Source organism: Ferrimonas sp. SCSIO 43195 (genome assembly GCF_023716685.1).
GTDB classification, from domain to species: domain Bacteria; phylum Pseudomonadota; class Gammaproteobacteria; order Enterobacterales; family Shewanellaceae; genus Ferrimonas; species Ferrimonas kyonanensis.
Genome location: NZ_CP072679.1, coordinates 4,185,648 through 4,647,020 on the forward strand (window position 1 = coordinate 4,185,648; position 461,373 = coordinate 4,647,020).

The following is a 461,373-nucleotide window of genomic DNA, read 5'->3' on the forward strand; positions in this document are numbered from 1 at the left end:
GGAGCTGTCGCGGGCCATCGATGACAACAGCGACTGGTGGTCGGTCTGGCTGGTGGCCATGGTGCTGACCCTGGTGCTGCAAGATCTGCTGCGTGGTCCCTATGCCCAGTTGCGCCAGCACCAGGCTCGCTACGTCGGCAACGTGACCCACGATCGCTTCAGCGCCTCTTTCAAGTCGTTGATGGCCGCCATGGCCTACAGCCTGATCATTCCGGCGCCGCTGATTGCCGCCGCCTGGAAGCTGCAGCAACAGGTGCAGCTGCCCTTTACCCACGCCATCGGGTCCGGCTTGTTGGCGGGGGTGCTGCTGCTGTACCTGTTCTGGCTGTTCCACCAACTGAGCCGACCTGATGGTCTGTTCATCGCCCATTTTCGGCGTCATCCGCCGCTGGTGCAGCGCAACATCGCCTTTTTCAAACAGCTGCTGTTTACCTCGGCCCCCTTATTGATGCTGGTGCGCTTCTGCCAGGAGAGCGAAGTGCCACTGTTGAGCAACAGCCTGGGCCGGGCGGCGTTCCTGCTGTTCTGCGCCGTGCTGGCGTACGCCTATTGGAAGCTGATTAAAATTGTCGATGAGTACCACATCTACCACACCAAGACCCGTCCCAATCAACACCTGTTGGAGCGGCTGGTGTGGCTGGCCCTGATTCTGGTGCCACTGGTGGCATTGGTTCTGACCGTGCAGGGCTATTACTTCACCGCCTTTTCGGTGCTGACCCAGGTGCAACTGACGGTGCTGTTGGCCATCGGCTTTATGCTGGCCCACCTGATGATCAAACGCTGGATGTTGATTCAGCGTCGTCGCCTGGCCTTTGAGCGGGCCAAAGCCAAGCGGGCTGAAGTGTTGGCCCAGCGGGAGAAGGAACGCAACGAGCCGGGCAATGACCCCCTGGAGCCGCTGGAAGATCCCCAGATCGATCTGGATACCATCTCCACCCAATCCCTGGGGCTAGTACGGTCACTGATGATTCTGGCGTTTATCCTGACGCTGCTGGGGGTCTGGAGCCAGACGCACCCGGCGGTGTTTAGCTCATTGGACGGTATTGTGCTGTGGACCAGCAACGAGGTGATCGGCGGCATCGAACAAGCGGTGCCCATAACCCTGCAATCAATACTGGCCGGCGGCCTGATTCTGGGCTTTACCCTGATGACCGCCCGCAACCTGCCCGGCATGCTGGAACTGGTGATCCTGCAGCGGCTGGAACTGTCTCCCGGCACCGGCTTTGCCATCACCACCATCAGCCGCTACATGGTGTTGCTGATCGGCACCATCTCCGCCTTCTCCACTCTGGGGCTGGCCTGGAGCAAACTGCAATGGCTGGTGGCGGCGCTGTCGGTAGGTCTGGGCTTTGGCCTGCAGGAGATTTTCGCTAACTTCATCTCCGGCCTGATCATCCTGTTTGAAAAACCGATTCGCATCGGCGATACCGTCACCATTCGCGATCTGACCGGCAACGTCTCCAAGATTCAGACCCGGGCCACCACCATCGTCGACTGGGACTGCAAAGAGATCATCGTGCCCAACAAGGCGTTCATTACCGAACAGCTGATCAACTGGTCGCTGTCCGACGCCATTACCCGGGTCACCATCAAGGTCGGCGTCTCCCGCGACAGTGACCCAGCCCTGGTCGAGGCCTTGCTGCATCAGGCGGTCAAAGAGACCCCCCATGCGCTGGCGCAACCGGAACCCGAGATCTACTTCGCAGGCTTTGGTTCCCACACTCAGGACTACGAGATTCGCGTCTACACCGATGAGATGGGCAAACGCTGGCCACTGCGTCATCGACTGCACCAGTTGATCATCAAGAAGTTCCGTGAATCCAAGGTGGATATGGCTTACCCTCAGATGGAAATTCAACTGAAAAGTAAGGCTGAAATGGTCGACAACAGTGGCAATCTGATTCGATAACTTCGTCTGCAAGGACCGATTATGCTCATCATTGCACACCGTGGCGCCAGTGGGCTGGCACCGGAAAACACCCTGGCGGCGATGGAAAAGGCCATCGAGCTGGGTGCCTGCGCCATCGAACTCGACGTCCACCGGGTGGAAAACCAGTTGGTGGTGATTCACGACCGCTGGCTGCAGCGCCATACTGATGGCCATGGGCTGGTGCACCAGTCCACCCTGGCCGCTCTGGCCAATCTGGATGCCGGTCAGGGACAGCGGGTGCCGACCTTGTGGCAGGTGCTGGAATGCATCAATGGTCGTTGCGATCTCAACATTGAACTCAAGGGGCGCAACACCAATCAGCCCCTGATTGAGTTGTTGTCCCAGGCGCAACGGCATCTGGGCTACCAACCTCAGCAGTTTCTGATCTCCTCCTTTAACCACCCCAAGCTGATGCGGCTGAAACAACAGCAGCCGGAGTTGAAAATCGGTGCTCTGACCGCCAGTTGCCCCCTGGGCTATGCACGATTTGCCGAGGAGATGGGCGCCTATTCGGTCCACATCGACGTTAATTTTGCCGAACCCGAGTTCATTGCCGATGCCAAGCGTCGGGGCCTGAAGGTGTTTGTCTATACCGTCGATGAAGCGGAAGATATGCTGGAACTGCAGCGACAAGGGGTGGATGGCGTCTTCTCCAACCTGCCGGATCAAGCCAGGGCCACTCTGGGTTCACACACCGTCGCACCGGGATACGTCTGGTCCTGAGCTATTCGAGGAGTCCATCACTATGCCGTCGTTGGCACTGCTGACCAATCAAAATGAACGTTACCGCGAGCTGTTAGCGAACGCTCACCTACCTGGAATGACCTTTGCGACCGAGGTGGCACAGGCCGACATCTGGTTGGCGGATCCGGCGCTGGCCGCTGAACAACTGGCTAGCTTGCCCCCACCGGCCTGGCTGGCCAGCACCTATGCCGGTGTCAATGCCCTGCTGGCGCCGGGGCTACCGAAGGACTATTGCCTTACCCACGTTCGCCGTCTGTTCGGCCCGCTGATGAGCGAATACGTATTTGGCCACCTGCTCAGCCACCTAAGGCATCTGCCGCAGTTGGCCCGGCAACAACGACAACGGCAGTGGCAGACCCAGCCCTACGCCAGCCTGGCCGGCACCACTCTGGTCACCCTGGGCACCGGCGACATCGCTCGACACATCGCCACCGTCGCCCGCGCCTTCGGCATGACGGTACTGGGCGTCAGCCGCAGCGGCGAAGCCAGAGAAGAGTTTGATGCCGTCTGCCGCTTCGACGACGCCAATGCCACCCTAAACCGGGCCCAGGTGCTGGTGAGTGTGTTGCCGGACACCGCCGAAACTCGAGGGCTGCTCGACGCCACCGTACTGCAGCAACTGCCGGCAGGTTGCCTGTTGTTTAATGTCGGTCGGGGCAGTGCCATCGATGAAGCGGCCCTGTTGCAGGCGCTCGATGCCGATCACATCGCCCATGCATTCCTGGACGTGTTCAAACAAGAACCTCTGCCCGCCGACCACCCTTTCTGGCATCACCCAGGCATCAGTGTGACCCCCCATGTGGCCGCCGTCAGCCTGCCGGAGCAGGTCTGTGACCAGGTCATCGACAACTATTATCGCTTTGTCGACGGCCGGCCTCTGCTGCACCAGTTTCAGTGGCAACGGGGTTACTGATCCCGCACCGGCAACTGACCTCGGATGGTGGTGGTGTAATCCAGAGACGGCAACGACAGCGTCATCGACACCTCGATGGTCGCTGCCGTATGCCCCGCTTCCACCGCAGCCAGGATCTGCTGTTCCAGCTGTTGATGGGATTTGATCCCTACTTCCTTCAAAAAGCGTCTAATAGATTGATTTAAAGCTTCTTTATCAACACTCATCATTCAGTTCCTTTCACTCTTATAGATCGACCTCACATATTTTTATAACTACAAAACCTAACTAGCGCCAAATTTACACCCAAAACGAATTGGACATGAGAATTATTAGCATTTACAATTTCCGCAAAGTCGTTAATGAGGTTCTCTGCACCATGTACGTTTGCATCTGCCACGCCGTTACAGAAAAACAAGTTCGCCAAGCGGTATCGGATGGTGCTGTGGACGTTAAGACTCTGAAGCAAAAGCTCGGTGTGGGCAGTGAATGCGGTCGTTGCATTCAAACCACCCTGGAGGTAATTCAGTCGCAGATGAACACGGAACCCTGCTACTACGAAGTGGCCTGATTCCCAAAGACTCAATAACGCCCTTGCCCCCCTCGCTTGCCTGCTTTGACAGGTCAGGCCGCTCTTCTATGCTTAATTTCTACCCTCAGCAGAAGAGCCCATCATGAAAGCGGACCCCAAAGCCTTAGCCCATCTGAACAAGATTCTGTTCAACGAACTGATCGCCATCAACCAGTATTTTCTCCATGCCCGAATGTATAAGGACTGGGGCCTGGATCGCATCGCCGAAAAGGAGTACCACGAGTCCATCGACGAGATGAAACACGCCGATAAATTGATAGAACGAATTCTGTTCCTTGAAGGCCTGCCAAACCTGCAAAGCCTGGGAAAACTGCGCATCGGTGAACACACCAAAGAGATGCTCGAGTGCGATCTGGCCCTGGAGATGGACGCCATTCCCGATCTTCGGGAAGGCATCGCCTACTGCGAGTCCATTCGTGACTTTGTCAGCCGGGATCTGATGCAGGACATTCTGGAGGAGGAGGAGGAGCACGTCGACTGGCTGGAAACCCAGCTGGACCTGATTGAAAAGGTCGGCATCCAAAACTACAACCAGGCACAGATGATCGAAGAGGAGTAGCCTGGTAACCGACGGCCGTCATCCCTGACCGCCGTCATTGGGGTTACACGTTAACGCCGTGTCCGGAGGCATTCAACCGGGTGCGGCGGTTCAGCAACAGCCGCACCGCCAGAGACACACCGGCCAGGGTGCAGACAATGGTCGCGCCCGACGGCAGATCCCAGGACGCAGACAGCCACAGCCCCAGCAGATAGCCACTGATGCCACAACCATAGCCCCACATCACAGCTCGGCCTCCGCTTAAGCGGTTCACCGCCAGTGCCGGTAGAATCAAACTGGAGAACACCAGGTAGACCCCAACCAGCTGTACCGAGAAAGTAATCATCACCGCGAACAGCGGGTAGAAGGCGCGACCACTCATCAGTGACGGTCGCCACCACAGCAGCCCCAGCACCCCCACCGTCGCCAGTGCCGGCAGTTTCAATGCCGCCCAGTCAGTCCATAGGATCTGACCGGACAGCAACTGCTTCAGCAACTCACCGCCATGGGGATCCTTGGCCAGTACCAACATGGCGGCCACGGCCGACAGCACATACAGGCAGCCAATCATCGCCTCCAGTTCGCCCTTGGCGTGTTTCTCCAACAGCGCAATCACGCCAGCCCCTAACAGGGCAAACACCGCCGGCATCCACAGGTTCACCGCCGGCAGATGCGCCAGCTCATGATTCGTGGAGGCGATGACCGCTCCCAGGGCGGCGATCTGAGCAATGGCCAGGTCGATAAAGATGATGCCCCGGGCCAGCACCTGCCGCCCCATGACCACATGACTGGCCAGCACCAGCAATCCTGCCGCCAGGGCCGGCAGCAGAATGCTGAACATGGTGAGATCAAACATCGTCAGCGCCCAGTGCAGCCAGCAGCAGGTTCAGGTTGGTGTCGTACAGCTGAAACAGATCCTCTGCACCATCGACACCCGGCCCGAAGGGCAATTGCACCACCGGAATCCCGGCCCGTTCACCCAGCCACTGCGCACCGCGACCATCCTGATAACCGGTGTAGATCACCGCCATCAGAGGCGTGGTCTGCGCCTGTTGCAACAGCTGCGCCAGGTGGCCCGTCGTCGGCGGTAAGCCCGGCTTTGGCTCCAGATCACCGACCTGCTCCATCCCTAACCAATCAAACAGATACTGGAAACTGGAGTGATAGGCGATCACCTTTTTGCCTTTCAGCGGTGCCGCGCGGCGCTCCCACTCAGCGGTGGCTGTTTGCCAGCGCTGACTGAAATCCGCCAGCCGCTGTTGGTACTGGGTCTGATTGTCGGGATCCAGTCCCACCAGCTTGGCGGTGACCGCCTCGGCGATGGTCTGCATTCTCGACGGCGAAAAATGGAAATGCGGGTTACCACCAGCATGGACGTCGCCCATGCTGCGATCCACCTTATCCAGCTTGCCCAGAGTATCGACCACCGAGGCGGTATAGAACATGCCAGGCTGACCATCGCGAACGTCCGGGTTATTGGCCTTCATCTGCAGCATCGGCAGCCAGCCGATCTCCAACTCGGCCCCGGCGCAGATCACCAGATCCGCCCGGCGCATCTTGGCAATCAGGCTGGGTCTGGCCTGCACATGATGGGGGTCCTGCATCGCCGACGTGGCGCTGAACACCGACGCCTCAGGCGCCAGTTCCTGAGCCAGAGCCGCGTACTCCGGCTCACAGGTAAAGATATTCATGGCCCATACCTGGGGCGCTGCAAGCAGCGCCGCCATGGCAGGCATCCACAGTTTAGAACTGATGCGCACCGTGAGCTCCTAATGCCATGACAAATTGCAGAGTCACGATGTGGTCATCGGCAGACTCGTAAAGATCATCGCTTTGATGAGTGTACTGGAGACGAATCGTGGAGAAGTGGCTGTTGTGCCAGGCCACCATGGCCTCAGTTTCCTTAAGCTTGCCATCTTCGAAGTGGATATGGTGATGGCCATCGTGCTCCTCTTCATGGGCCATGGCAGAGCTGACTTCGCCATAACGCAGACCCGCAGACCACTTAGGGTTGAACTGATACACACCAGACAGGTACCAACCATCGTAGTTACCCGGGATGTTCTCTTCGCCACCAGCCTGTTCGAACGGCTTGTCCATGTACAGGTATTCGCCGGACAGGGTCAGGAAGTTGTTCTTGTAGTTGCCGTTAGGCGCCCACTTATACACCGCATCCACCACATACAGGTCACGGCCGGTAAGGCTGGCACTGTGAGAGTGGCCATGGTCGGCATGAGCCTCCTCCTCGGCATGCTCCTCCTCCTCGTGCTCCTCCAGGTGGCCCTGGCCGTTTTCGTTACGCAACCAGGACAGACCCAGCTGCCAGCTGTGATCGGTTCCCCAGTCACCGCCGAATTTGGAGTACAGGTGGTAGACGCCGACGGATTTCGGGTCTTCCAGACCTTCCGCCTGCAGGTTGTCGCCACTGAAACCTTCCAGACCCAGGGTCCAGTACACGTCGGTCGGAGCCACCCAGTTCAGACGCAGGCCATCATCAAAGTAGTGGCCCCCCAGGAAGGCGCGGTACACTGCCGGACGCTCTACGAAGGAATCGGTGTGCAGGTGCTGATTGTTGAGGTAGCCCAGATCGGCGGTAAAGCGGCCGGCTCGCATGGAGAAGCCAGCGGGCAGCGCCAGAGTCTGAATAAACGCCTCTTCCAACTCCACCTCGGTGTCGCTGCCTTCGGTGGCCAGCACCACGGTGGCCTTGCCATAGAACTGGTCGTCGATGGCACCACTGAGCGCCAGTTCGGTTTCACCCAGGCCAAAGCCATCTTCACGGGCGCCCAGGGCGCGATCGCCGTCCTGATAGTAGCCATCCAGAATCACACTGATCGCTGGAGATTCGGCCGCTACGGCCACGGAGTGTGCACAGGCTACAACCAAGCCTGCCATTACAGCATTCAATTTCATTTTTTATCCTAAGTTGCACTAAGCCTCGCCCACAGGGGGGCGATAAAAATTATTTGGAATTTATGGCGAGGTGGAACTTAGGCCTGCGGGGGGGCGCGAATCTGGCTGCAGCGACGCGGTGCCAGAACCGGAGCGTCAACATCGGTGTCTTGGACCCAATCGATACCGGAAACTACAGGCAAAGTTGGCAGCGATGGCGTCAGGGACTTTCCGTGTTGATCACCGTGGAAACACCAGGCGCAGTTGACCAGATCCTTGTGGTGATCGAAATGCTGGACAGCATGAGCCGGGCCAACCAGTGACAGCACCAGTACCCAAAGCATCATCAGTTTTGTCAGAGTCGTCCTGTAACTCATGCTATCCACTAAAATCGAATTCACCGCTAATGGTAAAAGGAATCCCGCCCGGCAGCAAGATACATTCCTTTAACCCAGGCGGGCAAAAAACGTAAACAAGTGTTACTCATTATCCGTCAACAGGTTACGCCTTGATGACAGGGAAGGCGATCACCTGATCAATGTGATCGGCCTGCAACGCCAACATCACCAGCCGATCGATCCCCAATGCCACGCCGGCGCAATCGGGGAAGCCAGCCCGCAACGCCTCGATAAGGTGCATATCGATAGGACGGATCGGCAATCCATGCTGGCTGCGATAGGCATTATCCCGCTCAAACCGGGCCAGTTGCTCATCACCGTCGCTGAGTTCATGAAAACCGTTGGCCAGCTCAACGCCCTTGAAGTACACCTCGAACCGCTCCGCCACCCTGGGATCTTGCTGGCTGATGCGGGCCAGCGCCGCTTGCGAGGCAGGGAAATCGTATACGAAACACGGCTGCTGCTGACCGATGGCCGGCTCAACCACCACCGAAAACAGCAGTTGCAGCAAGGTGTCCACCTCCTGCTCCTGCTCAGCCAGATCCCCCAGGCCATGCTGATGACAACAGTGACGCAGAGTCGCCAAATCCCGCCGCAGCGGATCGACCCCGACGTGATCCAGGAACGCTTGTTGGTAGGTAAGGCGATCGGCACTGGCCGTGCCCAGCACCAACTCTAGCAACGCCGCCATCTCATCCATCAAACGGTGATGATCAAAACCGGGCCGGTACCACTCCAACATGGTGAACTCGGGGTTATGAAATCGGCCGGCCTCTTCATTACGGAAACTTTTACCCAGCTGAAAGATAGGGCCGCTGCCCGCTGCCAGCAGGCGCTTCATATGAAACTCCGGCGACGTCACCAGATACAGATCCACACCGTCAGCCATTCCCGGGCCGACGAAGTGGGTATTGAAGCTGTGCAGGTGCACGTCGGTTACCGCTGCCTGAGACAGAGCCGGGGTCTCCACCTCCAGCACGCCCCTGGACTCAAAAAAGCCACGAATGGTGGCCATTAGGCTGCTGCGCCGTTTCAGCATCCGAATCTCGGCACTGGGTTGCCAGCTCATCGCACCATCCCCTCTTTGCCGTCACAACGACAGCCGGATCCCACCGGCAACTCTCCCCAGATCACACAACGACTGCCATCGGTCGCCTCGCACTCTGCCCCCAAGGCCTCGCGTTGCCCCAGGCCGGTTGAGATTTTAGGCGCTTGCTGTTCGATGGCGCTCTGTCTGGCCATGCGGGCCTGGTGGAGCTCCGCCTGCTCCGGCGTCATCGGTGCCTGGCACCCAGCCACTAGCAACAACAGTAAATATGGAAATCTCATCTCACTCTCCACAACAAAAAAAGCGGGCCTGAGCCCGCTTCTGATCTGGTTGGCACCACGGCGTTACTTGGTGCGAACGCGCTCGACGTATTCGCCGGTACGGGTGTCCACTTTCACCACTTCGCCAATCTGAATGAACAGCGGCACGCGCACGACGGCGCCGGTGGCCAGGGTAGCAGGCTTGCCGCCGGTTCCCTGAGTGTCACCCTTAAGACCCGGGTCGGTCTCGGTGACTTCCAGGCTAACGAAGTTAGGCGGAGTCACCACAATCGGGTTATCGTCCCACACGGTAATGGTGCACACATCCTGCTCAACCAGCCACTTTTCCGCATCGGCTACCGCTTTCGCGTCCGCCGCAACCTGCTCAAAAGTGTCGTTGTTCATGAAGTGCCAGAACTCGCCATCGTTGTACAGGTAGGCCAGTTCATGATCCATTACGTCGGCTGCGGTCACGGATTCACCAGACTTGAAGGTTTTCTCCAGGACTTTGCCAGACAGTAATTTGCGAATTTTCACCCGGTTAAAGGCTTGGCCCTTACCCGGTTTTACAAACTCGTTCTCAATGATGTTGCACGGCTCGCCATCCAGCATTATCTTAAGGCCGGAGCGAAATTCGTTCGTTGAGTAAGAAGCCATTATTTTCTCTTCCAACAGGTCGTTTTGACGTCTAACGGTAAATGATAACCCGAAATCCCCTAAATTTGCACGATTGCTGGCAACAGGAGTTGGCACAAGCGTACACAGATCCCAAACTTCTGCTTCAGGCACTGGATCTCGACCCCGCTGATTTTGAGCAACACATCGCCGCCCGGCGCCTGTTTCCTATGCGGGTACCGCGCCCTTTTGTGGCCGCCATGGAACCGGGAAATCCCCGGGATCCACTGTTGCTGCAGGTGCTGCCTCAGTCCGAAGAGTTCGACACCGTCCCCGGATTCAGCCCCGACCCGCTGCAGGAGCAACAGGCGGCGGTGCCCGGCATCCTGCACAAGTACCGCAGTCGAGCGCTGTTGATGCTCAAAGGCGGCTGTGCGGTAAACTGCCGTTACTGTTTTCGGCGTCATTTTCCTTATCAGGACAATCAGCTTGGCGGCCAGGCCCTGGATCAGGCCCTGGCGTATCTGCAGCAGGACACCAATCTCAATGAGGTGATCCTGTCCGGTGGCGACCCGTTGATGGCCAAAGACGATCATCTGGCCCGGCTGGTTCGGCGGTTGCAAGCCAACCCCAACTTGACCCGGCTGCGAATCCACAGCCGGTTGCCGGTGGTGATTCCCGCCCGCCTGACTCCCCAACTGACTGAATTGCTGGCAGGCACCCGCCTGAAGGCGGTGCTGGTACTGCACATCAATCATGCCAATGAGATCGGCGAGGCGCTGACCAACCGGCTTAAGCCCCTGCAGCAGGCCGGGGTGACCCTGCTGAATCAATCGGTGCTGCTGAAAGGGATCAACGATACGGTCGCCGCCCAGGTTGCGCTGAGCGAATCCCTGTTTGCCGCCGGCATCCTGCCTTACTATTTGCACCTGCTGGACAAGGTGGACGGCGCCGCCCACTACGACCTGGCCCAAAGCCGGGCACGGCAACTGATGGCCGAGATGCTCGATGCCCTGCCCGGGTTTCTGGTGCCCAGGCTGGTGCGGGAAGTCGGCGGACGAACCAGCAAGACCCCCATCGACCTGCAACTGAACTGAGTGCCGCAGCGGCGAACGCCGAATCCCCGCTGTGGCCATTTTCTTGTACAATCGCGGCAACACACCTTGGAGGACACCGCATGTCTCTGCTTTGGGTCACCGATATCTGGGGCCAACACTCTACTTTGACAGCCAGCCTTGAGCGGCTCAACGACGTGGCCGGCGACTGTCAGCTTCTGGACCCCTATGCCGGCCAGCCGTTTGCCTTTGCCGACGAACAGCAGGCCCACGACTATTTCCTGTGCCGCTGCAGCAAGCCGGGCTACGTCGACAAACTGGAAGCCTGGCTGGAAGACCATTCCGAGCCGGTAACCCTGCTGGGGTTCAGCGCCGGCGCCAATGCCATTGCACAACTGCTGCAACGCCGCACCTTCCCTCAGGTACAACGGGTACTGCTGATCTATGGCCGCGAACTTCCACAGCAACCGCTGCCGGTAACCAGCCATCTGCTGCTGTGTCAGAACGACCTCGGTGACAAAGACACCGCGCTGGCCTGGCCCGCCTCGGTACACATCAGCACCGCCGGTCACGGCTTTATGAACCCGCGCAGCCCCAACTACGACTCACAGGCCGCCGAAGCAGGCTGGCGCTGGATTCAGGAGACAATCACCGCTTAATCGGTGGCCACGCAGGCCTGCTGCCAGCAGTTGGTGACCGTCAGTCCCTGCTGTTTCAATAGAGCCGGAATACTCTGCTCCCCGACCAGATGACCGGCTCCGACCACCACAAACAAACGATCGTCCTGAGTCAGCCAATCGCTCAGAGTACGGGCCATGCCCTGATTTCGGTTCACCATCAACGCCTGCCAGGCTTCCGGCTCCTGGGCCATATCGTCGTAGGTCAATCGCGCCAGGGTTTTCTGATCGCCACTGCGCCAGGCCTGAATCAGCTCATCGACGTCCATGGGCTCCATCGCCCCCTCCAGCATGGCATGCTGAGTGTCTGTGGACAGACCATCGAACACCCGCAACTGCAACGCCATCCCTTCCAATTCCCACAGGCTCTTGCTGCCCAGACGATTGGAGAAATAGTGCTCGACGCCCTGATCCGAATGGAAACCGGAGTTGGCCATCTCCGCCATCAGTAACTGTGAACTGAGGATCCACGGCGCCAGAGCGGGATCGCATTGCATCGCCCGGCTCTGACAAAACTGGCTCAGTTTACTGGCCAATGGCGCCGGTAACGGCTGCTTGGCAAACAGGTAAGGCTGCAACTTTTGCGGCAGCTGAGGATCATTGGTATCGGCTTCCAGCGCCAGCACCGCAGACTCGGCAAACGCTTGCTCGATCACCTCGGCAAAGGGATAGAAATCCGGCTGCCCCACGTGTACCGACCCCAGTAACCACGCCTGCCCCTGTTCACCACTGACCAGAAAAAAAGGCGGCTTGTCCGTTGGCGCCGCCACCGCCGCCGCTGCCACACAGACTGCCCATATCGCTCCCAGCAACCGCTTCATCACGTCTCCCATTCTCTATACGTTGTCGACAGCCAAAGGGACCGCCGCTGCCACTATCGCACTATCCGTACGCCCGAGACCAGCCCGAAGCCGCCTCAAAACGGTTTCATTTACTGCGATTTCACTGGATAATCAACCTCAGACACCCTTTATGTACTTCCACCAATTACAGAGGCCCCCGATGCCGTACACCAATGTCATTGCCCAGTTTAAAGCCAGCTTCCAGCAAGCCTACCGTCAGGTAGTGGATGCCGACGCTCATCTGGACAAGCTGCAACAGGATGGCCACGGAAAGTTTAAACGCATTTTTACTGCCGAGCAGGGCTTTAAAGCCGATGCCACTCGGTTTATGCCCTACCTGGAGGAGATTGTCGGCGAATTCGACGTCTTTGAAGCGGCCCCGTCGGCGCAACAACTGCCGCCACTGGTGAAAAAGCTGGAACTGCTGCTCAGCACCCTGGCTCAGTTCAAGCAGAGCCTGAAAGCCTAAACCCAACAGCCGCAGCAACAAAAAAGCCGGAGTCTGACTCCGGCTGAGGGTGTGCGACGGTTCCAGCTATCAACGACTGGCCAGGGTCTCAGGCAGGTCGTTGTCGACCCAGCGCTCTATCATCCGCAATTCATAGTGCAGGGCCTCGCTCTGGTACCGCATCCTGGATGCGGTGTTCTCAAAATTCAGCTCCCGAATCTCCACCGTATCCGAGGCGATCGCTTTGCCGTCGCGATCGTTCAGCGTCCACTGAAAGCTAATGCCCGGCGGGTAGATGCTTTTGACCACGCGAATGTCGTTGGCAGTGGCACCGAATGAGGGACGCACATCGCCAGCCAGGTCCAGGTCCGTAACCACAATGGTCAGGGTTTCCCCTTCCGCCAGAGTCGGCTGCAGACGCTTCTGAAACTCCTTGCCCAAAGTGGCGAAGACATGGTTCTCATACCGATCCTGACGGCCGGAACTGGCTCGAACGTCTCGGTAATCATCAGGGCTCTGCCACACCACGGTCACCGGGCCATCTTGAGTTGGCCACTGCTGATCATCGCCGTCGGCGGCGCTTACCATAGGGCTCATGACCAACACCATCAGCCAAGCAAACACTCTCATATCGATCCCCTTTTCGGACTTAAACTGCGCTATTCACAATGATTAGAGCCAATTGAACAAAAAAAATTCAATTCACATCGGCAAATAATTGCGAAACCGATCGCCCAGTTAAGGAGCAGTTCAGAAATACGAGCTCGACAGCCAAGGCCATGAAAGCCAGGTGAATCGGCGCGCGGCCGGGTAACTTCCAATCTCCTTAAGAATGACCTGCTGATCGGTGCGATCGGCACTGACCAACGGCAGCGGATATCAGTGGTTCTAGGCCGCCCTCATCCTGCCGCACTGACCTCAGTTAAAAAGCGGACATCCTATTAATGAGCAAGAACTCTAAATTGAGTTGTAATTGCTTGACCGACAAACTACAACACCCTATTGTCAGCCACTAAATTACAATATTTACAACAATATTAAAGTCTAACCGATTAACTATTTAGAGCTTCTAAAATCAATTAAAACATTAAACCGTGACGCTAAGATTGATTTTTAATCACACAACATAAGATCAACATTATTTTGTTTTCAATTCCAGGTACTACTTAATGAAAGTCTGTTCAAAACTGTTTCTATTAAGCGCAATTGCGGCCACTTTAACTGGCTGCGGCGGCGGTGGTGGCAGCGCTTCACCGGCGCTGAATATCAGCGGCAAAGCCATTGATGGTTACATCAGCGGCGCCACGGTTTATCTCGACCTGAACTTCAACAAACGGCTCGACAGCAACGAACCCAGCGCCGTCACCGAGACGCAGGGCGAGTTCGATCTGTCCGTTCCCGAAATCTACAAACAATGCGCCCAGTACGTGCCCGTGGTGGTCGACGTGCCCGTCGGCGCCATCGACTCCGACTTTCCCGATACCCCCATCGAAGAAGCCTACTCCATGGTGTTCCCGCCGCAGTTTGCACTGAGCACCGATCAGGATCTGCTCAACCTGACGCCACTGACTTCCGTGGTCTGGAGCCAGGTTGAACAGGAGTTGGCCGACAACCGAAGTGGCGAACTCAGCTGTGACTCCCTGTTAAAAGAACAGGCTCTGCGGGAAGAGATTGCCCAGCGGCTGCAGGAACAGGAGTGGCGGGTAGCCAACCGCTACAACGTCACCGTGGATGAGTTGTACAGTGATTACATCGCCAGCAACAACGACGCCCTGCATCAATTGGCCCAGGACTTGGTTCCCGGACTGCAGAAATCCTATGAACAGACGGTGGCACTATTAAAGCAATACCCCAACGCTGAACTGGCTTGGGTAGAATTTTTCCTTGGCATTTGGGACAGCCACAATAATAACTACGACGATCAATGGTACCGATATGAAATGGTACAAACATCCAGTGGTAACTTTAATTCCATCACTCATGTAATGTCTGAGGATCTGGAAACCAAATTGCAGCTTCATAATAAAGAAAGCATGGTGACCACCCAACGAGATGGCGTCAACATTGAGCAAACTCTCACCCTGGAAAAAGGCACCAGTAACTATCACTGTGCCATCAGCGAGTGGCTCGAAACCCTGACGGCAGACTCTTCCGGCGTGCGCAATACCCTCTACGCCGAAGTGGCGGACTGGCCATCTTGTAATGCCGCTCAGGTTGTCGGCGAGGTGACTCAGGCCCTGGTCACCAAAAACTACCAGGACGGTGCCCTGCTCAGCTACACCGAACACACCTATAACCCCGGCAACGACAGCGGCTTTACCGATCTGATTGGCGTAACCGATACAGTAACCGCGGCAGACCTGAGTCCAGTTCGCGATGCCATCGACACGGATTTCTACAGCGAACAAGGCCACGGCGCGGATCACTGGTCTCGAGTGAGAAACGAGTTCAGCGACCAACCGTCGCAGCCGTCCCAGATCATGACCAGCCATAACAACGACGGCCAATGGCAGCGACAAACCAACTACCGCAACGGCACCCATAAAACCGAGTGTGGCGACTCAGAGCAAACCCTCAGCGAGAGTCAGTGCCAGGGCAACTAACTGGACTGGTCACCACAATGCCCCGCTGGCGGGCATTGTGGTGACTCCACACTGTTTGCTGCCCCCTGAGGCCTGATTGCACTCCTCAGTTTGAGTAATTCTTTCTACGTTTCCCTTCCAAAAGTTTATTAACACTGGATATGCACAAACAGCAAATCCATTATGCAATTCCCGTCTAAATAAACCTAAATCCCGATTTGCGCAAATTGTGAGATTGCGGGATTTCAATAAATAATGGCGTTCGATAGAATAATGACATTCATCGCCGCCGTTTATTTGGAGTTTATTAATGAAAAGAATCAATCATCTTGATTTCTTTAGCTTAAGTGTCTTTGTTGAATTATACGAACAGAAAAGTGGCACGGCGGCGGCGATCACCCTGGCCACCACTCAACCCAAAGTCAGCCGTACCCTGACCATGCTCAGAAAGACCTTTAATGACGAACTATTCAGCCGTCACCAGCATGGCATGAAACCCAACCGGATCGCCGACCGCCTCTACCCTCAGGCAAAGCAGCTGGTGGCAGACTACCAAGCACTGGCTCGAACCATGGAGCTGTCTAACAACGAGCAAGGTAGCATTAACATCTGCGCTCAGGAGCATTTTCACCGGCCGCTGCTGAGTTGTCTGAATGAGCTAACCTGCGAAGGCAATAATCACTTTGCATTTGAAATTCACTCCTGGACAGCGGAATCTCAAAAGCGGTTGATAAACCGAAATATTGATTATTGTATTTCCATTAATCCCTCGCCAACAGATGGCATCGCCCATTATGAAATTGCCGCAGTAGGCAAGTACTTTCTCGTTGCCAACCAAGAACATCCCATATTTAACGCTGATATTACCCTGGGTCAAATTCTTCGTTATAAGCTGGCGATCTCTAATTACGCCATGGACGAAATGAGAATACAAAGATTGCAGGCCATCGCCGACCAAAAGAACCTGTCCATCTCGATCGCCCTCAAGATTTCCGATATCGATTTGCTGCTCGATCACGTCGAGGAGAGCAACAGCATCGGCCTGGTTGCTGGCACCGCCTTTCAATCAACGCTACAGAGTCGCACCGGACTCACCTGCATGAACATCTCCGACATCTGGCTCAATGAAACCCAATCCCAAAAACCACTGAAGTATTACCTACAAGCTCATCACGGCGCCGATCAGGCCTTTGCCGCCCGACTGGCGACCACCCTGGGACAGCGCCTGAGCGCTGCCTGAGCGACCAGCAAGACCCCACTCTTTGGCCCCCTCATCGAGCCGATCCCAAAGGATCGGCTCAGTGAACCCTACTGATCATCAAAATCGAACAGCTGTGGTGGATTGCTGGCCAGGGCGCCATTCACCCGAATGATGAACTTCAGGTATGGCAACCACTGATCCGGCTCCGGCTCGATACTGGGGGTAAATTTGTAGGAGCCGGGTTGCAGTTCCTTTAATTCGCCGGCGCAACCGCTGCCATTGTCGCCACACAGATACTGCTGAGCCCGGTGCCAGGGAATCGAAAACGACGAGTCGTAGTCGCCAGGAAACTCCAGGTAAACAATCTCCAGGTTGTGACCGGCATCGATAATGGCCACCCCCTCCTCATCGGCCAGGCGGAACTTCAAAGTGAGACTGTCGCGCTCGGCGGCGTCCACCGTTAACACTATACTGGTAGCCTGATCCAAGGTGACACTGGGATCCACCTCGACACCACCATCACCGCTGTTGCTGTCGGAGCCACAACCACTGAGCAACAGTGCCAACGCCCCGATAATCATTTGATTACGCATTCTAGCCCGCCTCAGTTATGACACACTTGGCATTCACCGGCATCGGCATGCTTGGGCAGTGCCGACAGTTGCTCATGGGAGGAGTGACAGGTCTGACACTCCATCTTCGACTTCACATCCGGACCGATGTAGGTCTCCGGCTCCCGACCCGTCGGCTGATGGCAGGCGCCGCACTCATCATTACTTTCAGCATGGCCTTCTGCTACCAACCTGCCGCTCAGTGATTGATTCAGAAACTCCGAGGTGATGAAGGCGATCTCGGCCGTTACCTGGGCACAGCGTTCCAGCTTGGCATCATGACCAGAACCAAATTTACTGGTACTGGACCAGTGAGACACCGAGGTATGACACAGTACCGAATTGGCCACCGACTGGCCAATCAGCTCCGGTCCCAGCGGCGTGCCATCATTGGTTCGCCAGAACGGCGCGCCAATGGCGGTCAAAAACTCCTGATCGCCGCGGGGCATCGGCGTTTTCTCGTAATAGCGATACACGGCATTGATCACCGCTTGTTGATCGATGCCGGAAAGCACGTTGATCACCATGGCAGCGGCATTCACGCATCCGCACAGGGTTCCCCACCCTTTTACGCCCGTTCCGCCATACACCGCCAGATTGGTCGGGATGGCAGCAAAATGGCAGGCGTCCCCGTGACCACGATCCGCCAACTCTGAAATCAGGGCATTGAACACCCCATACATGCAGCCGCCACGCCGGTAGCCCTCGTAGGCCCGGCGAGCCACACTCATAGGATCCAGCACCACATACTCCAGCAGATGTGCCCCCAGATCCGCCATGCCGTTACTGCCCAGGCCAGAGCCGGTTTCCACCGGGCAGCCTTCGGCGGCAAAAATCGACGAGGACACTGCCGAACTGCCAACGGCCATGCTCGCCAGCCCCACAATCTTGCCCATTGCCTGTCGTCTGTCTACTTTCATCAACTGCTCTCCTAACTCTTGAATTCACATATCCAGTAATTGAATTAGCGCATTTATAGATATTAAATATCTTAAAAATCAGCAACTTAACTCAACCATCAATTGCAGGCTAGAGATCATAAAAGTGAAAGTAAAGCCAGAAAAATGCCGCCTTTGCGGCGGGTCACGGCGGTGGTATAAGTTAGATCTGGGGTTAGATAACGGATATCGACAATCAACAAAACACTGGGCGCCACTTCTGTATTGAGCGTAGGTTCAGCGGCAATTCAGCCCAAATTCAGCAGCAATCAAGCCTGCCCACCGACAATGGGATCGCAGGTTCGATCGACAATTGCTTCGAGGAGACTGACTATGATTCCACTGCCCGGTGCCGTACTGTTGACCCTTGCCACCTTTGGCGCCCTGTGGCCCATTTTCGGCACCGCCGACTCCGGCCAGCCTCAGACGCCCCCCCAGTCCCAGGGGGGCGCCAATGACTGAGGAACTGTGCCAGCACGAGCAAGCCAGGATGTTGTGCTTGCTCACCCACTATCGCTCGATACAACGTGCCTGCTACCAGGGCCGGGCGCTGAGCCTCAGCTCGGCGCATTGCCACGATCTGCTGCGACTGAAGCTGGCCTATGGCCACGGCGGGTTGCAGGCCCGAGCCAGGGGCATCGATGCCACCACCACTCTGAGCCTGACTCACCACGGCCGGCAGCTGTTTCTGCGACTGGACCGCTGGACCGAGAGCCAACGCCGCAGCATGCAGCACCTGTTGCAGCAGAAATTGGCTGCCTGAGCACGTCATTCGGCTCTGAGATTCAGGCATAAAAAAACGCACGCCGAAGCGTGCGTTTTTTGTTGCTGCTAGAGCGGGGGATTACATCATGCCACCCATGCCGCCCATGCCACCCATGCCGCCCATGTCTGGGGCTGCTGGTGCGGCGTCTTGCGGCAGTTCGGTTACCATGGCTTCGGTGGTGATCATCAGACCGGCCACAGAGGCAGCAAACTGCAGGGCGCTGCGGGTTACCTTAGTTGGGTCCAGGATGCCCATCTCAACCATGTCGCCGTAGGTATCGTTACCGGCGTTGTAACCGTAGTTACCGTCACCGCCTTTAACGTTGTTGGCTACAACGGAGGACTCTTCACCGGCGTTGTAGGCAATCTGGCGCAGTGGGGATTCCATGGCGCGCAGAGCCAGCTTGATGCCGACGTTCTGCTCTTCGGTGTCGCCTTTCAGCTCGGTCAGCTTGGAGGCCACGCGAACCAGGGCGGTACCACCACCGGCAACCACACCCTCTTCAACGGCCGCACGGGTTGCGTGCAGGGCGTCTTCAACGCGGGCTTTCTTCTCTTTCATTTCAACTTCGGTGGCGGCGCCAACCTTGATCACCGCAACACCGCCGGCCAGCTTGGCCATGCGCTCCTGCAGCTTCTCTTTGTCGTAGTCAGAGGTGGACTCTTCGATCTGAGCCTTGATCTGACCGACGCGGCCCTGAATCTGCTCCTCTTCACCCACACCGTCGATGATGGTGGTGTTGTCCTTGGTGATCACCACGCGCTTGGCGCTGCCCAGATCTTCCAGGGTGGCTTTTTCCAGCTCCAGGCCGATCTCTTCGGAGATCACGGTACCACCGGTGAGGATGGCCACGTCCTGCAGCATCGCCTTGCGACGGTCACCGAAACCAGGCGCCTTAACAGCAGCCACTTTAACGATGCCACGCATGTTGTTTACAACCAGAGTCGCCAGGGCTTCGCCTTCCACGTCTTCGGCGATGATCAGCAGCGGCTTACCCGCTTTGGTCAGGCCTTCCAGAATCGGCAGCAACTCACGGATATTGGAGATTTTCTTGTCCACCAGCAGGATGAACGGAGAATCCAGCTCAACGGTGCCGGCTTCGGCGTTGTTGATGAAGTAAGGGGACAGGTAGCCGCGGTCAAACTGCATGCCTTCAACCACGTCCAGCTCGTTCTCCAGAGCCTGACCCTCTTCCACGGTGATAACGCCTTCCTGACCCACTTTCTCCATGGCGGTGGCGATGATCTCACCAATCTCAACGTCGGAGTTGGCGGAGATGGTGCCCACCTGAGCGATGGACTTGGAATCTTTACACTCAACGGCCAGCTCTTTCAGCTCGGCAACGGCAGCCACAACCGCCTTGTCGATGCCACGCTTCAGATCCATTGGGTTCATGCCGGCGGCAACGGCCTTCAGGCCTTCGTTGACGATGGACTGAGCCAGAACGGTGGCGGTGGTGGTACCGTCACCGGCGGCATCGTTGGCTTTAGAGGCAACCTCTTTCACCATCTGGGCGCCCATGTTTTCGAACTTGTCTTCCAGTTCGATCTCCTTGGCCACAGACACACCGTCTTTGGTGATGGTCGGAGCGCCGAAGGACTTGTCCAGTACCACGTTACGGCCCTTTGGACCCAGGGTGACTTTCACTGCGTCGGCCAGTACGTTTACACCCGCCAGCATTTTTACGCGAGCGTCATTGCCAAATTTTACGTCTTTAGCTGCCATTTCCGTTTTCCCTTCTAAATCTTGATTCTACAGAGTGAATTTATTCAACGATGGCGAGGATGTCGCCTTCAGACATGATCAGGACCTCTTCACCGTCCACTTTCTCAGTCTTTACGCCGTAGCCTTCGTTAAAGATGACAACGTCGCCAATCTTCACGTCCAGGGCCTTAACTTCGCCGTTTTCCAGAATGCGACCATTACCAACAGCCACGACTTCACCGCGGGTGGATTTCTCGGCTGCGCTGCCGGTCAGCACAATGCCACCTGCAGACTTGGACTCAAGCTCGGTACGCTTAACGATTACCCGGTCATGCAATGGACGAATCTTCATCTGTGATCTCTCCTAAAAGGTTCCGTCTAAAATCAAATCTGTGATTTCTCTGCAGCTTAGCTGCGTTCTGATTCTGTATATGGGGCGGCGGCGGAAAAAACACAAGGGGCGGGTGGAGATTTTTTTCCCGTCATCGACAAACCAGGCTGCCGTCGGCGCGAAAAAAGTTTCAACCGATGTCTGAATTTTGCTCGCCCCGCTTTGCGCCGTTCGGCCGGGGACGGTACCATAGGCCCCCGACCAACCCGCGCCACCGCAACGAATGTGACCTACCGGATGTATAACACGCACGGCCTATTAACCGCTCCCATCGGCAGAACTCTGCTGCGCATGAGTGTGCCTAATTTGCTGGGGGTGCTCAGCCTGCTGTTCTACCATCTGACCGACACCTACTTCATCAGTCAACTGGGTACCGAGCCTCTGGCCGCCATCAGCATGACCTTTCCGGTGACCATGGTGATCTCCTCCATTGCCCTGGGCATGGGCGCGGGCATGAGCGCCAACATGGGACGGCTCCTCGGTCAGGGCGACCTGCCTCAGGCGCGCAGCTTTCTGACCCACGGCCTGATGCTGGCCGGATTGATCGTGATGGTCATCGCCGCAGCCGGCGCCATGACCATCCGGCCGCTGTTCACTTTGCTGGGCGCCGGCGACACCATGTTGCCGCTGATCAATGACTATATGCTGGTGTGGTATTTCGGCATCGGTCTGCTGGTACTGCCGATGGTGGGCAATCAGGCTCTGCGGGCGACCGGTAACACTCGAACCCCGGCCATCGTCACCGCCGTGGCCGCCATCGTCAATGCCATTCTGGATCCGCTGCTGATCTTCGGCATCGGACCGTTTCCACGACTGGAGATGCAAGGGGCGGCCATCGCCACGGTGCTGTCGTGGATCATCACCTTTGTGGTGGCCGCCTGGATGCTCGGCTGGCGTTACAAGCTGCTGGCCCGCCCTTGCCAGCGCCTGCTGGAGCACTGGCGCAGACTGCTGCACATTGCCCGCCCCGCCGCCATCTCCAATCTGCTCAACCCGCTGGCCAATGCACTGATTCTGGCCATACTGGCCCGCATCGATACCAAGGCGGTGGCCGCCTTTGGCGCCGGAACCCGCATCGAGGCCCTGATGCTGGTGGTGGTCACGGCCCTGTGCGGTGCCCTGATGCCCTTTATTGCCCAGAATCTCGGTGCCGGCCACTACCGCCGGGCCAAAGAGGCACTGATGGGCAGCATTCGCTTCGTGCTGGTGTCACAGCTGCTGTTGTACCTGCTGGTGTTGCCGTTTTTGGGCCAGATTGCCGCCCTGTTCAGTGACGACTTAACCGTGCAGGGCTATCTGATCTGGTACCTGCAGATTGTGCCGCTGGCCTACGGCACTCTGGGCGTGGTTATCCTGTTTGTGCTGGCACTCAATGCCTATCACCGCCCGATGACGGCCCTGAGCCTGAACATGGTGCGGTTGTTCCTGATGCTGATCCCCATGACCATGATCGGCAGCTGGATGTTCGGCGTCAAAGGCGCCTTTGCCGGCATAGGTCTGGCCAACCTGGTGATGGGCGTCGCCTGTTACCACCTGGCCACCAAGGTGTGTGAGCCCGCTTCGGTCACCGCCCCACAGCCGCAATAAACGCCATCGCCATAAAGAAAAAGCCGATACCCTGGGGTATCGGCTTTTTGGTCACGTCCGGTTCAAATGCTAACTCGACCCAAGGTGACGTACTCGAAAAAGAGGTGCAGTCTCACTCCGGCCTATGGCTGTCCTGTCCATGACCACCACCGAAGAGACCGGCACAGTGGACCACAAACCACTGACAAGCCACAAGATGGCCGTTGGCTATGACCTGATAAACTGAGCCGCAGGCTGTTCATCAGTCTTTACGCTCATACTCACCTTCAATGGTGGACTTGCCATCCAGATCCTTGGGCTGCTGAGGCCGCTGGAACGGATCAGACTGCTGGAACGGGCCTTGCTGCTGATGAAACTCGGCGCCGAACCCCTGACTATGGACGGTGCGCACCTGCACCCGGCTCAACAGCCAGGTCGCCAAACGCTTGCGAGTCAGCGGAGTCAGTACCAACAGACCCAAGAAGTCGGTCACAAAGCCAGGGGTCACCAGCAATACGCCCGCCACCGCCAACAGCATCGCTTCCATGATCTGAGTACCGGGCAGCTCCCCGCGGTTCATGCGATTGCGCACCTCCATCAGGGTGCTCAGCCCCTGGCTGCGAACCAGAGACGCCCCCACCGCGGCGGTGATCAGCACCAATGCGATGGTGGTCGGCGCCCCCAGGGCGGTGCCAACCTGAATCAGTACCGAAATCTCGATGATCGGCATGATGGCAAACAGCAGAAACAGATAAAAAACCACACAGGCCTCACAAATACGGTTGTTGTTAGAAACTCAAATGGGGTTTCCCCGGTCTATTTTCAAGTCGGCGTTCATGCACTGTTACATTTATCAATGCAGCCACCGGGTGGATCCTTTACAGTAAGCCCACCCAAACGGGCCATAATGGCGCTGACAATGCAGATGCGCTGGCTGCTGCCCGAAGTACGGGTAACCGCCCCTACACCGATTATTGGACATTACACTGACAATGACAAAGCGACTCTTTGCCCTGGCGACACTGCTCCTCGTGAGCCTAACCGCTTCCGCCAACTTTTCCTTCCTGAACCAGGAGCCCCAGGTTCTGCCGGTGGATCAGGCTTACCTGTTTAACTTTTCCCAGCAAGACAATGTTCTGGAACTCAGCTGGGAGATGCCGGAACAGGGGTATTACCTGTATCAGGAGCGGTTTACGGTAAAGGTTGAAGGCGATGTCGAGGTCGGTGAACCGCTCTACCCTGAGGCCACTTCCCATTTCGATGATTTCTTTGGCGAGCAGCCGGTCTATTTTGATCAAGTCACCCTGCAGGTGCCAATTAAGAAGGCGGCCAACAACACCGAACTGACCATCACCTATCAGGGCTGTCTGGACAAGGTACTGTGCTACCCGCCAACCCGCCAGACCATTCTGTTGTCAGAGGTGGCCGCCAACAACGGCATCATCATTCCGGCCGCAGCCGCCCAAACGGCACCGGCGGCGCCCGCCACCGAGCAAGACAGCCTGGCGGCGCTGCTGTCCGACGGCCACCTGGGCCTGGTGCTGCTGACCTTCTTCGGCCTCGGCATCCTGTTGGCGTTTACCCCGTGCGTCTTCCCCATGTACCCCATTCTCACCGGCATCATCGCCGGCCAGGGTGACAAGCTGTCCACCGGGCGCGCGTTTGCCCTGTCCATGACCTATGTGCAGGGGATGGCCATTACCTACTCGGCCCTGGGACTGGTGGTGGCTTCGGCCGGACTCAAGTACCAGGCGGCACTGCAACACCCGGCCATTCTCATCGGCCTGGCGGTGTTGTTTGTGGTGTTGTCGCTGTCGATGTTCGGCGTTTACAACCTGCAGCTGCCGTCGTCGCTACAAAATCGCCTCAATCAGGCCTCCAATTCACAGAAAGGGGGCTCCTTTACCGGGGTGCTGATCATGGGCCTGATCTCGGGTCTGGTGGCTTCTCCCTGCACCACCGCGCCCCTGTCCGGGGCCCTAATCTACGTGGCCCAGAGCGGCGACCTGATGCTGGGCGGTCTGGCGTTGTACGCCCTGTCGATGGGCATGGGAGCACCGCTGCTGTTGCTGGGCACCTCCGGCGGCAAGTTGCTGCCCAAGGCCGGTGCCTGGATGGACATCATCAAGCACACCTTTGGCTTCCTGCTGATCGCCGTATCCATCATGATGCTGACCCGAATCTGGACCGGCCTGGTGGCCGACCTGCTGTGGGCCGTCTGGGGCGTGGCCTTTGTGGCCTACCTGTTGCACGAGAACCGCAAAACCCGCTTCAGTCTGATGCAGACCGGACGCTATGCGGTGTTGGCGGTGGCCCTGCTGGGTGCCATCGGCTATGGCGGCTATGGTGTGGTTACCCAGCTGCAAGCCACCCCAGGCAGCAGCGCCCATCACAGCACCGAGTTTATTCGAGTTAAGAGTCTGGAAGACATCGATCGGGAGGTGGCCAAGGCCAATGCCGCGGGTAAAACCGTGATGTTGGATCTGTACGCCGACTGGTGCATCGCCTGCAAAGAGTTTGAAAAATACACCTTCCCGGAGCCGGAGGTGGTGGCCCGCACCGACCAGATGGTGCTGCTGCAGGCGGACATGACCGCCAATGACGCCATCGACATCGCGGTTCAGGAACACTACCAGGTACTGGGTCTGCCAACGATTCTGTTCTTTGACGCCCAGGGGCAGGAGCTGACCCAGCAGCGGGTCACCGGCTTTATGAAAGCCGCTCGCTTCGCCTCACACCTGGATGGGGTGCTCTAACCCAACCACATCAGCGCCTGGCTTAACAGCCGGGCGCTGGCTGCCAGGGCCAGCACAATGACAAACACCATGGTCCATCGTAATCGAATCATAATCGACACTCTCCCAGTATCGCGACGCCCTGAGACAAGCGCCGCTGTTCGACAATCTCATAACCCTGATCGCACAAGCCATTGAGCTTCAGGTGGTGATCCACCCGTTCGGCCAACCGACCGGTTAATGCCAGCTGATCATCTTGACGATCGGATTGAGAATCCGGCGGTGGCTGATCGCCGCCATTTCGACGGCCGCCCCCTTTGCCACCTCGCTTAGCACCACTTCGGGCAGCCTGACGCTCTCCCTTGCCCTCCATGCCTTCGATGAACAGCGAGAAATGCAGATACCCGTCCTGCCCCTGTTCAAAAGAGAAATACTCCTGGGGCGGCAGCCGATCCGCCGAACTGCTGCAACCGAGGAGTAACGCCAAAGCCGGCAGAGAGACAAGCCAGTGTTTCATTGTGTTCCGTTCCCATAAAAGTGGATAAGCCTGCTACTAGTAGACCCGATCCATTGGTATAGGTGCCTTTTGGAAACGTAAAGTTTGGCAAAGAGTTATAAACTTGCGCCTGAAGGGTTACAGCGACGCTATCGGGAAGGAAATGAATACAGCTCCGGCTTAATGATCAGCGACAGGATGAAATTCAGGGTTCGGTGACAATCCGGCGACTGCAGCAACTCCTGAGTATCCTGCTCCAGCAACGGCAGAATCTCCAGCCACCGCTGGCCGACCCAACAGGCATCGCTTAGACGCTTATCGGCGTACAGTTCGCCGAGTTCGGGCCGAGCATCAAACAGCCTCAACAACGCCTCGCTAAGCAGCTCGAATCGTGGCGACATCGGCAGGGAGGGCCAATTGTTCATCACAAACCCCTGCCCCATCCACACCCCATCTGGCTCGGCCCAAGCCTGGGATACGGTAAACTTGCGCCGCCCTTCCACCACCACGCTCAAACAACCGTCTTCCAGCTGGTGAAAGTCGAGAATCTCAACCACGGAGGCGATGGGGTAACAGGGCAGCGGGTGGCCCTGCTCACGCTGCACGCAAGCCACCAGAGGTAACTGGTTGCGAAAATGCTCGGCGACCACCCGGCTTTGGCCGGGCGTAACCATCCTCAGCTCGCGGCGCCCCTGGGGCAATACCGGACTGTCGATGGGTAACAGTGCCACGATGATTCGACGCATACCAAACTCCCAGCCAACCACAGGGGGCATACTCGAGCGCCGGAGGTTTGAAAACTAACAGAAACCAAAAGCCGGTGCCCGCTGGTCTCTCACTAGTTTAGACCCTGTTTAGGGCGGTTGGGTTTCGAATGCTGGGACGATATTCAGGCGGTCAGCAGGGTTGTCCCCTGCCGGCGCAACTCCAGCCGTTTCCAGAACTTGTCATGGAAATAAAACGCCACGGTGTTCACCAGGGGTTCGACGATGGCCACCACCCCGCCCAGCGTCCAGCTTCCGGTCAGCAAGTACACCAGGGTAAAAGCGATGGAAAAGTGCATTACGGCAAAGCTCAGGGTTTTAATCATGGTCATGGCCTCATTGAGATAATGGCGAATGACCAAATGATAACAATTATCATTTAGATTTAAAATGATAATCTTCGCTTCCGTTAATCTAATTTTTCGATTTCAACCCGCTGCCCCTCGGCCACCGCCTGCTGAAACCCATTCACCAGGGCCTGCCCCTGCAGGCAGCAGCGATTCCACAACGCGATGCGCTGCTCATTATCATAACGCTTAAAATCGCCCCGGTCCGGAATTCGCGCCCCAGGCAGACTGGCGACAAACTCGGGGCTTGGCACCAGTAGCACCACATTACTGAGATTTGCACCGGCACGGCGCCAGGATAGGGATTTATCGAACCAACCCGGCAGTACAAAGGGGTTAAAATGGGGGTACAGCACCAACTTTCCCTGACCGAGCACTGGAAAATCCAGGTGGTAATCGGTGATGCCGCCGTCCATGTAGCGCCCGGGTCGAGCACCATCGATATCCAGTTCGCCCGGCGACAGCATTGGAATGCTGCCGGTGGCCAGCAGAGCCGCTTCCAGGTTGGCGGGCGTCAGCCTGGCCGGGTGAGTGGTCAGCCCGCCCAGAGGCTCAAACGCTGCACCACCGGCCGAGAACAACCAGCGCTCCCACAGCAACTCCAGGCCGGAGCGGCTGATCAGATTCACCAGTGCCGTCAGGCCCAGATTCGCCATCTGTCGGGGACGGCTGTGATTGCGCATCCCTTTCCAGCGGCAGGCGATGAGATTCAAGGTTCGCGTCGGCTGAGCCAACAGCGCCGCTAATCCGACTTCGGCCACCAAAGCCTCGATGATGCCAAGGCAGTTGTCCCGAACCTCCTGCTCGCTCGGGTACTGCTCATAACGCTGATTGATGTACGCCTGCTGCAGACGCCGATGAGCCGCCTCCGGCTGGGGATGACACAGGGCGGCACAGCGCCAGCCTCCGGAGGAGGTACCCAACAGCTCCATCGGCTGCGCCTGTGGCACCCACCGAGTCAGCAGATGACGGTCCAGGGCGGCCAATGGCAGCCACTTAGGGCCGCCGCTGGCGGCAATAAAGCGATCAAACAAAGCCGGCTGCAAACCGTGCTGCGCAATCTGCTCCCGGGCCTGATGTCCGGCGAGGATCCGTAATGCCTTCACTCTGAGTTCCCTTAAAACGGTGGCGCTGTTGATTATCCCCCAGCGAATTAGGCGATGAAAGTAACAGAAAATGTTAAAATTTAGAACAATGTCACTTTTTTCCTGCTCAGTCACCCGCAGTGCTGCGACCCAGCACAACGGATTTTATAGATCCTACCTTTTAATCGCCACCTGGCAGCATTTTGTATAGATTTAACATTTGATTTGCCGGATATACTCGGGCAAGAGTTCACTTTTATGCAACCTAATGGTAAAACATAAGCAAAGTCGTAAAGGGGGATTCGTTACATAATACCCCCTCCCGGCGACGGCCAATGACCGGATTGTCACTGGCCCCGGGGCGACGCTCCGGTTCCTGCGGGGTTTCCCGGCAGGGCCACAGGCGCTGAATGAAGGAAGGAGTATCAATATGCGCAAACTGCCTCTGGCCACTCTGGCCGCAGCTCTGGTGTTGTCTGCCACTGCATCCGCAACCTCTCTGCAACTGCCAAAGGGTTTCTACGCCACCGACGTCAATGGCCAGCCGGTTTCCGTCCATGCCAGCAATCTCAGTCTGGACGCGGGTAAGCAAGTGGTCACCCTACGTTACGCCAACCCCTATATCGGGCACCGCAACCTGCACGAAACCGTGGTCTCTAAGCCCATCTATGTGGTGTTTACCGCCGACGGCCAATCCAACTACAACCTGAACGCCGACATTCCTTATCACCTGAAGGACGCTAAGGCCTTCGCCCAAAAGCCACAATTTACCATTCAACAAGACGATCAACAGGTCGCGTATCAAGCCTATATCGGCAATGGGGCGGTGACGGCCCTGTTGGCAGACTGATCTGCCCGCTAACCACTCCGCCATTCAAACAGGCAGCATCTCCTTGCTGCCTTTTTTGCGGCTGAAACCCTGTGGCCAGCGCAAACTGGTATACTGATACTTCGCCCTCAACCGTGTCGTGCCCCATGCTAGTGATCTCCAACCGCCTCACCATCCCAGCGTACGAGCTTGAATTTCAAGCCATCAGGGCATCCGGGCCAGGGGGACAGCATGTCAATAAAGTGTCCACGGCGATTCAACTGGTGTTCGATTATCGTCACTCCAAGGTATTGCCAGACAGCTATAAACAGGCTCTGGACAACCGCTCCCACGCCAACATCACTGCCGGTGGCAAGATCTTGATTAAGGCACAGCAACATCGCAGCCAGGAGATGAATCGTCAGGACGCCCTGGAGCGTCTGCGAACCCTGTTGGTTGCCGCCGCATTTCGCCCCAAAACCCGCCACGCAACCCGCCCGACCCGTTCCAGTGTCCGCAAACGCCTCGACAACAAAAAGCAGCACAGCCAGCGCAAGCAGATGCGTCGCGCACCGGGCAACGACTGAGCCAGAATAATCGCCTTGAACCAGAGAAACACTGTGGCAATCTCACGTGATTAGACCAGTAAAATGCTGCCATTTTCATTGATGTCGTTATAATGGGAAAAAACCACTTTCTAGGGCGGAACTAAGTAAGCTACTTTGGCTCTTATTAACATTGTCCGAAGTTAGATACTTTTTCGCAGAGGATAGGCGCAAAATGGCGAAGCAAAAGCGGATATTGCTGGTAAATGGCCCAAATTTGAACATGTTGGGTCGCCGGGAGCCGGGTCATTACGGGCAGCAAACCCTGAATGACATCGTAACTGGTCTGACCAAATCCGCCGAAAATCATCAGCTTAGCCTGAGTCATATCCAGAGCAACTCCGAGGCGGAACTGATCGATGCCATTCACCAGACCGAGGTGGATTTTATCATCATCAATCCTGCTGCCTTTACCCACACCAGTGTTGCCCTGCGGGACGCGTTGTTGTCGGTATCCACGCCCTTTATCGAAGTACACCTATCTAACGTCCATGCCCGGGAGGCATTTCGTCATCACTCCTACTTTTCCGACGTCGCCGTTGGAGTGATTTGCGGACTGGGTGCGGACGGTTATCAATTTGCACTGCAAAGTGCGGTTAACTATTTGAATCGTGCTGGCTAGTACGTACAGAGCTTAAAAAGAGAACCCTTATGGATATTCGTAAAATCAAAAAATTGATCGAACTGGTGCAGGAATCCGGTATTGCCGAGCTGGAAATCTCCGAAGGTGAAGAATCCGTACGCATCTGTCGTACTGGCAACGCCCCTGTGGCCCCAGCCACCTACGCGGTGGCTGAGCCAGCGCCGGCACCGGTTGCCGCCGCTCCGGTCGCAGCCGCTGCCGCCCCGGCAGCCGCCGCCCCGGCCGCTATCGATGGCCACGCGGTAAAATCGCCCATGGTCGGTACCTTCTACCGCGCCGCCAGCCCGGCCGCCAAGCCGTTCGTCGAAGTGGGCGATACCGTTGCTGCCGGCGACACCCTGTGCATCATTGAAGCGATGAAGATGATGAACCAGATTGAGTCCGATAAAGCCGGTGTGGTGAAGCAGGTCCTGATCGAAAACGGCGACTCCGTCGAGTTCGACGAACCTCTGTTCATCATCGAGTAAGGAATTCGCCATGTTGGACAAAGTGGTTATTGCGAACCGCGGTGAAATCGCTCTGCGAATTCTGCGCGCCTGTCGCGAACTCGGGATCAAAACCGTGGCGGTGCACTCCACCGCCGATCGGGATCTGAAACACGTGCTGCTGGCCGATGAAACCATCTGCATCGGTCGTGCCCCGGCAACCGAAAGCTATCTGGACATTCCGGCCATCATCTCTGCCGCCGAAGTGACCGATGCCATCGCCATTCACCCCGGCTATGGTTTTCTGGCCGAAAACGCCGATTTTGCCGAGCAGGTAGAAAAGAGTGGCTACATCTTTATTGGCCCGTCACCGGAAGTGATTCGCCTGATGGGCGACAAGGTGTCGGCCATTACCGCCATGAAAAAGGCCGGCGTTCCCTGCGTTCCCGGTTCCGATGGCCCTCTGGGCGACGATGCCAAAACCAACATTCAGATCGCCAAGCGCATCGGCTACCCGGTGATCATCAAAGCCGCCGGTGGTGGTGGTGGTCGCGGCATGCGAGTGGTCCGTCAGGAAAGTGAACTGCTGGAAGCCATTGCCATTACCCAATCAGAAGCGGGCAGCTTCTTCGGTAATAGCATGGTTTACATGGAAAAATTCCTGGAAAACCCCCGCCATATCGAGGTTCAGGTTCTGGCCGACGGTCAGGGCAACGCCATCCACCTGGCCGAGCGCGACTGCTCCATGCAGCGCCGTCACCAGAAAGTGGTTGAAGAAGCGCCGGCTCCGGGCATCACCGAAGAGATGCGTAAATTCATCGGTGAGCGCTGCGCCAAAGCCTGCATCGACATCAACTACCGTGGTGCCGGCACCTTTGAGTTCCTGTATGAAAACGGCGAATTCTACTTCATCGAGATGAACACCCGAATTCAGGTGGAGCACCCGGTTACCGAGATGGTCACCGGCGTGGATCTGATCAAAGAGCAGCTGCGCATCGCCGCCGGCCAACCTTTGTCGATCACTCAGGAGCAGGTGATTGTTCGTGGCCATGCGGTCGAATGCCGCATCAATGCCGAGGATCCGGACAGCTTTATTCCGTCTCCGGGCAACATCGAACGCTTCCACCCACCGGGTGGCATGGGGATTCGCTGGGACTCCCACATCTACGCCGGCTACAAGGTGCCGCCGCACTACGACTCCATGATCGGCAAGCTGATCACCTATGGAGAAAACCGCGACATCGCCATCGCCCGCATGAAAAACGCCCTGCGTGAGCTGGTGGTGGACGGCATCAAGACCAACGTTCCGCTGCAGCAGCGAATCATGGCTGACGAAAACTTCCAGCACGGTGGCACCAACATCCACTACCTGGAGAAGAAGCTGGGTCTGTAACCTCGCTTGCCCGCAAAAAAAACCTGGCCACGGCCAGGTTTTTTTATGGCTGGCGTTCAGGCTCACACCTTGAACTGCCCCACCAGCTGACTCAGCTTACGGCCCGAGGCCCCAAGCTGCTCGGAGATCTGCGCCGACTCGTCACTGGCGTACACCAGCTCGGTGACGATGTCCCGAATCGACACCATGTTGCGGTTGATCTCCTCGGTCACCGAACTCTGCTCGGTGGCGGCGGTGGCGATCTGGCTGGTCATGTCGTTGATCTCGTTTACCGCCCCCGACACCGCCGTCAGGCTGGTGGTGATCTCTCCCGAGGCACTGACGGTGGTTTCGCAGTTACTCTGGCTGTTGTCCATGGTGGATACCGCCTTGGCTACCGACTGATGCAACTCATCCAGCATCTCTTTGATCTCCAGCGTGCTGGTCTGGGTGCGGCTGGCCAGGCCGCGCACTTCGTCGGCCACCACCGCAAATCCGCGGCCCTGATCGCCGGCCCGGGCCGCCTCAATGGCGGCGTTCAACGCCAGCAGGTTGGTTTGCTCGGCGATGTCGCCAATCACCCCAAGCACGCTGTGAATTCGGGTGGACTGGGCGTTGAGGCGGTCGATGTGCTGAGCCGCCAGGTCCACCTCTCCCACCAGGGTGTTGATGGCACTGACCGAGTGCCCCAGCTTGTCTTGTGCGGTATCGGCATCGTCGGCGGCCGCCTGAGTCGCTTCCGCCACCTGGTTGGCGTTACCGGCAATCTCGGCGGCGGCCGTGCTCATCTCGGTGACCGCCGTCACTACCTGTTCGGTCTCATCGTTATGCACCGACAACTGACGGGTTATGGTGCCGGTTTGCTGGTTGATGTTGTCCACCGCCTGCCCCACCTGCACCGTGGCCTCCGCCACCTCACGAATGGTGTCTTGCAGTTTGGAGGTAAACTGATTGAAGGCCAGTCCTAACTGGGCAATCTCATCGTCGCCCTTTACCTGTAAGCGCTTGGTCAGATCTCCCTCGCCCTGGGCAATCTCCCTCAAATTGGCCAGCATCTGATTGACTGGCTCGACGGTCTTTCTGGAGACCGCCACGATGGCCACCACCGCCAGCACCATGATCCCCAGCGACACCAGGGTGTTGATCAGGGTCTCCTCCTCCGCCATGGCCTGTGCTTCGCTGCGAAACAGCGCCACGGCCGCCTCGATCTCGTCCACGTACACACCGGTACCCAGAAACCAACCGTACTCAGTCAAGGGCTTAACGTAACTGATCTTCTCGACCAGGCCGGTGGCACCGGGTTTCTGATAGAAGTAAGACGCCGTATCCCCGCCCCGCTTCGCTGCCGCCACCAGGTTGGCAATGAAGGGGGTGCCATTGGGATCGGTCAGGTGCAACTGGTTTTGCCCCACGGTCTGTGGCTTTAGACCATGAAACTGCACCGTCCCCTCCATGTTGTAGACAAAGAAATACCCCCCGTCACCGAATTCGATGCCCGCCAGGGCATCCTTAACCACCGCCAGCGGCGCCTCACCGGGGTGTGCGGCAATCTGATTACGCACGGTACTGATGGCGATGGTCACCGCATCCTGAACCTGCTTGATCTTTTCCTGACGCAGATCCTTGGTAAAGGTCGCAACCTGCTGCTCCAGTGTCTGCGATTTAAAATAGACGGAGCTGGCAGTCACTACCACCATGGTCATCACCAAAGGCACCGAAGCCAGCAGCAGCATCTTGCCCATCAATCCGAGTCGTCCCATACAGCTTCTCCATCTACATCATTGTTATTGGTATAACCGGGTTCCGCCGCGGTGAAAGGCGTTACTCCACACCCATCAAAACCGTGACAAAACCATCACTTTGCCTAGTTATCATGATTCAAATCCAAACTGCAATTTACAAAACCGGCTGCGACAGCGCCCTCGCCCAGACCGTCAAAATACCCCCAATTTAAACAGGGCATTGTGGGCCGAAAATGACCCATGCAAGCCGCAAACACGATGAACTTAATCACTATTATTCAAAAGTTTGCATCTCAGCTTTCGTTAGAAAAAAAGACATTAGAGATTGTTTACATAACGAGTGATTACAGGTCGATTTCACCTGGGGTTAACAAATAAATAACTGAACTAAATACTCTATTTTCCAGCATTCAAGACGAGACTCTTCATTGACCCGTCTATTGGTATAGGGTTAATACTGGTCGTTACACTGACATTTGGAGGCAGCCATGCTCACGGTTTCTCAACTGGCAACGCGATTCGGCTTGTCCCGTACCGCGGTGTTGTATTACGAACGGCAGGGATTGTTGTCCCCCGCCAGTCGCAGTGGTAACGGTTACCGCTGGTACGGTGACAAGGAGATTGCGCGCCTGGAACAAATTCTGGCCTACCGCTCCTTTGGCCTGCCGGTGGCCAAACTGGCACCGTTATTGGCACAACCGGACGCCGCCAACCGACAGCAAACTCTGCAGGATCAATTTACGGCGCTGGAGCGGGAGATTCAGGTGTTGCGACAACAGCAGCGGGCCATCATGACCCTGCTGGAAACGCCACAGTTGTTACAGCCACAGGGACTGACCAAATCGCGCTGGACCCACATCATGCAAGCCGCCGGCATGGGCGAGCGGGAGATGCGTAACTGGCACCGACAATTTGAACGCATGGAGCCACAAGGCCACCAACAGTTTCTGGAGTCGCTGAACATCGATGAAGATGAAATCCGCGCCATTCGCCAACGCAGCCAAGATTGAACACCGCCGCCAACCCCGCCCTTGACCTGTCTACAACGTGCGGGTTCAAACTGCCGGCCTCATTCATCACTGAGGTCTGTCATGGCTCCCTTCCTCTCTGCCTCTGCGGCGCTGCTTCAACTTACTCATCAACGGCTTTCCCCCCAGTCTGATGCCCACAAGGGCATCGGCCTGGCATTGCTCTCCACGGCACTGTTTGTGGTCGTCGGGGTACTGGTTCGCGTACTGAGCGAGCAAACCATGGGGGTATTGCAGATCCTGTTCGTCCGGCAACTGGTGTTGATGACTTTGCTGGCGCCCGCCATGTTGAACGCCCTGGACAGCCTGCTGACACCACGCCACCTGGGATTGCATGTCGCCCGTATCGGCGGCGCCTTTACCGCCCTGTCTCTGGGTTTTCTGACCCTGGGTCACCTGCCGCTGGCCAATGCCACGGCTCTTGGCTTCACCCAGGTGCTGTTTGTGGCCCTGATTGCCCGTCTGTGGCTGAAAGAGGCCGTGTCTCGCCACCGATGGCTGACCCTGCTAATCGGGTTTGCCGGAGTCATGCTGGTGGTTCAGCCCGATTTCGAGGGAACGGCACTGGTTTATACCGCCACCGGACTGGCGGGGGCAATCGGCGCTGCGGTCGCCGTTGTCTGTGTCCGCCGTATCGCGCAAACCGAACCCAGGCTGACACTGCTGGCCTACCAAGCAGTCTTTGTCGGCCTGTTGGCCCTGATTCCGGCGCTGCTTCAGTGGCAGTGGCCGACGCCTGCGCAGTGGATGATGTTACTGGGCGTCGGCCTCCTGTCCTCGTTGGCACAGTGGCTCGGCGTCAGCGCCTACAAGCTGGCACCCGCCAATGTCATTGCCAATGTCGAGTACGCCAAAATCCTCTACGCCATGGCGTTCGGCTACTGGTGGTTTTCGGAGCAGCCCGACACACCCGCCTTGCTCGGAGCCGGCCTGATCCTATCGAGCGCCCTGATCCCATCATTGGCACGGCAACCATAGAACGGCCCTAAAACCAAACAACCCAGCCAATTGGCTGGGTTGTTGTGACTGCGACGCCGCTTAAACGCGAGCGGCTTCGGCGTCGGCCTCAACCTCGGTCGCTTCGCCAATCTCCCCTTCGGAGTGAGCCACGACGGTGGTCGCCACCAGGTCACCGGACACATTGACCACGGTGCGGGCCATATCAAGCACCCGGTCAATGCCCGCCACCAGTGCCACCCCTTCCAGAGGCAAGCCAACGGTGGTCAACACCAGAGTCAGCATCACCAGGCCGGCACCCGGCACCCCGGCAGTACCGATGGAGGCCAGGGTCGCCGTAACGATGATGGTCAGGTACTGGACCCAAGTCAGGTCGATGCCAAACAACTGCGCCACGAACAGGGCACAGACACCCTGGTACAGAGCCGTACCATCCATGTTAATGGTGGTGCCCAGCGGCAGCACAAAACTGGAGATACTTTTGTTGACGCCAAGTTTCTTAGCACACTTCATCGAGGCCGGCAGGGTTCCGGCCGAGCTGGACATGGTGTAAGCCACCGCCATCGCTTCTGAGATGGTGCGGAAGAAATGAATCGGGCTGATGCGGGACAAGCCAGCCAGCACCAAGCTGTAGAAGCCGAAGATGTGCAGGGCACAGCCCAGGTACACGGCGATGATCACTTTCAACAGCGGCAGCAACACGTCCAGGCCGTACTTTCCGGCCACCCAGGCCATCAAGGCGAACACCCCATAGGGAGCCAGGTTCATCACCATGTCGGTGAGCTTGTACATCGCTTCAGCCAGAGACTCAAACAACTTGATGGCAGGTTTACCATGATCGCCAATCAACACCAGAGCAATGCCCAGCGCCACAGCAAACACGATCACCTGCAGAATTTTGCCCTGAGCCAATGCGGCAATGGGATTGGTGGGGATCATGTTCACCAGTGTCTCGGCCAGGCTGGGCGCCTCTTTGGCCAGATTGGCGCCCGCTTCCATGGAACCGGCTATCTGCACTCCGGCACCGGGCTCAAGCAGGTAACCCAGCGCCAATCCGATGGTGATGGCGATGGAGGTGGTTCCCAAATAAAACACAAAGGACTTCAAACCGATGCGACCCATCTTCTGAGTGTCCTGCATCGAGGTCACCCCGACAATCAGCGAACAAAATACCAAAGGTACGATCAGCATCTTGATGGTATTCACAAACAGGGAGCCAATGGGCTTGAGGTATTCGGCAGATTCGCCCATGGCAACGCCAGTGGCAATGCCGAGCAGCATGCCAGTGAGAATTTTCAACCACAGGGGCACAGATGACCACTTGCACCAGATACCGGCCAAGGGATTGCGGGAGGTAGACATAGAATTCCTATCGGTTCGTTCTTTATGTAGGGAGGGTAAAACCGCGAAGGATTCTAGCAAAAATCCCCTTCGAGGACTGCTCAAATGGACACAAACGTGATCAAAATTCATCCCGGTGGCGGTCACTGACCAGGATCAGGGTTTTACGGACGCCACTGCGCCAGGGAGCTACGTCGGCGCTCGGCCAAACTGAGATAATAGGCCCCGGCAAACCCCAGCAGGGGTAAGCCGCACCCCAGCCCGCAACGTTGACAACGACAGGCAGTGCAATCCAGGTAGGCCCAGACAAAACTCCATCCTCCCAGGGTCATCAACGTCATGACCAGATGCAGGCGGTGACACACCGCCCCCGGCTGATGAGACGTCGGACGCGCGCACCAACCGCAAAAATGAAGAGGCATCTCCCCCCCGTCGAAGTTAGCGAGAATGTTGTTTAAAGTTTAGTCGCTCATTCGCTTGGCAACATTAAGGAGAAAGTGGCATCATGGGCGCAAAATAATGATAGCTTTAAGATCTTCACTACAACGCCGATGCTGACTTCGCTCTCGCCGCTCCCCTCCACCGCAGACAATGCGCCGATGATCGCAGCATTGGCTCAGCTGAGTGTGCCGGAACAACCATCGGAGCCGCTGTTTGCCATCCTGCATCAATGGCTGCAGCAACAACTGCACGCGCCCCATTTTCTGCTTATCGAAGGCGAGCCCCCACAGCTGAGGTACAAGGGCAGTGATCTGGACTCCCACAGCCTGTTGGCTGACGACGGCCTGGTGAACTACCTGATGAAAGGGCGCAGCCCGTTGAATCTGTCCCAGGCCGAACTGGTGGCCCGGCAGATGAATAAGCAGGTCCAGTTGACGCCCCCCAAGCCCCAGGCCTGGCTCGGCGTGCCCTGGTGTGACGCCGACAATGGCAGCGGTGCCATCGTGGTATTTTGCACCGACAAACATCGCTACAGCGAGCAGGACCAACGGCTGCTGAAGCAGTTTTCCGGCTTGCTGAAGCAGGCCCTGCACACCCGTTCGGTCCGTCAGCAACTGCAACAGCTGCGACAACAGCAGCAACAGGTGGATCGGCAACTGGCGCAGCAAAAAACCCTGTTATCGGTTCAGCATCAGATCGCCAGCCTCAGCCGGCAGCTGCTGCCCCTGGATCAACTGTGCCAGCAATTTCATCAGCAATTTAAGCGCCTGCTTCCCTGCAATAACTTTTACGTCGCCCTGATGGACCAGGAACGCCGTCAGCTGCAGTTCCCCTACATGGTGGATGAGTTCCAGCACAAACTGCATAAGCGCCGGCCCCTGGGAAACGGCCTCACCGAGTACCTGCTGCAACGGGCCGAGCCGCTGCTGCTGGATTACCAGCAACGCCAGGCACTGATTGATGAGGGCCTGGCCCATGAAATCGGCCACTGCGCCCAGTCCTGGATGGGCGCGCCGCTGATCAACGACGACAACGTCATCGGCGCGGTGGTGATACAGGATTACCATCAGGTCGGCCGCTACAGCGATGACGATCTGCAGATGCTGTCCTATCTGGCGCAGCACATCGCCAACGTGATCATCATTCAACAGGCCCACCGCAGCCTGTCAGAAACCCAGCAGGCACTGGAAGGGGCGGTCAACGAGCGCACCCAGGCCCTGCAACACGAGATCGCCGAACGGCGACGCATCGAGAGCCAGCTTCGCCACGACAACCTTCATGATCACCTCACCGGCTTGCCCAACCGGGCACTGTTGCTGGAACGTCTGGACCAGTTGTTTGCCCAGAGAAAGCGCTGCGCCGACTTTAACTACGCCTTGATCTACCTGGATCTGGATCGCTTCAAGATGGTCAATGACAGCCTCGGCCATCTCACCGGCGACGCCTTGCTGATGCAGGTGTCGACCCGGCTCAAGCGTTGCCTGCGGGGCAGTGACACCGTGGCCCGTTTAGGCGGCGACGAATTTGCCGTGTTGCTGGACAACCTGCATGACAGTCAGGATGCGATGATCACCGCCCAGCGAATTCACAAGATGCTGTCGCAGCCGTTCCTGATCAATAACGAAGAGATCTACAGCGGTGGCAGCATCGGCATCGCCTACTGTGACGACGCCTACAACAGCCCTCAGGAGATCCTGCGGGATGCCGACGTTGCCATGTACCAATCCAAGGCCAAGGGTGGCCGCCAGCCGGTGGTCTTTACCGGCACCATGCGCCAGGCGGCACAGGTGCGACTGCGACTGGAGACCGAGCTGGCCCGGGCCATCGAACAGGATCAGTTTGAGATTCACTATCAACCGGTGTGGCGTCTGGACAATGAGCAACTGGTGGGCTTTGAGGCACTGGTGCGCTGGCGCCACCCCAGCAAGGGGCTGCAGCTGCCCGCTCAATTCATCGAGGTGATGGAAGAGACCCGCCAGATCCTGGAGCTGGATCGGCTGGTACTGCAGAAAACCTGTCAGCAGTTCGCCGACTGGCAACGCAAGTACCCACGCATGGCGCGCATCAGTGTCAGCGTCAACCTCTGTTCCGAGTGGTTCTCGCGCCAGAACAGCCTGGATGTGATCAACTCGATCCTGAAAGAGACCCGCTTACCGCCGGAGTCGCTGCGACTGGAGATCACCGAACGTTCGCTGTTGGGCCAGCATGAGCAGGCCTCGATAGTGCTGAAACAGATTCGGCGCCTGGGAGTGCGCCTGGCCATGGACGATTTCGGCACCGGCTACTCCTCTCTGAACTACCTGCATCGCCTGCCACTGGACATCGTCAAGATCGATCGCAGCTTTACCTGCCAGGTACACACCGAACAGCGGGCCCGGGATGTGGTTCAGGCCATTGTCCATCTGGCCAACGCCCTCAACATGAAGGTCAACGCCGAAGGCATCGATGACATTCGACAGATTGAGATCCTGCGCAACATGGGTTGCCACTTCGGTCAGGGTTTTCAACTGGGAAGGCCGATGGCGGCAGACAATGTCCCCGCCTTTATTGCTGGAAAAAACACCAAGTCCTAGTCCGCCCTTCCTACAATAGGGGTGACCATTCTCAAGGAGTGAGAGATGCGATCCCAGAGCCTGATAACCCTGATCTGGCTGACGCCGCTGTTGGCGGCTCTGCTGTTGTGGAAACCCGATTCTGCCCCTGCCATGGACGTTCTTACGACCTATGGCGACACCCTGATGTGGACCCAATCCTCATTGCACCACGACGGCAACCAGCCGTTCCCGGTTGAGGCCATCGACCGTCAGGCGCTGCTGGCTCAGTACCAACGCATGGGCCCCCAATTTGTCTGGCAAGGCTGGGTCTATCAGGCCGACGACCGTCAGGGCACTCCGAGCCGATTTCAGCGCTTGCACCCCGCCTTTCCCATCGAGGACAGCAACCCGGCTCACCGCCGCAGCTGGCAGCACTTTTACGCTGATCAGGAATGGGGAGACTGGGCTCAGCCTCAGTGGCTAAACCAGGCCATTCCGAGACCGATGGATCAGGCCTTCTCCCATGCCCCCATCTGCCGCGAGCGTCGCTGCCTGATCGAATTACGCCTGGGTGGGCACCGGGCCGATGCCTGGTTTCGGGAACTGCAGCGGCGGTTGCCTGGGTCGATCATTGCCAGCATGGACGCCAGCAGCGATCACCAGTTGCTGATACTGAGCCAACGATAAGCCAGCACAAAAAAGCCGGCTCGAAAGCCGGCTTGGTGAGCGTTCACTGGCGCTAGCAAACGTTCAGAACTTTGATCGCCAATCCCCCCTGGGAAGTTTCGCGGTACTTCGGATGCATGTCCTTACCGGTCTCATACATGGTGGCAATCACCTTATCCAGAGACACACAGGGATCCGAATTACGACGCATCGCCATTCGGGTGGCGTTGACCGCCTTCACCGAGGCAATGGCGTTACGCTCGATGCAGGGAACCTGCACCTGGCCCGCCACCGGATCGCAAGTCAGTCCCAGGTTGTGCTCCATGGCGATCTCTGCCGCCACACACACCTGAGACGGGCTGGCGCCCATGAGCTCAGCCAGACCGGCCGCCGCCATGGAACAGGCCACCCCCACTTCACCCTGACAGCCAACTTCGGCGCCGGAGATGGAGGCGTTCATCTGGTACAGGGCACCGATGGCACCGGCCGCCAGATAGAACTTGCTGTATTGTTGGGCATCCACACGTTCAATGAACTTGTCGTAGTACGCCAACACCGCAGGAATGATACCGGCGGCACCATTGGTGGGGGCGGTCACCACCCGGCCTCCGGCGGCATTCTCTTCCGAGGCCGCCAGGGCAAACATGTTGACCCAATCGATGATGCTCATGGGATCGTTGCTGTTGCGCTCATTGGCGATCAGCTGCCGATGCAGTGCCGCCGCCCGACGCGGTACCTTCAGTGGCCCGGCCAGCAGGCCTTCGGTACCACAGCCACGCTCGATGGACTCGCGCATGACGTTCCATACTCGGCCAAAGCCTTCCTGGATGTCGGCTTCGCTGTGGTAGGCCTTCTCGTTCTCCATCATCAGTGCCGAGATGCTCATGCCGGTCTCGCGGCACTGCCTCAACATCTCTTCGGCATCGGTAAAGGAGTACGGTACCGGCTTCAGGTTGGAAGCGGGTTTACCAAAATTCTCTTCGTCGACAATGAAGCCGCCGCCAGTGGAGTAGTAGGTCTTCGACAAGGCGGTCTCTTCACCGATGAAGGCATGGATGCTCATGCCGTTCTCGTGCAGGTCCAGCGCGTGGTTGTGGAAGGTCACCGCCTCTCGGGGGAAATCCACCACATGGCAGTGCATGCCGACTGGCAAACGTTCGGTTTGCTCAACCCGCTGAATGAAATCAGCAATACCATCGATATCGACGGTTTCCGGGCTGTTGCCCGCCAGACCCATAATGATCGCGATATCCGTATGGTGGCCTTTGCCGGTCAGAGACAAAGAGCCATAGATATCGACACTGATGCGAGTCACCTCACGCAGTTTATCCATGGCACGCAGTTCATCAATAAACTGCTTGGCGGCCTTCATGGGTCCCACAGTGTGGGAGCTTGATGGGCCTACACCAATTTTAAAGATATCGAAAACACTGAACATGAAGAAAACCTCTGTAAAAATAAGAAAGCCGGAGTCTTGCGACTCCGGCTTGCAGAGTCAGGGGACGCTGATTAAATCAGGTCTTTAACGATGGCAGAGATGGCCACCAAGCCCATGACTGTGACGAAGATGTTGGACAGTGCACCGTCGTACTTCTTCATGGATGGCACCTTCTTGATGGCGTACATCGGCATCAGGAACAGGATGGCAGCGATGAACGGCGCTCCCAGGGACTCAATCATGCCCAGTACCGATGGGTTGATGATGGCCACGCCCCATACGGAGAAGAAGAAGAACGCAACCAGAGCCTTGTCAAAGGTCTTCTCACCCATGCTCTCAACCGCCTTCGGTGCCGCTTTCTTCACGATGCCAGCCAGACCCTCTTTAGCACCCAGGTAGTGGCCAAAGAAAGAGGAGAAGATCGCCAGGAACGCCACCAGGGGACCGATGACCGAAATCAGCGGCGAGTCGTATTCGTTGGCCAGGTAGCTCAATACCGGCAGGTTCTGAGCCTTGGCTTCCATCAGTTGTTCCGGAGACAGCGCCAGTACACAGCTGAAGACGAAGAACATCACGAAGCCCAGCAGCATCATAGACGCACGCTTAAGAATCATGTCGGACTTGGCAACCGCATCGTCACCGTGCGCTTCCCGCTGCGCCAACGCCATGGAGGAAACCGCCGGGCTGTGGTTAAAGGAGAAGATCAGCATCGGAATGGTCAGGTAGACCACGGTCAGCAGGTCGCCCATGGCCGGGATGTTATCGGTGCTCATGGCGGCGGTGGACCAGTCCGGGATCAGGTAGATGGACATGGCAAACAGGATGAATACCAGAGGGTACACCAGCAATTCTGTGGCTTTCAGCATCAGGCGACGACCCAGAATCATCACGCCCATCATCATCGCCACCAGCGCACCAGACAGAATCCAGCGAGGCATGGACTCCAGGCCCAACTGGTTGACCATGAAGCTGTCGATGGTGTTGGTAATGGCATTACCGTAAATCAACACAATGGGGTAGATGGCGAAGAAGTACAGGAAAGTAATCAACAGGCCGGCACTCTTACCGAAGTGCTCCTCCACCACATCGGTGATGTCGGCGTCTTTGCGTTTGGAGGACAGGACGAAACGCGCCAGGGCACGGTGAGACAGGTAAGTCATTGGCCCCACCAGCATCGCGATGACGATCAGAGGCCAGAAGCCTTCCAGGCCGGCGCGAATCGGCAGGAACAGGACGCCGGCACCAACCGCGGTGCCGAACATGGACAGTGACCAGGTCAGGTCTTGTTTGGTATAGCCCACCGCTTTGGTATTGGTCGCAGTGGCAGTTGCAGTGTTTTGGTTCTGCATGAAAAATCACCTATGAGTGTTCGAGTTAGCGAGGGCAAATATATAGATTTATTACAAACTAAATGTGATTCACTTCTCAAACATGATTTTCTGATGTGAGCGAGCTCACAGCATTGATCTTTCGCATGCCCGCATGAATATGGCTAATTTGATTGTAATTGAAGGGTTAAAATGGCGATAAGGCCGTTAAATAACGGGTGAATCAGGTTACTCTTGTGACGAAGGTAATTCGATCAGATAAAAAAACTGGGCCACAGCGGCCCAGTCTCAAACTTTCATATGTAATAAAGTTACAACATTTACACCAACGACTAACTGGTCAGCAAAGTCTTTATCGCAATGATCACCAGCAGCAGGGCAAAGCTCTTTTGCATCAACCGAGGATCCAGCTTGTGGGCCAGGTTAGCGCCCACCCGGGAAAACACCGAACTGGTGAGCACGATGCCGATGAAGGCTGGCAGATACACGTAGCCCAGACTCATCTCCGGCAGACCCGGCGCATTCCAACCACTGATGGCGTAACTGAGGGCACCGGTCAGGGCAATGGGCAACCCCAGAGCCGATGAGATTCCCACCGCTTTGCGCATCTCCAGTCCAAACCGCGACAGCAAAGGCACGCTGATGGTGCCGCCGCCGATGCCAAAGATGGCTGACAGAAAACCGATGCCGATGCCGGAAATGCTCAGGCCGACCACACCGGGAAACGGTTGCTGGCCCTTGGGTTTGAGACCGAACCACATCTTGATGGCCACCAGGGTAATGAAGCCGGTAAAACAGTACGCCAGCACGGTGGCGTCCAGCAGGTGCGCCACAAACCCACCGAGATAGGCGGCCACCACAATGCCCGGCGCCATGGTCAGCACCACTTTCCAATCCACTCCGCCTTTACGATGATGGGCCCACATGGAGTTCATCGAGGTGACAATGATGGTGGCCAGGGAGGTGCCCAGGGCCATGTGAATGGTCAGTTGAGGATCGAAGTTCAGCAGTTTAAAAGTGGTCAGCAACACCGGTACGATCACCAGCCCACCACCAATGCCAAACAAGCCGGACAACACGCCGGCAAACGCACCAAGAAGTAAATACAGAAGGTAGATCATAATACTTGAAGTCACTGATTAGATTGTCGACTATTGTGTCACATTCCCTCTTTGACGGCATCGACGATGACCCAAATAGTACAAAAAACTCTCATTGTTGCCTCCCGCAACCCGGTGAAAGTCAACGCGGCCACCCAAGCCCTGCAAGCGGCTTACCCGGATTGCCAGTGGCAGGTTCAAGGGGTCAGTGCCCCCTCCGGCGTGGATGAGCAACCCTTGGGTGAAACCGAAACTCGGGTCGGCGCCATAAACCGCCTCGATGCCATCAAGGCGATGGCGGCGGATCTGTATGTGTCGTTCGAAGGCGGCTATGACCGCATCCACGGTCAGGGTTTTACCTTTGCCTATGTGGCCATCAGCGATGGCCAACATACTCAGATCGGTCGCACCGGGCTGTTGCCCCTGCCGGAGGTCATCAGTCAACGACTGGAACAGGGCGAAGAACTGGGGCCACTGATGGACGAACTGTTCAACGACCACAACATTCGCCAGAAAGGCGGTGCCATGGGCATACTCACCAACAACCTGGTGGACCGAACCAGCGTCTACAGCGACACCCTGTGCATGCTGCTGGCTCCGTTTCTTCACCCGGAACTGTACCAGGTCGCCGCCGCGGCTACGCCAGATTCAGCAGCCACCCCATCAGGGTAAACGCGGTCAGCAGCATCAGCATCAACAGCGCCAGCAACCGCCACTGCATCACCTGCTTCAGCATCACAAACTCCGGAAAACTGGCCGCCACCGTACTCATGCAGAACGCCAGGGTGGTGCCCAGCGGCACCCCTTGCAGCAGCAGGCTCTCCATCACCGGAATCACCCCGGTGGCATTGGCGTACAGTGGAATCCCCAGCAGCACCGCCGATGGCACCGACCACCACTGGCCATCCCCCAGGTTGGCCTGCAGCCAGCCCGCCGGAACAAAGCCATGCAGCCCGGCGCCGATGCCGACGCCAATGATCACCCATTTCCATACCCGGCCGACGATCTCTCGCGTCTCTGAGGTAGCGAACTCATGGCGCTGAGCCAGCGTCATTGAGGGCCGGGACTGAGGCTGAACCGGCTGGGATTGAGGCTGGTCCTGCCCCATGGCATAGGCTTTCGCCGCCAGAGGCTGCAACCAACGCTCCGCCTTGAGGCTGTCCAGAATCCAGCCTCCCAGCATGCCGATCACCAGGCCGATAACCACGTACAGCAGGGTTAACTTCCAGCCCAACAGGCTCAGTAACAACAATACCGCCACCTCATTGATCAACGGCGAGGTCAGCAGAAATGCCATGGTGATGCCCACCGGAATGCCGGCGGAGGTAAAGCCGAGAAACACCGGAATGCTGGAGCAGGAACAGAACGGGGTAATGGCGCCAAAACTCGAACCCAGCACGTAGCCGCTGAAGCGGCTCTTACCCGCCAGGTACTGGCGGACCCGCTCCACATCCAGCGAAGCGCGTACCAGGGCGATGGCGTAGATCATCACCAGTAACAACACCAGTATCTTGCTGGTGTCCTCTACAAAAAAGTGCAGTGCCTGGCCCAGCCGGGTCTGTTCAGACAGCCCCAGCAGTTGGTACACCAGCCAATCCGCTAACTCAGTAAACAGTGACAACATCATTCACCCTATCAGTGGGGTTAAATACACCCAGCAGTAATACAAACCGGCCCCAAGGAACAGCAGCCCGGACAGCCGCCGCAACAGCAACTCCGCCCGAGCAATACGCTGGTGAACCGCCGCCAGTTGCAACGTGCCCAGGCTCACCATCATGGCAAACCCCAGCACCGGCAGAGCGGTGCCAATGCCGTACATGCCCGGCAGCATCAGCACCGACTGATGGGCCATGGCCAACGGCAGCAATGAGGCAAAAAACAGCGCCGCTGAAGTGGGGCAAAACGACAAAGCAAACAAGGCTCCCAGTGCCATCGCTCCCGGCAAGCCACCCTGACTCAGGCGCCGCTGCAGAGACTCAGACAACCCCATGGACGGCAGCGGTAGCCGCAGCCAGTTCAGCAACACCACTCCCACCAGCACCATCACCGGGCCCAACATCATGTTCATGTTGGACTGCAGAAACTGTGACAATCCCGGTGCCGACAAGGCGCCGCCCAACAGCAGTGCCGCCAAGGCCAGGTAACTCAGGGTTCGCCCCAGGCCATAGGCCAGCCCTTGATGCACCGCCCTGCGGGGACTGGATACCTGACGGCTGAGGTAGGATACCGCGGCGACGTTGGTCGCCAGTGGACAGGGGGAGACCGAGGTCAAAACCCCCAACCACAGTGCACTCAATGCCGCCAGCATCAATGCGGTCATGATGACGCTCCGGTCACCAACAGACCGGTTTCGCCGTACAGGTACTGAAAGAAGGCCTGGCGGTTGTTGAACAGCTGCCACACCGAGTCCAGCCGGCGCCACCTTGGCTCAGTCCCCGATTGCGCCAGAGACACCACCACCGAGCGAGTCACCAATTGGAAGTCATCGATGTAGTGCCGATTCTCCGCCAGATCGACGTTGATGCTGCGCAATTCCACCTGACCTTGCTGCACCAATTCAGGCCACCCGTGCTCCACCGCCTCGCGGGTGAGCTGCTCGATGGTCACGCAGGAGGTGCAACGGGCGCTGCCATGGAAGTAGTACACCGTCAGATGCTGATTCGGCCCCAATTGGTAGTTCGGAGACGCCACCGCCGCGGCCGCAACCGACGTCGGCTGGGTCTGAGTCCAGGCCCACCATGCCGAACCGGACAACAATGCCACCACCAGCAATGCTTGGATCACTCTCATAACTGCCACCTCTTGCCGACGGCTTAGCGTGCTTGCAACAGGGCGTCGATCTCGGCCGCCGTCGGCGAACCGCCACTGACTTTCACTTCACCGTCGATGACGATGGCCGGCGTGGACATTACGCCATACTCCAGAATCACCGCCATGTCGCTGACCTTGACCAACTCAATGCCAATCGCCAGGGCTTGAGCCCGCTCAGCAATCAGCTCTGCCAGGGTATTGCACTTCTTACAACCGGATCCCAGTACTTCAACTTTCATGATGCTTCCTCTTGCTTGGTGAGTGGCGAGCGATGATCGATAACCCGTTCGATGCAGTGGAACATCGACATCAGACAGGGGGTTGTCAGCCGGTAGTAGCGCTGTTTGCCCTGTCGGCGCACGGCCACCAGCCCTACCTGCTTTAACACAGCCAGGTGCTTGGAAACCGTTGAGATGTCGGCATCCACCTCCTCCATCAGCTCACACACACAGCGCTCTTGCTGCTGCAGTTGCTCCACCAGCCACAGCCGGGTCGGGTGGGCCAGAGCCTTGAGCACCGCCGCACGCTGATGCAGGCGGTCACAGTCGGGAGTGGTCGATAACATACGCTCATCCAGATAAATAGATTCAACACTTGGCAAAATAGCCAAATGTTTTGATCAGGTCGAGCGGAATTCTGCAAACAGGGCGGCGGGAAGTCAGGTTCGTGAACCGGGTCGCACAACGCCGTGGGAAACAACGCCGTTCAGTGAGCCAAAAAAAGGGCCTCATCGAGAGGCCCTGAATGTCGATTTCACCGAGTTACTTCTGCAATTGAATGCTGATGTCCGACAGCGTCTCGGCAGCAATGGCGGACTCGGTAAACAGCAACGGCCGCAGGGCGGTGTTCTGCGAGTAGTACTGAGTCTGATCGTTCCAATGGGGAGACAGGGCGTTATTAGACTCGGAGTAAGTCAGCAATCCCCGCGCCTGTGGCCCCTGCTCCTCAAAGCCCACCACCATCATCCAACTGGACCCGTAACGCACATGGTAGCCTTCGGTCGTCAATTCAGACGCCGTCGGCGCACCAGTGACCGCGTCCACTGCAGCGGGATAGGCATGCTGTGGCAGCAGGGTGTCATCGTTGGCTTCATTGGAGTAGGCAAACACATTGAAACCGCCCTCACGGTTGTTGGCTCCGGCCCAGGGGAAACGAGCACCAGAGGCGCTGCCGTCAGGCATCGACTTTTCCACGAACTGCATGCTGCCCAGCGGCGCATCCAGGGCAAAGCCGTTGTCGGTCAGGGTGGCACTGGCTGCCGCTAACGCCACCAGTGCGGAGCCGTCGGCCGCCAGCGTATTCGGGGTATTGAGCGGATCCGTGTACACAAAAGGCACATCCAGATGGGCCTCGCTGTCGAAGCGATAGCCGAACTCCCTCAGCAGGGCACCGGCAACGCTGTCCTGATTCTGGGCCCCATTCCACTTGGCTAACGCGGCACAGGCGGGGGAGACATCGACGCTGAGGCTGTCGCTGACCACCACCAGGGTGCTGCCCTGGGCCTCACACTGCTCCAGCAACTGTGGCAACACCAATTCGGCCAGATAAGCCCGGTTGGACATCAACGCCGCTTCCACCTCCTGGCGGCTGAACTTGCCATCGTCACCGCGGGCGTCGTTCATCAAGGTCAACGCCATTCGAGTTCTCAGGCTCTGCTCTACCCTGCGGTCGCCGTACAGCGGCGATACGTTCTCAATGGGGGAAGCCGGATTGGTGATCCAGTAGGAGTTATTGGAGTTCTGAACGAAATCCTGACGCAGCAGTTTCGGCGCTTGGTCGTAAGCCACCGGAGCGTCAAAGGCAAACATCGAGTCATCGCCGGGCAGAATGGTAAAACCGGCACTCTCTCTGGCGGCACGAATGTCCGGGCTCAGCCAGATGGCATTTTCGGCGTCACTGCTAAGCCCGGGAACGGTGGAGTCGTCGATGTAGAAGGCGTTACCTTGATCATCGGCGTACATGGTGTTGTTGAAGATCACCCCGTCGAAGTCCTTGAACGCCTGCTGGAATTGCTCCAAGTTGGTGGCGAAGTTCATGGCCGACCAGTGCTCGAGTACATCGGTGTTGGCCATATTGGCATCCTGAATGAAGAACGCCTGGCTGTCGTCCCAACCAAAGGGTGCCAGCTGAGGCGGTGCTTCCACCATCGGCCCCTTGGCCGTCAGGTACACCTCTTTCTCCAGCGGAATCGTCACTCCGCCGCCGATGTTGACCTCCACCGTGTAGGTGCGAGGGGTAATGGCCATCTCTTGCTCGTCAAACAGATAAGTGAGGCGATCCCCCGGTTTCAACGCCAGGTTGTACATGATGAAGTGTTCGGCGGTGGAGAAGGTGTGGGTCCAGGCCAGGTTGTGGTTAAAGCCGATGTTCACCGCACCGGGCATTCCCACCAACGAACCGCCCATGACGTCGAGGAAACCGGGAATGGTCAGGTGTGACTGCCAGAAACGCAACTGGCCGGTATGGGGAAAATGGGGGTTGCCCAGCACCATTCCTTTGCCGTTGTCGGTCACTTCGGCCCCCAGTCCCCAGCCGTTCGACCCCATGTCCATGGGGTTGACCTGCGGCGTGGTCAAGGTCTGTGAACGAGTCAACGCCTTGGTGCGCACATCCGCCAGCATCGCCTTGGATTCTGGCGTGGTCAATGCGGTCGCCGCTGGCCGCGGCAGGTACTCATCGCCGTCGCCCGGGTTGGCGAAGAAGATCAGATCCAGAAAGTTGGCAGCACCGGGCAGCAGGGCGATGGAGAACAGGTAGGTGAGCATGTCCACGTCGGTGATTGGCTTCACCCAGGGCTGGCCGGCACAAGGCAGGTTGGGCGTGGTGATGGCGCCACTGGCCAGATCCGCCAGGTACAGGTTATAGCCGGCGGCAAAACCGGACAGCATGGCGCGAGAACGCTCACCCAGGGTCGGCATCGCCGCCACCGCCGCTTCGCGTACTCCCAGGGCTTTGTAGCCAAAATCGTTGACCAGGTTCTGATTGTCTTCCTGCACCGGTAGGCCGGTGGCAAAATCGATGCTCTTATGGGGTCCAAAGTACTTGGAGCGCTCGCTGTTGGCCTTGATCACGCCATCGGCCAACAGGCACAGGTGATCCTGGGCCTGGGCATAGCCAGAGCCAAAAGCCAGGCTCTCGATGTTATCGGCTTCGATGTGGGGCACCCCGTAGGTGGTGCGGCGAATACGGGCGTCCAGTTTGCCATCGGGGGCAAACACCGCGACCTGGGGCTCAGGCTCGGGCGTAACGTCGTCTTTGCGGTTATCGTCATTACTGCAACCGCTGACCAGCAGACCGGACGCCAGGGACATGGCTATCCATAAAGGTGTTTTTTTCATTATCGTCATCCTTGTTGTCACGCCCACCTCCCCAGTGAGCCAGTGGTCATTTAAGCAGCTCCGACCAGAGAGATCCACACCGTTTTAACCTTGATAACAATCAATTAACCCTGTGCATTGAAAAAGGTTCGATCACCGCAAACCTGATATCCTATGCTGCAAAGACTTAAAAGCGGCGCGGGAATCCGTCATCCTTCGTCGCCGACATTCGCCTTCGGAGTGACCATGACCCCTTCCTTGTCACGGCTCAGGGAGCAGTTCCCGGCCCTGGCTCAGCCCGGACTGATCTACCTCGACAACGCCGCCACCACCCAAAAGCCGGTGGCGGTTCTCGACGCCATGAACCACTTTTACCGTCGTCACAATGCCAACGTGCATCGCGGCGCGCACCGGCTGTCGGATCTGGCCACCCGCGACTTCGAAGGCGCCCGCGACACCGTGGCCGAATTCATTCATGCGCCCTCCCGGGAAGAGGTGATCTTCACCCGTGGCACCACCGAAGCGATGAACCTGCTGGCGCGCTCTCTGGGCAGCCACCTGCTGCAGCCCGGCGACGAGATTCTGATTGATACCTGGGCCCACCACGCCTGCATCGTGCCCTGGCAACAGATGGCGATTCAGACCGGTGCCAGGCTGGTGCCGATTCCGCTGACCGCCAGCGGCGATCTGGACCTGGACGCCTATCGGTCACTACTGAGTCCGCGTACCAAGGTGGTGAGCCTGACTCAGGTCAGTAATGCCCTGGGCAAACAGGCGCCACTGGCAACCCTGCTTCCCGCCGCCAAAGCCGTGGGGGCCATTACCATCGTCGACGGTGCCCAGGCGGTGGCCCATTTGCCGGTGGACGTGCAGGCGTTAGGGTGCGACTTCTACGCCTTTTCCGGTCACAAGTGTTACGGTCCCACCGGCATCGGTGTGTTGTGGGGGCGCCAACAACTGTTGCAGCAGATGCCGCCCTACCAATACGGCGGCGAGATGATCGACACCGTCAGCTTTGAGGGCAGCCGCTTCAACCGCCTGCCCTACAAATTTGAAGCCGGCACCCCGGCCATCGCCGAAGCCATCGGTCTCGGCGCCGCCCTCAGGTTCATTCAATCTCTGGATGCCGACGCCGTCGCCAACCACGAACGGTCACTGATGAATCGAGCCAAAGCCGGCCTGGCCAACCTTGACGGGGTCAACGCCATCGCCGCCGACGGTGACAATCTCGGCGCCCTCTCCTTTGAGGTGCAGGGCGAGCACCATCAGGACATCGGTATTTTGCTGGATCAAGCCGGCATTGCGGTGCGCTGCGGTCATCACTGCTGCCAGCCACTGATGCAGGCCCTGGGCCGTAAAGGCAGTTGTCGAGTGTCGTTTGCCCTCTACACCACCGAAGCGGAAGTGGACGCCTTCGTGGCGGCGCTGGCCGAAATTACGGAGTTTTTGAATGACTAAACCTGGAGTGCAGCAATTCATCGACTCGCCGCTAGGGGCCGAGATCGATCAGACTGAGCTGGATCGGGAGTTGATGGCCCAGAGTCACTGGCAGGGCCGTTATCGCATCATCATGAAGCTGGGCAACCGCATGCCGGCGCTGGAGCCACGCTGGCAGCGGCCGTCGGCCCAGGTCTCAGGCTGTGAAAGTGCCGCCTGGCTGTATCACCATCAGGACGAACAGGGAATCCACCACTTCCTGGCGGACAGCGAATCGAGAATCATCAAGGGGCTGCTGGTATTGATTCTCAGTGCCTGCAACCACAAGAGCTCGGCGCAACTGGCTCAGCTGGATCTGGAAGGTTGGTTTGACACCCTGGGGCTGTCGGCACACCTGAGCCCTTCCCGGGCCAACGGCCTGAGTGCCCTGGTCAGCGCCATACTGGCACGGCAACGGCAGTAACCCTCAGTGGCGCCGTTCACCGAACTGCGCCTCCAGCGTCAATTGCAGCTCAATGTTGGTGTCGAAATCGTACTTTCGGGGCCAGGTCAGCTGTGGCTCGATCTCATAGTACAGCCAGTCGCGGGCAAAATTACGCCGAAAGGTGAATCCCAGCCGCCGAATCTCACTCTCGTCGCCGTCATCCCGGGTCGCTCCGGAGGCGGCAATAAAGGTGGAAAAGGCGGTTTTATCGTCCAGCCACTGCACGCGACTCAATGACGTCACCCACTCCAACCCTTCGGTTTCCTCGCCAAAGCGGGCGCGATTTTGCCAACGGTAGGCATGATCGTCGTAGACCCGCTCCAGGTTGAGGCGCGAGGTTTCGCTCCAGCCATCGTCCGATTCCACCCGCACCTCCTGAGACAGTTTCAGCAGGGTGTTGTCATCGATGGACTCAAAGTAGCGCGCCCGGCTTCTAAGGAAGGGGTTCAGTCCCGAAGAGAGCGATGCCCCCAGATCCACCGACAGATCCCAGGAGTCGAGATTGATCGGAATCCAGCGCAGCGCCGCCCGAGTGGTGGCCTCGACATCGGCCCCGAGGCTGTCACTGACCTGGGACAGGTCATCCTGCTCATCAGACTCCAATAACAACTTCAAACGTTTCGAGGTTTTTGGCAGGTAGTAGGACGCCGAGACCCTCAGCCTTAGATCGTCCTCTTCGCGCTCGACAAACTCCTGCTGCAATCGCAACCGAAAATGACTGCTGGCCTGATCGGCATCGTCACTGGGGCCGAAAAAGTCATCAAACCACAGCGCCGAAGATTGCGCCGAACCGGACAACAGGGTGTGGGCCTTATCGAACCAGCGCAGCTGTTGATCCAGCTGTGGCCGATCCGCCTCGGATTCCGGTTCCGGCTGCGCTTGCGGCGGATCTTGCGGTTCAGGGGGGCTGCCAGCGGCGACGCTCCACCCAGGCGCACCGCACAGCCACAGCAGCATAAATCCGATTGTGCCTCTGCGCCCCAGCATGCCACCTCCCTGACCTCTATGTCCTTGTTTAAGTATATGTGGCGGCGGGTCTTGCCGACAAACCGCCCTGGCGTCAGGCTTCGCGATTGGCCCTTTCCGCCAGTTTTATCAACACCCGGCTGGCCGCCACAAACCCAAAGGTACCGGTCAGTGGCGTCACCGCCCCAAAGCCACTGGCGCAATCCATCGCCTTGGGGCCCTCGGCGGCACCTTTAGCCAGACAGATCTGACCGTCGGCACCGGGGTATTTCAGTTGCTCATCCGAAAACACACACTCCACCTGAAAGCGGCGTTTCGGGTTTTTGCTGAAGTTGTAGTCACGCCGCAGCAGGTTACGCACCTTGGCAGCCAGGGGGTCCTGATAGGTTTTGGCCAAGTCTGCCACCTGAACCCGAGTGGGATCCATCTGGCCGCCGGCACCGCCCACGGTCACCAGCTTGATCTTGCGCCGCTTGCAATGGGCAATCAACGCCGCCTTGGCCTTGACGCTGTCGATGCAATCCACCAGGTAATCCAGCTGATCGTCGATCAGCTCAAACAGGTTGTCGCTGTCGACAAACTCCTCTACCTCATTGACCTTGCAGTCCGGGTTGATGTCACGGAGGCGTTGGGCCATCACCGCCACCTTGGACTGACCAATGGTTTGGGTTAGTGCATGACACTGGCGATTGCTGTTGGTGATGCAGATGTCATCAAGATCGATCAGGGTCAGTTCACCGATGCCACTGCGGGCCAGGGCCTCGGCCACCCAGGTGCCGACGCCACCGATGCCCACCACACAAACATGGGCCTGGGAAAAATGTTGCAGTGCCGCGGCTCCATAGAGGCGGCCGATTCCACCGAATCGCTGAAGGTAATCGTCGTTCATTGCTGAAATTCCAGAAACAGAGGCAGGCAGTATAACAGGGCAATCGGAGCGCGCCGATGCAGGCGCAGATATTCACGGAGAGGAACCGATAACCATAACCAGATAGTTTCATTGATTCAATGAATTAAATGGTCGTTTGTTGATGCTGAGCAAGATTCACAACTTTTTCACCCAAAAACGTGCGCCAACTCAAAAAATGCCACTCAAGACGGTTGCATGTCACACGCTTCCTGCCAGAATCGTTGGCGCAAAATAATTAAAAAGCCTGATCTTTCATTACTCTGCGGGATTAAATGTTGCCGCGATGTGAATTTAGGGTCGGGTATTCATTGATCGTCAGGAGTAAAATGATCATGCAAAAACGGACGCTAGCCCTTTCAGTTGCTTCCATCTTCGCAGCAGCTTCTTTTGGTGCTATGGCAGAAATGCCAACTTTCTATGGTGACCTGAACATCTCCGTAGCCGATTCCGACACCGGTTACACCGTACAGGGTACCTCCAACGACAAAGGCACCGTGCTGGAAAACAACTCTTCCAACATCGGTATCAAAGGCGCTCACGAGATCAACAGCGCACTGAAACTGGTCTACAAGGCTGAGTTCGGTGTAAACGGTACCGACAACGATGCCGACACCTTCTCCTCTCGTAACACCTACCTGGGTCTGGCCGGTGGTTTCGGTGAAGTGGTCTTCGGTCGTAACGACACCGCCTTTAAAGGCTCCGAAGGCGGTGCCGATGCATTCGGTAACCTGAACGCCGACATCACCATGATTCTGCCTGGTCAGGATCGTGTTGCCGATGGCGTGACCTACACCCTGCCAAGCATGGGTCTGTTCTCTGGTAAAGCCACCTACATCCTGGAAGACGACAACGCTGGTGCCACTAGCGATGACGGCGACAACTTCGCCCTGATGGTTGGCTACGGCGACAAGACGCTGAAGAAAGCCAAGTACTTCGTTGGTGCCGGCTACGTTGACGGCATCAAGGGTCTGACTGCTTACCGTATCACCGGTCAGGTTAAAGTGGGCGAGCTGGCTCTGGCCGCCATCTACCAGGACAGTGAAGCGACTGCCGATTCCAGCATCGACGCCACCGGTTACACCGTGTCTGCCAAGTACCCTCTGGGTAACTTCATGCTGAAAGCCCAGTACGGCTTCGACGACGGCGGCATGGGTACTTTCGCCTCCAAATACGCCAACGAAAAAGACAGCAATGGAGACAAAGTTAACACCGGTACCGTTGAAGACGTCACCAACTACACCATCGGTGCTGACTACACCCTGAGCAAAGCGGCTTACGTTTACGGCCACTACGCCTACTACGATGCTTCCGTGAAAGGTGCTGAAGACATCGACGACAGCGTATTCACCGTAGGTCTGCGCTACCGCTTCTAATGACGCTGCGCTAGCAGTTGTCATTAAAAGGCCAGTCGCTAAGCGACTGGCTTTTTTTGTGCCCGAACGACCCTCAGTCGATGCCCCGCCAGTGGGGTTACCCATGCTGATTGCCCCTCAGTCCTGAGTGCACACCTCTAACACGGCGGCCGGTTTCCCGGCCACCTGCCTGTCCTTACAGCGCGTAGCGCATGGAGAACTGACCGTAGAAGGAGTCTTTATCTTCGTGATCGATGGAGTAGTTACCCACTTCCATGCCCACCGACAGCTCCGGCGTCAGGTTCTTGAACAGGTTAACGCCCCACTGGCTGGTCTCGTTGCCGGACACATCACCTTCGATGTGACCGTAGATCAGAGTGGAACGAAGGGACTCGGTCCAGAAGTGACGGTAAGCCACGTTATAGGCGGTGGTATCTTCTACCTTTTCACCCACCAGGTCCTTGACCGCGGCAGTACCCACGTAGCGGCCCAGTTCGCCCTGGTGGTACTGGAAGCGCAGATCGTCTTTGCCGAAGGTGTGAATGCGACCGGCAATGGAGCCGCCGATGGCGGTCTCGGTATTGCCGCCGTCAGTATTCAGTTGGCGACCTACCGCAGCAATGGAGACGTTACCCCAGTCACCCTTAAAGGTGTACTTGGCGATCACGTCAGGCAGCTTGTCATTGGCGGTATCGCCACCGAAGCTCTCTGGGTTCTCCAGTGACAACTGCAGACCACCGTTGCTGTAACGCAATTGGCCCTGACGCAAGAACGAGATCCCCATCATGGTGCTGCCGAAATCGGCGGTTTCACCGATGGCACTGGTGTTCATGAAAGTGGTCCAGGTCTGACCGGCCAATACGTTCTGGTACTGGATGAAGGCGTGACGCAGGCGAGGGTTGATGGAGTTGGAGATAATTTCGTTACCGCCGCCACCGAAGAAATCCATCTCGATGAAACCGGTCAGGTCACCGTGGATGTACTTGGTATTAAAGCGGGTTTCGTTGGCAAAAATACGGAATTGAGAAGCGCTCTCAGCAAGGCCAGTACCACCACCGGTCCACTGATCTTTATAAGCCACATCACCGTCAACATAACGGGCATCGACTTTAATGTAACCGCCGAAAATCAATTTATCATTATCATTAAGTTGAATTTCATAAGCGGCCATTGCAGGGGTAGCCAAAGCGGCAAGAGAGGCAACTAACGCAGCATTTTTAATTTTTGAAACAAACATCTCAGTTTCCCTTATAAAGGTGAAGGGGTTGCCCGGCGTCGTATCAAGGGCCACCGGGTTAGTCATTCGTGTCGGTTGTTGCAGTCGGCGCCAACAAGTAAATAGCGCACCAATCAAGCTCACAAACTCACATCGTTCGCCACGCGCAGACTGAAACAATTCACCGCGGAATTTAACAAGGGCTCACCCACCCTGGCTTCACCCGGCCACCCCTGGCGCGATCGCGATCACAAAACCCCAGCAAAACATCGATGAAGACCACCTCAACAACGGTGCCAGCAGGATCAAACTCACAATGCGACACAGGAAGGCGACCGCAATCACAAATAACCCTCAAAGTGAAGGGGGTGTTAAATTAGAGAGATTGAGTGCCATCGGAGGGTGAACTTTCAGGCCAGAACCACATCAAAACCGATGATCGAAGCTATAACTCAGACCGGCAGATGTCATAAGCCTACGATATAAAGGTGACAACAAAGGGCTTTGTAGAAATAGACTGGAATTAATTAAACAGGACTTAAATAATAAAAAGGTAAATCATATTTCAGGCATACACCTCACTGCTGGGTAGCCACTATTTTAGCGCCGATCCAGATCACACAAACATCGGTGTTGGTAACTGTCGATGAAAAAATGTAACTGGCGACAGTTTTTCATCGGCAAATAATCGAGATACATCACTCAGTGGTGATTTAGTTACCACTGTTTCCGTTATTTATATACAGGGATGACTGACTTTAACCGCCTTTTATTGAGTCAGGCTCCTCATGCCGCTCACCCCAAACTTCGCCATACACTCCGCCCAGCCCTTGCCAGCACGATTTTTCATCGATTTCAACCTCTCATTTTTGTCCCAGAGGGCAAAAACCGTCACAGTCTGTGCCCGATGTGAAAAAAGATGTTCCCAAAGGCCCCACTCCCTCGGCAATCAGACCGGCACCCAACTCGAGATAAAAAAAACCGGCGCACTGCGCCGGCCTGGTTCAGGCTGATGAAGGCACTCCATCACTGATTCTGAGTGCAGGGGAAATACATCGCTTTTTGTTTCTCGGCAAACTCCGCCGCCCGGGCGTCACAATAACCAGGCTCATTGTTGGCCCGCCACAGCACCTTGCTGTCACTGCCTTTGATGTAGTGCACTTCACAGGGCAGGGGCGCCCCTTTTGGATAGATCACCTGAATACGGCGCTCGTTGTCGCCGTTGCTGCACACGTACTCAACCCCGTTCTCTACCCCGTCCAAGCCGGGTTCAACGGCCAGGGCCGTCACCAATACCAATAACGCACTCATGCTTCTCTCCGAATTCCGACCCCACATCCGGTGCCGAAGGGTGATTCAACAGGTACGTGCAAACCACTTTCAACGCACCCACTGCCAAAAAAGACAGCAAATCCAACTGTCTATAGAAAGAAAGTCTACCACACCCTCGGCGCCACGCTTTGAGTCAGGACAAGGACAGGCTCCCGCCCCATCGCCCATCGCCGCCCCCAACCGCCCCGGCCATGGCAAAAAAAACGCCGCGAGGCGGCGTTGTCTTACTCTGAATCGGTGCAGTCTTAACCCTGAGGGGCCGGCATCAGTCGCCGCTTAACGGTCTGGGTCAGGGTTTTGAACATCAATACCGCCAGCAGCAGGGCACTGCCATACACCAGTGGCTCAGGCAACATGCGATGCTCCTCACCCACCAAGGGGGTCACGGTAAATCCGTACTGGCTGACCAGGAAATTCACCACGAAACCAAACACCATGGCGGTACCGATGACACCGCCCAGATAGCCCCACAGGGCCCGAGCACCTAACTCTTTACGCACCACCCCAAGGGTGGCGATGTTGGTGGCCGGGCCGGCCATCATGAACACCAGTACGGCCCCGGGCGACACGCCGGCCAGCAACAGCCCCGCCGCAATGGGCGTCGACGCGGTGGCACAAATGTACATGGGCACAGACACCAGCACCATCAGCGACATCGCCAGGATGCCATCGCCCCACTGGGCCAGATACTGGGGTGGCACAAAGGTATTCACCAGTGCCGCAAAGAACAGGCCGATGAGCAACCACACCGTGGTGTCTTTCACCAGATCGGTGCTGGCGTACACCACGCCCTGCCACATTCGACTCATCACCGAGTCCGTGGCCTTGGGCTCAGACTGGGCACTGCAACAACCGGCATCGGCGTTGGCCGCCGGTTTAGAGCCGCAACAACTGCTCTGAGGCTTGGGCTCTGGTTTAGTGCTGCAACAACCGCTCTGAGGCTTAGGCTCGGGCTTACTGCCACAGCAACTGCTCTGAGCCTGAGGTTCCGGCTTGCTGCCACAGCAACTGCTCTGAGCCTTGGAAGCGGGCTTGAAACCAGCGGCTGGCGCCGCCATCATCGCCGGGGCCGACTGCAGCGGCGTCATCTTCAATTGCGGCTTAGCGTCGGGCTCATCGTCTTTGCCCACCAGCAGGCCCGCCACTATGGCCGAGGTAATGGCGGCAATGGGGCGAACCACCGCCATAAAGGGCCCAAGCAGCACGTAAGACACCGACACCGAGTCCACTCCGGTTTCCGGAGTGGACACCAGAAACGACGTGGTGGCGCTCTTCGAGGCACCAGAGCGACGCAGACCGACGGCGGCGGGGATAACACCGCAGGAACACAACGGCAGCGGCGCACCAAAGACCGCCGCCTTGAGGGTGGTCTTGAATCCATGGCCGCCCAGTTGACGGTTCATCCATTCCATCGGCACGAACATCTTCAGCATCCCCGCCAGGAACAGCCCCAGCAACAGCCAGGGTGCCGAGTCCAGAAACAGATCGAGGAAATTCTCTAACAACAACATCATTTGGTCTCCAGAGTGTCGAGGATCGAGCAATGAATGGCGCTTTCCGGGCCACCACAACAGGCATCCGCTAACTCTTGCAGGGAATCACGCAGGCGAGTCATTTCATCAATCTTGGTTTGCAGCTCCAGCGCCTTGGCTTCCACCATCCCTTTGACATCGGCGCAGGCCCAATCAGAGCGGCTGGCTTCGATATTCAACAGCTCCCTGATGTCCGACAGGCTAAAGCCCATCGCCTTGGCCCGTAGGATGAAGCGCAACTGCTGAGCATCGTCATCGCTGTAGATGCGATAGCCCTTGTCAGAGCGATTCGCTGGATTTAACAGGCCATTCTTCTCATAAAACCTTAATGTATCTGGCTTTACTTTACAGGCCGCTGCCAGCTCACCAATCTTGTACATGATTCACTCCCGCTTACTCTATGGCAGCCAGTATAAACCTTGGAGTTAGGTCAAAGGTCAAATGTTTTTTATATTGGAACGCTCTTTTCTTATGTGCGAACGATACTTCGGGATAAGACCTGATTTTGTGAGCATTTTCACGTACAATGCGCGCCACAGACTGCAGGGTATAACAGGGTCCTGACGAGGGTATTTCGCCAAGGCGTTCGGTGACGGTTTAGCGAAATATCTTCCCATAATAACGTTGCCCCGAGGCAACGAGCTAACCCTACATAAAGGATCTGTACCCATGGAATCTGCACGTCCAATTCGTCGCGCTCTGCTGAGTGTGTCCGATAAAACCGGCATGGTCGACTTCGCCCGGGCCCTGACCGAGCGCGGCGTGGAACTGCTGTCTACCGGCGGCACCGCCCGGTTGATCGCCGACGCCGGCCTGCCTGTGACTGAAGTGTCCGACTACACCGGCTTCCCGGAGATGATGGATGGCCGCGTCAAAACCCTGCATCCCAAAGTTCACGGCGGCATCCTTGGCCGACGCGAACAGGACGATGCGGTGATGGACAGCCACGGTATTAACCCCATCGACATGGTGGTGGTCAACCTCTATCCCTTTGCAGACACCGTCGCCAAAGCCGGATGCACCCTGGCCGATGCGGTCGAAAACATCGACATTGGTGGCCCAACCATGGTTCGCTCCGCCGCCAAGAATCACAAAGACGTCACCATTGTGGTGAACGCCCATGACTACGATCGGGTCATCGCCGAGATGGACGCCAACCACAATGGTCTGAGTCTCGCCACCCGCTTCGATCTGGCCATCGCCGCCTTTGAACACACCGCCGCTTACGATGGCATGATCGCCAATTACTTTGGCACCATGGTGCCCAGCTATGGCGACAACACCGAGGGCGATGCCGACTCCAAGTTCCCCCGTACCTTCAATATGCAGTTCGAAAAGAAACAGGACATGCGCTATGGCGAAAACAGCCATCAGGACGCCGCCTTCTATGTCGAAAAGCAGTTGCAGGAAGCCTCGGTGGCCAGTGCCGTGCAGCTTCAGGGCAAGGCGTTGTCCTACAACAACATCGCCGACACCGATGCCGCATTGGAGTGTGTGAAAGAGTTTGACCAGCCCGCCTGCGTCATCGTCAAGCACGCCAACCCCTGTGGCGTCGCCCTGGGTGAAAGCCCGCTTCAGGCTTACGAGCGTGCCTTTAAGACCGACCCCACCTCGGCCTTTGGTGGCATCATCGCCTTTAACCGCGAACTGGATGGCGAAACCGCTCAGGCCATTGTCGACCGTCAATTTGTCGAGGTCATCATCGCCCCGTCCATCAGCGAAGACGCCAAGGCCATCGTGGCTGCCAAGCAGAACGTCCGCCTGCTGGCGTGCGGCCAGTGGCAGGCCCGCACCACCGAGTTCGACATTAAACGCGTCAACGGCGGCATCCTGGTGCAGGATCGCGACCAGGGCATGGTCAGCGAAACCGACCTGTCGGTGGTCTCCGATGCCAAGCCCAGCGCCGAGCAACTCAAAGACGCCCTGTTCTGCTGGAAGGTGGCCAAGTTTGTTAAGTCCAATGCCATTGTTTACGCCAAAGGCGGCATGACCATCGGCGTCGGCGCCGGCCAGATGAGCCGGGTCTACTCCGCCAAGATCGCCGGCATCAAGGCCGCCGACGAAGGGCTGGAAGTGCCCGGGTCAGTGATGGCCTCCGACGCCTTCTTCCCGTTCCGTGACGGCATCGATGCCGCCGCCGAAGCCGGCATCAAGTGTGTGATTCAACCCGGTGGCTCGATGCGGGACCAGGAAGTCATCGATGCGGCCAATGAGCATGGCATGGTGATGATCTTCACCGGCCAGCGCCACTTCAAACACTAAAGGATTGCACCATGAAAGTACTCGTAATTGGTGGTGGTGGCCGCGAACACGCCCTGGCCTGGAAGGCCGCCCAGTCTGCCGAAGTCGACACCGTCTATGTGGCACCGGGCAACGCCGGTACCGCCCTGGAACCGAAGCTGGAAAACGTCGCCGTCAGCGGCAATGAAGCCTTGGTGGCCTTTGCCCGTGATCACGATGTAGCCCTGACCATTGTTGGCCCGGAAGCCCCGCTGGTGGAAGGCGTCGTCGATGCCTTTAACGCTGCCGGTCTGGCCATCTTCGGCCCCACCGCGGCCGCGGCCCAACTGGAGGGGTCCAAGGCGTTTACCAAGGACTTCCTGGCCCGCCACCAGATTCCCACAGGCAGCTACCAGAACTTCACCGAAGTGGAACCGGCACTGGCCTACCTGCGCCAGCACGGAGCCCCCATCGTAGTTAAAGCCGACGGCCTGGCCGCCGGTAAAGGGGTGATCGTCGCCATGACCCTGGAGGAAGCCGAAGCCGCAGTAAAAGACATGCTGGCAGGCAACGCCTTCGGTGACGCCGGCCACCGGGTGGTGATCGAGGAGTTCCTCGAGGGCGAAGAAGCCTCATTCATCGTGATGGTAGACGGCAATCACGTCTTGCCCATGGCCACCAGCCAGGATCACAAGCGGGTCGGTGATGGTGATACCGGCCCCAACACCGGCGGCATGGGGGCGTACTCTCCGGCCCCCGTGGTTACGGCCGAGATTCATGACCGCATCATGAATGAGGTGATCCTGCCAACGGTGGAAGGAATGAAAGCCGAAGGGCACCCCTATCAGGGGTTCCTGTACGCCGGGCTGATGATCGCTGCCGACGGCACTCCCAAGGTCATTGAATACAACTGCCGCTTTGGCGACCCGGAAACTCAACCGATCATGATGCGCATGCAATCGGATCTGGTGCAGTTGTGCCTGGCCGGCAGCAAGGGCGAGTTAGAAGGCTTGCGCGCCGACTACGATCCCCGTGCTGCGGTAGGCATTGTGCTGGCCGCCGGCGGTTACCCGGGCGACTATCGTAAAGGCGACGTCATTGGCGGACTGCCACAGCAGGAAGCCGAAGGCCAGAAAGTGTTCCATGCCGGAACCGCCAGCGTCGACGGCCAGGTAGTGACCAACGGCGGCCGGGTGCTGTGTGCCACCGCCCTGGGCGCCACGGTAACCGACGCCCAGCAGCGGGCCTACGAATTGGCCCGCCAGGTTCACTGGGACGGCGCCTTTAGCCGCAGCGACATCGCCTATCGCGCCATCGCCCGGGAACAGCAATAACCCGTTCGAGCAAAGAAAAGGCCGCTAATGCGGCCTTTTTCAGGCGTGGTGCTTCTTGCGGGCGCGCTTTTTACGGCTGCGATTGGAAACCGGGGTAATGTCCCGGTGCTTTCGCTTTCGGGGAACCACGAAAAACGCCACCGCACCGGTAGCCACCACCAACAACAACACCACGGTCAACGCCGACTCCATGCCTGCCCTCCTTCACGCCATCTTATCTGCCTGAACCCAGCATGCCGCGCCACACGCGCCACTGCCATTAACTGGGTCACATTTCCATCGGCCTCGGCGCAAACTAAGATAAATCTTTTGTGAATTAATTCGTTATGCGCCCGAGCTCAATCAGCCAGCGCTCAAAATCCGGATCCATTTGCTGACCCCATTCCGCCACCAGTTGCTGATAACCCAAATAATCTCCACGGCGGGTCAGGGTCAGCATCTGTTCCACCCGAGGGCGCTGCTGTTCCATCATATATCGCACCGCCAGGTAGCCCCAGCGGTAGACCCTGTCGCTGCCGCCATTGACGTTATAACTGGTGTTAAACAACTCGCTGAGGCTGTAGCCTCCCTCACCTGCCAGCGCCAGTGCCTTGGGGTTGTTCTGCCCCTTGGCAATGTATTCGGCAACGCCTTCACTCCACCACACCAGATGCGGCAGCGGCGGCGTCGGCTGCGGGCAATACTCCGGGGCACTGTGGTCATCGTGCAGGTTCATGCAGAAATCCCCGTACAAGTTGAAACGCCCATCCAGATAGTGGACGTATTCATGGTTGAGGTTCCAGATCACTCCCTGTTTCTGGTAAGCCACAAACTCTGCCTGATTGCCTGGCTGAGACGGCGCGCCCTCAAGGTACATGCCGCCATTATCACTGGGGACATCGAAGTGCTTCGTTACATGGGCCACATAGCTGTCGCGATCGCGGTAGACGTTGGCCCGCATGGCCAGGTTGTGATCATCGGCAACCGGTGAACCTTCGGTGCCAAATAACTGATGAAAGCGCGCCTCCTGAACCAGGAGTCGCTCACAAGCCTGATGCTGCTGCTCGCGAGTCAGGGCCTGCGAACGCAGCAGCAGCGTCGCACTGCAGCGATGTTGCTGACTCAATACCTGATCGACCGTCGCTGACGTCGGCCCCGGTTCAGCCCAGACCAATGTCGATGTCAGCATCAGTCCTACCGCCCAACGCCCTGATTTTCCCCACATAGTTGACTCACCCATTTTGCATACAATATTCAACACCCTACTCCGACCGTCACCACGACGCAAGACAAAACCAACAAAATCGAACGTTTTGGCCGCATTTTTGCAATTTTCATTCTCTTTGATGCAATTAAAATGACAGCCAACACTCAAATTACGGAGACAGTGTGATGTTACGCAATACACAAGACCGCTACGGCTGGATCACCATCGCCCTGCACTGGCTGTCGGCTCTGGCGGTGTTCGGCCTGTTTGGCCTGGGGCTATACATGGTGGAACTGACCTATTACCACCCCTGGTACCGGGAAGCGCCGCTGATCCATAAGAGCCTGGGCATGCTGTTACTGCTGGCGACCCTGTTCCGACTGTGGTGGCGCTTCAGCAATCCATCGCCCAACGCCCCCGCCGGTCAGGGCCGGGCCACCCAGGTTGCCGCCAAACTGGGTCACGGCGCCATCTACCTGCTGCTGCTGACGCTGATGGTATCCGGCTATCTGATCTCCACCGCCGATGGCCGAGCCATCGACATCTTCAATTGGTTCAGCATTCCGGCGCTGATCCATGGCCTGCCACAGCAGGAAGAGCTCGCCGGCACCGTGCACGCCTACGCCGCCTGGAGCCTGATCGTCCTGGCCGCCGGACACGGACTGGCGGCCGTAAAACACCAATTCCTCGACCGGGACAACACCCTGGGTCGAATGATTTCACCGCAAACTAAAGAGAGAGCAACACTATGAAACTGATCAACGCCGCCCTACTGGGCGCCACTCTGACCCTAAGCAACCTGGCCCTGGCCGACGACTATGCCATCGACACCAAGGGCGCTCATGCCTCGGTCAACTTTAAAATCAATCACCTGGGCTACAGTTGGGTCATCGGTCGCTTCGACACCTTCAACGGCAGCTTCAGCTACGACGGCACCCAACCCAGTGCCTTTCGGGTCAGCATCGACACCAAGAGCGTGAACTCCAACCACGCCGAACGGGACAAGCACATTCGAGGAGAAGATTTCCTGGAGGTCAGCACCTATCCGAAAGCGACCTTCAACAGCACCTCTTACAAGGCTAAGGACGATATGTCCGGCACCCTGTATGGCGACTTCACTCTGCGCGGTGTCACCAAGCCCATCGCCATCGACGTCACCAAGATTGGCGAAGGCAAGGATCCCTGGGGCGGTGAACGCGTCGGTTTCGCCGGCAGCACCACCCTGACCATGAAGGAGTTTGGCATTCCCATGGATCTGGGCCCTCAATCTGCCGAGGTGCAGATCGATCTCCATGTCGAGGGCATCAAGCTGTAACCAGCCAGCCCCGCCAACTTCATCATCCTGTCCAGGCCGGTGCCATCCGGCCTGGGTGGCGACCTCAACCGCGCACATCCCCCACCAGTTTGATATAATCAGTGCCATTCTGGCGCAGATCTTCCTCCCCGCGACGCCACCACTGGCTGAACGCGGCCCGTCGCTGGCAGGTCATACCGACGCTGCGCGCCTTTGGCATTATTCGGACAGTTACATCACCATGGTTAAAATTGGTCAGTACAATCGGCTCAAAGTCGTTCGCCTCAGCGATTACGGCGTCTTTCTTGACGGCGATAGCTTTGGCAACATCCTGCTTCCCAACAAGTTCGTGCCCGAAGGCGCGGCTGTCGGCACCGAGATCGAGGTGTTCATCTATTTCGATTCCAACGATCAGCTGATCGCCACCACTCAGAAGGCCAAAGCCTGCCTGGGCGAGTTTGCCCTGTTGCAGGTGGTGGACATCAACAACGCCGGCGCCTTTATGGACTGGGGGCTGGATAAAGACCTGCTGGTGCCTTATAACCAGCAAAAAGTGCCAATGGAAAAGGGCCGCCACTACGTGGTGTACGTCTATCAGGATCGCCACACCGAACGTCTGGCCGCCTCCAGCAAACTGGATCGCTTTGTGTCTGAGCGCCCCGGCCGCTTCCGCAAGATGCAGGAGGTCGACCTGATGCTGACCAACAACACCGATCTGGGCTTTAAGGCCATCGTCAACGACAGCTACTGGGGCATCCTGTACCACAATGAGTTGTTTAAAGACGCCCGGGTGGGTCAACGGATGAAAGGCTACGTTAAGTGGGTACGCGAGGACGGCGGCATCGATCTGACTCTGAATCCACCGGTCAACGAAGCGCTGGACCAACTGAGCCAGCAGGTGCTGGATCACCTGCAGCGCAACAACGGCTTCAGCCCACTGGGGGATAAGGCGGATCCTGAGGCGATCAAGCGGCTGTATAAAGTCAGCAAGAAGATGTACAAACGCACCATCGGCGGCCTGTTTAAATCCGGTAGAATCAGCATTGATAGCGATGGTATCCGCCTGAAGGAGAAGCAGTAATGGCCCTGACCATCAACTACACCTTCAAGGGAGTGAACAAGAGCATCGGCTACGCCAATGACCAGTACCACGACGCCTTTGAAGCCGTGGCCGCCGCCGAGGGAATCGACACCAGTGATTACCTCAACATGGAGCAGGCGGTGAAGATGTCCACCCGCGACAAAAAGACCGTCCGCAACTTCCGCGACACCTACATTCGTCAGAAAGGGTTCACCGACATCAAGGTGATTCGGGACTAAGGCTTGCGCCAACCAAAAAAAAGGGCCAGAGGGCCCTTTTTTCATGCTGCGGTCGATTACAGCGTTAGCTTGGCGCGGTGGGCCCAGACCACGGTCTCACCCCACAACGGCAGGCTCCAAACGCCGCTCTGATCGTCTTCATACAGCTGGTGCAGGGTCATCTGCTTCTTCGACAGCACCGCCCGCTGAATCTCACGGTAGATCACCGCCCCCTCTTCAGATAACTGCTCGGGTCGACGGAAGTTCTGGTTGTCGACGTCGATCAGAAACCGCTTCACCGCTTTGCCGTCAACGGTGCGTTGCTGTACCCGGAACGGACCAGAGAACTCGTAACGCATGCTGATCTCTTTGTTGACCGCATCGGTAAAACAGGCCGCCACCAGCAGTTGGCCGTGATTATCAGACTGATACAACACCGAAAAGCGCAGATCCCCACGGACCACGTTATCGCTGTCGCCGTAGTAATAAACATCGGCCCGGTAGACGTCTTCCAACATGCCCTCTGTCGGGCCATCGAATCGATCCAGCAGAATCTTGTTGTAGGTCACCTGCTCCATGCGCAACTTGGTTTCCTGCAGCCACTTCAGATCCAGCGGCGGCTGCTGATCATGGCGACGCACCAGGTTTAGCGGTTGCCGATCCCGGCACTGGCCGTCGTAATCGGCGCACAGGGCGATGGAGTCAAAATCGGCGCTCTGTTTCAGGTAGCTCTGCTGTGGACGCACCTCCGGCAGCATCTCATCGGCCCGCCGCCAGTTGGCGATAAACTGCTGCGGCGACACCTGCTCCACCGCAGTTTCATCTTCAAACACCACCCGATGCACCTGGTTAGGGTGGGAACCAACCCGCATCCGATCCGGTTCGATCTCCGCCACACCGGGCTGATTCATCAGCAATACCCAGTCGGTGATCTGGGTCAATGTGCCACTCAAGTGCAAAAAGGCCACCAGAATCAGCACCGCAGGCAGGGTCAGCCATCGCCAGCGTGGACGGGCTCGCCCCGGCTGGGCCTCATTCAACTGCGGTCGCCGAGGCTCCGAAGACGGAGCCACCTCAGCAGGTGCCGCCTGTGTGCAGCACAAGCTATAGCCATAGCGGGGAATGGTTTTTAGTTCAACCTCCGGGTGCCCGGCCAACTTGCGCCTCAGAGTACTGACACACTGCGTCAGTGACGACTGGGCCACCACCCGTCCGGGCCAGCCGGCATCGGTCAGGGTCTGTTTGTCGACCACACCGCCGTGCTCCTGCAGCAACAGCGTCAGGATAGCCAACTCGGCAAAGGACAAGGGATGCGTCTGATTCAGCTTATGATCAATAAGCTCGCGACGCTCTTCGTCGATAGTCAGATGCTTGGATAACTTCAATTCAATCCTCTCTAACCCCGTGTTCACCACCGGGATACCGTACGGTAACCGCCGCACAGCCCAATCATACGGGCTCTGTTTCAGATTTAGCATGATGCAGTTCTGAATTTCGAAACTCTTTCGGCGGAGCAAAAAAGGCCCGGGTGATGAAGCCCGGGCCAGTATCGCAGTACAGGGAAAACTGGGCGACCGGCAACGGCCGCCCAAAGGCCTTAGTTCAGGCCATGGACCGTCTTCAGGTTACCCAGGTCGTGACACACGGCGCAGGACTCTTCGCCGGTGTACTCACCCTCGGTGACACCGAATTGGGCTCCGTTTTGCTTCATGTGGGCCACCACGTCTTTGCGTACCTGACGGCGATCTTCACCGGCTTCAGGGGCACGCTTACCGTGACAACTCAGGCACACGGCTGCAGTCGGAGACACGTAGGCATCGGCTTTGGCATCGACGGCGTAACGCTTGTTGCCGCTGGTGTCTTTGCCATCGGCCGGATCCAGGCCGTCGTAGGTGTCCATGTAGTCCAGATCCAGTGCCAGAGGCTTACGGCCGACCAGGTACTTGGTATCGAAGCTGTCACCCTCGTGACACTTAACGCAGTTGGCCAGATCGGCGGAGTACTCGACGTTACGAACCCAGCCTTCACCGCCCTGGTTGGCGCGGTTGTTGGCGTGCATGGCGTGAATCCAGACCTTATGATCCGGGTGGCTCATGGTCAGCTGCTCAACGTAGTCCGCATCGCCTTGCTTGGTGTGGGAATCACGGATCACCTGAGTCGGCGGGTTGTTGGCGTTGTGGCAGGCCAGACACTCTTCGCCGGCGTTAGACGCCGTGGTCCAGTCACGCTCGCCCCGAGGCATCAGGTTTTTCAGCATTACCTGTTCGTCCAGGCTGCCATCACCGTCTTTGTCCAGCGAACCGGAGGCACAAGTGGTGCCGAAGAACTCGGAATCGGTCTTGGTTACCGGGTGGCAGCTGCGGCAGTTCAGGGTCATCTGTACCATGCCGTCGCTTTCGCGAGTGGTGGTACCGTGGCAAGAACCACACTTCTCATTGGTCACCACCTGGCGGCGAGGACGCTCGTTAAGCATGCCCTGATCGTCAAAGAAGTGCAGCCAGTTGTAGCCCGCCGCACCTTGACCCCAGACACTGGCCGTTTCAGAACAAGACTGGATGGTGGTGCCGGTCTCATCCATGCAGAACCAGATCCGCGGCGTCACCATGCCGTAGCTGGCGCTCAAGTCACCATCGAAGGCATCGGTCAGCTCGAACGGACCAATCTCAAAGGTGGTTTCACCGTTTTCGTAGTTGAGTACGATAGGCTTATCCACGTAACCCGGGTACAGCTCCTTATTGGTAAACACCCGCAGAATCTTACCGCGCTCCATGGCCATATCATGGCCACCCCAGTTGATGTAAAACTCGGAGTAGTAGAAGAAATCGGCCTTATCCAGCTGCAGGTTCATGCTCTGGCCGTCTTTGTCACGAATGTCGACGGTCAGTTGCACATAGCCAGTATTGGCGGTATCCAGGCCGGCATCGATGTTTTCCTGTGCCTGTGGCGCCGCCACCATCTTGGCATCCGTCACCGTCAGGTGGACGTTCTCACGACGAGAGGTCTGGCCCTTGTAGGTGGACAGGTGATTCATCTCGATCATCGACTCGGAGTGGCACACGGCACAGGCACTGTTGTCCTCTCGCGGCCCGCCGACGTGATTGGCGCCGGTTTCAAAATCCACATCGGCGTGACAGGTCGAGCAAGATTCTGCGGTTGGGACCTGTTTCCAGTTGGCAAAGTCGGTCGCACCATCGGTGGCCATGTGGCAGTTATCACACCCGCCCACTGGCGCGGCGATCACCCCAACGTGAACCTTGTGGGCCAGGTTGGTAAACAACGCATCGTCGCCCACTTTGTTATCGGCGTGGCAGGCAACGCAGGTTTCCACCTCGGTGTACTTGCCACCGTGCATGGCGATGTCATCGTGACAACCGGCGCAGTTCTCTACCGTGGCGACATTCTTGGTGTAGGCCACGGCATTGCCATCGAGACGGAAGTCATGAACGTCATTGATGTACGGCACATCGGACACGCCCACCTGTTCACCGCCAACCCGAACCACCAGGCGCAGCGTCTTGTCATCGGCCAGAGTAAACGCCTCTTCAGTGGTCACATCTTTGTCAAACAGATAGCTGTAGCTGCCATCTTTGTTGTCTTCCAAAGTGCCGCACTTGGAGTACTTGCTGGCGGGGCATCCCTCGGAAGACAGCAGTTTCCAGGCATCGGCATCGCCGTTTTTGCCCTGCTCCAGTCCACTGAGGATAAAGCCAAATTTATCCAGACCAACCACCGGCAGATCTTCTTCATTACGAACGGTAAAGGTCAGCTTAGACTCGTCGGCCACCAGGATCTGATCCACGGTCACTGCCAGGCTCTTGGCACTGTCAGCAATGATCAGTCCGGGTTTGCCGTCTTCACCGGGAGTACCGGGGGCACCGTCACTGCCGTCGTCACCACTACAGCCCGTCAAGGCCAGGGTGAGCATGGTCGCTAGGGTTGCGACCTTAAATTTTGGAGAGTTCATCATCATATCCCTTTCAATCATCATCATTGATTGGACCCTTTATTGGGTAGGGACACGATACTGGCCGGGCTAACCACAGACCGTGACAACCTCGGTTGCAAACACGGCGAAAAAACGAACCGTGATCCATGCAGCAAAAGTGACCAAGACGGTAACCAACTGGATGCGAAAATGCACACCTCTTGAAGCCAAATTGTTACCCAAACGTTAACCGGGTGCGTTTTTGGGTGATTTGGGGCACGTTTTGGGATCCCAAAACTGCGATTACCGGCTATTACTTAGCAACTGAGCTGATTTATCCCCAAAGCGATACTGACAATGCAAAGATTGCTAAAGTCACAGCATTTCAAACCGATAACCTGTACAGTAGCTGAAGTTGCCCAAATTTGGTCAGAGTAAAGGAGTGTCGTTCGTGCAGGTTGGTTCTCAAGCATCGCTTCAGGCGTATCAGTCCCTGACGCCGAAAACGGCACGGCCACAACCCCAGGCCGCGGAATCCACAGCCACGCAGGTTAACGCCTCCCCGGCCGCCGCGACCACCCCAGCCCCGGCGGCAGCCGACAAAGGCAGCAATGTGGACGAGGTGACCAGCTTCACCTACGGTGCACTGGGCATGGATCACCCGGACGTCATCGAAGAGATTGACGATCCCACCTACACCGCCGGTCAATACGCCAAGGCGGCGTTGTCCATTGGTGGCCTGCTGCTGGCCCTGGCCTGATGCTGTGGCCGCGGAATCCGCGGCTGCTCCCCAAGCTGACAGAATCATGGCAACGAGCGCCATTGCCGCTCAGGCTCTGAAACATCCTCCCGCCAGCTCCCCGACACCATCGCCTCATCAGGGCGGAGACTCCCGCAACCGGCAAAGGTCGGGATCGGCCTTCCGAGTAATCCCGCCGCACCTCGAATAAACCCCTCCCAGACAGGCTAGGCCATTGGCGAGCTGGACGGCGGGCACCTATGCTTAGGCTACATTGCCAATGGAAACTGCCTATGCGCACACTACTGCTCGCCATCACCCTGCTGCTCAGCAGCATGGCCGCGGCCTACGACAGCACCTCGCCACAGGTGAAACTGCTGTACGGCATTCACGGCCCTGACGGCAATCTGCTGCACGCACAGCAGATTCAGGTAACCCTGGTCAAACCCTACTACCTGAAACTGGATCGCGGCAGCGCCGGTCATCTGGAGTTGGTGATCAGCGTCGATGAACTGGCGACCCGACTCAGCCTCAGTGCCCCGGAACTGGGGGAGTGTGAATTTACCCTGGAACGGGAATACGATGCCGGTACCTGCCACACCCACAACGGCAGCAGCGTCACCCTGATGATCGACCGCTACAACCGCTAACCGATCTGCCGAGACAACAACGGTCGCCCCTCGGCGACCGTTGTCCGTTTGAGTCTAGCGACCCTGACGCGAGGGTTTCGGGCGGCCGCCCCCGCGGTTGGCGGGCTTACTGCCGGTGCGGTTGCCCTGAGGACGCCCCGTTGGCTTGCTCTGGCCGGGACGCCCCTCCCCTGCGCTCTTGGCTCCCTGACCGCCGCCTTTGGCGGCCCGTCGCGGCTTATCAAATTGCTTGAGGCCGGTGTGCCTGGACAACGCCGGCTTGCCTTTTCCCTGCTGACCGCGCTGGCCGTCACGGCCCTCTGCCGGCACCAGACAATTAGGCCCATTGCCAATCAACTTCGCCAGCCCATTGGCCCGCAGCCCTTCCCGAATCAGCGGCCAGTTGGCAGGATCGTGATAGCGCAGAATCGCCTTGTGCAGGCGACGTTGGCGACCGCCTTTGGCCACCGGTACCTTGTCACCCTTGTAGCTGACCTTGCGCATGGAGTCGTGCTCGGTATGCCAGATGGCGGTGGCGTTCGCCAGCGGTGACGGGTAGAAGTTCTGCACCTGATCCAACTTGAAGTTGTTGGCCTTCAGCCACAGCGCCAGGTTGACCATATCCTTATCGGTGGTCCCAGGGTGGGCGGAGATAAAGTAGGGGATCAGGTACTGTTTCTTACCCGCCTCGGCGGAGTACTGTTCAAACAACTGCTTGAAGCGGTAGTAGCTGCCCATGCCCGGTTTAAGCATCTTCGACAACGGCCCCTCTTCGGTATGCTCCGGCGCAATCTTCAGGTAGCCACCCACATGATGGGTCACCAGCTCCTTGACGTAACGGGGATCCTCCACCGCCAGGTCATACCGCACCCCGGAGGCGATCAGGATCTTTTTAATCCCTTTTACCTTGCGGGCCTTACGATACAACTCGATGGTGGGTGTGTGGTCGGTGTCCATGTGGCCGCAAATGTCCGGGTAGATGCAGGACAAACGGCGACAGGTGGACTCCGCCTTGGGGCTTTTGCACCTCAGGCCATACATGTTGGCGGTGGGACCACCGAGATCGGAGATCACCCCGGTAAAACCGGGCACCTTCTGCTTGATCTCCTCAATCTCATTGACAATAGACTCGTGAGAGCGGCTCTGAATGATTCGGCCCTCATGCTCGGTAATGGAGCAGAACGAACAGCCGCCATAACAGCCGCGCATGATGTTGATGGAGGTCTTGATCATGTCGTACGCCGGAATCTTGCGACCGGCGTACTTAGGGTGAGGCACCCGCTGATAGGGCAAGCCAAACACCCAGTCCATCTCATCGGTCTCCAGCGGAATGGCCGGCGGATTGAGCCAGATAAAACGATCGCCATGGCGCTGCATCAATGCCCGGGCACAACCGGGGTTGGTTTCCTGATGAAACACCCGCGAACTGTGGGCGTACAGCACCTTGTCGGCCCGCACCTGGTCGAATGCCGGCAACAGGATGTACTGCTTGTCCCAGGGCTTGGGCTTGGCCGGTTGCACCACCACCGCCTGGGCCTGCTGCTGCGACGGCGCCACCGCAGCACTGCCGCTGCCGAGCTCACAGCCCATGTCATCGGCGCCATAGGGGTTGGGAATGGGGTCAATCTTTCCCGGGGTGTCCAGAGTGGTGGAGTCCAGCCCGGTCCAGCCTGGCAGCGGCTCCTTGGTCAGGAAGCCGGTACCACGAATGTTGCGCATCTGCTGAATCGACTCCCCCGCCGCCAGCCGATGGGCCACTTCGATGATGGGGCGCTCGGCGTTGCCGTAGATCAGCAGATCGGCTTTAGCATCAAACAGGATGGCGCGGCGCACCTTATCCTGCCAGTAGTCGTAATGGGCAATGCGGCGCAGGCTGGCCTCGATGCTGCCGATGGTCACCGGCACCTCTTTATAGGCCTCTTTGCAACGCTGGGTGTAGACCACCACCGCCCGATCCGGGCGCTTACCATGGACGTTGTCCGGGGTATAGGCGTCGTCATGACGCAGGCGGCGATCGGCGGTGTAGTGATTGATCATCGAGTCCATGTTGCCGGCCCCGACGGCAAAGAACAGATTCGGCTTACCCAGCTTCATGAAGTCGTCTTTGCTGTGCCAATCCGGCTGATCGATGATGCCGACCCGAAACCCCTGGGCTTCCAGCATCCGGCCGACAATTCCCATGCCGAAGGAGGGGTGATCCACATAGGCATCGCCGGTGATCACGATGATGTCGCAGCTGTCCCAACCCAGGGCCTCCATCTCCTCACGGGAGGTCGGCATAAAGGGCGCCGGCCCGTAAGACTCTGCCCAGTATTTGGGGTAGTCGAACAGTTTGGTTTTGGGTTTTGGGATCATGCTGCCACCTTAATGCGTACCGGGCGCGGATTGTAGCAGAGGATGAGGAAACTGGCGACGGTTAACTTTTAACCATGTTGAGTGTGAGGATACCGAGCTGCCGCAACACTCAATGCCGCTGTCGAATCGCCCGGTCGGCAATGCGGTCGATCAGCCCCGGGGCCAGCAGCCGTAGCCAGCGCCCCAGCTTGCCCCGCAGCGAGGTGATCAGCAGGCGATCGCGGTTGCCAATGGCGGTCAGGCACAACTGGGCGCACTGCTCGGCGGTCATGATTTTCGACTCCTGCATCGGCGACTGCCCCAGAGGCTGGCCGTCGGCGCCGATGGCCCGCTTGTGAATCTGTGACACCACAAAGTCGGGACAGATCACGGTCACGTCCACCCCTTGATCCTTCAGCTCAATGCGCAGTGAATCGAAAAAACCCACCATGGCGTGCTTGGACGCGGCGTAGCCACTGCGACAAGGAACCCCGGTCAGGCCGGCCAGGGAGGCCACCGCCACCACGCTGCCTCGGCTTTGTTTCAGGGCTGGCAAGGCGGCGTGTGTCAGATAGACCGCCCCCAGGTAATTCACCCGCATCAGCCGTTCAAACACCTCCAGGTCGTCGCTGTCATCGAAGCGACTCCACATGGTGATACCGGCGTTATTGACCAGGATGTCGAGGCGGCCAAAGTGCACCAGGGTCTGCGCCACCAGTTGCTGGCACTGCTGCGGCTGCGCCACGTCACAGGGACACACCTCGGCCTCGCCGGGCAGTTGCTCGGCCAGCGCCTGCAGCCGCTGCTGGTTACGGGCCGCCAGCATCAACCTGGCCCCGGCGGCAGACAACTGCATCGCCAGCGCCCGGCCGATCCCTTCGGAGGCACCGGTGACAATCACCACCTTGTCTTTTACCGCGTGCATCACACTCTCCTTGTGGTTAACGCCCCGGCTTCCTGCCGGACTCAGGCCTGAATCGCCTCCTCTGGGGGAGGCAGATCCGGTTGGTAAGTTTCCAGGTCTTTTGGACGACCGATGCCATAGCCCTGAGCGTAGTTAACGCCGATGGCATTGAGCTGATCCAGGGTATCCTGGTCCTCGACGAACTCGGCCACGGTCTCGATGCCGATGACCCGGCACACATCATGAATCGATTTGACGATGGCGTAGTCCTTGGCGTTGGTGGCCAGGTTACGCACGAAACAGCCGTCGATCTTAACGTAATCCACCGGCAGCTGGCGCAGGTAGCCGTAGGAGGCAAAGCCGGAACCGAAGTCATCCAAAGCAAACGCGAAGCCACGGCGACGCAGGGCATGCAGAATGTCCAGCGCCCGACTCTCGTTGGAGATGGCCGCGGTTTCGGTCACCTCAAAACAGATGCAATGGGTCGGAATATTGAGGCTTTTCACCAGCTCGTCGATGTAATCCACCAGACCATCGCTGGAGAGGCTGGTGCCGGACAGGTTCACCGACATCACCTGGGTATCCCACAGTTCGGGGTGACGGGCCAGCCACTCAAAGGCTTTGCGCACCACCGCCCGATCCACGGTCGGCATCAGGTTAAAGCGCTCGGCCGCGGCGATGAACTGCGCCGGCGCCAGAATGCTGCCGTTCTCCTCCCGAATCCGCAGCAGAATCTCCATCCGCCGCTTGTGGGTCTTATGGGAGATCGCCTCGATGGGCTGGAAGAACAGCACCAGGTTGTCGTTGAGAATCGCCTCGTTGATCTTCATTGCCCAGGCTGGGGCATTACGCTGATGTGCCAGATCCTGATCCAGGGAATCGAAGAAGTGAATCTGGCTGTCACCCTTGCTCTTCGCCGCCTGGCAGGCCAGCTCGGCGTCCTTGAACACCTCCCGGGGGCTGCTGTCTTCGCCACGGTGGAACGCCACACCGATGTGCAGGCCGACGGTGTAGCTGCCAGAATCCCAGTACAGGGTAATGCCGCGCACCTTGTCCATCAGGATCTTCAGCTGACGGGCCGCTTCCAGTGCCGTGGTATTGGTCAGGATCAGGGCGAACTCATCGCCGCCGATGCGAGCCAGGAAGTCGCTCTTGCGCAGGCAACGCTGCATGGCATCGGACACGTCCTTGAGCATGCGATCGCCGGCTTCGTGGCCACAGCTGTCGTTGATCAGTTTAAAGCGGGCCAGATCCATGTAGCAGATCGCGTGCTGACCGTCGTCACTTTCAAGCTGTGCCAGGTGCTGATCGAAGCTCTGGCGGTTAAACAGGCCGGTGACCACGTCATACTGGGCCTTGCGCTTCAGCTCCCGTTTCAGCAGCTCCGAGCGAGTGATGTCTTTGAGGGTCACCACCGCCCCGAGGCAACTGCCGCTGCGGTCATCGACGCGAGTGATGCTGAAATCCACCATCTTGGCCAACTGCGCCTTGGCCAGCTGCACCCGCCCCTCTTCGTGAACCTGGCTGCCATTGAGCAGGGCCACCAGCATGGCGTCGAGCTGAGCCCCGGAGTTCCCGGGCATGATGTCCGCCAACTGCTTGTGCCGGACCTGGTCCGTCTTCAGGCCCAGCAGCAGCTCCGCCACCGGGCTGAGTTGAGTCACCCGCCCATGACGGTCCACCATGATGGCGGCATCGGACACCGCATTGAGGGCGGTGTGATAAAACAGGTGGCTGTTGGCAATCTCCATGGTCAAGCTGTTGATCAGCCGGCTCAGCCCCTTGGTGGCACCGGAGCCTTTCATCACCACCGGCCGGTGCCAATCCTTATTGGCCTGATGCTGCTTGAGCAGGGTCGACAACTCCTGGGCCGGTGCGATCAGCTGCCGCCACAGGTGGAACACCATCACCGCCAACATCAGCACAATGGCGAGGACAAACATCGTCATCAACGACAGCAACAGCTGGTTCTTCTGCATCGCCTGCCAGTGATGGAAGGTCGCCGACAACCGTAACGGCTCTCCGGAAAACGTGGCGATGGGAATGCTGATGGTGCGTCCCAACTGCGACTCCGGCATAACACTGATGCTGCCAATCAGCTCACTGGCATTGCCGAGCGCCTTGAGCTTGGCCGGGGTCAATTCCTGTACCAGGGCCATACCGCGCCACAATTTATTTTGTACTGGAATCACACTGACGCTATAAAATTGATGGGCAACCGGCATCACCCCACTGCGTTCAAACTGGAAACTGCCGACGGTGAATATCGACTGAAAGCGTTCCAGTGTGCTCTGCTCAATGCCATTGGGTCGGCTATTCTCAGGTAACAGCAACCTGAGTTCACCGTGATGGTTCATCACCAGCAGCACTCGTCCCAGCTGACGTTGCTGTGACAGCAGTTGGTTTTGCAAGGGTTGCTGAGCCAGGGCCACGTCGTTGATGTTCTGAATCTGATCCCGCAGATCCGATTCCAACTCGTTGACGACATTGGCGAGGGTGCGACTGTGCAGATCCGTCGTCATCGACGACAATCCGCTTTCCAGTTGCCAGTAGAGCGAGCTGCCGATAAAGATGAGGATCGGCAAGGCGATGGCACCGAGTTGTAGTATGAAGCGCTTGGTAATGCTCATTGACGCAGTGGTGCATTGCCCGCTGTGAATCTCGAATGCCACCCAAGTTACCGAAATTCGGTTTCCTTTTAAATGGGAAATGCAAATTCAATATGTTTTCTGATACTCCACACACTGTTCCGATACGGTTGAGCGATGACCCTCTGGTCAATGAGATTCGAGACTGTCGCCTGTGTCAGGCGCAACTGCCACTGGGTCCACGGCCGGTGGTGCAGTTCTCCGGCAGCGCCCGGCTGCTGATCATCGGCCAGGCGCCGGGCCTGAAAGTGCATCACAGCGGCATTCCCTGGGACGATCCCAGCGGCCAACGGTTGCGGCAATGGCTGAATCTGACTCCGGAGCAGTTCTACCATCCTGGCGATGTGGCCATCGTCCCCATGGGATTTTGTTACCCCGGCCGGGGCAAAAGCGGTGACAACCCACCGGATCCGCGCTGCGCGCCGCAATGGCACCGCCAAGTGCTGCAGCGACTGCCACAAGTTCGGCTGACTCTGCTGGTGGGGCAATACGCTCAGCGCCATTACCTCGAACAGTTCCACTCGCTGACCGACAGCGTGCGCCAATGGCGTGATCATCTGGATCAAGGACGTCTGCCGCTGCCTCACCCTTCGCCGCGCAACAACCTGTGGCTGAGACGCAATCCCTGGTTTGAGCAGGAGGTGGTACCGGAGTTACAACATCGGGTCAGAGCCGCATTGGCTCAGCACGACTGACGTTTGAAGGGAAGAGAGAACGGGGCGGCGAACGCCGCCCCGACGATCGGGCTTACTTGCAGTAAGACGCCGCAATCTGCGCACCCAGGCGGGCGTTGTTCAGCACCAGCTGGATGTTGGAATCGAGGCTGTTGCCACCGGTCAGTTCGCACACTCGCGCCAACAGGAACGGGGTGGACGCCTTACCGGCGATGCCCTGCTCTTCTGCTTCTTTCAGCGCAGTTTCAATGGCTTCGGTGATCAGCTCCGGCGCCATGGCGTACTGCTCAGGAATCGGATTGGTCACCACCACGCCACCATTGAGGCCCAGAGCCCACTTGGCTTTCAGCGCCGATGCGATCTGCTCCGGCGTATCCAGGCGGTAGTCGATGCTGTGCTCGCTTTCGCGGGTGTAGAACGCCGGCAGGCTGTCGGTCTGGTAGCCCACAACCGGAACCCCCTGAGTTTCCAGGTATTCACGGGTCAGGCCCAGGTCCAGAATTGACTTGGCACCGGCACAGACCACGGCCACATCGGTGTGCGCCAACTCCTGCAGGTCGGCGGAGATGTCGAATGTCTCCTGCGCACCGCGGTGTACGCCGCCGATACCACCGGTAGCAAACACCTTGATGCCCGCCATGGCAGCCAGAATCATGGTCGCCGCCACGGTGGTGGCGCCGTCTTTTTTCGCCGCAACAACGAATGGAATGTCACGACGGCTAACCTTGGCAACGGCCTGGCCGGCTTGACCCAGATGACGGATCTGAGCTTCATCCAGACCCACCTTGAGGCGGCCTTCGATGATGGCGATGGTGGCCGGAACCGCGCCCTGATCACGGATCGCCTGCTCCACTTCCAGCGCGGTATCCACGTTGCGGGGATAAGGCATGCCGTGAGAAATAATGGTCGATTCCAGAGCGACGACAGCTTGGTTATTGGCCAGGGCCGCAGCCACTTCAGGTTGAATATCCAGATATTGCTCTAACATCATTTTGCTTCCTCTAGCAGGCGGGTGACCGACTGCTCTGACATGGTTGAGTTGATGGTTTTTTCGGCAGCCAGCGCCAGGCGGGCGGCTCCGAGGGCAAAGTCGACACTGCGGTCCCATTGCCATTGATTCAGGTGTCCGTGGGCCAGTCCCGCCATCAGGGCATCACCGGCGCCGGTGACGTTGTTGACCTGGGTGGCCGATGCCGGGATCAGGCGACTGCCGTTCTCACAGCTGGAGTAAGCGCCCTCGCTGCCGAGGCTGATCAGCAACCGGGTGACCCCTTGCTCGTGCAGCGCCCGAGCCACGTTCGGCAGATCTTCCAGCCGCTTCAGCGGTTGGCCGGACAACAGCTCCGCTTCCAGGCGGTTGGGCTTAAGGGTGTGAATTTTTGACAGGTAGGGCGCCAGCCGAGAGGCTTTCACCGTCGATACCGGATCCACCAGTATCGGCTTGTCGCCATGGCAGTGAAACAGGTAATCCAGGGCGCTGGCACCGAGGTTGGCATCCACCACCAGGGCCGAGGCGCGATTCAGTACCCCTTCCCGTTTGGCCAGTTGATCGGCATTGAGGCTCTCGATCAGCGACATGTCGTTCAGTGCCAGCTGCATCTCACCATCCGGGTCATGAATGGACAGATAGCTGCAGGTGGTAGCACCGCCAACGGTAAGGCTGTGATCCACGCCCACGCCGGCTTCCCGGCACGCCTGCTTGAGCTGTTCGCCCCAACTGTCATCGCCGAGGGCACCGATAAACTGAACCCGGCTGCCGAGGCGCCCCAGGTTATCGGCGATGTTGCGACCCACACCGCCGGCGCTGCAGGTCAGCTGACCCGGGTTGGAGTCACCGCTCACCAGCGGGTTGTCTGCCCGGCCGCAGAGATCCATATTGGCGCCGCCAATCACCACCGCGTAGCGCTCCGGGGCCAGGATGTAACCCTTCCCCTGAATTTCGCCCTTACGGGTCAGGTTCATGATGTGTCCGGCAACCGCGCTGCGGCTGATGCCAAGGCGATCCGCCAGATCCTGCTGTGGAATCATGGGGTCCTGACGAAGAATGGCCAGAATCTGTTGTTCCCGATCGGTCATAAACTTTTGTCCGCTATACAAACATCTGTTTGCATCATGGATCATCTCAACCGAGAAATAAAGTCCTTTTTGGCTTTTTGCAACAGCTTGTGAAACAGGCACAAAAAAGCCCAGCACGATGGCTGGGCTTCGACTGTCTTGGCAAACGCTTACTTGTGGTAAGGTTCGGACAGCTCGTGCACGGCGCGAATGAAGGCACCGGCGTTTTCTGGATCCACGTGCTGGTGAATACCGTGGCCCAGGTTGAAGACGTGGCCGTTGTGAGGACCAAACTCTTCCAGGATACGGCTGACTTCGCCACGAATCTTATCCGCTGGCGCATACAGCCAGGACGGATCCATGTTGCCCTGCAGGGCCACCTGGTTGCCAACCCGCTCACGGGCTGACTTCATGTCTACGGTCCAGTCACAACCCACAGCATCACAGCCGGTGGCCGCGATGTCTTCCAGCCACTGACCACCGCCCTTGGTGAACAACACAACCGGCACCTTACGACCATCGTGTTCACGGATCAGGCCGTCGACAATCTTGTGCATGTAGTGCAGGGAGAACTCACGGTAGGCCGGGCCAGACAGGGCACCGCCCCAGGTATCGAAGATCTGTACCGCCTGGGCACCGGCTTTGATCTGGGCGTTCAGGTACAGGATGACCGAGTCGGCCAGCTTGTCCAGCAACATATGCAGTGTGGCCGGCTCAGCAAAGGCCATCTTCTTGATCTTGGCGAAGTCTTTAGAGCTACCGCCTTCAACCATGTAAGTGGCCAGAGTCCACGGGCTGCCGGAGAAACCGATCAGCGGTACTTCGCCTTTCAGTTCACGACGGATGGTGCGAACCGCGTCCATCACGTACTTCAGTTCCCCTTCAGGATCCGGTACCGGCAGCTTTTCGATAACTGCTTTGCTGTCGCACAGGGTCTGGAAGCGAGGCCCTTCACCCTGTTCGAAGTACAGACCCAGACCCATGGCATCGGGAACGGTCAGGATATCGGAGAACAGGATGGCGGCATCCAGAGGGTAACGGCGCAGTGGTTGCAGAGTCACTTCACAGGCCAGTTCGGCGTTGCGGCACAGGGACATGAAGTCACCGGCTTCGGCACGGGTGGCGCGGTACTCTGGCAGATAACGGCCTGCCTGGCGCATCATCCATACTGGGGTTTTATCAACGGGCTGGCGCAGAAGCGCACGCAGATAACGATCGTTTTTCAACTCGGACATTTCGCTCATCCCTAACACGCAAGCGTTATAAAAGTGCCGGTATTGTAGCATCATGAGCACGGATTATGGGCCTGTCCGCGTGAGCGATTTCTCAAAATTAATGGCAAAAAATTTGAACTGTGACTCAAATTCAATGGGAACTTATTCATAACAAGGTATTGCGTCGGCAATCTGGCTTTGGTATAAAATTAGCGCGCTAGCAAATAACGCAGAAGCTCGTGATAAGCGAGCCCTGAAAGACCATATCTTGGACCCCATAGCTTTGCTGTGGGGTTTTTTATGTCCTCAATCCCACCAATATCCGCTTTTTGTTCTTCCTCTAAAGTGATGAATCTGTCTCATTCCGCAAAAAAACATTGATAAACATGCGTTCAATTACTTAAATTTGAATCAACGGGATTGAAGAACAAGAGGGATAGGCCATGCTCACCAGACTGCAACGCGCTGAAGACGAATGGGGCGGCAAGAACAAGCTCATCGATCAATGGCTCCATAATCGCCGTACGCTGCTGATCCACTACTTCAAACTGGCAAACCTGCCCCCTTATGACAACAAAGACAGTTCCCTGCCTGAACCAGAAGGGGTACACAGCTTCTGCAACATGTTGGTGGACTATGTGTCCGAGGGCCATTTCGAAGTCTACGATCAGGTGGTATCCGAGTGTGAAAAACACAGCGATGACCGTCGTCAGGCCGCCAGTTGCCTGGTACCTCAGATCGCCAGAAGTACCGACGTAGCCCTGGATTTCAACGATAAATTCGGTTCCAAGCTGACGTCTGAGGATGAGCGCATGCTGGAGCTGGATGAGGAGCTGTCCCGGCTCGGCCAGGCGATGGAAGAGCGCTTTGCCTATGAAGACCAGCTGCTGGATACGCTACACAAGAAGGTCACTGCCGAGCTGCAGACCAACCCCTGAGGCCGGCACCATGGCCCTTCAGCCCTGATCAAAAAAGCCCTGCTACTGCAGGGCTTTTTGTTTAAGGGGGCGCATTGCCCCCGCTCAGTCAGACCGCTGCCTGAATGATCACCTCACCGGCTGGCTTGGTGTACTGCTCCATCTTGTGGAAGTTCAGGTAACGATAGGTATCGGCCGCCTGAGCGTCGATCTCTTTGGCATACTCAAGATACTCCGCCACGGTCGGCAGCTTACCCAGAATGGACGCCACCGCCGCCAGCTCCGCCGACGCCAGGAACACATTGGCACCGGTGCCCAGACGGTTGGGGAAGTTACGGGTGGAGGTGGACACCACCGAGGCACCTTCCGCGACCCGGGCCTGGTTACCCATGCACAGGGAACAGCCGGGCAGTTCGGTGCGGGCGCCGACACGGCCATAGATGCCGTAGTAACCCTCATCCACCAGCTGCTGCTGATCCATCTTGGTCGGCGGCGCCACCCACAGGCGGGTCGGCAGGCTGCCTTTGAACTTGTCCAGCAACTTACCGGCGGCGCGGAAATGACCGATGTTGGTCATGCAGGAACCGATGAACACCTCATCGATGGTTTCACCCTGCACCTCGGACAACAGACGGGCGTCATCCGGATCGTTCGGCGCACACAGGATCGGCTCGTTGATCTCCGCCAGATCGATCTCGATCACTTCGGCGTATTCGGCGTCGGCGTCCGCCTGCATCAGCTCAGGGTTCGCCAGCCACTTCTCCATCGCCTGGATGCGGCGCTCAATGGTCCGGCGGTCACCGTAACCTTCAGCAATCATCCACTTCAGCATCACGATGTTGGAGTTCAGGTACTCGGCAATGGAGTCTTCAGACAACTTGATGGTACAACCGGCGGCAGAGCGCTCGGCGGACGCATCGGACAGCTCAAACGCCTGCTCGACGGTGAGATCATTCAGGCCCTCAATCTCCAGCACCCGGCCGGAGAAGATGTTCTTCTTGCCCTGCTTTTCTACGGTCAGCAGACCTTGCTGAATGGCGTAATAAGGGATGGCGTGCACCAGATCGCGCAGGGTAATGCCCGGCTTCATCTCGCCCTTGAAGCGCACCAACACCGACTCCGGCATGTCCAGAGGCATCACACCGGTCGCGGCTGCGAAGGCCACCAGTCCGGAACCGGCCGGGAAGGAGATCCCCAGCGGGAAGCGGGTGTGCGAGTCGCCACCAGTACCAACCGTGTCCGGCAGCAGCATTCGGTTCAGCCAGGAGTGAATCACACCGTCACCGGGACGCAGGGACACGCCGCCACGGTTCATAATGAAGTCCGGCAGGGTCGCGTGGGTGGTCACATCCACCGGCTTGGGGTAGGCGGCAGTATGACAGAACGACTGCATGGTCAGATCGGCAGAGAAGCCGAGGCAGGCCAAGTCTTTCAGCTCATCCCGGGTCATGGGACCGGTGGTATCCTGAGATCCCACGGTGGTCATCTTCGGCTCACAGTACTGGCCGGGACGCACACCGGTAACGCCACAGGCCTTACCCACCATCTTCTGCGCCAGGGTGTAACCTTTGCCACTTTCGGCCACCTCGGCGGGACGGCGGAATACGTCGCTGCTGCCCAGGCTCAAGGCCTCACGAGCACGATCGGTCAGGCCGCGACCGATGATCAGCGGAATACGGCCGCCAGCGCGGACTTCGTCCAGCAGCACGTCGGTCTTGAGTTCAAACCGGCACAACTCTGCACCGGTGTCGGCGTTCTTGGCCACTCCTTCATAGGGGTAGATCTCAACCACATCGCCCATGTTCATCTGGCTGACGTCCAGCTCCACCGGCAGCGCACCGGCGTCTTCCATGGTATTGAAGAAGATCGGCGCAATCTTACCGCCGAGGCAGAAGCCTCCGGCACGCTTGTTGGGCACGTTGGGGATGTCATCGCCCATGAACCACAACACCGAGTTGGTGGCGGACTTTCGAGAGGAGCCGGTGCCCACGACGTCACCGACGTACGCCACCGGATGGCCTTTGGCCTTCAGTGACTCGATGGTGGTGATCGGCCCCACTTCACCGGGTTTGTCCGGAGTGATGCCGTCACGGGCATTTTTCAGCATCGCCAGGGCGTGCAGTGGAATGTCCGGACGAGACCAGGCATCCGGTGCCGGCGACAGGTCATCGGTATTGGTTTCGCCGCTGACCTTAAACACGGTCAGGGTGATCTTCTCCGCCAGCGCAGGCTTGGACAGGAACCACTCGGCGTCGGCCCAGGACTGCACCACCTGACGGGCGGCGTCGTTACCGGCGTTCATCTTCTCCACCACATCGTGGAAAGAGTCAAACATCAGCAGGGTGTGGGACAACGCCTTCACCGCCAGCGGCGCCAACTCGGCGTCATCCAGGGCGGCAATCAGTGGCTCGATGTTGTAACCGCCCTGCATGGTGCCCAGCAGTTCGGTGGCGCGCTCACGGCTAATGAGCGGGCTGCTGACTTCACCAGTCAGAACGGCGGTCAGGAAGCTGGCTTTTACGTAGGCCGCTTCATCCACCCCAGGTGGAATGCGGTTCTCCAGCAGATCAATCAGGAACGCCTCCTCGCCCTGAGGGGGGTTCTTAAACAGTTCCACCAGGGCTGCGGTCTGTTCCGCATCCAGTGGCTTAGGGGCGATACCTTGGTTTGCGCGTTCGGCAACGTGTTCACGGTAGGCTTCTAGCACGGCAAAAATCCTCTTTTACTGGCAGGCTTACGACGAAGCTGCTCGTCCTGTTATAGATTCCGGGTATGACTTCGATAGCGGCGAATGCGGCTAGTCAAGGACCTCCGGTTGTGTGTGGCATATTGGTTCCATTTTGTGATGAATGCCACACCTTTTCGAGCTAGAGGCAGTATATCTGAATTAAAACGGAAGTTTAAATTGCAACCGGCCTAAACCGGCGTTTTTTTGGACTAAAGTGTAAGACGGTGAGGCTCGGCGGGATCCTTGCGAACCCCGCCGGTGTCGGATCACAGAATCGGGGCCAGATCCTGAGTGGTGGTTTGGTCCGCTTCAACGCTGACCGGGGTGTAATGCTGGTAGATGATGAAATCTTCGGCATCGGTTTCGTGGCTGTCGGCCAGATCGTTGTTGGCCACACAGGTATAGCCGATGCTGTAGTCACCCTCTCCGACAAAACCAAACTCGTAGCGATAACTCTGGCTGGTCTCGTCGAAACTGATGTCGGCGGTTGCCACCGGCTCCACCAGCACACTGCCATCGGGGTAACTGGCATCGCCGATGATGTCCCCCATGGTGGTTCGATCGCGACTGCCCTGATACAGGTAAGCCGCATGCTGGAACTCGGACACTCCCAGCAATGATGCGGTATCGGCCTCACAGGCCAGTCTCTGCGTCTCGGTCAGGGTACCGGCGATGTTGCCCACCCCCGCCAGGTTGATCAGTTGCACCGCGGTGGGCTTAATAAACATGCCCGGTTGCCCCACCGGATCCACCAGAGCCTGGCGCAGATCAAACTCGGCGACAAAGTTGTTGTTGCCGGTATTGATGGTAAACGGACGATTAAAGAAGATTCGTCCGGCCTCATCGGTGTTGCCTTTGACCCCCTGACAACTGCCTTTGCTGTTTACTTTCAATGACACGATGCCCTGGCTGTCGCTGTCCACGTAAGACAAATCGGTACTGCCATCACCGTCAAGGGCGTACAGACACATGGTGTAGTTGCCCACCGCCAGGGTTTCATTGGTCACAATAGGCGCACGGTCGCTGCCGGTGTACTGCTTAAGATCGATTCGATCCGGCCCCCCCTCACTCAGGTCGATCAGGGTCGGTTCACCACCCTCTTCCGGCACCAGCACCACTTCATTGAAGTAGAGCACCACTTCACTGGCGTCATCCACCGGTGCATCCGACACCGCCAGCGAAAACTGGCCGGTCTGAGGGGTGGAGGAACCACTGCTGCCACCGCAACCCGAAAGTAACACTGCGGCACCGAGAGAGAGTAAAAAAGGCGATTGGGTCATAGAGACATCCTCTGCTATTAGGCTAAGCTACCCCATTGAGTTTAGGCTCATTTACGAAAGGTTGGGGGTGAACCAAATTCATCGGAGTCTACCCTCATCGCAGGCAAAGGCAACCGCTTTAGCCGGGCACAACAGGAGCAGTTATGATCAAAGCGGTCATCTTCGACATGGACGGAGTGCTGGTGGACTCCGAACCCTTCTGGCAACAGGCTGAAATGGCAGTCTTTCCCAAATATGGCGTGCCCATTACCCTGGCGGACACCCTGAAAACCCAGGGGCTAAGAATCGATCACGTGGTTCAGTATTGGTACAGCCGTCACCCCTGGGACAACGCCAGCGTCAAGCAGGTAGAGGCCGAGATTCTGGACGCCATGGTGGCGGTGATTCGTGCCCAGGGCCAGCCCATGGCTGGGGTAATCCCCGCCCTGACCCAGCTGCAACAAGCCGGGCTGCCACTGGCAGTCGCCACCTCGTCGCCGGCAATTCTGATGGATGCCACCCTGGATAAACTGGGCATTCGCGATTATTTTCAGGCCACCTGCTCCGCCGAGCAGCTGCCTTTGGGCAAACCTCACCCTCAGGTGTACCTGGATGCCGCCGAGGCCATCGGCGTGGCTGCCACTGACTGCCTGGCCATCGAAGACTCCTTCAACGGCTTGCTGTCCGCCAAGGCCGCACGCATGCAGGTGCTGGCGATTCCGGATAGGGATCACCGCAACGATCCTCGCTACGTCATCGCCGATCAGCGGTTAGGCAGCCTGAATGAGTTCGACCTCAGTCACTGGCAATAACAAGGCGTCCTAGGGACGCCTAAACCGAGTTTCAACGGCGCCGATCAGAACTGCTTACCCAGGAACAGGTACAGGCTGGAATCACCGCTGTCGGCCCAGCCCCAGGCCAGAGCCGCCGGCCCCAAGGCCGTCTCAGCCCCGACAAACAGACTGCTGGCATAGATCAGGTCATCGACGCCAGCATCGTCCCGCTCCAGCCAGACATTGCCCGCCTCTGCCGACACTCCGAGGTACAGTGGCCACTTAATTCCCAGGGTGCCCTCACTGAGATCATAGGTATACACCCCGGCGGCAAAGGCTTTATGACTGCCGACCAAGGAGTCTCGATAAAAGCCGGACAGGTTCAGGAATCCCCCCAGCGAGGTAAAGTGGACGAAGCTGATGCCATCGCTGTCGATGGTCTCAAACTCGGTCCGCATAAACATGCTGTGCTGATCCCAGCGAGTAGCACCAGTCCACTCCAGGTGGTACACCAGCGAGCTCTCCTCGTTGGTGGGCTGGCCATCAAAGGTGAGATCCGAACGCTCATTCAGGTGGGACACCTCCACCAACCACTTACTGCCCTGGGTCGGAAACATCGGCTGATCCAGAGAGTCATAGCCCAAACGCGCCTTGGCGCCGTGGAAGGTGTAATCGCCAATGTCGGAAAAGTCGAGGCTGTGGTTAGTGCGAACGTCCCCGCCCTCAAACTGATAGGCCAACTCGAACTGGGCATTGATGCCGATGTTGATGCCAGCTCCCACCAGCAGATTATTGCGACTGCGCTCGATGTTGGTAAACGGAAACTCCGGAACCGGTGTCACGCTCTCCCACACCTCCTGCTCATATTCGAACTGACTGCGAAGATACCACTGCTGACTGGTCTCCAACGGCAGGTACAACTCGCTGCGCAAGCGACGATTGGTGCCCACGCTCAGCTCATTGCGCCACTGGGCACCGAAGCGAGTGAGGTTATTCATGGTGAATGCCAGATCCAGACTGCTGCTGGTGGGGTCTTCGAAGTTGTCTTCTAGCCTCAGCCCCAGCTCGAACTGATGAGGGCCCCAGCTTTTGCCATCGGTGTCCACCACCAGCACCCGACCGTCGGCGCGCTCTTCGATGTGCGCGTCCACCCGCTCAAACTCATTGAGGGCGTACACTCGGGCGATGGCATTCTCAATGTCATCCTGCTCCAGTGTCTGGCCTGGCTCCACCTTCAAGGCGTTGAGGATCTGGGTTTCACTGACCCAGGAGTCATTATCCAACTCAATGGCCACCAACTCGCCAGAGCCCTTACGCTGCCAAAAACGCTGCACCGCTTTCTTCTGTGCCGCATAGGCCAGATAATCGGCATCGGACACCGCCAGCGCCCGAATCGCCTCGATCTGATCATTGGCGGCCTTCTCGCCCCGGGGAATCATCTCCGGCATCAGATCAAAGTCACTGGTTCCCACTTCACCGATCTCCGGCACCAGCAACAGATCCCCCTCCTCCAGCAGCGCCACCTGCTGATCCCGGGTCAGGTTGGTCAGGTAGCCGGTCAGTTGATCGACAATGTCGAACACCGAGTTAAGCTCATCCTTGCCCTTCAATGGCGTGCCGATGTCCACCGCAATCACCACGTCGGCGCCCATCTCCTTGACCACGTTCACCGGCAGGTTGTTGGCCATGCCGCCGTCCACCAACATGCGGCCATCGAGCTCGATGGGCGCCAGGGCGCCGGGAACGGTCATGCTGGCCTGCATCGCCAGCACCAGATTGCCACTGTCCAGCACCGCTTCGCTGCGATCCGCCAGATCCGTTGCCACGGTTCGAAGCGGTATCGGCAGGTCATCAAAGCTGTTGAGTTCGGGAATGCTGCCCACCGAGCGACGAATCAGCGACCGCATGGTCTGTCCCTGTAACGCCCCTTTGGGGAAACGCACTTCCCCATCGCGATAACCCATCTTCAACGGCAACGGAAAATCATCCTGCTGCTGCTTGTGACGGTAGGACAGATCCTGGCGTGGAATGTCGTCGTCGAAACCGGTGTTGAAATCCAGGGTGGTCAACACCGTCTCAATCTCATCGGCACTGTAGCCCAGGGCATACAAGCCGGCGACGTAGGCGCCCATGGAGGTACCGGCGATGTAATCCACCGGCACATTGTTCTGCTCCAGAACCCGCAGTACCCCCACGTGAGCCGCCCCTTTGGCACCACCACCAGACAGGACCACCCCCACGGTTGGCCGCTCCGCCGCCCAGGTCATCATTGGTAACAACAGCAAACATACACACAATCTGATCAAGGTATCTCTCCGAGAAAGTTAGTCAGTTACCAGCGAAGCCGACGCCCGCGCCGCCAACCATTGGCAGCAAGCGGAAGCCGCCATGGGCCGGGCAAAATAGAAGCCCTGAACCAGATGACAACCCTGGCGCTTCAGAAACGCCAACTGCTCATCGGTCTCAACCCCTTCGGCCACCACGTCCAGCTCCAGGTTGCGTCCCAGATCCAGAATACTGCAGGTGATGGCTCGGTTGGCTTTGTTTTCCAGCATAGACTGAATGAAAGAGCGGTCAATTTTCAAGCTGTTAACCGCAAATTGACTCAAATAGGACAACGACGAATAACCGGTACCAAAATCATCCACGGCCACCGAGATCCCCAACTCCCGCAGCGCCACCAGATGAGCCTGGGCTAGGTTGATCTGCTGCATCAGCACCCCTTCGGTAATCTCCAGGCACAACTGCGACGCGGGCATTCCCGTGCGCTCCAGCATCGACTGAATAAACTCAACGTAGTCGTACTGGCGGAAGTGGCTGGCGGAGACGTTGATGGACAGCTTTAGGCGGCGATTGTCCGGCCAGGACATAAACTCTCTGCAGGCATTTTCCAGCATCCAGCGATCCAGACGGATGATAAGACCGCTGGATTCCGCCAGCTCGATAAACACATCCGGCGACACCGGGGTACCGTCACTGCGGTTCCAGCGCATCAGCGCCTCCACCCCGCAAACGCTGCGATCGCTCAGCTCCACCATCGGCTGGTAATGGATGGCAAGCCGATCCTGCTCCAGCGCCTGGCGCAACTCGTTTTCCATCTCCAACTGGTAGGTGGCCTTGGCGTCACGCTCCCGAGTATAGAAGCAGACTCGGCCCCGGCCCTCCTCTTTGGCGTGGTACATGGCCAGATCGGCGTTCTTCAGCAACTCCTCCGGCTGGCCGCCATCTTCCGGGTACAGGGCGATGCCGATGCTGGCAGACTGATACATCACCTGTTGTTGCACCTGTATCGGCTCAGACAACGCAGTGAGCACCCGTTCGGCCAGGGCTTCCACTTCCAGGCGGTAGTGGAAGCCCCGCATCAGAATCACAAACTCATCGCCGCCAAAGCGGCACACGGTGCCACTGTTGCCCACCACCGCCGCCAGCAACCGGCTCACCTCCACCAACAGGGCATCGCCGGTGCCATGACCAAAGGTGTCGTTGATGTGCTTAAAGCGGTCCAGGTCCAGGAACAACAGCGCCAACGGCTGATCCGGCTCCTGAGTCATCAGGGTGCCCATCATCTGATTAAACTGGCTGCGATTCGGCAAGCCGGTGACCAGGTCGAAGTTAGCCAGCTTCTGCAACTCCAGCTCCTGGTTTTTACGCTCGGTGATGTCGGAAAACAGCACCACCTGATAGTCACCGTCGTTGTCCAAAGACATGTAAGACAGGTTCAACCACACCGACACATCGGTGCCATTTTGCCGGCGCAAGCGAACCTCGCCACTCCAGCGACGGCTTTGACTCAGCTCCTCCAACACGGTGTCGTCACACAGAATATGCTGGCTGAGGCTCAGACCGTCGAGGCCGGCATGATCATAGCCCAGAATCGACAACGCCGAGGCGTTGTGGGCCGTCACCACGTAATCGGCATCCAGAATCAGCATCCCTTCGGTGGTGTTCTCTACCGCATGGGCGTACAGGGTGTGCAGGTGAGCCATCTTGCGCACCTTGGTCTTATCGCTGTAGACCCCGGCCACCAGCAGCGCCTGTCCGGTTTCCGGATCCCGCTCAATCACGGTTCCGGTGACCCACAACCAGCGCCACTCTCCGATGGGGTTAACCGCCCGGAATTCGATGTTGATCCTTTCCTGATCCCCTTTGAGCAGGGCAAACCAGGCCTCCACCACCAAAGCGCGATCCAGCTGATGAAGGCTCATTCCCACCCTGGGGATCCGCATCGGCCGGTCGGAGTGAGACAGGGCCGACTGGCGGTTTTCCACGTAAAAACTGTCGCTCTTGACGTCCCACTCCCAGATGTCTGAGCCGCCCCCTTGCAGCGCCAATTGCAGCCGATGCTGACTGTGCTGCAGCGCCTGGTTGATGCGACGCTGACTCCTTAGCTGGTTGCGCCAGTTCACCGCCGTCAGGAACAGCAACAGCATGGTGACGGTCACAAACAGCAACTGCATCCCCTGGCGCAGCCACCAGTACTGTTTGACCACGAAGGGCAGCCGCAGCGGTTGGGCTTGCCAGACGCCGTCAAACTCGGCGTAGATCAACAGTTCATGTGACCCAGCTGGCAGACGCGACAGGCTGATGGTGCTCTCCCCCTGGAGTTCGGTCAGGCTGCTGAGGTGGCCGTCAAAGGCCAGTTGATACCTCAGATTCACCGGCTTGGCCGACAGCAGGTTGGTGGTGCCCAGGGCGATGCTCACCAACTCAAAATTGGGGCGTATCTCCACCGGCTGTGACTCCGGCATCAAGTAGGTTTCCACACCGTCATCGTACTGAACCTTGATGGACTCCAGTTGAATGGCAAAGGACTCATCCCGAGCCAGAATCCGCCGCGGATCCACCCGCCAGGCCCCGGAGGTGGTAGCCACCATCACGGTGCCGTCCTCCATCACATGGACGCCGCCTTCGTTGAGTTCGGTGTCCATCAGCCCCCGTTCGCCGCCGACGCTGGTGATGGTGCCGTTGTCACTGTCGTAACGGGCAAGAATCTGAGGGCAACCAATAAGGGCGCCAGTGGCAATGGGGGCAATGAAATAGGGCGAGGTACAGTTCAGCCGCCACGCCTTGTTGAGGTAGGTGCCGGTTTGCGTCGCCTCGTCAATCTCGTACACCCCTTCCCCAAAGCTGCCCATCAGGAAGCGACCGGGACCGATCTGCGCCATGGGACCAAAATGGTATTGTTCTGCTCCGTCCGGCAGCCAGTGAATCCGCGACTGGTACTCACCGCTTTCGGGGTCATACACCCCGAGACGCCGTTTGCCCCCCAGCCACACCTGCTCGCCCAGATCCAGCACATTGCGCACCCCCATAACCGGCTGGTCCGCCGCCGTTACCAAGGTGACGCTGTCATCCAGACTGCGGTACAGATACAACCCCATGTCGGTGGCTATCCACACCCTGCCCGGGCCCTCGGTCAGGCTCAGAATCACCCGGTTACTGAGATCCTCACGGCCGTCGCTGCCCACGGCAAAGCGACGGGCGACGCCAGTGGCCTTATCCAACTTGAATAGGCCCTTGGAGGTGCCCACCATCAGTGCCGAGTCCGACATTGCTACCACGGAGAACACACTGTCGAGGCTGTCCAGCCCCTCCAATACCATGGGCTGACTGTCCCTGCTCTCCAGGTTGACTCGATCCAGTCCCTCTTCGGTGCTGACGTACAACGCCTGCGGCGTCCCCCAGAAGCCCCACACCATGTCATTGGTCAGCGGAGGGTTGCTGTCCATGCTGAGCCGGTCGACCAGAAACGACTCCGGCTGAGACAGGCCCACAAGACCATCGTTGAGAGTGGCAATCCACAGCTGATCATGATCGTCGATCACCAGCTTATGCATGCTGCTGTTGCCATCAAATACCTTGGAACCACGACCGATGGAGGTGACCGCCAGGGTATCCGGTTCCACCCGGTGCAGGCCGACGGTGCTCAGCACCCACAGGTTGCCCTGGCTGTCTTGAGCCATGTCACGCACCGACCGCCCTACCGCTTCCAGCAGTTCAAACTGGCCTTGACGATACAGATACAGGCCGCGGGTCGAGGCCGCCCACAGCCGCTGCTGGCGGTCCACAAACAGGGTGGTGAGATTGCCCTGGCCGCGATCCCAGCGACGCCGCTCCATCAAGCGGCCATCCATGGAAAACGTCAGAATCTGCTCTCTGGTGGCAGTGACCAGGGTATTGTTGTGACGCACCAACGCCTGAAACGGGTGCGCCTGCGGACCGATGTCCGCCAGTTGAGTCAAGGTGGATTGATCCAGGTCCAGCCGGTGCAGCTGACCATTGAGATTGATGAACCACAGCACATTATCCTGGGCGGAGGTCACCGCAAAGGTTCCGGCGCGGTCATAGTGCGGAAAACGGTCCCGTCCCAGAAGCTGAGCACGGTTGTGAAGCACATCGAACAGGAACAGATCGTGCTCACCGGCCACAAACAGGGTGTGGTCGCCGATGCGCCGCACCCGGGTCAGGGTGTTGTCGGTGATCAGGCGCTGCTCCTGCTGGCGATCGAGACGGCGAACCCGGTGACTGGCAATGCGGTACAGGCCATCGTGGGACGCCACCCACACCATGCCGTCGGCTCCAATGGCGAGGTCATTGACGGAGTTCACCGTCAGGCCGGAGTTATGATCAAACACCCGACTGTAATAAGCAAACACCGGGTTCCCCTGCCCAAGTAGCAGCAGGACCCACAGCAAAAATCGACCTAATCGCACATGGCACCAGTTGTTATTGTTGTTCTACTGCCGTTACTTTAAATTCACTTCGGCAAAACGTCCATCCAACTGTGCATAAAAAAAGCGGCCGAAGCCGCTTATTTTGCATTTGAAGAGGGTTACTTCTTCTTTGCCTTGGGGTTGGGCAGATCAGTAATGCTGCCTTCGTACACTTCCGCAGCCAAACCCACTGATTCATGCAGGGTTGGGTGGGCATGAATGGTCAATGCCAGATCTTCGGCATCGCACCCCATCTCAATGGCCAAGCCAATCTCTCCCAGCAGTTCACCGCCGTTGCTGCCGACAATGGCACCACCGATCACCCGGTGGGTTTCCTTGTCGAAAATCAGCTTGGTCATGCCATCGGAGGCGTCCTGAGCAATGGCACGGCCACTGGCAGCCCATGGGAAGGTAGCGGTCTCATAGCTGATGCCCTGAGTCTTGGCTTCCTTCTCGGTCAGACCCACCCAGGCCACTTCCGGATCGGTATAGGCGATGGACGGAATCACCTTGGGATCAAAGTAGTGCTTCTTACCGGAGATCACTTCGGCGGCCACGTGGCCTTCATGCACGCCTTTGTGCGCCAGCATTGGCTGACCAACGATGTCGCCAATGGCGTGAATGTGATTAACGTTAGTGCGCATCTGCTTATCGACATTGATGAAGCCGCGCTCATCAATCTTGACCCCGGCCTTGTCGGCGTCAATCAGTTTGCCGTTCGGGGTGCGGCCAATGGCCACCAGCACTGCGTCGTAACGCTGGGCTTCGGCAGGGGCCTTCTTGCCTTCCATGCTGACGTAGATGCCATCATCTTTGGCTTCCACCTGGGTGACCTTGGTCTCCAGCATGAAGTTAAACTTGTTCTTCATCCGCTTGGTGAATACCCGGACCACGTCTTTGTCGGCCGCAGGGATCACCTGGTCCAGCATCTCAACCACTTCCACCTGGCTGCCCAGGGCGTGGTAGACGGTACCCATCTCAAGACCGATGATGCCGCCGCCCATGATCAGCAGGCGCTCTGGCACTTCCTTGAGTTCCAGGGCATCGGTGGAATCCCAGATGCGCGGATCTTCATGAGGAATGAACGGCAACTCGATGGGGCGAGAGCCGGCGGCGATGATGGCGTGATCAAAATTCACCACGGTGGTGCCATCGGCGCCTTCCACGGCAATGCTGTTCGGGCCGGTAAACTTACCGAAGCCGTTCACCACCTTCACCTTGCGCATCTTGGCCATGCCGGATAAACCGCCGGTCAGCTGACCAATCACTTTCTCTTTGTGGGCGCGCACCTGGTCAAGATCGATCTTCGGCTCGCCGAAGGTCACGCCGTGAGCGGCCATGGCTTTGGCTTCATCGATAACTTTGGCCACGTGCAGCAGGGCTTTTGATGGGATGCAGCCGACGTTCAAACACACCCCACCCAGGGTGCTGAAGCGCTCGATGATGACGGTCTCAAGACCTAAATCAGCGGCACGAAACGCGGCGGAGTAACCGGCAGGTCCGGCACCGAGAACCACTACCTGGGTTTTAATCTCGTTGCTCATAATATCCTCTATTTTTTATTCATTCCGTTGGGGCAGCCACCACCTGACGGCGGGGATGCGGGCATTGTACTGCCCCGGTTCCATAAACAAAAGGCCAACCAGATTGGTCGGCCTTTATATGCCGATTTACAGAATCAATCGACGGATGTCAGCCAGTGTCTGACTCAGGGTGCTGATGAATCGGGCGCCATCGGCTCCGTCAATCACCCTGTGATCATAAGACAGGGCCAGCGGCAGCATCAGTCGCGGCTGGAAGGCCTGCCCATCCCACTTCGGCTTCATCTCGGAGCGGGACACCCCGAGGATGGCCACATCCGGGGCATTGACGATGGGGGTAAATTGCGTCCCGCCGATGCCGCCCAGGCTGGAGATGGTGAAGCAGCTGCCCTGCATGTCGGCCGCCGTCAACTTACCTTTACGAGCCTTGGCGGACAACTCCCCCAAGTCCCGGGACAGTTCGTTGATGCCCTTGGTGTTAACGTCGCGAACCACGGGCACAACCAGACCGTTTGGCGTATCCACCGCCACACCGATGTGGATGTACTTCTTCATCACCAGGTGCTCGCCATCGGCAGACAGGGAGCTGTTGAACTTGGGATGCAACTCCAACGCTCGGGCCACCGCCTTGAGGATAAACACCAACGGCGTCAGCTTAACGCCGTCTTCCAGCTTGGCCGCCAGCTGGTTCTGCTGCTTGCGGAACGCTTCCTGATCGGTGATGTCCGCTTCATCAAACTGAGTCACATGAGGAATGGTGACCCAGTTGCGATGCAGATTCGGGCCGGAGATCTTCTGAATCCGGGTCAGAGGCACCAACTCCACTTCACCAAACTTGGCAAAGTCGACTTTCGGCGGCTCAATTACCTGCAGGCCGTTACCGGCACCAGTGCTGGTCGCGGCGCTGGCCTTAGGACGGGACAGTTCGTACTTAACGTACGCCTGCACGTCCTCTTTGACGATGCGATTCTTACGCCCGGTCCCTTTCACCAGGGTCAGGTCGACACCAAATTCATTGGCCAGACGGCGAACCGCCGGCGAGGCGTACACGGCACCGGTACTCTTCGGCGCCGCCGCAGAGGGGTGATGAGGTACCGGCGGTGCGCTGGGTTTAGGCGCAGGCGCCGCCGGGGCAGCAGCCGCAGCCTCGGCAGGGGCCGGCGCAACGGGCGCCTCAGCGACCGCTTCCTCGGCAACGGTTTCCAGCACCGCCACCAGGCCACCTTCGCCAATCTTATCGCCCACGGCCACTTTCAGCTCTTTGACCACACCGCCAAAGGGGGCGGGCACTTCCATGGTGGCCTTGTCGGTTTCCAGGGTGATCAGGCCCTGTTCCGCCTCGACGGTATCGCCGACGGCAACCAGCACCTCGATGATGTCCACTTCACCGGACTCACCAATATCAGGTACCTGAACTTGCTGCAGGCTCGGCGTGCCGGCGGCAGGGGTTGCCACTTCGGCCTCAACGGCAGCGGCCTTCGGGGCTTCCGCCACAGGGGCAGCCTCGGCGGGTGCCTCGGACGGAGCTTCTGCAGGCGCCTCTGCCCCCGCCACCTCGACCAGGGCAATCAGGTCGCCTTCGGACACCTTGTCACCCACGGCCACTTTCAGCTCAACCACGGTACCGGCGTCTTCACTGGGCACATCCATGGTGGCCTTATCGGTCTCCACGGTGATCAGTGAGCCTTCGGCTTCCACGGCATCGCCGGCGGCCACGCACAGTTCGATGATCTCTACCGCATCGCCACCGACGTCGGGCAGGCGGATCTCTTTAATTTGTGACATCTTACTTAATCCCTATCAGGCCCACAGCGGGTTCTGTTTGTCGGTATCGATACCGTATTGCTCAATGGTATCGGTCAGGACCTTCACCGGCAGTTCACCGCGGTCTACCAGAGACTTCAGTGAGGCCAGCACGATCCAGCGGGAATCCACTTCGAAGTGGTGGCGCAGATTGGAGCGGCTGTCGGAGCGGCCGAAACCGTCGGTGCCAAGCACGCTGTAATCCGACGGTACCCAGGCACGAACCTGGTCGGCGTAAGATTTCATGTAGTCCGTCGCGGCAATCACCGGCGCCTCCGCAGACAGCACGGTGCTAATGTAGGCTTGCTGAGGTTCGGCCGTTGGATTCAGCAGATTCACCCGGTCAGCGGCCTGACCGTCACGGGTCAGTTCATTGAAGCTGGTGACGCTGAACACATCCACATCGATGCCATAGTCTTTGGCCAGGGCATCGGCGGCTTTGCGCACCTGTTGCAAAATGGAACCACAGCCCAGCAACTGCACCTTACCTTTACCAGAGCCCTTGAGGGTGTCCAGCTTGTAGATGCCTTTGATGATGCCCTCTTCCACCCCTTCCGGCATGGCAGGCTGCTCGTAGTTCTCGTTGAGGGTGGTCAGGTAGTAGAAGATGTCTTCCTGCGCCTCGCCGTACATCCGCTCCAGACCGTTATGAACGATCACCGCCACTTCGTAGCCGTAGGTCGGATCATAGGTAATGCAGCTAGGAATGGTGTTGGCCTGAATGTGGCTGTGACCGTCCTGATGCTGAAGGCCTTCGCCATTCAACGTGGTTCGACCGGAGGTACCGCCGACCAGGAAGCCACGAGCACGCTGGTCACCGGCCGCCCAGGCCATGTCACCGATGCGCTGGAAGCCAAACATCGAGTAGTAGATGTAGAACGGAATGGTCGGCGCATCGTTGGTGGAGTAACTGGTCGCCGCAGCCAGCCAGGAACTCATGGCACCCAGTTCGTTGATGCCTTCCTGCAGCACCTGACCTTTCTTGTCTTCGCGGTAGTACGCCACCTGGTCTTTATCCTGAGGGGTGTACTTCTGCCCTTCGTGGGCGTAGATGCCCACCTGACGGAACAAGCCTTCCATACCAAAGGTACGGGCCTCGTCCGGAATGATCGGCACCACACGCTTGCCGATCTGCTTGTCCTTCAACAACGCCGTCAGCACCCGTACAAAGGCCATGGTTGTGGAGATTTCACGACCATTGGATCCCTTGAGCACCGCATCGAAGGCCTTCAGTGGCGGCGTCACCAGTTCTTCGGAGAACTTGGAGCTGCGGGCCGGCATGTACCCTTTCAAGGCTTCCCGGCGCTCGCGCAAGTACTGCACCTCTGGGGAGTCTTCACCCGGGTGATAGTAGGGAATCTCTTCCAGCTGCTCATCGCTCAGCGGAATGTTGAAGCGATCACGGAAGTGCTTCAGCGCCTCCACGTCCATCTTCTTCACCCCGTGGGCGATGTTTTTGCCCTCACCGGCGTCACCCATGCCATAACCCTTAACGGTCTTAGCCAGGATCACCGTTGGACGGCCTTTGGTTTCATTGGCTTTCTTCAGAGCCGCGTACACCTTGACCGGATCATGGCCACCGCGATTCAGACGCCAGATGTCGCTGTCGGACATGTTGGCCACCATCTCGGCGGTCTCCGGGTACTTGCCGAAGAAGTGCTCGCGGGTGTAGGCGCCCCCCTTGGCTTTGCAGTTCTGATATTCGCCGTCAACGGTCTCTTCCATCAACTGCAACAGCTTGCCGGAGGTGTCCTGAGCCAACAGCGGATCCCAGTAGCGACCCCAGATCACCTTGATCACTTCCCAGCCGGCACCGCGGAATTCACCTTCCAGCTCCTGAATGATCTTGCCGTTACCACGAACCGGGCCGTCGAGACGCTGCAGGTTACAGTTAACGATGAAGATCAGGTTGTCCAACTCTTCGCGGGACGCCAGGCCGATGGCCCCCAGGGCTTCCGGCTCATCCACTTCGCCGTCGCCGAGGAAGCAGTACACCTTCTGTTCGGAGCAATCTTTAATGCCACGGTCGGTGAGGTATTTCAGGTAGCGTGCCTGGTAGATGGCCGCGATGGGACCCAGCCCCATGGACACGGTCGGGAATTGCCAGTAATCCGGCATCAAGCGCGGATGGGGGTAAGAGGAGATGCCTTTGCCGTCCACTTCCTGGCGGAAGTTATCCAGCTGATCTTCACTCAGGCGGCCTTCCAGGAAGGAGCGAGAGTAGATCCCCGGCGCAATGTGGCCCTGGAAATACACCAGGTCGCCGCCGTCCTTATCGTTCGGGGCGCGGAAAAAGTGGTTGAAACACACGTCATACAGGGTGGCACTGGAGGCAAAACTGGAGATGTGTCCACCCAGCTCCAGATCTTTCTTGGAAGCCCGTAACACCATCGCCAGGGCATTCCAGCGAATGATGGCTCGAATACGGTGTTCCAGTTCCTGATTTCCGGGCATGTTAGGCTCATGGCCTACCGGGATGGTGTTGACGTAAGCGGTGGTGGCTTTGTACGGCAGGTGACCGCCGCTGCGGCGGGCTTTGTCGATCATCTGCTCCAGCAGATAATGGGCACGTTCCGGGCCCTCTTGCTCCAAAACCGCGGCCAGGGCGCCCAGCCATTCCTGAGTTTCTTGCGGATCCACGTCGTGTGGCATCATTTCCGGCATCACAATGTTCCTCTTTCCATCGTTGCTTGTGATGGGGCAGTCCAGAGGATCTGAACTGCCTTTACTCGCATTCTGCTAGTAGTCGTTTCGCAAGCGTCGCAAACTCCGCTGCTGACGACTGTCCTCCTGGCGCACTTCGATAGTGACTTCTTCGATGTAGGCCAGGTGTTCGTTGGACGCTCTGCGTGCCACTTCGGGCTCGCGATTCAAGATCGCTTTTAACAGGGCTTCCCGATGCAGGTTGGCGTAGTGTGCTGAGCCCTCACGGCGATAAAGAAGCTCAAGGTTTTCAGCAACATTACGCTCAAGCAATGGCGAAAGACTCAATACAACGTGCAACATCGCCACGTTGTGAGAAGCCTCGGCCACCGCCCGGTAGAAGTCCACGATGGCCGTCGCTTCAAGCTCCAGCTGTCCTTGAACTTCGTTAAGACGATCAATTCGCTGTTTCAGTATTGCGCGGTCCGAATCCGTTCCCCGCAATGCTGCATAATAGGCCATCATACCTTCGGTTGCGTGACGGAACTCCAGTAAGTCGTACTGTGTCTCTGGATTGTCTGCCAGCAATTCAATCAGGGGATCGGCCAGGCTTTTCCACAGCTGATCCTGCACATAGGTGCCGCCTCCCTGGCGCCGGTTGAGTAGGCCTTTAACCTCCAGCTTCTGAATCGCCTCACGCAGTGATGGTCGAGACACTTCAAACTGTTGCGCCAGCTCGCGCTCCGGTGGCAGTTTTTGCCCCGGTTTCAGGCTGCCCTCTAAAATCATCTTTTCCAGTTGGTTTACGATGACGTCAGACAGCTTAGGCTGGCTAATTTTTTGGTAGGCCATGGTCGGATAACTTCCCAGTCTGTTAATGGTTTGTCAATTGGTATGACCATTAATAGTGCGAACGGAAATGTACCAGATCACACTCTTTCATGGCAACCACTTTGATTGATATCACACATTGCAATTAAAAGATCGACCCGATCGACAAAACCGAACAGGGACTTATCACAATGGTATGACCACTTTACAAAGCAACGATATCAAAAGAATCAATGAATAAGATTCTGGCAAGCAACGAGGATTGCTGCCACGTTAGATCATCCGACCTTTGAGAGACAGATCAATCGACCAGCTCGCAAAACCGACAATTAACGTTAGTTTTATTGCTATCGACCCTGAACAACCTCTAAAGGCGGCGCATTTTTAGCCAGCCCGGGCCCTGGGGCAGCGCTTTTTGTGCGCTGGCTCACCCGCCCCGAGCGACCAACAGTGAAACCCGCCCGCCGCCGAGTATTCACAACCCGCCCCACAGGCGTCATTGGTGAGAAAAACGACCACCCAGACTCAAGGCGACCCGGCCAGGGGGGAGATAAAATGACCGGAAACCGAAGAGCCGCCGATCGGTAACCGGCGGAGTTGCCTTAATGAATAAAGCCGAAGATGGTCAGCAGCGACACCACGATCAGCAGCAGGGTGACGTTGCGTTTGGCCAGCTTCAACAGCGACAGGGTCGACTGAACGCATACCGGTGCCGCGGTTTCCAGCGGAATCTCCTCGGCCACCAACGCCACTTCGGTGATCAGCTCTCGGGCTGACACCGTCGGCCGAAACGCCAGTGACATCCACACCGACAAGGCACGACTGAAATGGCCGGTCAGGGCAAAACCAAACGCCACGATGCGGGCCGGCAACCAATCCATCAGCGCCAACAATGGCTTCACCAGCGGTCGGTGAAGTTGCGCCCGCTCAAAATGATCGTGGTAGGCACGTACCGTGCAATACAAAGTGGCGACCGCCGGGCCCAGCAACACGAAGTAGAGCGCTACGGCAGCGTAGTAGCGGTAGTTCAGCCAGGCAGCCACCTGCCCCATGCGCTGACCCAACTCCTTTTCCGACACCGCTTCCATGGGCACCACATCCACGCGGTCGGCAGTATGGAAGCAAGCCTGAACATCGCCCCGACACGCCGCCTGCAGATACTCCTTGAAGCGTTCCCTCAGTTCACTGTGGCCAAACAGCACCACTCCGACCAGCAACCACAACCCCAGATGCCAGAGGCCATAGGCACTGCCCTGAACTTCATAAGCCAGCAGCGCCACCAGCGCCGCCGGCAGCACCAGCACCAGGGCCATCCGCCACCATGAGCGCAACTGCACGTCGTTAAACACCGCTCGCTGGTAGGCGCCGAACACCACATTGAATTGCAGCATCGGGGCAATCAGCTTTAAGCGTTCAAGGATCAGGACCACTAACAGGGAAAACAGTGCCATCTACATCGCCTTGTTCAGTTCATTGAGAAAACGGGGCCAGTCAAATGCGGGGCCGGGGTCGGTCTTGCGGCCGGGCGCAATGTCGCTGTGACCGACAATCCGCTCACGTGAGATTCGAGGGTAAGCATCTAATAAAGCGGCCGTTACTTCAACCAGGCTGGCGTATTGAGCCGGGCAGTAGGGACAAGAATCTGTGCCTTCCATCTCAATGCCAATGGAGAAATCGTTGCAGCGACTGCGCCCCGCCAGTTCACTGACGCCGGCATGCCAGGCGCGACGATCGAACGGCACATACTGCACCACACTGCCATCCCGACGAATGAACAGGTGCGCCGACACCTTGAGGCCGCGAACGTCCGCCAGCACCGGACTGTCCAGCTGAATGCAGCCGAGAAACAGCTGGTCGACGTAGCCACTGCCAAACTGGCCCGGGCACAGGCTGATGTTATGGATGACGATGGCGTCGACATCGCACTCCGGCGGGCGGGCATCCTGAAACGGCGAGAAGCGGTGCTCGGCCTGCATCACCCAGCGGCCGCCGGGCTCCAGTTCAGTGTAATTGCGGTTGGCCTTTTGCATACAGAAACTTAATAATGATCCCATTGCCACTGTAACAGGTTGAAGATGGACAAGACACGCCCCACCAGCCCCTTTGGAAAGCCGATGCTGATTCTGGCCTGGCTGTCGCTGTTGTTGCTGCTGTATCTCTATTTCGATGACAAACTGGAGCAGCAGTTCAACCCCAATCAGCAACCGGACGCCGTCGGCAGTGAACTGGTGCTGCAGCAAAATCAGCGCGGCCACTATGTGGTCAGCGGCCAGCTCAATCAGAGGCCGGTAACCCTGATGCTGGATACCGGCGCCACTACCACCTCCATTCCGGCGCACCTGGCCGAATCGCTGGGACTGCAGGCTGGCGCTCCGTTTCCGGTCAGCACCGCCAACGGAACCGTCACCGTCTACAGAACCCGAATAGAAACTCTCAAAATCGGTGCGCTGACCTTGTATAATCTGGACGCCAGCCTAAACCCTGGCCAACACGACGACACCATTCTGCTGGGCATGAACGCCCTAAGGCATCTGGAATTGGTACAACGTGGTCAAACGCTCACAATCAGGAAGTAACACACTATGCTGGAAAATGACATCCGTCTTGCTGTCGCCACCGCCCTGGCGGAAGATCTCGGCGGCCTCAGTGCCGAACAGGGCGACATCACCGCGCAACTGATCCCGGCGGACCGCTACAGCGAGGCCACCATCCTCTGCCGCGAGGAAGCGGTGTTCTGCGGTAAAGCCTGGGTGGAGCAAGTCTTCAATCAGCTGGGCGGCGACGTGGCGCTGCACTGGCATGTGGACGACGGCGATCTGGTGGTTGCCAACCAGGTGCTGTGTGAACTGGCCGGCCCGGCCCGCACCCTGCTGACCGGCGAACGGGTGGCACTGAACTTCGTCCAGACCTTGTCCGGCGTCGCCACCCTGGTGAATCAATACGTACTCAAACTGGATGGCACCGACACCAAGCTGCTGGATACCCGCAAGACCCTGCCGGGTCTGCGCACCGCCCAGAAGTACGCCGTAACCTGCGGCGGCGGCAAAAACCATCGCATCGGCCTGTTTGATGCCTTCCTGATCAAAGAGAACCACATCCATGCCTGCGGCGGCATTGCCGCTGCCATTGACGCCGCCCGGGCGCTGCACGCCGATAAGCCGGTTGAGGTAGAGGTGGAAAACCTCGATGAGCTGGCCCAGGCCATCGACGGCGGCGCCGACATCATCATGCTGGACAACTTCGACCTGACCATGCAGATGCAGGCGGTCAAGCTCAATGGCGGTCGTGCCAAGCTGGAAGTCAGCGGTAACGTTACCCTGGACACCATCGCCAGTTTTGCCCACACCGGCATCGACTACATCTCGGTCGGCGCCCTGACCAAACACGTGCGGGCGGTGGACCTGTCGATGCGGTTCAAATAAAACAGCAAAAAACGGCATCTGAGGATGCCGTTTTTCTTTTCAGAAATCTCCCGCCTTTTCAGTCACAACCACCAAAATCATCGGCAAAACCCGGCGTGGGTGTCGGCTTTTGCCTTGTGTCACCCCCATCCTGTACTAGCTTTGATAGTGGAAGCCGCTCTGGGAAGGAGTTCCGGAGCGACGACAAGGAAAGCCGTTTCTGGAAAGGAGTATCCTGATGAAAATCCGTCAACACGCCGGTGGTTTTACCCTGATCGAACTGATGATTGTGGTGGCCATCGTCGGCATCCTCGCCGCCATCGCCCTGCCCGCTTACCAGACCTACACCAAACGCGCCAAATTCAGTGAGGTGATCTCAGCCACCGGCTCCATCAAGACCCAAATCGAGGTGTGCGTGCAAACCAATGGCACCACAGGCAACGCCGCCGCGGTGCACACCGCCTGCAGCGGTAAGGTCAGCATCGACGGCGACGGCAACGTCACCGGCGCCGCCGGCGGTGCCAACGTCGCCTCGGTCACCTACACCGCAGCCGGCATCACCGCCACCGCCGTCGCCGGGGTCGACAGCGCCACCTACATCCTGACCCCGACGGCCAGTGGTGGCACGCTGTCCTGGGCTCAGTCCGGCACCTGCGTCGCCGCCGGTCTGTGTTGATTCGGTTGGGGAGGCGGCGCCTCCCCCTCTGCCGTTATGGACGAGTCTCTGTACCGCCGGGCGGTCAACTTCGGCACTCCGCTGTTTGACATCCAGGCCCTCAACCCCGACAACCTGCCCGGTGAGCAGATCAGCGTGCGGCTGGTGGAGCAGTATCGCTGCCTGCCCATCGGCAAACGCGGCGATCACCTGTTTGTGGCCACCAGCGATCCGGCCAATCTGACGGCGCTGGAAGATTTTGAATTCAATACCGGCCATCATGTTATCCCCATTCTGGTGGCCGAAGAGGCGCTGGACGCCTTTATCGACGGTTACCTGGAAAACGACTTCGATGCCCTGGAGCTCAGTGAACTGGATGAGCAGAACCTGGGCAGCATCGAAGTGGAGGACGGCAGCGACACCGCCGTCGACGAACCGGGCCCCTCCAAAGATGACGCCCCCATTGTCATCTACATCAACAAGCTGCTTACCGATGCCATTAAACGCGGCGCCTCGGATCTGCATTTTGAGCCCTATGAGAAAGAGTACCGCATCCGCTTTCGCATCGACGGCGTACTGCACCCCATCTCCAGCCCACCGGTAAACCTGGCCAGCCGCATCTCCGCCCGATTGAAAGTGATGTCCAAACTGGACATCGCCGAGCGGCGCCTGCCCCAGGACGGCCGCATCAAGCTGCGGCTGGGGCGAAAAAAATCCATCGATTTCCGAGTCTCAACCCTGCCAACCCTGTTCGGGGAAAAGATCGTGATGCGGATTCTGGACGGCTCGGCGGCGCTGCTGAACATCGACGCCCTCGGCTATGAGCCGGATCAAAAAGCGCGCTTTTGCGACACCCTGGCCCGGCCTCAGGGGATGATTCTGGTTACCGGGCCCACCGGCTCCGGCAAAACCGTGTCCCTCTACACCGGGCTCAACATTCTCAACACCGCCCAGCGCAACATCTCCACCGCCGAGGATCCGGTGGAGATCAACCTCAACGGCATCAACCAGGTGCAGATCAACAACAAGGCCGGCCTCAGTTTTGCCGCCGCACTGCGGGCCTTTCTCCGTCAGGATCCGGACGTGGTGATGGTGGGGGAGATACGGGATCTGGAGACCGCCGAAATTGCCATTAAAGCCGCCCAGACCGGTCACCTGGTGTTGTCGACCCTGCATACCAATTCGGCCGCCGAAACCCTGACCAGGTTGCAAAATATGGGGGTGGCTCCATATAACATCGCCGCTTCGGTGTCACTGATCATCGCCCAGCGTCTGTGTCGGCGTCTCTGTCCTCACTGCAAACAGCCAGAACCCCTGCCGGAACCGGTGCTGGCCCGCGAAGGGTTCAGCCGTGACCAAATCAACAGCGGCCTGACCCTGTATCAAGCCAAAGGCTGCGCTCACTGCACCGGCGGTTACAAAGGCCGGCTGGGCGTGTACGAATTGATGCCCATGAACCCGGCTCTGGCGGAACTGATCATGGCCGACGGCACCTCGTTGGCCCTGCAAGCCCTGGCCCGTCAGCAGGGAATGGTGCCACTGAGGGAGTCGGGGCTGGCCAAGGCCGCCCAGGGGCTCACCAGTCTGGCGGAGATCAACCGCATCACCAGCTTCTAGGAGTCGCCATGTCCGGCAGCAAAACGGCAGCGTCGGCGCAGTTGAAAGTGATCGAGTACCTGTGGCGAGGGGCCAACCGAGCCGGCCAGCGAACCAAGGGGGAAATTCGTGCCCACAGCCAGGAGGAGGCTCGGGCACAGCTGCGACGCCAGGGCATTCATGCCATCCGCCTGAAGCGCAAGCCGCAGCCCCTGTTCAACCGCAACACCAAGGTCACCGCCATGGACGTGGCGGTGATCACCCGCCAGATTGCCACCATGCTGCTAGCCGGGGTGCCACTGGTAACCACCCTGAAGATGATCAGTCAGGGTCATGAAAAAGCCAGCATGCGTCAGCTGCTGGGAGAGGTGCTGTTGCAAGTGGAAGCGGGGCTGCCGCTGTCTCAGGCATTGCGGCCGCACCGGCTGCATTTCGACGAGCTGTACTGCGACCTGATTCAAGCCGGTGAGCACTCCGGCGCCCTGGATAGGGTGTTTGACCGAATTGCCACCTACCGGGAGAAAGCCGAGGCACTGAAATCGAAGATCAAGAAGGCGATGTTCTACCCCACCGCCGTCATCCTGGTGGCGGTGATCGTCACCGTGATTCTGCTGCTGTTTGTGGTGCCACAGTTTGAAGAGATTTTTGCCAGCTTTAACGCCCAGCTGCCGGCTTTTACCCAGATGGTGATCGGTCTGTCCCGGTTTCTGCAACACGCCTGGCCCTACTTCGTTGCCACCCTGGTAGCGCTGGTATGGGGGTTTGTGCTCTGCCACCGCCGCTCCGTCACCTTTCGCGATCGCGTCGATGCGCTGCTGTTGTCACTGCCCCTGGTCGGCCCGATCCTGAATAAGGGCGCCATCGCCCGCTTTGCCCGTACCCTGGCCACCACCTTTGCCGCCGGGGTGCCGCTGATCGAAGGGCTGGAGTCCGCCGGCGGCGCCAGCGGCAATGCGGTCTATCGCCGCGCCATTGCCACCATTCGCCAAGAGGTGATTGCCGGCATGCAGATGAACATGGCAATGCGGGGCCAGCGGCGTTTTCCCGATATGCTGGTGCAGATGGTGATGATTGGTGAGGAATCCGGCGCCCTGGATGAGATGCTGAATAAGATCGCCACCATCTACGAGATGCAGGTGGACGATGCCGTCGATGGCCTTTCTAGCCTGATCGAGCCCCTGCTGATGGTGGTCATCGGCACCTTAGTCGGCGGTTTAGTTGTGGCAATGTATCTTCCGATCTTCCAATTAGGTAGCGTGGTCGGCTAGGATCTCCCTAGTTAACTCATTCAGCTGAATAGATAAATGGATTACTGGATTCCCCTACTGCAACAGCAGCCCTGGCTTTTTGTGACTGGCACCGCCCTGCTGGGTTTGATCATCGGCAGCTTTTTAAACGTGGTGATCCATCGCCTGCCGCTGATCATGGACCGCGACTGGCGCCTGGAATGCCAGGAGTATTGTCAGCAGCCGGTAACCATGCCGGATCTGCCCAGCCCGTTCAATCTGGCGGTGCCCCGCTCCCGCTGTGGCCATTGCCAGACTCCGATTCCGGCCCGGCATAACATTCCACTGTTGAGCTTCCTGCTGCTCAAAGGCCGCTGTCATCACTGCCAGAGCCCCATCGGCTGGCGCTATCCTATGGTCGAGCTGCTGACCGGCATCCTATCTGCGACCCTGGCCTGGCATTTCGGCCCCAGCCTGACCTTCCTGGCGTTGTGGCTGCTGACCCTGGGGCTGATCGCCCTGGCCTTCATCGATGCCGACACCATGCTGCTGCCGGATCAAATTACCCTGCCGCTGCTATGGGCCGGACTGCTGTTTAACCTCTATGGCGGGCTGGTGCCACTGGAAACCGCGGTGATCGGTGCCGCGTTCGGCTACCTGAGCCTGTGGAGTGTGTTCCAGGGCTTTAAACTGCTCACCGGCAAAGAGGGGATGGGCTACGGCGACTTCAAGCTGTTGGCGCTGTTTGGCGCCTGGCTGGGATGGCAGCCGCTGCTGCTGATCATTTTGCTCTCTTCCGTCCTCGGCGCCGTCTTCGGCCTTGGGCAGATGGCGCTGGGCAAACTCAATCGTGACCACCCCATGCCCTTCGGCCCCTGGATCATCGCCGCCGGCTGGGTGGCAATCCTGTGGGGCAACGACATCATCCATTGGTACCTAAGCCGGATGCTCGGCCTATGAGCGCCCTGCTGATCGGCCTCACCGGCGGCATCGGTTCCGGCAAAACCACGGTAGCCAACCTGTTTGCCGACCGCGGCATCGAACTCATCGATGCCGATCTCATCGCCCGCGAGGTGGTGGCCCCGGGCAGTGACGGCCTCGCGGCCATCGTCGACCATTTCGGCGCCGACGTTTTGAATGGTGAGGGTCAGTTGGATCGGGCCGCGCTGCGACAGCGGGTATTTAACGACGAGCAGGAGCTGGCCTGGCTCAACGCCTTGATCCATCCACTGGTGCGCGCCACCATGGTGGCACGTGGACGGCAAGCACGCTCCGCCTACGCCTTGCTGGTGATCCCGCTGCTGATCGAAAACGGCCTGCAATCTCTGGTAGAGCGGGTGGTGGTGGTGGATCTGCCGGAAGCGGAACAGATTCGTCGCACCATGGCCCGGGACGACAACAGCCGCAGCCTGGTGGAAAACATCATGGCCAATCAGGCCAGCCGCCAGCAACGACTGGACGGCGCCGATGACCGCATTGACAACAGCGGCGATCTGACCGACCTTACTCAACAGGTGGACGCCCTGCACCAACAGTATCTAACCCTAGCCAGGAACCATGACTCAGACAACGGTATTTGAACACCCGCTCAATGAGCGCACCCGACTGTACCTGCGGGTAGAGCAGCTCCATCAAGCTTTGTCTGATGCCCGCAGTGGCAATCAGGCCAGCAGCCACCGTGGTTTCTTTCGCACCCTGTTTGAGCTGTGTGAAGTACTGGAGCGAGCCGATCTGAAGGGTGATCTCGGCAAACAGCTGGATAACAGCCTGACCCTGGTCAAACAGTGGCAGAGCCAGGCCGGGGTGGATCAGCAACAGCTGCGCGCCCTGGTCAGTACCCTGGAAGGTCAAAGCCAGGCATTGCAGCAGATGGAGCGGCCCGGTCAGAGCATCAAGCAGGATAAATTTCTCAGCCAGATTCGACAGCGAATCAGCCTGGCCGGTGGCGCCTGCGGCTTCGATCTGCCGCGGCTTCAATACTGGCTGCACCTGTCAAAAGAGACTCGACTGGCGCAGATGCAACAATGGATCGCGACCCTGGCGCCGGTGCTGAATGCCGTTGAGCTGCAGCTGCAGCTGATTCGGGAATGCAGCCCATGGCAAAACAAGGTGGCGGTGCAGGGGCAATTTCTCCATAATGCGCCCCAGCCCCTGGCACTGCTGAGGTTGCGCCTGGACAATCACTACGGCTGCTACCCTATCATCAGTGGTCATAGGAACCGTTTCAGCATCAATATGATGCACTATGAGCAGGGCAACGCCGATGTGCGTAACATCCCCTTTATGATGTCACTGTCGATGGAGAGCCCATGACCTTAGAAGTACAATGCCCGACCTGCAGCGCCAAGGTCACCTGGGACAACGAACACCCGTTCAAGCCGTTCTGCAGCGAGCGCTGTAAGCTCATCGATCTCGGCGACTGGGCCGATGAGAAACACGCCATTGCGGCGGACCCGGAACTGCCGGATGATCTGGGCTACGACCAGGGCGACTTCTTTAAGCAGCCGGACTGAGGAAGCGCTACAGCCGGTCGATGACCGACTGGTTGGCGTCGGGGAAAGGCAACTGCTTTAACTCCGCGACGCTGGCCCAGCGCAGCGGCTGCCCCTCGCGGGCAACCGCCTGCCCCCGAACCTGGGTCACTCGGTAGAAGTGCAGTTCCAGGGTGCGATCCGAAAACGCAAACACCTTGCGCTCCATCAACTCGGCGTCACCGACTTCCAGTCCCACCTCCTCCTGCAACTCCCGGTTCAGCCCCTGTAGCGGCGTCTCCCCCGCTTCCAGCTTACCACCGGGAAACTCCCACTTACCCGCCAGGTGCTGCTTGCCCTGACGCAGGCTGATCAGGTACTGGTTGCGATCATTGGCCACCAGACCGATGACGATTTTCTGAATCTCCATGAGCATTCCTTTCTTCAAAAAAAATGCCAGTCCGAAGACTGGCATTCTCTGCACCAGGGGGGTTACGCCAGCTTACCGTGGCACTGCTTGTATTTCTTACCTGAGCCACAGGGGCACGGCTCGTTACGACCGACCTTAGGTTGCTGTGGTTGCTCCTGCTCACCGGCACCGGAGTAGTTACGCTGAGCCGCCAGAGCCTCTTCCTGCTCACGGCGCTTGGCTTCCATCTCGTCCACTTCCGACTGAGTCTGCACTCGTACCTTAGACAGCACCGCAATGACGTCGTGCTTCAACGATTCCAGCATGTTCTCAAACAGCTCGAACGATTCACGCTTGTACTCCTGCTTCGGGTTCTTCTGGGCGTAACCGCGCAGATGGATGCCCTGACGCAGGTGATCCATGGCCGCCAGGTGCTCCTTCCACAGGTTGTCCAGAGTCTGCAGCATGATCGCCTTTTCGAACTGGCGCAGTACCGGTTCACCGACAAACTGCTCTTTCTCTTTGTAGGCGGCACTCCAGGCGTCGATGATGCGCTCACGCAGCGTCTCTTCATGAAGATCGTCGTCCTCCTGCAGCCAGGCACTGATCGGCAGTTGCAGGGCAAACTCGGAGTTCAGGCGCTCTTCCAGGCCTGGAACGTCCCACATCTCTTCCAGAGACTGGGGTGGAATGTAACTGTTGATGACGTTGCTGAGTACGTCTTCACGGATCACTTCGATGGTTTCGGCGATGCTGTCACTTTCAATCAGCTCGTTACGCTGGGCGTACACCACTTTACGCTGGTCGTTGGCCACATCATCGAACTCCAGCAACTGCTTACGGATGTCGAAGTTGCGTGCTTCCACCTTGCGCTGGGCGCCTTCGATGGATTTAGTTACCCATGGATGCTCAATGGCTTCGCCCTTCTCCATACCCAGCTTCTTCATCAGGCCGGAGACACGGTCAGAGGCGAAGATGCGCATCAGCGAATCTTCCATGGACAGGTAGAAACGGGAGGAACCGGCATCACCCTGACGACCGGAACGGCCACGCAGCTGGTTGTCGATTCGACGGGATTCGTGACGCTCGGTACCGATGATGTGCAGACCACCGGCTTCCAGTACCGCGTCATGGCGCTGCTGCCAATCGGCCTTCTTCTCGGCAATCTTGTCTTCACTGGCCCCATCGGCGCTCAACTTGTCCAGCTCCGCCTGCCAGCTGCCTCCGAGCACGATGTCGGTACCACGACCGGCCATGTTGGTGGCGATGGTCACCGCACCGGAACGGCCGGCATCGGCCACGATCTGCGCTTCCTGTTCGTGGAACTTGGCGTTCAGAACGTTGTGCTTGATCTTGGCTTTACGCAGGGCGTTGGACAGCAGTTCGGACGCCTCAATGGAGATGGTACCCACCAGCGTCGGCTGGCCGCGCTCCTGGCAATCCTTGATGTCGGCGATGATGGCCTCAAACTTCTCCGGCTCGGTCAGGTACACCTGATCAGGGCGGTCGTCACGAACCATAGGACGGTTGGTCGGCACCACCACGGTATCCAGGTTATAGATATGCTGGAATTCGAACGCTTCGGTATCGGCGGTACCGGTCATGCCACCCAACTTGTCGTACAGGCGGAAATAGTTCTGGAAGGTGATGGAGGCCAGGGTTTGGTTTTCGTTCTGAATCTTAACTTTTTCCTTGGCTTCCACCGCCTGGTGCAAACCTTCGGACCAGCGACGACCAGGCATGGTACGGCCGGTGTGCTCATCCACGATGACGATTTCGCCGTCCTGAATGATGTAGTCGACGTCCTTTTCAAACAGGGTGTGCGCCCGCAGGGCGGCGTTGACGTGGTGCAGCAACGAGATGTTGGCGGCACTGTAGAGGGAGTCGCCCTCTGGCAGCATGCCGATCTGCATCAGCAACTGCTCCACTTTCTCCTGGCCACGCTCGGTCAGGTGAACCTGTTTACCCTTCTCATCGATGGTGTAGTCACCCTCACCGGTGTACTCCTCGGTGTCTTCCTGGTCCTGACGAGTCAGCTTCGGAATGATGGTGTCGACCTTGATGTAGGATTCGGAGCTGTCTTCGGCGGCACCGGAGATGATCAGCGGTGTCCGGGCCTCATCGATCAGGATGGAATCCACTTCATCGATGATGGCGTAAAACAGCGGACGCTGCACCCGCTCCGGGGCAGAGAAAGCCATGTTGTCGCGCAGGTAGTCAAAACCGAACTCGTTGTTGGTTCCGTAAGTGATGTCGGCCGCGTAGGCCTCTTTCTTCTGCTGCGGGCCCATGCCTGGTACGTTGATGCCAACGGTCATGCCCAGGAATTCAAACAGCGGACGGTTCCACTCCGCATCCCGGGTAGCCAGGTAATCGTTGACGGTAATGACGTGAACGCCTTTGTCGGTCAGGGCATTCAGGTAAGCCGGCAGGGTCGCGGTCAGGGTTTTACCTTCACCGGTGCGCATCTCGGCGATGCGGCCGGATTGCAGCACCATGCCGCCCATCAGCTGCACGTCGAAGTGACGCATACCAAACACACGCTTGGACGCTTCACGAACCACGGCAAAGGCTTCCGGAAGGATGTCGTCCAGGCTGGTCCCGTCGGCCACCCTTTTCTTAAACTCCTCGGTTTTCTGCTTGAGCTGTTCATCGCTCAGCGCTTCGTATTCCGCTTCCAGTTGGTTGACCTGTTCGGCAACCTTGCGCAGCTGCTTCAGAGTCCGTTCGTTCTTACTACCAAAAATTTTGGTGAGGAGTTGTGCAAACATCGTTTTAATTCACTTTTGACTTACGCTTCGGCTGGCAGGACCAGATTTCAGCGTGGTTACCATTCAAGTTCCACTAGCTGCGGGGCTTACGATACACGTATTTGTTAGGGTCTACTTGCCGATCATTGCGCAACACTTCGTAGTGTACATGGGGTCCGGTAGATCGGCCGGTGTTGCCCAGCTCGGCGACGACGTCGCCTTTGCTGACCACCTGGCCTGCCTTGACCAAAAGCGACTTATTATGACCATATCGGGTTTTCAAACCGTTACCATGATCAATCTCTACCAGATTGCCGTAGCCAAACATCTCGCCGGAGTAAGTCACCACTCCGGCGCCAGTAGCCACGACATCCCCACCCTCGGTTCCCGCAAAATCGATGCCTTTGTGCATCGCGGGTCGTCCGGTGAATGGATCATTGCGCATCCCATAATCGGAAGACTGCCAGCCCTTGACGATAGGACGTCCGGACAAATAGCTGCTTAAATCGATATGGTGATTGCGATCGACAGTTTCAAGTAGGCTCAGCTTTTCATCGGAGCGTTGCAGTCGCACCGCGAGCTGCTCCATCTCCAGCAAAAGCTGCTTCAACTCGACGTCACCGAGTTGATCGGCGTTGGCACCGCCTAGGCCTACTTCAGACGAAAAATCAAATTGTTCAGTTAGTTCGGCCTTGTCGGCCAGGGTAATACCCAGGGATTCAAGCCGGTTCATCTGAGCTTGCATGCGGCCCAGGCGCATCGCCAGGGTCGCCAATTGGGTCTGAGTCAGCTGCTTGATTTCCTGCACCTGCTCCTGGTCTTCGGTCTGGCTCTTCTGCGCCTCCGCCACCTGGCGCAGGGCGTCCTGGAGCTGATCACTGCTGACCTTCCACAGACCGATGCCAGCCGCTACCAGGACCAGAGGCAATAAAAACCACCCGGCTCCCGGTTGCCAGTGCCTGACACCGTGCTTTCCCTTAATAAAGACTGTTACACTCATGGAGTACTTATCTTTTGTTTATTGTCTTGGTATGAAATCAAAACCGACTGACCTTGCAGATCTCATGAGCCATAAGCTGGTCGACGTTCGCCAGCGAACCGACACTCTGCGAAGATTGCAGCAGGCTGTTACCCAATTAGTGGGTAACGAGCTCAATGGCCGCTATCGGGTTGCCAATGTGCGCAACGGCGTCGTCATTATTGAAACGGACTCCGCCGCCTGGGCCACCAGACTGCAATTTCAAAAGATGCAGCTGCTGCAACAACTCAGGCAACAAAACTTCCCAATGCTCACCACTATTGAGATCAAAGTCAACCCGGGGTTATCCAGGATTCAGCGCCCGGTTGCAAAAAATACCAATCAACTGAGCCAACAGGCCGCCGATCAGCTTCAGGAGCTGGCAAATTCATTAGGCGGTAGCTTAGGGGAGAAACTAAAAAAACTGGCCGCCCATGGGGGCGGCCAGAAGAAATCATAATCGCATCAAGCGGTAACCGGAGCCAGGTAGTCCATCGGGACTTCCTGTGGCTTCTCAAAGCTCACCAGCTCCCAGCACTCCTGCTGCTCCAGCACGGCCCGAATCAACTGGTTGTTGAGAGCGTGGCCTGACTTGTACGCCGTGAACTCACCCAGGATGGCGTAGCCCCCCAGGTACAGATCGCCAATGGCATCCAGAATCTTGTGCTTCACGAACTCATTGTCGACCCGCAGACCATCTGGGTTAAGGATGCGGAACTCATCCAGAACCACGGCATTTTCCATGCTACCGCCCAGTGCCAGGTTGTTGGCACGCAGGTACTCGATGTCGCGCATGAACCCAAAGGTACGGGCACGGCTCACCTGCTTAATGTACTCGGCAGAGGAGAAATCCATCACCATCTTCTGCTGGCTACGGGCGATCTCCGGGTGATCAAAGTCAATGGCAAAGTTGAGTTTAAAGCCGTTGTAGGGGCGGAACTCGGCCCACTTGTCACCCTCTTCTACCCGAATCGGCTTGCGGATACGCAGATACTGTTTGGACGCAGGCTGCTCCACAAGACCGGCGGTCTGCAGAAGAAAGACAAATGGACTGGCACTGCCATCCATAATCGGAATCTCAGGGGCATCCACCTCGATAACGGCGTTATCGACACCCAGGCCGGCCAGAGCCGACAGCAGGTGCTCAACGGTGGCGATGCGGTGACCCTGTTCATTCACCAGACCGGTACACAGAGTGGTTTCACGCACCAGACCTGCGGCAGCAGGAATCTCAACGGCGGGGGTCAGATCGGTACGACGAAACACAATCCCTGTGCCCACTGGGGCGGGATTAATGCTCATGGTTACCTTGTTACCGGAATGGAGACCCACACCAGTAGCCTGAACCGGGCGTTGCAGAGTGCGTTGTTTACTCATAGACGGTCCTGCTCTCGTATAAACTCAATTAAGGGCGCATATTCTACCAGAAAAAATCCCTCAGGCCAAAATCTGGTCAGAGGAGCTCATTTCCAGTGGCTTAATCCAACTGCTTGCGCAGGAATGCCGGAATGTCCAGGTAAGCCCCTTTCTGAGGATCCTGAGCCGGAGCGGCATTGCTTTGCGGGTTGGAGCTCGGTGCCGCCGGTTGAGGCGCAACGGGCTCACTGCTGACCGCCGGCTCGACCCGAATCGGCTGCATCGACACCGCTGGCTGCTCCAGGTTCTGAGTCGGTGCAGGGGTAGCCACCGGCTGAGGCGGTGGCGTCGCCGCTTTTGGCGGTACCACGATCTGGATGTCTGGCTTCTTATCGGCACCGATACCGGTAGCCACCACGGTCACCCGAATCTCGTCGCTCATCTCCGGTTCGATCACGGTCCCCACCACGATGGTGGCGTTCTCGGACGCGTAGGCACGAACGTGGTCACCGATGAGGGTGTACTCTTCGATGGACAGATCCATGCCACAGGTGATGTTCACCAGCACCCCTTTGGCACCGGTCAGATCGATGTCTTCCAGCAGCGGGCTGGAGACGGCCGCTTCCGCCGCCTCTTCGGCGCGGTTTTCACCACGGGCGACACCGGTGCCCATCATGGCATTGCCCATTTCGGACATCACGGTTTTCACGTCGGCGAAATCGACGTTGATCAGACCGGTACGGGTGATCAGTTCGGCAATCCCCTGTACCGCGCCCAGCAGCACGTTGTTGGCGGCGCTGAACGCTTCCAGCAAACTGGTCTTGGTGCCCAGCACTTTCAGCAGCTTGTCGTTGGGCACGGTGATCAAGGAATCCACGTGCTTGGACAGCTCTTCGATGCCCTGATCGGCATAGGCCGAACGCTTCTTGCCTTCAAACACGAACGGCTTGGTCACCACCGCCACGGTGAGGATTCCCTCCTCCTTGGCCACTTCGGCCACCACTGGCGCCGCACCGGTACCGGTGCCACCGCCCATGCCGGCGGCAATGAACACCATGTCAGACCCTTGCAAGGCTGCACGGATGGACTCTTTGTCCTCCATCGCCGCTTCGTGGCCGATGGCCGGGTTGGCACCGGCGCCCAGGCCCTTGGTGACATTCTTGCCCAGCTGAATCGTGGTGCCCGCCGAGGACTTGCGCAATGCCTGCGAGTCCGTGTTGGCCACGATAAACTGAGCTCCTTCGATGGTCTGTTCGACCATGTGTTCGATGGCATTCCCGCCACCGCCACCTACACCAATCACTTTAATGACGGCATCTTCGGTGTGCGCATCCACGACCTCAAACATACATATATCTCCGTTTAGCCTGCGTCCAAATTGTTCTATCGACCCTGCGGCCGCCGCGTCATGCAGACAGGGGCGCTATCCTACCCTGTCCCACTGCCATCGGCCGCTAAAATTCACCCTTAAACCAACCTTGGATTCGATCCAAAAAGCTGGTGACTCCGTTGCCGGTTTCCCGTTCGCGCTCGCGATCGCGGATTCTTTCGGCGCCAAAGTACAGCAAGCCAACGGGTGTTGCAAAGCTTGGCTCACTGACATATTCATTTAACCCTTTGGATTCCGTAGGGATAGCCACCCTGACCGGCATGCCAAAGCACTCTTCTGCCACTTCGACGGCACCGTCGATGGCTGAGGTTCCGCCGGTGAGGATGATCCCCGCCGCCACCTGTTCTTCAAAGCCACTGCTGCGCAACTCCTCCTGCACCAGTTCAAAGATCTCCTGGTAACGGGGCTCCACCACCTCCGCCAGGGTGTGGCGGGACATGGTTCGAGACGGCCGGCCACCGACGGAGTGAACGTCGATGCTCTCCTCCTGGCTGACCAGGGCACTACGAGCACAGGCGTACTGCACCTTTATCTGCTCGGCGTGGGCCAGCGGGGTGCGGAAAATCTTGGCGATGTCGTTGGTGACCTGATTGCCGGCCACTGGAATCACCGCACAATGACGCAAGGCGCCATTGGTGTAGATGGCGATGTCGGTGGTGCCGCCGCCGATGTCCACCAGGCAGGCACCGAGGTCTTTCTCGTCCTGGGTCAGCACCGCATCGGCGGATGCCAGGGCGGAGAACACCAGGTCTTCCACCTGGATGCCACAACGCTCGACACATTTAATGATGTTTTTGGCCCAGTCGTTGGAGCAGGTAACGATGTGCACGTCCACCTGCATCCGCATGCCGGAGATACCCACCGGGCTGCGAATCCCCTCCTGCTCGTCGATGCTGAACTCCTGAGGCAGCACGTGCAGGATGCGACGCTCGGTGGGAATCTTCACCGAGCGGGCGGTGTGGATGGCGTGGTCGACGTCATCCTGGGTCACTTCATCGTCGTCGATGGAGACCATGCCCTTTTCATTCTGGCTGTCCACATGCCGGCCGGAGATGCTCAGGAACACCGAACCCACCTGACAATCGGCCATCATCTCCGCCTGACCAATGGCGTTTTTGATGCTGCGTGACACCGAATCAAGATCGTTGACACCACCCTTGTCCATGCCCCGGGAAGGCTGGCTGCCCAGGCCGACAATGCTGATGACCCCATCGGGCATCAGTTCACCAATGATCGCCACCACCTTGGAGGTGCCGATATCCAGCCCGACGATGAGATTACGTTCCTGACTCTTAGTCATGCTCTATTGATTCTCTTGTTGTTCTAACTGCCAACCCACGGCCAATCCCGTATCGTACCGAAGATCAATGTATTGTGCTCGTCTTCCTTGCGTTTTCAGCGTCGGCCACAGGTCAATAAACCGCTGCAGGCGCTCGACGCCATCGGTCCTTCCCAGCCGCAGCTCCAACCCGTCTTTGAGCTGTACCTTCCAGGCATGGCGGGCCGTCAACTCCAGCGCCGCTGGCTCAAACCCATTTAACCGCAAAAGCTGACTGAATATCAGCCAGTGTTGCCACACTTTTTGGTTGCTGTCCGCCGGCCCGAAAAGTTCGGGCAGCGGCACCAATCCGGGGCGAGCCGGCGCGGTAAATGCATCCGCGTCCTGATTCAGCCAGTGGTCACCATTCCAATGCGCCTGTGGCTGCTGCTCCACCAGATACACCCGTAACCGATTTGGCCACTCCCGACGCACCGTGACCCGCTTAACCCAGGGCAGATCGGTCAACGCTGCTGCCACCCCCTGCATGTTGGCGGTCACCAGGCTGGCGCCATCGATACCGGCCAGCGCCTGCTGCACCTCCGCATCCGAGGTGTAGCTCCGCTCTCCCACCAGGGCGATTTCGCTGATGGGTAAGCGGTCGGCGTCCGCCAGTGTCTGCCCAAGCCGGTTACCGCCCCATGCCAGCAACACCAGCACCAGTATCAGCATCAGTATCCCCACCAGGGAATACCAGTTGACCTCGGGCCGTCGCCATTTGGGCAATGCCGGCAAGGAGACCATGGCTTACCTCAGGGTCTGGGCCAAAATGGCCACAACCAGCGCCTGAAAATCCAGGCCCGTCGCTTGCGCCGCCTTTGGCACCAGGCTGGTCTGTGTCATACCCGGTACGGTATTGACCTCCAGCAACTGCCAGTCGCCGTCGGCGGTGCGCATCACATCCACCCGGCCCCAGCCACTGGCCCCTACCGCCTTAAACGCATCCAGAGCCAGGGTGCGCAACTGCTGCTCTTCCTCCGCAGACAGGTCACACGGGCACAGGTAGCGGGTCTCGGTGGACTGGTACTTGGCCTGATAGTCGTAAAACTGATTGTCGGTCTGCATCTCGATGGCCGGCAGCGCCTGCTCACCGAGGATCGACACCGTGTACTCTGGCCCATCGATAAAGCGTTCCACCAAAATCTGTCGGTCGTACTCCAGCGCCGCTTCGATAGCCTGCTGCAGCTGTAACGCGGTGTCGGCGATGGCCATGCCGATGGAAGACCCTTCATTGGCGGGTTTCACCATCACCTTGCCACCGAGACGCGCCAGCATGGTGCCAGCCTGCTCGGCCTGATACGTCTCCTGACGGGCCACCTCAAACGCCGCTGTGGGCAGCCCCATGCCAGCCCACAGCATCTTGGTGCGGACTTTGTCCATGGCCAGGGCGCAGCCAAGCACGCCACTGCCGGTGTAGGGCAGGCCCATGTGGTCGAGGGCACCCTGCAGGGTGCCGTCCTCGCCGCCACGGCCATGAAGCACCACAAACACCCGTTCGAAGCCTTCCTGTTGCAACTGGGCCAGGGGGCGCTCCGCCGGATCAAAGGGGTGAGCGTCCACGCCGGCGGCCTGCAGTCCGGCCAGAACCGCCTGCCCGGATTTCAGAGAGATCTCCCGCTCGGCACTGCTGCCACCGAACATCACCGCCACTTTGCCAAACTTACTCATCGCCTACCTCTTTCATGGCGTCAATACTCAACTTCATCGCGCCCAACTGCTTGGCCAGGGCACCAATGTTGCCGGCCCCCTGAGTCATCACCACGTCACCGTCCTGAATCAGGTCCGCCAATACTCCGGGCAACGCCTGGGGCGACGCCACGTAGATGGGGTCCACTTTCCCCCGGCCACGAATCGATCGGGCCAGGGCGCGACTGTCGGCACCAGGAATCGGCTCCTCGCCGGCGGCATACACCTCCAGCAGCAGCAACTGATCCACTTCACCCAACACCTGGCAGAAGTCGTCATACAGATCCCGGGTACGGCTGTAACGGTGCGGTTGATACGCCATCACCAGCCGGCGCTCGGGCCAGGCGGCACGGGCGGCGCGGATGGTGGCCGCCACCTCGCTGGGGTGGTGGCCGTAATCGTCCACCAACAGTGCCCGGCCACGGCCACTATCAAACTCTCCGTACTGCTGGAAGCGGCGGCCGATGCCTTCAAACTGCGCCAGGGCGGAGACAATGGCCGCATCGTCGATGCCGGCGTCGGAGGCCACCGCGATGGCCGCCAGGGCGTTGAGGGCGTTGTGCCGTCCAGGCAGGGCCAGGGTCACCTTGAGGTCATCGCAGCCATGGCGTTGCACCACAAACTCGCTGTGAGTGCCGTGCTGAACGAAATCCCGTCCCTGCACGTCGACGTCACTGCCAAAGCCATAGGTGGTCACCTGACGGCTGATCCGGGGCAAAATCGCCTGCACACCGTCATCGTCACCGCACACCACCGCCAGGCCATAAAAGGGCAGGTTGTGGAGAAACTCGATAAAGGTGTCGTGCAGCCGGCCCACGTCGCCACCATAGGTGTCCATGTGGTCCGGCTCGACATTGGTGACCACCGATACCATCGGCTGCAGATGCAGGAAGCTGGCATCGGATTCATCGGCTTCGGCAATCAAAAACTTGCCCGACCCCAGCCGGGCGTTGGTGCCGGCGCTGTTGAGCAATCCGCCGATGACAAAGGTCGGATCCAGCTTCGCCTGAGCAAAGATGCTGGCGATCAAGCTGGTGGTGGTGGTTTTCCCATGGGTACCGGCAATGGCAATGCCGTGGCGAAACCGCATCAGTTCCGCCAGCATCTGGGCGCGCTGCACCACGGGAATCCGTCGCTCACGAGCGGCGATGATCTCCGGGTTGCTGTCGGCAATGGCGGTAGAAGCCACCACCACGTCCTTGTCGGCCACCCAGCGGGCATCGTGGCCCAGGTGAATTACTGCCCCAAGCGCCTTGAGCCGATCGGTTACCGCGTTTTCGGCGATGTCGCTGCCACTGATGCGATAGCCCTCATTGGCCAGCACCTCGGCGATGCCGCCCATGCCCGCGCCGCCGATGCCGATAAAATGAATCGCTTTCACTCGGCGCATGGCGCCCATTCCGTTCTGCATGGCTGAATTACTCATTGTGTTGCCCCCCGGCGGCCTGAATGCACTCCTGTGCCACCAACTGGGTGGCCTGAGGAACCGCCACCTCGGTTGCCGCCCGCGCCATGGACATCAACCGCTCTGAATCATGAGCCATCTGGGTGAGCCGCAGTGCCAGGCTTTTCGGCGTCAGCTTGGACTGCGGCATCAATTTGGCCGCCCCTGAGGCCACCAGGGCCTCGCTGTTTTTGGTCTGGTGATCGTCCACCGCATGGGGAAACGGCACCAGAATCGAGGGTCGGCCGGTGGCGCTAAGCTCGGCCACGGTCAGGGCACCCGCTCGACAGATCACCAGATCCGCCCAGGCATAGGCCGCCGCCATGTCATCAATAAACTCCGACACCTGCACCCCCACGGCCGGCGCCAGGGCCTGCCAGGCTTCCCGGGTGGCGGCCTCGTTGCCACGCCCGACTTGATGCCAGACGGTCAAGCTGGTGTTCGGGCCCAACCGCTGCGCCGACTGGGGCAGGGTCTCGTTGAGCACCTTGGCTCCCAGGCTGCCACCAACAACCAACACCTTAAGCTGGTCACCGGGTACCACGGGATGATCCCGCCCCACCGCCAACAACTCCTCTCGCACCGGATTGCCAACCCGGCGGGCATCCCGGCCGGGAAAGACGCCGTCAAAGGCGCAGAGGATGCGGCTGGCGAAACGAGCCAGGATGCGGTTGGTGGCACCGGCGACGGCATTCTGCTCATGCAGCACCACCGGGATCCCCCTAAGCCAGGCCGCGATGCCTCCAGGTCCGGCGGCATAGCCGCCCATGCCCAGCACCACATCCGGCTTACGCTGGCGCAAAAGGCGCCAGGACTGGGAGATCGCCTTGAGGATCTGCAGGGGCGCCTTGAGCTTACGCATCAGGCCATTGCCCCTCACTCCCTGGATGTCGATAAAGTCGATCTCAAACCCATGCTGGGGCACCAGGCGCGCCTCCATGCGATCGGCGGTGCCCAGCCAGCTGACCTCCCAGCCCTGCTGCCGCAGATACCGGGCTACGGCCAGCGCCGGGAAAACGTGACCGCCGGTACCACCGGCCATCACCATTAATCGTTTAGGAGCCGTCATCACTGCCCCCCTTTTTGCCAGGACTTGCCCCGGCCAATCGTCGCTCGTAATCGACGCGCAGCAATACAACGGCTGCGACGGTCATTACCCATAAACTGCTTCCACCATAACTGACCATGGGTAACGTCAGGCCTTTGGTTGGCAACAGGCCAACGCTGGCACCGACGTTTACCGCGGTTTGAAAACTGAACCAGATACCGATGCCGTAGGCAAAATAGCCAGCAAAAGCCTGATTGGCCTGCAATGCCAGATTGCCAATGCGCAGCGCTCGCAGCGCCAGAATCAGTTCCAGCAGCAGCACAAAGGTGACGCCGGCAAACCCCAGCTCCTCACCCAGTACCGCAAAAATAAAATCCGTATGCGCCTCGGGCAGGTACTCCAGTTTCTGGATGCTGTTGCCCAGCCCCTGCCCCAACCAATCGCCGCGGCCGTAGGCCATCAGAGACTGGGTCAGCTGGTAACCGGCGCCGAACGGGTCGGCCCAGGGATCCCAGAAACTGGTGACCCGTCGTAGCCGGTACGGAGCCGAGATGATCAATCCCACCACCAGGGACACCCCCAGCAGCATCAGGGCAAAGAAATCCCTCAGCTTAGCGCCAGCCAGGAACAGCATCCCCATCACGGTGACAAACATCACCACCACGGTACCCAGATCCGGCTGAGCCAGAATGAAACCGGCGTACACGCCCAGGGTGACAAAGGGCTTCAAGAAGCCCTTGAGCTCCTCCCGAACCTCCTGGTGACGCCGCACCAGGTAACCGGCCAGGTACAGGAACAGGGTGAACTTGGCCACCTCAGCCACCTGAATGTTTACCGGGCCCAACGGCAACCAGCGAGTCGCCCCGTTGACGCTGCGGCCGACGAACAACACCAGCACAATCAACACCAGTCCTCCCAGCATCAACTGGGTACTGCGTTGTTGCCACCAGCTCATGGGGATGCGCAGCCCCAGGGCCAGGATCACCAATGCACCGCCGAGAAACGCCAGGTGGCGCTTAACGAAATAGAGCGGATCGCCGGTCAGGCTTTGCGCCTCGGCCAATGACGCCGAGGTCACCATCACCAGGCCGATGGCTGCCAGCGTCAGCAGTAGCAACAGCAGAAAGCGATCGTACAGCGGCGGCTGATCCGAGTGTGCCCCCAGCCAGCCCATCAGGCCGCTGCGAGGCAATCTCAGTGACAACTGCTGCTCGGTAGACGCCATTCAGACCGCCTCCGCCGCACGTTGAAAACTGTCGCCGCGTTTCATGTAGTTGGCGAACATATCCAGGCTGGCACAGGCCGGGGACAGCAACACCATGTCGCCCTCGACCGCCACTGCCGTCGCTTGGCGAACCGCACTCTCCATGGAGTCGCACTGCACCGCCCCGGCAAACAGCGCCGCCAGCGACGGGCCGTCCTGCCCCAGGGTAAACAGACTCGCCAATCGCGCGGCAAACACCGGCGCCAGCGGCGAGAAATCGGCGCCTTTACCGACGCCCCCGGCAATCAGGTGCAAGCGACCGGGAAACTCCGCCAACCCTTCCAGGGCTGCCAGAGTGGCGCCGACGTTGGTGGCCTTGGAGTCATTCACAAAGTGGACACCGTGTTTTACCACCACCGTCTGGCAGCGGTGCGCCAGGCCACCAAACCGACGCAGTGCCTGACGCATGGCGTCATGGTCGATGCCCACCGCCGTGGCCAATGCTATGGCGGCCAGGGCATTGGCCTGATTGTGTTGTCCCACCAGCGCCATCTCTGCCACCGGCATCACCGCCACGGCCCCGTCGCATAACTGGCCGTCGGCCAGGTGGAAACGCCCCGCCTGCAGGCCAAAACTCCAGGCTTGGGGGTCATCGCAACGGGTATTGTCGTCGTCGAGGTTGTGCAGACACAACTGGGCGCCATCATAAATGGTGCGTTTGGTGTCGCGGTAATGCTCAAAGTCCCGGTAGCGGTCCAGGTGATCGTCACTGACATTCAGCACCGTGGCGATGCGCGGTGCCAGGCTGTGAGTGGTCTCAAGCTGGAAGCTGGACAACTCCAGCACATAGACATCGTGGCCGCGGTTCAGCAACTGCAATGCCGGCACACCGATGTTGCCGCCCACACCCGCGCTCAGACCGGCGGCCTCGATCATCTCACCCACCAAGGTGGTGACCGTCGACTTGCCATTAGAGCCGGTGATGGCGATCACCGGTTTGTCCGCTTCTCGGGCAAACAACTCGATGTCGCCGATGGCCTCGACGCCGGCCGCCATCGCCTCGGCAATGGCGGGTGTGGCCAGGGCAATACCCGGCGACACCACCAGAGTGGTTGCCTGCTTCAGGGCGGCCGCCTCGAACTCGCCGCTGAGCAGCGGCACATCGGCAAACTCAGCCGCCAGTTGCTCGGCCCCCGGAGGCGTCTGGCGAGTGTCCCACACCGCGACGGTGTCGCCACGGCCATGGAGATGGCGTACGCAGGCCAGGCCAGTGATGCCCAGCCCCAGAACCAACCAATCCACTCGCGACGTCAGACTCACGTTAACGCACCTTAAGGGTCGCCAGACCCAGTAACACCAGACACAGGGAGATGATCCAGAAACGAACGATAACCCGTGGTTCCGGCCAGCCTTTCAATTCGAAATGGTGATGAATTGGCGCCATCTTGAAGATGCGCTTACGACGCAGCTTGAAGGAGCCCACCTGCAGAATCACCGACAGGGTTTCCATGACGAAGATGCCGCCCATGATCACCAACAGGATCTCCTGTCGGGTCAGCACCGCAATCGCCCCCAGTGCCGCCCCCAGCGCCAATGAGCCCACATCGCCCATAAACACCTGGGCTGGATAGGTGTTGAACCACAAAAAGCCCAACCCGGCGCCAACCATGGCGGTGCAGACGATCACCAACTCACCCACTCCGGGCAGATAAGGGATATGCAGGTAGCGGGAGAATTCGGCGTGGCCGGACAGGTAAGCCACCAGGGCAAACGCCGCCGCCACCATCACCGTCGGCACAATCGCCAGGCCATCGAGGCCATCGGTCAGGTTAACCGCATTGGAGCTGCCGACGATGGTGAAGTACACCAGCAGAATGAACAGTGGCCCCAGTTGTGGCATCACGTCCTTGAAGAAGGGCACCACCAACATGGTTTCATCCGGACTTTGGGCGCTCCACAGCAGGTAAGCCCCCACCACCAGGGCAATGGCGGATTGCCAGAAATACTTCCAGCGCGCGATCAGCCCCTTGGGATCTTTTCGAATCACCTTGCGGTAGTCGTCGACGAAGCCGATGGTGCCAAAGGCCCCCAGCACAAACAGCATCACCAGCACATAGCGGTTGGTCAGTTCGCCCCACAACAGCACACTGACAAAGATGCCGCCCAGGATCATCAAGCCCCCCATGGTTGGGGTGCCGCGCTTACTGAAGTGGGACTCGGGGCCGTCGTCACGCACCACTTGACCGATCTGCATGTCCTGCAGATAGCGAATCAGGTACGGGCCCATAAACAGGCAAAAACACAGGGCCGTCAACAAGCCAAGAATGGAGCGGAACGTCAGATAGGAAAAGACGTTAAATCCACTGTGGAACTGGGCCAGGTACTCGGCCAGATAAACCAGCATCTACTTCTGTTCTCCATATTGTTCCTGCAAAGCGTCTATGACTCGCTCCATGGCGGCGCTGCGGGAACCTTTTATCAATAGGGTCACCGGCCCTGCCCAATCAGGCAGGCTGCGGATGACGGCGGCGATCAAATCCGATTGAGCCGCAAAATGACGTCCTGACGAGTGAGGCGCCGAAACCGAGCGGCTTAATGTACCCACTGTCAGCACATGGTCAATCTCTTTTTTCCAGGCATGTTGGCCGACCTCAAGGTGCAGTGACTCGCTGTCGGGCCCCAACTCCCCCATGTCGCCAAATATCAACACTCGAGTGCCGTCGAGTTCGGCCAGGGTGTCGATGGCGGCTTTACTGGAGGCGACGCTGGCGTTGTAGCAGTCGTCAATCACCTGAAGCCCCGGCTGCAACTGCAACGGCCGCATCCGCCCTTTCACCGGCACCAGGCTCTGCAGCCCGGTCTGAATCTTATCCAGTTCAATGCCGGCGGCGGTGGCCAGGGCTGCGGCCGCCAGGGCGTTGTCCACCTGATGGCGCCCCACCAGAGGCAGGCTGACGCTGCGGGCGCCATCGGCCCGGTTAAGGCTGAAGCGGTAACAGCCGTTGCCGAGACGTTCGATGTCGCTGCCGTGCAGATCCGCAGGCTGACGGCTGGAGAAGGTCAGGGTCGGTCGGGTACCGATGTTGTCTCGAATGGCCGCGGCCTTGTGATCGTCGAGATTCAGCACCGCCACCCCGTCGTCACTCAGATGTTCAAAAATTTCGCTTTTGGCGGCGGTGACGCCATCGAGGGAACCGAATCCCTCCAGATGAGCGGCTTGTACGTTGTTGATCATCGCCACATTGGGCCGCACCAGCGACGAGGTATAGCGAATCTCGCCGGCATGATTGGCCCCAAGTTCAAACACGCCAAAACGGTGCTGAGGCTCCAGCCGAAGCAGGGTCAGGGGTACACCGAGGTCATTGTTAAAATTCCCCAGAGTCGCCAGGGTCTCACCCTGCTGGCGAAAAATGGCCGCGGCCATCTCCTTGACCGAGGTTTTGCCCACCGAACCGGTGATCGCCACCCGATAGGGCGCCAGAGTGCGACACAGCCAAGCACCCAGTTGCCCCAGCGCCAGACGGGTATCGGCCACCACCACCTGTGGCAGGGCCACCGACTGGGGCTCGCTCACCAGCGCGGCGGCGGCCGTTTGAGCCACGGCGGCCACGTAACCATGGCCGTCAAAATGTTCGCCCTTAATCGCCACGAACAGCCCGCCGGCCACCGCCTGTCGACTGTCGGTAAACACCTGCTGTATCTCGACATCGTCGCCCAGCAACTGACCGGAGACGATGGTCGCCAGCTCAGACAAGGTCAGTTTAATCATCCTTGCCCTCCATCACCTGTTGCACCCAGTGGCGCTCGTTGTAGTCCTGCCGGGTATTGTGAATGATCTGATAGTCTTCGTGACCCTTACCGGCCACCAGTATCATGTCTTTACTCGCGGCCAGGCTCTGGGCCAGAGACACCGCCTTGGCACGGTCGGTCTCAAGCCACACCTGCGCCTTACCCTGCAGGCCAGCCTGCATCTGTTCGATGATGGCCTCCACCGACTCGTTTCTGGGGTTGTCCGCCGTCAGAATTAGGTTATCGGCCACCGACTCGGCTTCCAGCGCCATCAATGGCCGCTTGCCCTGATCCCGGTCGCCGCCACAGCCGAACACACACCAGAGCTTGCCTCGACAATGGGCCTTCAGCGCCTGCAACGCCTGCTTGAGGGCGTCTGGGGTGTGGGCGTAGTCCACCACCATGGTGGCCTTACCCGGCGCGGTAAACGCTTCCATTCGGCCCAGCGCCGGTTGCAACTGGGTCACTGCCTGCAACAACGGTGCCAGGGGGACATCACGCACCAGCATCGCCGCCAGCGCCGCCAGCAGGTTGGCCAGGTTAAAGGCGCCGATCAGCGGTGATGCCAGCTCGAACTCGCCCCAGCTGGAGCGGACCGTGGCAGACACCCCGTCACTGTGGTAATCGGCTCGAATCACCGACAGGTACTGGCCCCGGCAACTGGCCCCATCGAGGCTGTAGCCGACACAGGGACGCTGGGGATCCCACTGCCGATGCCACAGGGCACCGTATTGGTCATCCAGATTAAAGACAGCGGCTCCCACAGCGGGTAACTGGAACAATCGCAACTTGGCATCGGCGTAGCTGTCCATATCACCGTGGTAATCCAGGTGATCACGACTCAAGTTGGTGTACACCGCCACATCAAATCTCAACCCGTCCACTCGATGCTGACACAGGCCGTGGCTGGAGACCTCCAGGGCCACCGCTTCGGCGCCGTCGTGCGCTTGCTGCGCCAGGTTGCGAGCCACGGTAATGGCGTCGGAGGTGGTATTGACCGACGGCTGTAGCTGGCCCCAGAGGCCGTTGCCCACGGTGCCCATTACGCCGGCGGTCTGGCCCAGCTGGTGGTGCAGTTGCGCCAGCAACTGGGTTACCGTGGTTTTGCCATTGGTGCCGGTAACGCCGTACAAAATCGGCTGGCTCGCCGCCGGGTAGGCGGCCACCGCCATGGCCGACAGCGCCCGGTTCAAGCCGGTCAGGCCAATGCGCAGCACCGGCTTCTGTTGCAGTACACCGCTCTGGGGCGACTCCTCAAGCACCGCCACCGCGCCATTGGCCACGGCGGCATCGATGTAGTCACGTCCGTCCACCAGGTGACCCGGCAGGGCCACGAACAGATCCCCGGGCTCAACCCGGCGGCTGTCCAGGGTCAACCCCTGAACCTTAATGCCCGTTGACAGCGGCATCCACGGCGCTAACAGATCATCAAGAGCGATCATTCACGCCTCCTCGTTTGGCGGCCACCCGCACCGGCACTTTCGGGGTAAAAGGGGCCACATTGAGCATCTGCAATGCGCCTGCCATTACCTTGGCAAAGACCGGCGCCGCCACGGTGCCGCCGTAATACTGTTCCCCTTTCGGGTCGTTAATCACCACCGACATCGCCAGCCGGGGGCGCTCCGCCGGCGCTAGGCCAGCAAAATAGGTAACGTAATCATCGCCATAGCCGCCAGCCACCGCCTTACGGGAGGTACCTGTCTTGCCGGCCACGGTGTAGCCGTCGATGTGAGCCTGCTTGGCGGTGCCTTCGGGACCGGTGATCCCCGACAACATCGCCACCACCTCATCGGCGACCCACTCCGGAACCACCTGTTCTGCCGGCGGCAGTTGGTCGGCGCGCACTTTCAGCACCGACGCCGGGTGCTTGCGGCCGCCATTGCCGAGGATGGCGTACACCTTGGCCAGTTGCAGCGGCGTGGCACTGAGGCCATAACCAAACGACAGCGTCGCTCGCTCAAAATCGGACCAACGGGTGCGTCGCGACAACACCCCGGTAGACTCGCCGGGCAGGTTCACCCCGGAGTAATCCCCCAGACCAAAGCCGGCATAGCTGTTGAGCACGGTCTCCACATCCATTCTCAGAGCCAGATTGGCGGTGCCCATGTTGCTGGATTTGAGCAGCACGTGAGTCAGATCCAGTTTGCCCAGGTTGCGGTAATCGCGAACGATGCTGCCGCCAATGCGGCGCCAGCCGGGACTGGTATTGATCACCTCATCGGGCTTGACCACCCCCTCTGCCAGCGCCGTGGCCACCACCAGCGGCTTGATCGTCGATCCTGGCTCAAAGGTATCGGTGATGGCTCGATTGCGCATGGCAAAACTCTGCATGCTGCTGCGCTGGTTGGGGTTGTAGCTGGGGGTGTTCACCATCGCCAGCACCTCACCGGTAACCACGTCCATGATGACGATGGAGCCGGAAGAGGCCATGTGATACTCGGTGGCCTTCTTCAGCTCCCGGTAGGCCAGAGACTGCAGCCGCATGTCGATGCTGAGCTTGAGATCATTGGGGTTTTCCCCCTCCTCGATCACCGACAGGTTTTCCACCACTTTGCCGTCGCGGGATTTGCGCACCTTCATTTTGCTGGCCGAACCGGTGAGCCAGTTGTCGTATTGACTCTCGATCCCTTCCAGCCCCTTGTCATCGATGTTGGTGATCCCCACCAACTGCGCGGTGATCTCCCCTGCCGGGTAGTAGCGACGGGATTCCGGCTTCAGGCCAATGCCGGGAATGCGCAGCTCGCGTACGTAGCGCGCCAACGCCGGCGTCACCTGGCGCTTCAGATAGACAAAACGACGCTTGGGGTTGGCCTTCAGGCGCGCCGCCAGCGCCTCGGGCTGCTCATCGAGCACCTCCGCCAGCGCTTGCCAGCGGCGCTTATCGTCGAAGCTATGCCGTTGATTCAAAATCTTAGGGTCGGCCCAGATCGCCTCTACCGGCACACTGACCGCCAACATCTCGCCGTTGCGATCGGTGATCAGCCCGCGCTGAACTTCGTGGGTTTGAGTGCGCAATGAGCGCATGTCACCTTCGTTAATCAACCGGTCCGGAGAGATCACCTGGATGTACGCCGCCCGCGCCATAATGGCCACAAACACACTGCACAGGGCGAACACCACGAAACGGTAGCGCATCTGAAACAGCGTCGGTCTCAGCTTCTGCTTGGCACCGGATTTTGCCGCAGGCTTGGCGGCTTTGGCGGGGCGGGCATTGGGACGCCGATGGCGGCGTTGACTGGGTTTCATGGCAGCCTCACCACCACTTCCTGACCCGGTGCCGGTCGGCTCATGTCCAGTTGCTTCTCCGCCAAGCGGCTGACCCGGCTGTGTTCGGTGAGGGTCTGCTCCTCCAGAAGCAAGTGACGCCATTGAATGTCGAGTTCATCACGGCGCTGACGCTGATCGTTGAGATCATTGGTCAGTAGCCTGGCTTCATACGCGGTCCAGACCACCCCCAAGGCACTCACCAGCACCAGCACGCTCAGCAGCACCACGCTCTTGTGGTGCCACAGGTCTCGCCAGATGATGCCAGCCAGGCTGGAGTCGCCAATCATGAATTACCCCAATCGCTCAGCAACCCGCAGCACCGAACTGCGGGAACGGGTGTTATCGCTCACCTCACCATCCGACGGCTTCAACGCTTTGCCGACGGTCTTCATGGTTCGGGTCTTATTGATCTGTTCCTCGGTCAGAGGCAGGCCGGGAGGCAACGGCTCACCCTGACTCTGACGTCGCATGAAGCGTTTGACCATCCGGTCTTCCAGCGAATGGAAGCTGATGATCGACAACCGTCCCTCTGGGGCTAACGCCACCAGGGAGCCCTTCAGCGCCTGTTCGATCTCCTCCAGTTCGCTGTTGATGTAGATGCGCACCGCCTGGAAGGTGCGGGTCGCCGGGTGCTTGCCCTTCTCCATCTTGTGTTTCGGAGTAATGTCTTCAATCAATTTGGCCAGGTCCCGGGTTCGCTCCAGCGGCTTGCCCTCCTCGATGTGGGCCTTGATGGCCCGGGAGATGGGACCGGCGTACTTGTCTTCACCAAAGGTGCGAATCACCCAGGCGATGTCTTTGGCATCGGCACGGTGCAACCACTGTGATGCGGTTTCGCCCTGGGTGTTGTCCATGCGCATGTCCAGCGGCCCATCCCGCAGGAAGCTGAAGCCGCGTTCGGCATCATCCAGTTGCGGCGACGACACCCCAAGATCCAACAGTACGCCATCGACCTGACCCACCAGGTCACGCGCTTCCAGGTACTGGGCCAGCCCGGAGAAAGGACCATGAATGATGGTGAATCTGGGGTCCTGCTGCTGCAGTTGCTGACCCACTTGAACCGCCTGGGGGTCGCGATCGATGCCAAACAAACGGCCATCGGGTCCAAGACGCGACAGAATTTCCCGGCTATGACCGCCACGTCCGAAGGTACCATCGATGTATGTACCGTCGGCTTTGATGTTCAATCCGTCCACTGCTTCTTTCAGCAGCACGGTTACGTGACTAAAACTTTCCGCCATTAGAGGGCAAATTCCTGTAAACGTTGGTTATCAATAAAGGCTTCCGCTTCTAAAGCGGTTTGAGAGTCGGCAATCTGTTGCTGCCAGTTGCTTTCCGACCAGATCTCAAACTTGTTGAGCTGACCGACCAGCATCAGTTGCTTATCCAGTTGCGCGTACTGTCGTAAAGGGGGAGGCAATAACACCCGGCCCATGCGATCCATCTCCACATCGGCGGCGTAGCCCAGCAACAGCCGTTTAATGGCGCGCTCACTGGGTTGGGTATCGGACAGGGTCGCCAGTTTTTGCTCGACCTCCTGCCAGGCATCCAGCGGGTACAGCAGCAGGCAGGCCGACTTGATGTCGACGGTCACCACCAACTGATTGTCGTTTTGCGCGCACAACAACGGCCGGTATCGCTTTGGTATTGCGATCCGGCCTTTGGCATCGAGAGAGATGCTGCTGGCGCCTCTAAACAAAAGCTATCCCATCCCTGTTAAATTCAATCGGACGACTTCATCCCACAAATAACCACTTTTTCCCACAAGCTACCAAGTTTATGGACACAAAGCGAGTATTGTCAAGGTGAGGCGATCGGCGTCAAATCCCGTCAGAATGGGGTTCTTACACTTATTTTTTAACTAGTTAACCCGTAATCAGCGGCGGCTTAACCGAGGTAATCAGAGTCATTAACTGAGCAAAAAAACAAAAAGGCTGCCCGAAGACAGCCAATCCGTTTTCCAACAACCCTGAGGGTTACTGGTTGTTCCAGTACAGGGTATTGGCAGATGCCAGATACGGCCGGTACCAGTTCGGCGCACCGTAGTGACGCAGGATGTGATCACTGATGTCTCCGATGCGGGCATCGTACGCCTGCAGATCAATCCAGTCATAGCCTACGGCCACCTGATCCCAGGTTGAACTCAAGCCAGTGCCATCGACACCAAAACTGGCCATGGCCGGCGCCACGAACACATTGCTGACCATGGTGTTGGCCAGGCAGGTCAGCGGCTGGTCGCTGTCCAACATCCCTTCCTGGCGGGCCAGAACCATGAAGCCTACGTCCAGGTGGGCGTGGTTAAAGTCTTCCATCTTGCCACTGCCGTCGGCCTTGTATTGATAATCCCAGGTACAGACGTTGTTGCTGTCCGCCTTGAGGTTATCCATATAGAAGCCCAGGATCTCATTGGCCTTCTGACCGAGGTCACCGCTGTCGTTGGTCCACTTGTTAAGGTAGATCATCGCCACACCCAGGGTCATGTTGTGGTTAAACGGCAGAGGGTTGGAGTACAAACCACTGTCACCGGTATCGGCATTATCCGGGTTGACGTAAAAGTAGGAGCCCTGAATCGCCGCATTCTTGGTGGTGCTGAATGAGGTGTCGTGTGCCCGTACAATCACTTTCGCCCGTTCGATGTAACTGTCGGCCTTGGCCATATAGGCGGTCAGGTTGTCACTCTTAATGTGATCCGCCAGCCGCATAATGGCATTGAGGATCATGCCGTCGGTCAGTGCCTCATTGCGCCAGCCACCATTATAGGGGCGTCGCCATCCGGGAACCGGTAACCCGGGCGTGGTCAGATACAACTTCGGCGCCAACTCATGGTAAGGCTCATTGAAGATGTTCAGCTCACCCCGCTCTACCCGCTGTTCGTCGGTGTAATACAGCATGTGATCCGCCAGCTCAACCGCGTAGTCCAGGTACTTGCTGTCCCCATAGGTCTTAGCCATGCGCACGTAAGCCCGCAGCCAGTAATGCCCTTCCCAGGCGTACACCAGGTTGTCGTTGCCCTTGGTCTCATTCATGACCGGACGCTGGTTAGGGTACATCTGTTCGAAGCGGGCATCCCACTCCGCCTGGCTCGCCAGGTGCGGCATCGGCGCCTTGACGTTCGACTCAATGGCTCGCCAGTCCGACGCCGCCACGTTCATCAGCAGATGCGTACCGTTGGCGCCCGCTCCGGAGGCCACCACGCCTTTGTCCTGGTCAAAGCTCAGGGCGCGGGAGTGATCGTTGTTATCCAGGTCGATCAACGCCAGTGACTGCAACGCCCCTTGAGAATACTGATCCTGCTGACGATACAACCAGTTGTATGTCACCGCCGTCGGGCTTACCGCACCGTTGCTGGTGGTGGCGCTGGCACTGCCATCCGAGGCAGTCAGGTTGCCATTGGCGACGGTGATCTCTACGTAGCGGCTCTGATCAAACGCCAGTTGCCCGCCGACAGACACCGTCTGACCGTTCCAGCGACCTTCGACGCTGTTGTGGGTAAAGGCCAGATAATCGCCATTGGCGGCGGAGGACAACAGCATGGTTTTGGCACCGGCCTCAACCGCAATCTCGTCCAGCCAGGCCACGACGCGAAAATCGCCGTCGGCACGCCAATCGGCAATCTCGCCATAGGCATTCTGACCATTAAACACCACCGCATCGGAGCTCAGAATCACCCCCACTTCCGGGTCTGGATCCGGCTCTGGGTCTGGATCCGGGTCCGGGTCTGGATCCGGGTCTGGGTCCGGGTCCGGGTCTGGATCTGGGTCCGGATCTGGGTCTGGGTCTGGGTCTGGGTCCGGGTCCGGGTCCGGATCTGGGTCCGGCTCAGGATCCGGGTCCGGAATGACCGGCGGCGGATCCGGGTCCGGCGACGGATCCGATGATCCGCCCCCACACCCGCTCAGGGTGACCGCTAACAGGGTGACTGAAAACAGGGTCTTCAGTGTTACCAGGCCATTGGGGCCCAGCTGAAAATGCCGATTTGACATCTAATGCTCCTAAATCGGCAGACAATTTCACGCGACGGTTGGTCAGTACACCAGGCCATAAGCCCGGCACCGTTGTTCCCTCAATACACCACATACGACATGAGGTAATCCCGCTATCTTTGGCGTACGCCTTAAGACCGGAGATTTTGCGTCGCCAGCTCTCACTGGTTTTGCCTTTGTCTGCTGTCTAAACACACCCGATGCCGCTGCGAATGGCGCGGACACCGAATAACGAAGTGGGAAGAGAATACTCAAGGCCCATTTTTTAGACAAACAGCTCAAAACCCCCCCCTTGAAGAAATTAATTTACTGATATAGAGCAAAAAATGATCTTCATTAATTACACTTCAGATTGGAATTAAGGTTGCCGGCTGAGCCACCAATTTTCAGAAGCTTTCTACAATCAATTGTTCTGACGCCAATTTTATCGATGGTCGGAGCAGCAAGCTCGACACCGTCGCAAAATGCAAAAACTTGAGTATCAAAGGCCAAAAACGTGATCGCGATCACATGGGCGATATTGGGGAAATCGCTTTTTTGTAACCAAGACTGGGCAAAGAAGCTCAGGCGCAATGCAGGCTTCATTAAATCCGAACGATTTTCCGCGGACAAAGCAAAAAAAACCGGAGCATAGGCTCCGGCTTTTCAATCATCGAATGCTTACTTGATGACCCTGAGAGTGGGTCGCCCCGGCTCGGGACGACTGTCCTGCGAGTCGACAGCCTCAGGCGCAGTGGTGTCATCCTGCTGCTGCTCCAGTTGCAGCTCATAGCTCGGTTCAGGCGGAAACAGGGTTCCGGCGCCATTTTCCCGGGCATAGATAGCCTCACAGGCATACAGGGGGACCACAATGGCCTGTGGCTGACCGCCAAAACGGGCATTAAAGCGGACGTCGTCATTGCCCATCTGCAGATTGCCCACCGCATGGGGAGCTATGTTCAGCACAATCTGGCCATCCTGCACATACTGAGTCGGTACCCGGACGCCGGGTAACTCGGCATTGACCGCCAGGTGAGGGGTCAGATCATTATCAACCAGCCACTCATACAGCGCCCGCAACAGGTAGGGGCGTTGGGGTGACAGGCTGTGCTCTACCTCAGACACCGATGCGCAGCTCGCGCTCGGCTTCGGTCAGCGATGCCTTAAAGGACTCACGCTCGAAGATGCGGGTCATGTAGGCTTTCACTTCATTGCTGCCACGGCCGGCCACTTCGATGCCCAGCTGAGGCAGGCGCCAGAACAGGGCTGCCAGGTAGCAATCTACCAGGGTGAACTCTTCGCTCATGAAGTAAGGGGTTTCCGCAAATACCGGGCTCAGGCCCAGAATGCTTTCGGTCAGCTGCTTACGAGCCGCATCGGCTTTCTCACCACGCATAATGCGTTCGGCCAATGCATACCAGTCATTCTGGATGCGGTACATCATCAGACGGCTTTGACCACGGGATACCGGATACACAGGCATCAACGGCGGATGAGGGAAACGCTCATCCAGGTACTCCATAATGATACGGGAGTTGTACAGCACCAATTCACGATCGATCAGGGTCGGAACGCTGTTGTATGGGTTGAGCTCTGCTAAGTCTTCCGGTAGCTGGTTTGGATCAACCTGGATTACCTCGACACCGACGCCCTTCTCCGCCAAGACAATGCGTACTTGGTGGCTATAGAGATCACTAGCACCGGAATACAGCGCCATTACAGAGCGTTTATTGGCAGCAACAGCCATCGACATCCTCCAAACTCACTCAGAAACGATAAAACATTTGGGGGCAAGAATGCCCCCAAATGCGCAAGAGGTAGATTGTAACCTGTTATTGGCGATTAGTGTACATCTCGCCAATATTCCTTCTTCAAGAAAAACGCAATCACGAAGAAGAAGGCCAGGAAAGCCAGTACCCATTTACCAATACGTTCACGTTCCAGCTTGACCGGCTCACCGGTATAGGCCAGGAAATTGGTGATATCCAGAACGTACTGATCATACTCTTCGGCATTCATCTGGCCGCCGCTGGCGACGATGGTACCGTCTTCCTGCAACACCGGTGTCCCTTGCAGTCCTTCCAGGACATGGGGCATGCCCACCGCCGGGAACACCAGGTTGTTGACGCCGAAGGGACGGCTTTCATCCACATAGAACGCCTTCAGGTAGGAGTAGATCCAGTCCGGGCTCTTCAGCCGCGCTTCCAGGGTCAGATCCGGCGGCGGCGCACCAAACCAGGTGGCACCATTGTCGGTACTCATGGCCGACTTGATCTGCTCACCAATCTTGGCATCGCTCAGAATCAGGTTTCCGACCTCCTCTTCGGTCATCTCCAGATCATCGGCAATGCGCTGGTAACGCTGGTACTGCAGGCTGTGACAGCCACTGCAGTTATCCATGAATGCCTGAGCACCGCGCTTGAGCGACGCTTTGTCAGTCAGATCAATGTTGGCACTGACCACGTGTTCATTGTTGCCGCCGGCGGCAAACACCAGAGCCGGCAGGCAAGCCATCATTACTGCGATTAACTTTTTCATTAGCCTGTCACCCTTTCTGGAACCGGTTTGCACTTCTCGTTCTTGCTGTACACAAACAGCAGTACGAAGAAGCCGAAGTAACCCAGGGTACAGATGCGTGCCAACAGGGTCAGGGTCGGAGTGGCCGGTACGGCACCCAGGTAACCCAGAACGATGAAGCAGACCACAAACTGTGACAGGTTCACCTTGTGCAGCATGCTGCGGTAGCGGATGGACTTCACCTTACAGCGGTCCAGCCATGGCAGCACAAACAGCACGCCGATGGCCGCGCCCATGCCGACCACACCCAGCAGCTTGTCCGGGATGGCGCGCAAAATGGCGTAGAACGGGGTGAAGTACCACACTGGCGCGATGTGTTCCGGCGTCTTCAGCGGGTTGGCCGCTTCGAAGTTTGGCCGCTCCAGGAAGTAACCCCCGCCCTCTGGCATAAAGAACAGCACATAACAGAAGATGATCAGGAATCCGGCCACTCCCATGATGTCCTTCACGGTGTAGTAGGGGTGGAAGGGAATCGCATCCACTGGCCAGCCGTCCGGGCCCTTGTTCTTCTTCACTTCGATGCCGTCCGGGTTGTTGGACCCCACCTCGTGCAGCGCGATGATGTGCAGGAATACCAGCACCACCAGTACCAGAGGCAAGGCAATCACGTGCAGGGCAAAGAAGCGGTTCAGTGTGGCACCGGAGACCACGTAGTCGCCTCGAATCCACAGGGTCAGATCGTCACCGATGACCGGAATGGCACCAAACAGGGAGATGATCACCTGAGCCCCCCAGTAGGACATCTGTCCCCAGGGCAGCAGGTAACCCATGAAGGCTTCGGCCATCAGGATCAGGAAGATCAGCATGCCGAAGATCCACAACAGTTCCCGGGGCTTCTGATAGGAGCCGTACATCATGCCGCGGAACATGTGCATGTAGACCACCACGAAGAAGGCGGAGGCCCCGGTGGAGTGCATGTAGCGCAGCAACCAACCGTATTCCACATCCCGCATGATGTATTCCACCGAAGCGAACGCGCCTTCGGCGGTGGGAACGTAGTTCATGGTCAACCAGACACCGGTCAGCAACTGGTTCACCAACACCAGCATTGCCAGAGAACCGAAGTAGTACCAGAAGTTGAAATTCTTAGGAGCAGGGTATTGGCCTACGTGCTTGTTGTACGTGGCCGTCATCGGGATCCGCTCGTCGATCCAATCAATGATCTTTTTCATAATCAGGCCACTCCCTTCTCAACGCCGATCAAAATGGTCTTTTCATCAACATAGAAGTGCGGCGGAATCACCAGGTTCAGCGGTGCAGGCACCCCCTGGAAAACCCGGCCGGCCATATCAAACTTTGAACCGTGGCAAGGGCAGAAGAAACCGGATGGCACCCCTTCGACCTGCTGGCCAAAGGTATCGGGCTGATAGGTCGGTGAGCACCCTAGGTGGGTACACAGGCCAACGGCAACAAAATACTCGTCCTTGATGGAACGGAAGGCATTCTGAGCGTAAGGAGGTTGTTGAGGCTCGACGGAGTCCGGATCACGCAGCTGATCGTCCAGCTTGGTTAATCCATCCAGCACCGCTTCGGTGCGACGTACGATCCACACTGGCTTACCGCGCCACTCAACGCGCAGCAGCTGTCCAGGTTCCACTTTACTGATATTGACTTCTACTGGAGCGCCGGCGGCTTTTGCCTTGGCACTCGGGTTCCATGATTTAATGAATGGAACCGCAACAGCAGCGGCGCCGACACTGCCCACTACGGCTGTAGCAGCGGTCAGGAATCTGCGACGTCCATTATCGACAGGCGCATTGCTCATCCACTTTTCTCCCATTGGGGTCTGCTTTTATTTTTTAATGACCCGAGCAGTTGTTACCCAAATTGTGGATTCAGGTAGCGCTGAAGCTCGGTCGCGCGCCCATTATATAGAAAAATTAGAGATAGATCATACTTTCCGTGGGGATATTGTGCTGAATAACAATAATTTGAAAACATGAGTTGGCGATAAGTTTACAAAACAGTGGATTGCGCTTTGATTTTAGACAGACATAAAAAAACCCGCTGACATGCAGCGGGTTTTCCAGTCCTTGTGCTCGCGGCGAATTAACGCTTGGAGAACTGTGGACGACGACGTGCTTTACGCAGACCGACTTTCTTACGCTCAACCTCACGGGCGTCACGAGTAACGAAGCCAGCTTTACGCAGTGCAGGACGCAGAGTCTCATCGTACTCCATCAGAGCACGAGTGATGCCGTGACGGATTGCACCGGCTTGACCAGTGATACCACCACCCTGAACAGTTACGTAGATGTCCAGTTTCTCCAGCATTTCAACCAGCTCAAGAGGTTGACGAACAACCATACGAGCAGTTTCACGACCGAAGTAAACGTCCAGAGTACGCTTGTTTACAGTGATGTTGCCACTACCAGCTTTAATGAATACACGAGCGGTAGAGCTCTTGCGGCGGCCAGTGCCGTAGTATTGAGTTTGTGCCATTGCCAAAATCTCCGTATTAGATGTCTAGTACTTGAGGCTGTTGAGCTGCGTGAGCATGCTCGTTACCTGCGTACACTTTCAGCTTACGGAACATGGCACGACCCAGAGGGCCTTTCGGCAGCATGCCCTTAACCGCTTTTTCAATGATCATTTCAGGCTTACGAGCCTGCAGATCGCTGAAGTTGATCTCTTTGATACCGCCAGGGTAACCAGAGTGGCTGTAGTACATCTTGTTCTGAGCCTTGTTACCGGTAACGGTAACTTTCTCAGCGTTGATGATTACGATGTAGTCACCGGTATCAACGTGAGGAGTGTATTCTGGCTTATGCTTGCCGCGCAGGCGACGAGCAACTTCAGTGGCCAGACGACCCAGAGTTTTGCCATCGGCATCGATGACGAACCAGTCGCGCTTTACGCTTTCTGGTTTTGCAGTAAAGGTTTTCATCAGACTAATAACCCAAATTAGCTGTTACACATCAGCGCACTGTCGGGGCCGACAATACGCCCTATGTTGGTTTCTTCCGTGCCCCTTCGAACACATCGGAACCGAGTGCCGGTTGATAAATCAACCATTCGTAACGTGGGCAGGGCGCGAATTATAGAGTAAGGCGACGTAAAAATCACCCGTTTTTTACAGCCAATCCGCCAATGGGCGAGTTTTGCCAGAATCGACAGCGGCCGACTGCGGTCCAGGCGGCATAAAAACCGCGTTAAGGCAGGTGGGGGCGAGCCAGGTAGTCGTGGCTCTGCATCTCCTGCAGCCGACTCAGGCAGCGACGAAACTCAAACTCCAGCCCGCCGCCCTGATACAACTGCGGCAACGGCACTTCGCAGGAGATGATCAACTTGACCCCGCGTTCATAGAACTCATCCACCAGCGCCAGGAAGCGCCGGGCGATGTCGTCACCGGTCAGCTGGGCCCCCATGGCCTGAACGCCACTGAGCAGCACCGAGTGGTAACAGCGGGCCAGCTCCATGTAATCCAACTGGCTGCGGGGACCGTCGCACAGCGCCATAAAATCCACCAGCAACACCCCATCCGCCTGTCGACGCACCGGGATTAACCGCCCCTCGACCTCGATGTCGCCGCCGAAATGGCCGGCCTCCGGAGCCAACTGCTCGAAGTAGCGGTGCAGGTTATCGTCCGCCTGCTGATCCAGCGGAGAGTGAAAAATCTCCGCCTGCTCCAGTGCCCGCAGCCGGTAATCGATGCCATGATCCACATTGACTACCTGACAATGTTGTTCAATCAGGTCGATGGCTGGCAGGAAACGGGCTCGCTGCAACCCGTTCCGGTACAACTCCCGTGGCGGAATGTTGGAGGTGGCCACCAACACCACCCCGCGGGCAAACAGGGCTTTCATCAACCCCGCCAGCAACATGGCATCGGTGATGTCTGAAACAAAAAACTCATCGAAACAGATCACCTCGGCCTCGTCAGCCAGGGTCTGGGCCACTCGCTCCAACGGGTTGGGCTGGTCCTTGAGCTGATTCAGCTCCTGATGGACCCGGTGCATGAAGCGGTGAAAGTGGATGCGCATTTTGCGCTGCAGCGGCAACACCTCAAAAAACGTATCCACCAGATAGGTCTTACCCCGGCCGACGCCCCCCCAGAAATAGAGGCCCCGAACCGTGGGTGGCGGCGACGTTTTACCGAGCCAGCCACCCAACTTCCCCAGTAAGCCCGGTTCGAACTGATCTCGGGCCAGAAGGGCATCGTACAACTGTTGCAGTTGTTCGACGGCGTGGCGTTGAGCCGGGTCGGGGTGAAAATCCGGGCGGGAGAGATCCGCCTGATAACGCTGTAAGGGGGTCGCCTGTGGCACTTCCATGGCCCTCGTCACTGGTCTTAGCTTTGAGTGGTCATAGTACCATGGCAGCCCAAGCCGATGTATAGTTGGTCTATAACAAGTAGATAGTGCTAATTTTTTTGGCCTTAATTTACGGGTCGGTTTGGAGTAGATATGAATGAAGTTTGGATAGTACTGGCCCTGATTGTGGGATTTGGCCTCGGCTACGCCGTTCGCTGGCGCACCTCAGGTACCCCCGCCGATGCCCACAGCGTCAGGCAAAAGCTGGAAAAAGCCCGTTTCGAACTGGATCAGCAACGACAGGAGATGGCGGACTACTTTGAGCAGTCTCACGCAACCCTGCTGCAGTTGAGCCAGGATGTGGACAAGGCCAACCGGCTGTGGAACGAATCGGCCTCGCACCTGTTTGAGGAGCAACTCAGCACCGCCAAGTTGCCGCTGCATCAACCGGAGCCAGAGCCACTGACCACCGAAGATCAGCAGCCTAACGATTACGTTCACGGCTCCCACGGCATCATCAGCCCGAGAAAAAAAGTCAGCTGACCAGGGGAACTAAAGCGGCAGCGAGGGGGTCGATAAGCAAGTAGAAAAATTTGCTGAATTACGGAGAATTTCTATAGATGAATAAGTCTGTTACCGTTCTGACCGCCGCGATTTTCGCTGCCGGAGTCTCTCTGTTTCCCGCCACCAGCCACGCCGCTTTGCCTCTGGTGGTTGAGGGACAGCAATTGCCGAGCCTGGCACCAATGATCGAGCAGGTGGGCCCTGCCGTCGTATCGGTGTCGGTATCCGGCACCCAGGTGTCCCGCCAGGAGATTCCTGAGCCATTTCGTTACTTTTTCGGCCCCAATGCGCCCCGGGAGCGGGTCCAGGAGCGCCCATTCCGCGGCCTGGGTTCCGGGGTCATCATCGACGCCGATGAAGGCTACATCGTCACCAACCACCACGTCATCGACGGCGCCGATAAGATTCTCATCAGCCTCAGCGACGGCCGCGAATTTGAAGCCGAGCTGATCGGTTCCGATCAGAGCAGCGATGTGGCCCTGCTGAAAGTGGAGGCCGACGACCTGACCGAGGTGAAACTGGCCAAATCCGACGGCCTGCGGGTCGGCGACTTTGCCGTCGCCATCGGCAACCCCTTCGGCCTGGGACAGACCGTCACCTCCGGTATCGTCAGCGCCCTGGGCCGCAGCGGCCTGAACATCGAGAGCCTGGAAAACTTCATCCAGACCGACGCCGCCATTAACAGCGGTAACTCCGGTGGCGCCCTGGTGAACCTGCACGGTGAACTGATCGGCATCAATACCGCCATTCTGGCTCCGAGCGGCGGCAACGTCGGCATCGGCTTTGCCATTCCGTCGGACATGGTTCGCGGCCTGACTCAGCAGATCATCGAATTCGGTGAAGTGCGCCGCGGTGTGCTCGGAGTGCTGGGCCGGGAGCTGGACAACGAAACCGCCAAACTGTTTGGCCTCGAGTCTCAGCATGGCGCCTTCGTCAGCCAGGTGGTCCCAGACTCCGCCGCCGCCAAGGCGGGCCTGAAGGCCGGTGACATCATCATCAGCGTCAATGGCCGTAAGATTCGCACCTTCTCCGAACTGCGCGCCAAAGTCGCGACCATGGGCGCCGGCAGCAAAGTGAAGCTGGGCATCATTCGCGACGGCGATGAAGAGACCGTCAAGGTGACCCTGAGCGAAGCGGAAGGTGAGAACGTCAAAGCCAGCGTGGTTCACCCGGCCCTGGAAGGCGCCAAGCTGTCCACCTACAACCAGGACGGCATCGAAGGCGTCGCCATTACCGAGCTGGAAGAGCGCTCTGCCGCTGCCCGCCAGGGGCTGCGTAAAGGCGACATCATCCTCGGCGTTAACCGCGAGCGAGTGCAGAGCCTGAAAGAGCTGCGTAGCCTGCTGGAGGATTACGAAGGCGCACTGGCGCTGAACATCCGTCGTGATGACAGCAACATGTACCTGATAATCCGTTAACCCCCATGCCCGCCATGAGCCGCTGCCTTTCCGGTAGCGGCTCATTTTTTTGTGTTCCTTCGATGTGATACCCTCGTGCTTTCATTCATCAATATTATTAAGACCATGGCAAAGTTCCTGCTCTACGTTGCGAAACCGATTCTGGCCGGGCTGGTACTGGCCATCGCCATCGTGCTGTTGAGCCCCAGCCTCAGGCAGCAACTGCCGGATCTCAGCTGGCCCAGCAGCCAGGTCAATCGCACCAGTTTTGCCCAGGCGGTCAAGCGCGCCTCCCCTGCGGTAGTGAACATCTACTCCCGCACCCAGAATGCGGCCTTCCCGAATCAGTCCACCGACGCCGGCCTGGGCTCGGGCATCATCATGCGGGAAGACGGCTACGTGCTGACCAACTATCACGTGGTCAGCGGTGCCGACCTGATCTACGTGGCCCTGCAGGATGGTCGCTGGGGTTCGGCGGTGATGATTGGCGCCGATCCCTGGACCGATCTGGCGGTGCTGTACATCGATACCGAAGGACAATCTCTGCCGACCATCCCCTACGATCTCAAGCGTCAACCGGAGATCGGCGATGCGGTGCTGTCCATCGGCAACCCCTACAACCTGGGGCAAACCATTACCCAGGGGATCATCAGCGCCACCGGTCGATATGGCCTCAGTTCCGGCTATCAGGATTTCATCCAGACCGATGCCGCCATTAACCAAGGCAACTCCGGCGGCGCCCTGGTGGATGCGGACGGCTACCTGGTGGGGGTCAACACCGCCAACTACAATGTCGGCGGTGAAAGTGGCGTCGGCATCAACTTTGCCATTCCGCTGCCACTGGCCCATCACGTCATGGAAAAGCTGATTAAAGATGGTCGAGTAATTCGCGGCCACCTCGGCGTCAGTGCCGCACCGCTGGATGCCACCCGGGCACGATTAATGGGCATCGCCAATACCGACGGCGTGTTGCTGACCAACGTCGATCGCAACAGCCCGGCCGCCCGAGCCCGGCTGGCGGCCGGCGACGTCATCACCGAGCTCAACGGCCAAAAAATCGAAGGGGTCAACGCCATGATGGATGCCATCGCCGAGACGCCACCGGGTACCGAGGTCAACCTGACCCTGATTCGCAAAGGCAAGACGCTGCGGCTGCCGGTCACCATCGGCGAAATGCCGCCCTACCAGGCGCCGACCCGCTAAACCGGTACAGAATAAAAAACGGCTCCCATGGGAGCCGCTTTTTGTGCCCTGAACAAAAGCATTTACAAGTGGATTTATTTTCCCTAAGTTAATGAATGTCGGGCAAAAAGGAGTTGCCCCTTCATCAACAACAAGGACGAAATCACATGACTCACACTCTCAGAAAACCGCTGCTGGCCCTGACCACCATTGCCGCATTGGGCCTCACCGGCTACGCCGTGGCCGGCAACTACATTCTCGAATACGTGTACTACTCGGACGCCAGTCACACCACCATCGTCGGTGAGTCGGTCACCCGTTGCGACAACAGCACCTACGTTACCGGCACCATCACCCCCTATAAGCGTTTGGTTGGCCACGAGCCCTGCGCCTTCTCCCGGCGTTGATGCACATCGGGGGAGCCCTGACTCCCCCAACCCTCACTTGCCACACTCGTGGTCAAGCAACGCCAGCTTAAGTTCCACCCCACCGGCATAACCGGTCAGGCTACCGTCTTTGCCGATCACCCGGTGACAAGGCACCACCACCGCCACCGGATTGCGACCATTTGCCGCGCCCACGGCCCGCACCGATTTCGGCCGACCGATGCGCTCGGCAATGTCCGAGTAGGCGCACGTCTCGCCATACGGAATGGTCATCAATGCCTGCCACACCTGCTGCTGAAATGCCGTCCCGCGCATATCCAGAGGCAGATCAAACTGGTGTCGACGTCCTTGGGCGTACTCCTCAAACTGAGTCCGTACCGATTGCAACGCCTGAGGGCAACGCTGCCAGTGCGTTTCGATGGTCAGCGGCTGGGCGCCCTGCTGAAACCCCAACGCCACCAGGCCTCGATCCGACACTACCGCCAGTACCTCTCCCCAAGGCGACGCCCACTGATCATACTTCATGTTGATTCTCCTAAAGATTGCCACAATGCCATCACCGCGTAGGCACGCCAGGGCCGCCACGATTCCGCCAACTCCCGGGTCTGTGTCGGGCTGCCTTTCTCCAACTTCAGGGCATGATACAAACCCAGATCCGAAGCGGGAAAACCATCGCTCTCCTGCAACCCGCGCATGCACACGTACTGCGCCGTCCAGTCCCCCACCCCGGTCAGAGTCTGCAGTCGCTGCAGCCGTGACGCCAGCGAGCCGTGACCAGCCTCAAAGCCATCGGCGTAGGCGCGGGCAATGCCCTGCAACCATCGAGCCCGGGTGGCCGTCAGCCCCAGACCGCTGAGATCGGCGCTGGCCAACCGTGCCGGGGTCGGAAACGTCCGTGATAAGCCCGACGCCTGCGACAACGGCTCACCGAAGCGATCGCACAAACGACTCAGTATCGTTCTCGCGCCTTTGACACTGATCTGTTGACCGACAATGGCCCGAACCACCGCCTCAAACTCACTCCAGATCCCCGGCAACCTCAGTCCGGGATGGCGACGCCAGATCGGCCCAAGCTGCGCGTCTTCGGCGAAGGCCTGCCACAGCGCCTGCGGATCGGTATCCAGATCAAACACCTCCCTGACCCGCTGCACCACCGCCTGCAGACAATGGGGGGCGTCACAATGAATGGTCAGATTCAATCGGCACAGCTCGAGATCCGGCGACAACTCGAACCACCCTCGCTGCTGCCCCAGTTGAAAGGCGCGGCTGTAACAGTCAGCCTCAATCCGCTCCACCCCGGGCAACGCCCGGGTTTGCAAGAACGCCAGCAGGGTCGACCAATCAAACGGCGGCCGGAATCGCAGTTGCACCCGACAACCGGGGCCACCGGCATCAGTACGACGGCGAATGTCGGACGGGGTCAGGGAAAACTGGCGCTGAAACGCGTCATTGAAACGGCGACGGGACTGAAACCCGCACGCCTGAGCCACCGCCAATATTGGCAACTCGCTCTCTGACAGCAACTGTTTGGCAAACAACAGCCGATGGTTCAGGGCATAAGCCAGCGGCGACACCCCGAGGTGTTGTTCAAACAAGCGTCGCAGGTGACGATCGCTGACGCCGAGACGCTCGGCGAACGCCGCCAGCGCCGGTATCGGTTCGCCGGCATGAATCAGCGACAACGCTCGCGTGACCGTGGTTGCGGTTCCCCGCCACGCCGGACTGAACGGCGCACTCTCGGGGCGACAGCGCAGACACGGACGGTAGCCGGCTTTAGCCGCTGCGGCCGCATTGGCAAAGTACTCGACGTTGTCGGATTTCGGCGCCGGCGCCGGACACACCGGCCGGCAATAGATGCCGGTGGTTTTGACGGCAGTAAAGAAACGGCCGTCAAAGCGGTGGTCTCGGGCCAGGCGTGCCCGTTCACATTGGGAATGAGTCAGTGTCATGGGGCCACTGTATCACAGCCCCAGCCACCAATGAGCCGGATCCGGACATCAATGCCCCCGGCTTCGAATTCAACCCCGAGCGTACTGAATGGCGGTTTTGTACTGGCTCAGGTCGGCATCATTGGCAAGCTCTGTTACCCAGGTTGCAATGTCCCGACCGAACTGGTCGAGGGTGATCGCTTGCCCTTTGTGGTTAGTAAACCCGGCGTGGTCAAAGGCCACCGCGATGTCGTCGTAGATCGAAATGGTCTTGATGAACGTCAACAACGCCTGGTGCTTCACCCTGGCTTCAGCCGCCGTTTTCGCCACCAGCAAGTAGTTCACCAATGATCCTCGAGTGTTGTAGTTGTCCTGTGTCAGCAGGAATTGGCCACCACTTTGAGCGAGTTCAGCCAGCTTTTCCCAGGTCCAGGTTTGTTGCTCGGCAAACGCCACCGGGATGCCCTCTTCAAACAAGCGGGTTTCCATACGGCCATAGAACGTTACTCCAGAACCACTCATGTACTGATCGATCACAAAGTGGGTCAGCTCATGATTGAATACCTTGGCGTCAAACTCAGGAAAGCTGCTGAGGTTGTTCGGCAACACCATGCGCCCGGACAGGTAGCCTCCTTTGTTGTTGTCGCCTTTGTACGCCACCCCTTGTACTGCCAGTTTTGTCCCGTTCCCCGGGCCAAACTGCGCCACCAGCAAATCAAAGCTGAAGCTATTGATGCTGCGATCAAGCTGGCACAGCATCTGCGCCGATGGCACCGACGCACACAGCGCATCGAAGTAGTCGCCAGAGTGCTGATACTGCTGAGCAGCGGCGCGCACCACCTTGTCCAGCACCGGTTGCCAGTCTGGCTGTGATTGCAATCCATCCACATAACGCGAGGCCTGGCAATACGTGCTGCTAAGCGGGCCGGTACCGGAATCCGTGCAGCGGTCATTCGTGGCCGCCGCAGCGCTCAGCAGATCGGCATCGATAATGCCCGGCTGCGATGCCTGCAGTCGCTGCAGATCAAACGCGATCAACTCGATGGCCTCAGAGACCGCAGCGCCGTCGGAAAACGCGGCCACCGCCATCAGCGCCTCGGAATCCTGCAATCCCCACAGCCCGGCCTGAATATCGACATAGTGTTGCAGCGCCGACATGGTGGTCACCATGTCATCCAAACCGGTGCTGTCCGTCTCTTCCGGCACGCTGTAGGCCACATCCTTATAACCGTAATACTCGCACTGCCCGGGTGCCGCCGGGTAAGGGCAGAACCGGTCCTGTTGCTGATCGATGTGCTGTATCTCAGCGCCGAGATCCGCATAGCTACGTGGGATCACGTACTCGGATGTGTATGGCATCAGCTCAGACGCGCCCGGAGTACCGCCCTCATTGCCACCGCCCTCATCCGGCCCGGTTGGCGTGGAAGAACCTGAGCCTGAGCCTCCGCAGGCAGTCAGCATCAGGGCGATCAAAACAGGGCAGAGCTTGCGATCAAACAACAAAGTGTACTCCGGTGAGTCAGGGAATTTTCAAGCGGCGGATTCTACCGACAGCCCTTCCCAGGCTCATTGACCATAATCAAAATATAAATCAATAACATAGCTAAGAAGCAGAGCTTAATTTGGCAGAACGTAGCCTAAGGCGGGGAAAATAGGGCTTCGCCCCCCTTCGTAGAAACTAAAAACCCCGCCACGGAGGCGGGGTGAGAAGGCTTGGCTAACCGGCAGCGCCGGTGCCACTGTCATCGAAACTGAGCGGTTACACCCGCCGGCCCAGCATCCTCGACAGGGTGCCATCGCCATCCATTAACTGGTGTTTGAGTGCACCGGCCACGTGCAGCACGATGGCGGCAATCATCAGGTTGCCTCCCAGCTCATGCAGTTCGTGCCCCAGACCGGCCAGGGATTCACTCAATGGCAACACCGCTTGCGGGTTGGCCGGATCCGGATTGGCCGCCAGCAACTCCCAGCCAAAGATCTCCAGACCATGACCGCCGCCGCCGGACATCATCATGCCGGAAACCGGCATCAACACGGTACCGATGATCAACGTCCAATGTACCGCCGTTGCCAGCAACCGCTGCGGGCGACTCTCCTTCGACAACGGCTGCGGCCAGCCCTGGCGACTGCGCCAGCCGATGCGGGCCAGGGCCACCACCACAATCAGCATACCTATGGATTTATGGATGGGATACAGGGCGTAGGCCTCGTTCTCCTCCATGTAGATGCCCACCGCCAGCAACGCCATTAACGTCAGGCCCACGATCCAGTGCAGCGCCACGGTCAACGGCGCCAGTTGCTGTTTTGAGTCCTTCATAACACACTCCTTGTTGGTCTCTGCCCCTATGCTAATTGGCCCGGTCAAGGATGTAAAAATGAAATACCTCAGCCCTTGTAACGGAAGATGTCAGACACAAAAACGCCGGCACTAAGGCCGGCGTTGAACGAGGCGAGACGGCGCTACTTCAAGCGCACCACGTCGGCGCCGAGCCCGGCCATCTTGTCTTCGATGTGCTCGTAGCCACGGTCCAGGTGGTAGATGCGATCGACGATGGTGGTGCCCTCAGCCACCAGCCCGGCAATCACCAGACAGGCCGACGCCCGCAGATCGGTGGCCATCACCTGTGCGCCGGTCAGCTTGGCTTCCCCTTTGATCAGGCAGGTATTGCCTTCCAGATCGACATCGGCGCCCATCCGCTGCAACTCAGGGATGTGCATAAACCGGTTTTCGAAAATGGTTTCCGTCACCTTGCTGACCCCTTGTGCCACCACATTGAGGGCACAGAACTGGGCTTGCATATCGGTGGGGAACGCCGGATGGGGCGCGGTTTTAATGTCCACAGCCTGAGGCGGTTTACCGCCCATATCCAGGGCAATCCAGTCGCTGCCGCGCTCAATCTGAGCGCCCGCTTCCTGCAGCTTGAGCAGCACCGCATCCATGGTCTCCGGCGCCGCTTTTCGGCAGACAATGCGGCCACCGGTCGCCGCTGCCGCCACCAGATAAGTACCGGTTTCAATGCGGTCCGGCATCACCTCGTAGTGAATGCCAGACAAGCGTTCGACCCCTTCAATCACCAGGGTATCGGTTCCGGCGCCTTTAATGTCGGCCCCCATGGCATTCAGGCAGTTGGCCAGATCCACCACTTCCGGTTCCCGGGCGGCGTTTTCAATCACCGTGGTGCCGTCGGCCAGTGCCGCCGCCATCATCAGGTTCTCAGTGCCGGTCACCGACACCATGTCCATCAGGATGGTGGCGCCTTTGAGACGACCGTCGATGCGAGCCTTGATGTAGCCTTCGTCAACGGTGACCTCGGCCCCCATCAACTGCAAGCCATGAATGTGCAGGTTCACCGGCCGGGCGCCAATGGCACAGCCACCGGGCAGAGACACGTCGGCGCGGCCATATTTCGCCAGCAGCGGCCCCAGAATCATGATCGAGGCACGCATGGTCTTCACCAGGTCATAGGGCGCCACATACTGATCGATGCTTTGAGGGCGAATGGCCACCACGCCCTGAGACAGGTCACTGACGTCGGCACCCAATTGGCGCAGCAACTGACAACTGGTGTTGACGTCACGCAGCGCCGGTACGTTGCCGATACGCATCTCATCGTCGGCCAGCACCGAGGCCATCAAAATCGGCAGGGCCGCATTTTTTGCACCAGAGATGGTGACTTCGCCGGCTAAGGGGCCGGCTGCCCGAATTTGCAATTTATCCACGCTATATCAGCCAGCTCACAGGTTAAACATTTTTTCACGCTGCCATTCCGCTGGCGTAAATGCTTTGATGGTCAAAGCATGCAAGGTTCCATCAGTGATCTTTTCCATCAATGGTGCGTAAACAGCCTGCTGGCGTTTTACTCGGCTCATGCCATCAAAACAGGCCCCGACCACCACCACTTTGTAGTGAGTGCCTTCGGCAGTGACGATCACATCGTCCAGGTCCATGGCCTGGCGCAGCATCTCGGCGACTTCAGTGTTCTGCATTACGCTTTCCCTCGAGCTTCGCTATGCGATAGCTAAAAAATCAATATCATACAGGTCCAACAGGGCTCGTACGCCTGCCGGCACCCCAACCCAAGTCAACGACTGTCCCCGGCTTTGCGCCAGGCCGACCCACTCCAGCAACAACGCCACACCGGCGCTGTCACACCGGGTCAGCCCGGACAGATCGATCTCGGCAATGGTGTCCGTCAGGGGAGACGGTGTTGGTCCGCAAAAGTGGCTGACCGTATCCAGAGTCAGCTGGCCTTCCAGGCACAATCGGCGGTCGGCGACACGAGCGCTAACGGTCATTGGCTCTGTCCTGTGGTCGCCACAATACCTTGTCGATTGCGCTCCGCCAACTGTTGCGTGACAGAATCGATCCCCTGTTGACGGATAAGGCCACCAAGCTCCGCCTGCTGGGAAGCCAACAAGCTGATGCCTTCTGCAACCAGATCAAAGACCTTCCAGTTGCCCTTCTTGTTTTTACGGGCCTTGAACTGCAGATCCACCGGTTCCCGCTGCTTTTCGATCAGTTTCACATCGATGGCCACAATCTTGGCTTCGCCATAGGGCTTCTCCGGTGCAAACTCCAGCGTCTGGTCGGTGTATTTATCAAAGGCACTGGCAAACGTCGCCAACATGTACTCTTTAAATTCAGCGGTGAACTTGTCCCGCTGATCGCGAGTGGTCTTGCGGGCATGCACCCCCATCACCTTGTAAGCGGCATACTTGTAATCGATGTAGGGCAGCAGCTCTTCATCGATCAACTGCCGCACCTTGGCCGGATCGCTGTCCAGCTCGCTGCGCTCCTGGCTCAGGCGGGTAAACGCATGATCCGCCACCTGCTTCATCATCTCGTAGGGGTTGGTGTAGTCCTTGGCCTGAGCCGACCCCATCCCCATTACCAGCACCAGAGCCAGTTGCAAAATTCGCTGCATCATAGTCTGTCCTCCCGATTAACCTTTGTTGCCGCTGCTGTACAGGAACTGGCCAATGAGTTCCTCCAGCACCATGGCACTGCGGGTGTCTTCCAGGCGGTCGCCATCGGCCAACAGCTCAGATTCGTCGTCCATAAACCCCGGAGTCAGGCCGATGTACTGTTCGCCCAACAGGCCAGAGGTCAGAATCGAGGCGCTGCTGGTATCGGTAAACTGATCAAAGCGACTCTCAATGGCCAGGGTCACAACCGGGACCAGCAATTCGGGATCCAGATCGATTTGGGCCACCCGCCCTACCACTACACCACCGACCTTCACCGGCGAACGCTCTTTGAGGCTGCCGATGTTGTCGAACTGAGCGGTCAGCATATACACGTTGGTGTGGGCGCGGGGATCGATGTCCGCCACCTTAAAGACCAACACCAGAAACGCGATGATGCCGGCCAGCAAAAAGCCACCCACCGCCAATTCAATTTTTCTATTCGTCATGCTAGTTTCCAAACATCAATGCGGTCAGCAAAAAATCCAATCCCAGAACAGCCAGGGAGGCGTGCACTACGGTATCTGTGGTGGCCCGGCCCAAGCCTTCGGCGGTGGGCAAAGCATTGTAGCCTTTGTAGGTGGCGATCCAGGTCACGACGGTGGCAAAGGCCACCGATTTAATCAGGCAGTTGACGATGTCCTGACGCCACTCCACCTGAGCCTGCAGAATCGACCAGAAGGCACCGTCGTCGATGCCTTTCCACTCGACGCCAACCAAATGGCCGCCCCATACGCCGACAGCCACAAACATCAGCGTCAGCAATGGCAACGAAATAACACCGGCCCAGAACCTGGGCGCAATCACCCGCCGCAGTGGGTCCACCGCCATCATCTCCAGGCTGGCCAACTGCTCGGTGGCCTTCATCAGCCCAATCTCCGCCGTCAGCGCCGAACCGGCACGGCCGGCAAACAACAGCGCCGCCACCACGGGTCCTAGCTCACGCAGCAGCGACAGCGCCACCATCGGGCCCAGACTCTCTTCGGTACCGAAGTCCACCAGAATAGTGTAACCCTGCAGGCCGAGTACCATACCGATAAACAGCCCGGACACCAGGATAATCAACATCGACAGGACGCCGACGCTGTAGATTTGACGGGCCAGCAGCGGCCACATTTTGCGGGGCTCGGGCTTGTGCACCAGGGCCCCCACCAGCATCAGGGTGGCCCGGCCCATGGAGCTCAAGGTCTCCAGGCCCGTGCGCCCCAGTCGCTGAATCATCTGAACCATCATGAGTTGAGTAACTCCTGTTGATACGCCGGTGCCGGGTAATGGAATGCCACCGGTCCGTCGGCCTGGCCACGGAGAAACTGCTGCAATTGCGGCGACTCTGCCTGCCTTAAGCTGTCGCCATCGCCGGCACCAATCACCTGGCCATCGGCAATGACGTAGGCATAATCGGCGATGGACAGCACCTCCTGCACGTCGTGGCTCACCACCACCGAGGTCAGTGACAGCGCCTCACTCATCTCTTTGATCAGCTTCACCAGCACCGCCATCGAGATTGGGTCCTGGCCGGCAAACGGCTCATCGTACATCACCAGTTCCGGCTCCAGGGCGATGGCCCGCGCCAAGGCCGCCCGGCGCTGCATGCCTCCAGACAGCTCCGACGGCATCAGGGCAGCCGCGCCCCTCAGCCCCACGGCTTCCAGCTTCATCAGCACCAGTTTGCGAATCAGAGCCTCATTGAGATCGGTGTGCTCTCGCAAAGGAAAGGCCACATTGTCGAACACCGACATGTCGGTGAACAGTGCCCCGGACTGGAACAGCATGCTCATGCGGCGACGCAAGCCAAACAGATCGCTGCGGCTTTGCCGGTGCAGGTCCTGGCCATCAAACAACACGCGCCCCGAATCCGGCAGCAACTGGCCGCCAATCAACTTCAGCAGCGTGGTCTTGCCGATGCCACTGGGGCCCATAATGGCCGTCACCTTGCCCCTGGGGATCACCAGATCCAGGCCCTTAAATATCTGTCTGGTCCCGCGGCTGAATGTCAGCCCCTGGACTTCAATCAGGTTGTCTGGGTTTTCCACTAAGAAATTCATTCCCTTACACGGGTCTTTTTGACCGGAATATGGCAGATTATCAATATTCGGAAAGGAATATAACTAATCGGGCCGAAATTCCGTTGTAAAATGACGTAAATCAAACGGGTCAGGGCCACTCAGCCATCGCCGTGCTTATTACACAGACCGGCGTGCAGTCCGGCTGGTTCCCAGGTTTCATTCTATGAAGTCCCATTTTTATCCACAACAACCGGGCCCGGCCTTTTCTTTTCAAAATGTTCGGGCGACAATGCGCCTCTTCAATGCCAGGTTTTTTAAAACATGTTTCTCAATATTCTGATGCTGCTGGGCGGGCTGGCGTTACTGGTCTGGAGTGCCGACCGTTTCGTCTATGGCGCCGCCGCCATTGCCCGTAACCTGGGCCTGCCATCGCTGATCATTGGCCTGACGATTGTCTCCATGGGCTCATCGGCACCGGAGATGATGGTATCGGCCACGGCCGCCCTGGATGGCAAGGGCGACACCGCCATCGGCAACGTCCTGGGCTCCAACATCGCCAACATCACCCTGATTCTCGGCCTTACCGCCCTGCTGCGGCCTCTGGTGGTCGGCAGCAACACCCTGCGTCGAGAGATGCCTCTGATGATGGCCGGAACCCTGCTGGCCGGGTATCTGCTCAGCGATCAACACCTGAGTTACTTTGACGGCATGCTGCTGCTGTGTGCCTTTGCCCTGATTCTTGGGTACCTGTGTACCAGTGCCTGGCGCAACCGGGACAACGATCCCATGGCCAAAGCCAGCGAAGATGAGATTCCCACCAACCTGCCCACCAGCCACGCCACCTTCTGGTTGCTGCTGGGGATGGCACTGCTGCCGTTGGCGTCAAGCTGGATGGTGGACGGCGCCGTCGGGATCGCTCAATGGTTCGGCATGTCGGATCTGGTCATCGGCCTGACCATCATCGCCATCGGCACCAGCCTGCCGGAACTGGCCGCCTGCATCGCCGGGGTACTGAAGAACGAAGACGATCTGGCCATCGGTAACGTGGTCGGTTCCAACCTGTTTAACATCCTGGCGGTGCTGGCGATTCCGGCCCTGTTGGCCCCCGGCAGCGTCGATGCCAATGCCGCCGGCCGAGACCTGTACGTCATGCTGGCGACCAGCCTGGCACCGCTGCTGATCCTGTGGATGAAGAAGCGCCAGGTACTGGGCCGCATCGAAGGGCTGATTTTACTTATTATATTTATCGCCTACCAAGGCATCCTGTTTACGCAGGCAGGCTAAAAGGAGCTCTGTAATACCATGGCCACCCCCTCCCAATTGCGCCAATGGGCGCGAGAAGTGATCGACGTAGAGATTGAAGCACTGCAAGGATTGCAGCAGTACATCGATGATGCGTTTGTTGCGGCCTGCGAACTGATGCAACAGTGCAAGGGAAAAGTCATCGTCATGGGCATGGGCAAGTCCGGTCACGTCGGCAACAAAATTGCCGCCACCCTGGCCAGCACCGGCACACCGGCTTTCTTCGTTCACCCCGGTGAGGCCAGTCACGGCGATCTGGGCATGCTGACCGAAGGCGATGTGGTCCTGGCGATCTCCAACTCCGGCGAAGCCAGCGAGATCATGACCTTGATGCCGGTCATCCGCCGCCTCGGTATTCCGGTGATCGCCATGACAGGCAAGCCCGACTCCAGCATGGCCAAACTGGCTCAGGTTCACCTCAACATCAAAGTCACCAAGGAAGCCTGCCCCCTGGGGCTGGCTCCCACCTCCTCCACCACCGCCACTCTGGTGATGGGCGATGCCCTGGCCGTCGCCCTGCTGCAGGCCAAAGGCTTTACCGCCGACGACTTCGCCCTGTCTCACCCCGGCGGCGCCCTGGGTCGCAAGCTGCTGCTTCGGGTCGATGAGCTGACCCACACCGGCACTCAACTGCCGGCGGTGTCGGAAACTGTTACCATCTCCGAAGCCCTGCTGGAGGTTTCCGCCAAAGGGCTGGGGATGACCTGTGTCCTCGACGGCAATGGCCACCTCAGCGGCATCTTTACCGATGGCGACCTGCGCCGGGTCCTGGATGCCCGCATCGACATTCACGCCACCGCCATCGGCGAAGTGATGACTCGCAACCCCATCACCCTGGCCGACAACCTGCTCGCTGCCGAGGCCTTAAAGCTGATGGAAGAGAAGAAAATCAATGGCCTGGTGCGCGTCTCCCCGCAAGGGCAACCTCTGGGTGCCCTCAACATGATGGATATGCTTAAGGCAGGAGTGCTGTAATGAATCACATCGAAACCCTCTACGGTCCTGTCAGCCAACAGGCGTTTGAACTGGCGAAAGGGATCCGGCTGCTGGTCTGTGACGTTGACGGCGTATTTTCCGATGGCCGCATCTATCTGGGCAACAATGGCGAGGAGCTGAAAGCGTTCCACACCCGAGACGGCTTTGGCATCAAGGCGCTGCAAACCAGTGGCGTCGACGTGGCGATCATCACCGGCCGCAAATCCGACATCGTGCAGCGGCGCATGACCGCCCTTGGGGTAAAACACATCCACCAAGGGGTGGACAACAAGGTCGAAGCTTACGAACAGCTGAAGCGTCAGCTGAACGTCAGCGATGACCAGTGCGCCTACATTGGCGACGACCTGGTGGACACCCCGGTGATGGCCCTGACTGGGTTGTCGGTGGCGGTCAACGACGCGCACCCACTGGTGCGCAAGCAAGCTACACTGACAACGGTAACCCGGGGCGGCTTCGGCGCCGTGCGCGAGCTGTGTGATCTGATCATGGCTGCCCAAGGGACCCTGGAACATGCCCAAGGAATGAGCGTATGAAACGCGAGGCCCTGGCCATCGCCCTGTTGTTCGGTGCCGCGTCGTTTCTGACCTGGCGCTCCATGGTCCTCAAGGACCAACTGACCGACGAGGTGAAGCCAAGCTATCAACCGGACTTTATTGCCGAAAATCTGAAGAGTCGAATCTACTCGGAACAGGGACACCTGAACGCCGAGATCGCCGCCGACGAGATGGAGCATTACCAGTCGCTGGCGTTGACCCGGCTGACCAAGCCCGAATACCTGCTGTACCCACAGGACAGCCAGGGGCAATGGCGCATCCAGGCAAAACAGGGACAGTTAAGTGACGGCCGCCATGTGGTTCTGGAAAATGATGTTATCATCACAGCCATTGAGCCCAATGAACCGCTGAAGACCCTAACCACCAGCTATCTTGAGCTGGATCTGGAAACCATGATCATGACCTCCAACCGCCAGATTCTGGCCACCGGAGAGGACTTTGAGATCAATGCCAAGGGCTTATGGGCCGATTTGAATTTGAACAAGGTAGAACTGAAGAGTCAGGTATATGCCATCTATGAAACCAATTAAACTGCTGCTCACTGCCTTGCTGGTCGTAGCCAGCACCAGCTCCCTCGCCCTGGACAGCGACACCCGCGAAAAGGTGGAGATCAAGGCAGACAAGTCCAATGCCGATCTGCCCAATGGCACCATCGTCTATTCCGGACGGGTGCGCATCTCCCAGGGCACTCTGCTGATCAACGCCGATGAACTGCGGGTAGAAGCCACCGACAACAAAGACGTCAAGGTACTGGTGGCCACCGGCACACCGGCCACCTACCAGCAGATGATGGAAAACGGCAAACTGGCGGAAGCGGAAGCCGGTGAGATTCGTTACAGCCTGCAGGATCGCATCCTGACCCTGAGCCACAACGCCGAAATGCGCCAGTCCGGCAGCCTGGTGAAAGGCGATACCATTCAATACGACCTGAACCAGCAGAAGCTGCTGGCCGAAAGCAGCGGCGACGAGCAGATCACCACCATCTTCCTGCCGGCCGATGCGGATCTTAAGCCGGACCCCAAACCTGAGCCCTCCCCGCAACAGCAACCGACAGACCCTAAGCAAGGTGAGCAGCAACCATGAGTCGTTCAACCCTGACCGCAGACAAGCTGGCCAAGGCCTATAAGGGCCGGGAAGTGGTGAAAAATGTCGGCCTGGAGGTCAGCACCGGCCAGATCGTCGGCCTGCTGGGCCCCAACGGTGCCGGCAAGACCACCACCTTCTACATGGTGGTGGGCCTGGTACAAAACGACCGCGGCCGCATTCAGATCGACGGCGAAGACATCACCCTGCTGCCGATGCACAGCCGCGCCCGCAAAGGCATCGGCTACCTGCCTCAGGAATCGTCGATCTTTCGCAAGCTCTCCGTCTACGACAACCTGATGGCGGTTCTGCAAACCCGCAAAGGGATGAGTACCAGCCAGCGAGTCGAGAAACTGGAGCAGTTGCTGGAGGAGTTCAACATCACTCACATCCGCGACAGCCTCGGTATGAGCCTGTCCGGCGGCGAACGGCGCCGGGTGGAGATCGCCCGCGCCCTGGCGGCGGACCCCAAGTTCATTCTCCTCGACGAACCCTTTGCCGGCGTGGATCCCATCTCGGTGATCGACATTAAGAAGATCATCCAACACCTGCGAGACCGGGGCCTGGGCGTGCTGATTACCGACCACAACGTGCGTGAGACCCTGGATGTGTGTGAACACGCCTACATCGTCAGTCACGGTGAGTTGATCGCTCAGGGTGAGCCAGCCGCCATCCTGGAGAACAAGCTGGTGCGCTCGGTATACTTGGGCGATCAGTTCAAGCTATAGTAATTGGTAGGCAGGGCAACCTGGATGTCACTACACAAAAACAAGGATAAGGACGGGTTGTTGTAAATGAAAACTTCTCTTCAGCTGAAACTGGGGCAACAACTCACCATGACCCCGCAGCTGCAGCAGGCCATTCGGCTGTTGCAGTTGTCGACCCTGGATTTACAGCAAGAGATCCAGGAGGCGCTGGACTCCAACCCGCTGTTGGAAGCCGACGAAGAGTTTCTGGCGGCTCCCGCCAACGTGGATGCCCCCGAAGCCAGCGACAGCGGCAATGAGCTGGACGTGGCCCCAGAGCCCGCCAGCCTCGACACCAGCGAAGCCCTGTCCCAGACTGACATGCCCGACGACCTGCAGGTCGACACCTCCTGGGACGAGTACTACACCTCGGCCCCCACCTCCAGCAGCAGCGGCAGTCGCGAAGACGACATGCCGTTCCAGGGCAGCACCTCGGACTCGTTGCAGGACCACCTGCTGTGGCAGATGGAACTGACGCCGATGTCGGACACCGACCGCGCCATCGCCATCGCCATCATCGACGCCACCGACGAGCGCGGCTACCTGACTCAAAGCAGCGACGACATTCTCGAAGCCATGGGTGACGACGACGTCGAGCTGGACGAAGTGGAAGCGGTACTCAAGCGGGTACAACGCTTTGATCCCATCGGCGTCTGCGCCCGGGACCTGGGCGAATGCCTGCTGGTACAACTGAGTCAGTTTGACGGCGATACCCCGTGGAAGGCCGAAGCCGAGATGCTGATTCAGGAGCACATGGATCTGCTGGCCAACCGGGATTTTCGCGGCATGATGCGCAAAACCCGCCTCAGCGAAGAGGAGCTGAAGCTGTCGATGGAGCTGATTCAGACCCTGAATCCGCGCCCGGGCAGTGCCCTGATCTCCGATAACGACCAGTACGTCATTCCCGACGTCGCCGTCAGAAAGAAAAAAGGCCGCTGGGTGGTGGAGTTGAACCCGGAGACCATGCCGAAGATTCGCATCAATGAACAGTACGCGGCCCTCAGTCGCCACAGTCGCAATCAGGCCGACAGCCAGTTTGTCCGGGGTCACCTGCAAGAGGCGAAGTGGTTCATCAAAAGCCTCGAAAGCCGCAACGACACCCTGTTGAAGGTGGCTAACTGCATCGTTCAGTTCCAGCAGGGTTTTCTGGAATACGGTGACGAAGCGATGAAACCCATGGTGCTCAATGACGTCGCCGAAGCGGTCGACATGCACGAGTCCACCATCTCTCGGGTGACCACCCAGAAATACATGCATACCCCACGTGGCATCTTCGAATTGAAGTATTTTTTCTCCAGCCACGTCAGCACAGAAAACGGCGGAGAATGCTCCTCCACCGCAATCCGTGCTTTAATTAAAAAATTGGTTGCTGCAGAGAACCCAAGGAAGCCTCTCAGCGACAGTAAGATGGCGGAGCTGCTGGCAGAACAGGGAATCAAGGTCGCACGGCGCACCATCGCCAAATACCGAGAAGCCCTGTCTATTGCTCCCTCAAATCAGAGGAAAAGCCTGTAAACGGCTAACTAAGGAGGAACCCATATGCAGATTAACCTGACCGGCCACCACGTCGAAATCACCACGGCCCTAAGAGACTATGTGCATACCAAGTTCGATAAGTTAGAGCGCCACTTCGACCACATCTCCAACGTGCATGTGGTCCTGAATGTGGAAAAACAGCAGCAAACCGCGGAAGCCAAATTGCACCTGAGCGGCCGGGAGGTCTATGCCACCCACAACCACAGCAATATGTACGCCGCCATCGATGGTCTGATCGACAAACTCGACAGGCAAGTCCTTAAACATAAAGAGAAAATTTCACGTCACTGACCATGGATATTGAGACGATACTCAGCCCGGAGTGTGCCACCATCGCCGCTCCGGGTACCAGCAAGAAACGCGCCCTGGAGCTGATTTCTCAGCTGGCCAGCCAGCGTTACACCGACGTCAACCCGCAGCAGCTGTTTGAAAGCCTGCTGGCCCGGGAAAAGATGGGCAGCACCGGCATTGGCAAAGGCATCGCCCTGCCCCACGGCCGCCTGCCGAACGTGGACCACGCCATCGCCGTATTCGTGAAATGCGACGAGCCGATCCCCTTTGATGCCATCGACGGCAAACCCGTCGATCTGCTGTTTGCCCTGTTTGTCCCCGAAGACAACTGCAAACAGCACCTGTCGACCCTGGCCTCCATGGCCAAGGTGCTGGACAACAAAGACATCTGTCGGTCGCTGCGCAAATCGGCCGATGACCATGAGATCTATCAACTGGTGACCTCGTGAAACTGATTATCCTCTCCGGCCGCTCCGGCGCAGGCAAATCCGTGGCCCTGCGGGTTCTGGAAGACCTGGGCTACTACTGCGTCGATAACCTGCCGGCCAGCATGCTGCCGGCCCTGGTCAATGAAATGGTGGATCGCTGCTCCACACTGGCGGTCAGTCTGGATATTCGCAACCTGCCAGAGCAGGCAGAAAGCATTCCCGATGAACTGAAGCGACTGCCGGACAGCGTCGACTGGCAAATCTATTTTCTGGATGCCTCCGACAGCAGCCTGATTAAGCGCTACAGCGAGACCCGGCGGCTGCATCCGCTGTCGCAGACCGGCATCTCACTGGCCCAGGCCATCGCTTCGGAGACCGAGATGCTGGCGCCGATTCGGCAATTGGCCGACCACAGCATCCATACCGACAACCTGTCGGTGCATCAACTGGCGGATGAGATTCGCACCCGCCTGCTGGGCAAGGCCGAACGGGACCTGTTGTTGGTGTTTGAATCCTTTGGCTTTAAACACGGCATCCCCAAGGACGCCGATTACGTGTTCGATGTCCGCTTCCTGCCCAATCCTCACTGGGATCCGAAGCTGAGGCCCCTGACCGGCCTGGACGCACCGGTGCAGCGCTATTTCACCAAGGAAGCCGAAGTGGCCCGCTTTATTGACCACACCGAGAGTTTCCTGAAAAACTGGCTGCCGATGCTGGAACGCAACAATCGCGCCTACCTGACTGTGGCCATCGGTTGCACCGGCGGCCAACATCGCAGTGTCTACATCGCCCAGCAACTGGGAAACCGCTTTAAGCTGAGCCAGAAACACATCTCCGTCCGCCACCGGGAATTGAAACTCAACGACAGCCAATGAAACTGACCCGCACCCTGAGGGTGGTAAACAAGCTTGGGCTGCATGCCCGGGCCGCCACCCGCCTGGCCCAGGTGGCCCATAATTACGACGCCAACATTCAGATCATCCATGGCAACCAGAGCGCCGACGCCAACAGCGTATTGGGTGTGCTAATGCTGGAAACCTGTCAGGGCCAGGAGGTCACCATCGTCTGTGACGGCGACGATGCCGAACCGGCCATGACCGCCATTACCGAGCTGTTCAGCGCCCGCTTCGACGAATCCGAGTAGCCCAAACAACCACGCCGGCCCTGGGGCCGGCGTGGTGATCATCGCTGAGGCTTCGCTCAGTTACCCGCCACCTTCATCTGTGACAACAGGATTGAACCGGTACCAATGCTGGAACGCGGGTCGCGATCGCTGCCCACCGCCACCATCTCCTTGTACATCTGCTTGAGATTGCCGGCGATGGTGATCTCATGCACCGGATATTGAATGATGCCATTCTCCACCCAGAACCCGGCGGCACCGCGAGAGTAATCGCCAGTCACGCTGTTGACGCCGTGGCCCATCAGTTCGGTGACGTACAGGCCGGTCCCCATCTGTTTGAGCATGGCAGCCAGATCGCCGCCATTACTGCTGATGTCCCAGTTGTAGATGCCGCCGGCATGGCCGGTGGTGGCCATCTTCAGGCGACGGCCTGAGTAGGCAGTCAGCAGATAGGATTGCAACACCCCGTCAGCCACGATGTCCCGGGCCTGAGTGGCCACCCCTTCGCCGTCAAAGACGGCACTGGACAAGCCACCCAGCAGGTGCGGATTCTCATGGATGGACAACCACTCGGGCAGAATCTGGGTGCCCAGGCTGTTGAGCAGGAACGACGACTCCCGATACAGGGAGGCACCGCTGATGGCCCCCACCAGGTGACCGATCAGACCGGTGGCGGTTTCGGCGGAGAACAGCACCGGCACTTCACAGGTGTCGATCTTGCGGGCGCCGAGGCGGGCTTCCACTTTGGCCGCCGCCCGCTTGCCGAGGGCCTCCGGACCATCCAGGGCATCGAAACGACGGCTGACGGTGTAGTCATAATCCCGCTCCATACCCTGCTCATCCTTGCCGATCAGCACACAGGAGAGGCTGTGGCGGGAGGAGGCATAGCTGCCGATAAAGCCGTGGCTGTTGCCGTACACCTTAATGCCTTCATGGCTGTTGCAGCTGGCCCCATCGGACTGCTCGATGCGTCCGCCCTCAGCCAGTGCCGCCTGTTCGCAGCGGCTGGCCAGTTCGATCCCCTGCTCCGGCGTCATCGGGTGGGGGTGGTACAGATCCAGATCCCGCAACTCGGTAGGCATCAGGCTGGCATCCGCCAGGCCATTATGTTCATCGGCGCTGGTGTAACGGGCGATACCATCGGCGGCCCGCACCGCATCGACGATCGCTTGGGGGCTCAGATCCGAAGTGGAGGCATTGCCTTTGCTGCCATCGCGATACAGGGAGATTCCCAGGGCACCGTCTTTGTTAAACTCGACGGTTTCCACTTCTCCCTGGCGGGTTGAGATGGACAACCCCTGCTGCTTGCTGATCGCCACTTCCGCAGCGGTCACTCCCAGTTTTCCGGCTTCCTCCAGCGCGACGGCTACCGCTTGCTCGAGATGCTGACGCTGCTGTTCGATACTCACTTGAGTCACTCGTCTGTCCCACAAAAAGTCAATTGAGCACAGGATAGCAAACCCCGACAGCTCTGCGATAGGGCTCGGGCTTGCCATTATTGGCCTGAACTGCCCATGGGCTGCTAGAATGCCCCTCAGTTAAGACTTATATTGCAGCGGAGAAGTATCATGGCGGCACAACGCCCCCCTCAGGATCAGCAGGAAGACGAGTGGATCAGTAAGAGCGAGCTGAAGCGGGAAGCTGAAGAGCTGCAGAAGATTGGCACCGAAATCCTGGCTTTGGGAAAAAGTGATCTGGCCAAAGTGCCCATGGATGAAGAGTTAGAGGTCGCCGTCGCGCTGGCCCACCGCCTTAAGGGAAAAAATGAGGCCTACCGCCGCCAGATGCAGTTCATCGGCAAGCTGCTGCGGTTCCGCGATCCGGATCCCATCCGCCAGGCACTGGACAAAATTCGCAACAAGCACAACCAGGCCAACCAGCATTTCCACCAGATGGAGGAGTGGCGGGACCGCCTGATCGCCGAAGGTGACGAGGCGGTACAGGCATTGTTTGCCAAGGTGCCGGAGATGGAGAGTGAGCGCCAGCGTCTGCGCCAGTTGATCCGTCAAGCCAAGAAAGAGCAGCAGGCCAACAAGCCACCGAAATCTTCCCGGGAACTGTTCAAGCTGATTCGCCAGTACCTGGACGACTGACCCTCGTCTGATGGAGGGGGCCCGTCCGGGCCCCTGATTTACGGCCTCTGCTGCCCCAGCAGAGCGCCAATCCCCTGCTCCAGCCCCGACAACGTCAACGGGTACATCCGATCGCCGATTAACTCCCGCACTGCGCCGATGCTTTGGGTGTAGCGCCAATGTTCCCTGGGCACCGGATTCAGCCAGATCAACCGCGAAAATCGGTCGCACACACGCTGCATGGAGACCGCTCCCGGCTCCTCGTTCATCAACTCGACACTGCCGTAACGGCTGAAGATCTCGTACGGTCCCATGGACGCGTCCCCGACCACGATCACCTTGTAGTCCTTGGGGTAGGTACGCAGGATCTCCGCCAGCGGCGTCGACTCCTCACGGCGGCGGCGGTTATCCCGCCACAGCTGGTCATAGAGAAAGTTGTGAAAATAGAACTGCTCCAGATGCTTAAACTCGCTGCGACAGGCACTGAACAGTTGCTCACAGCGGCGAACATAGGGGTCCATGGAACCCCCGACATCAAAAAACAGCAATAACTTGATGGCGTTGTGCCGTTCCGGCACCAGCTTTACGTCCAGCAGGCCGCCGCTGTCGGCGGTGGCCTGTATGGTGCCGTCCAGATCCAATTCGGTGTCGGCCCCAGTGCGGGCAAAGCGTCTCAGCTTCCTCAGCGCCAACTTCAGGTTACGAATTCCCAGCTCCACATCGCCATCGAGGTTGCGATACTGGCGCTGCTGCCACACCTTGGCCGCCGAGCGATTGCGACCCTGGCCCCCGACTCTCATGCCACCGGGACGCTCACCACTGTGACCAAAGGGCGAGGTACCGCCGGTGCCAATCCAGCGGTTGCCACCCTGATGGCGCTTCTGCTGCTCTTCGAAGCGTTTGCGAAACTCCGCCAGCAACGCCTCGATGCCTCCCACCGCCTCCAATTGCCGGCGCTCCTCCTCGGTCAGCGAGCGAGCCATCTCGGCCCGCAACCACTCATCGGGAATCGCCTCCTGCCAGTGCTCGGTCGCCGTGTCCAGGCCCTCAAAAAACGCACCGAAAGTCCGATCAAACTTGTCGTACTGGGTTTCATCCTTGACCAGGCACAGACGCGCCAGCACATAGAATTGCTCCAGATCCGCAAATGCCAGTTGCTGATCCATCGCCTCCAGCAGTGCCAGCAACTCGGTCACCGACACCGGAATTCCGCCTCGCCTCAGGGCAAAGAAAAACCGAATCAGCATCGCCTTACCCCCGCCGGGTCATAAACGCCAGCTTCTCCAGCAGCGCCACATCCTGCTCATTCTTGACCAGGGCGCCGCATAGGGGCGGCAACGCGGTGCGAATGTCGGTGTTGGCCAATACGGTCGGATCGATGTCGTCGGCCATCAGCAATTTGAGCCAATCCACCAACTCCGAGGTGGACGGCTTCTTCTTCAGTCCGGCCACCTGCCTGAGTTCAAAGAACACCTCCATGGCGTGCTGCACCAGCCGCGGCTTAATGTCGGGAAAGTGCACCTCGACGATGCGCTTCATGGTTTCGGCATCGGGAAAGCGGATGTAATGGAAGAAACAGCGGCGCAAAAACGCATCCGGCAATTCCTTTTCGTTATTGCTGGTGATGATCACGATGGGACGGTGACGAGCACGAATCAGCTCCTGAGTCTCGTAAACATGAAACTCCATCTTATCCAGCTCCACCAACAGGTCGTTGGGAAACTCGATGTCCGCTTTGTCCACCTCATCAATCAGCAGCACCACCTGCTCATCGGCCTCGAACGCCTGCCACAGCTTGCCTTTCTTCAGGTAATTACGCACGTCCTCCACTTTGTCATTACCCAACTGGGAGTCCCGTAACCGCGACACGGCGTCGTACTCATACAGCCCCTGCTGGGCCTTGGTGGTCGATTTTATGTGCCACTGGATCAATGGCTTCCCCAAAGACAGCGCCACCTGCTCCGCCAACATGGTTTTGCCGGTTCCCGGCTCTCCCTTGATCAACAGTGGCCTGGATAGGGTCACCGCGGCGTTGACCGCCATCTGCAAATCCTCGGTGGCGATGTATTCACCGGTTCCCTGAAACTTCATTGACTGATCCTTCTGTTCGACATGGGGGCAAACGACGGCCATCTTAGGCTAACGTGTCAGCAACTGCATTGAAGCTAACAAAAAAGGCGGCCCCCTGACTAGGGGGCCGCCTGAATTTCACTGGTGGAGAAGCCTCAGAAGTTGTAGGTAAAGATGGCGCCGAAGGCCGCCTCCGCATCCAGATCCTGACTGGCTTCAAATTGACCGTGCACTTTCATTTTGCCGTCGCTGCGATACCCTAGGTACCCCGACAGGCGCCAGTTATCCGGGTTGCTGTAAGTGCCCCTGAGGAAGGTCAGTGGATTCTCAATCTCGACACTGCCCTGCTCCACGGCAAAGCGCTGGGCGCGGTAAGCGGTACCCAGGCCAAACTCCCAGAACGGGTTGAAGGCGTAGGACAACTCCAGTCCCCCCGGGCCGGAGAAGCCGGGCTCGAACGGGTTATCCAGTCGCAGTTTGTCGGTAATCTGCCACTTCACCAGCAACACCGGAATCACCGACACGTCATAGGGGTCATTAAAATAACCGCCACCGAAGCCCAGGGTCAGGGTATCGGACACCGGATAGGTGGCTGCCGCCAGCAAGCCATAACCAAAGCCATCGCTGAAGCTGGCATTGTCGGCGTAAGCCCACTGCACACGCGGGGCAATAAACCAGGTCAGGCCATCGCGGCTGGGCCGGACGAAGCTGAACCCAGCCCCTAACTGCTGTTTGCTGTCCCAGCTGTCGAGGCGCCCGCCGAACAGGCGGCTGCGATCGAAATCGAAACTGCTGTACTCGTAATCCAGCTGGTAGCGTACCAGCCATTGCTGATTCAGCGGTTGACGATAGCTGAAGTTAAAGCCGTAGTTATCCTGGCTGACGTCACCGTCGTTCTCAGTCGACGCCGACGGGAAGCCGACGCTGTAGGCGCTGAACTCAAACGGCAGCGGGCGTTCACCGGGCCCTTGAGCCCAGCACGCGGAGGAAATCAATAAGGTCGAAGCCAGAAGCAGCCGTTGCATAGTTCATCCCTGACAAAAAGTGGAAAACCAAAAGGGGGTTAATCAAAGCTCGGTTCAGCGCGATCAATCAGCACTGAAGCCCGGTGAGTCTGACGCCAGTGCGTACCCAACAGCGCCAAGATGCCCCATGCTATCACCTGAATCCACAGAGTCGACAGCTCGTAATAAAGGTTTACGATTCCCAGGTTCATCTGGTTGAGCTTTATCATCCCCATCATCGCCGGCTGTGCCGGTAACCAGGCAAACACCCCACTGAGCAGCGGTGACATGCTGATCCCGGGCCAGACAAAGCCACAGGTGAACAGGATTGGCATGCCGGTCAGCACCAACAATTGAACCGGCACGGCGCGACGATTAAACAGGGTACTGATGGCAATCCCTGCCAGCGCCGTCGACAACAGAAACGGCACCAGCAGTTGCACCATGGCCCAACAGGAAGCCAGCATCGCCACATCATGCCCGGGCAACACCAGATCAAAATAGAGAATGCAGGAAGGCAGGTACAGGCATACCAACATGGTCGTGCGGGCACTGACCCAGGTCATCAACGGATAGCGGTGCCAATCCCCACGACAGTGCCAGTTGTTGGCCCCCAGCATCGATGCCACCATCAACAGGGTCTGATGCAGGATCAACACCAGGGCACCCGGTACCACGTAGCTGATGTAGCTGCCGTTAGGGTTAAACACCGGCTGTACCCGGGTCGACACCGGCTGCAGCTGACGCATCACCTCCTCGACGCGGCCGCCATTGGCAACGCTTCGAGCCAAACGAATCTCGGCATTCAAATAACCACTGGATTGCAACATGGCGGTCGCCACATTGCCATAGGCAAGAAAGAAACTGCCGTCTCCGGCCACTGCCAGCGTCTGCTGCTGGCCCCGCACCAGGTTGCGCTCAAACTGGGCCGGGATCACCACCAAGGCGGCGATGTCACCGTCGTGCAGTGCCTGCTCGGCCCGGTCAACCTTCGGATAGTTGTCGCTGATGTGAGTTTTTGGCGATGCCGACCACATACGAATCAACTTGCGACTGGTGGCACTTTGGTCCAGATCCACCACCGCCACCGGTTGCGCCCCGGCCACCTGATGATCATAAGGCAGGGGGTAGATCACGGCGTAAAACAGGATGCCGCCGATGGCGGTCAACATCGCCGCCTTATCGGTCAGCAGACCCAGCCATTCGCGCCGAAACAAGGTCCACCAACTCATGCTCGCACTCCCCGATACCGGCGGGCCACGGGAACCAGCAACAGTGACATAAGAAACAGCGGCCACAGTGACGACCAATGATGATTACCGCCGCCCTGAAGCAGCAGCGGCACATAATGAGTGCTGGGCATCAGCACCCGCCAGATCTCCGCGGGCCAAGGCATGCTGTTGACCGGGAAACTGACCCCCATGTAGGCAAATGCCGGCGCGAACAGCGCCCCGCCAATGCTGGTGGCCCGAACCGGGTCATCCACAATCAGGGCGATCAGCAGAATCATGCCGGCAATGCCTCCCAGCAGAGGGATCATCGCCAACCACAGCACCCACAAGGATCCCATCATCGGCAACTCCAGCCCTTCGTACATCACCAACAGGCCAATGCCGCCCATCAGCCACCACCACAGCATCAACAGGGCAATGCGCAACGGCAGGCCACGCTTACCGCGCCCCACGGTATTCACCAGGGTAGCCATCACCAGCAACTGGAACAACGCCAACATGATGCCGGGCAACAGGAAAGGCAGGTAGCTCAAGTCCGGATTGAACATGGATTTGAGCTCCACCTTCACCGGCGACAACGCCTGCTCGGCGTACTCCGCCGGTACCCCGCTGGCCAGGGTCGCCAACGAGCCCACGTCGGCCAAGCCGCCCTGCAACGACGCCAGTGCGGCGCTGTACAGGCGCTTGCCCACCAGAATGAACTGAGTGTTGTAGCGCACCGCCAGATCCGGCGTGCGCCCTGCCATCAGGTCTTCACCGAAGTGAGCAGGAATCAGCACCAGCGCAAACATCTCTCCCTGGCGCATCGCCAACTGGGCACTGCGACCGTCGGCATACTGGGTCAGGGCAATGGCCGGTGACGCCTCAAGGTGGCGCCCCAGGGTGCGGCTGGTGGCGGTGTTATCCATATCGACCCAGGCCACCGGCAATTCGGTGGGCAGGCCACGGGCAAACACGCCCCAGAGGATGATCCCCAGCAACACCGGCAGCCAGGTCATCAGGCTCGCTTGCCACGGGTCCGACAGCAGATCCCGAAAGCTTCGGTGCAGCAGGACCACCCTTGAGCGGCTCATAGGTCAATCAACGCCGTCATGCCCGCACGCAGGCCTTCGATGGGGCTCTGGGGCACCAGCTCCACCTCGAAGGTACGCAAATCAAAATCCATGCCGCTTTCACTGGCGTTCCAGGTGGCGTAATCCCCCAGCACCGACCGGTAGCGCACCACAAAGGGGAAGCTGGCATTGAGCGCCGGAATCCGCACCTGCACCTGCTTACCCTCTGGGTACTCCGCCAGCCGATCTTCACGGACATTAAACAGCGCCCAGGCATCGGTCATGTCCACCAAGGTCACCACCGGGAATCCGGACGGCGCCAGCTCGCCCTCATCCAGCATCACCTGGCTCACCTCACCGGTTCGAGGCGCGCGCATCTGACTGTCCGCCAGCACCGCCTGCACCTCGTTCAGCTGCCCCTGAGCCGCCATGGCTTTACCGGCGGCGGCGTCTTTGGTCTCCTGGCGGGCCCCTTCGTCGGCCATCAGGTACACCGCTCTGGCGGCACTTTCGGTGAAGTTGGCCGCCTGCCACTGAGTGAAGGCTTCATCGCGCTTCTGCCGGGCTACGACCCCTTCGTCGAACAGGTTTTCCACCCGCTCATAAGTGACTCTGGCCAACTTGGCCGCCGCCTTGGCTTTATTCCACTGCTCCTTGGCCGCCAGCACCTCCTGCGCCCGGGCACCGTTGTCGGCCTGGGCTTTCAAAGCCTTGGCCGCTTCCAAGCCGGCCTGAGCCTGCATCTGCTTAGCTTCCAGCTCCGGACTGCTGATGGCAAACAACAGGTCGCCCTTGGTCACCTGGTCGCCCCGGTGCACCAGAATCCGCTCCAGCCTTCCCGGTATCTTGGAAGAGACGTGATATTGGCGGGCTTCAATCTGGCCCTGAATGTGGGCCGCCTTGGGCTGACTCAGAATCCAGGCCGCCCGGGCAGCCAGACCTAGCAACAACAGCAGGGCGATGAACCCCAGGGTTTGGTTGATTCGTTTCATTCTGATTCCGTGCGTTCAAGCAGTTGGAAAAGACGTTGCTGGTTGCTGCTCATGGCGGCCAATTGCCCCAGAGCGACCAGATAACGGTATTGGGCGGCAGCGCGGGCGGTCTGCACCTCCAGCAATTTGTCGCTGGCGTCCACCTGATCGATGGAGGTGCTCAGCCCTTGGCTAAACGCCAGTTGCCGCAAGCGCAGGTTCTCCTTGGCCAGCGTCTCGGCGGTCGCCAGGGCGCGGTATTCATGCTGTGCCTGGCTGAGCTCCTGGCCGCGGGATGCCATCAACAGCTGCAGATCCTGTTGTGTCTGGGCACGCAGATGCTGCACCTGCAGCTGGGCGCTTTTCGCCGCTCGCACTCGATCGGAACGGCCGTCGTTGGTAAACAGTGGCACCTTCACGGTCACCCCAACCAGCCAATCCGGCTCCAGCTCCGCCGCCAGGCTGTCCTGGGTCTCAAAGGTGTAGTTGCCGAACAGTGCCACCTCCGGCTTGTAACGACCTTTTTCGGCATCGATGGCCCCCTGGGCCTGGGCCTCCTTGGCCTGATACAACGCCAGCGCCGGGTGCACCTCCAGCATCTGTTGCTGCCAGCGGTCCAGATCCGGCTGAGTCAGTGGCAATCCCAGCCCCTGGGCGGTATCCACTTGATTCTGCTGCAGCAAAGTGTTGAGCGCCATGTGCGCCAGTTTACTGCGCCGCTGGGCCTGAGACAGCGCCACCTGGCCCTGCTCCATCGCCACCTGGGCATTCAGACGTTCCACTTCGGCAATCTGGCCCTGCTTCTGCATCGCTTCGGCGTGCTGCAGGTGCTCAGTCAACGTCTGCAGACGCTGGCGCTGCAACTGCTCCACCTGAGTGCTGAGCACCACCGCAAAGTAGCGTTCCACCAAGGTGGTGAACCGCTCCTGACGGCTCAGCTCACCCTGCTGCTTCTGCTGATCCAGCTCGGCGGCCTTGATCGCCTGGGCGGCTTCGATGCGTCCACCCACGTACAACGGCCAAACCGCTTTCAGGCTGGCGTGGTAGATGTCGCGGTCGGTGATTTCGGTCTTCCAGTTCAAGCCGGACAGATCCATCCCCAACTGACCCGCGATGGCGCCCACCTGGGGAAGCTGCAACAGATCACCAATGGGATTGATGGCGCGGGAGTCCAGTTCAATCGGCTTGTCCAGCCGGGTATAGCTGCCACTCAGGGACAGCGACGGCATCCCCAGTTGCTCGGCGGCGCCCAGCTCGGCGGCGGCGCGATTTTCCGCCTGATGTTCCGCCTGCAGCTTGTCGCTGACGGTTTCCACCCGCTGCCAGGCTTGCAATAAGCTCAGCGGTTGTGCCGTGGCCGCGGTGCAGACGCACGCGAGTATCCCAATCCAGTAACGCATTGTGCATCCTGTACTTAGAGTCATGACTCTAATTTTAAACCCATTAAAGTCGTAAGGAGAAGCATTATAAGCTGATCCGATGAGTGAAGCATAAATGCCAATAAAAAAGCGAGCATAGCTCGCCTTTGTTAAGTCAAATCAGTGCAAAAGACTCAATCTGTGCCGCCGACGGTGAGACGATCCAACTTCAGAGTGGGCTGTCCGACCCCCACAGGCACGCTCTGCCCCTCTTTGCCACAGACGCCGACGCCGTTGTCCAGCTTGAGATCGTTGCCAACCATGCTGATGGTCTGCATCGCCTGGGGGCCATTGCCAATCAGGGTGGCCCCTTTGATCGGGGTGGTGATCTTGCCGTTTTCGATCAGGTAGGCTTCCGAGGCCGAAAACACAAACTTGCCCGAGGTAATGTCGACCTGGCCACCACCGAAGTTGGGAGCGTAGATCCCCTGTTTCACCGAGGCGATGATCTCCTCCGGCTCTTTGTCACCCGCCAGCATGTAGGTGTTGGTCATCCGCGGCATCGGCATGTGGGCGTACGACTCACGACGGCCGTTGCCGGTGGGCGCCATGCCCATCAGTCGAGCATTGAGCTTGTCCTGCATGTAGCCTTTCAGGATGCCGTTTTCGATCAGCACGGTATTTTGCGCCGGCGTGCCTTCATCGTCGATGCTGACCGAGCCTCGACGTCCGTCCAGGGTGCCGTCATCGACAATGGTGCACAACTCACTGGCCACCTTTTCACCGATGCGACCGGCGAAGGCACTGGAGCCCTTGCGGTTAAAGTCGCCTTCCAGGCCGTGGCCCACCGCCTCATGCAACAACACCCCGGGCCAACCGGAACCCAGCACCACCGGCATCTCTCCGGCAGGGGCATCCACCGCCCGCAGATTCACTTCGGCCATGCGCACCGCCTGATGGCACAGATCCAGCGCTCGGCGGCGGTCATCGTCATTGCTGGCATCCAGCTGGGCGTAGTCGTAACGCCCTCCCATGCCGGCACTGCCCCGTTCACGGCGATCGCCGTCCACCATGATCACCGAGCAGTTCAGTCGCACCAGCGGACGAATGTCCGTCGCCAGGGTACCGTCGGACGCCACCACCAGCACCTCTTCGTACACCGCCGACAAACTGGCAATCACCTGCTGCACTCGGGAATCCAGGGCCCGCACATACTGATCCATCTCCTGCAGCAACGACAACTTCTGCTGCTGCTCCCAGCTACGAATCGGGTCTTCGGCCGGATAGCGACGTACGCTGGGGCGGTTGCTCAGCGCCATGACCCGACCATCGGCGCCGGCGGCGGCAATGCCCCGGGCGGCATCCGCCGACTGCTGCAGCGCATCCAGGGTGATCTCATCGGCGTAGGCAAAGCCGGTTTTTTCGCCATCGATGGCGCGGATACCGACCCCTTGCTCGATGTTGAAACTGCCCTCTTTAACGATGCCGTCCTCCAGCACCCAGGATTCGTGCCGGGCCGACTGCAGGTAGATGTCCGAATAATCCAGCTTATGCTGATGGATGCGCGCCAGGGTGCGCTCCAGATCGTCCACCGACAAACCGGTGGGGCTGAGCAGAGTGGCTGACACGTTCTTAAGAGTCATAGGGTTCACTTGTTCCTTTCTCTGACTCCCAGGGGAAGCCGAATGTGGTTAAGAACCGGCATCGCTCGCCGAATCTCAGTAATACGTTGTTGATCGAGTCGCGCCGTTGCCAATCCCGGCTGTTGCGCCAGTTCATCCAGCACCCGCCCCCAGGGATCCACGACCATCGAGTGGCCCCAGGTCTGCCGCCCTCGCCCATGGGTACCGGCCTGATTGGCCGCCACCACATAACATTGGTTTTCCAGCGCCCGAGCCTGCAGCAAGGTGCGCCAGTGGGCCGCGCCGGTTTTTTGAGTAAAGGCACTGGGCACCACCACCACATCGGCACCGGCACTGGCCAGCGCCCGGAATAACTCCGGAAAGCGCAGATCGTAACACACCGCCACACCGATGCGGCCAGCGGCGGTGTCGATCACCTCGATGTGATCACCGGGGCAGGTGGTGTCACTTTCCCGGTAGCGACCGGTGGCATCGTCGACATCGACATCAAACAGATGAATCTTATTGTAGTGGCCAATGCGCCGCCCCTGCTCATCAAACACCAACGAGGCCGCATAGGCGCGGCCGTCTTCGGCCCGTATTGGTATGGTTCCGGCGACCAGTATGCAGCCAAACTCGCTCGCTAACAGCGACAACGCCTGCTGCATCGCCCCCTGACCAAGAGGCTCGGCTAGCGCCTGCCACTGACCCGGAGGACCGTCAAAACACAGGGCACACTCCGGCAACACCACCAGTTTGGGGCCGGACTGGTCCAGCAACGGCTGCATCAGCTGCCGCAACTGGCTGAGATTCTCATTGGGCTGCTCCAGGGAACAGCATTGCAGTGCATACAGCTGCATCGGGCCCTCCTGGCCGTGATCCTGCTATTGTCCGACGCTTTTGCCGTCCCCATCTGGCAGGGGTTCCGGCAACGCCTCCATCTGCGGTTGCGCCTCGGTGGCCGGCGCCGGCTTCGGGCTGGTCTCGGGGGCGGGGCTGTCTTCGACGATGCGAATCTCCCGCTTAGCCCGCTCCAACTCTTCCAGAATCGGCTCTTCAAAGGTTCCGGTCAACTTGAAGTTCAGCTGGGTGATGATCTCGATCACCGGCTCCAGAATCTTGGACACCGCAAAGGCCCCGACCCCCACGGTCAGGGACGCGCCAGAGATCAACGCCACCGCCGGCACACTGGCAGTCAGGGCCGGTGAGAAGCTGATGCGGTAATCCAGTTGATGGCTGACCAGATCGCTGTCACCGTTAATCTTCATCACCCCCGCGTCCCCGTCCAATACCGTATTGGTGGTGGTCGAGACGCCGTCAGTGAAGGTAATGTCCCCTTTAAAGGACTGATAATAAAATCCTTTACCAAAGACATCGGTAAAATCGAGTGACAACTTGCGCAGCAACGAGTCCAGGCTGAACAGAGACAGGATCCGGGCGCCCTTATCGGAGACTTCCGACAAGTGGCCCTGACCCAGTTCAAAGCCAAGGCTGCCGTTAAGGCTGGCGTAGTCCGGCTCCCAGGGCGCATTCTGCCAGCTGACCGCAAACTGGGTATCCAGCGGCGACGACTTGATCCCCAGCGGCTGCTTGATCACCGAACTGAGCTTGCCAAAGTCGGGGCTATTGAGCTCACCGCTCAGGTCGAACCGGGTCAGGTCGCCATCCGCCACCCACAGTCCGGAGGCGTTCAGTTGGTACTCGGGCCGCGACAACTCGATGCGATCGACGCCGTAACCGGAGTCGGTGTGAGAGGCGGTCAGCGTTAACTGCCCCAGAGGCAGATCCTTGACCGAAAAATCGGCCACTTCGATGCTGACTCCGGGCATCTTGGCGATCAAATCGGCGCTGGCTTTCTGTGGGCTGTCATCACTGCCGTCCCACAGCAACTGCAACCGATCGGCAATAACGCCGATGCCATTTTGGCGCCACTGCTTGCCGATGCGCACGTCCCCGCGCAGCTGATCCGACTCTGCCCGAAAGCGCCAGCCCGATTCATCCGGCCAGCCTTCCAGCAACGTCTGATCGAAGTAGAGACCGAAAATATCCAGGCGCGAGATGGAGCCATGCACTCGAGTCAGCGCCGGCACCATGCTGGCTTGTTTATCGGAGCTGGTGTCGATGAAAGCGGTGATCAACGGCAGCCACTCGGTCAGCTCTACCTCGCTCATGGCCAGATCGATGGAGCCACCCTCGACGCCATACAGGCTGGGGCGTTTACCGATGGCCAGCTGATAATTGGGCCAGTGGAACCCTTGTTCGTCGATGCTAAACTGAGCCAGATACCCCAGTCGCATCCCTTCGCTGAACTGCAACTCGGCACCGCTGTCATCGCCGTGCACCTCCAGCACCGCCCGATAAGGAGTCGATGCCGACTTGCCTACCGGTGCCGGCAGATCGATGTTCAGGCCCACCAAATCACTGTTGATTTGAGCGTCATAGCGATAGCCGCCACCTTCCAGGAAAACCAAGCCGACATCGCCGCCCCAGCGAGCCTGGCCCTCGAGGTGGCTGAACAACGGAAAGACATTATTCTCATCGATGTTGGCGGTTTGCCACTGGCCACCGAGCTGCAGATCGGCCCGGTATTCGGTGTCACTGCTGCGACCGGTGTTCAAACTGATGGACAGGGGCTGGTTAAACACTCGGGCACCAAGATCGGTCGCCGTCACCTGGTCGCCGTTGAACTGCAGCTCGCCACGCAGTCCGGACAGCTGTGTGGACAAAGCCGTCAGATACACCGGGTTATCCCAGAACGCCACCCGTCCCAGAATGGCGGGCGACTGATCCTCCACCCCGGCTCCCAGGGGAAAGGTCAGATCCAGGCTGGTCGCCACCGGCCCCTCTATCTTCAGCTGCGCCAGGGTGGCCCCAACCGAGGCCGACAGCGACGATGCCTGCATCAGTTGGGTGGCAGCCTGAGCGTCGGCGCGGACCCCGGCCAACACCGTCAAAGTCGCGTTGCTGTCGAGAGTGGGAATAAAGACGTGAGCGTCCTGAACCGGCACCTGGTCCAGCAAACCCTGTTTCAGCCATAGATCCATGCGCTTATTTTCAAACAGCGCCTGCAGGGTGATGCCGGTAACGGCAGGCCAGGAGGGAAGAAACTGGAACTGGCCTTGCTTCAGGGTAAACCCGGCCTGGAACACCCCCTGACCACCGTCATAGGGATAATCGCTAAAATCACCGTGCCAGAGAATCTGAGCGTCGTCGGTGTGCCCGGCCTGCAGCGAGGTGGACAGGTAATCCGACAGCGCTTCGCCCATGGCCTTACGCGGGAACAACCGCCCGGCCATCTCTGCCTGCTTCAGTTCGGCATTGCCGTACAACTGCAACCTGGTGGCGCCCTGCTCCGGCAGCAGCAAAGCGGCCTCGAGATCGGCCTTGAGGATGTCGCCGTCGAGCTTCAGGCTGTCGGTTTTCACCAGCCAGCCCTGCTGCCGATCGATGGTCAGCTCTCCGGAGACCTCGCTGAACTTCACCGTATGGGAAAACTGCCACGGCCAGTAAAAGGCCAGATCCTGCTTGGGCAGGCTCAAGCGGCCATGATCTTTGTGCCAGACAAACTGACCGTTGAGACCGGACAATCCTGGCACCTTGCCGCTCATGTCCCAGCCCAGATCCTTCAATCCGGCAGACGCGGACCAGCCGTCTGGTCGCTGCTGCAGCTTGATGTCAGCCAGCTGGCCGCGGCCGTTGGCATCCAGCAAGTCTTCCAGGGTTCGATCCTTAATGCCCGGTAACAACCCCAGCAGCGGCTTGAGTTTGTCCAGCGGCAACCGATTCATCCACAGGCTGACGTCGTCGCCTTGCTGCGACAGCGCCAGGCGAGTCTCGGGCCAGGGTTGACCATTGCTGGTCAGTTGCAGATCACGGCTGGACAGCTCGCCGCCGGTGGCCGTGGGGGTCCACACCAGGCTGCCGCCCTTGATGGCCATCCGCTGTGCCTGCGGTTGCTGCCAGCTGAAGTCACTCTCACCAAAGGCGATCTGGGCCCCACGCACCCCCTGCTCGTCGAAACTGAGCCAGGACTGCATATTGAGCACACCACGGAACTGGCGGGAGCCGTTGCCAAACTGACGGGCCAACCAATCGCCGATGTCCAACTGCTCCGCTTGCAGATAACCACGCCCGAACAAGCGCTGTTGCTGGGCACTGCGCAGTTCCACCGCCAGCTTCAGGGTTTCATCCAGGTTGCTGGTCTCATCCAGATACAGCCGCCCTTCACCCAGGTGACGGTTGCCGCGGTTGCGCCATTGCAGGTTGGCAATGTGAATGGGTTCCGGCTTGTTGTCGGACAGGTGCAGGTACAGCACCCCTTCGGAGATGTTCAGTTCACTGAGCTGATGCAGGAAGGTGTTTTTAAAGGCGCTGACGGCGTTACCGCTGTCACCGCCGGAGTTGGCCAACGGACCGTGGACATGCACCTCGACACCGTTGAAAGTGACCCGATCGAAACGAAAATCCAGATCCCGCAACGAACGCCAGAAGTCCAGCTGGGCCACGGCCTCCTGAACCTGGATGTCGATGTTGAGATCTTGCTGGGCGGGCAGATGGAAGGCCTTGATCACCAACTGCGGGCCCTTGGGTTCCCAGCTGGCCCCCAGTTGCTCCATCGTCATGATCAAGCCACTTCGCTGCTGAATCTGCTGAGTCAGATCATCGCGAATGGAGTCCAGTTCGGGCAGCAGTGAACGCACCGCGCTGACCAGCAAGGCGAATAGGACGATGACCGTCGCGGCACCGTACCAACAAAATCGGAGCAGACGCCGCGCGCGCGCGGTGAGTGTCACATCATCACCACGTCAAACTTATCCTGGCTGTACAGCGGCTCAGGCTGCAAACGGATCCGTTTACCGATAAACACCTCCAGCTCCGCCAGGCTATGGGCTTCGTCGCCGACCAGGGCATCGTGCACCGTCGGCGCCACGTACACCGAAAACTCATCGGCGTCATACTGACGATCCACTCGAATGATCTCACGGAACATCTCGTAACAGACGGTATCGACGGTCTTCATGCTGCCGGTGCCCTTACAGCTGGGGCATTCGCCGCACAGCACATGCTCCAGACTTTCCCGGGTGCGCTTGCGGGTCACTTCCACCAGCCCCAGCCGAGAGAAACCGCTGACACTGGTCTTAACCCGATCCTGATCCAGGGCCGCCTGCAGGGTGCTGAGTACCCGGCTACGATGCTCTTCCGAGGTCATATCGATAAAGTCGATGATGATGATCCCGCCCAGGTTGCGCAACCGCAGCTGGTGGGCGATGGTCCGGGTGGCTTCCAGGTTGGTATTGAAGATGGTCTCTTCGAGGTTGCGATGGCCGACAAAGGCGCCGGTATTGATGTCGATGGTGGTCATGGCCTCGGTCTGATCGATGATCAGGTAACCACCGTTCTTGAGCTCCACCTTACGCTCGAGGGAACGTTGGATCTCATTCTCCACATCAAACAGATCAAACAGCGGCGACGGGCCGGTGAAGTGTTCCAGCACCGGTGCCACTTCCGGCACGAACTCCTCGGCAAACTCGGTCAGCTCGGCAATGGCCAGGCGAGAGTCCACCTGCACCCGCTCGATCTTGCTGATGGCCAGATCCCGTAAAATCCGCCGTGGCAGAGTCAGATCTTCATACAGGGGAGTAACCTTACCGCCGGGGCGGCGACGCCGTTCCGATACCTTACGCCACACTCGGCGCAGGAACGCGGCATCGTGGGCCAGTTCCTGCTCGCTGGCGGCTTCGGCGGCGGTACGGATGATGAACCCGCCGTCGGTATCCACAAACTGGCCGACGATCTTCTTCAACCGTTCCCGCTCCTGCTCGGATTCCACCCGCTGCGACACCCCCACGTGGGCGGCGCCGGGCATAAACACCAGATAACGGGACGGCAGGGTGATGTCGGTGGTCAGGCGGGCGCCCTTGGTCCCCAGGGGATCCTTGGTCACCTGAACCATGATGTCCTGGCCCGGGCGCACCAGGGTGGCAATGTCCTGGGCCTGAAACTGTTTCTTCTCCGGCTCCGCCACACACTCGGTGTGAGGGATGATGTCCGACGCGTGCAAAAATGCCGCCTTGTCCTGGCCGATGTCGACAAACGCCGCCTGCATGCCCGGCAGCACCCGGGTGACCTTGCCCCGGTAAATGTTGCCGACAATGCCCAACTTACCGCGGCGCTCGATGTGCACCTCCTGCAACTGGCCACGCTCAAGCAGCGCGACCCGGTTCTCGGTAGGGGTGACGTTAATTAGTAGCTCGGTTCCAACGACTGAAGACGGTTGCACCTGGCCTCCCGGTTAAATGCGTTGTAAAAGTTGACGGGTTTCCACCATGGGCAGCCCCACCACGGCAGAGTAACTGCCATTGATGGCCTGCACATAGGCGCCCCCCAGCCCCTGGATGCCGTAGCTGCCGGCTTTGTCCATGGGCTCCTGGCTGTCGACATAGGCTCGTATCTGCTCCTCGCTCATGGCGCAGAACGTCACCTCGGTGATCACCAGGGCCTGTTCGATGCGATCCCCCTGCACGCAGGCCACGGCGGTCATCACCTGGTGGCTGCGCCCCTGAAGGCGTTGCAGGGTGGCCATGGCATCGGCAGCGTCTATCGGCTTACCCAGAATCTGCTGATCCAGCACCACGATGGTGTCGGAGCCGATCACCGGCAAGGGCTGGCTGACCAGCGCCTGGCCGGCCCGAGCCTTCTCTGCCGCCAGACGACGGACATACTGTTTTGGACCTTCGCCCGGCGCCGGGGTTTCATCGATGTGCGGGCTGACGCAGTCAAACCGATAGCCCAACTGCCCCAGCAACTCTCTGCGCCTGGGGGACGAGGAAGCTAGGAAACACTGAATCTGTGTCATGTTACTTCACCTTGTAGTGACGCCGAATCCGTCGCAGCAACCAGAATACCCAGGGCCACAACAACGGCGTGGTGACCACGGGACGAAGGTACTCCCACGACAGCGATACGCCGCTGTGCAGGTACTCCGCCCAGAATACCAGTAAATGGCTGGCCAGACTCAATCCCGCCAGTATGCTGACCTGCTGCACCCAGGAAAAGTGGCGCAGTTTCTGGTACTGCAGCGCCACCAGGTAGATCACCACCGACAGCGCCAGCGAACGCACTCCCAGGGTTGCCCCCAACAGCACGTCCAGCAACAGTCCCACTACGAAAGCGGTAAAGATGCCCACCCGGTGGGGCAACGCCAGAGTCCAGTACGCCAGCACCAGCAGCACCCAGTCCGGACGCCAGGAGGCCACCACCTGAGGCAATGGCATGATTTGTAAAAACAGGGCCACCAGAATGGTGATCCAGATAAGGCTATAACGTTGCGGCTTATCCATCGGAGCTCTCCAAGGACGCCGGGCCCTGAACTTCGTGCTGCCACAACAGCAACAGATAACGAATGCGATCCAGGTGCGCCACCGGTTCGGCCGAGACCTGAGCCCAGGTCATGCCTTCATCCCGCACCACCTGAGTCACGGTGGCCACCGGGTAGCCTTCGGGAAAGCGCCGCCCCAGGCCGGAGGAGATCAACAGATCCCCCACCTTGATGTCGGTACTCATGGCCACATTGGTCAGCTGCAGCAGATCCAGCTTGCCGCTGCCATTGGCCACCGCCCGCACGTCGTTGCGCGCCACCCGCACCGGAATGGCGTGGGTAAAGTCGGCGATCAGCAGCACTCGGGCGGTGGTTTGCGACACCTCGGTCACCTGCCCAACCACACCGGAGTCGTCCAGCACTGGCTGGCCCACGTACACCCCTTCGTTGACCCCTTTGTCGATCAGCACCTGATTTTTAAAGGGATCCCGATCGACGTACATCACCTCCGCCACCATGCGACGGGCATCCTGACGGGTGGAGGATTGCAGCAGCGCACGCAGGCGGGCGTTCTCCTCCTGCAGGTTGGCCATCTTCAGCAACTGCTCACTCATCAACAGCTGCCGCTGCTGCAGGCGTTCATTTTCCCGCAGCAGGTTGGAGCGACTGGAGAGGTTGGTGGACAACTGGTCCATCACCACCGCCGGTACGTTGGCGAAGTGCTGCAACGGGCTGACCAGGGTGGCCAGCGCCGAGCGCATCGGCAGCAGACGATCGTTAGCCAAAATCAGGGCGAGAGACAGCAATACCGCCATAAACAGGCGGTATTGCGGTGAGGCGCCACGAATAAAAAAGGGCTTCATTGGGCGGGGGCCTGCGGCTTACTCTTCGGCAAAGATATCGCCGCCGTGAACGTCGATCATCTCCAGCGCCTTGCCGCCGCCGAGGGCAACACAGGTCAGGGGTTCATCGGCGATCACAACCGGAATACCGGTCTCTTCCTGCAGCAGGTGATCCAGATCCCGCAACATGGCGCCACCACCGGTCAGCACCATGCCCCGCTCGGAGATGTCCGACGCCAGTTCCGGCGGCGACTGCTCCAGGGCGGTCATCACGGCGCTGACGATGCCGGACAGCGGCTCCTGCAACGCTTCAAGAATTTCGTTGCTGTTGAGGGTAAAGCTGCGCGGCACACCCTCGGCCAGGTTACGGCCACGCACTTCGATCTCACGAACCTCTTCACCCGGGTAGGCGGAACCGATTTCGTGCTTAATGCGCTCGGCGGTGGCTTCACCAATCAGGCTGCCGTAGTTGCGGCGCACGTAGTTGATGATGGCCTCATCAAACTTGTCGCCACCGACGCGGGCGGAGGCGGAGTACACTACGCCGTTGAGGGAGATGATGGCCACCTCGGTGGTACCACCACCGATATCGACCACCATGGAGCCGGTGGCTTCCGATACCGGCAGGCCGGCACCAATGGCTGCGGCCATCGGCTCGTCGATCAGGTACACTTCACGGGCACCGGCACCCAGGGCCGACTCGCGAATGGCACGACGCTCAACCTGAGTGGAGCCGCAAGGCACGCAAATCAGTACCCGTGGGCTGGGACGGAAAATGCCGCTGTCATGCACCTGTTTAATAAAGTGCTGCAACATCTTCTCACACACCATAAAGTCGGCGATGACACCGTCCTTCATCGGGCGAATGGCCTTGATATTGCCAGGGGTACGCCCCAGCATCTGCTTAGCTGCACTACCAACTGCGGCCACGCTCTTGGCGTTAGGCCCTTCCTGACGAATCGCCACCACAGACGGTTCATTCAAGACTATCCCTTGATCTTTTACGTAAATCAAAGTGTTGGCGGTACCTAAGTCGATGGATAGGTCGTTGGAAAATACTCCACGAAGCTTTTTGAACATGTACCAGCCCTGTTTGCGAAACGGTAAGAAATGCGAAAATCAGCTAACTTTACCAACGCCCTGACCAATCCACAACCCGCTTGAGCACTAGGGTTATGGCTTATTTCACAGTGTCGAAAAATCGGCGCACTACTTTTTTATGACGGCTAGCGCTTTTAAGCACACTCAACGGCCCATTAAACGCAGCTTTTTTTGCCGTTAGCCGCCACGGTTGATTAGAAAATTTCCCGGCGGTAGATCACCTTGTCATGGCCGCGGAAACGCCCCAGCGTCACCGAGGCCTTCGGGTTACTCGGAGTGGTTGCCGACTCCCAGTACCACTGCAGCCACGTCGGCGCCTCCGAGTCCTGATTGGGGAACGAGCACTGGCTCTGGGCCACAAAAGGCGCTTCCAGATGGTACTCCAGGGTTAACGGCGTCGGGGTTACCGCGCCGGTACCGGCCACCCGCAGAGAGGGAAACTCCCCCTGGTTGACGTAACCGTTGCCCGACGTCAGCGGCATCGGATTCAGGCTGCCGCTGAGGCTGACCCGGCCGGAACTGCCCGGCGAGGCCGCCACATAGGGGCGACCGTCGGCATAGAAACCGCCATCGAGGATGTTGGCACTGAAATTGGCGCCGTTGTAATACTCCACCGTCAGTGGCAACGTCAGGGTCTGGTTCTCGCTGCCATAGGCGCTGGCCAATACCGCCCGGCCATAGCGCAGCTGTGGCGCCAGCACGTAACTCTGGCGCACGCCGGCCACATCGGTGCCAAAGCTGGTGCCCTCACAGCTGCCCCACTGGCCCAGACACACCTGGTCGGCATTGATGGTAAAGGCCGCTTTATCGATGCTCATCTGCAAGTTGGGGCCAGTGGCGACATGGTAATTCACCGGCGCCATGGCGGCTACCGGCCGCCTAAAGCGCAACCACTCTTTGCTCAGGGCAAACTCCCGCGAGCCATCGAAATCACCACTGTCGCGCTCCAACGCCGGCAAGCCGGTGTCCTGCAGGCCGAGACCGGCCACGCCGGTGGCATAACTCAAGCTGTCCAGAGGGTTGCCCAGGTTCCAGAACTCGCTGTCGAAATTATTGGTGACCTTGTTACCGGTACCCTTGGCCACCACCGTCAACACCGGCGCATGGCTGAAGGCGATGGGCTGGCCCAGGTAACTGAAGTCGCCACAATACCCCTCCAACTGAGTGTTGTCGGTCTGGACACTCAGATAGGCTGGAGTAATGCGACCGATGTTGCGGCTGCTGTAGTTGTCTTCATCAATCTTACCGCCCAGATAGCTGACATCCCCATCGAGGACATAGCGGAACACCCCCACTTCATCCAGCGTCTTGTCGGCACTGCCGCTGCCGCCGGCGGTGACTTCGGCCACCGCATTGGCATCGTCGGTGCTGTTGCTGGCATTGGCATTGGCGGGCGCCACCAACTCAGGCTTCAGCTTGATGCCGTCGTGGCGGAAATTCTTGGTCACGGGATTATTGGCGTAGGAGCCATCATCATTGGCCACCCAGCAGTGGGCACTGACGTCCACATCCAGCGACTGGCCGGCCTTGCGGTAAGGTTTACAACGGGTGAAGTTACTGTCGCACTGCTCGTTGTCGGCGCCGATGTGGAACCCGGCAGGCAACCAATCAAAACTGGCCTCACCGGTTAGGGTCACCTCACCGTCGCCCTCGCCCCGAGTCATGGACGCCAGCAGTTTCAGCTTGCCGGCTTCGGGGTAGCGCATGGACACCGAATCGGTGCCATCAATACTAAAGTCCATGGTCAACGATTGCTGCGCCGAAGCGGTGAATGTCAGGCCATCAAGGTACAGAGGCGCCTGCACCTCCGGCGACGACGGCTGCTCATAGGCAAAGCTCAGGTTGACGGTTTCGCTGCCAGAGGCACCGGCGATGCACTGTTGCGGGCTGTTGCTGTCGGTTTCCACCACCGCCACCTGCAGCCGGTGGCCGGTCTTACACGACGTCATCTCGGCCGTATCCGGTGTCAGCAGCAGTCCGCTCAGTTTGTAGTCCACCTGGCAGTCGGCGTCACCATTGTCACTGAGGCACTGATAGGGGTGATTGCTGACCCCCAAAGTCACCGTGGTTTCCAGCGGCTGCCACAGAGTCAACGTGTCGCCGTGGCGAACCGTCAGGGTGCTGCCGGTCTGGCCGGTACGGTTGTTTTTCCACTGCCCGGCGACGGTGGAGGTGAAGGTGACCACCAGTTCGGCACTGGTATCGAAACTGGTGCAGTTGGCGTTGCTGCACAGATCCACCACCATCTGAGCACCGACACAGTTAATGGCGGTGTCTGGATGACGCAGGCGAACCGTGGTTGGTGGCGCCACCGACGGCGCCTCGATGGCCAGATAACTGAAGTACTCGCCGTAATGGCTGCGCTCGCCGTCGGAGAAATAATCCTCCTCAACGATGACGTTAAACTGAGTCGCGGTCAGGGTACAGGTCCTTGCCCAGCCTCCGTCTCCTCCATGGCGGGTACGCTTGTTGGAGAAAAACAGCGGCGGCCCGGGAAACGCAGAAGCAAAACTAAAGTTATTGCTGTTCCAACACTGCTGGTTCAAATCCCGGGTTGAGCGGTAGTTGTTACCAGAGAAGCGGTAGCTTTGCAGGTGATTGCCGGACTCCACCTTTAGCAATTCCCCATTGATGTCCACCGTGCCGGATCCATCAATGGCCAACCAACCGATATTTTCGGTCTGCCAGAAATAGTTGTCCACCTCGCTGCCTTCCAGTCCCAGGCGGAATCCGCTGGACGTCACGCTCTCAACCCGAGCGGTAAAAAACGGTGCCCAGTAATTGATGTTGTTGTGACTCTGCAGCTCAGCGAGTACCGCCACCGAACCCGACAGGCTTCGACCGAAAGTAATGCTCTCCGAACCCGCACTGCAAGCACTGCCAGAACTGCTGCTCTTGCCGGCGTACTTACAGCTGCTCTTTAGTCCTGCTTCCAGCTTGACCCGCTCGATGCCGGCACTGTCTTTCAGCGAATATCGGCCCGGCGACACGACCAGGTAGTCCACCTCGGTAATATCCAGTCGACTGGGCGAGCCATAGTAGGCATGAGGGCGCCAACGCTCGATGGTGGCTCCGGAAACCGACACGCTCCGAACTCGGACACTGGCAGGATACTGCTGATAAACCGTGGCTTTATCAGTTGGTGGCATCAAGAACACCAACGGCGCCTCCGAGCCGCTGTAGTTGTCAAAGCTGATGGTGGCCTGGCCGCTGCCGTTGAGCGTAACCCGACCAAAGCGGATATAGGGGTCATCATCTGGTGAGCCATCAACACACAGTCCGGAAAAGTCCCCGTCGAGTGCACTGCCTCGATAGTACACTGCGGATTGATCTTTTAACTCGACGTCATCGGCGGACACCACTCCAAGAATGCGAGCCTGATCTTCAATCTTGGTCTTCTTGTCGGCGCTGTACAGCACACCGGTGTATTGGGCCTGATCTCGCAAAGTGGAATCTTTGGGGGTATACACCTGCCAACTGCTGGCACTGCCACCGTCGTTGATTCGAATGCCCCGTCTCAGGTTGAGGCCACTGTCCTTTAAGAACCAACGAACGGTACCCGCTCCTGAAATGGCAATTCGGGTCGATGATCCGGCGTCATCTTCATCGCCAAAATCGAGTGTTTTGATGGGGTAATCCCCGGGGGCAAACCGGTAGGTGGCATTGTCGTTGTCGTAAAACGTCATCGAATTGGCATAGTGCGGCTGAAATTCGATGGCCAGAGCGGCCTGCTCAGTCACCTTAAAGTCATGATAAACGGTGTAGTCCACCAAGCCAGCATTGGAGCGAATGATGGCCGAGTCTTCGATACGAGAATCCTTAACCCTGAGGGTCCCCGGGCTGGCAAAATCCAGTACGCCATTGTCCTTTAAGTTCAGGGTTTTAATAGTGAACGGGTTGGAGTCCATGGTGACCGAACCAGAATTCTTCACCTCCAATTTATTCATGTAACGGCCGGCAAAGTCGGCATCGATAGAGGATTGGTCCTCCACCTTGATGTCGTGGTAACCGTACATCTCCAGGGTGCCACCCCAAGGGTAGATGGCACTGCCCCCTTCAAGTTTGGCGTTGTAGGCGTGCAGTTCGTTGACGCCGGATACCGAGTAGATGCCGTAGTTGCTGTTCCAGTTATCCATCTCCAGGGTACGAACGAACAACCGCTGTCCATCCATGCGCACTTCGGCGCCGGCCTCCACCACCAATTTATTAAAATAGTAATCGTCGTACTTGGAGTGGAACTCCACCATGCACCCCGAAGGCACAACCAGCGTATTGAAACGATTGGTGTTATTCCTGCCTTGCCCCAGCTTTAAACGGCCACCGTTGCAACGCAGATCCGGCGAACTGCCGCCGGAAGTACTGGGAAAGTCGTTAGGATCGTTGGCAAAATCGTTGGGATCCGTCACCGACGGCAAGCTCAAACGCTCGGCAAGCTGGTTATTGATGGCACAAGCACCACCACCACAGTGATAATTGCTGGAAAAAGAGCGGCTGACGAATTCAAAGGTGTTATCGGGGTCTTGATAAACTCGGGACTGATCTTTCAGAGTAACCTTGGCACCAGACTTATGCCCCTGCAATGCACTGGGAAACACCTCCACGCACATCGGCAACGCCCACGTGATACCGGTAAAGGCCGCAGCGCTGACAAAAGCAATGATCCGGTATAACCAGGTTCGTCGTGTACTCAACATTACCCTGCTCAGTTTGACCCACTACAGTCATTACTATGACCTGTCTGTGAGTGGGTTGTCATTATTAATCAAATGCCTGTGATTCGAATCTACGATTCACTGTCAGCCCGGAGGGGCCACAACTGGCATTGGCGGTAATCATAAAACGGTTTCGGGCCACGCCATCCACCATAAAGGGGGTGTGGGCGCAGCTCACCTGAACCCGGCAGCCGGGAAAACCCCCGTTATTTGGCAGCCCGGCGCCAGGGGTCAGTGTTGCGGCCGCATTGGCGCAGGCGGTGGCCGCGATTTCAGTGCCCCGATTCAAAACCCGGGCCAGGCCCCAGTCCAGACCGGATTGCCCTGCCGCCCAGGTACGGCTGCCGTTCACTTCCAACAGCATCTGGTCATCCTGATTTTCCAGCATCTGCATCAATGCCACCCCCAGCACCAACATCACCACGGTGACAAACAGGGCAATGATCAGGGTGCTGCCGCGCTGTCGGCTAGGGAACATTTTCAAGTTGCACCTCCTGAGCGAAGCGGGTGCTCTGTCCGGCCTGAGTCAACCACAGTTGCAGCTTGACCACGTTGTTTCGAGCCAGGCTCGGCGGCTGAATAATAAACGGGCACTGCTCGTTATTGCGGTCGTTCAGATTGCAGGCGGCCAGGTTATTGGTGTAGCCCTCTCCCATGGTGTTGACATCGCTGCCGCTGGTTCGCACCAAGGCGCCGGTGTTTTGCAGGCAATAGCTGATGGGGTTATCGGCAAGATAGAAGCGTTTGCCCACCGAAAAATCCCCCTGGGTCAGCGCCGTATCCAGATTCAGGGTGCAGATGTTGTCACCATTGCAGCTGGAGTTAGGAAACTTGGGCAGCGGATTGGGCACAGCGTAACCGTCGAGGATCGCGATGCCAAACTGGTTACCGGCATCATCAGGAATGCAGGCCTGGCAGCCGGCAGCGGTGCAACAGTCCAGGGCAAAAATACTGACCTGTTGTGGATTATTGTGCACCGGCGCTTCCAGGAAGTGACCACTGTTTACGATGGGGCGAAACGTCAAGCAATGGGCGGTGGTGGTGGTGGTCACCGCCATGCTGCCGGGCAAGGCATCACGCACTTCGAGGCTGAGACGCTGCATGCCATAGCGCTGCTGAGCTACGGCATCGCCCCACTGCTGGCTATCGACGTAGATGCGGGTAGAGAAATTGATAAAGCTGGTCACGCCGATGGCGATGATGACCAGAATCAACATGGTGACCAGCAACTCCATCAGGGTAAAGCCGCGCTGTCGCATCAGTAGTTCCCCCGTACCAGTTGATAGGGGTAGGGGCTGCCATCCGGGGCGGAAATGGTGATGGTCACTACCTTGGCGCCACCGGACCAGGCGGTGGCCCCTACGGCTGCGGTGTTGCAGCCGACATCGATGGCCACCCGGTAGCGATCGTAACTGCTGCTGCCAAGCAGGTCATCGACGCTGCCACGGTAGCCATTGAAGTCTTCCAAGAACAGCCACTGAGTGGGATCGGTACCCGGCGTCACCTTGGTGCAGTTCAACCCGGCCACGGCGCCGCCACCACTGGGGGTGGCGCTGTCGAACTGCCGGGCCATCAATTCGCCCATCACCACCTGGCCGGCCTGGGCCGCCCTGGCCTGGTAGATGCCCTGCGCCGCCCGCTCCGCCTGCGGAAACATCAGCGTCGACAACATCACCAGTGAGATCGCCAGCACCACCATGCCGACCACCATCTCGATTAAGGTAAAACCGTGCTTACGGGCAATCATGGATGTACCCCTGGTTTTCGATGCACAGCGACAGAGTCTCTGATCCGGAAATCGTCAAACGGCACTGGCCGGCGGTAAGGGTGCAGTTATTGACTCGACCCAGATCATCAAAGCTCAGGGAAAAGGCATTGGCGCCGGCCATGGTCAGGGCAACGCCATCGTTAAGACAGACGCCATTGTTGATCACCGCACCGGAATCACAACGCTCCTGACGGGCGCGTTTTGAAGGGGAACCGCAGGTGGCGGTCAGCCAGAAGCCATTGCCATTGACGTTCAACTGGCAGTTCTGACCGGCCAGATTCAGCTGCTGCAAATAATGCAGCTCTGACAGCAGTTGATCGCGGGCGGTGTAGGTGGCGAACTGATCCGCCCCTAAGAATCGGGACAGGGCGGCAACAGAAAGGATGGTCACCAGCACGATGATGGTAACCAGCTCGATCAGCGTAAAGCCTTTCTGTCGTTCACCCATAAATAACCAAGGTTATTTTCTAGTAAATCAGCACTTAGTCTTCTTGACTTCCACCACTGGTGGAGTCGTCGCCGTGGCCTCTTTGTAGGTCACGTAGCACTCATTCACGCCCAGGGCTCCGGGATCGAAATCCTTCGGATGGATTACCGCACCGACACCCGCAGGCTTCTTGGTGACATCGATGGTCCACTCGTTGGTGGTGTCGATCTCCAGCACTGCACTCAGGTCAGCCACGGTGGCCTTGGGGTAACCGTACACCAGGTTCACATCGGTGCCGTTGACACTGATGGTGGCGGTGGCTTCGCCTTCGTCACCGGCGATGGCCGCCTTGGCGTACACCAGAGAGTCGGCACCTTTCACCGCCGCCTGCATACCACTCAGGGTGGCAGCACGGGCATCGGTCTGCAGATCGATGAACTTCGGTGCCGCGGTCACGGCCAGGATGCCCAACACGATGATCACCACCACCAATTCAATCAGGGTAAAACCGGATTGCTGTTTCATACTTTTATTCCTTTAAAAAGAACAAAAGGCTGAGTACCACACTTGCTACTCAGCCTCATCAATTTTGAAGCTTAAGTTAGCACTTGCCGGACACGATGGTGTAGCTGGCAGGCGTAATGACCTTGGACGTAGAGTCCTGAGTTGCCTGGGTGTAGATCACCTGACAAGCATCGGTTTTACCGGAACTGCCATCCTGAGCCGCTACTGCCGCGACGCCTTCAGGAGTGATAATCACCTTCGCTGGGTTGCTGCCTGCAGCGGCAACGTCGGTGAAATCCCACTCATCACCACTCAGCTCGGCCACAGCAGTCACGCCGGCCTCGGTAGCAGGTGCGTAACCAAACACTGGCTTAACACTAATATCAGCGTTCACTGCGGTACAACCGGTGCCAGTATTGGAGGTGCAGTCAATTTTCTCTACGCCGTTTACTGCCGCTTTGGCGTACACCAATGCGTTAGCACCCTGCAGCGCCCCTTTGGCGCCACTCAAGGTGGCAGTGCGAGCGTCAGATTGCAGATCGATGAACTTTGGCGCAGCGGTAACGGCCAGGATGCCCAGCACGATGATCACTACTACCAGCTCAATCAGGGTAAAACCGGATTGTTGTTTCATACTACAAATTCCCAAAATACTTTCCGTTGCAGCGCCACTTCTCTTTGTTCACCGCAACGGCACAAACTCGGGGCGACTCCGTTTCGCCCCACAATCTCTATCGGCTTAACAGCCTTTGTCTTCAATGGTGTAAGTCGCCGCAACCGAACTGGTCGCCGGTACGTACTCCAACTGACAGGCATCAGGCTTGCCGGATGCAGTATCCACCGCCACGCCATCCGGGGTGATGTAGACGGTACCGGAGGTGGTGGTGTCATCGAGATCCCACTCGCCGCCATCCAGTTCGACCACCGCCTGCAGATCGGTGTCTGAAGCGTCAATGCTGCCGAAGACCGGCTTGATGCTGATGTCAGAGTTAACCGCGACACATCCGGTGTTAGCAGCGTTCGCCGCATCGGTGCAATCCAAACCCTCGACGCCATTGACCGCCGCCTTGGCGTACACCAGGGCGTTGGCGCCCTGAATGGCACCCTTGGCGCCTTTCAGGGTGGCGATGCGAGCATCGGTCTGCAGATCAATAAACTTCGGTGCAGCGGTCACGGCCAGGATACCCAGCACGATGATCACCACCACCAGTTCAATCAGGGTAAAGCCACGTTGATTCGTCATGGTCATTGTCCTCGTACTGGAAACCAATTAGTTGGTAAAGGTAACAACCTGGCCGGTGCCTGGGTTGTACACAAATCCTTTGCCCGTGGTGCGACTCAAGGCCGCCGGCAAGTTAGTCATGTCCAGAGTGGCGGTTTGAACGTAGATACACTCATCCAGAGCAGTCACGTTGGTTCCACCAGGAACTACAATTTCACCGCCAGTACCATCACTGACGTCTACGGCATAGCGCGCTTCATCCAAATCACTGGAAGACAGCAGTTCCAAACGAGGTGGCGCCTGCAGGACTTGGTTAAAAGCGGTCAAACAACGACCAGCGGTCATCGCAGTTGGCGCGCGGCCACTGGTGCCTGATGGGTAACCATAGTCATTGACGAAGACTGTCTGGCCACTCAAGACCACCGAGCCGTCAGCTGGACGACCTTCCACTTCCCACTGGGCGCGGGTAATGCCGATGGCAGAGGCGAAACCGCCGGCCACACCTTCAGACGCCGCGTCTTCCGCTTCGTCGGTAATGTTAATAAAACGGGGAAGTGCCACTGCTGCGAGCAACCCCAACACCACAACTACGATCACCAATTCCACTAAGGAAAAGCCGCTCTGCTTCTTCATACTCGCTTCCTTCCGTTTCAAAACGTTGACTCTATTTTATGGATAAAATGTAAACAAGGCACCCACAAAAACAGCTGTTTATCTCGATGATGCGCAAATTATTTGGCGTTAGCCAATAAAATGACGCTTCCTGTTGCCGAATGATACCTTATAAGCGCATGGGAGTTAAAACTAACCCAGCAATTTTTATCATCCTGGTCAATACTTACCGCCTCGCCGAGCGGCTCGGCGCCCATCATGGCCGACCACAGACGGCCACAATCGCCCTGAGGTTGCGGCCAGCCCCGGCGGCTCATCGCCAGCCAAACCGGGTCGGTATCCCAGCCCGGAGGCTGCCACTGAATCTGTTCGGGCCGCCCGGATTTCATCCAGGTGACCCGAGCCAGGTTGATACTGGTCACCAACCGGCTTTGCATCAGATAGGCCATTTGGCGATCGACCTTGGGTTCCCCCTGTCGCCAATTCACCAACAAAGCCAACATGATAGCCAGCACCACAATAAGCGTAGTCAATCGAATGAGGTCGCGCCTCAGTCGAATATCAACGCCCTTTTGCAGGCTCATCAGCGCCCCTTATAGGCACTGAACATGTCCCACATCGGCAGGTACACACCCAATGCCAGCACCATCACCATGGCCGCCACAATCACCAGCAAGATTGGCTCGATTCTGGCGGTCAGGGTCTTCAAGTCGTAGTCCACTTCGCGCTCGTAATACTCGGCGGCATCGTCGAGCAATTCATCAATTCTTCCGGTTTCTTCGCCTACGGCCAGCATCTGCAACACCAGCGGCGTAAACAGCTGTGAATGGTTGGCGGTGCGGGTAATGGACTCGCCGCCTTCGATGCCCCGGCGCATCTCGACGATGCGGTCGTGCATAAAGCGGTTGTCCACCGCGTCGGCCACCAGCGACAACGACTGGTTTACCGGTACCCCACCGCGAAGCATCATCGCCAGGCTGCGGGCAAACCGAGCCAGAGTGGCCCGCTCCATGATGCTGCCGACAATCGGCATCCGCAGCTTGAAGCGATCAAATTTGAGCCGTCCAGAGTCGGTGGCCAGCCACATTCGCCAACCGACGACCGTAGCAATCACTCCCAGCAGCAGCAGTGGCCAGTAGTTAACGAAAAAATCCGAAGTCGCGATCAGGATCCGGGTCGGCAATGGCAGCTCGGCGCCGAACTTGGAGAACATCTTGGCAAATTCGGGGATCACGAAGATGTTGAGCACCACCAGGGCGATGGCAATGGCGCCCAGCACCATAATGGGGTAACGCAGGGCACTGTTGATGCGCCGCTTGGTATCCTGCTCCATCTCCAGGTGCTGTGACAGGCGCGAAAATGCCTGATCCAGCTGACCGGTATTCTCACCCACGTGCACCATGGCCACGTACAGTTCACTGAATACGTGTGGATGCTGGTTCAGCGCCGACGACAACGAATAACCCGAGGTCAATTGTCCGGCGACTTCTCTCAGCGCTTTCGACAACACCTTACAGTGGCTGCTGTCCGCCAGGCCGGTAATCGCCCGCAACAACGGAATGCCCGAGCGGGTCAGAGACAGCATCTGCCGGGTAAACATCTGCAGGTCGGTCATCTTGACCTTGGGGCGGAACATCGCCTGCCAGTCGATGCCATCGCCGCCACGCTTCTCTTCGATGCGCAGCGGAATGATGGCACGGCGCATCAATTGATCCGCCACCGCGCTCTCATTGTTCGCTTCCAGTACCCCTTCGACCTGAGCTCCAGTGGCGTCACGACCTTGATAGCTGTACTGGGCCATATCAGTCCCTCATCTCCTGAGCCCGTTCGATCAGCGGCGCGGCAATTTCGCTGACATCTTCGGCCAGTCGCATGGCATCGGCGATGCTGGTAATGCCGGAGGCGGCGTAAGACAGGGCACTGTCCACCAGCGGCCGGAACTGACCACTGCTGCGAACCGCCTTGGCGAACGCTTCCGGGCTGCCCATGCGCAGGGCTTCCACCATCGGCTCATCCAACTCCAGCATCTCGAACACACCGATACGCCCCCGATAGCCGGTGTGGTTGCAGTACTGGCACCCTCGTCCCTTGCGGTAGCCTTGCTGGCCGTGGTCGACATTGGGCTGAATGTGGCGCAGCCACGCCAGCTCCGACGTGCTCGGCGCGTGCGTCTCGCCGCAACGCGGACAGATTCGACGCACCAACCGCTGGGCGATGATCGCCCGCAGGGCACTGGCCACCAGGTAGGGGGCCGCCCCCATGTCGATAAGACGCAGGGTCGAGGTGATGGCGTCGTTGGTGTGCAGGGTCGACAGCACCAGGTGACCGGTGATCGCCCCGCGAAGGCCAATCTCGGCGGTCTCCTGGTCACGCATCTCCCCCACCATGATGATGTCGGGATCCTGACGCAGGGTGGTTCGCAGCACTTCCGAGAACCCCAGGCCGATCTTCTGATTTACCTGAACCTGGTTGACCCGCTGCAGCCGGTATTCCACCGGATCTTCGACGGTAATGATCTTGGTGTTGGCTTTATTGAGCTCATTCAGCACCGCATACAGGGTGGTGGTCTTACCGGAACCGGTGGGACCGGTCACCAGGATCATGCCGTGAGGACGGCTGATCTGATGGCGAATGCGGGTAATGATGTCCGCAGGCATCCCGGTCTGCTCCAGCTGCAGCAAACCCGCAGACTGGTCCAGCAGACGCATCACTACAGATTCACCGAACTGCACCGGCATGGTGGAGACCCGCACATCCAGCTGATGCTTGCCCACTTCAAAGTGGAAGCGGCCATCCTGAGGAATCCGCTTCTCGGAGATGTCCATATTGGCCATCAGCTTGATTCGCAGCACCAAGGCACTGGCGATGCCGTATTCGGTCAGCACGGTTTCCTGAAGCTGACCATCGACCCGTTGACGAATCCGCAGCTCTTTATCGCCGGGCTCGATGTGAATGTCCGAGGCACGAATTCGAATGGCATCTTCGAAGATCGAGTTCAGCAGCCGAACCACGGTGGCTTCATTATCCGCGTCCTGGGCGGTAATGCTGGCAAGATCAAACTCCTGCTCCTGCTGGTACTCCTGCTGCAACTCGCCAGCGATAGAGGCGATGCGATCGGTCTGACGAAACAGGTTGTCGATGCCTTCAAACAACTGACTTTCGGTCACCAGCGCCAGTTCCACCCGACGCGGTGCCAACAGGCTGACGATGGAATCGTAGGCACCGAGATCCGCCGGGTCACTCATGGCAACGGTCACCGAGTGATCGTCACCGTCGATGGCCAGGGCCCGAAAACGACGGGCGTGCATCTCCGGCAACAGCTTCACCACCGCCGGATCCAATCGACGCTCACTGATGTCCACAAAGGGCACATTCAGCTGCTTGGACAGAAACGACAACAGCTGCTCTTCGCTGATAAAGTCGAGATCGATCAGCGTCCGACCCAGTTTGCGGCCGCCGCTGCGCTGGGCGTCCAGGGCTTGGTTGAGCTGCGCCTCGGTAATGATCTGCTGGCCCACCAGCAGATCACCCAAACGCTGCTTTAACTGAGGCTTCATCCCGCTTCTCCAAGTTGCTTCAGCCGTTGGTCGATGTATTGCCGGGCCGACGTCGATAAAGTGTTGGTCCGCGCCGCCCGCTGATACGCCGGCAGCGCCTTTGAATACTGGCCCATGCGATCGAGGCTGTAGGCCAGCCCCAACCACCAGCGGCCTTGCTCCGGCTGCGCCTGAGTCAGAGCCTGATAATCACTGACCGCCATGGTCAACATGGACAGCCCCTGAGCCACCGCGGCCCGCCGCGCCAGCAGCTCTGAGGTTAGCGGCTTTTGCGCCAACTGCCCCAGCCACAATTTGGCCTGCTCATCCTGGCCCGCCTGCTGGCTAAGCTCTGCCGCCAACAGCGGATACTCACTGTGCAAAGGGTAGGCCTGGCTGGCTTTGGCCAGCGTCACCAGAGCCGTGCCCAGGTCGGTGGCGGCCTGGCGCTCCGCCAGCAATACCCTGGCCTCATGCAACTGAGGATCCAGGGCCAGAGCCTGTTTCAATAAGTCGGTGCCGCCCTGGCGCTGCTGCGCCTGAGCCAGAAATTGTTGCGCCTGCTGCTCTGAGGTCAACGCCGCCGGGGTCACCACCATCACCGGCTTTGGCTTAGGGGCAACCACCTCTGCCACGGCGACGACCTTGGGCTCCGCCTTGGGCGCAACCGCCGCAGGTGCCGACATCGGTGCCTGTTCGATGCTGGCAGCCTGGCGCTGCTCTGGCTCAATGGCCGCTTCGGTCCGAACCGTCGGCCCAGCTGCGGCAGCTGTCGCAGGCGCGTTGGCCTTCGAGGTGTTCGCAGCGGCGTCGTTGTTGGCCGCAGCCACGGTCTCAATCGCTGGCACCGAGGTCGCTGGCACCTGGGCTGGCTCCAGCTCGGAAACCACACTCACTGCCGGCGTCACTGCCGGGGCCATTGGCAAAGGCTCAGCCGCCTCTTGAGCGGTGGCACTGGCCGGCGCCTGCGCAAGCAGGGTCTCCGCCCGACCGCTGAGGTTGGGCCACAGGCTGTACCAGCTCAGACCAGCCGCCACCACACTGAGCAGCAGCACCAGCCACCACCAGTTGCGCGGTTGCCGCGCCGAGGGTGACGACGGCATCGACACCAGATTGGGGTGGACGATGCGCTGACGCTGATCCTGGTCGAGATCCTTAAGCATCTTGTTGATTACACTCACAGGCTCCCCTCCAGGTAGAAACTCAAACCCAGACCGGCCGCCGCCAGAGTCAGCATCATCAGCGACATCACCATCAACAGGTTCTCCCGCCACCAGGGCAACAGGCGATAGGCAGACTCGGTGTCCGCCACCGCCGCCTGCACCATGGCGTTATCAATTCTGCCCTGCACACCGGCACCGTAGGCCAGCATCAGGGTTTTATGGCACAGCACATTCAATAGCCGGGGAATGCCATTGCTGGCCCGGTGCAACCAGGCCATCTGCTGCCAGCTGAACAGGGACTCCCCCTTATAGCCGGCAATGGCCAGTCGGTGCTCGACGTAGGCGCAGGTCTCCTGCAGCGTCAGCCCTCGAAGCTGGTAGCTGAAGGTGATGCGCTGGCGCAACTGCCGAAACTGGGTGTCCGCCAGGCGGCGATCCAGCTCCGGCTGACCAAATAACACCACCTGCAGCAACTTGGCGTACTCGGTCTCCAGGTTGGTAAACAGGCGCAGCGCTTCCAGGCTTTCATCCGGCAAGGCCTGAGCCTCATCCAGCAGCAGCACCACCCGCTTGCCTTCCCCGGCCAGTTGCAACAACCGATGGCTAATGGCTTCGGTCAGGCGATGCTGATCCTGTTGCTGAGGAATGCCCAACTCAGTGGCCACCGCCTGACGCAGCTCATCGGCACTCAGGCAGGGATTGGGCAGATAGGCGATCTGATATTGATTGCCCAGCTCATTGAGCATCTTGCGGCACAACAGAGTTTTGCCAGTGCCAACCTCGCCGGTAACTTTGATGAAGCCTTCACCGGCCGCCAGTGCCGTATGCAGCACTTGCAACGCTTCCACATGGGGCGCAATCTGCATGAAGAACTGGGTGTTTGGCGTCAGGGAGAAAGGCAACTCCCTGAGGCCAAAGTGATACAGGTACATAGTTACTCGTTCGGGTACCAGGTGTTGATCAGTGACTGGGACTGCTTCAATTGCTGCTCCCAGGTGCCCTTCTCAATCACCGTCGGCTTAATCAGGATGATCAGCTCGGTTTTCTGCTCCCGCTGGGATTTGTTGGTGAACAACTCCCCTACCGCCGGAATGTCTCCCAGGAACGGTACCTTGGACTCCACGTCCTCCATCAAGGTCTTCATCAGGCCACCGATCACCACCACGTCGCCACTCTTGGCGCGCACCAGGGTGTCGGACTCGCGAATGTCGCTTTGCGCCAGCGGCAACTCCAGCACATCATCCAGCACCTTAATGGTTTTCACCTGCTCGGAGATGTCGGTTACCGATGGGTGGACGTGCAGCAGCACCTCGCCATCGGCGGAGATCTGCGGGGTCACGTCCAGGGCGATGCCAGAGAAGAACGGCGTCAGTTCCACTTCCGGGCTGGTCACCGGCGTGGTGGAGGCCACGGTGGTGGAGGACACCTCGGTAACGAAGTACTCGTCGGAGCCAACCTTGATCACCGCCTTCTGGTTGTTGGTGGCGGTGACCCGTGGGCTGGAGAGGGTGTCCACGTCGCCCTGAGTGTCCAGTAGGTTGATCACCGCACTGAAGTCACTGTTGCTGAACTTGAGGCCGGTGACGTTACCCAGCACGTCGGTGACCGCGTTGCCGAAGGTGCCAGCACTGGTGCCACCGGACCAGACGTTGTCGGCGCCGGTGCCGTCATCCAGCAGGCTCCATTGAATGCCCTGCTGGTAGCCGTCGTTCAGGCGCACTTCCAGAATCCGCGCTTCCAGAATCACCTGCCGCTGCATGTGACCCTCGGCGGTGGTCAGGAACTCACGCACCTGGCGAATTTCATCCGGGAAGGCACGAATGGTCACCAAACCAGCCTGAGGCAGCAATACCACGGAACGGCCTTTGCCGGTGCCCACCAGGGTGGTCAGGGTCTCTTTCAGCTCGGTCCAGAAATCGGTCTTGTTGAGGGTTTCAATTCGAGTGCCATTGACATTGGTGCCGCCGGAATTGCTGTCCGAATTGTTGTTATTGGAGTTGTTGGAGCGGTTGTTATTGTTGCTGCCGCTGTTGTTATTGTTGTTGTCGTTATTATTGTTGGAATTGTCGTCAGTGAGACCACCGGAGTTGACGCTGGTCACCGACAAGCCGTTACGCTGCATGTACAGGTAATTCACCGAGAAGGTTTCGGTACGCATGCCAGTTGGGTACACCTGCAGCACACGGCCGGTACGACGCACGTCGTAGCCATAGATGTCTTCGATGGTCTTGAGTACCTCATCCACTGACACCTGCTTCAGATTCAGCGAGATGCTGCCCTGTACGCCAGGGTGCAGGGCGACGCTGTAAGGGCTGCCCTCCACCAGGCTGGAGAAGAACACCCGGGCATCCACGTCCTTGGCGGCCACATCGATAAGCGGTACTGCCGGCTTGGGGATTACCGGAGTCGAGGCTGTCAGTTCCCGGGCAATCTCGTTCGGCAGCGCCATCGGCGGTTGCACCGCAGATGCCGTTGCGGCTTGCTCCTCAATGGCCTGATTCAAGGCCTGCTTGCTGCCCGCAGGATCCTGTCGATCTTCCGGCAGTGATTGACACCCCGCCAGCAACACCAACGCCAGTAGGGGAAGTGCTTTGATAACCGTCATCGATTCCCTGATTTTCTTCATAATTGAACACCTAACTTGGGAAACAGTACCAGCTTGCGGCCATCGGCCAGCCAGACAGCATCCCGCTCGATTCTTGTAATTCTGGATCCCAGCACCTGGCTGCCACGGCCATAGCTTTTGCCACCAATAATGGCCATCCGCTTAGTGTCGGACACCACGATGGATTGCAGCTGCCCCGAGTTAGACACCGGTGCGGCCGCCTGCGACGGCGCTGCCCAGGCCGGAGGCTGGGTGGGATCTCTTAACGGCTGTGCCTGAACCTCAGTTAACAGAAAACAGCTCAGTATCACTACGAAGACGCGTACCAACACGAATCAACTCCTTCTCTGTTCCTAAGGTATAAATATCCAGGGTCATGATCGCCATCGGATACTCTTCCACCTGGTAATCCACTTTCTGCCAGTAAAACTGCTGCGGCAGGGCTTCCATCTTGGCCAGCACTTTCATCAGGCCAAAATACTCCCCTTTCAGGGTCAGCGTCAGGCCATGCTGATACAGGGAGCTGGCTGGAGACAGCGGCTCCGCCGGATTGGACACCAGCGATACCAGCTCAACCTGGGCCGCACTGGTGAGCATCTGCGCCAGTACCGTCGGCATCTGCTCGGGCAGAATCAAACCAATGACCCGCTCCCCCAGCTTCGACTGCTCCTGGGCAATCTGCTCCGACAGCTCGTCCATCTTCAGTCGATTGGCCTCATCCAGGTCGGACGCCAACTGGTCGTTCAATTCCATAACCTGAGCCTGATAAGCAGGCAGCTGCGCTTCGATGCTGCCGATGCTGCTCTGGTTCTGCTGCAGCTTCAGCCACATCGGTTCCACCAGCAGGGTAAACAGCAACATCGCCAGCACCACCAGGCCGCCGCCAAAGATCAGGCCGCGCTCTCGAACGCTGAGGGCATCAAACTGGCTTCTCAGTTTCTCAATCCGATTCATTCGCCCTCCTCCTCTTCGAGGCCGTGTCCCACCACAAAGGTAACCGGGCCATCGGTGCCGCCATTGAGGGTGAACTGGCTCAGGGAGCGGCCCCGCAATGAGTGTTTCAGGCCCAACTTGGCCAGCCACTGGGGCACGGCGGCCGGCGACTGCGCCAGCCCTTGCAACACAATGCCGTTGTCGGACACTCCGAAGCGCTGCAACCACACCTGCTGATCACTGCTCTGTGCCAACTCTTTCATCAAGTTGGAAAAGCCGGGATTGGCCATGACGCTGCGACGATCCAGCTCCAGCCCCAGGGATTCCATGGCATCCAGCTGACGCTGCAGAATCTCCACTTGCTGCAACAGGTGCTGATCCGGCTGACGAGCGGTCATCTGCTCGGTGAGCTGCTTAATCTGTTGCTGTTGATCGGTTTGCTGCTGTTGCAGGCTGACCAGCTCGGCCTCGCTCTGCTGATGCAGGTAACTCAACCAGCCGTACGCCGCCACCATCAGCACCAGCACCGCCGCCATGGCGGCAACGGTGCGATTGAAATTGAGCCGAATCTGCTTAGGCAGCAGATCGGAACTGAATAAGTTAACTCTATGCTTCATCCATCACCTCGGGGCGTTCTGCCAATGCCGCCTTGGCGATGCACTGCACCACATCGCAATCAACGCTGGCGACCTGCACCACGGGAATCTCAAAGAAGGTCTGTATCCTGGGCTCCAGCCACTGCTGCAGCTCCACCGGTAACAGCAGATTCATACTGGAGGGCGCTGGCAAACGCAGTTGCCGATCCAGGTAATCCAGCGACCGCTGCAACTCCAGGGTCAGAAAATCGAACTGAGCCTGGCGGCCGGCATCGTCCTGCTCTTCAACAAACTGAACCCCACTGATTGGCCGCTTCAGGACAAACTCGCCGGCCACCGACACCACCAGGTGCAACTGGTTGTCCTGCTGCTGACACAGCATCAGATGGGGTCGCTCATCTTTTGGCATCAGGTTCGTCAGGGCGATCTCCTCGATGGTGATCAGTTCGATGCGCACCTTTTGCTTCTGCAGGGCCGTCACCAGAGGGGTCAGCTTACGCTTATCCGCTACCACCACCTGCAGTTTTTTCGGGCCCGCCGGCTGCACCTTAAGCTCGAAAAAATCCAGATGCTGGTGTTCGAGGGGAATGCCGCTGAGGTCTTTCACCGACCAGGTCAATGCCGCCCGCATCTCTGCCGCATCGACGTTGGGGCGGTCGACGGTGATCACCTCATAGAGATCGGAACTGAGCAGTAAGCGAATCACTTTAGGGGCGTTCGGCAAACTGTTAAAGGTCGCTTTCCAGGACTCCGGAGTGTCCACAGACAGCGGTGGCAGACGGAAATTCTCGACAGCGAGGTGGCATAAGTTGCCCACCAAATAACCACCCATCAGCAGCGGTTCTGCTGACCGGCGAGAAAAGATTCCCATAATACTGCCCTTTACATTAAAACTAATTAGTTATTTAAGCGCTGTCAGTTGGTTAAACAGGCGTTTTGCTATATTACCACATTCCCTACTGGTAACCATCCATAGCCGTCAATAGTCTGACAGTGTCAAAAATCCTTGAATTGCGACTTTATCTGCTGCAGCTGTGGCGTCGCCTTGCCGGCAAGGGCGCCCTGATAGGCCACCACGTCCAACAACGCCAGTCGCTGCCGCTCCTCCTCTTGCTCCACCCCTTCGGCCATGACTTTGACTTTTGAGTGGGCCAAACTCTTTACCAGGCTACCAATATATAGCTGATTTTCTGGACGAAGATGGATTTTTTGCGACAGGCTTGTGTGCAATTTAAGGTAGTTCACAGCAAATCGGTCGATGTAGTCCAATTCTTCGACTGACTGTCCAACGCCGTCCACCGCCAGCAGACAGTCGGCCGCCTGCAACTGCCGCAGCGGCTTCTCCAGCTTATCGGCCTGGCTGACCAGCTCGCGCTCATTGATCTCCACGATCAGTTGCTGCCGGCGAGTGCTGTAGCTGGCGAGGATCATCTTCAGCCGTTTAATGAAGCGTTCATGCAGCAAGGATTCTGCCGACACATTCACCGACACCGCCGCCGGCCAGTCGTGATCGCGCAGCTGACGCAGGGCGATCTCCACCAGCCTCAGCTCAATTTGCGGAATCAACCCACAGCGCCAGGCCATGGGCCGATACAGGGTGGCCCGCATCAACTCGCCTTGGTTGTTGCGCATGCGACTGAACACCTCGAGGTGGTTCAGGCCCCCTTTGTGATCCTTCACCGGTGCCATGTAGATCACCAGGCCGTCCCGGGACAGGGCGTTTTCGATCATCGAGCGCCAGCGCACCGACCCCTGGGCCAACTCCCGATCGACCGCCCCCTTGTCGTACATAAACCAACCGCTATCGCCCTGAAGCTGGGCCGCTCTCAGGGCCATCTCCGCTTCGCCCATGACCTGATCCGGGGTGTCACCGCGGTTGTAGTAAGCCACACCGATGTGCATCAGCTCTTCGGCATCCACCGACTTGGGCAGCGCCAACATGTCGCCCACCTTCACTAATTTGGCCAACAGCCCTTCGCACTCTTTCAACGGCAACTGCGGAATCAACAGACCCAGCTCAAACGAGCTGCGGCTGGCAAATACCGCATCGAAATGATCGGCAATCAGCGGCCGGGTCAGATCGATGAACTGGCTCATGACCGCCTTACGCTCCGATGCCGACACCCCTTCCAGGGCCGTAAACTGCACCAGGCTGACCATACCCTGCTGTTTAATCTCGCCTTGCTCGGCAAACGCCTGCAGTCGATGCTCAAAGAAGGAGCGGTTACCGATCCCCAGGTTGGCATCGAGGAAGGTATTGGCGCGAATGTAATGATCCAGGTTTTTCTTGGCCTGACGCTCATGATTCCAGCTGCGGTGCAGTCGGCTGATGGCCCGGGCCGCACTGATGGGGCGTTCGCCGGAAGCGGCGTGGGCGGCCGCCGACATGTCACCGGCCAGTATTTTTCGACAACGCCTGGCCAGCATCTCGACTCCGTTCATCTCTCGAGACAACCAGAAGTAACCGATAACCACCATCGCCACCGAAGCCAGCAGGCCGGCAAAAATCACCGCCCACTCTCTGCCGGAGAAACCAGTGAGGATCTGGGGCGCCGGCATCACTACCTGCATATGCACTTCATTGGAAAGACGAATGTCGAAATGATTCTGGCGTCGGTGCAGTGGATAAGGCGCCTGCCAGCGATACAGGTCATGGCCATCCCGCTCCAAACCGAAACGGGAGAATTCGTAGCTAAGCAGAAGATCCGGCAGCCAGCGGTCCAGGGCAGACAGGTCCGCATTGCGGAAAAATTGTCGCTCCAGCGTGGCGGCCAGGTGCTCCACATTCTGTTGTTGGTTGCGGCTGGAATGGGAGTACGCCGCAGTCCAGGCGCTGACCAACAGCGCAAACACCACGATACTCAAAGAGGCGACCCAAAACGCAATTAAGCGCTGAGTCTGTTCCTGGGTTTTCTTCATCGACGCCCCTGTCTGCCCGATCTTGTCCATGCCGGGCTTGTCTTAATCATCCATCCCCAAAGGCGGCACGCCTGCAGGAAAATTCAGTGCATTATTGTTCTGTCAGTGAGCACTAAAACGAAGGCACTCCCCTTCGCTGCCAATGAACTTACCAATGAAACCCATAGCGTGACACACCATAGTCTTCACGGTACTCCAATATGCACACCGAGTAAATTGCTCAGGCAATATCGAAAAGCCTTTTCCGGCGGGCATTTGCTAACGGTTTACGCCATTATCGACGGCCACTTTCCTCACCAGCAGGGATGCAACATTCACTTCAGCCATTAAGAGTGCCACCACCCCGAGCCGGCAACAAAAAGGCCCTGACGAGTCAGGGCCTTTTTTAATCTTTACCGAACAAGCTCGGAATCCTAGAACGGGATATCGTCGTCCCAGCCATCGTCCAGATCCGGAGTGTAGTTCTGCTGGGCAGTCTGCTGCGGTGCGGCCGGCTTTTGCTGAGCAGGCTGCTGAGGCGCGGCAGGCTTCTGCTGTTGCTGTGCAGGAGCAGCTTGCTGACGCGGTGCATAGTTCTGCTGAGGCGCAGACTGCTGACCGCCACCGTAGTTGCCCTGGCCGCCTTGCTGGCCACCCTGGAAACCACCACCTTGCTGGCCACCCTGGAAGCCACCACCTTGCTGGCCACCCTGGAAACCGCCGCCTTGCTGGCCGCCACGGGAATCGAGCATCTGCATCTCATCCGCCACCACTTCGGTGGTGTAACGATCCTGGCCGTTGTTGTCCTGCCACTTGCGGGTTTGCAGTTTGCCTTCCAGGTACACTTTGGAGCCTTTACGCAGGTATTCACCGGCGATTTCAGCCAAACGACGGAACATCACCACACGGTGCCACTCAGTACGCTCCTGCTGCTGACCCTGCTGGTCTTTCCAGGTTTCACTGGTTGCTACGGTGATGTTTGCCACGGCGTTACCGTTCGGCATATAACGAACCTCAGGATCTTGTCCCAGGTTACCAACGAGAATCACTTTATTGACGCCACGGCTGGCCATCGTTGTCTCCAATTCTGAATTTTCTCTAATCGAGCAAGGGTACCACAGCACCGTGACAGGATCATCACCTGCCGCTGGCTTTGCTCAAGCTTTCAAAGCGCTTTTTGGCACTGGCCTCTGAGTTCCAATGGCCGATTATCTTGGCCTCTGGCCAACTAAGCTGCTCACAAGTCAGGGAATTTGGATTACCGCCTCGAAAACAGCCGGGGTTGGCCTGCACCAGGGCCATCAAGGCTCCGTACTGACCCAGCCCCATCTTGCCGGCAGAGACCTTGGCCACCGACCACAGCGAGCGCTTGTCCATCACGATGGGGGGTTGCGGTTTGGCTTGCGGGGCGCGATAAAACGCCTGCTTGGCCCGGGCTTCGTTTTGCCACTGGTTCAGCACCAAGGCCGGTGGGCAGGCCAGCGCCTCGCAGTGCAGTTTCTGCGGATCGCCGTTGCTAAAGCAGTCGGGATTGGCCTGCACCAGCGCCATCATGGCGCCGTAATGCCCCAAGCCCAGTTGCGGGGCCAGATCCCGGCTCATGGACCAGAAGCTGCGACCATTCAGCGGGCAAGCCCTGGGGGGAACTGAGCGGGAATGAGAATCGACGGCAGGTGCCACCCGTTGTACTGTCGCCACCACTTCCGGTGAACGGGCCTTATCGCCATCCAGCTTGACGGTAAAGTGAATCAGCTTGTCGGCCGAGTCATGAAACAGGCTGGACACCACCACCTCGGCGCGGTTGCCGTTTACCGGCTCGCGCCCCTTGAGGTGCAGCTTATAGTTGTTGACCGATGAACGATGCAACAGGGTGCGACGGCCATCCTGAACCAGGAAGAAGCGCAGCTGCTCCACCACAAAGGCGTCGCCAACCACATTGATGGTCAGCTCGAGGGGCTCGCCCGGCCGGGACAGTACCTGGTTGATACTCAGGTGCTCCACCTCTCTGGCGTGCACCGATGCGGTTAACAGCAACAACAACCAAAACACCACTCCCTTGGCCATCGTTTTCCCCTCAGCCTTCGCTATCAGTTCGCCAGTAACTGTCTGGCTTGTTCAATATCAAACGGTTCCTCTACCTTCAGGTAGGCCGCCTGCTGTTCCAGAATCAAGGTCACTTCCGCCACGCCGGGTTGAGCCAGCAACTGGCTGGCCAGGGCCTTAGCATGGGCGTCGTTGTTGATGTGCGCGTCCATGGTAATGCTCTTGACCGAGCGAGGGTTTTTCAGGCCCAGCATCGGAATAAACCACAACAGAGTCAGGCCGGCACACACCAGGAACACCCCTTCAGCACCGAACATGGTGTACATGCCGCCACCGATGGAGCCACCGAAAAACGCCCCCATAAACTGGCTGGTGGAGTAGATGCCCATGGCCGAGCCTTTATCTCCAGCCGGACTCAGGCGGGAGATCAGCGTCGGCAGTGATGCTTCCAGGTAGTTGAAACCGGTAAAGAACACCAGCGTCGCCGCCCCCAACACCCACAGGCTGTGGTGAGCGAAAGCCATCATCAGCATCGACCCCATCAGCAGCAGCATCGCCATCAGGAACGGGCGACGGCTGTCCTGCTTACGGACCGAAAAGATGATCATCGGCGCCATCAGCACGAAGCTCAGCAGCAATGCCGGTAAGTACAGCTTCCAGTGCGAAGTAGCCACCAGGCCACTGTCGACCACGGCAATCGGCAGCGCCACAAACAGCGCACACATAATGAAGTGCAAGGCAAAGATGCTGATGTCCAGGCGCAGCAGCTGCGGGTTCTTTAGCATCTTCAGGAACCGGGCCGGAACGGCCACCACATCGCCGGTGGGCGCCTGCCGCACCGCGTTGGGCACCAGACCGTGCACCACCAGCAGCGCCGCCGAAGCCAGCACCGCAGTCAAATAGAACAGGCCGCTCAACCCCATGGAGGAGGCCAGCGTCGGGCCGGCCACCAGGCTAATGGCAAACGACAGGCCGATGAAGGAGCCGATCACCGCCATTACCTTGGGACGCTGCTCTTCCCGGGTCAGATCCGACGCCAGGGCCAGCACCGCCGAGGCCACCGCCCCCATGCCTTGCAAGGCACGGCCCACCGTCACCATCTGAATGCTGTCGGCGGTGGCCGCCACCAGGCTACCAATGATAAACAGGATCAGGCCGACGGTAATCACCGGTTTACGACCGTATTTGTCCGACAGCATGCCCGCCGGAATCTGCAGCAACGCCTGCGTCAGGCCGTAGCCACCAATGGCCAAACCCACCCACATGGGGGAGAAGCCGTCCAGGTGCTGGCCATAAATCGCCAACACCGGCATGATCAAAAATAACCCAAACATCCGCAGGCCATAAACACTGGCTAGGGTAAACGCCGCTCGGCGTTCGGTAGGGTTCAACCCATTACTCACTGCATGCATCCTCTAACTGGAGCGTTTCGGGGGCGACAGTTTACCAGAGCTGAACACGCTGCACAGTGTCAATCTGTGCCGGTGTTCGCCGTGGCCGCCCTTAAACTGGACTTTACAATGCAGATTAAGACCATCGATTTTGTGGAAGTGCCTTAGCAATAAAGATTATGCGATACTGATCAAATTGTTTTTAACTCTGGCAGTATCATGGATCAGATTGACGTCCGCGGCGCCCGCACCCATAACCTGAAAAACATCTCCCTGACCCTTCCCCGCGACAAGCTGATTGTGATCACCGGGCTGTCGGGCTCAGGCAAGTCGTCGCTGGCGTTCGATACCCTGTATGCGGAAGGCCAACGCCGCTACGTGGAATCCCTGTCGGCCTACGCCCGCCAGTTTCTGTCGCTGATGGAAAAGCCCGACGTCGACCACATCGAAGGCTTGTCGCCGGCGATCTCCATTGAGCAGAAGTCCACCTCCCACAACCCGCGCTCCACCGTGGGCACCATTACCGAGGTGTACGACTACCTGCGACTGCTGTTTGCCCGGGTCGGCGAGCCCCGCTGCCCTACCCACGGCCAGCCACTGGCCGCCCAGACCGTCAGCCAGATGGTGGACAAGGTGCTGACCCTGCCCGCAGGCAGCAAACAGATGCTGCTGGCGCCGGTAGTTCAGGGCCGTAAAGGCGAACACACCAAGCTGCTGGAGGGGCTGGCGGCTCAGGGCTACATTCGCGCCCGCATCGACGGCGAGGTCTGCGACCTGTCGGATCCACCGCCGCTGGACCTGCACGTAAAACACAACATCGAAGTGGTGGTAGACCGCTTCAAGGTGCGCGACGACCTGGCCCAACGACTGGCGGAATCCTTTGAAACCGCGTTGGAGCTGTCCGGGGGGGTGGTTCATGTTGCCAGCATGGACGACGCCAATGCCGAACCGCTGATCTTCTCGGCCAACTTCGCCTGCCCACTCTGTGGCTACGCCATGAGCGAACTGGAGCCGAGGATCTTCTCCTTTAACAACCCGGCCGGGGCCTGCGGCACCTGTGATGGCCTGGGTGTACAGCAATTTTTCGACCCGCAGCGAGTGATCACTAACCCGGAACTGTCGCTGGCTGGCGGCGCCATTCGCGGCTGGGACAAGCGCAACTTCTACTACTACCAGATGCTCAAATCCCTGGCCGACCACTACAAGTTCGACCTGGATGAACCCTTTGAAGACCTGCCCAAGAAAGCCCGTGACGTAGTGCTGAACGGCTCTGGCCGCCAGAGCATCGCCTTTAAGTACGTCAACGACCGGGGCGATGTAGTGACCCGCAACCACCCGTTCGAAGGCATTCTCAACAACATGCAGCGCCGCTACAAAGACACCGAGTCTAACTCGGTGCGTGAGGAGCTGACCAAGTACATCAGCACCTCCAGCTGCCGCAGCTGCGGCGGTTCGCGGCTGCGGGAAGAAGCCCGCAACGTGTTCGTGAATGAGATCAACCTGCCGATCCTGGCGGAATGGTCCATCGGCCAGGCGTTGGAGTGGTTCCAGAGCATTGAGCTCGAAGGGCAACGCGCCCAGATTGCCGAGAAGGTACTGAAAGAGATTTGCGACCGCCTCGGCTTCCTGGTGAACGTGGGCCTCAACTACCTGACGCTGTCGCGCTCGGCGGAAACCCTATCCGGCGGCGAAGCCCAGCGCATTCGTCTGGCCAGCCAGATTGGTGCCGGCTTGATGGGGGTCATGTACGTACTGGACGAGCCCTCCATCGGCCTGCATCAGCGTGACAACGAGCGTCTGCTCGGCACCCTGACCCACCTGCGGGATCTGGGCAACACGGTGATTGTGGTGGAGCATGACGAAGACGCCATTCGCACCGCCGACCACATTGTCGATATCGGCCCCGGTGCCGGCGTTCATGGCGGTGCCGTAGTGGCTCAGGGTGATTACCAGGCCATTTGCGATAGCGAGCACTCACTCACCGGCCAATACCTGTCGGGTAAGAAACAGATCGCCATTCCTGAGCAACGGGTGGCATTCAACAAAGACAGCGTTATTGAACTCAAAGGGGCCAGTGGCAACAACCTGAAGCGGGTCGACCTGACCATTCCCTGCGGCCTGATGACCTGCATTACCGGCGTCTCCGGCTCCGGTAAGTCAACCCTGATCAACGATACCTTCTACAAGCTGGCCCACATCGAACTCAACGGCGCCAGCGTCGACGAGCCGGCCCCCTACACCAGCATCCAGGGTCTGGATAACTGCGACAAGGTGGTGGACATCGATCAGAGCCCCATTGGCCGTACCCCCCGCTCCAACCCGGCCACCTACACCGGCATCTTCACTCCGATTCGGGAGTTGTTTGCGGGTACTCACGAATCCCGCGCCCGAGGCTACAAGCCCGGTCGCTTCTCGTTTAACGTCCGTGGCGGGCGCTGCGAAGCCTGTCAGGGCGATGGCGTAATCAAGGTAGAGATGCACTTCCTGCCAGACGTGTACGTGCCTTGCGACCAGTGTAAGGGCAAGCGCTACAACCGCGAGACGCTGGAAGTGCACTACAAAGGCAAGAGCATTCATGAAGTGCTGGAGATGACCGTCGAAGAGGCGCGTCAGTTCTTCAACCCGGTCCCGGCCATTGCCCGCAAGCTGCAAACCCTGATGGACGTGGGCCTGTCTTACATTCGCCTGGGCCAATCGGCCACCACCCTCTCCGGCGGTGAAGCCCAGCGGGTGAAGCTGGCGCGGGAGTTGTCCAAGCGTGACACCGGCAAGACCCTGTACATTCTGGACGAGCCCACCACCGGCCTGCACTTCCAGGACATTCAGATGCTGCTGGACGTACTGCACCGACTGCGCGATCACGGCAACACCGTGGTGGTAATTGAACACAACCTGGATGTGATCAAAACCGCCGACTGGATTGTGGATCTCGGCCCCGAGGGCGGCTCCGGTGGCGGTGAAATCCTGGTTACCGGCACCCCGGAGCAGGTGGCCAAGCACAAGGTCTCGCACACCGCCCGCTTCCTGAAGCCGCTGCTCGCCTGACCGCGACGCCAACCTTGACCCATCCGGCCCGGTCGCGACAGACTGGGCCTCTTTGTTTAAGCGCCAACAACGATATGAAACCCGATTGCCACACCGCCATGACACAGCTAATTCAGCAGGCCCGGGACGCCTTCCCTTTTGGCGTGCCCGAAGCCGAGTTGTGTGGCGGCAAGTGCATTGGCTGCCCTAAAAAACTGCTGGAGTTGGTGGACACCGAACTGTGTGACTGGGAGACCCGGCTGGAACAGGGTGAGGTGCCTAAGCTGGGCGACGTTTCCCGTCTGGGCAAGCTATGCCGCAACGTTCATCGTGGCCTGAAACGCAACGGCGTGGTGTAAGCCACCCGCCCAAACTCGGGCCAGATGTCAAGATTGAACTGTTCGGCCGTTACGCCAATAATGGCGCCTCAACGCTGGCCAAAAGCAGCCAACCACAGGAAGATCTCATGCGTTCTAGCGACACCCAGATTCAGGGCACTCCCAAAGACTACTCCAGCGATCTGTACCGGGTCACCTTTGAAGTAGCGGAATCCAACGGCGCCGCCAAAACCATTCTCACCGACTTTCTTGGTCCCGAGCACAGCCGCAAGCTCATCGCCCTGCCCCACGGCTACCAGTGTGAACTGCCGATGCAGTGCATTCCTGAACTGGTGCGCAACCTGACCATGGCCAACATCGCCGTCTATCAGGTAATCCGCCATGAACAGGCCCAAGGTGAATGGCAGTAACCGCTGCACTTCGGCAGGGAACAACCGCCGGCTAAGACACAGTCCGCCGCCTTGGGGTTAAGTCCTAAAACTGATGGGACGATGCCGCTACCGCTATGACTTTGGCTTTCCCAACAGCCACTCCAGGTTAAGCAGCAACCACAGCGCATTGGCCGCCGAGCATAACCATGCGCCCGCCAGCAAGGAAGCATCGAGCTGCGACGACTCAGACAGCGCCAAGGCGCTCAGTAATGTCACTAAAACCGCAAACATCAATAGCCATAGGGCGAAATAGAATAAGGCTTCGTAAGATGGGGCATTTCCTTTAGAAAAAGTCATCTTCCCTAGTCTTCCGGCGGGAACGATTTCAGAGAGGAAAAGGGGGCACTTAGCCTGATTAGAGCAAAACCAACCCCAAAGGATATGGCATCCAAGACATAGCTATTCCAAGATCCAAGAAAATAATATAGCCCAAACACAAAAGGAAAAAACGCAAATAATATAACAAGGTTTCCTGATAGGATTGCAGGGGTATTAATAAACCGGCATCGTTCACAGTCAATCTTATTTTTTGTAATCAACGACATCAGCAATTCCCTGCTAAATTGATGACCACAATTACCGCAGTACCGTTCCAAGTGGCCAAGTTTCATCCTTTTCCCCTCAGCTTTTATCTTCTACCAATGAAAAAAACACATCCAAGTATTTCTGGAAAAATACCGTCACTAATCCACCAATGACAACTATAAAGTCCACTCGAATGTCAGTGAACAGCCCCAGCGCTCCTCCAACTACCAAACCGATAAAAACACTGTTGATCAGAGACGCGACAGGACTGACTCTAAGAACCCGGTGGCAATGAGGGCAAGGAATACGCTCGTCATCCACGAACTTCTTGATGTAGGAAAAATCTATCGAGGATTTACAATGTGGGCAATCTCTAGAAAACATATCCAGTTCCTTAAAAGTCAAATGTGGCAAAAAGCCACATTTGACTGCTTCCTAGTTAGTATTCAACCAACGGCCAATGCCGCCTGAAACGAATGCACCGACAGACATGCCAATTGCCTTTCTTCCATAGTAACGAGCAGCTACAACCAGAAGAGCAATAGCAACAGGGTTCCCCCCCTGAACTTCCAACATTTCATTTCCATTTAATAAAGTCATATTCTATCCTTAGAATTCAAGTGTTCCAACAGCTCGATAGCCCGCATATGCCGAAAAGGCTGTAATTGATCCTTTCACTGCATTTCTGAAAATGGTTGAACGTACAATAAACCCAACAACAACAATTATTGGGTGACCTCCAACAACATTATTCAATTCACTATTTGTCAATTCCTGCATAACAACATCCTTATTTAACGTTCCCTGTTTATGCAAGTGCAGATTTAAAGCATAGCCTCAAAATCAGCAACTTGCATGATGACAAGGGCTACACATTCCGCCCTTGATCCAATGCCTTGTGTATTCCGGCATCAAATTCCTTTCTACGAATTAGTGCTGATCGCCTCCTCAACATTGATGTCCCGCACCCTGCCTGACTCCAGAGCAAAGACACGATCGGCATGACGAATCGTTTCAGGACGATGGGCAACAATTATTCTGGTAATCGGCAGCTTGCTAATCTGTTGACTAATCTGAGTTTCATTGTCCAAGTCCAGATGACTGGTGGCCTCATCCAAGAACAACACACTCGGCTCCTGATACAGCGCTCGGGCCAGCAATATCCTCTGCATTTGACCGCCGGAAAACTGGTTACCCATATCTCCTACAAGGCTGTCATAGCCCATTGGAAAGCCCCGAATTTCACTGTCTATTGCCGCCAATTGGGCACATTTCTGCATCTTCAACAGATTTGGTTCGGGATCGAAGAAGGTGATGTTGTCAGCGACACTTCCGGAAAAAAGGGTGTCATTCTGCATCACAGCGGCAATCTGACGACGATAACGAGTCAGCCCGAGAGTATTGATGTCCACCCCATCCAAGCAAATTCGGCCACTCACAGGAGACAGTAATCCAAGCATCAACTTCATCAACGTTGACTTGCCCTCACCCGATGCGCCAACGATGGCAATACACTCTCCAGGTTCAATGACCAGAGATACCTCCTGCAGAACAGGAACAGCATCTCCATAGGAGAAGCTCACTCCCTCAACAGTCAATCGCCCGTGAGGTGCTTCCAGCAGTTGATCACCGTCTCGACAGCTTTCCTGTTCATGCAAGGCGATATCCGATATTCGGTCCAAATGTAGACGCAATATGCGAAATTCGATCAACTGTTCAAGAAAACTGGTCGCTCGCTCTGTTAACTGTTGTTTATAGGCCATAAAAGCCAGCACCATACCAACCGTCATCTTTCCATCCATAACGGTCATGGCCGCAATGTAAACAACGACAATATTTTCAATTCCAAACAGAAACTTGCTCGATGACTCAAATCCGATCTTTAATTTTCCCAACCTAATGTCGGCGTTGATGACATCCGCATACTGGTTTTGCCAAAGGGATTGTCGTTGAGCTTCCCGAGTAAAAAGCTTAATTGTCTGAATACCCCTGACATTTTCCAGAAAATTACTTTGCTCTTTGGCATTCGCTTGAATCGACTCCTCGGTGGTTCTATGCAATGGTCGATACAGAGATAATCGAAGAAGGTAATACAATGCCACGGCGATCAAGACAACCACGGTCAGCTTAATGCTGTAGATAAACATCATGATCAATACCGCAATGGACATCAAGCCATCGACTGTCGTCTCCACCAGACCGCTGGTTATCCGCTCTCTGACATTGGCCAATGATCCAAATCGAGAAACCAGATCACCAATATGCCGTTTCTCAAAGAAACTCATCGGCAGTCTCAATAGGTGGTGCAATAGATTCACACCCAATTGCATATTGAATAAGGCGGACAGCCTTAAGACTAACCAGGAGCGAGCGACGGTGGTTGCGACAGTTATCAAGACTATCAGGGCAAATCCCAAGGCCAGCACTTTAAGTAGTGCCACATCTTGGCTGATCAATACCTCGTCGACCACCCACTGCATGTAATAGGGAGACACCAGAGAAAATAGCTGCAGCAACAGAGAGAAACCCAAAAGTGCCAGTAGTGCAGATTTGAATCCGGTCAATTTAGACCACAGTTGCCCTAACCGCATTCTTTGACGCTCATCCTCACGGATAAAACTCTGAGTCGGAGACAGCTCCAGTGCCACGCCAGTGAAGTGAGTCGCAAATTCATCCAGGCCATACTGGCACCGTCCCTTTCCCGGATCATTGACCATCACGTGCTTGGAAGTGACTTTGGTAAGCACCACAAAATGATTCATATCCCAGTGGATGACACAGGGTAAAGATAGGTGACCAGCCTCCTCCAGAGGGCATTTAAGTGCTCGACTCGTCAGACCTAACGAATCTGCCACTTCGATCATTTGTTGCAAGTTCATCCCTTTAAGGCCGGTTGAAAACCGCTTTCTTACTGCAGCTAAATCCAGCCTTTTGCCATGAAAACTGGCAACCATAGCCAAACAGGCCAAACCACACTCAGCGACCTCGGCCTGGAGAATCACTGGCACTCGCTTAATACCGGAAAAATCCAGCATTGAAGCCGTTTGGTTGTTATCGCTCTTGCCAGACATTACCCAACCCTCCCTTTCAGGCTATAGATGGGATCCAGCAGCCATTGGACCAAATTGCGGCTTTCCAGAATAATGTCCGCCTCCAGTTGCATGCCGCTTTTCAGTTGAAACGACTCGCCGTAAGCATTCAGACTTTGTACCGGAAGCTTGGCCTGCACTCGATAAACAGGCTCATTCATTGGAATGGGCAATCGGCTGTCATTTTGCTCAAGAACAACCTTATCGACCTGATAAACATGAGAGGCCATGGACCCAAATCTCTGATAAGGAAAGGCGTCGAATCGCAGACGCGTTGTATCCCCCTTTCTTACAAATCCTGCTGAGCGACTCGGTAATAGCAACTCCGCAACTAAAACCGCTCCCTCGGGAATTACACTCATTAACGGTACCGAAGATGAAATGTACTCCCCTATCGCTGTTTGAATAGCGGTTACCGTTCCGTTTGAGGTCGCACGAATGACGTAGCGAAACCGGTTCTGCACCTCAGTTCGCTGTCGAAGAAAAATGGTTAACTTCTTTTCGATCTCAAGGATTTGCAATGAACGTTGGTGGGGCAACATTCCAGATTCCTGTTGCAGCTGTTCCAACCTGGACTGACTCTGGTTCTTATCGATCTGAGCCTGTTCCTTGGCGTGTTGCACCAGCAGCAGTTGCTCCTTTTGGGCGTGGAAATCCGATGTTGATATAAATCCGTTCTGGTGCAGTTCCTTTGATTTATCTAGAAGGACTTTTTTGATCTCCAAACGCTCTGAAATGAGAGAGAGCTGCAATCCAAGATCATCGATATGGCGCTCTAGAGCATCGATGTCTGTAGCCAGTTTATGTTGCTGTTTATGTTCCAAATCTTTGCGATGAACAAGCTCCCTGTTAAGGATAGAGATCTGCTTGTCGATCTCCTCTATCAGGGTATCTTCTAGTTCTCCGCCCGAGGTAAGGGAACGGCTGTCAGTGATGGTAATCAGAGGGTCCCCTTTACCAATCTTTTGCCCCTCCTCAACATGAAGTTCGGTAATGGCCCCTCTTCTGTCGGAGTACACACGAATCATGCCTTTGTCTGGCTTCAGATACCCCTTAACCGTTTCTTTTCGTGCATATTCAGAGGTCAGAAGGAAAACAATCAACGCAATAGTAAAGACTACAAGACTTAAGGCAATATAGTGAATCGATATTGGCTGAGACAAAGACACGACTCCCGTGAGTCGATGTTTTTGCGCTTCTATTGCCTGTACTCTAAATAAACCAGCCATCTTCCTTGTCCTGATTCACTCAACGAATGAAAGAAAGGTAGCAAAGAAATTACGACTATAATCGTGAATAACAAAAGATCACAAACACACACATCAACAAACAATAATAACAATATTAATCAGTAAGTTATAGATACGGCGCATCAATAAACCAGAACAGCAATTCGATAGAATTCACAATCAATCACAACCACTCACAGCTAATAATAACGGCTAGCAAGGGTTAGATAAGTAGAACGCAGACTCTATGGTAACAATAAGCATCATATCATTGATAAGAACTGTTATTGATGATTGAATTGTATAATTCACTAAGCACCGAGTGATGGCTTAAGTTATTGAGTCACCTATTAACTGAGTGACTATAGAAGCCAAACAGAGCAATATTTACCATCATAATCACTCGAACCCCACTGCAAATACCTGAGTCCAGTAGTAGCCGTATTCCGAATCTGGGTTGGCAACACAGGCGACTCCGGTTTCCCGGTATTCCGATGACATCAGGTTTTGACAATGGCCGGGGCTGGCCAGCCACTCTTTCACTGCGGTATCCACATTAGGCTGTCCGGCAGCAATGTTCTCACCGACAAACTGCCATTCATACCCCAAAGCAGTAACACGTCGACCCACATCGCTGCCATCCAGACCGGTATGGCTGAGAAAATTGTAGTTAGCCATGTTAGAAGCGTGTTCCCAGGCTGCTTGTTGCAACACCCCATGGGCTTGCAGCGGAGCCACCGCCGGGTATCGAACACCCCCGCACAGCTGTCCACTGGTCCGAACCTCGTTGATGCGCTCTATCAGTTCAGGCAGATTATCCCGGCATTGATTCAAGCCGTTACCATCAGCAGCCACAGCCATGCCTACTTCGCCCTGTGCGACGATTGTCACCAGTATCAGCCAAAACCGCAGCATCATCCCCCCTAAAAGCACATTCAATAACCCTACTAACGCAGTAAGCAGAGATATTGGCACGCTCCAGGTGAAGTATCAACGAGAGAGAATAGCGACTAATAGTCAGCAGCCGCTAGCGTCCATAGGCCACCATGCTGCTACCAGCTGAACCGGGCACGACTCAAACCTCCTCAAACCCAAACATAATAAAATGTAATCATAAAAATCACATTTGATAATTTAACTATATCTTTGCCCCTTCCTATACTGCTCCACATCGAAACAAGATACGCACCACCACAACGAATCTGGAGCACCCTATTATGAAAATGAGTCACGTAGGCATCATGGTCACCGACATGGACAAGGCCATCGAGTTTTACACCAAGGCACTGGGCCTGAAGATGGTCATGGGCAAGAGTGAAGTCCTGGAGGAGCGCGAGACCGCCATCGGTCGCATGTGCACTCAGGTATTCGGCGAAGGCTTTAAAGGCTTCAACATCGCCCACCTGCTGACGACTGACGGCATCGGCGTTGAACTGTTTGAAATGAAGGATCGCCAGGAGCGCCATGAGGTCGACTTCTCTCGCATCGGCATCTTCCACTTCTGCCTGGAAACCACCGACTTTGAAGGTGTCATTGAAAAAACCATTCAGTATGGCGGCAAGCAGCGGATGGACATTATGCGCTACCACCCAGAAGACGACAGCAAGCCGGCAAAGATGGTGTATCTGGAAGACCCGTTCGGCAACCTGTTCGAGCTGTATTCTCACTCCTACGCCGAAACCTACTCCTCAGAGTACGAGTAAGTCGTCGATCTCAGCGACTGAACCCAAGCCAGCACCATGATGCTGGCTTGTTACCAATCCAGACCATCTTGGAGAAACCCGAATGGCACAACTGCTTCACACCATGCTGCGCGTGGGCGACCTGGATAAATCCATCGCCTTTTACACCAACGTTCTGGGCATGACGCTGCTGCGTCAGGTTGAAAACAAAGACTACCACTACACCCTGGCCTTCGTTGGTTACGGTGAAGAAAGCCAAGGTCATGCCGTTATTGAACTGACCTACAACTGGGGCGAGTCCAATTACGATCACGGCAACGCATTTGGCCACATCGCTCTAGGTGTTGAAGACATCTACGCGGCCTGCGATAAAATTCGCGCGGCCGGCGGTAACATCAGCCGCGAACCCGGGCCAGTACTGGGCGGCTCAACCCACATCGCTTTTGTAACCGATCCCGATGGCTACAAGGTTGAGTTGATTCAGCAAGATTGATCTGCTTCGCCTACAGCTTGCGATTCCATTCGATCGTAGCGCCTTCGAGCCAAGCGTAAACTTGGACGACGCTTTCTGCCAATTCAATGCCGATAGCTTTAATCTTCATGATGGATGCTCCTTCTATCTCTCTGGATTAAGTCATAACCACTTAATTCCGATGCACTTTAACGCAAACTCCAGAAGGGGCGTTTATCACATCACAACAAATACTATCGAGAGTAATTAAGACAGATCCAAAACTCGCCGTCTATAACACTCAGAAATCAGGTGCACATTATTCTTCGCGTTCAACAGCGCCCTGAGCTTGATTAAATGATAATCAACACCACGCTCGGTCATGAACACCTTATCAGCAATGTCAGGGCGTGAATGGCCATCCGCCAGCATTCGCAGGATCTCCATACACTTATCATTCACTAAACCCAGGCCAGTCAAAGGGTTGATGCTACTGGTCACGTTACTGGCAAACGCCAGTTGATGAAACTGATCTAAGCGCTGAGTTAGCTCTTCGCGGATTTGCTCTCCCTGCTGCTCCAACTCAACAGGCGCTTTGTCACTCATCATAATGAACTCAGGAGAAAATTCTGGATAATATGGATCTTCCAAGCGGATGAATAACCGCGAACGAACACCATATTTCTTCAGCACATTAACGCAACGACGGGTCGCTTCGTCCTCACCCTCATAGCTAAAGATGGCGTAGTTAGTTTTCAGATATAGATTGTGGTTAGGCTCTTTATGGATCGCAACCTGGATAAACTCTTTGCGCAACCGGCGAATGTCGTCATTAGAGTAGATAAAGTCCAAACGACGGTTATGTTTGGTCATAGCAAACTGGCTACCAAGCTCATGACTTGCATTAAGCGATACCAGATATAGCCCGCCAATGAAGCCGTAAGATGCAGCGATCTCATCAAGCAGTTGCTCTAACTGATTGATCTGAATCTGGTGAAGTTCAATTAGCTTTTGCCCTTGCACAAGTACCGTCTACCGTGGTTGTAATACAATGGTTAACATTTTATGCCAACCCCTCTTAAGGGGTAGTTCTGAGTTAACAGAATCAACTGCAATAATGAAAGTCCATGAAAACTCATAGTCTTTTAGGCACTGCACAGACAAAGCCCCGCTAGTAAAGCTAGCAGGGCCACAGAGATCTTCTCTTGCAGTTTAAGCAATCAGTAGAGTTCGTAAACGATCTGCTGCTTGTCGAGTAGTTGTTGATACTGAACTTTTGCCTCTGTCGCGTCACCCAGTCGCTCTTGTAAGGCTTGCACTAACACTTCACGTATCGCCGACTTTAGCATCGGTTGACCGCAGACATACAACAAGCCGTTGTCGTCCAGCAGCCAGCGCAGCACATGCTGCCGATTTTGTTGCAGTTTATCTTGAACGTACACCTTCTTATCGCCCTCACGAGAGAACGCCAAATCCAAGCGGCTTAACTGGCCACTGCTGCGCATCTGTTCAAGATCCTGCTGATAATAGAAGTCCTGCTCAGAGTGGCGATTGCCGAACACCAGCCAATTACTCGCACTGGCCCCAGTCGCGACACGCTCCCTAAGCAGACACATCATCGGCGCAATACCTGTACCGGTGGCCACCATTAACAGCGGCTGCTGCGGTTTTGGCAACACTAATCCACCTTGAGCGCGATGGCTCACCTCGATAGGTTGATTGAGTGACAACCTATTAATCAAATAGTCAGAACACTTACCTACTACCTCAACCTCACCTTGTTGGTAAACCACCTTACCGATACAAAGCTCCACACCATCATCAAAAACATCAGATACTGAATACAAGCGTTCCAGGGTCTCATTTGGCGGCACGACACCAATTAGATCACCAGACTGAAACTGAATTGTCTTATCAGTTTGAGCCAACGTAAAACGCAAACGATAAGCACCGCGCTCGATGCTGCAGTGTTGACTGTGCAACTCACCTCGTTCAGTTAGTGTCATCGCCAACTGAACCGGACCATCCAAAACGCTGCCATCCGGGTTAAGTCCACTGTAATCAGCAAACCACTGCTGCCACCGCTGGTAGGGTGCGCCATCCACCAACTGTAGGTTATTATCGTGAGCCGCCTCTAGGCGAATAAACTGCTCATGCAACAACTTTCCCGCTTCGCAAAACAGACCATAGTTGCGATCACCGATGGCAAAAATATCTACCTTGGTATTGAGGGGATTAGTGCGTTCGCACAAGCGGTCAAAGAAGGCGATGCCGTTATCGGGAAACTCGCCATGGCCGTAGGTACTGACAAAGATCAACACCTGTTGATAGTTATCTAACTCTTCTACGGATACCTGCGAAAGCGGCAGGCAACTTGCGCTCCGACCACTGGCTTGCAGTAGCTCGGCGCTTTTCTCTGCCAGGCCCTTGGCTGTACCGGTTTGACTGGCATAGCCAATGAGGATATCCCCCTGTTCATAGATTGGGGTAAACAACAGGTTCTTCAAATAAAAAGAAAATTGATTCATCACCATCCCCTTAGGCCAGATTGCGAAGCAGCGAATCCACTAAGAACGCTACAATGGCAATCGAGGTCAGGACAATAAACAACCCGCTTACTGCCTTGGCTGCTTTGTTAACTGTTGATCCTTGTTGAGTTGTCATCGCCTTAACCCCCTGTTCTTTTCGCTTTGCTGCTCAGGCTCACCAACCAATTTCGAAATGCAGTCAGATATTCGATGCCTTGGCCCGCTGGACAGAAATAGCGACAAAACAGCTGCGGCACAAACGTGCAGCCAACCACCACCGCTGGCAAAATGGCCCACTGAACACCCACCCCTTGCAATGAAAAAATCATACTGAAGGGCTCATAGGAGCCGGCGATCGGCACCGTAGTCAACAGGCCTACCATGATCACAATCCATAGGCCTACCTTTGGAATCCAACCACCGTAACGCTGCACCAGTTTGGGTACTGGGAAATTAAGGCCGGTTAGTTTAGCTAACAGGCTTTGCAGGGCCGAAAATGGGCACAGCTTGCCACAATAGATATTGCGACCCAGTACCAAAATTCCCAACAAGACGCCACCACTAAGAATCCAGAAGGCAAGGTTGTCGTAAATAGATGGTAGATAGCCAAGCAGTACTGCTGTGAAGTTGCTGGCACTGATCATCTGATTCAGCCAGAACCCCATTACCCCAAGGGCCGCGATGTTCAGCATCAATGAGAACGCCGGTTGAGTAACCCGCTGAGCAATCACCGCCAATATCAAAAAAGCAATCAGTACGCAGTGCTGACTACCAAAATCCAACTCTGATTTCAGCAGCGTCTGCTTTCGACCAAAACTCAGTGCTGCAGCGTGCTCAAGACCGATGTAGTGGGCACGCTTAATGGCTTCGGAACTGATAGTGGCACCACTGACTGCGTCGAAGTCTTTATCGGTTCTTGGGCCAACAACAGCTTTGTCTTGAAATTGGTCGAAAAAGAACTTATTGACCAACTTCTGAATATAAGCGGGAGTATCATTGTGATGGAGAATATCGGCACCGTGAACCTTGCCATCAGCGTCATACAGAGTGATCAACTGTAAAGGCCCACCGAAGCTTTTTTCGGTCGTAAGAATGGCAATCCGCTCTTCGCTACTGCCATTGCTATTAGATTTACTGACCGTCCAAGCGTTATCACTGTTGTTGATCGCTTGGATAATGGTATCCGGGTACAGCGCTTCCAGTTGAGCAAGCCAATTGGGCTGATTCAACTGTTGACCCACTAAATAGGCACACAGCATGCTGGCAAAAGCCAGCCAACGTAGCACCTTAATGTAATCCAGTCGCCAGCCGATGATCTGCGGCCGGGCGGCGGCTCCCCTGCTTGCACAGGTTTTTTGGCAACTTTGACAGGACATAACGTATTCTTCTCGGGTTTACTTCGGTTACTTCAGTTCGGTAATCGGGATGGATTCGCCTTTTGGCGCTGACTGGGGAATGTTGGCATGCTGCAAACAGATATCGCGCATCTCTAACAGCGGTTGACTATCCTGCTCTGGTTGCAGCTCGAGCAGCACATCAAGGTCCGACAACGCCTCTCGATACCGATGCAGGCCAAACAAACAAGCCATGCGGTAATGCAATGCCGACAGGTCAACTTGCTCTACCAATACCTCGTCAAAATCATCGATTGCCTCAGCTAAACGACCACAGCCGTGCAACGCCATCCCTTTAGCGATAAGGCATAGCCGACGTTTGTAGCCACGTTTTAGTGCTTCAGTAAAAAAACCCACGGCATCATCGTGAACGCCTTGCAACATGGCAATCTTACCGGCACCAAAGAAGCCTTCAGCCCAATCCGGCTGAAGCTCGATTACCTTATCCATGCTCTTTTCCGCTTCCTCAAAATTGCTTTCACGCAAATAAAGATTGGCCAATTGATAATGAGCAAGATAAAACTCTGGATGGGATTTGATAACGCCGCCGAAGGCGGTACCAGCCTCAGCAAAATCACCAGCTTTAAGCGCTTGCAAGCCTGCATCATAATCGGACTTAATCGCCTGTTGAGCAGCGACATCCATAACATGCACCTATATATGTAAGGGATTGGATGGGTGAAAACAACAAACTCATAATTGCGCTTTCACCCAGTGAGAGGGTATAACCCGCCGACTACAGGTTATTGAGGCTTAAATCGCTTTGAGTTGAGGTTTAGCCAGGCGCACGCCAACAATAGCCATCAGTAGACCCGGCAAGAACATCACCATCACGCTCATGGATGCCGCCTGTGGCTCTTTCTCTAGCACTGCCGCGACCCCAAAAGCGATATCAAAAATCATCAGGCCCAGGCCTAGAGAGAGCGCAACCAAACCACCCCAAGCCGCATCACACTTAATGCGCAGCCATACCACCGCTTGAACTGAAGCCAAACACAACACGCCCAGCCAGAAGAACAACACCTCGATTCCAGAAAAAATACCCAGTCCAGACATGATTAACCTCCAAAGCCGTCGTAATCGCGACCCTTCTCATTCCAAAATACTGCTGGCGCAGCCTCGTCAAATGCTTTGCCATAACCATGCAACAGGTCCATTTCGCTCATCATTTTGTGCATGAAGCCAGGAACGATGGTATTGGCTTTATCAATCAAACGGTGGTGCCAGAAATCTGGCTTGTTGTATGGACAGGTGGTAACACAGGTACTGCAGCTAGTTTTAGAGTCTGCCCAGTACTGTAAGCACTTATCGCAGTTGACATACCACTTGCGCACCCCGGGGTTAGAAAAGCCCCAGTCCTGGCCATCTTTCGGTGGCTCCATACTAGGCTTAGGATCATGTGGAATTGCTTCACTTGGGCAGTTATCCGCACAGTGCATGCAGTTTTCACAGAAACTCTGAACACCAAAGGTCACTGGTTTGTCGTAGTACTCCTCCAACTCCATATCGGTGTACACCTTGGCAAGACGCAGACGGGGACCGTACTTGTGGTTTACCAACAATCCCATTCGGGAACTTTCACCCAGACCGGCCGCGATCGCCTGTGGAATGCTGAGGCCGTAACTGTTACCCACTCCCACAGAGTGGAAACCCAGGAAGTGCATAAAGGCCGCCAACTGGTATGCGGTTTTACCCATCTTGGAGTACCCCTCTACCTGAGCGGCATCACCCAGTGCAGTTGGTGCGGCACGGAGACCTTCATAGGACGTTTCAAAGCCCAGTACGATTACCGTCTTAGGTTTAAAACCCATGACCTCTTCTAACTTATGGGCCTGGTCACCGGTACGAACGTGGGTGTAGTCCCAACGGGGATCGTGACGAGAGATACCCACCAGATCAGCGCCATAATGACGCGCAGCACGCTTGATTACCGCATGGGCTGTCGCTGCGTCTTTGAACTTGAATTCCGGGTTGAATGGATTTGGCTTGAACACCTGCGGCAACGCGTACCCTTCATACGCCGGCGCCTTATCCTTCATAACCATCGCGAAAGTCCGGCCGCCAGCTTTCAGCGCCATGTCAATGGAGGTCATACCGGGTTTGTTTTCATCTGGCTGGGGACGAAACGCAAACTGCTTACCGGCTCGAGCAAAGCGGTAAAAAGAAGTTTCCATCTCGCTGAAACGCTTATAGGTCGGCGCGACATCCTGCGGAAACTGATCGTGTCTGATAACACCAAAGCCATCTTCGCGCGCTTTGACCTTTGGTGAGAGACCACCAGTGACCATAGCAACACCACCCACGGCGCTCAGTTTTAATAGGTTACGACGAGACTTACCTTGCTCGCTCAACCCTTCGGTATGACTAGTCAGTTCTGACACTGCTAAGACTCCTTTAAAGCCATTAATTCAGGCGCGTTCACTGCTTGTTTTGCGAACGACTAAATAAATAATTCCAGATCTATTAAAAGTCTAACCAGATATTTAAAATCAGGTTCACTGAAATTGACTTTAGTATGAATTTCTAATGCTAAAAAAACTCTATGACTCCCCATAGCAAACACCAGACCACAAGTCATCATTTGAACACAGTCACAACTCTTGCGAGTCAATCTTTCCTCTCTCAATAAAAATCACGACTAATCCACATTACCAAGCCATTTATAAAAAAACTATGAGGATTCATATTGAGCGATGGGGTTACAATTGATAATTGCGAGATCATAGCCATACGACTTTAAATATTCAAAAGTTAAAAACCCGGAAGAATTTAAATAATTTGCGTGATTATCATCACCCAAATCAGCTATAGAAAAGTGACTTGAGACCAACACCCCGCGAGACAGGCGTCGCAAACTGACCACTGAAAAATGAACTATTTTATTCCTTTAGGTTGATTAGATCACATTGGCTATAAAATTCCAATACAGATCGATTTTACGCATGCATAATATCTATTAAATCTATGCATAATATAACAAGCAACCGGGATAAATTGCTGGCTATCATCGCATCTCAATTTTGTAACACCCTAGTTACTATTAGTGAGATGATGATGAAAAAAGTGACTGTCATTACAGCCAGCATGGCTGCCCTACTGATTAGCACTACTGCTAATGCCGAAATAAAATATGCAGACAATGCCGTTGCTGTTGGTGCTCGTGTAGAAGTTAGCGATGCATCTGAAAGTTCTAACCAGTATACTCGCAATACCCTTGAATTAATTCATCGGTCTGGATATAGCTGGGGAGAACTGTTTGCCAAATACCGTATTGAAAATTTTGGAGAGATGTCTGATAAAGACAAGGTCAAAGGCACCACCAATAAGTTCATCGGTAGCCTGTACCACAATATTAACCATAGTGGCTCTCAGGTTTGGTTCGATCTGTTCACCAGCGCCAACCAAGCGATAAATGAAAACCAAATCACCCTTGGTGTTGCTCAGAAGACCAAAATTGCTGGTATTAATATCAAGTTCAGTGTTGGTGCACACGCGGCTATGGGCCATAATGCCAAAAATGGTTTGGAACAAAGCGGCTTTACCTACAACGGAATCCTCACCCGCATTAACGCAAACTACTCAATTAACAAAAACATCATACTATTTGGTGTTCTCAACACTAGCTTCGATCGCGATATGCACGTTCAAAAGATGTTCGCTCGTGATGAAAGCACCGGCATGTTGGCTGTGGCTGGCGCCAAGTACAAGTTCGACAAGAAGCTCGATATGTCTGTTGCTTACGCACACCAGCAATCCTGGGGCGGCTATAACGACAATGGCGACAATATTAATGTCGCATTCTCCTATCATTTCTAACCTGACCAATTTGTATTATGAAAGGTCCTCCAACGAGGACCTTTTTATTGAAAAATCTATATGTGGTCGTCTTTACCAATAAACTCAATAATTCTATCAACAATCACCTTAAAGCGAGCAGTCATAGAATTACACGAGCGATACATCAGGTGGAGTTGCTGTTTCTGTACGCAGCGCCCTTCGAAAAGCACTTCGAAGCTCCCTTGTTTACTTTGATAGCGCATCTGACTTTTGGGCACCAGGGTAATCCCTAGTCCGCGACGCATCCACTGAGCAGCAATATCGGCCGAATCGGCGATAATGAAAGGATTCAGCTTTGTAGTACCACTTTCTCCGCTTCGCCATTGCCAATGCCACCGCAGTGACTGGTTACAATCTGGGTAATAATTGATACACCGGTGCTGACTCAACTCCGTTGGGCATTGTGGCTCACCGTAACGCTCTAAGTATTCATTCGTAGCGCAAAAATAACTGGAAAAATCGCTAAGCTTGTGGCCAATCAGCGAGGCATCCTCTAACGGTCTTGGGGTGATCAATAGATCGCAATCGCTCATTGATGTTTGCTGCAATGGACTTACGGTACGTAAGTCCAAGTTCAGATCAGGGTATTGCTCGACGATACTCGGTAACAAGCTTTCACTCAGCCAACGTAAAATTGGGGCTGGTGCCCCGATGATAACCCGACCCTCTACCTCATCGTTATGCGAAATTAGAGCTTCCGCCATGGTTTCGTAGTCGTCCAGTATCCTCTGCGACATATGCAACAGCTGTGCACCCTGTGATGTTAACTCTATACTGCTGCCACGGCGGTGCAGCAACATGGCGCCAAAATGATTTTCTAACTGTTTAATGCGGCGGCTGAGAGCAGGTTGACTGATATCCAACACTGAGGCAGCTTGAGTAATATTAAGATACTCCGACACCACCTTAAACATTTTGAGACTGTCAATTTCCATGAGTAATCAACCATATTGATTTGCACTCTTATTATACTGACTTAAGATTGATTGCCAGCACGATCTGAATCACTGATTTAGCTTCATTCTGCTAACTACTATTGGATCTAATACTCTTTGCCCTGTTATTATTTTCAAGCCTATGAATCTTGGTTCCAGTGCGTTAGATACATCGTAGAAATCTAGGTTTCGAGTGACAGCCGTTCAATACTAATCTTTAGAGCCACCGTTATCGGCGATCACTTCGTATTGGTTGAAGTCATCAACCACCACTTGTTATGCGCCCAACAAGTGGCAAAAACCCAAAAATTCAAGTAACTAGTTAGTATGGTACTTGCTCCAGTACTCCTTAGGACTAGGGCTCGGAAGGACCTTCTTGCAATCCAGTTGCTATGGCACTGCCATTTTTCTCCATTGCACTTTGCTTTGTTTTTGCATCAGTGATCTGCACACCGGAACTGTTATTCAATTAGCCGTACAATGGAGCAAAGTTCAACTGCATCAGCGCTAGCCATGGCTCACTCAAAATAAATCCATTAATAAACAGTAAGATACTGTTCCATGGTTGTGGGGAGTCTCGGCACTATTGCACGCTACGAGGTAACTGGATAATGAATTTAGGTGCACTTAGAGTCTTTATGGTGGTGGCCAAGACGCAGAGTATTGCTCGTGCTTCTGAGATTCTCGACATCACCGCCTCATCCATAAGCCGTAAGATTAAAAGCCTGGAAGATGAGCTGAACACCCAACTGTTTCACCGCGGTGGCAGAGAGTTTCACACCACCAGTCAGGGCACCGCCATTCTGAAGCGGGTAGAAATACTGTTGAGTGAAGAAGACAACATTCGTAACCTGGTCAACGACAAGCAAGAAGTTCGTGGCCCCATTGGCCTGATGGTGCCACCCACGTTTGGCAACATTTTAGCCGGTGAATTTTTGGCACCCTTTATGAAGCGTTATCCGAATGTTGAACTTAGCGTGAAAGGGAGTCACGGTCGCCGCATTGAAACTCTGCATAACTACGACATCGCCATTAGCCCTAATTTACCCAATGACACCTCCCTGGTTGCCAAGCTCATTTTCCAGGGTAAACGACACTTCTTTGCCGGCAAGGGCTTATTGGAACAATATGGTGTGCCGAAACACCCAAGCGAATTATCGAATTACCCCTATTTGCAACTGCAGATAGACACCAGTTACCGCCAAGGCAAGCAACAGTGGGACAACGGCCAAGGATTGAGTGGTGAATTTATCACTTCAACTCGCATCACTTCCGATCTGCCCGACGTGCTGGCAAAAATGGTATCAGAAAATCTGGGTGTCGCCTGCCTGCCCAATGGCGCATTTCGAAACCTGCCAAAGAACCAGTATGTGCGTCTGTTTTCCGATGATATCTACAACCAGAACGTCATGTACGCCATCTACCCGTCTCGTCAGCATCGCCCCCACCGAGTGAAGGTGTTTACCGATGAGTTAACGGCCTTCCTAAACGCCCTGCCCAACCTGTAAGGCTTGCTGCAATACACCTCAACATGAAAAATGCCAGAGCATAACGGCTCTGGCATTTGAGTCACTCTGTTAACGAATCATCACTGATTCGGGTGACATGTCATACAGGAGTATGGGTCTGGGAAACTTTCGCTGGTGCGCCAGTCATTATTCCCATAGGTAATACGCTTTTCCGCAGGCAGTAAGCGATAGAACGTTGAGTTATCGGCGAAATCCTTAACCTCTCGATGGAAATCGGGCGAGGCAGTCTTAACCGCATCCGCACAGGGACCGTAGTAGCCTCCGATATCAATCTTCTTCTGCTTGGTAACGCCCGAGCACTCTGTGTCATCGAAGTACATTTTCTGAGAAGCCTCGCCGTGATTTGGCATCAACTTATCTTCAGAGTGACACCAGAAACAGCGCGCTTCTTCACCATGGCCAACAGGAGCGCCGTTACTGCCGTGACACGACGCGCAGTAGTAAGGTTCGCTTTGTTCCGGCAGGGTCGGAGAGTCACCGTTTAGGTGGATGTTATCCAGGCTGTGGCACTGAGCACAGTCGGCGACCTTCCAGCCAAAGTGGTTTTCATCCAAAGGAGCGACCGCTCGCTCGATGTCATAAATGGGGAACTGGCCGTCCGGGCCATAGTTTCGATGGGCCATTTCCCAGGCGTTTTCCATGTTGGCAAACCATTCGAACATTACGTATTGCTGCGGCATGACCATAGGCACCGTATCGGCCATTCGGTGCGTATTCTTACCGCCAAACAGATTGAACCAATTATCGATGCACTCCTGCGCGGCGGCCTGGTTTAAGTTGCCATCATCATCACGCAGAAACTCACACACACGTCCGAACTCCGCATCCGTTTGTACGTCTTTGGCAACTGGCCACTCCTTATTCGGGTGATAGAAGAAATCATTGCTGGTGAAGTCTTCACCGCGATACAGGGTCCACCCGTAAAAGCCGTGGGCTCGTTGCTCATCGATGGCGGTCACCGCGTAGGATCCCACATCGGCGTTGGTGGCAATGGTCGGCCAGAAAGTGACGCCAAATTTAACCCCATACTCGTCGTGAGCGGTTAGCGCGACATCCAAGACAGTAATAACCCCCTTTTGGAATACGTCCGGGCGCAAATTGTGCGGCTTCACCTCCACGTTCTGAGCCACAACCTGTGGACCGCGTCCATCGCCAAAGTCCACGCGCAATTCAGGCAGAACCACCTTATCTCCGGCGGCATGAAAACGCGCCACCTCGGCCCTTAAAGTTTGCTGACGCCGGGCAGTCATGATGCTGGACTCAGGCTGAAAGCGAATGTGCATGCCCTCTTTGACCCAAAGCTCATCCATACGATCATAAAAAGGCTCTAAGGTAGGCTGACCATTGCTTTTTTTGGCATCGCCGCCGCTGTACAACATACTCGCGTACCAGTTTTTGCTGTCCTTATAATCACCTTCATCGTCGTAATCGCCGTCATTATTGGCATCAAACGACGTGGTAAACTCATAGGTATTCATCTCCTCGTTGAATTCACCCAGGGTGACTTCGAAATCATCTCGAATGGAGGAGACATACAACACCACATCCAGCGCGGAGTAATGGCCGGGAATGAAGAGATCGCTGCGCACGGATTCGGCCGCAAAACGCTTAAGCTCGGCGGCGCTGATCTTCATGCTGTAGTCGTCAGCCCCCGCCGCAGGCCTGGCCGTCAGGCGGTTATGTTCCTTGTTGTAGGTCCCGTTTGAATTACCTCGGCCGTAAGTCAGCCGGTTAGGATCGTTCTCATCACCATGAACCCCGATGGCCGGCAAATCATTCAGATCGGCATCTTGGGTACACATCTCTGGATGCAGGTCGGAGCACGGGTACCAGTGGCCAAGGTAGACATTGATGGTCCCCTCTAATTCCGATTTCGGGGTAACGGCCACCTCTAGGCTTTCATGGACTTTATCAGTATCAGCAATCGGGCGTTGTGGATCAGAGCTTGAGTCTGAATCGGATCCACAACCGCTAAGGGCCAGTAGCGACAGTAACGCTATGGCAGCAGGCATTTTTTTTGTATTCATCATCATCTTAATTTTTTATATGGGTAGGTAATAGGTTGGCAATCGGGTTATTTCTGTTCCTCCATGATATGGGTAGAGTTCATAACCAACCGTACTGATTGGCTTTAAATACCAAATTGGCTTTATTGGTAGCACCAAGCCTTTGTTTCGCTTTTTCCAGGTGATAATCAACACCTCGACTGGTGAGATTCATCAGGTGGGATATTTCACCCGTGCTCAATCCAAGGGCAGTCAAATTAACGATAATCCGGGTCTTGTTGTTACTTCTTATCTTTCTAAAGCTCGACAGACTCAAATGCTGGCTCAACTTATTGCCATTCCCCAAAACATGAACTGCAGGATCACTTGCACTGCAGACAATGATGGCACCGACGTACTCACCATCATCAATGAGGTCAAAACACTGGAAATTAGAGTGCCGTCGGTCACGCCAAAGCAGTTCGATATGTTTTATGTGTTTGCTATCAAATTTGGAGACCACAAACATGCTTGCCAAACTTTTTAGCGACTCATCAGATACGTGATAATCAAAGAACTGATGGCGACAAATATCTTGAAACCCCACAGAAGTACCAATAACTGCAGTTTCAAACTGAAAATTCACCGATTTCAGTACAATCCAGTTCATTTTGTTCACACCTCTTCCAAGATGGGTATTGGTATTGCCGCTTTTAAACAGGCACATTACCCCTGAATCAACATCTCTAACTGCTGGGTATTTAATAGCCGTTAGATTAACGCACATCGGCAAACCAGTTCATTTCGATCCCCGAGACACCGCGTTGCAGAATTCGCAGCATGAAACGAGATAAATGTCATCGTGATAAGATCGCTGTGACGCCGGCAGCTTACTCACCAACCCCGGAGCGCCCCTCCCGTCCCCTCAGTTGGTGTTGGGCCATGGCCAAATAGGCTACACTGCCCGAAACCACGGAGACTCCATGACCGCCACCTTCACCGACATCGTTGCCCCCAAAGACGCCGGCAAGCCGTTGTACGACTTCCTACGTTCGCTGTTTCCCTATCTGGATACCGCCGTATGGCAGGCCTTTGAAGCCACCGGCTCGGTGCAGATAGATGGTCAGCTCGCCGAGGGCAATCCAGAGCTGGTGGCCGGCCAGGTGCTGGACTACCGCATCGCCAACTACGCCGAGCCGGAGGTCGATACCCAGTGGCAACTGCTGTGGGAAGGGGCCGATCTCATCGCGGTGCACAAGCCTCCGAGCCTGCCGGTCAGTCGCACCACCCGCAATATTCACAACACCCTGGTGCAGCTCGTGCGGCGACAGAGCCCCTGGAAACAGGCGCACCTGTTGCACCGGCTCGATCTGGATACCGGCGGCATCGTGCTGATGGGCAAAGATCAGCAAGCCGCCAGCCACTGGCAGCCCAAATTGGCTGAGTTAATGCAGCGTAAGATCTATCACGCGGTGGTTGAGGGCTGCCCGCCGTGGCACAGCCACGAGCTGCAATGCAAACTGAATACCTTGGCCGACAGCCCGATTCGCTGCCAGATGCACGTGGTCGCGGACCATGAAAAGGGCAAGGCCAGCCACACCCGGTTTCGAGTGCTGGGCCGGGGCCAGGACCATGCGCTGGTGGAATGCCAGTTAGTGACCGGTCGCAAACATCAGATTCGCGCCCACCTGGCTCATCTGGGCCACGCCATCGTGGGCGACAAGATTTACGCCAACGGCGGCGACTTCTACCTGAAACGGCTGGCCGATGCGGTTACCGATGCCGACCGGGCTCGCCTGGGCGCCCGCCATCATCTGCTGTTTGCCCACGAGGTGGAGTTAAAGCTATCGCAGGATGCGCCGGAGTTAGTGGTTACCAACTCGCACTACTCGGAGGATTGGCTCGAGTTTTGTCGTCGCCATCAGTTGCCGCTGGATTAGCCTCACCACAAAAAACGCCCGGCCATTAGGCCGGGCGTTTGCTTTCCGGGTGATGATGATGTCCCGGTTTCCTGCTCAGAACTTGCCGTTACCGTTCTTCCACTCGCTTTGCGGCGGAATGGCTTCGATGGTATCCCAGTGCTCGACAATCTTGCCATTCTCGACTCGGAACAGATCGTAGAACGAGGTGTGCTGGCCCCCCAGGGTGCCTTCGCTGACGGTTAACACGAAATTGCCTTCTCCCAGCACTCGATGCACCTGCTGATACTCCATGGTGATCCCCTGCTCCGCCATGGCCGCCAGCGCCGAGCCCAACCCATCCAGGCCGTCGGCGATGCCCGGGTTATGCTGCAGGTAATAGTTCGGCTCGATGTACTGAGTAATGGTGTCCATCTTGCCGCTGACCAGTACATCGTTCACAAAACCTTTCACCAACACCTTGTTGGCCTCGGTGCTGTCTAGGTCCTCGGCCTGAACCGGCCCGTCGATCATGGTACGGCCACTGGGGTTGGCGCTGTCCGGTGTCTGCTGCAGGTTGTCCCAGTGCTCCACGATCAGCCCCTGCTCAAAGCGGAAGATGTCGAAACCGATTTTCGGGCCAAAAAAGTTGTAATCGGTGTGGGCAAACACAAAGTCCCCATCCTGAAACACCCGCACCGTGTCCACTCGGGCCGATCCTTCCGGCAGGGCCTGCAACGCCGCGCCAAATCCCGCCAGGCCGTCGGCCACACCCAGGTTGTGCTGAATGTACTTATTGGGATTGATGTAGCTTACCGGCTCGGCCTCGCCGGTTTCGATGCTCTTCAGCAACGCGGTCACCTTCTCTTTGTGGGTCAAAGGTTCAGGCTGCTGATGGGAGGTATTGCTGCACCCCGCAGTGGCCAGGGACAACGCTACTACCGTGCTTGTTATTGCGGTCTTGGTCCAGCTTTTCATGGTCAAAATCCTTTCTCATTACTGACTGCGAAATCTCAATGAGGGGATTATTCCTTTATTGAAGCCGTCCCAATAGGTACATTTGACTCAAACAATGGTCAAAATCAAGCAAGGGCAGCCGATGCCATCATCCAAAGACAACGCCCTTCCTCTGCGGAACATCAATTTTAACAACCCCAGGCTCAGGGGGGTGGGGCTGGAACCGATGACGCTGTCGGAGTTAAAGCGCAAGGTGTCCGCCGACTTCATGATAAAGCCGGAACGGGTTCACCTCTATATGCTGATCCTGGTCACCGCCGGCCAGGGTCGTCACCGCATCGATTTTGAGGATTGGCCGATGGCACCCGGCACCCTGGTCTGCGTTCGTCCTGGCCAGGTTCAGCAGTGGCTCACCCGCCACCACTACGACGCCGACATCGTGCTGATCGCCCCCGACGCCCTGCCCTACCACAGTGGCCAACAGTTGCCGCAACAACTGAGCCTGCTGCGTTTCGATGAATGGCACACGCTGCTGTCGCTGTCACCTGATGACGCCGCTCAGCTCGGGGTCGAATTTACCCGGCTGCGGCACGACTTTGAACAGTTCGACGGCGACGAACTGGACGCGGCATTGATCCGCCATGAACTGATGAGCTTACTGTTGAGGGTAGCCCGACTGCAGCGGCGCCAACAACAACGGGAGCATCAGCCGGAGCGTCACAGCCTCACCTACCGGCTGTTTCGGCAGGCACTGGAGCGCCAGTTTCTGCAACAGCGTCAGGTGCAGTATTACGCTCAGAGTCTGGGCTATTCAGCAAGTACATTGAGCCGAGCCTGTCTGGCGGCAGAGGGACGGTCGGCCAAGCAGGTGATCGACCGGCGAACGGCACTGGAAGCACAGCGATTGCTGGCCCACAGCACCGCGTCGGTGGCAGAGGTGGGCCATCAGCTGGGGTTTTCGGAAACCACCAATTTCATTAAGTTCTTTCGGCGCCTGATCGGAGTTACCCCCAAGGCGTTCCGGCAGCAAAAATAACGGTACTTCTCCCAGTGGCGGCTAGAAACTGATGCTGAAGGTAACGCCGGAGTGGAGCAGGCGATCGCGCTCCTCCAACAGTTGCCGCCGTTGGGCCCAAAGCTGTTTGCGGTTCTCTTTGTCATCGTCACTGACGCCCAATCCGGCAATCTGATTATCGAGCTGCTGCAGTTGAGTATCTATCTCGGCGATTCGCTTCTCTTTCAGGTACAGGGCCCGGCCCTGATTGTAGCGCTCTACAAATTGATCGTTATGGCAAACATTATGGTAATCGTGCCCTTGCCGACCCTGCAAAAATCCATTCTCAGGCAGACAATAACTTAGCAACCCCAGCTCATAGGCCTCGGTCCAGTCCGCCACCGCGACCTGAACTCCGGCTTCCGCGCAGTCTTTCACATAGTCATCCACCCGGGTCACCCTAACGCCACTCTGGCCATCGGTCAGGCCGATGCGAGCCCAGTTGGCTTGCTGGCACTGCTGTACCGACATGGAGGCGCAGCCAGACAACAGCGCCAGCAACGCCACAACCACCAGCGCCGAGTTAGCTCGTTTTATCATTCCAGTTCTTCCTGTATTGGTGCTTACTCTCATAGATGGACAAGGCCGTACCTGACTTTATCCCAGTTGCTGACAATGACCACAGTCGCGGTGACGGCGGTAATGCTGCTGCAGGTAGGCCGCCACCTGCTGCGCCAGCGACCGATACACCGCCTCGGTAAAAGGCGTGTGCCAGCGATACTGATTCATCAGCTGATACAGATGCTCAAAACAGGTGTCATTGCGCTCTCCCAGATAGCGGCCACTCACCAGCTGACTTTCAAACTGAGTCAGGGCACCAGTCAGAAAAAACACCATCCCCTGAGCCAACAACCTGGCCTGGTCGGGACTGGCCTGCAGCTCGCCGCTGGCTTGCGCCTGCTCCACCGACTGATGAAACCAGTTCCAAAAATGGTCCACCCGTTGCCGCAGCCGAGCCACTTTGTCGGCACTGGCCAGCTTCCAGATGTGGGCGTTAACCGACACCGACCGCAGGGCGTTGAAGCTGGGGTTACGCTGCACCATCTCAAAGGTAAACAACACCGGCAGCAGCACCTTTTCCATTGCCGTCAAATCGGGGTGTTGGGTCACAAACCCCTGCAAGTGGTTGCTGGTGGCATTGCGCAGAAACAAGCACACCAGCGCGTCTTCCTTACGTTCAAAGAAACGATACAGGGTGCCGGTGGAGCAACCGACCTCCTTAGCCAGTTGAGAGAAGTTGAACGAGATGATGCCATCGGCCACCACCAGCGCCTCGGCGGCGTCCAAAATGGCGTTACAACGCTGCCGGTGTGACGCCTCTGACGGGCACTTCATGTTGCCGCTCCTTCCTGTCTGACCTTCAAGATTGCAATGGGGAAATAACTGCCACAGGGCTTGCCTTATCGCTCATTATCGGCACCTTACCGCAGCGGAAAAAAACATTCACCAGAGGGTTCACGAACAACTTTTCCCGGCCTTCGAAAACGTGACTGGCTTCACCGGCTGACGGCGAATTGGCCTCTAAGGTTGGCGCGCCACTTACCGAAGAGAGCCCCCATGCGCCCGACCCTGAGCCAGCGATCCACCCCCGCCTTAGTTGTTACGATTTTCACTCTGCTGGCCTGCACCACTGCGGTGCCGACACGGGCCGACGAGCTGACGCTCAAGGCCGGAGGCTTCATCAAGGCGGGGATGCGCTACATCGACGGCACCGTGCCCTTCACTCAGGGCTGGACCGGCAGCGGCGCGGTCTCCGAACCTGCCCAGCGGATGCAGTTCAGTGCCCAGGAGAGCCGCTTTAACCTCGGCCTGAGCCGGGAAGGCGTTCACGGCTTTGCCGAGATCGATTTTGTCGGCTCCAGCCAGGGCAACAGCGTAATTTCCAACTCCTACAGTCCGCGGTTACGTCACGCCTACTTCAGCTACGCCGGATTCACCGCCGGCCAAACCTGGTCGACCCTGGTCAACACCAGCACCTTTCCGGAAACCACTAACCTCGGTGGCCCACTGGTGGGCGAGGCCATGATCAGGCAAGGGCTGATTCGCTATCAAAGCGGTGCCTGGCAACTGGCCCTGGAAAACCCCCATACCTGGGGCACCCAGGCCACCACGCCCGACAAGGAGCCTCAATGGATCAGCACCGACAACGACCGCGTGCCGGACCTCATTGTTCGCCGAGACAGCCATGGCGACTGGGGCAACCTGTCACTGTCGGCTTTGGCCCGCTATCTGGACCCCGACGGTCTGGCCGAGGTGGCCTTGGGCGCCTCGCTGGCCGCACGGCTGCGACTGCCGGGGCAGGACGATCTTCGCCTGCAACTGCACTATGGCAACCTGGGCCGTTATGTGGGCACCGGCGCCGCTACCGACATCAGCTACGGGGAGCTGGAAACCACCACCGCCGCCATGGTGGCCTATCGTCACTTCTGGGGCGACAGCCTGCGCTCCACCGTCTTTTACGGCCGCACTCGAACCGAAGTGGCCCGCAGCGACCGGGCCCATTGGGGCATCAACCTGTTCAGCAATCTGACCCGGGAGCTGGTGGTCGGTGTTGAGGCCGGTCAATATCGAGTCATGGACAGCAGCAACCCGTGGCAGCACGCCGTTCAGGGCGACGCCGGTTACGGTCAACTGACCGCCCAGTGGTTGTTTTAGTGCAGAAACAACAACGCCCCGATGTCATCGGGGCGCTGGGTCGCAACAGAAACCGACTCGAATCAGTATTCGCGCTGAACGCTCTGCTTCCAGAACTGCTGGGACAAGTGGTGAGTCTTGCTGGACAGGCGGCTCATCTGTTCGCAGCGATCTTTGGCCTGCTCGGTCTGCTCCAGGCTGTCGGTGGACAGCTCGCTGATCACCTGAATCGCCTGGCTGATCTCACTGGCCACCGTGGTCTGCTGGCTCATGGCCGTGGCGTTTTGCTCTGACATGCTGCTGATGCGATTGATGGAGGCCCGCAGCGACTCAAACGCCGCATCGGCTTCCTCGGCCAGATTGACCGATCGCGATGCCTGGGTCTGGCCCGCTTCCATGGCAGCGGTGGCCCGACGGGTGCTGTCCTGGAACTTGGAGACGATGGTTTCAATCTGGGCCGTCGACTCACTGGTGCGGCTGGACAGTTGCCGAACCTCATCCGCCACCACCGCAAAGCCACGGCCGGATTCGCCGGCCCGGGCTGCTTCAATGGCGGCGTTCAACGCCAGCAAGTTGGTTTGCTCGGCGATGCCACGAATCACTTCCAGTACGCCGTTAATGTCACGGCTATCCTGCTCGATGGATTCCACCACCTCGGAGAAGTGGCCCACTTCGATGCTGAGCTTGTTGATGGCGTCGATCACCGTCATCAACCGTTCATGACCCAGTTCGGCGGCTTGATGGCTGGCGCCCATCTCTTCGGCGGCCTTCTGGGTGTTGTTGTTCACTTCGGCGAAGCTGGCGGTCATCTCCTCCATGGCGGTGGCCGCCTGGCTGGTCTGCTGGCTCTGACTGTCGGCCCGCTCGCGGGTTTCATTGATGGTGACGTTAAGGTTGCTGCTCTGGCCGCTAATAGAACCGGCCGAGTCCGCCATTCTACCCACCACGCCGCCGGTTTCGGTTACCAGGTAGTGCATGGCCAGATCCAGCTTACCGATCTCATCCTGACGCCCGGTGTACACCGCCCCGGCGATGGGATCGTCGATGATGCTGGTGGCGGTATCCACCAGTTTGCGCAGTGGCGACAGAATCACATAGATGCCGGCCACGCCCAGCACCGCGCCCACCACCCCGGCCATCAGCGGCGAGTAGGCCGCGCCGGCCGCGGTACCGGCAGTCACTGCCGAGGCCCACAGCATCATCTTGCCACCAAAGCCGAGCCAATCTTTGCGCATCTCTTTCGGCGTTTTACCGGCGTTGACCGCCTTGTAGATGCGGTCGGCCGACGCGACCTGCTCGGCCGTGGGCTTGCGGCGCACCGATTGCAGTTCGTGCAGCTTGCCGTCTTCATACACCGGTGCCACATAGGCATTGACCCAATAGTGATCACCACTCTTACAGCGGTTTTTCACCATCCCCATCCAGGGCTGTCCTGACTTTACGCGATCCCACAACGACTTAAACGCCACTCCAGGCATGTCCGGGTGGCGCATGATGTTGTGAGGCTGACGGTGCAACTCTTCAAACGAGTACTCCCCCACCTCGATAAACGTCTCGTTGGCGTACTTGATGTTGCCATTCAGATCCGTGGTCGACAGCAAAATGCAGTCGCGGCTCAGGGGCTTCTCTTTCTGGGTAACCGGTTGATTATCACGCATAGTTATGATGTTTTTTGGGATAAGGCGCCATTCTGGCAAACCGTTCAAGTGGGGAATATGACCCACATCAAGTTATTCATGTGTTAACGAACAACAATCTCAGAAAAGGACAAACTTCCACCCTTTCATGGTGTTAAACACATAAATACATAAAATCCCGCAGGTTAGTGACACAACCTGCGGGAATCCGCTCACACCGGCCTGACGCCGACGCGTTAATAGTCCCGCTGTACGCTTTGCTGCCAGAACTGCTGCGACAGGTTATGGGTTTTGTTGGAAAGGCGGTTCATCTGATCGCCGCGATCCTTGGCCAGTTCGGTCTGCTGCAGGCTTTCCTGAGCCAGCTCACTGATCACCTGAATCGCTTCACTGATCTCCGCCGCGACCGTGGTCTGCTGACTCATGGCCGAGGCGTTCTCCTCCGCCATGCCGCTAATGCGGTTGATGGAGGCCCGCAACGACTCAAACGCCGCATCGGCCTCTTCCGCCAGGTTAACCGAACGCGACGCCTGGCTTTGACCGGCCTGCATCGCCTCGGTGGCCCGGCGAGTGCTGTCCTGGAACTTATTCACGATCTCTTCGATCTGCGCCGTCGATTCGCTGGTGCGACTGGACAACTGCCGCACTTCGTCGGCCACCACCGCAAAGCCGCGGCCAGACTCACCGGCCCGGGCGGCTTCGATGGCCGCATTCAGCGCCAGCAAATTAGTCTGTTCGGCAATGCCACGAATCACCTCCAGCACGCCACTGATGTCGCGGCTGTCCTGTTCAATGGATTCCACCACCTCAGAGAAGTGGCCCACCTCATCACTGAGCTTATTGATGGCGTCGATCACCGTCACCAACCGCTCGTGGCCCAATTCGGCAGCCTGATGGCTGGCGCCCATCTCTTCGGCGGCGGTCTGAGTGTTGTTGTTCACTTCGGCAAAGCTGGCGGTCATCTCCTCCATGGCGGTGGCCGCCTGGCTGGTCTGCTGGCTCTGACTGTCGGCGCGCTCGCGGGTCTCATTGATGGTGCCATTCAGATCGGTACTCTGCACGCTGATGGAACCGGCGGAGTCGGCCATCCTGCCCACCACACCGCCGGTCTCGGTCACCAGGAAGTGCATCGCCAGATCGATTTTACCGATTTCATCCTGGCGATTGGTGTACACCGCCGAGGCAATGGGGTCGTCAATGATGTTGGTGGCGGTATCCACCAGCGTCCGAAACGGCGCCATCATGCTGTAGATCCCCAGCGAGGCCACCACGGCCCCAACCACACCCGCCAGCAGCGGCGAAAAGCTGGCACCGTAAGCCGTCAGCAGCACCGTCAGCAGGGTCCACGCCATCAGTCGACCGCCAAAACCGAGCCAATCTGGCTTCAGCTCCCTGGGGGTCTTACCGGCATTGACCGCCTTGTAGATGCGATCGGCCGACTTAACCTGAGCCTCGGTGGGTTTGCGCCGCACCGACTGGTACTCGTGCAGCACGCCATCTTCATAGACCGGGGCAATGTAGGCATTGACCCAGTAATAGTCGCCATTCTTGCAACGGTTTTTGACCAGCCCCATCCACGGCTGACCGGTTTTCACCGTTGACCACATCGACTCGAACGCCACCGGCGGCATATCCGGGTGACGGACAATGTTGTGAGGCTGGCGATGCAGCTCCTCAAACGAGAAACCACAAATGCTAGTGAAATCCTCATTCGCGTATTTTATGTTGCCCTCCAGATCCGTGGTCGACAGCAGGATGGAATCGATGCTGAGCGTCTTCTCGGTCTGGGTCACGGGTTGATTGTTGCGCATGGGATACTTGTTCGAGTGTAGGGTGTCAGTATTTTGACAAAAGCGGCGATTCCTAAACATGACAGCCGTCAAAGTTGCACCTGTGAATCTAAACGCAACTTGCTAAAATTTAGAGCGAAATCACAAGAATGGTCACAAAATCTTCTGGGCTTATGCTGACCGCGTCCGCCGGTTCATGACCCAGTCTCAAAACACAGCGGCACGCCCGTGGCGTGCCGCTAGAATTCAACCGTCCTCCAGTCTCGATCAGCTGGTCGGGCGCACACCCAGAGCGTGGCAGATGGCGTAGCTCAACTCGGCCCGGTTGAGGGTGTAGAAGTGAAACTCCTTGACCCCTTCCTTGGCCAACACCTTGGCCATCTCGATGGCGACGTTGGCCCCCACCAGCTTGCGGGTGGCCGGGTCTTCATCCAGGCCATCAAACATGTGGTGCAGCCAATTGGGCACATGCACCTTGGCAAACTCAGAGAACTTCAGTAACTGACGGTAGTTGGTGACCGGCAGAATCCCGGGCACGATCTCCACATCGATGTTGGCCGCGGCGCAGCGGTCGCGAAATCTCAGGTAGGCCTCGATGTCGAAGAAGAACTGAGTGATCGCCCGAGTGGCGCCGGCATCGACCTTGCGCTTGAGGTTGATGAGATCCGCCTGAGCATTGCGAGCTTCCGGGTGCACTTCCGGGTAGGCCGCCACCGAAATCTCGAAATCGTGCTCCTGCTTCAGCAGTGACACCAGATCGGAAGCAAACCGGTCTGGCCGACCTTGCCCTTCCGGAAGATCGCCGCGCAAGGCGACGATGTGGCGCACCCCCTGCTGCCAATACTGCCGAGCCAGAACACGCAACTCCTCGTCGCTGGCATCCACCAGTGTCAGGTGCGGAGCCGCCACCAGATCGGTCTCGGTGTGAATCTTCTCAATCACCTTGTGAGTGCGATCCCGCACCCCGGAATTGGCGCCGTAGGTGACCGACACGAAGCGGGGTTTGAGGGGCTGCAGCCGCTCGATGGACTGCCACAGTGTCTGTTCCATGGATTCCGATGACGGTGGAAAGAACTCGAATGAAACCTGAATGTCCTTAAGATGGCTGAGACGCTCGTTCAAGGCTTCTAACTGCTGTGCGTGATGAAATCCCATGGTACTGCTCCTTTGAAACGTGCGTTACTCAGTGCAACAGACGCCGACAAATGGCGACGAAGTCGGACTGTACGGCGGCGGCGGTCACTTCCCGTCCGGCCCCCGGCCCCTGAATCACTAGCCCATTGGGGTAGTGCTTACTCAAAAACAAAAACTGATTGTCCCCGGCCGGCAGAGTGGCAAAGGGGTGGTCGGGTTCGACCCGCTCCAGACCGACCCGGGCCTGAACCCGGTCAGCATCGATCACCAGGCTGGCGGCATAGCGCAGCGCCTTGCCCTCGGCCCGAGCCTGCTGCGCCGCCGAGGCCATGGCCTCATCCAGCTCGCCGATGCGCTGCAAAAATTCATTCAGCGGTACATCCACCAGGTTCGCCGGTACCAGCGATTCCAGCTCGATCTGCTCGAGCTCCAGGGTTAACCCCAATTCGCGAGCCAATATCAACAACTTACGCTGCATATCCCGGCCAGACAAATCGTCCCTGGGATCCGGTTCGGTCAGGCCGTCGGCCTTAGCCTGCAACACCAACTCAGAGAACGAATCCTGGCGGTCAAAGTGGTCGAACAGCCAGCTCAGGGTGCCGGAAAACACACCGGAGACGCCGTTGATGGCATCGCCACTGCGCTTAAGGTCGTCGATGCTGTAGAACACCGGCAGGCCGGCCCCCACCGAGGCGTTGTATCGCCAGTAGCGGTGGCAATTAGACAGCTGTCGCTGCAACTCCTGATAGAAGGCATTCGGACCACTGCCCGCCTGTTTGTTGGCACTGACCACGTGCAGGCCGGCCTCGACAATGGCCGGGTAATTCAGCCCCAAGGAGGCACTGGCGGTAATGTCCAACAGCACCACCTCATCCAGATTCAGGTCGGCGGCCTGCGACAACCACTCCAGCTTGTTGAACGGCCGGGCATGCTGGTCATACGCCTGCTGCCATTGCCGTGGACACAGGCCATTCTCGTCAATCAGGTAGTGTTCGGAACCGACGATCCCCACCAGCCTCAATTCCGCTTCCAGTTCGTCATTCAGGCCCAACTGCTGGCGGGCAAACAGATCCAGCCAGGCGCTGCCGATATTGCCTTTACCGGCCAGCACGATACCGATGCGCTTACGTGGCCCGGCACAGCGGCGGTGCACCGAGGCCACCAAGGCGTTGACTTGTGATTGTGGCACCAGGCTGACCAGCGCCTGAGGATGGCGGAAACACGGCAATGCGCGTCGCCCCAACAGGCGGGAAAACGCCCCCGCCAACCGCGCCGGATGTTGGCTCACGACCCCCACCAGGCCATAACTGTCATCCCTGCTCGGCTGACTCAACCCCAGTGAGGCCGCCTGAGTAAGCAGGGCTTCGCCCAGGCTGCGGGATTGCTCCGACGTCAGCGCCAACGACAACGACTGCGGGTAACTGGCCAGAGGCGTAATCCCCTGTTGAGCCAACCACCCCAGCAAACGGCCAAAGTCCGTGGCCTCTCCCTGCCACTGATGCAGCGCCACCTGGTTCAGGCTGGTGACCACCGGCTCGGTTTGCTCGCTGCCCGACGGCAGGATGCGGGTATAGTCGGCGTCCGGGGTAAAACTGGACCGAACATTGAGGGTCAGGTTCACCTGCCGCAGCGGCTGCAAGCTTCGACAGTGCAACACTGGCGACCCCAGCTTGGCCAGTTGATCGGCCTCGTCGAGACTGAGGCTGGATTGCAAGCGGGCGTCGGTCAGCACGTTGGGGTCGGCATTATAGATGCCGGCGACATCGGTCCAGATGGTCACCTCGGCCACCTCCGCCAGCGCGGCAATCAAAGTGGCGCTGTAATCGGAACCGTTGCGCCCCAACAACCGGGTGCGGCCGCCGCCATCACTGCCGTAATAGCCGGTGATCACCAGCCGCTGATTGGGGCGCTCGGCCAGACAGCGGTGCAACCGCTGTGCCGACCCCGCCCAATCCGGCTGTGGCTGTACCCCGGCGTGCAGAATCAGGAAATCACGGGCATCCAGTGCCGTGGCGGGTGCCCCCTGCTGACACAACAACGCCGCCAGCAACCGCGCTGACCACAACTCACCAAAAGCCTGAACCTCGGCACCGTCGACGCCCTGACTTTGCAGCAACTGCTGCAACTGCCGCTGATCCGCGTCCAAGGCCGCTGCCAGGCCGGCGCCCTGCTCACCGAGCAGGGCCTGCACCAGTTGCTGCTGGAAGCCGATCACCGCCTCCAGCTCCGGCTGCCAGGCCAGATCGCTGCTGGCCAGAGCCACCAGTTTCAACAGCGCGTTAGTGGTCTTACCCGCCGCCGACACCACCACCAGATCGCCACACTGGCCCTGGGTTTGAATGACGTGGGCCACTCGCCGATAGCACTCGGCATCGGCCAGGCTGGATCCCCCGAATTTATGAAGCTGCTTACCGCTCACTCTGCTGCTCCTTATCCCAGTGCCTGACTCAGATCCGCCACCAAATCCTCGCTGTCTTCAATGCCGACCGACAAACGAATCAGAGTCTCCTCGATGCCGGCAGCCACACGGGCCTCGGGATCCATGGCCGCATGGGTCATGGTGGCAGGGTGTGCCACCAGGCTCTCGACCCCGCCCAGGCTTTCCGCCAGCGAGAACAGTTGCAAGCGACTGAGGAAGGCGCGCACTTCGGTTTCGCCCCCCTTAAGCTCAAAACTGAGCATGGCGCCGAAGCCGGATTGCTGACGCCGGGCCAACTCATGACCGGGGTGGCTTTCCAGTCCGGGATAGTGCACTCGGGCCACCGCCGGGTGCGCCTGCAACAGCGCCACCACCGCTTCGGCGTTGGCCTGGTGCTGCTTCATCCGCAATGGCAGGGTTCGAAGGCCACGCAGGGTCAGGAAACTGTCGAACGGCGCACCGGTGATCCCCAGGCAGTTGCCCCACCAGGCCAGTGACTCTGCCAACTCCGGGTCTTTGGCCACCACCGCGCCGCCCACCACATCGGAGTGGCCGTTGATGTACTTGGTGGTGGAGTGAATGACAATGTCGGCCCCCAGAGTCAACGGCTGCTGCAGCACCGGCGACAGGAAGGTGTTGTCGGCCACCACCAGGGCACCGACGGCCTTGGCCTGCCGAGACACGGTCTCCACATCCACCACCCGCAGCAGCGGGTTGCTTGGAGTTTCCAGCCACACCATTTTCGGATTCAACGCCAATGCCTGCGCTAGGGCGGCTTCGTCGCCTTGATCGACCACCGACAACTCGAAGGCACCTTTGGCCGCCAGGTTAGTAAACAGACGGTAGCTGCCGCCATAACAGTCGTGGGGCACCACCAGGCGCTCGCCGGGCTTCAGCAGGCTGACCGCCAGGGTCACTGCCGCCATGCCGGTGGCGGTGATCACCGCATCGTGACCTTGCTCCAGCTGGGCAATCGCCGACGCCAGGGTGTCCCGGGTCGGGTTGCCGGAGCGGGTGTAGTCGTACTGGCGGGGCTGGTTGAAGTCCGCAAAGGTGTAGTTGCTGGACAGGTAGATGGGTGGCACCACGGCGCCATGAGTCAGATCGCTGTCGATGCCCTCACGGGCGGCAATGGTGGCTGGCTTTGGGGTACTCATCCGTGGCTCCTGATTATTCTGTGATCGCAAGATGTCTGGACGTCCAAAGTAACCAATCTAAATTTGGGCGTCAAGGCGTTTAGACGTCTAAACGTTTATAGGTTAAGATGTCGACAAGTTGACTCCACCGCCGGAGTCGTTAAAATTTGCCCCGTTAACTTACGTTTAAGGCAGCTAAGAATGAGCACAGAGTGGAGTGGTGAATACATCAGCCCGTACGCAGAGCACGGGAAAAAGAGTGAACAGGTGAAGAAAATCACCGTGTCCATCCCCTTGGGTGTGTTGAAATTGCTGACCGACGAGCGTACCCGACGCCAGGTCGGAAACCTGCGTCACGCCACCAACAGCGAGCTGCTGTGCGAGGCGTTTCTGCACGCCTTCACCGGTCAACCGCTGCCGGTCGATGAGGATCTGAGAAAGGATCGCCCCGACACCATTCCCGCTGCCGCCAAAGAGCAGATGGAAGCACTGGGCATCACCTGGGAAGATCTGGACTGATTGCTGTCTGGCATCACAGCAATGCGGCCGCCACTGGGGCCGTTTTCGCTGCCCGCCAGCCTTGCTGAGCTGAATACAAAAAAGGGGGCCTGATGGCCCCCTTTTGATTGCAGACTGTTTAGAACTGGTAGTGCAGGCCCAGGTTGATCTGGGACAGATCAGTATCGATCTCAATACGACTGAAGTCTTCGTGCTCCAGATCGCCGCTCATAGACTCATAACCCAGACGCAGGTTGAGGTTGTCGGTCAGGGCCGCGTTCACCCCCAGGCCCCACATAAAGCCGACACCGTAGAAATCCTGATCGCCAAGGCGGGTATCGACACTCACCAGCATGCTGGCCAGGCCCAGTTTGCCGTAGACCGAGAAGGTGTCATTGATAACAGCGGTAAACTTCGGCGCAATGGTGAACGCCGCGGCATAGGCTTCGTCTTCATCTTCCAGCTTGTAGTCGCTGGTCACGAACAGCGTCGATTCCAATCCGAACCACTCGTTGAAGTTGTAGCCGCCGTAGGCACCAAAGCCCGCTTCCGACTTATCAAAATCTTCCACTTCCAGGGTGGTGCTGCTGACAAAACCGCCCACATAGAAGCCGGTCTGATCCACTGCCGCCATAGCGGCGCTGGAGCCCAACATGGCCAGCAACACCAACCCGGAACCGATTGTTCTTTTCATCATCTCTCCAAATACCATCGGGGTTAATCCGATAAGATATCATGAGCGAGTGCAATCAATTAAACAATTTAAACATGTAAATCAGTAACTTATTATTAATAACGACAGACTTTGCATCCGCACTGAATAGCCATGCACAGCGAATTCTGCCGCCGATGCTGTCGCACTGAGGCCTGCCGACCAATTCACCGCCAGTGACAAGGTGGGGTGTTACTCAAAAAAAAAGGCAGCGCCCTGCGCTGCCTCAATTGTCGCCGGTCGGCGTTAATCGATCATGTAGTGGTCCGGCAGGGTCTCGATCTCCGCCACACCGGACTCAATGGCCGCCTGGGCCACCGCCTTGGCCACTCGAGGCAGCAGGCGTGGATCCATCGGCTTGGGCAGCACGTATTCGGCACCAAAGCTAAGGCTGCTGACCTGGTAGGCATCCAGTACCGACTGCGGTACCGGCTCCTTGGCCAGTTCACGAATCGCTTCCACCGCCGCCACCTTCATCTCGTCGTTGATGGCCCGGGCACGAACGTCCAGGGCACCACGGAAGATGAACGGGAAGCACAGCACGTTGTTGACCTGGTTCGGGTAGTCGCTGCGACCGGTTCCCATGATCACATCCGGGCGTGCGGCCTTGGCCAGCTCGGGACGAATCTCCGGATCCGGGTTGGAGCAGGCAAACAGCACCGGCTTGTCGCCCATCAACTTAACCTGCTCTTCGGTCAGCAGATCCGGGCCAGACACCCCCACAAACACGTCGGCATCCTGAATCACATCTGTCAGGGTGCGCTTATCGGTGTTGTTGGCAAACAGCTTCTTATACTCGTTGAGGTCATCGCGACGGGTGTGAATCACCCCTTTGCGATCCAACATGTAGATTTTTTCGCGCACGGCGCCGCACTTAATCAGCAACTCCATGCAGGCAATGGCCGCCGCACCGGCGCCCAGGCAGATGATGGTGGATTCTTCCAGCTTCTTGCCCTGAATCTCCAACGCGTTGAGCATGCCCGCCGCGGTCACAATGGCGGTGCCGTGCTGGTCATCGTGGAACACCGGTACCTGGCAGCGCTCAACCAGCTGCTTCTCGATTTCAAAACACTCCGGTGCCTTGATGTCTTCCAGGTTGATGCCGCCGAAGGTGTCGGCAATGTTGGCGACGGTATCGATAAACTCTTCCTGAGTGCGGTGCTTCACCTCAATGTCGATGGAATCGATATTGGCGAAACGCTTAAACAGCAGAGACTTGCCTTCCATTACCGGTTTCGAGGCCAGAGGGCCCAGGTTGCCCAGACCCAGAATCGCGGTGCCGTTGGTGATCACCGCAACCAGATTGCCTTTGTTGGTGTATTTATAAGCATCTGCAGGGTTGGAGGCGATTTCACGAACCGGTTCAGCAACACCCGGGCTGTATGCCAAAGCCAGATCGTGTTGTGTTTCCGCTGGCTTTGTCAGGGCAATACTGATTTTGCCGGCAACGGGTTGGGCGTGATATTCGAGCGCTTGTTCGCGGAGGTCTGCCATTCTCTTAATTCCAGTCACTACATTTATTTTAAGGGAGGGGTACAGTCGCATGAAACCTTACTCCTCTGGCCTGAATTTGCAACCGATGTTGTCATTAGCGCTTGATATAACAGGCAATTCCGACCAGTTTCATTGCCAACAAGGCAAAAGTAACAAAATACTCATGCATCGTTCAGTAAAAGTGACTAAATGAAAAAATAAACTAATTCAGCACTGACAGTAATATAGGGAAAAATGTCAGTTTAAAGGCGAGTTTTGGCTATTTGAATGGTAAAAAAGACTGACCAATTTAAATAGTCTGTTTGGGTCGAATTTATTTCAGACCTCAACGAAAAAGGGCACCCAATGGGTGCCCTTTTCCTAAAACGGGTCGGCTTACTTGGAAGACAGCGCGCCGAAACGTTTCTTGAACTTGTCCACACGGCCGCCGGTGTCCAGAACTTTCTGCTTACCGGTGTAGAATGGGTGACAAGAAGAACATACGTCCAGGTGCAGATCTTTACCTACGGTAGAACGAGTCTTGATTACGTTACCGCAAGAGCAAGTAGCATTGATTTCAGCGTACTCTGGGTGAATACCTTGTTTCATTGGGAAAACCTCAGTTAAGGCCGTATCGCTATCCGATCCAAAGCCGGACACCATACGTCGTTATTGACAATTTTAAGGCGCGTAATGGTACATGATGTAACCAACCGCCGCAAGCATCAATCCGCCTCCATAGTATCATTGTTCCAGCTCTGATAGGGTAGTCAGGCGCCGTGGTAGGATCCCTGCGATGGCAGCAAAAACCGGGTCCCGCCAGCACCCGGATCGCCCATGCCGCTACTATAATGAGACAGCTCAGTGTACATTCAGGTCGCCCTGCCCGTTCCCCTTCGCCAACTGTTCAGCTATTTACCTGCTGCTGACCAACCACTGCCGCAGCCCGGCTGTCGGGTCGAAGTGCCGTTTGGCCGTCAATCGATGGTCGGCGTGGTGGTGACCATCAGTGACCACAGCGATCTGCCGGACAACAAACTGAAACCCATCGACCGGGTGCTGGACCCGGCGCCGGTGCTGGACGACACCCTGTGGCAGTTGTCCCGCCTGGCGGCGCGGTATTATTGCAGCCCCATAGGCATGGTACTGAATCAGCTGCTGCCGGTGAAACTGCGACAGGGAGAGTCGGCGCAGCCACAGCCGATCAAGCTGTGGCAACTGACCGAGGCCGGCCGCCGCGCCGACCTCGATGGCCTTAAACGCGCCTTTCAGCAGCAACGCCTGCTGGCCTACCTGCAGACCCAGACTCAGATCGCCGACGGCGACGTCAGCAAACTGGAATTCAGTCGCCAGGCACTGAAGGCCCTGGCCGATAAGGGCTTGATCGAGGCCGGCGAACGAGCCTTGAGTTTCGATACCGACTGGCACCAACAAGTCACGCTGGGTGAGACGCCGCAGGTACTGAACCGGGAGCAAGCGGTGGCGGTCGCGGCCATTAGCGGCGATCTGGATCATTTCGGCGCCTATCTACTGGAAGGGGTCACCGGCTCCGGCAAGACCGAGGTCTATCTGCACCTGATGGAGCCGATTCTTCGAGCCGGCAAAACCGTGTTGGTACTGGTGCCTGAGATCGGCCTGACCCCGCAGACCATTGAACGCTTTCAGCGACGTTTTCCGGTCCCGGTGGGGGTGCTGCATTCGGCCATGAACGACAACGAACGCCTGCAGGTGTGGCAACAGGCCCAGGCCGGCGCCCTCGGCATCGTGCTCGGCACTCGCTCGGCCCTGTTCACCGCCATGCCCAAGCTGGGGATGATCATCATCGATGAAGAGCACGACGCCAGCTTCAAGCAGCAGGAGGGCTTTCGTTATCACGGCCGCGATCTGGCAGTAATGCGGGCCCAGCTGCAGCAAGTGCCGATCATCCTGGGCTCCGCCACCCCATCGATGGAAAGCCTGTATAACGTTGCCAGCGGCAAATACAAACGCTTGCAACTGACCGCACGCGCCGGGGTGGCCCAGCACGTCAAGCAGCGCATCGTCGATCTGCGCCTGCAAAACCTGGACGCCGGCCTGTCCAGGCAACTGCTGGAAAAGATGGAGCAGCATCTGGAGGCCGGCAACCAGGTGATGCTGTTTCTTAACCGTCGCGGCTTTGCCCCGGCACTGCTGTGCCACGAATGCGGCCACCTCCATGGCTGCAGCCGCTGCGACGCCTTCTATACGGTGCATCAGGGCTCGGGCATGGTGCAGTGCCACCATTGCGGCAGCCAGAAACGCCTGCCGCATCAGTGCCACGAGTGCGGCTCGACCCAGCTGTTTACCCAGGGCGTCGGCACCGAGCAACTGGAACAAGCCCTGGTGCAGCGCTACCCCCAGTACCCGGTGGTGCGCATCGACCGAGATACCACCTCCCGCAAAGGCAGCCTCAATCAGTTGCTGGAAAAGATTCGCCGCGGCGAAGCCCGTATCCTGATTGGCACCCAGATGCTCGCCAAGGGGCACCACTTTCCCGATGTGACCCTGGTGGGACTGCTGGATGTGGACGGCGCCCTGTTCTCCGCCGACTTTCGGGCCTCGGAGCGCCTGGCGCAGTTGTACATCCAGGTGGCTGGCCGCGCTGGCCGTGCCAGCAAACCCGGCGAAGTGATCCTGCAGACCCACCAGCCGGACCATCCGCTGCTGCATCAACTGACCACCCAGGGTTACGGCCCCTTTGCCGATGCCGCCCTGAAAGAGCGGATGGACGCCATGCTGCCACCGGCCGGACAGATGGCGATCATTCGCGCCGAAGCCACCTACGCCAACCAGGCGCAGCAGTTCCTCAATGACGCCAACCACTGCTTTGATGCCCTGCCGATTCAGCGGGTCGGGCCGATGCCCGCCCCCATGGAGCGCAAAGCGGGAAAATTCCGCTACCACACCCTGCTGCTGGCCAACGATCGCAAACACCTGCAACAGGCGCTGGAGCATGCGTTACCCCGCATCGAGCAGTTGCCCTCGGCCAAGCGCTGTCGCTGGCATCTGGAGCGGGATCCTCAGGACCTGTTGTAAGCCGCTACTGAAGCAAAATCACCGCCACTGACTCACAACGACAATAAACTCGGTTACCGGGCAAACAAAGCGTTGGTATTAGGCGCTTTAGGCGCTAAAATGTGCGGTTTGATTATCAGCCGTTATCCGGCCTGTCCCCATAGAGTTTTTCGGTGTCGCGATGAAAGAACATATCCAGCAGTTACTTGAACAGACTGTCACTCTCCTGAAAGAGAATGGCCACATTCCAGCCGAGGCTGCGCCTCGCGTTCAGGTAGACCGAACCCGGGACAAAAGCCACGGCGACCTGGCCACCAACCTGGCCATGATGCTGGCCAAGCCTGCCAAGAAGAATCCCCGTGAACTGGCGCAACTGATCATCGACACCCTGCCGGCCTCGGAACTGGTGTCCAAGGTTGAGATCGCCGGCCCCGGCTTCATCAACTTCTTCCTCGATGCCGGCTGGCTCGGCAAGCAGATCGAAACCATTGCCACCGACAGCCGCGCCAATGTGGCCGCCGTCGCTGCACCTCAGACCATCGTGACCGACTACTCGGCGCCAAACGTCGCCAAAGAGATGGCGGTGCACCACATCCGCTCCACCGTCATCGGTGACGCCGTCACCCGTACCCTGGAGTTCCTGGGTCACAAGGTGATTCGCGCCAACCACATCGGCGACTGGGGCACCCAGTTCGGCATGCTGATCGCCTACCTGGAGAAGATGGAGAACGAAAGCGCCTCCGATATGGACCTGTCCGATCTGGAAGCCTTCTACCGCGAAGCCAAGAAGCACTACGACGAAGACGATGCCTTCGCCGAGCGAGCCCGTAACTACGTGGTCAAACTGCAGGGCGGCGACGAGTACTGTCGCACCATGTGGAAGAAGCTGGTGGACATCACCATGGCTCAGAACCAGGCCATCTACGACCGCCTCAACGTGTCCCTGAGCAATGACGACGTCATGGGGGAAAGCCTGTACAACGCCCTGCTGCCAGAAGTGGTCGACGACCTGACCCAGCAAGGCCTGGCGGTAGAAGACGACGGCGCCACCGTGGTCTTCCTCGATGAGTACAAGGGCAAAGACGGCAACCCCATGGGGGTGATTATCCGTAAGCGCGACGGTGGCTTCCTGTACACCACCACCGACATCGCCGCCGCCAAGTACCGGGTCGACACCTTTGCCGCCGACCGCATCCTGTACTTTATCGACTCCCGTCAGGCCCAGCACCTGCAACAGGCCTGGCTGATCGCCCGTAAGGCCGGTTACCTGCCTGACACCACCACCACCGAGCACTGCGCCTTTGGCATGATGCTGGGCAAGGACGGCAAGCCGTTCAAAACCCGCAGCGGCGGTACGGTGAAACTGGCCGATCTGCTGGAAGAAGCCCATCAGCGCGCCATCAAGCTGATCGGTGACAAGAACCCGGATCTGCAGGCTGAGGAGCTAGACACCATCGCCACCACCGTGGCCATGGCATCGGTGAAATACTCGGATCTGTCCAAGAACCGCACCACCGATTACGTCTTCGACTGGGACAACATGTTGACCTTTGAAGGCAACACTGCCCCGTACATGCTGTATGCCTACAGCCGCATTCAGTCGATCTTCCGCAAGGCCGGTGTCAACGCCGCCGACCTCAATGGCAGCATCACCCTCGAGCACGATAAAGAGGAAGCACTGGCGCAGAAGCTGGTGCAGCTGAACGACGTGGTTCATGGCGTTGCCGCCAAGGGTGCTCCTCACCTGATGTGTACCTACCTGTTTGAGCTGGCCGGTGCCTTCATGAGCTTCTACGAGGCCTGCCCCATCAACAAGGACGACGTCGCCGACGACGTCAAAGCCAGCCGCCTGCGCCTGTGTCTGGCCACCGCCAACACCCTCAAGGTTGGTCTGGGCCTGCTGGGCATCAACACCCTGGAGCGCATGTAATCCATGGCTACCCGGGACTACGCCAAGCGCGGCCGCAAGCCGCGCGCCAAAGGCCGCAAAGCCGCAGCCAAACCGGCCTTTCCCTGGCTGAAACTGGTGCTGGTGATCGCCCTGATCGGCGGTTTTGGCTATTTCCTCTGGTCGATTCAGGGAGCATCGGAAGACCAACCGGTCACCGAAGCCCCGGTGGTCGTGCCGGTGCCGCAGCCGACGACCAAGCCCAGCAAGCCCGAACCGGCCCTGCCGGAGAAACCACAGGAAACCTGGGAGTACATCGAGACCCTGCCTGAGAAAGAGGTCGAGGTTGAGGTGCCGAAACAGGAACTGGGTGGCCCCTACCAGATGCAGTGCGGCTCGTTCCGCAAACAGAGCCAGGCCGAAGCCATGAAAGCCAAGATCGCCTTTATGGGGATGGAGTCTCAGGTTCGGCGCACCACCGGCAGCAACGGCGTCTGGTTCCGAGTGGTACTCGGTCCCTACGAACGCAAACGCGTGGCCGAGAGCGAGCGCCACAAGATCCAGCGTGGCGGCATCAACGGCTGCCAGATCTGGTTGTGGAACTGATCCAGCAATAAGGGCTACCCTAGGGTGGCCCTTTTTTTCGATACCGAGCTATGAGCAAACGCCCAACCTGCCCCCGCTGCCAGCGACCACAAAAAGTGTGCCTGTGCGCCGCCACTGCGCCGGTGCACAACCGGCATCCGATTCACATTCTGCAGCACCCTTCCGAGGTGAATGCCGCCAAGGGGACCGCCACCCTCAGCCTGCTGTGCCTGGACCAGGGACAGCTTTGGCCTGGCGAGCACCCTGAGGATTTTGCCCGGTTACGACAACGGCTGGCCGACAGCGATCGTCCCAGTTACCTGCTGTACCCCGGCGACGATGCCACCACCATGGAAACCCTGGGCCGGGACAGTGCTCCGCTGAACCTGCTGGTTCTCGATGGCACCTGGAAGAAGGTCTATCGACTGTTGCAACTCAACCCCTGGCTGCAGGCCTTACCCAAGCTGAGTTTCGCCGAAGTGCCCGCCGGCGATTACCAGATTCGCAAGGCGCGCCGCCCGGACAGCCTGTCGACGCTGGAGGCCATCGCCCATGGTCTCAATGGCATCGATCGCTGCGATACCGGGCCGTTGTTTACCGCCTTTGACGCCCTCAAAGCCAGCCAGTTAGCCCACATGCCCGACGACGTAAAACACCGTTACCAAAAGAAAAACTGAGCTACACTCAGGCTATCTCCACTTCATTGAATGAGCAAGGATGCGACTTTGGTGCCTGATGCTGACCCTGGTATGGCTGCCCGGGGCGGCCAATGACGATCCGCCGTCCAGCGCAGATCCGTCCCCCATGCGATTGTCCAGCAAGGCGCAGGCCTCGGCCCGGGTCTCGCCCGCCAGCGGCGATGTCAACGCCCCCCGACTGTCTGGCAGCGCTCAGCTGAGCCGCAGCGTCACGCCGGCCAACGTCCCGGCCCCCACCTCAAAGGTGATCACCCAAGGACTGACCCCATCCCCCTTACCTCAGGATCGCTCGCAACGGGCCTCCGATCAGCCGCGCTTTGCCCGCTTGCTGCCGATTCATCGCCAGATGGCACAATCAGCCTGGCGCTATTTTTCCAGTCAGTACCAGGCCGATACCGGCATGATCAACTCCGTTTACGGTTACAAAGAGACCACACTCTGGGACGTTGGCAGCGCCCTGGCCGGGACCGTGGCCGCCGCCGAGTTGGGGCTGATCACCCCGTCCCAGTTTCAACAGCGATTGTCCACCCTGCTGACCACCCTGGCCACCATGCCGCTGTATGACGATCTGCTGCCGGCCCGCAGCTATCGCACCGACAGCGGTCAACCGGCCCATGACAGCGACCGCCACGGCAACGGCTGGTCGGTACTGGACATCGCCCGCACCCTCACCTGGCTGGCGATCATCGACCGCCGGCACCCACAGTTTCGCAGCCAGATAACCGCCATCACCCAGCGTTGGCAACTGTCGCACCTGGTGCATCAGGGAGAATTGATTGGCGCCCGTTACCACCAGGGGCGGGAGCGACGCTATCAGGAGGGGCGCTATGGCTACGAGCAATACGCCGCGGCCGGGCTGGCACAGTGGCAACTGGAGACGCACACGGCGTTCGACTATAGCCGACTGCCAACCGGCCAGCTAATGGGGATTCGATTGCCACTGGATCGGCGCAATCTGCCGTTTCTCACCAGCGACCCCTTCTACCTGGCGCAGCTGGAGTTGGGACAACTGCGCCAGGAGGGGCAGCAGATTCTCGAGATCCACCGACGCCAATGGCAACAACAGCAGCGGCTGTGGTGTTTTGGTGAAGACGCCAGCAATCATCCTCCCTGGTTCCTGTACAACAACCTCAGCTTTGCCGACCAGCCCTGGCACAGCACTGACTACCGCGGCCAGGGCACCGACACCGTCCAGGTGTTGAGCGCCAAGTGCGCCCTCAGCTGGGCGGTACTCAGTGACGACGACTTCGGCACCGAGTTGTGGCATCAGGCCCGAGCGCTGTACCGCCCCACAGGCTGGCTGACCGGCCGCTATCAAGACGGTACGGTCAACACCAGCAGTAACCTTAATACCCATGCGGTGGTGTTGACGGCGCTGTTGTACATTCACAACGGCAACCGGCCGCTGCTGCTGCCACCGCTTCCTTAGGCCACTCAAACACCGTTTTTATGTCACAAATCTTGGCCGAGACCGATTTTAGGGTTGAAGCCGGCCATTACTGTCCCCACATTTACTGCTAACAACAGACATTCGACTTCCAGAGCCGGGCCTGGCCCGGAACGCAAAAAGGAATCACTATGACCACCATTGTATCGGTTCGCCGCGGCGACAAAGTAGTCATCGCCGGAGATGGCCAGGTATCCCTGGGCAACACGGTAATGAAAGGGAACGCCCGCAAAGTGCGGCTGCTGAACGGCGGCAAAGTGCTGGCCGGATTCGCAGGTGCCACTGCCGATGCCTTTACCCTGTTTGAGTTACTGGAAGCCAAACTCAACGCCCATCAGGGCCAGTTGACCCGAGCAGCCGTCGAGCTGGCGAAAGCCTGGCGAACCGAACGCTCCCTGCAGAAACTGGAAGCTATGCTTATCGTAGCGGACGAGGAAACCAGCCTGCTGATTTCCGGTAACGGCGACGTGGTAGAGCCGGAGCACGACCTGGTGGCCATCGGCTCAGGAGGCAACTTCGCTCAGGCAGCCGCCCAGGCGCTGTTGCAAAATACCGATCTGGGTGCCCGCGAGATCTGCGAAAAGGCCCTGACCATCGCCGGTGATATCTGTGTATTCACCAACCAGAACCACACCGTTGAAGAACTTCCAAGCAAGGGTTAATCGCCATGTCTGAAATGACGCCAAGAGAAATTGTTTCCGAACTCAACAGTCACATCATCGGTCAGAACGATGCCAAAAAGGCGGTGGCCATCGCCCTACGTAACCGCTGGCGCCGTATGCAACTGGACAACGAACTGCGCCAGGAAGTGACCCCGAAAAACATCCTGATGATCGGCCCAACCGGTGTGGGTAAGACTGAAATTGCCCGCCGCCTGGCCAAGCTGGCCAAGGCGCCGTTCATCAAGGTCGAAGCCACCAAATTCACCGAGGTGGGTTACGTGGGCAAAGAGGTTGAGCAGATCATTCGCGATCTGACCGACTCCGCCATCAAGATGACCCGGGAACACGAAGTGGAGCGCAATCGCTTCCGCGCCGAAGAAGCGGCCGAAGAGCGAGTACTGGACGCCCTGCTTCCCAAGCCCCGCGACGAGTGGTCCCAGGACAAGAGCAGCAGCGACAACGCCACTCGCCAGACCTTCCGCAAGAAACTGCGCGAAGGCCAGTTGAACGACAAAGAGATCGAGATCGACGTGTCTCAATCCCCAATGGGCGTCGAGATCATGACCCCACCGGGAATGGAAGAGATGGCCAACCAGCTGCAGTCGATGTTCCAGAACATGGGCAATCAACCCAGCAAGCGCCGCAAGATGAAAGTCTCCGAAGCCCTCAAGCTGATGGTGGAAGAGGAAGCCGCGAAACTGGTGAATCCAGAAGAGTTGAAAGAGAAAGCCATCGACGCGGTAGAACAGAACGGCATCGTGTTCCTGGATGAGATCGACAAGATCTGTAAGCGCGGCGAAAGCTCCGGCCCGGACGTGTCCCGCGAAGGGGTTCAGCGTGACTTGCTGCCACTGGTGGAAGGCTGTACCGTCAACACCAAGCACGGCATGGTCAAAACTGACCACATCCTGTTTATCGCCTCCGGCGCCTTCCAGCTGGCCAAACCATCGGACTTGATTCCGGAGCTTCAGGGACGCCTGCCGATTCGGGTGGAACTGGAAGCCCTGTCTGCGGACGATTTCATTCGCATTCTGACCGAGCCCAACGCCAGCCTGACCGAGCAGTACCGCGCCCTGATGGCCACCGAAGGGGTTGCCATCCAGTTTACCGATGATGGCATTAAGCGCATTGCCGAAGCCGCCTGGCAGGTCAACGAACGCACCGAAAACATCGGTGCCCGCCGCCTGCACACGGTGATGGAAAAATTGATGGAAGAGATCTCGTTTGAGGCCTCCGACAAGAGCGGTGACACCCTGACCATCGATGCCAAGTACGTCAATGACCACCTGGACATGCTGGTTGAGAACGAAGATTTGTCTCGCTTTATCCTGTAACTACAACGAGGTTTGCCATGCGTCAGGCACCAAAAGTCACCAAGCTGAAACTGAAGCGCACGTCACGGGTTCTGGAGGTCGAGTTCGAAACCGGCGAAACCGCCCAGCTGGCCTGCGAGCTGCTGCGAGTCTGCTCACCCTCTGCGGAGGTGCACGGCCACGGCAACCCCCAGTTGGTCACCAATAAACGGGAAGTGAACATCAACAAGATCGAGCCAGTGGGCAAGTACGCGGTCAAACTGGTGTTCGATGATGGCCACGACAGTGGCCTCTACTCCTGGGATGTGCTGTACAGTTTTGCCATGAATCAGGGCCAGATGTGGGAGGACTACCTCACCCGCCTCAAGGCCGCCAAAGGCAGCCGAGAGCCGCTGCTGGACGTCAAGATTCACTACAGCGATAAGTAAATAAAAGAGGAGCCAGACGGCTCCTCTTTTAATAGGCGTAGGCCCATTTATGCTGCCAGCTTTCCGGCAGCCGAGCCTGCGTCCAGGCTTCCCGACACAAGGCCGACACATCCTGCCACTGCCCCTGCTTCAACCAGCGGGCCAACAGTCGCCCCATCTGAGGGTAATGGATGGGCTCACAGGCGCTGCTGGCGAGCCAGGTTTTGAGTTCATGGCGGCCCCCATTGTCCATCACGGTTGCCGCGCCCAACAACTCCAGAGCCAGCGCATTGGACTGTTGCTCAAACTGGCCTTTCAACGGCTTTAACAACAGCTTTTTGCCCAACACCAACGCCTCAGACACCAGTTCAAATCCAGCGGAACAGATCACCCCGGAACAGCCACCGAGGTGACGCTGAAACCCCTGGCGGTCGAAGCGGTTCCAGTGCACGTGCGCCGGCAGTGACGCCGGTGCCGGCTGGCCGTGATACACCTGGAATTGCACCTCAGGCACCGCACGTAGCAGAGTGGCGATGGCCGCCGGCTCCTCGAACGGCAGGTACACCAGCACATGCCCCACCTCGGCCACCTGCTCGTGAGGGGGCTCGATAAAGGGCGGCAGCAGATCGCAGCCAAAGTGGTGCCAATGACAGCCCAGGTGGATGGAGGCCGGGGCAAACTTGCTCATGATCAGCTTGTCCAGCCAACGCTGTCCCGCCACCGGCACATCGTGTTGAAAGGCATTCTGATGACTGACGCTGATGCACTCCTTACCCTGGCGCCGAGCCGCCCAGGCACTGATGGGTTCGAAATCGTTCAACACCAGGTCATAGCCGCTCAGATCCAGGTTCCGCACATCGCTCCAGAAGACGCCCGGACGATTGGCGCGGCAGGTCTGCCACATGTCGACGCCGCCATCCCGGGTGGCAAACGACAAGCCGGTGCGGCATTGGAAATCCCCAAAGGGCTGCATATCGAAGTACTGCTGCCGGGGGCGGCCGGAAAACAGGTAGTCGACCTCGATGCCCTCATCGGCCAATGCCGGAGCCATCACCCGCCCCCGGGTCAGGTGACCGTTGCCTGTGCCTTGTATGCCGTACAAAATTCGCATCATCGAGTCCTAAATCACTAATGACATGCTAACCAAGGCGGCACAGGTGCCCAGAGACGCCCCCGCCACCACGTCACCGGGGTAATGAACCCCGAGCACCACCCGGCCCCAGGCCACGCCGGCGGCCCAGATGAACCCCCAAGGAGCGAGGGCCGGGATGTACCAGGCCAGCAGGGTGGCAAACAGAAACGCCGCCGCACTGTGCCCGGATGGCAGGCTGAACTTATCGTGAGGATTCACCCGTGCCTGACAACCGGCCAAAGCCTGACACGGGCGCTGGCGTCGCAGACGGGTCTTGAGCAACCAATAGAGAGGCAGCTCGATGGCATAGGCCAGCAGCAACATCAGCAACAGCTGCGGCCCCAGCCTGTCATCGTAGCCGGCGGCAATGAAAGCAAATAACGCGTATCCGGCCCCGTCACCACTGCGCGAGAGGTTGCGGGCCCACCACTGGGCACCCGGATGGCCACCGGCTTTGTTCAGCCACCAGAAACACTGCCTGTCCCATTCATCCAGTTGTTGCCACATCACGAGTCCCCTCGCTCTCTGAATTCATTGTGAAGGTATGGCGGCGGGGTGACAGAAAAGTTACGGCCACAGGTCAATTCAATGACAGCAATAAAAACAGGGCGATAGAGGAGAGAGACTGGCGGCTGACGCGAATTTCAGCCACAAAAAAGGGCCGCTTGAGCGACCCTTTTCTCCGGCATCAGCGGCTTACGCGCTTTCTGCCTGAGGCGACTTGTCTTCGCGGAACATCTTCACCAGATAGAACACGTTGACGCTGGCAACGAAGGCGTTCATGGTCCAGACCGGAGATGCATCGATGAGCAAACCGTAAATCACAAACAACGAGCAACCAATGAAGTTGAGCACTCGCAGTCGCACAATATTTTTCATCATCAGGGAGATGGCGACCATAATGGAGGCCATATGACCGACGACTTCAACCAGGTTCAGTTCCATGATACTTCCTCAGAAATGCTGACGATTCCCCTCTACCTTGACTGGTGATGGAGACTCCTTGCCCCGAACTGTCTGGTGAATCATTAATCAAAAATCGCGACAGATGGTAGCAAACAAGTTGTTAACATCAATACATTCATGCATTAAGCGTGATCAAGATCACGCATTAGTTGGCGGACAAATTGATTTGTTTCGTTATTTTACAACACAATTGAAATATAAGTCTGCCAAGTAAAGCAAAACTCGATTAACAAACAATGAGTTCTGCCACAAAAGCCGCATTTCAATGGTGAAAATTGGGGTTATACTTGGGGCGAAAACGCACTGCGAAGGGGGCTATCATGCACTACAACACATCTGAACTCTGCGACCTGTACGCCGAACAAGTCGACGTGGTCGAACCCATGTTCACCAACTTTGGTGGCTGTGATTCGTTCGGGGGCGAACTGCACACCATCAAGTGTTTTGAGGACAACGTGCTGATCGCCGACACCCTGGAGCAGGACGGCACCGGCAAAGTGCTGCTGATTGACGGCGGAGGCTCGCTGCGTCGCGCCCTGATCGATGCCGAACTGGCAGAATTGGCGGCACGCAACAACTGGGAAGGCCTGATCGTCTATGGCTGCGTCCGTGAAGTGGATGCCCTTGAAGACATCGACGTCGGCATTCAGGCGCTGGCCTCGATTCCCGTGGGTGCCTACCAGACCGGCGAAGGGGCGGTCGACGTTCCGGTGAACTTCGGTGGCGTCACCTTCCTGCCGGAAGATCACCTGTACGCCGATTCCACCGGCATCATCCTGTCTCCCGACCCGCTGGACATCGACTGAATATGAGCCTGGTGCTGGCAGATAAGGACTATCTCGGCGCCTACGTTCACCATCGAGGTGGCGAGGCACATCAGGGCGAACACTGGCTGCTCGGGGCCGAGCTCGGCTCCGACGGCGCCGCGTTATCGGAACGACTGGCCGCGGCCCGCCAGCAGGGCGCCCGCTATGTGTTGCTGGGCATTCCGGAAGACATCGGCCCCCGGGCCAACCTGGGTCGCGGCGGCGCCGAACGGGGCTGGGGGGCTTTCCTCAGTCAATTTGCCAACCTGCAGGCCAACGAGCTGCTGGGCGGTGAACAACTGCTGCTGCTGGGCCACATCGACACCACCGATCTGCTGGAGCAGTGCCAGTTCCTGGACGCGGCGGATTCGGAACAGTTGCAGGCCCTGCGCCAACACACCGCCGAACTGGATCTGCGCGTCATCCCAGTGATTGCCGCGATCATCGGCGCCGGTCTGGAGCCCATCGTCATCGGTGGCGGTCACAACAACGCCTTTCCCATTCTGATGGGCTGCAGTCAGGCACTGGACGGCCCCATGGCCGCCGTCAACCTCGATCCCCACAGCGATTTTCGCGCCCCCGAGGGTCGCCACAGCGGCAACGGCTTCGCCTACGCCCATGAGCAGGGCGCGCTGGGCTATTACCACGTGTTGGGACTGCACGAACAGAAGAACAACCAGGCCAGCCTGGTGGCACTGCGGCAGTGCGGCAAGCACTGGACCAGTCTTCAGCAGCAATGGGTTCGCCGTGAACGACCGCTGCACCAGCTCCTGGAACAGATCGACAACGACGTCAGTGCCTCCACCCTGCCTTTGGGCATCGAAGTGGATCTGGACGCCATCGCCGGCCTGGCCAGCTCCGCCGAGACCGTCGCCGGCATACCGCTGATGGATGCGCTGCACATCGTCTACACCCTGGCCCGTCACCCGGCCTGCCGTTACCTGCATCTGGCCGAAGGCGCTCCCGAGTGCCACCCCGCCGGCCTCGACGCCGGCCAGCGCCAGGTCGGGCAAGCGTTATCCGAGCTGGTGCTCAGCTATCTCAACGGTCGACTGCGGACACCTCAGTAAAGGGCCGGGGTTCAGTCAGCGCAAACCCCTGCAGGCCATCCACCTGATGGCCCCACAGGCGCTCGGCGACCCCGGCGTCCTCCACCTGCTCCGCCACCACCAACACCCCCCGAGCGTGGGCGGCAGTTACCATCAGTGGCAACAGCGACTCGTAACTGCCCTGCTGATTCAGGTGACGGCTGTAGCCGGGATCCAGTTTGATGCCGGTGACCGGTAGGGTTTCCAGCTCCGCCACTCCGGCCGGTGTAACGTGGTCCAGCCACACCGGTATTCCCTGCTGCTGCAGTTGCTCTACCGCGAAGCGCACGCCATCGGGGTGTTCGAGCAGCGCCTGCTCCGGAATCTCTACCGCCAGTGAGGCCCCAAAGGCCCGCAGCTGTTTACCGACCCGTCCCAGCCTCGGCGCACACTGTGCCGACAACAGTGATGCGGCGGTCAGGTTGACCGCCAGGGTCGCCGCCAGTGGCCGCTGTTTCACCTGCGCCAGCAAGGCTTCAAGGACCAACAAGTCCACCTGTTGCTCCTGCTCCAGCCGCTGCGCCAACACCACCACCGACGCCGGCGCCCGCCAGCGCTGACCATCAAAAAACCGCGCCAGCACTTCGTAGTACAACGGCTCGCCATCGGAATCGACAACCGGCTGCAGCAGCAACCGGGGAACCCGCTGCAACAACCGCAACAGCCGCGCCTGCTGGGCCGACAGGTCCGTCTGTTCGACAGCGGCCTCCGCCACCACCGCCACGCCACTTAGGCAACGCTGCAATTGCTGGTGCAACTGCTGTTCCACCTCGGCCACCGACTGACCGAAATGAAACGGTTGTTGCGCCAGCACCACCCGGGTCGCACCGGCCAGGGTCACCTGCCGATTCAGCGCCGCCGTCAATTGCTCACCACTGTCGGCCCAGTCTGGCGCCTCCATGCCCGGCAGCAGGATCCAGAAGTCCGCCTGCCCCATGCGGTACATTCTCGCCAGCGGCAACCGGGCCAGCTGCTGGCGCATCAACTCGGTAACCCCTTGGATCAGCGGCTGCTGAGCAGCCAACCCCAGCTTATGCTCCAGCTGCTCCAAGCCACTCAGGTGCACCTGCACCAGGACGCCATACTCCAATTCCCGGTCATTGAGCATCTGATCCAAGCGATCCCGACCCCGCTGACCATTACCCAGGCCTGTTTCGGCATCGATGAAGCTGGCCCGCTGCAGTTGTTCGATCCGTTGACACTGGTGTCGGTACTGCTGCTCGCTGTTCTCCACCATACGGTTCATGGTCAGGGTCAGGGCACGTAACTCGGTCAACAGCGGCAATTTGTGCTGACGGATGAAGCGCCGCCGTCGTAACCCTTCCGCCTGAGCCTGAGCCGACTTCAACGGCGCCAGGATCCAACCCAGAATCCAGGCACCGGACACAATCGATAACAGCGCCACCACCAGAGCCACCATCAGGGCATGGCGGGCAATGCGATACAGGTGCAGCATCGCCGGTTGCGGATTCGCGGTCACCGTCAGGGTGGCCACCAAGCGCCAGCCGGCATTGATCTCCGTGACTCGAGGAGGCACCTGCACCGGTACCCAGCGCCGAAACCACGCCGGGGCCACCTCGGGCGGGGCGCCGGCAACCCGCTCAAGCCGATGGTTGCCCCCTTCGAGAATCAGCGACGCGAAATCACCGCGATCAAAGATGGCATCCACCATGGATTCCGCCAGCACCCAGTCGTCACCGGCCAGCACTGGCGACAGGGACAAACCAAAGGAGGTGGCGGTATCCTGACCATGGCTGGCCAACTGGGTCACCAGGTACTCCTGGCTGCCACGCACAAACAACGCCAGCGTCGTCGCCGTCAGGCTGGCCACCAGCAGCACCAGACAGATCAGTAACAACCGAAATAACGTCATCTTCCCTCCCCGGCCGCCAGCCTTTCCAACAACTCCTGCCACAGCAGAATGCCGTTTTCCCCCTGCTTGAGGCGCACTCCCTGGTCGAACGCCCGCGCCCGCCACAACCCTTCGCCGTTAAAACTGTAAACCGGCAACAGATCCGGGCGCTGATCCCCGGGCAGAATCGTCTTGTTGAGGTTATCCAGAACCAGTGGCATTGCCTGCTCCTGCTCCAGGTAGGTCAGCACCATGTGTGCCTGATTCAGCTCCAGTGCCTTGGCGTACATCAACCGCATCCGCACCGACGGCATTCCCAGCACCCGCAGGGTAAAAAACTTGGCCAACGAGAAGTCTTCACAATCGCCACCGCCGCTGGCCACAAATTCAAACGGCGTGGCCCAGTAGTCTGCCTGCTGCCAATGGCGCTGGTCGGATACGAATCGGTATTGGTTGAAGTAGTCATTTACCGGCTTCAAATGCGCTGCGGCAGGCAGGGACAACTGCAGACGGGCGTCGATGAAATCGTGCAATTTCATCACCTCCGCCACGCCCTCGGCCCCGAAGTGCTGCTCGACCCGGGCCAGTCGGTCCGGAGCAAAAAACGCCCGCCACTGAGGCAACGGCTCCGCCCCGACGGAACTGGCCAACAAAACAAGAATGATCAAAACGATACGCACACGTAATGCCAGACCCCGAAATCGAAGCGATAATTCTGTAAGAGGGCACAGTATGCATCGTGATAACGGTTACAGATTGGCCGCGCCCCGTTTCTGTTCACTGTTTTAAAGTGTAGACTGTGTCCAATTTCCAGCTAGCTAACATAGGAATGCCCGCTCATGGCTGATAACGGGGACAAGACCCATTTCGGATACAAAACGGTAGAGGCCGATAAGAAGGCCGAAATGGTTGCCGACGTATTCCACTCTGTCGCCTCCAAGTACGACCTGATGAACGATTTGATGTCTTTCGGGGTTCATCGCTATTGGAAACGTTTCACCATCGAATGCGCCGCCGCCCGTCCGGGCATGAAGGTTCTGGATCTGGCGGGTGGTACCGGGGATCTGACCAAAAAATTCTCCCAGCTGGTGGGAGAAAAGGGCGAAGTGGTTCTGGCCGACATTAACGACTCCATGCTGAAAGTCGGTCGCGCCAAGCTGCAAGACCAGGGCGTGGTCGGCAACGTCAACTACGTACAGGCCAACGCCGAAGCCCTGCCGTTCCCGGACAACCATTTCGACATCATTACCATCGCCTTTGGCCTGCGTAATGTTACCGAGAAAGAGAAGGCGCTGGCGTCCATGAACCGGGTACTGAAGCCCGGTGGTAAGCTGCTGGTGCTGGAATTCTCCAAGCCGCTGAACCCGATGATGCAAAAAGCCTACGACTTCTACAGCTTCCAGGTGATTCCTAAGATGGGCTCCATGGTGGCCGGCGACGCCGAAAGCTACCAGTACCTGTCGGAATCGATCCGCATGCACCCGGATCAGGAAACCCTGAAGCAGATGATGCTCAGCGCCGGTTTCGACCAGGCAGACTACGTCAACATGACCAATGGTGTGGTTGCCCTGCACCGCGGCTATAAGTTCTGATCAGCGAGGCACTATGCACCTTGCCACCCTAGTAGCAGGCAGCCTGGAAGCGGCGCTGGGGCACCTGCTGAAGTACCATCCCGATGCCCGTCCTCTGGCCGACTGCCAGGGGCAGGTGATCGAACTGCAGCTCGCCGAACTGCCCTGGCCTTTGTATCTGATCATGGCCGACCCGATTCTGGTGTACAGCCGCTATGGCGGCGACAGCCAGGCTCAGCTCAACGTCAGCCTGTCGGTGTTGGCCGCCATTCAGGCCGGTGAGCCACTGTCGGAACTGGTCAAGCAGCAGAAGCTGGAGATCAGCGGCGACATGCAACTGGTGGGCAAGCTGACCCAACTCCTGAGTCAGATTGAGCCTGACCTGACCGAGCCCCTGAGCAAACTGGTGGGCGACGGCATGGCCTACCGCATGCACAGCCTCGGCAAGAGCCTGTTCGATCTTGGCCGCCAACAGCTTCAGGCCGGCGGTGCCCATCTGAGCGACTACCTGATCGAGGAGCGCCAGGTGCTGCCCGGCCCCAGCGAAGTCAGCCTGTTCTGCCAACAGGTGGATGAGTTGCAACAGCGGGCCGAAGCCCTGCTGGACCGCCTGACCGCGCTGGAGAAACGCCATGAGCCTTAGCGCCCTCAAGCGTGCCTATCAGATCGCCCGCACCGTTCGTCAGTACCGATTGATCGAACTGCTGCCCGCCGAGCGCACACCATTGCTGCTCAAGATCATGGACCGGACGATGTTCTGGGTCGGTCGCAAAGCCGGCGACGCCAACGCCAGTGCCCGAGTCAAATTGGCGTTGCAATCACTGGGGCCGGTATTCATCAAGTTTGGCCAAATGCTGTCTACCCGCCGCGACCTGCTGCCGGACGAGTTTGCCAACGCCCTGGCGGAACTGCAGGATCGCGTGCCCCCGTTCGATGGCCAACTGGCCCAACGGGAGATCGAGCAAGCACTGGGGCAACCGGTGGATCGCCTGTTCAGTAACTTCGACATCACCCCGCTGGCCTCCGCCTCGGTGGCCCAGGTTCACACCGCCACCATTAAAGCCACCGGCGACGACATCATCCTCAAGGTGGTTCGCCCGGACATCGAGCGGGTCATTCACGCCGATCTGGGCCTGATGGCCGCCACCGCGGCGATGATCAGCAACACCGAAAAAGGCAAGCGCCTGCGCGCGGTCGAAGTGGTGGAGGATTACCGCAAGACCATTCTGGCGGAGCTGGACCTGGTCCAGGAAGCCAGCAACGCTCGCCGCCTGCGGGACAACTTCGCCGGCTCACCGGCGCTCTACATCCCCCGGGTCTATCCGGAGTTGTGTCGACGCAAACTGCTGGTGATGGAACGGATCTACGGCATTCCGGTCACCGACCTGGATGCGCTCAAGGCCCAGGGCACCGACATGAAGAAACTGGCGGAACGTGGGGTGGAGGTGTTCTTTACCCAGGTGTTCCGCGACAACTTCTTCCACGCCGACATGCACCCGGGCAACATCTTTGTCAGCCGTGAGCATCCGGACGATCCCACCTACATCGGCATCGACTGTGGCATCGTCGGCAGCCTGACCGAAAACGACAAACGCTGCCTCGCCGACGTATTCCTGGCCTTCTTTAACCAGGACTACCCTCGCCTGGCCCACGTCTACATCGGCTCCGGCTGGGTCAGCGCCGACACCGACCCCATCGAATTTGAAAAGGCACTGCGCAAGGTACTGGAGCCTCTGGAAAACAAACCCCTGTCGCAGATCAGCTTCGGTCACCTGCTGGTGGAGCTGTTCCGTTGTGCCCGCGAATTCGAAATGGAGGTGCAACCGCAACTGGTGCTGCTGGAGAAAACCCTGCTGTACATCGAAGGGCTGGGGCGGCAGTTGTACCCACAGCTGGATCTGTGGCAAACCGCCAAGCCGTTCCTGGAACAGTGGATGGCCGAACAGATCGGACCATCGGCCCAGGCCAAGCGGGTTCGTGAAGCGTTGCCATTCTGGCTGGAGAAGCTGCCGGAGATGCCGGATCTGCTGCACGACAACCTGCAACTGAGTCGGCAACTGCTCCGACATCCTCAGGGAATCATGGATCGATACATTCGCCAGCGTCGCAGGATTCACAATAGTCACTACTTCCTCATTATTGGCTCGGTTTTGTTGATCTCCAGCACAATATTGCTAGGGAAATTCAGTACAATCTGGCCTTCAACGGCTTTGGCCCTTGCCGGAATTGCGGCATGGACCAAAGGCTGGCGGCTCAACAATCAGTGAAAACGCCGTCAAAACTTGATACATTGAATATCGTTTATTTACTTTTTTAGAGATCCCGGAGACAACATGGGTGGCATCAGTATTTGGCAACTTCTAATCATCGCGCTGATCGTAGTTCTGCTGTTCGGAACTAAGAAACTGCGTGGCATGGGCTCCGATCTGGGTGGCGCGGTAAAGGGCTTTAAGAAAGCCATTGGCGACGAAGACGCCAAGCCAGCGGAAAAGAAAGCTATCGAAGAAGAGAAGGCAGCAGACTCCACCACTGCCGAGCAGAAAAACAAAGAACAGGCCTAAACCACTATGTTTGACGGTATTGGCATGTTTGAACTGGTTCTGATTGCCGTTTTGGGCCTGGTGGTGCTGGGACCAGAGCGGCTACCGGTTGCCATGCGCAGCGTCAGTCGCTGGCTGACTACCATCAAACGCATGGCCGGTTCAGTAAAAGACGAACTCGAGCAGGAACTGAAGATCGAGCAGTTGCAGGCGGATCTTAAGAAGGCGGAGTCCAAAGGACTCGAATCTCTGGATCCTGGCCTGAAGCAATCGATTCAGGAACTACGTGACGCTGCACAATCGGTGAATCGCCCCTATCAGGTGCAACAACCGGAAACCACCGAGTCCCCTGCCCCTTCGATCTCGCCCACTCCCGAGCCCTCAGCCCCCAAGGCCACGGAATCGGGTAAACCTTCAGAGTAAGTATGTCCGAGCAGCAACCCCTAATCAGTCATCTGCTTGAGCTGAGAAACCGCCTGATGCACATCATCGGCGGTGTCTTGCTCGTGTTCGCCAGCCTGGCGTACTGGGCTAACGACATCTATAACTATCTGTCCTTACCGCTGCTGGCGGTAATGCCGGACAACGCCTCGATGATCGCCACCGACGTGGCCTCGCCGTTCTTCGCTCCCTTCAAGCTGACCATGTTTGTGGCCTTGTTCGTTGCCATGCCCTATGTACTGTTCCAGATCTGGGCCTTCGTGGCGCCGGGACTGTACAAGCATGAAAAGCGACTGGTGTTTCCGCTGCTGATCAGCAGTTCACTGCTGTTTTACGGTGGCATCGCGTTTGCGTACTACATCGTATTCCCGGTGGTGTTCGGGTTCTTTACCAGTGTGGCACCGGAAGGAGTGCAGGTCGCAACCGACATCAACAGCTATCTGAGCTTTGTTCTGAAGCTGTTTTTCGCCTTCGGACTGGCCTTTGAAATCCCGGTAGCGGTGATTCTATTGGTCTGGGCAGGGGTCACTACCCCGGAGGATTTGAAGAAAAACCGACCTTATATTGTTGTCGGTGCCTTCGTTGTTGGTATGCTACTGACACCGCCGGACATCATCTCACAGAGCATGTTGGCTTTGCCGATGTTACTTCTGTTTGAAGGAGGCCTGTTCTTCGCCCGCTTGTACAAGCCCCGTGATGACGAAGAAGAGGATCAGGAAGAGACCACTGAGGAAGCAACCAAAGAGTAACTTCCCTCCCGATCTGGCGGTCTAAGGGACAATAACAACTAAAGGAAACGTTATATGAACAAGGCCGCCATCTTCGCTTTACTGCTCACTCCCGTTGCCGCCCAGGCCGCGGAACCCGCCTGTAACACCATCGATGATCAACTGCAGCGCCTGGCGTGCTATGACCAGGCTGCCGAAGCCATCCTCAATTGTCAGCAGCAACAGGATCGCCTCGATCGGCTGGTGTGTTACGACAAACTCAACGGCACCTCTGCCGCCAGCCTGAGCCCGGCTCCGGTTGTGGCTGCCACCGCCCCGGCCGCCGTTACCAGCTCGCCCCAATCTGCCGAGCAGGAGTTCGGGCTGATCAAGAAGGCCGACGAAAACGAGCCGGAACAGATTCAAGGCACCATCACCAAGATGAGCAAAGACGCCTACGGCAAGTTCACCATCACTCTGGACAATGGTCAGAGCTGGAAACAAACCGAATCTCGCAACTTCCGCCTCAGCAAGCAGGGCACCATCACCATCAGCAAAGCCGCGCTGGGATCGTTCCTGTTGACCCAGGAAGGCCGCAATGGCAGCGTGCGGGTCAAGCGTGTCCAGTAACAGCGCACCACTGGCCTGGATCGACATCGCCGTCAACCTGAGCTCCAGTCAGTTTCGCCATGATCTGGAGGAGGTCATCGTCCGCGCCGCCGACGCCGGGGTCCGTGACCTCATCGCCGTCGCCAGCGACCTGGAGGAATCCAGGCAGTTGCAGAGCCTGATTCAGGCTCACCCCGGCATCCGCACGACTGCCGGGGTTCACCCTCACTACGCCAGCCGCTTCGACGCCGACAGCCCGCAGCAGCTGCGGCAGCTGTGCGGCCATCCGGCGGTGGTTGCCGTCGGCGAGTGTGGCCTGGATTACAACCGCGATTTCTCTCCCAGGGCGGATCAGCGGCGGGCCTTTTCCGCCCAGCTGAAGCTGGCCTGCGACCTGGCCAAGCCGGTGCTGATGCACTGCCGCGACGCCGGTGACGACTTTCAGGCCATGGTCCACGAGCATCGTCCCAACCTGAGCGGTGGGGTGCTGCATTGCTTTACCGGCACCGAACAGGAACTCAATCAGGCGCTGGACCTGGATCTGTTCATCGGCGTTACCGGCTGGGTGTGCGACGAGCGGCGGGGCCAGGAACTGGCACGACTGGTGCCGATGATTCCCGCCGAGCGGCTGTTGCTGGAGACCGATGCCCCCTACCTGTTGCCCCGGGATCTGAGACCCAAACCCAAAAGCCGCCGCAACGAACCGCGATGGTTGCCACACATTGCCAATAAAGTGGCTGAGCTGCGCAACGAATCGCTGGAATCGTTGTCGTACCAGTGCCAATTGAACGCCAAACGCCTGTTTCAAGTGTGATTAAGCTCCTATCCAGAGTGGTAGAGTTTGCTAATATTGTCACCACGAGATCGGCCCAGCCCCGTCGTCCTCCTGTTTGACGGGTAAATTTGGCCATCACCCCCCATTACCAAGGAGCAGCAAGTGACCGTTGTAACCGGACCTTTTTCTCGTCGCCGCATGCGTCGGATGCGTCGTCATGACTTTTCCCGTCGCCTGATGGCCGAGAGCCAGCTGAGCGTCAATGATTTGATCTACCCAGTGTTTGTGCTGGAGGGCAATGCCCGTAAAGAGCAGGTTGAGTCCATGCCCGGCGTCGAGCGTCTGTCCATTGACCTGTTGATCGAGGAAGCCCGTGAGATTGTTGCTCTGGGCATTCCAGCCATCGCGCTGTTCCCGGTGACCCCGCAGGAGATCAAATCTCTGGGCGCCGAAGAAGCCTATAACCCGGATGGCCTGGCTCAGAAAGCGGTTCGAGCCCTGAAGCGGGAGTTCCCAGAGCTGGGTGTGATCACCGACGTGGCACTGGATCCGTTCACCACTCACGGTCAGGACGGCATCATCGATGACGAAGGTTACATCCTCAACGACATCACCACCGAAGTGCTGGTGAAGCAGGCGCTGTCCCATGCCGAAGCCGGTGCCGACGTGGTGGCCCCGTCCGACATGATGGATGGCCGCGTTGGCGCCATTCGCGATGCCCTGGAAGCCGCCGGTCACGTCAACACCCAGATCATGGCCTACTCCGCCAAGTACTCCTCCAGCTACTACGGCCCATTCCGCGATGCGGTCGGCTCCGCCGGTAACCTGAAGGGGGGCAACAAGCACACCTATCAGATGGATCCCGCCAACTCCGATGAGGCCCTGCAGGAAGTGGCCATGGACATCGAAGAGGGTGCCGATATGGTGATGGTGAAGCCGGGCATGCCTTACCTGGACATCGTACGCCGGGTTAAGACCGAGCTGAAGGTCCCCACCTTTGCTTACCAGGTCAGCGGCGAGTACGCCATGCACATGGCTGCCATTCAAAACGGCTGGCTCGACGAGCGTAAGATCATTCTGGAATCCCTGCTATGCTTCAAGCGGGCCGGTGCCGATGGCGTACTGACCTACTTTGCCAAGCGCGTGGCTCAGTGGCTGAACGAAAAGTAACCCCCTGAATCGATTCCATCGAGGCGGCTTCGGCCGCCTTTTTTGTGCTTCTGGGTCGGCTCGCCATCGAGGCAGAAACTGTGACAACGGTCATGATCGGCTTCACAGTTCCGTTACCGCCAGGGCACCTCTTGGCTGAATCTGGGTCAGACTAGCAGGAGACAAACTAAGGTGAGAGAATGATGAAAAAGAGCACGTTGATGGCCATGTTACTGGCCCCGGCCCTGCTGAGCAGCGGCGCCTTTGCCAACTCTGGCTGTGGCTTTGAAGAGGGACAGAAAGGCCCCTTCGCCACCTGCGATCAACCCGATAAACAGGAGGTTATTTTGACCGGTGAACTGGCCATGGCCGACATCATGGACGCCATTCCGGGTTACAGCGATAACTACGCTGACTATGCCCCTCAGCCTCAGTGGCTGGACAAACTGAAAGCAGTCGACACCCCAACCGAGATCGTGGTTATCATAGGCACCTGGTGCCCGGATTGTCACCGTGAAACCCCGCGTTTTGCCAAGATTCTGGAACTGGCCGGCAACGACCACCTGCAGGTGCGTTACATCGGCGTCGATCGCAGCAAGGCGGACCCACAGCACCTGGCCGCCGCCTACGATTTCCAACGGATTCCCACCTTCATCATCCAGCAACAGGGCAAGGAGATCGGTCGCATCATCGAATCGCCGACCACCTCGCTGGAACAGGATCTGGCAGAGATTCTGAAGTAGCGCCCTCAAGGTGCCAACGCCATTAAATTCAATGACTTGGCACCTTAGCCCAACTGTAAATATCTGTTTTAACGCATTCTTTTTTTACACGGTGTCAGCATCGACTCACAGTCGTTCATCTTTGCCATGACATCGACGTAACCTCATGATTTAATCCCTAAGTCGCCGCGGATGACCGAGCCGGTATTCCCGCTTTGTCGCCGCTTATCGACACCATAATAACGACATCACACGATGCATCGCTGACAATGGCAAACCAGCTGCGAAGCTGGGACGCAAAGCCACCGGTCTCTGCTTCACAGAGACAGCGGGGTTTCCAGCGTATCGAGTGGTCCCGGTGGCCACTCGGCGTTCGCCAGCGCCAGCGTTTGAAATAGGTTCAACCATTAGGGATGGTAGACTATGCACTTCAGACGCCACCTGCTGGCCATATCCATGGCCGCAGCATTAACCCAACTCGCCGCCTGCGGCGGTTCCTCCTCATCCACCCCGACGCCCACCCCGGAGCCACCGGCACCGGAGCCGACTCAGAGCTTGTCCGGTACCACCGCCGATGGTTACCTGGTTAACGCTCAGGTGTGCCTGGATCTCAACAGCAACGGCGAATGCGATGCCGATGAGCCCAGCACCCTGACCCAGGCCGGAGGCCAGTACAGTTTCTCGAATCTGGATGCCGCTCTGGATCTGAGCCAGGTGCAGATGCTGGTGAAGGTGATCGCCGGCCAGACCGAGGATGAAGACAACCCAGGTGTGGTACTGCCCCAGAGCTACACCATGACGGCACCGGCCGGTGTGGTGGAGTTTGTCAGCCCCCTGACCACCCTGCTCGCCTCCGAGATGGACAGGGCCGGTGTGGACCAGGAGACCGCAGCGGCAGCCCTGGAGCAGACTCTGGGTATTCTGGGCTCTGATCTGAGCCTGGTGGAAGATTACATTGTCGGCAAACAGCAGCCGGCCAATGGCAACGGCTACAAACGGCTGCACCGGGTAGCCCAGGTCGTCGCCCGTGTCACTGCCAAGACAAAACATGCCGTAGAGCAGAACGGCGGCACCGGCGGTGATGCCGAAGACAACGAAGTGGCCGATGCCATCGCCGAAACCCTGACCGAAAACCTGGAGCAGCTGGTAAACCGGGTGGATGAGGCGGAAGCCAATGGTCAGGAGCCCGATGCCGACACCATCGCCGACGAAGTTGCCAATGAGCTGCCCCTCGCCCCCGAAGACGTTCAGGACAGAGTCGAGCGCAAACGTGAACGCGGCGACCTCGAGGAGGCCAGCCTGCTGACCCTGCTCGAGTCCGAAGGGGGCATGTTTGAACTGGATGGCCACTCCGACGTGTTCTTCGACTCCAGCACCAACCAGTGCATCAAGGAGCGCGAACTGGGCTATCAGCAGATTCAGAAGGTTGAGTCCCTGATCACCTTTAACCGCTTCCGTTACGACGGTCCCGATGTCGGCTTTATCGAGATCACCGAAGAGGAAGATCGCGACATGCTGGTGTGGAAACAGCAAGCCTGGTCCGAGATGAGCGATCAGGTGGAGGTTGTCTCCCAGGAGGAGGATGGCTCGGTCATCATCAGCTCCGATATGGATGGCCGCCAGCAGGTCTGGGCTCAGCAGCTGGATCTCTCCGACCTGAAACTGAAGCGCTACGCCAAGGGTGAGCACGAGTGGAAATCACTGTTCAGTGGCAATCAACTCTTCCCCGAGGGCGCCAGCGGTTACCAGATGACCTTCAAGCAGCTTGAGAGTCGCGCCATGCTGCCCTACCGGGCTGAGTGTGACGCCTCGGTTCAATGGTGCAACCAGGTGGTTCTGCCGACGGGTCCGGTTCAGACCCTGGCCGAACTGATGAATGACGCCAGCACCGAAGCACCCAAGCTGGTCTACATCGGTGGTGACGATGACACCAGCCTGGCCGTCGCCCTGCAGGGCGACATTGAGGAGGACCAGGGTAAGGTACACCTCTATGTGGTCGAACACGATGAGTGCGATGACAACGGCTGTGCTGCTCCCGAGCTGAAAGAAAACGCCGATGCCAGCTGGACCAAGACGCCCATGGGCCTGGTGCTGAACCTGCCCGAGTGGGGCCACTCCTTCACCCATCGCCGCCGCGCCCAGCCTCTTCTGACCGAGTATGAAGGTGCGGTGCGCCATGGCTTCGTTCTCGGAGAGGGACTGACCCGCAGCGATCAGTGGGGCTTCAACGAGGTCGCTATGGATGCCTTCCTGGCCAACCTGGGTACGCCTGAGCTGCGCGAAGTGGAAGATGCCGGGGAGTGTGGCTTCGATCCGGACAACGGTCAGGATCCCGGTGACGGCACCGAGCCCGGCGACGGCGACGACAAGCCCGAGCTGCCACAGTTGATCGCCGATGACGCGGCCACCGCCGCGTTGGCCGGTAAACAGTACCTGGCCGTAGATGCGGAATTCCAGGCTCTGATCCAGCTGAACGAACAGGGTCGGGTCATGGCCTGGGTCGAAGAGCAGGATGACGAGGGCATGGAGCGGGAAACCCTGTATGGAAAATGGCTGATTGATGCCGAACACCGGCTGTTACTGCAATTTGATGCCGATGACTGGGTACTGATGCAGTTGCCTGCGGAAGGGCTGGGCGGCGACGTGATGAAGGTGTTCGAGCAGGACGGCGATAAACAGCTGGAGTACGCTATGCAGTTAGTTCGCCCGTTGAGCCTGGATGGTTTCGCCACTTCACTGACATTCCGACTGACCGACGAGGACGAAAACGGCTGCGCCATGGATCTGCATCTGGATGCGTTCGATACCGGCCTAGAAGGCAGTGGCTGGGTCGATATGAGCCTGTGTAGCGAAACCGGCGACGGCACCGTCCCGGCTAACCAGGAGTTCCTGTGGGCCCAGACTGAAGCCGGACTGAAGGTTGAGATGGTGCCCTCCAGCGATGCCATGGCTCCGGAATCTCACCTGCTGTACTGGTTTGGCTCGCAAACCACAGAGCGGGTGTTGAGCCGCAGCACCACCATGCTGGCCGATGGCACTGCCGAGGAAGGGTCGTTAGACACCTTCCGCTTCGAGCTGCTGCCCTAACCCCCCGGGGGCCGCTCCTTGCGGGCGGCCCCTGCTTAACGCTTCGGCAGCCAGCTCCGCTGGCACAACCGCATAAAAAAGGGCGCCTGAGCGCCCTGTTGAATTACTTGGCCACGTTCCCCGCGACGTTGATGGCATCCCAGGTGCGGGCAAACGGCGGCGCGTACACCAGATCCAACATCCCCAGATCCGCCGTGGTCATCTTGGCATGGATGGCCGCCGCCAGGGTGTCAACTCGCAACACCGCTCCCGGGCCGCCGGCGATCTGGCCGCCCAACAGCTGTTTGCTGACCCGGTCGTACACCAGTTTCACCCGCAACGACTGCTGGTTCGGTACGTAGTTGGTGGTGTTTTTGTCGTTAATCACCACAGTGCTGTAATCCAGCCCTAACTCCCGAGCTTCGCGCTCACTGATGCCGGTGCGGCCCGCTTCCAGCGCCAGCACCTTGACCCCGGCACTGCCCAGGGTTCCCGGAAAGGCACGGGCACCGCCACAGAGGTTCTCGCCGATCAGTCGCCCCAGCTTATTGGCGGTGGTCGCCAGCGGAATGTAGACCGGCTGACGACGCACCCGGTGCCAGACCGTGGCACAATCGCCGGCGGCGTATACCGCCCGCAGGCTGGTGCGGCCCTGCTCATCGATGACGATGGCCCCATTGCTCAACCGCTCAATGCCGGTGTCGGACAAGAACTCGCTGTTGGGGCGCACGCCGGTCGCCACGATCACCATATCGGCACGATATTGGCCGGCATTGGTGTGGACATGTTGTACCCGCCCCTGCTCCCCGGACAACGATTGCACCGCCTCCTTAAGGTGCAGCTGCACCCCTTTGTCCAGCAACTCCTGCTGAATCAACTCGCTGATCTCGACATCGAACGACTCGGTCAGGACTCGATCGCTTAGCTCGATCAACCGCACTCGCTTGCCTTGGTGTACCAACGCCTCGACCACCTCCAGGCCGATGTAGCCGGCACCGATCACCACCACTTCTTCAATGGCGGCAGACTGCAACTGCGGCTTAATGGTGAGGCCATCCTCGAGGGTTTTCAGGAAATGCACCCCCTGCAATGCCAACCCCTCGATGGGCGGTTTTACCACCGAGGCGCCGGTGGCGATCATCAGGCTGTCATAGTCTTGAGTAAACTGCTCACCGGACGCCAGATCGGTGACCCACAATCGCTGCTGGTCGCAATCCAGTCGATCCACCCGATGGCCAGTGCGCAGATCGATGCCGGAATCCCGGAACTGGGCCACACTGCGCTCCGCCATGTAACCGGGCTCATCAAAACTGTCACCAATAAAATACGGCAGGCCACAGGCACCAAAGGAGACCACCTCGGATTGCTCAAACACAATAATCTCGGCATCCCGGTCGGTTCGACGCGCCTTGGCGGCGGCACTCATGCCGGCAGCTTCGCCGCCGATAATCACAATTTTCATAGACTCAATTTCCACGCAAAAGGCCGCCCGATGGCGGCCTTTTCTTTCAAAAGTCGAGGCTCAGGAGGCGGACTCCAGGTCCACATCCAACTCCTGCTCACCGTTATACACCGCCATATCGGTCTGACCCAACACACGGCTGGTAACGAAACCGGCGGTCATGGCGCCATTCACATTCAAAGCGGTGCGGCCCATATCGATCAGTGGCTCAATGGAGATCAGCAAACCGGCCAGGGCCACTGGCATATCCAGCGCGGTCAGCACAATCAACGCAGCGAACGTCGCCCCGCCGCCGACGCCGGCCACCCCAAAGGAGCCGACGACAATGGTGGCGATCATGGTAATGATGAACGACGGCGTCATCGGATCAATGCCGATGGTGGGGGCGATCATCGCCACCAGCATCGCCGGGTAGATGCCCGCGCAGCCATTTTGGCCGATGGTAGCACCAAAGGACGCCGACAGGTTGGCAATGCCGTCCGGTACCCCCAGACGGTGAGTCTGGGTCTGAATGTTCAGCGGCATGGTGCCGGCACTGGTGCGGCTGGTAAAGGCAAAAGACAGTACCGGCAGCACCTTGCGAATGTAGGTCACCGGGTTGCCGCCGAAGAAGCTCACCAGCAGCAGGTGAATCAGGAACATCAGCCCCAGCGCGGTGTAAGACGCCGCCACAAAATTGATCAGGTTGAAAATGTCCGCAAACTTACTGGTGGCCAGTACCTTGGTCATCAAGGCCAGCACCCCATACGGGGTCAGGCGCAGTACCAGGGTAACGATCCGCATCACCACCGCATAGGCCACTTCGATAAAGGCGTCGAACCGCTCTGCCACCAGCGGCTGTTTGCGGTGCAGACCGAGGCCGGCGATGCCGACAAAGGCGGAGAAAATCACCACCGAGATGATGGAGGTGTCACGGGCACCGGTCATGTCGAGGAAGGGGTTGGCCGGGATCAAATTCACCAGCGTAGTGGCGATGGAGATGCCAGAGGCGGCGCCTTCCCGGGACAACAGGTAGGCGGCCCGGTCGGCCTCTCGAGCCCCCTGGGTCAGCCCCTCGGCGGTCAAGCCAAACAGGTTGGCGACGAAGAAGCCGATCAGGCCGGCAATGGCCACGGTGATCAGCAGCACACCTATGGTCAGGCCGCTGATTTTCCCCAGAGACTCGGCATCCTTGAGTTTGAGAATGGCACTGATGATGGAAACCATCACCAGCGGCATGACGATCATCTTCAGCAGCTGCACATAGCCCTGACCGACGATGTTGAAGTAGTCGATGGAGGTTGCCAGGTGTGGCGAGTCCACGCCGTACACCAGTTGCAGAATCAGGCCAAAGGCCACCCCGATTCCGAGACCGGCAAACACCCTGTGGGTAAACTTTACATGCTTCTGCTGCATGCGATACAGCAGCCACAACAGCGCTAACATCGCCAGGACGTTCGCCACCACCAATACACTCATTTACTCTTACCTCACCCCATTGCCTGGGGAGTCATGCCAGTACCAAAATTGTTTACAGTTTGTTATGTTGAATTCTTGCCCAGATTCAGGCGTAAGCCCTGATTCGCGGGTAGTACAGAATACTCGACCGGGAAAGATCGCCCTTAGTACCAAAATGAATTTGTTATAAACAAATCGTAATAATCTTAGGTATCGGCAGCCTGGTAAGCGTCAGATTGCAGCCGATGCAGCAGCCCCTCGCGCAGGGCACCACCGGCCTGGCGCAATTCGGTGATGTTCAGCAGCTCGAAGATACTCAGCAAAATGGCCACCCCAGCGGCAAACGGCGGTCGCCGCTCGCTATCCAGCAAGGCCAGCACCGCCTCGCTGTCCTCACACAAGCGGGCTTTCACCAGCGCCAGCAATTCCGATGTCAGCACCGGTTGCGACCACCCCAACTGTGGAGCCAGCTCAAACAGGGCCCGGACCGTGCCGGACACCCCGAGGCAATGCTGCCACCGCAACGTCGTCATCTGTGGCAGCTGTGGCGCCAGCAACCGGGCCACCGCCTCCGCCACCGCCTCGAAACCGGCCTCGGTCACGGCCTCGGCAAAGTAGCGCTGGGTATAGAGCACGCAGCCAAGCTCGAAGGAGTGCTTGAAATGGATTCTCTGGGCATCGCCGATCACCAGCTCAGTACTGGCACCACCGATGTCGATCACCAGGGCCTCACCCGTCACCGAGGTGCAGGCTCGCATACCCTGATAAATCAGCTCCGCCTCGGCATCGCCGCTGATCACTTCGATGGGATAGCCCAGCAGCGGCTCGGCTCGCGCTCTGAATTGATCGCCATTGGCCGCCACCCGCAGGGCCGCCGTCGCCAGCACCTGAACCCGTTGTGGCTGGGCCTGCCTGAGAATGTCACCAAACCAGGCCAGACAGTCGATACCCCGCTCAAACGCCGCGTCCGACAAGCCGGTTTCGGCATCCAGCCCTTCCGCCAGGCGAACCTTGCGCTTGTGTTTGGCGACCACCTCAGGCACACCGGAGACACTGGGGCGGGCCAGGAGCAGATTAAAACTGTTGGAGCCTAAGGTAACGGCGGCCAAAAGGCCGCCGTTGGAGGGATTACCGCTTGTCATGACGACGAGGGCCACGCTGACCGGAGGAGCGATCCCGCCCGCCGGGGCGTTTACCGCCGGTGTTGGGGCGGCGGTGACGCTGAATCCGCTGCGGACGCTTAACGTCAGTCAGCAACGCATCGGCGTCGTAGTTGGTCACCGCAATGGTGTGACCGATGTAGGCCTCAATGTCGGGCAGGTTCAGGGCATACTCTTCACAGGCGAAGCTGATGGATGAGCCCTCGGCACCGGCACGGCCGGTACGACCGATGCGGTGAACGTAATCTTCACAATCGTCTGGCAGGTCATAGTTAAAGACGTGGGTTACGTCGCTGATGTGAAGGCCCCGGGCCGCCACGTCGGTAGCCACCAGGAAGTCCAGCTCGCCACCCTTAAACTGCTCAAGGATACGAACCCGCTTTTTCTGCGGCACGTCACCGGTCAGCAGACCGACCCGATGACCGTCGCCGGCCATCCAGCCACAGATGTCTTCGCAGCGATGCTTGGTGTTGGCGAAGATGATGGCTTTGTCTGGCCACTCCTCCTCCACCAGCGTCAGCAACAGGCGCATCTTGTCTTCGTTGGAGGGGTAGAACAGCTCCTCCTTGATGCGCTTGCCGGTCTTCTGCTCTGGTTCCACTTCCACGTGAACCGGATCGTTCATGTGTTCGTAGGCCAGTTCTTTAACCTTATGGGACAAGGTGGCAGAGAACAGCATGTTGCGACGATCTTTCGCCGCCGGCATGCGGCGGAACAGGTAGCGGATGTCGCGAATAAAGCCAAGATCGAACATGCGATCCGCTTCATCCAGCACCATGACCTGGATCGAGTTGAGGTTGAACACGCCCTGCTTGAAGTAGTCGATCAAGCGGCCGGTGGTACCAATCAGAACATCCACGCCAGCTTCCAGGGTGGCACGCTGGGCATCGTAGCCTTCGCCACCGTAGGCCAGGCCCATTTTCAGGCCGGCGCTTGCCGCCAGAGGCTCGGCATCGCGATGAATCTGGATGGCCAGTTCACGCGTCGGCGCCATGACAATGGCCCGGGGGCTCTTGCCATCGTGCTGCTCCGGCACAGGGCGGGTGATCAGTTCATGAAAAGTCGCCGCCAGAAATGCCAGGGTCTTACCGGTACCGGTCTGCGCCTGACCAGCAATGTCTTTGCCGTCCAGTACGATAGGTAGGGATAGGGCCTGAATCGGCGTGCAGTGAGTGAACCCTGTCTGCACCAGCGCATCAGCCACTTGAGGGGCCAGCGGCAGGTCGGTGAAGCGGGTGTCAGTTAAGTGTGTTTTGCTCATGGTTGGAAAGCATACCGGATGCGCTTGCATTAGAAAACGTGATCCAGTCAAATATTACCGATTCTATTGAGGAATCATTCAGTCGACACAGAGCAGTTTGCGCTTCGTCACTGTCCGTTGCCCAAACAGGGCACCACAGTCCTGGCCTGTAAACGGATGAAACTCGAACGGACGCCAGCGCAACAGAAGAAACTGACAAGATCTGATACCCAGGCGAAGACAACACTTTTTGTTCGCCTGAGGGTTGAAAGCGTCGCCGATTGGCCCAAGATTGCAGTCATGGGACCCGTCCCGACCAAAAAATAAACGGAGTAAACAATGAGCGAAAAGATTGTACAGCTGAGTGACGACAGCTTCGAAGCCGATGTATTGAAATCCGACACCCCTGTGCTGGTGGACTTCTGGGCGGAATGGTGTGGTCCTTGCAAAATGATCGCCCCGGTTCTGGATGAACTGGCCGAAGAGTACGGCGATCAAGTCGTTATCGGTAAAATGAACGTTGACCAGAACAACGGCACCCCGGCCAAATACGGCATTCGTGGCATCCCGACCCTGCTGCTGTTTAAGAATGGCGAGCTGGCAGGCACCAAGGTAGGCGCAGCCTCTAAGACTCAGTTGAAAGAGTTCATTGACTCCCATCTGTAACGCCTTTCAACCCAGGCTACGGCCTGGGTTGACCTTCCCCATGTCACCAATCAATTAAAAAGCCCGGTCGACACTGGACGCTGTTTTGCTTTAGTGCTAGTTTATTAGCCAACACTTGCCAGCCTGTCACGGCTTCTGCCTTTTGGGCGACCTAAAAAAACCTCAATTAGTTTTGTAACGAACGCGTCGATATTCAACTGGCGCCAAAACCACAAAGACCCACCCATGAATCTATCTGAACTTAAGCAGAAACCCGTCTCCGAGCTAGTCGCTCTGGCTGAGTCCATGGGACTCGACAACATGGCTCGCGCACGGAAGCAAGACATCCTATTCTCCATTCTCAAGGCACACGCAAAAAGTGGCGAAGACATCTTCGGCGGCGGCGTGCTGGAGATTCTGCAAGACGGCTTTGGTTTCTTGCGCAGCGCCGACGCGTCCTTCCTGGCTGGTCCGGATGACATCTACGTGTCTCCTAGCCAGATTCGACGCTTCAACCTGCGCACTGGTGACACCATTGCCGGTAAGATTCGTCCACCGAAAGAGGGCGAGCGTTACTTCGCCCTGCTGAAGGTGAATCAGGTTAACTACGATCGTCCGGAAAACTCCCGCAACAAGATCCTGTTTGAAAACCTGACCCCACTGCACGCCAATGACCGCTTGCGGATGGAGCGTGGTAATGGCTCTACTGAAGACATCACCGCCCGGGTTCTGGATCTGGCCAGCCCCATCGGTAAAGGTCAGCGTGGCCTGATCGTTGCGCCACCCAAGGCCGGTAAAACCCTGCTGCTGCAAAACATTGCTCAGTCCATTGCCTACAATCACCCGGATTGTGAACTGATGGTACTGCTGATCGATGAGCGTCCGGAAGAAGTCACCGAGATGCAGCGCCTGGTGAAAGGTGAAGTGGTCGCGTCCACCTTCGATGAGCCAGCTTCCCGCCACGTACAGGTGGCAGAGATGGTTATCGAGAAGGCCAAACGCCTGGTTGAACACAAGAAAGACGTGGTGATTCTGCTGGATTCCATCACCCGTCTGGCTCGTGCCTACAACACCGTGATCCCCTCCTCCGGTAAAGTACTGACCGGTGGTGTGGACGCCAATGCCCTGCACCGTCCTAAGCGTTTCTTCGGTGCGGCTCGTAACGTCGAAGAGGGCGGCAGCCTGACCATCATCGCCACCGCGCTGATCGATACCGGCTCCAAGATGGACGAAGTGATCTACGAAGAGTTCAAGGGCACCGGTAACATGGAACTGCACCTGTCTCGTAAGATTGCCGAGAAGCGGGTCTTCCCGGCCATCGACTTCAACCGTTCCGGCACCCGTCGCGAGGAGCTGCTGACCAGCTCCGAAGAGCTGCAGAAGATGTGGATTCTGCGTAAGATTCTGCACCCGATGCAGGAGATCGAAGCGATGGAATTCCTCATCGACCGTCTGGCCATGACCAAGACCAACGACGAGTTCTTCACCGCCATGAAACGCTCCAAGGGCTAACGCCGACGGACAACAAAAAAGCCGCTGAATGCGGCTTTTTTTGTGTCTGGCATTGACTCAGTCCCGGGGCTCGGCGGCCTCGCGGGTAAACTGGCGCAGGGACTCCACCAGCCAGGGCGGTACCGCACGGCCACTGCGCTGCACCAGGTGGAATCCTGGTTCACCGTCCCCACAACTCAACCTCAGTACCTCCTGACGCACTTCATCGGGAATGCGCTGCACACGAATGCCGTTGACCGAGCGCAGGAAGTTGACCGCATGAGCGCCACACACGACCGACAAATTACTGGAGTTGACGATCATCTCGGTCAGTTCAGTCAGGCTATTGACCCGGGCGGCCACGTTCAGGTCCAGCGCCATTTTCCGAGCCACCGACTCCAGCGGATCCTCGGTATCATTAAACTCGGTCATCTCGGTTACCACAATGGGATGCCGGAACAACTCGGCGAGGTTGACCCGGCCCTGCTGCCATATCGGGTGCTCACTGCAACCCACCAGGTAGGCCGAGGTATTGCGGGCCACCAGCTCACTGCCCAGCTGCGGACAGCCTTGTAAGGCGTAAAACACCCCCAGGTCCAGGTGATGGGACTCCATGTCCTCCACCACCTTGCCATTCCAGCCGGTGGTAACAATATCCAGTTGTTCACCACGGCTGCGACACACGTTGCTCAGGTACTGAGTCAGGCCCGCCTGCATGGTGGCCGGAACCGCAATGGAAACCCGACGGCGCTCGACCACATCGGGGTGAAGTTGTTCCGATAAACTGTCGGACACTTGCAGCAACTGTTCCATGGTGGGATAGAGACGAGACGCGAGAGAGGTCGGCTCAAATCCATACTGTTTTCGAATAAATAATTGATCGTTAAATACTTGTCTTAATGCAGCCAACGCTCTACTAATTTTAGAGGGCTGCACTCCCATTCTTTTTGCGACTGTCTGTGAATTAAGAACTTGGTATATATTAACAAACACAGTTACATTAAATATTGATAAGTCGCATATGCTATCTATCTTTGAACACGAGTTCATAGCAACTCCTTGGTACATCATCATCGCTTTAAAAAGTACCACCAAATGGGTAGAAAACAAAAGATCTAATTCAGATATTTATGAACCCAAAACTCGATTTGTAGAACTGCATCTTTCATTTTATTGCTTTTGAATACAGCAATTTAGGGTAAAACGCTGAAATTCGCGGTGAAATTGTTAAAAACGCAATACTAAGTTGCGACTAGTAATATTCAGAAGGTTGAAAAAGCAATTAATCATATTGCCAATAAGTGATATTTAAAGAATGCATTTCCCGAAAATGGAAATATTTACCAGATCAAAATATTCCTATTTATAGGGCAAGTTAGGAATCAAATTTGATCGTAATCAATATTAATGGGGCAAATAAAGAATAAAAATAGAGTCAAGGAAGGGAAATCCCCTTTTTAAGCCCAGGAGGATATTATGAGCTTCGCTACTTTCCTAACAGTTGTATTACCTTATCTGTTCTTGTTCTTTGTTCTGTTCATCGCATTGCCCTATGTGGCCTCTGCCATTGTGGTGGGTTTCTACGAGTACCTGACCGACGGTAAAAAGAAAACCGTTGCCGCTCCAGCCCGCCACGCCAAACCGCAACACTGATCGACTTCGGGCCCTTCGGGGCCCCCAATCTCCCCGGAGGATATATGAGAGATCGGCATCTGCTATCGATCTTGGTGAGCTGCGCCTTGCTGGCCATGGCTGCCTCACCCCTGCAGGCGGCCAACGACACCTCAGCCAAGTGCCTACGTTGCCACAAGAAGAACGGCTCCATGGAAGGCGTTCACAGCACCATCGGCAAACAGGGACTGGCCTGCACCAGTTGCCACGGCGACCAAGGCAGTCACCCCAGAAAGAAAGCGCCGGTCATCGAGTTTGGCGCCGACAGCCAGACTGAGGTGGCGATCCAAAATCAGCGCTGCGCCCGCTGCCACAAACCGGTCAAGCTGCGTAACGCCGACTGGACCCACGATGTCCATCAGGACAAAGTCGGCTGCGCCGACTGCCACCAACTGCACCCCCACACCGACCCCATCTCCGAACTGGATGAGATCGGCCGGACCCAACTGTGCGTGGATTGCCACGGCAGCCAGCAATAAGGAGAGATCATGAGCCTGTCCAGACGCCAATTTCTAGGCTGCTCCGCTGCCTGCGCCGTCACTGCGGTCATCAGCACCGACGCCAGCTCCGACGCTGACACTAAAGTGAAGAACCTGGCAATGATTCACGACGAAACCAAGTGCATTGGTTGCCGGGCCTGCGAGCACGCCTGCCGGGAAGTCAATCACGTGCCGGAAGGAGTCAGCCGCCTCAAACTCAATATCGACGGCCCGTTCAATGCCGACGAAGACCCCTACTACCGCTTCAGTCGCGACAGCTGCCAACACTGTCAGGACGCTCCCTGCATCAGCGTCTGCCCCACCGGCGCCGCATTCCGGGATAAGGAAACCGGCATTGTCGATGTCGATCCGTTTAAGTGCGTCGGCTGCCAATACTGCATCGCCGCCTGTCCTTACCGGGTTCGGTTCATCCACCCGGTGACCAAGGCCGCCGACAAATGCGACTTCTGCCGCAAAACCAACCTGGCCGAAGGCCGGCTGCCGGCCTGCGTCGAAGCCTGCCCCACCAAGGCACTGACCTTTGGTGACCTCAACGATCCGAACAGTGAACTGGCCACCATCTTGCGCCACCAACGCACCGAGCGCGCCAAGTTGGATCTGGGCACCAATCCCAAGCTGTTCCGCATTCCCAGCCAGAAAGCAGGAGTACTGTAATGAACACCGTAGAGAGCGCACTGCATTTCGACACCCTGGTCTGGCACTGGCCCATCGCCATCTACCTGTTTCTGGCTGGCGTCTCCGCTGGCGCCACGGTGATCGGCATTCTGACCAAACGTAAACTGGAAAATAAGGGACTGCCTGCCCACCACAGTGGCATTGTTCAGGGCGCCGCCGCCGTAGGACCACTGGCGATCATGGTCGGCCTGGGGCTGTTGGTGCTCGACCTCACCAAGCCGTTTGATTTCTGGAAAATCATGGTGTTTTACAACCCCACCTCGGTGATGTCCCTGGGGGTGATCGCCGCGTCACTGTACATTGGCGTTCTGCTGGTGTGGCTGCTGATCGCCTTTGCCGCCCCAATGCGCAAACTGGAAGCGGCACTGCCTAGATTCGTGGCCCTGGTGAACTGGTTATGCCGTCACAGTCGCCCAATTGAAAACGTGCTGGCCGCCCTGGCGGTTATCCTCGGCGCCTATACCGGCTTCCTGTTGTCGGCGCTCAAGGGCTACCCCATGCTCAACAACCCGATCCTGCCGATTCTGTTCCTGGTCTCCGGCATCTCCTCCGGGATCGGCGCATCCATCCTGATGAGCTTGCTGCTGTTTAAGCACCGTCCCACCGACGATGACATCCACTTTGTCCATGGGTTGGAGTCGCCACTGGTGATCTTCGAAGGCTTCCTGCTGTTTGCCTTCTTCATCGGCCTGGCTTTTGCTGGTGGCCAGAGTCTGGAAGCCGCCAAGGTCGCGTTGGGTGGCGGCTTCTGGTCGGCGATCTTCTGGGGATTGGTGGTGGTCGGCGGCATGCTGGTCCCCGCGGCCCTGAACCGCTGGATGCCGGAGAGGATGCGGCACAGCAATGCCTTTGTGGTCACCACCTGCATGCTGACCCTGATTGGGGTGTTCGCCCTCAGGCACTTTGTTTTGTACGCCGGTCAATTGACCGTCGCCTGATGCTTCGGCATCAACACCACTGGAGATGATGATGAAACACACCCTGATAACCCTGATGCTGTGCAGCTTGCCTCTGGCAGTCAGCGCTCAGCCGATCGCCGATAGCCACAGCGACATGAGTGGCTGCGAAAGTTGTCACGCAGAGGGGGTTCCTTCCAGCGACATGGCCTTTGAAAACCAGGCTTGCCTGGATTGCCACGGCGCCATGAAGGAGTTGGGCGGCGACGCCCATGAAAAACACGATGGCATACTGGAATGCACCGACTGCCATGTGGCCCACGACGATGTGGACCTCAATGCCGGTTGCGCCAACTGTCACGAATAACGGTGCCAAGGCGGTTGCCCTCGGCGTGATGACCCGATTCGGCAACCGCTGCCGCCCGTTGCAACACAGGACGATTTTCTCGGCCAGGACGGCCCCCGGTTAGTCCGGGATCTCATCCTACTTTGGCCACCCTCAGGGTGGCCCCTTTTTGAGACTCACGGAGCACACCAATAAGTAAGGATGAAATAAATTAGATAAGACTCATGCTTCAGGACACATTATTAAATTGCAGATTAATGGGTTTCAACTATCTGCTTTTCGAAAAATGAGATATTGCATTTCAGCCAACGAAGATTAGGCAGCAATTCACAACTGTCTTTCCCTGTCCTTTCCTCAATCCCCGTTTCTTCCTATCCTGCTCTTATCCCCACTGGGTTTATTCCGGCATCTTGGACAACCGGCTCTATTCACTTCTATTACTAGGCGTTTCCAATGATGAAACAGCGTCTGATTTTGCTGCTGCTGACCCTAATCAGCCATCCGGGGCTGGCCATCGATGATTGCGATGAATGCCACGACGAAAAGTGGTCCGTCACTCCGGCCCACATCTGGATAGACACCGAACATCATCTGGATGAAGTCAGTTGCATGGACTGTCACCGCTGGGCAGAAGGGGACGCACTTCCTCCTCTGTTACCGGACGAAGCCTATGTTCGACAACACTGCACCAAATGCCATGATTCTCCCAAGGCGCTTAGCGAAAAAATGGCCATCGCCCAGCGCCACTGACCTGTTCCCTGCGAGGTCTGCGCCCCTCATCAGGCGCAGGCCTTCATTTAATTCACCTGCTCACGAATAAAGCGTTCCACCGCATCCTGGATGGGAATCAGCCTGTCGTCTGCGCCTATGTCCGTCAGCAAACTGTACTGTGGTCTGGGCTGGTAGCCGTGCAGCGAATCATATTGGTCATTGGTGAGCTTCTCAGCTCGAAACCCTTCAAAACTGTCGATAAACCTAGCGGCGCAGCGGGTTCCCACAAAGGAGATCGCCTGGCTGTTGACTAGGCGCTCGATGAGGCTGGCCAGGCTTTGTACCTTCCGATCCACCTGCAGTTCATGGCCCCTTTGCTCACACCAAACTTCGAAGGGGTCCACCTCGTTGTTGAACCCAATCACCTGGGTAATGACAAAGGGGTACTCAGCCAGGTGCTCCAGAATTCGCTCCCTTTGCCAGACCGGATGGTCCCTGGCCGCCACAATATAGAGAAACTGCCCCTCACTGATGCGCCGAACCTGCAACTGATCGCTGTTCTGACTGACGCAGTCCTTCAACTTGCGACACTCCCTATGGGTCACCGCCATGGACAAGCTGCCATTGAGCACCTGCTGGCAGATGCGCAGATTCAGAGGCTGGATGGAAACGGTCACCTGACCAGGCAGTTGACTTGCCGCATCGGCCAGGCGCTGCGGCAGCCCCACCGACAAGGTAGGCGGCAGCGCAACTTTCACTTCCAGGGGTTGATGGCGGGCCAGGTCTTTCTGATACTGCTTATCCAGTAACGACATAGCCTGGCGAAAATCCTGCTCCAGAGCCGAGGCCTTGGCCGTTGGCACAAAGCCGCTCTTCTTTCTAATAAACAGAGAATCACTGTACACCTGCCGCAACCCTGCCAGGCTGCGGCTGACTTTGGCCGGAGAGAGCCCCAGGCGTGATGCGGTGGTTTTACTGCACCCGGAATCAAAGATGGAAAGGAATACGCGAATATCGACCAACTTAAGGTTGAGCATGGCTACTGCGCCTGAGGCAAACCAGAAAGCCCCATGCTACTCCGGTTAATAGATTAAGTTAACTAGGTTTTATCGAATTTACCGTCATAAGGTTCCGGCAGTAACCAGGCTGCACTGAAGGTTAGCTGTCAGATTCGGAAACCGCAGACACCACCAGCACGGTACCATCCACCTCGATCACTTCCACCTGCTCCCCGGCTTGCACCTCCTGTTGCTCGACACAGCGTGCCGACCAACTGGTGTCGCCGATTTTCACCCGCCCGCTCTGAGCCGAGACCGAGGTCAATGTGGTGCCCAGGGCCCCGATCAGGCCACGACTACGCTGATTCAGACCGGTGCGTTCCAGTCCGCGCTTGTCGCGCCCGCGCTGGTACAGGTACCAGCAAAACGTAAACAGCAACGACAGGCAACCAAACACAAACCACTGGTTTTCGACACTGACCGAAGAGAGTCTGGCCAACACACTGGTGGAGATGGCGGCGCCGCCAATCCACAACAAGTAGCCGCCGGAACCGATCAATTCCAGGGTCAGCAGCAACAAGCCGGCAATCAACCAGTGGGTGGCGGTCATGCTCAGTAACAGTTCCATCACGATGACGCCCTCACCTGTTGAATCAGTTCGGTAATACCGGCAACGGAGCCGGCCAGGTTGCTGCCTTCCACCGGCAACATCACCAGCTTACTGGAATCGGATTTGCCGATGTCCGCCAACGCTTCGGTGTAGCGCTGGGCAATAAAGTAGTTGATGGCGTTAAGGTCGCCACTGGCGATGGCGTTGGACACCGTGGTGGTGGCGTTGGCTTCGGCCTCCGCCTGGCGCTCCCGGGCTTCCGCTTCCAGAAACGCCGCCTGACGCTCCCCTTCGGCCCGCAATATCGCCGCCTGCTTTTCCCCATCGGCCTTGAGAATCGCCGCCTGCTTCACCCCTTCGGCTTCGAGAATCTCGGCACGCTTGGAACGATCGGCCTTAAGCTGGGCATTCATCGACTCGATCAGATCCAACGGCGGCGAGATGTCCTTGATCTCGATGCGCGTCACCTTCACGCCCCAAGGCTGGGTGGCTGCATCCACCACCGCCAGCAAGCGATCGTTGATCTCATCCCGGCGAGACAGCATCTCGTCCAGCTCCATGGAGCCCAACACCGTTCTCAGGTTAGTCATGGCCAGGTTCTGGATGGCGTTCTCCAGGTTATTGACCTCATAGGCGGCCCGCCCCGAATCGATCACCTGAATAAAGGTCACCCCATCCACGGTTACATTGGCGTTATCGCGACTGATCACCACCTGGCTGGGAATGTCCAGTACCCTTTCCATCACATTGATTTTGTGCCCAATGCGATCGATAAACGGTACCACCAGGTGCAAACCTGGCTTCAATGAACGCGTAAAGCGCCCAAACCGCTCCACGTTCCATTCGTGCCCCTGAGGCACAATTTTGACCGCGGTAAACACCGCCACCAGGGCAAACACGACGAAAATAAAGCTGGGTCCCAGCACTTCGATAAACATACCAATCTCCATGGTTACTCCTAGAGTGGACGGCGGCGTCCTGGGCGGCGACATCCCCGACCATGACGAGTATACTAGCCCAAAAGCGCAGCCTGGCCGCGCGCATCAGCTATGATTGTAGCCTGTAAATTAGAGACTATCGCATGAAATTCAGGGATATACGAGAGTTCATAAGCCACTTGGAACAGGCTGGCGAGCTCAAGCGGGTCGCTGCCGAAGTCGACCCCCATCTGGAGATGACCGAGATCAGCGACCGGGTGCTGCGCAGCGGCGGTCCGGCGCTGTTGTTTGAGAACGTCAAAGACAAGCAGATGCCGGTGCTGGCCAACCTGTTTGGCACCCCGAAACGGGTGGCAATGGCCCTGGGCCGGGAAGACAGCAGTGCCCTGCGGGAAGTGGGGGAGTTGCTGGCGTTTCTGAAGGAGCCCGAGGTCCCGTCCGGGTTCAAGGACGCCATCTCCAAGGTGCCGATGTTCAAGCAGGCGCTCAACATGCCCCCCAAGCGGGTCTCGAAAGCCCCCTGCCAGCAGGTGGTGATCAGTGGCGACGACGTCGATCTGACTCAACTGCCGATTCAGCACTGCTGGCCCGGCGACGTGGCGCCGCTGGTGACCTGGGGATTGACCATCACCAAGGGCCCCAACCAAAAACGCCAGAATCTGGGCATCTACCGTCAGCAACTGCTGGGAAAGAACAAGCTGATCATGCGCTGGCTGGCCCATCGGGGCGGGGCACTGGACTACAAAGATTTCCAGGAAAAACACCCGGGCGAGCGCTATCCGGTGTCGGTGGCACTGGGATCTGACCCGGTCACCATCCTCGGCGCCGTCACCCCGGTTCCCGATGCCATGAGCGAATACGCGTTTGCCGGGCTGCTGCGAGGCGAACGCACCGAGGTGATCAAATCCATCAGCAACGATCTGGACGTACCGGCCCACAGTGAAATCATCCTCGAAGGCTACCTGGAGCCCGGCGAGGAAGCCGATGAAGGCCCTTACGGCGACCACACCGGCTACTACAACGAAGTGGAGCGCTTCCCGGTGCTGACGGTCACCCACATCACCATGCGCAAAGACGCCATCTACCACAGCACCTACACCGGTCGGCCGCCGGATGAGCCTGCCATGCTTGGTGTGGCGCTGAACGAAGTGTTTGTGCCAATCTTGAAAAAACAGTACCCGGAGATCGAAGACTTCTACCTGCCGCCGGAAGGCTGCAGCTACCGAATGGCGGTGATCACCATTAAGAAGCAGTACCCGGGTCATGCCAAGCGGGTGATGATGGGGGCCTGGAGCTTCCTGCGCCAGTTTATGTACACCAAGTTCATTATCATCTGCGACGATGACGTCAACGCCCGCGACTGGAACGACGTTATCTGGGCCCTGACCACTCGAGTCGACCCCAGCCGTGACACCCTGATGGTGGACAACACCCCCATCGATTACCTGGACTTCGCCTCCCCGGTAGCCGGGCTCGGTTCCAAAATGGGCATCGATGCCACCAATAAATGGCCAGGGGAAACCCAGCGGGAATGGGGCGAGCCCATCGTCATGGACGAGGCGGTCAAAACCCGGGTCGACGACCTGTGGGACTCACTGGGAATCGATTAGTGGCGATAGCCGCAATCGATCCTTACGCTGGCGTGTCGCCCGGGCTTCGGGCTACAATGCGCCGCAGTAACTCGATAACAATGAGAATAGAATGCAAAGGATCCGCTGTAACATCGCTTCGGTGACGCCGTTTTGCGATACCGTTTTCAAGGTCATCCTCACCCCGACACAACCGGTGTCGTTTGCCGCCGGCCAGTACCTGACCGTGGTGATGAGTGATGAAGATAAACGTCCGTTCTCCATCGCTTCCAGCCCGGTCAACGGCGACCAGCTGGAGCTGCACATCGGCGCCGCGGTCGCCGAGAGCTACGCCATGCAGGTGATCGAAGCGATGCAAAACCGCGACAGCATCGAGGTGGAGCTGCCGTTCGGTGACGCTTACCTGCGCCAGGATCAGTCACGACCAAGGTTGCTGATTGCCGGTGGCACCGGCTTCTCCTACATCAACAGCATCATGGAAACCCTGATTGCTGCCGGTGATACCAGCACCACCTTTCTGTACTGGGGCTGCCGGGATCAGGCCAGCATGTACCAGGCCGACAAGCTGACCCAGTGGGCGCAGCGCTGCCCTCACCTGACCGTCATTCCGGTGTTTGATGAAGCGGTGGCTGGCCAGCGCCAAGGCACGGTCATCGACGCCGTCTGCAATGATTTCATCAGCCTGGGTGACTACGACGTCTACATCGCCGGACGCTTTGAGATGGCAGGCGCCGCCCGTGAAGCCTTCCGCAACAAAGGGGTCGATGAACGGCGCCTGTTCGGTGACGCCTTTGCTTACATCAAGTAGCCGCCACCGAGCCACAAAAAAACCGCCGACAGGCGGTTTTTTTGTGGGCGGACGGGCTATAAGGCGTAGCTGGTCACCACTCCGGTAAACAGCGCCAACCCGGCCCAGTTGTTGTTCAAGAACGCTTTAAAACAGGCATCGCGATGACGATGGCGAATGCGCCACTGCTGATGCACGAACAACAGCGTCATCACCACCAGCCCCGCGTAGTACGGCCAGGCCAGTTGCAGACGCCAGCCCAGTGCCGACAGCAGCACCAGGGTCATCAGCTGAAACAGCGCGATAAAGTGACGATCATAGCGGCCAAACCAGATGGCGGTGGACCGTATCCCCACCTGCAGGTCGTCTTCACGATCGACCATGCCGTACATGGTGTCGTAGGCCACGGTCCAGCACCAATGAGCGAAAAACAGGTACCAGGCTTCCAGCGGTACCGCGCCGGTCTGGGCCGCAAACGCCATGGGAATCGACCAACTCCACACCACCCCGAGCACCATCTGGGGGCCGGGGAAAAACCGCTTGGTGAACGGGTAGAGGATGGTCAGCGCCATGCCGACAAAGGACATCATCACCGTCAGGGTATTGAGGGTCAGCACCAGGGAAAAACACACCAGCCCCAGCACCACGAACAGCGCCAGTGCCTCTCTGGGCTTGAGCTCGCCACTGGCCAGCGGCCGCCCCTTGGTGCGCTCCACGTGGCCGTCGAGGTCGCGGTCGGCGTAGTCGTTGATGATGCAGCCGTTGGCGCGGGTCAACCACACCCCCACAAAGAACACCAATACCACCCGAGGGTCCGGTGAGCCATTATTGGCGGCCAGCCAGATGGCCGACAGCGTCGGCCATAACAACAAAAAAGTTCCAATTGGCCGGTCCAGTCTGGCCAGGCGCAGGTATGGCCCTAATCGATCACGCATCACTGCAAGCATCTTCCGTGCCCGTACTCGTCAAATTCCAACTGGGGCCATTATGCGGCAATCCCGGCCAAACTACTATCCGGCGCTGAAGTTAAACCGCTGCAATTGCACCTGCAGGTCGCTGGCATGACTGAGCAGCACCTGGCTCTGCTCGGCCACCTGTTCCGCCTGGGTTTTCACCTCGACACCGGCGTCATTGGCGCGGATCAGGTTCTGATTGATCTCTTCGGACACCGAGCTCTGTTGCTCCGCAGCGGTGGCAATCTGACCGGCACGATCGTTGGCATCGCGGATCTGAGTCACCATCTCCTTAAGGGTATCGGCCATCTGCTGACTGGTTTCGGCGCTCTGGGTGGCCATGGTCGCACACCCCTGCATCGCCTCCACCGAGGTCACGGCACCACGCTGCAGGCTCTCGATGGTGGTCTGCACTTGCGAGGTGGACTCCCGGGTCCGGGCCGCCAACTGCCTCACCTCATCGGCCACCACCGCAAAGCCCCGCCCTTGCTCGCCGGCCCTGGCCGCTTCGATGGCGGCATTGAGCGCCAGCAGGTTGGTCTGTTCGGAGATGCCGTTAATCACCTCCGTAATTTCGCTGATGGCCTGAACCCCCTGATGCAGCTCGGCGATCCGTTCGGCACTGGTGCTGACACTGTCTGCCAGGCGGTTGATCTGCTGCTCCGCCTGCTGCATGCGCTGCTGACCGTCGACGCTGCTTTGGGACGCGGAATCGGTGGATGACGCCGTTTGCTCGGCGTTGTGGGCCACATCGCCGATGGTGTGGCTCATCTCATTGACGGCGGTAGCCACCTGCTGCAACTGTGCCTGCTGCTCCTCCACCGTATGCTGACTGGCCTGGGCCGATTCGCTCAGGGCCTGAGACTGCTGCTGGGCATCGTCGGCATTGCGCTTCACCTCGGCCAGCACCTGCACCAGCGAACGGCGCATCTTGGTCAGCGCCTGGGCCAGATGACCCAGCTCATCGCGTCGGTCCAGCAACTGATCGTCGCGGCCACTGAGATCGCCATCGGCCATGGCATCGCAGGCCTTTTCCAGATCACCGATGGCCTGGCTGATGTCACGACGAATAAAGTGGCTGACCAACTGAGTAATGGCGGTGGCAATGATCGACACCCACACCAGCCGCACGATCAAATCCCAGAACAGCGCCTGAGTATTGGCATGTTCCACACCGGCACCCACGACCCAGTTCCAGCGGTCGTCGGCCATCACGTAGGAAGTTTTGTCCCGCACCGATTGGTCGTTCTGAGTCAGGGCATAGGTCAGGAAGCCGCGGCCGCCGTTGGCGGTGCGATCCAGCATGGTCTGCCAGTGACGCTGGCCGTTGGCGTCGGTCACCGCCGTCATCACCTGCCCCAGCTGGTCCGGGCGGCGGCTATGGGCCAGCAGGGTACCCTGGCGATCCAGAACCCAGAAGTAGTTGTCCCCTTCAAATCTCAATGCCGCCAGCGCCGCCAGCGCCTGCTGCTTGGCCTGGGCCTCACCCAGTTCGGGAATCAGGGTCTGATAATGAGTCAACAGGGAGCTGGCCTGCTCCACCTGATTGACCAGCGCTTCATCGCTGGCTTCGTTGATGCGCTGCTTCAGCAGATCCGCGGAAAAAACCAGCAACCACAGGGTGGCAATGATGGAAAGGATGACCAGTAACCAGAGCTTCTTGCCCAGTGAAATACGCTTAAGTAACAGCACGTTAACTTTTCCTTGCGAAGTATGTACCGGCAAAGTACACACTTCTGACACAAGGAGTCTTGATCTGGATCACGGGCCATCAGTGAAATGGGAAAGCTCTCACAATCGCCGCTGACCGTAGTCCAGAGTCGGCTGCACGCTGAAGCGGCCATGGCGATCTTCGGCCATCACCCGGCCAAAGTCGCGCTGACTCAGTTGCACCAGCAACTGATGGTCACCGGCTTCAAAAAACACCTGCTGCTGGTCCTGCAACACCTCATCAAACACCACGGGAACGTGGTACGCCTGCCCCAGCGCCGGCAAGGCACCAAACTGACAATCGGGGAAGGTTTGCGATGCTTCCACCTCCGGCATCAGAGACAGATCCCGTTCCAGCAACTCCCCCAGCCGCTTCAGGCGCAGGCGCCGGTCCGCCGGGATCACCGCCATCAACTGGCGCCCCTGGTGATCTTGCAGCATCACCGCTTTGGCCACCTGTTGCTGGGGGATGCCGGCGCTGATGGCCGATTGCAGGGCTGATTCGGAATAGGGGTGGGACACCACCCGAAACGGGATATGGTGTTGATTGAGGTACTCACTGATACTAATGGCAATGCCCATGACGATTCCTCCTAAGGCTTGCACCACCTTAAGTGTAATCGCAAATGCCGGCGCCGGCAGGGAACCGGCGCTGACCGGGCCTTACATGGGTTGCAACCGGGCGTAAGCCACCACCAACCACTTGATGCCCTGACCATCGAACGCCACCTGCACTCGACTCTGGGGACCGGTGCCTTCGTAGTTGATGATCACCCCGTCACCAAATTTCGGGTGTTTTACCCGCTGCCCCAGCTTAAGGCCGGTGGCATCGAAGCTCTTGTCGGTCTGGCTGAAACGGTTGACGCTCTTGGTACTGCTGACCTGAGTCTGGGCCCGTATCGGCTCCAGGTACTGCTCAGGGATCTCGCTCAGGAACCGGGACGCCTTGGCAAAGGTTTCCCGGCCATAGATGCGGCGGCTTTCGGCGTAGGTGATGGTCAGCTTCTGCATCGCCCGGGTCATGCCGACGTAACACAGGCGCCGCTCCTCCTCGAGCCGGTCTCCCTCCTCGACCGCTTTCTGGCTGGGGAACATCCCCTCTTCGACGCCGCACATGAACACCAGCGGAAACTCCAGTCCCTTGGCCGAATGCAGGGTCATCATCTGCACCGCATCCTCACTGTCGCTGGCCTGGTTTTCACCGGCTTCCAGCGCCGCATGGGCCAGGAAGGCGTTGACGTCACTCATCTCCTCGGCCTCTTCCGGCTTTTCAAAGGTCCCGGCCGCCGTCACCAGTTCCTGCAGGTTCTCCACCCGCGCCTGGCCCTTTTCGCCTTTTTCCTGTTCGTACATGGCCCGCAGCCCGGACAGTTCGATCACCTTATCGGTGGCCAATTTGAGGCTAAAGTCGGCAATCTCGTCGTCGACCTCTGCCACCAGATCCATAAAGCCCCGCACCGCGTTGGCGGCCCGTCCGGACAGTGCTTTCTCATTCAACAATTGCTGACAACTGCGCCACAACGACAACCCATGCTGGCGGGAGGTGGTGCGAATGATGTCCAGGGTGCGATCGCCGATGCCCCGCGCCGGGGTGTTGACCACCCGCTCGAACGCCGCATCGTCGCTGCGGTTGGCCACCAGTCGCAGGTAGGCCAGGGCATCTTTGATCTCCTGACGCTCGAAAAAGCGCAGACCACCGTAGATGCGATAGGCCACCTGCTGATGCAACAGTGCCTCCTCCAGCACTCGCGACTGAGCATTGGAGCGGTACAACACCGCGCAGTCCGCCAGCGCTCCGCCCTGCTCCAGGTGCTGCTTCACCCGGCTGACAATAAAACGGGCTTCCTCGAGTTCGTTGAAGGCCTGGAACACGGCGATCAACTCGCCATCCTTGCCGTCGGTCCACAACTCTTTGCCCATCCGCTCGGCGTTGTTGGCAATCAGGGTGTTGGATGCCGCCAGAATGTTACCGGTGGAGCGGTAGTTCTGTTCCAGCCGAATCACTTCGGAACCGGGGAAGTCGTCCAAAAACTTGGTCAGGTTTTCCACCTTGGCACCACGCCAGCCGTAGATGGACTGGTCGTCGTCGCCGACGATCATCACATTGCTGCTTTGCCCCACCAACAACCGAATCCAGGCATACTGAATGGCGTTGGTATCCTGAAACTCATCCACCAGAACATGCCGAAACCGGCCCTGATAATGCCGCAGAATTTGCGGGTGCTTGAGCCACAACTCATGGGCCCGCAGCAGCAGTTCGGCAAAATCCACCAATCCGGCCCGATCACAGGCCTCCTGATAGGTGCTGTAGATGCGAAGCAGCATCTGCTCCATGGGATGGTGCCCGGCATCGATGTGCGCCGGGCGCAAGCCCTCGTCCTTTTTGGCATTGATGTAACCCATGGCCTGCCGAGGCGGCCAGCGCTTTTCATCCAAATCCAGGCTTTTGAGGATGCGGCGAATCAACCGGTACTGATCGTCGGAGTCGAGAATCTGAAACCCTTCCGGCAGTCCCGCCTCATGGTGGTGCGCCCGCAACAGTCGGTGCGCCAGCCCGTGAAAGGTGCCGATCCACATTCGATTCATGGGGCCGCCCACCAGCGACTCGATGCGACTGCGCATCTCCGCCGACGCCTTGTTGGTGAAGGTCACGGCCAGAATGGCGAACGGGCTCTCACCCTGCTCATTGAGCAACCAGGCGATACGGTGGGTCAGGACTCGGGTCTTGCCACTGCCGGCACCGGCCAGCACCAACACCGAACCGGGCGCCGACTCAACGGCAGCCCGCTGCTTGTCGTTGAGGGAGTCGAGTAGCTCAGACGCTGAGGCCGACGGGATCATGGCAAGGCTCCAATGGGAAAAAACGCCACTATAGCAAAAAACACTGAGTATTTAACCAGTATTCAGAGGGGCAACTGCAGCAGCTGCGGCAGCCGCTGAAAGGCAAAGGTGGGCAGACTGGCGGCGAGCGGTCGCGCCGCCTGCTCATAGGGGGGCGTCAACCAGCCGCTCTGACAGCCGGCCCGATTGGCTCCGGCCACATCCGCATTGGGGTGATCGCCGATGTGCAGCAGCTGAGCGGGCGCCACCCCCAGTCGCTGCCAGGTCTGTTCAAACAGGGACGGGTCGGGCTTCATCGGCCCATGCTGACCGGCATAGCGGGCTACCACAAACGGCGCCTGGGGCCAGAACCGGGCCAGATCGGCGTTGCCATTGGTGATCGCCGCCAACGGACAGCGCCGCGCCAAGCGTTGGATCACCTGGCGCACCTCGTCGCTGACCACAATCTCATTGCGCCACTCCAGGAAATTGGCCATGGCGCCATCGGCCAACTCCGCCGAGGCACAGTCGGACAGCCCTAACGCCAGCAACCCCCGTTCCAGGGTGCGGTGCCGCAACCGGGTGGTATCGTGACGCAACTCCGGCGTCAGCCTCAGCTGATGGGCCCGCTGCTGCCACCACCAACGACGCTCTCCGGCCTGGGGAAGGCGGCTGTGATGAGCCAGCCACTGCATCAACCGGGCTTCGGCGGCCAGCAACACCGGCTTATTGTTGTATAAGGTGTCATCCAGATCGAAGCTGATCGCTTTCACCGGATACAGGCGACGATAAAACTGCATGGGCATCCACCCCTGTTCAAGAATGCCCCTAGCATAGCACTGCTGGCGGCGACGCCTAAACGACGCCGCCATCGACAACCGCCCCTTTCTGTCCGGACAGGCCGCCTCCTGAGACATTCTGTCCCGGCGCAATGGTTATTTCAGGTCACTCTTTTCCTTTGGGCGCATTTACTGTTGATCCAGCTCTAAGGACCAGCGCAAGGCGATTGAAGATAACGTGACCAAGATCCGAAAATGACCTCACAACTCCAGTCTGATTACAAGTGGAACAACAGGTTATGCGGTTTACTACGGTGGCAAGTGCCATTGCACTGGTGTGCAGTGGCTCGACTATGGCGACGGATCAATCCGATTCCGTGTTTGACGTTCAAGAGGTGATCGTGGTGACCGGTGACGCACCGGCCCCCCAGCAACTGGCCACCACCAGCTACAGCATCTCCCAGGAGGATCTGCAGCAGCAGGGGGCCCTGACTCTGGACCAGGCGCTGACCAAGATTCCCGGTGTCTATGTACGCACCGGTGGTGCCGGTCGACCACTGATCGACATTCGCGGTTTCAAGACACGCCATGTACTGCTGCTGGTCAACGGCGTACCAGCCAACAGCAGTTATGACGGCCAGTTTGACGCCAGCCTGATCCCTGCCAGCCGCATCGAAGAGATTCAGGTCAGCATGGGCCCAAGCTCGCTGCTGTACGGCACCGGCGGTAATGCCGGGGTCATCAACGTCATTACCCGCACCGGCATCGATGCCAGCAGCGTCAGCGCCGAGGTGGGTGCCGGCAATGACGGTCGCTGGACAGCCAATGCCAGTGTCGCCGGTGCCACCGACACCCGCAACCTGCTGCTGAGCTACAGCGGCAGCGGCCAGGACGGCTTCAACCTGGCCGACGACTTCACCCCGGGTCCGGAAGAGAACGGCGGCCAGCGCAACAACAGCGATAACCGCTCGGACAGCCTGTATGGCAATGCCGAGTGGCAATGGGGTGACGACACCCGCATGAGCCTGACCGGCGAATACGAGCAGGCCGAGTGGGGCAAGCCCAGCCGAGTCGGCAACCTGGCCGACAGTAAAATTAAGTACGAACGGGTGGATGACCTGAAGAAAGGTGGCATCCAGTTCAGCGTGGCGCACCGCCTCAACAGCCACAACAGTGTACGTGGTTTTGCCTACCACAATTGGCAGGACAAGCTTGAAAATCAATACACCAACGCCGACTTCGATGCCTACAAGCAGCAAAGCGACTCTACCGCGACCAATCAGGGCTTTAATGGCCAGTGGATTCTGAGCAATCAACAGCACGTGCTGACCACCGCGGTAATTCTGGAAAACCAGCAGTACGATGCCACCGTGATTAAAGCCGCCAGCTCCGGCGGTGGCGGCGGCAAGGGGGGCAACAAAGCCCAGGCCCGAGCCGGTGGCAACGGCGGCGGCAACGGCGGCGGTAACGGCGGCGGTAACGGTGGCGGCAACGGTGGCGGCAGTGCCCCCAGCATCAGCCACCTGGACGAGAGCCAGAACCTGTACACCCTGGTCACCGAGTACCAGTGGCTGGCCAATGGCGACTACGGCGCCACCCTGTCGGCCGGCTGGCACCGCAGCGACATCGAAGAGAAGAACCGCTATTCCGCCCTGGCTTCCGGCTTCTACATGCTGGGCAACAACACCCAGCTGCATGCCTCCGCCGCCCGCAAGGTCCGCTTCCCGACGCTGCGCAACCTGTACGAAGGCAGCGGTGCCAACGCCGAGCTGGAACCAGAAACCACCGAGCACTTCGAGCTGGGACTGGAGCAACAACTGGATGCCGCCAACAGCTGGATGGTGTCGGTGTACCACAGCGATGTCGACAACTACATCGAAAAGGACAGCAACGATGTCTATCGCAACTACGCTGAATACCGATTCCAAGGGGTCGATCTCGGCTGGAGCAACCGTTCGCTGGACGCGGTGGATCTGGATCTGACCTACAGCTATCTGGATGCGGAAAATCGCGGTGAGGACGATCAGAATCGCGATCAATTGCAGAACCGTCCGACTCATACGGTGAAGCTGAGCCTGCTGACCCGACTGCCATGGGAAGTGACTGCCCGCCTGGACGCACAGCGGGTCATGGATCAGGTGTACTACGACGCCAACGGCCCGGTGGACATCGATGACTACAGCCTGGTGGATCTGAGCCTGGGACAACCCCTGCCCTGGCAGGGCACCTCCTGGCAACTGACGGTCACCAACCTGCTGGATGAGTACTACGAGCAGAGCGAAGATCTGCCCGCCGCCGGACGGCAGTGGATGCTCAGCCTGCGCGCCGAGTTCTGAACATGACGGCACTGACCCTTACCGGGGTCACGGCAGAACGTAACGGCGCCCCTTTGTGGGCGCCGTTGGATCTGCGCCTGCCTAAGGGGCAGGCCCTGCTGGTGTCCGGCCCCACCGGCTGCGGCAAGAGTACCCTGTTGCAGATCCTGGCTGGCATTCAGCCGATCAGCGGTGGTGACCTGCGTCGCCCGAACCGCTGCGGGCTGGTGCTGCAAGACCCCAACCTGCAGCTGCTTCGTGATCAAATTGGACCGGAGGTGGCCCTGGGCCTGGAGACACAAGGCGTCCCCTCCAAGCAGATGAAAGCCCGCGTTCGCCAGGCTCTGGATCTGGTGGAACTGGACCTGCCCCTGAACCACCCCACCCGAGCCCTGTCACTGGGACAGAAATACCGGGTGCTGATGGCCGCCCAGTTAGTCAGCCGGCCAGAACTGCTGCTACTGGACGAGCCTTGGGCACAACTGGACGATCAGGGTTTCGCTCAATTGCAGGCTTTACTGAACCGCCTCAAACGGCAGGGCCTCACCCTGGTCATTACCGAGCATCACAGCGACGGCTATGGCGACCTCATCGACCATCACCGCTGGCTGACCCAGTCCGGCCTGGGCCAGCCACCGCAACCGGATTCACAGTGCCAGTCACTGGCTCTGCCCCCGCCCATAGCCCCAGCCTCGGCGCTGCTGCAGTTAACCGCCATGACCCTAACACTGGGGAACCAAGACCGACTTAAGGCCAGCGCACTGGCCATTCACCCTGGTGAGTGCGTGCAGTTGTGGGGCAACAACGGCAGTGGCAAAACCACCTTGCTGCGGGCCCTGTGTGGACTGACGGCCGCCCCCGACGGCCAGGTTATGGTACTGAATAGCCCGCCGCGTCTCGACAGTCATGGCGGGCAACTGGCGCTGGTGTGCCAGGAGCCCGCTCGCCAGCTCAGTGCCACCACCGTCGCCGAAGAGCTCAGGCTGTCCTTACGGCAACTGGGGCTGCCAGAGTCTCAGTGCCGACAACAGGCCGACCAGCAATTGGCTCAGTTAGGCCTGAGCACCTTGGCCGATCGTTCACCGCTGACGCTGTCTTACGGGCAACAGCACCTGGTGGCCATCGCCAGTCAGCTGTGTCGACAGCCCAGGCTGCTGTTGCTGGATGACCCCTTTGCCGGACTGGACGCCGACTCCAGCCAACGTTTATGGCGTGCGCTGGCGCAGCGGCTGCAACGGGGGGGCGCAGTGCTGATCGCCAGCCACCGGCCTCTGCCCTTGAGTCACCGCCAGTGGCACATCGAGGCGGGAGAGATCCATGAAGGTTAGCACCCGCAGCCGTACCCGGATTAAGTTGGCACTGGTTCCGGTTCTGGCAACGGCGGCACTGCTGTTGCCCCCCTGGGCGCTGGCGCCACTGACCATGGTCAACCTGAGTCTGTTACTGCTTCAGCCTCAGGGGCTCAAGGCCCTGTCTCAACTGACCCGGCTGGTGCTGGTGCAGCTGGTGCTGATTGTGTCGCTGTACCTGATCCGTTTCGGCCTGAGCAGTTGGCCGGATGCGCTGTTGCTGTGTCTGAGGATGACCCTGATGCTGGTTCCCGGACTGTGGTTTTTCCTGTCCACCCCGGGTCACCATACCCTGGCGGCCATTCGAGGCTGGATGAGTGACCGCAACGCCCTCATTCTCGGCGCCTGCCTCAGCCAGATTCCGCTGATCGCCGATGAGGCCAAAGAGCTGTACCTGTTGCAACGGCTTCGAGGCGCGCCCATCGGCAGCGGCGATTTGTGGCGCCCGGCCGCCTGGAAGGCCCTGGCCAGCCAGGTGCTACTGCCATTACTGATCCGCTTGATTCGATTGAGCCAACTGCAAGCCACCGCCCTGCAGGCCCGGGGCTATTGCGATGACAACCCCAAGCCCATGACCCACTACCCGGAGGAGTAATCCGTGAACCGTTTTTCACTCAGCGACGCCATACTGCTCAGCGGCCTGGCCCTGCTGCTGGTTAGCTTCAAAGCCGTGGTGCGGCTGAAGCTGGGCCTGACCGGCCATTCGATGTTCCTGCTGGTGCTGGTCTACCTGCTGGCCCGCGGCCTGGTCCCACAGCGGGGCTCGGTGCTGTACTGCGGCCTGATGACCGGCTTGCTGGCATTGATCATGGGCGTCGGCAAGGGCGGTCCTCTGGTGCTGCTGAAGTTTCTGCTGCCGGCCATGGGAATGGAGCTGGCCCTGCTGCTGCTGCCCATGGCCCCCTGGTTTACCGCTCAGGCGCTGCTGGTGGCAGCGGCTGCGCTGACGGTGTGGGTTGGCAAAGGGGCATTGGAGCTGTGGCTGGCGGGCGCCGACCCGGCCCTGATCCTGGTCCAGTCCGGCTGGAAAACCCTCGGCGGTGGACTGTTCTCCATTCTCGGGGCCTGCTGCACCCCTATGCTGCTGCAACGCCTCGCTCATCACCAATTGATTCCCACACACAGGCAACCACAATGACCCTCTACCTCTGCATCGACGACACCGACGAGATCGGCACCAAGGGCACCGGAGAACTGGCCGAAGAGCTGGCCGAAAAAATTCACCAACTGGGGCTGGGCCACTGCTCACCGGTGACCCGACACCAACTCTTTGTCCATGACGACATTCCCTACACCTCCCACAACAGCGCCATGTGCTTCTGCATTGGCGAAGCCGGCGATCCGGATCGCATTCGCCAGTTGGCCGTGGAGCACCTGTTGTCGGAGTCGGCCCCGGGATCGGATCCAGGCCTGTGCCTGTTCAGCGACGCCGACACCGAGGCTCGACGAGCCCTGATTGAATTCGGACTGCGGGCCAAGAAAGAGGTACTGAACAAGGATCAGGCTTACGAGTTAGCACAGCAATGCCAGGCCAGGCTGTCGGAGCACGGTGGCAGTGGCGACGGCGTGATCGGCGCCCTGGCCGGCATCGGCCTGAGACTGTGCGGCAATGACGGCCGCTATAAGGGCCAGCTGACGCTGCCCGAAGGGTTGGCACAGCCGGTCAGTATCGCCGCGCTGCTGCGTCACACGCCATTGGAGCAAGTCTGGACCCTGAGCCATCAACCGGTTCCCAACCACACTCGAATCGAACTGGAAGGCAAACTGAAAGCGGTACAGCTCAATCACCGCATGACCCTGCTGGTGGCCTTCGACGGCGACCGTTGGTTCAACGCCCAAAAACGCCACCTGAAGCATTATTGAGGACACTATGGAAAGCAAACACAGCCGCATGGCTGCCCGCGAGTGCCGCTGGTTCATCGCCGACGACGAAGATGAACAGGTAGACGACACCCTGCGCTCCTGCGTCAACTGCGCCTACCGGCGCTGGCTGCAGGAAGGATACCATTGCGTTCACCCGCAAAAGCAGCTCGAACAGGCAAAAACCGACTAAAACACTAGGTTTTATCACTGAAATAACATCCACTTCCACACTGTCCGAACCGTGAAAGCTCGCCTACATTTTAGAGGCCCGCAATCAACAATCGAAAAGGACAATGATGATGATTCAGTCAGCTGCAACACGCTCAGCCCTGCTGCTGGGGGCCTCTCTGTTGATCTTTGGCTGTGACGGCGACGATGGCGCCGACGGCGCCCCGGGGCCGGAAGGTCCCCCTGGACCTCCGGGGGATCCCGGCCTGCCTGCCGGCTCCTTTACCCGCACCGCAGAATCGGCCGCCGAGGTTGAGCTGATGCTGCAACCCGGTGACGTGGTGGTCACCGGCAGCGATCCCTTCAGCATCGAATTCAGCGCCAGCGGCCTCAATGGTGGCAACCGAGTACCCCTGGTCGGGCTGTCACGCATCGCCCTGTACGTGATGAACCAATCGACCAACAGCGGCGACAGCGGCGCACCAACCCAGTGGCAGAGCCACACTCAGGCCAACGGCGCCGGCTCGTCCATGACCTGCACCCTGACCGGAAAAACCACCGACCGGGGCGGCAATGAGATTGATGCCTGCACCCTGGTCGAGGATGAGGCCACTCCGGGCCGTTACCACGGCAGCTGGAGCCATGATGGCAATGCGCCGGTGGTGCTGGCCGATGGCGACCCCAACTTGCTGCACCGGGTGATCATTCGGGCTTATGATCTCAATGACAGCAATGGCGAAGGGGTGGCGGACAAAGTGCTGTCGACACCGCTGGACTTCATTCCCGCCAGCGATGCCCTGGCGGTCTCAGTCAAAGACAGTGTCACCAATGGCGCCTGCATCCAGTGCCACGGCGCACTGCCAGGCTACCCGGATGACGACCCGCGCATCGCCTACCTGGACACCCACTCCAACTACCAGAAGGTGGAGCAATGCGTGGCCTGCCACACTCCGGCCCTAGGCGATGCCGATTTCCCCGCCATGATTCACGATCTGCACGCCGGCATTCGGGACGGATTTGACGCGGTCGGTTTCCCCGGCGAACTGTTTCAATGCAAGCACTGTCATGGTGAACAGGACAGCTGGCAGGCCAACCTCTACGGCCAGGCCTGTCAGTCCTGTCATACCAGTGAGGACGCCGCCAACCACATCGCCGCCGTCGGCAGCGATCGCAGCTGTGACAGCTGTCATGGCCCCGATGCGCCACCGGCGGGTCCCGGACTGCCCGGGACCGTGGAGTACAGCCACCAACCGATGCGCCGGGCGCTGATGCTGGCCAATGAAGGGTTGGGGTTTGAGTTTACCTCCGCAGTGGTCAGTGACAACGGCCTCGCCGATGACCTCAGTACCCTGACGGTCACTGCCAATGTCACCTTCAATGGCGCCCCCGCCGCCGACGATTTCGACTTTACCCCCTACATGACCAACACCGGTCGAGGCATCCTGCTGGGCAACGTCGATACCGACGGCGTGGTGACCCGCAATGCCACCCTCACCATCAACGCACCGGATCGGGTCAGCCTCAGCGGCGGCGTACTGACGGTAGCGAAAGATCTGGCCGACAGCAGCTTGAGCGGCAGCATCTATCTGACCGCCGAGGTGCAGTTCTGCGGCGAACAGGGTGCGGCGATGCCCTGTGAGGCCGACGGTACCGGCTACGCCAATCACGCGCCGGTGGCCTACTTCAACCTCGACGGCGGCAGCCCGACAACGGCTCGCCACAGTCAGCCCGACCGGGTCTCGGTAACCGAAACCGCCTGTAACGCCTGCCACGAAAACCTCACCCACGTGAAAGGCAGCCATGGGGTGACCGAGTTTACTCAATGCATGCATTGCCACAACAGCACCTGGGCCGGCTCATTCCACCCGACGGTCAATGTGATTAATGACGATGGCAGCGCCACTGAGGTCGAGGGCATCCGCTTCAGTAACCGGGATCTGGTCACCGTGGTTCACCGCTACCACAGCGGCGCCTGGGACAACGACCAGGCCCAGGGGGTGTACCTCAACGCCGAGGCCGAACTGCAAGGCTACCCCAATGGCATTGTCCAGTGCGGTGCCTGTCACAGCGCCGATCAACCGCTGTTTGCGGCCGACGGCGGCCTGATGTCCGGTAAACGGGCCATCGCCATTGGCACCGACCAGTACGTGTCTCCCGTCGCCGCCAGCTGCCGCTCCTGTCACGCCCACGCCGATGCCGCGGCCATGGCCCATTTCGAGAGCAATGGCGCCACCGTCGACAGCAACCCGGACAGCAGCGCCAACCTGCCGGTAGAGAGCTGCAGTACCTGTCATGGCGAAGGCAAAACCTTTGGCATCGACAAGGTCCACGGCTCGGACTGACCCCTGCACCAAAATCCTTCAGGGGGCTTCGGCCCCCTTTTTGCTGGCAGCTGAGGTACACTGGGTCACCATTTCTCACCTTAACGACTCCATGAAAGCAAAGAACCAGCAGGCCGTCTCCCCCCAGGTGGTGGCCCAGGCCGATAAGATTGCCAAGGCCACCCAAAAGCCCGGCCAGACCAAAGAGCAAACCCGGCTGATCGCCAAAGGCATCGAGAAAGGCATCGCCGAATACAAGAAGCGTGAAAAGGCCAAGGCCCGCGAGCGTGACAAGCAGAAGAAGCGTGAACAACGGGACAAATCCCAGCCCGAGGAAGCGCCGGTGTCGATGGACACTACCTCCCGGCAGACCGCCCTGCTTCCCTGGATTCTGCTCGGACTCAGCTGGGCCGGTTTCCTGACCTACCTGTCGATGGCCTGACCCTCAGAGGCGCCGATTCGCCCGAATCGGCGCCTTGCGCATGTGAAATATCGTTAATCTCACGACATCTCGTAACCGCAAAATCACCAGATATCGTTTTTGCAAATCCGGATTCAAGAAATTCAGCCACGATTCAGGTTTTTTCCTGCTTGGCACAGCCCGTGCTCTGTATTTACCACAAAAACAAACACTGAAAGGTAAATATGATGAACAGCATGCGCCTGACAAAATCTGCCTTAGTTATTTCGGCACTCTTGTCTTCTTTATACACCGTAAATGCCGCGGCAGAAGATGGCATGAATATCGGTGGTTCCGTTCGTGTTAATTACGGCATGAAGCTGTATAACGACCAGTCAAAAGATAAAGGCGGCGACCTGAATTTTGACGTATTAACGCTTAAATTTGATGGCACCCACGGCGACTGGGGTCTGTCCAGCGAATACCGTTTTGCCTCCGGCAAAAACTTCATCAAATGGGGCTACGGTTACTACAACATCGATCCGGAATGGCAGCTGCAGTTCGGTATCAACAAGGTCCCATTCGGTAACCCGGGTTTCATCTCCAACAGCTGGTGGTTCGGCCTGCCTTACTACCTGGGCTTCGAGGATGATTTCGATGTTGGCGCCAAAGCCACCTTCGACAACGGCAAATGGCACACCGACATCGCTTTCTACAAGAACGGCGAATACAACTCCAAAGACACCAAAGCCTACGCCCCTGACATCTTCTCCGGCACCGTTAACGGCACCGAGTACAACAACGAAGAAACCAACCAGATCAACCTGCGTCAGACCTACACCCTCAGCGACGGTGACCTGAAAATCGTCATGGGTGGCTCTTTGGAGTACGGCCAGATCTACAACAGCAAGACCGAGAAAAACGGTGACCGCAACGCCTTTGCCGTCCACATGGACGCAGGCTACCAGGGCTGGAAACTGCAACTGCAAGCGATGCAGTACGAATTCGATGCCGAAGATCCAGACGGCATGGACAACAACAAGATCGGTCTGGGCGGCGCTGGCTGGCAGTATGAAGTGGCTTCCAAGGGTCAGATCTACTCCTTCAACCTGGCGAAAACCATCCCTACTTCCTGGGGCAGCGTCAAAATCTACAACGATTTCGGCCTGATGACTCCCGACGTGGATGACAGCAGCTACGACAACAGCTACCAGAACGTTACCGGTGCCGCCTTCTCGGCCGGCCCGATCTACATCATGGCGGATTTCATCATGGGTAAAAACATGACCTTCTCCACCAAGATGGACGACCACGTTGGTCTGCCAGAAGCCGGCGACGGCTGGGATCAGCGCATCAACATCAACTTCGGTTACTACTTCTAACCGAACCTCAACACCCTGTTTTATTTCCTGACCCTTTTGCCACCGCCTGAGCGGTGGCTTTTTTATGGGGCATAAAAAAACGCGGCCGTGGCCGCGTTTTTCTCTCTAGACGCTGAATTACATCAACCCCAACTTTTTCATTCTGCTGCGCAGTGTATTGGGGTGAATCTCCAGCCTCTCCGCTGCCCCACCACTGCCGTGAATCTTGCCGCCGGTGATCCTCAGGGCATGCTCAATGTATTTGGCGGTCATGGTGTCCAGTGACACCAGGTGGTCACTGGCACGACTGGGGTCGATCACCACCGTCTCTCCGCCACCACTGTGACCGGTTTCCGGCTCGCCGCCGGTACTGAGAAAGTCAAACACCAACGGCGCCCCTCGGGACTGAATCATCGCTCGCTCGACCGCATTCACCAGTTCACGAACGTTGCCCGGCCAGGCGTAGTTCTGCAGCTTGGCCAACTGCTCCGGGGCAATGGAGGGCAAGCGATCCAGCTTGAAGCGGGTCAAAAACTGCTCCAGCAGATGATGAACCAGCAACGGCACATCTTCACGGCGATGGCGCAGCGGCGGAATGGCGATGGGGAACACATTGAGCCGGTACCACAGATCCTCACGGAACGAGCCAGCCTTAACCATCTGCTGCAGATCCCTGTGGGTCGCCGCCACGATGCGAATGTCCAATTCCACCGGTTCGATGCCCCCGACCCGAACAATGGTGCGACTCTGCAGTACCCGCAACAAGCGCACCTGGGCCGACAACGGCAGTTCTCCCAGCTCGTCCAGGAAGATGGTGCCGCCGTTGGCCTGCTCGAAATAGCCCTGCTTACGCTTCTCGGCGCCGGTAAAGGCGCCCTTTTCATAACCAAACAGTTCGGAGTCGATCAACGAGTCGGGAATCGCCCCGCAGTTCACCTTTACAAACGGCTTGTTGGATCGGGAAGAACGGGTGTGAATGGCGTTGGCAATCACCTCTTTACCACAACCGGTCTCACCGTTAATCAGCACCGTGCTGTCCAGCGGTGCGATGGCCTCGACCTGCTCCATCACCTGACGCAGACCACTGTTGGCGCCGATGACGTCTTCTCGACTGTCGATAGAGCGGCGTAAGCTGCGGTTCTCCGCCTCCAGTTGCGCTTTCTCCGCCAACAGGTTACGCCCCTGAAGGTTGAACGCCGTCACCATACTGAAGGGCTGATGCAGGGATTGCAGCAGATCCGCATGGCGCGCGCGGAAGCTTTGCTCCTTATTGGCGTACAGCCCCACCACCCCAAGATGAAAATCATCACACTGCATTCTTAACAACATCAGTGACTTGGCGCCGGGAATAAGCTGCGACAGCACGTGATGGCTGACCCCATCCATAGAGATGTGGTTCAGAATGCGGATGGGCGGCCGCTCGCGATCATTGAGGGAGTCACACATCTCGGGCGTCAGCGCGATGCGACGATCCAACAGTTGTCCCCCCTGACGGTCGGCGTGCGCCACCATCTGAATCTCCTGGCTCTCTTGCATAAACAGGTTGATGTAGATGCCATCGATGGGAATGTGCTGGACCAGGTAGTCAAAGCAGTGCTTCAGGGACTTATCCAACTGCAAACTGCCGGACAGGTGCTGAGTCACCTCATAGAAAAACTTCAGCTCGGTAGACATAACACTGGGCCCTCAATTACGAATTGTCGTCATTTTAAAAGCTGAAGCGAGGCAATACCGAGGATTGGGTCATGTATTTGAAGCTAAAAAAGCGATATTAAGAAAACACCTGAAAATCACCGATTATCCACGACAAAAAAACTAAAATGCCAAATGAGATCCAGTCTACATATTTCACTAAATTATTAATTCTGACCTCATTTCAATTATTTATATCGATAATAAAGGATCCAGCTCACAGTTATTGTCGCAGCCCACTTAGGCTCATGAAAGCCACGGTTATTTGAGCAAGCTCACAGCCTGATAATTCCTCAGTTGCAGCCATTACCTCACCCCACATTTACTGCCACACTCTGTTCACCACCACCGCCACTGCCATAGTTAGATTTCGTAGCGTCCCACGAAATCCGGTAAGTCGTTTCACGGCATTTCGTAACTGCCCGTGGCCGATCATAGTTCCGCCCCCAAAACCGGCTTTTGGCACGGCTGGCACACAAGCTGCAATTGTCTGTCATCGATGAATGGGAATCCCTGTTTGTCTTACGCAGACTAACAATACAAAAGCTGGAGAAAGCATAGTGAAAGCTGTAACAAGTAAAGTTGCTGTTGCACTGGCCCTGAGCCTGACCGCAGGTTCGGCATTGGCCAAAGACACCATCACTCTGAACGGTTTTGACATGACCATCGACCAAGCCTGGGCCATTGCGGCTGGCGACGCCGATGTGGATATTGCCAACAAAGCAGAAAAGCGTCTGGACAAGGCGTACGACACCCTGATGACCGCAGCACGCCTGGGCAAGCCGGTCTACGGTCTGACCGTGGGTGTGGGCCTGAACAAGGACCACAAGCTGTTTGATGCCAGCGGTGAAATGACCAAGGAAGCCCTGAAGGCATCCAAAGAGTTCCAGATCAACGCCCTGCGCGCTCACAGCGCCGGCGTGGGTGAGCCGATGCCTGCCGAAATGGTTCGTCTGGGTATGGCGGTGCGCCTGAACACCCTGCTGCACGGTCAAACCGGCGTACAACCTCAGGTTGCGGATCTGTACGAAGCTTACCTGAACAACGACATCGTGCCGGTTATCCCATCCAAGGGTACCGTAGGCGAAGCCGACATCCTGCTGGCGTCCCACGTGGGTCTGGCAATGCTGGGCGAGTGGGAAGTGTTCTACAAGGGTGAGCGCATGAGCTCTTCCAAGGCGATGAAGAAAGCCGGCATCAAGCCGCTGGACCCCATCGGCAAAGACGCACTGTCCATCCTGTCCAACAACTCCTTCGCCACCGCTTACGCCATGCAGGGTCTGAAAGACGCCGAGCAGGTTCTGGAAGTGGCCCCAACCCTGTTTGGCCTGTCCCTGGAAGGTCTGAACGGCAACGTGGCGCCATTCCTGCCACAAACCAATGGCGTGCGTCCGTTCCCTTACGTTCAGGCGACCTCAGACACCATCCTCAGCAAGCTGGATGGCTCCTACCTGTGGGATCTGAACGACACCCGCCCACTGCAGGATCCACTGTCTTTCCGTACCTCCGGCTACACCTTCGCCATGGCTGAAAAAGCGGCGGACGAGCTGGAAGCGATGCTGAAGATTCAGATCAACGCCTCCGACGACAACCCGGCGGTCGTACTCAACCCAGGTAAGAAATACGTCAACAAGCCTCAGGTTGCCAAGTACCTGATCGACGGCAAAGGCGGCGTATTCCCGACCACCAACTTCAACCCACTGCCGGTGGCCATGGCGGTACAGCAGTTGAGCGTGGCAATGACTCAGGTGTCTCACAACTCCGTGATGCGCTCTACCCGTTTGTCCGATGACCACTTCACTCACCTGCCGCGCTTCCTGACTGCGCCAGGCAACGTGGGTCACGCCTTCGGTGCCATTCAGAAAGCTTACGTTGACCTGCACGTTCGCAACAAGCAACTGGCTCAGCCAGTCAGCTTCGAGGGTGTGGCCATCGCCGGTAACATCGAAGACACCTTCACCAACCTGAAGCTGGCTTCCGATAACCTGATTCAGATCTCCGACAACCTCAGCACCATCTTCGGTCTGGAACTGTTCCACTCCGCTCAGGCCATCGACCTGCGCAAGCTGGACAACCCTAAGCTGAAGCTGGGTAAAGAGACCGGTAAGATGTACAAGGAATACCGCAAACTGGTTAAGTTCGTGGACAAAGACCGCCCTTACACTCCGGACTTCAAGGCCTCTACTGAATTTGTAAAAGCCTACTAAGTCACTCCGACTCTCGCAAAAGCCGGCCTCAGCGCCGGCTTTTTACGTTATTTCGTAGAAACACCCCAAGCACCACGCCCACACCACGCCAACAAAACAAACTTTCGCTTTTATCCCCTCATGTCGCGATCCCAACCAGCCAGGCGAGCACCAGCATTCGTAATCCCTACTAAATACCGTAACCCCGTTCCCCGAAATGTCGTGCTCGTGTGGGGCCGATCATAAATCCCCTCCTTTTTCCCTGAAAAACCCTAGCTGGCACGACCTTCGCACTGACTCTGGCATATCAATGCCAAGGTGCACTGGAGATTAAGATGACCAACAACAACAACATGGTGGCGTCCCGTCGGGCGTTACTGAAAAAAGGCGCCGCGCTGGCGGCCGGCATGGGCACCATGATGGTGACCGGCCAGGCTCAGGCCAAAGCAAGCTGCACACCCGCCCCTCAACAGTTCGACGAAGTGTTCGACATCATCGTGGTCGGCTCCGGCTTTGCCGGCATGTCGGCGGCAGTACAAGCCGCCGAAGAGGGCGCCAAGGTGCTGGTAATCGATAAGATGCCGGTGTTTGGCGGCAACTCCACCATCAACGGTGGTGCCATGGCGGTGGCAGGCTCAGAACTGCAGGCCAAAGAGGGCGTCAACGACAGCATCGAGTTGATGGTCAGCGACATGCTGAAATCCGGCCGGGGCATGAACGACGTCAACATGCTGAAACTGGTATGCAACGGTACTTCAGAGTCGGCCAAGTGGCTGGAAAGCTACGGCACCGTCTGGAAGCCTTTCGTTCAGCACTTCGGCGGCCACTCCGTGCCCCGCGTCCTGCAGACCCGCGAAAGCTCCGGTGCCGGCATCATCCGTCCGCTGATCAAGGCGGCAGAGAAGATCGGCGTCACCATGTACAAGCAAACCAAGCTGGAGTCTTTCATTCAGGATGACGACCAGCGCGTTATCGGCGTCAACGTCAAAAGCCAGTATTTCTTCCCGAAAGAGCGGACCGGCTCGATGCGCACCCTGGGCGCCCGCAAAGGGGTCATCATGGCCACCGGTGGCTTCGGTCGCGACATCGACTTCCGTCAGATGCAGCAACCTAAGCTGACCTCGGAACTGGACTCCACCAACCATCCGGGTGCCACCGCCGGCGCCCTGAAGCAGATGATGCTGATCGGTGCCAACCCCATCCACCTGGACCAGATTCAATTGGGTCCCTGGTCTTCTCCCGATGAGAAAGGCTTCGGCACCGCCTCGCAGTTCAACACCGCCGCCACCTACCAGAACGGCATCGTGGTCGACGCCCGCACCGGTGAACGCTTCTTCAATGAACTGGCGGACCGTAAGGCCCGGGCCGACGCCATCATGACCCGCCGCGATGAGCAGGGCAAACCGGTGTACCCCATCGGCCTGACCAACGCCAAGGGGGCCGCCAAGGCGCAAACCCTGGCCTGGGGCATGAAGTACGACGTCATCAAGAAAGCCGACACCCTGGAGCAACTGGCCAACGAGTACGGCATACCGGCCGACAAGCTGAAGGCCCAGGTGGCACAGTGGAACCAGTTTGTGCGCGACGGAGAAGACCAACAGTTCGGGCGGCCGCTGATGCAGGCCTTTGAGCTGACGGAAGGGCCGTGGTACGCGGTGCGGATGTGGCCAAAAGTGCACTACTGCATGGGCGGCGTTCGAGTGAACACCCAGTCTGAGGTGCTGCACCTAGTGTCCGATAAACCCATTGCCGGCCTGTACGCGGCAGGGGAAGCCACCGGCGGCATCCACGGCGCCTCTCGCCTGGGCGCCTGTGCGGTGGCCGAAGGGGTGGTAACCGGCCGCAATGCGGCTCGCAGCGCCGCAGCGGCGTCCGCCATTTCCCTCAAGCAGGCTTAAGCCAACGCCCTTTTGAATTCAGGAGACAGCATGTCTACTCGCAACGCACTTATTGCCGCCTTCATCGCCGCCGGCGTGAGCCTGTCCGTTCCGGCCCTGGCCGCCAAGATGCCACTGAAGTCGTATCACAAAGAGATTTTTACCGACGAACAGGGCAACGTCGAGTGCTCCACCTGTCACGGTGACAGCAAGCCCTACACCATTCCGTCAGAGGACAACTGCCTGACCTGCCACGGCAGCAAAGAGGAGTTGGCCCAGCAGACGGCCCGTCCGGGTCACGGCGCCGACTACGAGCCGAACCCTCACGACAGCCTGCACTATGGCCAGGATCTGAGCTGTGTCTACTGCCACGCTCAGCACAAGAAGACCGAGGTCTACTGCAACAACTGCCACGAGTTCAAATACCCGGACCTGAAACGCAAGTAACCTCCCGGCTCCCCGCAGGGGAACCTCAACGCGGTCCCATGGCCACCTCTCATCATCGGGTGGCCATGGGCCTCCCTGCGCCAGAGCCTGGCTCTGGTAAGCGTTGGTTATCTCACCCAAGGACCCCGGCTTTGCTAGGAAGCCGGCCCTTTTTCCTCCTTGCGCGCCCCCCCTCCAGCACGGAGCCGAAAGATTGGCAATCCCTCAGGCAAAATACCGTGATCACAGCCGCAGGCACTGATAGAATCGCTTTCTGTCCAAAATTAAGTAGTAACTGTCGTATGAGCTTAGAACTGTTAGATAAACTGGAGTCTCGCGTACAAAATGCGCTGGAGACCATCGAACTTCAGCAAATGGAGTTGGAAGAGGAGCGGACACGCGCCCAGGAACTGGAACTGCGCAACCAGCAACTGGAGCAACGCACTCAGGAGCTGGAACAGCAACTGGCTGCCTGGAACAGCAAAGCGGAAGGGCTGTTGAACAAACTGTCTCAGGCCGATGCGGAAGCTGAGCCGCCGACACCAGGCCTGAGCGAGTTAGCATAAGACTGACCGGCCTGAGGAATCAGGCCAGTATCAGGTCGCTGCTGCGGCGTCCGGCTGCAGCAGATCATTGAGCTCGTTGATCACCTCACGGACCTTGGGCAACGAACGAACGGGCATGATGAATCGCCCGGCTTTAAACTCCAGTCGACCTACGTGCTTAACCAGCACCACCCCATCCCTAAAGACTCTGGCGTGTTTCGCGATCATCCTTGGCGCGTAGATTGGGAAAATTCTCACCGACAAAATTCCTTGTTTTATTCTGGCTGATGCACACTATCAGACCGCGGCAATTGTATTTAGTTTTGCTCGCAATACAACCTACTGATATTAGATTATCCCAAAGCTTTCCGTAGTGAATTTTTGACACCCCGTCATTTGGCATCATGTTGCAAACTTGTTACTGTGATTTGGCAGTGTTCCTAACCGCGAGTCATGACGGTTAGTTCCGCCGTCTCGAGGGGTATGGGGCTGAGAGGCGGCAGGAGTCACGCTCGCTTTTGATCGGTGTTGCACCGATCTTTTTTTATTAACATAAATTGCATTCAATATACAAAAACATCGTGTAACAAAAAGGGGAACCGAGCGGTTCCCCTAGGTGGCCTGATGCGGCGCTCAGTCCTGCTTTTTGGCCAGGTAGTTGATCAACTCAGACAGTTGCTCAGCGCTTTCCAGCCCGCCCATCTCCACCTGATACTTGCCGTTGACGATGATCGCCGGCACACCGCGGATACCGCTGCTGATCTGCTCTTTCTTCCAGCTCTTGACCTTGGAGTTCACCATAAAGCTGTTGATGGCTTTGTCGTACTTCTCGCCATCAACGCCCTGATCCACAAACAGCTGCTTGACGTCACTACCGGTGCTGAACTTAACGCCGTTGTCATGAATGGCGGAAAACAGCGGCTTCTTCACCTGCTCGGACACCTTCATGGTCTGCATTACCGCCAGCGCCTTGGTCATCTCGATCCCCATGGGACCGCCAATGAAGTCGACGTGCTTCTGCTCAAACTTGATGCCACTGTCCAGGCTCTTTTTCAGGTTGGGCAAATGCACTTTTTCAAAGGTGTAGCAGTGGGGGCAGTAGAAGGAGAAAAACTCAGTCACCCGAGGCTGACCCTGAACCGGCGCCTGACTGACGACTTTGTAGTGCGTGCCTTCCTCAAATTGGGCCGCCAGGGCCAGCGGCGCCAACATCAGGGTAAACGCAATCGCGAGTAATTTTTTCATAGTGCCTTCTCTAAACAATTCTCAAAAACTGCGGCTCACTGTGCCACAACAGACTCAAAAACTTAACCCCGGAGACAGCGACAACGCCGGCTCCTGTAGGGCAGACAGTTGCTCTTTCATTGCCAGCACCTGATCTTCCCAGAAGCGATCACTGCCAAACCAGGGGAAGTTACGTGGAAACGCGGGGTCCTGCCAACGCAAGGTCAGCCAGGAGAGGTAATGCACCATCCTCAATGCCCGCAGCGGCTCAACCAGCTGTAATTCAGAGTGGTCGAAATCACAAAAAGTTTCATACCCTTCCAGCAAAATGTCCAGCTGCATCTGCTGATGGCTGCGCTCTCCCGCCAGCATCATCCACAGATCCTGCACCGCCGGACCGGTGCGGGCGTCATCGAGATCGACGAAGCCGGGTCCGTCCGGGGTCCACAAAATGTTGCCGGGGTGCATGTCGCCATGCAGGCGTTGAGTGCGTACCCGCTGCCACGGCGCCTGCGCCACTCGCTCCAGCACCTGATCGAGGACGGTAAAAAACGCCGTCTCGATGTGCGACGGCAGCTGCGCCTGTTGCTGCAGCACCTGCCGAGGCTGATGGCCATGGGTGTCGATCGTCAGCGGCGCCCGGTGGGCAAACTGGCCCGCCTGAGCCACCTTGTGCATCCGCCCCAGAAACACCCCCACCTGTTCCAGCTGCTCGAGGTTGTCCACCTCAAACTCACGGCCACCGATGCTGTCCCACAGGGCAAAGCGGTACCCCTGGTGCTCAAACAAACTGGTGCCGTCGATCCGTTTCGGCGCCGCCACCGGTACCTCCGCCGCAGCCAGCTCATGGGCAAAGGCGTGCTCCTCCAGAATCGCCGCTTCGGTCCAGCGCTGAGGCCGGTAAAACTTGACCACATAGCGACGACCGTCGTCGGCACGAAACTGGTACACCCGGTTCTCGTAGCTGTTCAGTGGCAGCAAACCGGTTTCCGGATACAAGCCGACGGACTCCACCGCGTCCAGGATGCAATCGGGACTCAGGGAGTGAAAATCAAATTGAGCGAGGGTCATAATGAGGTCCAAAGTTGTGCCAGGTATTCGGTCACCTCCTGATCGCCGGCACGTTCGGCCTGCAACCACAGGGTGTCGCACAGCGCTTCGTACTGCAGCGCCAGTCGACACCCCTCAAACTCCAGCAACCACAGGTGACGGTCCGCCCCCCAGCTGTGCTCCAGCAGGCGACAGTCGAGCCGGGCCAGCATCAACGGGACCAACTGCGCCAGGGTGTCGTCATCGGCCGCCAGGGTCCACAGCAGTTGACCGGTGTCGGCCTGCCACCGAGGTGCACTCAGCTGGAGCAGGAGAGGGTGATCGATTGTGCCCATGAAGGGGGTGCCTCTGTGTAGTGAGGGTGATCCGGGTGCTCATCATAGGGATGTCGCAGGGCCTGATGCAACTGATTCAGTGGCGCGGCATCGCCGTTTTCGGCGGCTTCGATGGCCTGTTGGGCCAGGTGGGTGCGCAAAATCACATTGGGGTTGGCTTGAGCCCGCTGCCGCTGCCAGGGTTGCAACTCCGTCAACGCCAACCGGTCACGGTAGCGCCGCAGCCAGTCTGACCACTGGCTGTCCCGTCCCAGCCACTGCCCCAGCGCATTGTCGTCCTGAGTCGGATCCAATCGGCACAGGCTGCGCAAGCAAAGGTGAAAGTCCACCTGCTGACGTCGCATCATCTCCACCAAGTCCGCCACCAGATCCAATCGAGGCTGAATCTCCCCTTCGGACACCACCCCCAATCGCGCTTCCATACGCCACAGGTATCGGGCCACCAGTTGCTGCTGATAGTGACTCAGCGCCGCCGCCATCATCTCGGCATCCAGGTGATCACTGAGCGCCAATGCCAGCCGCTGCAGATTCCACCAGCCGATGGCAGGCTGCTGATCGAAGGCGTAACGACCGTGGTGATCGGAATGATTGCACACCAAACCGGGATCGCAACGATCCATAAAGGCGAACGGACCATAATCAAAGGTCTCGCCCAGAATCGACATGTTGTCGCTGTTGAGCACCCCGTGGGCGAAGCCCAACGCCTGCCAGTCGGCAATGGTCTCGGCGGTCCGCGACACCACCTCGAAAAACCACGCCTGTACCGGCTTGGCGTCACTCAGGCAATCGGGAAAGTACCGCTCCAGGGTGTAATCGATCAGGGCACTCAGCACCTTTGGCTGATCGCTGTGCTTAAAGTACTCAAAATGACCGAAGCGCAAATGACTGCGGCTAACCCGTACCGTAATGGCCCCCCGCTCCTGTTGCTCCCGCCATACCGGGGTGTCCGATCCCAGCACCGCCAGCGCCCGGGTCGTGGCCACCCCCAGGTGGTGCAACGCCTCGCTGGCCAGAAACTCTCGCACGGCGCTGCGGACCACCGCCCGACCGTCGCCGCCGCGGGAGTACGGCGTCGGACCACTGCCTTTGAGGAACAATTCGTAGCCGTGCAACTCCCCCAGGTGACAGCCACGACCGTCACCCAACCTTGGGGTATAGCCGCCAAACTGATGGCCGGAGTAAACCTGGGCCATCGGCGCTAAGCGAAACGGCCCCTCACCATTACACTGCTTCAGCAAGGCGGCAGTCGCGGTGGCCGGCAAGCCAAGGGTATGGGCCATCTCCTCACTCCACCCCAGCCACACCGGCTCGCGCAGCGGCGACGGCTCAACCGGCTGGGCCAGCCCGGCAACCGCCTGATTGATTCCGGCAGACAAATTCAGCACAATCTTTCTCCTTGATCCAACGCTCATTTCCGCCTTTGCCGGCCCTTTACCAGGAGACCCCTATGACATCCATTCTGATGGTGGCCCACGACAGTCCCTACGGCAGCGAAAAGCTCTACAACGCCCTGCGCATCGCCCTGGCGATGCAGGAGCACGGCGATCAGCCACTCAGCCAACGGGTGTTTCTGATGTCCGATGCCGTGGTCGCGGCCCTAAGTGGCCAACAGACCCCGGATCTCAGCTACCACATTGGCCAGATGATCGAACTGTTGCTGGCCCAGGGCGTGCCGGTGAGCCTGTGTAAAACCTGCGCCGAAGCCCGGGGTCTGACCGAGGACAGACTCATCGAGGGCGTCCAGATCGGAACTCTGGTTGAACTGAGCCATTGGACACTGCACAGCGACAAAGTGCTGCACCTTTGATCCGGTTCGCAAATGCGGCGGCGCTGCATAGATAGATTCTCAATACCCGTTAAGATACCACCATACCTGAGCCAATAACTGGGTTATTTATGAAAAGCCGCATTTTGCAAGGCCGCCTGGCCAATGAATACCGCACCATGGGCCACATGGCCCAGATCTATTGCCGGGCCAATTGCCACCGCCAACGCAATCCACAGGGCCTGTGCGACCAATGCCAGGCTCTGCTGGATTACGCCGAAACCAAGCTCGATCGCTGCCCCTATGGCGACAGCAAACCCACCTGTGGCAAGTGTCCCATCCACTGCTACAAGCCGGAGCCCAGACAACAGGCCCGCATCATGATGCGCTACGCTGGCCCGAGAATGCTGCTGCGCCACCCATTGGAAGCCCTGCAGCACCTGCGGGACAATCGCCGCCCGGTACCCGCCAAGCCGCCCATGCGTGCCAATCGACGCCGACGTCAGCGGACCCCAGGCTCACCGTCAAAAGCTGAATAAAATTCATATATTTCAGTAACTTTCACATACTGCGCACGAACAACACTCAAGCGGATGAAATCTAAAGAAAAATCACTGAAACAATTCATAGAAATCCTCGCATCTATCTATTTTTTATAGCTTTTTTGATTTTATTTGGTACCATTCGCTGCGCTGTCAGACGGGTCGACAGACAGGATATCTGCGACCTGAACATCCCTGACTGCTCCGCCCCACGGCTTATGACCTCATCAAGGATGAACACGGATGAATTCGCGCCTTTTTTTGCGACCGCGCGGTCGCTTTCGGACCCTTCACTGTACCGCCTCCGTGGCCTGGTCCGAATCTTGAACCTTTGCGCCAATGCCATCCCGGTCACCGCCGGGTACCTCGGTGATCCTGAACGGATGATGGGGCAATGATCGATTATTGGTGGGTCGGTTTCCCTCGACCGGCCTGCCACCTTTCCCTTTGTGGTTATACCAGCCGCCAAAAAGCACAAATCCGGTTATTAGCTCTACTCTGAGTTGTGAGAATTGGGTAAGCTCAATGCCAATAATCACAACAAGGACATAACCCCATGAAGACAGCTTGGCTCCCCGCAGCAATTGCGGCTGCCCTCGCAGCACACCCGGCTCTGGCCGAGCGCACCCACGACATCACTCCCAATGATTTTTTCTCCATTCAGGGCATGAGCCAGGTCCAGTTGAGCGCCGATGGCGAGCAGGCCGTCTGGGTACAGAGTTACTGGGATGAGGCCGCCGATAAGAGCCTGAACGATCTGTGGCGCGTCAAGCTGGGCCAGCAAAAACCGGAGCGCCTGACCTTCAGCCCCGACAAGGAGTCTCAACCTCGCCTCGACAGCGAAGGCAAGTACCTGTACTTCCTGCGGGCAGAAAAACGCGGCGAAGGCAAACAGCCGCCCTACAATGGTAAGAGCCAGATCTTCCGCATGCCGCTGAGCGGCGGCGATGCCGTTCCCCTGACCCGGGAAGAGCAAGGGGTGAAGCACTTCGAACTCGGTCAGGACAGCCTGTGGTTCAGCACCAGCCGCAGCCACACCGAGCAAGACGCGTTCACCGCTCAACGCAGCGCCAACAAGGGCCCCAACTATGGCCATGGCAGTGTCGACGTCAATCCCATCTACAGCCTCAATCTGCAGAATTTCCGTACCGAACTGCTACTGGATGACGACAAAGTGGTCTGGGACTTCGACGTCAGCCCGGACGGCAAACGTCTGGCAAGGGTCACGACCACAGATAACGAGCTGATCTTCCTGGAAGGCTGGTCTCACGTCGAAGTGTATGACATCGAGTCCGACACCAATACGGTGCTGGAAGACAGCGCCTGGCGTGAGCAGGCCCCTTCCCCATACGGCTGGTTGATGCACCCCAAGTGGAGCCCGGATGGCGACAAGCTGGCCTGGCGCATCGATTACGACGGCCATCCCGGTCAACTGTTTGTGGCGGCCATTGGCGACGACAATCAGGTACAGTGGCAACTGGACCTCGAGCGCCCGGGCAAAGCCACCCTCAACGGCTCCGACAGCCTCTGGCGGCCCAACAGCGACGAGCTGTGTTACCGCGGCGCCGAGCAGGGTTCGGTCAAGATCTTCTGCACCGACATCGATGACGGCAAACAGGGTCGCACCCGCACCCTGACCGACGGCGACTATGTGGTCGGCAGCTACGCCTTCGATGGCCGCGGAAAAACGATGGTCATGAGCCACAATAGCCTGGATCACTTCTACGATCTGTATCAAGGCAAAGTGGGCAAAACGCCGCACCGCATTACCAACATCAACCCGCAAACCGATAACTGGAAATTGCCTCAGATCAGCCGCTTCCAGTGGACGGCACCGGATGGCAGTCAGGTAGAAGGGATGCTGGAACTGCCCCCAGGCTATAAGAAATCCGATGGCCCGCTGCCGCTGGTAGTACAGATTCACGGTGGTCCCACCGCCGCCACCCCGTACGCCCTGCAGCACCGCTCCTATGGCCGTGCCAGTTTCGCGGCCAAGGGCTGGGCCTTGCTATCCCCCAACTACCGCGGCTCCACTGGCTACGGTGATAAGTTCCTGGTGGAACTGGTTGGCCACGAACACGACATCGAAGTGAAGGACATCGAAGCGGGCGTCGATGCCTTGATCAAAGAGGGCATTGCCGATGCCGACAAGCTGGCCGTGATGGGGTGGAGCAACGGTGGCTACCTCACCAACGCTCTGATCAGCACCACCACCCGTTACAAGGCGGCCAGTTCCGGTGCCGGTGTGTTTGATCAGCGCCTGCAATGGCTGCTGGAAGACACCCCGGGCCACGTCCTCAACTACATGGAAGGCCTGCCATGGGAAAAACCGGAGGCCTACACTCACGGCTCCAGCCTGACCCACGCCGGCAGCATCACGACCCCGACCCTGATCCACATGGGCGAAAATGACCCCCGGGTTCCGGCGCCGCACGCCAAGGGGCTGTACCGCACCCTGCGCCACTACCTGGACGTGCCCACCGAACTGGTGATCTACCCTGGTGAAGGCCATGGCCTGAGCAAGATGTCTCATCGCAAAACCAAGATGAGCTGGGATCTGGCCTGGTTTGAGCATTACGTACTGGGCAAAGAGCTGAAATAACTCAGTTTATGCTAGTTGAAAGGGGTGTCGTCAAACACCCCTTTTTTGTAGCTTAAAAGGTCCATTGGCACATCAAAAAGGACCTTTACCCATGTGCACCCATCTGACTCTGGCCCCCCAGGGCAGCATCAGCAACGACAACCCGCGCCTGTCTGGCCGCTGCCACGACTTTCCCTTTGTGATCCCCACCACCCTGCAATTGGTGCCCAAACAGGCGGAACTGTTTGTCGACGGGCCTCAGGCGTCCACCGGCAAGCGCTACGGTTTTGCCTCGGTGCGGGCCTCAGACAATCTGCAGGACTACCCGGTCACCCCGTGGATGACGCAGGCCCTCAAAGGCAAGTTTAAAGCGCTGGCCCAGAACACCTTTTACGACGGTCTCAATGAAGTCGGCCTCAGTGGCTCGGCCCTGTATATGGTGGGCTCACACTATGAAGCGGTCAGCGACACCCGGGCCGGCGTGCCCTACAACCAGCTGGTGGGCTTTGTATTGCGGCATTACGCCAGCGTGGATGAGATTGAGCGCGACTTCGGTCCTGACGGCCCACTGGCGGTGATCAACCCGCTGCCCGGCGTACTGGAACAGATTCTGCCGCTGCACATGGCGTTCACCGACCAGGCGGGCAACGCACTGATCATCGAGTGTCTCAACGGCGAGACCCAGCTGTATCGTAATCACCACGGCGTCATGACCAACCAGCCCTCCTACCCCTGGCAGTTGAATAACCTCAACCACTATACCCACCTGTCGTGCACCAATGTGGTGAAGTTCGATGATCAGGGTCAGGCTTACCAGGCCAACGGCAGCGGCCTGCAGGGGTTGCCCGCCGACGCCACCCCGGAGTCACGCTTTGTGCGCGCCTTCAAAATGCGTCAGGCCGGAGCCAGCATCAACCCAGACGAACCCGCACACCTGAGTTATCAGCTGCGGATCATGCAGATGTTCAAGGTATTGCAAACCATGTGGGTGCCGATGGGGTCGGTGCTGGAAAACACCAGCCTGGGACGGGATGCGGCGCCGGTGGACAAGCTGTTGCTGGACCCACCGAAAAACCTGAATGACTTCAGCCAGTTCTGCACCATACGGGATCATCAGAACTGCTACTTCTATTTCAGTACCTACAGCAACCCGGGCCTCAATCGGCTGGATCTGCCCCAGCGACTCGCCGGAATCAGTGACATTGAAGAGATCGAACTGTTCCCCACCGAGCCGTGGTACACCGCGGTGTAGTGCCCCGGCGTCAGACCTCGGGGATCAGGTGCCGGGCCACCGTCAGGGTCTCTGACGGCGTCTTACCCAGGGTGTAACGGCCGGCAATGGCGAACTGCTGATTGTACCTGGCCAGCCACTCCTGCAGTTGCTGTTGCAGGCTATCGAGGTGATCGAGCCGCTGGGCTTTAAACAGCGGCTCATAAAATTCATTCCAGACCAGGGTGTGAAACCGGGCACCCAAGCCGTTCACCACCGGGCCGTTATAGGCTCGCATGTGGATATGATGACAACCGAGCTCGGCGATCGCCTGCTGAAACGGCTGGCTTTTACTGCCAAAAAATTCCGCGCCTTTGTCGGTCAACAGGTTAGTGATCGGCAACCGCTGCTGCTGGTACCAGGGCGCCACCTGGCGCAGCAGAAAATCACGGGCATGGCTGGCGTCGTTGCTGTCGCTGACCCAGGCATGGGCAAACTGGCTGTAAGCATCAAGGAAAGTGTGTTGATACAGGGTTCCCAACCCGCCAACGTTGCCCAGCTTAAAGGTATCCTGAACGCAAACATCGCCGGGGTATCGGCACTCCAGTCCCATCTGATCCTGCTTAATCTCATACAGGTGTTCCACCTGACGACGGGACTCACCTTCCAACTCCTGCCGCTGATTGAGGGCGCTTTGCAATGCCAGCAACCGGTTTTGCTTGGTCTCCAGGTTGTGCCGAACCCAGATGGCGCGAACACCACTGGGAGAGATGGTGCAGCCACGGGCCGTCAGCAATTCCGCCGCCCGGGCCTGACCATAGTTGGGGTAGTCCAGTGCAATCTCAATCACCTGGGATTCCACCTCCGGCGACACCCGGTTCTTAATCGCCGGCTTCTTGCGCGACAGATTACGCAACCCTTGTTCACCGGCACTTTCGTACTGCCGCTTAAAGCGGTAATAGCTGTCGCGGCTGTAACCCATGATGTCACAGGCACGACTGATGCTTCCCAGCTCCTTGGCAAGCTGAAGCAAGGCCAATTTACTGCGAATATCGCCACTGCTTTTGTTGGTCACTCTGTCGCCACAATGTAGAGGTAAGTTGCTCCGAGATTACCAGAAAACACCATTGGGGGTGTAGCCTAACCACTTGAACCAGGTTTCTCCCAACAGAATGCTGGTTGCCCAGCCGATCATCAGCATGGTAAAGCCAAATTTAAAGGTGTCCGACAGGCTGTAATGATCGGTGGAGTACAGCAACAGCGCCGGTTTGCTGTTAAAGGGCAATACGTACACGTGCTCAATCAGCAGCGCCACCGGCAACGCCAGGCTCATCACCGGGTAGCCAAACCGCTGCGCCACCCCGATGGCGATGGGCACAAACAGCATGGTACGCATGGTTTTGGACTGAAACACCAACGAGCTCAGCAACATACAACCGGTTAACGCCACATAAAATACCCAGAACGGCGTGCTGGCATCCAACCCGAAGTGCTCCAGCCCGGCGTTCACCACCAGGTTGGGCAGATCGGTTTGCTTAAAGCCGGCTCCCAGGGTGTAAGCGCCGGCAGAAAACATCAGCAGGTGCCAGGGAATGTCCACCTGATTCCAGTTCACCACGCCGATGCGTGGCGACAACGCCACGATGGCACCGATGAAGGCCACCGCGGTGGCGCTGACACCGTGATAGCGATCCGTCGCCCAGAAAAACAGGATGGTGACAAAAATCAGTATCGAGCGAACCTCCAGCCGACTGACCGGCCCCATGGCCTTGAGTTCTTGCTGCAACCGCTGCATGCCGCCTTCGATCTGTGGCAACCGCTCTTCCGGCGACAGCGGGAAATACACTCGGGTCGCCAGCAGCCAGCCGATGACGATCATGCACACCACGATGGGAAAGGCCACCACCATCCAGTCACCGAAGAAGAAGTTGCCGCCGATGGCACCGGCGATCAGGCTGGCCGCCAGCAGGTTGGCGCCGGACCCGGTCACAAAGGCACCGGCACACAAGTTAATCTGCAACAGGTTCTGCAGCACCAGGTTGCGGCCAAAGTTGTTTTTGTTGTCACCACCGCGGGCGCCGTACACCGCGGCAATCACCATAAAGATTGGCATCAGGATGGCCGCCTTGGCGGTGGTCGCCGAGATGAACGCCGACAGCACCAGGTTAATGACCATGAAACTGTAGAAAATCGGAGTGGCACTGGTGCCGAAGCGGCAGATAAACCACAAGGCAAAGCGCTTGGCGGCGCCACTGCTCACCAGCATCGAAGCCAGAATGAACGACAGAATATTCAGCCACATGATCGGGTGGCCCAACTGCGCGTAGGCGGTGCGTTCCGGCAGCACCCCGGTCAGCACCATCAAAATAATGACAATCAGTGAGGTCAGATAGTTAGGCAATGCTTCGGTGATCCACAGAATCACTGCACCGCAAAATATGGCCAGCATCGCCACACCGTGCAGACTGAACTGGTCGGCGCCCACATTGGCAAAATGACCGGCCGCGGTTTTTCCCAACATCTGCACATCGATGTTCTGCAGAAAGGCCGGCACGTCGCCCAGCATCAGAATGCCGAATACCGCCGCGGCAATCGCCAGCCCCGACCGTTCCAACCACTGTTCGAAGGTGGACTTAACCCGCACCGGCAGATGTTCCATCCGGTACTGACTCATGTCGAGCGGGTCGTCCCTAAGCACTTTTTCACTGTTCATTATTATTTTGCCTATCCATCCGTTTGATGGGGACAAAGTAACCATTCACTTTGCAAAAAACCTAGATCCAGATCATCAATAAACACAATTAGTGCTTTTTTAATCTGAAGCCAAACCGACAAAAACAAACACCAACAAGCTCACAAATCATTGATTAATAACCACAAAAACAACCAACACTGACCATTGCGCCAATATTGAATGTAAGATTAGATAAAAACTAATTGGAGCAAAATTGATCGCGATCACATCACAGGCGTGGTGACCGGCATAGCATAAATGGCGAAACAATAATCACAGAATGACTCAAAAAGGATTGCCCCATGGCTGAACTGAAAATCGGTGAGATCTCCAAACCTCGTTTTGAATTCCGTACCTTCGGACAAAGCTTCGAAGCGGCCCATGAGCGGATGGCGCGCCTGTCGGTTCCGGTACCGGAAAAAGTGTGGTGTCGCCACAGTGAAGAGATTTACATCGTGTCCAGCACCAACGACCTGAACAACACCAAGATTCGTGATGGCAAGATGGACATCAAAACCTTCGTCCAGGCCGTCGACGGTCTGGAGCAGTGGGATCCTAAACTGAAGGCGGAATTCCCGGTGTCCAAACAGCAACTGGAACAGGAGATCTTCCCGGCCTTTATGGTTGAAATGCCCGCTCTGGAAGCGCAACAGTATGATCTGCAGGCATTCCTTGCCCTGATCGACGCTCACCCGGATCTGCAGTCGGTCCGCATCAACAAAGAACGCTTCGGCTACATGGTCAACAACAGCATCTGTGAAGTCGCCAATGTCTTGGTCAACGGGGCAAAAATTGTCAGCATCAACTCCGAGTCCACCGAACTGGAAGACATTCAGAAAACCATCAGCGATGTGGGCCTGGAAGGGGTCGAGAACATCAACTACCTGCAAGCCATCAAGCGGGTGATCGGCATGACCAACAAGCCGCTGGCAAACTAAGAGGAACCGCAGACATGACTTTGGAAATTGAACGCAAGTACCTGGTGAACGACGACTCGTTCAAGGCGGACTCACACAAACAGACCCGCATTATTCAGGGCTACCTGAGCAGTGCCCCGGAACGCACCGTCCGCGTCCGCATCAAGGGGGACAAGGGCATCCTGACCATCAAAGGGATCGGCAGCGAAAGTGGTGCCTCCCGGTTTGAATGGGAAAAAGAGATCGCCCTGGAAGACGCGCAGGCGCTGCTGAAAATCTGTGAGCCCGGGGTGATCGACAAGACCCGCTACCTGGTTAGCCACCAGGGCCACACCTTTGAAGTGGATGAATTTTATGGCGAAAACCAGGGACTGACCGTCGCCGAGGTCGAACTGGAATCGGAGCAGCAACAGGTACACAAGCCGACTTGGCTGGCGCAGGAGGTCACCGGAGACGTGCGTTATTACAACTCCATGCTGATGAAAACCCCCTATACCAGCTGGTAAGACGATGATTTCGCTGTCCATTGCCGACAAGTATCACCTGCAATTTCAGATCGGACTGACTCAGAAACCGAGCAGCACCGAGTGGAAGTTGCACCTGCTGCTGCCGTCGGCCATGGTCAGCGATGAAGACAGCCTCAGTGCCACCCGCTTTTATCAGAATTTACTGCAGCAACAACGACTCAGCTCACCGGGACAACCCCAGCCCGGCGACCTGAAGCGTTACTGCCAATTGCTGCACGGTGGTCACGCCATGAAAGAGCGCCAGTTCAAGCGGATGTTGGCGGATCTGGTCAATGGGTTGCTGCATCAGTTTGAGCAGGCTCAAGGGGATCAACTGCTGGCGCTGCGCAGCCCGCTGTGCCGATTTCTGCGCCTGGACCGAAGCCTGACCGCCCCCAAGCAGCGCAAGCTGTACAAACTGGCCCGGCAACTGATTGTTTTTCAGTTCAACCAGGCCCTGCTGCGTGAACGCCATGGCGGTCGCTGCAGTCAAACCCGTCAAGTTCGTCGTTACCTGTTGCTACTGGAACATTACGCCCGGCGGCAAGGGATTCGCCTGGGACACGAACAGGAAGCGGGACGGGAAAAGATGCTGGAAAAACTCGGGCTGTGCCAGCGCATCATCGATCGGCCTTATCAACTGCAGCGACGCTTACTCAAAGGTACCCAGATGGCAGAGCAGCTGATTTTTGGCTTCTCGGCGGCGATGGCCATGGCGTTTGCCACCGGCATCGCATTCGCCACCCAGCGGGCCTTTGGTAACTTCACCACGCCATTTTTTTTCTCACTGGTATTCTCCTATATCTTCAAGGATCGAATAAAAGAGCTGGGTCGTAATTACCTGGTTGAGAAATTTTATTCACGTTTCTACCAACACCACTATCGATTATATAAAGCCAGTGACAAAGAACCGAGCTTGGATATTAAGGAGAGTTTTTATCATCCAAAAGGGAAAAAACTCGACGTTTTGATTTCCACCCTAAAAAAAGCCCTGACCTCGGCAGAGACCTCTCGCATTGAAGCCGCCTGGTCCTACCGTCGCCAGTATTCTTTTCGCCAACACAAAGCCATCGAGCAGTCGAATAAATTTCACGATGATCTTACATTAAACCTGAGCCGCCCACTGCGACTCCTACCCAGCCAGATTCGAACCATCTGGCAGCAGGAGAGTCAGCAACTGCGCAAGGTGGACGTGCATCAAGTGGTGCCAATCTACCTGATCATTGAGACCCGGGAGCAGGCTCAGGCCAAGGTGAAACTGTTTCGACTGCACGCCAGCAGACGTGGTATACACCGTATTAAGGAGATCGAATCCGGCAGCAGGAAATAGCCAGCAATCCCGACCTCACCCCCACGTCTTAATAACCGCCTTCGCTGGCGGCGGTGCCGTTTTGCCTTCCAATTCCCCAGCAATAGCCTTCGATTTTCCTTTTCTCAAAGAGTGATTAAGACTGTAAGAAAAGGTTGAGATTAGTTGATTTGGATCACGTTAAAAAAATGTACATAGAACTATTCTAAGTTCGGACAATGAAGCAACGACTTCAAATAATCTAATAAGGATGAACTCCTTTGGAGGAGACACATTATGGCTCGCTATCCAGTTACTTCCGTCGCCTTGGCTGTTGCCGTCGCTCTTACCGGATTTGCCCCGCAAGCATTGGCTGCCGACGATCAAAAACTTTCCGAACTTGAACAACGCCTCGAAGCCCTTGAGATCGAACTGATCGAAGCCCGGGACGCCGCCAAGAAAACCGACCGGGTCAAGTTCTCCAAAAGCTCTCCGGCGCCGACACTGGTCTCCAAAGATGGACGTTCTACCCTAAATTTCAAAGCCCGCATCCAGGCCGATTACGTCGATGTGGATGAGATGTACGAAGGCAAGAAACTCAACTACGAACCGGCCCATAAAGACACCAACATCCGTCGCCTGCGCCTGGGCATCGAGGGGCAGTTTGCCCGCCTGTGGGAGTATGAGATTGAGCTGGACTTCGCCGACAGCGAAGTGGATCTCAAAGACGCCAAGGTCACCTGGGAGGGTTGGGACGATCAGAAGCTGACTCTGGGTTTCCAGAAATACGCCTTTGGTCTGCAGGGCACCCAAAGCTCCGCCCATCAGATTATGATGGAACGAGCTTCGACCGATACCTTCTCACCAGACCGGGCCCTGGGCGCACAATGGCGCTACGCCGGCAATAACTGGGCCATGGCACTGGGGTACGGCATCGACTTCTCCAAACTGGAGGAGGAAAAGTGGGACAGCGATGAACAGGACTTCGAAGAGGAGGTCAGCTACCCGGAAACCACCATCATCAACGCTCGCGTCACCGGCACGCCGATCCGCAGCAACGACAACCTGCTGCACCTGGGTGCCAGCTACCTGATGATGGACATCAACGATGACATTGGCGAGCTGCGCTACCGGGCTCGTCCGGCTTCCAAACCCGCCAGCCGCATGATCGATACCGGTAACTTCGACGCCAAAGGTGCCCAGCACTACGGCGCCGAAGTGCTGTATCAACACCGCAATCTGCTGCTGCAAGGGGAATACATTGCCGCCAAGGCCGATGCCATCGACAAGCCCGATGTGGAGGTCGACGCCTACTACCTGACCGCCTCTTACATACTGACCGGGGAAAAATGGCGCTACAGCCGTAAAAAAGGGGTAATGAAGTCGCCCCGTCCCGACAAGCCGGTGTCGGCCGGCGGTTGGGGCGCCTGGGAAGTGGCGGTCCGCTATGACCAGGCCAACTTCAGCGACAACAGCCTCAAGTACGGCGGCGACATGACCAACTACGTGGTCGGCCTCAACTGGTACCTGGAAGACAACCTCAAGGCGCAGCTCAACTACGTCTACGCCGAAGGGGAGTACGACAAGAGCTTCGATGACATCAACGGCATCGAACAGAACGATCAGGACACCAGCATCATTCAGGCCCGCCTGCAGTTTGCTTTCTAAGGAGCTTACCCCATGCGTATGAATACGTTTTTGTGGGGATTGGCCAGCCTGTGCCTGGGCAGCAATGCCCAGGCCCTGACCAAGGACCACTTCGATAAGATCGAATACGCGGTCAATACCGGCACCGGCACCACCCTGCCCTACGCCACCGATACCCTGACCGATGAGTTCAACGCCGCGTTCAGCTTCATTCGGTTCGAAGACTCGCCCTCGGAAAAGCTGGTGACCTATTTTGACACGCCGGATCGGGCCCTGAAGCAGCAGGCGCTGCAGATTCGAGTCCGGGAGCACGTTACCAAGCCCAGTAAGAGCAAGATTACGGTCAAATTGCGGGCCACCGACCCTCAAGGCTTTGGCGACATCAGCGGCTACAAGAAAGCGGAGATCGATTACGACGGTGACAAAACCAAGTACAGTGTCAGCTACGACATTCCCTATTCGCCCGACGACATCAATGTAAAGTCACTGGCCTTTGACGTGGTCATCGACCACATCCGCAAACACGACGACGCCTGGGCGCTGGTCAAAACCATACTGGAACAGCGCGGCAACGATCTCAAACAAACCGTGGTGATGCGCACCTACGACTGGGAAGGCTACATGACCGATCCCCGTTTCGACGGCATCGAAGTGGACTTTCAGGTCTGGACCCCTTACTACCGCCGGCCAAGAACCGCCTTTTCAGACTTCTCTTTCAAGGGGCTGACCAAGGATCGCGACGAGCTGGATCAGGCCTTTCAGTATCTGTACGACCAGGTGCAGGCCTCCGGCCTCACCGACGGCATCCACACCGGCTCCAAGACCAAGGCCACATTCAAGATGACACCAGGGTTCCACTAACCCTGCCACGGAGCCCGCAATGGGCTCCGAGATCCCGCTCCACCCCGACTCACTCTCTAGCACAAGGAGGCCGCATGCTTTGGTTTTCCAAAGTCACGTCTTTACTGAATCAAAGTCAGAGTACCGAAACCCAGGTGTACCAGTTTCTCGATCACGTTACCCTGGCCCACCACAAATTTGCCCGCCTGTGGCAAATCTACCTCAAGAGCGGGGCCAACTGCCCTGAATTCGATGACACCCTGGCCGAGCTGCAGCAGATTGAGAGCTCGGCCGACCAGCTGCGACGAGAGATCGACACTCGGTTGTATGCCCGCACCCTGATCCCGGATCTGCGCTCCGATGTGGCGCTACTGATCGAGCTGACCGATAAACTGATGAATCAGCAGGAAACCATCGGCGTGCATCTGAAAGTGGAGCAGCCCACCATTCCGGCGCAGGTCAATGACGATCTCAACGACCTGTTACGTCTGGTAGGCGAAACTTTGGATCACACCGTCCTCTGCGCCAAGAGTTTCCTCACCGATCTGCAGCGGGTGCAGGAATACCACCAGAAGGTGATCCTGTTTGAAAGCGATGCCAACAAGGTGTGCATTCGGGCCAAGATGACCCTGTTTGACACCGACCTGCCCCTGACCAACAAGGTGCAATTGCGCTATTTCTTCGATCGCATCGACGACGTCGCCAACATCGCCGAAGACATCAGCGACCGAGTGTCGGTATTCACCCTTAAACGCATGCAATAACGGGAGCGGAGCATGGAAATCGCAACGCTCATCTTTCTCTCAAGCGGGCTGTTTCTCGGCTGGTCGCTGGGCGCCAACGACGCCGCCAACGTGTTCGGCACCGCGGTGGGATCACGCATGGTTCGCTTTGGTACCGCCGCCGCCATCTGCTCGGTGATGGTCATTCTTGGGGCGGTCATCAGCGGCGCTGGCGCCTCCCACACCCTGGGGTCACTGGGCAGCATCTCCGCCATGGGCGGCGCCTTTACCGTGGCCCTGACCGCCGCGCTGACGGTGTACATGATGACCAAGTGGGGACTGCCGGTCTCCACCGGACAGGCCATTGTCGGCGCCATCATCGGCTGGAACCTGTTCAGTGGCACCGACACCGACACCAAGGTGCTGAGTAAGATTGTCACCACCTGGGTGGTGTGCCCGCTGCTGTCGTTCATCACCGCCATTGTGCTGTACAAACTGGTGGCCTGGGGCATCAATCGCGGCCGCCCCGGGTTGTTCTCCCTGGACAACTGGACCCGCATCGGCCTGATCGTGGCCGGCGCCTTTGGTTCCTACAGCCTGGGCGCCAACAACATCGCCAACGTCATGGGGGTGTTTGTCTCCAGTGCGCCGTTTGAGCCGACTCAATTACTCGGCATCGCCTTCACTCCGGCCATGCAGCTGTTTCTGCTCGGCGGCCTGGCCATCAGCGTCGGCGTCTTTACCTATTCCAAGCGGGTGATGATGACCGTCGGCGATGGCCTGATCCCCATGACCCCGGTTACGGCCTGGGTGGTAGTGATGGCTCACTCCATCGTGCTGTTTCTGTTCTCCTCTCAAGGGCTGTCGGACTTGCTGACCGATGCCGGGCTGCCGGCCATTCCATTGGTACCGGTGTCCAGCTCCCAGGCGGTAATCGGTGCCGTCATCGGCATCGGGGTGTTGAAGCAGTTACCGATTCAATGGCGGGTACTGGTGCGGGTGGTCATCGGCTGGTGCAGCACTCCGCTGATCTCCGCCCTGGGGTGCCTGCTGTGCCTGTACCTGGTCCAGAATGTGTTTTCGGTAACCGTGCTATGACGCCGATAACCGCCACGCCCGTCAACGGTGGTCAACGCCGCCACCGCAACCGTCGCCGCTTCTGGTGGCAGAGTCGGCGGCGACTGCCGGCCTCGGTACCATCACCCCATTGTCACTCCTGACATTGCGCCTCGAAAGGGGCGCTTTTTTTTCGCCAGCGCAAATCTGTTCTAGCCTTAACACACCATCAGAATCAGGAGCACTATGGTGTCATCCCCATTGATTTCATTGGCGCTTATCGGCTTGCTGTCCATTGTTTGTCAATGGCTGGCATTCCGGCTGCGTCTGCCTGCCATTCTGCCGTTGCTGCTGACCGGACTGGCGCTCGGCCCCGGCCTGCAACTGTTGTCGCCAGACCGGTTGTTGGGAGAACTGCTGTTTCCGCTGGTATCGCTAGCGGTGGCCATCATCTTGTTCGAAGGCGCACTGACCCTGAAGTTCAGCCAGCTGAAAGATGAAAATCGACTGGTGCTGAAACTGGTGTCCATCGCCATGCTCGTCACCTTTGCCCTGGCGGGCCTGTCGGCCTTTGTCCTGCTGCCGCTGTCCTGGGAAGCCGCCGCCCTGCTCGGGGCGCTGGTGGTGGTCACCGGGCCGACGGTAATCGCGCCGCTGCTGCGCAGTGTGCGGGTTTCCGGCAAGTTGGCGACCCTGCTGCATTGGGAAGGGATCATCATCGATCCCATCGGCGCCCTGCTGGCGGTGCTGGTGTACGAATTCATCACCGCCAGCCAGGGTCAGGCGCTGGGGCAGGCGCTGGGCACCTTTACCATGACAGTCGTGGTGGGCAGTGCCACCGGCGCCAGCGCCGGCTTCCTGCTGGCCCGGGCGCTCAAAAAGCGGATGTTCCCACGCTACCTGGAAAACGTGGCGGTACTGACGCTGGTGCTGACGGCCTTTGCGGTCAGCAACGAATTGATGCACGAGTCCGGCTTATTGACGGTCACCCTGATGGGGATCTGGCTGGCCAACAGTAAGGACTTGGATCTGGAACCGATCCTGGCATTCAAAGAGACCCTGACGGTGCTACTGATCTCCGGGTTATTCATCCTGCTGGCGGCCAGGCTAGGACGGGAAGATCTGACCTACCTTGGCTGGGACGCGCTTGGGTGGCTAACGATCCTGCTGCTGATCGCCCGACCGCTGGCGGTATGGCTGGCCACCATCGGCAGTAACCTGTCACCACGGGAACGGTGGTTGCTGGGGTGGATCGCCCCCAGAGGCATCGTCGCCGCAGCCATCTCGTCGCTGTTTGCGCTAAAGCTGGCCAGCACCGGCCTGTTGGGAGCGGAGCAATTGGTGCCGTTGGTGTTTATGGTGATCGTTGCCACCGTGCTGCTTCAGAGTGTCCTGACCGCGCCCTTGGTGCGGTGGTTGGGCCTGGAGGCACCGGATCGCAATGGCTTTATGATTTTCGGCGCCAACCCCTTTGCCATCGCCGTGGCCAGGCAGCTGCATCACTACGGGATTCCGGTGCTGCTCAGTGACACCAACTGGGACAACCTCAGCCAGGCCCGTATGCAGGGACTCTCCGTCTACTACGGCCATCCGACCTCTGAGCACGCCGACAGTCAGCTGGATCTAACCCTGATCAGCCGGTTGCTGGTGCTTAGCCCCTACCGCCAGCACAACACCGAGGTGGCCTACCATTTTCAGGATCGTTTCGGTCTGGAACGCGTCTACCGGCTGCCAGAAGCCAACCAGGGCAATGCCAATCGCCAGCAGGCAACCGAACGCCATCAACGGCTGTTTGGCGAACACTGCAGCTATGGCCTGTTGCACCAGCGCATGCACGCGGGCCATCAGATTAAAGCAACCGGACTGACCGACAGTTACGACTGGCCGCAGTATCAGCAGGACAACCCGGAAGCGCTGCCACTGTTCGCCCTAAACGACAAAGGGCGCCTGCGGGTGTTTACCGCCGACGCCCCGTTTACTCCGGCCTCCCAGTGGCAGGTGGTGGCCTTGTGCCCGCCGGAATCCCGCTCAGTTGAGCAGTAGCTTGACGGCGATGCCCCACATCAGTGCCCACACCAGCAGATCGATGGCGCGCCACACCTTGGGAGTGGACAGCACCGGCGCCAACCGGGCGGCGCCAAGGCTGAGGCCCAGGAACCACAGCAACGACGCGGTGACGGTACCGGCATAGAATGACCAACGGGCATCGCCAAACTGGGCGCCGATGGAGCCCAGCAACACCAACGCATCCAGATACACATGGGGATTCAGCAGGGTCACCGCCAGGGTGGTGATCAACACCTTGCGGCGACTGGCGATGGCTTCACTGGCCTGCATGCCCCCCTGACCGGCAATGGCCCGGCGCAGTGAGCACAAGCCGAACCACAGCAAAAAGGCCGCACCACCGTACTGCGCCACCGCCAGCAACTCGGGGGTGTCGGTAATCAAGGCGCCGACACCGGCCACACCGAGGCCGATAAGAATCACATCCAGCAAGGTGCATACCAGTGCCACCATCAGGTGGTACTGTCGCTTCAACGCCTGGCTCAGGACAAAGGCCCCCTGGGCACCGATGGCCATGATCAACCCGGCACCGACCCCTAATCCATTGATGTACGCTGAAACCATTCCCGACTACCTCTACCTGAACCCTGTGGGCTTGTGACTTGATGGCGCTCATTGTAGGCTGGGGCAATGATTAACAAAAATTAATAGTGCTAATGAAATATTAGCGGAGCTTATTAACATCATGTTCGATTACAAGCTGCTGGAAGCCCTGTCTGCCGTCGCCCGTCTCGGCAGTTTTGACCACGCCGCCCGCGAACTGGGACTGACCCAATCGGCGATCTCGCAGCGGGTGAAACTGCTGGAACAGCGGCTAGGACGGCCACTGCTGGTGCGGGCCCACCCCATCCGCCCGACTCAGGCAGGGCTGGCACTGATGCGACATCAACAGCAGGTGGCAATGATGGAGTCCACCCTGTCGACGACCCTGACCGATGAACAGGAAAGCGCTTACAGCACCATCCGCCTGGCGGTCAACGCCGACAGCCTGGCGACCTGGCTACCGACGGCACTGGCGCATCTGTTTGAACACCACGACGTATTATCGGAGCTGACGGTGGAGGATGAAGTGGTCACCCTGGAGCGACTGCGACGAGGCGAAGTGGCCGGCTGCATCTCTGCCCACGCTCGGGCGGTCCAGGGATGCCGTTCCACCCTGCTGGGGGCCCTGGGCTATCAACTGGTGGCGACCCCCAAATTCATCGCCCGCCACTTTGCCGACGGCATCTGCGCCCAAACCCTGATGCAGGCCCCGACCCTGTTATTTGGTCGGGACGACGAACTGCTGACCCGGTTTCTCGGCCGCCATTTCGGTGACGCCAATGGCCGGCCGCCCCACCACCAACTGCCCTCATCACAAGGGTTTCTCGATGCGGTGTTGCAACACATGGGCTATGCGCTGTTGCCACAACCCCAGGTTCAGGACGCCCTGGCTCAGGGCCAGCTGAAATCCCTGAGCGACCACCGCATTCAGGTGCCGTTGTATTGGCACAGCTGGCGCCTGCAAAGCCCGGTGATGGAAACCGTTGGCCACACCCTGATTCAGCACGGTAAGTCGGCGTTACTCAAGCACAAGGCTTGAACAGCACTGGCCCCGAGGCATAAAAAAACCGGCGAACAGGTCGCCGGTTTTTCTCAGTTCAGGGTCGATCAGAACACGTAGCTAAGCTGGGCGCCCACCAGAACCACATTGCCTTCGATGCCACCGCTGTAGCTGATCTCGGCATTACCCATACCGGAGATAGGCATCACCATGGTTTCGTTGACCGGCGCATCTCCAGTAGCCTCGATGTAAGTCAGGGCCAGATCCAGGGTCAGATCCTTCTGCAACTGCCAGGCCGAGCCAATGGAGAACCACAGGCGATCCGAGTCAGGAATGGTCAGGGTACGATCGGCATCACCCACTGCGGTTTTGTCGTAGGCCATGCCCGCGCGCAGGGTCCAGATGTCGCTGGCCTCGTAGGTGCCACCCAGGGCAAAGCGCCAATTGTCTTTGAAGTTTTCCTCTTTGAGCAAGTTGTTTGGCTCACCGGGGAACTCCACAACCAGGGCTTCAAACGCGCTCCAGTCGGTCCAGTTGATGGAACCGTGCATGGCGAATCGCTCAGTCAACTGGTGGAAGGTGGCAAACTCAGCGTACGCTGGCAATGGCAACTTCAGGCTGCCAGGCTTGCTCGCCCCGGGAGCCAGACCGAAGCCCGCTCCGGTGGCATCGCCTTCCAGTTCCACCTCGATCTCGCTGTGGTAGGCCAGACCAATGCGGTGGCCAGCAGCGGGTTCCCAGGTGGCACCGAGCCGGTAACCAAAGGCCACGCCATCACCTTCAACCGACTTGAGAACGGCACCGGTGGAACCCGGAGGCAATACACCCAGCCCCTCAGCCCAGGCAGGAACCGTCGCCTCGACTTTGCCATCGCCGTACAGGGCACGTAAGGCCACACCAAAGCTCAGGGCATCACTGGCCTTGTAGGCCACGCTGGGGGCAAATTCGATGGTGGTGACTTCGGTGGTGGAACCAAAGATCGCGGTAGCATGGCCCGCAGGCACTTCGGTCGCCAGGCCGTAAGAGGAGTTCAGTGCCACGCCAATGGCCCACTGATCCGACAACCGGTTGCTGTAGTAGAAGTTGGGGACCAGGGCCGCCGGCGCGAAGTCGTCCGCATCCGCTTCACCAGGGCCTGTGGCGTACACCGGGGTGCCATTGAGGCTGACGCTGACGTCACCCTGAGAGTCGATGTTAGGATCGACATAGATGGCACCCAGAGACAGTTGCTGCCCATCCAGTTGCATCAGCAGCGCCGGGTTGCGCCCTTGTGCACTGGCGTTATCGGCAATGGCCGCTTCGCCGGCAAATGCCCGCCCCAGACCTGTTGCGGAATACTCGGCCAGCTGGAATCCAGCCCCCTGGGCCTGCGCCGCCAGTACGGTGGCAACAACGGCAGCAACTACACGAATTTTCATACTCTCCCCAAAACCTTATCCGGTCATTTTGATTTGTCGCCATAGTAGAGAGAGAAAAAAATAGTGCAATTACTCCTGAATCGAATTGTATAAAAACCCTGATTCAAAACAGATACTCAGAATAATTCACCGCAAAGAAGATCGTTTGACACAGCTTTGATGGCCGCAAAGCTGAACGAGTGTACCGAACGTTTACTCTAAATTCTGAGCTCAAAAATAAAAAGCCAGATAAATCAAAATATTAGATGGCGAAATTGGGCGCACAGTGTACGCCCAAGCCACAAAATCAAAACAGTGAATTTCACCAGTAATAATGAGTACGCCAAAATAGGCATTTCAAACCATTGAAAATAAAGCATTTACACTGGTCGGAGCTGATCGCCAATACCGATTTCAGCGTACATCTGATTACTGTCGCCAGGCGGGAATGCTGCCTTCGTAGTCATCAATGGCGTGCTCATGGCTCAGCGTCAAGCCGATGGCATCCAGACCGTTGAGCAGATTATGGCGAGCATCGTCATCCAGAGTAAATGACCAGCTCTGCTCACCACATTGCACCCGACACCGCTGCAGATCGATGCTCACCGGCGCGACTGCCGCCGCCTGAATCAACGCCTGAACCTGAGGCTCCGACAGGGTCACCGGCAGTAAACCGTTGTTGATGGCATTCTGATAGAAGATGTCGGCGAAACTGGGGGCAATGATGGCCCGCAAGCCGAAGTCGGCTAACGCCCAGGGCGCATGCTCGCGGCTGGATCCACAGCCGAAATTTTCCCCGGCAATCAGAATGGTGGACCGATCCCAAGGGGACTGGTTCAACACAAAATCCGGATTGGGCTGCTGACCCTCATGATCCAGATAGCGCCAGTCATGGAACAGGTGCACCCCAAACCCCTCGCGAGTGACCTTGGCCAGAAACTGCTTGGGAATGATCTGGTCGGTATCGATGTTGGCCCGGTCAAGCACCGCGGCCGTGCCCTGATGGTGAATAAATGGCTGCATGGTGAGCTCCTACAAAGTACGAATGTCGACGAACCGGCCCGCCAACGCCGCGGCGGCGGCCATGGCCGGGCTGACCAGGTGAGTACGACTGCCCCGCCCCTGTCGCCCTTCGAAGTTACGATTGGACGTGGACGCACAGCGATCGCCCGGTTCGAGGCGATCGTCGTTCATCCCCAGGCACATGGAGCACCCGGGCAGGCGCCATTCAAAACCGGCATCGATGAATACCGCATCCAATCCCTCCTGCTCCGCTTGCTGTTTCACCAGTCCGGAGCCAGGCACCACGATGGCATCGACACCGGGGGCGACCTTGTGGCCTTTGGCGATGGCCGCCGCCGCCCGCAGATCTTCAATGCGCGAGTTGGTGCAGGAACCGATAAACACCTTGTTGATGCTGACCTCGGTTAATGCCGTTCCCGGCGCCAAGTCCATGTATGCCAGCGCCTTGATGGCGGCAGACTGAGCCACTAACTCCTCAAACGCCTCGGCGGCAGGCACCGGCTGGTCGATGGCGATCACCTGACCCGGGTTGGTGCCCCAGGTCACCTGGGGAGCGATGGCGGCCCCGTCCAACACCACCTCGGCATCGAAGCTGGCATCGTCATCGCTGTGCAGGCTGCGCCAGTGTGACACCGCACTCTGCCAGGCTTCACCTTGAGGCGCCATGGGGCGGCCCTCGAGGTAATCAAACGTGGTCTGATCCGGAGCAATCAGTCCCGCCTTGGCACCCAGTTCGATGGCCATGTTACACACGGTCATTCGCCCCTCCATGGACAGGTTGCGAATCGCTTCGCCACAAAACTCCACCACATAACCGGTACCACCACCGTGACCGACCCGGCCAATGATCGCCAACACGATGTCCTTGGCGGTAATGCCTGGTGCCACCGCGCCCCGCACCTCAATTTTCATGGTCTTGGCCCGGCGCTGGCGCAGGGTCTGGGTGGCCAGCACATGCTCGACTTCGGAGGTGCCGATGCCAAACGCCAGCGCCCCGAAGGCGCCGTGAGTGGCGGTGTGGGAATCGCCACAGACAATGGTGGTGCCCGGCAGGGTAAAGCCCTGCTCCGGCCCCATTACATGAACAATTCCCTGATTCTGATGATGGATGTCATACAAGGTGATGCCGAATTCACGGCAGTTAGCTTGCAGAGTCTCCACCTGAGTCCGGGCCAGCGACGGCAACGCCTCAATGGAGCGGGTCCGGGTAGAGGTATTGTGATCCATGGTCGCCAGGGTTTTGCCGACCGCCCGAACCGAGCGACCGGACTGACGCAGACCATCGAACGCCTGAGGGGAGGTCACCTCGTGCACCAGGTGACGGTCGATGTACAGCAACGGTGTCTGCCCCTGCGGGACATTCAGGGTGTGGCTATGCCAGATTTTCTCATACAGGGTTTGGCTCATTGCGGGGTTCCTCCGGCGATGCGGGCGGCGATGGCATCGCCCATCTGGGCGGTCGTTAACGCCTGTTGACGGCGTTCCGGCGGCAACAGTTCGGCAGTCATCTGGCCGGCGGCGAGGGCCTCGGAAACCGCCCGGTCGATAGCATCGGCGGCCGCCTGCTCACCCAGGCTGTGGCGCAACATCAGGCTGGCCGACAGAATCTGCGCCACCGGGTTGGCAATGCCACGACCGGCGATGTCGGGGGCACTGCCCCCAGCCGGTTCATACAGGCCAAAACCGCTTTCATTGAGGCTGGCAGACGGCAACAGCCCCATGGAGCCGGTGATCATCGCCGCTTCGTCGGAGATGATGTCGCCAAACAGGTTCGAACACAGCATCACATCGAAATCGTACGGTCGGCGCAGCAACTGCATGGCGGCGTTATCGATGTAGATGTGCTCCAGCTCCACATCGGGATAATCTTTGGCCATGGCGTTGACCTCTTCACGCCACATTACCGAGCAGGCCAGCACGTTGGCCTTGTCCACCGACGCCACTTTGCCCCGGCGTTTGCGGGCGGCTTCAAACGCCAGCCGGGTGATGCGACGAATCTCATGGCGGCTGTAGGTCATAGTGTCAAACGCGGTTTCTTCCGCCCCCTCACCCCGGCGCCCCTTGGGCTCACCAAAATAGATGCCGCCGGTCAACTCCCTGACCACCAACAGATCCATGCCCTGACCACTGATGTCCGCCCGCAGGGGCGACAAGGATTCCAGCCCCTGGTGAATCTGCGCCGGACGCAGATTACAGAACAACCCGAAATGGCCCCGCAACGGCAACAGCGACGCCCGCTCCGGCTGCTCCGCCGCTGGCATCCCTTCCCATTTGGGGCCGCCGACGGAACCGAACAGGATGGCGTCGGCCTGCTCACAGCCCTGCAGGGTTTCCTCTGGCAATGCCCGGCCATGGCGGTCGATGGCAATGCCACCAATGTCGTGAGGGTGGTAATCCAGGGTAAAGCCAAACTGGCCGGACGCGGCCTGCAACACCTTGATGGCTTCCGCCATCACCTCCGGGCCGATGCCGTCCCCGGCCAGTACTGCGATGCGATGCTGCCTGCTCATGCTTCCTCCAAGATACGTTGTTTTTTCTGTTGAATCTGTTGCTGCCTGTGGATCAGGTTATAGACCCGAACCAGGGCGATGGCGGACGACTCGATGATGTCGGTCGACAGGCCCATGCCATGAAAGGTGCGCCCCTCAAACTCGGCGGTGATGTCCACCCGACCGAGGGCGTCGTGACCGCCGCCTTCGGCGCCGATGTGGTAGCTTTTGATGGCCAATTGATGGCCGGTGGCCCGGGCGATGGCCTTGTAGGCGGAATCCACCGGACCGTTGCCGGTGGCCGCCTCGGTCATCACCTCTTCGCCCACCTGCATCTCTACCGATGCGGTGGCAAAATGACTGCTGCCCGCCTGCACGTTCAACTGACGAATCTGGTAGTGGGCTTCCTCTTCGCGTTGATTCTCAAAGAACAGCAATGCCTCCAGATCGTAATCAAACACCTGGCCTTTCTTATCCGCCAGGGTCAGGAAACGTTGATACAGGGTCTCGAGATCGAACTCGCTGTCGCCATACCCCATCTCCGCCATGCGGTGTTTAATGACGTGACGACCGGAACGGGAGGTCAGGTTAAGGTTGTTGCGCCCCAGACCGATGGACTCCGGGGTCATGATTTCATAGGTATTCTGAGACTTGAGCACCCCGTCCTGATGGATTCCGGAGCTGTGGCTAAAGGCGTTGGCACCGACGATGGCCTTATTGGACTGAATCGGCATGTTGCACAGACGACTGATGGTCTGACTGACCCGGTGGATCTCGGCCGGGTTGGCCCCCACTTCCAGTCCAAAGCGGGCCATGCGGGTCTTGAGGATCATGATCACCTCCTCCAACGCCGCGTTACCGGCACGTTCACCGATGCCGTTGATGGTACCTTCTACCTGACGGGCGCCGGCTTCCACCGCCGCAATGGAGTTGGCCACCGACAAGCCGAGATCGTCATGACAATGGACCGAGATCACCGCCTGGTCGATGTTAGGTACCCGCTCAAACAGGGTGCGGACAATGCCGCCAAACTCGGTGGGGGTGGTGTAACCCACGGTGTCAGGAATGTTGACGGTGCGGGCGCCGGCTTTGATGGCCGACTCCACCATCCGGCACAGGTTGTCGATGGGCGTGCGCCCGGCATCTTCACAGGAAAACTCGACGTCATCGGTAAACCGACGGGCATAGCGAATGGCGTCGGTGGCCATCTCTTCCACCTGGGAGAAATTGCGCTTCAGCTTGCTTTGCACATGAATATCCGAGGTCGAGATGAAGGTGTGAATGCGAAACTGATCCGCCACTTTCAGGGCTTCGGCGGCGGCATCGATGTCGGCCTGCACCGCCCGGGACAAGGCACAGATGCGGCTGTCCTTAATGGTGGCGGCAATCTGACGCACCGAATCAAAATCCCCGGGCGACGACACCGGGAAACCGGCCTCGATGATGTCGATGCCCATCCGCTCCAATGCCCGAGCAATCTGCAACTTTTCGTTGACCGACAAACTGGCGGCCAGCGCCTGCTCTCCGTCTCTCAATGTGGTATCAAACAAGATTACCTGATCTGTCATTACTGCCTCCCTGACAACCCGTCCCCATGCGCAAGCAAAAAAAAACCCGCGCTCTAAGGCGCGGGTTGGCTATGCTCGAGTGGTACTGTTTTTAGTCCACGACCGGCCGGCCCGCGCAGCGTCCTGCTAGGGTTAGGCTTAGTAGTAGGGTGGAACCAAAAACGTTGTACATAAAAATTCAGTTTATCGTGGTTACGAAGTGACCTAACTATGGCGGTATTTCGCAAAGCCTGTCAACCACTAATCCTCGGGACGAGGGAAATTTTCGCTTTTTTCGGACCGACTTTCCCCCTTCGCTGCCGAAACTTCGACACCATCTCGTGGCATTTAAGCAACAATTACTGTCACTTACAGATTCGCCTCCGACTCAGTTCTGGTGCCGCTTTTGAGAGCCACCTCGCCCTGTCGGTATCCACTTCTTTACCAATGTGTAACAGAAGCATTATCCTATAGGCCTACCCTTTATTTATGCAGGCCATAATGCTGTCTCCGATTAGGATGATTGGAATCCTGCTGCTGATGCTTCTCCCCTGGAGCGCTCTGGCAGACGACCTGACCCAACGCCTGGACGCCTTGACCCTCGAGGTGCAGTTGAGTGCGCCCGACAGCTACGCCCACCTGGATAAGCTGGGCCCGCAGATTCAGTCGGCAACCCCTCTGCAACAGATGCGCTGGCATGTGTTGCGCTGTGAATCTGCCGCCAGCAGTCGCTCCCTGTCCGAAGTTCAACAGGTGGTCCGCCAGGGCCTGGCACTGGCCGAGAAGCTGCAGCAGCCGCAACTGTCCGCCTACATGAACGCCTGTGAAAGCGGCAAACTGATGACCCAGGGGCAGTATGAGCAGGCCCTGCAAAGCATCAATCGCGCCATCAATGACGACAATGCCTACGGCGCACTGGGCGTCAGCCTGCTACGACGGGCCGACATCTACGCGGATCAAGGCAACCTGGAATCGGCGCTGGATGACCTGTATCAGGCCCTGACCTGGCTGGAAAGTACCCACGATTACCCCCCCCTGTATCAGCCTCACCCGGCCATGCTGTCCTACTCGCTGGCACGAACCTATTACTACCTGGGGGATTACCTGCGCAGCGACACCCTGTTTGAACAGGCGATTCGGGAAGCACCTTCGGACTCGGTGCTCAGCTGGGTGATTCGCGTGAACCAGACCTTCACCCTGATGCAGCAGCAGCGCTTTATCGAAGCCAGCCAGCAGATGGAGAGCCTGGACGCCCTGGTACCCAACATGAACCTGACCGATCAGGCCCATTTCAATCTGCTCTACGCCCACCTGAGCCTGAAGCTGGACCGTTACGCCAACGGCTACCACTACGCCGAGCTGGCCATCAGTCAATTTGGTGAGCTGGGCATGGATGAACGCCAGGCCCGGGCCCGGGGCTTTCTGGCCGAATCGGCCTTTCATCTGAAGCGGTTCGAAGACGCCCGCTATCACCTCAACCTGGCCCGGGAACGCTACCGGCAGGACAACGACACTCGAGTCCTGGCCGATCTGGATCGCATCGAATCGGAAGGCGAAGCCCTACAGGGGCATTATCAGAAAGCGTATCAGCTGCAGTTGTCGTATCAGAAAGCCTACGCCGGCCTGCAGGAGCAACTGCGAAAAGACGCACTGCTGCAGCAGCAAGCCCAACTTGATCAGCGCATCGACCGCAGTCGCGAGCGACTGGCTGCCCAATCAGAAGAGTACTTTAAACTACACAACAAGTTGATGATCTGGCAGGTCATCGCCTCGCTGAGCCTGTTGTTATGGCTGATCTGGCTGCTGTTTAAGCTCACCAGCAACAGTGGTGCCGGCGCCGGCAACCGGCCGCTGCAGAATCAGGACTGGCGCAGCCAGCTGGAGCATGCCCTGGCCACCACAGACAGGACCCTGCCGGTGGTGCAGTTCAATTGGGAAGGCCCGCCCTTAAGTGAATTGGACCGGAAACGGATTCTGAGTCGGGATCTGCGCATCAATGACATCATGCTGGAACCCAGCGATCATCAGTTGCTGATGCTGCTGGTGGATGCCAGTGAAGCCGAGGCCGAGCGGCTACGCTATCGCCTCAGCCGCAGCCTGGTGGAAGCCGGCTACCTGAATATCACCACCGGCGTGGCCCGTTCTCACCCTCTGGATCGCAGCGACTCCCTGTTGGCACGGCTGGAGTGCAATCAGATTCAGCACAGCTTGATGCGGCCGGAAAACATCATTCGTCCAAATAAGCCGCAATGGCATCGATGAACTGCTGACCGTAGCGTTCCAGTTTCTTGGCCCCCACCCCGTTGATCCGCAATAGCGTCCACTCTGTGGTCGGCAACTCACTGGCCATCTCCGCCAGGCTGGCATCGGAGAACACTTGATAGGGCGGAATCCCCGCCTCGTCGGCCAGGGTTCGGCGTAACTGCTTCAGCAGGGCAAACAGGCGTCGATCGTAGTTTTGCGGCAACAGTCGGCTGCGGCCCTTGCCGGGTTTGGCCAGCACGATGCGGGGCTCTGCCAGCTCCAGCTTTTGACTCCCCTGCAACACTGCCCGGGCCGCTGGATTCAACGTCAGCGCCATGGAGCGGGTAATGTCCTGATTCACCAAGCCATGGTGGACCAACTGACGCAACACCGACAACCAGTGATCACTGGAGTGCTCGCTGCCAATGCCCCAGGTGGTCAGCTTGTCATGGCCCCGCTCTACCACGGCGTGGTTCTTGCTGCCTCGCAGCACCTCGATGACGTGGCCCATGCCAAACCGCTGCTTCACTCGGTAGATGCAGCTGAGGGCCTTGCGGGCCTGCTCGGTGGCGTCAAAGCGTTTCGGCGGATCCAGGCAGATGTCGCAGTTGCCACAGGATTCGTGGGCCGGTTCATCAAAGTAGTTGAGCAGCACCTGTCGCCGACAGGTCTGGGCCTCGGCAAAGGCTGCCATGGCATTGAGTTTGTGAATGTCCACCGGGTTGGGCTCACGGTCACCGCTCTCCAGCAACTGCCTGACTCGGGCGATATCGCCAGGATCAAACAGCATCAGGGCTTCGGCATCCAGACCATCACGACCGGCACGGCCAGTCTCCTGATAGTAACTCTCAATGGATTTCGGCAGATCCCAGTGCACCACAAAGCGGACGTTGGACTTGTTGATGCCCATGCCAAAGGCCACCGTGGCCACGACGATGTCCACCTGCTCACGCAGAAACGCCTCCTGCACCTGATTACGCAAATCCGACTCCAGACCGGCGTGATAGGCTTCGGCAGCGAATCCCTCCTTGCGCAGCTTTTCGGCCACCTCTTCGACCCGCCGCCGGCTGCCACAGTAGATGATGCCGGCGTTACCTTTCTGCTGCTGCAGGAAGGTCTTCAGCTGAGTGAAGGGGCTGAGCTTGTCCATCACGCTGTAGCGGATGTTGGGCCGGTCGAAACTGGACAGGTGCTCGTAGGGCTGGTTCAGCCTTAACCGCTGCACGATGTCGACCCGGGTGGCCTGATCGGCGGTGGCGGTCAGGGCCATCATCGGAATATGGGGAAAGGCCTGTTTGACCTCGCCGAGACGGGCGTATTGAGGGCGGAAATCATGGCCCCACTGACTGATGCAATGCGCCTCATCCACGGCAATCAGCGATAAGGGCCATTCCGCCAGCCGCGCCATCATGTCCGGTGCCAGCAACCGCTCGGGTGAGAGATAGATCAGCTTGATCTGGCCATCCCGAATGGCGGCCAGGCTGGCCAGCCACTCCTCACGGCTCAAGCTGGAATTGAGCGCCACCGCCCCGATCCCCAGCTGACGAACGGCGTCGACCTGATCTTTCATCAGCGACAACAACGGTGACACCACCACGGTGACGCCGTCGAGCAGCAACGCCGGTAGTTGGTAACACAGGCTCTTGCCACCGCCTGTGGGCATGATCACCAACCCATCCTGCCCCTGACAGGCCGAAGCCACCACCTGTTGCTGCCCGGGACGGAACTGACGGTACCCAAACACTTGCTGAAGTAGGGCCAGCGCAGGATCGGGGCAATCGGAAAGGGGCGTGGCGGCGGCAGTGGAGTCCATGAATCTCAATACAGGTCACAAAAGGCCCGTTATTGTAATTCAACTGGCCGCGCCTGTCTGCCATCACAAAAAGGTTGTGTCCCAATCCCGCAGGTGTTCTGATAAATGATTGAAAAACAGCCAATACGCATCGAGGAGCAGCGCCAATGACCGCCCTGACCCAGCCTCAAGCGCTGGAGTACGTTCGCCGCCTGTTTGTTGACCGCATTCCATTTCATCAACTGGTTGGCATTGAATTCACCCAGCTGAGCCTGACCCAATTGCAACTGCGGCTGCCGATGCGACCGCAGTTGGTAGGCAACCCCGCCCAGCAGATTCTGCATGGCGGTGTCACCGCCACCCTGCTGGACGTGGTGGGCGGCATCACCGCCTTTACCGGCGTGATCCAGAGTCGGGAGCTCTGGCCCGAAGAGGTACTGGCCCGACGCCTGAAGACCCTGGGCACCATCGACTTGCGGGTCGATTACCTGCGCCCCGGCCGCGGAACGCTGTTTGTGGCCACCGGCACGGTGATCCGCGCCGGCAATAAAGTGGCGGTGTCCCGCATGGAGCTGCACAACGAGCGGGGCAGTCACATCGCCTTTGGTACCGGGACTTACCTGGTGGGGTAACACCATCATTGCATCCATGGCCACCGCAGGGGCATACTGTCGCTCCTTTTACGGCAATTGCCCCCGACTTCGACCAGTGTGACCCATGCAAAATCAGGAATTCCGCCACGGCGTGATCTACGCCATCATGGCCTACTGCATGTGGGGCTTTGCCCCTCTGTACTTCAAATCCATAGCCGAAGTACCGGCAACGGAAATTCTGATGCACCGGGTGATCTGGTCGTTCGTGATGATGCTGTTGCTGGTGGCCGTGACCGGCCAGTTCAGCGCAGTCCGGCGATTGCTTCGCCAACCCAGGCAGTTACTGACCCTGACCGTCACCGCCACTCTGGTCGCTGGTAACTGGCTGATTTTCATTTGGGCTGTCAATTCCGGCCGCATGCTCGATGCCAGCCTCGGCTACTTCATCAACCCGCTGTTCAATGTAGCGTTGGGAATGCTGTTCCTGGGAGAGCGACTGCCGAGAATGCAGTTGATGGCGGTGGGACTGGCAACCACCGGCGTGGTGGTAGAGCTGGTGCACTTCGGTTCCCTGCCGTGGATCTCCCTGGCCCTGGCCAGCAGCTTTGGCTTGTACGGCCTGCTGCGCAAGAAAGTCGCGTTACAGTCCATTACCGGCCTGTTCGTGGAAACTGCGATGATGCTACCGGTGGCGCTGCTGTTCTGGGCCCAATTGGACTCCCCGACCTCCAACTTAGGCAACAATCCACTGCAGCTTAACCTGCTGATCATCGCCGCCGGGATCATCACCACCCTGCCGCTGCTGTCCTTCGCTGCCGCCGCAGTACGAATTCCGTTTTACATGCTGGGGGTGTTCCAGTACATCGGCCCCAGCCTGATGTTTGGTCTGGCCATCACCCTCTACGATGAACGGCTGGACCCGGCCCAATTGACGACCTTCTGCTTCATCTGGGCCGCACTGCTGCTGTTCACCTTTGACATGTGGCGTCAGTCGAGAAAAAAACGCCACCCCTGAAACCCACACAGCCCCGCAAGCGGGGCCGTGTCTTAGCAGGCGGACAACTACGCCAATTCCCGATCCAGCAACTTACGGTAGCTTTCCAGGGCACCGTTATGCTCGCCCAGTTGCTCCTGCAACTCGGCCAGCTGGGAATAGCGATAGCGAGTCGGCGCCAACTCAATGGCCTGACGCTGATACTTCTTCGCCTCCCGGTACTGGCGTATCTGCCGGCTGAGGTTGGCCAGGCAATCAAAGTACGCCGGCGACTCCGGAGCCGCATACTGTCGCTGCAGCTGATGAATCAGTGACTCACCGGCATCCTCACTGCACAGCGGCAGCATCTCCAGCAACAGTGCCTGCGGCGCCGATTTCGACAGCTGAGCCATCAGCACCTTGCGGGCTTCCGTCGGCTGTTGAAACCGGATCAACGCCTCGATATAAGCCTGGGCAATGGAGTCGAGCTTACGGGTGCGTCGCGGTAGTTGTTGCCATCGCTCCTGCACCGCTTCCAGAGACGGACACGCTTGCAAGGCACCGCGTTCAATCTCCACTGGCAACGCCTGCAACTGCTCCTGAGGCAACACCTTGTGCTTGACCAGGGCTGGCGCAATGCGGGAGATGGCGTCCCAATCCTGCTGGCGCTGGTACAATTCATGGGCCAGCTTCAACACCGTCGGCCGGGCTCTCAGTGACGCCGGCAAGGCCTCCAGGCACTGGCGGCCGGCCGCCAGTTCGCCGTCCTGAATCAGATAGCGAATGCGGGCAATGTTGACTGCCGCATCGCTGCCGGGCAGGGCTTCCGCCTGTTTCAGGAACGCCTCCGTCTGCTCAGCATCCCCTTGGTGATGGGCAGCGCGGGCGGCCGCCAGGTAATTCACCAATGGCAGTTCACCGGCACCGGCCCCTTTCGACATCGCCGTCTGGGCCAGAGACCAGTTCTCCTCCGCCAGGGCCAGTGCGCCTTGCAGAGTAAACTTGCGTGAACTGCGCTGTCGCCAGCGCTTGGGCAACGACCAGGTCAGGCCGATGCCCTGAATCCCCTTGACCAGCAACCACTCCAACAGCTGCAACAGGGCAAAGCCCACCAGCAGCATCACCACCGCCGCCACTACCGAGGTTTCGATGGTGTAATCGCCGACGGCCAGCAGCAGGTAGCCTTTGTTCTCCACCAGCTTGGGGCCGACAATGGCACCGGCCAATACAATCAGGGTGTAAATCAGTAGCCTAATCATCAGCGATTCTCCCTGGCACTACCCAGGCGATCCGCCACAATGCGTTCCAACAGCGGCTGACTGTTTAACTCCGTGGGCAGGCGACTGGCCAGCTCCACCGACCGCAGCTCAGACAGAGTTGCCAGGGCGGCATCGATCTCGGCCGCATCCCGTTTGAAATAGGTATCGATCCACTCCGACGCGGTCCCCAGGGCCTTGCGATAGGCCTGTGTATGGCCGTGGTACAGGGCCAGCTGAGCCTGCATCATCTTACCTTTGAGGTGCTCTCGCAGGTACCACTCTTGCTCCGGAGCCAACAGCGGCTGCAGCTCCCCCTGTCGACGGCGGACGGTAATAAAGTCGTCCATCAGGGCGCTCCAGGTTTTCGCCAGATTGGCCCGCCAGTCATCCACCGACTCCGAGGGGGCATTGCTGGTTTCGGCCTGCGCCAGTTCAGGCAGCTCAACCCGATTCAGCGGCCACTGGTCCACCTTGGCAATCAAGGATTCAATGGACAGGGCCAGCCCGGCCAGATCCTGTCTGGGCAGCGCTTTAAGGGTGGCGATGTCGTCTTTCAGCGCCCCACGAATCGACGTCAGGGCATTGTCGTCCACCAGGTTCAGGCGCCGGTCCGCGTCCTGCAGCAAGGCGATGGCGGTCTGCACATCCTGTTCCAACCACAGTTTGCGGCCAGCCATCTGCACCAGGTAGTCCGCTTCGGCCAGTAGCCAGTCTTGGGGCCGCAGGTTGCGGGCCTTGGTCAGGGCAGACTGCAACTCGGCCACCTGCTTGATCATCCCCTGTTGCTGACGGGCCTGCTCGCCAATGCGCTGTTCCAGCATGGTGCGCTCAGACAGCATCTGAGTGCGCATCTCATCCAATTTACCGGTCAGGGCCTGGGACTGCAGCTGTTGTTGCTGGCGTTGTTGCCACTGCCACACCGTGAAGGCGGTGGAAGCTGCCGCCAACAGCAAGGCGACGATGGCCACCAGAATGGCAATGCTGGCGCCTTTACTTTCTGCCTTGGCCGGTTGTGGCTGTGGGGGGCTCAAGGGGCGATGTTCGGCCTTCGGGGCCGGGGTGGAATCGGTCTCGGAGCTAGGCTCAGAGGCCGGCTCGGCGGCCTCGGGCGCCGCGTCGCGCTCCGGCGCCTGCTGAGGGGCATCGTCCTGCGGCTGGGCAGGGGTCGCGTTGTGATCAACGGTGTCTGGCGAGTCCAGTTTCGACTCATCGGTGCTGGGAGAGTTGGGATGTTCCGGCTTCTTATCCATTACTAACGATTCTTCCAGTTTGCTATCGACTCAATGATAGCGTCATCTCCTGCTCCTTGGGTTACACAGATGTGCTGGCACCCCAGTTTTCGGGCCGCCGCCGCCACCCGCTCCACCGGCACCAACAACAATTGACGTTGCAGCCAGGGTCGCTGAGGCTCGGGCACCACTTGAAACAGGTTGTGCAGGATCTCGACACTGGTAGCCAGTATGGCGTTAACGCCGTCCCGTTGCCAGCTTTGTACTTGATCTGACCCATTTATTTTGGGTATCTGGCGACGATAAACCGACCAATACTGCACCGATGCTCCCGCCGCCGTCAGGCGCTCGGCCATGGTCTCACGACCACCATTGCCCCGAACGATGACAAACCGCTGCTGGGCCACATCCGCCATCTGCGGCAGTGACCACACCCCTTCGGTGGTTTCGTTATCCGGCGGCGCGGTCAGGGGGGAGACCCCGTGAGCCTGCAGCGCCCGAGCGGTAGCACCGCCGACGGCGAGGTAACGAATCGGCGGCCAAGACGGCAACAGGCGGGCGGCGTAGTCGACCGCGTTGGCAGACACAAAAAAAGCCGCATCCACCCCAGCCAGAGGGGACGGACACGGCTCCGGTTCGGCGACGATCTCCATCATGGGGCAGCAACTTACCTGCTGCCCCATGGCCTCCAGCCGGGCGGCCAGAGACCGATTGCGACCCGCAGGGCGGGTCAGCAAGATGTGCATCAGGCCTCCCCGTACACCTCTTTGAGAATCTCACCGGCACCGGCGCTGAGCAGCATCTCTGCCAGTTCAATGCCCAGTTTTTCGGCGTCGGCCTTGTTGCCTCGCACTTCGTTACGCAGAAGAACGCTGCCATCCGGCTTGCCCACCAGACCACGCAGCCACAGCTGGTCACCTTCCAGTTCGGCGTAAGCGCCGATTGGCACCTGACAGCCGCCTTCCAGGTGGGTGTTCATGGCACGCTCGGCAATCACTCGAGCACGGGTTTCCTCGTGCTCCAACACACTCAACAGCTCCAGCAGTTCGGCGTCATCCAGACGGGCTTCGATGCCAACCGCACCCTGACCGTTGGCTGGCAAGGACTGCTCGCTTTCGATAAAGCTGGTGATGCGGTGATCAAACTCCAGTCGTTTCAGGCCTGCCGCCGCCAGGATAATGGCGTCGTACTCACCCTCGTCCAGCTTACGCAGACGGGTGTTGACGTTACCACGCAGATCACGAATCTTCAGATCCGGACGCAGTTCACGCAGCTGACACTGGCGGCGCAGGCTGGAGGTACCGACGATGGCCCCCTGCGGCAGCTCATCCAGGGTCTGGTAGTTATTCGACACAAAGGCATCGCGAGGATCTTCACGCTCACAGATGGTGGTCAGACCCAGCCCTTCGGGAAAATCGACCGGCACGTCCTTCATGGAGTGCACCGCAATGTCGGCTCGCCCTTCCAGCATGGCCACTTCCAGCTCTTTAACGAACAAGCCTTTGCCGCCCACTTTGGCCAGCGGCGTATCGAGAATGATGTCACCCTTGGTGGACATCGGCAGCAGAATCACCTCCAGGCCCGGGTGCGCTTTTTCCAGCTCGGCCTTAACAAACTCCGCCTGCCACATGGCCAGCGGGCTCTTGCGGGTTGCGATTCGAATCTCTTTGCGCGCCATAAGTCTCGGTATCCTTAACTAATATCGGCACTGATTTGCGCCGTTACCAACAACAATTAGCGCTCATGTTGCCAGCATTTCGTATTGCATTAAAGCAGGCACAGCGGTTAGCTACGCTTTTATCGCCCTAAATCTCGGAAAATTGATCCTTTTCACGATTTCTCGTCAACCCCGGAATAATGTTATCATGATCACAGTTCCCCCCTATTTTGTGAGCCCACATTGAATCAGGTTTCGGCCGATATCGCCCTGAGTAACACCCTAAATCAGGTTCGGCTTAAGCAATTCCAGCAGCTTCTGAGCCCACATCAGATTGCCGTACTGTCGACGGTGATCGGTGCCTTGCATTGCCCGAAGTCACGCTTGCTGCCCGGCTGCCCGACCGCCGTCAGCGGCTTCGTCTCGCCACCGCTGTTCCGTCCCTCCGACGAGGACCTGGGCCACACTGGGCCGCTGCTGGGACTCTATGCCATGGGCAGCAGCGGCTCCCTCGGCCAGACCCGCAGCTCCGACGTGGATCTGTGGCTGGTTCATGAAGACGGCCTGGACAGTGACACCCTGGATGCCCTGCAGCAAAAGGCACAATGGCTCAGCCGCTGGGCCACCGAACAGGGATTGGAAACCCACCTGTTTCTGATCAATCCCTGTCAGTTCGGCCTGCCCTGCCAGCGCTGTCTGGATAAGGAACACAGCGGCAGCGCCCAACACTGGCTGCTGCTGGAGGAGTTCTACCGCACCCAGATCCGCCTGGCCGGCAAAGCCCTGGCCTGGTGGCCCGGCGCACCGACTCACCATCCGGCACTGCTGTCCCTCGGCCAGATCCAACATCTGCCCGCCAGTGAGTTCTTTGGTGCCGCCTTGTGGCAGCTGTTTAAGGGCATCGACCGTCCCCATAAATCCGCCCTCAAGGTGCTGCTGCTGGAAGCCTACGTCGCCGACTACCCGGATCAGCGCATCCTGCGCGATCAGCTGTGGTACGGGCTTAAGGCCGGCAAATCGGTGCAGGAAACCGATCACTATCTGATGCTGTACCAGCGACTGGAGCACTACCTGACCCGTCAGCAAGAACCCAGCCGGCTATCGATGGTGCAACGCTGCTTCTACCTGAAATGCCATAGCAACAGCGCGCCGGTGGATGACGATGACTGGCGGCGGCGCAAACTGACCAAGCTGGCGAAGCAATGGCAGTGGACACCGCTGCTGATCGAGTCGCTGGACCAGGCCCAGCACTGGCATGCCGGCCAGGTGCGCTGGTTCAATCAGCAACTGCAACAGTTGATGCTGGCCAGCTACCAGAGGCTCACCAGCTTCGCCAGCGGCCAACGCTTGCCCCGGCAACTGCAGATTCAGGACATGGGCATCCTGACCCGCAAACTCTACACCCAATTTGAGTCGGAACCGGACAAGCTGGTGAGGCTGAATCCGTTATGGAGCCACGGCCTGGTGGAACCACACCTGACCCTGCTGCAGGTGGACGCCAGCGACGGCCACGGCGGCAACTGGTACCTGTACCGGCAACCACCGGACAAACGGCTGCTGTTTGGTGAAAGCCCCTTGTTCCACCACCGCAGCCGCCTGGCGTGCATCGCCTGGGCCGCCGCCAACGGTTTGGTGGACTTTCATACCCAGATACACTGTTTCAATGCCGGCCAGGGCCGAAGCAGTCGCTCACTGACCCGCTTGGCCCGTCAGTTCTGCCAGCAACTGCCGCAACCGGAAACCAGCGATCTGGAGGCCCTGCAACAACCCTGGCATCTGGACGAGATTACGGTGGTGGTCAACCTGGAACAGGATCCCTCCCGTCACTGGCACGGCTCCGAAGCGATGCTGGACCTGAGGGGCAATAAAGTGTTGTCCACCGGGCGCCCCAAGCGACCGCTGATAGGGTCGCTGGAGCTGTTGTGTCGCAACAGTTGGGGTGAGCTGCACTACCACAGCTTCGACGGTGAGCACGGCATACTGAAAATGCTGGAGCAACTGATGTCCGGCATCACCAATGAGCACTTGCCCCAAGTCCGGGTGGTGTCGGTCGGCCACAGAGCCAACCGTCAGATCACCGATAAGCTGCAATTTCTGATCGAGCAGTGTGGACGCTTACGCCAGCAAAGCCGGGCCGAGCAACTGCAGGTTCTGCCCTTGACCATCGGTGAGCATCAGTATGGGCTGCTGTTTTCCACTCAGGGCATGCATTGGCGGCCCGCCGATGAACTGCCGCCACTGCCGGAGCCTCTCAAGGAAGGCACCCTGCAGACGCTGCCGCAGCCGCGCCTGGGCGATGACCCCTATGCCAGCGCGCCGGCGATACTGCGGCTGCACGCCCGCAAGGGGATGCGACAGTACTTCGTGCGCGAGCGCCAGCAAGGGCTGGACATCTATCTGCTGGATGAAAACAACGTCATGCAACGATTTTTCCATTCGGTCACCCAGTTGAGCGCCCTGATCGACAACATCAGTGATCTTTATGTGTTTAAGCAGGAAGGGAAGTTTGGCGGTGGCAGCTTTAATCTGCCGCAGTTCTATCGACTGAAGCGCTGCAACGGCGAATTGACGGTGATGCCCCTGGCGGAATCGGAGCTGCTGCAGCTGGGGTAGCTCCGCCAGCGAATCCACGGAGGGATTCGCTCGGCAAGCATTAAAATTGAATCTGCTCTCCACCCTGTTTGGCCACCGACTCGGCTAAGAAACTCAACAACTCCACCCCTTCACGCTCTTCAATCCATTGTCCCTCGACCTGACTGAAGCGGTAGCCACCAAACTTGGTTGCCAACCACAGCTGACACATCGCTTCCTGCTTATTCAGCACAATGTGGCTGCCATCGATGCACTCCAGATCCAGCACGTTGCCAGACTGCTCATAATCCAGCTCCAACTCACTGTCATCGATGGCATCAACGATGCCTTCCAGCGTGTCATCGGCCAGTTGGTGAAAGCGGCTTGTATCCATCGACATGATCTATTCTCTTTGTTTGCAATTGGCGGTTGGAATGCGATTATAGAGGGCTAAATTCCCAAGGTCATCGCTTTTCCCATGTTACGACTGTTTACCGCATTTTTTTGCTGCTGGCTGCTGGCCGGTTGTGGTCAGAAAGGACCACTGATGCTCCCCGAACCGGAGGCCGTCAATCCGCCTGCCTCGGAACACCCGGTCGCCGCTGAATCTGAACAGGAACGCGACCCTCAGCCATAGGACACCGCCATGGACCATTTCAGTTATCACCAAGGACGCCTGATGGCTGAACAGGTCAGCGTGGCCGAACTGGCTGACCGCTATGGCACGCCCTGCTACGTCTACTCCCGGGCCACCATTGAGCGCCACTGGCACGCCTTTGATGCTGCCGTCGGCGCCCACCCTCATCTCATCTGCTACGCGGTCAAAGCCAACAGCAACCTGGCGATTCTCAACCTGCTGGCGCGCCTGGGCAGCGGCTTTGACATCGTCTCCGGCGGCGAGCTGGCGCGAGTGCTGGAAGCGGGAGGGGATCCCGGAAAAGTGGTGTTCTCCGGCGTCGGCAAGCGCACCGAAGAGATGCGTCAGGCGCTGACGGCGGGCATTCACTGTTTCAATGTGGAGTCCGAGCCAGAGCTGCAACGCCTTAACCAGGTTGCCGAGGATCTCGGGCTGGTGGCACCGGTGTCGCTGCGCATCAACCCAGATGTGGACGCCGGCACTCACCCCTACATCTCCACCGGCCTGAAGCAGAATAAGTTCGGCATCCCCATGGCCCGGGCCGAAGCCGCCTTTGAGCTGGCCCGGCAACTGCCTCACATCGACATTAAAGGGGTGGATTGCCACATCGGCTCGCAACTGACCACCCTGCCACCGTTTCTGGCGGCGCTGGAACGGCTGCTGGCGCTGATCGATCGGCTCGAACAACGCGGGATTCGAATTCACCACCTCGATGTCGGTGGCGGCTTAGGGGTGAACTATGGCGATGAAAATCCGCCCCACCCGGATCAGTATGCCGCCGAATTGCTGAAACTGCTCAAGGGCAGACCGCTGACCCTGATCTTCGAGCCGGGTCGGGCCATCATGGCCAATGCCGGCGTGCTGCTGACTCGGGTCGAATACCTCAAACAGGGAGACGATCGAGACTTTGCGGTGGTGGATGCGGCCATGAATGACCTGCTGCGTCCCAGTCTCTACAGCGCCTGGCAGGCGATCATCCCGGTCACTCCCCGCTCGGGCAGCCCACGCCGCTACGATGTCGTGGGCCCCATCTGTGAAACCGGTGATTTTCTTGGCAAAGATCGCCCCCTGGTGTTGGAGCCCGGCGATCTGCTGGCGGTGCGCAGCGCCGGTGCCTATGGCTTTGCCATGGCCTCCAACTACAACAGCCGCCCCAGAATTGCCGAGATAATGGCCGACGGCAACCGGGCCCAGCTGATACGGGAACGAGAAACCGTCAATCAGTTGTGGCAAGGTGAGCACTTACTGCCGTAAACTAATCAAAAACTTAAATTCAAAAGTAGGACAGCGTCTTGATCCAGTTCTCCAAAATGCAGGGGTTAGGCAACGACTTTATGGTCGTCGATGCCGTCACTCAGAACCTGTATCTGTCTCCGGAACAGATCCGTCGTCTCGGCGATCGGCATTTTGGCGTGGGTTTTGATCAGCTACTGATGGTGGAACCCCCCTACGATCCCGAGCTGGATTTTCATTACCGCATCTTCAATGCCGACGGCAGCGAAGTGGAAAACTGCGGTAACGGCGCCCGCTGCTTTGCCCGTTTCGTGCGGATGAAAGGGCTGACCAACAAGAATCACATCGGGGTCAGTACTCAGGCCGGCACCCTTAAGCTTCGACTGGTGCACGACGATCAGGTGACCGTCAACATGGGGCAACCGAGATTTGAACCGGGCCAGTTGCCGTTTCGGGCCAATAAGGTAGAGAAAACCTACCTGCTGCAAACCGACGACCAGATTCATCTGTGTGGCGCCGTCTCCATGGGCAACCCTCACTGTGTGCTGCAGGTAGACGACATCGACAGCGCCGATGTGGCCGGCATCGGCCGCAAGCTGAGCAAGCATGAGCGCTTTGCCAAGGGGGTCAATGTCGGCTTTATGCAGGTGTTGTCCGACTCCCACATCAAATTGAGAGTCTTTGAACGCGGCGCCGGGGAAACCCTGGCCTGCGGCACCGGAGCCTGCGCCGCAGCGGTGATCGGCCAGCATCAGGGAATTCTGTCGCAAAAGGTGCGCGTTGATTTGCCAGGTGGTACCTTACACATTGATTGGCCAGGCCATGGAAAGGCTGTAGAAATGACCGGGCCAGCCGTACACGTTTACGATGGTCAAATTGGATTATGAAACACGATCTCACCGACAGCCTTAACGATCTGAGTGCCAGCATGGTCAAAGAGTACTTGCTGGAGAACTCGGATTTTTTCATTCGCCACCCAGAGTTGCTGCTGAGCCTGCGGATTCCCCATACCGAACGCGGCACCGTCTCGCTGATTGAACACCAGCAACTGAACTTGAGATCCCGGGTGCAACAGCTGGAAGAGGAGATCACCTCGCTGTTGTCGGTGGCCTCCCGCAACGAAGACATCTACCGATTCTACAACCAGCTGTTCTTTGACCTGCTCAACACCCGCAGCCTTGACGAGGTCAACCGGGTATTGGTGGACAGCTTCAAGAACCGCTTTCGGTTTGCCAAGGTCCGGCTGGCCATTACCGATCTACAGGGGCAGTTCGATCAACCTGAGCTCAACCTGATTCTGCGTCGCCGCCTCAATGAACAGGGCTACTACCTTGGCCGACTCCCTGCACAGGAGCAGAACCCACTGGTGGCTCAGGACAACGGCTCGGTGGCACTGGTGTGCATCGGCGATCGCAGTCAACCTGTGGCGCTGCTGGCCATCGCCTCCAACGATCCCAGCCACTTCTCCCCGGACATGGACACCATGATGCTGGATCAGGTGCGCCAGTTGTTGGCCTACAAGATCCCGCAACTGCTGCATGGATGAGCCACTGCGCCAGTTCGAGCGCTACTTACGCAGCGAACGTCAGTATTCACCCCACACCTGTCGTAACTACCTGAGAGAATTGAACCGATGCGCGCCCCTGTTGCAACAGCAGGGCGTGCAGCGTTGGCAAAGCGTCAGCCACCCACAGTTGCAGCAGCTGATCAGCAAGTTACACCGGCAGGGGTTGTCCCCGCGCTCGCTGGCCCTGACCCTGTCGGCACTGCGTCAGTTCTTCGACTTCCTGGTCGATGACGGCACCGTGGATCACAATCCCGCTCGCCACCTCAGCGCCCCCAAACAGGGCAAACCTCTGCCGAAGAATCTGGACGTGGACCAGATGGACCAACTGCTCAGCATCGACAGCGAGGATCCCCTTGCCGTTCGCGATCGGGCGATGATGGAGCTGTTCTACTCCAGTGGTCTGCGCCTGGCTGAACTGGTGGCCATCGACCTCGATCAACTGGATGCGAAGGAAAAGCTGGTGAGAGTCACCGGGAAAGGGGGCAAAACCCGGCTGCTGCCGGTGACCTCAGTGGCCATCGAGTGGATAGAACGTTGGCTGACGCTGCGCTCTGGATTGACCACGGAGAGCGGCGGGGCCCTGTTCGTCTCCAACCGCGGCACCCGTATCAGCCCACGCTCGGTGCAGGCTCGCTTGGCGAAATGGGGGCAGCAACAGGCGGTCGGTGCCCGAGTGCATCCGCATAAATTGCGCCACGCCTTCGCCACCCACATGCTGGAATCCTCCCAGGATCTGCGCGCCGTTCAGGAGTTGCTCGGCCACGCCAATCTCAGCACCACCCAAGTCTATACCCACCTGGACTTTCAACACCTGGCCGAGGTCTATGACCAGGCCCATCCCAGGGCCAAGAAGCGTACCTGAGTCGTCAGTTAATGCGGATCTTACTGTGGCGGACCGGCTCCGGCCAGATAGGCTGTCCCTGCTCATCCAGCGGCAACCAGATCAGGCTGCCATTGGTTTCATGTTCGGTTTTCTGGGCACACACCAGAGTACGGCCGGACATCTCCAGCAACGCCCCCTGGGAGTATTGTTGCCCCTGATACCAGCACACCGGCTGAACCTGAGTTGGCTGGGTAATCAAAACCGGATCGGTCACCGCCATGGCGACGGCAGAGAATAGCGAAAGAAACAAAACAATGAATGGCATGGCTGGGGGGTTCCTGGATGGCCGTTAATCAGAGAGTATCCGACCCAGGAATCAGAAGCAAAATGAAGCGGTTTATACCAGGCCGTCGGACAGCATCAGAACCGCATTGATGACAAACGGAGTCAGGGCCAGGAACACACCGACGATCAGAATATACAGATGTGGTAAGCAGGGCTGGCGCATAACAGGCTCCGGTTGAGACTCTAAAAGAATCAGATTCAAAAACGCAAATTCAGTGTGAGCAGAGTAGCGGATTTCCAAAAACGACCCTTGATCGAGATCAATGAAAGACCCATTAGTTGAAATCCGTCACAGTTTTCCGGTAATTGCCGGCCAGCTCACTGCTGAAGCACTAAAAACCCTCACTTTTGTGAGTTACAGCAACAACCCTCTCCGAACGCAATTTTTACCCAGGTTAACTAAAGGTTAAATCCCCAAGGTCACTTAAACTAACTCTAAAAGAACCGCCGAGGTGTATGTGAACCAAAATGCGGGCCAAACTGTCTCAACCCCGCCGATAAAGGCATCAATATGTGACAACCCTCTACGAATATCGTGAAAAAAACCTTTTTTATTCAACTACAAGTCACATTTAGGTAAACCCTGGGTTAATAAGCACTTAACAAGGAGATTTAGGTCAAATATCACTCCGATTTATCACTTTGGGGTCGGCGAACCTTGTCGAACTTCACATTTTTCCCGTCTGCGTACATAGACAATTCTGCCTGCCATTTTTGGCTCGTTTTACTGCCCTGACCAATGCCGCTCATTCGGTTGGGGCCAAAACACTCGTCGCCCCTACTTCCGAGGAAAGATGATGAAACACAACAACACCAACCTGGAGCGCCGCGGTTTACTGAAAGCCCTGGCCATGGCTCCAGCTGCTGCCGGTGTGGCTGCCATTGCCACCCCAGTTGCAGCCACCTCGGCCAAAGCCGAAGCCAAGCACTCTGGCTATAAAGAAACCGACCACGTACGCAGCTACTACGCCAGCCTGCGCGGCCAGTAATCCAGGAGAGAATTGCGATGCAACTCAAACGTACCTCTACCGAAGTTAAGGTAGAAACCAAAAAAGGACTGGGCCTGAACCGTCGTCAGTTCCTGAAGAACGCCGGTGTCACCACCGGGGGCATTGCCGCCGCTTCCATGTTGGGCACCGGCATGATCCGTAAGGCGCAAGCCTCCGGCCATCATGTTGATCACAACGCCCCCATCGAAGTAAAGCGCACCATTTGTTCCGCTTGTGCGGTGGGCTGTGGTGTCTACGCCGAAGTACAGAACGGCGTTTGGGTCGGCCAGGAGCCTGCCTTTGATCACCCGTTCAACCGTGGTGGCCACTGTGCCAAAGGTGCCGCCCTGCGCGAACACGGCCACTCCAAGCTGCGGGTGAAATACCCAATGAAGCTGGAAGGCGGCAAGTGGAAGAAGCTGAGCTGGGATCAGGCCATCGAAGAAGTTGGCAACCAGATGCTGAAGATTCGCGAGCAGTCCGGTCCGGATTCCGTGTACTTCATGGGCAGCGCCAAATTCTCCAACGAAGGCTGTTACATGTACCGCAAATTTGCGGCTATGTGGGGCACCAACAACGTTGACCACTCTGCTCGTATCTGTCACTCAACCACAGTAGCCGGTGTTGCCAACACCTGGGGCTACGGTGCAATGACCAACTCGTTCAACGACATCCGTCACGCAAACGCCATCTTCTTTATCGGTGCCAACCCTGCCGAAGCCCACCCGGTTTCCATGCAGCACATCCTCACCGCCAAAGAACGCAATAACGCTAAAATCATCGTTATTGACCCACGTTTCTCCCGTACGGCTGCTCACTCTGATCTGCACGTTGGCATTCGCCCTGGTACCGACATTCCGTTTATCTACGGCATGCTCAACGTCATTTTTGAAAACAACTGGCAGGACCAGACTTTCATCGACCAGCGCGTCTGGGGTATGGACGACATCCGCAAAGAAGCCGCTAAATGGCCTCTGAGCGAAGTGGCAGAAGTCTGTGGCATCGAAGAAGACCAGGTGTACCAGGCCGCTAAGCTGATGGCAGAAAACCGTCCTGGTTCCGTCGTTTGGTGTATGGGTGGTACCCAACACACCGTCGGTAACGCCAACACTCGTGCCTACTGTCTGCTGCAGCTGGCGCTAGGCAACATGGGTCAATCCGGTGGCGGTACCAACATCTTCCGTGGCCACGATAACGTGCAAGGCGCGACCGATCTGGGTCTGCTGTTTGACACCCTGCCAGGCTACTACGGTCTGTCTACCGGTGCCTGGAAGCACTGGAGCCACGTATGGGATCTGGACTTTGACTGGGTTCAAGGCCGTTTCGACCAAGGTGAATACCTGGGTAAGAAGCCGATGACCACTCCTGGCATGCCATGTTCACGCTGGCACGATGGTGTTCTGGAAGACAAAACCAAGCTGGGCCAGAAAGACAACGTCCGCATGGCGTTCTTCTGGGGTCAGTCGGTCAACACCGAAACCCGTCAGATGGAAGTGCGTAACGCACTGGATAAGATGGACACCATCGTGGTGGTCGACCCTTACCCAACCATGGCCGGTGTGATGCACCGCCGTAAGGATGGCGTCTACCTGTTGCCAGCCTGTTCCCAATTCGAATCCGAAGGTTCTTTGTCCAACTCCGGTCGTTCCGTTCAGTGGCGTCAGCAGGTGGTTGAGCCTCTGTTTGAATCCAAGCCTGACCTGGAAATCATGTACCGCCTGGCGACCAAACTGGGCTTTGCTCAGCAGTTCACCAAGCGCATGCAGGTTAAGAACAACATGCCGGTTATCGAAGACGTGACCCGCGAGATCAACCGCGGCATGCTGACCATCGGTATGTCCGGCCAGTCTCCGGAGCGCATCAAGATGCACACCGAGAACTGGGGCACTTTCTCTCACGAGAACCTGCAAGCCGTGGGCGGCCCGGCCAAAGGCGAAACCTACGGTCTGCCTTGGCCATGTTGGGGCACCCCGGAGCAGAAGCACCCGGGCACCCACATTCTGTACGATACCTCCAAGCACGTCCTGCAGGGCGGCGGTAACTTCCGTGCCCGTTTCGGCGTCGAACACGACGGTGAAAACCTGCTGGCCGAAGGCTCCGCACCTAAGGGTAACGAGCTGGGTGACGGCCATCCGGAATTCACCGCCGACATGCTGAAGCAGCTGGGCTGGTGGGATGAGCTGACCGCAGAAGAGAAAGCCGAAGCGGAAGGCCGCAACTGGAAGACCGACCTGTCTGGTGGTATCCATCGCGTCGCCATGAAGCACGGTTGTGTGCCCTTTGGTAACGCCAAGGCCCGCTGTAAGGTGTGGACCTTCCCGGATCCAATGCCGGTTCACCGTGAGCCGCTGTACACCCCGCGTCGCGACCTGATTGCCAAGTACCCGACTTACAACGACATGCAGGTTCACCGTCTGCCGACCCTGTACAAGACCATTCAGGACAAGGTGATCACCGAGAACCTGGATAAGAAGTACCCACTGGCCATGACCTCCGGTCGCCTGGTGGAGTTCGAAGGTGGTGGTGAAGAGTCCCGTTCCAACCCATGGCTAGCCGAGCTGCAGCAGGAGATGTTCATTGAGATCAACCCTGCCGATGCCGCCGATCGTGGTATCCGTAACTGGGATGATGTCTGGGTCGAGGGCGCCGAAGGCGCGCGCATCAAGGTCAAGGCCCTGGTCACCCCTCGCGTGAAGCTGGGCGTTACCTGGATGCCTTATCACTTTGCCGGTGTCATGCACGACGTTGACCTGGTGTACCCAGATGGCACCAAGCCATACGTAGTAGGTGAGTCCGCGAACACCGCGCTGACCTATGGTTATGACCCGATCACTCAGATGCAGGAAACCAAGTCTTCCCTGTGTCAGATCGAGAAAGCGTAAGGTTTAGGGTAGGAGATAGCCACTATGGCAACTATGAAGTTTATGTGTGACACCAAGCGCTGCATCGAGTGTAACGGCTGTGTCACCGCTTGTAAGAACGAAAACGACAACGCGCTGGAATGGGGCATCACCCGTCGTCGCGTAGTAACCATCAATGACGGTCAACGCGACGAAGCGTCACTGTCGGTAGCCTGCATGCACTGTGCCGACGCACCGTGCATGGCGGTCTGCCCGGTGAACGTATTCACCAAGACTGAAGACGGCATCGTACTGCACGACAAAGAGCGTTGCATCGGTTGTGGTTACTGCCTGTACGCCTGCCCATTCGGTGCACCTCAGTTCCCGAAAAAAGCCGTATTTGGCTCCAAGGGCAAAATGGACAAGTGCACCTTCTGCGCCGGTGGTCCAAACACCGAAGCAGGCTCTGCCAAAGAGCAGGAACTGTACGGTGCCAACCGTCTGTCCGAAGGCAAACTGCCCATGTGCGCCGAAATGTGCTCCACCAAGGCCCTGCTGGCCGGTGATGCGGCCGTTGTGTCCGACATCTACCGTCAGCGTGTTGCCGAGCGTGGCATGAAGCGCGGCACCTGGAACAAGTAATGAAATGGCGGGAAGCCCAGGCTTCCCGCGCTTTTCGGAGCACTGAAATGAAACAAATGATCAAAGCCCTGTTGCTGATGGTTGCCGTCATGCTTCCCGGGCTGGCAATGGCTGAAGCGGCGGACAGCGCCGCCGCCACCGCCAGCCAATCGGAAGTCCTGTGGCAAGCCATGAAAGAGGGCGCGACCGGTTACACCACCTCTCAGAGTGAGTTCCATAACCAGCCGATCAACGTCTACGACGAACGCATCATTCCCCTGCGCAACGTGCTGATGGCCCCGGGCCTGATGGCGGCGCTGTTTGGCATGATCGCCATCTTCGTACTGTTCATCATGGTCAATGGCATCTCTAAACTGCACGGCGGCTTTTCCGGCAAAATGGTACACCGCTGGTCCAAGAGCGATGTGGCCATCCACTGGTTGGGTGCCATTCCCTGCATTTTGCTGATCCTCACCGGCCTGATGCTGATTGCCGGCAAGTTCTTCGTTGAACCCGTGCTGGGTCAGGCGGCCTTCGCTTCCATGATGGCCATTGCCAAGCCGGTTCACGACTACATGGCGTTTCCGTTCATGGCGGGTTGGTTGCTGATGACCGTACTGTGGGCCAAGAACCAGATTCCGGCCAAGTACGACATCGCCTGGTTCATGGTGGTGGGCGGTTACATCAACTTCGGTCCGTTCAAGGGTAAACACCCGGATGCGGGCTTCGCCAACGCCGGTGAGAAACTGTGGTTCTGGGCCTTCGCCCTGTTCGGCCTGGTGATCTCCATCTCCGGTGTGGTACTGATGTTCCCTCAGTATGTTGAGCCAAGCCGCACCCTGAGCCTGCTGGCGATCATCGCCCACGGCCTGTCGGCGATCATCATCTGCGCCTTCTCCATCGTTCACATCTTCATGGCAACCGTTATGTCAGAGGGTGGTATGGATTGCATGGTCTCCGGTTACTGTGATGAGAACTGGGCCAAGCAGCACCACAACCTGTGGTTCGATGAGATCAAGGCCAACGGCACCCTGAAGTATAAAGAAGACTAACCCCTTCTCTTCAGAACTCTGAACTCGAATAAGCCCCGACTCCGGTCGGGGCTTTTTTTATGACACCGGATTCGTGGTGCTGAGCAGCACCCGCAACGCCTTCCGGTTCGATGAGATCAAGGCCAACGGCACCCTGAAGTACAAAGAAGACTAAACCGTCTTTATTGTCACTCTAGGGAATAGAGCCTCGACTCCGGTCGAGGCTTTTTTATGACGTCGGATTCGTGGTGCTGAGCAGCACCCGCAACGCCTTCCGGTTCGATGAGATCAAGGCCAACGGCACCCTGAAGTACAAACAAGACTGATCCCCTGTCTTCAGTAGCCTGAACACCTGATAAGCCTCGACTCCGGTCGGGGCTTTTTTTATGACAACGGTTCCGGGCCACCTCAGTGGCGCAGCGGAATCACCACCGAATTGGGCTGAGGGCGGCCGTCGATGCACTCGCCGCCCGCCAATGACGTCTCGATTCGATAGCTGTAGTCGGCCTCAAGCTGTTGCTGGCGCCACTGCAGCAATGGCCAGTGACCATTGTCCACTCCCTTGGGCACCAGACCAGCCCGAGCCCCACGACCACCAGGGCCAACGGACTGACCCGACTCTTCCAGTTCCAGGCTCCACAGCGTCGCCGCCGACGCCACCGCCACCATCGCCGCCCCCAGCGCCAGACGCCATCGCTCCCGCACGCGGCTCAAAGGGGCATGGTACTCCTCGTGGGGCAACTGCAACCATTGGTAGCCCTGTGTCTGGCAGGTCTTCAGGTACAAAGGCGCCCGATAATCGTCATCGAAGGCACGGCGGATATCCGCCACCACCCGTCGCAATGCGGAATCACTGACCACCCGGCCAGGCCAACCATGGTGCAGCAAAGATTGATGGGAAATGGCCTGATTGGGGTGAGTCAGGAAGTACTCCAGCAGCAGCGCCGCCTTGGGGCAGAGCCGATAACGCCGCTGGTTCGGCCCCACCACACAGGCCTGGCGTACCCAAAAGGCGTAATCACCGATCACCAACACTCGTTCGTCCATCCTTGGACCTCCCGCAACCACTGATCTGCTTCCTCAAGCTTAGACAGCGCCGTGCCCGCTCGGGATGAAAATCCTGTAAGCAATTCGACATTAGCGGCCGCTCAGGGATCATTACCCCCCTTTTTTGTGTGGTTTAACACAGCAAAACCCTGCGCACCATCACAGCGCAGACCACAAAGTGAAGCCAAATGGATCACAGATCTGACCAATTTTCTCTTAACAGTACAAAGTTTCGGAAACCGCTCACAGATTGCCATTGCCCGGGTACACTAGACTGCGGTTAATTCCTTGAAGCCAGAGAGTCCACCATGTCGCTCGCAGAACGTGCCCTAAACAACGCCGCTATTCGAGAAACGGCCAAAATCACCACCCCAACCTGGATGCTGAACAGTCTGGAGCGGGTGATGGAGTACTACACCGAGCGGCACCTGTGTCTCGACACTCAGGCGTGCGACACCATGCCGGCACCGATGCCGGGACGCAAATACATGCTGTACGCCCACGTACCGTTCTGCCACACCCTGTGCAGCTTCTGTACCTTCCACCGCTTCCTGTTTAAGGAAGACAAGGCCCGGGCCTACTTTCACTCCCTGCGCGCCGAGATGGACATGGCCAAGGCGCTGGGCTACGACTTCGAGGAGCTGTACATCGGCGGTGGCACCACCACGGTACTGGTGGATGAACTGGCCAAGACCATTGAGCACGCCCGCAAGCTGTTCCCCTCCATCAAGCAGGTATCCTGTGAATCGGATCCTTTGCACCTGACCTCGATGGAGTTCACTCAGCTGCACGGTTTGGTGGACCGTCTGTCTGTGGGCGTACAAAGCTTCGACCGGGATATTCTGGCAAGAACCGATCGGTTGGAGAAGTTTGGCGAGCCGGAAGTGATCTACGAGAAACTGGCCCGTGCCAAAGAGAACTTCCCCATCCTCAGCGTCGACATGATCTTTGGCTTTGCCGGCCAGACTCAGGACGTGATTCGCAAGGACATGGAGACGCTGGTGCGCCTGGCGCCGACCCAGATCACCACCTATCCGCTGATGGTCACCCACCAGACCCGTAAAAGTGCCAAGGGCAGCCTGGCCAACAACGAGCAGGACATCGCCCGCGACTACGAGCTGATCCTCAACACCCTCAATGGTCACTACGATCAGATGACCGCCTGGTCCTTTGGCAAGAAAGCGGATCAGAGCTTCGACGAATACGTGGTCAACTACGACGACTACCTGGGTGTGGGCTCAGGCAGCTTCAGCTTCCTGCACGATACCCTGTACGTAAACAGCTTCTCGCTGCGCAAGTATCAGGAAAAGATCGCCGCCGGCAAGATGGGGGTGGAATCGTCCAAGTACTACAACGAGAAAGCCGTGATGCAGTACCGCTTCCTGTTGAATCTGTTTGGCGGCCGCCTGTCCAAATCCTATTTCAAGGACAACTTTGGCAAGAGCCTGTGGGGCGGGCTGACCAAAGAGATGGCCTTTATGAAGGCCACCGGTGGCCTGGTTCAGGATCCCAGCGATCCGGATAAGCTGCAGGCGACACCGAACGGCCTGATGATGGGCGTACTGATGATGAAAAACTTCTATGCCGGCATGGACAACGTCCGCGCCGAACTGCGACGGCCACTGAAGGCCGGTGACATGTAAACCCGGCCATGGTCGCAGCAGACAAAGGGCGATTTTCATCGCCCTTTGTTGATCCTGGCACTAGCGCAACCTGTCCGGGTCATTGATATACTCGGGGTTAACATTCGCCGACAGTAACTCACTCATGGCCCGAATACTGACCATCGCCAACCTCAACTGCGATCACATTCTGCGGCTGAGCCGCCCCCTGACCACCGGCGCCCGCATCCATTACGAAGATCTGGGCAAGCGGATTGGTGGCGGCGCAGCCAACACCGGCACCGCGCTGGCCTGGGCTGGCCACCAGGTCGCCCTGCTGAGCCAGGTCGGCTCCGACGATCTCGGAGACTGGCTGCTGCAACAAGCCGAGAAGCTGGGGCTGGATTGCCAGCAGGTACACCGTCACCCGGGGCCAACCCAGGCACTGCAATTGTTGATGGAACCAGACGGTGAACGCACCATATTGCGTCCCAACCGTCCGCGGCTGTTGCTGCCCGCCAGCCTCAGCCATCAGCCCATGGACGCCCTGTACGTCAACCTGACCGCCGAAGGGCTGCCACAACTGATGCAGTCGGTGTTGCCCCAGGCCACGGTTATCGCCCAGTTGCCCAAAGACCTCAGCCGCCGCCCCTGTCACTACCTGATCACCTCGGTAGACGACCTTGGCCAGCATCACATCGACGATCCTTGGCTGTTTGGCCAGCAGATCGCCGGCAGCAGTCTGCAGGCCTTTATTGTCACTCAGGGCGAAAACGGCGCCATCGCCTATACTCAAGATCGCAGCTTTTCGGTGGCAGCGGTAGCAACGGAGGTGATCGACACCACCGGCGCCGGCGATGCCTATGCGGCAGGACTGATCGACGGGTTACTGCAACAGCAGGATCTGCAGCACGCCATGGAACAAGGCGCCCGCTGGGCCTCGTTTGCCTTGCAGAGTGCCAGCTCCATCCCTTCCGAAAAGCTAAGGAGTTTTCTTAAACACACTCAAGGATGAGCTTATGGCATTTCACCTTCGGAGGATCGCCCGTCACGGCTACCAGCGGCTGATCGGTCTGCTGCTGTTGCTGGTTGCCGTTAATGCGCTGCTGCAGTCCCCTTCCAGTGGGCTGATGAGCTGGGTGCCAATGCTGATTCTACTGGGCTTATCGGTGCTATTGGCCAAGCCCCTGTCGGCGCTGAGAGGGCCGGACTGGCAACTGCCAGTGCAAACCTTGGTGGCCGGCGGCTTCGTCGCCCTGCATCAACTGAGCTTGGGCACCACTAATCTCACCACCCTGATCCTCACCGATGCCGTCATCGTCCTGACCAGCGCCATTACCCTATACACCCGGCCGGTGGCCATTGTGGCACTGCTGGTGCCACTGCTGCTGCCGTTGACAACCGCCCTAACCACCACCTCGCCGTTTCCCTGGTATGCCCTGACGCTGCTGGCCATCAGCCTGGTGGTGGCACAGCAGATGCAACACACCCTGAGCCGCTGGAGCCGGCTCAGCCGCCGCCAGCAAGACCGGTATCGCAAACTGCAGCAATTGATGAGTCAGAAATCGGATCAGGATGGCCTCACCGGCATCACTAACCGCAGTCGCTTTGACCAGCGCCTCAAGCAACTGGTGGCAGAAAATCGCCGCACCCGCAATCCGCTGACTCTGGTGATGCTGGATGTGGATTACTTCCGCAGCTACAACGATCATTACGGCCATAAAGCCGGCGATCTGTGCCTCAAAGGCCTGGCCAAGCTGATGGTGCATTGCAGCCGTCGTCAGACCGACGTCATTGCCCGCTACGGCGGTGAGGAGTTCGCGATTTTGCTGCCCGCCACCGATAAAGGCGGCGCCGAACGGCTGCTCAGACAACTGCGCACCGAAGTCGCGGAAGCCGCCGTGACCCACAGCCACTCCCCCATCAGCGACACCATCACCCTCAGTGCCGGCGTGGCCCAGTGGACCCCGGGGCAAGGTGCCGATGCCTTGGTCGAGCAAGCCGGAAAGGCCCTGAATCAGGCCAAGCTAGAGGGTCGAAACCGCTATGTGATTGCCTGAGACAACAAGCCCGCCGAAGCGGGCTTTCCATCAGGTCTGGGCTATCACATGTTTGGGTAGTTGGGGCCGGAACCGCCCTCAGGCACCACCCAGGTGATGTTCTGACTGGGATCCTTGATGTCGCAGGTCTTGCAGTGGATGCAGTTCTGACCGTTGATGACAAACGTATCCTCGCTACCTTCCGATACCACCTCGTACACGCCGGCGGGGCAATAACGCTGCGCCGGCTCTCCGTACTGGGCCAGATTCACCTTAATGGGAATGCTGGCATCCGCCAGCTTCAAATGGCAGGGTTGATCCTCTTCATGGAAGATGTTGGACAGATACACCGAACTGAGCCGGTCAAAACTGAGCTTTCCGTCCGGCTTGGGGTACTCAATCACCCTGGCCTGTGACAACGGCTGCATGCCGTCATAATCCGCACCGGTGTCGTGCAGAGTAAACGGCAACTTACCGCCGAACCAATTCTGATCCAGGTAGTTAAATGCTCCCCCCAGCAGCGAGCCAAACTTATGCATGGCCGGTCCAAAGTTGCGGGCCCGATACAACTCATCATAAAGCCAGGATTGCTGAACGGCCTCGGCATACTGAACCAGGTCCTCACCACCGGCATGGGAGTCGGTCAGCACCCCGGCCAGCACCTCGGCGGCCACCATGCCAGACTTCATAGCAGTATGAGTGCCCTTGATCTTGGCGAAGTTCAGGGTACCGGCGTCACACCCCAACAACAGTCCACCTGGGAAATGCTGTTTCGGCAGGGCGTTCAGCCCCCCCTTGGTAATGGCCCGAGCGCCATAGGCCACCCGCTCTCCGCCCTGGAGATGCTGGGCAATCACACCATGAGTCTTGTAGCGTTGAAACTCTTCAAAGGGCGACAGGTTGGGGTTGGTGTAGTTCAGGTCCACAATCAGTCCGACCCACACCTCGTGGTTGTCGGCGTGGTACAGATAACCACCGCCGCTGCCTTCGCCATCCAGAGGCCAGCCGGCGGTATGCACCACCTGGCCAGGACGATGCTGATCGGCCGGCACCTTCCAAATCTCCTTAAAGCCGATGCCATAATGCTGAGGGTCGGCCTCCTGACTCAGTTGGTACTGGTTGATCGCCTGCTTACCCAGGTGGCCTCGGCAGCCTTCCGACAACAGGGTATATTTGCCCCGCAGTTCCATCCCCGGCATGTAACTGTCTTTGTGCTCACCATCGGTGCCGACGCCCATGTCACCGGTGAGGATCCCTCTGACCACCCCTTCCTCGATGATCAGCTCGGAAGCGGCAAAGCCCGGATAAATCTCCACCCCCAGGGCTTCGGCCTGCTCCGCCAACCAGCGACACAGGTTACCGATACTGGTGATGTAATTGCCGTGGTTGTGCATGGTTTTGGGCACCATGGCATTGGGAAAGTGGCTGGCGGAGTCGGCTTTAAGCAGATAGATGTCATCGCCGGTCACCGGCGTATTCAGCGGTGCTCCCTGAGCCTGCCAATCGGGCAGCAGTTCATCCAGGGCCCTGGGTTCAAACACTGCCCCGGACAGGATGTGGGCCCCAACCTCGGCCCCTTTCTCGACCACACAGAGGTTCAGGTCGGCATTGAGTTGCTTCAGACGGATCGCACTGGCAAGCCCGGCAGGGCCGGCACCAACAACGACCACGTCAAATTCCATTGATTCGCGTTCCATCTTGTTATTCCTTTGTCGTTCTTATCTCCCTAACGCCCCTAGCTTACTGCATAACGACAAAAATTAAACGCGCGTTTGGTTAAAAAGCCACCGTTAGCTGTTCCTACCAGTTGTCGGCTTTTTCGCCATTATGACAAAACAGAATTCACAACAGCGTCAATTCTGTGATCCAGCCACGTTGTTGTTCTTGAACAGAATGGATTAAACTTAGCGGAAGTTGTGAACCGAGCTTGGCCGACCTAAGTGAATATATGGTCTTCAAGCCGTGGCATACCGCCACCAGGGTAACGCAGAGAAATCTCGCTACCTCCCGTGTTTGGAAAGGTGACACATGACAGAGCTCCAAGACCGCTATGGTCGCGAATTTCATTACCTGCGTCTCTCCATTACCGACGCCTGTAACTTCAAGTGCCAATACTGCCTGCCCGATGGCTATCAGCGCAGTGGCAAATCCCGTTTTTTGTCTGTGGACGAAGTCGGCCGGGTTATCCGGGCGTTCGCCACTGTCGGCACCCGCAAGATTCGAATCACCGGCGGGGAACCCACCCTGCGCAAGGACTTCGATCAAGTCATTGAGCTCGCAGCCAATACCCCAGGCATCGACACCGTGGCCACCACCACCAACGGCTATCGCCTGCCGGAAAACGCCCATCGCTGGCGTCAACTGGGACTGAGCCAGATTAACGTCTCCCTCGACAGCCTGGATGAAAAGCTGTTTCGCCAGATCACCGGCGACGGCCGCCAGCAAAAAGTGCTCGACGGCATCGAGGCGGCGCTGGACGCCGACTACCACAAGGTCAAGATCAACGTGGTGCTGCTGAACGAACTCAACGCTCATCAGCTGCCAAACTTTCTGGAGTACATCCGCCACCGCCCGGTGGATATCCGCTTTATCGAGTTGATGGAGACCGGACTGGGTCAGGAGTATTTCCAGCGTCACCACGTCTCCGGCATGGTGATCAAGCAGCAACTGCTGGCCCAGGGCTGGACTGAAGATCCTCGGGGGCCGGTTGACGGCCCGGCGCAGAACTTCAGCCACCCGGATTACCAGGGTCGCATCGGCCTGATCATGCCTTACGCCAAAGATTTCTGTGCCACCTGCAACCGCTTGCGGGTTTCGGCCATCGGCAAGCTGCACCTGTGTCTGTTCACCGAATGTGGCGTGGAACTGCGGGATCTGCTAGGGCACGATGATCATCAGGCGGCGCTGGTCGCTCGCCTGCACCAACAGCTGAAACAGAAAACCGAGACTCACCAGTTGCATCAGGGCCTGACCGGCGTCACCCAGCATCTGGCGTCGATAGGCGGCTAACTGATCCAGCGCAAATAACCGAATTCAGTCGTCCATATACTAGGGCGCTAAACCAACAAAGAGATACCATTATGGGACACCTGTCACAAGCTAATTTTGTACCTCTGAACATCGCCGTTCTGACCCTGTCTGATACCCGTGATTTCGACACCGACAAATCCGGCCAATTTCTGGAAGACTCACTGCTGGCGGCCGGCCACAAGCTGGCGGATCGCCGCATCATCAAGGACGACAAGTACCAGATTCGCGCCGTCCTGTCCGAGTGGATCGCCTCCGATAACGTTCAGGTAGTGATCACCACCGGCGGCACCGGTTTCACCGAGCGCGATTCCACGCCGGAGTCGGTGGCCGTGCTGTTCGACAAGCAGATCGAGGGCTTTGGCGAGCTGTTCCGTCACATCACCTTTACCGAACTGGGTACCAGCACCGTGCAGAGTCGCGCCATCGGTGGCATGGCCAACCGCACCGCCATCTTCTGCCTGCCCGGCTCCACCGGCGCCTGCCGCACCGGCTGGAACAAAATTCTGGTGGAACAGTTGAACAGCACCCACACGCCGTGCAACTTCGTTACCCACCTGAAACCGGTTGAGGCCTGATCATGAGCGGATTTACCCACATCAATCCCAAGGGCGAAGCCCACATGGTGGATGTCACCGAGAAACAAGCCACCGAGCGGGAAGCCCGCGCCGAAGCGATCGTCAAGATGGCCCCCGACACACTGGCGATGATTGTCGAAGGTCGTCACCACAAAGGGGATGTGTTTGCCACCGCCCGCGTTGCCGGCATCATGGCGGCCAAGCAGACCTCGAACCTGATTCCGCTGTGCCACCCGCTGATGCTGACCAAGGTGGAGTTGGATCTGATTCCGGAGCCCGAGTTCAACCAGGTTCGCATCCGCAGCCTGTGCAAGCTGTCGGGGCAAACCGGCGTCGAAATGGAAGCCCTGACCGCCGCATCTGTGGCAGCGCTCACCATTTACGACATGTGTAAAGCGGTGCAAAAGGATATGGTCATCGACGGTGTTAAGCTTCTCGAGAAGCGTGGCGGCAAATCCGGCCACTTTAAGATTGACGAGGCATAAAATGATTAAGGTTCTGTTTTTCGCTCAGGTGCGGGAAGTGATTGGTGTTGACCAGATTGAGCTGGAATACCAGCACTGCATGACCACCAACAGCTTGCGCACCTTCCTGGCTGCCCAGGGAGACAAATGGGAACAGGCCCTGGGAACCGACAACCTGTTAGTGGCCGTGAACCAGACGCTGAGCCAATGGCAGGTCGAACTGGAAGACGGTGACGAGGTCGCCTTCTTCCCACCAGTAACCGGAGGCTAACGATGAACCGGGTACAAACCCAAGATTTCTGCGTCGCCGATGAGTACGCCAGGCTGGCAGACAACCCAGCCTGCGGTGCCGTGGTGACCTTTGTCGGCAAGGTCCGCGACTTTGGTGACAACCAGGGCGTCACCAACATGGTGCTGGAACACTACCCCGGCATGACCGAAGCGGTCCTGACCCAGATCGAGCAGGAGGCCCGCCAACGCTGGCCTCTGGACGAGGTGACCATCATCCACCGGGTCGGCCCACTGACCCTGAGCGACCAGATTGTGTTTATCGGCGTTTCCAGCGCCCACCGTAAGGCGGCTTTTGCCGCCAGCGAATACCTGATCGACTTCCTCAAGACCCGGGCGCCGTTCTGGAAAAAAGAGCAAACCGACGCCGAAGCCCATTGGGTGGAAGCCAAGGACTCAGACCAACAAGCCGCCGAGATGTGGCACGAGGAATAACCGTTATGATGCGTCTCTTTATTGCCAGCCTGCTGGTGATCGTCGGCTGTAGCGCACACGCACAGGAATTGAAGGTGGCCGTGGCAGCCAATTTTGCCCACACCTTCGCCGACATCGCCCAGCGTTTCGAGGCCGAAACCGGCCACAAGATTCGAATCTCTTCCGGATCCACCGGGGGCTTGTACACCCAGATCCAACACGGTGCCCCCTTCGATCTGTTCCTGGCTGCCGATAAAGAACGTCCCGCCTTGCTGGAAGCCGATGGTAAAGCGGTTTCCGGCAGCCGCACCACCTACGCCATCGGCCAACTGGCCTACTGGCAGCGCCAGGGGCAACCCAGTGAAGCCAGCCTGAGCCAATGGCAGGATAAGCTGTCCATTGCCAACCCCAGACTGGCCCCCTACGGGGCGGCCGCCAACCAGGTGCTGACTCGACTCAAGGCCAAGGAGCGACTCCATGGCCGCATCGTCACCGGGGCCAATATCCTGCAAGCCTACCAGTATGTGGATAGCGGTAATGTCCAGGCTGGCCTGGTGGCGCTGTCTCAGCTGCGCTCGGCCAATGTCAGCCCGGATCGCTACTGGATCATTCCCGACAGCTACTACCATCCGCTGGAGCAGCAGGCGGTGGTTCTGACCCGCAGCCAATACCCCGAACTGGCCCAGCAACTGCTGACCTTTATGGCCGAACAACACCAATTGATTTCCGATGCCGGATACCAGGTCAGCAGCTATGTTGCTGTCCGCTGACATCGAGGCCCTGTGGGTCACCTTCAAGCTGGCCACCATTACCACCATCGCCCTGATCCTGGTCTGCCCGCCACTGGCCTGGTGGCTGGCCCACAGCCGCTCCCGGTTGCGCCCCATGGTGGAGGCCGTGGTGGCCCTGCCGCTGGTGTTGCCACCGACGGTGCTGGGTTTCTACCTGCTGCTGGCGTTTTCCCCCCAGTACGCCATGGGATCGACGTTTCAGGAGCTGTTTGGCCAATCACTGGCGTTCTCCTTCACCGGACTGGTGATCGGCTCGATGATCTATTCGTTGCCCTTCGTGGTGCAGCCGCTGCAATCCGGCTTTGTCACCATGGGCACCGGCGAGCTAGAGGCTGCCGCCACCCTGGGCATGGGGCGCTGGCAGCGCTTCCACTACGTGGTGTTCCCCATGACCAAGCGCAGCTTTCTGCTGGCCTCGATGCTGGGCTTCGCCCACACCCTGGGAGAGTTTGGGGTGGTACTGATGATCGGCGGCAACATTCCCGGAGAAACTCAGGTCATCTCCATCGCCCTGTTTGAACACGTGGAGGCGCTGGCCTATGACCAGGCCCACACCCTGGCTGGCGGCCTGCTGGTGTTGTCCATGTCGCTGCTGGTGTTCATCTACGGCTTCCTGCAACAAAACGAACGCCGCTGGGGATACTGGTAACCATGCAACTGAAATTCGATCTGAAGGGGCACCTGGGGCAGTTTAACCTGGAGGCCAAGTGTGACCTGGAGATGCGCGGCATCACCGGTCTGTTTGGCCCCTCCGGCGCAGGTAAAACCTCACTGCTGAGGGCCATCGCCGGACTCAACCGGGAGCTGGAAGGCACCATCGAGTTGGATGGCGAGGTGCTTCAGGACAGCGCCAAGGGCGTGTTTGTGCCCCCGGAACAGCGCCGCATCGGCATGGTGTTTCAGGACAGCCGCCTGTTTCCGCACCTGACGGTGCGCGGTAACCTGGATCTGGCCCGACGCCAGGCGAAAGACAAGTTCATTCCTCTGCAGAAAGTGATCGACGGCTGCGACATTCGCCCGCTAATGGAAAAACCGGCCCCATCGCTGTCTGCCGGACAACGACAACGGGTGGCCATCGCCCGGGCACTGATGGCAGCCCCGAAAATCCTGCTGCTGGACGAGCCGCTGGCGGCGCTGGATTTTGCCAGCCGTCAGCACCTGATGGGCTTCCTCAACGACACCGCCACCCCATTTCCCATGGTCTACATCAGCCATTCGGTCTCGGAAACCCTCAACCTGTGCGATCCGCTGATTCTGATGGGACACGGCAAGATCGACGCCATCGGCCCCACCAGCGACGTCGGCGATCACCTGCCCAAGCGCCGGGGCCACGCCGAGGTCAGCCATTATAATGCCGCCACCGGGGAACTGACCCTGAAGCTGGCGGAACACGGCCCGGAACTGCGTCCCGGTCAGGTGGTGGGCCTGGTATCCGAACCTCGCTGGCTGAAAAGCAAAACACCGTCCTGAATCTTTTCGAGGGAGGCCAAGCCTCCCTTTTTATTTTTCTATTTCTAATCAGCCACTTAAGCTCATTTCCAGCCTCCTCTTAGTCGCCATTCCCTGCCCCTGAACGGCGCATCTTCCGGAACCGTATCGCTGCGGTGACACAGAAAATGAAGATTATTACTGCAAAAGCGACGTAAACGGCTAAATTAGAGTTATCACTTAGGAAACCAACGGGAGGAATCGGTAACACCACCGGGCCGAGGAACGACACGCCCGCAACAGAGTAATTCACAATAACTAAGGAATGGATGATGAAACTGATGACTCTGGCCGCGTCACTGACGCTGGCCCTATCCCCCGGCTGGCTGTTCGCCGCCGCCGACCCGGTGGCCAACGCCATCACCAGCGGCAAAGCCACCCTGGACATGCGCATGCGCTACGAGAATGTGCAACAGGACAACGCCCTTAAGGACGCCGACGCCCTGACCCTGAGAACCCGCCTCACCTACCAGACCGGCGCCGCCTATGGCTTTTCGGCGCTGGTGGAGTTTGAAGACTCCCGTCAGGTATTCAATGTCGATGACTACAACGACGGGCTGGGCTCTCGACCGGCGTATTCGGTGATCGCCGATCCGGAAACCACCGAACTGGATCAGGCGCTGCTGCAATACCAAAGCCGCATGATGACCGTCAAACTGGGTCGACAGGTCATCGCCTGGGACAACCAGCGCTTCGTCGGTCACGTGGGCTGGCGTCAAGACCGACAGACCTTCGACGGCGCCACCATCAGCTATACGCCGATGAAGAATCTGAGCCTTAACTATGGCTACCTCAGCCAGCGAAACCGCATCTTCGCCGAAGAGCGGGACGTCAATGCCGACGACCACCTGTTGAACGCCAGCTACAAAACCGCCTTCGGTACCCTGGTGGGGTATGGCTACCTGCTGGAGGTCGACGACAACACCGACAACGGCCTCGATACCTGGGGCGTACGCTTTGCCGGTAACACCGACCTGGACGGCACCACGATCTCCTACGCCGCCGAATGGGCGACTCAGGAATCGGACAGCGCCGGCGCCAGCTTCGACGCCGATTACTGGTTGTTGGAGGGCGGCGTCGGCCTGTTCGGCCTGAAAGCCACCCTGGGCTACGAAGTGCTCGGCTCGGACAGTGGCAACTACGGCTTTGCCACCCCGCTGGCCACCCTGCACAAGTTCAACGGTTGGGCCGATCAGTTCCTGACCACCCCCGGTCAGGGGTTGGAAGATCTGTACCTAACTGTGACCGGGCAATTGCCGGTGGGTGCCTGGACGCTGGCCTACCACGATTTCGAGGCCGAACAATCCACCCCCGGGGTCAGCGACCTTGGTGATGAATGGAACCTGCAGTACACCACCAAGTTTGCCAAACACTACAATGGCGGCATCAAGTACGCCATGTACGCCGCCGGCGACGCCGCCAGTGGCAAGGTGGATACCGACAAACTGTGGCTGTGGGTCGGCGCCAGTTTCTGACGCCAGCACACTCCGATCAAGCCAGGCCTAGGCCTGGCTTTTTTGCTGTCAGGGGTGGTGATCGATGTCGTCCGGCATCCGTACCCAGGGGTATTGACGCGCCTCGTAGATAGACAGCTCGGGGGCGGGAAAATCGTTGTCGGCAAAGGCCCCCACCGGAATGACGATAGCACCGGGCAGAGCCAACAGCCGAAAGTACACCGTGGCGCCACACCGAGGGCAGAAGTGAAACGCCACCTCATTGCCGCTGTCCGCCTGCCGCAGGTATCGACTCGACGTGCCGCTCACCTTGACCTGCGGTTCGGCAAAACGGGCCTGAGTGGCAAACACATTGCCGCTGCGGCGCTGGCAGGCTCGGCAATGGCACACCGACACTCGCAGCGGCGCCCCGATCACCTCGGCCTGAAGCTGACCGCAACTGCAGCGAGCGATGGAGGGGGTGGAACTCATGGGCCGTATCCTTGTATCGACAATTCTGGGTCCACGCTATCAAAGCGGTAGCGAACAAGGCAAACCTTGCTGGCAAGCGCCCCTTATCAACCTGGCCACCGCATCTGTTACACTGGCGCCTTTCGGTGCCTTCAGCCTGGCACTTCCGTCGTTTTCTTTGAGTCCAAGATGATTCCGATTCTGCACCAGCACCGCGATTTTGTGGTGATCAACAAGCCCGCCGGCATCCATTTCCACAGCCAGGATGGCCAACCTGGCCTGGTGGTGCAGCTGGAGCGGCAGTTGTCGCTGAAACTCTACCCGGTGCATCGACTCGACACCGTCACCTCCGGCGTACTGGTGCTGGCCACCAATCCGGCCACCGCAGCCGCGCTCACCGAGGCCTTCAGCACTCACCAGATGGAAAAACGTTACCTGGCGCTGTCGGATCGCAAGCCCAAGAAGAAACAGGGCAGCATTAAAGGCCACATCGTCAAGGCCCGCCGCGGTGCCTGGAAGCTGGCCAGAGACGGCGATGGCAATCCGGCTCACACCCAGTTCGTCAGCCACGGGCTGGGGCAAGGGCTGCGCGCCTACCTGCTGCGACCGCTATCCGGTAAAACCCACCAGATCCGCGTCACCCTCAAGAGTCTGGGCGCCCCCATCCTCGGCGACGCCCTGTATGGCGGCAGCGAAACCGATCGCACCTACCTGCACGCCCTCAGCCTGGCCTTTGAGCTTAACGGACACAGCCACCACTTCTACGCATTGCCACAACAGGGGCCGGAGTTTGCAACGCCGGCGCTACTGACGCAATTGCAGCAGTGGCAGCAGACGCCCCCTCTCTGGCCCAAATAACTCGGCTTTTCAGCGCTATACTTAGAGGAACCGGAGGCATACCTGATGAACACCGATTCCATGCTATTGACGCTGATTGCCATCTTACTCCCTCCCGTTGCGGTATTTCTGCATCGAGGGCTGGGACGGGATTTGCTGATAAACCTGCTGGCTTGCCTGCTGTTTTTTGTTCCTGGCATCCTGCATGCGCTGTGGGTGGTTCACCGCAAACACCCCTGATTCAGATACAAAAAAGGCGCCATCGGCGCCTTTTTAATTTCGGTGTTCGATTACCCCTGCCCACAGACCGGACAGCCCGGCGCCTTCGGCACCTTCATCTCTCGAAACTGCATGGTCATGGCATCGATCATCAGCATACGACCATGCAGCGGCTTACCCATGCCAGACAACTGCTTGATCGCTTCGGTAGCCTGAATGCAGGCCACCAGTCCCACCACCGGCGCCAGGATGCCACTTTCGACACAGGACAACTGCTGGTTGCCGAACATGGCAGAAAAACAGTGGTAGCACGGCTGGTCGTCGGCGTAATTGAGGACAGTGACCAACCCCTCCATACGAATTGCCGCCCCGGACACCAGCGGCACCCTGGCATCGAAACACGCCTGGTTGAGCTGATTGCGGGTATCCAGGTTGTCGGTGCAATCCAGCACGATGCTGTGCTGGGCCACCTGCTGCGCCAACTGCTCAGCATCCAGCTTATGCTCGATCACCGCCACCTCGACGTGGGGATTGAGCTCGGCAATGGCCGTACGGGCAGACTGGGCCTTGTTCATGCCCACCCGGGCATCGGTATGCAGAATCTGTCGCTGCAGGTTGTGGGTTTCCACCTGGTCAAAATCCACCAGGGTCAGACGACCCGCCCCGGCCGCCGCCAGATACTGAGCCGCGCCACAGCCCAGACCACCGACACCAATCACCAGGATTTGGGCTTGCTTGAGGGCCTCCTGGCCATCGAGGTCAAACGCGGGAATCACGATTTGACGGTTGTAGCGCATCATCTCCTGATCGGACAGAATCTCCATCACAAGCCCCCCAGAACCTGATTGAAGGGCTCCACCGACACCTGGGCGCCAGGCTCAAGGCCGCCTTCATCCCGGGCCAGCACGATAAAGCAGTTGGCCCGGCTCATGGAGGTGGTCATGTCCGAGCCCTGAGCGCCGGTGGTTTCTACCCGCAGCTGGCCGTCGTCAGCACGGGACAACACCCCGCGCTGGTACTCCTGTCGCCCCGGCTTCTTACGAATGCGGTCGGTCAGGGTGGCCGTCAAGGTCAGCGCCTGCTGACGTCGCTCGCCCCCCAGGTGCTGCAGGAACGGCTGCACCAGTTGGTAGCAGGTGACCATCGAGGACACCGGGTTACCCGGCAGACCACAGAACCAGGAGTTAGGCAGCTTGCCAAAGGCAAACGGCTTGCCGGGCTTGATGGCCAGTTTCCAGAAATTAATCTTGCCCATCTCATCCAGCACCACCTTGATGTAATCGGCTTCGCCGACAGACACCCCACCAGAGGTGACCACCACATCGGCCAGCTCATCGGCACGGCGGAAGGCATCGCGGACCAGCTCGAGATCGTCGGCGATCACTCCGAGGTCGATCACCTTGGCCCCCATGGCCTGCAACATGGTTCTCAGGGCGTGGCGATTGGAATCGTAAATCTGACCGGCCTGCAGCGGTTGCCCCGGCGGTACCAGTTCATCCCCGGTGGAGAACAGGGCCACCGTCAACGGCTTAAGCACCTGGACCCGGCCATGACCCACCGTGGCCAGTACCCCAATCTCGGCGGCACCGATGCGGGTACCGCGGGCCAGCACCTGCTGCCCCTGCTTGAGCTCGCTGCCACGGTGGCGAACGAAGAAGCCCGGCTCAACCTCAACTCGAAAGCGAACCTGATCGCCGTCGGCGTCGGCCTCTTCCTGCATGATGATGGCGTCCATCTGCGGTGGCAGTGGCGCACCGGTCATGATGCGGACGCAAGCACCGGCCGGCACGTCGCCGTCGAAGGGAATCCCGGCAAACGCCTTACCGGCGATGGCCAATGGTTGCCCTTTCACCACCTCGGCCGCCCGGACGGCATACCCGTCCATGGAGGAGTTATCAAACCCAGGCAGGTCGATGGCAGAACACACGTCCTCAGCCAATACCCGGCCGACTGCTTCCTCCAGGGCCACCTCTTCAACCTGAATCAGGGGTTCACAGGCGCCGTACATTTTTTCCAACGCCGCCGCCGGGAGCATCAGTCCCGGCTGGCTGCAACAATCCTGCTGTGCCATCTCTTCGCCTCTCGAACCATAATGGCGGTCATTATGCCACTGCACCGCAGAGAAGCCTATTGATCGACACCCCCTTCCCCCCTTGTTTTTTGGATTTGACTGGCTATAATTTGCGCCCCCCTGACAACGGTCAGGCATTCAGTCTTTCGGGTTCCCTCACCCCGCTTACCAAAAAGGTGACATTATGTTGCAACTTACCGCGGCGCAGGTGAAACGCGCCCTGATCATCCTGGTCAGCTTTCACATTATCGTTATTACCGCCAGCAACTACCTGGTGCAGCTCCCGTTCCAGATCTTTGGTCTGCACACCACCTGGGGCGCCTTCAGTTTTCCCTTTGTCTATCTGGCCACGGACCTGACGGTGCGGATTTTTGGTGCCCCATCGGCACGCAAAATCATCTTTGGTGCCATGATGCCGGCGCTGCTGGCCAGCTACGTCATTTCGGTGCTGTTCTTTGAAGGCCAGTTTCAGGGTGGCGAGGGGCTATTGAGCTTCAATACTTTCGTCGCTCGCATCGCCTTTGCCAGCTTCGCCGCCTACCTGTTCGGTCAGTTGATGGACATCAAGGTGTTTGCCCGCCTGCGTCAGACTCAGCAATGGTGGGTTGCACCGGCAGCATCCACCATTTTTGGGAACCTGATCGATACCCTGGTGTTCTTTTCGGTGGCATTCTATGCCAGCTCGGATCCCTTTATGGCCAGCCACTGGCCGGAGATCGCCAGCGTCGATTATGGCTTTAAGTTACTGATCAGCCTCGGGCTGTTTCTGCCAGCTTATGGCGTTTTACTGAAATTCCTGTCGGATCGCATCTTGCTGTCTGACAACTCAATACCAAGGACCCTCGCCTAATGAGCCTGCGGCATTTCAATGAGTCACTGATCACAGCCAGCCTCGCCTGGCTGTCCGAGAACCACAGCGATGCCGCTCACGATCTGGACCATGTCCTGAGGGTCGTGGCCACCGCCGACAAGCTGGGTCGGGCCGAGGGTGCCCAACTGGATGTGTTGTTGCCGGCGGCCTACCTTCACGATTGCGTCTCCATCGACAAACGCGATCCCCGCCGCAGCCAGGCATCGACTCTCAGCGCCGACGCCGCCATTGAGTGGTTAAGCCAACAGGGCTATCCGCAACCTCTGCTGGCCCCCATTCACCATGCCATCGCCAGTCACAGTTGGTCTGCCGGCCTGGAGACTACCACTCTGGAAGCCCGAGTACTGCAAGACGCCGATCGTCTTGATGCCCTAGGCGCCATCGGCACCGCCCGCTGCCTGATGCTGGGTGGACAATGGCAGAGCGAGCTGTATCACGGCCAGGATCCCTTTGCCCAGCAGCGGGAGTATGACGATAACCGCTACAGCCTGGACCATTTTTTCGTTAAGCTGCAACACCTGCCGGGACAACTGAAAACCGTTGCCGGTCGCCAGGAAGGCGAACGTCGTTGGCGCTGGATGGAAAGCTTTATTGAGCAACTAAAATCTGAACTTCCGGAGTAGGAGATGTACCACATGAACTGGCGTAAAGGCAGTATTGAAGAAGTAATGGCTCTGGTGGAGCAGGTGCCGGAGTTGGATCGCCCCTACCCGCTGGAGACCTATCAACAACGGTTGAATGAAGTCCCACACCTGATTCAGATTGCCGAAGTCGAAGGCGAAGCCGCCGCATTCAAAGTAGGCTACGCCCTCAATGACACCGACTTTTACTCCTGGCTTGGTGCGGTATTGCCGGACTTTCGGGGCCTGGGAATCGCCAAGGCGCTGCTGCAGGGCCAGGAACAATGGGTGGCCGAGCAGGGCTACCGCCTGATCAAAGTAAAGAGCCGCAATCGCTACCCGGCCATGCTGCGGATGTTGCTGGGCAAGGGCTACCACCTGGTGGACATGGAGCGGGCCAGCGATACGCCATTGGATTACCGCATCCTGCTGGAAAAGAGTTTGTAAAAAAAAGCCGATAGTGGTTGCAATGCGAATGAGAAAGGTTATCATTTGAGTGCGTTCCAACACTTAACCACCAGAACGATTTTGGTGGTCTTTAGCTCACAGCATTGCTCACACGGTTTGGCCAGCATCAATTGCTGGCCATTTTTTTTGCGCAGCCATCGCCTTCAAGCTGAATCAAAAAAAACACAAAAAGGGTTGCATCACAGATGAGAATGGTTATTATTTACATGCGTTCCAACATTTAGTCACCAGAAAGACGTCGGTGGCGTTTTAGCTCACAGCATTGCTCACACGGTTTGGCCAGCATCGATTGCTGGCCATTTTTTTTGTCGGTCACTCACACAGGGCCAACACCTGAACCACCAGGGCATCGATCCCCTTCGCCGCCTGAGACAGGCCATCGGCCAGCATGTACGCCGGCGTTGTCACCACCTTATGCCGCCGATCCACATGGATCGCCTCCACCGAACAGGGATGATGTTGTCCCCCCATGGCATTGAATGCCGCCGCCGTCTCATGGTCCGTGCCTATGGTGCCCTCGATGCCGTCACCATAGATTCGGGGCAACATCATCGGGCTGATGCACAGGTATCCGGCCGGCTTTCCCGCCTGTGCAAATCCCCCAGCCGCCGCCATCATCGCCTCGGTCAGCTGACACTCGGTTCCCGCCAGGGCAAAATCACACAGGTTTTTGGCCGCCCCGAAGCCGCCGGGAACCACCAGCGCATCAAACTCGGCCGCATGCAGTTCCGACAATGGCCGTACCTGCCCCCGGGCAATGCGGGCGGCCTCCACCAGGCAATTACGCGCCTCACCCTCGACCACTTCACCGCTGAGATGATTGACCACATGCAATTGCTCGGTATCTGGAGCAAAGCACTGATAGGCCGCGCCATTACGTTCTATGGCCAGCATGGCCAATACCGACTCGTGGACCTCCGAGCCATCAAACACCCCGCAACCACTGAGTATCACAGCAATCCGCTTCATTCGGTTCTCCTCTTATTCCATTAGAGACTAAAAAGTAATAGCTATATAGCCAAATATTGCTAATTTGTTAACGCCGATCTCTATACATGGCGATTTTTTATGCTAACTTATTTCGCCAGATGTCGGATGGCATTCCAGCAGTTTTCAGGCCTTCCAGAGTATCCTCTGCCAACTTAGACGAAAATAGCAATATCCACAAAACCGGATGGAGCGGATCGGTGTGTAAGATCGCCACAGATCAATTTCATAAATAATTGAAAAATAATAAGAACAGTGAATTCGTTGATCTCGATCGCGTTTTCGTTCGATCCCCCTGTTTTGCCAGTAACACACAGATTTATCCACAGGCTGGGCATTTGCTGGCAGCTGTTGATAACTCTGTGGAAAATGCGCGACGACTGGCGAAATTGGCACGCTCATGGCATCCTTAGCCATCTCTTCCATTACTCAGTATCCCCATGGCTCAGTTACCTGAAAATCCATTAGTCCTCGTCGACGGTTCCTCCTACCTGTATCGCGCCTTTCATGCGCCACCACACCTGACCAACTCCAATGGCGAACCTACCGGTGCCGTGTACGGAGTGATCAACATGTTGCGCAGCCTGATTCGCCAATTTAATCCCAGCCACCTGGCTGTGGTATTCGATGCTAAAGGCAAGACATTCCGGGACGACATCTACCCGGAATATAAGGCGCAACGCCCCTCTATGCCTGACGATCTGCGCAGTCAGATACAGCCGGTTCACGACATCATCCGGGCCATGGGATTGCCGCTGATCATGATCGAAGGCGTGGAAGCAGACGACGTTATCGGCACCCTGGCCAGACAGGCAGAACTCGAAGGCCACAAGGTGGTGATCAGCACCGGCGACAAAGACATGGCGCAATTGGTGACCGACAACATCACCTTGATCAACACCATGACCGACACCGTGATGGATCCCCAGGGCGTGGTGGACAAATTTGGGGTTGGTCCGGAGCTGATCATCGACCTGCTGGCGATGATGGGCGATAAAGTGGATAACATTCCTGGCCTGCCCGGGGTCGGAGAGAAGACTGCCCTGGCCATGCTGCAGGGCATCGGCGGCCTGGACGCCATCTATGGCGACCCGGATGCGGTGGTGGAACTGGGCTTTCGCGGCGCCAAAACCATGCCGAAAAAATTACGGGAAAATGAAGAGGCCGCCCGACTCTCCTATCTGCTGGCTACCATCAAATTGGATGTATCACTGACCGAATCCATCGATGATCTGAAGGTGATCTCCGCCGACAAAGACGCCCTGATCAAGTTGTTTGGCGAGATGGAATTCAAACGCTGGCTGGCGGAACTGCTGGACGACGGTCGCCATGCCGCCGCCACCGACAACGGCGAATCAGGCACCAGCAAGGCCAGCGCCTTTGAGCACGACACCATCCTGACTCAGGCACAGTGGGATCAGTGGTTCGATAGACTCGATCAGGCCCAACTGTTCGCCCTGGACACCGAAACCACCAGCCTCAACTACATGGAAGCGGAACTGGTGGGGATCAGTTTCGCCGTCGGCGTCGATCGGGGCGCCTACTTGCCACTGGCCCACGACTACGAAGGGGCCCCGCAGCAATTGGATCGGGAGCAAGTACTGAGCCGCCTCAAGCCGCTGCTGGAAAACCCAGACAAGCTCAAGGTGGGTCAGAACCTGAAATACGACATGTCGGTCCTGGCCCGCTATGGCATCGAACTGAAGGGCATCGAGTTCGATACCATGCTGGAGTCCTACTGCTTCAACAGCACCGCCAGCAAGCACAACATGGACGATCTGGCACTCAAATACCTGAGCCATAAAACCGTTCATTTCGAAGAGATTGCCGGCAAAGGTGCCAAGCAAAAAACCTTCAACCAGATTGAACTGGAGCAGGCTGCCCCCTACGCCGCCGAAGACGCCGTCATTACCCTGCAACTGCATCAGCACCTGCTACCGCGACTGCAGCAACAGCCCGGCTGCCATCGAGTATTTCGCGACATCGAGATGCCTCTGGTACCGATTCTGTCCGCCATCGAGCGTCAGGGGGTGATGCTGGACAGCGATCTTCTGCACCAGCAAAGCAGCGAAATTGCCAACCTGCTGGATTCGCTGGAGCAGCAGGCCCATGAGCTGGCCGGCGAGAGCTTCAACCTCTCCTCCACCAAGCAGCTGCAGCAGATCCTGTTTGAAAAACTGGGCTACCCGGTGCTGAAGAAGACCCCCAAAGGAGCCCCTTCTACCGCCGAAGAGGTGCTGCAGGATCTGGCCCAGGACTACCAACTGCCCAAGCTGATTCTGGAGCACCGTAGCCTGGCCAAGCTGAAAAGCACCTATACCGACAAGCTGCCGCTGATGGTGCAAAGTAGTGGCCGGGTACACACCTCCTATCACCAGGCCGTTACCGCTACCGGGCGCCTGTCCAGCTCCGATCCCAACCTGCAGAACATTCCAATTCGCAGCGAACAGGGTCGGCGCATTCGCCAGGCCTTCATCGCCCCAGAGGGCTATCAACTGCTGGCCATCGATTACTCGCAGATTGAACTGAGAATCATGGCACACCTGTCTCAGGACCGCGGCCTGTTGGATGCCTTTGCCCACGGCAAAGACGTGCACCGCGCGACCGCCGCCGAGGTGTTCGGCGTGGCCTTCGATGAGGTCAGCAATGAACAGCGCCGCCGGGCCAAGGCCGTCAACTTTGGCCTGATCTACGGCATGTCCGCCTTTGGCTTGGCCAAACAACTGGGCATTGCCCGTGGCGAAGCCCAGCGCTACATCGACGTCTACTTCGATCGTTACCCCGGAGTGAAGGCGTACATGGAGAAAACCCGCCAACAGGCCCACGAACAACAGTACGTTGAGACCCTGTTTGGCCGTCGCCTGCACCTGCCTGACATCAACGCCCGCAATAAAATGCGGCAGCAGGCCGCCGAGCGCACCGCCATCAACGCACCAATGCAGGGCACCGCCGCCGATATCATTAAACGGGCAATGATCGACGTCGCCGGCTACCTGGACACCCAGTGCAGCGATGAGATTCGAATGCTGATGCAGGTTCACGATGAACTGGTGTTCGAGGTCAAGGCCTCGGTTGCCGACCGCCATCGAGACGCCCTGTGCGATCTGATGGCCAATGCCGCCGAACTGGATGTGCCGTTGATCGCCGAAGCGGGACTGGGCGACAACTGGGATCAAGCCCACTGATCCTTGGCTGACGAAACCTTGGCCCGTCACGGCACTGTGACGGGCCATTTTTTTGAGATCCAAACACGGTTCCGGCCGTCGGCGGCGACCAGGATCACAAAACGCCCTGAAAATGACGACAGAATGTCATCAAGGTGAACAAAAAGATAATGACTGTTTATGTAGTTATTGGATCAAAAACAGCAAAAAGTGGTGGGTTTTATCGATCGAGATCACAAAACATTGCTCCAGAATCCAATTTATCTTTTACTGGCGAAACTGGTTGGCTATGCTTTCGCTCGTAGGGTACAGAGGTAAGATGTTCTATCTTAACAAACCTTATTCGATCACTTCGCGTGATCAGCCAAATTTTTATGGCGCCCCGGTGACTTCGGTCACCGGGGTTTTTTCTTTTCGGCTTCTGAAATTTTCATCCGGTTCGAACTTCAGTTACCAATTCGTTGCACAATTGAAATAGAGCAAATGCTTTAAGTTTGGTCCGGACCGGAGTATTATGGCTATGAAGAATCGGATTGGACCCCAATCCAGTTTGATTCTCGTCTTGTTATCGTTGAAAAAGCTTCTCCCCAAAATTGAGCTTTTTACACGCCGGTGGTGGATTTCATCATCGGCTTTTTCTTTTTCAGGGCGAAAAAAAAGGCGACCCCAGGTCACCTCTTCATTATCGGCTCTGCCGTTACAGCGGCTGTTCCAACCAGGCGGTGACCGTTTTAATGGCCTCGGTGCGCCCGGTTCCCTTCAGGGAAGAGAACAGCTGCACCTTGATGTCACCATCCAGGTCCATCGCCTCCAGACTGGCTTTCACATCCCGCAAGGTCTTCTGCTTGACCGCCTGCTTCAACTTATCGGCCTTGGTCAGTAACACCAGCACCGGCAACTCCGCCGCCACGCCCCAGCGGATCATATTGACATCCAGATCCTTGAGGGGATGCCGACAATCCATCAGCACCACCAGCCCTTTCAGACAGTTTCGCTTCTCAAGATACTCGGCCAGCGCATGTTGCCACTTCTTCTTCATCTCCAGCGGCACCTGGGCAAAACCGTAACCCGGCAGATCCACCAAGCGGCGATCTTCTGCCAGTTCAAACAGGTTGATCATCTGGGTACGACCCGGGGTTTTGGAGGTCTTCGCCAATCCCCGTTGGTCGGTCATGGTATTCAGGGCACTGGACTTGCCCGCATTGGAGCGGCCGGCAAATGCCACCTCGACACCGGTATCCGGCGGCAAAAAACTAATATCGGGGGCGCTGAGCATATACTTAGCGCGACGAAAATCGATGGCGGTGTCGGTCACGTACACTCTCCACAAGCGGGTTAAAAACTTGCTCGCGGTCACAAAGTGCCGATTTTTTAGATCTATCGACAAATTAGTGTAAAATACAAACCGCGAGCCTCTCCATCATTCTATCACGTGGCGAGGCTGGACAGGGAAAGAACGAGCCACGCAAATATAAGTTGGAACACAATGAAAAAATTAGCACTAACACTTTCTGTGCTCGCCGTCTTCAGCGGTACTGTTCAGGCCCAGGGAGACGCCACCAAAGGCCAGCAAGTCGCCTCAACCACTTGTATCGCCTGCCACGGCATGGATGGCAACAGTCTGATCAGCCTCTACCCCAAGGTGGCCGGTCAGCACCAAGGCTATCTGGTCAAGCAGTTGCAAGAACTGAAGCAAGCTGCCATGACCGGGGGCAAAGAGGGGCGTCATGATCCGATCATGAGCGGCATGGCCATGACACTGACCGAAGAGCAGATGGCGGACGTGGCGGCATTCTATGCCTCGCAGACCAGCACTGCCGGTGTCAGCATCGATGCTCAAACCGCCTCAGCGGGCAAAAAGCTGTACATGGCCGGCGATGCCAGTCGTCAGATCACCGCCTGTGCCGCCTGCCATGGCCCCAACGGCGAAGGCATGAACCTGGCCGGTTACCCGAGCCTGGCAGGCCAACACCCGGATTACATCAAGGCCCAGCTGGAAAAATTCCGCAGCGGCGTTCGCCATAATGATCTCAATGGCATGATGTCCGGTGTCGCTAAAAACCTGAAGGATGAGGACATCGCGCTGCTGTCGCAGTACGTTTCCAGCCTTAAGTAACCTTCAATCCGGCGCTTTTCGTGCCGGTAACCGCGACAACAATCAAGGCGAGCCGAGGCTCGCCTTTTTAACATCTGACCATTTCGGACCCAGGTCACAGTCAGAACATCGCGCTTTTTGCCCCACTGCTTGTAAGACATTCGCCATTGCGCACCCCCTAAAATGTCGAATAATTACCTGCAAGATCGTGGCCCTCTTAAGAAAAAACAGTGTTTTGCTTTGTTAACAATCACAAGCGGTCATAACACTTCGGCAAAAAAAAGTTGCGATCCAGCTCAAACTCCGTAAAGTATGGGGCATCCAAAGGAGAGGACCTCAACCAACAGGACGTTGGTTGTAAAAAAATGGGAAAGCACCCGACGGACAGGGTGAAAGAACGGAAACTCTCTGGGACGAGACAGGTCGGAGAACCTGAGTAAACGGATAAGCCTTTAGGGTTTACAAGGATGGTTACCTCGCATCAGGAAGATGTTTGTCGTCAGGAAGGCGGCATTTATGATTGTTAAGGATGACCTCAGGAAGACCAATAAAGCGTCAGGAATGACCAACAACTAAAAAAGCCGCACGGAAGCAGTAAAAAGAAGACGGACCTAGACCGGGATAGTCACATCGCAGGTAAGGAACACCTGAATACCCGAATGAGAGAGTGTCAACAGACACCCTGCTTCAAGGCAACAGAGAGGACTCTGTTGCCTTTTTTATTTGTCTCGCGTCTATCGCAGATGCATTAAAACGGCAATTGCACATATACTAGGGCCAAGACCAGTCCGCAGGATCCGATATGCCTTGTCCGCTTTGCCACTTCAGTGACACCCAGCATTACCACCAAGACAAGAAACGCCATTACTTTCAGTGTCAACGCTGTCATCTGGTGTTTGCCGATCCTGCCTCGCTACTGCCTCCCAATGCCGAAAAGCACCAATACGATCAGCACCAGAATACGCCGCAGGACCCGGGTTACCGCCGTTTCCTCAACCGCCTGGCGGCGCCGGTAGCACAGCGGATGACGCCTGCCAGTCACGGGCTGGATTTTGGTTGTGGCCCCGGGCCGACGCTGTCGTTGATGTTCGAAGAGGCAGGCCACCCGATGGCGGTGTACGACCCGTACTTTTTTCCCGATCGCGCTCCGCTGCGACGGCAGTACGATTTTGTCACCTGCACCGAAGCCATCGAACACTTCTACCGTCCCGGCCGAGAGTGGCAACTGCTGCTGAGCCTGGTGAAACCCGGAGGCACTCTGGGCATCATGACCAAACTGGTTCGAGATGCGGATGCCTTTGCCAGTTGGCACTACAAGAACGACCCAACTCACGTCAGCTTTTTCAGCCGCCTGACCTTCCGTTATCTGGCAGAACAGGACAACCTGCAGATAGAATTTATCGGCAATGACGTTATCTTGCTGCAAAAACCGGCATAATTTGATATAACCTGCCGCCCTATCTGGAGGCACCACCCATGACGCGACAAAAGAAATCCCGAAAATCCAATGTAAATGGTCCACGACTGCAACCACGCACCGAGAAAGGTTCGGGCGTCGAGGGCAAGCGCAAGTCCAGTAAGGGCAAATCTGCCGGCTCTCGTCAGAATGAAGCCAGCAAGCAGAAGCCGCAGGCCAATAAGCCTAAGGTAACCAAAGACCCGCGCCTGGGCAGCAAGACCCCCATCTCTCTGGTCGCCCCTGAGCCGAAGCCAGTGACCAAGGCGGCGAAACCACAACAACCGGATTCGCTGCGGCCCAAACCGTCTCCGGAGCAGCAACTGGAGCAGCTGGAGAGTAACCCACGTCTGCTGGCGCTGCTGGATCGCATGGAACAGGGCGAGACCCTGAGCCAGGACGATCAGCAATGGCTGGACGGCAAACTGGATCGCATCGAAGCGTTGATGAAACAGTTGGGCATTGAAGTCGACCAGGGACCGAACAGCGAAGAGGCCCTGATGGATCAATTTGAAGCTGGCAGCGACCTGCTGGACCAGTACAAAGACTGATCGCCGTCCCCATGGCTCCCCCAGGATTAGGGGGGAGCCAGCCTTTCTCGGCCTCGCTCGGGGCCAGCGCTCTCTTGATTGCCTCCTGCGCCCCAACAGGCCAGAGTGGTCGCCACGGAAGGAGAGCGAGAATGAGCGGCGTCTCTACCACTTTGGTCAGCTTTGACTTAGGCTTATCAGAGTTTGCTAAATCAGGACTGTGGCATAAAACTGTGTGGCAGCGGTCACGTTCCCGGCCAGAGGCAGGGAACCAATCCGGGCCATTGTTGTTTTCATTATGTGCTTACCTTTGCTGATCCGCCCATCACAACACCATAAAGATGGGTAGCTTTCGTTTCCCAACATCCTTGAATTTGGGTCACGGATCAAAGGCAAGCTGCTACAAAGTGTGCATAATGCACATACCTTGGGTGTGAAACCTAGCCCGCCGTCACCGCCGATGGAACGCAAACAGACCGGCCAGTGACGACGGTTCACGCAGCAAAGGCCCTAACTCTACCACCGCAGGAGAAGATTGCAGTGCAGGACAAAATCAGCTGGAACCAGGCCCTAATCGAAAAATATAACTACAGTGGCCCGCGATACACGTCTTACCCGACCGCCATTGAGTTCCACGAAGGGTACACCGACCAGAACCTGCGAGAAGCCATCGCCACGTCGGACAAGAGCAACCTGTCGCTCTACATCCATGTGCCGTTTTGCCACAAACTGTGCTACTACTGCGGCTGCAACAAGATCATCACTCGCCACGCCCACAAGGCGGAGCAGTACCTCGAGTACCTGGAGCGTGAAATCAACGCCCGGGCCGAGTTGTTCAAAGGCTACACCGTTACCCAGATGCACTGGGGCGGCGGCACCCCGACCTACCTGACTCACGAACAGATCCGTCGCCTGACCGCGCTGCTGAAGTCCAAATTCAATTTCGCCGACGAGGGTGAATTCGCCATCGAAGTGGACCCTCGCGAGATCGAACTGGAAACTCTGGACGTACTCAAAGAGGTGGGCTTTAACCGCATCTCTGTTGGGGTACAGGACTTCAACAAGCAGGTGCAGCAAGCGGTCAACCGTGAACAGGACGAGCAGTTCATCTTTGATCTGATCAGCCACGCCCGTGAACTGGGCTTTGAGTCCACCAACATCGATCTGATCTACGGCCTACCATTCCAGACTCCGGAGAGCTTTGCCAAGACGCTGGAGCGCGTGAAGGATCTGGATCCGGACCGACTCAGTGTCTTCAACTACGCCCACCTGCCGCATCGTTTTGCCGCCCAGCGTAAGATTAAGGATGAGGATCTGCCAACCGCACCTCAGAAACTGAAGATTCTGGAAAACAGCATCAACACCCTGATGGGCTATGGTTACCAGTTCATCGGCATGGACCACTTTGCCAAGCCTGACGATGAGCTGTCTCGCCTGCAGAACGAAGGTCAACTGCACCGTAATTTCCAGGGCTACACCACCCAACCGGATGCCGACCTGCTGGGTCTGGGCGCCTCGGCCATCTCCAACATCGGTAAGGCCTACGCCCAGAACGCCGTGGATCTGAAAGCCTACTATGAATCCATGGATGCCCATGAGCACGCCATGATCAAAGGCTGTGGCCTGGAGACCGACGATTTCATCCGCCGCGAAGTGATCAAGCAGCTGATCTGCCACTTCAAACTGGATAAGTCGGCCATCGAAGCCCAGTGGGACATCAACTTCAACGAGTATTTCGCCGAAGATGAAAAGCTGCTGAAGCCGTTCATCGAAGACGACCTGGTGCGCCTGACCGACACCAGCATCGAAGTCACCGGCCAGGGCCGGTTGCTGATCCGCAACATCTGCATGTGTTTCGATCGCTACCTGCGCGACAAGGCTCGCCAGCAGCAGTTCTCTCGCGTCATCTGATTCGACGCCAGACAGCAAAAAGGGGTTGCCGGTGGCAACCCCTTTTTTGATCCCCGGTCGCTACTGCCGGGCGGCTTTGTTGGTCAGCAATGTCTTACGGTCACTGTCGGACAGAAACGCCAACTTGGCGCCGTTGATCTGAATCTGCCGCAACTGAGCGTCGCTGAGGCCGATGCGCTCCTTGGCCATCCGATACTCGAAGGGGATGGAGTTGGCCGATACTCCAGGATCATCGGTGTTGAGGCAGACGCAGATCCCATGCTCAACAAAGGTGCGGATGGGGTGAACCTCGTAATCGGCCACCGAATTGGCGTGGATGTTCGAAGTGGGACATGACTCGATGCCGATACCCTGATCACGAAGGTAATCCAACAGCGCCGGATCCTGGGGCGCGGTGGTGGCATGGCCTAAACGGGTGGCACCAAGATCTCGAATCGCCTGCCAGATGGAGGACGGTGGCCCCGGCTCGCCCGCATGGATGGTGACATTCAGATAGGCATCCCGAACCCGCTTAAAGTGATCCACAAACAGATCCCCGGGGAAGCCCTCTTCGTCACCGGCCAGGTCACAGGCCACAAAGTGCTCCTTGTGAGCCAAAATCGCCTCCAGCTCACGCTGGCACGCCTGCGGGCCATCACCGCGACACAGAATTCCGATCAGATTAATCATGATGTTGCCATCGCGGGCGCCGGCCTGAACGCCGTCGATCACCGCTTCCACCACCCCCTGCATCGGCAATCCGTGGGGACCGGCCATGTAGGCCGGCGAAAAGCGCAGTTCGCCATAGTCGACCCCGTTGTCCGCCAGGTCCAGGGCATTCTCATACGCGAGACGGTGCACCGCATCGAGATCCCCCAGTACCGCCACCTGGTAATCCAGCTTGGCCAGCAACGCCTCCACCGACGGACAACGGCCGATCACCTGCAAGTAGGGGCGCAAGGTCTCCATGTCGTAGGCGGGCAGAGGCACATTGAATTTCTGTGCCAGCTCAAGCACGGTGTCGGGTCGCATGGAGCCATCGAGGTGGCGATGCAGGTCGGTGAGAATAAGGCTTTGGTCAGTCATCAGTCTGCTTTTTAGTAAAGGGATGTTAACCGGCCAAACCGACCAATTAACAAACGCCGAAATTGGTTTTAGTATGAAGTCGCCGTCCCTGACGGATTTAGAATAATTAAAAACCCAAGATGAAAATAGGGATTCTCGGATGAAAATTTGGCTTTTTAGCGCCGCCCTGATGCTGAGCGGCTGCGCCACTTCCCCCATGGACGCCAATCAACGCATCGCACCGTTGATGGATGACATCTGGCAGCAGCAACTCAGCCGCGATCCCCAGCAAGCGGCCCGCTTCGGTGATGCCAGTGCCGCCGCCCACCTGGAGGACCGATCCGCCGCCGCCCTGGAAGCGGACTATCAGGCCAACCTGACCCTGCTGCAGCGGGCCAACGCCCTCGATCCCGAACAACTCTCCAACGACAATCGCATCAACCTGGCCATCGCCCTGGAGATTCTGCACAACCGCACCGACAGCTACCGTTTCAACGAACACACCATGCCATTGAATGCCGAAGGCGGCTTTCACAACTACATCGCCAGCATCGCCCAGGGCACCACGCTGACCACAATCTCCGAAGCGGAACACTACCTGAGCCGGTTGCAAGAGTTGCCGCGTCTGTTTGAGCAGCAGATGCAGTGGATGCGCCGAGGCCTGGCTCAGGGCTATACCCAGCCCAAAGTCGTGCTGCAGGGCTTTGAAGAGTCCATCGAGGCCTACCTGCCCGATGCCGCCGTCGACAGCCTCTACTACGCCCCTTTTGCTCAGCTCAGCGAGGCTGACTTTACCCCGGCTCTGCGGGCCTCGTTGCAACGGCGGGGGCTGGATGCGGTCACCAACCAGGTGTTGCCGGCCTACCGCGCCTACCTGGCGTTCTTTATCAATGAGTACCGCCCCGGCGCTCGCACCAGCATCGGTGCCAGTGACTTGCCCGATGGCCGGGCGTACTACGCCAACCGGGTTCGCCACTTTGTCACCCTGGACATGACCCCGGAACAGGTGCATCAACTGGGGCTGAGCGAAGTACGGCGCATCCGCGCCGAGATGGACGCCATCATCGCCCGGCTTGAATTTGATGGCAGCTTCGCCGACTTCCTGCACTTCCTGCGAACCGATCGCCGCTTCTACGCCGACACCCCGGAGCAGCTGCTGCGAGAAGCCGCCTGGTTGGCCAAGCGAGCCGATGCCATGCTACCGCAGTTTTTCAACACTCTGCCGCGCACCCCATACGGCGTCCAAGCGGTACCGGCAGAAATCGCCCCCAAATACACCACCGGCCGCTACTCCGGTCCCAGTGGCGAGCATCAGCCCGGGTACTATTGGGTCAACACCTATGCCCTGGACAAACGCCCTCTGTATGCCCTCCCTGCCCTGACTCTGCACGAGGCCGTGCCGGGCCATCACCTGCAGATCGCCCTCAATCAGGAATTGGGTGAGGTGCATCCACTGCGGCGCTACCACTACATCAGTGCCTTTGGTGAAGGTTGGGGTTTGTACTCGGAGAAGCTGGGAGTCGAGGGTGGCTTCTATGAGGACGATTATGCGGATTTTGGCCGGCTCAGCTACGAGATGTGGCGTGCCTGCCGATTGGTGGTGGATACCGGCATTCACGCCAAGGGCTGGAGTCGGCAACAGGCCATCGATTACATGGCCGCAAACACCGCCCTGTCTCTGCACAACGTCACCACCGAGATAGACCGCTACATCTCCTGGCCGGGGCAGGCACTGTCCTACAAGATGGGCGAGCTGACCATTTTACGGCTGCGTCATCAGGCCGAACGCAGCCTCGGCAACCGCTTCGATCTGCGGGCGTTCCACAATGCGGTGTTGGCCAACGGCTCGGTGCCACTGGCTCAATTGGAAATTCAGATCAGCCGCTGGATTGACGAGCAGAAATCACTTTAAGCCCGGCTGGCGCCCGAGGGCAGCATAATCCACAGGCCGATACCTCAGTGCCGGCGCTCGAGCCAGGCATTGATGGTAACGGCCACTTCATCGGGACGCTCCATCGGCAGCAGATGACCACAATCCGGCAATTGCACTAAGGTCGCGTCTGGCATCAACCGCCGCATCCTGGCCCAGCTGGCTGGGGTAACGGTATCGCTGTGGCCGCCCCGAATCGCCAGAGTGGGCACTTTGAGTCGACTCAGACGCGGCCAGATCCACGGAGCCGTCTGGTAGATGTGCGCTTCCCACTCTCGCGAGTAACGCAGACACACGCCCTGCTCATCGGCAACGAAAGCGGCGTGAATGTAGTCTTCCAACGCCTGATCATCCATGCCGGCGAACGCCCGCTTGCCACGATGAAACTCGAACGCGCCGGCATGATCCTCAAATCGATAGGGCCGCTTCAGGGTGCGTGCCACCATCGGCTGCTTGAGTTTGAACCGCTTTGGCATCAGTCGCATCGGCGCCACCCAGCGGGTCGGCAGGAATACCGGATCCAGCATCACCAGCCCCGCCACCTTATTCGGGCACCGCATCGATGCCAGGCAGGCCACCACCGCCCCCATGGAGTGACCGGCCAGGACCACGGGTTCGGGCTGACGGGACAGCCACCCGGCCAGGTCCTCGGCCATCAGCCACCAGGCGCGCTGCTTGGCCTCGGTCACCGGCATGGTCAGCGGCGCCAACAGCGCCGCCTCGACGCCGCCACCGAGGGCGGCAAACAGGCGCCGATAGGTGGCCGGCGGAAACCCGTTGGCATGACAAAACACCAGTCGGGTCGGCCCCTGGCCAAACTGTTCAAACTGCACCCTTCAATCTCCCGTATTAACTCTTGGTTTAAACACTCGTTTGATTCAGACTAACAACAACTTAGCTTGGATACTACTGCGACTCCACCCCGGCACCAGCACAGGTCTGAACTGACGCTTGAACCTTGACGGACAGGGGCAGAAACCGCAACACTGGCCCACACCAGCACCATCACAAGGAGATGCTCCCATGGACAAACACACCCAAACCGAGATCGAAGCCGCCACCTTCCGTCGCCTGCTCAGCCACCTGGACAACCACAAAGAGGTGCAGAACATCGACCTGATGATTCTGGCGGACTTCTGTCGCAACTGCCTGGCCAAGTGGTACATGGCCGAGGCCGCCACCCGTGGCGAAGAGGTGGACTACGATCAGGCCAGAGAAATTGTCTATGGCGAATCCTATGACAGCTGGAAAACCAAATACCAGCAAAAAGCCACTCCGGAGCAGCTGGCCGCGTTTGAAGCCCGCCAGCAAGCCAAAGCTTCCCAGTAGCCCGTGCCTCCACTATGCTACGCCCGTTTTTGTTTGTTATTGGACTTGTTATGACTCACGCGGCCATCGCCATGCCCTCTCTGTGGCAACAGGCAGATCATGGAGAGTTCACCGGCATCGACGGCCTGACTCTGCGCTATGCCCACCTGCCAAGGAAAGCCGCGCGCGGCGCCATCGTGGTTGCCAGTGGACGCTCTGAAGGCTATCTCAAGTACGACGGACTGGCTGAGGAACTTCACCAAGCCGGCTTTGAGGTGTTTATCTGGGACCATCGCGGCCAGGGGTTGTCGGATCGCCTCAGCGACAACCGCTTCCTGGGGCATGTGCAACGCTTCAACGACTACGTCGAGGATATGCACACCTTCCTCACCGAAGTGGTGCAGCCAACCAAGCCAGACAAGCTGTACCTGGTGGGCCACTCCATGGGCGGTGCCATCGGTACCCTGTATCTACTTCGTCATCCCGAGGTGTTCGATGCGGCGGTGTTCTCCGCCCCAATGTACGGCATCCGCCTGCCCGCCCCTCGCTGGGCCTTGGAGCCGGTGTTGTCGATGCTGGCTCGCTGGAACCGCTGGCAGGGGCAGCCAGCCTACATCCCCGGTGGCACCGACTACCAACCCGTGCCGTTCGAGGACAACGATCTGACCCAGGATGCCGAGCGCTACCAGGCATTTCAGTCTCTGTACCAGCAGGTGCCACAACTGCAACTGGGCTCGCCCTCCAACCAGTGGATGGTGGAGTCCTTTACCGCCATGGACCAGATTCAGGAGCAGGCACACCGGCTGACCACCCCCACCCTGGTGATGCAGGCTCGGGAGGATGCCATCGTCGACAACGACGTCATGGAGCGGGTGGTGGCTCGCGGCCAATCGATGACGCTGATGCCTCTGGCCGGCGCCCGCCACGAACTGCTGGTGGAGATTCCTGCCATCCGCGACCAGGTCGTAGACGCCATCACCCAATGGTTGGGCCTCCACTAACACTAAAAAGGACTCCGAAGAGTCCTTTTTTCATAGCCAGGTAGTTAGCTCAGCACCTCTTCCAGGGCCCCCAGGCACAGGGTGACGTTTTCCTCTCTGGCGGCATAGCCCATCAGGCCGATGCGCCAGGCCTTACCGGCCAGATCCCCCAGGCCGGCACCGATCTCCAGGTTGAAGCGGTTCAACAACTGGCCGCGAACCTCGGCATCATCGACCCCTTGCGGCAGGTAGACCGCATTCAGTTGAGGCAGACGATGGGCTTGCTCCACCACAAAGCGCAGTCCCAGTTTCTCCAGGCCCGCCTTCAGTTTCTGATGCATGCGATCATGACGGGCCCAGGCATTTTCCAACCCCTCTTCATGGAGCAGGCGCAGGGATTCGTGCAGGGCGTACAGGCTGTTGACCGGGGCGGTGTGGTGGTAACTGCGCTTGCCGGTGCCACTCCAATAGCCCATTACCAATGTCTGATCCAGGAACCAACTGGGCACCGGCGTCTGCCGGGCTTCCAGTTTGGCCACCGCCTTGGGAGAAAACGACACCGGCGAGATCCCCGGCACACAGGACAGGCATTTCTGGCTACCGGAATAGATGGCATCGATGCCCCAGTCGTCGACCCTGAGTTCGACGCCCCCCAGCGAGGTCACCGCATCGACGATGGACAAACACTCATGCTGCTGCGCCAGGGCACACAAGGCTTTGGCATCCGACAGAGCCCCAGTTGAGGTTTCCGCATGCACGAACGCCAGGAACTTGGCATCCGGATGTTGCTGCAGAGCCGCCGCCACCTTATCGACGCTGACCGGCGTGCCCCAGGCATCGTCGACCACAATCGCTTCCCCGCCCAGTCGCTCCACATTCTGACGCATCCGTTCGCCAAACACGCCGTTGCGACATACGATCACTTTCTCACCGGGCTCCATCAGGTTGACGAAGCAGGTCTCCATGCCGGCGCTGCCCGGGGCAGACACGGCGATGGTAAAGGGGTTGTCGGTCTGGAACGCGTACTGCAGCAGGGCCTTGACCTCGTCCATCATCGCGATGAAGGTCGGATCCAGGTGACCCACAGTGGGTTTGGCCAGGGCCTGCAGCACCTGAGGATGAACATCGGACGGGCCCGGGCCCATCAAAGTACGTGACGGCGGGTTAAACGGCTTAAACGACATGGCGACCTTCCTGCTTGTTGCCCTTAAAGAATTCGAAAGTCCCACGTTAGCACGCTTTATTTTTCCAAGGTATACAGCCACGGCAATTGAGCGTTTTAAACGCAAAAAAAGGCTGCCCGAAGGCAGCCTTGGATCTGATCAGCGATGATGCAAACCGGATCAGAACGTGTACGTGGCGCTGATGCCGACATTGAGGCCAGGCTGGGAGAAACGATCCATATAGGTTCGACCCGCCTCCATGCCCCCCACATCACTCCACTGAATGTACTTCTTGTCCAACAGGTTAAATACCCCACCACGAATCACGAAGGCTTCGCTGACGTTGTAGTAACCGGTCACGTCTACCACACCGTAGCCGGCCGTGGCGTAAGACTCGGTCGGCTGGCCAAATCCGTCGGTGGCCTCGGCGATGTCAGACTCATCCTTACCCTGGACCAGAGTCCAGTTCAGGGTCCCGCCCCAGATGCCATCGGCCTGATCGAAGGAGAGGCCAATCACCCCATTGAGCGGCGCCACCTCGTTCAGCGGTTGATCCTGGGTGTCGTTGGTACCTTCGGCGTACGCCACCGACAGATTCAGGCTTAGCCCCTCCGGTGCCCCCAGCAGGCTGTCCAGCCACAGTTGAGACTTAAACTCCGCCCCTTTGATGGTGGCTTCATCGACGTTGTTGTACTGCAGTTGGCCATAAGGGTAAGCCGGGTTGCTGTAGTCCGCAGTCTGTTGAATGAAATTGTCGTACTGGTTGTAGAACAGCACCAACTCGGCCGAGCCGTAATCCGAGGTGCCGCGCAGGCCCAGTTCAAAGGCGTCACTCTCTTCCGCTTCCAGGTCCGGATTCGCCAGCAAGGCGTAACCGCGGCCACTGTCCTCGGCGTAGTACATCTCTTTCAGGTCCGGGGAACGGAAGCCCTGAGCGTAGTTAAAGAACCCGGTCAGGGTGTCGGTCAACTGGTACAGGGTACCCAGTCGCCAGGTCAGCTTATCGCTGTTGTGGTCTTTGAATTCATCCCCACCGTGATAGTACTCATCGATGTTGGGTTTCATTTCGGTGTTGTCGTAACGCAGGCCCGGAATCAGCGTCAGTGCACCCAGGGTGATCTCATCCTGCAGATACAGGCCATAGGTGGTGGCCTGTGCCTTTGGCGCATAGCGGCTGACGTCGGTCGGCTTGTCACTGGCATAGCTGGTGACGTTGAGGTTTTCCAGGTCTTCACGGTTGACGTCCAGGCCGTAACTGATGACGTGATGGCTGCTGCCCAGGCTCAGATCCTTGGCCAGATCCAGCGAAAACTGCCAGCTGGTTTCCTGGTACTGCCGGGACATGCGACGGTCGGTCTGATAGTAGGAATACCAGTTACTGGTTACCTGATCCGATTCACTGTCCTGATAGTCCAGGGTCCATTTCAGGGTGTCAAACGCGGCCAGGTTGGCGTCCCAATCGTGGAACACGCCAATCCGGGTACGGGTGGTGCTGTCGTCTGCCATCTGATTGGCGTAGGTGACACCTGGCGCTCCGGGTTCGCCGTCGTTCAAGGACAACAGCTCCCCTTCGGTACTGGAGTCATAATGTTCTGCCACCATGCCCAGTCGGTGGGCCTCACTGCCGGCATAAATCAGTTTCGCCAGCACGTTGTTGGAGGTGATGTCCATGGGATCGGCCTCGGTGCGATCGTCGCCGATGCCACCAACACTGCCCTGGGTCTCCGTCTCTTTGCCGTCCCGGCGGGTATACAACAGCAAGGATTCCCAGGCGCCGCTGCGGTTGGCCAGGGTCACGGTTTCGGCAAAGCTCTGGTCACGACCGGTATACCCGGCTTTCAGCGACAGAGCGGTGTCATCACCGGCCTCCAGGTAGTCGGCCGGATCCTTGGTGGTAAAGGCCACCACTCCACCGATGGCGTCACTGCCGTACAGGGTCGAGGCCGGGCTCTTGGTGATCTCCACCTGCTTGAGGGTATCGATGTCGACAAAGTTGCGGCCGGCGCGCATGAACTCGGTGCCCGAATCGTAGCCATTGCTCTGATCCACCCCATCCACCATGATCTTGACCCGGTTGCCACCGATGCCACGGATGGTGAAATCCTGCAGGCCAAAGCGGCCGCTGCCGGAGACGTCGACACCCGGTTCATAACGCACCAGGTCGGAGATGGTGGTCATCTGTTGGTTTTCAATCTGTTCGGCATCCACCACCGCCATGGCGGCCGGCACCTTTTCGGCTTTCTGGGCACCGGTGCGGCTGGCGGAAACCACCACGTCATCAAACAGCGTCGCCTTGGTTTCTTCGGCAACGGCACCACCAGCACTGATCACCGCCACCACGGCTACGGCCAAACGAGTCGGAGTAAACAACATTTCCCAATCCCCTAAAGAGTGACACATTTATATATTTGAATGCGGATGATAATAATTACTATTTAGATTTGATCAAGGGGAAAATTCAGATATTTACACTTGTGCACAAAAAAGCCACCCCGAAGGGTGGCTTGGACTCGTCAAAGTCAGGTTCGTTGTCAGTCAGGTCAGGCGCGGGTCTCCTGCACCAGGGCCGCCTCTTCGCTGACATCAATGCGTTTGGCCAGTAACGCGTACATCACCGGTACCACAAACAGGGTAAACAGGGTGCCCACCGACAAACCAACGGTGATCACCAGACCAATGTTAAACCGGGATACCGCACCGGCTCCGGTCGCCAGCACCAGCGGCATCACCCCCAGTACCATGGCGGCGGTGGTCATCAGAATGGGACGCAGACGTAGGGCCGCAGACTCGATCACCGCCTGGGCCTTGTCTCGCCCTTCCCGCTGCAGCTGGTTCGCAAACTCCACGATCAAGATGCCGTGCTTGGAGATCAGCCCCACCAGGGTGATCAGACCCACCTGGGTGTAGATGTTCAGGGTGGCGGCCCCGAGGAACAGCGGAATCATGGCACCGAAGATCGACAACGGCACGGTCACCAGCACCACCACAGGATCGCGCCAGCTTTCAAATTGCGCCGCCAGCACCAGGAAAATCACCAGCAGTGCCAGAGCAAAGGTGACGTACAGGGCGCTGCCTTCGGTCTCAAACTGACGGCTCTGGCCGCCAAAGTCATAGGCGTACCCCTTGGGCGCAATCTCCTGCAACTTGGCTTTGAGGAACACATGGGCATCGGCAATGGTGGCCGCACCCGGCATCGGCATCGCTTCCAAAGTGGCGGAGTTCAGCTGCTGGAACTGGGTCAGGGCATTGGGGATCACCTCATTGCTGACCTTGACCACGGTAGACAGCGGAATCGACTCACCGGTGCTGCTGGATACGTACAGATCGGAGATGCGATCCGCCGTGGAACGGAACGGCGCATCCGCCTGAGGGATCACCTCGTAGCTGCGGCCCTGGATGTCGAAGTAGTTGGTACGGAAGTCACCCAGTTGAGTGGACAATACGCTGCCGATGGTCTGCATCGAGATCCCCAGCTGACCGGCTTTTTCGCGGTCGATCTGAATGTGCACCTGAGGCTTACTGATCTTCAGCGTGTTGTTGACCACCATAAACAGGCCACTGGCTTCCGCCTCCTGCTTGAGCTTGTTCATCACCTCATACAGGGTGGCGTGATCCGCGGTGGTGGTCACCACAAAGTTCACCGGCAGTCCGGAGGCCACTCCGGGCAGGGCCGGCGGGTTGATGCTGAACACCTCCAGACCGGCAATGCTCTTGGCATCCTGCTGCATCTGTGGCTGAATCTCCATCTGGCTGCGAATTCGCTGACTCCAGGGCTTCAATGCCACCACCGACATAAAGCCGCTTTCACTGGGGTAACCGGCAAACACCAGCGCCATTCGGTACTCGGGGTACTGCGACACCATGTCGGTAAACTGACGGCCATAGGCGGCACTGTAGTGCACGTTGCCATTGTCCGGGCCGTTGGCGATGTTGAAGATGTAGCCCTGATCCTCATCCGGCGCCAGTTCCGACTGGGTCATCATGAACATCACGCCAATGGCGGCAAACAGCAGCACCGCGCCGGTGGCGATGGCGGCCTTGTAGTGGCCCACCACCTGCACCAGGATCGCCTGGTATTTGTCTTTCACCCTGGCGAACAGGCGATCCAGATACTGGGGAAACGGCTTGTGCAGATCCTCTTTGTTGAGCAACTTGCTGCTCATCATCGGTGACAGAGTCAACGCGATGAAACCGGAGATCAGTACCGCCCCGGCCAGGGTAAAGGCAAACTCGGTAAACAGCGAGCCGGTCAATCCACCCATAAAGCCGATGGGGGCATACACCGCCGCCAGGGTAATGGTCATGGCGATCACCGGCATGGCGATTTCACGGGCACCAACCACCGCCGCACGCACGGGAGACAGTCCCTCCTCGATGTGACGGTGAACGTTCTCCACCACCACAATGGCATCGTCCACCACCAGGGAGATGGCCATCACCAGCGCCAGCAATGTCAGCAGGTTGATGGAGAAACCCAGCCCCATCATAAACAGGCCGACGCCGATCAATGACAGCGGTACGGTAATGATCGGAATCATCACGCTGCGCAGGGAACCCAGGAACAGGAATACCACCAGCACCACGATCACCACGGCTTCCACCAGGGTCATCAATACCTCATCGATGGACTCCTGAATAAACTCGGTGGAGTCGTGGTTCATCACCTGACTCAGGCCATCGGGCAGGTTACGCTCGATCTCCGGCAATACCGCATGCACCCCCTTGGCCACATCCAGAGAGTTGGCGTCCGGGGTGGTGGTGATACCCACAAAGATGGCCGGCGTACCTTTGTACATGCCGTACACCTTGTCTGACTTTGGCGCCAGTTCCACCCGGGCCACGTCTCGCAGCCGCACCACCGCATTGCCGTCGCTTTTGACGGTGATGTTGCCGAAGGACACCTCATCCTGCAGTGACGTTGACGCCCGCACCGAGGTCACGGTGTAGCTGTCACGAACCTCACCGGCAGCGGACTGAAAGTTGTTCTGGCTCAGTGCACTGTTGATGTCGTTGCTGGTCACACCATTGGCCTGCATCCGCACCGGATCCAACCAGATGCGCATGGAGAACTCTTTCTCCCCATACAACTGGGCTTCCGCCACCCCTTCCACTTCGGTCAGCTTGGGCTGCACCACCCGCTTCAGGTAATCGGTGATCTCGACGCCAGACATGGTGTCACTGAAATAGGCCAGATACATGATGGCACCGCCGCCGGCGGTACTCTTGGCCAGCACCGGATCGTCGATGCTCTCAGGCAGGCGACCGGACACCTCATTCAGCTTGGTCAGCATCTCCGCCATGGCGGTGTTGGCGTCATAACCGAGGTTGAGGAAGACCGAGATGGTAGACACACCGGCACTGGAGCTGGCAGTAACATAGTCGATGCCCTCGGCCGAGGAGATCGCCTCTTGAATCGGCTGAGTCACAAACCCCTGCACCAGCTCGGCGTTGGCTCCAGGGTAAACCGTGGTGACATCGACCTGGCCAATCTCCATGTCCGGGTATTGCCGAACCTGGAGATCCATGTACGCCCGGGCACCAAAGACCAACAACAGCAAGTTGAGGACAATGGCCAGTACCGGACGCCGAATAAATACGTCAGTAAATTTCATTGAAAACCCTTACAGCTGGACGGCGTCAGAGATGATCACCTGAGTGCCGTTTTCCAGTTTGGTGATGCCGGCATTCACCACCATCATGCCCTCTTCCAGGCCGCTGAGGATGGCGACACCGTCGCCACGCTGCTCACCCACCTGCACATAGATACGACGGGCAACGTCATTGCCCTGGTCATCTTTCTCCACCACGAAGACCGCATCGCCAAAGGGGCTGTAGGAGATGGCAGTACTGGGCAGTACGATGGGACTGATGGTCTCTTTCATCAGCAGACGGATGTCGGCGTACATGCCCGGGTGCAGCTCGCCGCTGTCGTTGGGCACCTCGGCACGAATGGCGATGTTACGGGTGTTTTCATCCACCTTGGCTTCGACGGCAATCACCTTGCCGTGGAATTCTGTCTCCGGCGCCGAACTGGCATGGAAGATCACATCCTGGCCGGTGTACAGCTTAGGCAGGTACTGCTCCGGCACGGAAAAGTCCGCGTACAGGGAGCGGGTATCCTGCAGCGTCACCAGGGCATCACCATTACTGATGTACTGGCCCATGCTGAACTTGCGAATCCCCAGCACACCGCTGAACGGCGCCTTGATGTTTTTCTTGGCGATGCTGGCCTTAGTCTGCTGAACATTGGCGTTCGCCACCTTGAGGTCGGCGCTGGACTGATCGAAATCGGTCTCGGAAATGTTGTTGTTACGGAACAACCCTTCGTTACGCTTAAACTTAATCTGCGCCAGCTCCGCCTGCGCCTGATAGGCCGCCAGGTTGGCCACTTCCACGTCGTCGTTGAGGGTCAGCAACAGCTGTCCCGCTTTCACCTGCTGGCCACTCTTGAAGAAGATGCCATCGATGAGTCCGGACACTTCGGCCGCCAGCTCGATGCCTTCAATGGCATTGAGGGTACCGACACTGGCCACCTGAGGTCGCCACTGAACCGCCTTGGCTTCCACCACCGACACCGTCGCCGGTGGCGGGGCGAAGTTGGCCAGCTGAGCCATGCCTTCCTGAACCTGTTTGAACTTAATTCCACCGATGACCGCCAGTATCACCAGCAGGCCTCCGAGTACCACTGCAAAACGTTTGAACATTCCCGCTCTCCCCATCTGCAGGCCTTGGGAAAAGGCGCTGCAGAAGCTTGATTCTTAGAGGGTGACTTAACCCGTCTCGATTAAAGAGACCCCAATTTTATTGCCGAAAGTTTACAGACATACGTGCATGTATGTCTAGTTTTCAAAATGTAACTTTTAGTGTTTCTTGTAAAGAAACCTCTGTTTTGAAGTCAATTAGTCATGGGGTGCTCCACTAAAGGTAGAGCAATGTGAGTGGAAAAGAGGTGGAATTTCGGTTCGATTGGCAGCCAATAACCGTCACTTGCAGCGAAGATGAATCATCGGCCGGCAACGGCCCCAGCAGCGCGAGCACGCCGTCACGGCTGGGGCACTAACCAGTCAGTCGTGGCGACTGCTGAGAAAATAGCGGTAGGAGGGGCTGTCGGTCACATCGCGGCATTCCAGCGGCAACTGAGCGACGAACTGCTGCATTTCGGTTTCGGCGCCGTCGGGACACTCCAGCCCCATCAGTACCCGGCCGTAGGCGGCGCCGTGGTTGCGGTAATGAAACAACGAGATGTTCCAACGCTGGCCCAGGCGAATCAAAAACTGCAGCAGCGCACCGGGATGCTCGGGGAAGGTGACATGAAACAGCCGCTCTTTCACCGGCGGAATCGGCTGCCCCCCCACCATGTAACGCACATGCAATTTGGCGGTTTCGTCCGCCGACAGGTCCTCATGGGGGTAGCCATTCTCGGTCAGCAGCGCGCTGATGGTGTCCAGCTCACTCTGCTGCTTCAGCCGCAACCCGACAAAGATGTTGGCACTATCCCGGCTGGCGAGCCGGTAGTTGAATTCGGTAATGGAACGCTGTCCCAGCAGCTGGCAGAAGCGCAGGAAACTGCCCTTCTGCTCGGCAATGGTGACCGCCAGTACCGCCTCCTTGCCTTCACCCAGTTCACACCGCTCCGACACGTAGCGCAGGCTGTGAAAATTCACATTGGCACCGGACAGGATCGCCGCCAGCTTCTGCGGGTCGCGACGACCGTCACGGTAGCGTTTCAGTCCTGCCAGCGCCAGAGCACCGGCAGGTTCGGCAATGGCGCGAGTATCCTCGAAGATGTCCTTCACCGCGGCGCAGATCTCATCGGAGGATACGGTGATCACCTCATCGACACACTGACGGGCCACCGCAAACGGCGCCTCGCCGATGCGCTTCACCGCCACCCCGTCGGCAAACAGCCCGACCCGATCCAGGGTCACCGGCCGGTCCGCCGCCAACGCCGCCTTCAGGCAGGCGGCGTCTTCCGGCTCGACGCCAATCACCTTGATCTGCGGCGCCAGTGCCTTGATGTAGGCGGCCACGCCGGCAATCAGGCCACCGCCACCGACCGGCACAAAGATGGCATCCAGATGCCGCTGCTGCTGCAGCAACTCCTGACCTATGGTGCCCTGCCCCGCGATCACCGCCTCATCGTCAAACGGCGGAATCAACGTCAATCCCTGCTGTTCTGACAGCTCACGGGCATGCTGATAGGCACTGTCAAAATTGTCACCATGAAGCACCACTTCGCCACCATGACGACGCACCGCCTCTACCTTGATGTCCGGAGTGGTGGCCGGCATCACGATCACCGCCCGAATGTCGAGCTGGCTGGCCGACAGGGCCACCCCCTGGGCGTGGTTGCCCGCCGAGGCGGCCACTACCCCGGCCTGACGCTGGGATGCCGACAGCTGACTGATGCAGTTGTAGGCGCCCCGCAGCTTAAACGAGTGCACCGGTTGCTGATCCTCCCGCTTCAGCCACACCTCGGCTCCCAGACGCTGAGACAGCTTGGCCATGGGATCCAGGCTGGTGACCCGGGCGACGTCGTACACCGGCGCCATCAGGATTTGGCGCAGATAGGCCTGGGCCAGATCCTGAGACTGTGGCTTGACCAGGGCCACCATTACAGCGACTCCAATTTGGCCAGATCCCGGACCGCACCCTGATCGGCGCTGGTGGCCAGCATGGCGTAGGCTTTCAGGGCCGGGCTCACCAAGCGAGTGCGCCCCACGGGCTGATACGCGCACCCTTCGGCGCGGGTAGCCAGCAAGGCGGACTCCACCACCAGCTCGATGCGGCGGTTAGGAATGTCGATGTCGATGATGTCCCCATTTTCGACCAGGGCGATGACGCCGCCGCTGGCGGCTTCCGGCGACACGTGGCCGATGGACAACCCGGAGGTGCCACCGGAGAAACGGCCGTCGGTGATCAGGGCGCACTGCTGTCCGAGGCCCATGGATTTCAGGTAACTGGTGGGGTACAGCATCTCCTGCATGCCCGGCCCCCCTTTGGGGCCCTCATAGCGAATCACCACCACCTCGCCGGCCTGAACCTCACCGTCGAGAATGCCGGCCACTGCCGCATCCTGGCTTTCAAACACACGGGCCGGACCGCGGAAGGTCAGGCAGCTGTCCGGCACACCGGCGGTCTTCACAATGCAGCCCTTGGGCGCCATGTTACCGCTGAGCACCGCCAGCCCACCCTCTTCGGAATAGGCATGGTCAACATCGCGAATGCAACCGCCCTCCCGGTCGGCATCCAGCGTCGGCCAGCGGCACTGCTGGGAAAACGCCTGAGTGGTCCGTATGCCCGCCGGGCCGGCACGGTAAAACTCGGTCACCTGGGCCGACGGCGCCGAGGCGATATCGAATCGCTGCAACACCTCCGCCAGGCTGTCACCGGCCACATGAGGCACCTGGGTGTCGATCAGATCGCCGCGAGCCAACTCGGCCAGCAGCCCCATGACCCCACCGGCACGGTGCACGTCTTCCATGTGGTATTTGGGCGTGGAAGGCGCGACCTTGCACAGCTGCGGAACCCGTCTGGACAGGGCATCCATGTCGGCCATGGTGAAATCGACCTGCGCTTCTTGCGCTGCCGCCAGCAGATGAAGAACGGTGTTGGTGGAGCCGCCCATGGCGATGTCCAGCGCCATGGCATTGGCAAAAGCGGTCTTGGTGGCGATGCCCCGGGGCAGGGCCGTGGCATCGTCCTGCTGGTACCAGCGGTTGGCCAGCTCGACGATGCGATTGCCGGCATCGAGAAACAGCTGTTTGCGATCGGCATGGGTAGCCAGCATCGAGCCATTGCCGGGCAACGCCAGCCCCAGCGCTTCCACCAGACAATTCATCGAGTTGGCGGTAAACATGCCAGAGCAGGAACCGCAGGTCGGGCAGGCACTGCGCTCCACCTGTTCCGCCTGCTGGTCAGACACATTGGGATCGGCGGCCTGCACCATGGCGTCCACCAGGTCCAGCTTGATGATCTGATCCGACAGCTTGGTCTTACCCGCTTCCATGGGCCCGCCGGAGACAAAGATAACCGGAATGTTGAGGCGCAACGACGCCATCAGCATACCGGGGGTGATCTTGTCGCAGTTGGAGATGCACACCAGCGCATCGGCACAGTGGGCATTGACCATGTATTCGACGCTGTCGGCGATCAACTCTCGGCTCGGCAACGAGTACAGCATGCCGCCGTGGCCCATGGCGATGCCATCGTCCACGGCGATGGTATTAAACTCTTTGGCCACGCCACCGGCGGCTTCAATGGCACCGGCCACCAGTTGGCCCATGTCTTTCAGGTGCACATGGCCGGGAACGAACTGGGTAAAGGAGTTGGCGACCGCAATAATCGGCTTGCCAAAATCCTGATCCGTCATTCCGGTGGCCCGCCACAGGGCGCGTGCGCCCGCCATATTCCGCCCCGCAGTGGAGGTCGCCGATCGCAATTTTGGCATCTCTAACCCTTACAACAATTTGGTATTACAGCACTTTGGCCGTGGTGCAGGCGGCAAATTCCTGCTTGTTTTCCGCTTCTTCGCTGACGTAATCCAGCCAGCCCCATTTGTCTTCAGTAATTCCGGAGAACAGGCCGAAGAACGCGGCCTGCAGATCGGCGGTCACCGGTCCGCGCTGGCCTTCGCCCACCTGAATGCCGTCGACGGATCGCACCGGCACAATTTCGGCGGCGGTGCCGGTCATAAACACCTCATCGGCCAGATACAGGGCTTCCCGTGCCAGCGCTTCCTCCTTCACCTGATAGCCGGCATCCCGAGCCAGGGTCATGATGGTGTCCCGAGTGATCCCCGGCAGAATGGCGGCGGTCACCGGCGGGGTGATCAGCACACCGTTTTTCACCACGAACAGGTTCTCACCGGCGCCTTCGGAGATCTGACCATTCACGTCCAGGGCGATGCCCTCGGCGTAACCGTGGCGCTTGGCCTCACCGGAGATCAGTTGGGAAGACAGGTAATTTCCCCCCGCTTTCGCCGCCGTTGGCATGGTGTTCGGCGCCATTCGATTCCAGGAGGACACGCACACATCCACCCCTTCCTGGCTGGCTTCTTCCCCAAGATAGGCCCCCCAGGGGAATGAAGCGACGATCACCTCGGCCTGAGATCCCGCCGGCACGTTGACACCGAGGCCAACGTTGCCATAGAAGGCCAACGGCCGAATGTAGGCGCTGTCGAGGCCATTGTCGTTGATGGTGTCACGGCAGGCCTGCTCCAACTCCGCCGGGGCGAAGGGGATCGGCATGCGGTAGATCTTGGCGGAGTCATACAGACGTTGAATGTGCTCCTTCAAGCGGAACACCGCCGGCCCTTTCGGGGTGTGGTAGGCTCGAATCCCTTCAAACACCGAGGATCCGTAATGCAGGGCATGGCTTAATACGTGCACCTGGGCGTCTTGCCAGGGCATCATTTTGCCGTTAAACCAGATAAAGTCCGCTTGGCTCACAATCTACTCCTTGTCTAACCGTTCGCGATACGTGCCTGGGAGATCTCCAGGCGGCAATTCTGTACATCGAACAACTTGTCCAACTGCTTGGTCAGATGCTCAATCGGACGCTCACTGTCCACGGTCACCGCGATGTTGGCTTTACGATCCATGCTGCTCATGTGCATATGACACACGGTAAAGCCACGGTGGCGAGTAACTCTCAAGACCCGCTCCAACACTTCAGGCGCCGGGTTCATTTCGATATACAAGGTATGCTGACTCATGACTGCTTCTCCATCATATCGCTATTGGACGCCCCGGGTGGAACCAAAGGCCAGACGTTCTCTTTTTCGGAGATGGACACGTGTAACAAAAACGGTCCATCGCTGTTCAGTAACTGGTTGAGGCCTTCCTCAACCTGGTCTTGGCGCCAGATGTGGCTGCCGGGAATGTCAAAGGCCGCCGCCAGTGACACAAAATCGGGGTTATCGGATAGGTCGGTTTCGCTGTACCGCTCCTCGAAGAACAACTCCTGCCACTGCTTCACCATCCCCAGACGCTGGTTGTCCAGCAACAACAGCTTCAGCGGTAACTTGGCCCGTTTGATGGTGGCCAGCTCCTGCACATTCATCATGAATGAGCCGTCTCCGGACACCACCAGTACGGTTTCATCCGGCCGGGCAAACTGGGCACCGATGCCGGCGGGAATGCCAAAGCCCATGGTGCCGAGGCCGGAGCTGGAGATGTGATTTTCGGGTCCGTCAAAGCTCATGTGCTGGGCTACCCACATCTGGTGCTGGCCCACATCACAGGCCACGGCCGTGCCTTTTGGCAGGCGCTGCGACAGGCTGTTCAACAGCGCCGGGGCAAACACGCCGGCACCGGGACAGCGGTAATCGAAGGCCCACTCCTGGGCACGTCGGTCGCACAGCTGGCGCCAGTCATCTAACTCCAAGGCCATGGCCATCGCCGGCAATACCAGCTTCAGATCGGCGCTGTGGCTCAAGTGAGCCGCCCGCCGCTTCGACAGCTCCGCCGGGTCGATGTCCAGATGAATCACCTTGGCACAGGGCGCAAACTCGTCCAGTTTGCCAGTCACCCGGTCGTCGAAGCGGGCGCCCACGGCAATCAACAGATCCGACTCCTGGACTGCCAGGTTGGCCGCCTTGGTGCCGTGCATGCCAAGCATGCCCATAAAGCCCGAGGTGCCTGGCGCTACCGCCCCCAGCCCCTTGAGGGTGGCCACCGACGGCATGCCGGTGGTCTCGATAAACTGACGCAGCTGAGGCACCGCCCCGGCCATGCCGACGCCACCGCCGACATAGAGCACCGGCCGTTTAGCGTCACGCAACATCTGATGTGCCTCCGCCAGCGGGAAATCACCGATGCCATCGCCGTTGCTGTGGGCGGTCAGCGGCGGATGAAACTCCACCATCGCCTGCTGCACATCTTTGGGGATGTCCACCAACACCGGGCCGGGACGTCCCTCTTTGGCCAGGGCGAACGCCTGTTGCAGGGTGTCGCACAGGTCCTCCGGGCGCTGCACCAAAAAACTGTGCTTGGTGCAGGCCAGCGACAACCCCAGTACGTCGATCTCCTGAAAGGCATCGGTACCGATGGCGGCGGTAGGCACCTGGCCGGTAATGGCAACCAGCGGAATGGAATCCATGTAGGCGTCCGCCAACGAGGTCAGCAGGTTGGTGGCTCCGGGGCCGGAGGTGGCGATGCACACTCCCACCTTGCCCGAGGCCCGGGCGAAACCGATGGCCGCAAACGCGGCGCCCTGCTCATGACGACACAACATGTGATTCACGGGCGAGTCGAGCATGGCATCGTAAACCGGCATGATGGCGCCGCCGGGATACCCAAAGACCGTCTCTACCCCAAATCCCTCTATGGTTCGAACGACTGCTTCCGCTCCGCTGATCATTGGCTTACTCTCCCCGGTTCAACCAGCTCATGCGGCTGCGCAAATCGGCACCCACTTTCTCGATGGGGTGATTGCACTCCGCTTCCTGAGCCGCCCGATAGTTGTGGCTGCCCGCCTTGTACTCCTCAACCCACTGGCGGGTGAACTCGCCGCTTTGAATCTCTGCCAGTACCTGCTTCATGGTCTCCTTGGCTCGGTCATCGACGATACGATCCCCTCGAGTCAAGGCACCGTAAGCCGCAGTATCGGATACGAATTCATGCATCTTGGAGATACCACCCTCATACAACAGGTCGACGATCAGCTTCAGTTCGTGCAGACACTCGAAGTAGGCCAGCTCTGGCTGATAACCGGCTTCCACCAAGGTTTCCCAGCCCTTGCGCACCATGGCGACCGCGCCGCCGCACAACACCGCCTGCTCACCGAACAGGTCGGTTTCGGTTTCCTCTTTGAAGTTGGTGGTCAGCACGCCGCCTCGAGTACCGCCAATGGCATCGGCATAAGCCAGTGCACGGGCATGGGCATAGCCACTGGTATCCTGATGAACTGCCATCAGACAGGGAACGCCGGCGCCTTTTTCATACTCGGTCCGAACCAGATACCCCGGCCCTTTGGGGGCCACCATGGCCACATCGATGTTGCTGGCCGGCTCAATCATGCCGTAATGCACGTTGAGGCCGTGGCTAAACATCAGCATGGCGCCGTCTTTGATGTTGGGCTCGATGAACTCTTTGTAGTTATCGGCCTGAGCCATGTCCGGAATCAGCACCATCACAATGTCGGCATCACGCACCGCATCGGCGAAAGGAACCGGTTGCCAGCCCTCCTCTTCCGCCTGCTTCCAGCTGGCACCGCCGGGGCGCAGGCCGATGACGACGTTGACACCACTGTCCCGCAGGTTCAGTGACTGGCCTCGGCCTTGGCTTCCGTAACCAAGTACGGCGACGGTCTTACCTTGCAACAAACTCGGGTTAGCGTCTGCTTGGTGATACATCTGGGTCATGGTGCTTCTCTCCGTGGACTTTCCTTAGGGCTAAAAAAAACCCCCCGGACCTTTCGGTGCGGGGGGTTGCTGTCTGGTGTATTTTCTAGGCTGCCTGTGCCTCTCCCAAACGCGCTCCCCCGCCGGTGATAATAATCACCACGGTTAGGACCACGACTAGCAGTAGGTTGAAAGAAACAGGCAACATGTGAAAATTTTTCCTTTGGTTCGGCCCGCAGACACATTCTGCGGACGTTCGAAAATTAAGCTTATTTAGATTTAGCATAGGCAATTTCACTATGCAAAGATTATTTTCCATTTGTCAGAAAAACAGAATTGTAACAATTTATTAATCGAGCCAACCCAAAGCAAAAACATCTAAACTTGAAGCACCGTCGCCATTGCAGGGAGGCAAATATGGCGCTAGCACAGGTTCTTACCCGAGCCCAGGTGGGGATTGAAGCCCCCCAGATTCAGGTGGAGGTACACATCACCGGTGGCCTGCCCTCGTTCACCCTGGTGGGATTGCCGGAAGCCTCGGTACGCGAGGCCAGAGAACGGGTTCGGGCCGCCCTGCAGAACGAAGGATTCGACTTTCCCGCCCGCCGCATTACCGTCAATTTGGCCCCGGCCGATCTGCCCAAACAGGGCGGACGATTCGATCTCGCCATCGCCCTGGGTATTCTGGTGGCAACCGGTCAATTGCCGGAAGAAGCGGTTAACAATTACGAGTTCTACGGCGAGCTGTCGCTGTCCGGCGCGGTTAAATCTTGTACCGGCCTGCTGCCTGCGGGCCTGGCGGCTCAGAAAAAACAGCGGGTGATGGTGGTGCCGGCCAGAGACAGCGACGAATTGCAGCTGATCCCCGGCATTCGAGCGATGCTGGCCTGCCAACTGCGCCCGCTGGTGGCAGCGCTGATGGGGCAGCAGCAACTGCCCGGCCTGACCCCTTTGAACCCCGCCACCTTCCCACCGCTGGCCCACGGATGTCTGACCGACATCATCGGCCAGCAACAGGGCAAGCAGGCCCTGATGATTGCCGCCAGCGGTGGCCACAACCTGTTGTTTCTGGGGCCACCGGGCACCGGTAAAACCATGCTGGCAAGCCGGTTCTGCGATCTGCTGCCGCCCCTGACCATCGAAGCCGCCCTGTCGGTGGCGGCCATCCACTCAGTTGCCGGCCGTCCCCGGCAGCCGGCGCAACTGCTGCAGCGACCGTTTCGGGCGCCGCACCACTCCAGCTCTGCCGCCTCGCTGGTGGGCGGCGGCGGCATTCCCCGACCGGGCGAGATCTCCCTGTCTCACCACGGCGTGCTGTTTCTGGATGAGCTGCCCGAGTTCCCCCGCACGGTGCTCGACAGTCTGCGGGAGCCGCTGGAGTCCGGCGAGGTGGTGATCTCCCGCGCCGCCGCCAAACTGACCTTTCCCGCCCGCTTTCAGTTAATTGCCGCCATGAACCCCAGTCCCTGCGGCGAGACCGGCGCTCAGTCCCGCTCGACCCCGGAGCAGATTCGCCGCTATCTGGCCCGCCTGTCCGGGCCATTTCTGGATCGCTTCGATCTGACCGTCGAGGTCAGCCGCCTGCCGCCGGGCCAGCTCACCGACACGGCTCAGCGCGGTGCCCTCACCAGCGCCGAAGCCCGCCAGCAAGTGTTACTGGCACGCCAGCGGGCACTGACCCGTCAAGGCTGTCTCAATGCCGAGCTATCATCGTCGAAATTAAACCAATCTGTCGGCATCAGCAGTGAAATGGCAGACTTTACCGAACGTGGCGTGACTCGTCTCAAGCTCTCCATCCGCGCCTTTCATCGTCTGCTGAGGGTCAGCCGCAGCATCGCCGATCTGGATGACTGTGACCGGGTCGAACGGCGCCATGTGGCTCAGGCATTTGGCTATCGGGCCATGGACAAGCTGCTGACTCAGCTGAATGGCTGAGTCATGGGCCGGGTTTTTACTTGAGGCTCTGGTCGGAGCTGTTTAACATATCAGCATATTAAGTTCTTGTTATGGATAGATCTGTTGACCACTTTACGCGGCATGCTGGCCTTTCTGGGCTACATCATCAATACCCTGTTCTGGTTCCCTCTGGTGTTTGGCCTGGGGCTGCTGAAATTGTTGCCCATTGCGCCGCTGAAGCGCCTGTGCAGCTGGGGAGCCGATCGCTGCGCCAGCGCCTGGATCACCATCAACAACCTGAATCAACGCCTGCTCAGCGGTACCCGGGTCGTGGTGCATCCGCTGCCGGAACTGTCCGTTAAAGAGTGGTACATGGTGATCGCCAATCACCAGTCCTGGGTCGACATCCTGATGCTGCAACGGCTGTTCATTGGCAAAATTCCCTTCATTAAATTTTTCCTGAAGGCAGAGCTGATTTTCGTGCCCTTTATCGGCCTGTGCTGGTGGGCACTGGACTTCCCCTTTATGCGCCGATTCAGCCGCCAGTACTTGGAAAAACATCCACATATGAAGGGGAAAGACGTAGAAACCACCCGCAAAGCCTGCGAAAAGTACAAACACTCGCCGGTCACCATCATGAACTTTGTCGAGGGCACTCGCTATACTGCGGCCAAGCATCAGCGGCAAAAATCGCCGTTTGACCAACTGCTCAGACCAAAGGCCGGCGGCTTAGCCTTTACCCTAGACGCCATGGGAAACCGCCTGGATACCATGTTGGATGTCACCATCTACTACCCGGACGGCGCGCCCTCATTCTGGGATTTTATGTGCGGCAGGGTCCGCCAGGTCGAAATCTCCGTTGAAGCCCGCTCCATGGAGGCGTTGCATCGACTGGGGTACGATACCCCGGAAAACAGAGCCGCCTTTCAGGATTGGCTCAACACCTTGTGGCAGGAGAAAGAGCAACTCCTTGCTCAGCGCAGTTACGAAGATAAGCAATAGAAAACTATGTTGAATTTTTTACCTGGCCCGGTGCTGTTTGTTCTCAATGCCTCGTTGGCCGCCTTGAGCATTCTGTTCTGGAGTTCGGTCATCCTGGTGGTGGCCATAGTCAAGATGGTGATTCCCGTTAAGGGGATCAGACTGAAGCTGTCGTGGTTGCTGAACCATATGATGCGAGGGTGGGTCATCACCAATGCCGCAGTCTTTCGGCTCACCACCAAAACCCAATGGAACATCACCGGCCTGTCGGACAAGCTGTCCACCCAGGGCTGGTACCTGGTGATCTCCAATCACATGAGCTGGGCCGACATCTTCGTAGTCTCCATCGTACTGAGGGACAAAGTGCCGATGCTGAAGTTCTTCCTCAAGCATCAGCTGATCTACATTCCGATCATGGGCGTTGCCTGCTGGGCACTGGACATGCCGTTCATGCGCCGTTACTCCAAGTCGGAGCTGACCAAAAACCCCAAGCTCAAGGGCAAGGACATCGAAACCACCCGACGCTCCTGCAGCAAGTTCAAGGAGATCCCCACCACGGTGATCAACTTTATCGAGGGGTCACGGCTGACGCCGTCCAAACATCGCCGCCAGCGCAGCCCCTATCGCTACCTGCTGAAACCCAAGGCCGGTGGCATCGCCTTCGCCATGGCCACCCTTGGCGATCAGTTTGAACATGTTCTGGATCTGACCATCGTCTATCCCGGCGCACCGGAAAGCATCATGGCCGCCCTGCTCAGCGGCCGTCTGGACACCATTGCCGTCGACGTGCGGGTTATCCCCATGACCGAAGTCCCGCAGGGCAACTACGATCAGGACAAGGCGCACCGAGTGGTGTTTCAGCGCTGGCTGAACCAGGTGTGGGAACATAAGGACACCACCATAGACGCCCTGCTGAAGCAGCACCGACATAAGCCCGGCTTCTACGAAGCACTGGCTTCCAAGTAGCATCAGCGATTCAAAAAGGCGGCCAAAGGCCGCTTTTTTTGTGCCCGCGCTACGAGCATCAAACCCTGGATTGTCAACAATCTGGAGAATTACCCACTGAATCACTCGGGTAATACGGCCATAAAACCACCATGGATATCGATAGACATTTTTAAAATAAACATATAATTCAACATCTTAAGCTCAACTCACTTTGAAAACCGCCACCGCGACTAACACTAACGTCTAAGTTAACATATTGTTGACAATCAGCTGGCAAGATCACACACTGTGACCCATGTCTCACTTGGCTGTTTTTTGATCATGACCGACACCCAACGCCAACCCACTCTGGCCGACCAACTGGCAGACAAGCTGCAAATCGCCATCGTTCAGGGAGAGCTGCGCGCCGGCAGCAAGATCAGCGAACAGGATCTGGCCGCCCACTACGGCGTCAGCCGGGGCCCACTGAGGGAAGCCCTGCAAAAACTGGAGCGCCGACGCCTGGTGGTGCGGGCGCCACACATCGGTGCCCGCATCGCCCGCCTGACGGCCGAGGAACTCAACGACCTGTATCAGGTTCGGGCCGAACTGGAGGCCATGGCGTGTCGTCTTGCTGCGACCCGCATCAGCGGCCACCAACTGGCGCAGCTGCATCAGCTTTTGGAGCGTCAGCAGCAGGTGTTCAACAATCAACCAGGGGATTATGCGGTTCACGACGACATCGATTTTCATCTGGGCATCATTCACGCCAGCGGCAACCAGACGCTGATCCACACCCTGACCGACGACCTGTACCACCTGCTGCAGATGTACCGCAACCAGTGCAGCGCCGGTCGGCGTCCCACCGAAGCCCTGAAGCAACACCGACGTATTTTAGACGCCCTCTCCGACGGAGATGGCGAACTCGCCGCCCTGCTGATGCGCCGCCACATCGAATCCGGCCGCGCCAATACCGAGCAGGTGCTGCGCACCCAAATGGAGGAACGTTTAGGATGACTACACCCACCCCAGGCCAGCGTTTTCGCGACGCCGTTGCCACCGCCAAGCCGCTGCAAATTGTCGGCACCATCAACGCATACATGGCCCTGATGGCCGAGCAGAGCGGTCATCAGGCCCTGTACCTGTCCGGTGCCGGGGTGGCCAACGCCTCCTTTGGCTTGCCGGATCTGGGCATGACCTCCATGAATGACGTGGTGACCGATGCCAGCCGCATCACCGCCGCCACCGACCTGCCATTGCTGGTGGACATCGACACCGGCTGGGGCGGCGCCTTCAACATCGCCCGCACCATTCGAGAGTTTGAACGGGCCGGCGTCGCGGCAGTGCATATGGAAGATCAGGTGGCTCAGAAACGTTGTGGTCACCGCCCCAACAAGGCCGTCGTCAGCATCGACGAGATGTGCGATCGCATCAAGGCCGCGGTCGATGCCCGCCGCGATGACAGCTTTGTCATCATGGCCCGTACCGATGCGGTCGCCGTCGAGGGGCTGGAGAGCGGCATCGAGCGTGCCCAGGCCTATCTTGAAGCCGGCGCCGACATGATCTTCGCCGAGGCCCTGACCGAATTGGATCACTATCGCCAGTTTAAGGCCCAGGTTAAGGCGCCGATCCTGGCCAACATGACCGAATTCGGCAAGACCGAGTTGTTTGACAAGCAGGCGCTGTTCGAGGCCGGTGCCGACATGGTGCTGTACCCGCTGTCGGCGTTCCGCGCCGCCAACGCCGCCGCCCTCAATGTGTATCAGGCCTTGAAACAGGACGGCCATCAGCGCAGCCAGGTGGATCAGATGCAAACCCGCATGGATCTGTACAAGTTCCTCGGCTATCACGACTACGAAAACAAATTGGATCAGCTGTTTAAAGACAGCAGCAGCTAACGGACGCGGCTGCTGCGGCGGCCAAGACATTTACGGACAGAAGGAATGGATCATGGTAGATAAAGTATTGGGAGGCGCAGGCCTTCGCGGTCAGAGTGCCGGTGAAACCGCATTGTGCACAGTGGGCAAGTCCGGCACCGGGCTCACCTATCGCGGCTACGACATCGCCGAATTGGCCGACAAGGTCAGTTTTGAAGAGGTGGCTTATCTGCTGCTCAAGGGCGAACTGCCCAACACCGAGCAGCTAAGTGCCTACCGCAGCAAACTGAAAAACCTGCGCGGCCTGCCGCAACCGCTGAAAACCGTGCTGGAGCAGATCCCCGCCGATGCCCATCCCATGGACGTGATGCGCACCGGCTGCTCGATGCTGGGCAACCTGGAAACCGAGGCCGGTTTTGAGGATCAAGCCGACATTGCCGACCGTCTGCTGGCGGCCTTTCCCTCCATCATCTGTTACTGGTATCGCTACAGCCACGATGGCGTTCGTATCGTCACCGAGACCGAGGATGAACAGATTGGCGCCCACTTCCTGAGGCTGCTGCACGGCAAAACGCCCAGTGAACTGCATGCCAAGGTGATGGATGTCTCGCTGATTCTCTACGCCGAACATGAGTTCAACGCCTCCACCTTCACCGCCCGCGTCTGCGCCTCCACCCTGTCGGACATGCACTCCTGCGTCACCGGTGCCATCGGCTCGCTGAGGGGGCCACTGCACGGCGGCGCCAATGAAGCCGCCATGGAGCTGATCGAAGCAATGCAGGATGAGCAGGATGCCATCGCCACCCTGAAGCAGAAACTGGCCGACAAAGAGAAGATCATGGGTTTCGGCCACGCCATCTACCGGGAATCGGATCCCCGGAACGCCATCATCAAAGGCTGGGCCGCCAAGCTGGCCGAGGAGTTCGGTGACGACCGCCTGTACCGGGTGTCCGTGGCCTGTGAGCAAACCATGTGGGAGGAAAAGAAGCTGTTCTGCAATGCCGACTTCTTCCACGCTTCCGCCTACCACTTCATGGGCATCCCCACGAAGTTGTTTACACCGATCTTCGTCTGCTCCCGCCTCAGCGGCTGGGCCGCCCATATCATGGAGCAACGGGCCAACAACCGCATTATCCGCCCCAGCGCCGACTACACCGGCCCCGAGCCCCGGGACGTTCCGGCTCTGAATCAGCGCCGCTAACCGGATACCGGGTGGGTTTCGGCCCACCCGGTCGACGATCACTTTTTGGGTTTCTGATGTTATGAACACTGCCTATCGCACCACCCTAACCGGCACCGGGCTGGACTATTTCGACACCCGTGCCGCCGTCGAGGCGATCCAACCCGGCGCCTACGATGCCCTGCCCTACACCGCCAAGGTGTTGGCCGAAAACCTGGTCCGTCGCTGCGATCCGGACACCCTGACCGCCAGCCTGAGCCAGATCATCGAGCGCAAACGGGAGCGGGACTTCCCCTGGTTCCCGGCCCGGGTGGTCTGCCACGACATTCTGGGACAAACCGCTCTGGTGGACCTGGCCGGCCTGCGGGACGCCATCGCCGAGCAAGGGGGCGATCCGGCCCGGGTTAATCCGGTGGTCCCCACCCAGCTGATCGTCGACCATTCGCTGGCAGTAGAGCATCCCGGCTTCGACGCCGATGCCTTTGAGAAGAACCGGGCCATCGAAGAGCGCCGTAACGCCGATCGGTTTCATTTCATTGACTGGTGCAAAACCGCCTTTAAAAACGTCGATGTGATTCCCGCCGGCAACGGCATCATGCACCAGATCAACCTGGAAAAGATGTCACCGGTGATACAGGCCCGTGATGGTGTGGCTTTCCCCGACACCTGTGTCGGCACCGATTCGCACACTCCCCACGTCGACGCCCTGGGGGTGATCGCCCTCGGCGTCGGCGGCCTGGAAGCGGAAACCGTGATGCTGGGACGCCCCTCGATGATGCGTTTGCCCGACATCGTCGGCGTGGAACTGACCGGCCAGCGCCAACCCGGCATCACCGCCACCGACATCGTCCTGGCACTGACCGAGTTCCTGCGCAACCAACGGGTGGTCTCGGCCTATCTGGAATTCTATGGCGACGGCGCCCGCAGCCTGACCATTGGCGACCGCGCCACCATCGCCAACATGACCCCGGAGTACGGCGCCTCCGCTGGCATGTTCTACATCGACGAGCAAACCATCGACTACCTGACACTGACCGGTCGCGAACCGGAGCAGGTGGCCCTGGTGGAGCAGTACGCCAAGACCACCGGTCTGTGGGCCGACGCCATGGCTCAGGCCCGCTATGAGCGGGTGCTGACCTTTGACCTGTCCAGTGTCGGCCGCAACATGGCCGGGCCGTCCAACCCGCATCGACGCCTGCCCACCAGTGACCTGAGCCAACGAGGCATCGCCACCGATCTGGCCCAGGCACACGCCCAGGAAGCCGAAGGACTGATGCCCGATGGCGCGGTGATCATCGCCGCCATCACCAGCTGCACCAACACCTCCAACCCCAGAAACGTGGTGGCAGCCGGCCTGGTGGCCAAGAAAGCCAATGCCCTGGGGCTGGTGCGCAAGCCCTGGGTCAAGACCTCCTTTGCCCCAGGCTCCAAAGTGGCCCGCCTGTATCTGCAGGAGGCGGGGCTGCTGCCGGAGCTGGAGAAGCTCGGCTTCGGCATCGTCGCCTACGCCTGCACCACCTGCAACGGCATGAGCGGCGCGCTGGATCCGGCCATCGAAAAAGAGGTGATCGATCGCGATCTGTACAGCACCGCCGTGCTGTCGGGTAACCGCAACTTCGACGGCCGCATTCACCCCTACGCCAAGCAAGCCTTCCTGGCATCGCCGCCCTTGGTGGTGGCCTATGCCATTGCCGGCACCGTGCGGTTCGACATCGAGAAAGACGTACTGGGCCACGATGCCGACGGCAACCCAATCACCCTGAAATCCATCTGGCCCAGTGACGACGAGATCGACGCCATCGTTGCCACGGCGGTGAAACCGGAGCAATTCCGCCAGGTGTACGAACCGATGTTTGATCTCGATGTCGACTATGGCGATGGCATCGACCCCTTGTACGACTGGCGTCCCACCAGCACCTACATTCGCCGACCGCCCTATTGGGAGGGCGCGCTGGCCGGAACCCGCAGCCTCAGCGGCATGCGGCCTCTGGCGGTGCTGGGAGACAACATCACCACCGACCACCTGTCGCCTTCCAACGCCATTCTGGCCAGCAGTGCCGCCGGGGAATACCTGGCAAAAATGGGCCTGCCGGAGGAAGACTTCAACTCCTACGCCACCCACCGCGGTGATCACCTGACGGCGCAAAGGGCCACCTTTGCCAATCCCAAGCTGCTGAATGAAATGGTGAAAGACAATGGCGCCATCACTCAGGGATCCCTGGCTCGCATTGAGCCTGAGGGCACCGTTACCCGCATGTGGGAAGCCATCGAAACCTACATGGAACGCAAGCAGCCGCTGATCATTATCGCCGGTGCCGATTATGGCCAGGGTTCCTCCCGCGACTGGGCCGCCAAAGGGGTGCGGCTGGCCGGCGTGGAAGCCATCGCCGCCGAAGGGTTTGAGCGCATTCACCGCACCAACCTCATCGGCATGGGGGTGCTGCCGCTGCAGTTCAAACCCGGCACCACCCGCCTGACTCTGGGGCTGGATGGCAGCGAATGCTACGACGTCATCGGCACCCCCGCACCGGGGACGGACCTGACCCTGGTGGTGCACCGGGCCAATGGTGAACAGCTGCAGGTGCCGATGACCTGCCGGCTGGATACCGCCGAAGAGGTGTCGGTGTACGAGGCCGGCGGGGTACTGCAACGCTTCGCCAAGGACTTCCTCGACGCCGAAGCCAACCGTTAACCGTGATGGCGGCACCTCGAGTGCCGCCGCACTGAATAAGGAACCCCACTCCCATGGATCATCTTCCTCAACTGCGCGTAGCCGCCACCTACATGCGCGGCGGCACCAGCAAAGGGGTGTTTTTCGCGCTCAATGATCTGCCCGAAGCGGCCCGAGTCCCCGGCCCGGCCCGGGATGCCCTGCTGCTCAGGGTCATCGGCAGCCCCGATCCCTACGGCAAACAGATCGACGGCATGGGCGGAGCCACCTCCAGCACCAGTAAGACGGTGATCCTGTCCGCCAGCGAACGAGCGGATCACGACGTCGACTACCTGTTTGGCCAGGTGGCCATCGACCGCCCGTTCGTGGACTGGAGCGGCAACTGTGGCAACCTGACCGCCGCCGTCGGCGCCTTTGCCATCAGCAATGGTCTGGTGGCCGCCGACCGCATTCCCCGCAACGGCCAGGCTACCGTCCGCATCTGGCAGGCCAACATCGAAAAAACCATCATCGCCCGGGTCCCCATCCGAGACGGCCAGGTGCAAGAGAGCGGCGACTTTGAACTGGACGGTGTCACCTTCCCTGCCGCCGAAGTGGAGGTGGCGTTTGCCGATCCGGGCGACGGCGACCTGTTCCCCACCGGTCGGGTGGTCGATCGCCTCGAGGTGCCCGGCATCGGCCAATTCGACGCCACCCTGATCAATGCTGGCATTCCGACCCTGTTTCTGCGAGCCGAGGATCTTGGCTACCGCGGCACCGAACTGCAGGATGCCATCAACGGTGACGCCGAGGCGCTGGCGCGGTTTGAAACCATTCGCGCCTACGGTGCCGTCAGAATGGGCCTCATTGGCCACATCGACGAAGCGGCCCAGCGCCAACACACCCCAAAAATCGCCTTTGTGGCCCCTGCCGCCAGCTACCAGGCCTCCAGCGGCAAGCTGGTTGAGGCCGACGCCATCGACCTGACGGTGCGGGCGCTGTCCATGGGCAAACTGCATCACGCCATGATGGGCACCGCCGCAGTGGCCATTGGCGCCGCCGCCGCCGTACCCGGCACCCTGGTCAACCTCGCTGCCGGGGGCGGCGAGCGCGACTCGGTGCGCTTCGGGCACCCCTCGGGCACCCTCAAGGTGGGCGCCAGTGCCCAACAGCGTCAGCAACAGTGGCACATCGATGCCGCCACCATGAGTCGCAGCGCCCGAGTGCTGATGGAGGGCTGGGTGCGACTCCCCGCCGAGACCCTGATGTTTTAACCCTGAGGAGCCCGGTCCTGCCGGGCTCACAGTTTGCCCCTCCGCAGCCGGTCAGCTACGACCAGAACTTGAACAGATTGGCATTGTGGCTCAAAATTCCCTTCTTAAACTGCATCCCCTGACGGAACCAACACTGTGAACACTGTATCGCCGACTAAGGGCTTCACCCTGATTGAACTGACCGTGGTACTGGTGCTGCTGGGCATCCTGGCGGTGGTGGCCGCGCCGCGCTTTATCGGCCTGGGTGCCGATGCCCGGGCCGGGGTACTGACTCAGTTCGGCGCCGCCGTCGAGGAAGCCAACCAACAGATGTACTTGTTGTCGAAACTGCCCAGCTACCGGGCCCGGCCGGTGTCCGGCCGCGGCGATCTTACCGACGTCGACGTCGATGGTGACGGCACCTTTGAGACCCGCCTGAAGTGCGGTTATCTGGACAACACCGACGTCGCCAAACGCCTCGACTACAGCGACGACAACCTCGGATTTGAGTACGAAGGGGTGGACAAGGTCTACTTCGGCTTCGGCGACAGCAACATCAAGGCCAGCCAGTGTTACTTCATGTATCAGCAAGCCTACGGCACCACCAACCCGCCAAGTTGCGATCGCGACGACCCCAATGCCGCCCCCAACTATCAGCTGGAGTTCAGTGGCTGCTGACAAAAAAAGGCAGCCTTGCGGCTGCCTTGGAGGTGAGGAGATAAGTCCGCAGGATGGTCAGGGGCTAACTCGAACCATCACAGCGTTTCAATCCGGTTAGAAATTCCAGCCCAGATCGAAGTCGTAACGCATGCCCACGGCGATGGAGGTGTCCTTGTCGCTGTAGTCAAAGTCTTTCACCAGGTACTCGACGTGGAAGCGCAGGTTGTCGGCGGCGTTCCACTCCAGGGTGGTGTTGTAGCCGTCGTAATCCTTGCTGCTGTTGTCCTTGACGCCATCTTCAAAGATGAAGTAACCCAGTTTCACCTTGTATTGATCGGCAAAGGGGAAGGCCAACGCGGTGTCCAGAGTGCTGCCACTGCGGTCGACACCGTTGTCCAGGTTGTAGTCCTTATCCTGGTAAGCGGCGGCCAGGTACAGGCCGTTGTCGAAGCTGTACGCCACCACGCCACCAATGGTCTGGTCGTCGCCAACCACCTGGTTGCTGTCGTCGAGACGATCCTGGGTCACGTACCCCAGACCCAGGTGCAGACCAGCCAGGTCATAGCCTACGCCAACGTTAACCATGTCGGCGTTATCGTCGCCTTTGTCACCGTTGATTTGCGCGCCGGCCATCAGAGTGAAGCCCTGCTTCTGCAGCTTGTAGGTGACAAAGTTGTCAACAAAGAATGGGCTTTCGGCGTCATAGGCAAACGGGCTGTTGCCGTGGTTAAAGATGTCCACGTACTCCGCCACCAGGGTGTACTGGGCCGGACGTTGCTTGCCCACACCCAGCTGACCATAAGGGGTCGCCAGCGCCACGTACGCCTGACGGGCCTTACCGAAGTCGCCATTGTTGGAGATATCAACGCTCCACTCACCCTGGGCGATGGCCACCCAGCCATTGCTCAGTTCGGTCTGAGCCTTAATGCCAACCCGGGACAGGGCATCGCGCACGTCCCACTTGCCGTTGTCACCATCGTCCAGGTAATTGAAGGTCGGACGCAGGCTGCCATACAGGTTGAAGCTGGTGCCTTCGGCCAGGGTCGGGGTCTGTTGTTCCAGTTGCTGAACGCGCTCGGACAGGACACGAACCTGTTCTTCCAGAGAATCGGCGGCAACGGCGTTCACGGATACTGCGGCGATGGCGGCGGCCATCAAAGTCATTTTGGTATTCATTGTTACAAACTCATTCCATAAAGCACTACGGGGCTGCACCTGCTCCATGAGGGAGAGGCGTGCAGCATGGGTATCAATGAGATGGCCCCACGAATGTGGGGCCATTAATGCATCAAACGATGATTAGGACTTGCGTACCTGTTTCAGCCACAGGTTGTGGTGTTGCTTGGCCCAGTTTTCATCACACTTACCGGAAACCATGCACTCCATACCACCTTCAGACATGATGGTTGCCATGAAGATGTGCACCACGGCGAAGGCGCCCAGAACCACGGCACTGACCAGATGAAGAATCAGGGCCAGGTTGGCACCGTCTTTGGTCTCCGCCAGGCTGGGGAACATCATCACCAGGCCGGAACCGATCATCACCAGACCGAAGATGGCGAAACACCAGAACCACAGCTTCTCACCGGCGTTGGCAAAGCCCGCATCCGGGTGCTTGCCCTTGAATGAACCGAAGTTCAGGTAACCACCGGCGGCTTTGAACCAGCCCAGGTCACAGGCTTCTGGCATCTGCTTCGGTGCCCACTTCAGCACCATCACGGCCCAACCCAGAATGAAGGGGAAAGCCATCATGTCGTGCAGAGACACCGAGGTGTTGATCACGCCGATCCAGTGGCTGGCGCCCATGTTCGGCTCCAGCAGGAAGCGGCCAGCGCCGATCACCAGACCAGTACCGATCAGGAACAGACAGGCGATGCCGCCAACCCAGTGCACAAACACGTCCATGCCACTCCAGCGGTCGATCTTGTTACCGGAGAAACCATTGGTCAGCTTCGACTTGCCGTTGATGACCACGAACGCGGCCAGCAGGGCAATCATGCCGAAGAACGAGTAGATCAGCAGATCGGCCCAGTAGCTGGCCGGAGACAAGGTCTCCAGGTAGCCCTGGTTGACGACGGTGTTCACCACCGGCAGCTCAGGCTGCATGGGCATGCCACGCAGCTCAGGGATATCACCCTGAATGCTGATCTCCTGGATCGGCTGCCACTGCTGAGGCTGAAGTTCGGCCTTAGGGGCCGCGACGGCTTGGCTGGCAAATGCCGACACCAACACCAGCTGAAATAAAGCAATCAAACGTTTCATTTTTAATCCTTAGGTGCCAAACAGGCTCCCGTACAGGCGGGGGTGGTTACCCCACCAGAATTAATGAGTCATTCGTGATGACAGGAAGCGACGCAATTCACCGGCATACAGGCGCCAGAAGTCGGTCTGGGCATGCTTCTCCATGCCTTCGGTAAACTTCTGGTACCAGGTCCCCAGGTGCAGGCTCAAAAACTCCTGAGCCAACTCCTCCAGGGCCGCCGCCGTGTCGCTGTTTTCCTGTTTCTGGTGCTCACTCACCAGAGCCTCTACGCAGTAGAGAAACTCCAACTCGTTGCCGATGTAGTCCGCCGGCTCGTTCAGCTTTTCGTCGATTACCAGACCGATGTTCTGATAGAAATCAGCCACCTTGACGGTGTCATCGGTGTTGATTTGACGGCCGCTGGCGCAGTAAACGGACTCGTAGGGTGGCACCAGTAAGCGGTATGGGCCGATGCACATGCGGTTGAAGTCACACTCCAAATCCTCTGGCGCGTCGGCGTACCGCTGCGCTTCAGCCAACAATTCGGGATTGCTGCCGCTGGCCTCCAGATAGGCGATGAGGTTAGCCACAGACTCCGGGTTGGAGGGGGCAAACACCATGCCTTTCAGGGCGTGGTACGCGGAGGCGATCGGTCCATAGTCGCAATTCATCACGCACGCTCCTTGATAATCACCATGTTTGGCTTGGTCACGCAGTCTGAGTAACCGATACCCTCTTTGCTGGCGGATGCCTTCTGGTCCAGAACCTGGTGGATCTTGTCCTGATCCAGGCACTGTACCGGGCAACCATCAACACAGGCAGGCTTCTTACCCTGGTCAATCAGCTCGATGCACATGTTGCACTTGGCCGCTTTGCCGTCGGTATCCACCATGGCCACCGCGTCGTAAGGACAGGCAGACACACACAGACCACAGCCGGTGCACTTCTCGCGATCCAGGACCACCAGGCCGTCGTGACGAATGGTGTAGGCCTGAGCCGGACACACCATCAGACAGGCAGGGTTGCCACAATGCATGCAAGAGTGGCTCAACCACACATCAACAATGCCGTCGCCTTTTTCGACTTCGTAACGGTCTACCTTACGGAAGCGCACGTTCTCTGGCAGTTCGTTGTGAATCTGACAAGCCACGGTACAGGCACCGCAACCGACGCAGTTCTCTTGTCTGAATACAAATCCAAGTTGGTGTTTGTTTTCCATCGGTTACTCCTTAAGCCTTTTCCAGGCCGACACGGGTTGAGTGATAGGCCGAGCAACCGCCCATATCGGTCAACTTGTCGGTGGTGAGGTTGTTGGTACAGCTGGCCTTGCCCTGAGGGTCCATGCGACGCCAGTTGTTCTTTGGCGCCATGATGGTTCCTGGAACCACCTGGCTGGTCACCATGGCCACGAAGTGGGCTTCACCACGATGGTTGCTCAGACGCACCCGATCGTTGTGCTTAATGCCGTACTTCTCTGCATCCTGAGGGTGGATTTTGGCGAAGTAAGCCGGGAAGGTACGCATGTACTTCACGTTGTAGAAGGAGCTGTTGGCCCGCTGAGGGATCGCAGGAGACAGCAGACGGAACGGCAGTTCACGCTCCTCTTTGATCATCTCGTCTTCCGGCAGACCCAGGTCGATGACCGGATCGAAGCCGGCATTGGCCATGTAGTCGGAGAACAGTTCGATCTTGCCGCTTTCGGTGTGGTACTTGCCGTCACCGAAGAATGGCCGTGGCACGTTCACCTTAACGAATTTCTCACGGGCAATCTGCTCGTAAGTGATGCCTTCATAGGCGTAGTCATCGGTGTCCATGAAGTCACGCAGAATGCCTTCGTGGTCAACCTGGAACTCCGGATCATCGAAGCCCATGTGGTGCGCCAGCTCTTTGAAGAAGGTCCAGTTGTCTTTGGACTCGCCCACAGGCTCGATCACCTTCTCACAGATCTGCTGGTAGTAGCAGTTGTAGTCAGGGCAGTAGTCATCAGACTCAAACTGAGTCGCCGCCGGTACGATGATGTCGGCCAGCTCGGCGGTATCGGTCATGATGAAGTCATGCACCACCAGGAACAGGTCGTCACGCATGGCGCCCAATCGACAGGCGTTGGAATCCGGTGCCACTGCAACGAAGTTGCCGTTGTAGTTGATCAGCGCGTGAATCGGCTTGATCGGCTTACCGTAGGCCGTCGGGTTGGTCGGATGAATCGCCTTGGCGATCTCGGTCATGTTGACGTGCTGAACGGTGTCGGAGTTGGTACGCAGGTGGGACGCGGTGCCCTTGGCGTAGTTCATGCCGTCGTCGGCCTGAACGTTGTCGTAGATGAAACCGTTACCGATCTGACCGAAGTTACCACCGATGGCGTGCATCATGGCGATGGCACGGGTCATACGGGCACCGTTGTAGTTACGCTGCATGCCGTAACCCAGGCGCAGAACTGACAGCTTGGACTCACCGTATACCTTGGCAAATTCAAACATCTTGGCCCGTGGCACACCGGTGACCTGCTCGACTTCGTCGTAGCTGATCTCATTCAGGCGTTTCACCAGCTCGTCGTAACCCAGAGTGTTCTTCTTGATGAACTCGTGGTCCACCAGATCCTTCTCCACCAGGTACTTCATGATACCGGCGGCAAGGTGAGTATCGGTACTTGGCTTAGGCTGCAACCAGATGTCGGCCTGAGACGCAATTGGCGTACGGATAGGGTTTACAACCAACAGCTTGGCACCATTGTCACGGGCACGGTTGATGTACTTGATGCCGTGAACGTTGGTGGCGGTTTCGTTCTGACCCCAGGCGATGTAGCAGTTGGTCTTCGGTGTATCTTCCGGATCGGGACCACGCCAGGTACCGGTCACAGACTTCAGGCCTTCATAGGCAGCAAATACACACACAAGACGGTCCAGCTGAGTGGCGCCCAACTTGTGGAAGAAGCGACATGGGCCGCCGTACTTGCCGATCATGCCTTCGTGGCCGGAGTAGGAGTAAGGCAGGACCGCTTCCGGGCCGTGCTCGGCTACGATGCTCTTCAGCTTGGTGCTGATTTCGGCGTAAGCCTCATCCCAGCTGATGCGCTTCCACTTGCCTTCGCCTTTCTTGCCCACCCGCTTCATGGGGTGCAGGATGCGGTCTGCGGCATAGGTGTACTGCACGTAGGTGTGGCCTTTCACGCAAGGAGAAGTACCGGTCTTCTCTTGCTCTTCGGCACCACTGACGTAGGTCATACGACCATCCTGAACACGGAACTTCAGCAGACAACGGTCAGCACAGTTACGGGCACAGGTGTGGTATTTAATTTCACCATTGCGTTTGTCGAGCAGGCTGTCATTTCCGCCCCGAGGCTTGGCGTTCGCAACACCAGGAGCCAGTCCGGACAAGGAGGTGAATACCGATGTAGCACCGACCCCTTGCAAGAACTTACGTCTATCGATTTTCATCATCTTACTACCAACCTTTTATAATCTATGAATTCAAGGTCAAAATATCGCTACGTTTTTAACCAGCTATTTTCAGTAACTTAAAAAGTCAGGCTCAATGGCAAAGTCAATTTTGCTTGAGGACAACTAAGGGTCATTCTTGAGCAGGGAATGAGAGAGATTAACCTCACCACCGAGCCTGAAACTGCACCAACAAATAAGCCTGAAATAGCAGGTCGAAAATAAACGAGTTACGATTTAAAGTGCGTACTGATAAACCTTATTAATTCCATTTTCGAATCCGGTCACCAACAGAGAGTTGCCAGTCTTAACCAGACCGTAAGGATTAACCGGCGCCGCCAGTTTGATGCCTTTTTCAATCTCTCCGGATTCGTTATCCATCACCAGTACTTCAGAACCGGAATTGCTCAGCAAGTAGCTGGCGCCATTATCGACGCTGATACCTGTGACCAGTGGCAGGTTCTGCAACCACTGTCCCTGCTTCGCAGCCACGGACAACGGCTGTTCGGCTGACAGAGTCATGTCTTCCAGCGCAAAGCGGGAAGCCACCAGGTTTTCGGTTTGTTCGTTCTTGGCGGTTACGCTGACGAACTGCTGCTTGTCGCTGTCAAAGCCGAAGGCAACGGAGTAGCTGTGCTTAGCACGCACGGTGGCAAACTGGCCACGCTCGGTTTCACCGATGCCATCGCTGCTTTCATTGAAACGACGATAGTTTACTTCCCAAGTCTGATCATTACTGAGAACCAGCTTGGCAAATGCCTTATTGTCTCCCATCACGACCAGCTCAGTCGGGGACACGAAGCCCACGCCCACCAGCGGAGAGATGTGCAGCATGTACATGCCATCGATGTCGGCCTTGGTGATCACCTTGGTCATGGTGGCGTCCAGGATGTAGACCCACATGTCGGTGGTGGTCACCGCGTACAGCTTGGCTTCCGGCTGGTAATCAATGCCGGTAACACGAGTCGCGATCTCTGCTGGCAGAGACAGGGTGCTCATCGGTTGCTGAGCCGCTCCTTTGTAGATAGGCGCAGTAGCGGTGATGGCATCGTAGTCAGGATCCGATACGGCATAAGGACCGCGGGCATCCGGGGAGTAGCTTGGCCAGTGATCCAGTTCCCAGCTCATGTACTTGGGATTGAACGACACCCGACCCGGGCTGTCCTGACCGACGAAAGGCGCGGGGCCGGTTTGGGTAAAGGCCTGAACGATATTGCCGGCAATCACAAACAGGAACACGTAGCTGGCCGCTTTCACCAGGCCGTCATTCTTGCTGCTGCGAGGGCTGTGCTCGGGGAACTTGTTGCCCAGGAACATCAGCAACGCCGCAACCACCACCAGCACCACCAGGAACACAAACAGGGCCCAGGAGTAGGTGTGAGCGCCCATGATCTTGACCGAGAAGCCCTGACCGATGTCGCTGGCAAAGTTAAAGCCGGTGTGTACCGAGGCCATGTAGGCACCGTAGATACCCAGGAACACCAACGCCGCAATGTACTTCGGCTTGAGGCCATAACGGACGATGTAGATGGCGGTCAGTGCCACCAGTACCATGGCGGTCCGCTCTTCCCAACAGAAGGCACAAGGGTTGTCCTTCATGATAAAGCCGAACACGAAGCAGGCGATGCCCACCGGCAGCGCCATGATTACGATGGAAGCCAGTGACGCCAGCTTATTAAAAATATCTCCACGACTGTTCATCATGCTTCCTTAATAGTTACCGATGGGCATCAAAGTGCCCCAAGACATCATGATCCAGATAAAGAAGCTCAATGCGATAGAGCCAAATAAAAGCCGATCCGCCAGCTTTTCTTTTTCAGGCTTTTTCAGCACCAAATAGGCCGCAAAAGCCATAATGCAAAAGTTAGTAAATTCCACCTGCCACCTCGATTAGGCAAAAAGGGTCCTCGATGGCTTCTCAGAATAAGAAGCCACCCTAAATAAAAAGTGTTATTTCAATTTGTTCGGATTAGCGCTCGGAGGCTTTACGCCATTCCTTTTCTAATCCGTAAATCAGTTTCGACTTCACCCAGTTGAACGAGGCCGAATTATTAATATCCCCATACAGGATATAGTTTCCGATATCTCGTTCAGTTCGGCGACGTTCGCGAATTCTACGCGCCAACTCATCAGGGAGTCGTACATAATCAACCCCGGGAACCATATCGACAAATTCACGAGTGAACTGGTTACAACTGAGAGTAATACTGTTGGATTCCGCCAGTAATCTCATGGCCGTTGCCACACTGTCTGTATAACCGGCCACTTCCATCTCACAGCCAATCTCACGACATAAGTTCACCAGTAAAGGGCAAGCAAGATCGTTATAATTGTCCAACTCCAACAGAGGATAACGACTCAGCATATCCAGAGTCAGTTCCTTATTGAATATCGAGTGTCTGCTGTTCGCCAAAATATAAAGGTCGGCGGTTTCAGCAAACATATCCCAATTCAGGTTTTTCCCCTCGAAGCCTTCGTAGACCACCATGAAGTCGATGTCGCCATTGGCCACCTCGGCGGTACAGTCATGACTCAGGGTTCGAATTTCAAACTTCAGGTTCGGTGCCTCAGGCATGATGTGCTGGTTCACCACTTTCTGTACCGCATACACAAACTCGTCGTACGCCAGAATAATGAACTGGCCACCGGATTCTTCCGGGGTAAATACCGAGTAGTGCTGCTCGATTTGCTGATACTGATCTACCAGCTTTTTTGCCAAAGGAATCAGTTGGTTAGTCTTTTCTGTGGGGATCAATCCACAGGAGCGACGCACAAACAGTGAATCCTTAAAAATGTCACGCAGTCCCTTCAAGGTCCGGCTGACGGCAGAAGCGGTCATTCCCAACTCATTTGCGGCCTGATGTCCTTGGCCATGCTTGTAAACCGCAAGTAACACTTTCAGTTGGTTGTAATTTAATTGATCCAGCTTCATGACACTCTTATTCGCGAAATAATTGGTGTGCGCAGATGGTCTAACTTTACGGATTGGCTGACTATTACACAGATCACATTATGGGGGGGCTAAATTCGAAGAACATGAGATCTCACCTAAGTTTCACTATTCGATATTTCCTTATTTTTCCATCGGCAATTCAGATGTGACTTTCCTCACTCCGAAAAGCACTGAAATCGCATTCACCTCACTGCTGTCAACTTAAGGCGCACATTAGCACCGGTAAGTCGTTTGCGGGGACAGCTCTCAAAATGCGTCAAAATCCACCCGTCGTCAAACTCCACACGGCTCCGACCATTTTCAGCGCTGGCAAAACGCATTTTGCGGTTCGTGCAAATTCGGTACGGCTTAACAGTTTTAACAATTGAATCCGGGGGGCTGTGATCCACCGCACCGCGCCAGCCTCGACGGCCATGAAAAATGGGCACCTCAATACCTGTTAAGGAACTGTCGTGGACATCGAACACCTGGACTACCGCTCACTGACGGTTTTTGAATCCGTCTCCCGCCACCTGAACGCCGGACTTGCCGCCAACGAGCTGGGCATGAGCAGCTCCACCGTCAGCCGCCACATGGCCAACCTGCGTGAGGTGTTTCAGGATGTGCTGTTCATTCGCCGCTGCCACGGCTTTGTGCCTACCGACAAGGCCACTCAGATTCTGCCGATCATCAACCGCATCCTGATGGACTACCAGGAGCTGAAAAGCAGCCATACTCAGTTTGATCCCAGCACCGCCCGGGAGCATTTCACCATCTATGCCTATAACGAGTTTACCTACATCACCAACAAGGCGGTCAATGAGGTGATTCTGCCCAAAGCCCCCAACCTGAGCTTTGAGGTACGGACGCTGTCTTCCGACTGCAGCAGGGCCATTGAGAACGGTGACATCGACTTTGCGGTGGTGTACGAGAACTTCGGCGGCGACAAGCTGATCGGTGAGTTGATCTCCCCAACCGAGGAGATGTACCTGATTGCCAAGGAGGGGCACCCGGTATTCAATGCCGAGCCGACGCTGGAGAACCTCTGCCGTCACCCCTACTTCGAGCTGGATAACTTCGATGACATCCCCTGCCCGCTGCTGTGTCAGGTCGCCAGTCAGCATGGACTGGAGCTGAAGGTCGCCGGCTACACCGACAACCTGGCGGCCCTGAGCCGCCATCTGATGGACACCAACGCCATCGCCCTGAGCTGCAACGCCTTCACCCGGGAGTACCTGAAATTGGTGCGCAACCTGCGCACCTGCACCCTGCCCAAAGCGGTGACCCGGCAACTGATTGACCTGATCGACGTCGGGCGCACCGTCGGCAACTACCTGGTGTACTCACAGATCAATCAATCTCCGACCCACAACTGGGTCAAACAGCAACTGCTGGAGAGCTTAAGGGCGGAATGGTACCGCAACCTGGGCCAGCCGGTACCAGAGCTCTAACCCGAGCCGCCGCCTAACCGGCCCGGATGGCGGTGCAGAAGCTGACGTCGGCGGCGCCGGTGGCGAGGTCAAAGCTGTGATACCACTCGAAACAGAAGCGGTCGTCGCATTCCAAGCCTCCGGCCACTACCTGCCCCAGCAACTCATTCCAGTTGGAGACATACTGGTCATGCTCGGTCACCGTCTTGCGGATGGTGGCATAGTCACCGCCAGCAAAGGGCTGTAACTCTATGCCCGCTGGCACCTGAGTGCCATCTGGCACCAACAAACCGATGTCGGTACGACAATGCTCCGCCGGGGTGATCTCCGGATTGTCATGGTAAATAAACAGACACTTGCACTGGCCCAGGCCGCTGGCCTGAGCCCACTGGTGCAATCGAGTGCAGGGCGCCTCGTAGCCTTGGCCATAGGGGCCGGTGACGCGAATGAAGGCCATGAGGCCGGGTTCAAAATGCTGATGTTTCATCTCTGTACTCCACGAATTAAACACCGCTTCAGTGTAGGCCGGCGCGCCGGCTGATTCGTGTCCCAGCTTGCGAAGCCGGTGTCCAATCTTGCTGCTTCTTAGCACCAGAGACAGTTCCTGCAGCTCCTGGCAATCGCGAATCCGGGTCGGGGTCAGCCCAAAGTGCTGCCGAAACGCCTTGGCCAGACTCTGCGAGCTGGAAAAGCCATACTCCATGGCCACAGTCAGTACCGGAGCCTTGGTATAGAACAGATCACCGGCTGCCCCTTCCAGCCGCAACCGGCGCAGGTAATCACTCAGGGTCTCGCCGGTGACGGCCTTAAAGATGCGATGAAAATGATAGGGGGACAGGTGCGCCAGGGCCGCGACCTCACTCAGGTTGAGGGGTTGGTTGTAATGACGCTCCAGATAGCGAATCACAGGTTGAAGACGTTGTTGGTAGTCCGTAGCCATGCCGGCAGTCACCGCAGGGAAAGCAAAAGCCTCAGCCTGAGGCAAGATGGGCACCGACGCAACCCCGCCTGGCATCACTGCCCATGGTCAAGGATCCGCAGATCAAGGATAATGGCAGCAGAATTCTTCCACCGAGTCCCCTATGAGACTGGACAAATACCTGTGCAATGCCACCGAACTGACCCGTTCCCTGGCCAAGAAAATGCTCCATCGCGGCGAAGTCACCTGCGACGGCGTGATCATCAAGGATCCCGGATTCAAGGTGTCACCCGAACACACTATCTGCATCAATGGCGAACCGACCGAAGTGCGAGGCTCCCGTTACCTGATGCTGCACAAACCCGTGGATACGGTCTGCTCCAGCGTCGATGATGGCTACGCGTCGGTACTGACGCTTCTGGACCTGCCTAAGCGGGAGCAGCTGAAGATTGTCGGCCGCCTCGACGCCGACACCACCGGCTTGCTGCTGCTGACCAGCGACGGCCAATGGTCTCACCGCATCACCTCACCCAACGCCCGCTGTGGTAAGCGCTATCGGGTGACCCTTGAGACGGCCATCGACGACGAGGCGCTAACGCAACTGCGCGACGGGGTGCTGCTGCACGGCGAAGACAGCCCGGTGCGCGGCCAGGTGGAACGCATCGACGAACGCCAGATCTGGCTGACCATCGAAGAAGGTAAGTACCACCAAGTCAAGCGGATGTGCGCCGCCGTCGGCAACAAGGTCGTGGGCCTGCATCGCCAACAGATCGGCGCACTGGAGTTGGATGCTGGCCTGTCTCCGGGCCAGTGGCGGCCACTGACCGAGGAAGAGATCGCGCTGTTTTAAAGACACTCGCCCCCATCAGTCGCACTGCAGACAGCCTCTGGTGGGGGAGAGTTTAGAATGCCCATCTGGAACCCCCGGCTGATCAGCTGTGCCCGGTTTTTAGCACCAAACAGGGCCTTCATCCGGTCAATGTGGTAGTTCACCCCCCGCTCGGTCAGGCACAGTTTCCGAGCAATGCTCTGGCTGGCCATCCCCTCGGCGGCCAAGCGCAATACTTCCAGTCCCTTGTCGGTGATGCAGCGAAAATTGTAGATGGGATTCAGCCGCTGAATCCATTGACTGGCCAGGCTGTCGCTGAATACCCTCAGCCCTCTTTCCAGGCTCACCTGGTGGGCAGACAGTGCCGCCTTCAGCTCCCCCTCTGGCAGCGAGGAGTGCAACAGGAACACACTGATCCACCCCGGGTGGTAGCGGCAGGGCAACAGCCAGGCAACCCGGCTGCGAATATTAAACTCCTCCAACAACCGCTTCAGCTGCTCCTGATCCTCGGCCGGTTGACGCCAAAGGTTCGGCCCCATCCGCTTGCGCTCGAAATAGCAGGGATCATGCCGGGCAAACACCCTCAGGTAGGTATCCCGGTATAACCGAGTGCGTTCATCGGAAAACACCGCGTAGCGAGCCCGAGCCATCTCCAGCGGCAGCCGTTTGTGCAGTTTGCGAAATGAATGGATCTGGGTGTTGGTGACATCGGTCGTGATGCCGTAAAAGAACCCTTGCACTCCTAAAGGCGCCAGCAGGTCCATGAGATCCCCCACCACACCGTCAGGCAACGGACAGTTCTCAGTCATGATGACTCCAAGATTTCCTTAGTCTTCCCTCATTGTAAGGCGCTCACCGCACCACAGCATGACTCAATTCACACTCCCTCGGCGGCAGTGGAATTGGGTGTCAGAAATACCAGTGCCAGCCCGCCGAGAAAAACAACAATAGTTTCGGTAATTCAATAAAGGACACTGATGATGAAACACTCTTTGTGGCTGACTGCCACCTGCTGCCTGCTGTTATCGGCATGTTCCGACAACTCCAATAATGTCCCCCAGCCCTCGCCCAAACCAGAACCAGAGCTGCCAATAACCCTGGATGTCACCCCCAACGCGGAGTTTTCCGGAACCATTCGAGTCAACCTGGGACGATTCACCGACCACTATAAAAATTGGCGACTCAGCCCGGAGGCTCAGGACGTGAACTCCGATGGGCATATCGACGAACGGGATGCCCAAAGCCTTGGCATTCGCAATCAACTAGAGACCGCCATCGTTATCGACGCATCAGAGATGGACGCCCTGCTGCGCAGCAACCCCGACGGCCTTGGAGCCGGTAGCGCCCGACCCGATATTTTTGTCCAAGGTCACTACTCAGCCTTTGATGTATTGCGTTATCTGGCACTAACACGCCCTGAACTGAAGTTGGATAGTATCGCTTCCCACCGTGAAACCGGGCTGGATACCTACCGTTTCCGGGTGTCCTGGGATCAAAACGGTGACGGCATCCTGGATCCACAGGACCAACAGAGCTTTCAGAGTCCGGACTGGCATTTCCGCTTCAAGCTGGATGGCGGCGAGAAGCGCCGCATCACCGGCAGTCTCGATGGCGTCGGTCCCGAAGGCGAGGCACTCTATCTGCGTATGGATCAATTCTGGGTCCAGCCCGGCATGAACCTGCGGTTCCAGCCCTTTACTCCGGAGATGACAGCACGCCGAATCTGGGTTCAACAGCAAGAGGTGGATCGATTCACACGCAATGGCAACCGAGTTATCGTTCCCGAGTTGGTGGCCTCCTTCGACGGCGGTAAAAACTACCAAACACTGCTCAATGATTTCGAAGTCACCGCCCACAACCTCAGGACCGACATCTTTCAACCCGGAGTAATCACCGCCGTCGACAGCTTCCTATCCGCCTTTGACCAAGGCATAGATGTGGCACTTAACTACTGGCCCACTGTGGCCAGTAAGGCGCCGGTAGGCCACTTCGCCCTGTTTCGGCTAAAAAACCAAGCCTCCAGGGTAGGCGCCGGCTGGACTACCCGTTTCGGGGAAAAGGCCACCCTGAAGGACTTTGCCCCCTTTGCACAATGTGATTTCGGTGCCGACGGCACTCCAACAGGCACCCCAAAAGTGCCACACGAATCCTGCTGGAAAGATTGGAACACCTACTTCGGTGGCAACATGTTGCACTTGATGACAGACGTCTGGGTAATGAACCAGCCCGTAGAGCAAGTCCATCTCATCTATAAGAGTCACTACGATATCTTCGGCATGGAAGAGTTTAACGGCAACGAACCAAAAGAGCGGGATTTCAGCCAACATCAGGATGGCAGTGACCTGGTGACACTGCGAACCTTTCCCCTGCCAGACGATGCTTCGTCATCCCCGCTACTGGATGCGTCACATTTCGGCTGGGGAATCGCAGACTGCGAAAGCTGTCACAACAATCAAAGCCCCAAAGGGCACGGCGGCTACCATTGGCCAATTAACAGCGTGGACGGATTCGATCAACAACAGCCCTATTACTGTGCCAGTTGTCACGGCAGCAATGGAGCCCCCAAGGGCCATGGCGAAACCGCACGGTGCTTCTGGTGTCACTCTGAAGATCAGCTCCCCAGAAACCACGGTGAGGCATCCACCAAACACTGGATCAGCGGCCAGGAGAACTTGGAAGGAAACCGATACAACTACCTAATCCCCGCCTCCACTCTTCCCCGAGATGCGGCCGGAAACCACGCTCCTTACACCAACATTCTGAGCACCATCAACTCCGACTGGGATATGAGCAAAAGCTTCCCGGATCCGTACTCTTGCATGACCTGCCACCCTAACCATTAACGCCCGGTTGGCGCTCCTCGAGAGCGCCCACTTTTCGACCCGCCTTTCGATCACACCAAAATCAGCTCTGATAATGACTGAGGAACATGGCGGCAGATTCTGCCGCCAGTTGGCGCCGCTGCGGCTCCGGCAGAGGCGGCATCGACATCATTACCTGGGGCCAGAAACCGCAGCCTTTAATCAGGCCATGCAGCTGTTCCATGGCGAAGCGGATCTCCATCGGCTTGAGGCGACCATCGGCCACCGCCGCCGCCAGCCAGCGCTGCAACCCAGTTTCCAACTCATTGAATTTGACCATCTCGACCTGCAACTGCTGCGGATGAAACAAAAAGTGGCTGAATGCCACCCGCGTCATATCCAGATTGATGGGATCACACAACAAGGTCAGCTCCTCTTCCAGCAGCCCCTGTAGCTGTGGTGCTAACGGTTGATCCGGCTGATACTGCAACTCAGTCTGGGTCAGCGCCTGTTGCCACACCTGGCTGAGCAGGTGCATCACTAACGCCTCCTTGCTGGGGAAGTGATTGTACACCGTGCGCTTGGACACCTGTGCCAATGCCGCCACCTTATCCATACTGGTTCCCTGAACCCCTTGATCGGTAAACGCCTGGCGGGCGGCTTCGATGATCGCCTGTCGCTTTATCTCACTGCGGGTTCGTTTTACTTCATTCATAGCCATGCTGCTGCCGTCCAGTTGTCTCACACATAATTTTACACTTGTCGGTTTACTTTTAAAGGACAAGAAGTAAACTACACCGGTTAGTTTACTTATAGGTGGTGAGATGAAGATTCTGTTCACCCTGTTGATAGGAGCCCTTGTTATGACCAGTTGTGCCCTGAGTTCCGATGCCCGGCGGCAGCCCAAATTCACCAACAGCGAAGTGAGCATCCGCAACGATGTCGGCACCCTGTGGCAGATCACCAGGGCCTACTTCCAAGACCAGAGACTGGCCGCGACTCCCACACAGCCGATCCCACTGCAGCCAATTGTCCCCCAGGAGTTGGAACGGAGTGAAGCCCGGGTTTACCGCCTCGGTCACTCCACGGTGTTGATGCAACTGGACGGCAAATGGCTGCTCACTGATCCGGTCTTCAGCGAACGGGCTTCCCCGGTCCAGTGGGCGGGTCCCAAGCGCTTTCATGACTCACCATTGGCATTGGCGGATCTGCCGGAAATCACCGCGGTGGTCATTAGCCACGACCACTATGACCACTTGGACAAGGCCGCCATCCAGGCCCTGGATGCCAAGGTTAACTGGTTTGTCACACCGCTGAAGGTCGGCAACCACCTGCGGCAATGGGGCATTGACGACGACAAAATCATCGAGCTGGACTGGTGGCAACAGACCGTGATTGAGGGCCTGACCCTGACCGCCACCCCCAGCCAGCACTTCTCCGGGCGAGGCCTGCTGGATCGGGATCGCACCCTATGGGCAAGCTGGGTAGTGGCCGGGGCCGACACTCGCGTGTTCTTCAGCGGCGATTCTGGCTACTTCAGTGGCTTCAAGGAGATCGGCGACCGCCTCGGCCCCTTTGACCTGACCCTGATCGAAACCGGCGCCTATAACGACCTCTGGAGCGAAGTGCACATGTTGCCAGAGGAAAGCCTGCAGGCGCACCGGGACTTGCGCGGCAAGGTGATGCTGCCGATTCACAATGGCACCTTTGATTTGGCCCTGCACGACTGGTTTGAGCCCCTGCAACGGATTCAACAGTTGGCCCGCCAGCATGGTGTGACACTGGCGACTCCGATCTTTGGCGAAGCAGTGCCGCTGCAACGGGAATTTGTCAGTCAAAGCTGGTGGCCGGCCCCTTCGGTCGAAACCGAATTCGCTCAGGCCACTCCCTAGGAGCATCATCATGAGTCTCCCCTCTCTCGCCAGCCAGCAGGGTCGCATCGCCATTGTCAGCGGCGGCAACGTCGGGCTGGGATACGAATCGGTCCGCCAACTGGCCCAGGCCGGTGCCCAAGTGATACTGGCTTGCCGGGACACCAACAAGGGCGAACAGGCCAAGGCCAGCATTCTGCGGCAACAGCCCCGGGCCGATATCAGCGTACTGGCGCTGGATCTCACTCGAGCCGAGTCCATCGAACGCTTCAGTCGACGCTTCGCCAGCCGCTTCGATCACCTGGATCTGCTATTGAACAACGCCGGCGTGGTCAATCTGCCTCAGCTGTGCCGCAACGAGTGCGGTCATGAGATGCACATGGCCACCAATCACCTTGGCCATTTCGCCCTGACCGGCCGACTGATGCCTCAACTGTTGGCGGCCCCCGAGGCCAGAGTGGTGACCGTCAGCAGCGGCGGCTACAAATGGGGCGTCATCGATTTCGACGACCTGAACTGGCATCGACGTCCCTATCATCGAGTCAAAGCCTACGGAGACAGCAAACTGGCCAACCTGTTGTTCATGGATGAGCTGCAACGACGCTTCCGCCAACTAGGCAGCCCAGCCCTGTCACTGGCTGCCCACCCGGGACTCAGCGCCACCGAGCGCCAGCAGAGCATCGGCATCGGCGGCTGGTTGAGCCGTCGGCTGGCTACGCCTGTCACTCAGGGAGTGCGGCCACAACTGCTGGCCGCCACCTCGGCCGACCTCAGCGGCGGTCAGTTCTGGGGGCCGAGGTTTGGGCTTTGGGGCCCACCCAGGCCGATTGCTTTAACGGACGAGGTGCTCGATCCGGCGATTCGAAGCCGCTTGTGGACGCTGTCGGAACAACTGACCGGCGTCCAGTATCCCACTACTGCGCCGACGGCCGCTTAAGTTAACGGCCAAGCTGGACCCCGGGGGTCGGAACCGCACCCGTCGACCCCATCCCGCCCCGCCATGCGGGCATTAACGCGCCGTCGTCGCCAGAGAGGCCCCAAAAACAGCAACGCCGCTGACTCGGCAGCGGCGTTGGTGGGTCGGGCGGGTGACAATCAGATGACCCCCAGCTCCCGCAACCGCTCCATCAGATAGCTATGGGCGCTATGGCGCTCCGACAGCACCACTTCGGGACGCGGATGGATAAACAGCGGCAGTGACACCCGGGAACGGTTGTGATCCATGCCTTCGGGATTGATCACCCGGTGGGTGGTCGAAGGAAAATAGCCACCGGAGGCTTCCTGCAGCATGTCGCCGATGTTGATGATCAGATTACCAAAATCGCAAGGCACATCCAGCCACTGGCCGTCTTTACCTTTCACCTGCAATCCCGGCTCATTGGACGCCGGCAAGATGGTGATCAGGTTGATGTCCTCATGGGCGGCAGCACGAATGGCCCCCGGCTCTTCATCCCCTTGCATCGGCGGGTAATGCAGCACCCTCAGCAGAGACTGGTCGCTGCCGCTGATCATCTTGGGTAATGGCTCACGGTAGCGCTTGGCCACCTCCGCCGGGGTGTAACGTTCAATCCACTCCAGCAGGGTTGCCGAAAAGGCCAGCGTGGTGTCGTAGTAAGCCTGCAACTCGGCTTTCAGGTGCGATGGGCACTGGCCCCAAGGGTAGTAGTGGTAGTACTCCTTGATGTCGCGCTTATCCGATCCCTTGGCGGTTTCGGCCACCTTGGCGGCAAAGAAGCCGTCCTGAGCGTCGGCATTAAAGGCAAACTGGTGTTTCTGGTCACCGCCGAAGAAGTTCAGCCAGTTATCGTAAATGCTCTGCACTGCCGATTGCGACAACGGGTGGTTCTTGAGGACGCCGAAACCGGTCTCCCGCAACGACTGCACGAACTGTTCCGCCGCGCCATCGCTTTGAAAATCCACAGCTTCCAAGCGTGTTACTGGTAAATCCATTTTTTGACCCCTGTTTCTACTTATGAATATTATTTTCCCGCCGAATCAAATCCTTGGCGTAAGTTGTTGTAGATACTGAAAATTTTTTTATATATGCTGTGCGTTTTTTCACACTGTCGAACGAATTTTTTTCAGTTTTTTTAGGAATCACGGACTCTATGACAATCGCCCCTAAAGCACAAGCCTCGACCTCAGCAGGCAAACGCCGACCCAAGCTGGACAATCAGGATCTGGTCAAAACCAGTTTCTGGGTCAGTCAGATCTTTATGCTCATCGCCACCGTTGCCGGTGTCTACCTGGCGGCCCAACAGGGCCTGTCCCAGGCCATTGCCTTCGATGCCCTGACCAGTAAACAGAACAACTACTACCTGCGCCATGCTCTGTATGATGAGGTCAACGACAACGTCACCATCATCAATGACTACGCCAACACCGTGCTGACCGAATCCCACAGCAATTTGAAGACCATCCATCCGCAACTGGCCCAGTTTGTCTGGAACAACATGCGCTACTCCAACCAGACGCTGGAAACGCCGACTCAAATTCTGACCGAGACCCGCCGCTTTTATATGGCGGCCGCCGATATCATTCAAAAGATGGAAAACCGTACCTACGGTTCTCACTACGGTGCCAATCAGCTTAAGGAGTTGACCGCCGGCATCAGCACCCATACCCTGCCAGCGCTGCAGCTCAACTACCAGACCCTGGCGGCTGAACTGAAAGCCGCCGACATCATTGTGGAGTAACCGACACCATGGCCATCACCTGCCCCAACTGCCAGACCCAGCAGATGCAAGAGCTGCATTTCCACGGCCAGAAAGTGGACCGCTGCACCCTGTGCGGCGGCATCTGGTTTGATCACGGTGAGCTCAACGGCGCCCTGTCACAGGCCGACAATGGTGACGATGACGTCGGCATCGAACACAATCTTGGCAGCCACCTGGGGGCCTCGCCACGCAGTTGCTGCCGATGCAGCGGCGGCCTGCATTACTACCAGTTGCTGCAGGATTTCAGTGTCGAGGTGGAGGTGTGCCACAGCTGCACCGGCATCTGGGTCAATGACAGTGAGCGGGAAAAAGTGGTCCAGTCCCCTCGAATTCAGTCGGCGCTGGAGCAGATGAATCAACCCACCGGCACCAAGACCTGGCTGTTTCAGTTTCTGCTGAGGATGCCGGTGGAATACAACGTCAAGGCTCACTCCACGCCCTGGATGACCTACCTGCTGCTTGCCCTTAACATCCTGATCTTCTTTGGCTACAACAGCGATAGTCAGCTGGCCGAGCAGGTGTTTGAGGCCTTTGCCCTGCGTTCCAACTATCTGCTGCAGGGGCACCATTTCGGCGCCCTGCTCAGCCACATGTTCCTGCATGGGAGTCTGACTCACCTGCTGGGCAACATGTACTTCTTATACGTGGTGGGCGATAACATCGAAGACGCGCTGGGATCGGTGCGTTTCCTGATGCTGTACCTGCTGTGCGGTTTTGCCGCGGCTGCGGCGCAGATCTTGTCCGATCCAGGCTCCACCACGGCCATGGTGGGCGCCAGTGGCGCCATCGCCGGCCTGTTCGGCATGTATCTGCTGTGGTTTAAGAATGCCAGCCTGACGTTCATGTTCTTCATCTACCAGAAAAAGCTGTCGCCAATGGCCTTTTTTGCCATCTGGCTGGCCCTGAACCTGTTCGGTGCCTGGCAGGCTCAGGGCAGCGTCGCGTACTGGGCCCACATCGGAGGCTTTGCCGCCGGGCTGGGGCTGGGTTGGTGGCTGAAACCGTCGGTGATGGCAACCAATCCGGTGCTGGCGATGCTGAACTCCGACAGCATCAAGGTTCGTCGCTGATGGGCACTCCGCGGTGCTCAGGCACCGCGGAGGCCCTCACTCAGAGATCAACTGACGGCAGTCATTAAGGCCATTGAGCTGCTGGCAACGCTGGCAGTTTTTATTGGGCTGGTAGTACTGGGTAAAAAACCCATCCACTTTATTAAACAGGGATTCAAATTTACTGGCGGTGGCGATCTCGTTCCACTGATAACGATTCATCATCTCTGCCAAATGGCGAAAGTAGGTCGGATTTTTCTCGGTCAGGTACTTCGGCTCCATCAACTGACTTTCATAAGAAGACAAGCACCCGGCCATAAAGAAATAGATGGCCTGAGTTAACTCCATCACCTGAGCCTCGTTGGCGTGCAACGCCCCGCTCTGCTGCGCCTCCTCAATATGCAGATGCACCCGGCTCCAGAACATATTGACCCTGGCCCTGAGCAGGTTCACTTTTTCATCGCTGGCCATCTGCCAGAACATGCTGTTGATCGACACCACCCGCAAAATATTGAAGGTGGGGCTCTTCTCCACCGCCACCAGAGAAAACACCGCCGGCAGTGCAGCCCGCTCCAGTTCGGTCAACTCCGGATGGCACTCCAGAAACAGCGGAATGTAGTTGGAGGTGCAATTGCGCAGGAACAGGCACACCAACACATCTTCCTTGGATTGAAAGAACTTATACAGGGTGTGATTAGAGCATTGCGCCTCTTTCGCGATCTGGGCAAACCGGAATGACACCACCCCATGTTCATCCACTAACTCTTCGGCAACGTCCAATAACTGATTACAACGCAGGCTGTCCAGTTTGGTTTTCGGGCAATGCATGAGAAAGACCTGTCGGCAATTAAGTTGACGCTACTTTCGCACAGAGCCAGAAAAAAATTCGGTGTTAAGGCCACAAAAATTATTTGCTAAACCCCGCCAAAATCTTTTTTTGAGACCCCTTCACGAAAACTTTTTTCAACCGGATCTCACTGTGATCCAGCGCTTATTTTACCCCGCGTTAACAGCGCTACAGTAATTTCACATTCACAGCATGAGATGAAAACTATGCATGACAGACGTTCGTTTATGAAGCTCGGCGCCGGTGTGGCCGCCGCCGGAGCCATGTTACCCCTGACCGCTTCCGCCAAGTGCGCCGAAGACGACGTCAGCTGGGACGGTGAGTACGAAGTGGTGATCATCGGCTCCGGTTTTGCTGGCCTGGCAGCGGCGGTGGAAGCCAAGCACAAAGGCGCCAAAGACGTGGTCGTCTTTGAAAAGATGGGCGTGTACGGCGGCAACAGTACCCTTAACGCCGGTCAGGCCTGCTTTGCCGGTACCGATCTGCAGAAGAAGCTGGGCATCAAGGACAGCGCCGACCTGATGGTTAAGGACCAGCTGAAATCCGGCCGCGGTGTCGCCAGCGAATCTCTGCTGCGCCACAGTGCCGAGCTCGGCCCCTACGTGTACCAGATGACCAAAGACTGCGGCTGCGTCTACCGCGACTTCATCATCACCACCGGTGGCACTAGCGCCACTCGCAGCCACCAGGTGGTGGAGCGCTCCGGCTCCGGCTTCATTCAGCCCATGCTGAAAACTGCCCGTAAGATGGGGGTTGAGACTCAGATCCGTCACAAGTTCGAGCACCTGATCCACGACAAGGAAGGCCGGGTTATCGGCGTCAACATTCGCAAAGGCTACCACTTCGGTTTTGAGGACAGCGGCGAGCTGATCAACATCAAAGCCAAGCGCGGCGTCATCATCGCCACCGGAGGTTTTGGTTACAACATCAGCCTGAGACAGGCCCAGGATCCAACCCTGACCGCCGAAGTCGGCTGTACCAACGCCAAAGGCGCCACCGGCGATGGCCTGATCGAAATGCTGGCCGCCGGCGCCACTCCGGTGCACCTGGCCCACATTCAGTCCGGCCCCTGGGCCTCGCCCGATGAAGGCGGTTTCGGCTACGGTGCCGGTTTCTCGCTGTACAACTTCCCCCACTCCATCGCCATCGACCGCAACACCGGCCAGCGCTTCATGAACGAGATCGCCGACCGTAAGACCCGCGCCGATCTGGAGCTGCAGCGTCGCGACCAGGACGGCAACCCCAATCCTGCCCTGCTGATTGCACCTAAGCACGAAGCCAAGAACGATCCTTCCATGGCCAAGGTACTGAAGTACAACGTGGCGTGGGAATTCGATTCCGTGGAAGCCATCGCCAAGCACTTCGATGTGCCCATGAAGGCTCTGAAGCAACAGATCGCCGACTGGAACAGCTACGTCGACAAGGGTGAAGACCCACAATTTGGCAAGCGCATGAACGCCGGTCGAGGCATCAAGCTGACCGCCCCCTTCATCGTTCAGCGTCTGTGGCCCAAGGTGCACTACTGCCAGGGCGGCATCCAGATCAACACCAAAGCCGAAGTGCTGGCCGCCAAGACCGGCAAGCCAATTCCAGGCCTGTTCGCCGCGGGTGAAGTGACCGGTGGTATCCACGGCGTCAGCCGACTGGGTGGCTGCTCTACCCCGGAATGTCTGGCATTCGGCGTGACTGCCGCTCGTTCAATTATGGAGGCCTAATCGCCATGACCCGCTCAAAAGTACTGCTTACCGCCGCTGCCGTTATCCTGGCCGCCAGCTTTAACACTCAGGCCATGAACAAGCGTGAACACCACGCCACCGTGTACGAAGCCGGCTGCGACACCTGCCACGATCAGGGCATGGGCAAGTTCCCATCCGATGAAGCCTGCCTGCAGTGCCATGACGTTGATGATGTGGCCGAGATGACCGCCCGCGAAGGCGACGAGGTTAAGCAAAACCCGCACAACAGCATGCACTACGGCAAAGAGGCCCCGTGTCAGGAGTGCCACGGCGAGCACACGCCCAAGAAAGCGCTGTGCCAGGAATGCCACAACTTCAACTACCCGAAGTTTAAATAACAATACCTCCCTTCCAAGGAAAAAGATGATGAAGAAACTGACAATCACCACCGCACTGCTGATCGCCAGCACGGCTGCCTGTGCCGCCGGCAAACCTGCCGACAAGCCCTGGCACAACGAGAAGCCACTGCCTTACACGCCGTACGCACCGACCAAGCTGATGCCACAGGTGTGTAAACAGGAGCAAGCGCTGGCCTACCTGGAAGAGCTGCAGTCCGGCAAGAAGGACATCTACACCGTTAAGTCCAACGACCATGGCGGCAAGGGTGCCAACGACTCCGGTTGGCTGACCTGGCGCATTGACGATCCGGAAAACCTGATCCCCTGCCCTAAGGGGGGCGCCGCCGCCACCGAAGTGGGCATGTGCTGGAAAGAGCTGAACGATGAACCGACCGTTATCGGTCTGGTGCGTGTGGCGCCGGGTACCGCCATTCCTCACTACCACCGTGAAATGGAGTGTTACTACGGTTTGAGTGGCGAGGGCCTGACCTGGTCTCAGGGTCGCATGCAACACTTCCAGCCGGGTGACTACATCGAGATCCCATCCAAGGCGATGCATTACACCCCCAATACCTATGACGATCAGGATCTGATCTACATGTACTGGTTCCCGCAAGATGGCAAATTCTCCACCTTCAAGTACCAGTGGCCTCAGGATGTGGGTGCCGGCGAAACCCTGATGTTCGACTTCATCCCTTACACCCAATCGCACGCCGTGCGTGAAGGCAAAGGCGGCTATGGGTTCGACGCAGTGCGTCCTCAGTAATCTGTCGTCCGCTACCGGTGCCACCCGTTTCACCCCGGGTGGCATCGGTACCGAGATGCTCATCTTACTGACCCAAGGTTATCTCTCATCGGGTCAGCATCCGCTGACCCTTTTTTCCGGGCCATACCTATGAAACTGATTCCCCTGCTGCTTCTGACCGCACTGCTCAGTGGCCAAGCCCTCGCTGCCCCCCACTCCCTGCTGTGGGCGGATCTCAACGCCAATGCCAACGCCAGCTCGGTGTTTGAGCGCATCAACCCCGAACTGAATGGCCAACAGGTGGTGATTCCCGGCTTTGTGATTGAAAACAGCGTTGCCAGTCATCTCGGCGACGATCATCACCATCAGGCCGACAGCGATCAGCCGACCATTACCGTGCTCAGTCCACAGCCGGAGATCTGCTTTCACAAGCCGCCACCACCGGCCAACCAGCTGATTCAAGTCAAGTTGTTGCCCGGTGTTAAGGTCAAGGCCACAGAGGGTAAACCGGTGTATCTGATTGGCGAACTGCAGGTGGAGAAACACCTCTCCGGCCTGTTCAGCACCGCCTACACCCTAGTGGTGTCCGACACCGCCGAATACCCCAGCCAATGACCCGGCCTGCTTAGTACAAGGGACAAGAAAACACCATGCATCCGTTAAAACTCGCCACCCTGCTGGCGCTGACGCAACTCACCCTGACCCCTTTGGTGCACGCCGCCAGTCAGGACATCGAACTGGGCGGCTTCGTCCGTGCCAACTACGGCTGGAAGGACTACAGCGACGCCTCCAAAGACAAAGGTGGCGACTTCGCCTTTGATGCCATGTCGGTCACCTTTGACGGCAAGATAGACGACATCGGGGTCAGCGTCGATTACCGCTTCGCCAGTGGCCTTAACTACGTCAAACGTGCCTATGGCTACATGGATGTCAGCGACACCACTCAGGTACAGGTCGGCGTCGTCAAAGTACCGTTCGGCAAGCCGGGGTTCATCTCCAACAGCTATTGGTTCAGCACCAACTACTACCTGGGCTTCGAAGACAACTACGACGCCGGTGTGAAAGTGGTCCACCATTGGGATCGCTGGCAATTGGACGCCGCCTTTATCAAAGGACCGGAGTACGGTAGCGATACCTTGGATCGTTACGGCGCCGACATCATCGGCGACAACGAGGAAACCAATCAGCTGAACCTGCGGGCGGTCTACTCACTGCCGTTGGCCGATGGCCACCTGAATCTGGGCGGCTCCCTTGAAGCCGGGCAGCTGTACCACGCGGTAGAGGAAGACAACGGCGATCGCTGGGCCGCTGCCCTGCACGCCGACTGGGTCAGCGGCCCCTGGAACCTTCAGGCTCAGGTAACGCACTATCAGTACAACAGCAGTGACGACGCCGACACCCTGACCGTGGGCGTCGTCGGTGCCGCCTACGACATCGCCAGCGAAGCCACGGGTTACAACCTCAACCTGTCACGTCGTTTCGATACTCGCTGGGGCAACATCACCCTGTACAACGACTATGGGCTGGTGGTCCCCGAAGGTCAGGATCAGGACGACTCAACCCAGAACGTTCTGGGGCTGTCGTTCAATCGCGGCCCCATCTGGGCGTACTTTGATTACATTGTCGGCAATAACATGACTTTTGCCGGTGGACCGGGCGTCGGTCTGGCTAATCCCGATGCCCCTTGGGACAGCCGCATCAACATCAACGTCGGCTACTACTTCTAATTCGGGTCGGGGTCGGTCCCTCCCTCATCTTCCAGCGCCGGCCCCACCCTCCTTCTCTTCCCCAACCGAAGAATTTCTGGTCATACCTGTTCACACTTCTGTAATAATCTGTTATCAACATAGGGCGCTCATGAAACCCTCTCTGAGCCGACTGCCTATAAGGATGTAATACCGACCGGTATATGAGGCAAAGATAACTACAATTAACAAGGATGACTCAATGAGCTATACCCGCCGCCGCTTTCTGCACACCCTGGTGGTTTCCGCCGGGGCCGTAACCCTGTCCAGCCTGACCGGCTGCTCCAACGACAACAACAGCAGCACCCCGGCTCCGGACAACCTGCCGGTGGTCTCGCCCCAGTATTTCCCACAATCGGTGATGTCCGGCGATCCGCGCCCGGACTCGGTGATCCTATGGACCCGCGCCGTCGACGGTGATGGCGATCTGGCGCTGACTCTGCAAGTATCCAGCGATCCAGAGTTTGCCACCGTGGTGGTGGAACAAGACTTTACCGCCGCGGCCGCCAATGGCCACTGCATCAAGGTGCGGGTGACCGAGCTGGACCCGTACCAACACTACTATTACCGCTTCCTGTACAGCAAAGACGGCGCCCTGCACAGCTCCAAGACCGGTCGCACCAAAACCGCCCCGGCCAGCGATGCCGACGTGGAGGTCAAGTTTGGCTTCGCCTCCTGCCAGGATTACCTGGGCCGTTACTACAACACCTACTTGTCGTTGCTGGCCCGGGACGACCTGGACTTCGTGCTGCACCTGGGTGACTACATCTACGAAACCACCGGTGATGCCAGTTTCCAGGACACCGGCGGTGAGCGCAGCATCGAGTTCCGTGATACCGACGGTGCCCTGACCATAGGTACCGGGGAAGCGGCTTTCCAAGCCGCCAACAGCATCGACAACTATCGGCAACTGTATGAAACCTATCGCAGCGATGCCGTCTTGCAGGAGCTGCACGAGCGCTTCCCGCTGGTGGCCATCTGGGATGACCACGAATTCTCCGATGACAGCTGGCAGACCAACGCCACCTATCTGGCCGGCGCCGCCGATGAAGAGCAGACCAGCCGCAAGCGCAACGCCGAACAGGTGTACTTTGAATTTATGCCAATCGACCACAGCGCCCCTCATGGCGACAGTGGCAGCGGTGCCCTGGAGGTCAGCGACGATCAGCTGTTCCCCCACACCAAGATCTACCGCGATCTGCAGTTCGGCAAGCACCTGCACCTGGCCCTGACCGACTACCGCACCTACCGACCAGATCACCTGATTCCCGAGGACGCCTTCCCCGCCACCGTGGCCATCAACAGCACCACCCTGACCGCGTTTCTGGCAGGACAAGGCATGCCCCAGGCTGGCATCGATGCCACCCTGGCACAGATGAGCCCAGTGGTGGACATCGATGCCGCGCCGTTTGCTCCCTACAAAGCCGCCTTTGTGGAGATCTTCACCGGTCTTTACACCGAAGAGCTGATGAGCCGGCTGGGCCTGGATCAAGCCAGCGCCCTGGCTCAGGCTGGCGAGCGCGCCACCGCCGCCATTCAGGGACTGCTTACCAGCAGCTACTTGAACCTGGTGCTAACTCAGGCGCAAGCCCCCCTGCCAGACGGCCACCCACTGAAGGCGCTGCCACCGCTGCCGGAAACCGGCGTCGACACCGGACTGGCCTTCTATACCCTGGGCAAGACCACATTGTTTTCCGATCTGGGCGCCCGCTACCTGGTGATCCGGGAAACCTTCGACCTGTACGCCGGCTACCTGGAGTTTATGGCCCAGCAGCAGGGTAGCAGTGTGCAAACCCCATACGATGCCGCCCAGTTCAGCTGGCTGCAGGGCGTGTTGAGCCAGTCCGGCGCCACCCACAAGGTGATGGCCAGTTCGGTCTCATTTGCCCCATTACTGGCCGACCTGTCCGCCAGCCGCGAGGACAGCGGCATCGCCGATCTGGAAGCGGTGCTGGACTCGGACCTGGTGCCCTCAGCGCTGAAACAACGCTTCTACCTCAATGTGGATCACTGGGACGGCTTCCCGCAGTTTAAAGCGGGTCTGATCAACGATCTGCTCAGCGCCACCGGCACGGTTAGCTTGTCTGGCGACATTCATGCCAGTTTTGTCACTCAGCACCCGGCCAACGCCAATACCGGGCTGGCCTCTGTGGACTTCACCACCTCATCGGTCAGTTCCGGCACCTTTGGCAGCTTCCTCGACGATGGCCTCAACGGCCTGCTGGCCCAGCTGGGCGATGTCCCGCCTGAGGTCAGTCAGTTGAAGTACTTCTTTGACGCCATCGCCCTGACCGCCAGCAAACGCGATGACGTCAGCTCCAAGCTGGTGTTCTCCAGAATGTGGGAGCACGGGGTCGGGGTCGCCACCGCAGGGGGCGGTGGCTTTAAGGTCGACTACCACAACGTTCCCACCGTTTGGGATGGTGTCGACTGGGCCAAGACCTCGTTCTATACGGATCGGGCCCGCTTCCTGGCACAGGTGCGTACCCACAGATTCAACTGGGACGGCACCACTCTGGAGCAATTCCCTGCCTAACTCCGCAATACTAAGGTCAGCCCCGGTTCCATCGGGGCTGACTTTTCTGCCTCCCCCCCCCCACACCATGCTGCCACTTTCCCGACCTTCAAGGGCACGGCCTGCTCAATTGAATCGGGCCACAATGACCCACTGCGGCTCCCCCTTTGCTCGAATCATCATTTTTGGTCAGAAAACACCGTCTAACAAACCGAAAATGACTTCATAAATTCTGAAAATGGGACATTATTTACCAATCAGAATGGTCATTTTGACCAATCAGCAAAACCACCACCCAACCGAACAAATTAGCCACAAAGAGCGCAACAAGCAGAATTAAATGCCCAAATTCAACACCAAGGCAGCACAAATGGATCGCTAGCACACAAACGTGATCTTGATCGCCTGTCGTAATTTGTGACTTAGACGGTGTTTTGCAGATAATCCAAACCGTCGAAGGGCTTTCACTTTCGTCACGGCGGCCTACGGGCAGCCATTACCGATACTCATCACCGTAATGATTGAGAGAACACCATGAATAGACGTCAGTTTTTTAAACTGTGCGCGGCCGGAGCGACCACGTCCGCCGCCTCTGCTCTGGGGTTGATGTCCGAAAAGGCCTTTGCCGCCGTTCGGGAATTCAAACTACTCAGGGCCAAAGAAACCCGCAACAACTGCTGCTACTGTTCCGTCGGATGCGGCTTGCTGATGTACAGCCACGGCAGTGGCGGTAAGAACAGCGAGCAGAGCATCTTCCACATCGAAGGCGATGCCGATCATCCGGTTAACCGCGGTGCACTTTGTCCAAAAGGTGCAGGCTTGGTGGACTACGTCAACAGCCCCAACCGCAACCACTACCCAGAGTATCGCGCACCGGGTAGCAACAAATGGACTCGCCTCAGTTGGGAAGACGCCCTGAGTCGCATTGCCAAGCTGATGAAAGCGGACCGGGATGCCAACCTGATTCAGAAGAACGACGACGGCACCACGGTAAACCGCTGGCTCACCACCGGCATGATGACTTCATCGGCGCAGCCGAATGAAGGGGCCTTCATCACTCACAAGTTTGCCCGGGCCCTGGGCCTGGTTGCCATCGACACCATTGCGCGTAACTGACACTCCCCAACGGTAGCAAGTCTTGCTCCAACATTTGGGCGTGGTGCCATGACCAACCACTGGATCGACATCAAAAACTCTAACGTTATCATCATTATGGGTGGCAACGCCGCCGAGGCTCACCCGGTCGGGTTTGGTTGGGTCACGGAAGCGATGCAGCACAACAACGCCAAATTGCTGGTTGTGGATCCCCGTTTCACCCGCAGCGCCTCTCTGGCGGATCACTATGCGCCGATTCGTTCGGGTACCGACATCGCCTTCCTGCTGGGTGTCATCCGCTACCTGCTCGACACCAACCAGGTCAACTTCGACTACGTCAAGGCATACACCAACGCCAGCTACATCGTTCGCGAAGACTTCGACTTCCACGATGGCCTGTTCAGTGGCTTTGATGAGCAAAACGGCAGCTACAACAAAGAATCCTGGTTCTATGAATTGGATGACCAAGGCTACGCCAAGGTGGATCCGAGCTTTGAGCACCCTCGCTGTGTCTGGAACCTGCTGAAACAACACGTTGAACGCTATGATTTTGCCACCGTCAGCAACATTACCGGTACGCCGGTAGACGATTACCAAGAGATCTGCCAGAACATTGCCAGCACCCACACCCACGATCGCGCCGCGACCTTCATGTACGCGTTGGGCTGGACGCACCACAGTAAAGGCGCCCAGAACATTCGAACCATGGCGATGGTGCAACTGCTGCTGGGTAACATCGGTGTGCTGGGTGGCGGTGTAAACGCTCTGCGTGGCCACTCCAACGTTCAGGGTGCCACCGACATGGGCCTACTGGCACAAGCGCTGCCAGGCTACCTGAAACTGCCCAGCGACAAAGACACCGATCTGGCGACCTACTTAGAGAACCACACCCCGGTTCCTCTGCGCCCAGGACAAACCAACTACTGGCACCACTACCCTAAATTCTTCGTCTCGCAGATGAAGAGCTTCTGGGGAGACCGCGCCCATGCCGACAACCACTTCGGCTACGACTGGCTGCCGAAATGGGATCTGCAATACGACTTCACCAAGCACACCGACATGATGTACCGCGGTGAGGTGAACGGCTACATCGTGCAGGGCGTCAACGCCATCAACTCGATGCCCAACCGCAACAAGATGCTGACGGGTCTGAGTAAGCTGAAGTACTTGGTGGTGCTGGATCCTCTGGCCACCGACACCTCCAACTTCTGGCAGAAAGACGGCGACTTCAACGACGTTGAACCGTCCGAAATCATGACCGAAGTGTTCCGCCTGCCAACCACCTGTTTTGCCGAAGAGGAAGGCTGCATCGTCAACTCCGGCCGCTGGATGCAGTGGCACTGGAAAGGCGCCAACCCACCGGGTGAGTCCAAGTCGGACTCGGAGATCCTTTCCGAGCTGATGATGACGCTGAAATCCCTGTACGCCGACGAAGGCGGGGTCTTGCCAGAGCCGATCGAAGCGGTGAAATGGGATTATGCCAATCCGCACGCCCCGAGCCCCGAAGAGGTGGCAAAAGAGCTCAGTGGCAGCGATCTGAACACCGGCAAGCAGTTAGACAGCTTCAGCCAGCTGAAAGATGACGGTTCCACCGCCTGTGGTTGCTGGATCTACTCCGGCTCCTGGACCGAAGCGGGCAACCTGATGGCCCGCCGTGATAACCACGATCCATCCGGCAAGGGCATCACCCCAGGCTGGTCATTCTCCTGGCCGGTGAACCGGCGTGTACTCTACAACCGCGCCTCCTGTGATGTTAATGGCAAGCCGTGGGATCCGAAACGGACCATCGTTGAGTGGAAAGATGACCAATGGCACGGCATCGATGTGGGTGACTTCAACATGAAGCTGAACCCTCAAGATTCCGCCCACCCGTTCATCATGCAACCGGAAGGCGTCGGTCGCCTGTTCGCACTGCGCAAGATGGCAGAAGGTCCGTTCCCTGAGCACTACGAGCCGGTGGAATCGCCTATTGGTGGAAACCCACTGCACCCGAAAGTGAGCCGCAGCCCTGTGCTTCGAATGCTGGAAGGGGTTGAAGACACCCTGGGTGACAACAGTGAATTCCCTTACGCTGCCACCACCTACTCGCTGACCGAGCACTTCAACTTCTGGTCCGCACACTGCAAGTTGGCCGCCATCTCCATGCCGGAAACCTTCGTTGAAATCGACGAAGTGATGGCCAAAGAGAAAGGCATCAACAACGGCGACTGGGTTACCGTCAGCTCCAAACGGGGCCAGATCCAAACCAAGGCCCTGGTCACCAAACGCCTGCAGCCCCTCAAGGTCAACGGCCAATGGGTTCACATGGTGGGCTTGCCTCGTCACGGTACCCACGGCGGCCTGACCCGCAAGAGTTACAGCTGCAACGTGCTGACCACCGAAGTGGGCGACGCCAACTGCCAGGTACCGGAATACAAGGCATTCCTGGTCAATGTCACCAAAGCGAAGGAGGTGTAATCATGGCTTCACAAGACATTATCCGACGCTCGGGAACCACCGACGTAACGCCGGCGGCTAAGGGCCGCAATGCCCGCCAGACCGTGGCCAAGCTGTTTGACGCCACCAAGTGCAACGGCTGCAAGGCCTGTCAGGTGTCGTGCTCAGAGTGGAACGATCTGCGCGAAGAGGTGGGCAGCTTTCAGGGCAGTTACCAGAACCCGATGTCTTTGTCGGGCCAGTGCTGGACCCTGATGCAGTTCAACGAGGTGATGGACAACAACAAGCTGCGCTGGCAGTTCACCCACACCGCGTGCATGCATTGTGCCGATCCGGCCTGCCTCAAAGCCTGCTCCACCGCCGGTGCCATTGTTCAGCATGCCAACGGCATGGTGAATTTTGATTCGGACAAGTGCATCGGCTGCGGCTACTGCACCAGTGCCTGTCCGTTTGGCGTGCCTAAGCTCGATCCTAAGGACAACAAGGCCTACAAGTGCACCCTGTGCGCCGACCGCCTGCAGGTCGGGCAAGAACCCTCCTGCGTCAAGTCCTGCACCACTGGCGCGCTGCGCTTTGGTACTCGGGAAGACATGCTGTTCCAGGCCGAAAAGCGGGTTGAGGAACTGCGCGCCAAGGGGTTCCCCAAGGCCGGCCTGTACAACCCCGACGGCGTCGGCGGCACCGGCATGATGATGATTCTGCACGACATCACCAATCCGGGCAGCTACAACCTGCCGGAGAATCCGACCACCCCGGCGGCGGTCAATCTGAAACAGGATTGGCTCAAACCGCTGGGAACGGCCGGCATTCTGGCAACCGTGGCCGTGGCCGCCCTGCACAAGATCACCGTTGGTCGCAACGTGGTCGAAGAGGATGAGTCCGGTCACGACAGTGCCGATTCCGAGTCTCAACAGGATCAGGAGGACCGCAAATGAATAAGCCCGCAATGATCGTTCGTCATACCCTGTTCGACCGCATCTGCCACTGGTTTATTGTGGCGGCGGGCCTGGTCACCTTCCTGACCGGCTTTTCGTTCTTCTATCCCTCCTTCCAGTGGTTGGGGGCCATCGCCGGCACCCCGCAACTGGCCCGCTTCATCCACCCCATCGTCGGCCTGGCCATGTGTCTGCCGCTGATGCTGATGCTGGTGCGCTATTACCACCACAACAAGTGGGAGAAGCACGATCTGGCCTGGATGCTGGCCATCAAGGAGGTGATGCTTGAGAACGAAGACAAGATCCCGCCCATCGGCCATTACAACCCGGGGCAAAAAGTGCTGTTTCGCGCCTTTGTGCTGACCGCCGTGACCCTGACGGCCACCGGCATCATCATGTGGCAGCCCTACTTTGCCCCTTATTTTTCAGCCAGCGTCATCAACTGGGCCATTCTGCTTCACGCCATCAGCGCCATCATCATGCTGATCTTTGTGCTGGTGCATTTCTGGATGGCCACCTGGGTCGAAGGCTCAGTACCGGGCATGCTGTACGGCAAGGTCTCCCGGGCCTGGTGCCGCAAGCACCACCCGCTGATGCTGAATGACCACGGCGACAAGGAGAACCATTAATGAACCCCGCCACCGAGATACCCGTCGTCCCCGGCAGTGAATCGCCGCTGGAGCTGAAGCCCCTGCGGGCCGCGGATCCCGGATCCCTGTACCTCAACCGTGCCAAGCGGTTGCAGGCACTGACCCAAGACTCGCCACTGGCCGACTACCTGCAGTTGTGTCAGAAACTGGTGACCATACAGGCTCGCCTGGCCACCGAGGCCGATTTCGGTCAGCCCCCGGCCTGGCAAGAGAAAGCCGGCGCACCGTTGGCCGACGTCGGCCCGGAAATCGACGGCTACTGGCAGGGGCTGATGCAGCAACTGTTGGCTCAGCTGTTGCCTCTGGTCGATGACAACCTGGCTCGCCAGGTTCGCCTGCTGCTGCAACAGTCTCCGGACCAGATTGGCCACTGGGGGCAAGCCTTGCGTCAGGGCCGCTTCAGTGATGTACCGGCCCGGTTCAGCCTGTTTCTGTGGTCTGCCATGTCGCTGTATTGGTCCCACTGGGCTCCACCAGTGATTAAGCGCATGGACGCCCGTCAGGTGGAGCAACAGAGTCTGTGTCCGGTCTGCGGGTGT

Annotated in this window: 427 protein-coding genes, 4 pseudogenes and 3 riboswitches (2 of these 434 running past the window's edge); of the genes and pseudogenes, 196 read left to right on the forward strand and 235 right to left on the reverse strand. The window is 58.1% G+C overall.

Translation table 11 applies throughout. The annotated features are described in order from the left end of the window. The 3 genes in view from J8Z22_RS19310 to J8Z22_RS19320 are tightly spaced (at most 22 nt apart) and all read left to right on the forward strand, a layout consistent with a single transcriptional unit that may run on beyond the window. On the forward strand, positions 1-1,909 hold the 3' portion of the coding sequence (locus J8Z22_RS19310; RefSeq protein WP_252007656.1) for a mechanosensitive ion channel domain-containing protein. 1,244 nt of this gene lie to the left of the window's left edge; the window shows 1,909 of its 3,153 coding nt (coding positions 1,245-3,153); its start codon lies beyond the left edge, outside the window; the stop codon is at positions 1,907-1,909. Positions 1,910-1,930: 21 nt separating this feature from the next. Next, complete coding sequence (locus J8Z22_RS19315) at positions 1,931-2,653, forward strand: glycerophosphodiester phosphodiesterase family protein (protein WP_252007658.1); 723 nt, start codon at positions 1,931-1,933, stop codon at positions 2,651-2,653. 22 nt (positions 2,654-2,675) lie between these two features. Next, on the forward strand, positions 2,676-3,587 hold the full coding sequence (locus tag J8Z22_RS19320) for a D-2-hydroxyacid dehydrogenase (protein WP_252007659.1): 912 nt from the start codon (positions 2,676-2,678) through the stop codon (positions 3,585-3,587). On the opposite strand, the gene J8Z22_RS19325 is transcribed toward J8Z22_RS19320, so the two are convergent. Continuing rightward, positions 3,581-3,748 carry a DUF6494 family protein gene (locus tag J8Z22_RS19325; RefSeq protein ID WP_156896905.1) on the reverse strand — a complete coding sequence of 56 codons (168 nt, stop codon included), beginning with the start codon at positions 3,746-3,748 and terminating at the stop codon, positions 3,581-3,583. The genes J8Z22_RS19320 and J8Z22_RS19325 overlap by 7 nt on opposite strands. A 197-nt stretch (positions 3,749-3,945) precedes the next feature. On the opposite strand from J8Z22_RS19325, the gene J8Z22_RS19330 reads away from it, so the two are divergent. Together J8Z22_RS19330 and bfr are read left to right on the forward strand one after the other, a co-directional pair. After that, entirely contained in the window at positions 3,946-4,137 is a 192-nt protein-coding gene (locus tag J8Z22_RS19330) for a (2Fe-2S)-binding protein (protein WP_028111616.1), read from the forward strand. 103 nt (positions 4,138-4,240) lie between these two features. Next, positions 4,241-4,717, forward strand: a complete 477-nt coding sequence (bfr, locus tag J8Z22_RS19335) for a bacterioferritin (RefSeq protein WP_028111615.1) — start codon at positions 4,241-4,243, stop codon at positions 4,715-4,717. Positions 4,718-4,760: 43 nt separating this feature from the next. Here the strand turns inward: bfr and J8Z22_RS19340 are convergent, their stop codons facing one another. The 7 genes from J8Z22_RS19340 to efp all read right to left on the reverse strand — a co-directional run bounded on the left by J8Z22_RS19340 (position 4,761) and on the right by efp (position 9,951). Then, on the reverse strand, positions 4,761-5,552 hold the full coding sequence (locus tag J8Z22_RS19340) for a metal ABC transporter permease (RefSeq protein ID WP_028111614.1): 792 nt from the start codon (positions 5,550-5,552) through the stop codon (positions 4,761-4,763). Continuing rightward, on the reverse strand, positions 5,545-6,456 hold the full coding sequence (locus tag J8Z22_RS19345) for a metal ABC transporter solute-binding protein, Zn/Mn family (RefSeq protein WP_028111613.1): 912 nt from the start codon (positions 6,454-6,456) through the stop codon (positions 5,545-5,547). Before J8Z22_RS19345 ends, J8Z22_RS19340 begins: the two co-directional genes overlap by 8 nt. Further along, positions 6,440-7,609 carry a hypothetical protein gene (locus tag J8Z22_RS19350; RefSeq protein ID WP_252007660.1) on the reverse strand — a complete coding sequence of 390 codons (1,170 nt, stop codon included), beginning with the start codon at positions 7,607-7,609 and terminating at the stop codon, positions 6,440-6,442. The genes J8Z22_RS19345 and J8Z22_RS19350 overlap by 17 nt, the downstream gene beginning before the upstream one ends. A 77-nt stretch (positions 7,610-7,686) precedes the next feature. Beyond that, positions 7,687-7,965: a hypothetical protein gene (locus J8Z22_RS19355; protein WP_156896904.1), complete on the reverse strand. Its 279-nt coding sequence runs from the start codon at positions 7,963-7,965 to the stop codon at positions 7,687-7,689. 124 nt (positions 7,966-8,089) lie between these two features. Next, positions 8,090-9,055: an elongation factor P--(R)-beta-lysine ligase gene (gene epmA, locus J8Z22_RS19360; protein ID WP_252007662.1), complete on the reverse strand. Its 966-nt coding sequence runs from the start codon at positions 9,053-9,055 to the stop codon at positions 8,090-8,092. Then, positions 9,052-9,315, reverse strand: coding sequence for a hypothetical protein (locus tag J8Z22_RS19365; RefSeq protein WP_252007664.1), 264 nt, complete (start codon positions 9,313-9,315; stop codon positions 9,052-9,054). The genes epmA and J8Z22_RS19365 overlap by 4 nt, the downstream gene beginning before the upstream one ends. 63 nt (positions 9,316-9,378) lie before the next feature. Beyond that, entirely contained in the window at positions 9,379-9,951 is a 573-nt protein-coding gene (gene efp / locus J8Z22_RS19370; RefSeq protein ID WP_028111608.1) for an elongation factor P, read from the reverse strand. Between the two features lie 41 nt (positions 9,952-9,992). On the opposite strand from efp, the gene epmB reads away from it, so the two are divergent. Next, positions 9,993-11,006, forward strand: coding sequence for an EF-P beta-lysylation protein EpmB (epmB, locus tag J8Z22_RS19375; RefSeq protein WP_028111607.1), 1,014 nt, complete (start codon positions 9,993-9,995; stop codon positions 11,004-11,006). Positions 11,007-11,086: 80 nt separating this feature from the next. Next, complete coding sequence (locus J8Z22_RS19380) at positions 11,087-11,623, forward strand: dienelactone hydrolase family protein (RefSeq protein WP_252007666.1); 537 nt, start codon at positions 11,087-11,089, stop codon at positions 11,621-11,623. Here the strand turns inward: J8Z22_RS19380 and J8Z22_RS19385 are convergent. Then, positions 11,620-12,462 carry a TraB/GumN family protein gene (locus J8Z22_RS19385; RefSeq protein WP_252007668.1) on the reverse strand — a complete coding sequence of 281 codons (843 nt, stop codon included), beginning with the start codon at positions 12,460-12,462 and terminating at the stop codon, positions 11,620-11,622. The genes J8Z22_RS19380 and J8Z22_RS19385 overlap by 4 nt on opposite strands. A gap of 181 nt (positions 12,463-12,643) precedes the next feature. On the opposite strand from J8Z22_RS19385, the gene J8Z22_RS19390 reads away from it, so the two are divergent. Beyond that, entirely contained in the window at positions 12,644-12,952 is a 309-nt protein-coding gene (locus tag J8Z22_RS19390) for a hypothetical protein (protein WP_028111604.1), read from the forward strand. 69 nt (positions 12,953-13,021) lie between these two features. On the opposite strand, the gene J8Z22_RS19395 is transcribed toward J8Z22_RS19390, so the two are convergent. After that, entirely contained in the window at positions 13,022-13,561 is a 540-nt protein-coding gene (locus tag J8Z22_RS19395; RefSeq protein ID WP_051252288.1) for a DUF3016 domain-containing protein, read from the reverse strand. A 539-nt stretch (positions 13,562-14,100) separates the two neighbouring features. On the opposite strand from J8Z22_RS19395, the gene J8Z22_RS19400 reads away from it, so the two are divergent. Both J8Z22_RS19400 and J8Z22_RS19405 read left to right on the forward strand, forming a co-directional pair. Beyond that, positions 14,101-15,534, forward strand: coding sequence for a hypothetical protein (locus tag J8Z22_RS19400; protein ID WP_252007670.1), 1,434 nt, complete (start codon positions 14,101-14,103; stop codon positions 15,532-15,534). A 289-nt stretch (positions 15,535-15,823) separates the two neighbouring features. Continuing rightward, positions 15,824-16,753: a LysR family transcriptional regulator gene (locus J8Z22_RS19405; RefSeq protein WP_252007671.1), complete on the forward strand. Its 930-nt coding sequence runs from the start codon at positions 15,824-15,826 to the stop codon at positions 16,751-16,753. A 68-nt stretch (positions 16,754-16,821) separates the two neighbouring features. Here the strand turns inward: J8Z22_RS19405 and J8Z22_RS19410 are convergent, their stop codons facing one another. Together J8Z22_RS19410 and J8Z22_RS19415 are read right to left on the reverse strand one after the other, a co-directional pair. Continuing rightward, entirely contained in the window at positions 16,822-17,307 is a 486-nt protein-coding gene (locus tag J8Z22_RS19410) for a hypothetical protein (RefSeq protein ID WP_252007673.1), read from the reverse strand. Positions 17,308-17,318: 11 nt separating this feature from the next. Beyond that, positions 17,319-18,245 (reverse strand): C-GCAxxG-C-C family (seleno)protein, encoded by a 927-nt coding sequence (locus J8Z22_RS19415; protein ID WP_252007675.1) that lies wholly within the window; start codon positions 18,243-18,245, stop codon positions 17,319-17,321. 351 nt (positions 18,246-18,596) lie between these two features. Between J8Z22_RS19415 and J8Z22_RS22140 the strand changes: the two genes are divergently transcribed. Both J8Z22_RS22140 and J8Z22_RS19420 read left to right on the forward strand, forming a co-directional pair. Then, positions 18,597-18,725 (forward strand): hypothetical protein, encoded by a 129-nt coding sequence (locus J8Z22_RS22140; RefSeq protein ID WP_256471580.1) that lies wholly within the window; start codon positions 18,597-18,599, stop codon positions 18,723-18,725. After that, positions 18,718-19,026: a hypothetical protein gene (locus J8Z22_RS19420; RefSeq protein ID WP_252007678.1), complete on the forward strand. Its 309-nt coding sequence runs from the start codon at positions 18,718-18,720 to the stop codon at positions 19,024-19,026. The genes J8Z22_RS22140 and J8Z22_RS19420 overlap by 8 nt, the downstream gene beginning before the upstream one ends. Positions 19,027-19,107: 81 nt before the next feature. Here J8Z22_RS19420 and groL read toward each other — a convergent pair whose 3' ends face one another. Beyond that, complete coding sequence (gene groL, locus J8Z22_RS19425; RefSeq protein WP_028111598.1) at positions 19,108-20,754, reverse strand: chaperonin GroEL; 1,647 nt, start codon at positions 20,752-20,754, stop codon at positions 19,108-19,110. 40 nt (positions 20,755-20,794) lie between these two features. Next, positions 20,795-21,085 (reverse strand): co-chaperone GroES, encoded by a 291-nt coding sequence (locus tag J8Z22_RS19430; RefSeq protein WP_028111597.1) that lies wholly within the window; start codon positions 21,083-21,085, stop codon positions 20,795-20,797. Positions 21,086-21,361: 276 nt separating this feature from the next. Between J8Z22_RS19430 and J8Z22_RS19435 the strand changes: the two genes are divergently transcribed. Then, positions 21,362-22,711 (forward strand): MATE family efflux transporter, encoded by a 1,350-nt coding sequence (locus tag J8Z22_RS19435; protein WP_252007681.1) that lies wholly within the window; start codon positions 21,362-21,364, stop codon positions 22,709-22,711. 241 nt (positions 22,712-22,952) lie between these two features. Here the strand turns inward: J8Z22_RS19435 and J8Z22_RS19440 are convergent, their stop codons facing one another. Further along, positions 22,953-23,453 (reverse strand): FxsA family protein, encoded by a 501-nt coding sequence (locus J8Z22_RS19440; RefSeq protein ID WP_028111595.1) that lies wholly within the window; start codon positions 23,451-23,453, stop codon positions 22,953-22,955. A 229-nt stretch (positions 23,454-23,682) separates the two neighbouring features. On the opposite strand from J8Z22_RS19440, the gene J8Z22_RS19445 reads away from it, so the two are divergent. Further along, positions 23,683-25,446 carry a protein-disulfide reductase DsbD gene (locus J8Z22_RS19445; RefSeq protein ID WP_252007683.1) on the forward strand — a complete coding sequence of 588 codons (1,764 nt, stop codon included), beginning with the start codon at positions 23,683-23,685 and terminating at the stop codon, positions 25,444-25,446. 88 nt (positions 25,447-25,534) lie between these two features. Here the strand turns inward: J8Z22_RS19445 and J8Z22_RS19450 are convergent, their stop codons facing one another. The 4 genes from J8Z22_RS19450 to J8Z22_RS19465 all read right to left on the reverse strand — a co-directional run bounded on the left by J8Z22_RS19450 (position 25,535) and on the right by J8Z22_RS19465 (position 28,138). Further along, positions 25,535-25,942 carry a hypothetical protein gene (locus J8Z22_RS19450; RefSeq protein ID WP_252007686.1) on the reverse strand — a complete coding sequence of 136 codons (408 nt, stop codon included), beginning with the start codon at positions 25,940-25,942 and terminating at the stop codon, positions 25,535-25,537. 128 nt (positions 25,943-26,070) lie between these two features. Further along, positions 26,071-26,667, reverse strand: a complete 597-nt coding sequence (locus J8Z22_RS19455) for an ATP-dependent protease (protein ID WP_028111592.1) — start codon at positions 26,665-26,667, stop codon at positions 26,071-26,073. A gap of 143 nt (positions 26,668-26,810) precedes the next feature. Continuing rightward, positions 26,811-27,011 (reverse strand): DUF2061 domain-containing protein, encoded by a 201-nt coding sequence (locus J8Z22_RS19460; protein ID WP_028111591.1) that lies wholly within the window; start codon positions 27,009-27,011, stop codon positions 26,811-26,813. An 83-nt stretch (positions 27,012-27,094) separates the two neighbouring features. Next, the gene (locus J8Z22_RS19465) at positions 27,095-28,138 is read right to left on the reverse strand and encodes an alpha/beta hydrolase (protein ID WP_252007688.1); all 1,044 of its coding nucleotides are present in this window, start codon (positions 28,136-28,138) and stop codon (positions 27,095-27,097) included. A 409-nt stretch (positions 28,139-28,547) separates the two neighbouring features. Here J8Z22_RS19465 and J8Z22_RS19470 point away from each other — a divergent pair, with 409 nt between their 5' ends. From J8Z22_RS19470 to accC, 5 genes are all read left to right on the forward strand, one after another. Beyond that, complete coding sequence (locus J8Z22_RS19470) at positions 28,548-28,967, forward strand: DUF2057 family protein (protein WP_028111589.1); 420 nt, start codon at positions 28,548-28,550, stop codon at positions 28,965-28,967. Between the two features lie 125 nt (positions 28,968-29,092). Beyond that, positions 29,093-29,512: an alternative ribosome rescue aminoacyl-tRNA hydrolase ArfB gene (arfB, locus tag J8Z22_RS19475; protein ID WP_028111588.1), complete on the forward strand. Its 420-nt coding sequence runs from the start codon at positions 29,093-29,095 to the stop codon at positions 29,510-29,512. 193 nt (positions 29,513-29,705) lie between these two features. Next, positions 29,706-30,152, forward strand: a complete 447-nt coding sequence (gene aroQ / locus J8Z22_RS19480) for a type II 3-dehydroquinate dehydratase (protein WP_028111587.1) — start codon at positions 29,706-29,708, stop codon at positions 30,150-30,152. A gap of 29 nt (positions 30,153-30,181) precedes the next feature. Beyond that, the gene (accB, locus tag J8Z22_RS19485) at positions 30,182-30,640 is read left to right on the forward strand and encodes an acetyl-CoA carboxylase biotin carboxyl carrier protein (RefSeq protein WP_252007689.1); all 459 of its coding nucleotides are present in this window, start codon (positions 30,182-30,184) and stop codon (positions 30,638-30,640) included. A gap of 10 nt (positions 30,641-30,650) precedes the next feature. Then, positions 30,651-31,991, forward strand: a complete 1,341-nt coding sequence (gene accC / locus J8Z22_RS19490; RefSeq protein WP_028111585.1) for an acetyl-CoA carboxylase biotin carboxylase subunit — start codon at positions 30,651-30,653, stop codon at positions 31,989-31,991. Between the two features lie 62 nt (positions 31,992-32,053). On the opposite strand, the gene J8Z22_RS19495 is transcribed toward accC, so the two are convergent. Next, on the reverse strand, positions 32,054-33,730 hold the full coding sequence (locus J8Z22_RS19495) for a methyl-accepting chemotaxis protein (RefSeq protein WP_028111584.1): 1,677 nt from the start codon (positions 33,728-33,730) through the stop codon (positions 32,054-32,056). A 470-nt stretch (positions 33,731-34,200) separates the two neighbouring features. Here J8Z22_RS19495 and J8Z22_RS19500 point away from each other — a divergent pair, with 470 nt between their 5' ends. Both J8Z22_RS19500 and J8Z22_RS19505 read left to right on the forward strand, forming a co-directional pair. After that, on the forward strand, positions 34,201-34,722 hold the full coding sequence (locus tag J8Z22_RS19500; protein WP_028111583.1) for a MerR family transcriptional regulator: 522 nt from the start codon (positions 34,201-34,203) through the stop codon (positions 34,720-34,722). A gap of 81 nt (positions 34,723-34,803) precedes the next feature. Continuing rightward, complete coding sequence (locus J8Z22_RS19505; RefSeq protein WP_252007691.1) at positions 34,804-35,718, forward strand: DMT family transporter; 915 nt, start codon at positions 34,804-34,806, stop codon at positions 35,716-35,718. A gap of 60 nt (positions 35,719-35,778) precedes the next feature. Here J8Z22_RS19505 and J8Z22_RS19510 read toward each other — a convergent pair whose 3' ends face one another. Beyond that, positions 35,779-37,059, reverse strand: coding sequence for a dicarboxylate/amino acid:cation symporter (locus tag J8Z22_RS19510; protein ID WP_028111581.1), 1,281 nt, complete (start codon positions 37,057-37,059; stop codon positions 35,779-35,781). A 143-nt stretch (positions 37,060-37,202) separates the two neighbouring features. Further along, complete coding sequence (locus tag J8Z22_RS19515; protein WP_252007694.1) at positions 37,203-37,460, reverse strand: hypothetical protein; 258 nt, start codon at positions 37,458-37,460, stop codon at positions 37,203-37,205. Between the two features lie 129 nt (positions 37,461-37,589). On the opposite strand from J8Z22_RS19515, the gene J8Z22_RS19520 reads away from it, so the two are divergent. Continuing rightward, entirely contained in the window at positions 37,590-40,052 is a 2,463-nt protein-coding gene (locus J8Z22_RS19520) for a bifunctional diguanylate cyclase/phosphodiesterase (RefSeq protein ID WP_252007696.1), read from the forward strand. Positions 40,053-40,097: 45 nt separating this feature from the next. Beyond that, positions 40,098-40,700, forward strand: a complete 603-nt coding sequence (locus J8Z22_RS19525) for a hypothetical protein (RefSeq protein WP_252007698.1) — start codon at positions 40,098-40,100, stop codon at positions 40,698-40,700. 52 nt (positions 40,701-40,752) lie between these two features. Here J8Z22_RS19525 and J8Z22_RS19530 read toward each other — a convergent pair whose 3' ends face one another. The 3 genes from J8Z22_RS19530 to J8Z22_RS19540 form a co-directional block, all read right to left on the reverse strand. Further along, positions 40,753-42,117 (reverse strand): L-serine ammonia-lyase, encoded by a 1,365-nt coding sequence (locus tag J8Z22_RS19530; protein WP_028111578.1) that lies wholly within the window; start codon positions 42,115-42,117, stop codon positions 40,753-40,755. Positions 42,118-42,188: 71 nt separating this feature from the next. Next, on the reverse strand, positions 42,189-43,466 hold the full coding sequence (locus tag J8Z22_RS19535; protein ID WP_028111577.1) for an aromatic amino acid transport family protein: 1,278 nt from the start codon (positions 43,464-43,466) through the stop codon (positions 42,189-42,191). A gap of 311 nt (positions 43,467-43,777) precedes the next feature. Further along, the gene (locus J8Z22_RS19540; protein WP_028111576.1) at positions 43,778-44,566 is read right to left on the reverse strand and encodes a sulfite exporter TauE/SafE family protein; all 789 of its coding nucleotides are present in this window, start codon (positions 44,564-44,566) and stop codon (positions 43,778-43,780) included. A 66-nt stretch (positions 44,567-44,632) separates the two neighbouring features. Between J8Z22_RS19540 and yjjX the strand changes: the two genes are divergently transcribed. Then, the gene (yjjX, locus tag J8Z22_RS19545) at positions 44,633-45,217 is read left to right on the forward strand and encodes an inosine/xanthosine triphosphatase (protein ID WP_252007701.1); all 585 of its coding nucleotides are present in this window, start codon (positions 44,633-44,635) and stop codon (positions 45,215-45,217) included. Here the strand turns inward: yjjX and J8Z22_RS19550 are convergent. From J8Z22_RS19550 to J8Z22_RS19575, 6 genes are all read right to left on the reverse strand, one after another. Further along, positions 45,183-46,169: a permease gene (locus J8Z22_RS19550; RefSeq protein WP_028111575.1), complete on the reverse strand. Its 987-nt coding sequence runs from the start codon at positions 46,167-46,169 to the stop codon at positions 45,183-45,185. The genes yjjX and J8Z22_RS19550 overlap by 35 nt on opposite strands. A gap of 3 nt (positions 46,170-46,172) precedes the next feature. Next, positions 46,173-46,865 (reverse strand): aromatic aminobenezylarsenical efflux permease ArsG family transporter, encoded by a 693-nt coding sequence (locus J8Z22_RS19555; RefSeq protein ID WP_028111574.1) that lies wholly within the window; start codon positions 46,863-46,865, stop codon positions 46,173-46,175. After that, entirely contained in the window at positions 46,862-47,335 is a 474-nt protein-coding gene (locus J8Z22_RS19560) for a nitrophenyl compound nitroreductase subunit ArsF family protein (RefSeq protein WP_252007704.1), read from the reverse strand. Before J8Z22_RS19560 ends, J8Z22_RS19555 begins: the two co-directional genes overlap by 4 nt. Positions 47,336-47,358: 23 nt before the next feature. Then, complete coding sequence (locus tag J8Z22_RS19565) at positions 47,359-47,595, reverse strand: thioredoxin family protein (protein ID WP_252007707.1); 237 nt, start codon at positions 47,593-47,595, stop codon at positions 47,359-47,361. Further along, complete coding sequence (locus J8Z22_RS19570; RefSeq protein ID WP_035414978.1) at positions 47,592-47,921, reverse strand: helix-turn-helix transcriptional regulator; 330 nt, start codon at positions 47,919-47,921, stop codon at positions 47,592-47,594. The genes J8Z22_RS19565 and J8Z22_RS19570 overlap by 4 nt, the downstream gene beginning before the upstream one ends. Before the next feature lie 196 nt (positions 47,922-48,117). Continuing rightward, on the reverse strand, positions 48,118-50,694 hold the full coding sequence (locus tag J8Z22_RS19575) for an acylase (protein ID WP_252007709.1): 2,577 nt from the start codon (positions 50,692-50,694) through the stop codon (positions 48,118-48,120). Positions 50,695-50,919: 225 nt separating this feature from the next. Between J8Z22_RS19575 and J8Z22_RS19580 the strand changes: the two genes are divergently transcribed. Both J8Z22_RS19580 and J8Z22_RS19585 read left to right on the forward strand, forming a co-directional pair. Beyond that, the gene (locus J8Z22_RS19580; protein WP_252007712.1) at positions 50,920-52,131 is read left to right on the forward strand and encodes an aminotransferase class V-fold PLP-dependent enzyme; all 1,212 of its coding nucleotides are present in this window, start codon (positions 50,920-50,922) and stop codon (positions 52,129-52,131) included. Then, complete coding sequence (locus tag J8Z22_RS19585) at positions 52,124-52,573, forward strand: SufE family protein (protein WP_252007715.1); 450 nt, start codon at positions 52,124-52,126, stop codon at positions 52,571-52,573. Before J8Z22_RS19580 ends, J8Z22_RS19585 begins: the two co-directional genes overlap by 8 nt. Before the next feature lie 3 nt (positions 52,574-52,576). Here J8Z22_RS19585 and J8Z22_RS19590 read toward each other — a convergent pair whose 3' ends face one another. After that, positions 52,577-53,581, reverse strand: a complete 1,005-nt coding sequence (locus J8Z22_RS19590) for a hypothetical protein (RefSeq protein WP_252007717.1) — start codon at positions 53,579-53,581, stop codon at positions 52,577-52,579. A 73-nt stretch (positions 53,582-53,654) separates the two neighbouring features. Beyond that, the gene (gene tcdA / locus J8Z22_RS19595) at positions 53,655-54,449 is read right to left on the reverse strand and encodes a tRNA cyclic N6-threonylcarbamoyladenosine(37) synthase TcdA (protein ID WP_252007719.1); all 795 of its coding nucleotides are present in this window, start codon (positions 54,447-54,449) and stop codon (positions 53,655-53,657) included. A gap of 416 nt (positions 54,450-54,865) precedes the next feature. On the opposite strand from tcdA, the gene J8Z22_RS19600 reads away from it, so the two are divergent. Then, positions 54,866-55,843, forward strand: coding sequence for a porin (locus tag J8Z22_RS19600; RefSeq protein ID WP_252007722.1), 978 nt, complete (start codon positions 54,866-54,868; stop codon positions 55,841-55,843). A gap of 175 nt (positions 55,844-56,018) precedes the next feature. Here the strand turns inward: J8Z22_RS19600 and J8Z22_RS19605 are convergent, their stop codons facing one another. From J8Z22_RS19605 to zntR, 4 genes and pseudogenes are all read right to left on the reverse strand, one after another. Then, positions 56,019-57,059, reverse strand: a complete 1,041-nt coding sequence (locus J8Z22_RS19605; RefSeq protein ID WP_028111565.1) for a DcaP family trimeric outer membrane transporter — start codon at positions 57,057-57,059, stop codon at positions 56,019-56,021. A 1,005-nt stretch (positions 57,060-58,064) separates the two neighbouring features. After that, the gene (locus J8Z22_RS19610) at positions 58,065-58,349 is read right to left on the reverse strand and encodes a hypothetical protein (protein ID WP_028111564.1); all 285 of its coding nucleotides are present in this window, start codon (positions 58,347-58,349) and stop codon (positions 58,065-58,067) included. Positions 58,350-58,615: 266 nt separating this feature from the next. Further along, positions 58,616-59,878: an SO_0444 family Cu/Zn efflux transporter gene (locus J8Z22_RS19615; protein WP_035415104.1), complete on the reverse strand. Its 1,263-nt coding sequence runs from the start codon at positions 59,876-59,878 to the stop codon at positions 58,616-58,618. An 8-nt stretch (positions 59,879-59,886) separates the two neighbouring features. Continuing rightward, positions 59,887-60,282 (reverse strand): annotated as a pseudogene (gene zntR, locus J8Z22_RS19620) (Zn(2+)-responsive transcriptional regulator); the annotation flags it as partial. Positions 60,283-60,571: 289 nt separating this feature from the next. Here zntR and purH point away from each other — a divergent pair. Further along, entirely contained in the window at positions 60,572-62,164 is a 1,593-nt protein-coding gene (gene purH, locus J8Z22_RS19625; RefSeq protein WP_028111561.1) for a bifunctional phosphoribosylaminoimidazolecarboxamide formyltransferase/IMP cyclohydrolase, read from the forward strand. A gap of 11 nt (positions 62,165-62,175) precedes the next feature. After that, complete coding sequence (purD, locus tag J8Z22_RS19630; RefSeq protein ID WP_028111560.1) at positions 62,176-63,456, forward strand: phosphoribosylamine--glycine ligase; 1,281 nt, start codon at positions 62,176-62,178, stop codon at positions 63,454-63,456. 39 nt (positions 63,457-63,495) lie between these two features. On the opposite strand, the gene J8Z22_RS19635 is transcribed toward purD, so the two are convergent. Further along, positions 63,496-63,648: a hypothetical protein gene (locus J8Z22_RS19635; RefSeq protein WP_156896901.1), complete on the reverse strand. Its 153-nt coding sequence runs from the start codon at positions 63,646-63,648 to the stop codon at positions 63,496-63,498. Between the two features lie 124 nt (positions 63,649-63,772). After that, positions 63,773-64,624: a collagenase gene (locus tag J8Z22_RS19640; protein ID WP_051252277.1), complete on the reverse strand. Its 852-nt coding sequence runs from the start codon at positions 64,622-64,624 to the stop codon at positions 63,773-63,775. A 200-nt stretch (positions 64,625-64,824) separates the two neighbouring features. On the opposite strand from J8Z22_RS19640, the gene J8Z22_RS19645 reads away from it, so the two are divergent. From J8Z22_RS19645 to J8Z22_RS19660, 4 genes are read left to right on the forward strand one after another with little or no spacing between them, the layout of a single operon-like run. Continuing rightward, a complete protein-coding gene (locus J8Z22_RS19645; protein WP_028111558.1) occupies positions 64,825-65,394 on the forward strand; it encodes a cytochrome b in 570 nt (189 codons plus the stop codon). Next, the gene (locus J8Z22_RS19650; RefSeq protein ID WP_028111557.1) at positions 65,391-65,957 is read left to right on the forward strand and encodes a YceI family protein; all 567 of its coding nucleotides are present in this window, start codon (positions 65,391-65,393) and stop codon (positions 65,955-65,957) included. The genes J8Z22_RS19645 and J8Z22_RS19650 overlap by 4 nt, the downstream gene beginning before the upstream one ends. A gap of 55 nt (positions 65,958-66,012) precedes the next feature. After that, on the forward strand, positions 66,013-67,017 hold the full coding sequence (locus tag J8Z22_RS19655) for a S1 RNA-binding domain-containing protein (protein WP_252007725.1): 1,005 nt from the start codon (positions 66,013-66,015) through the stop codon (positions 67,015-67,017). Continuing rightward, positions 67,017-67,256 (forward strand): DUF2960 family protein, encoded by a 240-nt coding sequence (locus J8Z22_RS19660; RefSeq protein ID WP_028111555.1) that lies wholly within the window; start codon positions 67,017-67,019, stop codon positions 67,254-67,256. Before J8Z22_RS19655 ends, J8Z22_RS19660 begins: the two co-directional genes overlap by 1 nt. 56 nt (positions 67,257-67,312) lie before the next feature. On the opposite strand, the gene J8Z22_RS19665 is transcribed toward J8Z22_RS19660, so the two are convergent. Beyond that, positions 67,313-68,620, reverse strand: coding sequence for a winged helix-turn-helix domain-containing protein (locus tag J8Z22_RS19665; protein ID WP_252007726.1), 1,308 nt, complete (start codon positions 68,618-68,620; stop codon positions 67,313-67,315). 212 nt (positions 68,621-68,832) lie between these two features. Next, positions 68,833-71,205 (reverse strand): hypothetical protein, encoded by a 2,373-nt coding sequence (locus tag J8Z22_RS19670; RefSeq protein WP_252007729.1) that lies wholly within the window; start codon positions 71,203-71,205, stop codon positions 68,833-68,835. A 406-nt stretch (positions 71,206-71,611) separates the two neighbouring features. Here J8Z22_RS19670 and J8Z22_RS19675 point away from each other — a divergent pair, with 406 nt between their 5' ends. Both J8Z22_RS19675 and J8Z22_RS19680 read left to right on the forward strand, forming a co-directional pair. Beyond that, positions 71,612-71,920 (forward strand): hypothetical protein, encoded by a 309-nt coding sequence (locus J8Z22_RS19675; RefSeq protein ID WP_051252275.1) that lies wholly within the window; start codon positions 71,612-71,614, stop codon positions 71,918-71,920. A 272-nt stretch (positions 71,921-72,192) separates the two neighbouring features. Next, complete coding sequence (locus J8Z22_RS19680) at positions 72,193-72,549, forward strand: hypothetical protein (RefSeq protein WP_028111551.1); 357 nt, start codon at positions 72,193-72,195, stop codon at positions 72,547-72,549. Positions 72,550-72,603: 54 nt separating this feature from the next. Here J8Z22_RS19680 and J8Z22_RS19685 read toward each other — a convergent pair whose 3' ends face one another. The 3 genes from J8Z22_RS19685 to J8Z22_RS19695 form a co-directional block, all read right to left on the reverse strand. Next, positions 72,604-74,883 (reverse strand): YgiQ family radical SAM protein, encoded by a 2,280-nt coding sequence (locus J8Z22_RS19685; RefSeq protein WP_051252273.1) that lies wholly within the window; start codon positions 74,881-74,883, stop codon positions 72,604-72,606. A 109-nt stretch (positions 74,884-74,992) separates the two neighbouring features. Then, positions 74,993-75,787 (reverse strand): SDR family oxidoreductase, encoded by a 795-nt coding sequence (locus J8Z22_RS19690; protein ID WP_252007732.1) that lies wholly within the window; start codon positions 75,785-75,787, stop codon positions 74,993-74,995. 41 nt (positions 75,788-75,828) lie between these two features. Next, complete coding sequence (locus J8Z22_RS19695; protein WP_051252271.1) at positions 75,829-78,396, reverse strand: bifunctional diguanylate cyclase/phosphodiesterase; 2,568 nt, start codon at positions 78,394-78,396, stop codon at positions 75,829-75,831. 128 nt (positions 78,397-78,524) lie between these two features. Here J8Z22_RS19695 and J8Z22_RS19700 point away from each other — a divergent pair, with 128 nt between their 5' ends. Continuing rightward, on the forward strand, positions 78,525-79,109 hold the full coding sequence (locus tag J8Z22_RS19700) for a uracil-DNA glycosylase family protein (RefSeq protein ID WP_252007734.1): 585 nt from the start codon (positions 78,525-78,527) through the stop codon (positions 79,107-79,109). A gap of 52 nt (positions 79,110-79,161) precedes the next feature. On the opposite strand, the gene J8Z22_RS19705 is transcribed toward J8Z22_RS19700, so the two are convergent. The 3 genes from J8Z22_RS19705 to hemE all read right to left on the reverse strand — a co-directional run bounded on the left by J8Z22_RS19705 (position 79,162) and on the right by hemE (position 82,378). Further along, entirely contained in the window at positions 79,162-80,076 is a 915-nt protein-coding gene (locus J8Z22_RS19705) for a pseudouridine-5'-phosphate glycosidase (RefSeq protein ID WP_028111547.1), read from the reverse strand. Continuing rightward, entirely contained in the window at positions 80,076-81,164 is a 1,089-nt protein-coding gene (locus tag J8Z22_RS19710) for a PfkB family carbohydrate kinase (RefSeq protein WP_028111546.1), read from the reverse strand. The genes J8Z22_RS19705 and J8Z22_RS19710 overlap by 1 nt, the downstream gene beginning before the upstream one ends. A 149-nt stretch (positions 81,165-81,313) precedes the next feature. Beyond that, positions 81,314-82,378, reverse strand: coding sequence for a uroporphyrinogen decarboxylase (gene hemE, locus J8Z22_RS19715; RefSeq protein ID WP_028111545.1), 1,065 nt, complete (start codon positions 82,376-82,378; stop codon positions 81,314-81,316). Positions 82,379-82,800: 422 nt separating this feature from the next. On the opposite strand from hemE, the gene rsd reads away from it, so the two are divergent. Beyond that, positions 82,801-83,295 carry a sigma D regulator gene (rsd, locus tag J8Z22_RS19720; RefSeq protein ID WP_252007737.1) on the forward strand — a complete coding sequence of 165 codons (495 nt, stop codon included), beginning with the start codon at positions 82,801-82,803 and terminating at the stop codon, positions 83,293-83,295. A gap of 88 nt (positions 83,296-83,383) precedes the next feature. Here the strand turns inward: rsd and acnB are convergent, their stop codons facing one another. Together acnB and J8Z22_RS19730 are read right to left on the reverse strand one after the other, a co-directional pair. Then, positions 83,384-85,981, reverse strand: coding sequence for a bifunctional aconitate hydratase 2/2-methylisocitrate dehydratase (gene acnB, locus J8Z22_RS19725; protein WP_252007739.1), 2,598 nt, complete (start codon positions 85,979-85,981; stop codon positions 83,384-83,386). Between the two features lie 287 nt (positions 85,982-86,268). Further along, entirely contained in the window at positions 86,269-87,282 is a 1,014-nt protein-coding gene (locus tag J8Z22_RS19730) for a DUF4382 domain-containing protein (protein WP_252007740.1), read from the reverse strand. A gap of 143 nt (positions 87,283-87,425) precedes the next feature. Between J8Z22_RS19730 and hxpB the strand changes: the two genes are divergently transcribed. After that, positions 87,426-88,073 carry a hexitol phosphatase HxpB gene (gene hxpB, locus J8Z22_RS19735; RefSeq protein WP_252007742.1) on the forward strand — a complete coding sequence of 216 codons (648 nt, stop codon included), beginning with the start codon at positions 87,426-87,428 and terminating at the stop codon, positions 88,071-88,073. 44 nt (positions 88,074-88,117) lie between these two features. Here the strand turns inward: hxpB and J8Z22_RS19740 are convergent, their stop codons facing one another. The 8 genes from J8Z22_RS19740 to ampD all read right to left on the reverse strand — a co-directional run bounded on the left by J8Z22_RS19740 (position 88,118) and on the right by ampD (position 103,595). Then, complete coding sequence (locus J8Z22_RS19740; RefSeq protein WP_252007745.1) at positions 88,118-90,340, reverse strand: patatin-like phospholipase family protein; 2,223 nt, start codon at positions 90,338-90,340, stop codon at positions 88,118-88,120. Between the two features lie 18 nt (positions 90,341-90,358). Next, positions 90,359-94,729 carry an EAL domain-containing protein gene (locus tag J8Z22_RS19745; RefSeq protein ID WP_252007747.1) on the reverse strand — a complete coding sequence of 1,457 codons (4,371 nt, stop codon included), beginning with the start codon at positions 94,727-94,729 and terminating at the stop codon, positions 90,359-90,361. Between the two features lie 137 nt (positions 94,730-94,866). Beyond that, entirely contained in the window at positions 94,867-96,291 is a 1,425-nt protein-coding gene (gene lpdA, locus J8Z22_RS19750) for a dihydrolipoyl dehydrogenase (protein WP_028111538.1), read from the reverse strand. A gap of 126 nt (positions 96,292-96,417) precedes the next feature. Continuing rightward, positions 96,418-98,073, reverse strand: a complete 1,656-nt coding sequence (gene aceF / locus J8Z22_RS19755) for a dihydrolipoyllysine-residue acetyltransferase (protein ID WP_252007750.1) — start codon at positions 98,071-98,073, stop codon at positions 96,418-96,420. Between the two features lie 15 nt (positions 98,074-98,088). Further along, on the reverse strand, positions 98,089-100,755 hold the full coding sequence (gene aceE / locus J8Z22_RS19760) for a pyruvate dehydrogenase (acetyl-transferring), homodimeric type (RefSeq protein ID WP_028111536.1): 2,667 nt from the start codon (positions 100,753-100,755) through the stop codon (positions 98,089-98,091). Between the two features lie 75 nt (positions 100,756-100,830). Next, complete coding sequence (pdhR, locus tag J8Z22_RS19765) at positions 100,831-101,586, reverse strand: pyruvate dehydrogenase complex transcriptional repressor PdhR (RefSeq protein WP_028111535.1); 756 nt, start codon at positions 101,584-101,586, stop codon at positions 100,831-100,833. A 581-nt stretch (positions 101,587-102,167) separates the two neighbouring features. After that, a complete protein-coding gene (gene ampE / locus J8Z22_RS19770) occupies positions 102,168-103,016 on the reverse strand; it encodes a beta-lactamase regulator AmpE (RefSeq protein ID WP_028111534.1) in 849 nt (282 codons plus the stop codon). Next, on the reverse strand, positions 103,017-103,595 hold the full coding sequence (gene ampD / locus J8Z22_RS19775) for a 1,6-anhydro-N-acetylmuramyl-L-alanine amidase AmpD (protein ID WP_371878035.1): 579 nt from the start codon (positions 103,593-103,595) through the stop codon (positions 103,017-103,019). Between the two features lie 45 nt (positions 103,596-103,640). On the opposite strand from ampD, the gene J8Z22_RS19780 reads away from it, so the two are divergent. The 9 genes and pseudogenes from J8Z22_RS19780 (at position 103,641) to yacG (ending at position 110,956) form a co-directional block, all read left to right on the forward strand. Then, on the forward strand, positions 103,641-104,141 hold the full coding sequence (locus J8Z22_RS19780; protein WP_028111532.1) for a TIGR02281 family clan AA aspartic protease: 501 nt from the start codon (positions 103,641-103,643) through the stop codon (positions 104,139-104,141). A gap of 6 nt (positions 104,142-104,147) precedes the next feature. Continuing rightward, complete coding sequence (gene nadC, locus J8Z22_RS19785; protein WP_252007753.1) at positions 104,148-104,987, forward strand: carboxylating nicotinate-nucleotide diphosphorylase; 840 nt, start codon at positions 104,148-104,150, stop codon at positions 104,985-104,987. Between the two features lie 217 nt (positions 104,988-105,204). Further along, positions 105,205-105,642 (forward strand): prepilin-type N-terminal cleavage/methylation domain-containing protein, encoded by a 438-nt coding sequence (locus tag J8Z22_RS19790; protein ID WP_035414953.1) that lies wholly within the window; start codon positions 105,205-105,207, stop codon positions 105,640-105,642. Positions 105,643-105,711: 69 nt separating this feature from the next. Beyond that, positions 105,712-107,238 (forward strand): annotated as a pseudogene (gene pilB, locus J8Z22_RS19795) (type IV-A pilus assembly ATPase PilB); the annotation flags it as partial. Between the two features lie 8 nt (positions 107,239-107,246). Next, positions 107,247-108,485: a type II secretion system F family protein gene (locus J8Z22_RS19800; RefSeq protein WP_252007754.1), complete on the forward strand. Its 1,239-nt coding sequence runs from the start codon at positions 107,247-107,249 to the stop codon at positions 108,483-108,485. Between the two features lie 36 nt (positions 108,486-108,521). After that, complete coding sequence (locus J8Z22_RS19805; protein WP_028111527.1) at positions 108,522-109,403, forward strand: A24 family peptidase; 882 nt, start codon at positions 108,522-108,524, stop codon at positions 109,401-109,403. Further along, on the forward strand, positions 109,400-110,023 hold the full coding sequence (gene coaE, locus J8Z22_RS19810) for a dephospho-CoA kinase (protein WP_028111526.1): 624 nt from the start codon (positions 109,400-109,402) through the stop codon (positions 110,021-110,023). The genes J8Z22_RS19805 and coaE overlap by 4 nt, the downstream gene beginning before the upstream one ends. After that, a complete protein-coding gene (locus J8Z22_RS19815; protein WP_028111525.1) occupies positions 110,001-110,756 on the forward strand; it encodes a cell division protein ZapD in 756 nt (251 codons plus the stop codon). The genes coaE and J8Z22_RS19815 overlap by 23 nt, the downstream gene beginning before the upstream one ends. Beyond that, positions 110,753-110,956, forward strand: coding sequence for a DNA gyrase inhibitor YacG (yacG, locus tag J8Z22_RS19820; RefSeq protein ID WP_028111524.1), 204 nt, complete (start codon positions 110,753-110,755; stop codon positions 110,954-110,956). The genes J8Z22_RS19815 and yacG overlap by 4 nt, the downstream gene beginning before the upstream one ends. 7 nt (positions 110,957-110,963) lie before the next feature. Here yacG and mutT read toward each other — a convergent pair whose 3' ends face one another. The 3 genes from mutT to J8Z22_RS19835 all read right to left on the reverse strand — a co-directional run bounded on the left by mutT (position 110,964) and on the right by J8Z22_RS19835 (position 115,073). Further along, positions 110,964-111,344 carry an 8-oxo-dGTP diphosphatase MutT gene (gene mutT / locus J8Z22_RS19825; protein WP_028111523.1) on the reverse strand — a complete coding sequence of 127 codons (381 nt, stop codon included), beginning with the start codon at positions 111,342-111,344 and terminating at the stop codon, positions 110,964-110,966. A gap of 62 nt (positions 111,345-111,406) precedes the next feature. After that, positions 111,407-114,094, reverse strand: a complete 2,688-nt coding sequence (gene secA / locus J8Z22_RS19830) for a preprotein translocase subunit SecA (protein ID WP_028111522.1) — start codon at positions 114,092-114,094, stop codon at positions 111,407-111,409. A gap of 73 nt (positions 114,095-114,167) precedes the next feature. Further along, positions 114,168-115,073 (reverse strand): M23 family metallopeptidase, encoded by a 906-nt coding sequence (locus tag J8Z22_RS19835; RefSeq protein WP_028111521.1) that lies wholly within the window; start codon positions 115,071-115,073, stop codon positions 114,168-114,170. Between J8Z22_RS19835 and J8Z22_RS19840 the strand changes: the two genes are divergently transcribed. Then, on the forward strand, positions 115,072-115,551 hold the full coding sequence (locus J8Z22_RS19840) for a DUF721 domain-containing protein (protein WP_169629187.1): 480 nt from the start codon (positions 115,072-115,074) through the stop codon (positions 115,549-115,551). The two genes, J8Z22_RS19835 and J8Z22_RS19840, sit on opposite strands and share 2 nt — an antisense overlap. 5 nt (positions 115,552-115,556) lie before the next feature. On the opposite strand, the gene lpxC is transcribed toward J8Z22_RS19840, so the two are convergent. The 26 genes from lpxC to zapE all read right to left on the reverse strand — a co-directional run bounded on the left by lpxC (position 115,557) and on the right by zapE (position 142,400). Further along, positions 115,557-116,468, reverse strand: a complete 912-nt coding sequence (gene lpxC, locus J8Z22_RS19845) for a UDP-3-O-acyl-N-acetylglucosamine deacetylase (RefSeq protein ID WP_028111519.1) — start codon at positions 116,466-116,468, stop codon at positions 115,557-115,559. 100 nt (positions 116,469-116,568) lie between these two features. Further along, positions 116,569-117,795, reverse strand: coding sequence for a cell division protein FtsZ (gene ftsZ, locus J8Z22_RS19850; RefSeq protein WP_028111518.1), 1,227 nt, complete (start codon positions 117,793-117,795; stop codon positions 116,569-116,571). A gap of 106 nt (positions 117,796-117,901) precedes the next feature. Further along, positions 117,902-119,137, reverse strand: coding sequence for a cell division protein FtsA (ftsA, locus tag J8Z22_RS19855; RefSeq protein WP_028111517.1), 1,236 nt, complete (start codon positions 119,135-119,137; stop codon positions 117,902-117,904). Between the two features lie 3 nt (positions 119,138-119,140). Then, positions 119,141-119,899 carry a cell division protein FtsQ/DivIB gene (locus J8Z22_RS19860; RefSeq protein WP_051252262.1) on the reverse strand — a complete coding sequence of 253 codons (759 nt, stop codon included), beginning with the start codon at positions 119,897-119,899 and terminating at the stop codon, positions 119,141-119,143. A gap of 3 nt (positions 119,900-119,902) precedes the next feature. Beyond that, positions 119,903-120,823 (reverse strand): D-alanine--D-alanine ligase, encoded by a 921-nt coding sequence (locus J8Z22_RS19865; RefSeq protein ID WP_252007757.1) that lies wholly within the window; start codon positions 120,821-120,823, stop codon positions 119,903-119,905. Then, positions 120,816-122,267 carry a UDP-N-acetylmuramate--L-alanine ligase gene (gene murC / locus J8Z22_RS19870; protein ID WP_035414950.1) on the reverse strand — a complete coding sequence of 484 codons (1,452 nt, stop codon included), beginning with the start codon at positions 122,265-122,267 and terminating at the stop codon, positions 120,816-120,818. Before murC ends, J8Z22_RS19865 begins: the two co-directional genes overlap by 8 nt. Continuing rightward, the gene (murG, locus tag J8Z22_RS19875; RefSeq protein ID WP_169629186.1) at positions 122,260-123,357 is read right to left on the reverse strand and encodes an undecaprenyldiphospho-muramoylpentapeptide beta-N-acetylglucosaminyltransferase; all 1,098 of its coding nucleotides are present in this window, start codon (positions 123,355-123,357) and stop codon (positions 122,260-122,262) included. Before murG ends, murC begins: the two co-directional genes overlap by 8 nt. After that, positions 123,341-124,558, reverse strand: coding sequence for a cell division protein FtsW (ftsW, locus tag J8Z22_RS19880; protein WP_028111512.1), 1,218 nt, complete (start codon positions 124,556-124,558; stop codon positions 123,341-123,343). Before ftsW ends, murG begins: the two co-directional genes overlap by 17 nt. Next, a complete protein-coding gene (murD, locus tag J8Z22_RS19885; RefSeq protein WP_252010501.1) occupies positions 124,559-125,851 on the reverse strand; it encodes a UDP-N-acetylmuramoyl-L-alanine--D-glutamate ligase in 1,293 nt (430 codons plus the stop codon). A 7-nt stretch (positions 125,852-125,858) separates the two neighbouring features. Then, on the reverse strand, positions 125,859-126,941 hold the full coding sequence (gene mraY, locus J8Z22_RS19890; RefSeq protein WP_028111510.1) for a phospho-N-acetylmuramoyl-pentapeptide-transferase: 1,083 nt from the start codon (positions 126,939-126,941) through the stop codon (positions 125,859-125,861). Next, a complete protein-coding gene (murF, locus tag J8Z22_RS19895; RefSeq protein ID WP_252007760.1) occupies positions 126,942-128,306 on the reverse strand; it encodes a UDP-N-acetylmuramoyl-tripeptide--D-alanyl-D-alanine ligase in 1,365 nt (454 codons plus the stop codon). Then, complete coding sequence (gene murE, locus J8Z22_RS19900; protein ID WP_252007762.1) at positions 128,299-129,768, reverse strand: UDP-N-acetylmuramoyl-L-alanyl-D-glutamate--2,6-diaminopimelate ligase; 1,470 nt, start codon at positions 129,766-129,768, stop codon at positions 128,299-128,301. The genes murF and murE overlap by 8 nt, the downstream gene beginning before the upstream one ends. Further along, a complete protein-coding gene (locus J8Z22_RS19905; protein ID WP_051252297.1) occupies positions 129,755-131,461 on the reverse strand; it encodes a penicillin-binding transpeptidase domain-containing protein in 1,707 nt (568 codons plus the stop codon). Before J8Z22_RS19905 ends, murE begins: the two co-directional genes overlap by 14 nt. Before the next feature lie 107 nt (positions 131,462-131,568). Further along, positions 131,569-131,880, reverse strand: coding sequence for a cell division protein FtsL (gene ftsL / locus J8Z22_RS19910; RefSeq protein ID WP_028111506.1), 312 nt, complete (start codon positions 131,878-131,880; stop codon positions 131,569-131,571). A 3-nt stretch (positions 131,881-131,883) separates the two neighbouring features. Then, a complete protein-coding gene (gene rsmH, locus J8Z22_RS19915; protein WP_028111505.1) occupies positions 131,884-132,834 on the reverse strand; it encodes a 16S rRNA (cytosine(1402)-N(4))-methyltransferase RsmH in 951 nt (316 codons plus the stop codon). Then, on the reverse strand, positions 132,834-133,292 hold the full coding sequence (gene mraZ / locus J8Z22_RS19920) for a division/cell wall cluster transcriptional repressor MraZ (protein WP_028111504.1): 459 nt from the start codon (positions 133,290-133,292) through the stop codon (positions 132,834-132,836). The genes rsmH and mraZ overlap by 1 nt, the downstream gene beginning before the upstream one ends. Before the next feature lie 277 nt (positions 133,293-133,569). Continuing rightward, a complete protein-coding gene (locus J8Z22_RS19925) occupies positions 133,570-135,576 on the reverse strand; it encodes a hypothetical protein (protein WP_028111503.1) in 2,007 nt (668 codons plus the stop codon). A gap of 100 nt (positions 135,577-135,676) precedes the next feature. Then, a riboswitch (cyclic di-GMP riboswitch) is annotated at positions 135,677-135,761 on the reverse strand. A gap of 151 nt (positions 135,762-135,912) precedes the next feature. Beyond that, positions 135,913-136,161 carry a hypothetical protein gene (locus J8Z22_RS19930; RefSeq protein WP_252007765.1) on the reverse strand — a complete coding sequence of 83 codons (249 nt, stop codon included), beginning with the start codon at positions 136,159-136,161 and terminating at the stop codon, positions 135,913-135,915. 75 nt (positions 136,162-136,236) lie between these two features. Next, positions 136,237-136,680: a ClpXP protease specificity-enhancing factor gene (locus J8Z22_RS19935; protein WP_035414947.1), complete on the reverse strand. Its 444-nt coding sequence runs from the start codon at positions 136,678-136,680 to the stop codon at positions 136,237-136,239. Next, entirely contained in the window at positions 136,673-137,302 is a 630-nt protein-coding gene (gene sspA, locus J8Z22_RS19940) for a stringent starvation protein SspA (RefSeq protein WP_028111500.1), read from the reverse strand. The genes J8Z22_RS19935 and sspA overlap by 8 nt, the downstream gene beginning before the upstream one ends. A gap of 95 nt (positions 137,303-137,397) precedes the next feature. Next, positions 137,398-138,093 carry a cytochrome c1 gene (locus J8Z22_RS19945; RefSeq protein WP_028111499.1) on the reverse strand — a complete coding sequence of 232 codons (696 nt, stop codon included), beginning with the start codon at positions 138,091-138,093 and terminating at the stop codon, positions 137,398-137,400. Continuing rightward, the gene (locus J8Z22_RS19950; RefSeq protein WP_371878036.1) at positions 138,093-139,304 is read right to left on the reverse strand and encodes a cytochrome bc complex cytochrome b subunit; all 1,212 of its coding nucleotides are present in this window, start codon (positions 139,302-139,304) and stop codon (positions 138,093-138,095) included. The genes J8Z22_RS19945 and J8Z22_RS19950 overlap by 1 nt, the downstream gene beginning before the upstream one ends. Before the next feature lie 2 nt (positions 139,305-139,306). Beyond that, positions 139,307-139,897, reverse strand: a complete 591-nt coding sequence (gene petA / locus J8Z22_RS19955) for a ubiquinol-cytochrome c reductase iron-sulfur subunit (RefSeq protein WP_028111497.1) — start codon at positions 139,895-139,897, stop codon at positions 139,307-139,309. A gap of 284 nt (positions 139,898-140,181) precedes the next feature. After that, positions 140,182-140,574 carry a 30S ribosomal protein S9 gene (gene rpsI, locus J8Z22_RS19960; RefSeq protein ID WP_028111496.1) on the reverse strand — a complete coding sequence of 131 codons (393 nt, stop codon included), beginning with the start codon at positions 140,572-140,574 and terminating at the stop codon, positions 140,182-140,184. A gap of 16 nt (positions 140,575-140,590) precedes the next feature. Next, positions 140,591-141,019 carry a 50S ribosomal protein L13 gene (gene rplM / locus J8Z22_RS19965; protein ID WP_028111495.1) on the reverse strand — a complete coding sequence of 143 codons (429 nt, stop codon included), beginning with the start codon at positions 141,017-141,019 and terminating at the stop codon, positions 140,591-140,593. A 265-nt stretch (positions 141,020-141,284) separates the two neighbouring features. Further along, on the reverse strand, positions 141,285-142,400 hold the full coding sequence (gene zapE, locus J8Z22_RS19970) for a cell division protein ZapE (protein WP_252010502.1): 1,116 nt from the start codon (positions 142,398-142,400) through the stop codon (positions 141,285-141,287). A gap of 138 nt (positions 142,401-142,538) precedes the next feature. On the opposite strand from zapE, the gene J8Z22_RS19975 reads away from it, so the two are divergent. The 4 genes from J8Z22_RS19975 (at position 142,539) to J8Z22_RS19990 (ending at position 145,935) form a co-directional block, all read left to right on the forward strand. Then, a complete protein-coding gene (locus J8Z22_RS19975) occupies positions 142,539-142,928 on the forward strand; it encodes a YhcB family protein (protein ID WP_028111493.1) in 390 nt (129 codons plus the stop codon). 77 nt (positions 142,929-143,005) lie between these two features. Beyond that, positions 143,006-144,367, forward strand: a complete 1,362-nt coding sequence (locus J8Z22_RS19980; protein ID WP_028111492.1) for a Do family serine endopeptidase — start codon at positions 143,006-143,008, stop codon at positions 144,365-144,367. Between the two features lie 105 nt (positions 144,368-144,472). After that, the gene (degS, locus tag J8Z22_RS19985) at positions 144,473-145,549 is read left to right on the forward strand and encodes an outer membrane-stress sensor serine endopeptidase DegS (protein WP_035415081.1); all 1,077 of its coding nucleotides are present in this window, start codon (positions 144,473-144,475) and stop codon (positions 145,547-145,549) included. Positions 145,550-145,695: 146 nt separating this feature from the next. Continuing rightward, positions 145,696-145,935, forward strand: coding sequence for a DUF6289 family protein (locus tag J8Z22_RS19990; protein ID WP_028111490.1), 240 nt, complete (start codon positions 145,696-145,698; stop codon positions 145,933-145,935). 33 nt (positions 145,936-145,968) lie between these two features. Here J8Z22_RS19990 and J8Z22_RS22175 read toward each other — a convergent pair whose 3' ends face one another. From J8Z22_RS22175 to J8Z22_RS20045, 11 genes are all read right to left on the reverse strand, one after another. After that, a complete protein-coding gene (locus tag J8Z22_RS22175; protein ID WP_305881806.1) occupies positions 145,969-146,439 on the reverse strand; it encodes a methylated-DNA--[protein]-cysteine S-methyltransferase in 471 nt (156 codons plus the stop codon). Then, on the reverse strand, positions 146,436-147,863 hold the full coding sequence (locus J8Z22_RS20000; RefSeq protein WP_252007768.1) for an AlkA N-terminal domain-containing protein: 1,428 nt from the start codon (positions 147,861-147,863) through the stop codon (positions 146,436-146,438). Before J8Z22_RS20000 ends, J8Z22_RS22175 begins: the two co-directional genes overlap by 4 nt. Before the next feature lie 69 nt (positions 147,864-147,932). Then, positions 147,933-149,201, reverse strand: a complete 1,269-nt coding sequence (locus J8Z22_RS20005) for a hypothetical protein (protein WP_252007771.1) — start codon at positions 149,199-149,201, stop codon at positions 147,933-147,935. A 400-nt stretch (positions 149,202-149,601) separates the two neighbouring features. After that, positions 149,602-150,159: a cytochrome b gene (locus tag J8Z22_RS20010; RefSeq protein WP_252007774.1), complete on the reverse strand. Its 558-nt coding sequence runs from the start codon at positions 150,157-150,159 to the stop codon at positions 149,602-149,604. Between the two features lie 143 nt (positions 150,160-150,302). Further along, entirely contained in the window at positions 150,303-151,562 is a 1,260-nt protein-coding gene (murA, locus tag J8Z22_RS20015; protein WP_028111485.1) for a UDP-N-acetylglucosamine 1-carboxyvinyltransferase, read from the reverse strand. A 15-nt stretch (positions 151,563-151,577) separates the two neighbouring features. Then, positions 151,578-151,829, reverse strand: coding sequence for a BolA family protein (locus tag J8Z22_RS20020; protein ID WP_028111484.1), 252 nt, complete (start codon positions 151,827-151,829; stop codon positions 151,578-151,580). Between the two features lie 21 nt (positions 151,830-151,850). Beyond that, a complete protein-coding gene (locus J8Z22_RS20025) occupies positions 151,851-152,138 on the reverse strand; it encodes a lipid asymmetry maintenance protein MlaB (protein ID WP_035414944.1) in 288 nt (95 codons plus the stop codon). Further along, entirely contained in the window at positions 152,135-152,770 is a 636-nt protein-coding gene (locus J8Z22_RS20030) for a phospholipid-binding protein MlaC (protein ID WP_028111483.1), read from the reverse strand. Before J8Z22_RS20030 ends, J8Z22_RS20025 begins: the two co-directional genes overlap by 4 nt. A 15-nt stretch (positions 152,771-152,785) precedes the next feature. After that, the gene (gene mlaD, locus J8Z22_RS20035; RefSeq protein ID WP_028111482.1) at positions 152,786-153,256 is read right to left on the reverse strand and encodes an outer membrane lipid asymmetry maintenance protein MlaD; all 471 of its coding nucleotides are present in this window, start codon (positions 153,254-153,256) and stop codon (positions 152,786-152,788) included. Position 153,257: 1 nt separating this feature from the next. Next, the gene (gene mlaE / locus J8Z22_RS20040) at positions 153,258-154,037 is read right to left on the reverse strand and encodes a lipid asymmetry maintenance ABC transporter permease subunit MlaE (protein WP_218126887.1); all 780 of its coding nucleotides are present in this window, start codon (positions 154,035-154,037) and stop codon (positions 153,258-153,260) included. Further along, on the reverse strand, positions 154,037-154,852 hold the full coding sequence (locus J8Z22_RS20045) for an ATP-binding cassette domain-containing protein (RefSeq protein WP_252007777.1): 816 nt from the start codon (positions 154,850-154,852) through the stop codon (positions 154,037-154,039). Before J8Z22_RS20045 ends, mlaE begins: the two co-directional genes overlap by 1 nt. A gap of 282 nt (positions 154,853-155,134) precedes the next feature. Here J8Z22_RS20045 and J8Z22_RS20050 point away from each other — a divergent pair, with 282 nt between their 5' ends. The 11 genes from J8Z22_RS20050 to J8Z22_RS20100 all read left to right on the forward strand — a co-directional run bounded on the left by J8Z22_RS20050 (position 155,135) and on the right by J8Z22_RS20100 (position 162,893). Beyond that, positions 155,135-156,097, forward strand: coding sequence for a calcium/sodium antiporter (locus J8Z22_RS20050; protein WP_028111479.1), 963 nt, complete (start codon positions 155,135-155,137; stop codon positions 156,095-156,097). An 18-nt stretch (positions 156,098-156,115) separates the two neighbouring features. Further along, positions 156,116-157,090 carry a KpsF/GutQ family sugar-phosphate isomerase gene (locus tag J8Z22_RS20055; RefSeq protein WP_252007780.1) on the forward strand — a complete coding sequence of 325 codons (975 nt, stop codon included), beginning with the start codon at positions 156,116-156,118 and terminating at the stop codon, positions 157,088-157,090. After that, on the forward strand, positions 157,090-157,644 hold the full coding sequence (gene kdsC / locus J8Z22_RS20060; protein ID WP_028111477.1) for a 3-deoxy-manno-octulosonate-8-phosphatase KdsC: 555 nt from the start codon (positions 157,090-157,092) through the stop codon (positions 157,642-157,644). Before J8Z22_RS20055 ends, kdsC begins: the two co-directional genes overlap by 1 nt. Next, positions 157,641-158,195: an LPS export ABC transporter periplasmic protein LptC gene (gene lptC, locus J8Z22_RS20065; RefSeq protein ID WP_028111476.1), complete on the forward strand. Its 555-nt coding sequence runs from the start codon at positions 157,641-157,643 to the stop codon at positions 158,193-158,195. The genes kdsC and lptC overlap by 4 nt, the downstream gene beginning before the upstream one ends. Further along, positions 158,182-158,748 (forward strand): lipopolysaccharide transport periplasmic protein LptA, encoded by a 567-nt coding sequence (gene lptA, locus J8Z22_RS20070; protein ID WP_252007783.1) that lies wholly within the window; start codon positions 158,182-158,184, stop codon positions 158,746-158,748. Before lptC ends, lptA begins: the two co-directional genes overlap by 14 nt. Beyond that, positions 158,745-159,476 (forward strand): LPS export ABC transporter ATP-binding protein, encoded by a 732-nt coding sequence (gene lptB / locus J8Z22_RS20075; RefSeq protein WP_028111474.1) that lies wholly within the window; start codon positions 158,745-158,747, stop codon positions 159,474-159,476. Before lptA ends, lptB begins: the two co-directional genes overlap by 4 nt. A 66-nt stretch (positions 159,477-159,542) precedes the next feature. Further along, positions 159,543-161,009 (forward strand): RNA polymerase factor sigma-54, encoded by a 1,467-nt coding sequence (locus J8Z22_RS20080; RefSeq protein ID WP_252007785.1) that lies wholly within the window; start codon positions 159,543-159,545, stop codon positions 161,007-161,009. A gap of 24 nt (positions 161,010-161,033) precedes the next feature. Beyond that, positions 161,034-161,321, forward strand: a complete 288-nt coding sequence (gene hpf, locus J8Z22_RS20085) for a ribosome hibernation promoting factor (RefSeq protein WP_028111472.1) — start codon at positions 161,034-161,036, stop codon at positions 161,319-161,321. A gap of 2 nt (positions 161,322-161,323) precedes the next feature. Then, positions 161,324-161,770 (forward strand): PTS IIA-like nitrogen regulatory protein PtsN, encoded by a 447-nt coding sequence (gene ptsN / locus J8Z22_RS20090; RefSeq protein WP_028111471.1) that lies wholly within the window; start codon positions 161,324-161,326, stop codon positions 161,768-161,770. Further along, positions 161,767-162,624, forward strand: a complete 858-nt coding sequence (gene rapZ, locus J8Z22_RS20095; RefSeq protein WP_028111470.1) for an RNase adapter RapZ — start codon at positions 161,767-161,769, stop codon at positions 162,622-162,624. Before ptsN ends, rapZ begins: the two co-directional genes overlap by 4 nt. After that, a complete protein-coding gene (locus tag J8Z22_RS20100; RefSeq protein ID WP_028111469.1) occupies positions 162,621-162,893 on the forward strand; it encodes an HPr family phosphocarrier protein in 273 nt (90 codons plus the stop codon). The genes rapZ and J8Z22_RS20100 overlap by 4 nt, the downstream gene beginning before the upstream one ends. Positions 162,894-162,949: 56 nt before the next feature. On the opposite strand, the gene pmbA is transcribed toward J8Z22_RS20100, so the two are convergent. Further along, positions 162,950-164,290: a metalloprotease PmbA gene (gene pmbA, locus J8Z22_RS20105; protein ID WP_028111468.1), complete on the reverse strand. Its 1,341-nt coding sequence runs from the start codon at positions 164,288-164,290 to the stop codon at positions 162,950-162,952. Positions 164,291-164,440: 150 nt separating this feature from the next. Here pmbA and yjgA point away from each other — a divergent pair, with 150 nt between their 5' ends. Continuing rightward, entirely contained in the window at positions 164,441-164,965 is a 525-nt protein-coding gene (gene yjgA / locus J8Z22_RS20110; protein WP_028111467.1) for a ribosome biogenesis factor YjgA, read from the forward strand. Positions 164,966-165,003: 38 nt separating this feature from the next. Here the strand turns inward: yjgA and J8Z22_RS20115 are convergent, their stop codons facing one another. The 38 genes from J8Z22_RS20115 to J8Z22_RS20300 form a co-directional block, all read right to left on the reverse strand. Further along, positions 165,004-166,191, reverse strand: a complete 1,188-nt coding sequence (locus tag J8Z22_RS20115; RefSeq protein ID WP_028111466.1) for a VWA domain-containing protein — start codon at positions 166,189-166,191, stop codon at positions 165,004-165,006. 4 nt (positions 166,192-166,195) lie between these two features. Continuing rightward, positions 166,196-167,035, reverse strand: a complete 840-nt coding sequence (locus tag J8Z22_RS20120) for a MoxR family ATPase (RefSeq protein ID WP_252007788.1) — start codon at positions 167,033-167,035, stop codon at positions 166,196-166,198. Between the two features lie 134 nt (positions 167,036-167,169). Then, entirely contained in the window at positions 167,170-168,039 is an 870-nt protein-coding gene (locus J8Z22_RS20125) for a hypothetical protein (protein ID WP_252007791.1), read from the reverse strand. 38 nt (positions 168,040-168,077) lie between these two features. Beyond that, positions 168,078-169,250 (reverse strand): ABC transporter permease, encoded by a 1,173-nt coding sequence (locus tag J8Z22_RS20130; RefSeq protein ID WP_252007794.1) that lies wholly within the window; start codon positions 169,248-169,250, stop codon positions 168,078-168,080. Beyond that, positions 169,247-170,323: an ABC transporter permease gene (locus J8Z22_RS20135; RefSeq protein ID WP_252007797.1), complete on the reverse strand. Its 1,077-nt coding sequence runs from the start codon at positions 170,321-170,323 to the stop codon at positions 169,247-169,249. Before J8Z22_RS20135 ends, J8Z22_RS20130 begins: the two co-directional genes overlap by 4 nt. Beyond that, positions 170,320-171,294, reverse strand: coding sequence for an HlyD family secretion protein (locus J8Z22_RS20140; protein WP_252007799.1), 975 nt, complete (start codon positions 171,292-171,294; stop codon positions 170,320-170,322). The genes J8Z22_RS20135 and J8Z22_RS20140 overlap by 4 nt, the downstream gene beginning before the upstream one ends. Beyond that, positions 171,291-172,673, reverse strand: coding sequence for a TolC family protein (locus tag J8Z22_RS20145; RefSeq protein ID WP_084144273.1), 1,383 nt, complete (start codon positions 172,671-172,673; stop codon positions 171,291-171,293). Before J8Z22_RS20145 ends, J8Z22_RS20140 begins: the two co-directional genes overlap by 4 nt. Positions 172,674-172,825: 152 nt before the next feature. Beyond that, a complete protein-coding gene (tldD, locus tag J8Z22_RS20150) occupies positions 172,826-174,274 on the reverse strand; it encodes a metalloprotease TldD (RefSeq protein WP_028111462.1) in 1,449 nt (482 codons plus the stop codon). A gap of 5 nt (positions 174,275-174,279) precedes the next feature. Further along, positions 174,280-175,113: a carbon-nitrogen hydrolase family protein gene (locus J8Z22_RS20155; protein ID WP_028111461.1), complete on the reverse strand. Its 834-nt coding sequence runs from the start codon at positions 175,111-175,113 to the stop codon at positions 174,280-174,282. A gap of 24 nt (positions 175,114-175,137) precedes the next feature. Further along, a complete protein-coding gene (locus J8Z22_RS20160) occupies positions 175,138-179,046 on the reverse strand; it encodes a YhdP family protein (RefSeq protein WP_252007802.1) in 3,909 nt (1,302 codons plus the stop codon). Then, a complete protein-coding gene (gene rng / locus J8Z22_RS20165; RefSeq protein ID WP_028111459.1) occupies positions 179,043-180,533 on the reverse strand; it encodes a ribonuclease G in 1,491 nt (496 codons plus the stop codon). Before rng ends, J8Z22_RS20160 begins: the two co-directional genes overlap by 4 nt. Positions 180,534-180,545: 12 nt before the next feature. Next, the gene (locus tag J8Z22_RS20170; RefSeq protein ID WP_281171295.1) at positions 180,546-181,100 is read right to left on the reverse strand and encodes a nucleoside triphosphate pyrophosphatase; all 555 of its coding nucleotides are present in this window, start codon (positions 181,098-181,100) and stop codon (positions 180,546-180,548) included. Positions 181,101-181,110: 10 nt separating this feature from the next. Beyond that, a complete protein-coding gene (mreD, locus tag J8Z22_RS20175) occupies positions 181,111-181,593 on the reverse strand; it encodes a rod shape-determining protein MreD (RefSeq protein WP_028111457.1) in 483 nt (160 codons plus the stop codon). Then, entirely contained in the window at positions 181,586-182,434 is an 849-nt protein-coding gene (mreC, locus tag J8Z22_RS20180; protein ID WP_051252254.1) for a rod shape-determining protein MreC, read from the reverse strand. Before mreC ends, mreD begins: the two co-directional genes overlap by 8 nt. 18 nt (positions 182,435-182,452) lie before the next feature. Continuing rightward, positions 182,453-183,493 (reverse strand): rod shape-determining protein, encoded by a 1,041-nt coding sequence (locus tag J8Z22_RS20185; protein WP_028111456.1) that lies wholly within the window; start codon positions 183,491-183,493, stop codon positions 182,453-182,455. A 215-nt stretch (positions 183,494-183,708) separates the two neighbouring features. After that, entirely contained in the window at positions 183,709-188,208 is a 4,500-nt protein-coding gene (locus J8Z22_RS20190) for a DUF6701 domain-containing protein (protein ID WP_252007806.1), read from the reverse strand. 64 nt (positions 188,209-188,272) lie between these two features. After that, entirely contained in the window at positions 188,273-188,710 is a 438-nt protein-coding gene (locus tag J8Z22_RS20195) for a hypothetical protein (protein ID WP_156896894.1), read from the reverse strand. Further along, positions 188,694-189,485 (reverse strand): PilW family protein, encoded by a 792-nt coding sequence (locus tag J8Z22_RS20200; RefSeq protein ID WP_252007809.1) that lies wholly within the window; start codon positions 189,483-189,485, stop codon positions 188,694-188,696. Before J8Z22_RS20200 ends, J8Z22_RS20195 begins: the two co-directional genes overlap by 17 nt. Then, entirely contained in the window at positions 189,485-189,973 is a 489-nt protein-coding gene (locus J8Z22_RS20205; protein WP_252007812.1) for a type II secretion system protein, read from the reverse strand. Before J8Z22_RS20205 ends, J8Z22_RS20200 begins: the two co-directional genes overlap by 1 nt. After that, entirely contained in the window at positions 189,960-190,442 is a 483-nt protein-coding gene (locus tag J8Z22_RS20210) for a type II secretion system protein (protein WP_252007815.1), read from the reverse strand. The genes J8Z22_RS20205 and J8Z22_RS20210 overlap by 14 nt, the downstream gene beginning before the upstream one ends. A gap of 27 nt (positions 190,443-190,469) precedes the next feature. Further along, positions 190,470-190,946: a type II secretion system protein gene (locus J8Z22_RS20215; protein WP_252007817.1), complete on the reverse strand. Its 477-nt coding sequence runs from the start codon at positions 190,944-190,946 to the stop codon at positions 190,470-190,472. A 76-nt stretch (positions 190,947-191,022) separates the two neighbouring features. After that, positions 191,023-191,559: a type II secretion system protein gene (locus tag J8Z22_RS22180; protein WP_305881807.1), complete on the reverse strand. Its 537-nt coding sequence runs from the start codon at positions 191,557-191,559 to the stop codon at positions 191,023-191,025. 105 nt (positions 191,560-191,664) lie between these two features. Then, complete coding sequence (locus J8Z22_RS22185) at positions 191,665-192,168, reverse strand: type II secretion system protein (RefSeq protein ID WP_305881808.1); 504 nt, start codon at positions 192,166-192,168, stop codon at positions 191,665-191,667. 27 nt (positions 192,169-192,195) lie between these two features. Then, positions 192,196-192,780 carry a prepilin-type N-terminal cleavage/methylation domain-containing protein gene (locus J8Z22_RS20230; RefSeq protein ID WP_252007819.1) on the reverse strand — a complete coding sequence of 195 codons (585 nt, stop codon included), beginning with the start codon at positions 192,778-192,780 and terminating at the stop codon, positions 192,196-192,198. A 98-nt stretch (positions 192,781-192,878) separates the two neighbouring features. Next, the gene (locus tag J8Z22_RS20235) at positions 192,879-193,343 is read right to left on the reverse strand and encodes a hypothetical protein (RefSeq protein WP_252007821.1); all 465 of its coding nucleotides are present in this window, start codon (positions 193,341-193,343) and stop codon (positions 192,879-192,881) included. After that, positions 193,343-194,560, reverse strand: a complete 1,218-nt coding sequence (locus tag J8Z22_RS20240; protein ID WP_252007823.1) for a type II secretion system F family protein — start codon at positions 194,558-194,560, stop codon at positions 193,343-193,345. Before J8Z22_RS20240 ends, J8Z22_RS20235 begins: the two co-directional genes overlap by 1 nt. A gap of 1 nt (position 194,561) precedes the next feature. Then, complete coding sequence (locus tag J8Z22_RS20245) at positions 194,562-196,316, reverse strand: GspE/PulE family protein (protein WP_252007825.1); 1,755 nt, start codon at positions 196,314-196,316, stop codon at positions 194,562-194,564. Further along, entirely contained in the window at positions 196,313-197,476 is a 1,164-nt protein-coding gene (locus tag J8Z22_RS20250) for a hypothetical protein (RefSeq protein WP_252007827.1), read from the reverse strand. The genes J8Z22_RS20245 and J8Z22_RS20250 overlap by 4 nt, the downstream gene beginning before the upstream one ends. Then, the gene (locus tag J8Z22_RS20255) at positions 197,473-198,390 is read right to left on the reverse strand and encodes an ExeA family protein (RefSeq protein ID WP_028111444.1); all 918 of its coding nucleotides are present in this window, start codon (positions 198,388-198,390) and stop codon (positions 197,473-197,475) included. The genes J8Z22_RS20250 and J8Z22_RS20255 overlap by 4 nt, the downstream gene beginning before the upstream one ends. A gap of 2 nt (positions 198,391-198,392) precedes the next feature. After that, on the reverse strand, positions 198,393-200,063 hold the full coding sequence (mshL, locus tag J8Z22_RS20260) for a pilus (MSHA type) biogenesis protein MshL (protein ID WP_252010503.1): 1,671 nt from the start codon (positions 200,061-200,063) through the stop codon (positions 198,393-198,395). A gap of 17 nt (positions 200,064-200,080) precedes the next feature. After that, entirely contained in the window at positions 200,081-200,395 is a 315-nt protein-coding gene (locus J8Z22_RS20265) for an MSHA biogenesis protein MshK (RefSeq protein ID WP_156896893.1), read from the reverse strand. Further along, a complete protein-coding gene (gspM, locus tag J8Z22_RS20270; protein WP_252007829.1) occupies positions 200,346-201,017 on the reverse strand; it encodes a type II secretion system protein GspM in 672 nt (223 codons plus the stop codon). Before gspM ends, J8Z22_RS20265 begins: the two co-directional genes overlap by 50 nt. Next, positions 201,014-201,613 (reverse strand): PilN domain-containing protein, encoded by a 600-nt coding sequence (locus J8Z22_RS20275; RefSeq protein ID WP_252007831.1) that lies wholly within the window; start codon positions 201,611-201,613, stop codon positions 201,014-201,016. Before J8Z22_RS20275 ends, gspM begins: the two co-directional genes overlap by 4 nt. After that, complete coding sequence (locus J8Z22_RS20280; RefSeq protein ID WP_252007833.1) at positions 201,603-202,463, reverse strand: hypothetical protein; 861 nt, start codon at positions 202,461-202,463, stop codon at positions 201,603-201,605. Before J8Z22_RS20280 ends, J8Z22_RS20275 begins: the two co-directional genes overlap by 11 nt. Positions 202,464-202,588: 125 nt before the next feature. After that, positions 202,589-204,511 (reverse strand): EAL domain-containing protein, encoded by a 1,923-nt coding sequence (locus J8Z22_RS20285; RefSeq protein WP_169629185.1) that lies wholly within the window; start codon positions 204,509-204,511, stop codon positions 202,589-202,591. A gap of 413 nt (positions 204,512-204,924) precedes the next feature. Then, positions 204,925-205,563, reverse strand: a complete 639-nt coding sequence (ssb, locus tag J8Z22_RS20290; protein ID WP_252007836.1) for a single-stranded DNA-binding protein — start codon at positions 205,561-205,563, stop codon at positions 204,925-204,927. Positions 205,564-205,627: 64 nt separating this feature from the next. Continuing rightward, positions 205,628-206,554 (reverse strand): FimV family protein, encoded by a 927-nt coding sequence (locus J8Z22_RS20295; protein WP_252007840.1) that lies wholly within the window; start codon positions 206,552-206,554, stop codon positions 205,628-205,630. Between the two features lie 23 nt (positions 206,555-206,577). Further along, entirely contained in the window at positions 206,578-207,936 is a 1,359-nt protein-coding gene (locus tag J8Z22_RS20300; RefSeq protein WP_028111434.1) for an MFS transporter, read from the reverse strand. 207 nt (positions 207,937-208,143) lie between these two features. Between J8Z22_RS20300 and uvrA the strand changes: the two genes are divergently transcribed. The 3 genes from uvrA to J8Z22_RS20315 all read left to right on the forward strand — a co-directional run bounded on the left by uvrA (position 208,144) and on the right by J8Z22_RS20315 (position 211,696). Continuing rightward, entirely contained in the window at positions 208,144-210,969 is a 2,826-nt protein-coding gene (gene uvrA / locus J8Z22_RS20305) for an excinuclease ABC subunit UvrA (RefSeq protein ID WP_252007843.1), read from the forward strand. 98 nt (positions 210,970-211,067) lie between these two features. Further along, positions 211,068-211,307 carry a hypothetical protein gene (locus J8Z22_RS20310; protein WP_371878040.1) on the forward strand — a complete coding sequence of 80 codons (240 nt, stop codon included), beginning with the start codon at positions 211,068-211,070 and terminating at the stop codon, positions 211,305-211,307. A gap of 107 nt (positions 211,308-211,414) precedes the next feature. Further along, complete coding sequence (locus J8Z22_RS20315) at positions 211,415-211,696, forward strand: hypothetical protein (protein WP_035414921.1); 282 nt, start codon at positions 211,415-211,417, stop codon at positions 211,694-211,696. Between the two features lie 93 nt (positions 211,697-211,789). Here J8Z22_RS20315 and J8Z22_RS20320 read toward each other — a convergent pair whose 3' ends face one another. The 7 genes from J8Z22_RS20320 to J8Z22_RS20350 all read right to left on the reverse strand — a co-directional run bounded on the left by J8Z22_RS20320 (position 211,790) and on the right by J8Z22_RS20350 (position 217,421). Next, entirely contained in the window at positions 211,790-212,014 is a 225-nt protein-coding gene (locus J8Z22_RS20320) for a hypothetical protein (protein WP_252007846.1), read from the reverse strand. Positions 212,015-212,338: 324 nt separating this feature from the next. Further along, entirely contained in the window at positions 212,339-212,626 is a 288-nt protein-coding gene (locus J8Z22_RS20325; protein WP_028111429.1) for a hypothetical protein, read from the reverse strand. A gap of 51 nt (positions 212,627-212,677) precedes the next feature. Next, the gene (locus J8Z22_RS20330) at positions 212,678-212,842 is read right to left on the reverse strand and encodes a hypothetical protein (protein ID WP_156896892.1); all 165 of its coding nucleotides are present in this window, start codon (positions 212,840-212,842) and stop codon (positions 212,678-212,680) included. Positions 212,843-212,851: 9 nt separating this feature from the next. Next, positions 212,852-213,022, reverse strand: coding sequence for a bacteriocin (locus J8Z22_RS20335; protein ID WP_252007849.1), 171 nt, complete (start codon positions 213,020-213,022; stop codon positions 212,852-212,854). A 143-nt stretch (positions 213,023-213,165) separates the two neighbouring features. Next, a complete protein-coding gene (locus J8Z22_RS20340) occupies positions 213,166-215,313 on the reverse strand; it encodes a peptidase domain-containing ABC transporter (RefSeq protein WP_252007852.1) in 2,148 nt (715 codons plus the stop codon). Continuing rightward, positions 215,313-216,560, reverse strand: a complete 1,248-nt coding sequence (locus J8Z22_RS20345) for an HlyD family secretion protein (RefSeq protein WP_252007854.1) — start codon at positions 216,558-216,560, stop codon at positions 215,313-215,315. Before J8Z22_RS20345 ends, J8Z22_RS20340 begins: the two co-directional genes overlap by 1 nt. 399 nt (positions 216,561-216,959) lie before the next feature. After that, positions 216,960-217,421 carry a CAP domain-containing protein gene (locus J8Z22_RS20350; RefSeq protein WP_252007857.1) on the reverse strand — a complete coding sequence of 154 codons (462 nt, stop codon included), beginning with the start codon at positions 217,419-217,421 and terminating at the stop codon, positions 216,960-216,962. 356 nt (positions 217,422-217,777) lie between these two features. Here J8Z22_RS20350 and J8Z22_RS20355 point away from each other — a divergent pair, with 356 nt between their 5' ends. Together J8Z22_RS20355 and gloA are read left to right on the forward strand one after the other, a co-directional pair. Then, complete coding sequence (locus J8Z22_RS20355) at positions 217,778-218,263, forward strand: VOC family protein (RefSeq protein ID WP_028111425.1); 486 nt, start codon at positions 217,778-217,780, stop codon at positions 218,261-218,263. Between the two features lie 82 nt (positions 218,264-218,345). Further along, positions 218,346-218,735: a lactoylglutathione lyase gene (gloA, locus tag J8Z22_RS20360; RefSeq protein WP_252007860.1), complete on the forward strand. Its 390-nt coding sequence runs from the start codon at positions 218,346-218,348 to the stop codon at positions 218,733-218,735. Positions 218,736-218,960: 225 nt separating this feature from the next. Here the strand turns inward: gloA and J8Z22_RS20365 are convergent, their stop codons facing one another. The 6 genes from J8Z22_RS20365 to J8Z22_RS20390 all read right to left on the reverse strand — a co-directional run bounded on the left by J8Z22_RS20365 (position 218,961) and on the right by J8Z22_RS20390 (position 224,996). After that, a complete protein-coding gene (locus J8Z22_RS20365; RefSeq protein WP_252007863.1) occupies positions 218,961-219,716 on the reverse strand; it encodes a LuxR C-terminal-related transcriptional regulator in 756 nt (251 codons plus the stop codon). A 197-nt stretch (positions 219,717-219,913) separates the two neighbouring features. Next, positions 219,914-221,221, reverse strand: a complete 1,308-nt coding sequence (locus J8Z22_RS20370) for a flavodoxin domain-containing protein (RefSeq protein WP_252007865.1) — start codon at positions 221,219-221,221, stop codon at positions 219,914-219,916. A gap of 140 nt (positions 221,222-221,361) precedes the next feature. Next, positions 221,362-222,597, reverse strand: a complete 1,236-nt coding sequence (locus tag J8Z22_RS20375; RefSeq protein WP_252007867.1) for an FMN-binding protein — start codon at positions 222,595-222,597, stop codon at positions 221,362-221,364. Between the two features lie 27 nt (positions 222,598-222,624). Next, positions 222,625-223,260, reverse strand: a complete 636-nt coding sequence (locus J8Z22_RS20380; RefSeq protein WP_252007870.1) for a tetratricopeptide repeat protein — start codon at positions 223,258-223,260, stop codon at positions 222,625-222,627. Between the two features lie 108 nt (positions 223,261-223,368). Beyond that, positions 223,369-223,671 (reverse strand): hypothetical protein, encoded by a 303-nt coding sequence (locus J8Z22_RS20385; RefSeq protein WP_252007874.1) that lies wholly within the window; start codon positions 223,669-223,671, stop codon positions 223,369-223,371. Positions 223,672-223,673: 2 nt separating this feature from the next. Beyond that, positions 223,674-224,996, reverse strand: a complete 1,323-nt coding sequence (locus tag J8Z22_RS20390; protein WP_252007877.1) for a reductive dehalogenase — start codon at positions 224,994-224,996, stop codon at positions 223,674-223,676. Positions 224,997-225,663: 667 nt separating this feature from the next. Here J8Z22_RS20390 and J8Z22_RS20395 point away from each other — a divergent pair. After that, entirely contained in the window at positions 225,664-226,431 is a 768-nt protein-coding gene (locus J8Z22_RS20395; protein ID WP_252007879.1) for a hypothetical protein, read from the forward strand. Positions 226,432-226,487: 56 nt separating this feature from the next. Here the strand turns inward: J8Z22_RS20395 and J8Z22_RS20400 are convergent, their stop codons facing one another. Further along, a complete protein-coding gene (locus tag J8Z22_RS20400; protein ID WP_252007882.1) occupies positions 226,488-227,387 on the reverse strand; it encodes a LysR family transcriptional regulator in 900 nt (299 codons plus the stop codon). A 611-nt stretch (positions 227,388-227,998) separates the two neighbouring features. Here J8Z22_RS20400 and J8Z22_RS20405 point away from each other — a divergent pair. After that, positions 227,999-228,895, forward strand: a complete 897-nt coding sequence (locus J8Z22_RS20405; RefSeq protein WP_084144272.1) for a LysR family transcriptional regulator — start codon at positions 227,999-228,001, stop codon at positions 228,893-228,895. A gap of 80 nt (positions 228,896-228,975) precedes the next feature. Here the strand turns inward: J8Z22_RS20405 and J8Z22_RS20410 are convergent, their stop codons facing one another. Together J8Z22_RS20410 and J8Z22_RS20415 are read right to left on the reverse strand one after the other, a co-directional pair. Next, positions 228,976-230,949 (reverse strand): hypothetical protein, encoded by a 1,974-nt coding sequence (locus tag J8Z22_RS20410; RefSeq protein ID WP_252007885.1) that lies wholly within the window; start codon positions 230,947-230,949, stop codon positions 228,976-228,978. A 73-nt stretch (positions 230,950-231,022) separates the two neighbouring features. Further along, positions 231,023-231,571: a LuxR C-terminal-related transcriptional regulator gene (locus J8Z22_RS20415; protein WP_169629184.1), complete on the reverse strand. Its 549-nt coding sequence runs from the start codon at positions 231,569-231,571 to the stop codon at positions 231,023-231,025. A gap of 313 nt (positions 231,572-231,884) precedes the next feature. Here J8Z22_RS20415 and J8Z22_RS20420 point away from each other — a divergent pair, with 313 nt between their 5' ends. Further along, positions 231,885-232,841: an RluA family pseudouridine synthase gene (locus J8Z22_RS20420; RefSeq protein ID WP_252007888.1), complete on the forward strand. Its 957-nt coding sequence runs from the start codon at positions 231,885-231,887 to the stop codon at positions 232,839-232,841. 75 nt (positions 232,842-232,916) lie between these two features. Here the strand turns inward: J8Z22_RS20420 and J8Z22_RS20425 are convergent, their stop codons facing one another. After that, a complete protein-coding gene (locus tag J8Z22_RS20425; RefSeq protein WP_252007890.1) occupies positions 232,917-233,777 on the reverse strand; it encodes a nuclear transport factor 2 family protein in 861 nt (286 codons plus the stop codon). A 121-nt stretch (positions 233,778-233,898) separates the two neighbouring features. On the opposite strand from J8Z22_RS20425, the gene J8Z22_RS20430 reads away from it, so the two are divergent. Next, on the forward strand, positions 233,899-234,792 hold the full coding sequence (locus J8Z22_RS20430; protein ID WP_252007892.1) for an AraC family transcriptional regulator: 894 nt from the start codon (positions 233,899-233,901) through the stop codon (positions 234,790-234,792). Between the two features lie 21 nt (positions 234,793-234,813). On the opposite strand, the gene J8Z22_RS20435 is transcribed toward J8Z22_RS20430, so the two are convergent. Both J8Z22_RS20435 and J8Z22_RS20440 read right to left on the reverse strand, forming a co-directional pair. Beyond that, positions 234,814-235,350, reverse strand: coding sequence for a DUF2799 domain-containing protein (locus J8Z22_RS20435; RefSeq protein WP_028111418.1), 537 nt, complete (start codon positions 235,348-235,350; stop codon positions 234,814-234,816). Positions 235,351-235,407: 57 nt separating this feature from the next. Next, entirely contained in the window at positions 235,408-236,145 is a 738-nt protein-coding gene (locus J8Z22_RS20440; protein ID WP_252007894.1) for a TetR/AcrR family transcriptional regulator, read from the reverse strand. Positions 236,146-236,367: 222 nt separating this feature from the next. On the opposite strand from J8Z22_RS20440, the gene J8Z22_RS20445 reads away from it, so the two are divergent. Beyond that, positions 236,368-237,465, forward strand: coding sequence for a porin (locus tag J8Z22_RS20445; protein ID WP_252007897.1), 1,098 nt, complete (start codon positions 236,368-236,370; stop codon positions 237,463-237,465). 62 nt (positions 237,466-237,527) lie between these two features. Here the strand turns inward: J8Z22_RS20445 and J8Z22_RS20450 are convergent, their stop codons facing one another. The 5 genes from J8Z22_RS20450 to metB form a co-directional block, all read right to left on the reverse strand. Further along, positions 237,528-239,102 carry a PAS domain-containing methyl-accepting chemotaxis protein gene (locus J8Z22_RS20450; protein WP_252007898.1) on the reverse strand — a complete coding sequence of 525 codons (1,575 nt, stop codon included), beginning with the start codon at positions 239,100-239,102 and terminating at the stop codon, positions 237,528-237,530. Between the two features lie 215 nt (positions 239,103-239,317). Beyond that, on the reverse strand, positions 239,318-240,892 hold the full coding sequence (locus J8Z22_RS20455; protein ID WP_252007901.1) for a PAS domain-containing methyl-accepting chemotaxis protein: 1,575 nt from the start codon (positions 240,890-240,892) through the stop codon (positions 239,318-239,320). Between the two features lie 246 nt (positions 240,893-241,138). Beyond that, positions 241,139-242,026, reverse strand: coding sequence for a methylenetetrahydrofolate reductase (gene metF / locus J8Z22_RS20460; protein WP_252007904.1), 888 nt, complete (start codon positions 242,024-242,026; stop codon positions 241,139-241,141). A gap of 28 nt (positions 242,027-242,054) precedes the next feature. Then, positions 242,055-244,424: a bifunctional aspartate kinase/homoserine dehydrogenase II gene (gene metL / locus J8Z22_RS20465; protein WP_252007907.1), complete on the reverse strand. Its 2,370-nt coding sequence runs from the start codon at positions 244,422-244,424 to the stop codon at positions 242,055-242,057. Positions 244,425-244,435: 11 nt separating this feature from the next. Further along, entirely contained in the window at positions 244,436-245,581 is a 1,146-nt protein-coding gene (gene metB / locus J8Z22_RS20470) for a cystathionine gamma-synthase (protein WP_028111412.1), read from the reverse strand. Positions 245,582-245,761: 180 nt separating this feature from the next. On the opposite strand from metB, the gene metJ reads away from it, so the two are divergent. Beyond that, positions 245,762-246,079, forward strand: coding sequence for a met regulon transcriptional regulator MetJ (gene metJ, locus J8Z22_RS20475; protein ID WP_028111411.1), 318 nt, complete (start codon positions 245,762-245,764; stop codon positions 246,077-246,079). 118 nt (positions 246,080-246,197) lie between these two features. On the opposite strand, the gene J8Z22_RS20480 is transcribed toward metJ, so the two are convergent. The 3 genes from J8Z22_RS20480 to rpmE form a co-directional block, all read right to left on the reverse strand. Beyond that, positions 246,198-246,755, reverse strand: a complete 558-nt coding sequence (locus J8Z22_RS20480) for a porin family protein (RefSeq protein WP_252007912.1) — start codon at positions 246,753-246,755, stop codon at positions 246,198-246,200. A 261-nt stretch (positions 246,756-247,016) separates the two neighbouring features. Further along, positions 247,017-248,264 (reverse strand): malic enzyme-like NAD(P)-binding protein, encoded by a 1,248-nt coding sequence (locus J8Z22_RS20485; protein ID WP_028111409.1) that lies wholly within the window; start codon positions 248,262-248,264, stop codon positions 247,017-247,019. A 375-nt stretch (positions 248,265-248,639) separates the two neighbouring features. Beyond that, entirely contained in the window at positions 248,640-248,852 is a 213-nt protein-coding gene (rpmE, locus tag J8Z22_RS20490) for a 50S ribosomal protein L31 (protein WP_084144269.1), read from the reverse strand. 255 nt (positions 248,853-249,107) lie between these two features. On the opposite strand from rpmE, the gene priA reads away from it, so the two are divergent. The 8 genes from priA to J8Z22_RS20530 all read left to right on the forward strand — a co-directional run bounded on the left by priA (position 249,108) and on the right by J8Z22_RS20530 (position 258,297). Beyond that, positions 249,108-251,297 carry a primosomal protein N' gene (gene priA, locus J8Z22_RS20495; protein ID WP_252007914.1) on the forward strand — a complete coding sequence of 730 codons (2,190 nt, stop codon included), beginning with the start codon at positions 249,108-249,110 and terminating at the stop codon, positions 251,295-251,297. 160 nt (positions 251,298-251,457) lie between these two features. Next, on the forward strand, positions 251,458-253,206 hold the full coding sequence (argS, locus tag J8Z22_RS20500) for an arginine--tRNA ligase (protein ID WP_252007917.1): 1,749 nt from the start codon (positions 251,458-251,460) through the stop codon (positions 253,204-253,206). A 3-nt stretch (positions 253,207-253,209) separates the two neighbouring features. After that, the gene (locus J8Z22_RS20505) at positions 253,210-253,770 is read left to right on the forward strand and encodes an SPOR domain-containing protein (protein ID WP_028111405.1); all 561 of its coding nucleotides are present in this window, start codon (positions 253,210-253,212) and stop codon (positions 253,768-253,770) included. A gap of 50 nt (positions 253,771-253,820) precedes the next feature. Next, a complete protein-coding gene (locus tag J8Z22_RS20510; protein ID WP_252007919.1) occupies positions 253,821-254,426 on the forward strand; it encodes a tRNA-uridine aminocarboxypropyltransferase in 606 nt (201 codons plus the stop codon). A gap of 40 nt (positions 254,427-254,466) precedes the next feature. Beyond that, positions 254,467-255,876: a DUF3131 domain-containing protein gene (locus J8Z22_RS20515; protein ID WP_252007921.1), complete on the forward strand. Its 1,410-nt coding sequence runs from the start codon at positions 254,467-254,469 to the stop codon at positions 255,874-255,876. A 149-nt stretch (positions 255,877-256,025) separates the two neighbouring features. Continuing rightward, positions 256,026-256,556 carry an ATP-dependent protease subunit HslV gene (hslV, locus tag J8Z22_RS20520; protein ID WP_028111402.1) on the forward strand — a complete coding sequence of 177 codons (531 nt, stop codon included), beginning with the start codon at positions 256,026-256,028 and terminating at the stop codon, positions 256,554-256,556. Positions 256,557-256,561: 5 nt separating this feature from the next. Next, a complete protein-coding gene (hslU, locus tag J8Z22_RS20525; RefSeq protein WP_028111401.1) occupies positions 256,562-257,890 on the forward strand; it encodes an HslU--HslV peptidase ATPase subunit in 1,329 nt (442 codons plus the stop codon). A gap of 17 nt (positions 257,891-257,907) precedes the next feature. Then, positions 257,908-258,297, forward strand: a complete 390-nt coding sequence (locus J8Z22_RS20530; protein ID WP_028111400.1) for a gamma-butyrobetaine hydroxylase-like domain-containing protein — start codon at positions 257,908-257,910, stop codon at positions 258,295-258,297. A gap of 28 nt (positions 258,298-258,325) precedes the next feature. On the opposite strand, the gene J8Z22_RS20535 is transcribed toward J8Z22_RS20530, so the two are convergent. The 3 genes from J8Z22_RS20535 to J8Z22_RS20545 form a co-directional block, all read right to left on the reverse strand. After that, positions 258,326-259,387 (reverse strand): MJ1255/VC2487 family glycosyltransferase, encoded by a 1,062-nt coding sequence (locus J8Z22_RS20535; protein ID WP_252010504.1) that lies wholly within the window; start codon positions 259,385-259,387, stop codon positions 258,326-258,328. Positions 259,388-259,396: 9 nt separating this feature from the next. Further along, positions 259,397-259,915 (reverse strand): phosphatase PAP2 family protein, encoded by a 519-nt coding sequence (locus tag J8Z22_RS20540; RefSeq protein ID WP_252007922.1) that lies wholly within the window; start codon positions 259,913-259,915, stop codon positions 259,397-259,399. 189 nt (positions 259,916-260,104) lie between these two features. After that, positions 260,105-260,353, reverse strand: a complete 249-nt coding sequence (locus J8Z22_RS20545; protein ID WP_028111397.1) for a YgjV family protein — start codon at positions 260,351-260,353, stop codon at positions 260,105-260,107. A 341-nt stretch (positions 260,354-260,694) separates the two neighbouring features. Between J8Z22_RS20545 and rraA the strand changes: the two genes are divergently transcribed. Beyond that, positions 260,695-261,180, forward strand: coding sequence for a ribonuclease E activity regulator RraA (gene rraA / locus J8Z22_RS20550; protein ID WP_028111396.1), 486 nt, complete (start codon positions 260,695-260,697; stop codon positions 261,178-261,180). 2 nt (positions 261,181-261,182) lie between these two features. Next, positions 261,183-262,250, forward strand: coding sequence for a formimidoylglutamase (locus J8Z22_RS20555; RefSeq protein ID WP_252007924.1), 1,068 nt, complete (start codon positions 261,183-261,185; stop codon positions 262,248-262,250). On the opposite strand, the gene J8Z22_RS20560 is transcribed toward J8Z22_RS20555, so the two are convergent. Together J8Z22_RS20560 and J8Z22_RS20565 are read right to left on the reverse strand one after the other, a co-directional pair. Then, the gene (locus tag J8Z22_RS20560; protein ID WP_252007925.1) at positions 262,222-264,141 is read right to left on the reverse strand and encodes an EAL domain-containing protein; all 1,920 of its coding nucleotides are present in this window, start codon (positions 264,139-264,141) and stop codon (positions 262,222-262,224) included. The genes J8Z22_RS20555 and J8Z22_RS20560 overlap by 29 nt on opposite strands. Further along, on the reverse strand, positions 264,138-264,788 hold the full coding sequence (locus J8Z22_RS20565) for a transglutaminase-like cysteine peptidase (protein ID WP_245595538.1): 651 nt from the start codon (positions 264,786-264,788) through the stop codon (positions 264,138-264,140). The genes J8Z22_RS20560 and J8Z22_RS20565 overlap by 4 nt, the downstream gene beginning before the upstream one ends. Positions 264,789-264,959: 171 nt before the next feature. Between J8Z22_RS20565 and ubiE the strand changes: the two genes are divergently transcribed. From ubiE to J8Z22_RS20620, 11 genes are all read left to right on the forward strand, one after another. Beyond that, positions 264,960-265,712 carry a bifunctional demethylmenaquinone methyltransferase/2-methoxy-6-polyprenyl-1,4-benzoquinol methylase UbiE gene (ubiE, locus tag J8Z22_RS20570; protein WP_028111393.1) on the forward strand — a complete coding sequence of 251 codons (753 nt, stop codon included), beginning with the start codon at positions 264,960-264,962 and terminating at the stop codon, positions 265,710-265,712. A gap of 13 nt (positions 265,713-265,725) precedes the next feature. Then, entirely contained in the window at positions 265,726-266,334 is a 609-nt protein-coding gene (locus tag J8Z22_RS20575) for an SCP2 domain-containing protein (RefSeq protein WP_252007927.1), read from the forward strand. Then, positions 266,324-267,958 carry a ubiquinone biosynthesis regulatory protein kinase UbiB gene (gene ubiB / locus J8Z22_RS20580; RefSeq protein ID WP_028111391.1) on the forward strand — a complete coding sequence of 545 codons (1,635 nt, stop codon included), beginning with the start codon at positions 266,324-266,326 and terminating at the stop codon, positions 267,956-267,958. Before J8Z22_RS20575 ends, ubiB begins: the two co-directional genes overlap by 11 nt. A gap of 66 nt (positions 267,959-268,024) precedes the next feature. Then, the gene (gene tatA, locus J8Z22_RS20585) at positions 268,025-268,252 is read left to right on the forward strand and encodes a Sec-independent protein translocase subunit TatA (protein WP_028111390.1); all 228 of its coding nucleotides are present in this window, start codon (positions 268,025-268,027) and stop codon (positions 268,250-268,252) included. Between the two features lie 6 nt (positions 268,253-268,258). Then, the gene (tatB, locus tag J8Z22_RS20590; protein ID WP_028111389.1) at positions 268,259-268,654 is read left to right on the forward strand and encodes a Sec-independent protein translocase protein TatB; all 396 of its coding nucleotides are present in this window, start codon (positions 268,259-268,261) and stop codon (positions 268,652-268,654) included. A 2-nt stretch (positions 268,655-268,656) separates the two neighbouring features. Next, positions 268,657-269,421, forward strand: a complete 765-nt coding sequence (gene tatC, locus J8Z22_RS20595; RefSeq protein ID WP_028111388.1) for a twin-arginine translocase subunit TatC — start codon at positions 268,657-268,659, stop codon at positions 269,419-269,421. A 54-nt stretch (positions 269,422-269,475) separates the two neighbouring features. Further along, the gene (locus J8Z22_RS20600) at positions 269,476-270,009 is read left to right on the forward strand and encodes a hypothetical protein (protein WP_252007929.1); all 534 of its coding nucleotides are present in this window, start codon (positions 269,476-269,478) and stop codon (positions 270,007-270,009) included. Then, positions 269,999-270,802 (forward strand): TatD family hydrolase, encoded by an 804-nt coding sequence (locus tag J8Z22_RS20605; protein WP_252007931.1) that lies wholly within the window; start codon positions 269,999-270,001, stop codon positions 270,800-270,802. Before J8Z22_RS20600 ends, J8Z22_RS20605 begins: the two co-directional genes overlap by 11 nt. A gap of 159 nt (positions 270,803-270,961) precedes the next feature. Next, a complete protein-coding gene (gene hemB / locus J8Z22_RS20610; protein WP_371878144.1) occupies positions 270,962-271,933 on the forward strand; it encodes a porphobilinogen synthase in 972 nt (323 codons plus the stop codon). A 179-nt stretch (positions 271,934-272,112) separates the two neighbouring features. After that, positions 272,113-272,655 carry a thioredoxin family protein gene (locus tag J8Z22_RS20615; protein WP_245595536.1) on the forward strand — a complete coding sequence of 181 codons (543 nt, stop codon included), beginning with the start codon at positions 272,113-272,115 and terminating at the stop codon, positions 272,653-272,655. 240 nt (positions 272,656-272,895) lie between these two features. After that, a riboswitch (cyclic di-GMP riboswitch) is annotated at positions 272,896-272,976 on the forward strand. Positions 272,977-273,057: 81 nt separating this feature from the next. After that, positions 273,058-275,721, forward strand: coding sequence for a hypothetical protein (locus tag J8Z22_RS20620; RefSeq protein WP_252007932.1), 2,664 nt, complete (start codon positions 273,058-273,060; stop codon positions 275,719-275,721). A 103-nt stretch (positions 275,722-275,824) separates the two neighbouring features. On the opposite strand, the gene J8Z22_RS20625 is transcribed toward J8Z22_RS20620, so the two are convergent. The 4 genes from J8Z22_RS20625 to rhlB form a co-directional block, all read right to left on the reverse strand. After that, positions 275,825-277,162: a CoA-disulfide reductase gene (locus J8Z22_RS20625; RefSeq protein WP_252007934.1), complete on the reverse strand. Its 1,338-nt coding sequence runs from the start codon at positions 277,160-277,162 to the stop codon at positions 275,825-275,827. A gap of 60 nt (positions 277,163-277,222) precedes the next feature. After that, entirely contained in the window at positions 277,223-278,620 is a 1,398-nt protein-coding gene (locus J8Z22_RS20630; RefSeq protein ID WP_028111381.1) for an L-cystine transporter, read from the reverse strand. Positions 278,621-278,805: 185 nt separating this feature from the next. Then, complete coding sequence (locus J8Z22_RS20635) at positions 278,806-279,741, reverse strand: exopolyphosphatase (protein WP_252007936.1); 936 nt, start codon at positions 279,739-279,741, stop codon at positions 278,806-278,808. Continuing rightward, positions 279,728-281,020 (reverse strand): ATP-dependent RNA helicase RhlB, encoded by a 1,293-nt coding sequence (rhlB, locus tag J8Z22_RS20640; protein ID WP_028111379.1) that lies wholly within the window; start codon positions 281,018-281,020, stop codon positions 279,728-279,730. The genes J8Z22_RS20635 and rhlB overlap by 14 nt, the downstream gene beginning before the upstream one ends. 318 nt (positions 281,021-281,338) lie before the next feature. Between rhlB and trxA the strand changes: the two genes are divergently transcribed. Together trxA and rho are read left to right on the forward strand one after the other, a co-directional pair. Further along, positions 281,339-281,665 carry a thioredoxin TrxA gene (gene trxA, locus J8Z22_RS20645; RefSeq protein ID WP_028111378.1) on the forward strand — a complete coding sequence of 109 codons (327 nt, stop codon included), beginning with the start codon at positions 281,339-281,341 and terminating at the stop codon, positions 281,663-281,665. 225 nt (positions 281,666-281,890) lie between these two features. Next, a complete protein-coding gene (rho, locus tag J8Z22_RS20650) occupies positions 281,891-283,156 on the forward strand; it encodes a transcription termination factor Rho (RefSeq protein ID WP_028111377.1) in 1,266 nt (421 codons plus the stop codon). Between the two features lie 57 nt (positions 283,157-283,213). On the opposite strand, the gene J8Z22_RS20655 is transcribed toward rho, so the two are convergent. Beyond that, positions 283,214-283,948, reverse strand: a complete 735-nt coding sequence (locus J8Z22_RS20655) for a LysR substrate-binding domain-containing protein (RefSeq protein WP_028111376.1) — start codon at positions 283,946-283,948, stop codon at positions 283,214-283,216. Between the two features lie 84 nt (positions 283,949-284,032). Further along, positions 284,033-284,209, reverse strand: a pseudogene (locus tag J8Z22_RS22265) (hypothetical protein); the annotation flags it as partial. Between the two features lie 402 nt (positions 284,210-284,611). Here J8Z22_RS22265 and J8Z22_RS20660 point away from each other — a divergent pair. The 6 genes from J8Z22_RS20660 to J8Z22_RS20685 all read left to right on the forward strand — a co-directional run bounded on the left by J8Z22_RS20660 (position 284,612) and on the right by J8Z22_RS20685 (position 287,973). Beyond that, on the forward strand, positions 284,612-284,788 hold the full coding sequence (locus J8Z22_RS20660; RefSeq protein ID WP_156896889.1) for a hypothetical protein: 177 nt from the start codon (positions 284,612-284,614) through the stop codon (positions 284,786-284,788). A 44-nt stretch (positions 284,789-284,832) separates the two neighbouring features. Next, positions 284,833-285,285, forward strand: coding sequence for a multiheme c-type cytochrome (locus J8Z22_RS20665; protein WP_252007948.1), 453 nt, complete (start codon positions 284,833-284,835; stop codon positions 285,283-285,285). 9 nt (positions 285,286-285,294) lie between these two features. Continuing rightward, positions 285,295-285,960 (forward strand): 4Fe-4S dicluster domain-containing protein, encoded by a 666-nt coding sequence (locus tag J8Z22_RS20670; RefSeq protein WP_028111374.1) that lies wholly within the window; start codon positions 285,295-285,297, stop codon positions 285,958-285,960. Beyond that, the gene (gene nrfD / locus J8Z22_RS20675) at positions 285,960-286,919 is read left to right on the forward strand and encodes a cytochrome c nitrite reductase subunit NrfD (RefSeq protein WP_028111373.1); all 960 of its coding nucleotides are present in this window, start codon (positions 285,960-285,962) and stop codon (positions 286,917-286,919) included. Before J8Z22_RS20670 ends, nrfD begins: the two co-directional genes overlap by 1 nt. Before the next feature lie 25 nt (positions 286,920-286,944). Beyond that, the gene (locus J8Z22_RS20680) at positions 286,945-287,244 is read left to right on the forward strand and encodes a cytochrome c3 family protein (protein ID WP_245595534.1); all 300 of its coding nucleotides are present in this window, start codon (positions 286,945-286,947) and stop codon (positions 287,242-287,244) included. Between the two features lie 432 nt (positions 287,245-287,676). Further along, positions 287,677-287,973 (forward strand): hypothetical protein, encoded by a 297-nt coding sequence (locus J8Z22_RS20685; RefSeq protein ID WP_252007950.1) that lies wholly within the window; start codon positions 287,677-287,679, stop codon positions 287,971-287,973. A 47-nt stretch (positions 287,974-288,020) separates the two neighbouring features. Here J8Z22_RS20685 and J8Z22_RS20690 read toward each other — a convergent pair whose 3' ends face one another. The 3 genes from J8Z22_RS20690 to J8Z22_RS20700 form a co-directional block, all read right to left on the reverse strand. Then, positions 288,021-288,971 (reverse strand): LysR family transcriptional regulator, encoded by a 951-nt coding sequence (locus J8Z22_RS20690; RefSeq protein ID WP_028111370.1) that lies wholly within the window; start codon positions 288,969-288,971, stop codon positions 288,021-288,023. Positions 288,972-289,092: 121 nt separating this feature from the next. Continuing rightward, positions 289,093-289,560, reverse strand: coding sequence for an NfeD family protein (locus tag J8Z22_RS20695; protein ID WP_252007952.1), 468 nt, complete (start codon positions 289,558-289,560; stop codon positions 289,093-289,095). Beyond that, the gene (locus J8Z22_RS20700) at positions 289,560-290,492 is read right to left on the reverse strand and encodes an SPFH domain-containing protein (protein WP_245595533.1); all 933 of its coding nucleotides are present in this window, start codon (positions 290,490-290,492) and stop codon (positions 289,560-289,562) included. The genes J8Z22_RS20695 and J8Z22_RS20700 overlap by 1 nt, the downstream gene beginning before the upstream one ends. Before the next feature lie 131 nt (positions 290,493-290,623). Here J8Z22_RS20700 and ubiD point away from each other — a divergent pair, with 131 nt between their 5' ends. Next, positions 290,624-292,090: a 4-hydroxy-3-polyprenylbenzoate decarboxylase gene (gene ubiD / locus J8Z22_RS20705; protein WP_028111367.1), complete on the forward strand. Its 1,467-nt coding sequence runs from the start codon at positions 290,624-290,626 to the stop codon at positions 292,088-292,090. 91 nt (positions 292,091-292,181) lie between these two features. Then, the gene (fre, locus tag J8Z22_RS20710) at positions 292,182-292,877 is read left to right on the forward strand and encodes an NAD(P)H-flavin reductase (protein ID WP_028111366.1); all 696 of its coding nucleotides are present in this window, start codon (positions 292,182-292,184) and stop codon (positions 292,875-292,877) included. Positions 292,878-292,933: 56 nt separating this feature from the next. On the opposite strand, the gene ubiA is transcribed toward fre, so the two are convergent. The 5 genes from ubiA to J8Z22_RS20735 all read right to left on the reverse strand — a co-directional run bounded on the left by ubiA (position 292,934) and on the right by J8Z22_RS20735 (position 299,256). Continuing rightward, positions 292,934-293,791 (reverse strand): 4-hydroxybenzoate octaprenyltransferase, encoded by an 858-nt coding sequence (gene ubiA, locus J8Z22_RS20715; RefSeq protein ID WP_252007954.1) that lies wholly within the window; start codon positions 293,789-293,791, stop codon positions 292,934-292,936. 75 nt (positions 293,792-293,866) lie between these two features. Beyond that, complete coding sequence (locus tag J8Z22_RS20720; RefSeq protein ID WP_028111364.1) at positions 293,867-295,501, reverse strand: methyl-accepting chemotaxis protein; 1,635 nt, start codon at positions 295,499-295,501, stop codon at positions 293,867-293,869. Between the two features lie 99 nt (positions 295,502-295,600). Continuing rightward, positions 295,601-296,101, reverse strand: coding sequence for an aminoacyl-tRNA deacylase (locus J8Z22_RS20725; RefSeq protein ID WP_028111363.1), 501 nt, complete (start codon positions 296,099-296,101; stop codon positions 295,601-295,603). A gap of 81 nt (positions 296,102-296,182) precedes the next feature. Continuing rightward, positions 296,183-298,360 (reverse strand): DNA helicase II, encoded by a 2,178-nt coding sequence (uvrD, locus tag J8Z22_RS20730; RefSeq protein WP_252007956.1) that lies wholly within the window; start codon positions 298,358-298,360, stop codon positions 296,183-296,185. 62 nt (positions 298,361-298,422) lie between these two features. Further along, positions 298,423-299,256 (reverse strand): HAD-IA family hydrolase, encoded by an 834-nt coding sequence (locus J8Z22_RS20735; protein ID WP_252007958.1) that lies wholly within the window; start codon positions 299,254-299,256, stop codon positions 298,423-298,425. A gap of 161 nt (positions 299,257-299,417) precedes the next feature. Between J8Z22_RS20735 and J8Z22_RS20740 the strand changes: the two genes are divergently transcribed. The 9 genes from J8Z22_RS20740 (at position 299,418) to J8Z22_RS20780 (ending at position 308,916) form a co-directional block, all read left to right on the forward strand. After that, positions 299,418-301,454, forward strand: a complete 2,037-nt coding sequence (locus J8Z22_RS20740; RefSeq protein WP_028111360.1) for a TonB-dependent receptor — start codon at positions 299,418-299,420, stop codon at positions 301,452-301,454. Positions 301,455-301,456: 2 nt separating this feature from the next. Next, positions 301,457-302,761 (forward strand): ATP-binding cassette domain-containing protein, encoded by a 1,305-nt coding sequence (locus J8Z22_RS20745; protein WP_252007960.1) that lies wholly within the window; start codon positions 301,457-301,459, stop codon positions 302,759-302,761. Next, complete coding sequence (locus tag J8Z22_RS20750; protein ID WP_252007962.1) at positions 302,751-303,377, forward strand: energy-coupling factor transporter transmembrane component T; 627 nt, start codon at positions 302,751-302,753, stop codon at positions 303,375-303,377. The genes J8Z22_RS20745 and J8Z22_RS20750 overlap by 11 nt, the downstream gene beginning before the upstream one ends. Before the next feature lie 3 nt (positions 303,378-303,380). Next, positions 303,381-303,920, forward strand: a complete 540-nt coding sequence (locus tag J8Z22_RS20755) for a core component of ECF transporter (RefSeq protein ID WP_252007964.1) — start codon at positions 303,381-303,383, stop codon at positions 303,918-303,920. Beyond that, positions 303,917-304,645 (forward strand): DNA-binding protein, encoded by a 729-nt coding sequence (locus tag J8Z22_RS20760; RefSeq protein WP_252007966.1) that lies wholly within the window; start codon positions 303,917-303,919, stop codon positions 304,643-304,645. The genes J8Z22_RS20755 and J8Z22_RS20760 overlap by 4 nt, the downstream gene beginning before the upstream one ends. Before the next feature lie 7 nt (positions 304,646-304,652). Then, positions 304,653-304,835 (forward strand): hypothetical protein, encoded by a 183-nt coding sequence (locus J8Z22_RS20765; RefSeq protein WP_252007967.1) that lies wholly within the window; start codon positions 304,653-304,655, stop codon positions 304,833-304,835. Between the two features lie 106 nt (positions 304,836-304,941). Next, the gene (locus J8Z22_RS20770) at positions 304,942-307,155 is read left to right on the forward strand and encodes an OmcA/MtrC family decaheme c-type cytochrome (RefSeq protein WP_252007969.1); all 2,214 of its coding nucleotides are present in this window, start codon (positions 304,942-304,944) and stop codon (positions 307,153-307,155) included. A 91-nt stretch (positions 307,156-307,246) separates the two neighbouring features. Further along, on the forward strand, positions 307,247-307,576 hold the full coding sequence (locus tag J8Z22_RS20775) for a DUF2956 domain-containing protein (RefSeq protein ID WP_252007971.1): 330 nt from the start codon (positions 307,247-307,249) through the stop codon (positions 307,574-307,576). Positions 307,577-307,779: 203 nt separating this feature from the next. Next, positions 307,780-308,916, forward strand: a complete 1,137-nt coding sequence (locus J8Z22_RS20780; RefSeq protein ID WP_252007973.1) for a hypothetical protein — start codon at positions 307,780-307,782, stop codon at positions 308,914-308,916. A gap of 117 nt (positions 308,917-309,033) precedes the next feature. Here J8Z22_RS20780 and J8Z22_RS20785 read toward each other — a convergent pair whose 3' ends face one another. Next, a complete protein-coding gene (locus J8Z22_RS20785; protein ID WP_252007975.1) occupies positions 309,034-310,569 on the reverse strand; it encodes a sigma-54-dependent Fis family transcriptional regulator in 1,536 nt (511 codons plus the stop codon). 521 nt (positions 310,570-311,090) lie between these two features. Here J8Z22_RS20785 and hutH point away from each other — a divergent pair. From hutH to J8Z22_RS20805, 4 genes are all read left to right on the forward strand, one after another. Beyond that, positions 311,091-312,794: a histidine ammonia-lyase gene (gene hutH, locus J8Z22_RS20790; protein ID WP_371878052.1), complete on the forward strand. Its 1,704-nt coding sequence runs from the start codon at positions 311,091-311,093 to the stop codon at positions 312,792-312,794. A gap of 314 nt (positions 312,795-313,108) precedes the next feature. After that, positions 313,109-314,671 carry a flavocytochrome c gene (locus J8Z22_RS20795; RefSeq protein ID WP_028111351.1) on the forward strand — a complete coding sequence of 521 codons (1,563 nt, stop codon included), beginning with the start codon at positions 313,109-313,111 and terminating at the stop codon, positions 314,669-314,671. A 30-nt stretch (positions 314,672-314,701) separates the two neighbouring features. Beyond that, positions 314,702-315,097 (forward strand): cytochrome c3 family protein, encoded by a 396-nt coding sequence (locus tag J8Z22_RS20800; protein WP_035414907.1) that lies wholly within the window; start codon positions 314,702-314,704, stop codon positions 315,095-315,097. A gap of 281 nt (positions 315,098-315,378) precedes the next feature. Next, positions 315,379-315,642: a cell division protein ZapB gene (locus tag J8Z22_RS20805; protein WP_051252223.1), complete on the forward strand. Its 264-nt coding sequence runs from the start codon at positions 315,379-315,381 to the stop codon at positions 315,640-315,642. A gap of 30 nt (positions 315,643-315,672) precedes the next feature. Here the strand turns inward: J8Z22_RS20805 and J8Z22_RS20810 are convergent, their stop codons facing one another. The 5 genes from J8Z22_RS20810 to J8Z22_RS20830 form a co-directional block, all read right to left on the reverse strand. Next, positions 315,673-315,879 carry a DUF1107 family protein gene (locus tag J8Z22_RS20810; RefSeq protein WP_028111349.1) on the reverse strand — a complete coding sequence of 69 codons (207 nt, stop codon included), beginning with the start codon at positions 315,877-315,879 and terminating at the stop codon, positions 315,673-315,675. Positions 315,880-316,254: 375 nt separating this feature from the next. Continuing rightward, positions 316,255-316,866: a thiol:disulfide interchange protein DsbA/DsbL gene (locus J8Z22_RS20815; protein WP_028111348.1), complete on the reverse strand. Its 612-nt coding sequence runs from the start codon at positions 316,864-316,866 to the stop codon at positions 316,255-316,257. A 54-nt stretch (positions 316,867-316,920) separates the two neighbouring features. Next, positions 316,921-317,916, reverse strand: a complete 996-nt coding sequence (locus tag J8Z22_RS20820; protein WP_035414905.1) for a serine/threonine protein kinase — start codon at positions 317,914-317,916, stop codon at positions 316,921-316,923. Further along, complete coding sequence (locus J8Z22_RS20825; protein ID WP_252007978.1) at positions 317,913-318,230, reverse strand: DUF3630 family protein; 318 nt, start codon at positions 318,228-318,230, stop codon at positions 317,913-317,915. Before J8Z22_RS20825 ends, J8Z22_RS20820 begins: the two co-directional genes overlap by 4 nt. Then, positions 318,194-319,612: a YdiU family protein gene (locus J8Z22_RS20830; protein ID WP_371878145.1), complete on the reverse strand. Its 1,419-nt coding sequence runs from the start codon at positions 319,610-319,612 to the stop codon at positions 318,194-318,196. The genes J8Z22_RS20825 and J8Z22_RS20830 overlap by 37 nt, the downstream gene beginning before the upstream one ends. 65 nt (positions 319,613-319,677) lie before the next feature. Between J8Z22_RS20830 and J8Z22_RS20835 the strand changes: the two genes are divergently transcribed. From J8Z22_RS20835 to J8Z22_RS20850, 4 genes are all read left to right on the forward strand, one after another. Next, positions 319,678-320,037: a DsrE/DsrF/TusD sulfur relay family protein gene (locus tag J8Z22_RS20835; protein ID WP_028111344.1), complete on the forward strand. Its 360-nt coding sequence runs from the start codon at positions 319,678-319,680 to the stop codon at positions 320,035-320,037. 89 nt (positions 320,038-320,126) lie between these two features. Beyond that, positions 320,127-320,534 carry a nitrous oxide-stimulated promoter family protein gene (locus tag J8Z22_RS20840; RefSeq protein WP_252007982.1) on the forward strand — a complete coding sequence of 136 codons (408 nt, stop codon included), beginning with the start codon at positions 320,127-320,129 and terminating at the stop codon, positions 320,532-320,534. 559 nt (positions 320,535-321,093) lie between these two features. Next, a complete protein-coding gene (locus tag J8Z22_RS20845; RefSeq protein ID WP_252007984.1) occupies positions 321,094-323,139 on the forward strand; it encodes a S9 family peptidase in 2,046 nt (681 codons plus the stop codon). A gap of 91 nt (positions 323,140-323,230) precedes the next feature. Next, a complete protein-coding gene (locus J8Z22_RS20850; RefSeq protein ID WP_028111340.1) occupies positions 323,231-324,370 on the forward strand; it encodes a linear amide C-N hydrolase in 1,140 nt (379 codons plus the stop codon). 10 nt (positions 324,371-324,380) lie between these two features. Here the strand turns inward: J8Z22_RS20850 and J8Z22_RS20855 are convergent, their stop codons facing one another. Both J8Z22_RS20855 and J8Z22_RS20860 read right to left on the reverse strand, forming a co-directional pair. After that, a complete protein-coding gene (locus tag J8Z22_RS20855; RefSeq protein WP_051252221.1) occupies positions 324,381-325,403 on the reverse strand; it encodes a helix-turn-helix domain-containing protein in 1,023 nt (340 codons plus the stop codon). Between the two features lie 36 nt (positions 325,404-325,439). Continuing rightward, positions 325,440-327,041, reverse strand: coding sequence for a DASS family sodium-coupled anion symporter (locus J8Z22_RS20860; protein ID WP_028111339.1), 1,602 nt, complete (start codon positions 327,039-327,041; stop codon positions 325,440-325,442). A 323-nt stretch (positions 327,042-327,364) separates the two neighbouring features. On the opposite strand from J8Z22_RS20860, the gene J8Z22_RS20865 reads away from it, so the two are divergent. The 8 genes from J8Z22_RS20865 (at position 327,365) to J8Z22_RS20900 (ending at position 336,081) form a co-directional block, all read left to right on the forward strand. Beyond that, positions 327,365-328,000 (forward strand): hypothetical protein, encoded by a 636-nt coding sequence (locus J8Z22_RS20865; RefSeq protein WP_028111338.1) that lies wholly within the window; start codon positions 327,365-327,367, stop codon positions 327,998-328,000. Positions 328,001-328,014: 14 nt separating this feature from the next. Next, positions 328,015-328,485 carry a CYTH domain-containing protein gene (locus tag J8Z22_RS20870; RefSeq protein ID WP_252007986.1) on the forward strand — a complete coding sequence of 157 codons (471 nt, stop codon included), beginning with the start codon at positions 328,015-328,017 and terminating at the stop codon, positions 328,483-328,485. 4 nt (positions 328,486-328,489) lie between these two features. After that, entirely contained in the window at positions 328,490-329,815 is a 1,326-nt protein-coding gene (locus J8Z22_RS20875; RefSeq protein WP_252007987.1) for a hypothetical protein, read from the forward strand. Between the two features lie 255 nt (positions 329,816-330,070). Then, positions 330,071-331,441 carry an OprO/OprP family phosphate-selective porin gene (locus tag J8Z22_RS20880; RefSeq protein ID WP_252007989.1) on the forward strand — a complete coding sequence of 457 codons (1,371 nt, stop codon included), beginning with the start codon at positions 330,071-330,073 and terminating at the stop codon, positions 331,439-331,441. Positions 331,442-331,453: 12 nt separating this feature from the next. Next, the gene (locus J8Z22_RS20885) at positions 331,454-332,281 is read left to right on the forward strand and encodes a hypothetical protein (RefSeq protein ID WP_252007992.1); all 828 of its coding nucleotides are present in this window, start codon (positions 331,454-331,456) and stop codon (positions 332,279-332,281) included. A gap of 74 nt (positions 332,282-332,355) precedes the next feature. Further along, entirely contained in the window at positions 332,356-333,024 is a 669-nt protein-coding gene (locus J8Z22_RS20890) for a DUF47 domain-containing protein (RefSeq protein WP_028111333.1), read from the forward strand. Between the two features lie 12 nt (positions 333,025-333,036). Beyond that, the gene (locus J8Z22_RS20895; RefSeq protein ID WP_252007994.1) at positions 333,037-334,080 is read left to right on the forward strand and encodes an inorganic phosphate transporter; all 1,044 of its coding nucleotides are present in this window, start codon (positions 333,037-333,039) and stop codon (positions 334,078-334,080) included. Positions 334,081-334,284: 204 nt separating this feature from the next. Further along, positions 334,285-336,081, forward strand: coding sequence for a sodium:proton antiporter (locus tag J8Z22_RS20900; RefSeq protein WP_252007996.1), 1,797 nt, complete (start codon positions 334,285-334,287; stop codon positions 336,079-336,081). Here the strand turns inward: J8Z22_RS20900 and J8Z22_RS20905 are convergent. Beyond that, the gene (locus J8Z22_RS20905) at positions 336,067-336,666 is read right to left on the reverse strand and encodes a LysE/ArgO family amino acid transporter (protein ID WP_028111330.1); all 600 of its coding nucleotides are present in this window, start codon (positions 336,664-336,666) and stop codon (positions 336,067-336,069) included. The genes J8Z22_RS20900 and J8Z22_RS20905 overlap by 15 nt on opposite strands. 121 nt (positions 336,667-336,787) lie before the next feature. Between J8Z22_RS20905 and J8Z22_RS20910 the strand changes: the two genes are divergently transcribed. After that, entirely contained in the window at positions 336,788-337,684 is an 897-nt protein-coding gene (locus tag J8Z22_RS20910) for a LysR family transcriptional regulator ArgP (protein ID WP_028111329.1), read from the forward strand. Positions 337,685-337,752: 68 nt separating this feature from the next. Here the strand turns inward: J8Z22_RS20910 and J8Z22_RS20915 are convergent, their stop codons facing one another. From J8Z22_RS20915 to leuA, 5 genes are all read right to left on the reverse strand, one after another. Further along, the gene (locus J8Z22_RS20915) at positions 337,753-339,063 is read right to left on the reverse strand and encodes an outer membrane protein transport protein (RefSeq protein ID WP_252007998.1); all 1,311 of its coding nucleotides are present in this window, start codon (positions 339,061-339,063) and stop codon (positions 337,753-337,755) included. Positions 339,064-339,471: 408 nt separating this feature from the next. Next, positions 339,472-340,065, reverse strand: a complete 594-nt coding sequence (gene leuD / locus J8Z22_RS20920) for a 3-isopropylmalate dehydratase small subunit (RefSeq protein WP_028111327.1) — start codon at positions 340,063-340,065, stop codon at positions 339,472-339,474. A 9-nt stretch (positions 340,066-340,074) separates the two neighbouring features. After that, the gene (gene leuC / locus J8Z22_RS20925; protein ID WP_028111326.1) at positions 340,075-341,472 is read right to left on the reverse strand and encodes a 3-isopropylmalate dehydratase large subunit; all 1,398 of its coding nucleotides are present in this window, start codon (positions 341,470-341,472) and stop codon (positions 340,075-340,077) included. Next, positions 341,469-342,575 (reverse strand): 3-isopropylmalate dehydrogenase, encoded by a 1,107-nt coding sequence (leuB, locus tag J8Z22_RS20930; RefSeq protein ID WP_252008001.1) that lies wholly within the window; start codon positions 342,573-342,575, stop codon positions 341,469-341,471. The genes leuC and leuB overlap by 4 nt, the downstream gene beginning before the upstream one ends. Further along, a complete protein-coding gene (leuA, locus tag J8Z22_RS20935) occupies positions 342,572-344,122 on the reverse strand; it encodes a 2-isopropylmalate synthase (protein WP_028111324.1) in 1,551 nt (516 codons plus the stop codon). Before leuA ends, leuB begins: the two co-directional genes overlap by 4 nt. A gap of 480 nt (positions 344,123-344,602) precedes the next feature. Between leuA and J8Z22_RS20940 the strand changes: the two genes are divergently transcribed. Next, on the forward strand, positions 344,603-346,363 hold the full coding sequence (locus J8Z22_RS20940; protein WP_169629181.1) for a tetratricopeptide repeat protein: 1,761 nt from the start codon (positions 344,603-344,605) through the stop codon (positions 346,361-346,363). On the opposite strand, the gene recQ is transcribed toward J8Z22_RS20940, so the two are convergent. Further along, on the reverse strand, positions 346,329-348,158 hold the full coding sequence (recQ, locus tag J8Z22_RS20945; RefSeq protein ID WP_252008003.1) for a DNA helicase RecQ: 1,830 nt from the start codon (positions 348,156-348,158) through the stop codon (positions 346,329-346,331). The two genes, J8Z22_RS20940 and recQ, sit on opposite strands and share 35 nt — an antisense overlap. Positions 348,159-348,304: 146 nt before the next feature. Here recQ and J8Z22_RS20950 point away from each other — a divergent pair, with 146 nt between their 5' ends. Both J8Z22_RS20950 and rarD read left to right on the forward strand, forming a co-directional pair. Further along, positions 348,305-348,769 carry a thioesterase family protein gene (locus J8Z22_RS20950; protein ID WP_252008004.1) on the forward strand — a complete coding sequence of 155 codons (465 nt, stop codon included), beginning with the start codon at positions 348,305-348,307 and terminating at the stop codon, positions 348,767-348,769. Positions 348,770-348,854: 85 nt separating this feature from the next. Continuing rightward, positions 348,855-349,745, forward strand: coding sequence for an EamA family transporter RarD (gene rarD / locus J8Z22_RS20955; protein ID WP_028111320.1), 891 nt, complete (start codon positions 348,855-348,857; stop codon positions 349,743-349,745). Between the two features lie 47 nt (positions 349,746-349,792). Here rarD and J8Z22_RS20960 read toward each other — a convergent pair whose 3' ends face one another. Genes J8Z22_RS20960 through hemC form a run of 4 tightly spaced genes read right to left on the reverse strand, consistent with a single transcriptional unit; the run spans position 349,793 to position 353,869 of the window. Then, positions 349,793-350,962 (reverse strand): heme biosynthesis HemY N-terminal domain-containing protein, encoded by a 1,170-nt coding sequence (locus tag J8Z22_RS20960; RefSeq protein WP_252008006.1) that lies wholly within the window; start codon positions 350,960-350,962, stop codon positions 349,793-349,795. After that, positions 350,962-352,212 carry a uroporphyrinogen-III C-methyltransferase gene (locus J8Z22_RS20965; protein ID WP_252008008.1) on the reverse strand — a complete coding sequence of 417 codons (1,251 nt, stop codon included), beginning with the start codon at positions 352,210-352,212 and terminating at the stop codon, positions 350,962-350,964. The genes J8Z22_RS20960 and J8Z22_RS20965 overlap by 1 nt, the downstream gene beginning before the upstream one ends. Positions 352,213-352,214: 2 nt before the next feature. Continuing rightward, on the reverse strand, positions 352,215-352,937 hold the full coding sequence (locus tag J8Z22_RS20970) for a uroporphyrinogen-III synthase (protein WP_252008010.1): 723 nt from the start codon (positions 352,935-352,937) through the stop codon (positions 352,215-352,217). Next, the gene (hemC, locus tag J8Z22_RS20975) at positions 352,937-353,869 is read right to left on the reverse strand and encodes a hydroxymethylbilane synthase (protein WP_028111316.1); all 933 of its coding nucleotides are present in this window, start codon (positions 353,867-353,869) and stop codon (positions 352,937-352,939) included. The genes J8Z22_RS20970 and hemC overlap by 1 nt, the downstream gene beginning before the upstream one ends. Before the next feature lie 222 nt (positions 353,870-354,091). On the opposite strand from hemC, the gene J8Z22_RS20980 reads away from it, so the two are divergent. Then, positions 354,092-356,461 carry a class I adenylate cyclase gene (locus tag J8Z22_RS20980; RefSeq protein WP_252008012.1) on the forward strand — a complete coding sequence of 790 codons (2,370 nt, stop codon included), beginning with the start codon at positions 354,092-354,094 and terminating at the stop codon, positions 356,459-356,461. Between the two features lie 40 nt (positions 356,462-356,501). On the opposite strand, the gene cyaY is transcribed toward J8Z22_RS20980, so the two are convergent. Next, positions 356,502-356,819 carry an iron donor protein CyaY gene (gene cyaY, locus J8Z22_RS20985; protein WP_035414901.1) on the reverse strand — a complete coding sequence of 106 codons (318 nt, stop codon included), beginning with the start codon at positions 356,817-356,819 and terminating at the stop codon, positions 356,502-356,504. A 78-nt stretch (positions 356,820-356,897) separates the two neighbouring features. On the opposite strand from cyaY, the gene J8Z22_RS20990 reads away from it, so the two are divergent. Genes J8Z22_RS20990 through xerC form a run of 5 tightly spaced genes read left to right on the forward strand, consistent with a single transcriptional unit; the run spans position 356,898 to position 360,718 of the window. Next, the gene (locus tag J8Z22_RS20990) at positions 356,898-357,056 is read left to right on the forward strand and encodes a lipoprotein (protein ID WP_252008015.1); all 159 of its coding nucleotides are present in this window, start codon (positions 356,898-356,900) and stop codon (positions 357,054-357,056) included. A 9-nt stretch (positions 357,057-357,065) separates the two neighbouring features. Next, positions 357,066-358,310: a diaminopimelate decarboxylase gene (lysA, locus tag J8Z22_RS20995; protein WP_252008025.1), complete on the forward strand. Its 1,245-nt coding sequence runs from the start codon at positions 357,066-357,068 to the stop codon at positions 358,308-358,310. A 38-nt stretch (positions 358,311-358,348) separates the two neighbouring features. Beyond that, on the forward strand, positions 358,349-359,176 hold the full coding sequence (dapF, locus tag J8Z22_RS21000; RefSeq protein ID WP_252008030.1) for a diaminopimelate epimerase: 828 nt from the start codon (positions 358,349-358,351) through the stop codon (positions 359,174-359,176). Further along, entirely contained in the window at positions 359,173-359,835 is a 663-nt protein-coding gene (locus J8Z22_RS21005) for a DUF484 family protein (protein WP_051252219.1), read from the forward strand. Before dapF ends, J8Z22_RS21005 begins: the two co-directional genes overlap by 4 nt. Then, positions 359,828-360,718, forward strand: coding sequence for a tyrosine recombinase XerC (gene xerC, locus J8Z22_RS21010; RefSeq protein WP_252008031.1), 891 nt, complete (start codon positions 359,828-359,830; stop codon positions 360,716-360,718). The genes J8Z22_RS21005 and xerC overlap by 8 nt, the downstream gene beginning before the upstream one ends. A 4-nt stretch (positions 360,719-360,722) precedes the next feature. Here the strand turns inward: xerC and J8Z22_RS21015 are convergent, their stop codons facing one another. Then, positions 360,723-361,004, reverse strand: coding sequence for a DUF1496 domain-containing protein (locus tag J8Z22_RS21015; RefSeq protein ID WP_051252217.1), 282 nt, complete (start codon positions 361,002-361,004; stop codon positions 360,723-360,725). 814 nt (positions 361,005-361,818) lie between these two features. On the opposite strand from J8Z22_RS21015, the gene J8Z22_RS21020 reads away from it, so the two are divergent. From J8Z22_RS21020 to J8Z22_RS21035, 4 genes are read left to right on the forward strand one after another with little or no spacing between them, the layout of a single operon-like run. Continuing rightward, entirely contained in the window at positions 361,819-362,013 is a 195-nt protein-coding gene (locus J8Z22_RS21020) for a twin-arginine translocation signal domain-containing protein (RefSeq protein ID WP_342663216.1), read from the forward strand. 17 nt (positions 362,014-362,030) lie between these two features. Next, positions 362,031-364,895, forward strand: a complete 2,865-nt coding sequence (locus tag J8Z22_RS21025) for a formate dehydrogenase subunit alpha (RefSeq protein WP_028111307.1) — start codon at positions 362,031-362,033, stop codon at positions 364,893-364,895. 24 nt (positions 364,896-364,919) lie between these two features. Then, a complete protein-coding gene (gene fdh3B, locus J8Z22_RS21030) occupies positions 364,920-365,495 on the forward strand; it encodes a formate dehydrogenase FDH3 subunit beta (protein WP_028111306.1) in 576 nt (191 codons plus the stop codon). A gap of 47 nt (positions 365,496-365,542) precedes the next feature. Beyond that, the gene (locus tag J8Z22_RS21035) at positions 365,543-366,526 is read left to right on the forward strand and encodes a formate dehydrogenase subunit gamma (protein WP_028111305.1); all 984 of its coding nucleotides are present in this window, start codon (positions 365,543-365,545) and stop codon (positions 366,524-366,526) included. A gap of 387 nt (positions 366,527-366,913) precedes the next feature. On the opposite strand, the gene J8Z22_RS21040 is transcribed toward J8Z22_RS21035, so the two are convergent. Beyond that, the gene (locus J8Z22_RS21040) at positions 366,914-367,552 is read right to left on the reverse strand and encodes a winged helix-turn-helix domain-containing protein (protein ID WP_028111303.1); all 639 of its coding nucleotides are present in this window, start codon (positions 367,550-367,552) and stop codon (positions 366,914-366,916) included. Between the two features lie 308 nt (positions 367,553-367,860). Between J8Z22_RS21040 and J8Z22_RS21045 the strand changes: the two genes are divergently transcribed. From J8Z22_RS21045 to J8Z22_RS21055, 3 genes are all read left to right on the forward strand, one after another. Then, on the forward strand, positions 367,861-369,195 hold the full coding sequence (locus J8Z22_RS21045; RefSeq protein ID WP_028111302.1) for a coproporphyrinogen III oxidase family protein: 1,335 nt from the start codon (positions 367,861-367,863) through the stop codon (positions 369,193-369,195). A gap of 124 nt (positions 369,196-369,319) precedes the next feature. Continuing rightward, positions 369,320-370,168, forward strand: coding sequence for a PfkB family carbohydrate kinase (locus J8Z22_RS21050; protein WP_252008033.1), 849 nt, complete (start codon positions 369,320-369,322; stop codon positions 370,166-370,168). A 4-nt stretch (positions 370,169-370,172) separates the two neighbouring features. Next, the gene (locus J8Z22_RS21055) at positions 370,173-371,213 is read left to right on the forward strand and encodes a GGDEF domain-containing protein (RefSeq protein ID WP_252008035.1); all 1,041 of its coding nucleotides are present in this window, start codon (positions 370,173-370,175) and stop codon (positions 371,211-371,213) included. Positions 371,214-371,257: 44 nt separating this feature from the next. Here J8Z22_RS21055 and J8Z22_RS21060 read toward each other — a convergent pair whose 3' ends face one another. After that, positions 371,258-372,889 (reverse strand): electron transfer flavoprotein-ubiquinone oxidoreductase, encoded by a 1,632-nt coding sequence (locus J8Z22_RS21060; protein ID WP_252008037.1) that lies wholly within the window; start codon positions 372,887-372,889, stop codon positions 371,258-371,260. Positions 372,890-373,112: 223 nt separating this feature from the next. Beyond that, positions 373,113-373,215, forward strand: a riboswitch (molybdenum cofactor riboswitch). On the opposite strand from J8Z22_RS21060, the pseudogene moaA reads away from it, so the two are divergent. The 9 genes and pseudogenes from moaA (at position 373,187) to J8Z22_RS21105 (ending at position 379,717) form a co-directional block, all read left to right on the forward strand. Further along, positions 373,187-374,201, forward strand: a pseudogene (gene moaA / locus J8Z22_RS21065) (GTP 3',8-cyclase MoaA). It overlaps the preceding riboswitch by 29 nt. A gap of 71 nt (positions 374,202-374,272) precedes the next feature. Further along, positions 374,273-374,797 carry a molybdenum cofactor biosynthesis protein B gene (gene moaB / locus J8Z22_RS21070; RefSeq protein WP_028111298.1) on the forward strand — a complete coding sequence of 175 codons (525 nt, stop codon included), beginning with the start codon at positions 374,273-374,275 and terminating at the stop codon, positions 374,795-374,797. Further along, positions 374,797-375,282, forward strand: coding sequence for a cyclic pyranopterin monophosphate synthase MoaC (moaC, locus tag J8Z22_RS21075; RefSeq protein ID WP_252010505.1), 486 nt, complete (start codon positions 374,797-374,799; stop codon positions 375,280-375,282). The genes moaB and moaC overlap by 1 nt, the downstream gene beginning before the upstream one ends. A gap of 1 nt (position 375,283) precedes the next feature. Then, positions 375,284-375,532 carry a molybdopterin synthase sulfur carrier subunit gene (gene moaD, locus J8Z22_RS21080; RefSeq protein ID WP_028111296.1) on the forward strand — a complete coding sequence of 83 codons (249 nt, stop codon included), beginning with the start codon at positions 375,284-375,286 and terminating at the stop codon, positions 375,530-375,532. A 2-nt stretch (positions 375,533-375,534) separates the two neighbouring features. Beyond that, positions 375,535-375,984, forward strand: coding sequence for a molybdopterin synthase catalytic subunit MoaE (gene moaE / locus J8Z22_RS21085; protein WP_028111295.1), 450 nt, complete (start codon positions 375,535-375,537; stop codon positions 375,982-375,984). A 5-nt stretch (positions 375,985-375,989) separates the two neighbouring features. Next, on the forward strand, positions 375,990-376,733 hold the full coding sequence (gene modA, locus J8Z22_RS21090) for a molybdate ABC transporter substrate-binding protein (protein ID WP_252008039.1): 744 nt from the start codon (positions 375,990-375,992) through the stop codon (positions 376,731-376,733). Further along, complete coding sequence (modB, locus tag J8Z22_RS21095) at positions 376,717-377,403, forward strand: molybdate ABC transporter permease subunit (protein ID WP_028111294.1); 687 nt, start codon at positions 376,717-376,719, stop codon at positions 377,401-377,403. Before modA ends, modB begins: the two co-directional genes overlap by 17 nt. A gap of 2 nt (positions 377,404-377,405) precedes the next feature. After that, positions 377,406-378,224: an ATP-binding cassette domain-containing protein gene (locus tag J8Z22_RS21100; RefSeq protein WP_051252210.1), complete on the forward strand. Its 819-nt coding sequence runs from the start codon at positions 377,406-377,408 to the stop codon at positions 378,222-378,224. A 290-nt stretch (positions 378,225-378,514) separates the two neighbouring features. Continuing rightward, positions 378,515-379,717: an alginate export family protein gene (locus J8Z22_RS21105; protein WP_371878146.1), complete on the forward strand. Its 1,203-nt coding sequence runs from the start codon at positions 378,515-378,517 to the stop codon at positions 379,715-379,717. Positions 379,718-379,765: 48 nt separating this feature from the next. Here the strand turns inward: J8Z22_RS21105 and J8Z22_RS21110 are convergent, their stop codons facing one another. Continuing rightward, on the reverse strand, positions 379,766-380,167 hold the full coding sequence (locus J8Z22_RS21110; protein ID WP_252008042.1) for a GFA family protein: 402 nt from the start codon (positions 380,165-380,167) through the stop codon (positions 379,766-379,768). A gap of 168 nt (positions 380,168-380,335) precedes the next feature. On the opposite strand from J8Z22_RS21110, the gene J8Z22_RS21115 reads away from it, so the two are divergent. After that, positions 380,336-381,004, forward strand: a complete 669-nt coding sequence (locus J8Z22_RS21115) for a TIGR01621 family pseudouridine synthase (protein ID WP_252008045.1) — start codon at positions 380,336-380,338, stop codon at positions 381,002-381,004. A 45-nt stretch (positions 381,005-381,049) separates the two neighbouring features. After that, a complete protein-coding gene (locus tag J8Z22_RS21120; RefSeq protein ID WP_252008047.1) occupies positions 381,050-381,223 on the forward strand; it encodes a YqaE/Pmp3 family membrane protein in 174 nt (57 codons plus the stop codon). A 50-nt stretch (positions 381,224-381,273) separates the two neighbouring features. Here the strand turns inward: J8Z22_RS21120 and moeB are convergent, their stop codons facing one another. Beyond that, a complete protein-coding gene (moeB, locus tag J8Z22_RS21125; protein WP_252008049.1) occupies positions 381,274-382,026 on the reverse strand; it encodes a molybdopterin-synthase adenylyltransferase MoeB in 753 nt (250 codons plus the stop codon). Then, positions 382,026-383,273 carry a molybdopterin molybdotransferase MoeA gene (gene moeA / locus J8Z22_RS21130; protein WP_252008051.1) on the reverse strand — a complete coding sequence of 416 codons (1,248 nt, stop codon included), beginning with the start codon at positions 383,271-383,273 and terminating at the stop codon, positions 382,026-382,028. Before moeA ends, moeB begins: the two co-directional genes overlap by 1 nt. 184 nt (positions 383,274-383,457) lie before the next feature. Here moeA and J8Z22_RS21135 point away from each other — a divergent pair, with 184 nt between their 5' ends. From J8Z22_RS21135 to J8Z22_RS21145, 3 genes are read left to right on the forward strand one after another with little or no spacing between them, the layout of a single operon-like run. Further along, positions 383,458-384,123, forward strand: a complete 666-nt coding sequence (locus J8Z22_RS21135) for a 7-cyano-7-deazaguanine/7-aminomethyl-7-deazaguanine transporter (protein WP_028111287.1) — start codon at positions 383,458-383,460, stop codon at positions 384,121-384,123. Beyond that, complete coding sequence (locus tag J8Z22_RS21140) at positions 384,123-384,767, forward strand: HD domain-containing protein (RefSeq protein ID WP_051252208.1); 645 nt, start codon at positions 384,123-384,125, stop codon at positions 384,765-384,767. Before J8Z22_RS21135 ends, J8Z22_RS21140 begins: the two co-directional genes overlap by 1 nt. A gap of 12 nt (positions 384,768-384,779) precedes the next feature. Continuing rightward, positions 384,780-385,211 carry a GNAT family N-acetyltransferase gene (locus tag J8Z22_RS21145; RefSeq protein WP_252008054.1) on the forward strand — a complete coding sequence of 144 codons (432 nt, stop codon included), beginning with the start codon at positions 384,780-384,782 and terminating at the stop codon, positions 385,209-385,211. 333 nt (positions 385,212-385,544) lie between these two features. Here J8Z22_RS21145 and elbB read toward each other — a convergent pair whose 3' ends face one another. Beyond that, the gene (gene elbB, locus J8Z22_RS21150; protein WP_252008056.1) at positions 385,545-386,201 is read right to left on the reverse strand and encodes an isoprenoid biosynthesis glyoxalase ElbB; all 657 of its coding nucleotides are present in this window, start codon (positions 386,199-386,201) and stop codon (positions 385,545-385,547) included. Between the two features lie 458 nt (positions 386,202-386,659). On the opposite strand from elbB, the gene polA reads away from it, so the two are divergent. Continuing rightward, positions 386,660-389,404: a DNA polymerase I gene (gene polA / locus J8Z22_RS21155; protein ID WP_252008058.1), complete on the forward strand. Its 2,745-nt coding sequence runs from the start codon at positions 386,660-386,662 to the stop codon at positions 389,402-389,404. A gap of 676 nt (positions 389,405-390,080) precedes the next feature. On the opposite strand, the gene yihA is transcribed toward polA, so the two are convergent. Next, positions 390,081-390,698: a ribosome biogenesis GTP-binding protein YihA/YsxC gene (gene yihA / locus J8Z22_RS21160; protein WP_035414892.1), complete on the reverse strand. Its 618-nt coding sequence runs from the start codon at positions 390,696-390,698 to the stop codon at positions 390,081-390,083. A 171-nt stretch (positions 390,699-390,869) separates the two neighbouring features. On the opposite strand from yihA, the gene J8Z22_RS21165 reads away from it, so the two are divergent. From J8Z22_RS21165 to hemN, 4 genes are all read left to right on the forward strand, one after another. After that, positions 390,870-391,499 carry a cytochrome c gene (locus J8Z22_RS21165; protein ID WP_028111282.1) on the forward strand — a complete coding sequence of 210 codons (630 nt, stop codon included), beginning with the start codon at positions 390,870-390,872 and terminating at the stop codon, positions 391,497-391,499. 781 nt (positions 391,500-392,280) lie between these two features. Then, positions 392,281-392,916: a class I SAM-dependent methyltransferase gene (locus J8Z22_RS21170; protein ID WP_028111281.1), complete on the forward strand. Its 636-nt coding sequence runs from the start codon at positions 392,281-392,283 to the stop codon at positions 392,914-392,916. Positions 392,917-392,954: 38 nt separating this feature from the next. Beyond that, on the forward strand, positions 392,955-393,485 hold the full coding sequence (gene yihI / locus J8Z22_RS21175; RefSeq protein ID WP_252008060.1) for a Der GTPase-activating protein YihI: 531 nt from the start codon (positions 392,955-392,957) through the stop codon (positions 393,483-393,485). Positions 393,486-394,004: 519 nt separating this feature from the next. Next, on the forward strand, positions 394,005-395,375 hold the full coding sequence (hemN, locus tag J8Z22_RS21180; protein WP_028111279.1) for an oxygen-independent coproporphyrinogen III oxidase: 1,371 nt from the start codon (positions 394,005-394,007) through the stop codon (positions 395,373-395,375). Positions 395,376-395,435: 60 nt separating this feature from the next. Here the strand turns inward: hemN and add are convergent, their stop codons facing one another. After that, the gene (gene add / locus J8Z22_RS21185) at positions 395,436-396,440 is read right to left on the reverse strand and encodes an adenosine deaminase (RefSeq protein ID WP_028111278.1); all 1,005 of its coding nucleotides are present in this window, start codon (positions 396,438-396,440) and stop codon (positions 395,436-395,438) included. Positions 396,441-396,579: 139 nt separating this feature from the next. On the opposite strand from add, the gene J8Z22_RS21190 reads away from it, so the two are divergent. Continuing rightward, entirely contained in the window at positions 396,580-398,331 is a 1,752-nt protein-coding gene (locus tag J8Z22_RS21190; protein ID WP_252008062.1) for a DUF885 family protein, read from the forward strand. A 44-nt stretch (positions 398,332-398,375) separates the two neighbouring features. Here J8Z22_RS21190 and J8Z22_RS21195 read toward each other — a convergent pair whose 3' ends face one another. After that, a complete protein-coding gene (locus J8Z22_RS21195; RefSeq protein WP_252008064.1) occupies positions 398,376-399,182 on the reverse strand; it encodes an alpha/beta fold hydrolase in 807 nt (268 codons plus the stop codon). Between the two features lie 190 nt (positions 399,183-399,372). Here J8Z22_RS21195 and J8Z22_RS21200 point away from each other — a divergent pair, with 190 nt between their 5' ends. Together J8Z22_RS21200 and J8Z22_RS21205 are read left to right on the forward strand one after the other, a co-directional pair. Further along, positions 399,373-399,678 carry a DUF1244 domain-containing protein gene (locus J8Z22_RS21200; protein WP_028111276.1) on the forward strand — a complete coding sequence of 102 codons (306 nt, stop codon included), beginning with the start codon at positions 399,373-399,375 and terminating at the stop codon, positions 399,676-399,678. A gap of 50 nt (positions 399,679-399,728) precedes the next feature. Further along, positions 399,729-400,658 (forward strand): alpha/beta fold hydrolase, encoded by a 930-nt coding sequence (locus tag J8Z22_RS21205; RefSeq protein WP_252008066.1) that lies wholly within the window; start codon positions 399,729-399,731, stop codon positions 400,656-400,658. A 44-nt stretch (positions 400,659-400,702) separates the two neighbouring features. Here the strand turns inward: J8Z22_RS21205 and J8Z22_RS21210 are convergent, their stop codons facing one another. The 10 genes from J8Z22_RS21210 to ilvC all read right to left on the reverse strand — a co-directional run bounded on the left by J8Z22_RS21210 (position 400,703) and on the right by ilvC (position 416,165). Further along, positions 400,703-401,821 (reverse strand): alanine--glyoxylate aminotransferase family protein, encoded by a 1,119-nt coding sequence (locus tag J8Z22_RS21210; RefSeq protein WP_028111274.1) that lies wholly within the window; start codon positions 401,819-401,821, stop codon positions 400,703-400,705. A gap of 159 nt (positions 401,822-401,980) precedes the next feature. Continuing rightward, positions 401,981-404,173 (reverse strand): TonB-dependent hemoglobin/transferrin/lactoferrin family receptor, encoded by a 2,193-nt coding sequence (locus J8Z22_RS21215; protein ID WP_252008068.1) that lies wholly within the window; start codon positions 404,171-404,173, stop codon positions 401,981-401,983. Between the two features lie 167 nt (positions 404,174-404,340). Continuing rightward, entirely contained in the window at positions 404,341-407,412 is a 3,072-nt protein-coding gene (locus J8Z22_RS21220) for an efflux RND transporter permease subunit (RefSeq protein WP_252008070.1), read from the reverse strand. A 9-nt stretch (positions 407,413-407,421) separates the two neighbouring features. Next, positions 407,422-408,504: an efflux RND transporter periplasmic adaptor subunit gene (locus tag J8Z22_RS21225; RefSeq protein WP_028111271.1), complete on the reverse strand. Its 1,083-nt coding sequence runs from the start codon at positions 408,502-408,504 to the stop codon at positions 407,422-407,424. A gap of 360 nt (positions 408,505-408,864) precedes the next feature. Continuing rightward, positions 408,865-410,415, reverse strand: coding sequence for a threonine ammonia-lyase, biosynthetic (ilvA, locus tag J8Z22_RS21230; protein WP_028111270.1), 1,551 nt, complete (start codon positions 410,413-410,415; stop codon positions 408,865-408,867). Further along, positions 410,415-412,250, reverse strand: a complete 1,836-nt coding sequence (gene ilvD / locus J8Z22_RS21235) for a dihydroxy-acid dehydratase (RefSeq protein ID WP_028111269.1) — start codon at positions 412,248-412,250, stop codon at positions 410,415-410,417. Before ilvD ends, ilvA begins: the two co-directional genes overlap by 1 nt. 25 nt (positions 412,251-412,275) lie before the next feature. Beyond that, positions 412,276-413,253 (reverse strand): branched-chain amino acid transaminase, encoded by a 978-nt coding sequence (locus J8Z22_RS21240; protein WP_371878147.1) that lies wholly within the window; start codon positions 413,251-413,253, stop codon positions 412,276-412,278. 11 nt (positions 413,254-413,264) lie between these two features. Then, positions 413,265-413,516 (reverse strand): acetolactate synthase 2 small subunit, encoded by a 252-nt coding sequence (gene ilvM, locus J8Z22_RS21245; protein ID WP_028111267.1) that lies wholly within the window; start codon positions 413,514-413,516, stop codon positions 413,265-413,267. After that, on the reverse strand, positions 413,513-415,162 hold the full coding sequence (gene ilvG, locus J8Z22_RS21250; RefSeq protein WP_371878057.1) for an acetolactate synthase 2 catalytic subunit: 1,650 nt from the start codon (positions 415,160-415,162) through the stop codon (positions 413,513-413,515). Before ilvG ends, ilvM begins: the two co-directional genes overlap by 4 nt. Before the next feature lie 4 nt (positions 415,163-415,166). Continuing rightward, the gene (gene ilvC / locus J8Z22_RS21255; protein ID WP_028111265.1) at positions 415,167-416,165 is read right to left on the reverse strand and encodes a ketol-acid reductoisomerase; all 999 of its coding nucleotides are present in this window, start codon (positions 416,163-416,165) and stop codon (positions 415,167-415,169) included. 396 nt (positions 416,166-416,561) lie between these two features. On the opposite strand from ilvC, the gene J8Z22_RS21260 reads away from it, so the two are divergent. The 9 genes from J8Z22_RS21260 to J8Z22_RS21300 all read left to right on the forward strand — a co-directional run bounded on the left by J8Z22_RS21260 (position 416,562) and on the right by J8Z22_RS21300 (position 427,586). Beyond that, a complete protein-coding gene (locus J8Z22_RS21260; RefSeq protein ID WP_252008073.1) occupies positions 416,562-418,079 on the forward strand; it encodes a YifB family Mg chelatase-like AAA ATPase in 1,518 nt (505 codons plus the stop codon). An 84-nt stretch (positions 418,080-418,163) separates the two neighbouring features. Further along, complete coding sequence (locus J8Z22_RS21265) at positions 418,164-419,042, forward strand: acyltransferase (protein ID WP_211227261.1); 879 nt, start codon at positions 418,164-418,166, stop codon at positions 419,040-419,042. A gap of 6 nt (positions 419,043-419,048) precedes the next feature. After that, positions 419,049-419,987 (forward strand): acyltransferase, encoded by a 939-nt coding sequence (locus J8Z22_RS21270; protein ID WP_028111262.1) that lies wholly within the window; start codon positions 419,049-419,051, stop codon positions 419,985-419,987. 270 nt (positions 419,988-420,257) lie between these two features. Continuing rightward, complete coding sequence (locus J8Z22_RS21275) at positions 420,258-420,965, forward strand: GntR family transcriptional regulator (protein ID WP_252008075.1); 708 nt, start codon at positions 420,258-420,260, stop codon at positions 420,963-420,965. Beyond that, positions 420,962-421,846, forward strand: a complete 885-nt coding sequence (prpB, locus tag J8Z22_RS21280) for a methylisocitrate lyase (RefSeq protein ID WP_028111625.1) — start codon at positions 420,962-420,964, stop codon at positions 421,844-421,846. Before J8Z22_RS21275 ends, prpB begins: the two co-directional genes overlap by 4 nt. Positions 421,847-421,898: 52 nt before the next feature. Next, the gene (gene prpC, locus J8Z22_RS21285) at positions 421,899-423,026 is read left to right on the forward strand and encodes a 2-methylcitrate synthase (protein ID WP_252008082.1); all 1,128 of its coding nucleotides are present in this window, start codon (positions 421,899-421,901) and stop codon (positions 423,024-423,026) included. A gap of 61 nt (positions 423,027-423,087) precedes the next feature. Further along, positions 423,088-425,697, forward strand: a complete 2,610-nt coding sequence (gene acnD / locus J8Z22_RS21290; protein WP_028111259.1) for a Fe/S-dependent 2-methylisocitrate dehydratase AcnD — start codon at positions 423,088-423,090, stop codon at positions 425,695-425,697. Between the two features lie 53 nt (positions 425,698-425,750). Next, a complete protein-coding gene (prpF, locus tag J8Z22_RS21295) occupies positions 425,751-426,929 on the forward strand; it encodes a 2-methylaconitate cis-trans isomerase PrpF (RefSeq protein ID WP_252008083.1) in 1,179 nt (392 codons plus the stop codon). A gap of 135 nt (positions 426,930-427,064) precedes the next feature. Then, positions 427,065-427,586 carry a type II secretion system protein gene (locus J8Z22_RS21300; protein WP_252008084.1) on the forward strand — a complete coding sequence of 174 codons (522 nt, stop codon included), beginning with the start codon at positions 427,065-427,067 and terminating at the stop codon, positions 427,584-427,586. A gap of 96 nt (positions 427,587-427,682) precedes the next feature. Here the strand turns inward: J8Z22_RS21300 and J8Z22_RS21305 are convergent, their stop codons facing one another. The 8 genes from J8Z22_RS21305 to J8Z22_RS21340 all read right to left on the reverse strand — a co-directional run bounded on the left by J8Z22_RS21305 (position 427,683) and on the right by J8Z22_RS21340 (position 436,176). Next, positions 427,683-428,744 carry a porin gene (locus tag J8Z22_RS21305; RefSeq protein ID WP_252008085.1) on the reverse strand — a complete coding sequence of 354 codons (1,062 nt, stop codon included), beginning with the start codon at positions 428,742-428,744 and terminating at the stop codon, positions 427,683-427,685. Between the two features lie 123 nt (positions 428,745-428,867). Next, a complete protein-coding gene (locus J8Z22_RS21310; protein ID WP_252008086.1) occupies positions 428,868-429,830 on the reverse strand; it encodes a formate dehydrogenase subunit gamma in 963 nt (320 codons plus the stop codon). Positions 429,831-429,890: 60 nt separating this feature from the next. Next, entirely contained in the window at positions 429,891-430,481 is a 591-nt protein-coding gene (locus J8Z22_RS21315) for a molecular chaperone (RefSeq protein WP_028111254.1), read from the reverse strand. Continuing rightward, positions 430,481-431,029: a 4Fe-4S dicluster domain-containing protein gene (locus J8Z22_RS21320; protein WP_028111253.1), complete on the reverse strand. Its 549-nt coding sequence runs from the start codon at positions 431,027-431,029 to the stop codon at positions 430,481-430,483. Before J8Z22_RS21320 ends, J8Z22_RS21315 begins: the two co-directional genes overlap by 1 nt. Positions 431,030-431,039: 10 nt before the next feature. After that, positions 431,040-433,244, reverse strand: coding sequence for a molybdopterin-dependent oxidoreductase (locus tag J8Z22_RS21325; protein ID WP_028111252.1), 2,205 nt, complete (start codon positions 433,242-433,244; stop codon positions 431,040-431,042). A 237-nt stretch (positions 433,245-433,481) separates the two neighbouring features. Continuing rightward, positions 433,482-434,945, reverse strand: coding sequence for a disulfide bond formation protein B (locus J8Z22_RS21330; protein WP_035414868.1), 1,464 nt, complete (start codon positions 434,943-434,945; stop codon positions 433,482-433,484). Positions 434,946-434,954: 9 nt separating this feature from the next. After that, on the reverse strand, positions 434,955-435,122 hold the full coding sequence (locus J8Z22_RS21335) for a hypothetical protein (protein ID WP_169629180.1): 168 nt from the start codon (positions 435,120-435,122) through the stop codon (positions 434,955-434,957). A 91-nt stretch (positions 435,123-435,213) separates the two neighbouring features. Next, positions 435,214-436,176, reverse strand: a complete 963-nt coding sequence (locus J8Z22_RS21340; protein WP_028111251.1) for a LysR family transcriptional regulator — start codon at positions 436,174-436,176, stop codon at positions 435,214-435,216. A gap of 473 nt (positions 436,177-436,649) precedes the next feature. On the opposite strand from J8Z22_RS21340, the gene J8Z22_RS21345 reads away from it, so the two are divergent. After that, a complete protein-coding gene (locus J8Z22_RS21345) occupies positions 436,650-437,627 on the forward strand; it encodes a LysR family transcriptional regulator (protein WP_028111250.1) in 978 nt (325 codons plus the stop codon). 13 nt (positions 437,628-437,640) lie between these two features. On the opposite strand, the gene J8Z22_RS21350 is transcribed toward J8Z22_RS21345, so the two are convergent. Beyond that, the gene (locus J8Z22_RS21350; RefSeq protein ID WP_245595529.1) at positions 437,641-438,621 is read right to left on the reverse strand and encodes a GyrI-like domain-containing protein; all 981 of its coding nucleotides are present in this window, start codon (positions 438,619-438,621) and stop codon (positions 437,641-437,643) included. A gap of 67 nt (positions 438,622-438,688) precedes the next feature. Between J8Z22_RS21350 and J8Z22_RS21355 the strand changes: the two genes are divergently transcribed. After that, positions 438,689-439,375 (forward strand): pseudouridine synthase, encoded by a 687-nt coding sequence (locus tag J8Z22_RS21355; protein WP_252008087.1) that lies wholly within the window; start codon positions 438,689-438,691, stop codon positions 439,373-439,375. On the opposite strand, the gene J8Z22_RS21360 is transcribed toward J8Z22_RS21355, so the two are convergent. Further along, positions 439,372-440,163, reverse strand: coding sequence for a LuxR C-terminal-related transcriptional regulator (locus tag J8Z22_RS21360; protein ID WP_252008089.1), 792 nt, complete (start codon positions 440,161-440,163; stop codon positions 439,372-439,374). The genes J8Z22_RS21355 and J8Z22_RS21360 overlap by 4 nt on opposite strands. Before the next feature lie 168 nt (positions 440,164-440,331). On the opposite strand from J8Z22_RS21360, the gene J8Z22_RS21365 reads away from it, so the two are divergent. Beyond that, positions 440,332-442,197 (forward strand): hypothetical protein, encoded by a 1,866-nt coding sequence (locus J8Z22_RS21365; RefSeq protein WP_252008091.1) that lies wholly within the window; start codon positions 440,332-440,334, stop codon positions 442,195-442,197. A gap of 61 nt (positions 442,198-442,258) precedes the next feature. On the opposite strand, the gene J8Z22_RS21370 is transcribed toward J8Z22_RS21365, so the two are convergent. Beyond that, positions 442,259-442,870, reverse strand: coding sequence for a TetR/AcrR family transcriptional regulator (locus J8Z22_RS21370; protein WP_252008093.1), 612 nt, complete (start codon positions 442,868-442,870; stop codon positions 442,259-442,261). 148 nt (positions 442,871-443,018) lie between these two features. On the opposite strand from J8Z22_RS21370, the gene J8Z22_RS21375 reads away from it, so the two are divergent. Then, positions 443,019-444,047 carry an MBL fold metallo-hydrolase gene (locus J8Z22_RS21375; RefSeq protein WP_252008094.1) on the forward strand — a complete coding sequence of 343 codons (1,029 nt, stop codon included), beginning with the start codon at positions 443,019-443,021 and terminating at the stop codon, positions 444,045-444,047. A gap of 10 nt (positions 444,048-444,057) precedes the next feature. Then, complete coding sequence (locus tag J8Z22_RS21380; RefSeq protein ID WP_252008097.1) at positions 444,058-444,963, forward strand: oxidoreductase; 906 nt, start codon at positions 444,058-444,060, stop codon at positions 444,961-444,963. 158 nt (positions 444,964-445,121) lie between these two features. Here the strand turns inward: J8Z22_RS21380 and J8Z22_RS21385 are convergent, their stop codons facing one another. Next, entirely contained in the window at positions 445,122-445,976 is an 855-nt protein-coding gene (locus tag J8Z22_RS21385; protein WP_252008099.1) for a 2OG-Fe(II) oxygenase family protein, read from the reverse strand. Between the two features lie 158 nt (positions 445,977-446,134). Here J8Z22_RS21385 and J8Z22_RS21390 point away from each other — a divergent pair, with 158 nt between their 5' ends. Together J8Z22_RS21390 and J8Z22_RS21395 are read left to right on the forward strand one after the other, a co-directional pair. After that, entirely contained in the window at positions 446,135-446,722 is a 588-nt protein-coding gene (locus J8Z22_RS21390) for a hypothetical protein (RefSeq protein ID WP_252008101.1), read from the forward strand. Between the two features lie 8 nt (positions 446,723-446,730). Then, positions 446,731-447,813: a rhomboid family intramembrane serine protease gene (locus J8Z22_RS21395; RefSeq protein ID WP_252008111.1), complete on the forward strand. Its 1,083-nt coding sequence runs from the start codon at positions 446,731-446,733 to the stop codon at positions 447,811-447,813. A 36-nt stretch (positions 447,814-447,849) separates the two neighbouring features. Here the strand turns inward: J8Z22_RS21395 and J8Z22_RS21400 are convergent, their stop codons facing one another. Beyond that, positions 447,850-448,620, reverse strand: a complete 771-nt coding sequence (locus tag J8Z22_RS21400; protein WP_252008113.1) for a TetR/AcrR family transcriptional regulator — start codon at positions 448,618-448,620, stop codon at positions 447,850-447,852. A 225-nt stretch (positions 448,621-448,845) separates the two neighbouring features. Between J8Z22_RS21400 and J8Z22_RS21405 the strand changes: the two genes are divergently transcribed. From J8Z22_RS21405 to fdhE, 10 genes are all read left to right on the forward strand, one after another. Next, positions 448,846-450,354, forward strand: a complete 1,509-nt coding sequence (locus tag J8Z22_RS21405) for a flavocytochrome c (protein ID WP_252008115.1) — start codon at positions 448,846-448,848, stop codon at positions 450,352-450,354. 5 nt (positions 450,355-450,359) lie between these two features. Continuing rightward, positions 450,360-450,713, forward strand: a complete 354-nt coding sequence (locus tag J8Z22_RS21410) for a cytochrome c3 family protein (protein ID WP_252008117.1) — start codon at positions 450,360-450,362, stop codon at positions 450,711-450,713. 28 nt (positions 450,714-450,741) lie between these two features. Next, the gene (locus tag J8Z22_RS21415; RefSeq protein WP_252008119.1) at positions 450,742-451,479 is read left to right on the forward strand and encodes a cupin domain-containing protein; all 738 of its coding nucleotides are present in this window, start codon (positions 450,742-450,744) and stop codon (positions 451,477-451,479) included. 129 nt (positions 451,480-451,608) lie between these two features. Then, positions 451,609-452,073, forward strand: a complete 465-nt coding sequence (locus J8Z22_RS21420; protein WP_252008121.1) for a DUF3299 domain-containing protein — start codon at positions 451,609-451,611, stop codon at positions 452,071-452,073. A 35-nt stretch (positions 452,074-452,108) separates the two neighbouring features. Continuing rightward, complete coding sequence (locus J8Z22_RS21425) at positions 452,109-453,185, forward strand: hypothetical protein (RefSeq protein ID WP_252008123.1); 1,077 nt, start codon at positions 452,109-452,111, stop codon at positions 453,183-453,185. Between the two features lie 220 nt (positions 453,186-453,405). After that, positions 453,406-455,739, forward strand: a complete 2,334-nt coding sequence (locus J8Z22_RS21430) for an alkaline phosphatase (RefSeq protein WP_252008125.1) — start codon at positions 453,406-453,408, stop codon at positions 455,737-455,739. A 513-nt stretch (positions 455,740-456,252) separates the two neighbouring features. Further along, positions 456,253-459,270 (forward strand): formate dehydrogenase-N subunit alpha, encoded by a 3,018-nt coding sequence (fdnG, locus tag J8Z22_RS21435; protein ID WP_156896886.1) that lies wholly within the window; start codon positions 456,253-456,255, stop codon positions 459,268-459,270. A gap of 2 nt (positions 459,271-459,272) precedes the next feature. Beyond that, positions 459,273-460,184 carry a formate dehydrogenase subunit beta gene (fdxH, locus tag J8Z22_RS21440; protein WP_028111234.1) on the forward strand — a complete coding sequence of 304 codons (912 nt, stop codon included), beginning with the start codon at positions 459,273-459,275 and terminating at the stop codon, positions 460,182-460,184. Further along, positions 460,181-460,813 carry a formate dehydrogenase subunit gamma gene (locus tag J8Z22_RS21445; protein WP_028111233.1) on the forward strand — a complete coding sequence of 211 codons (633 nt, stop codon included), beginning with the start codon at positions 460,181-460,183 and terminating at the stop codon, positions 460,811-460,813. Before fdxH ends, J8Z22_RS21445 begins: the two co-directional genes overlap by 4 nt. After that, a protein-coding gene (gene fdhE / locus J8Z22_RS21450; protein ID WP_028111232.1) for a formate dehydrogenase accessory protein FdhE crosses the window boundary here: on the forward strand, positions 460,813-461,373 show its 5' portion. It continues 354 nt past the right edge of the window; 561 of the gene's 915 nt are visible here — the first part of the coding sequence; it begins with the start codon at positions 460,813-460,815; the stop codon falls past the right edge of the window. Before J8Z22_RS21445 ends, fdhE begins: the two co-directional genes overlap by 1 nt.

Excerpts from the sequence above, each read along its gene's own strand:
- J8Z22_RS21060 (WP_252008037.1), bottom strand. The coding sequence starts at position 372,889 with ATGGAACGCGAATCAATGGAATTTGACGTGGTCGTTGTTGGTGCCGGC.
- J8Z22_RS19990 (WP_028111490.1), top strand. The coding sequence starts at position 145,696 with ATGACTCACACTCTCAGAAAACCGCTGCTGGCCCTGACCACCATTGCC.
- prpB (WP_028111625.1), top strand. The coding sequence starts at position 420,962 with ATGACTACACCCACCCCAGGCCAGCGTTTTCGCGACGCCGTTGCCACC.
- J8Z22_RS20825 (WP_252007978.1), bottom strand. The coding sequence starts at position 318,230 with ATGGGCACAATCGATCACCCTCTCCTGCTCCAGCTGAGTGCACCTCGG.
- J8Z22_RS20285 (WP_169629185.1), bottom strand. The coding sequence starts at position 204,511 with ATGAAGAAAACCCAGGAACAGACTCAGCGCTTAATTGCGTTTTGGGTC.
- ampE (WP_028111534.1), bottom strand. The coding sequence starts at position 103,016 with ATGGCACTGTTTTCCCTGTTAGTGGTCCTGATCCTTGAACGCTTAAAG.
- J8Z22_RS20890 (WP_028111333.1), top strand. The coding sequence starts at position 332,356 with ATGCTTTGGTTTTCCAAAGTCACGTCTTTACTGAATCAAAGTCAGAGT.
- J8Z22_RS21100 (WP_051252210.1), top strand. The coding sequence starts at position 377,406 with ATGCAACTGAAATTCGATCTGAAGGGGCACCTGGGGCAGTTTAACCTG.
- J8Z22_RS20545 (WP_028111397.1), bottom strand. The coding sequence starts at position 260,353 with ATGGAACTGAACCTGGTTGAAGTCGTCGGTCATATGGCCTCCATTATG.
- J8Z22_RS20455 (WP_252007901.1), bottom strand. The coding sequence starts at position 240,892 with ATGCGCAACAATCAACCCGTGACCCAGACCGAGAAGACGCTCAGCATC.
- J8Z22_RS21135 (WP_028111287.1), top strand. The coding sequence starts at position 383,458 with ATGTTGCAACTTACCGCGGCGCAGGTGAAACGCGCCCTGATCATCCTG.
- purH (WP_028111561.1), top strand. The coding sequence starts at position 60,572 with ATGGAATCTGCACGTCCAATTCGTCGCGCTCTGCTGAGTGTGTCCGAT.
- J8Z22_RS22140 (WP_256471580.1), top strand. The coding sequence starts at position 18,597 with ATGATTCCACTGCCCGGTGCCGTACTGTTGACCCTTGCCACCTTTGGC.
- J8Z22_RS21220 (WP_252008070.1), bottom strand. The coding sequence starts at position 407,412 with ATGAAATTTACTGACGTATTTATTCGGCGTCCGGTACTGGCCATTGTC.
- hxpB (WP_252007742.1), top strand. The coding sequence starts at position 87,426 with ATGATCAAAGCGGTCATCTTCGACATGGACGGAGTGCTGGTGGACTCC.
- J8Z22_RS19930 (WP_252007765.1), bottom strand. The coding sequence starts at position 136,161 with ATGAAGCCTGCATTGCGCCTGAGCTTCTTTGCCCAGTCTTGGTTACAA.
- J8Z22_RS19605 (WP_028111565.1), bottom strand. The coding sequence starts at position 57,059 with ATGTTTGTTTCAAAAATTAAAAATGCTGCGTTAGTTGCCTCTCTTGCC.
- J8Z22_RS20450 (WP_252007898.1), bottom strand. The coding sequence starts at position 239,102 with ATGCGTGATAATCAACCGGTTACCCAGAAAGAGAAGCCCCTGAGCCGC.
- J8Z22_RS19670 (WP_252007729.1), bottom strand. The coding sequence starts at position 71,205 with ATGATGATGAACTCTCCAAAATTTAAGGTCGCAACCCTAGCGACCATG.
- J8Z22_RS20000 (WP_252007768.1), bottom strand. The coding sequence starts at position 147,863 with ATGACACTGACTCATTCCCAATGTGAACGGGCACGCCTGGCCCGAGAC.
- J8Z22_RS20200 (WP_252007809.1), bottom strand. The coding sequence starts at position 189,485 with ATGCGACAGCGCGGCTTTACCCTGATGGAGTTGCTGGTCACCATGTTG.
- nrfD (WP_028111373.1), top strand. The coding sequence starts at position 285,960 with ATGAACACCGTAGAGAGCGCACTGCATTTCGACACCCTGGTCTGGCAC.
- J8Z22_RS20320 (WP_252007846.1), bottom strand. The coding sequence starts at position 212,014 with ATGACTTTTTCTAAAGGAAATGCCCCATCTTACGAAGCCTTATTCTAT.
- J8Z22_RS19365 (WP_252007664.1), bottom strand. The coding sequence starts at position 9,315 with ATGAGATTTCCATATTTACTGTTGTTGCTAGTGGCTGGGTGCCAGGCA.
- modA (WP_252008039.1), top strand. The coding sequence starts at position 375,990 with ATGATGCGTCTCTTTATTGCCAGCCTGCTGGTGATCGTCGGCTGTAGC.
- ubiE (WP_028111393.1), top strand. The coding sequence starts at position 264,960 with ATGGCTGATAACGGGGACAAGACCCATTTCGGATACAAAACGGTAGAG.
- J8Z22_RS20335 (WP_252007849.1), bottom strand. The coding sequence starts at position 213,022 with ATGCAGGAATTGACAAATAGTGAATTGAATAATGTTGTTGGAGGTCAC.
- J8Z22_RS21045 (WP_028111302.1), top strand. The coding sequence starts at position 367,861 with ATGTCGCTCGCAGAACGTGCCCTAAACAACGCCGCTATTCGAGAAACG.
- J8Z22_RS19390 (WP_028111604.1), top strand. The coding sequence starts at position 12,644 with ATGCCGTACACCAATGTCATTGCCCAGTTTAAAGCCAGCTTCCAGCAA.
- J8Z22_RS19385 (WP_252007668.1), bottom strand. The coding sequence starts at position 12,462 with ATGAAGCGGTTGCTGGGAGCGATATGGGCAGTCTGTGTGGCAGCGGCG.
- J8Z22_RS20625 (WP_252007934.1), bottom strand. The coding sequence starts at position 277,162 with ATGAAAATTGTGATTATCGGCGGCGAAGCTGCCGGCATGAGTGCCGCC.
- lpdA (WP_028111538.1), bottom strand. The coding sequence starts at position 96,291 with ATGAGCAACGAGATTAAAACCCAGGTAGTGGTTCTCGGTGCCGGACCT.
- J8Z22_RS21410 (WP_252008117.1), top strand. The coding sequence starts at position 450,360 with ATGACCCGCTCAAAAGTACTGCTTACCGCCGCTGCCGTTATCCTGGCC.
- J8Z22_RS20750 (WP_252007962.1), top strand. The coding sequence starts at position 302,751 with ATGAAGGTTAGCACCCGCAGCCGTACCCGGATTAAGTTGGCACTGGTT.
- J8Z22_RS20635 (WP_252007936.1), bottom strand. The coding sequence starts at position 279,741 with ATGACAAGCGGTAATCCCTCCAACGGCGGCCTTTTGGCCGCCGTTACC.
- J8Z22_RS19640 (WP_051252277.1), bottom strand. The coding sequence starts at position 64,624 with ATGCTGACATCGACATTGGTCTGGGCTGAACCGGGGCCGACGTCAGCG.
- ilvC (WP_028111265.1), bottom strand. The coding sequence starts at position 416,165 with ATGACCCAGATGTATCACCAAGCAGACGCTAACCCGAGTTTGTTGCAA.
- J8Z22_RS20725 (WP_028111363.1), bottom strand. The coding sequence starts at position 296,101 with ATGGGCATTGCCATTAGTATCAGTGAGTACCTCAATCAACACCATATC.
- J8Z22_RS20385 (WP_252007874.1), bottom strand. The coding sequence starts at position 223,671 with ATGTCTGGACTGGGTATTTTTTCTGGAATCGAGGTGTTGTTCTTCTGG.
- J8Z22_RS19695 (WP_051252271.1), bottom strand. The coding sequence starts at position 78,396 with ATGAGCATTACCAAGCGCTTCATACTACAACTCGGTGCCATCGCCTTG.
- rsd (WP_252007737.1), top strand. The coding sequence starts at position 82,801 with ATGCTCACCAGACTGCAACGCGCTGAAGACGAATGGGGCGGCAAGAAC.
- J8Z22_RS19355 (WP_156896904.1), bottom strand. The coding sequence starts at position 7,965 with ATGAGTTACAGGACGACTCTGACAAAACTGATGATGCTTTGGGTACTG.
- J8Z22_RS21050 (WP_252008033.1), top strand. The coding sequence starts at position 369,320 with ATGGCCCGAATACTGACCATCGCCAACCTCAACTGCGATCACATTCTG.
- J8Z22_RS22180 (WP_305881807.1), bottom strand. The coding sequence starts at position 191,559 with ATGAAACAACAATCCGGTTTTACCCTGATTGAGCTGGTAGTAGTGATC.
- J8Z22_RS20130 (WP_252007794.1), bottom strand. The coding sequence starts at position 169,250 with ATGAGTTGGTGGACCTTGTTTCGGCGCGAATGGCTGGGTCTGCTGACC.
- J8Z22_RS20125 (WP_252007791.1), bottom strand. The coding sequence starts at position 168,039 with ATGCAACGGCTGCTTCTGGCTTCGACCTTATTGATTTCCTCCGCGTGC.
- J8Z22_RS19565 (WP_252007707.1), bottom strand. The coding sequence starts at position 47,595 with ATGAAAGTTGAAGTACTGGGATCCGGTTGTAAGAAGTGCAATACCCTG.
- J8Z22_RS21005 (WP_051252219.1), top strand. The coding sequence starts at position 359,173 with ATGAAACACGATCTCACCGACAGCCTTAACGATCTGAGTGCCAGCATG.
- J8Z22_RS22175 (WP_305881806.1), bottom strand. The coding sequence starts at position 146,439 with ATGAAGTATGATCAGTGGGCGTCGCCTTGGGGAGAGGTACTGGCGGTA.
- yihI (WP_252008060.1), top strand. The coding sequence starts at position 392,955 with ATGACGCGACAAAAGAAATCCCGAAAATCCAATGTAAATGGTCCACGA.
- J8Z22_RS21360 (WP_252008089.1), bottom strand. The coding sequence starts at position 440,163 with ATGACTGAGAACTGTCCGTTGCCTGACGGTGTGGTGGGGGATCTCATG.
- J8Z22_RS20620 (WP_252007932.1), top strand. The coding sequence starts at position 273,058 with ATGCACTTCAGACGCCACCTGCTGGCCATATCCATGGCCGCAGCATTA.
- J8Z22_RS19515 (WP_252007694.1), bottom strand. The coding sequence starts at position 37,460 with ATGCCTCTTCATTTTTGCGGTTGGTGCGCGCGTCCGACGTCTCATCAG.
- J8Z22_RS20420 (WP_252007888.1), top strand. The coding sequence starts at position 231,885 with ATGACCGCCACCTTCACCGACATCGTTGCCCCCAAAGACGCCGGCAAG.
- ilvA (WP_028111270.1), bottom strand. The coding sequence starts at position 410,415 with ATGGTGGCCCTGGTCAAGCCACAGTCTCAGGATCTGGCCCAGGCCTAT.
- J8Z22_RS20045 (WP_252007777.1), bottom strand. The coding sequence starts at position 154,852 with ATGAATTTCTTAGTGGAAAACCCAGACAACCTGATTGAAGTCCAGGGG.
- J8Z22_RS21380 (WP_252008097.1), top strand. The coding sequence starts at position 444,058 with ATGAGTCTCCCCTCTCTCGCCAGCCAGCAGGGTCGCATCGCCATTGTC.
- J8Z22_RS20840 (WP_252007982.1), top strand. The coding sequence starts at position 320,127 with ATGAAAAGCCGCATTTTGCAAGGCCGCCTGGCCAATGAATACCGCACC.
- accB (WP_252007689.1), top strand. The coding sequence starts at position 30,182 with ATGGATATTCGTAAAATCAAAAAATTGATCGAACTGGTGCAGGAATCC.
- J8Z22_RS21110 (WP_252008042.1), bottom strand. The coding sequence starts at position 380,167 with ATGAGTTCCACCCCCTCCATCGCTCGCTGCAGTTGCGGTCAGCTTCAG.
- J8Z22_RS20760 (WP_252007966.1), top strand. The coding sequence starts at position 303,917 with ATGACCCTCTACCTCTGCATCGACGACACCGACGAGATCGGCACCAAG.
- rarD (WP_028111320.1), top strand. The coding sequence starts at position 348,855 with ATGCAAAATCAGGAATTCCGCCACGGCGTGATCTACGCCATCATGGCC.
- J8Z22_RS19800 (WP_252007754.1), top strand. The coding sequence starts at position 107,247 with ATGTCCGGCAGCAAAACGGCAGCGTCGGCGCAGTTGAAAGTGATCGAG.
- J8Z22_RS20865 (WP_028111338.1), top strand. The coding sequence starts at position 327,365 with ATGGCTGAACTGAAAATCGGTGAGATCTCCAAACCTCGTTTTGAATTC.
- ampD (WP_371878035.1), bottom strand. The coding sequence starts at position 103,595 with ATGCAAAAGGCCAACCGCAATTACACTGAACTGGAGCCCGGCGGCCGC.
- J8Z22_RS19405 (WP_252007671.1), top strand. The coding sequence starts at position 15,824 with ATGAAAAGAATCAATCATCTTGATTTCTTTAGCTTAAGTGTCTTTGTT.
- J8Z22_RS20155 (WP_028111461.1), bottom strand. The coding sequence starts at position 175,113 with ATGCAGCTGTATGCACTGCAATGCTGTTCCCTGGAGCAGCCCAATGAG.
- ssb (WP_252007836.1), bottom strand. The coding sequence starts at position 205,563 with ATGGCCAGCCGTGGCGTCAATAAAGTGATTCTCGTTGGTAACCTGGGA.
- J8Z22_RS19580 (WP_252007712.1), top strand. The coding sequence starts at position 50,920 with ATGACCCCTTCCTTGTCACGGCTCAGGGAGCAGTTCCCGGCCCTGGCT.
- J8Z22_RS19860 (WP_051252262.1), bottom strand. The coding sequence starts at position 119,899 with ATGGTCTCCTTGCCGGCATTGCCCAAATGGCGACGGCCCGAGGTCAAC.
- J8Z22_RS19435 (WP_252007681.1), top strand. The coding sequence starts at position 21,362 with ATGTATAACACGCACGGCCTATTAACCGCTCCCATCGGCAGAACTCTG.
- lysA (WP_252008025.1), top strand. The coding sequence starts at position 357,066 with ATGGACCATTTCAGTTATCACCAAGGACGCCTGATGGCTGAACAGGTC.
- J8Z22_RS20405 (WP_084144272.1), top strand. The coding sequence starts at position 227,999 with ATGAATTTAGGTGCACTTAGAGTCTTTATGGTGGTGGCCAAGACGCAG.
- J8Z22_RS19570 (WP_035414978.1), bottom strand. The coding sequence starts at position 47,921 with ATGTTATCGACCACTCCCGACTGTGACCGCCTGCATCAGCGTGCGGCG.
- J8Z22_RS21425 (WP_252008123.1), top strand. The coding sequence starts at position 452,109 with ATGCATCCGTTAAAACTCGCCACCCTGCTGGCGCTGACGCAACTCACC.
- hemC (WP_028111316.1), bottom strand. The coding sequence starts at position 353,869 with ATGGCGCGCAAAGAGATTCGAATCGCAACCCGCAAGAGCCCGCTGGCC.
- J8Z22_RS20485 (WP_028111409.1), bottom strand. The coding sequence starts at position 248,264 with ATGGCAGACCTCCGCGAACAAGCGCTCGAATATCACGCCCAACCCGTT.
- J8Z22_RS20145 (WP_084144273.1), bottom strand. The coding sequence starts at position 172,673 with ATGCGTTACTGGATTGGGATACTCGCGTGCGTCTGCACCGCGGCCACG.
- J8Z22_RS20695 (WP_252007952.1), bottom strand. The coding sequence starts at position 289,560 with ATGGAACTGTTACTGAGCATGACCGCCACCCACTGGTTGATTGCCGGC.
- J8Z22_RS20315 (WP_035414921.1), top strand. The coding sequence starts at position 211,415 with ATGCGTTCTAGCGACACCCAGATTCAGGGCACTCCCAAAGACTACTCC.
- J8Z22_RS20765 (WP_252007967.1), top strand. The coding sequence starts at position 304,653 with ATGGAAAGCAAACACAGCCGCATGGCTGCCCGCGAGTGCCGCTGGTTC.
- J8Z22_RS21390 (WP_252008101.1), top strand. The coding sequence starts at position 446,135 with ATGACAATCGCCCCTAAAGCACAAGCCTCGACCTCAGCAGGCAAACGC.
- J8Z22_RS19530 (WP_028111578.1), bottom strand. The coding sequence starts at position 42,117 with ATGTTCAGTGTTTTCGATATCTTTAAAATTGGTGTAGGCCCATCAAGC.
- murC (WP_035414950.1), bottom strand. The coding sequence starts at position 122,267 with ATGAGTAATTCAGCCATGCAGAACGGAATGGGCGCCATGCGCCGAGTG.
- mreC (WP_051252254.1), bottom strand. The coding sequence starts at position 182,434 with ATGAAGCCCTTTTTTATTCGTGGCGCCTCACCGCAATACCGCCTGTTT.
- J8Z22_RS19460 (WP_028111591.1), bottom strand. The coding sequence starts at position 27,011 with ATGATTAAAACCCTGAGCTTTGCCGTAATGCACTTTTCCATCGCTTTT.
- J8Z22_RS21015 (WP_051252217.1), bottom strand. The coding sequence starts at position 361,004 with ATGCCATTCATTGTTTTGTTTCTTTCGCTATTCTCTGCCGTCGCCATG.
- J8Z22_RS20660 (WP_156896889.1), top strand. The coding sequence starts at position 284,612 with ATGAGCTTCGCTACTTTCCTAACAGTTGTATTACCTTATCTGTTCTTG.
- J8Z22_RS21375 (WP_252008094.1), top strand. The coding sequence starts at position 443,019 with ATGACCAGTTGTGCCCTGAGTTCCGATGCCCGGCGGCAGCCCAAATTC.
- J8Z22_RS19805 (WP_028111527.1), top strand. The coding sequence starts at position 108,522 with ATGGATTACTGGATTCCCCTACTGCAACAGCAGCCCTGGCTTTTTGTG.
- J8Z22_RS21405 (WP_252008115.1), top strand. The coding sequence starts at position 448,846 with ATGCATGACAGACGTTCGTTTATGAAGCTCGGCGCCGGTGTGGCCGCC.
- J8Z22_RS20230 (WP_252007819.1), bottom strand. The coding sequence starts at position 192,780 with ATGAAGAAGCAGAGCGGCTTTTCCTTAGTGGAATTGGTGATCGTAGTT.
- mreD (WP_028111457.1), bottom strand. The coding sequence starts at position 181,593 with ATGGATAAGCCGCAACGTTATAGCCTTATCTGGATCACCATTCTGGTG.
- hemE (WP_028111545.1), bottom strand. The coding sequence starts at position 82,378 with ATGTCCGAGTTGAAAAACGATCGTTATCTGCGTGCGCTTCTGCGCCAG.
- J8Z22_RS19710 (WP_028111546.1), bottom strand. The coding sequence starts at position 81,164 with ATGACCGATCGGGAACAACAGATTCTGGCCATTCTTCGTCAGGACCCC.
- moeB (WP_252008049.1), bottom strand. The coding sequence starts at position 382,026 with ATGGAGATTCTGTCCGATCAGGAGATGATGCGCTACAACCGTCAAATC.
- J8Z22_RS19690 (WP_252007732.1), bottom strand. The coding sequence starts at position 75,787 with ATGCACGCGGTAAAAGACAAGGTGGTGATTGTCACCGGTGCCTCCGAA.
- mlaD (WP_028111482.1), bottom strand. The coding sequence starts at position 153,256 with ATGACGAATAGAAAAATTGAATTGGCGGTGGGTGGCTTTTTGCTGGCC.
- arfB (WP_028111588.1), top strand. The coding sequence starts at position 29,093 with ATGCTAGTGATCTCCAACCGCCTCACCATCCCAGCGTACGAGCTTGAA.
- J8Z22_RS21355 (WP_252008087.1), top strand. The coding sequence starts at position 438,689 with ATGAGACTGGACAAATACCTGTGCAATGCCACCGAACTGACCCGTTCC.
- J8Z22_RS21190 (WP_252008062.1), top strand. The coding sequence starts at position 396,580 with ATGAAAATTTGGCTTTTTAGCGCCGCCCTGATGCTGAGCGGCTGCGCC.
- J8Z22_RS20375 (WP_252007867.1), bottom strand. The coding sequence starts at position 222,597 with ATGTCCTGTCAAAGTTGCCAAAAAACCTGTGCAAGCAGGGGAGCCGCC.
- J8Z22_RS21225 (WP_028111271.1), bottom strand. The coding sequence starts at position 408,504 with ATGTTCAAACGTTTTGCAGTGGTACTCGGAGGCCTGCTGGTGATACTG.
- J8Z22_RS20535 (WP_252010504.1), bottom strand. The coding sequence starts at position 259,387 with ATGCGAATTTTGTACGGCATACAAGGCACAGGCAACGGTCACCTGACC.
- J8Z22_RS20735 (WP_252007958.1), bottom strand. The coding sequence starts at position 299,256 with ATGTCTCAGGAGGCGGCCTGTCCGGACAGAAAGGGGCGGTTGTCGATG.
- J8Z22_RS21035 (WP_028111305.1), top strand. The coding sequence starts at position 365,543 with ATGAAACAAATGATCAAAGCCCTGTTGCTGATGGTTGCCGTCATGCTT.
- tldD (WP_028111462.1), bottom strand. The coding sequence starts at position 174,274 with ATGACTCTTAAGAACGTGTCAGCCACTCTGCTCAGCCCCACCGGTTTG.
- J8Z22_RS20745 (WP_252007960.1), top strand. The coding sequence starts at position 301,457 with ATGACGGCACTGACCCTTACCGGGGTCACGGCAGAACGTAACGGCGCC.
- J8Z22_RS19790 (WP_035414953.1), top strand. The coding sequence starts at position 105,205 with ATGAAAATCCGTCAACACGCCGGTGGTTTTACCCTGATCGAACTGATG.
- J8Z22_RS19540 (WP_028111576.1), bottom strand. The coding sequence starts at position 44,566 with ATGATCTACCTTCTGTATTTACTTCTTGGTGCGTTTGCCGGCGTGTTG.
- uvrA (WP_252007843.1), top strand. The coding sequence starts at position 208,144 with ATGGATCAGATTGACGTCCGCGGCGCCCGCACCCATAACCTGAAAAAC.
- J8Z22_RS20555 (WP_252007924.1), top strand. The coding sequence starts at position 261,183 with ATGAGCCTGGTGCTGGCAGATAAGGACTATCTCGGCGCCTACGTTCAC.
- pdhR (WP_028111535.1), bottom strand. The coding sequence starts at position 101,586 with ATGGCCTACCAAAAAATTAGCCAGCCTAAGCTGTCTGACGTCATCGTA.
- J8Z22_RS20820 (WP_035414905.1), bottom strand. The coding sequence starts at position 317,916 with ATGACCCTCGCTCAATTTGATTTTCACTCCCTGAGTCCCGATTGCATC.
- ilvM (WP_028111267.1), bottom strand. The coding sequence starts at position 413,516 with ATGAGTCAGCATACCTTGTATATCGAAATGAACCCGGCGCCTGAAGTG.
- ilvG (WP_371878057.1), bottom strand. The coding sequence starts at position 415,162 with ATGATCAGCGGAGCGGAAGCAGTCGTTCGAACCATAGAGGGATTTGGG.
- J8Z22_RS21120 (WP_252008047.1), top strand. The coding sequence starts at position 381,050 with ATGAACACCGATTCCATGCTATTGACGCTGATTGCCATCTTACTCCCT.
- J8Z22_RS19610 (WP_028111564.1), bottom strand. The coding sequence starts at position 58,349 with ATGAGTGCGTTATTGGTATTGGTGACGGCCCTGGCCGTTGAACCCGGC.
- J8Z22_RS21400 (WP_252008113.1), bottom strand. The coding sequence starts at position 448,620 with ATGCATTGCCCGAAAACCAAACTGGACAGCCTGCGTTGTAATCAGTTA.
- J8Z22_RS21170 (WP_028111281.1), top strand. The coding sequence starts at position 392,281 with ATGCCTTGTCCGCTTTGCCACTTCAGTGACACCCAGCATTACCACCAA.
- J8Z22_RS19705 (WP_028111547.1), bottom strand. The coding sequence starts at position 80,076 with ATGTTAGAGCAATATCTGGATATTCAACCTGAAGTGGCTGCGGCCCTG.
- J8Z22_RS20440 (WP_252007894.1), bottom strand. The coding sequence starts at position 236,145 with ATGAAGTGCCCGTCAGAGGCGTCACACCGGCAGCGTTGTAACGCCATT.
- J8Z22_RS19420 (WP_252007678.1), top strand. The coding sequence starts at position 18,718 with ATGACTGAGGAACTGTGCCAGCACGAGCAAGCCAGGATGTTGTGCTTG.
- hpf (WP_028111472.1), top strand. The coding sequence starts at position 161,034 with ATGCAGATTAACCTGACCGGCCACCACGTCGAAATCACCACGGCCCTA.
- moaB (WP_028111298.1), top strand. The coding sequence starts at position 374,273 with ATGGGACACCTGTCACAAGCTAATTTTGTACCTCTGAACATCGCCGTT.
- J8Z22_RS19350 (WP_252007660.1), bottom strand. The coding sequence starts at position 7,609 with ATGAAATTGAATGCTGTAATGGCAGGCTTGGTTGTAGCCTGTGCACAC.
- J8Z22_RS19585 (WP_252007715.1), top strand. The coding sequence starts at position 52,124 with ATGACTAAACCTGGAGTGCAGCAATTCATCGACTCGCCGCTAGGGGCC.
- yacG (WP_028111524.1), top strand. The coding sequence starts at position 110,753 with ATGACCTTAGAAGTACAATGCCCGACCTGCAGCGCCAAGGTCACCTGG.
- J8Z22_RS19380 (WP_252007666.1), top strand. The coding sequence starts at position 11,087 with ATGTCTCTGCTTTGGGTCACCGATATCTGGGGCCAACACTCTACTTTG.
- J8Z22_RS20345 (WP_252007854.1), bottom strand. The coding sequence starts at position 216,560 with ATGGCTGGTTTATTTAGAGTACAGGCAATAGAAGCGCAAAAACATCGA.
- groL (WP_028111598.1), bottom strand. The coding sequence starts at position 20,754 with ATGGCAGCTAAAGACGTAAAATTTGGCAATGACGCTCGCGTAAAAATG.
- J8Z22_RS21020 (WP_342663216.1), top strand. The coding sequence starts at position 361,819 with ATGATGAAACACAACAACACCAACCTGGAGCGCCGCGGTTTACTGAAA.
- J8Z22_RS20435 (WP_028111418.1), bottom strand. The coding sequence starts at position 235,350 with ATGATAAAACGAGCTAACTCGGCGCTGGTGGTTGTGGCGTTGCTGGCG.
- J8Z22_RS20310 (WP_371878040.1), top strand. The coding sequence starts at position 211,068 with ATGACACAGCTAATTCAGCAGGCCCGGGACGCCTTCCCTTTTGGCGTG.
- J8Z22_RS20025 (WP_035414944.1), bottom strand. The coding sequence starts at position 152,138 with ATGACCGTTAGCGCTCGTGTCGCCGACCGCCGATTGTGCCTGGAAGGC.
- J8Z22_RS21315 (WP_028111254.1), bottom strand. The coding sequence starts at position 430,481 with ATGAATTGCGACTATGGACCGATCGCCTCCGCGTACCACGCCCTGAAA.
- J8Z22_RS20795 (WP_028111351.1), top strand. The coding sequence starts at position 313,109 with ATGACCAACAACAACAACATGGTGGCGTCCCGTCGGGCGTTACTGAAA.
- J8Z22_RS20940 (WP_169629181.1), top strand. The coding sequence starts at position 344,603 with ATGCTGTCTCCGATTAGGATGATTGGAATCCTGCTGCTGATGCTTCTC.
- J8Z22_RS20530 (WP_028111400.1), top strand. The coding sequence starts at position 257,908 with ATGCGTCAGGCACCAAAAGTCACCAAGCTGAAACTGAAGCGCACGTCA.
- sspA (WP_028111500.1), bottom strand. The coding sequence starts at position 137,302 with ATGGCTGTTGCTGCCAATAAACGCTCTGTAATGGCGCTGTATTCCGGT.
- J8Z22_RS21305 (WP_252008085.1), bottom strand. The coding sequence starts at position 428,744 with ATGAATACCAAAATGACTTTGATGGCCGCCGCCATCGCCGCAGTATCC.
- J8Z22_RS20400 (WP_252007882.1), bottom strand. The coding sequence starts at position 227,387 with ATGGAAATTGACAGTCTCAAAATGTTTAAGGTGGTGTCGGAGTATCTT.
- J8Z22_RS21420 (WP_252008121.1), top strand. The coding sequence starts at position 451,609 with ATGAAACTGATTCCCCTGCTGCTTCTGACCGCACTGCTCAGTGGCCAA.
- J8Z22_RS19550 (WP_028111575.1), bottom strand. The coding sequence starts at position 46,169 with ATGTTGTCACTGTTTACTGAGTTAGCGGATTGGCTGGTGTACCAACTG.
- prpF (WP_252008083.1), top strand. The coding sequence starts at position 425,751 with ATGGATCATCTTCCTCAACTGCGCGTAGCCGCCACCTACATGCGCGGC.
- efp (WP_028111608.1), bottom strand. The coding sequence starts at position 9,951 with ATGGCTTCTTACTCAACGAACGAATTTCGCTCCGGCCTTAAGATAATG.
- gloA (WP_252007860.1), top strand. The coding sequence starts at position 218,346 with ATGGCACAACTGCTTCACACCATGCTGCGCGTGGGCGACCTGGATAAA.
- polA (WP_252008058.1), top strand. The coding sequence starts at position 386,660 with ATGGCTCAGTTACCTGAAAATCCATTAGTCCTCGTCGACGGTTCCTCC.
- J8Z22_RS19575 (WP_252007709.1), bottom strand. The coding sequence starts at position 50,694 with ATGAAAAAAACACCTTTATGGATAGCCATGTCCCTGGCGTCCGGTCTG.
- J8Z22_RS21365 (WP_252008091.1), top strand. The coding sequence starts at position 440,332 with ATGATGAAACACTCTTTGTGGCTGACTGCCACCTGCTGCCTGCTGTTA.
- J8Z22_RS19660 (WP_028111555.1), top strand. The coding sequence starts at position 67,017 with ATGGCCCTGACCATCAACTACACCTTCAAGGGAGTGAACAAGAGCATC.
- J8Z22_RS21025 (WP_028111307.1), top strand. The coding sequence starts at position 362,031 with ATGCAACTCAAACGTACCTCTACCGAAGTTAAGGTAGAAACCAAAAAA.
- J8Z22_RS19455 (WP_028111592.1), bottom strand. The coding sequence starts at position 26,667 with ATGCGTCGAATCATCGTGGCACTGTTACCCATCGACAGTCCGGTATTG.
- J8Z22_RS20350 (WP_252007857.1), bottom strand. The coding sequence starts at position 217,421 with ATGGCTGTGGCTGCTGATGGTAACGGCTTGAATCAATGCCGGGATAAT.
- hslU (WP_028111401.1), top strand. The coding sequence starts at position 256,562 with ATGTCTGAAATGACGCCAAGAGAAATTGTTTCCGAACTCAACAGTCAC.
- kdsC (WP_028111477.1), top strand. The coding sequence starts at position 157,090 with ATGAATCACATCGAAACCCTCTACGGTCCTGTCAGCCAACAGGCGTTT.
- purD (WP_028111560.1), top strand. The coding sequence starts at position 62,176 with ATGAAAGTACTCGTAATTGGTGGTGGTGGCCGCGAACACGCCCTGGCC.
- J8Z22_RS19650 (WP_028111557.1), top strand. The coding sequence starts at position 65,391 with ATGAAACTGATCAACGCCGCCCTACTGGGCGCCACTCTGACCCTAAGC.
- J8Z22_RS20630 (WP_028111381.1), bottom strand. The coding sequence starts at position 278,620 with ATGAGTGTATTGGTGGTGGCGAACGTCCTGGCGATGTTAGCGCTGTTG.
- argS (WP_252007917.1), top strand. The coding sequence starts at position 251,458 with ATGAAAGAACATATCCAGCAGTTACTTGAACAGACTGTCACTCTCCTG.
- cyaY (WP_035414901.1), bottom strand. The coding sequence starts at position 356,819 with ATGTCGATGGATACAAGCCGCTTTCACCAACTGGCCGATGACACGCTG.
- rpmE (WP_084144269.1), bottom strand. The coding sequence starts at position 248,852 with ATGAAACAAGGTATTCACCCAGAGTACGCTGAAATCAATGCTACTTGC.
- J8Z22_RS20295 (WP_252007840.1), bottom strand. The coding sequence starts at position 206,554 with ATGGCCAAGGGAGTGGTGTTTTGGTTGTTGTTGCTGTTAACCGCATCG.
- J8Z22_RS19680 (WP_028111551.1), top strand. The coding sequence starts at position 72,193 with ATGCGCACACTACTGCTCGCCATCACCCTGCTGCTCAGCAGCATGGCC.
- J8Z22_RS20425 (WP_252007890.1), bottom strand. The coding sequence starts at position 233,777 with ATGAAAAGCTGGACCAAGACCGCAATAACAAGCACGGTAGTAGCGTTG.
- J8Z22_RS19340 (WP_028111614.1), bottom strand. The coding sequence starts at position 5,552 with ATGTTTGATCTCACCATGTTCAGCATTCTGCTGCCGGCCCTGGCGGCA.
- J8Z22_RS20900 (WP_252007996.1), top strand. The coding sequence starts at position 334,285 with ATGGTGTCATCCCCATTGATTTCATTGGCGCTTATCGGCTTGCTGTCC.
- J8Z22_RS19835 (WP_028111521.1), bottom strand. The coding sequence starts at position 115,073 with ATGAGTGTAACAGTCTTTATTAAGGGAAAGCACGGTGTCAGGCACTGG.
- J8Z22_RS20480 (WP_252007912.1), bottom strand. The coding sequence starts at position 246,755 with ATGATGAAAAGAACAATCGGTTCCGGGTTGGTGTTGCTGGCCATGTTG.
- metB (WP_028111412.1), bottom strand. The coding sequence starts at position 245,581 with ATGAGTACCCCAAAGCCAGCCACCATTGCCGCCCGTGAGGGCATCGAC.
- moaD (WP_028111296.1), top strand. The coding sequence starts at position 375,284 with ATGATTAAGGTTCTGTTTTTCGCTCAGGTGCGGGAAGTGATTGGTGTT.
- tatC (WP_028111388.1), top strand. The coding sequence starts at position 268,657 with ATGTCCGAGCAGCAACCCCTAATCAGTCATCTGCTTGAGCTGAGAAAC.
- J8Z22_RS20775 (WP_252007971.1), top strand. The coding sequence starts at position 307,247 with ATGAAAGCAAAGAACCAGCAGGCCGTCTCCCCCCAGGTGGTGGCCCAG.
- J8Z22_RS20340 (WP_252007852.1), bottom strand. The coding sequence starts at position 215,313 with ATGTCTGGCAAGAGCGATAACAACCAAACGGCTTCAATGCTGGATTTT.
- J8Z22_RS19600 (WP_252007722.1), top strand. The coding sequence starts at position 54,866 with ATGGCAGAAATGCCAACTTTCTATGGTGACCTGAACATCTCCGTAGCC.
- J8Z22_RS20800 (WP_035414907.1), top strand. The coding sequence starts at position 314,702 with ATGTCTACTCGCAACGCACTTATTGCCGCCTTCATCGCCGCCGGCGTG.
- moaE (WP_028111295.1), top strand. The coding sequence starts at position 375,535 with ATGAACCGGGTACAAACCCAAGATTTCTGCGTCGCCGATGAGTACGCC.
- J8Z22_RS20115 (WP_028111466.1), bottom strand. The coding sequence starts at position 166,191 with ATGCTGATTCGGTTTTTCTTTGCCCTGAGGCGAGGCGGAATTCCGGTG.
- J8Z22_RS19975 (WP_028111493.1), top strand. The coding sequence starts at position 142,539 with ATGAATGAAGTTTGGATAGTACTGGCCCTGATTGTGGGATTTGGCCTC.
- J8Z22_RS20685 (WP_252007950.1), top strand. The coding sequence starts at position 287,677 with ATGATGAAACAGCGTCTGATTTTGCTGCTGCTGACCCTAATCAGCCAT.
- J8Z22_RS21215 (WP_252008068.1), bottom strand. The coding sequence starts at position 404,173 with ATGTTGTTTACTCCGACTCGTTTGGCCGTAGCCGTGGTGGCGGTGATC.
- rhlB (WP_028111379.1), bottom strand. The coding sequence starts at position 281,020 with ATGAGCAAAACACACTTAACTGACACCCGCTTCACCGACCTGCCGCTG.
- J8Z22_RS20445 (WP_252007897.1), top strand. The coding sequence starts at position 236,368 with ATGCGCCCGACCCTGAGCCAGCGATCCACCCCCGCCTTAGTTGTTACG.
- epmB (WP_028111607.1), top strand. The coding sequence starts at position 9,993 with ATGATAACCCGAAATCCCCTAAATTTGCACGATTGCTGGCAACAGGAG.
- J8Z22_RS20330 (WP_156896892.1), bottom strand. The coding sequence starts at position 212,842 with ATGACTTTATTAAATGGAAATGAAATGTTGGAAGTTCAGGGGGGGAAC.
- rho (WP_028111377.1), top strand. The coding sequence starts at position 281,891 with ATGAATCTATCTGAACTTAAGCAGAAACCCGTCTCCGAGCTAGTCGCT.
- J8Z22_RS20395 (WP_252007879.1), top strand. The coding sequence starts at position 225,664 with ATGATGATGAAAAAAGTGACTGTCATTACAGCCAGCATGGCTGCCCTA.
- J8Z22_RS21320 (WP_028111253.1), bottom strand. The coding sequence starts at position 431,029 with ATGGAAAACAAACACCAACTTGGATTTGTATTCAGACAAGAGAACTGC.
- J8Z22_RS20880 (WP_252007989.1), top strand. The coding sequence starts at position 330,071 with ATGGCTCGCTATCCAGTTACTTCCGTCGCCTTGGCTGTTGCCGTCGCT.
- J8Z22_RS21325 (WP_028111252.1), bottom strand. The coding sequence starts at position 433,244 with ATGAAAATCGATAGACGTAAGTTCTTGCAAGGGGTCGGTGCTACATCG.
- J8Z22_RS20275 (WP_252007831.1), bottom strand. The coding sequence starts at position 201,613 with ATGAAGCATAGAGTTAACTTATTCAGTTCCGATCTGCTGCCTAAGCAG.
- J8Z22_RS19505 (WP_252007691.1), top strand. The coding sequence starts at position 34,804 with ATGGCTCCCTTCCTCTCTGCCTCTGCGGCGCTGCTTCAACTTACTCAT.
- J8Z22_RS19450 (WP_252007686.1), bottom strand. The coding sequence starts at position 25,942 with ATGAAACACTGGCTTGTCTCTCTGCCGGCTTTGGCGTTACTCCTCGGT.
- J8Z22_RS19415 (WP_252007675.1), bottom strand. The coding sequence starts at position 18,245 with ATGAAAGTAGACAGACGACAGGCAATGGGCAAGATTGTGGGGCTGGCG.
- J8Z22_RS20245 (WP_252007825.1), bottom strand. The coding sequence starts at position 196,316 with ATGAAGCCTCAGTTAAAGCAGCGTTTGGGTGATCTGCTGGTGGGCCAG.
- aroQ (WP_028111587.1), top strand. The coding sequence starts at position 29,706 with ATGGCGAAGCAAAAGCGGATATTGCTGGTAAATGGCCCAAATTTGAAC.
- J8Z22_RS19685 (WP_051252273.1), bottom strand. The coding sequence starts at position 74,883 with ATGATCCCAAAACCCAAAACCAAACTGTTCGACTACCCCAAATACTGG.
- J8Z22_RS21115 (WP_252008045.1), top strand. The coding sequence starts at position 380,336 with ATGATTCCGATTCTGCACCAGCACCGCGATTTTGTGGTGATCAACAAG.
- mutT (WP_028111523.1), bottom strand. The coding sequence starts at position 111,344 with ATGGAGATTCAGAAAATCGTCATCGGTCTGGTGGCCAATGATCGCAAC.
- J8Z22_RS21270 (WP_028111262.1), top strand. The coding sequence starts at position 419,049 with ATGTTGAATTTTTTACCTGGCCCGGTGCTGTTTGTTCTCAATGCCTCG.
- J8Z22_RS20770 (WP_252007969.1), top strand. The coding sequence starts at position 304,942 with ATGATGATTCAGTCAGCTGCAACACGCTCAGCCCTGCTGCTGGGGGCC.
- J8Z22_RS20280 (WP_252007833.1), bottom strand. The coding sequence starts at position 202,463 with ATGGGAATCTTTTCTCGCCGGTCAGCAGAACCGCTGCTGATGGGTGGT.
- J8Z22_RS20235 (WP_252007821.1), bottom strand. The coding sequence starts at position 193,343 with ATGAGCCTGCAAAAGGGCGTTGATATTCGACTGAGGCGCGACCTCATT.
- murF (WP_252007760.1), bottom strand. The coding sequence starts at position 128,306 with ATGATTAAACTGACCTTGTCTGAGCTGGCGACCATCGTCTCCGGTCAG.
- J8Z22_RS20050 (WP_028111479.1), top strand. The coding sequence starts at position 155,135 with ATGTTTCTCAATATTCTGATGCTGCTGGGCGGGCTGGCGTTACTGGTC.
- ftsA (WP_028111517.1), bottom strand. The coding sequence starts at position 119,137 with ATGACTAAGAGTCAGGAACGTAATCTCATCGTCGGGCTGGATATCGGC.
- J8Z22_RS20080 (WP_252007785.1), top strand. The coding sequence starts at position 159,543 with ATGAAAACTTCTCTTCAGCTGAAACTGGGGCAACAACTCACCATGACC.
- lptB (WP_028111474.1), top strand. The coding sequence starts at position 158,745 with ATGAGTCGTTCAACCCTGACCGCAGACAAGCTGGCCAAGGCCTATAAG.
- J8Z22_RS19925 (WP_028111503.1), bottom strand. The coding sequence starts at position 135,576 with ATGTCAAATCGGCATTTTCAGCTGGGCCCCAATGGCCTGGTAACACTG.
- J8Z22_RS20780 (WP_252007973.1), top strand. The coding sequence starts at position 307,780 with ATGATGAACAGCATGCGCCTGACAAAATCTGCCTTAGTTATTTCGGCA.
- J8Z22_RS20205 (WP_252007812.1), bottom strand. The coding sequence starts at position 189,973 with ATGATTGCCCGTAAGCACGGTTTTACCTTAATCGAGATGGTGGTCGGC.
- J8Z22_RS20655 (WP_028111376.1), bottom strand. The coding sequence starts at position 283,948 with ATGGAACAGTTGCTGCAAGTGTCCGACAGTTTATCGGAACAACTTCAC.
- J8Z22_RS20410 (WP_252007885.1), bottom strand. The coding sequence starts at position 230,949 with ATGATGATGAATACAAAAAAAATGCCTGCTGCCATAGCGTTACTGTCG.
- J8Z22_RS19815 (WP_028111525.1), top strand. The coding sequence starts at position 110,001 with ATGACTCAGACAACGGTATTTGAACACCCGCTCAATGAGCGCACCCGA.
- fdh3B (WP_028111306.1), top strand. The coding sequence starts at position 364,920 with ATGGCAACTATGAAGTTTATGTGTGACACCAAGCGCTGCATCGAGTGT.
- prpC (WP_252008082.1), top strand. The coding sequence starts at position 421,899 with ATGGTAGATAAAGTATTGGGAGGCGCAGGCCTTCGCGGTCAGAGTGCC.
- J8Z22_RS20860 (WP_028111339.1), bottom strand. The coding sequence starts at position 327,041 with ATGAACAGTGAAAAAGTGCTTAGGGACGACCCGCTCGACATGAGTCAG.
- J8Z22_RS21395 (WP_252008111.1), top strand. The coding sequence starts at position 446,731 with ATGGCCATCACCTGCCCCAACTGCCAGACCCAGCAGATGCAAGAGCTG.
- J8Z22_RS20140 (WP_252007799.1), bottom strand. The coding sequence starts at position 171,294 with ATGAAACGAATCAACCAAACCCTGGGGTTCATCGCCCTGCTGTTGTTG.
- metF (WP_252007904.1), bottom strand. The coding sequence starts at position 242,026 with ATGGGATTTCATCACGCACAGCAGTTAGAAGCCTTGAACGAGCGTCTC.
- acnD (WP_028111259.1), top strand. The coding sequence starts at position 423,088 with ATGAACACTGCCTATCGCACCACCCTAACCGGCACCGGGCTGGACTAT.
- J8Z22_RS21430 (WP_252008125.1), top strand. The coding sequence starts at position 453,406 with ATGAGCTATACCCGCCGCCGCTTTCTGCACACCCTGGTGGTTTCCGCC.
- J8Z22_RS20185 (WP_028111456.1), bottom strand. The coding sequence starts at position 183,493 with ATGTTCAAAAAGCTTCGTGGAGTATTTTCCAACGACCTATCCATCGAC.
- J8Z22_RS20805 (WP_051252223.1), top strand. The coding sequence starts at position 315,379 with ATGAGCTTAGAACTGTTAGATAAACTGGAGTCTCGCGTACAAAATGCG.
- J8Z22_RS19510 (WP_028111581.1), bottom strand. The coding sequence starts at position 37,059 with ATGTCTACCTCCCGCAATCCCTTGGCCGGTATCTGGTGCAAGTGGTCA.
- leuC (WP_028111326.1), bottom strand. The coding sequence starts at position 341,472 with ATGAGCCAAACCCTGTATGAGAAAATCTGGCATAGCCACACCCTGAAT.
- J8Z22_RS20905 (WP_028111330.1), bottom strand. The coding sequence starts at position 336,666 with ATGGTTTCAGCGTACATCAATGGATTAGGGGTCGGTGCCGGGTTGATC.
- J8Z22_RS21445 (WP_028111233.1), top strand. The coding sequence starts at position 460,181 with ATGAATAAGCCCGCAATGATCGTTCGTCATACCCTGTTCGACCGCATC.
- ftsW (WP_028111512.1), bottom strand. The coding sequence starts at position 124,558 with ATGGCGTCTACCGAGCAGCAGTTGTCACTGAGATTGCCTCGCAGCGGC.
- J8Z22_RS20700 (WP_245595533.1), bottom strand. The coding sequence starts at position 290,492 with ATGGAGATTGGTATGTTTATCGAAGTGCTGGGACCCAGCTTTATTTTC.
- J8Z22_RS20910 (WP_028111329.1), top strand. The coding sequence starts at position 336,788 with ATGTTCGATTACAAGCTGCTGGAAGCCCTGTCTGCCGTCGCCCGTCTC.
- J8Z22_RS20010 (WP_252007774.1), bottom strand. The coding sequence starts at position 150,159 with ATGAAGGACTCAAAACAGCAACTGGCGCCGTTGACCGTGGCGCTGCAC.
- epmA (WP_252007662.1), bottom strand. The coding sequence starts at position 9,055 with ATGAGCTGGCAACCCAGTGCCGAGATTCGGATGCTGAAACGGCGCAGC.
- rpsI (WP_028111496.1), bottom strand. The coding sequence starts at position 140,574 with ATGGCACAAACTCAATACTACGGCACTGGCCGCCGCAAGAGCTCTACC.
- J8Z22_RS21385 (WP_252008099.1), bottom strand. The coding sequence starts at position 445,976 with ATGGATTTACCAGTAACACGCTTGGAAGCTGTGGATTTTCAAAGCGAT.
- J8Z22_RS19950 (WP_371878036.1), bottom strand. The coding sequence starts at position 139,304 with ATGAAAAAGATCATTGATTGGATCGACGAGCGGATCCCGATGACGGCC.
- leuB (WP_252008001.1), bottom strand. The coding sequence starts at position 342,575 with ATGAGCAGGCAGCATCGCATCGCAGTACTGGCCGGGGACGGCATCGGC.
- J8Z22_RS20510 (WP_252007919.1), top strand. The coding sequence starts at position 253,821 with ATGAGCAAACGCCCAACCTGCCCCCGCTGCCAGCGACCACAAAAAGTG.
- uvrD (WP_252007956.1), bottom strand. The coding sequence starts at position 298,360 with ATGATCCCGTCGGCCTCAGCGTCTGAGCTACTCGACTCCCTCAACGAC.
- J8Z22_RS21260 (WP_252008073.1), top strand. The coding sequence starts at position 416,562 with ATGGCGCTAGCACAGGTTCTTACCCGAGCCCAGGTGGGGATTGAAGCC.
- xerC (WP_252008031.1), top strand. The coding sequence starts at position 359,828 with ATGGATGAGCCACTGCGCCAGTTCGAGCGCTACTTACGCAGCGAACGT.
- ubiA (WP_252007954.1), bottom strand. The coding sequence starts at position 293,791 with ATGCGTGATCGATTAGGGCCATACCTGCGCCTGGCCAGACTGGACCGG.
- J8Z22_RS19430 (WP_028111597.1), bottom strand. The coding sequence starts at position 21,085 with ATGAAGATTCGTCCATTGCATGACCGGGTAATCGTTAAGCGTACCGAG.
- J8Z22_RS20100 (WP_028111469.1), top strand. The coding sequence starts at position 162,621 with ATGAAACTGACCCGCACCCTGAGGGTGGTAAACAAGCTTGGGCTGCAT.
- secA (WP_028111522.1), bottom strand. The coding sequence starts at position 114,094 with ATGTTTGCACAACTCCTCACCAAAATTTTTGGTAGTAAGAACGAACGG.
- J8Z22_RS21330 (WP_035414868.1), bottom strand. The coding sequence starts at position 434,945 with ATGAACAGTCGTGGAGATATTTTTAATAAGCTGGCGTCACTGGCTTCC.
- ilvD (WP_028111269.1), bottom strand. The coding sequence starts at position 412,250 with ATGCCAAAATTGCGATCGGCGACCTCCACTGCGGGGCGGAATATGGCG.
- petA (WP_028111497.1), bottom strand. The coding sequence starts at position 139,897 with ATGAGCAATGCGCCTGTCGATAATGGACGTCGCAGATTCCTGACCGCT.
- J8Z22_RS22185 (WP_305881808.1), bottom strand. The coding sequence starts at position 192,168 with ATGACGAATCAACGTGGCTTTACCCTGATTGAACTGGTGGTGGTGATC.
- J8Z22_RS20990 (WP_252008015.1), top strand. The coding sequence starts at position 356,898 with ATGTTACGACTGTTTACCGCATTTTTTTGCTGCTGGCTGCTGGCCGGT.
- mlaE (WP_218126887.1), bottom strand. The coding sequence starts at position 154,037 with ATGGTTCAGATGATTCAGCGACTGGGGCGCACGGGCCTGGAGACCTTG.
- ptsN (WP_028111471.1), top strand. The coding sequence starts at position 161,324 with ATGGATATTGAGACGATACTCAGCCCGGAGTGTGCCACCATCGCCGCT.
- J8Z22_RS20005 (WP_252007771.1), bottom strand. The coding sequence starts at position 149,201 with ATGCCATACACATCCGAGTACGTGATCCCACGTAGCTATGCGGATCTC.
- lptA (WP_252007783.1), top strand. The coding sequence starts at position 158,182 with ATGAAACCAATTAAACTGCTGCTCACTGCCTTGCTGGTCGTAGCCAGC.
- metJ (WP_028111411.1), top strand. The coding sequence starts at position 245,762 with ATGAGCACAGAGTGGAGTGGTGAATACATCAGCCCGTACGCAGAGCAC.
- J8Z22_RS20960 (WP_252008006.1), bottom strand. The coding sequence starts at position 350,962 with ATGATTAGGCTACTGATTTACACCCTGATTGTATTGGCCGGTGCCATT.
- rplM (WP_028111495.1), bottom strand. The coding sequence starts at position 141,019 with ATGAAAACCTTTACTGCAAAACCAGAAAGCGTAAAGCGCGACTGGTTC.
- hslV (WP_028111402.1), top strand. The coding sequence starts at position 256,026 with ATGACCACCATTGTATCGGTTCGCCGCGGCGACAAAGTAGTCATCGCC.
- J8Z22_RS19500 (WP_028111583.1), top strand. The coding sequence starts at position 34,201 with ATGCTCACGGTTTCTCAACTGGCAACGCGATTCGGCTTGTCCCGTACC.
- J8Z22_RS20845 (WP_252007984.1), top strand. The coding sequence starts at position 321,094 with ATGAAGACAGCTTGGCTCCCCGCAGCAATTGCGGCTGCCCTCGCAGCA.
- J8Z22_RS19520 (WP_252007696.1), top strand. The coding sequence starts at position 37,590 with ATGCTGACTTCGCTCTCGCCGCTCCCCTCCACCGCAGACAATGCGCCG.
- add (WP_028111278.1), bottom strand. The coding sequence starts at position 396,440 with ATGACTGACCAAAGCCTTATTCTCACCGACCTGCATCGCCACCTCGAT.
- bfr (WP_028111615.1), top strand. The coding sequence starts at position 4,241 with ATGAAAGCGGACCCCAAAGCCTTAGCCCATCTGAACAAGATTCTGTTC.
- J8Z22_RS21415 (WP_252008119.1), top strand. The coding sequence starts at position 450,742 with ATGAAGAAACTGACAATCACCACCGCACTGCTGATCGCCAGCACGGCT.
- J8Z22_RS21140 (WP_051252208.1), top strand. The coding sequence starts at position 384,123 with ATGAGCCTGCGGCATTTCAATGAGTCACTGATCACAGCCAGCCTCGCC.
- J8Z22_RS19495 (WP_028111584.1), bottom strand. The coding sequence starts at position 33,730 with ATGGGACGACTCGGATTGATGGGCAAGATGCTGCTGCTGGCTTCGGTG.
- J8Z22_RS21205 (WP_252008066.1), top strand. The coding sequence starts at position 399,729 with ATGACTCACGCGGCCATCGCCATGCCCTCTCTGTGGCAACAGGCAGAT.
- J8Z22_RS20740 (WP_028111360.1), top strand. The coding sequence starts at position 299,418 with ATGCGGTTTACTACGGTGGCAAGTGCCATTGCACTGGTGTGCAGTGGC.
- J8Z22_RS21350 (WP_245595529.1), bottom strand. The coding sequence starts at position 438,621 with ATGCCAGGCGGGGTTGCGTCGGTGCCCATCTTGCCTCAGGCTGAGGCT.
- J8Z22_RS21040 (WP_028111303.1), bottom strand. The coding sequence starts at position 367,552 with ATGGACGAACGAGTGTTGGTGATCGGTGATTACGCCTTTTGGGTACGC.
- J8Z22_RS20690 (WP_028111370.1), bottom strand. The coding sequence starts at position 288,971 with ATGCTCAACCTTAAGTTGGTCGATATTCGCGTATTCCTTTCCATCTTT.
- J8Z22_RS20190 (WP_252007806.1), bottom strand. The coding sequence starts at position 188,208 with ATGTTGAGTACACGACGAACCTGGTTATACCGGATCATTGCTTTTGTC.
- J8Z22_RS21105 (WP_371878146.1), top strand. The coding sequence starts at position 378,515 with ATGAAACTGATGACTCTGGCCGCGTCACTGACGCTGGCCCTATCCCCC.
- J8Z22_RS21340 (WP_028111251.1), bottom strand. The coding sequence starts at position 436,176 with ATGAAGCTGGATCAATTAAATTACAACCAACTGAAAGTGTTACTTGCG.
- J8Z22_RS20885 (WP_252007992.1), top strand. The coding sequence starts at position 331,454 with ATGCGTATGAATACGTTTTTGTGGGGATTGGCCAGCCTGTGCCTGGGC.
- J8Z22_RS19400 (WP_252007670.1), top strand. The coding sequence starts at position 14,101 with ATGAAAGTCTGTTCAAAACTGTTTCTATTAAGCGCAATTGCGGCCACT.
- nadC (WP_252007753.1), top strand. The coding sequence starts at position 104,148 with ATGCTGGAAAATGACATCCGTCTTGCTGTCGCCACCGCCCTGGCGGAA.
- J8Z22_RS21200 (WP_028111276.1), top strand. The coding sequence starts at position 399,373 with ATGGACAAACACACCCAAACCGAGATCGAAGCCGCCACCTTCCGTCGC.
- J8Z22_RS20240 (WP_252007823.1), bottom strand. The coding sequence starts at position 194,560 with ATGGCCCAGTACAGCTATCAAGGTCGTGACGCCACTGGAGCTCAGGTC.
- J8Z22_RS19555 (WP_028111574.1), bottom strand. The coding sequence starts at position 46,865 with ATGACCGCATTGATGCTGGCGGCATTGAGTGCACTGTGGTTGGGGGTT.
- J8Z22_RS20835 (WP_028111344.1), top strand. The coding sequence starts at position 319,678 with ATGACATCCATTCTGATGGTGGCCCACGACAGTCCCTACGGCAGCGAA.
- J8Z22_RS19315 (WP_252007658.1), top strand. The coding sequence starts at position 1,931 with ATGCTCATCATTGCACACCGTGGCGCCAGTGGGCTGGCACCGGAAAAC.
- murE (WP_252007762.1), bottom strand. The coding sequence starts at position 129,768 with ATGATCGCTCTTGATGATCTGTTAGCGCCGTGGATGCCGCTGTCAACG.
- lpxC (WP_028111519.1), bottom strand. The coding sequence starts at position 116,468 with ATGAGTAAACAACGCACTCTGCAACGCCCGGTTCAGGCTACTGGTGTG.
- J8Z22_RS20870 (WP_252007986.1), top strand. The coding sequence starts at position 328,015 with ATGACTTTGGAAATTGAACGCAAGTACCTGGTGAACGACGACTCGTTC.
- J8Z22_RS20670 (WP_028111374.1), top strand. The coding sequence starts at position 285,295 with ATGAGCCTGTCCAGACGCCAATTTCTAGGCTGCTCCGCTGCCTGCGCC.
- J8Z22_RS19535 (WP_028111577.1), bottom strand. The coding sequence starts at position 43,466 with ATGCAGAACCAAAACACTGCAACTGCCACTGCGACCAATACCAAAGCG.
- J8Z22_RS20055 (WP_252007780.1), top strand. The coding sequence starts at position 156,116 with ATGGCCACCCCCTCCCAATTGCGCCAATGGGCGCGAGAAGTGATCGAC.
- gspM (WP_252007829.1), bottom strand. The coding sequence starts at position 201,017 with ATGAATCGGATTGAGAAACTGAGAAGCCAGTTTGATGCCCTCAGCGTT.
- J8Z22_RS20815 (WP_028111348.1), bottom strand. The coding sequence starts at position 316,866 with ATGAAAAAATTACTCGCGATTGCGTTTACCCTGATGTTGGCGCCGCTG.
- J8Z22_RS20355 (WP_028111425.1), top strand. The coding sequence starts at position 217,778 with ATGAAAATGAGTCACGTAGGCATCATGGTCACCGACATGGACAAGGCC.
- rsmH (WP_028111505.1), bottom strand. The coding sequence starts at position 132,834 with ATGGCGGAAAGTTTTAGTCACGTAACCGTGCTGCTGAAAGAAGCAGTG.
- J8Z22_RS19865 (WP_252007757.1), bottom strand. The coding sequence starts at position 120,823 with ATGAGTAAGTTTGGCAAAGTGGCGGTGATGTTCGGTGGCAGCAGTGCC.
- J8Z22_RS20430 (WP_252007892.1), top strand. The coding sequence starts at position 233,899 with ATGCCATCATCCAAAGACAACGCCCTTCCTCTGCGGAACATCAATTTT.
- leuD (WP_028111327.1), bottom strand. The coding sequence starts at position 340,065 with ATGCAGCCATTTATTCACCATCAGGGCACGGCCGCGGTGCTTGACCGG.
- J8Z22_RS20615 (WP_245595536.1), top strand. The coding sequence starts at position 272,113 with ATGATGAAAAAGAGCACGTTGATGGCCATGTTACTGGCCCCGGCCCTG.
- J8Z22_RS20950 (WP_252008004.1), top strand. The coding sequence starts at position 348,305 with ATGACCGCCCTGACCCAGCCTCAAGCGCTGGAGTACGTTCGCCGCCTG.
- leuA (WP_028111324.1), bottom strand. The coding sequence starts at position 344,122 with ATGACAGATCAGGTAATCTTGTTTGATACCACATTGAGAGACGGAGAG.
- J8Z22_RS19320 (WP_252007659.1), top strand. The coding sequence starts at position 2,676 with ATGCCGTCGTTGGCACTGCTGACCAATCAAAATGAACGTTACCGCGAG.
- yjjX (WP_252007701.1), top strand. The coding sequence starts at position 44,633 with ATGACCCAAATAGTACAAAAAACTCTCATTGTTGCCTCCCGCAACCCG.
- J8Z22_RS20505 (WP_028111405.1), top strand. The coding sequence starts at position 253,210 with ATGGCTACCCGGGACTACGCCAAGCGCGGCCGCAAGCCGCGCGCCAAA.
- J8Z22_RS20370 (WP_252007865.1), bottom strand. The coding sequence starts at position 221,221 with ATGAATCAATTTTCTTTTTATTTGAAGAACCTGTTGTTTACCCCAATC.
- J8Z22_RS19410 (WP_252007673.1), bottom strand. The coding sequence starts at position 17,307 with ATGCGTAATCAAATGATTATCGGGGCGTTGGCACTGTTGCTCAGTGGT.
- yjgA (WP_028111467.1), top strand. The coding sequence starts at position 164,441 with ATGGCGGCACAACGCCCCCCTCAGGATCAGCAGGAAGACGAGTGGATC.
- J8Z22_RS19560 (WP_252007704.1), bottom strand. The coding sequence starts at position 47,335 with ATGAGAGTGATCCAAGCATTGCTGGTGGTGGCATTGTTGTCCGGTTCG.
- aceE (WP_028111536.1), bottom strand. The coding sequence starts at position 100,755 with ATGCCGGAAATGATGCCACACGACGTGGATCCGCAAGAAACTCAGGAA.
- tcdA (WP_252007719.1), bottom strand. The coding sequence starts at position 54,449 with ATGAACGACGATTACCTTCAGCGATTCGGTGGAATCGGCCGCCTCTAT.
- J8Z22_RS20785 (WP_252007975.1), bottom strand. The coding sequence starts at position 310,569 with ATGTCTACCGAGCTGAAGTTTTTCTATGAGGTGACTCAGCACCTGTCC.
- J8Z22_RS21165 (WP_028111282.1), top strand. The coding sequence starts at position 390,870 with ATGAAAAAATTAGCACTAACACTTTCTGTGCTCGCCGTCTTCAGCGGT.
- J8Z22_RS20120 (WP_252007788.1), bottom strand. The coding sequence starts at position 167,035 with ATGAAGTTTCAGGGAACCGGTGAATACATCGCCACCGAGGATTTGCAG.
- J8Z22_RS19780 (WP_028111532.1), top strand. The coding sequence starts at position 103,641 with ATGGACAAGACACGCCCCACCAGCCCCTTTGGAAAGCCGATGCTGATT.
- J8Z22_RS20600 (WP_252007929.1), top strand. The coding sequence starts at position 269,476 with ATGAACAAGGCCGCCATCTTCGCTTTACTGCTCACTCCCGTTGCCGCC.
- J8Z22_RS20850 (WP_028111340.1), top strand. The coding sequence starts at position 323,231 with ATGTGCACCCATCTGACTCTGGCCCCCCAGGGCAGCATCAGCAACGAC.
- degS (WP_035415081.1), top strand. The coding sequence starts at position 144,473 with ATGGCAAAGTTCCTGCTCTACGTTGCGAAACCGATTCTGGCCGGGCTG.
- mraY (WP_028111510.1), bottom strand. The coding sequence starts at position 126,941 with ATGCTGGTTTATCTGGCCGAGTACCTGGCCCAGTTCCACAGTGGATTT.
- J8Z22_RS19980 (WP_028111492.1), top strand. The coding sequence starts at position 143,006 with ATGAATAAGTCTGTTACCGTTCTGACCGCCGCGATTTTCGCTGCCGGA.
- J8Z22_RS19730 (WP_252007740.1), bottom strand. The coding sequence starts at position 87,282 with ATGACCCAATCGCCTTTTTTACTCTCTCTCGGTGCCGCAGTGTTACTT.
- elbB (WP_252008056.1), bottom strand. The coding sequence starts at position 386,201 with ATGAAGCGGATTGCTGTGATACTCAGTGGTTGCGGGGTGTTTGATGGC.
- J8Z22_RS20020 (WP_028111484.1), bottom strand. The coding sequence starts at position 151,829 with ATGCAGAACACTGAAGTCGCCGAGATGCTGCGCCAGGCCATGGACCTG.
- hutH (WP_371878052.1), top strand. The coding sequence starts at position 311,091 with ATGGGAATCCCTGTTTGTCTTACGCAGACTAACAATACAAAAGCTGGA.
- J8Z22_RS21055 (WP_252008035.1), top strand. The coding sequence starts at position 370,173 with ATGGCATTTCACCTTCGGAGGATCGCCCGTCACGGCTACCAGCGGCTG.
- aceF (WP_252007750.1), bottom strand. The coding sequence starts at position 98,073 with ATGTCACAAATTAAAGAGATCCGCCTGCCCGACGTCGGTGGCGATGCG.
- J8Z22_RS20030 (WP_028111483.1), bottom strand. The coding sequence starts at position 152,770 with ATGATGCAGCGAATTTTGCAACTGGCTCTGGTGCTGGTAATGGGGATG.
- J8Z22_RS19945 (WP_028111499.1), bottom strand. The coding sequence starts at position 138,093 with ATGAAAAAGTTAATCGCAGTAATGATGGCTTGCCTGCCGGCTCTGGTG.
- J8Z22_RS20560 (WP_252007925.1), bottom strand. The coding sequence starts at position 264,141 with ATGACGTTATTTCGGTTGTTACTGATCTGTCTGGTGCTGCTGGTGGCC.
- ubiB (WP_028111391.1), top strand. The coding sequence starts at position 266,324 with ATGAGCCTTAGCGCCCTCAAGCGTGCCTATCAGATCGCCCGCACCGTT.
- recQ (WP_252008003.1), bottom strand. The coding sequence starts at position 348,158 with ATGGACTCCACTGCCGCCGCCACGCCCCTTTCCGATTGCCCCGATCCT.
- J8Z22_RS19905 (WP_051252297.1), bottom strand. The coding sequence starts at position 131,461 with ATGCGCTACCGTTTCGTGGTGTTCGCCCTGTGCAGTGTGTTTGTGGCC.
- J8Z22_RS19525 (WP_252007698.1), top strand. The coding sequence starts at position 40,098 with ATGCGATCCCAGAGCCTGATAACCCTGATCTGGCTGACGCCGCTGTTG.
- J8Z22_RS20135 (WP_252007797.1), bottom strand. The coding sequence starts at position 170,323 with ATGAGCCGCTCAAGGGTGGTCCTGCTGCACCGAAGCTTTCGGGATCTG.
- J8Z22_RS19330 (WP_028111616.1), top strand. The coding sequence starts at position 3,946 with ATGTACGTTTGCATCTGCCACGCCGTTACAGAAAAACAAGTTCGCCAA.
- J8Z22_RS21370 (WP_252008093.1), bottom strand. The coding sequence starts at position 442,870 with ATGAATGAAGTAAAACGAACCCGCAGTGAGATAAAGCGACAGGCGATC.
- J8Z22_RS19395 (WP_051252288.1), bottom strand. The coding sequence starts at position 13,561 with ATGAGAGTGTTTGCTTGGCTGATGGTGTTGGTCATGAGCCCTATGGTA.
- J8Z22_RS20255 (WP_028111444.1), bottom strand. The coding sequence starts at position 198,390 with ATGTACCTGTATCACTTTGGCCTCAGGGAGTTGCCTTTCTCCCTGACG.
- J8Z22_RS20680 (WP_245595534.1), top strand. The coding sequence starts at position 286,945 with ATGATGATGAAACACACCCTGATAACCCTGATGCTGTGCAGCTTGCCT.
- J8Z22_RS20665 (WP_252007948.1), top strand. The coding sequence starts at position 284,833 with ATGAGAGATCGGCATCTGCTATCGATCTTGGTGAGCTGCGCCTTGCTG.
- ftsL (WP_028111506.1), bottom strand. The coding sequence starts at position 131,880 with ATGATTGGCGACTCCAGCCTGGCTGGCATCATCTGGCGAGACCTGTGG.
- J8Z22_RS19635 (WP_156896901.1), bottom strand. The coding sequence starts at position 63,648 with ATGGAGTCGGCGTTGACCGTGGTGTTGTTGTTGGTGGTGGCTACCGGT.
- J8Z22_RS21310 (WP_252008086.1), bottom strand. The coding sequence starts at position 429,830 with ATGAAACGTTTGATTGCTTTATTTCAGCTGGTGTTGGTGTCGGCATTT.
- fre (WP_028111366.1), top strand. The coding sequence starts at position 292,182 with ATGCAAAGGATCCGCTGTAACATCGCTTCGGTGACGCCGTTTTGCGAT.
- fdxH (WP_028111234.1), top strand. The coding sequence starts at position 459,273 with ATGGCTTCACAAGACATTATCCGACGCTCGGGAACCACCGACGTAACG.
- modB (WP_028111294.1), top strand. The coding sequence starts at position 376,717 with ATGTTGCTGTCCGCTGACATCGAGGCCCTGTGGGTCACCTTCAAGCTG.
- J8Z22_RS19840 (WP_169629187.1), top strand. The coding sequence starts at position 115,072 with ATGGAGTACTTATCTTTTGTTTATTGTCTTGGTATGAAATCAAAACCG.
- J8Z22_RS20575 (WP_252007927.1), top strand. The coding sequence starts at position 265,726 with ATGCACCTTGCCACCCTAGTAGCAGGCAGCCTGGAAGCGGCGCTGGGG.
- J8Z22_RS20970 (WP_252008010.1), bottom strand. The coding sequence starts at position 352,937 with ATGCACATCTTGCTGACCCGCCCTGCGGGTCGCAATCGGTCTCTGGCC.
- moeA (WP_252008051.1), bottom strand. The coding sequence starts at position 383,273 with ATGGCACAGCAGGATTGTTGCAGCCAGCCGGGACTGATGCTCCCGGCG.
- J8Z22_RS20215 (WP_252007817.1), bottom strand. The coding sequence starts at position 190,946 with ATGAAACAGCAATCCGGTTTTACCCTGATTGAATTGGTGGTGGTGATC.
- trxA (WP_028111378.1), top strand. The coding sequence starts at position 281,339 with ATGAGCGAAAAGATTGTACAGCTGAGTGACGACAGCTTCGAAGCCGAT.
- ubiD (WP_028111367.1), top strand. The coding sequence starts at position 290,624 with ATGAAATTCAGGGATATACGAGAGTTCATAAGCCACTTGGAACAGGCT.
- J8Z22_RS21210 (WP_028111274.1), bottom strand. The coding sequence starts at position 401,821 with ATGTCGTTTAAGCCGTTTAACCCGCCGTCACGTACTTTGATGGGCCCG.
- J8Z22_RS20515 (WP_252007921.1), top strand. The coding sequence starts at position 254,467 with ATGCGACTTTGGTGCCTGATGCTGACCCTGGTATGGCTGCCCGGGGCG.
- J8Z22_RS20875 (WP_252007987.1), top strand. The coding sequence starts at position 328,490 with ATGATTTCGCTGTCCATTGCCGACAAGTATCACCTGCAATTTCAGATC.
- tatA (WP_028111390.1), top strand. The coding sequence starts at position 268,025 with ATGGGTGGCATCAGTATTTGGCAACTTCTAATCATCGCGCTGATCGTA.
- J8Z22_RS19470 (WP_028111589.1), top strand. The coding sequence starts at position 28,548 with ATGCGCAAACTGCCTCTGGCCACTCTGGCCGCAGCTCTGGTGTTGTCT.
- J8Z22_RS20895 (WP_252007994.1), top strand. The coding sequence starts at position 333,037 with ATGGAAATCGCAACGCTCATCTTTCTCTCAAGCGGGCTGTTTCTCGGC.
- mshL (WP_252010503.1), bottom strand. The coding sequence starts at position 200,063 with ATGACGGTTATCAAAGCACTTCCCCTACTGGCGTTGGTGTTGCTGGCG.
- J8Z22_RS20965 (WP_252008008.1), bottom strand. The coding sequence starts at position 352,212 with ATGGATAAGAAGCCGGAACATCCCAACTCTCCCAGCACCGATGAGTCG.
- J8Z22_RS20540 (WP_252007922.1), bottom strand. The coding sequence starts at position 259,915 with ATGTGGCAACAACTGGATGAATGGGACAGGCAGTGTTTCTGGTGGCTG.
- accC (WP_028111585.1), top strand. The coding sequence starts at position 30,651 with ATGTTGGACAAAGTGGTTATTGCGAACCGCGGTGAAATCGCTCTGCGA.
- lptC (WP_028111476.1), top strand. The coding sequence starts at position 157,641 with ATGAAACGCGAGGCCCTGGCCATCGCCCTGTTGTTCGGTGCCGCGTCG.
- J8Z22_RS19590 (WP_252007717.1), bottom strand. The coding sequence starts at position 53,581 with ATGCTGGGGCGCAGAGGCACAATCGGATTTATGCTGCTGTGGCTGTGC.
- ftsZ (WP_028111518.1), bottom strand. The coding sequence starts at position 117,795 with ATGTTTGAGGTCGTGGATGCGCACACCGAAGATGCCGTCATTAAAGTG.
- tatB (WP_028111389.1), top strand. The coding sequence starts at position 268,259 with ATGTTTGACGGTATTGGCATGTTTGAACTGGTTCTGATTGCCGTTTTG.
- coaE (WP_028111526.1), top strand. The coding sequence starts at position 109,400 with ATGAGCGCCCTGCTGATCGGCCTCACCGGCGGCATCGGTTCCGGCAAA.
- hemB (WP_371878144.1), top strand. The coding sequence starts at position 270,962 with ATGCGTCGGATGCGTCGTCATGACTTTTCCCGTCGCCTGATGGCCGAG.
- J8Z22_RS20415 (WP_169629184.1), bottom strand. The coding sequence starts at position 231,571 with ATGAACTGGATTGTACTGAAATCGGTGAATTTTCAGTTTGAAACTGCA.
- J8Z22_RS21145 (WP_252008054.1), top strand. The coding sequence starts at position 384,780 with ATGAACTGGCGTAAAGGCAGTATTGAAGAAGTAATGGCTCTGGTGGAG.
- J8Z22_RS20915 (WP_252007998.1), bottom strand. The coding sequence starts at position 339,063 with ATGAAAATTCGTGTAGTTGCTGCCGTTGTTGCCACCGTACTGGCGGCG.
- J8Z22_RS20380 (WP_252007870.1), bottom strand. The coding sequence starts at position 223,260 with ATGGATGTCGCTGCTCAACAGGCGATTAAGTCCGATTATGATGCAGGC.
- rraA (WP_028111396.1), top strand. The coding sequence starts at position 260,695 with ATGCACTACAACACATCTGAACTCTGCGACCTGTACGCCGAACAAGTC.
- J8Z22_RS19445 (WP_252007683.1), top strand. The coding sequence starts at position 23,683 with ATGACAAAGCGACTCTTTGCCCTGGCGACACTGCTCCTCGTGAGCCTA.
- J8Z22_RS20210 (WP_252007815.1), bottom strand. The coding sequence starts at position 190,442 with ATGGGTGAACGACAGAAAGGCTTTACGCTGATCGAGCTGGTTACCATC.
- J8Z22_RS20325 (WP_028111429.1), bottom strand. The coding sequence starts at position 212,626 with ATGTTTTCTAGAGATTGCCCACATTGTAAATCCTCGATAGATTTTTCC.